Annotated in this window: 399 protein-coding genes, 6 tRNA genes, 3 rRNA genes, 1 other RNA gene, 10 pseudogenes and 2 riboswitches (2 of these 421 only partly in view); of the genes and pseudogenes, 179 read left to right on the top strand and 240 right to left on the bottom strand. The window is 62.5% G+C overall.

The window, feature by feature from the left end:
- Positions 1-485, top strand: partial view of a beta-N-acetylhexosaminidase gene (locus ACZ5G6_RS04590; RefSeq protein ID WP_498689710.1) — the 3' portion only. 1,123 nt of this gene lie to the left of the window's left edge; the window shows 485 of its 1,608 coding nt (coding positions 1,124-1,608); its start codon lies off the left edge, out of view; the stop codon is at positions 483-485.
- Positions 482-1,897, top strand: coding sequence for a DUF4032 domain-containing protein (locus ACZ5G6_RS04585; protein WP_223935950.1), 1,416 nt, complete (start codon positions 482-484; stop codon positions 1,895-1,897). Before ACZ5G6_RS04590 ends, ACZ5G6_RS04585 begins: the two co-directional genes overlap by 4 nt.
- Position 1,898: 1 nt before the next feature.
- Here ACZ5G6_RS04585 and ACZ5G6_RS04580 read toward each other — a convergent pair whose 3' ends face one another.
- Together ACZ5G6_RS04580 and ACZ5G6_RS04575 are read right to left on the bottom strand one after the other, a co-directional pair.
- Positions 1,899-2,600, bottom strand: a complete 702-nt coding sequence (locus ACZ5G6_RS04580) for a GntR family transcriptional regulator (protein ID WP_223935949.1) — start codon at positions 2,598-2,600, stop codon at positions 1,899-1,901.
- Positions 2,601-2,634: 34 nt separating this feature from the next.
- Entirely contained in the window at positions 2,635-4,101 is a 1,467-nt protein-coding gene (locus tag ACZ5G6_RS04575; RefSeq protein ID WP_498689707.1) for a chlorohydrolase family protein, read from the bottom strand.
- A 131-nt stretch (positions 4,102-4,232) separates the two neighbouring features.
- Here ACZ5G6_RS04575 and ACZ5G6_RS04570 point away from each other — a divergent pair, with 131 nt between their 5' ends.
- The 6 genes from ACZ5G6_RS04570 to ACZ5G6_RS04545 all read left to right on the top strand — a co-directional run bounded on the left by ACZ5G6_RS04570 (position 4,233) and on the right by ACZ5G6_RS04545 (position 11,471).
- Positions 4,233-5,288, top strand: a complete 1,056-nt coding sequence (locus tag ACZ5G6_RS04570; RefSeq protein WP_498689706.1) for an ABC transporter permease — start codon at positions 4,233-4,235, stop codon at positions 5,286-5,288.
- Positions 5,289-5,331: 43 nt separating this feature from the next.
- Complete coding sequence (locus tag ACZ5G6_RS04565) at positions 5,332-7,056, top strand: ABC transporter substrate-binding protein (RefSeq protein ID WP_223935946.1); 1,725 nt, start codon at positions 5,332-5,334, stop codon at positions 7,054-7,056.
- Between the two features lie 63 nt (positions 7,057-7,119).
- Entirely contained in the window at positions 7,120-8,121 is a 1,002-nt protein-coding gene (locus tag ACZ5G6_RS04560) for an ABC transporter permease (RefSeq protein ID WP_498689703.1), read from the top strand.
- Positions 8,118-9,173, top strand: coding sequence for an ABC transporter ATP-binding protein (locus tag ACZ5G6_RS04555; protein WP_223935944.1), 1,056 nt, complete (start codon positions 8,118-8,120; stop codon positions 9,171-9,173). The genes ACZ5G6_RS04560 and ACZ5G6_RS04555 overlap by 4 nt, the downstream gene beginning before the upstream one ends.
- Before the next feature lie 8 nt (positions 9,174-9,181).
- Positions 9,182-10,204: an ABC transporter ATP-binding protein gene (locus ACZ5G6_RS04550; protein WP_498689697.1), complete on the top strand. Its 1,023-nt coding sequence runs from the start codon at positions 9,182-9,184 to the stop codon at positions 10,202-10,204.
- Between the two features lie 37 nt (positions 10,205-10,241).
- Entirely contained in the window at positions 10,242-11,471 is a 1,230-nt protein-coding gene (locus ACZ5G6_RS04545; protein WP_498689695.1) for an amidohydrolase family protein, read from the top strand.
- Between the two features lie 82 nt (positions 11,472-11,553).
- Here ACZ5G6_RS04545 and ACZ5G6_RS04540 read toward each other — a convergent pair whose 3' ends face one another.
- The 7 genes and pseudogenes from ACZ5G6_RS04540 to ACZ5G6_RS04510 all read right to left on the bottom strand — a co-directional run bounded on the left by ACZ5G6_RS04540 (position 11,554) and on the right by ACZ5G6_RS04510 (position 21,055).
- Positions 11,554-12,042: a pyridoxamine 5'-phosphate oxidase family protein gene (locus ACZ5G6_RS04540; protein WP_223935941.1), complete on the bottom strand. Its 489-nt coding sequence runs from the start codon at positions 12,040-12,042 to the stop codon at positions 11,554-11,556.
- Between the two features lie 61 nt (positions 12,043-12,103).
- Positions 12,104-13,429, bottom strand: a complete 1,326-nt coding sequence (locus ACZ5G6_RS04535) for an MFS transporter (RefSeq protein WP_498689692.1) — start codon at positions 13,427-13,429, stop codon at positions 12,104-12,106.
- A gap of 131 nt (positions 13,430-13,560) precedes the next feature.
- Complete coding sequence (locus ACZ5G6_RS04530; protein ID WP_223937479.1) at positions 13,561-15,021, bottom strand: FAD-binding oxidoreductase; 1,461 nt, start codon at positions 15,019-15,021, stop codon at positions 13,561-13,563.
- Between the two features lie 92 nt (positions 15,022-15,113).
- Complete coding sequence (locus ACZ5G6_RS04525; protein WP_498689689.1) at positions 15,114-17,069, bottom strand: glycoside hydrolase family 13 protein; 1,956 nt, start codon at positions 17,067-17,069, stop codon at positions 15,114-15,116.
- Positions 17,070-17,071: 2 nt separating this feature from the next.
- Entirely contained in the window at positions 17,072-18,001 is a 930-nt protein-coding gene (locus ACZ5G6_RS04520; RefSeq protein WP_498689687.1) for a sugar ABC transporter permease, read from the bottom strand.
- Positions 18,001-19,659 carry an ABC transporter permease subunit gene (locus ACZ5G6_RS04515; protein WP_498689685.1) on the bottom strand — a complete coding sequence of 553 codons (1,659 nt, stop codon included), beginning with the start codon at positions 19,657-19,659 and terminating at the stop codon, positions 18,001-18,003. Before ACZ5G6_RS04515 ends, ACZ5G6_RS04520 begins: the two co-directional genes overlap by 1 nt.
- Positions 19,660-19,757: 98 nt before the next feature.
- Positions 19,758-21,055, bottom strand: a pseudogene (locus ACZ5G6_RS04510) (sugar ABC transporter substrate-binding protein).
- A 206-nt stretch (positions 21,056-21,261) separates the two neighbouring features.
- Here ACZ5G6_RS04510 and ACZ5G6_RS04505 point away from each other — a divergent pair.
- On the top strand, positions 21,262-23,004 hold the full coding sequence (locus ACZ5G6_RS04505; protein ID WP_498691750.1) for a glycoside hydrolase family 13 protein: 1,743 nt from the start codon (positions 21,262-21,264) through the stop codon (positions 23,002-23,004).
- 20 nt (positions 23,005-23,024) lie between these two features.
- Positions 23,025-24,047: a LacI family DNA-binding transcriptional regulator gene (locus tag ACZ5G6_RS04500; protein WP_498689683.1), complete on the top strand. Its 1,023-nt coding sequence runs from the start codon at positions 23,025-23,027 to the stop codon at positions 24,045-24,047.
- Between the two features lie 26 nt (positions 24,048-24,073).
- On the opposite strand, the gene ACZ5G6_RS04495 is transcribed toward ACZ5G6_RS04500, so the two are convergent.
- Both ACZ5G6_RS04495 and ACZ5G6_RS04490 read right to left on the bottom strand, forming a co-directional pair.
- Positions 24,074-24,535, bottom strand: a complete 462-nt coding sequence (locus ACZ5G6_RS04495) for a GNAT family N-acetyltransferase (RefSeq protein WP_498689681.1) — start codon at positions 24,533-24,535, stop codon at positions 24,074-24,076.
- A gap of 55 nt (positions 24,536-24,590) precedes the next feature.
- On the bottom strand, positions 24,591-25,085 hold the full coding sequence (locus tag ACZ5G6_RS04490) for an SRPBCC domain-containing protein (RefSeq protein WP_498689679.1): 495 nt from the start codon (positions 25,083-25,085) through the stop codon (positions 24,591-24,593).
- 241 nt (positions 25,086-25,326) lie between these two features.
- On the opposite strand from ACZ5G6_RS04490, the gene ACZ5G6_RS04485 reads away from it, so the two are divergent.
- Positions 25,327-26,343: a patatin-like phospholipase family protein gene (locus ACZ5G6_RS04485; RefSeq protein WP_498689677.1), complete on the top strand. Its 1,017-nt coding sequence runs from the start codon at positions 25,327-25,329 to the stop codon at positions 26,341-26,343.
- A 108-nt stretch (positions 26,344-26,451) separates the two neighbouring features.
- Here the strand turns inward: ACZ5G6_RS04485 and rrf are convergent.
- The 6 genes and pseudogenes from rrf to ACZ5G6_RS04455 all read right to left on the bottom strand — a co-directional run bounded on the left by rrf (position 26,452) and on the right by ACZ5G6_RS04455 (position 39,950).
- Positions 26,452-26,568: ribosomal RNA gene (gene rrf, locus ACZ5G6_RS04480) — 5S ribosomal RNA — on the bottom strand.
- Positions 26,569-26,732: 164 nt separating this feature from the next.
- Positions 26,733-29,878, bottom strand: a 23S ribosomal RNA gene (locus tag ACZ5G6_RS04475).
- Between the two features lie 545 nt (positions 29,879-30,423).
- Positions 30,424-31,944: ribosomal RNA gene (locus ACZ5G6_RS04470) — 16S ribosomal RNA — on the bottom strand.
- The 16S, 23S and 5S rRNA genes sit together here, the layout of an rRNA operon.
- Before the next feature lie 492 nt (positions 31,945-32,436).
- Positions 32,437-36,092, bottom strand: a pseudogene (locus ACZ5G6_RS04465) (1,4-alpha-glucan branching enzyme).
- 1 nt (position 36,093) lies between these two features.
- A complete protein-coding gene (gene treS, locus ACZ5G6_RS04460; protein WP_498689676.1) occupies positions 36,094-37,890 on the bottom strand; it encodes a maltose alpha-D-glucosyltransferase in 1,797 nt (598 codons plus the stop codon).
- The gene (locus tag ACZ5G6_RS04455; RefSeq protein WP_498689673.1) at positions 37,890-39,950 is read right to left on the bottom strand and encodes an alpha-1,4-glucan--maltose-1-phosphate maltosyltransferase; all 2,061 of its coding nucleotides are present in this window, start codon (positions 39,948-39,950) and stop codon (positions 37,890-37,892) included. The genes treS and ACZ5G6_RS04455 overlap by 1 nt, the downstream gene beginning before the upstream one ends.
- Before the next feature lie 152 nt (positions 39,951-40,102).
- Between ACZ5G6_RS04455 and glgP the strand changes: the two genes are divergently transcribed.
- On the top strand, positions 40,103-42,727 hold the full coding sequence (gene glgP, locus ACZ5G6_RS04450) for an alpha-glucan family phosphorylase (RefSeq protein WP_223935927.1): 2,625 nt from the start codon (positions 40,103-40,105) through the stop codon (positions 42,725-42,727).
- Positions 42,728-42,805: 78 nt separating this feature from the next.
- On the opposite strand, the gene ACZ5G6_RS04445 is transcribed toward glgP, so the two are convergent.
- The 3 genes and pseudogenes from ACZ5G6_RS04445 to glgX form a co-directional block, all read right to left on the bottom strand.
- The gene (locus tag ACZ5G6_RS04445) at positions 42,806-43,165 is read right to left on the bottom strand and encodes a barstar family protein (RefSeq protein ID WP_498689672.1); all 360 of its coding nucleotides are present in this window, start codon (positions 43,163-43,165) and stop codon (positions 42,806-42,808) included.
- 6 nt (positions 43,166-43,171) lie between these two features.
- A pseudogene (locus ACZ5G6_RS04440) lies at positions 43,172-43,635 on the bottom strand (guanyl-specific ribonuclease).
- Positions 43,636-43,645: 10 nt separating this feature from the next.
- The gene (glgX, locus tag ACZ5G6_RS04435) at positions 43,646-45,760 is read right to left on the bottom strand and encodes a glycogen debranching protein GlgX (protein WP_498691749.1); all 2,115 of its coding nucleotides are present in this window, start codon (positions 45,758-45,760) and stop codon (positions 43,646-43,648) included.
- 237 nt (positions 45,761-45,997) lie between these two features.
- Between glgX and ACZ5G6_RS04430 the strand changes: the two genes are divergently transcribed.
- A complete protein-coding gene (locus tag ACZ5G6_RS04430; RefSeq protein WP_498689669.1) occupies positions 45,998-46,807 on the top strand; it encodes a carbon-nitrogen hydrolase family protein in 810 nt (269 codons plus the stop codon).
- Between the two features lie 367 nt (positions 46,808-47,174).
- On the opposite strand, the gene rlmB is transcribed toward ACZ5G6_RS04430, so the two are convergent.
- The 6 genes from rlmB to ACZ5G6_RS04400 form a co-directional block, all read right to left on the bottom strand.
- Positions 47,175-48,167, bottom strand: coding sequence for a 23S rRNA (guanosine(2251)-2'-O)-methyltransferase RlmB (gene rlmB, locus ACZ5G6_RS04425; protein WP_223935923.1), 993 nt, complete (start codon positions 48,165-48,167; stop codon positions 47,175-47,177).
- A gap of 79 nt (positions 48,168-48,246) precedes the next feature.
- A complete protein-coding gene (gene cysS, locus ACZ5G6_RS04420; RefSeq protein ID WP_498689665.1) occupies positions 48,247-49,716 on the bottom strand; it encodes a cysteine--tRNA ligase in 1,470 nt (489 codons plus the stop codon).
- A gap of 35 nt (positions 49,717-49,751) precedes the next feature.
- Complete coding sequence (locus ACZ5G6_RS04415) at positions 49,752-50,108, bottom strand: hypothetical protein (protein WP_498689663.1); 357 nt, start codon at positions 50,106-50,108, stop codon at positions 49,752-49,754.
- Positions 50,101-50,661, bottom strand: a complete 561-nt coding sequence (gene ispF, locus ACZ5G6_RS04410; RefSeq protein ID WP_498689661.1) for a 2-C-methyl-D-erythritol 2,4-cyclodiphosphate synthase — start codon at positions 50,659-50,661, stop codon at positions 50,101-50,103. Before ispF ends, ACZ5G6_RS04415 begins: the two co-directional genes overlap by 8 nt.
- A complete protein-coding gene (ispD, locus tag ACZ5G6_RS04405; RefSeq protein ID WP_498689659.1) occupies positions 50,661-51,443 on the bottom strand; it encodes a 2-C-methyl-D-erythritol 4-phosphate cytidylyltransferase in 783 nt (260 codons plus the stop codon). Before ispD ends, ispF begins: the two co-directional genes overlap by 1 nt.
- Positions 51,444-51,565: 122 nt before the next feature.
- Entirely contained in the window at positions 51,566-52,048 is a 483-nt protein-coding gene (locus ACZ5G6_RS04400) for a CarD family transcriptional regulator (protein ID WP_011690592.1), read from the bottom strand.
- Between the two features lie 292 nt (positions 52,049-52,340).
- On the opposite strand from ACZ5G6_RS04400, the gene ACZ5G6_RS04395 reads away from it, so the two are divergent.
- The gene (locus tag ACZ5G6_RS04395) at positions 52,341-52,886 is read left to right on the top strand and encodes a hypothetical protein (protein ID WP_223937477.1); all 546 of its coding nucleotides are present in this window, start codon (positions 52,341-52,343) and stop codon (positions 52,884-52,886) included.
- 94 nt (positions 52,887-52,980) lie between these two features.
- On the opposite strand, the gene ACZ5G6_RS04390 is transcribed toward ACZ5G6_RS04395, so the two are convergent.
- Together ACZ5G6_RS04390 and ACZ5G6_RS04385 are read right to left on the bottom strand one after the other, a co-directional pair.
- Entirely contained in the window at positions 52,981-53,661 is a 681-nt protein-coding gene (locus tag ACZ5G6_RS04390) for a winged helix-turn-helix domain-containing protein (RefSeq protein ID WP_216921232.1), read from the bottom strand.
- Positions 53,658-54,944: a sensor histidine kinase gene (locus tag ACZ5G6_RS04385; protein ID WP_498691747.1), complete on the bottom strand. Its 1,287-nt coding sequence runs from the start codon at positions 54,942-54,944 to the stop codon at positions 53,658-53,660. Before ACZ5G6_RS04385 ends, ACZ5G6_RS04390 begins: the two co-directional genes overlap by 4 nt.
- 198 nt (positions 54,945-55,142) lie before the next feature.
- Between ACZ5G6_RS04385 and phoU the strand changes: the two genes are divergently transcribed.
- Entirely contained in the window at positions 55,143-55,796 is a 654-nt protein-coding gene (phoU, locus tag ACZ5G6_RS04380) for a phosphate signaling complex protein PhoU (protein WP_498689657.1), read from the top strand.
- A 147-nt stretch (positions 55,797-55,943) separates the two neighbouring features.
- On the opposite strand, the gene ACZ5G6_RS04375 is transcribed toward phoU, so the two are convergent.
- Positions 55,944-56,690, bottom strand: a complete 747-nt coding sequence (locus tag ACZ5G6_RS04375) for a phosphoglyceromutase (RefSeq protein ID WP_223935917.1) — start codon at positions 56,688-56,690, stop codon at positions 55,944-55,946.
- A gap of 79 nt (positions 56,691-56,769) precedes the next feature.
- On the opposite strand from ACZ5G6_RS04375, the gene ACZ5G6_RS04370 reads away from it, so the two are divergent.
- Positions 56,770-57,591 carry a class I SAM-dependent methyltransferase gene (locus ACZ5G6_RS04370; protein ID WP_498689655.1) on the top strand — a complete coding sequence of 274 codons (822 nt, stop codon included), beginning with the start codon at positions 56,770-56,772 and terminating at the stop codon, positions 57,589-57,591.
- Between the two features lie 6 nt (positions 57,592-57,597).
- Here ACZ5G6_RS04370 and ACZ5G6_RS04365 read toward each other — a convergent pair whose 3' ends face one another.
- Both ACZ5G6_RS04365 and ACZ5G6_RS04360 read right to left on the bottom strand, forming a co-directional pair.
- Positions 57,598-57,939: a DUF2516 family protein gene (locus ACZ5G6_RS04365; protein WP_216921243.1), complete on the bottom strand. Its 342-nt coding sequence runs from the start codon at positions 57,937-57,939 to the stop codon at positions 57,598-57,600.
- A gap of 10 nt (positions 57,940-57,949) precedes the next feature.
- Entirely contained in the window at positions 57,950-59,134 is a 1,185-nt protein-coding gene (locus ACZ5G6_RS04360; protein ID WP_498689653.1) for a trans-sulfuration enzyme family protein, read from the bottom strand.
- 74 nt (positions 59,135-59,208) lie between these two features.
- Between ACZ5G6_RS04360 and tmk the strand changes: the two genes are divergently transcribed.
- The 3 genes from tmk to ACZ5G6_RS04345 are packed head-to-tail and all read left to right on the top strand — an operon-like array spanning position 59,209 to position 62,650.
- A complete protein-coding gene (gene tmk / locus ACZ5G6_RS04355; RefSeq protein ID WP_498689651.1) occupies positions 59,209-59,883 on the top strand; it encodes a dTMP kinase in 675 nt (224 codons plus the stop codon).
- Positions 59,880-61,031, top strand: coding sequence for a DNA polymerase III subunit delta' (locus tag ACZ5G6_RS04350; RefSeq protein WP_498689648.1), 1,152 nt, complete (start codon positions 59,880-59,882; stop codon positions 61,029-61,031). Before tmk ends, ACZ5G6_RS04350 begins: the two co-directional genes overlap by 4 nt.
- 8 nt (positions 61,032-61,039) lie before the next feature.
- Positions 61,040-62,650, top strand: coding sequence for an alpha/beta hydrolase (locus ACZ5G6_RS04345; protein ID WP_498689645.1), 1,611 nt, complete (start codon positions 61,040-61,042; stop codon positions 62,648-62,650).
- 21 nt (positions 62,651-62,671) lie between these two features.
- On the opposite strand, the gene ACZ5G6_RS04340 is transcribed toward ACZ5G6_RS04345, so the two are convergent.
- Positions 62,672-63,403: an HAD family hydrolase gene (locus ACZ5G6_RS04340; protein ID WP_223935911.1), complete on the bottom strand. Its 732-nt coding sequence runs from the start codon at positions 63,401-63,403 to the stop codon at positions 62,672-62,674.
- A 219-nt stretch (positions 63,404-63,622) separates the two neighbouring features.
- Here ACZ5G6_RS04340 and ACZ5G6_RS04335 point away from each other — a divergent pair.
- Positions 63,623-63,695 (top strand) — tRNA-Thr (locus tag ACZ5G6_RS04335).
- A 67-nt stretch (positions 63,696-63,762) separates the two neighbouring features.
- Here the strand turns inward: ACZ5G6_RS04335 and ACZ5G6_RS04330 are convergent.
- The 3 genes from ACZ5G6_RS04330 to ACZ5G6_RS04320 are packed head-to-tail and all read right to left on the bottom strand — an operon-like array spanning position 63,763 to position 66,763.
- Positions 63,763-65,181, bottom strand: a complete 1,419-nt coding sequence (locus tag ACZ5G6_RS04330) for an amidase (protein ID WP_498689639.1) — start codon at positions 65,179-65,181, stop codon at positions 63,763-63,765.
- Positions 65,178-65,393 (bottom strand): hypothetical protein, encoded by a 216-nt coding sequence (locus tag ACZ5G6_RS04325; RefSeq protein WP_309931025.1) that lies wholly within the window; start codon positions 65,391-65,393, stop codon positions 65,178-65,180. Before ACZ5G6_RS04325 ends, ACZ5G6_RS04330 begins: the two co-directional genes overlap by 4 nt.
- Positions 65,390-66,763: an amidohydrolase family protein gene (locus tag ACZ5G6_RS04320; RefSeq protein ID WP_498689637.1), complete on the bottom strand. Its 1,374-nt coding sequence runs from the start codon at positions 66,761-66,763 to the stop codon at positions 65,390-65,392. Before ACZ5G6_RS04320 ends, ACZ5G6_RS04325 begins: the two co-directional genes overlap by 4 nt.
- A 92-nt stretch (positions 66,764-66,855) precedes the next feature.
- Between ACZ5G6_RS04320 and ACZ5G6_RS04315 the strand changes: the two genes are divergently transcribed.
- On the top strand, positions 66,856-67,785 hold the full coding sequence (locus ACZ5G6_RS04315) for a polysaccharide deacetylase family protein (protein WP_223935907.1): 930 nt from the start codon (positions 66,856-66,858) through the stop codon (positions 67,783-67,785).
- Between the two features lie 12 nt (positions 67,786-67,797).
- Here ACZ5G6_RS04315 and ACZ5G6_RS04310 read toward each other — a convergent pair whose 3' ends face one another.
- From ACZ5G6_RS04310 to ACZ5G6_RS04240, 15 genes are all read right to left on the bottom strand, one after another.
- Positions 67,798-68,517, bottom strand: coding sequence for a maleate cis-trans isomerase family protein (locus ACZ5G6_RS04310; RefSeq protein WP_223935906.1), 720 nt, complete (start codon positions 68,515-68,517; stop codon positions 67,798-67,800).
- A gap of 2 nt (positions 68,518-68,519) precedes the next feature.
- A complete protein-coding gene (locus tag ACZ5G6_RS04305) occupies positions 68,520-69,137 on the bottom strand; it encodes a cupin domain-containing protein (RefSeq protein ID WP_223935905.1) in 618 nt (205 codons plus the stop codon).
- A 113-nt stretch (positions 69,138-69,250) separates the two neighbouring features.
- Entirely contained in the window at positions 69,251-69,973 is a 723-nt protein-coding gene (locus ACZ5G6_RS04300; RefSeq protein ID WP_498689632.1) for an aldolase/citrate lyase family protein, read from the bottom strand.
- A 63-nt stretch (positions 69,974-70,036) separates the two neighbouring features.
- Positions 70,037-70,462, bottom strand: coding sequence for a cupin domain-containing protein (locus tag ACZ5G6_RS04295; protein WP_223935903.1), 426 nt, complete (start codon positions 70,460-70,462; stop codon positions 70,037-70,039).
- Complete coding sequence (locus ACZ5G6_RS04290; RefSeq protein WP_223935902.1) at positions 70,462-71,394, bottom strand: polysaccharide deacetylase family protein; 933 nt, start codon at positions 71,392-71,394, stop codon at positions 70,462-70,464. Before ACZ5G6_RS04290 ends, ACZ5G6_RS04295 begins: the two co-directional genes overlap by 1 nt.
- A 38-nt stretch (positions 71,395-71,432) precedes the next feature.
- Complete coding sequence (locus ACZ5G6_RS04285) at positions 71,433-72,257, bottom strand: MBL fold metallo-hydrolase (protein ID WP_223935901.1); 825 nt, start codon at positions 72,255-72,257, stop codon at positions 71,433-71,435.
- Positions 72,254-73,018, bottom strand: coding sequence for an MBL fold metallo-hydrolase (locus tag ACZ5G6_RS04280; RefSeq protein WP_498689625.1), 765 nt, complete (start codon positions 73,016-73,018; stop codon positions 72,254-72,256). The genes ACZ5G6_RS04285 and ACZ5G6_RS04280 overlap by 4 nt, the downstream gene beginning before the upstream one ends.
- Positions 73,019-73,052: 34 nt before the next feature.
- A complete protein-coding gene (locus tag ACZ5G6_RS04275) occupies positions 73,053-73,736 on the bottom strand; it encodes a cysteine hydrolase family protein (RefSeq protein ID WP_498689623.1) in 684 nt (227 codons plus the stop codon).
- Between the two features lie 79 nt (positions 73,737-73,815).
- The gene (locus ACZ5G6_RS04270) at positions 73,816-75,411 is read right to left on the bottom strand and encodes an ABC transporter substrate-binding protein (protein WP_223935898.1); all 1,596 of its coding nucleotides are present in this window, start codon (positions 75,409-75,411) and stop codon (positions 73,816-73,818) included.
- A gap of 28 nt (positions 75,412-75,439) precedes the next feature.
- Positions 75,440-76,270 (bottom strand): MBL fold metallo-hydrolase, encoded by an 831-nt coding sequence (locus tag ACZ5G6_RS04265; RefSeq protein WP_223935897.1) that lies wholly within the window; start codon positions 76,268-76,270, stop codon positions 75,440-75,442.
- A 9-nt stretch (positions 76,271-76,279) separates the two neighbouring features.
- Positions 76,280-77,107: an MBL fold metallo-hydrolase gene (locus ACZ5G6_RS04260; RefSeq protein WP_223935896.1), complete on the bottom strand. Its 828-nt coding sequence runs from the start codon at positions 77,105-77,107 to the stop codon at positions 76,280-76,282.
- 57 nt (positions 77,108-77,164) lie between these two features.
- Positions 77,165-78,244 (bottom strand): ABC transporter permease, encoded by a 1,080-nt coding sequence (locus ACZ5G6_RS04255; protein WP_498689621.1) that lies wholly within the window; start codon positions 78,242-78,244, stop codon positions 77,165-77,167.
- Entirely contained in the window at positions 78,241-79,044 is an 804-nt protein-coding gene (locus ACZ5G6_RS04250; protein ID WP_223935894.1) for an ABC transporter ATP-binding protein, read from the bottom strand. Before ACZ5G6_RS04250 ends, ACZ5G6_RS04255 begins: the two co-directional genes overlap by 4 nt.
- A gap of 2 nt (positions 79,045-79,046) precedes the next feature.
- The gene (locus ACZ5G6_RS04245) at positions 79,047-79,943 is read right to left on the bottom strand and encodes an ABC transporter ATP-binding protein (RefSeq protein ID WP_223935893.1); all 897 of its coding nucleotides are present in this window, start codon (positions 79,941-79,943) and stop codon (positions 79,047-79,049) included.
- Positions 79,940-80,827 (bottom strand): ABC transporter permease, encoded by an 888-nt coding sequence (locus ACZ5G6_RS04240; protein WP_223935892.1) that lies wholly within the window; start codon positions 80,825-80,827, stop codon positions 79,940-79,942. Before ACZ5G6_RS04240 ends, ACZ5G6_RS04245 begins: the two co-directional genes overlap by 4 nt.
- Positions 80,828-81,269: 442 nt before the next feature.
- Between ACZ5G6_RS04240 and ACZ5G6_RS04235 the strand changes: the two genes are divergently transcribed.
- Genes ACZ5G6_RS04235 through ACZ5G6_RS04225 form a run of 3 tightly spaced genes read left to right on the top strand, consistent with a single transcriptional unit; the run spans position 81,270 to position 84,646 of the window.
- A complete protein-coding gene (locus ACZ5G6_RS04235) occupies positions 81,270-82,244 on the top strand; it encodes a branched-chain amino acid transaminase (protein WP_498689619.1) in 975 nt (324 codons plus the stop codon).
- Positions 82,245-82,256: 12 nt separating this feature from the next.
- Complete coding sequence (locus ACZ5G6_RS04230) at positions 82,257-83,219, top strand: acetamidase/formamidase family protein (protein ID WP_498689617.1); 963 nt, start codon at positions 82,257-82,259, stop codon at positions 83,217-83,219.
- A gap of 2 nt (positions 83,220-83,221) precedes the next feature.
- Positions 83,222-84,646 (top strand): amidohydrolase family protein, encoded by a 1,425-nt coding sequence (locus tag ACZ5G6_RS04225; RefSeq protein ID WP_223935889.1) that lies wholly within the window; start codon positions 83,222-83,224, stop codon positions 84,644-84,646.
- Between the two features lie 66 nt (positions 84,647-84,712).
- Here ACZ5G6_RS04225 and ACZ5G6_RS04220 read toward each other — a convergent pair whose 3' ends face one another.
- Genes ACZ5G6_RS04220 through ACZ5G6_RS04200 form a run of 5 tightly spaced genes read right to left on the bottom strand, consistent with a single transcriptional unit; the run spans position 84,713 to position 90,388 of the window.
- On the bottom strand, positions 84,713-86,260 hold the full coding sequence (locus ACZ5G6_RS04220; protein WP_498689614.1) for a carboxyl transferase domain-containing protein: 1,548 nt from the start codon (positions 86,258-86,260) through the stop codon (positions 84,713-84,715).
- Positions 86,261-87,526 (bottom strand): CaiB/BaiF CoA transferase family protein, encoded by a 1,266-nt coding sequence (locus tag ACZ5G6_RS04215; RefSeq protein WP_498689613.1) that lies wholly within the window; start codon positions 87,524-87,526, stop codon positions 86,261-86,263.
- 19 nt (positions 87,527-87,545) lie between these two features.
- Positions 87,546-88,775: an amidohydrolase gene (locus ACZ5G6_RS04210; protein ID WP_498689612.1), complete on the bottom strand. Its 1,230-nt coding sequence runs from the start codon at positions 88,773-88,775 to the stop codon at positions 87,546-87,548.
- Between the two features lie 49 nt (positions 88,776-88,824).
- On the bottom strand, positions 88,825-89,559 hold the full coding sequence (locus ACZ5G6_RS04205; protein ID WP_498689611.1) for a hypothetical protein: 735 nt from the start codon (positions 89,557-89,559) through the stop codon (positions 88,825-88,827).
- A 52-nt stretch (positions 89,560-89,611) separates the two neighbouring features.
- Positions 89,612-90,388 carry a DUF5058 family protein gene (locus ACZ5G6_RS04200; protein ID WP_498691746.1) on the bottom strand — a complete coding sequence of 259 codons (777 nt, stop codon included), beginning with the start codon at positions 90,386-90,388 and terminating at the stop codon, positions 89,612-89,614.
- Positions 90,389-90,659: 271 nt separating this feature from the next.
- Here ACZ5G6_RS04200 and ACZ5G6_RS04195 point away from each other — a divergent pair, with 271 nt between their 5' ends.
- A complete protein-coding gene (locus ACZ5G6_RS04195; protein WP_498689609.1) occupies positions 90,660-92,126 on the top strand; it encodes an amidase in 1,467 nt (488 codons plus the stop codon).
- Here the strand turns inward: ACZ5G6_RS04195 and ACZ5G6_RS04190 are convergent.
- The 8 genes from ACZ5G6_RS04190 to ACZ5G6_RS04155 form a co-directional block, all read right to left on the bottom strand.
- Positions 92,107-93,063, bottom strand: a complete 957-nt coding sequence (locus tag ACZ5G6_RS04190; RefSeq protein WP_498691744.1) for an AsnC family transcriptional regulator — start codon at positions 93,061-93,063, stop codon at positions 92,107-92,109. The two genes, ACZ5G6_RS04195 and ACZ5G6_RS04190, sit on opposite strands and share 20 nt — an antisense overlap.
- 193 nt (positions 93,064-93,256) lie before the next feature.
- On the bottom strand, positions 93,257-94,096 hold the full coding sequence (locus ACZ5G6_RS04185) for an aldo/keto reductase (RefSeq protein WP_223935882.1): 840 nt from the start codon (positions 94,094-94,096) through the stop codon (positions 93,257-93,259).
- A 132-nt stretch (positions 94,097-94,228) separates the two neighbouring features.
- Positions 94,229-94,669, bottom strand: a complete 441-nt coding sequence (locus ACZ5G6_RS04180; RefSeq protein WP_223935881.1) for a hypothetical protein — start codon at positions 94,667-94,669, stop codon at positions 94,229-94,231.
- Between the two features lie 8 nt (positions 94,670-94,677).
- The gene (locus tag ACZ5G6_RS04175) at positions 94,678-95,319 is read right to left on the bottom strand and encodes a bacterial proteasome activator family protein (protein ID WP_498689607.1); all 642 of its coding nucleotides are present in this window, start codon (positions 95,317-95,319) and stop codon (positions 94,678-94,680) included.
- Positions 95,320-95,398: 79 nt separating this feature from the next.
- Positions 95,399-95,590 carry a YbdD/YjiX family protein gene (locus tag ACZ5G6_RS04170; protein ID WP_223935879.1) on the bottom strand — a complete coding sequence of 64 codons (192 nt, stop codon included), beginning with the start codon at positions 95,588-95,590 and terminating at the stop codon, positions 95,399-95,401.
- Positions 95,590-97,899: a carbon starvation CstA family protein gene (locus ACZ5G6_RS04165; protein ID WP_498689602.1), complete on the bottom strand. Its 2,310-nt coding sequence runs from the start codon at positions 97,897-97,899 to the stop codon at positions 95,590-95,592. Before ACZ5G6_RS04165 ends, ACZ5G6_RS04170 begins: the two co-directional genes overlap by 1 nt.
- Positions 97,900-98,052: 153 nt before the next feature.
- Positions 98,053-98,595 carry a PadR family transcriptional regulator gene (locus tag ACZ5G6_RS04160; protein ID WP_498689599.1) on the bottom strand — a complete coding sequence of 181 codons (543 nt, stop codon included), beginning with the start codon at positions 98,593-98,595 and terminating at the stop codon, positions 98,053-98,055.
- Between the two features lie 70 nt (positions 98,596-98,665).
- Positions 98,666-99,649, bottom strand: a complete 984-nt coding sequence (locus ACZ5G6_RS04155; RefSeq protein WP_498689596.1) for an NAD(P)H-quinone oxidoreductase — start codon at positions 99,647-99,649, stop codon at positions 98,666-98,668.
- A gap of 102 nt (positions 99,650-99,751) precedes the next feature.
- Here ACZ5G6_RS04155 and ACZ5G6_RS04150 point away from each other — a divergent pair.
- The 3 genes and pseudogenes from ACZ5G6_RS04150 to ACZ5G6_RS04140 form a co-directional block, all read left to right on the top strand.
- Positions 99,752-99,842, top strand: a tRNA-Ser gene (locus tag ACZ5G6_RS04150).
- A 221-nt stretch (positions 99,843-100,063) separates the two neighbouring features.
- On the top strand, positions 100,064-100,849 hold the full coding sequence (locus ACZ5G6_RS04145) for a VOC family protein (RefSeq protein ID WP_223935875.1): 786 nt from the start codon (positions 100,064-100,066) through the stop codon (positions 100,847-100,849).
- A 227-nt stretch (positions 100,850-101,076) separates the two neighbouring features.
- Positions 101,077-103,983 (top strand): annotated as a pseudogene (locus tag ACZ5G6_RS04140) (ExeM/NucH family extracellular endonuclease); the annotation flags it as partial.
- Positions 103,984-103,987: 4 nt separating this feature from the next.
- On the opposite strand, the gene ACZ5G6_RS04135 reads toward ACZ5G6_RS04140, so the two are convergent.
- On the bottom strand, positions 103,988-104,962 hold the full coding sequence (locus tag ACZ5G6_RS04135; RefSeq protein WP_498689593.1) for an IS481 family transposase: 975 nt from the start codon (positions 104,960-104,962) through the stop codon (positions 103,988-103,990).
- A 90-nt stretch (positions 104,963-105,052) separates the two neighbouring features.
- Between ACZ5G6_RS04135 and ACZ5G6_RS04130 the strand changes: the two are divergent.
- Positions 105,053-106,435 (top strand): annotated as a pseudogene (locus ACZ5G6_RS04130) (bifunctional metallophosphatase/5'-nucleotidase); the annotation flags it as partial.
- Between the two features lie 78 nt (positions 106,436-106,513).
- Here ACZ5G6_RS04130 and cycA read toward each other — a convergent pair.
- A complete protein-coding gene (cycA, locus tag ACZ5G6_RS04125; RefSeq protein WP_498689591.1) occupies positions 106,514-108,001 on the bottom strand; it encodes a D-serine/D-alanine/glycine transporter in 1,488 nt (495 codons plus the stop codon).
- A 133-nt stretch (positions 108,002-108,134) separates the two neighbouring features.
- Positions 108,135-108,233: riboswitch (glycine riboswitch) on the bottom strand.
- Positions 108,234-108,307: 74 nt separating this feature from the next.
- A complete protein-coding gene (locus tag ACZ5G6_RS04120; protein WP_498689590.1) occupies positions 108,308-110,293 on the bottom strand; it encodes an FAD/NAD(P)-binding protein in 1,986 nt (661 codons plus the stop codon).
- A 59-nt stretch (positions 110,294-110,352) separates the two neighbouring features.
- Between ACZ5G6_RS04120 and ACZ5G6_RS04115 the strand changes: the two genes are divergently transcribed.
- The gene (locus ACZ5G6_RS04115; protein WP_498689588.1) at positions 110,353-112,620 is read left to right on the top strand and encodes a prolyl oligopeptidase family serine peptidase; all 2,268 of its coding nucleotides are present in this window, start codon (positions 110,353-110,355) and stop codon (positions 112,618-112,620) included.
- A 77-nt stretch (positions 112,621-112,697) separates the two neighbouring features.
- Positions 112,698-112,785: transfer RNA gene (locus ACZ5G6_RS04110), tRNA-Ser, on the top strand.
- Positions 112,786-112,851: 66 nt separating this feature from the next.
- On the opposite strand, the gene ACZ5G6_RS04105 is transcribed toward ACZ5G6_RS04110, so the two are convergent.
- Entirely contained in the window at positions 112,852-114,285 is a 1,434-nt protein-coding gene (locus ACZ5G6_RS04105) for an MFS transporter (protein WP_223935871.1), read from the bottom strand.
- A 140-nt stretch (positions 114,286-114,425) separates the two neighbouring features.
- On the bottom strand, positions 114,426-116,591 hold the full coding sequence (locus ACZ5G6_RS04100) for a RecQ family ATP-dependent DNA helicase (RefSeq protein ID WP_498689585.1): 2,166 nt from the start codon (positions 116,589-116,591) through the stop codon (positions 114,426-114,428).
- Between the two features lie 141 nt (positions 116,592-116,732).
- Here ACZ5G6_RS04100 and ACZ5G6_RS04095 point away from each other — a divergent pair, with 141 nt between their 5' ends.
- The 4 genes from ACZ5G6_RS04095 to ACZ5G6_RS04080 all read left to right on the top strand — a co-directional run bounded on the left by ACZ5G6_RS04095 (position 116,733) and on the right by ACZ5G6_RS04080 (position 120,426).
- Entirely contained in the window at positions 116,733-118,151 is a 1,419-nt protein-coding gene (locus ACZ5G6_RS04095; protein WP_223935869.1) for a phosphomannomutase/phosphoglucomutase, read from the top strand.
- 12 nt (positions 118,152-118,163) lie between these two features.
- Positions 118,164-118,619, top strand: a complete 456-nt coding sequence (locus tag ACZ5G6_RS04090; protein ID WP_223935868.1) for a hypothetical protein — start codon at positions 118,164-118,166, stop codon at positions 118,617-118,619.
- A 23-nt stretch (positions 118,620-118,642) separates the two neighbouring features.
- The gene (locus ACZ5G6_RS04085; protein ID WP_223935867.1) at positions 118,643-119,113 is read left to right on the top strand and encodes an RrF2 family transcriptional regulator; all 471 of its coding nucleotides are present in this window, start codon (positions 118,643-118,645) and stop codon (positions 119,111-119,113) included.
- Between the two features lie 140 nt (positions 119,114-119,253).
- The gene (locus ACZ5G6_RS04080) at positions 119,254-120,426 is read left to right on the top strand and encodes a globin domain-containing protein (RefSeq protein WP_223935866.1); all 1,173 of its coding nucleotides are present in this window, start codon (positions 119,254-119,256) and stop codon (positions 120,424-120,426) included.
- A 98-nt stretch (positions 120,427-120,524) separates the two neighbouring features.
- Here ACZ5G6_RS04080 and ACZ5G6_RS04075 read toward each other — a convergent pair whose 3' ends face one another.
- On the bottom strand, positions 120,525-122,351 hold the full coding sequence (locus ACZ5G6_RS04075; RefSeq protein WP_223935865.1) for a phosphoenolpyruvate carboxykinase (GTP): 1,827 nt from the start codon (positions 122,349-122,351) through the stop codon (positions 120,525-120,527).
- A 284-nt stretch (positions 122,352-122,635) separates the two neighbouring features.
- On the opposite strand from ACZ5G6_RS04075, the gene ACZ5G6_RS04070 reads away from it, so the two are divergent.
- A tRNA-Arg gene (locus ACZ5G6_RS04070) sits at positions 122,636-122,709 on the top strand.
- Between the two features lie 368 nt (positions 122,710-123,077).
- Here ACZ5G6_RS04070 and ACZ5G6_RS04065 read toward each other — a convergent pair.
- Positions 123,078-124,184, bottom strand: a complete 1,107-nt coding sequence (locus tag ACZ5G6_RS04065) for an IS110 family RNA-guided transposase (protein ID WP_498685838.1) — start codon at positions 124,182-124,184, stop codon at positions 123,078-123,080.
- A gap of 445 nt (positions 124,185-124,629) precedes the next feature.
- Positions 124,630-125,358 (bottom strand): FadR/GntR family transcriptional regulator, encoded by a 729-nt coding sequence (locus ACZ5G6_RS04060; RefSeq protein WP_498689581.1) that lies wholly within the window; start codon positions 125,356-125,358, stop codon positions 124,630-124,632.
- 336 nt (positions 125,359-125,694) lie between these two features.
- Here ACZ5G6_RS04060 and ACZ5G6_RS04055 point away from each other — a divergent pair, with 336 nt between their 5' ends.
- The 7 genes from ACZ5G6_RS04055 to ACZ5G6_RS04025 all read left to right on the top strand — a co-directional run bounded on the left by ACZ5G6_RS04055 (position 125,695) and on the right by ACZ5G6_RS04025 (position 133,949).
- Positions 125,695-127,332 (top strand): ABC transporter substrate-binding protein, encoded by a 1,638-nt coding sequence (locus ACZ5G6_RS04055; protein ID WP_498689578.1) that lies wholly within the window; start codon positions 125,695-125,697, stop codon positions 127,330-127,332.
- Between the two features lie 156 nt (positions 127,333-127,488).
- On the top strand, positions 127,489-128,394 hold the full coding sequence (locus ACZ5G6_RS04050; RefSeq protein ID WP_263422343.1) for an ABC transporter permease: 906 nt from the start codon (positions 127,489-127,491) through the stop codon (positions 128,392-128,394).
- 3 nt (positions 128,395-128,397) lie between these two features.
- Entirely contained in the window at positions 128,398-130,509 is a 2,112-nt protein-coding gene (locus ACZ5G6_RS04045; RefSeq protein WP_498689576.1) for a dipeptide/oligopeptide/nickel ABC transporter permease/ATP-binding protein, read from the top strand.
- Positions 130,506-131,321, top strand: a complete 816-nt coding sequence (locus tag ACZ5G6_RS04040; RefSeq protein ID WP_498689573.1) for an ATP-binding cassette domain-containing protein — start codon at positions 130,506-130,508, stop codon at positions 131,319-131,321. Before ACZ5G6_RS04045 ends, ACZ5G6_RS04040 begins: the two co-directional genes overlap by 4 nt.
- Before the next feature lie 37 nt (positions 131,322-131,358).
- The gene (locus ACZ5G6_RS04035; RefSeq protein ID WP_498689571.1) at positions 131,359-132,276 is read left to right on the top strand and encodes a dihydrodipicolinate synthase family protein; all 918 of its coding nucleotides are present in this window, start codon (positions 131,359-131,361) and stop codon (positions 132,274-132,276) included.
- 6 nt (positions 132,277-132,282) lie between these two features.
- Positions 132,283-133,248, top strand: a complete 966-nt coding sequence (locus ACZ5G6_RS04030) for an ROK family protein (RefSeq protein ID WP_498689570.1) — start codon at positions 132,283-132,285, stop codon at positions 133,246-133,248.
- 14 nt (positions 133,249-133,262) lie between these two features.
- Positions 133,263-133,949 carry an N-acetylmannosamine-6-phosphate 2-epimerase gene (locus ACZ5G6_RS04025; RefSeq protein ID WP_223935857.1) on the top strand — a complete coding sequence of 229 codons (687 nt, stop codon included), beginning with the start codon at positions 133,263-133,265 and terminating at the stop codon, positions 133,947-133,949.
- Positions 133,950-133,966: 17 nt separating this feature from the next.
- Here the strand turns inward: ACZ5G6_RS04025 and ACZ5G6_RS04020 are convergent, their stop codons facing one another.
- Positions 133,967-134,782 (bottom strand): sulfurtransferase, encoded by an 816-nt coding sequence (locus ACZ5G6_RS04020; RefSeq protein WP_223935856.1) that lies wholly within the window; start codon positions 134,780-134,782, stop codon positions 133,967-133,969.
- Positions 134,783-134,934: 152 nt separating this feature from the next.
- On the opposite strand from ACZ5G6_RS04020, the gene ACZ5G6_RS04015 reads away from it, so the two are divergent.
- The 5 genes from ACZ5G6_RS04015 (at position 134,935) to ACZ5G6_RS03995 (ending at position 140,544) form a co-directional block, all read left to right on the top strand.
- Positions 134,935-136,392: a dihydrolipoyl dehydrogenase family protein gene (locus tag ACZ5G6_RS04015; RefSeq protein ID WP_498689567.1), complete on the top strand. Its 1,458-nt coding sequence runs from the start codon at positions 134,935-134,937 to the stop codon at positions 136,390-136,392.
- A 70-nt stretch (positions 136,393-136,462) separates the two neighbouring features.
- Positions 136,463-137,212, top strand: coding sequence for an ABC transporter ATP-binding protein (locus ACZ5G6_RS04010; RefSeq protein WP_498689565.1), 750 nt, complete (start codon positions 136,463-136,465; stop codon positions 137,210-137,212).
- Positions 137,209-139,245, top strand: coding sequence for a YhgE/Pip family protein (locus ACZ5G6_RS04005; RefSeq protein WP_498689563.1), 2,037 nt, complete (start codon positions 137,209-137,211; stop codon positions 139,243-139,245). The genes ACZ5G6_RS04010 and ACZ5G6_RS04005 overlap by 4 nt, the downstream gene beginning before the upstream one ends.
- The gene (locus ACZ5G6_RS04000) at positions 139,242-139,874 is read left to right on the top strand and encodes a TetR/AcrR family transcriptional regulator (protein ID WP_223935852.1); all 633 of its coding nucleotides are present in this window, start codon (positions 139,242-139,244) and stop codon (positions 139,872-139,874) included. Before ACZ5G6_RS04005 ends, ACZ5G6_RS04000 begins: the two co-directional genes overlap by 4 nt.
- A gap of 76 nt (positions 139,875-139,950) precedes the next feature.
- Entirely contained in the window at positions 139,951-140,544 is a 594-nt protein-coding gene (locus ACZ5G6_RS03995; protein ID WP_498689561.1) for a hypothetical protein, read from the top strand.
- Positions 140,545-140,585: 41 nt separating this feature from the next.
- Here ACZ5G6_RS03995 and ACZ5G6_RS03990 read toward each other — a convergent pair whose 3' ends face one another.
- The gene (locus tag ACZ5G6_RS03990; protein ID WP_498689559.1) at positions 140,586-141,497 is read right to left on the bottom strand and encodes an EamA family transporter; all 912 of its coding nucleotides are present in this window, start codon (positions 141,495-141,497) and stop codon (positions 140,586-140,588) included.
- A gap of 73 nt (positions 141,498-141,570) precedes the next feature.
- On the opposite strand from ACZ5G6_RS03990, the gene ACZ5G6_RS03985 reads away from it, so the two are divergent.
- Entirely contained in the window at positions 141,571-142,491 is a 921-nt protein-coding gene (locus tag ACZ5G6_RS03985; RefSeq protein WP_498689557.1) for a LysR family transcriptional regulator, read from the top strand.
- A 13-nt stretch (positions 142,492-142,504) separates the two neighbouring features.
- Here ACZ5G6_RS03985 and ACZ5G6_RS03980 read toward each other — a convergent pair whose 3' ends face one another.
- On the bottom strand, positions 142,505-143,029 hold the full coding sequence (locus ACZ5G6_RS03980) for a SixA phosphatase family protein (protein ID WP_223935848.1): 525 nt from the start codon (positions 143,027-143,029) through the stop codon (positions 142,505-142,507).
- A gap of 214 nt (positions 143,030-143,243) precedes the next feature.
- Positions 143,244-144,110, bottom strand: a complete 867-nt coding sequence (locus tag ACZ5G6_RS03975; RefSeq protein WP_223935847.1) for a winged helix-turn-helix domain-containing protein — start codon at positions 144,108-144,110, stop codon at positions 143,244-143,246.
- A gap of 670 nt (positions 144,111-144,780) precedes the next feature.
- Here ACZ5G6_RS03975 and ACZ5G6_RS03970 point away from each other — a divergent pair.
- The 10 genes from ACZ5G6_RS03970 to ACZ5G6_RS03925 all read left to right on the top strand — a co-directional run bounded on the left by ACZ5G6_RS03970 (position 144,781) and on the right by ACZ5G6_RS03925 (position 157,085).
- The gene (locus ACZ5G6_RS03970; protein ID WP_223935846.1) at positions 144,781-145,521 is read left to right on the top strand and encodes a response regulator transcription factor; all 741 of its coding nucleotides are present in this window, start codon (positions 144,781-144,783) and stop codon (positions 145,519-145,521) included.
- 3 nt (positions 145,522-145,524) lie between these two features.
- A complete protein-coding gene (locus ACZ5G6_RS03965; protein ID WP_498689555.1) occupies positions 145,525-147,018 on the top strand; it encodes a sensor histidine kinase in 1,494 nt (497 codons plus the stop codon).
- A gap of 135 nt (positions 147,019-147,153) precedes the next feature.
- Positions 147,154-147,311, top strand: a riboswitch (cyclic di-AMP (ydaO/yuaA leader).
- 5 nt (positions 147,312-147,316) lie between these two features.
- Positions 147,317-148,129, top strand: a complete 813-nt coding sequence (locus ACZ5G6_RS03960) for an aggregation-promoting factor C-terminal-like domain-containing protein (protein ID WP_223935844.1) — start codon at positions 147,317-147,319, stop codon at positions 148,127-148,129.
- A 225-nt stretch (positions 148,130-148,354) separates the two neighbouring features.
- Positions 148,355-149,257: a glycosyltransferase gene (locus ACZ5G6_RS03955; protein WP_498689552.1), complete on the top strand. Its 903-nt coding sequence runs from the start codon at positions 148,355-148,357 to the stop codon at positions 149,255-149,257.
- Positions 149,258-149,382: 125 nt separating this feature from the next.
- A complete protein-coding gene (locus ACZ5G6_RS03950) occupies positions 149,383-150,402 on the top strand; it encodes a LacI family DNA-binding transcriptional regulator (protein ID WP_498689550.1) in 1,020 nt (339 codons plus the stop codon).
- 207 nt (positions 150,403-150,609) lie between these two features.
- Positions 150,610-151,920 carry an extracellular solute-binding protein gene (locus ACZ5G6_RS03945; protein ID WP_223935841.1) on the top strand — a complete coding sequence of 437 codons (1,311 nt, stop codon included), beginning with the start codon at positions 150,610-150,612 and terminating at the stop codon, positions 151,918-151,920.
- Between the two features lie 11 nt (positions 151,921-151,931).
- Complete coding sequence (locus tag ACZ5G6_RS03940) at positions 151,932-152,888, top strand: carbohydrate ABC transporter permease (RefSeq protein ID WP_498689549.1); 957 nt, start codon at positions 151,932-151,934, stop codon at positions 152,886-152,888.
- A gap of 1 nt (position 152,889) precedes the next feature.
- Positions 152,890-153,831, top strand: a complete 942-nt coding sequence (locus ACZ5G6_RS03935) for a carbohydrate ABC transporter permease (protein WP_498689547.1) — start codon at positions 152,890-152,892, stop codon at positions 153,829-153,831.
- A gap of 6 nt (positions 153,832-153,837) precedes the next feature.
- Positions 153,838-154,920 carry a glycoside hydrolase family 130 protein gene (locus tag ACZ5G6_RS03930; protein ID WP_223935840.1) on the top strand — a complete coding sequence of 361 codons (1,083 nt, stop codon included), beginning with the start codon at positions 153,838-153,840 and terminating at the stop codon, positions 154,918-154,920.
- 68 nt (positions 154,921-154,988) lie between these two features.
- On the top strand, positions 154,989-157,085 hold the full coding sequence (locus ACZ5G6_RS03925) for a hypothetical protein (protein WP_498689545.1): 2,097 nt from the start codon (positions 154,989-154,991) through the stop codon (positions 157,083-157,085).
- Between the two features lie 3 nt (positions 157,086-157,088).
- On the opposite strand, the gene ACZ5G6_RS03920 is transcribed toward ACZ5G6_RS03925, so the two are convergent.
- The 4 genes from ACZ5G6_RS03920 to upp form a co-directional block, all read right to left on the bottom strand.
- Positions 157,089-158,480 carry a pyridoxal phosphate-dependent decarboxylase family protein gene (locus ACZ5G6_RS03920; RefSeq protein WP_498689544.1) on the bottom strand — a complete coding sequence of 464 codons (1,392 nt, stop codon included), beginning with the start codon at positions 158,478-158,480 and terminating at the stop codon, positions 157,089-157,091.
- A 71-nt stretch (positions 158,481-158,551) separates the two neighbouring features.
- Positions 158,552-159,256 (bottom strand): HAD-IA family hydrolase, encoded by a 705-nt coding sequence (locus ACZ5G6_RS03915; RefSeq protein WP_223935837.1) that lies wholly within the window; start codon positions 159,254-159,256, stop codon positions 158,552-158,554.
- A 45-nt stretch (positions 159,257-159,301) separates the two neighbouring features.
- Positions 159,302-159,679: a VOC family protein gene (locus tag ACZ5G6_RS03910; RefSeq protein WP_498689541.1), complete on the bottom strand. Its 378-nt coding sequence runs from the start codon at positions 159,677-159,679 to the stop codon at positions 159,302-159,304.
- 197 nt (positions 159,680-159,876) lie between these two features.
- The gene (gene upp / locus ACZ5G6_RS03905; protein ID WP_223935835.1) at positions 159,877-160,512 is read right to left on the bottom strand and encodes a uracil phosphoribosyltransferase; all 636 of its coding nucleotides are present in this window, start codon (positions 160,510-160,512) and stop codon (positions 159,877-159,879) included.
- Positions 160,513-160,535: 23 nt separating this feature from the next.
- On the opposite strand from upp, the gene ACZ5G6_RS03900 reads away from it, so the two are divergent.
- Both ACZ5G6_RS03900 and ACZ5G6_RS03895 read left to right on the top strand, forming a co-directional pair.
- The gene (locus ACZ5G6_RS03900) at positions 160,536-161,072 is read left to right on the top strand and encodes a nucleoside deaminase (protein ID WP_223935834.1); all 537 of its coding nucleotides are present in this window, start codon (positions 160,536-160,538) and stop codon (positions 161,070-161,072) included.
- Between the two features lie 22 nt (positions 161,073-161,094).
- A complete protein-coding gene (locus ACZ5G6_RS03895; protein WP_223935833.1) occupies positions 161,095-161,475 on the top strand; it encodes a VOC family protein in 381 nt (126 codons plus the stop codon).
- 41 nt (positions 161,476-161,516) lie between these two features.
- On the opposite strand, the gene ACZ5G6_RS03890 is transcribed toward ACZ5G6_RS03895, so the two are convergent.
- The 4 genes from ACZ5G6_RS03890 to ACZ5G6_RS03875 are packed head-to-tail and all read right to left on the bottom strand — an operon-like array spanning position 161,517 to position 165,165.
- Positions 161,517-162,740 (bottom strand): DNA glycosylase AlkZ-like family protein, encoded by a 1,224-nt coding sequence (locus tag ACZ5G6_RS03890; protein ID WP_498689538.1) that lies wholly within the window; start codon positions 162,738-162,740, stop codon positions 161,517-161,519.
- A gap of 4 nt (positions 162,741-162,744) precedes the next feature.
- Positions 162,745-163,755 carry a glycosyltransferase family 4 protein gene (locus ACZ5G6_RS03885; protein ID WP_498689536.1) on the bottom strand — a complete coding sequence of 337 codons (1,011 nt, stop codon included), beginning with the start codon at positions 163,753-163,755 and terminating at the stop codon, positions 162,745-162,747.
- A 6-nt stretch (positions 163,756-163,761) separates the two neighbouring features.
- The gene (locus ACZ5G6_RS03880; protein ID WP_498689534.1) at positions 163,762-164,160 is read right to left on the bottom strand and encodes a 6-pyruvoyl trahydropterin synthase family protein; all 399 of its coding nucleotides are present in this window, start codon (positions 164,158-164,160) and stop codon (positions 163,762-163,764) included.
- 3 nt (positions 164,161-164,163) lie between these two features.
- Positions 164,164-165,165 (bottom strand): zinc-dependent alcohol dehydrogenase, encoded by a 1,002-nt coding sequence (locus tag ACZ5G6_RS03875; protein ID WP_498689532.1) that lies wholly within the window; start codon positions 165,163-165,165, stop codon positions 164,164-164,166.
- A 139-nt stretch (positions 165,166-165,304) separates the two neighbouring features.
- On the opposite strand from ACZ5G6_RS03875, the gene ACZ5G6_RS03870 reads away from it, so the two are divergent.
- A tRNA-Ser gene (locus tag ACZ5G6_RS03870) sits at positions 165,305-165,394 on the top strand.
- A gap of 52 nt (positions 165,395-165,446) precedes the next feature.
- On the opposite strand, the gene ACZ5G6_RS03865 is transcribed toward ACZ5G6_RS03870, so the two are convergent.
- A complete protein-coding gene (locus ACZ5G6_RS03865; RefSeq protein WP_498689530.1) occupies positions 165,447-166,097 on the bottom strand; it encodes a tyrosine-type recombinase/integrase in 651 nt (216 codons plus the stop codon).
- 620 nt (positions 166,098-166,717) lie between these two features.
- On the opposite strand from ACZ5G6_RS03865, the gene ACZ5G6_RS03860 reads away from it, so the two are divergent.
- Complete coding sequence (locus ACZ5G6_RS03860) at positions 166,718-167,650, top strand: DUF3800 domain-containing protein (RefSeq protein WP_498689528.1); 933 nt, start codon at positions 166,718-166,720, stop codon at positions 167,648-167,650.
- 630 nt (positions 167,651-168,280) lie between these two features.
- Positions 168,281-169,864 (top strand): ArnT family glycosyltransferase, encoded by a 1,584-nt coding sequence (locus tag ACZ5G6_RS03855; protein ID WP_498689527.1) that lies wholly within the window; start codon positions 168,281-168,283, stop codon positions 169,862-169,864.
- A 112-nt stretch (positions 169,865-169,976) separates the two neighbouring features.
- Here the strand turns inward: ACZ5G6_RS03855 and ACZ5G6_RS03850 are convergent, their stop codons facing one another.
- Positions 169,977-171,260: an MFS transporter gene (locus ACZ5G6_RS03850; RefSeq protein ID WP_498689525.1), complete on the bottom strand. Its 1,284-nt coding sequence runs from the start codon at positions 171,258-171,260 to the stop codon at positions 169,977-169,979.
- A 577-nt stretch (positions 171,261-171,837) separates the two neighbouring features.
- On the opposite strand from ACZ5G6_RS03850, the gene ACZ5G6_RS03845 reads away from it, so the two are divergent.
- The 6 genes from ACZ5G6_RS03845 to ACZ5G6_RS03820 all read left to right on the top strand — a co-directional run bounded on the left by ACZ5G6_RS03845 (position 171,838) and on the right by ACZ5G6_RS03820 (position 180,535).
- Positions 171,838-172,389 carry an SRPBCC family protein gene (locus ACZ5G6_RS03845; RefSeq protein WP_223935827.1) on the top strand — a complete coding sequence of 184 codons (552 nt, stop codon included), beginning with the start codon at positions 171,838-171,840 and terminating at the stop codon, positions 172,387-172,389.
- Positions 172,390-172,523: 134 nt separating this feature from the next.
- Positions 172,524-173,144 (top strand): hypothetical protein, encoded by a 621-nt coding sequence (locus ACZ5G6_RS03840; protein WP_498689523.1) that lies wholly within the window; start codon positions 172,524-172,526, stop codon positions 173,142-173,144.
- A gap of 100 nt (positions 173,145-173,244) precedes the next feature.
- Complete coding sequence (locus ACZ5G6_RS03835) at positions 173,245-173,982, top strand: YcnI family copper-binding membrane protein (protein ID WP_223935825.1); 738 nt, start codon at positions 173,245-173,247, stop codon at positions 173,980-173,982.
- Between the two features lie 113 nt (positions 173,983-174,095).
- A complete protein-coding gene (locus tag ACZ5G6_RS03830; protein WP_223935824.1) occupies positions 174,096-174,725 on the top strand; it encodes a DUF4232 domain-containing protein in 630 nt (209 codons plus the stop codon).
- 55 nt (positions 174,726-174,780) lie between these two features.
- Positions 174,781-179,691: an ATP-dependent helicase gene (locus ACZ5G6_RS03825; protein WP_498689519.1), complete on the top strand. Its 4,911-nt coding sequence runs from the start codon at positions 174,781-174,783 to the stop codon at positions 179,689-179,691.
- Positions 179,684-180,535, top strand: coding sequence for a DNA-formamidopyrimidine glycosylase family protein (locus ACZ5G6_RS03820; protein ID WP_498689517.1), 852 nt, complete (start codon positions 179,684-179,686; stop codon positions 180,533-180,535). Before ACZ5G6_RS03825 ends, ACZ5G6_RS03820 begins: the two co-directional genes overlap by 8 nt.
- Positions 180,536-180,543: 8 nt before the next feature.
- On the opposite strand, the gene yczE is transcribed toward ACZ5G6_RS03820, so the two are convergent.
- Positions 180,544-181,227 (bottom strand): membrane protein YczE, encoded by a 684-nt coding sequence (yczE, locus tag ACZ5G6_RS03815; protein WP_498689516.1) that lies wholly within the window; start codon positions 181,225-181,227, stop codon positions 180,544-180,546.
- A gap of 60 nt (positions 181,228-181,287) precedes the next feature.
- On the opposite strand from yczE, the gene yczR reads away from it, so the two are divergent.
- Positions 181,288-182,742, top strand: a complete 1,455-nt coding sequence (gene yczR, locus ACZ5G6_RS03810) for a MocR-like transcription factor YczR (protein ID WP_498689514.1) — start codon at positions 181,288-181,290, stop codon at positions 182,740-182,742.
- 7 nt (positions 182,743-182,749) lie between these two features.
- Here the strand turns inward: yczR and ACZ5G6_RS03805 are convergent, their stop codons facing one another.
- Entirely contained in the window at positions 182,750-183,247 is a 498-nt protein-coding gene (locus ACZ5G6_RS03805) for a DUF4188 domain-containing protein (protein WP_498689512.1), read from the bottom strand.
- Between the two features lie 89 nt (positions 183,248-183,336).
- Here ACZ5G6_RS03805 and ACZ5G6_RS03800 point away from each other — a divergent pair, with 89 nt between their 5' ends.
- Positions 183,337-183,912, top strand: coding sequence for a TetR-like C-terminal domain-containing protein (locus ACZ5G6_RS03800; RefSeq protein ID WP_223935818.1), 576 nt, complete (start codon positions 183,337-183,339; stop codon positions 183,910-183,912).
- 89 nt (positions 183,913-184,001) lie between these two features.
- On the opposite strand, the gene ACZ5G6_RS03795 is transcribed toward ACZ5G6_RS03800, so the two are convergent.
- Together ACZ5G6_RS03795 and ACZ5G6_RS03790 are read right to left on the bottom strand one after the other, a co-directional pair.
- Entirely contained in the window at positions 184,002-184,694 is a 693-nt protein-coding gene (locus tag ACZ5G6_RS03795) for an SRPBCC family protein (RefSeq protein WP_498689508.1), read from the bottom strand.
- Complete coding sequence (locus ACZ5G6_RS03790; RefSeq protein ID WP_498689505.1) at positions 184,687-185,322, bottom strand: ArsR/SmtB family transcription factor; 636 nt, start codon at positions 185,320-185,322, stop codon at positions 184,687-184,689. The genes ACZ5G6_RS03795 and ACZ5G6_RS03790 overlap by 8 nt, the downstream gene beginning before the upstream one ends.
- Positions 185,323-185,483: 161 nt before the next feature.
- Between ACZ5G6_RS03790 and ACZ5G6_RS03785 the strand changes: the two genes are divergently transcribed.
- Positions 185,484-186,434, top strand: coding sequence for a pseudouridine synthase (locus ACZ5G6_RS03785; protein WP_223937471.1), 951 nt, complete (start codon positions 185,484-185,486; stop codon positions 186,432-186,434).
- A gap of 89 nt (positions 186,435-186,523) precedes the next feature.
- Positions 186,524-187,183: a hypothetical protein gene (locus ACZ5G6_RS03780; protein WP_498689502.1), complete on the top strand. Its 660-nt coding sequence runs from the start codon at positions 186,524-186,526 to the stop codon at positions 187,181-187,183.
- A gap of 31 nt (positions 187,184-187,214) precedes the next feature.
- Here ACZ5G6_RS03780 and ACZ5G6_RS03775 read toward each other — a convergent pair whose 3' ends face one another.
- Entirely contained in the window at positions 187,215-187,709 is a 495-nt protein-coding gene (locus ACZ5G6_RS03775) for an Lrp/AsnC family transcriptional regulator (RefSeq protein ID WP_498689500.1), read from the bottom strand.
- Positions 187,710-187,810: 101 nt separating this feature from the next.
- On the opposite strand from ACZ5G6_RS03775, the pseudogene ACZ5G6_RS03770 reads away from it, so the two are divergent.
- Positions 187,811-189,037, top strand: a pseudogene (locus ACZ5G6_RS03770) (amino acid permease); the annotation flags it as partial.
- A 134-nt stretch (positions 189,038-189,171) separates the two neighbouring features.
- On the opposite strand, the gene ACZ5G6_RS03765 reads toward ACZ5G6_RS03770, so the two are convergent.
- Positions 189,172-189,711 (bottom strand): O-acetyl-ADP-ribose deacetylase, encoded by a 540-nt coding sequence (locus tag ACZ5G6_RS03765; protein ID WP_498691741.1) that lies wholly within the window; start codon positions 189,709-189,711, stop codon positions 189,172-189,174.
- Positions 189,712-189,764: 53 nt separating this feature from the next.
- Between ACZ5G6_RS03765 and ACZ5G6_RS03760 the strand changes: the two genes are divergently transcribed.
- The gene (locus ACZ5G6_RS03760; RefSeq protein ID WP_223935813.1) at positions 189,765-190,397 is read left to right on the top strand and encodes a DedA family protein; all 633 of its coding nucleotides are present in this window, start codon (positions 189,765-189,767) and stop codon (positions 190,395-190,397) included.
- Between the two features lie 7 nt (positions 190,398-190,404).
- Here the strand turns inward: ACZ5G6_RS03760 and ACZ5G6_RS03755 are convergent, their stop codons facing one another.
- From ACZ5G6_RS03755 to ACZ5G6_RS03720, 8 genes are all read right to left on the bottom strand, one after another.
- Positions 190,405-190,710, bottom strand: a complete 306-nt coding sequence (locus tag ACZ5G6_RS03755) for a hypothetical protein (RefSeq protein ID WP_223935812.1) — start codon at positions 190,708-190,710, stop codon at positions 190,405-190,407.
- Between the two features lie 149 nt (positions 190,711-190,859).
- Entirely contained in the window at positions 190,860-193,658 is a 2,799-nt protein-coding gene (gene ppc / locus ACZ5G6_RS03750) for a phosphoenolpyruvate carboxylase (RefSeq protein ID WP_498689497.1), read from the bottom strand.
- 117 nt (positions 193,659-193,775) lie between these two features.
- Positions 193,776-194,105, bottom strand: a complete 330-nt coding sequence (locus ACZ5G6_RS03745; RefSeq protein ID WP_498689494.1) for a hypothetical protein — start codon at positions 194,103-194,105, stop codon at positions 193,776-193,778.
- A 43-nt stretch (positions 194,106-194,148) separates the two neighbouring features.
- Positions 194,149-195,282 (bottom strand): hypothetical protein, encoded by a 1,134-nt coding sequence (locus ACZ5G6_RS03740; RefSeq protein WP_498689491.1) that lies wholly within the window; start codon positions 195,280-195,282, stop codon positions 194,149-194,151.
- Positions 195,279-196,556 (bottom strand): glycosyltransferase family 2 protein, encoded by a 1,278-nt coding sequence (locus ACZ5G6_RS03735; RefSeq protein WP_498689489.1) that lies wholly within the window; start codon positions 196,554-196,556, stop codon positions 195,279-195,281. Before ACZ5G6_RS03735 ends, ACZ5G6_RS03740 begins: the two co-directional genes overlap by 4 nt.
- Positions 196,553-197,476 carry an ATP-grasp domain-containing protein gene (locus ACZ5G6_RS03730; RefSeq protein WP_498689486.1) on the bottom strand — a complete coding sequence of 308 codons (924 nt, stop codon included), beginning with the start codon at positions 197,474-197,476 and terminating at the stop codon, positions 196,553-196,555. The genes ACZ5G6_RS03735 and ACZ5G6_RS03730 overlap by 4 nt, the downstream gene beginning before the upstream one ends.
- Positions 197,476-198,390 (bottom strand): PIG-L deacetylase family protein, encoded by a 915-nt coding sequence (locus ACZ5G6_RS03725; protein ID WP_223935806.1) that lies wholly within the window; start codon positions 198,388-198,390, stop codon positions 197,476-197,478. Before ACZ5G6_RS03725 ends, ACZ5G6_RS03730 begins: the two co-directional genes overlap by 1 nt.
- Positions 198,391-198,502: 112 nt before the next feature.
- Positions 198,503-200,071 carry a sigma-70 family RNA polymerase sigma factor gene (locus ACZ5G6_RS03720; RefSeq protein WP_498689482.1) on the bottom strand — a complete coding sequence of 523 codons (1,569 nt, stop codon included), beginning with the start codon at positions 200,069-200,071 and terminating at the stop codon, positions 198,503-198,505.
- A gap of 207 nt (positions 200,072-200,278) precedes the next feature.
- On the opposite strand from ACZ5G6_RS03720, the gene ACZ5G6_RS03715 reads away from it, so the two are divergent.
- The 3 genes from ACZ5G6_RS03715 to ACZ5G6_RS03705 all read left to right on the top strand — a co-directional run bounded on the left by ACZ5G6_RS03715 (position 200,279) and on the right by ACZ5G6_RS03705 (position 203,415).
- Complete coding sequence (locus tag ACZ5G6_RS03715; RefSeq protein WP_498689480.1) at positions 200,279-200,974, top strand: hypothetical protein; 696 nt, start codon at positions 200,279-200,281, stop codon at positions 200,972-200,974.
- Positions 200,975-201,065: 91 nt separating this feature from the next.
- Entirely contained in the window at positions 201,066-202,400 is a 1,335-nt protein-coding gene (locus tag ACZ5G6_RS03710; RefSeq protein ID WP_498689478.1) for an Ig-like domain-containing protein, read from the top strand.
- A 187-nt stretch (positions 202,401-202,587) separates the two neighbouring features.
- Positions 202,588-203,415: a DUF1684 domain-containing protein gene (locus tag ACZ5G6_RS03705; protein ID WP_498689477.1), complete on the top strand. Its 828-nt coding sequence runs from the start codon at positions 202,588-202,590 to the stop codon at positions 203,413-203,415.
- Positions 203,416-203,442: 27 nt separating this feature from the next.
- On the opposite strand, the gene ACZ5G6_RS03700 is transcribed toward ACZ5G6_RS03705, so the two are convergent.
- Positions 203,443-204,714 carry an acyl-CoA dehydrogenase family protein gene (locus tag ACZ5G6_RS03700; RefSeq protein ID WP_223937469.1) on the bottom strand — a complete coding sequence of 424 codons (1,272 nt, stop codon included), beginning with the start codon at positions 204,712-204,714 and terminating at the stop codon, positions 203,443-203,445.
- Positions 204,714-205,535 (bottom strand): SDR family NAD(P)-dependent oxidoreductase, encoded by an 822-nt coding sequence (locus tag ACZ5G6_RS03695; RefSeq protein WP_498689475.1) that lies wholly within the window; start codon positions 205,533-205,535, stop codon positions 204,714-204,716. Before ACZ5G6_RS03695 ends, ACZ5G6_RS03700 begins: the two co-directional genes overlap by 1 nt.
- A 90-nt stretch (positions 205,536-205,625) precedes the next feature.
- Here ACZ5G6_RS03695 and ACZ5G6_RS03690 point away from each other — a divergent pair, with 90 nt between their 5' ends.
- The 4 genes from ACZ5G6_RS03690 to ACZ5G6_RS03675 all read left to right on the top strand — a co-directional run bounded on the left by ACZ5G6_RS03690 (position 205,626) and on the right by ACZ5G6_RS03675 (position 210,797).
- Entirely contained in the window at positions 205,626-206,783 is a 1,158-nt protein-coding gene (locus tag ACZ5G6_RS03690) for a glycoside hydrolase family 76 protein (protein WP_498689473.1), read from the top strand.
- Positions 206,784-206,972: 189 nt separating this feature from the next.
- Positions 206,973-208,028 (top strand): iron ABC transporter substrate-binding protein, encoded by a 1,056-nt coding sequence (locus ACZ5G6_RS03685; RefSeq protein ID WP_498689472.1) that lies wholly within the window; start codon positions 206,973-206,975, stop codon positions 208,026-208,028.
- Positions 208,029-208,032: 4 nt separating this feature from the next.
- A complete protein-coding gene (locus tag ACZ5G6_RS03680) occupies positions 208,033-209,634 on the top strand; it encodes an ABC transporter permease (protein ID WP_223935798.1) in 1,602 nt (533 codons plus the stop codon).
- A complete protein-coding gene (locus ACZ5G6_RS03675; protein WP_223935797.1) occupies positions 209,631-210,797 on the top strand; it encodes an ABC transporter ATP-binding protein in 1,167 nt (388 codons plus the stop codon). Before ACZ5G6_RS03680 ends, ACZ5G6_RS03675 begins: the two co-directional genes overlap by 4 nt.
- Before the next feature lie 18 nt (positions 210,798-210,815).
- Here ACZ5G6_RS03675 and ACZ5G6_RS03670 read toward each other — a convergent pair whose 3' ends face one another.
- A complete protein-coding gene (locus ACZ5G6_RS03670; RefSeq protein ID WP_223935796.1) occupies positions 210,816-211,421 on the bottom strand; it encodes a YdeI/OmpD-associated family protein in 606 nt (201 codons plus the stop codon).
- A gap of 81 nt (positions 211,422-211,502) precedes the next feature.
- On the opposite strand from ACZ5G6_RS03670, the gene ACZ5G6_RS03665 reads away from it, so the two are divergent.
- The 5 genes from ACZ5G6_RS03665 to tgt all read left to right on the top strand — a co-directional run bounded on the left by ACZ5G6_RS03665 (position 211,503) and on the right by tgt (position 216,131).
- Positions 211,503-212,252, top strand: coding sequence for a hypothetical protein (locus ACZ5G6_RS03665; RefSeq protein WP_498689470.1), 750 nt, complete (start codon positions 211,503-211,505; stop codon positions 212,250-212,252).
- Positions 212,253-212,325: 73 nt separating this feature from the next.
- On the top strand, positions 212,326-212,865 hold the full coding sequence (locus ACZ5G6_RS03660; RefSeq protein WP_223935793.1) for an NUDIX hydrolase family protein: 540 nt from the start codon (positions 212,326-212,328) through the stop codon (positions 212,863-212,865).
- A 91-nt stretch (positions 212,866-212,956) separates the two neighbouring features.
- Complete coding sequence (locus ACZ5G6_RS03655; protein WP_498689468.1) at positions 212,957-213,937, top strand: DUF6707 family protein; 981 nt, start codon at positions 212,957-212,959, stop codon at positions 213,935-213,937.
- A gap of 110 nt (positions 213,938-214,047) precedes the next feature.
- Positions 214,048-214,758: an SRPBCC family protein gene (locus ACZ5G6_RS03650; protein WP_223935791.1), complete on the top strand. Its 711-nt coding sequence runs from the start codon at positions 214,048-214,050 to the stop codon at positions 214,756-214,758.
- 65 nt (positions 214,759-214,823) lie between these two features.
- Complete coding sequence (gene tgt, locus ACZ5G6_RS03645) at positions 214,824-216,131, top strand: tRNA guanosine(34) transglycosylase Tgt (RefSeq protein WP_498691737.1); 1,308 nt, start codon at positions 214,824-214,826, stop codon at positions 216,129-216,131.
- 102 nt (positions 216,132-216,233) lie between these two features.
- Here tgt and ACZ5G6_RS03640 read toward each other — a convergent pair whose 3' ends face one another.
- Together ACZ5G6_RS03640 and ACZ5G6_RS03635 are read right to left on the bottom strand one after the other, a co-directional pair.
- Positions 216,234-216,944 carry a queuosine precursor transporter gene (locus tag ACZ5G6_RS03640; protein WP_223935789.1) on the bottom strand — a complete coding sequence of 237 codons (711 nt, stop codon included), beginning with the start codon at positions 216,942-216,944 and terminating at the stop codon, positions 216,234-216,236.
- A gap of 206 nt (positions 216,945-217,150) precedes the next feature.
- Positions 217,151-217,651, bottom strand: coding sequence for a methyltransferase family protein (locus ACZ5G6_RS03635; protein ID WP_498689465.1), 501 nt, complete (start codon positions 217,649-217,651; stop codon positions 217,151-217,153).
- 449 nt (positions 217,652-218,100) lie between these two features.
- On the opposite strand from ACZ5G6_RS03635, the gene ACZ5G6_RS03630 reads away from it, so the two are divergent.
- From ACZ5G6_RS03630 to ACZ5G6_RS03610, 5 genes are all read left to right on the top strand, one after another.
- Positions 218,101-219,504 (top strand): MFS transporter, encoded by a 1,404-nt coding sequence (locus tag ACZ5G6_RS03630; protein WP_498689463.1) that lies wholly within the window; start codon positions 218,101-218,103, stop codon positions 219,502-219,504.
- Positions 219,505-219,649: 145 nt separating this feature from the next.
- The gene (locus ACZ5G6_RS03625) at positions 219,650-220,312 is read left to right on the top strand and encodes a response regulator transcription factor (protein ID WP_498689461.1); all 663 of its coding nucleotides are present in this window, start codon (positions 219,650-219,652) and stop codon (positions 220,310-220,312) included.
- Entirely contained in the window at positions 220,309-221,724 is a 1,416-nt protein-coding gene (locus ACZ5G6_RS03620; protein WP_223935785.1) for a sensor histidine kinase, read from the top strand. The genes ACZ5G6_RS03625 and ACZ5G6_RS03620 overlap by 4 nt, the downstream gene beginning before the upstream one ends.
- Positions 221,725-221,728: 4 nt before the next feature.
- Positions 221,729-222,679 carry a TAXI family TRAP transporter solute-binding subunit gene (locus tag ACZ5G6_RS03615; protein ID WP_498689458.1) on the top strand — a complete coding sequence of 317 codons (951 nt, stop codon included), beginning with the start codon at positions 221,729-221,731 and terminating at the stop codon, positions 222,677-222,679.
- 51 nt (positions 222,680-222,730) lie between these two features.
- Entirely contained in the window at positions 222,731-223,564 is an 834-nt protein-coding gene (locus tag ACZ5G6_RS03610; RefSeq protein ID WP_498689456.1) for a hydroxymethylpyrimidine/phosphomethylpyrimidine kinase, read from the top strand.
- Here the strand turns inward: ACZ5G6_RS03610 and ACZ5G6_RS03605 are convergent.
- Positions 223,561-224,490: a cytochrome b/b6 domain-containing protein gene (locus ACZ5G6_RS03605; protein WP_498689453.1), complete on the bottom strand. Its 930-nt coding sequence runs from the start codon at positions 224,488-224,490 to the stop codon at positions 223,561-223,563. The two genes, ACZ5G6_RS03610 and ACZ5G6_RS03605, sit on opposite strands and share 4 nt — an antisense overlap.
- A 307-nt stretch (positions 224,491-224,797) precedes the next feature.
- Between ACZ5G6_RS03605 and ACZ5G6_RS03600 the strand changes: the two genes are divergently transcribed.
- Positions 224,798-225,412: a TetR/AcrR family transcriptional regulator gene (locus ACZ5G6_RS03600; protein ID WP_498689451.1), complete on the top strand. Its 615-nt coding sequence runs from the start codon at positions 224,798-224,800 to the stop codon at positions 225,410-225,412.
- A 90-nt stretch (positions 225,413-225,502) separates the two neighbouring features.
- Here the strand turns inward: ACZ5G6_RS03600 and ACZ5G6_RS03595 are convergent, their stop codons facing one another.
- Both ACZ5G6_RS03595 and ACZ5G6_RS03590 read right to left on the bottom strand, forming a co-directional pair.
- Entirely contained in the window at positions 225,503-226,804 is a 1,302-nt protein-coding gene (locus ACZ5G6_RS03595) for a serpin family protein (RefSeq protein ID WP_498689449.1), read from the bottom strand.
- A gap of 147 nt (positions 226,805-226,951) precedes the next feature.
- The gene (locus ACZ5G6_RS03590) at positions 226,952-228,466 is read right to left on the bottom strand and encodes an XRE family transcriptional regulator (RefSeq protein WP_223935780.1); all 1,515 of its coding nucleotides are present in this window, start codon (positions 228,464-228,466) and stop codon (positions 226,952-226,954) included.
- Positions 228,467-228,620: 154 nt separating this feature from the next.
- Between ACZ5G6_RS03590 and aceA the strand changes: the two genes are divergently transcribed.
- Both aceA and aceB read left to right on the top strand, forming a co-directional pair.
- Positions 228,621-229,943 carry an isocitrate lyase gene (aceA, locus tag ACZ5G6_RS03585; RefSeq protein ID WP_223935779.1) on the top strand — a complete coding sequence of 441 codons (1,323 nt, stop codon included), beginning with the start codon at positions 228,621-228,623 and terminating at the stop codon, positions 229,941-229,943.
- A gap of 245 nt (positions 229,944-230,188) precedes the next feature.
- On the top strand, positions 230,189-231,841 hold the full coding sequence (gene aceB, locus ACZ5G6_RS03580; protein WP_498689447.1) for a malate synthase A: 1,653 nt from the start codon (positions 230,189-230,191) through the stop codon (positions 231,839-231,841).
- Positions 231,842-232,040: 199 nt separating this feature from the next.
- On the opposite strand, the gene ACZ5G6_RS03575 is transcribed toward aceB, so the two are convergent.
- Positions 232,041-233,234, bottom strand: coding sequence for an MFS transporter (locus ACZ5G6_RS03575; protein ID WP_498689444.1), 1,194 nt, complete (start codon positions 233,232-233,234; stop codon positions 232,041-232,043).
- 85 nt (positions 233,235-233,319) lie between these two features.
- Positions 233,320-234,540 carry an ROK family transcriptional regulator gene (locus ACZ5G6_RS03570; RefSeq protein ID WP_498689442.1) on the bottom strand — a complete coding sequence of 407 codons (1,221 nt, stop codon included), beginning with the start codon at positions 234,538-234,540 and terminating at the stop codon, positions 233,320-233,322.
- A 182-nt stretch (positions 234,541-234,722) separates the two neighbouring features.
- On the opposite strand from ACZ5G6_RS03570, the gene ACZ5G6_RS03565 reads away from it, so the two are divergent.
- The 12 genes from ACZ5G6_RS03565 to ACZ5G6_RS03510 all read left to right on the top strand — a co-directional run bounded on the left by ACZ5G6_RS03565 (position 234,723) and on the right by ACZ5G6_RS03510 (position 246,528).
- Entirely contained in the window at positions 234,723-235,463 is a 741-nt protein-coding gene (locus ACZ5G6_RS03565) for a sugar phosphate isomerase/epimerase family protein (protein WP_223935776.1), read from the top strand.
- Positions 235,460-236,602, top strand: a complete 1,143-nt coding sequence (locus tag ACZ5G6_RS03560) for a Gfo/Idh/MocA family protein (RefSeq protein WP_498689439.1) — start codon at positions 235,460-235,462, stop codon at positions 236,600-236,602. The genes ACZ5G6_RS03565 and ACZ5G6_RS03560 overlap by 4 nt, the downstream gene beginning before the upstream one ends.
- A 42-nt stretch (positions 236,603-236,644) precedes the next feature.
- Positions 236,645-237,973 carry an ABC transporter substrate-binding protein gene (locus ACZ5G6_RS03555; protein WP_223935774.1) on the top strand — a complete coding sequence of 443 codons (1,329 nt, stop codon included), beginning with the start codon at positions 236,645-236,647 and terminating at the stop codon, positions 237,971-237,973.
- Between the two features lie 60 nt (positions 237,974-238,033).
- A complete protein-coding gene (locus tag ACZ5G6_RS03550) occupies positions 238,034-239,047 on the top strand; it encodes a carbohydrate ABC transporter permease (RefSeq protein WP_498689436.1) in 1,014 nt (337 codons plus the stop codon).
- Positions 239,040-239,879 (top strand): carbohydrate ABC transporter permease, encoded by an 840-nt coding sequence (locus tag ACZ5G6_RS03545; protein WP_223935772.1) that lies wholly within the window; start codon positions 239,040-239,042, stop codon positions 239,877-239,879. The genes ACZ5G6_RS03550 and ACZ5G6_RS03545 overlap by 8 nt, the downstream gene beginning before the upstream one ends.
- Positions 239,880-239,953: 74 nt before the next feature.
- Positions 239,954-240,730: a sugar phosphate isomerase/epimerase family protein gene (locus ACZ5G6_RS03540; RefSeq protein WP_498689434.1), complete on the top strand. Its 777-nt coding sequence runs from the start codon at positions 239,954-239,956 to the stop codon at positions 240,728-240,730.
- A complete protein-coding gene (locus ACZ5G6_RS03535) occupies positions 240,727-241,848 on the top strand; it encodes a Gfo/Idh/MocA family protein (RefSeq protein ID WP_498689433.1) in 1,122 nt (373 codons plus the stop codon). Before ACZ5G6_RS03540 ends, ACZ5G6_RS03535 begins: the two co-directional genes overlap by 4 nt.
- 32 nt (positions 241,849-241,880) lie before the next feature.
- Entirely contained in the window at positions 241,881-243,122 is a 1,242-nt protein-coding gene (locus tag ACZ5G6_RS03530) for a Gfo/Idh/MocA family protein (RefSeq protein WP_498689432.1), read from the top strand.
- Between the two features lies 1 nt (position 243,123).
- Positions 243,124-244,125, top strand: a complete 1,002-nt coding sequence (locus ACZ5G6_RS03525; RefSeq protein ID WP_498689431.1) for a sugar phosphate isomerase/epimerase family protein — start codon at positions 243,124-243,126, stop codon at positions 244,123-244,125.
- A 12-nt stretch (positions 244,126-244,137) separates the two neighbouring features.
- Positions 244,138-245,037: a TolB family protein gene (locus ACZ5G6_RS03520; RefSeq protein ID WP_498689429.1), complete on the top strand. Its 900-nt coding sequence runs from the start codon at positions 244,138-244,140 to the stop codon at positions 245,035-245,037.
- Between the two features lie 4 nt (positions 245,038-245,041).
- Positions 245,042-246,061, top strand: coding sequence for a Gfo/Idh/MocA family protein (locus ACZ5G6_RS03515; protein ID WP_223935766.1), 1,020 nt, complete (start codon positions 245,042-245,044; stop codon positions 246,059-246,061).
- The gene (locus ACZ5G6_RS03510; protein ID WP_498689427.1) at positions 246,058-246,528 is read left to right on the top strand and encodes a heme-degrading domain-containing protein; all 471 of its coding nucleotides are present in this window, start codon (positions 246,058-246,060) and stop codon (positions 246,526-246,528) included. The genes ACZ5G6_RS03515 and ACZ5G6_RS03510 overlap by 4 nt, the downstream gene beginning before the upstream one ends.
- A 70-nt stretch (positions 246,529-246,598) precedes the next feature.
- Here ACZ5G6_RS03510 and ACZ5G6_RS03505 read toward each other — a convergent pair whose 3' ends face one another.
- The gene (locus ACZ5G6_RS03505; protein WP_223935764.1) at positions 246,599-247,381 is read right to left on the bottom strand and encodes an IclR family transcriptional regulator; all 783 of its coding nucleotides are present in this window, start codon (positions 247,379-247,381) and stop codon (positions 246,599-246,601) included.
- Between the two features lie 404 nt (positions 247,382-247,785).
- Between ACZ5G6_RS03505 and ACZ5G6_RS03500 the strand changes: the two genes are divergently transcribed.
- The 4 genes from ACZ5G6_RS03500 to ACZ5G6_RS03485 all read left to right on the top strand — a co-directional run bounded on the left by ACZ5G6_RS03500 (position 247,786) and on the right by ACZ5G6_RS03485 (position 251,631).
- Entirely contained in the window at positions 247,786-249,159 is a 1,374-nt protein-coding gene (locus ACZ5G6_RS03500) for an MFS transporter (protein ID WP_223935763.1), read from the top strand.
- Positions 249,160-249,200: 41 nt separating this feature from the next.
- The gene (locus ACZ5G6_RS03495) at positions 249,201-249,965 is read left to right on the top strand and encodes an SDR family NAD(P)-dependent oxidoreductase (RefSeq protein ID WP_223935762.1); all 765 of its coding nucleotides are present in this window, start codon (positions 249,201-249,203) and stop codon (positions 249,963-249,965) included.
- Complete coding sequence (locus ACZ5G6_RS03490; protein WP_498689422.1) at positions 249,962-250,387, top strand: RbsD/FucU domain-containing protein; 426 nt, start codon at positions 249,962-249,964, stop codon at positions 250,385-250,387. Before ACZ5G6_RS03495 ends, ACZ5G6_RS03490 begins: the two co-directional genes overlap by 4 nt.
- A 134-nt stretch (positions 250,388-250,521) precedes the next feature.
- A complete protein-coding gene (locus ACZ5G6_RS03485) occupies positions 250,522-251,631 on the top strand; it encodes an ROK family protein (protein WP_498689420.1) in 1,110 nt (369 codons plus the stop codon).
- Between the two features lie 56 nt (positions 251,632-251,687).
- On the opposite strand, the gene ACZ5G6_RS03480 is transcribed toward ACZ5G6_RS03485, so the two are convergent.
- Positions 251,688-252,257 (bottom strand): TetR/AcrR family transcriptional regulator, encoded by a 570-nt coding sequence (locus ACZ5G6_RS03480; RefSeq protein ID WP_498689418.1) that lies wholly within the window; start codon positions 252,255-252,257, stop codon positions 251,688-251,690.
- Between the two features lie 98 nt (positions 252,258-252,355).
- Here ACZ5G6_RS03480 and ACZ5G6_RS03475 point away from each other — a divergent pair, with 98 nt between their 5' ends.
- A complete protein-coding gene (locus ACZ5G6_RS03475) occupies positions 252,356-253,567 on the top strand; it encodes an MFS transporter (protein WP_498689417.1) in 1,212 nt (403 codons plus the stop codon).
- 130 nt (positions 253,568-253,697) lie between these two features.
- Positions 253,698-254,729 (top strand): LLM class flavin-dependent oxidoreductase, encoded by a 1,032-nt coding sequence (locus tag ACZ5G6_RS03470; protein WP_498689415.1) that lies wholly within the window; start codon positions 253,698-253,700, stop codon positions 254,727-254,729.
- 77 nt (positions 254,730-254,806) lie between these two features.
- On the opposite strand, the pseudogene ACZ5G6_RS03465 reads toward ACZ5G6_RS03470, so the two are convergent.
- From ACZ5G6_RS03465 to ACZ5G6_RS03455, 3 genes and pseudogenes are all read right to left on the bottom strand, one after another.
- Positions 254,807-255,118: pseudogene (locus tag ACZ5G6_RS03465) on the bottom strand (ChaB family protein); the annotation flags it as partial.
- A gap of 65 nt (positions 255,119-255,183) precedes the next feature.
- A complete protein-coding gene (locus tag ACZ5G6_RS03460) occupies positions 255,184-255,852 on the bottom strand; it encodes a response regulator (protein ID WP_498689414.1) in 669 nt (222 codons plus the stop codon).
- Positions 255,853-255,854: 2 nt separating this feature from the next.
- On the bottom strand, positions 255,855-257,444 hold the full coding sequence (locus ACZ5G6_RS03455; protein WP_498691735.1) for a sensor histidine kinase: 1,590 nt from the start codon (positions 257,442-257,444) through the stop codon (positions 255,855-255,857).
- Positions 257,445-257,737: 293 nt separating this feature from the next.
- Between ACZ5G6_RS03455 and ACZ5G6_RS03450 the strand changes: the two genes are divergently transcribed.
- The 5 genes from ACZ5G6_RS03450 to ACZ5G6_RS03430 all read left to right on the top strand — a co-directional run bounded on the left by ACZ5G6_RS03450 (position 257,738) and on the right by ACZ5G6_RS03430 (position 261,864).
- Positions 257,738-258,748 carry a Bug family tripartite tricarboxylate transporter substrate binding protein gene (locus tag ACZ5G6_RS03450; protein WP_223935755.1) on the top strand — a complete coding sequence of 337 codons (1,011 nt, stop codon included), beginning with the start codon at positions 257,738-257,740 and terminating at the stop codon, positions 258,746-258,748.
- Positions 258,745-259,248 (top strand): tripartite tricarboxylate transporter TctB family protein, encoded by a 504-nt coding sequence (locus ACZ5G6_RS03445; RefSeq protein WP_223935754.1) that lies wholly within the window; start codon positions 258,745-258,747, stop codon positions 259,246-259,248. The genes ACZ5G6_RS03450 and ACZ5G6_RS03445 overlap by 4 nt, the downstream gene beginning before the upstream one ends.
- A complete protein-coding gene (locus ACZ5G6_RS03440) occupies positions 259,248-260,858 on the top strand; it encodes a tripartite tricarboxylate transporter permease (protein WP_498689408.1) in 1,611 nt (536 codons plus the stop codon). The genes ACZ5G6_RS03445 and ACZ5G6_RS03440 overlap by 1 nt, the downstream gene beginning before the upstream one ends.
- Positions 260,855-261,247, top strand: a complete 393-nt coding sequence (locus ACZ5G6_RS03435) for a universal stress protein (protein WP_223935752.1) — start codon at positions 260,855-260,857, stop codon at positions 261,245-261,247. The genes ACZ5G6_RS03440 and ACZ5G6_RS03435 overlap by 4 nt, the downstream gene beginning before the upstream one ends.
- Positions 261,248-261,333: 86 nt before the next feature.
- A complete protein-coding gene (locus ACZ5G6_RS03430; RefSeq protein WP_223935751.1) occupies positions 261,334-261,864 on the top strand; it encodes a GNAT family N-acetyltransferase in 531 nt (176 codons plus the stop codon).
- 12 nt (positions 261,865-261,876) lie between these two features.
- Here the strand turns inward: ACZ5G6_RS03430 and ACZ5G6_RS03425 are convergent, their stop codons facing one another.
- Both ACZ5G6_RS03425 and ACZ5G6_RS03420 read right to left on the bottom strand, forming a co-directional pair.
- Entirely contained in the window at positions 261,877-264,012 is a 2,136-nt protein-coding gene (locus ACZ5G6_RS03425; RefSeq protein WP_223935750.1) for an amylo-alpha-1,6-glucosidase, read from the bottom strand.
- 40 nt (positions 264,013-264,052) lie between these two features.
- Complete coding sequence (locus ACZ5G6_RS03420; RefSeq protein ID WP_498689403.1) at positions 264,053-265,135, bottom strand: glycosyltransferase family 4 protein; 1,083 nt, start codon at positions 265,133-265,135, stop codon at positions 264,053-264,055.
- A 219-nt stretch (positions 265,136-265,354) separates the two neighbouring features.
- Between ACZ5G6_RS03420 and ACZ5G6_RS03415 the strand changes: the two genes are divergently transcribed.
- Positions 265,355-266,053, top strand: coding sequence for a DsbA family oxidoreductase (locus tag ACZ5G6_RS03415; RefSeq protein ID WP_223935748.1), 699 nt, complete (start codon positions 265,355-265,357; stop codon positions 266,051-266,053).
- 101 nt (positions 266,054-266,154) lie between these two features.
- Here ACZ5G6_RS03415 and arfA read toward each other — a convergent pair whose 3' ends face one another.
- The 5 genes from arfA to ACZ5G6_RS03390 all read right to left on the bottom strand — a co-directional run bounded on the left by arfA (position 266,155) and on the right by ACZ5G6_RS03390 (position 272,150).
- Positions 266,155-267,693, bottom strand: a complete 1,539-nt coding sequence (arfA, locus tag ACZ5G6_RS03410; protein WP_498689399.1) for an arabinosylfuranosidase ArfA — start codon at positions 267,691-267,693, stop codon at positions 266,155-266,157.
- Between the two features lie 53 nt (positions 267,694-267,746).
- On the bottom strand, positions 267,747-268,649 hold the full coding sequence (locus ACZ5G6_RS03405; RefSeq protein ID WP_223935746.1) for a carbohydrate ABC transporter permease: 903 nt from the start codon (positions 268,647-268,649) through the stop codon (positions 267,747-267,749).
- Between the two features lie 2 nt (positions 268,650-268,651).
- The gene (locus tag ACZ5G6_RS03400; RefSeq protein ID WP_498689395.1) at positions 268,652-269,599 is read right to left on the bottom strand and encodes a carbohydrate ABC transporter permease; all 948 of its coding nucleotides are present in this window, start codon (positions 269,597-269,599) and stop codon (positions 268,652-268,654) included.
- A 35-nt stretch (positions 269,600-269,634) separates the two neighbouring features.
- On the bottom strand, positions 269,635-270,969 hold the full coding sequence (locus ACZ5G6_RS03395; RefSeq protein ID WP_498689392.1) for an extracellular solute-binding protein: 1,335 nt from the start codon (positions 270,967-270,969) through the stop codon (positions 269,635-269,637).
- Positions 270,970-271,151: 182 nt separating this feature from the next.
- Positions 271,152-272,150 (bottom strand): LacI family DNA-binding transcriptional regulator, encoded by a 999-nt coding sequence (locus ACZ5G6_RS03390; RefSeq protein ID WP_498689389.1) that lies wholly within the window; start codon positions 272,148-272,150, stop codon positions 271,152-271,154.
- Positions 272,151-272,309: 159 nt separating this feature from the next.
- On the opposite strand from ACZ5G6_RS03390, the gene ACZ5G6_RS03385 reads away from it, so the two are divergent.
- On the top strand, positions 272,310-272,981 hold the full coding sequence (locus tag ACZ5G6_RS03385; RefSeq protein WP_223935742.1) for a TetR/AcrR family transcriptional regulator: 672 nt from the start codon (positions 272,310-272,312) through the stop codon (positions 272,979-272,981).
- Between the two features lie 35 nt (positions 272,982-273,016).
- On the opposite strand, the gene ACZ5G6_RS03380 is transcribed toward ACZ5G6_RS03385, so the two are convergent.
- Together ACZ5G6_RS03380 and ACZ5G6_RS03375 are read right to left on the bottom strand one after the other, a co-directional pair.
- Positions 273,017-273,691 (bottom strand): LytR C-terminal domain-containing protein, encoded by a 675-nt coding sequence (locus ACZ5G6_RS03380; protein WP_223935741.1) that lies wholly within the window; start codon positions 273,689-273,691, stop codon positions 273,017-273,019.
- Positions 273,684-273,983 carry a type II toxin-antitoxin system VapB family antitoxin gene (locus ACZ5G6_RS03375; protein WP_062069994.1) on the bottom strand — a complete coding sequence of 100 codons (300 nt, stop codon included), beginning with the start codon at positions 273,981-273,983 and terminating at the stop codon, positions 273,684-273,686. The genes ACZ5G6_RS03380 and ACZ5G6_RS03375 overlap by 8 nt, the downstream gene beginning before the upstream one ends.
- A gap of 136 nt (positions 273,984-274,119) precedes the next feature.
- Between ACZ5G6_RS03375 and ACZ5G6_RS03370 the strand changes: the two genes are divergently transcribed.
- Together ACZ5G6_RS03370 and ACZ5G6_RS03365 are read left to right on the top strand one after the other, a co-directional pair.
- Complete coding sequence (locus ACZ5G6_RS03370; protein ID WP_498689386.1) at positions 274,120-275,040, top strand: Cof-type HAD-IIB family hydrolase; 921 nt, start codon at positions 274,120-274,122, stop codon at positions 275,038-275,040.
- A 112-nt stretch (positions 275,041-275,152) separates the two neighbouring features.
- Positions 275,153-276,682 (top strand): stealth family protein, encoded by a 1,530-nt coding sequence (locus tag ACZ5G6_RS03365; protein WP_223937464.1) that lies wholly within the window; start codon positions 275,153-275,155, stop codon positions 276,680-276,682.
- Between the two features lie 9 nt (positions 276,683-276,691).
- Here the strand turns inward: ACZ5G6_RS03365 and ACZ5G6_RS03360 are convergent, their stop codons facing one another.
- The 4 genes from ACZ5G6_RS03360 to ACZ5G6_RS03345 form a co-directional block, all read right to left on the bottom strand.
- The gene (locus ACZ5G6_RS03360) at positions 276,692-277,645 is read right to left on the bottom strand and encodes a phosphodiesterase (protein WP_498689385.1); all 954 of its coding nucleotides are present in this window, start codon (positions 277,643-277,645) and stop codon (positions 276,692-276,694) included.
- A gap of 140 nt (positions 277,646-277,785) precedes the next feature.
- Positions 277,786-278,268, bottom strand: coding sequence for a glutathione peroxidase (locus tag ACZ5G6_RS03355; RefSeq protein ID WP_498689383.1), 483 nt, complete (start codon positions 278,266-278,268; stop codon positions 277,786-277,788).
- 95 nt (positions 278,269-278,363) lie between these two features.
- Positions 278,364-279,989: a M23 family metallopeptidase gene (locus tag ACZ5G6_RS03350; protein ID WP_498689381.1), complete on the bottom strand. Its 1,626-nt coding sequence runs from the start codon at positions 279,987-279,989 to the stop codon at positions 278,364-278,366.
- 157 nt (positions 279,990-280,146) lie between these two features.
- A complete protein-coding gene (locus ACZ5G6_RS03345; protein ID WP_223935736.1) occupies positions 280,147-280,524 on the bottom strand; it encodes a MarR family winged helix-turn-helix transcriptional regulator in 378 nt (125 codons plus the stop codon).
- Positions 280,525-280,620: 96 nt separating this feature from the next.
- Between ACZ5G6_RS03345 and ACZ5G6_RS03340 the strand changes: the two genes are divergently transcribed.
- The gene (locus ACZ5G6_RS03340) at positions 280,621-282,060 is read left to right on the top strand and encodes an MFS transporter (protein ID WP_498689379.1); all 1,440 of its coding nucleotides are present in this window, start codon (positions 280,621-280,623) and stop codon (positions 282,058-282,060) included.
- 91 nt (positions 282,061-282,151) lie between these two features.
- Positions 282,152-283,072, top strand: a complete 921-nt coding sequence (locus tag ACZ5G6_RS03335; RefSeq protein WP_498689378.1) for an oxygenase MpaB family protein — start codon at positions 282,152-282,154, stop codon at positions 283,070-283,072.
- A gap of 169 nt (positions 283,073-283,241) precedes the next feature.
- On the opposite strand, the gene ACZ5G6_RS03330 is transcribed toward ACZ5G6_RS03335, so the two are convergent.
- Positions 283,242-286,700 (bottom strand): bifunctional proline dehydrogenase/L-glutamate gamma-semialdehyde dehydrogenase, encoded by a 3,459-nt coding sequence (locus ACZ5G6_RS03330; RefSeq protein ID WP_498689376.1) that lies wholly within the window; start codon positions 286,698-286,700, stop codon positions 283,242-283,244.
- Between the two features lie 124 nt (positions 286,701-286,824).
- On the opposite strand from ACZ5G6_RS03330, the gene ACZ5G6_RS03325 reads away from it, so the two are divergent.
- Complete coding sequence (locus ACZ5G6_RS03325) at positions 286,825-287,724, top strand: LysR family transcriptional regulator (RefSeq protein ID WP_498689375.1); 900 nt, start codon at positions 286,825-286,827, stop codon at positions 287,722-287,724.
- A gap of 69 nt (positions 287,725-287,793) precedes the next feature.
- On the opposite strand, the gene ACZ5G6_RS03320 is transcribed toward ACZ5G6_RS03325, so the two are convergent.
- Positions 287,794-287,878, bottom strand: a tRNA-Ser gene (locus ACZ5G6_RS03320).
- A 307-nt stretch (positions 287,879-288,185) separates the two neighbouring features.
- Here ACZ5G6_RS03320 and ACZ5G6_RS03315 point away from each other — a divergent pair.
- The 5 genes from ACZ5G6_RS03315 (at position 288,186) to recR (ending at position 293,396) form a co-directional block, all read left to right on the top strand.
- A complete protein-coding gene (locus ACZ5G6_RS03315; protein WP_498689373.1) occupies positions 288,186-288,515 on the top strand; it encodes a hypothetical protein in 330 nt (109 codons plus the stop codon).
- A 131-nt stretch (positions 288,516-288,646) separates the two neighbouring features.
- On the top strand, positions 288,647-289,405 hold the full coding sequence (locus tag ACZ5G6_RS03310) for a M15 family metallopeptidase (protein ID WP_498689372.1): 759 nt from the start codon (positions 288,647-288,649) through the stop codon (positions 289,403-289,405).
- Between the two features lie 108 nt (positions 289,406-289,513).
- Positions 289,514-289,610, top strand: an RNA gene (ffs, locus tag ACZ5G6_RS03305) — signal recognition particle sRNA small type.
- Between the two features lie 33 nt (positions 289,611-289,643).
- Positions 289,644-292,763: a DNA polymerase III subunit gamma and tau gene (locus tag ACZ5G6_RS03300; RefSeq protein WP_498689370.1), complete on the top strand. Its 3,120-nt coding sequence runs from the start codon at positions 289,644-289,646 to the stop codon at positions 292,761-292,763.
- Positions 292,764-292,796: 33 nt separating this feature from the next.
- Positions 292,797-293,396: a recombination mediator RecR gene (recR, locus tag ACZ5G6_RS03295; protein ID WP_223935724.1), complete on the top strand. Its 600-nt coding sequence runs from the start codon at positions 292,797-292,799 to the stop codon at positions 293,394-293,396.
- Here recR and ACZ5G6_RS03290 read toward each other — a convergent pair.
- Complete coding sequence (locus ACZ5G6_RS03290; RefSeq protein WP_498689368.1) at positions 293,350-294,474, bottom strand: hypothetical protein; 1,125 nt, start codon at positions 294,472-294,474, stop codon at positions 293,350-293,352. The two genes, recR and ACZ5G6_RS03290, sit on opposite strands and share 47 nt — an antisense overlap.
- Before the next feature lie 198 nt (positions 294,475-294,672).
- Between ACZ5G6_RS03290 and ACZ5G6_RS03285 the strand changes: the two genes are divergently transcribed.
- Positions 294,673-296,019, top strand: coding sequence for an aspartate kinase (locus ACZ5G6_RS03285; RefSeq protein ID WP_223935722.1), 1,347 nt, complete (start codon positions 294,673-294,675; stop codon positions 296,017-296,019).
- Between the two features lie 81 nt (positions 296,020-296,100).
- Here the strand turns inward: ACZ5G6_RS03285 and ACZ5G6_RS03280 are convergent, their stop codons facing one another.
- Complete coding sequence (locus tag ACZ5G6_RS03280; protein WP_223935721.1) at positions 296,101-296,700, bottom strand: TetR/AcrR family transcriptional regulator; 600 nt, start codon at positions 296,698-296,700, stop codon at positions 296,101-296,103.
- Positions 296,701-296,845: 145 nt separating this feature from the next.
- Here ACZ5G6_RS03280 and ACZ5G6_RS03275 point away from each other — a divergent pair, with 145 nt between their 5' ends.
- Positions 296,846-299,338, top strand: a complete 2,493-nt coding sequence (locus ACZ5G6_RS03275; protein ID WP_498689365.1) for a beta-glucosidase family protein — start codon at positions 296,846-296,848, stop codon at positions 299,336-299,338.
- A gap of 158 nt (positions 299,339-299,496) precedes the next feature.
- Entirely contained in the window at positions 299,497-299,796 is a 300-nt protein-coding gene (locus ACZ5G6_RS03270; RefSeq protein WP_216921958.1) for a DUF4193 domain-containing protein, read from the top strand.
- A gap of 102 nt (positions 299,797-299,898) precedes the next feature.
- Here ACZ5G6_RS03270 and ACZ5G6_RS03265 read toward each other — a convergent pair whose 3' ends face one another.
- The 3 genes from ACZ5G6_RS03265 to ACZ5G6_RS03255 all read right to left on the bottom strand — a co-directional run bounded on the left by ACZ5G6_RS03265 (position 299,899) and on the right by ACZ5G6_RS03255 (position 300,907).
- Positions 299,899-300,108, bottom strand: a complete 210-nt coding sequence (locus tag ACZ5G6_RS03265; protein ID WP_223935719.1) for a hypothetical protein — start codon at positions 300,106-300,108, stop codon at positions 299,899-299,901.
- The gene (locus tag ACZ5G6_RS03260; RefSeq protein WP_498689362.1) at positions 300,086-300,463 is read right to left on the bottom strand and encodes a LapA family protein; all 378 of its coding nucleotides are present in this window, start codon (positions 300,461-300,463) and stop codon (positions 300,086-300,088) included. Before ACZ5G6_RS03260 ends, ACZ5G6_RS03265 begins: the two co-directional genes overlap by 23 nt.
- A 213-nt stretch (positions 300,464-300,676) precedes the next feature.
- A complete protein-coding gene (locus tag ACZ5G6_RS03255; RefSeq protein WP_223935717.1) occupies positions 300,677-300,907 on the bottom strand; it encodes a hypothetical protein in 231 nt (76 codons plus the stop codon).
- A gap of 336 nt (positions 300,908-301,243) precedes the next feature.
- Between ACZ5G6_RS03255 and ACZ5G6_RS03250 the strand changes: the two genes are divergently transcribed.
- On the top strand, positions 301,244-302,632 hold the full coding sequence (locus tag ACZ5G6_RS03250) for a TrkH family potassium uptake protein (RefSeq protein WP_498691734.1): 1,389 nt from the start codon (positions 301,244-301,246) through the stop codon (positions 302,630-302,632).
- Positions 302,633-302,653: 21 nt separating this feature from the next.
- On the opposite strand, the gene ACZ5G6_RS03245 is transcribed toward ACZ5G6_RS03250, so the two are convergent.
- Positions 302,654-302,878, bottom strand: coding sequence for a hypothetical protein (locus tag ACZ5G6_RS03245; protein ID WP_223935716.1), 225 nt, complete (start codon positions 302,876-302,878; stop codon positions 302,654-302,656).
- A gap of 86 nt (positions 302,879-302,964) precedes the next feature.
- On the opposite strand from ACZ5G6_RS03245, the gene ACZ5G6_RS03240 reads away from it, so the two are divergent.
- Positions 302,965-303,429, top strand: coding sequence for a MarR family winged helix-turn-helix transcriptional regulator (locus ACZ5G6_RS03240; RefSeq protein ID WP_498689360.1), 465 nt, complete (start codon positions 302,965-302,967; stop codon positions 303,427-303,429).
- 15 nt (positions 303,430-303,444) lie between these two features.
- On the opposite strand, the pseudogene ACZ5G6_RS03235 reads toward ACZ5G6_RS03240, so the two are convergent.
- Positions 303,445-303,648: pseudogene (locus tag ACZ5G6_RS03235) on the bottom strand (M24 family metallopeptidase); the annotation flags it as partial.
- A 56-nt stretch (positions 303,649-303,704) separates the two neighbouring features.
- Between ACZ5G6_RS03235 and ACZ5G6_RS03230 the strand changes: the two are divergent.
- From ACZ5G6_RS03230 to ACZ5G6_RS03220, 3 genes are all read left to right on the top strand, one after another.
- Positions 303,705-304,355: an SSI family serine proteinase inhibitor gene (locus ACZ5G6_RS03230; protein WP_498689358.1), complete on the top strand. Its 651-nt coding sequence runs from the start codon at positions 303,705-303,707 to the stop codon at positions 304,353-304,355.
- 34 nt (positions 304,356-304,389) lie between these two features.
- Complete coding sequence (locus tag ACZ5G6_RS03225) at positions 304,390-305,256, top strand: 3-methyladenine DNA glycosylase (protein WP_498689356.1); 867 nt, start codon at positions 304,390-304,392, stop codon at positions 305,254-305,256.
- Positions 305,257-305,320: 64 nt separating this feature from the next.
- A complete protein-coding gene (locus ACZ5G6_RS03220) occupies positions 305,321-305,710 on the top strand; it encodes a serine protease inhibitor (RefSeq protein WP_223935712.1) in 390 nt (129 codons plus the stop codon).
- A 72-nt stretch (positions 305,711-305,782) separates the two neighbouring features.
- On the opposite strand, the gene ACZ5G6_RS03215 is transcribed toward ACZ5G6_RS03220, so the two are convergent.
- Positions 305,783-308,950, bottom strand: coding sequence for a S8 family serine peptidase (locus tag ACZ5G6_RS03215; RefSeq protein WP_498689353.1), 3,168 nt, complete (start codon positions 308,948-308,950; stop codon positions 305,783-305,785).
- 258 nt (positions 308,951-309,208) lie between these two features.
- Positions 309,209-312,133 (bottom strand): exo-alpha-sialidase, encoded by a 2,925-nt coding sequence (locus ACZ5G6_RS03210; protein ID WP_498689350.1) that lies wholly within the window; start codon positions 312,131-312,133, stop codon positions 309,209-309,211.
- A gap of 166 nt (positions 312,134-312,299) precedes the next feature.
- On the opposite strand from ACZ5G6_RS03210, the gene ACZ5G6_RS03205 reads away from it, so the two are divergent.
- The gene (locus ACZ5G6_RS03205) at positions 312,300-313,238 is read left to right on the top strand and encodes an NAD(P)-dependent oxidoreductase (RefSeq protein ID WP_498689348.1); all 939 of its coding nucleotides are present in this window, start codon (positions 312,300-312,302) and stop codon (positions 313,236-313,238) included.
- Between the two features lie 67 nt (positions 313,239-313,305).
- Here ACZ5G6_RS03205 and ACZ5G6_RS03200 read toward each other — a convergent pair whose 3' ends face one another.
- Both ACZ5G6_RS03200 and ACZ5G6_RS03195 read right to left on the bottom strand, forming a co-directional pair.
- Positions 313,306-313,596 carry a DUF1540 domain-containing protein gene (locus ACZ5G6_RS03200; protein ID WP_223935708.1) on the bottom strand — a complete coding sequence of 97 codons (291 nt, stop codon included), beginning with the start codon at positions 313,594-313,596 and terminating at the stop codon, positions 313,306-313,308.
- 136 nt (positions 313,597-313,732) lie between these two features.
- Positions 313,733-313,930: a hypothetical protein gene (locus tag ACZ5G6_RS03195; protein WP_498689345.1), complete on the bottom strand. Its 198-nt coding sequence runs from the start codon at positions 313,928-313,930 to the stop codon at positions 313,733-313,735.
- 256 nt (positions 313,931-314,186) lie between these two features.
- Between ACZ5G6_RS03195 and purS the strand changes: the two genes are divergently transcribed.
- The 3 genes from purS to purL are packed head-to-tail and all read left to right on the top strand — an operon-like array spanning position 314,187 to position 317,531.
- Positions 314,187-314,438: a phosphoribosylformylglycinamidine synthase subunit PurS gene (purS, locus tag ACZ5G6_RS03190; RefSeq protein ID WP_011773385.1), complete on the top strand. Its 252-nt coding sequence runs from the start codon at positions 314,187-314,189 to the stop codon at positions 314,436-314,438.
- 1 nt (position 314,439) lies between these two features.
- Positions 314,440-315,225: a phosphoribosylformylglycinamidine synthase subunit PurQ gene (purQ, locus tag ACZ5G6_RS03185; protein ID WP_498689343.1), complete on the top strand. Its 786-nt coding sequence runs from the start codon at positions 314,440-314,442 to the stop codon at positions 315,223-315,225.
- Positions 315,222-317,531 (top strand): phosphoribosylformylglycinamidine synthase subunit PurL, encoded by a 2,310-nt coding sequence (gene purL, locus ACZ5G6_RS03180; protein ID WP_498689341.1) that lies wholly within the window; start codon positions 315,222-315,224, stop codon positions 317,529-317,531. The genes purQ and purL overlap by 4 nt, the downstream gene beginning before the upstream one ends.
- A 51-nt stretch (positions 317,532-317,582) precedes the next feature.
- Here purL and ACZ5G6_RS03175 read toward each other — a convergent pair whose 3' ends face one another.
- Genes ACZ5G6_RS03175 through ACZ5G6_RS03160 form a run of 4 tightly spaced genes read right to left on the bottom strand, consistent with a single transcriptional unit; the run spans position 317,583 to position 321,151 of the window.
- On the bottom strand, positions 317,583-319,007 hold the full coding sequence (locus tag ACZ5G6_RS03175; protein ID WP_498689339.1) for a putative bifunctional diguanylate cyclase/phosphodiesterase: 1,425 nt from the start codon (positions 319,005-319,007) through the stop codon (positions 317,583-317,585).
- Entirely contained in the window at positions 319,004-319,507 is a 504-nt protein-coding gene (locus ACZ5G6_RS03170; protein ID WP_223935703.1) for a hypothetical protein, read from the bottom strand. Before ACZ5G6_RS03170 ends, ACZ5G6_RS03175 begins: the two co-directional genes overlap by 4 nt.
- The gene (locus ACZ5G6_RS03165) at positions 319,504-320,682 is read right to left on the bottom strand and encodes a GGDEF domain-containing protein (RefSeq protein WP_498689336.1); all 1,179 of its coding nucleotides are present in this window, start codon (positions 320,680-320,682) and stop codon (positions 319,504-319,506) included. The genes ACZ5G6_RS03170 and ACZ5G6_RS03165 overlap by 4 nt, the downstream gene beginning before the upstream one ends.
- A 34-nt stretch (positions 320,683-320,716) precedes the next feature.
- Complete coding sequence (locus ACZ5G6_RS03160; protein ID WP_498689334.1) at positions 320,717-321,151, bottom strand: SipW-dependent-type signal peptide-containing protein; 435 nt, start codon at positions 321,149-321,151, stop codon at positions 320,717-320,719.
- A 128-nt stretch (positions 321,152-321,279) separates the two neighbouring features.
- Between ACZ5G6_RS03160 and ACZ5G6_RS03155 the strand changes: the two genes are divergently transcribed.
- The gene (locus ACZ5G6_RS03155) at positions 321,280-321,573 is read left to right on the top strand and encodes a DUF503 domain-containing protein (RefSeq protein ID WP_223935700.1); all 294 of its coding nucleotides are present in this window, start codon (positions 321,280-321,282) and stop codon (positions 321,571-321,573) included.
- An 8-nt stretch (positions 321,574-321,581) separates the two neighbouring features.
- Here the strand turns inward: ACZ5G6_RS03155 and ACZ5G6_RS03150 are convergent, their stop codons facing one another.
- A complete protein-coding gene (locus ACZ5G6_RS03150) occupies positions 321,582-322,223 on the bottom strand; it encodes a GntR family transcriptional regulator (RefSeq protein WP_223935699.1) in 642 nt (213 codons plus the stop codon).
- 215 nt (positions 322,224-322,438) lie between these two features.
- Between ACZ5G6_RS03150 and ACZ5G6_RS03145 the strand changes: the two genes are divergently transcribed.
- The 6 genes from ACZ5G6_RS03145 to ACZ5G6_RS03120 are packed head-to-tail and all read left to right on the top strand — an operon-like array spanning position 322,439 to position 327,666.
- The gene (locus ACZ5G6_RS03145; RefSeq protein ID WP_498689331.1) at positions 322,439-323,782 is read left to right on the top strand and encodes an MFS transporter; all 1,344 of its coding nucleotides are present in this window, start codon (positions 322,439-322,441) and stop codon (positions 323,780-323,782) included.
- Positions 323,779-324,573, top strand: coding sequence for a carbon-nitrogen family hydrolase (locus tag ACZ5G6_RS03140; protein ID WP_498689329.1), 795 nt, complete (start codon positions 323,779-323,781; stop codon positions 324,571-324,573). Before ACZ5G6_RS03145 ends, ACZ5G6_RS03140 begins: the two co-directional genes overlap by 4 nt.
- 37 nt (positions 324,574-324,610) lie before the next feature.
- Positions 324,611-325,297 (top strand): DUF2848 family protein, encoded by a 687-nt coding sequence (locus ACZ5G6_RS03135; protein WP_223935696.1) that lies wholly within the window; start codon positions 324,611-324,613, stop codon positions 325,295-325,297.
- Positions 325,294-326,766 carry a 4-hydroxyphenylacetate 3-hydroxylase family protein gene (locus ACZ5G6_RS03130; RefSeq protein ID WP_498689325.1) on the top strand — a complete coding sequence of 491 codons (1,473 nt, stop codon included), beginning with the start codon at positions 325,294-325,296 and terminating at the stop codon, positions 326,764-326,766. Before ACZ5G6_RS03135 ends, ACZ5G6_RS03130 begins: the two co-directional genes overlap by 4 nt.
- A gap of 2 nt (positions 326,767-326,768) precedes the next feature.
- A complete protein-coding gene (locus ACZ5G6_RS03125) occupies positions 326,769-327,140 on the top strand; it encodes a cupin domain-containing protein (protein ID WP_498689323.1) in 372 nt (123 codons plus the stop codon).
- A 1-nt stretch (position 327,141) separates the two neighbouring features.
- Positions 327,142-327,666, top strand: coding sequence for a flavin reductase family protein (locus ACZ5G6_RS03120; protein WP_223935693.1), 525 nt, complete (start codon positions 327,142-327,144; stop codon positions 327,664-327,666).
- 125 nt (positions 327,667-327,791) lie between these two features.
- Here the strand turns inward: ACZ5G6_RS03120 and ACZ5G6_RS03115 are convergent, their stop codons facing one another.
- The 15 genes from ACZ5G6_RS03115 to ACZ5G6_RS03045 form a co-directional block, all read right to left on the bottom strand.
- A complete protein-coding gene (locus tag ACZ5G6_RS03115) occupies positions 327,792-328,685 on the bottom strand; it encodes a carbohydrate ABC transporter permease (RefSeq protein ID WP_216922004.1) in 894 nt (297 codons plus the stop codon).
- A complete protein-coding gene (locus ACZ5G6_RS03110) occupies positions 328,685-329,710 on the bottom strand; it encodes a carbohydrate ABC transporter permease (RefSeq protein ID WP_223935692.1) in 1,026 nt (341 codons plus the stop codon). Before ACZ5G6_RS03110 ends, ACZ5G6_RS03115 begins: the two co-directional genes overlap by 1 nt.
- Positions 329,707-331,116, bottom strand: a complete 1,410-nt coding sequence (gene ngcE / locus ACZ5G6_RS03105) for an N-acetylglucosamine/diacetylchitobiose ABC transporter substrate-binding protein (protein WP_223935691.1) — start codon at positions 331,114-331,116, stop codon at positions 329,707-329,709. The genes ACZ5G6_RS03110 and ngcE overlap by 4 nt, the downstream gene beginning before the upstream one ends.
- A gap of 176 nt (positions 331,117-331,292) precedes the next feature.
- Positions 331,293-331,919: a tetratricopeptide repeat protein gene (locus ACZ5G6_RS03100; RefSeq protein WP_223935690.1), complete on the bottom strand. Its 627-nt coding sequence runs from the start codon at positions 331,917-331,919 to the stop codon at positions 331,293-331,295.
- A gap of 118 nt (positions 331,920-332,037) precedes the next feature.
- Complete coding sequence (locus ACZ5G6_RS03095; protein WP_498689319.1) at positions 332,038-332,448, bottom strand: MmcQ/YjbR family DNA-binding protein; 411 nt, start codon at positions 332,446-332,448, stop codon at positions 332,038-332,040.
- Between the two features lie 23 nt (positions 332,449-332,471).
- Entirely contained in the window at positions 332,472-333,380 is a 909-nt protein-coding gene (locus ACZ5G6_RS03090; protein WP_498689318.1) for a polysaccharide deacetylase family protein, read from the bottom strand.
- A gap of 64 nt (positions 333,381-333,444) precedes the next feature.
- Complete coding sequence (locus ACZ5G6_RS03085; protein ID WP_216922015.1) at positions 333,445-333,870, bottom strand: CoA-binding protein; 426 nt, start codon at positions 333,868-333,870, stop codon at positions 333,445-333,447.
- 9 nt (positions 333,871-333,879) lie between these two features.
- Positions 333,880-334,749, bottom strand: a complete 870-nt coding sequence (locus ACZ5G6_RS03080; RefSeq protein ID WP_223935687.1) for a hypothetical protein — start codon at positions 334,747-334,749, stop codon at positions 333,880-333,882.
- Positions 334,746-335,300: an RNA polymerase sigma factor gene (locus ACZ5G6_RS03075; RefSeq protein WP_498691732.1), complete on the bottom strand. Its 555-nt coding sequence runs from the start codon at positions 335,298-335,300 to the stop codon at positions 334,746-334,748. Before ACZ5G6_RS03075 ends, ACZ5G6_RS03080 begins: the two co-directional genes overlap by 4 nt.
- Before the next feature lie 646 nt (positions 335,301-335,946).
- Positions 335,947-336,393: an iron chaperone gene (locus ACZ5G6_RS03070; protein ID WP_223935686.1), complete on the bottom strand. Its 447-nt coding sequence runs from the start codon at positions 336,391-336,393 to the stop codon at positions 335,947-335,949.
- Positions 336,394-336,540: 147 nt separating this feature from the next.
- The gene (locus tag ACZ5G6_RS03065) at positions 336,541-337,653 is read right to left on the bottom strand and encodes an NAD(P)/FAD-dependent oxidoreductase (RefSeq protein WP_223935685.1); all 1,113 of its coding nucleotides are present in this window, start codon (positions 337,651-337,653) and stop codon (positions 336,541-336,543) included.
- A gap of 48 nt (positions 337,654-337,701) precedes the next feature.
- On the bottom strand, positions 337,702-338,763 hold the full coding sequence (locus tag ACZ5G6_RS03060; protein ID WP_498689314.1) for a Gfo/Idh/MocA family protein: 1,062 nt from the start codon (positions 338,761-338,763) through the stop codon (positions 337,702-337,704).
- Positions 338,763-339,563, bottom strand: a complete 801-nt coding sequence (locus ACZ5G6_RS03055; protein WP_498689312.1) for an amino acid ABC transporter ATP-binding protein — start codon at positions 339,561-339,563, stop codon at positions 338,763-338,765. The genes ACZ5G6_RS03060 and ACZ5G6_RS03055 overlap by 1 nt, the downstream gene beginning before the upstream one ends.
- Positions 339,560-340,348: an amino acid ABC transporter permease gene (locus ACZ5G6_RS03050; protein ID WP_223935683.1), complete on the bottom strand. Its 789-nt coding sequence runs from the start codon at positions 340,346-340,348 to the stop codon at positions 339,560-339,562. Before ACZ5G6_RS03050 ends, ACZ5G6_RS03055 begins: the two co-directional genes overlap by 4 nt.
- 124 nt (positions 340,349-340,472) lie before the next feature.
- Positions 340,473-341,339: an ABC transporter substrate-binding protein gene (locus ACZ5G6_RS03045; RefSeq protein ID WP_498689309.1), complete on the bottom strand. Its 867-nt coding sequence runs from the start codon at positions 341,337-341,339 to the stop codon at positions 340,473-340,475.
- 182 nt (positions 341,340-341,521) lie between these two features.
- Between ACZ5G6_RS03045 and ACZ5G6_RS03040 the strand changes: the two genes are divergently transcribed.
- Both ACZ5G6_RS03040 and ACZ5G6_RS03035 read left to right on the top strand, forming a co-directional pair.
- Complete coding sequence (locus tag ACZ5G6_RS03040; RefSeq protein WP_498689307.1) at positions 341,522-342,619, top strand: LacI family DNA-binding transcriptional regulator; 1,098 nt, start codon at positions 341,522-341,524, stop codon at positions 342,617-342,619.
- Positions 342,620-342,803: 184 nt separating this feature from the next.
- Complete coding sequence (locus ACZ5G6_RS03035; protein ID WP_223935680.1) at positions 342,804-344,054, top strand: Nramp family divalent metal transporter; 1,251 nt, start codon at positions 342,804-342,806, stop codon at positions 344,052-344,054.
- 50 nt (positions 344,055-344,104) lie between these two features.
- Here ACZ5G6_RS03035 and ACZ5G6_RS03030 read toward each other — a convergent pair whose 3' ends face one another.
- The 3 genes from ACZ5G6_RS03030 to ACZ5G6_RS03020 are packed head-to-tail and all read right to left on the bottom strand — an operon-like array spanning position 344,105 to position 346,659.
- Positions 344,105-345,298, bottom strand: a complete 1,194-nt coding sequence (locus ACZ5G6_RS03030; RefSeq protein WP_498689305.1) for an App1 family protein phosphatidate phosphatase — start codon at positions 345,296-345,298, stop codon at positions 344,105-344,107.
- 30 nt (positions 345,299-345,328) lie between these two features.
- The gene (locus ACZ5G6_RS03025; protein ID WP_223935678.1) at positions 345,329-345,622 is read right to left on the bottom strand and encodes a putative quinol monooxygenase; all 294 of its coding nucleotides are present in this window, start codon (positions 345,620-345,622) and stop codon (positions 345,329-345,331) included.
- Positions 345,623-345,660: 38 nt separating this feature from the next.
- Positions 345,661-346,659, bottom strand: coding sequence for a LacI family DNA-binding transcriptional regulator (locus ACZ5G6_RS03020; protein ID WP_498689303.1), 999 nt, complete (start codon positions 346,657-346,659; stop codon positions 345,661-345,663).
- Between the two features lie 177 nt (positions 346,660-346,836).
- Here ACZ5G6_RS03020 and ACZ5G6_RS03015 point away from each other — a divergent pair, with 177 nt between their 5' ends.
- The 5 genes from ACZ5G6_RS03015 to ACZ5G6_RS02995 all read left to right on the top strand — a co-directional run bounded on the left by ACZ5G6_RS03015 (position 346,837) and on the right by ACZ5G6_RS02995 (position 352,546).
- Positions 346,837-347,940, top strand: coding sequence for a substrate-binding domain-containing protein (locus tag ACZ5G6_RS03015; RefSeq protein WP_223935676.1), 1,104 nt, complete (start codon positions 346,837-346,839; stop codon positions 347,938-347,940).
- Between the two features lie 18 nt (positions 347,941-347,958).
- Positions 347,959-349,005 carry an ABC transporter permease gene (locus tag ACZ5G6_RS03010; protein WP_223935675.1) on the top strand — a complete coding sequence of 349 codons (1,047 nt, stop codon included), beginning with the start codon at positions 347,959-347,961 and terminating at the stop codon, positions 349,003-349,005.
- Entirely contained in the window at positions 349,002-349,796 is a 795-nt protein-coding gene (locus ACZ5G6_RS03005; RefSeq protein WP_223935674.1) for an ATP-binding cassette domain-containing protein, read from the top strand. The genes ACZ5G6_RS03010 and ACZ5G6_RS03005 overlap by 4 nt, the downstream gene beginning before the upstream one ends.
- Positions 349,797-349,914: 118 nt before the next feature.
- Positions 349,915-350,874 carry a carbohydrate kinase family protein gene (locus ACZ5G6_RS03000; RefSeq protein WP_498689300.1) on the top strand — a complete coding sequence of 320 codons (960 nt, stop codon included), beginning with the start codon at positions 349,915-349,917 and terminating at the stop codon, positions 350,872-350,874.
- Positions 350,875-351,196: 322 nt separating this feature from the next.
- Positions 351,197-352,546, top strand: coding sequence for an MFS transporter (locus tag ACZ5G6_RS02995; RefSeq protein ID WP_498689298.1), 1,350 nt, complete (start codon positions 351,197-351,199; stop codon positions 352,544-352,546).
- A 57-nt stretch (positions 352,547-352,603) separates the two neighbouring features.
- On the opposite strand, the gene ACZ5G6_RS02990 is transcribed toward ACZ5G6_RS02995, so the two are convergent.
- The 5 genes from ACZ5G6_RS02990 to ACZ5G6_RS02970 all read right to left on the bottom strand — a co-directional run bounded on the left by ACZ5G6_RS02990 (position 352,604) and on the right by ACZ5G6_RS02970 (position 359,446).
- Positions 352,604-354,127 (bottom strand): APC family permease, encoded by a 1,524-nt coding sequence (locus ACZ5G6_RS02990; protein WP_498689296.1) that lies wholly within the window; start codon positions 354,125-354,127, stop codon positions 352,604-352,606.
- Between the two features lie 29 nt (positions 354,128-354,156).
- On the bottom strand, positions 354,157-355,830 hold the full coding sequence (locus ACZ5G6_RS02985; RefSeq protein ID WP_498689294.1) for an amidohydrolase: 1,674 nt from the start codon (positions 355,828-355,830) through the stop codon (positions 354,157-354,159).
- A gap of 4 nt (positions 355,831-355,834) precedes the next feature.
- On the bottom strand, positions 355,835-357,262 hold the full coding sequence (locus ACZ5G6_RS02980; RefSeq protein WP_498689293.1) for a purine-cytosine permease family protein: 1,428 nt from the start codon (positions 357,260-357,262) through the stop codon (positions 355,835-355,837).
- A gap of 172 nt (positions 357,263-357,434) precedes the next feature.
- Complete coding sequence (locus ACZ5G6_RS02975; protein ID WP_498689290.1) at positions 357,435-358,931, bottom strand: aldehyde dehydrogenase family protein; 1,497 nt, start codon at positions 358,929-358,931, stop codon at positions 357,435-357,437.
- Positions 358,932-358,963: 32 nt separating this feature from the next.
- Positions 358,964-359,446: a hypothetical protein gene (locus tag ACZ5G6_RS02970; RefSeq protein ID WP_498689288.1), complete on the bottom strand. Its 483-nt coding sequence runs from the start codon at positions 359,444-359,446 to the stop codon at positions 358,964-358,966.
- A 120-nt stretch (positions 359,447-359,566) separates the two neighbouring features.
- Between ACZ5G6_RS02970 and ACZ5G6_RS02965 the strand changes: the two genes are divergently transcribed.
- Together ACZ5G6_RS02965 and ACZ5G6_RS02960 are read left to right on the top strand one after the other, a co-directional pair.
- The gene (locus tag ACZ5G6_RS02965) at positions 359,567-361,543 is read left to right on the top strand and encodes a primary-amine oxidase (RefSeq protein ID WP_498689286.1); all 1,977 of its coding nucleotides are present in this window, start codon (positions 359,567-359,569) and stop codon (positions 361,541-361,543) included.
- A 107-nt stretch (positions 361,544-361,650) separates the two neighbouring features.
- Positions 361,651-362,274, top strand: a complete 624-nt coding sequence (locus tag ACZ5G6_RS02960; RefSeq protein ID WP_223935665.1) for a TetR/AcrR family transcriptional regulator — start codon at positions 361,651-361,653, stop codon at positions 362,272-362,274.
- 76 nt (positions 362,275-362,350) lie between these two features.
- Here ACZ5G6_RS02960 and ACZ5G6_RS02955 read toward each other — a convergent pair whose 3' ends face one another.
- Complete coding sequence (locus tag ACZ5G6_RS02955; RefSeq protein ID WP_223935664.1) at positions 362,351-363,259, bottom strand: LysR family transcriptional regulator; 909 nt, start codon at positions 363,257-363,259, stop codon at positions 362,351-362,353.
- A gap of 133 nt (positions 363,260-363,392) precedes the next feature.
- On the opposite strand from ACZ5G6_RS02955, the gene ACZ5G6_RS02950 reads away from it, so the two are divergent.
- The 4 genes from ACZ5G6_RS02950 to ACZ5G6_RS02935 are packed head-to-tail and all read left to right on the top strand — an operon-like array spanning position 363,393 to position 367,087.
- Complete coding sequence (locus ACZ5G6_RS02950; RefSeq protein WP_498689284.1) at positions 363,393-363,815, top strand: RidA family protein; 423 nt, start codon at positions 363,393-363,395, stop codon at positions 363,813-363,815.
- Positions 363,812-364,483, top strand: a complete 672-nt coding sequence (locus ACZ5G6_RS02945; RefSeq protein ID WP_223935662.1) for a DUF1028 domain-containing protein — start codon at positions 363,812-363,814, stop codon at positions 364,481-364,483. The genes ACZ5G6_RS02950 and ACZ5G6_RS02945 overlap by 4 nt, the downstream gene beginning before the upstream one ends.
- Positions 364,473-365,630, top strand: coding sequence for a M20 family metallopeptidase (locus ACZ5G6_RS02940; protein WP_498689282.1), 1,158 nt, complete (start codon positions 364,473-364,475; stop codon positions 365,628-365,630). The genes ACZ5G6_RS02945 and ACZ5G6_RS02940 overlap by 11 nt, the downstream gene beginning before the upstream one ends.
- Positions 365,631-365,668: 38 nt before the next feature.
- A complete protein-coding gene (locus tag ACZ5G6_RS02935; protein ID WP_498689281.1) occupies positions 365,669-367,087 on the top strand; it encodes an aspartate ammonia-lyase in 1,419 nt (472 codons plus the stop codon).
- Positions 367,088-367,227: 140 nt separating this feature from the next.
- On the opposite strand, the gene ACZ5G6_RS02930 is transcribed toward ACZ5G6_RS02935, so the two are convergent.
- The 13 genes from ACZ5G6_RS02930 to ACZ5G6_RS02870 form a co-directional block, all read right to left on the bottom strand.
- Complete coding sequence (locus tag ACZ5G6_RS02930) at positions 367,228-368,505, bottom strand: flavin-containing monooxygenase (protein WP_498689279.1); 1,278 nt, start codon at positions 368,503-368,505, stop codon at positions 367,228-367,230.
- Between the two features lie 204 nt (positions 368,506-368,709).
- Positions 368,710-369,972: an MFS transporter gene (locus tag ACZ5G6_RS02925; RefSeq protein WP_223935658.1), complete on the bottom strand. Its 1,263-nt coding sequence runs from the start codon at positions 369,970-369,972 to the stop codon at positions 368,710-368,712.
- The gene (locus tag ACZ5G6_RS02920) at positions 369,969-370,343 is read right to left on the bottom strand and encodes a MarR family transcriptional regulator (protein WP_498691731.1); all 375 of its coding nucleotides are present in this window, start codon (positions 370,341-370,343) and stop codon (positions 369,969-369,971) included. The genes ACZ5G6_RS02925 and ACZ5G6_RS02920 overlap by 4 nt, the downstream gene beginning before the upstream one ends.
- A gap of 190 nt (positions 370,344-370,533) precedes the next feature.
- The gene (locus tag ACZ5G6_RS02915) at positions 370,534-372,162 is read right to left on the bottom strand and encodes a GMC oxidoreductase (protein WP_498689275.1); all 1,629 of its coding nucleotides are present in this window, start codon (positions 372,160-372,162) and stop codon (positions 370,534-370,536) included.
- A gap of 20 nt (positions 372,163-372,182) precedes the next feature.
- On the bottom strand, positions 372,183-373,679 hold the full coding sequence (locus tag ACZ5G6_RS02910; RefSeq protein ID WP_498689274.1) for an MDR family MFS transporter: 1,497 nt from the start codon (positions 373,677-373,679) through the stop codon (positions 372,183-372,185).
- Positions 373,680-373,828: 149 nt separating this feature from the next.
- Positions 373,829-374,794 (bottom strand): fumarylacetoacetate hydrolase family protein, encoded by a 966-nt coding sequence (locus ACZ5G6_RS02905; protein ID WP_498689272.1) that lies wholly within the window; start codon positions 374,792-374,794, stop codon positions 373,829-373,831.
- Positions 374,791-375,795 carry an amidohydrolase family protein gene (locus tag ACZ5G6_RS02900; protein ID WP_498689270.1) on the bottom strand — a complete coding sequence of 335 codons (1,005 nt, stop codon included), beginning with the start codon at positions 375,793-375,795 and terminating at the stop codon, positions 374,791-374,793. The genes ACZ5G6_RS02905 and ACZ5G6_RS02900 overlap by 4 nt, the downstream gene beginning before the upstream one ends.
- Positions 375,792-376,928, bottom strand: coding sequence for an FAD-dependent monooxygenase (locus ACZ5G6_RS02895; protein WP_498689269.1), 1,137 nt, complete (start codon positions 376,926-376,928; stop codon positions 375,792-375,794). The genes ACZ5G6_RS02900 and ACZ5G6_RS02895 overlap by 4 nt, the downstream gene beginning before the upstream one ends.
- 28 nt (positions 376,929-376,956) lie before the next feature.
- On the bottom strand, positions 376,957-377,949 hold the full coding sequence (locus ACZ5G6_RS02890; protein WP_498689268.1) for a cyclase family protein: 993 nt from the start codon (positions 377,947-377,949) through the stop codon (positions 376,957-376,959).
- An 11-nt stretch (positions 377,950-377,960) separates the two neighbouring features.
- Positions 377,961-378,974 (bottom strand): fumarylacetoacetate hydrolase family protein, encoded by a 1,014-nt coding sequence (locus ACZ5G6_RS02885; RefSeq protein ID WP_498689266.1) that lies wholly within the window; start codon positions 378,972-378,974, stop codon positions 377,961-377,963.
- Positions 378,975-379,108: 134 nt separating this feature from the next.
- The gene (locus tag ACZ5G6_RS02880; RefSeq protein WP_498689265.1) at positions 379,109-380,125 is read right to left on the bottom strand and encodes a VOC family protein; all 1,017 of its coding nucleotides are present in this window, start codon (positions 380,123-380,125) and stop codon (positions 379,109-379,111) included.
- Between the two features lie 91 nt (positions 380,126-380,216).
- A complete protein-coding gene (locus ACZ5G6_RS02875) occupies positions 380,217-381,005 on the bottom strand; it encodes a hypothetical protein (protein ID WP_498689263.1) in 789 nt (262 codons plus the stop codon).
- A complete protein-coding gene (locus ACZ5G6_RS02870; protein ID WP_498689262.1) occupies positions 381,002-382,054 on the bottom strand; it encodes a Gfo/Idh/MocA family protein in 1,053 nt (350 codons plus the stop codon). The genes ACZ5G6_RS02875 and ACZ5G6_RS02870 overlap by 4 nt, the downstream gene beginning before the upstream one ends.
- Positions 382,055-382,157: 103 nt before the next feature.
- On the opposite strand from ACZ5G6_RS02870, the gene ACZ5G6_RS02865 reads away from it, so the two are divergent.
- A complete protein-coding gene (locus ACZ5G6_RS02865) occupies positions 382,158-383,423 on the top strand; it encodes an ROK family protein (protein WP_498689259.1) in 1,266 nt (421 codons plus the stop codon).
- A gap of 441 nt (positions 383,424-383,864) precedes the next feature.
- On the opposite strand, the gene ACZ5G6_RS02860 is transcribed toward ACZ5G6_RS02865, so the two are convergent.
- From ACZ5G6_RS02860 to ACZ5G6_RS02815, 10 genes are all read right to left on the bottom strand, one after another.
- Positions 383,865-384,905: an NAD(P)-dependent alcohol dehydrogenase gene (locus ACZ5G6_RS02860; protein WP_498689257.1), complete on the bottom strand. Its 1,041-nt coding sequence runs from the start codon at positions 384,903-384,905 to the stop codon at positions 383,865-383,867.
- 200 nt (positions 384,906-385,105) lie between these two features.
- Positions 385,106-386,371 (bottom strand): Glu/Leu/Phe/Val family dehydrogenase, encoded by a 1,266-nt coding sequence (locus ACZ5G6_RS02855; RefSeq protein WP_498691729.1) that lies wholly within the window; start codon positions 386,369-386,371, stop codon positions 385,106-385,108.
- 64 nt (positions 386,372-386,435) lie between these two features.
- Positions 386,436-387,920, bottom strand: coding sequence for an NAD-dependent succinate-semialdehyde dehydrogenase (locus tag ACZ5G6_RS02850; RefSeq protein ID WP_498689255.1), 1,485 nt, complete (start codon positions 387,918-387,920; stop codon positions 386,436-386,438).
- Positions 387,921-387,932: 12 nt separating this feature from the next.
- Entirely contained in the window at positions 387,933-388,517 is a 585-nt protein-coding gene (locus tag ACZ5G6_RS02845) for a thiamine pyrophosphate-dependent enzyme (protein WP_498689254.1), read from the bottom strand.
- Positions 388,514-389,062: a thiamine pyrophosphate-binding protein gene (locus ACZ5G6_RS02840; protein WP_498689252.1), complete on the bottom strand. Its 549-nt coding sequence runs from the start codon at positions 389,060-389,062 to the stop codon at positions 388,514-388,516. The genes ACZ5G6_RS02845 and ACZ5G6_RS02840 overlap by 4 nt, the downstream gene beginning before the upstream one ends.
- Positions 389,063-389,296: 234 nt before the next feature.
- The gene (locus ACZ5G6_RS02835) at positions 389,297-390,496 is read right to left on the bottom strand and encodes a pyridoxal phosphate-dependent aminotransferase (protein WP_498689250.1); all 1,200 of its coding nucleotides are present in this window, start codon (positions 390,494-390,496) and stop codon (positions 389,297-389,299) included.
- A 4-nt stretch (positions 390,497-390,500) separates the two neighbouring features.
- Positions 390,501-391,286 (bottom strand): gamma-glutamyl-gamma-aminobutyrate hydrolase family protein, encoded by a 786-nt coding sequence (locus tag ACZ5G6_RS02830; RefSeq protein WP_498689248.1) that lies wholly within the window; start codon positions 391,284-391,286, stop codon positions 390,501-390,503.
- A gap of 241 nt (positions 391,287-391,527) precedes the next feature.
- Entirely contained in the window at positions 391,528-392,526 is a 999-nt protein-coding gene (locus ACZ5G6_RS02825) for a hypothetical protein (protein WP_498689246.1), read from the bottom strand.
- A gap of 64 nt (positions 392,527-392,590) precedes the next feature.
- A complete protein-coding gene (locus ACZ5G6_RS02820) occupies positions 392,591-393,886 on the bottom strand; it encodes an MFS transporter (RefSeq protein WP_498689244.1) in 1,296 nt (431 codons plus the stop codon).
- Between the two features lie 59 nt (positions 393,887-393,945).
- Complete coding sequence (locus ACZ5G6_RS02815; protein ID WP_498689243.1) at positions 393,946-395,235, bottom strand: M20 metallopeptidase family protein; 1,290 nt, start codon at positions 395,233-395,235, stop codon at positions 393,946-393,948.
- 131 nt (positions 395,236-395,366) lie between these two features.
- On the opposite strand from ACZ5G6_RS02815, the gene ACZ5G6_RS02810 reads away from it, so the two are divergent.
- Entirely contained in the window at positions 395,367-396,371 is a 1,005-nt protein-coding gene (locus ACZ5G6_RS02810) for an Lrp/AsnC family transcriptional regulator (RefSeq protein ID WP_498689241.1), read from the top strand.
- Between the two features lie 69 nt (positions 396,372-396,440).
- Here the strand turns inward: ACZ5G6_RS02810 and ACZ5G6_RS02805 are convergent, their stop codons facing one another.
- The 3 genes from ACZ5G6_RS02805 to ACZ5G6_RS02795 form a co-directional block, all read right to left on the bottom strand.
- Positions 396,441-397,418, bottom strand: a complete 978-nt coding sequence (locus ACZ5G6_RS02805) for an IS481 family transposase (RefSeq protein ID WP_498689239.1) — start codon at positions 397,416-397,418, stop codon at positions 396,441-396,443.
- A gap of 100 nt (positions 397,419-397,518) precedes the next feature.
- A complete protein-coding gene (locus ACZ5G6_RS02800) occupies positions 397,519-398,241 on the bottom strand; it encodes a FadR/GntR family transcriptional regulator (protein WP_498689238.1) in 723 nt (240 codons plus the stop codon).
- 40 nt (positions 398,242-398,281) lie between these two features.
- Complete coding sequence (locus tag ACZ5G6_RS02795) at positions 398,282-399,532, bottom strand: metal-dependent hydrolase family protein (protein ID WP_498689236.1); 1,251 nt, start codon at positions 399,530-399,532, stop codon at positions 398,282-398,284.
- A gap of 263 nt (positions 399,533-399,795) precedes the next feature.
- Between ACZ5G6_RS02795 and ACZ5G6_RS02790 the strand changes: the two genes are divergently transcribed.
- The 4 genes and pseudogenes from ACZ5G6_RS02790 (at position 399,796) to ACZ5G6_RS02775 (ending at position 405,219) form a co-directional block, all read left to right on the top strand.
- A complete protein-coding gene (locus ACZ5G6_RS02790) occupies positions 399,796-401,091 on the top strand; it encodes an MFS transporter (protein WP_498689234.1) in 1,296 nt (431 codons plus the stop codon).
- Positions 401,092-401,408: 317 nt separating this feature from the next.
- Entirely contained in the window at positions 401,409-402,008 is a 600-nt protein-coding gene (locus ACZ5G6_RS02785; RefSeq protein ID WP_498689232.1) for a recombinase family protein, read from the top strand.
- A gap of 41 nt (positions 402,009-402,049) precedes the next feature.
- A pseudogene (locus tag ACZ5G6_RS02780) lies at positions 402,050-404,923 on the top strand (Tn3 family transposase).
- Between the two features lie 149 nt (positions 404,924-405,072).
- Complete coding sequence (locus ACZ5G6_RS02775) at positions 405,073-405,219, top strand: hypothetical protein (RefSeq protein ID WP_498689231.1); 147 nt, start codon at positions 405,073-405,075, stop codon at positions 405,217-405,219.
- On the opposite strand, the gene ACZ5G6_RS02770 is transcribed toward ACZ5G6_RS02775, so the two are convergent.
- Positions 405,216-405,644: a hypothetical protein gene (locus tag ACZ5G6_RS02770; protein ID WP_498689229.1), complete on the bottom strand. Its 429-nt coding sequence runs from the start codon at positions 405,642-405,644 to the stop codon at positions 405,216-405,218. The genes ACZ5G6_RS02775 and ACZ5G6_RS02770 overlap by 4 nt on opposite strands.
- Positions 405,645-405,710: 66 nt before the next feature.
- Between ACZ5G6_RS02770 and ACZ5G6_RS02765 the strand changes: the two genes are divergently transcribed.
- Positions 405,711-406,733 (top strand): apurinic/apyrimidinic endonuclease family protein, encoded by a 1,023-nt coding sequence (locus tag ACZ5G6_RS02765; protein WP_498689228.1) that lies wholly within the window; start codon positions 405,711-405,713, stop codon positions 406,731-406,733.
- A gap of 103 nt (positions 406,734-406,836) precedes the next feature.
- On the opposite strand, the pseudogene ACZ5G6_RS02760 reads toward ACZ5G6_RS02765, so the two are convergent.
- The 13 genes and pseudogenes from ACZ5G6_RS02760 to ACZ5G6_RS02700 form a co-directional block, all read right to left on the bottom strand.
- Positions 406,837-406,911: pseudogene (locus ACZ5G6_RS02760) on the bottom strand (hypothetical protein); the annotation flags it as partial.
- Positions 406,912-407,022: 111 nt separating this feature from the next.
- On the bottom strand, positions 407,023-408,027 hold the full coding sequence (locus ACZ5G6_RS02755) for a sugar phosphate isomerase/epimerase family protein (protein ID WP_498689227.1): 1,005 nt from the start codon (positions 408,025-408,027) through the stop codon (positions 407,023-407,025).
- A 30-nt stretch (positions 408,028-408,057) separates the two neighbouring features.
- Positions 408,058-409,242 (bottom strand): Gfo/Idh/MocA family protein, encoded by a 1,185-nt coding sequence (locus ACZ5G6_RS02750; RefSeq protein ID WP_498689225.1) that lies wholly within the window; start codon positions 409,240-409,242, stop codon positions 408,058-408,060.
- Positions 409,239-409,637 carry a C-glycoside deglycosidase beta subunit domain-containing protein gene (locus ACZ5G6_RS02745; RefSeq protein WP_498689223.1) on the bottom strand — a complete coding sequence of 133 codons (399 nt, stop codon included), beginning with the start codon at positions 409,635-409,637 and terminating at the stop codon, positions 409,239-409,241. Before ACZ5G6_RS02745 ends, ACZ5G6_RS02750 begins: the two co-directional genes overlap by 4 nt.
- An 8-nt stretch (positions 409,638-409,645) precedes the next feature.
- Positions 409,646-410,416, bottom strand: a complete 771-nt coding sequence (locus tag ACZ5G6_RS02740; protein ID WP_498689221.1) for a nuclear transport factor 2 family protein — start codon at positions 410,414-410,416, stop codon at positions 409,646-409,648.
- Positions 410,417-410,426: 10 nt separating this feature from the next.
- Positions 410,427-411,452, bottom strand: coding sequence for a sugar phosphate isomerase/epimerase family protein (locus ACZ5G6_RS02735; protein ID WP_498689219.1), 1,026 nt, complete (start codon positions 411,450-411,452; stop codon positions 410,427-410,429).
- Positions 411,453-411,470: 18 nt separating this feature from the next.
- Positions 411,471-412,574, bottom strand: coding sequence for a sugar phosphate isomerase/epimerase family protein (locus ACZ5G6_RS02730; protein ID WP_498689217.1), 1,104 nt, complete (start codon positions 412,572-412,574; stop codon positions 411,471-411,473).
- Positions 412,571-412,966: a C-glycoside deglycosidase beta subunit domain-containing protein gene (locus ACZ5G6_RS02725; protein WP_498689215.1), complete on the bottom strand. Its 396-nt coding sequence runs from the start codon at positions 412,964-412,966 to the stop codon at positions 412,571-412,573. Before ACZ5G6_RS02725 ends, ACZ5G6_RS02730 begins: the two co-directional genes overlap by 4 nt.
- 51 nt (positions 412,967-413,017) lie before the next feature.
- Positions 413,018-414,583 (bottom strand): c-glycoside 3-oxidase CarA, encoded by a 1,566-nt coding sequence (gene carA, locus ACZ5G6_RS02720; protein WP_498689213.1) that lies wholly within the window; start codon positions 414,581-414,583, stop codon positions 413,018-413,020.
- The gene (locus ACZ5G6_RS02715) at positions 414,580-415,356 is read right to left on the bottom strand and encodes a TIM barrel protein (RefSeq protein WP_498689212.1); all 777 of its coding nucleotides are present in this window, start codon (positions 415,354-415,356) and stop codon (positions 414,580-414,582) included. Before ACZ5G6_RS02715 ends, carA begins: the two co-directional genes overlap by 4 nt.
- Before the next feature lie 88 nt (positions 415,357-415,444).
- Positions 415,445-416,281, bottom strand: coding sequence for a carbohydrate ABC transporter permease (locus ACZ5G6_RS02710; RefSeq protein WP_498689210.1), 837 nt, complete (start codon positions 416,279-416,281; stop codon positions 415,445-415,447).
- Positions 416,282-416,283: 2 nt separating this feature from the next.
- Positions 416,284-417,243, bottom strand: coding sequence for a carbohydrate ABC transporter permease (locus ACZ5G6_RS02705; protein WP_498689208.1), 960 nt, complete (start codon positions 417,241-417,243; stop codon positions 416,284-416,286).
- Positions 417,244-417,301: 58 nt separating this feature from the next.
- Positions 417,302-418,588 carry an ABC transporter substrate-binding protein gene (locus ACZ5G6_RS02700; protein WP_498689206.1) on the bottom strand — a complete coding sequence of 429 codons (1,287 nt, stop codon included), beginning with the start codon at positions 418,586-418,588 and terminating at the stop codon, positions 417,302-417,304.
- A gap of 254 nt (positions 418,589-418,842) precedes the next feature.
- Between ACZ5G6_RS02700 and ACZ5G6_RS02695 the strand changes: the two genes are divergently transcribed.
- Positions 418,843-419,784 carry a LysR family transcriptional regulator gene (locus ACZ5G6_RS02695; RefSeq protein WP_498689204.1) on the top strand — a complete coding sequence of 314 codons (942 nt, stop codon included), beginning with the start codon at positions 418,843-418,845 and terminating at the stop codon, positions 419,782-419,784.
- 45 nt (positions 419,785-419,829) lie between these two features.
- Here ACZ5G6_RS02695 and ACZ5G6_RS02690 read toward each other — a convergent pair whose 3' ends face one another.
- The 9 genes from ACZ5G6_RS02690 to ACZ5G6_RS02650 all read right to left on the bottom strand — a co-directional run bounded on the left by ACZ5G6_RS02690 (position 419,830) and on the right by ACZ5G6_RS02650 (position 429,183).
- Complete coding sequence (locus ACZ5G6_RS02690; protein WP_498689203.1) at positions 419,830-421,308, bottom strand: C-glycoside deglycosidase beta subunit domain-containing protein; 1,479 nt, start codon at positions 421,306-421,308, stop codon at positions 419,830-419,832.
- A gap of 25 nt (positions 421,309-421,333) precedes the next feature.
- Complete coding sequence (locus tag ACZ5G6_RS02685) at positions 421,334-422,626, bottom strand: C-glycoside deglycosidase beta subunit domain-containing protein (protein ID WP_498689201.1); 1,293 nt, start codon at positions 422,624-422,626, stop codon at positions 421,334-421,336.
- A gap of 83 nt (positions 422,627-422,709) precedes the next feature.
- Entirely contained in the window at positions 422,710-424,131 is a 1,422-nt protein-coding gene (locus tag ACZ5G6_RS02680) for an MFS transporter (RefSeq protein WP_498691727.1), read from the bottom strand.
- A gap of 504 nt (positions 424,132-424,635) precedes the next feature.
- On the bottom strand, positions 424,636-425,925 hold the full coding sequence (locus ACZ5G6_RS02675; RefSeq protein WP_223935656.1) for an adenylosuccinate synthase: 1,290 nt from the start codon (positions 425,923-425,925) through the stop codon (positions 424,636-424,638).
- A 226-nt stretch (positions 425,926-426,151) separates the two neighbouring features.
- Positions 426,152-426,667, bottom strand: coding sequence for a hypothetical protein (locus ACZ5G6_RS02670; RefSeq protein WP_498689199.1), 516 nt, complete (start codon positions 426,665-426,667; stop codon positions 426,152-426,154).
- A complete protein-coding gene (locus tag ACZ5G6_RS02665; RefSeq protein WP_498689197.1) occupies positions 426,664-427,350 on the bottom strand; it encodes a hypothetical protein in 687 nt (228 codons plus the stop codon). Before ACZ5G6_RS02665 ends, ACZ5G6_RS02670 begins: the two co-directional genes overlap by 4 nt.
- Positions 427,337-427,906, bottom strand: coding sequence for a signal peptidase I (locus ACZ5G6_RS02660; protein ID WP_498689194.1), 570 nt, complete (start codon positions 427,904-427,906; stop codon positions 427,337-427,339). Before ACZ5G6_RS02660 ends, ACZ5G6_RS02665 begins: the two co-directional genes overlap by 14 nt.
- Positions 427,903-428,562, bottom strand: coding sequence for a SipW-dependent-type signal peptide-containing protein (locus ACZ5G6_RS02655; RefSeq protein ID WP_498689193.1), 660 nt, complete (start codon positions 428,560-428,562; stop codon positions 427,903-427,905). The genes ACZ5G6_RS02660 and ACZ5G6_RS02655 overlap by 4 nt, the downstream gene beginning before the upstream one ends.
- Before the next feature lie 3 nt (positions 428,563-428,565).
- Complete coding sequence (locus ACZ5G6_RS02650; protein WP_498689191.1) at positions 428,566-429,183, bottom strand: SipW-dependent-type signal peptide-containing protein; 618 nt, start codon at positions 429,181-429,183, stop codon at positions 428,566-428,568.
- Positions 429,184-429,565: 382 nt separating this feature from the next.
- Here ACZ5G6_RS02650 and ACZ5G6_RS02645 point away from each other — a divergent pair, with 382 nt between their 5' ends.
- Positions 429,566-430,198, top strand: coding sequence for a uracil-DNA glycosylase family protein (locus ACZ5G6_RS02645; protein ID WP_223935655.1), 633 nt, complete (start codon positions 429,566-429,568; stop codon positions 430,196-430,198).
- Positions 430,199-430,345: 147 nt separating this feature from the next.
- Here ACZ5G6_RS02645 and ACZ5G6_RS02640 read toward each other — a convergent pair whose 3' ends face one another.
- Both ACZ5G6_RS02640 and fbaA read right to left on the bottom strand, forming a co-directional pair.
- On the bottom strand, positions 430,346-430,768 hold the full coding sequence (locus tag ACZ5G6_RS02640) for a DUF3151 domain-containing protein (protein WP_223935654.1): 423 nt from the start codon (positions 430,766-430,768) through the stop codon (positions 430,346-430,348).
- A complete protein-coding gene (fbaA, locus tag ACZ5G6_RS02635; protein ID WP_223935653.1) occupies positions 430,768-431,787 on the bottom strand; it encodes a class II fructose-bisphosphate aldolase in 1,020 nt (339 codons plus the stop codon). The genes ACZ5G6_RS02640 and fbaA overlap by 1 nt, the downstream gene beginning before the upstream one ends.
- A 268-nt stretch (positions 431,788-432,055) precedes the next feature.
- Between fbaA and ACZ5G6_RS02630 the strand changes: the two genes are divergently transcribed.
- Positions 432,056-433,276: an integrase core domain-containing protein gene (locus ACZ5G6_RS02630; protein ID WP_223933130.1), complete on the top strand. Its 1,221-nt coding sequence runs from the start codon at positions 432,056-432,058 to the stop codon at positions 433,274-433,276.
- An 84-nt stretch (positions 433,277-433,360) separates the two neighbouring features.
- Here ACZ5G6_RS02630 and ACZ5G6_RS02625 read toward each other — a convergent pair whose 3' ends face one another.
- The 4 genes from ACZ5G6_RS02625 to ACZ5G6_RS02610 form a co-directional block, all read right to left on the bottom strand.
- The gene (locus ACZ5G6_RS02625) at positions 433,361-434,293 is read right to left on the bottom strand and encodes a putative endonuclease domain-containing protein (RefSeq protein ID WP_498689188.1); all 933 of its coding nucleotides are present in this window, start codon (positions 434,291-434,293) and stop codon (positions 433,361-433,363) included.
- Between the two features lie 159 nt (positions 434,294-434,452).
- Entirely contained in the window at positions 434,453-435,673 is a 1,221-nt protein-coding gene (locus ACZ5G6_RS02620) for an integrase core domain-containing protein (RefSeq protein ID WP_223933130.1), read from the bottom strand.
- Between the two features lie 148 nt (positions 435,674-435,821).
- Positions 435,822-436,508, bottom strand: a complete 687-nt coding sequence (locus tag ACZ5G6_RS02615) for a TrmH family RNA methyltransferase (RefSeq protein WP_498689186.1) — start codon at positions 436,506-436,508, stop codon at positions 435,822-435,824.
- 39 nt (positions 436,509-436,547) lie between these two features.
- Positions 436,548-437,831: a hypothetical protein gene (locus ACZ5G6_RS02610; protein ID WP_498689184.1), complete on the bottom strand. Its 1,284-nt coding sequence runs from the start codon at positions 437,829-437,831 to the stop codon at positions 436,548-436,550.
- Between the two features lie 290 nt (positions 437,832-438,121).
- Here ACZ5G6_RS02610 and ACZ5G6_RS02605 point away from each other — a divergent pair, with 290 nt between their 5' ends.
- Both ACZ5G6_RS02605 and ACZ5G6_RS02600 read left to right on the top strand, forming a co-directional pair.
- A complete protein-coding gene (locus tag ACZ5G6_RS02605) occupies positions 438,122-438,952 on the top strand; it encodes an HAD-IIA family hydrolase (RefSeq protein WP_223935648.1) in 831 nt (276 codons plus the stop codon).
- A gap of 17 nt (positions 438,953-438,969) precedes the next feature.
- The gene (locus ACZ5G6_RS02600; protein ID WP_498689182.1) at positions 438,970-439,692 is read left to right on the top strand and encodes a tyrosine-protein phosphatase; all 723 of its coding nucleotides are present in this window, start codon (positions 438,970-438,972) and stop codon (positions 439,690-439,692) included.
- 94 nt (positions 439,693-439,786) lie between these two features.
- Here ACZ5G6_RS02600 and ACZ5G6_RS02595 read toward each other — a convergent pair whose 3' ends face one another.
- The 4 genes from ACZ5G6_RS02595 to ACZ5G6_RS02580 all read right to left on the bottom strand — a co-directional run bounded on the left by ACZ5G6_RS02595 (position 439,787) and on the right by ACZ5G6_RS02580 (position 444,168).
- Entirely contained in the window at positions 439,787-440,923 is a 1,137-nt protein-coding gene (locus tag ACZ5G6_RS02595; protein ID WP_498689180.1) for an alpha/beta fold hydrolase, read from the bottom strand.
- 72 nt (positions 440,924-440,995) lie between these two features.
- Positions 440,996-441,580, bottom strand: coding sequence for an orotate phosphoribosyltransferase (pyrE, locus tag ACZ5G6_RS02590; RefSeq protein ID WP_223935645.1), 585 nt, complete (start codon positions 441,578-441,580; stop codon positions 440,996-440,998).
- A 55-nt stretch (positions 441,581-441,635) separates the two neighbouring features.
- On the bottom strand, positions 441,636-442,892 hold the full coding sequence (locus tag ACZ5G6_RS02585; protein WP_223935644.1) for an FAD-dependent oxidoreductase: 1,257 nt from the start codon (positions 442,890-442,892) through the stop codon (positions 441,636-441,638).
- The gene (locus ACZ5G6_RS02580; protein WP_223935643.1) at positions 442,885-444,168 is read right to left on the bottom strand and encodes an MFS transporter; all 1,284 of its coding nucleotides are present in this window, start codon (positions 444,166-444,168) and stop codon (positions 442,885-442,887) included. Before ACZ5G6_RS02580 ends, ACZ5G6_RS02585 begins: the two co-directional genes overlap by 8 nt.
- Before the next feature lie 48 nt (positions 444,169-444,216).
- On the opposite strand from ACZ5G6_RS02580, the gene ACZ5G6_RS02575 reads away from it, so the two are divergent.
- The 4 genes from ACZ5G6_RS02575 to ACZ5G6_RS02560 all read left to right on the top strand — a co-directional run bounded on the left by ACZ5G6_RS02575 (position 444,217) and on the right by ACZ5G6_RS02560 (position 447,854).
- Positions 444,217-445,038: an IclR family transcriptional regulator gene (locus tag ACZ5G6_RS02575; protein WP_223935642.1), complete on the top strand. Its 822-nt coding sequence runs from the start codon at positions 444,217-444,219 to the stop codon at positions 445,036-445,038.
- A 97-nt stretch (positions 445,039-445,135) separates the two neighbouring features.
- Positions 445,136-446,263, top strand: coding sequence for a cupin domain-containing protein (locus ACZ5G6_RS02570; RefSeq protein WP_498689176.1), 1,128 nt, complete (start codon positions 445,136-445,138; stop codon positions 446,261-446,263).
- On the top strand, positions 446,263-447,087 hold the full coding sequence (locus ACZ5G6_RS02565) for a fumarylacetoacetate hydrolase family protein (RefSeq protein WP_498689174.1): 825 nt from the start codon (positions 446,263-446,265) through the stop codon (positions 447,085-447,087). The genes ACZ5G6_RS02570 and ACZ5G6_RS02565 overlap by 1 nt, the downstream gene beginning before the upstream one ends.
- Positions 447,087-447,854, top strand: coding sequence for a maleylpyruvate isomerase family mycothiol-dependent enzyme (locus tag ACZ5G6_RS02560; protein WP_498689172.1), 768 nt, complete (start codon positions 447,087-447,089; stop codon positions 447,852-447,854). Before ACZ5G6_RS02565 ends, ACZ5G6_RS02560 begins: the two co-directional genes overlap by 1 nt.
- Here the strand turns inward: ACZ5G6_RS02560 and ACZ5G6_RS02555 are convergent, their stop codons facing one another.
- The 12 genes from ACZ5G6_RS02555 to ACZ5G6_RS02500 all read right to left on the bottom strand — a co-directional run.
- Positions 447,855-448,868: a LacI family DNA-binding transcriptional regulator gene (locus ACZ5G6_RS02555; RefSeq protein WP_498689169.1), complete on the bottom strand. Its 1,014-nt coding sequence runs from the start codon at positions 448,866-448,868 to the stop codon at positions 447,855-447,857.
- 96 nt (positions 448,869-448,964) lie between these two features.
- Positions 448,965-450,248 (bottom strand): multiple monosaccharide ABC transporter permease, encoded by a 1,284-nt coding sequence (gene mmsB / locus ACZ5G6_RS02550; RefSeq protein ID WP_223935637.1) that lies wholly within the window; start codon positions 450,246-450,248, stop codon positions 448,965-448,967.
- Positions 450,249-450,253: 5 nt separating this feature from the next.
- A complete protein-coding gene (mmsA, locus tag ACZ5G6_RS02545) occupies positions 450,254-451,783 on the bottom strand; it encodes a multiple monosaccharide ABC transporter ATP-binding protein (protein WP_223935636.1) in 1,530 nt (509 codons plus the stop codon).
- 112 nt (positions 451,784-451,895) lie between these two features.
- Positions 451,896-453,020, bottom strand: a complete 1,125-nt coding sequence (gene chvE / locus ACZ5G6_RS02540; protein ID WP_224093994.1) for a multiple monosaccharide ABC transporter substrate-binding protein — start codon at positions 453,018-453,020, stop codon at positions 451,896-451,898.
- A 362-nt stretch (positions 453,021-453,382) separates the two neighbouring features.
- Positions 453,383-454,612: a D-mannonate dehydratase ManD gene (gene manD, locus ACZ5G6_RS02535; RefSeq protein WP_498689165.1), complete on the bottom strand. Its 1,230-nt coding sequence runs from the start codon at positions 454,610-454,612 to the stop codon at positions 453,383-453,385.
- A 24-nt stretch (positions 454,613-454,636) separates the two neighbouring features.
- Positions 454,637-455,923 (bottom strand): mannitol dehydrogenase family protein, encoded by a 1,287-nt coding sequence (locus ACZ5G6_RS02530; protein WP_498691725.1) that lies wholly within the window; start codon positions 455,921-455,923, stop codon positions 454,637-454,639.
- A 44-nt stretch (positions 455,924-455,967) separates the two neighbouring features.
- The gene (gene uxaC / locus ACZ5G6_RS02525; RefSeq protein ID WP_498689163.1) at positions 455,968-457,362 is read right to left on the bottom strand and encodes a glucuronate isomerase; all 1,395 of its coding nucleotides are present in this window, start codon (positions 457,360-457,362) and stop codon (positions 455,968-455,970) included.
- A 3-nt stretch (positions 457,363-457,365) separates the two neighbouring features.
- Positions 457,366-458,292: a sugar phosphate isomerase/epimerase family protein gene (locus tag ACZ5G6_RS02520; protein ID WP_498689160.1), complete on the bottom strand. Its 927-nt coding sequence runs from the start codon at positions 458,290-458,292 to the stop codon at positions 457,366-457,368.
- On the bottom strand, positions 458,289-459,482 hold the full coding sequence (locus ACZ5G6_RS02515) for a Gfo/Idh/MocA family protein (RefSeq protein ID WP_498689158.1): 1,194 nt from the start codon (positions 459,480-459,482) through the stop codon (positions 458,289-458,291). Before ACZ5G6_RS02515 ends, ACZ5G6_RS02520 begins: the two co-directional genes overlap by 4 nt.
- Entirely contained in the window at positions 459,479-460,327 is an 849-nt protein-coding gene (locus ACZ5G6_RS02510) for a sugar phosphate isomerase/epimerase family protein (protein ID WP_498689156.1), read from the bottom strand. The genes ACZ5G6_RS02515 and ACZ5G6_RS02510 overlap by 4 nt, the downstream gene beginning before the upstream one ends.
- Positions 460,328-460,329: 2 nt before the next feature.
- Complete coding sequence (locus ACZ5G6_RS02505; protein ID WP_498689154.1) at positions 460,330-461,265, bottom strand: carbohydrate ABC transporter permease; 936 nt, start codon at positions 461,263-461,265, stop codon at positions 460,330-460,332.
- Positions 461,262-461,373, bottom strand: the 3' portion of a protein-coding gene (locus tag ACZ5G6_RS02500; RefSeq protein WP_223935625.1) for a carbohydrate ABC transporter permease. 950 nt of this gene lie beyond the right edge of the window; only the last 112 of its 1,062 coding nucleotides appear in the window; the start codon falls outside the window, past its right edge; the stop codon is at positions 461,262-461,264. The genes ACZ5G6_RS02505 and ACZ5G6_RS02500 overlap by 4 nt, the downstream gene beginning before the upstream one ends.

Raw genomic sequence — 461,373 nt, 5'->3', positions numbered from 1 at the left:
ATTTCGCCCCGGTGATCCAGCAGGCCCAAGACCGCGGGTCAAAGGTCATCATGTCCCCCGCCGCAAACACTTACCTGGACCAGAAGTACGAGACAACGAGTCCCATTGGCCTTGAGTGGGTGGATGGCGGGCCGTTCACCTGGTCCGAGTACTACGACTGGAATCCTGCCCAGGGAGGCCTGGAAGACAACAGGATCCTGGGCGTCGAAGGTCCGTTGTGGACAGAGACCGTCCGCAACAACCAGCAGGCCTACTGGCTCATGTACCCGCGGGCAATTTCGCTGGCGGAAGTCGCATGGTCCGGCCAGGACGCCCGGGACCTTGGTGATTTCCGACGTCGGCTCGGTGCCTTGGGTGAGCGCCTCGCAAGGCAGGGCGTCACGTTCCAGGCAGCGCCCGACGTCGAGTGGTCCGGGGTGCCTGAGTTTCCCTTCCCAGCAGCAATGAACGCCAACACCGGCGAGTACGGAACAATTGAGGCATGAGCGAGCAAAACGAAGCCCAGTGGCACGACGAACCGACCGACTACGGGCAGATCGGCAAGCTCCCCCGGACTGAAGCGGCCAGCGCACAGGACACTGCACCGCCGGCCAGCGTTATTGGATCCCTTAACATCACGGCTGCGGCGGCGGACCCCGAGCTGTTGGACCTGCCGTGGCATATTGCACTTGAAGATTGGCCGGCGGAGAACCTCGCGGCCCTCCCCCGCGGTATCTCCCGGCACATCGTGCGTTTCGCCCACTTGGGTGGCTCGGTCATCGCCATCAAGGAAACGTCCGAGCACGTGGCCCGCCACGAGTACCACATGCTCCGGAAGCTGGCCCGGCTGGACGTTCCCTGCGTGGAGCCGGTTGCTGTCATCACCGGGCGCACCACCGCGGACGGCAAACCGCTGAACCCGGTGCTGGTCACGCGGCACCTGAAGTTCTCCATGCCGTACCGTGCGCTGTTCTCGCAGATGCTGCGCAAGGACACCCTGACGCGACTCATCGACGCCCAGGCGCTGTTGCTGGTCCGGTTGCACCTCATTGGCTTCTACTGGGGGGACGTCTCGCTCTCCAACACGCTGTTCCGCCGCGACGCCGGCGCGTTTGCCGCTTACCTCGTGGACGCCGAAACCGGCGAGCTGTACCCGGACCTTTCCATGGGCCAGCGCGAGTACGATCTCGAGATTGCCCGCGTCAATATCGCCGGTGAGCTGATGGACCTCCTGGATGGCGGACTCATCGAGGAGAAGGTGGACCCCGTAGCCACCAGTGAGCTCATCATGGACAGCTATCGCCGGCTGTGGGCGGAGCTGACGGAGAAGGAGTCCTTCGAACTCGGCGAGCGCTGGCGCGTGGGAGCACGCATCCGCAGGCTCAATGAGCTCGGCTTCGACGTCGAGGAATACGCCATCAAGACCACAGCGGATGGCTCCACCATCCAGCTGCAGCCAAAAGTCGTCGACGCCGGCCATCACCAGCGGCGCTTGCTGCGGCTTACCGGCCTGGACGCCCAGGAGAACCAGGCCCGCAGGCTGCTGAACGACATGGACCAGTTCCGGGCTGACAACAACCCCGACCTGGACGAGGAAATCAGCGCCCACGCCTGGGTCAGCCAGATCTTCGAGCCGATCGTGCGTTCCATCCCCAGGCACCTTGCCGGCAAGCTGGAGCCGGCTGAAGTAGTGCATGAGGTCCTGGAGCACCGCTGGTACATGAGCCAGAAGCAGGATCGCTACATCCCGCTGGCTGAGACCGTGCAGTCGTACCTGGACACTGTTCTGCAGCACCGCAGGGACGAGGCTGCCATCATGTTGAACCCGGACACCGAGATGCTCAAGATCCTTGAGGTCGAGGTGGAGGAGTCCGGCCGGTACGACGAAGTGGACGAGTACCCGGACGCGGACGACTAACTCAGGGTTCCAGGGTCTCCGCGAGGCCTGCAAGGACAGGTTCCCGGCCAAGTTCAATGTGCGTGTACGCCAGCGAGTACGCCAGGTCCGGACGGCCTTTCAGAATCGCATTGCACAGTTCCGTGTGCTCGTCCCGCTGGAGTTCGTTGCTGCGGTTGTGTGCCAACCCGAAGATCCAGCGCATGCGGCCGAAGAGGGGCTTCACGGACTCGATCAACAGCCTGTTGCCGGAAAGGCGCACGATCTCGGCGTGGAGCTCAGCACTGATCAGGGCGACGTCGTCCGCGCGGTCCTCGTCGATGGCAGCATTGGAGGCTTCCATCAGTTCCACGAGCCGGCCACCGGAATGGCCCTCTGCAACACGGGTGGCAGCCATCCTTGCGGCGAACGTTTCCAGGCAAAGGCGTACGTCGAAGAGCTCGTTGACGTCCGTCAGCGTGAGTTGGCGGACTACCGCGCCGCGGCGCGGGAAGGTGTCCACGAAGCCGTCCTTCTCCAGGCGTTGGATGGCTTCGCGGACCGGGATTCTGGAGACGCTGTACATCTCGGACAGTTCCCGTTCGCGCAAACGCGCACCTTGGGCGAAGGTGCCCGTGACGATCCCCTCCAACACCAGTTGGTAGACGTGCTCCGCGCGGGCCTCGTCATCGCGGCCATTTCCGGTTTCCGGCATCGCCTCAGCCACTGTCAAACTTCCCTTCATGCCAGCGTCCGCTCCATTCGCCGGCCGGCGCCTGTCAGCGTTCCAACCGAGCATACACGGGTGGAAACAGCTGGTCGGAGGGGCGGTTCAGGGCATCCCTGAGCGTGTAGGCGTTGCGCATCTTGGCGAAGAGTTCCTGGGCCTTCGCCCGCCAGTAATTCAGGTCCACTCCCTCTATGAGACCGTCGGCCATGATGGTCCGGCCGGCCACCACTGAGAGCACTGCCTGGCGGGCTGTCCCGTTGAGGGTGAGTGTCCTTAAGGGGTCCTCGTGAACACCGTCGCGGATGTCTCCCAAGGAGAAGGCCACCATGTCCGCTTTGGCGCCGGGCTCCAACCGGCCAAGATCCGGTCGGCGCAGTGCTTGGGCACCTCCAAGCGTGGCGGCGTCGAAGTATCCGGCGAGGTCTCCGGCGTCGTTGCTGCCGGCCAGGATCTTGGCGAGCTGCACGCCAGCATCGATGCCCCGGATCAGGTCCGGCGGGAAGGAGTCGGTGCCCAGAGCTATATTGATGCCCGCTGCCCTATATGCGTTGAAGGAATCCAGGGTGCTGCCGTAGCGCATGGACGTCAGCGGGCAGTGGATGACGCTGGCGCCGCTGCCTGCCAGCCGGGCCAGGCCGCCTCGGTCCTCTCCGAACACGGCGGGATTGCGGTCCGTATAGGTGGCATGCGGGATCAGTAGGCGTTGGGTGAGCATGCCCACTTGGTCCAGGAGCTCAAGGGGCGTGACTCCATGCCATTGGAGGATGAGCTCCCGTTCCACGAGTCCCTGAAGCGAGTGCAGGCGAACCAGGACGTCCCGCTCTTCCGAAGCCGCCGCCGTGGCTTTGAGCAGTTCTATGTCAAGGGTCTCGATGCGGCACGGGAGCAGTACGCCTGCGACCAGGGGATCGCCCAGGTCCTTCGCGTGGTCGATGAAGCGCAAGGCGTCCGCCAGCCCCTCGCGGCCGCGGCCGTCGTCGAACATTACCGAGCGTTCGCCATTGTCCAACACGACGTTCACGCCGGAGCGGTATGCGGGCCCAAGGTAGCCGCGCAATCCCAGCCGCCGGCTGGTATCGGCCATGCCCACAAGTTCCTCGAAAGGCTCTGCCCATTCGGAATGGACCTCGGATGCGATAGGCATATAGGTGGTGACGCCGTGCAGGATCAATTGGATGAGGGCGTATTCGCGAAGCTGCTGGCGTTCCTCAGCGGTAAAGACGTCGGCCCGGCGGTTGCGGAAGTAGTCCTCGGACCACTGGTGTCCCTTTGCCTGCTCCGGGCCGGCCCAGCTGTCCAGGATGAGGTGGTCGATGTCCGTGAGGGCATCGAGGTCGATTAGGCCAGGCATCAGCAGTGCGTCACCGAGGTTGTGCTCCTCGTCTACGGGACCTGTGTAGTTGTGCCCGACGTAGTCAATGGTGTCGCCGCTGTAGACCACGCAGGCATCCTCCAGCAGCACGTGCTGTCCTTTGTGGTGCCCCAAGATGTAGCGGGCAGTTGCCTTTGTGGGCACGGCGCCTCCTTTGCTCGATCAAAACATCTATCTGGTATTCCAAACAGTACATTATTTGTGATTTACATCGCATGAATACTCATCTAATCTATTTTGGTATACAAGAACTCGCGGAGCCAGCTCCCTGGATCATGAAACGAGCACAACCGTTGACCCAGCTACAGTCCATCGAACCGAATACCGGCAGTCCGCCGCAGCTTCCGGCAGCGTCGCCGGAGGACAAGGCAGTGGCACCTGCCGAGGCGCGCTCACTGCTCGCTACCGCCTGGATGAGGATCCGGCGCAGCAAGATTGCCCTCCTCAGCCTGTGCGTAGTGGTGGCCATCATGCTGTTCGCCATCCTGGCCCCAGTACTCAGCGCGCTGTCCGGCAATGACCCCTTCACGTCCAACACCAGCCCGGAGGTACTGGACGACTTCCAGACGCCTGGCCTGCCGCTCCCCGGCTACATGTATCCATCGGCCGAGCACTGGTTGGGCGTCGAACCCGGCCTTGGCCGCGATCTCTTCGCCAGGCTTGCATACGGTGGGCAGGTCTCCCTCACCATCGCCCTGCTGTCCACTGCCGTTTCCGTAGTTCTGGGAACAGTACTGGGCGCTGCCGCAGGCTACTTCGGTGGCAAGACCGACGCCATCATCAGCCGCATCATGGATCTGTTCCTCGCCTTCCCGCACCTCCTACTCGTGCTCTCGCTGACGCCGATCCTGCAGTCACGCCTCCGGGACACACCGCTGGGTGAAGGTAGCTTCCTGCCCATGGCCTCGCTGGTGATCATCCTCGGATTCTTCGGCTGGGCATACCTGGCCCGCATCGTCCGTGGCCAGGTGTTGAGCCTCCGGGAACGCGAATTCGTGGAAGCCGCCCGTTCCTTCGGCGCCTCCCACCTGAGTGTCCTGTTCCGCCAGATCATCCCCAACGTCATGGGAGTCGTCCTGGTGTACGCCACCATGTTGATCCCCACCAACATCTCCGCAGAAGCGGCCCTCTCCTTCCTGGGCGTCGGCGTCAAGGACCCCACACCGTCGTGGGGCCAGATGCTGAACGCCGCACAGTCCGGCAACTGGTACCTCAGCGATCCGTGGTTCCTGGCTGTGCCTGGCGTCATGCTCATCGTCACCGTCCTGGCGTTCAACCTCCTGGGCGACGCCGTCCGGGACGCCCTGGACCCCAAAGCTTCCCGCCACTGACCCACCTTCACCCCAGTTTCACCCACCCCTCAAAAGGAGCACCATGAAAACCCCCACGAGAGCACTGGCGCTTTCCGTGCTGATCGCCGTGGCCGCCACCGGCTGCAGTGCAGGGCAAAGTACGCCCAACAGTTCCAAGCAGGCCGAGTCCGTTACCGAATTGGCACCAGTGGTGGTGAAGTCCGGTTTCAACGCCAAGGGCGGCAACATCGATGTCCTGATGTCCTCCGACTTCCAAACCCTCGACCCGGGCAACAGCAACTACGTCCAGACCGCCAATGTCGGCCAGTTGTACTACCGCACGCTGACCATGGCCAAGGAAACAGCAGGCCAGCCGCCAACGGTGGTCCCGGACCTCGCCACGGACACCGGCAAGCCATCCGATGATGGCCTCAGCTGGACGTTCACGCTCAAGGAAGGCGTGAAGTTTGAGGACGGGACTCCCATTACCTCCGCCGACATCAAGTACGGAGTGGAGCGCACCTTCGCCCAGGACGTCTTCACCCAGGCGCCGCAAGAGTTGAATGCAGCGCTCGACGCCGGCGGGTACAAAGGGCCTTACAAGGATCCTGCCGCTGTGCTCAAGGCCGTTGAAACGCCCGATGACCGCACGATCGTCTTCCACTTGAAGAAGCCTTTCGCCGAGTTCCCGGCCTTGGCCTCCCGTTCCAATACCGCGCCGGTCCCCAAGGCCAAGGACACCAAGCTGGACTACACCAACCACCCGGTCTCCTCCGGCCCGTACATGGTGGAGTCCTACAACCGTGGCAAGTCATTGAAGTTGGTCCGCAATCCGCACTGGGACCCCGCTACGGACTCCAACCGCACTGCGCTGCCGGACACGTTCAGTTTCTCCCTCTCCACCTCGCAGGCCACCATCAGCCAGCAGTTGCTCGCTGACTCTGATCCCAACGCCATCACCCTCGATTCCAACGGTGCGTTGCAGACCTCCGACTCCGCCAAGCTGGCAGACGCGAAGGTCAAGGACCGTGTGGCGTCCGGGCTCCTTGGCTGCAACGACGTCCTGAGCCTGAACACGGAAAAGATCAAGGATCCCGACGTTCGCAAGGCCATCGCCCTGGCCTTGGACCGCCAGTCCATCCTGGTCCAGTACGGTGGACGACGCTTCGGCGAGATCACCCAGAGCCCGCTCAATTCCAAGATGCGCGGCTACGTTGAGACCGAGCTGGAACTGGATCCGGCGGGCAAACCGAAACTGGAGGAGGCCAAGAAGCTCCTGGAAGGCAAGGACTACCCCAAGACCCTGACGTACGGGTATGCCAACAACCGTGACGCTTTCAAGAACACCGGCACCGTGGTCCAGCAGAACCTGAAAGCCCTGGGCATCGATGTTGAGCTGGTAGCCATCCCCGCGCCGAACTACTATTCGGTCCTTGCCAGCGAGCAGCTTCCAGACATGGGCCGTTCAGGCTGGTGTGGTGGTGCTGATCCGGCGTCCGTACGCACGTCGGCTGATCCGATCCTGGGTCCGAACAACGACGGCACGAGCTATGGCTTCTCCAACACGTCCCGCTACTTCGATCCCCAGGTTTCCAAGGCCATGTTCGATCTCCGCAATTCGGAAGGCACTTCCGAGGAACTCGGCAAGAAGTGGTCCGAGGCCTTCGGCGCGGCCCTGAAGACGTACCCCATCGTCCCGCTCATCCGCAGCCACACCAACAGCGTGGTGGGCTCAAACGTCCGTAATGCACAGGTGGGCTACTTCTTCGGCGGGATCGACCTCTCGATCGTCGGCGTCGAGCACTAATCCGGCTTCGTCCAGAAGGAGAAGCGGGCCGCCTGCCCCGGCGGGCGGCCCGCAACCACCACAATGATGACTTTCATTCTTCGCAGGACCGGATCGTTGGTCATGCTGCTTGCCGCCGTCAGTTTCATCACGTTCACACTGTTCCAACTTGGTCCCTCAGATCCTGCCGCGGCCGCCTGCGGACAGGAATGCACGCCGGAGCGCGTGGCTGAAGCCCGCGTTGCCCTCGGTATGGACCAGCCTTTCTTTATCCAGTACATCGACTACATGCGCGGCCTTTTCTCGCCCCGCATGATTGGTGCGCCCGGAGCACAGACCCTTTGCGAATGGCCTTGCCTGGGCAAGTCCTTCCAGACCAACGAGAACGTGGCTGGCATCATTGCCCGCTCACTTCCCTACACCTTTTCCATGGCCATTGGGGCCCTGATCCTGTGGACCATCACCGGCGTCGGGCTGGGCCTTCTAGCCGCCCTGCGCAAGGGTTCGCCCGTTGACAAATTCATCGTCGGCGCCGCCTCCGTAGGCGTCTCCCTGCCCATCCCCGTCACCGGCTTGTTCCTGCTGCTGCTGTTCGTCAACCAACTGCATTTGCTGCCGTTCACGACAAACGAGATCAACAGTCCATTTGGTCCGCAGGGTCCAGGGGCCTGGGTTGCGAACTACATCCTTCCTTGGATCGCTCTGGCAGTCCTGTTCAGTGCTTCCTACATCCGCGTCACCCGCACCAACATGATCGAAACGTTCGGCGAGGACTTCATCCGCACTGCACGGGCAAAGGGCCTGGCACCCCGGACCGTCACCTTCAAACACGGAGTCCGGGCGGGAATTACACCCGTGGTCACCATGCTGGGCATGGACATCGGGCTGTTGCTGGGCGGGGCTGTCCTCACCGAACAGATCTTCTCCGTCCCGGGCCTGGGATTCACTGCCGTGCATGCGGCCATCTCGGGCGATCTTCCGGTCACCATGGCCATTACCATGCTGGCCGCCTTCTTCGTCATCGTCGCCAATGTTCTGGTGGACCTCGCATACGCCGCCATCGATCCCCGAGTGAGGCTCCAATGACATACACGCCACTGACGTCATCGCCTGCCCGCCCCACGGGCGCCACGGCCACCGCACCCTTCTTGGAGGTCCGCGACCTCACCGTGAAATTCCCTACTGACGACGGCCTGGTTTCTGCGGTCAACGGCATGGACTTCACGCTCGAGCGCGGACAGACCCTGGGCATCGTAGGCGAATCCGGCTCAGGGAAGTCCGTGACCAGCCAGGCCCTCATGGGCCTCCTCAAGGGCACTTCCGCGCTGGTCACCGGGCAAGCCATGTTCCAAGGCAGGGATCTGGTGGCCCTCCCCGAGTCAGCCATGCGGCAACTCCGTGGCCGCAACATCGGCATGATCTTCCAGGATCCTCTCTCCGCCCTACACCCCTTCTACACCGTGGGCCACCAGATCGCCGAGGCGTACCTGGTCCACAACAAGGCGAGCAAGAAGCAGGCCCGGACTGCCGCCGTCGACATGCTGGGAAGGGTGGGTATCCCCAGTCCCGAGCAGCGCTTCGACGAGTACCCCCACCATTTCTCCGGTGGCATGCGCCAGCGTGCCATGATCGCCATGGCGCTGATCTGCGAGCCCGAGCTGTTGATCGCCGATGAACCCACCACAGCGCTGGATGTCACTGTTCAGGCGCAGATCCTGGACCTCATGTCCGAGCTCCAGGAGGAAACCAACTCGGCGCTCATCCTCATCACGCACGATCTTGGCGTGGTGGCCGAGGTCTGCAACGACGTTCTGGTCATGTACGGCGGGCAGTGCGTCGAATCCGGTCCCGTTGACGAGATCTTCTACGACACCCAGCACCCATACACTTTGGGCCTGCTGAACTCGATGCCCACACTGAACAGCGCTGCGAGCCAGCTGAACCCCATACCCGGCCAGCCGCCGTCGCTCCTTGACCTGCCCAAGGGCTGCATCTTCAGCGCCCGGTGCCAGTACGCCGAACTCGTCGCCGACGGCCTGTGCGCAAAGCAGCGGCCCGAACTGAAGGTTGAAGACGGGCACGGCAAGCGCTGCCATTTGAGCGGCCCGCAGATCATCACCATCCGGAATTCGCGTTAGGACCCGCCATGGAACATCAGCCAATTCTCCAGGTGGAGAACCTCCAGAAGCACTTCCCGCTCAAGGGCGGCCTCCTTCCGGGTGCCGCTAAGCGATCGGTCAAAGCGGTCGACGGCGTCTCCTTCAGTCTCGCTCGAGGCCAGACTTTGGGGCTCGTGGGTGAGTCGGGCTGCGGTAAGTCAACCACCGGACGCATGGTGGCGCGGCTCATGGACCCCACGGGCGGGCGGATAGTGGTCGATGGCGTCGACATCAGCGAGCTGCGTGGACGGGATCTGTATAACTTCCGGCGCAAAGTCCAGATGATCTTCCAGGACCCCTTCGCTTCCCTGAACCCCCGCCAAACCGTGGGTACCGCAATCGCGGCTCCCATGGTGGCGCAGAAGATCAATCCGCAAGGCGGACTCAAGAACCGGGTGAAGGAACTCTTGGACCAGGTGGGACTCAAGCCGGAGCACTACAACCGTTTCCCGCATGAATTCTCGGGTGGGCAGCGGCAGCGCGTGGGCATCGCCCGGGCCATCTCGCTGAGCCCTTCCGTGATCGTGTGCGACGAGCCCGTCTCCGCGCTGGACGTTTCCGTGCAGGCGCAGGTCGTAAACCTCCTGCAGCAAATCCAACGCGACACCGGCGTTTCCTACATCTTCATCGCCCACGACCTCTCCGTGGTCCGGCACATTTCCCACGAAGTTGCAGTGATGTACCTGGGCAAGATCGTGGAACAGGGGCCTCGCGATGAGCTCTTCCAGAACCCGCTGCACCCCTACACGAAGGCCCTGCTCTCGGCGGTGCCCCTCCCGGACCCACGGGCCGCCCGCGAGCAAGTGAAGATCCGTCTCCGCGGAGACCTTCCGTCGCCGGCCAATCCGCCCAGCGGCTGTGTCTTCCGGACCCGCTGCCCGTTGATCGGCACGCTTCCCGAGGAACAACGCCAACGGTGCATCAACGAGATTCCAACACCGGCCATGGCCGCCGCGCCTGCCTGCCACCACACAGGTATGGCCGCGGCAGTCCTGGCTGGCGTGCAATAGACGTAGGCAATAGATTCACTAGCAAAGGAGCAAAACATTGAACACCCTGATCCGCGCCGTCCGCCCTTGGGGAAAGACGCTCAGCGACGTCACCGTTAGCGCCGGTGAAGCGGGCGCCAAGATCATCGCCGTCGAGCCCCACGACCCCGCGGGAACCGTTCCCGCGGGCACCACTGTGGTGGAAGGACGCGGACGCCTCCTGCTTCCGTCATTCTCCGATGTCCACGTGCATTTGGATTCCACCCGGATCGGCCTGCCGTTCCGGGAGCACACCGGTGGTCCCGGGGTGTGGACCATGATGATGAACGATCGGCAGAATTGGCGTAATGCCGAGGTCCCGCTGCAGGACCGCGTCAACGAGACCCTGGGCCGGATGATCGCGCGGGGAACTACGCGTGTTCGTTCCTATGCGCAGGTTGACGTGGACTGCCGCCTGGAGCGTTTCGACGCCGTTGCCGCCGCCAAGGAAAAGTTCGCCGGCCAGGCTTCCGTGGACATCATCGCCTTCCCGCAGGCTGGATTGTTGCTCGAGGACGGCACGGTAGAGCTCATGGAAGAAGCATTGAAAGCCGGCGCCAATGTCATGGGCGGCATCGATCCCTGCATGTTGGACCGGGATCCGGCGAAGCACCTGGACATCGTGTTCGGCCTGGCCGAGAAGTACCAGGTTCCCATCGATATCCACTTGCACGAGCCCGGCGAATTGGGCGTCTTCAGCACCGACCTCGTGCTGGAACGCACCCGGGCACTGGGCATGCAGGGCAAGGTCACCATCTCCCACGCATATCAATTGGGCAGCGTGAACGAGGCAACCACCCGCAGGCTCATCGACGCCTTTGCCGAGCTGGATGTTTCCATGGCCTCGGTTGCGCCTGCTGCCGCCGGTCAGTTGCCTATTCCGCTCCTCACCGAAGCCGGCGTGCGGCTCGGCCTGGGCGAGGACGGACAGCGCGACTACTGGTCCCCCTACGGCAACACGGACATGCTGGACCGGACGTGGCAGCTTGCCTTCACCCATGGCTTCCGCAAGGACGAGCTAATCGAGCACTGCCTGGCCATTGCCACGATCGGCGGCGCGAGCATCCTTGACCCGAGCGCTACGCGGCTGAAGGACACGGCCCACCGGCCCGGCGTCGACGTCGGAGATCCAGCCGAGTTGCTCTTGGTGGACGGCGAAACAGTGGCGTCCACGGTCATGGACCGCGGCAAGGACCGTACGGTGATCCACGCCGGCAAAGTGGTGGCAGACCAGCTGGAACTGGTCTAGGACTACGAAACCCGCTCTTGTTCGCACTCATGACCACACAGTGGACTGAGTGACGGACAAGAGCGGGTTTCGGCGTTAAGCGCTACTCGCCCCTGGCGGTGGGCGCCTCATCCAGTGGGGTCCACCACGTCACCGGCGGCGTCACCTTGAACCGACGGCCGGAAACGTTCGACGGGACAATTCGGATGAACTGGTCCTTTTGCCCTGCCTCCCATGGAAACAGCAGCAGGCCGATGGTATCCAGCACGTCCTGCGTCAGTTTCACGGCGGATGCCTGCCCCTTGACCACTACGCTCCAGGCAACTCCCGTTTCCGCGTTGACGCCGTCGGCTTCGATGGCCACAGGCGCGTCACCCAGGGCAGCATGAAGCTTGGTTCCCTCGCCCGTGCGGAAAACCATCGTTCCATGGTCCACTTTGTAGTTCACGGGGAAGATGTCCGGGTGGTTGTCCACCCACACCGCTAGCCGACCCACGGAGACTCCGCGAAGGAGCTCCCAGCATTCGTTTGTCTCCAGGATTTCCGTAGCCGGCGTGTTTGGCTGATTCGTTTCAGCTGGTGAGTTCGTCATACCGCCGAGGATACGCCGGGGAATAGCCCGCCGACAGTGTCATCGAACACCGTCCAACGGACTATTCACCCCCGCCTACGAGGGTGAACAGTCCGTTGGAGGATGAATTTCGGCTTACCGGCTCAACGTCGACTACGGGGCCACGGATCGCCAGGAAGCCTGCAGCAGCCAGCACCACAGCCTCAGCCGCGAGCGCCCAGAACGTTACTTCCCAGCCACCGGTCCACGTGTGCAGCAACCCCGCGACCAGCGGGCCGAGCGAGGCAAGCGCGAAACCGAGTCCTTGGCTCATGGCGGAGAGCCGGCCCGCCGTCTGCGGCCCGGCGGAGCGGAGCACCACCAACGCCATAGCCAATCCGAACCCGGCACTCTGGACAACCCCAAGCATCCCCACCATGAGGAACTGCATGCCAGCGGGCGCCATGAGGACCCCCAGGAGTGCGAGCGCCACCGATAATCCGAGCCCTGGGGCCATGATCCGCAGGACGGCCGGACGGCTGGCAAGCACCGGCGCCAGCAAGCTGGCGGGTAGTCCTGCAAGGCTGAACCATGCCAGCAACGCAGCAGCGTCCGCAGATGAGAGCCCCTTGGACACGAGGTAGACGGCCAGCCACGACGTGATGGCGAAGTAGAGCATGGCCTGGAGTCCAAAGAACGCCGTCACGGCCCATGCTGTGCGCTGCTTCCGCAGCGGCTTCCTGGGCACTACGTCAACGGGAACAGCCGACGACGGCGCGTCGCACGTCAGCGCTGCAGCCTCGCCCGCTGCCGGGGTGCCTTTGCCCACGGTGGTGGCTGCCGACGTCGGGCTTTCTCCGGAGCCTTGGATGAGGCATGCTCCCAACAGCGCTGGAACGGCCCAAACCGCCAACGCCCAGGCGAGGCTGCCTCCGAAGGCCTGCTCGAGCGGCTGCACCAGACCGGCTCCGAGCGCTGCTCCGAGTCCGAACCCCATGGTGCAGAGCCCCGTCCACCAGCCGGTGCCATGGTTGGCTTTGACGATCTGGGGAACCAGGACACTGGCCGTCATAATCGCCATTCCGGCCAGGAAAGTGCCCGGGAGCAGGAGCGCAGGAACCGCAACCCTAAGGATGAGGGCTGCGGCCAGCACCAACAAGGCCAGTGCCACGGCACGCCCGATTCCAAGCCGCCGCGCCAGCCACGGTCCGATCGGCCCGGAAATGCCGAAAGCGAGTACGGGCAAGGTACCCAGAAGCGGGAGGAGTCCGGAGTCCAGGCTGAACGCACCGTGGAGTTGATTCATGACGCCGGCGATGGTGGTGATAGCGGGCCGGAGGTTGATGGACACCATCACCAGTGCGAGCAGTATCAAGCCCGCCTTCAGCCTGGGACCTGGGCCCGCTCCGCCCAGCCGTTTCTCGCGCACGTCATTCTCCTCATAATCTTTTGGTATACCAAGTAAGAGTATGAGGAGAATGACGGAAAGTAAATCCTTACAGCTTTAGGGTTTCAACAAGCATCACCAAAGATGCCACGCAAGCTGGAATACCAAATGAGCTAGATAGCCTTCCCGGGGTTCAGGATCCCCGCCGGATCGAACAACTCCTTGATCCGCCGCTGCAGTTCACGCACTGGCTCAGGTTGCTCAAGGCCAAGCCATCGGAGCTTGTACTGGCCCACTCCGTGCTCGCCGGTAATCGTTCCACCCATCTCCAGGCCAACACGGATCGATTCGTCCAAGGCCGCGTTGAGGCGTACCAAGGCGTCGGCGTCTGTGGCAGGGTCTACGCGGTCCATCCAAAACGTGGGGTGGAGGTTCCCGTCCCCGGCGTGGGCCACTACCTTGAGCAGGACCTGGAACCGGGCAGCCATGGACTCAAGTTCGGCGACGAAGTCCACCAGACGGGAGCGCGGAACGGCAATGTCCTCGCCTACGCGAAATTCGTCATCGACTTCCACGCCTCTGCTGTTTCGCCGCAGTTCCACCAGCATCTCCGCCTCTTCGCTGGCTTCCATGGTGACCGTGGCACCGCCCTCGGCGAGCACCCGGCGGACTACGTCGGCCTCCGCCGCAGCTCCATAACCGTCCGTCTGGATCAACAGCAAAGACTTGCCGCGCGTTTGGAGGTCCGAGCCGTTCATCTCATCAAGCTGTACGAGTGTTCCGTTGTCCAGGAGCTCCATGATGGCGGGTTGGACACGGGCTTTGCCGACCGCCAGCACTCCAGCAGCGGCACTGCGGAAATCGGGGTAGAACGCTGCGATGGTCTGCACTTCGCGCGGAAGGTACTTCAGACGGACCGTCACGCCAACCACGATTCCGAGTGTCCCCTCGGAGCCCACCAGGAGCGCCGTCAGGTCATAGCCAGCCACTCCCTTGAAGGTCTGGTGCCCGGTGTGCAGCAGTGAACCGTCGGCGAGGACAACGTCCAAGGCCAGCACAGAATCCCGTGTCACCCCGTACTTTGCACAGCGCAGTCCCCCGGCGTTCGTGGCTACGTTGCCGCCGATGGTGGACATCTTGTAGCTCGCCGGATCCGGCGCATACATGAGGCCGTGCTCGGCGGCTGCGGCGTTCAGTTCGGCGTTGATGACGCCGGGTTCGACGACGGCGGTCTCGTCGTCGGGGTTGAGGTCCAGGATGCGGTTCATGCGTTCCAGGCTGAGTACGATGCAGCCTTGGGTGGCGTGCGCGCCTCCCGAAACACCCGTTCCGGCACCACGGGCGACGATCGGCACCTGGTGGGCAGCGCAACTCCGAACGATGTTTTGGACGTCCCCCACGGATTCGGCCCACACGACAGCGAGTGGCAAGTGCCGTTCCAGCAATGGCCCCTGGTCTGCGGAATAGACCGTGCGGGTGGCTTCATCCTGCGCGACCTGGTCGTGCCGAAGACCGGCGGCCAGGTCCTGCAGGAACGCGCGTTGCTGCTCGGTGTAGCCCGTATCCGATTGCGGGCCGGCTTCCGGGTGGCCGACTGCGCGGCCCTTGATGCTTTCCTCTGTTGTTCCGGCCATAGCCGTTTCGTCCGACAAGGTGGTCCCTTCACACATGAGCGCCGCGGACACGCCAAATCGGCAGTCTTCGCAGCGTTTTCAGTGCCCCCAGTCTAGTCAGCCCCGCCCACCACAGTGGGAACATTGGTTCCGGGCAGGACCCACAGGCCAGTTGAAATTCCGTCGGCGCGCAGCAGCACAGTGCCGTTAATCCCCCGACTCATCGAGATGTTCCCAGAGGCGTGCACGGGCGCTTCGGAGAGCGATTCGAGTTGCACCGTGGAAAGCAATGCGTTGTCCACGAGGACCTGAGCTGAGTCGCGGGCTGCAATGACCAGCACTGCGGAATCGGCCGTCTCCCGCACGAAGACCAGAGCGTCACCTTCAGCGTGGATCCAGCGCACGCCGCCTTCGCTTAATGCGGGCAGCTCACTCCTGAGCCGCCCCAGGCCAGAGTAGAAGGGACGCAGATCCTTGACGGGGTGGCGGCCGGATTTTCCCTCCTGCCAGCCCCATGGCATGGGCGTCCTGGAGTCCTCGCCATTGAAACCTTCAAGGCCGAACTCGTCGCCCGCGAACAAGACAGGGATGCCGGGGAGGGTGAAGGTGAGCACAGCGCCTACTTTCTGGCCGCCGTCGATCATTACCGTTGCTGCGCGTGCGGTGTCATGCGTATTGAGCGCATTCATGTTGTTATTTCGCACACCCCATCTAAATCCCGCCGAGAGGTCCTGATGCGTGGCCAGGAAGTCTTCGGCCTCGATCTTGTTGGGTCCCGCTTGGGGCGATCCGAAGAAGTTTACGTGCGGTACATCCCCCGCAAGCCAGGACCACAGGGGCCGGGTGAGGTTGGAGTACGTCATGGCACCGTGCCAGTGCTCACCCGTGAAATCCGGCGCGGCGTCGGAGGTGGACTCGGCCAACAAGGCGGCATTCGGGTTGATCTCGCGGACCCGCTCCGCGATGAGCCGCGCAACCTCGTGATTCAGGTCCACGGAGCCAAGGCGTCCGGTCATATTGCCGACGTCTATCCTCCACCCATCCAGGTTGAAGGGCGGCTGGAGCCAGCGGGCAACCACCGAATCGTTGTCCGTCACGAAACGCCGCCGAAGGGCGTCCGAAGACCAGTTAAGTTTCGGCAGCGACGGCACACCCCACCACGACTCGTACGTCGAATGGTCCTCGCTGAAGTAGTAGTAGCCTGCTTCCTCTGAGCCGGGATCGGCGAGCGCCTTCACGAACCAGTCGTGCGCGTCCCCAGTGTGATTGGCGGTGAGGTCACCCATGACACGAATGCCCCGGGAATGCGCCGCGTCCACCAGCTCCACCAGCGCTTGGTTCCCGCCAAGGAGGGGGTCCACGGAGTCGAAGGTGGAGGCATCGTAGCGGTGGTTGGAACGGGCCGGAAAGAATGGTGTCAGGTAGAGAACATCGATGCCCAGTTCCTGGAGATGGTCCAGCTTCTCCGTGATTCCCGGCAGGTCGCCACCGTAGAACTGGATGGGCGTTTCCCGTCCGGTAGCCACCACTGGCTCGTCCCACGCGCTGCCCACAGCCCAGTCCGGGAGGGGGTGCTCATCGGCTTGGGCAGAGCGGGCGAAGCGGTCCGGAAACACCTGGTACATGGTGGCCTGATGCAGCCACTGCGGCGCCGGGGCAAATGTGGTGAGGCGGAAGTCCGCTGAATCGGCCACGTCCCTGTTGAAAAGCCCTTGGGCGTTGAGGTTCCAGTAATGCCGCCCACTTGCGCTGCTGATGGGAGCACCGGGCCTGCTTCCGACACGGCTGTTTGCTTCGATTTCGAGCAGGAAGCGGTATTTGGCCACAGGATTGGCCACGAGCATCGCCGCTTCCCACCAGTCCCAGCCATCGATGCTGCCGAGCCTGATCGCGGCGTCGTAACGGGGCTCACCGTCTTGGATGGAGCGGACCCAAACCCTCGACGCCGGACCCCACCCCTGCGGAACCCGCAGACGGAGCCGAACAACATCGCCCAATGAAATCCGTCCGGGAGCATGACCCGAAACATGAAGAGCGGATCCGTCGTGATGTGGAACGGCAAGTGACATGGTCATCCTTTCACTGAGCCAGCCGTAAGGCCGCTGACGATGTACTTCTGCAGGAAGAGGAACAGCGCCATGACCGGGATAGCGGCGATAACAGCGCCGGCTGCGAAGACGCCCCAATTCTCGGAACGCTGCTGTGCCACGTAGGAATAGAGCCCGACGGCGAGTGTCTGAGTATCGGGATCGGTCAGGACAACGCTCGCGATCACGAATTCACTTGAGATACCGATGAATGCCAGCAGCCCAACAACCGCCAGAATGGGAGTGACCAGCCGCAGGATGATGCCGAAGAAGATCTGGACGTGGCTGGCGCCATCGATCTTTGCCGCTTCGTCCAGCGACTGCGGGACCGTGTTGAAGAAGCCGTACATAAGGTACGTGTTCACGCCCAGCGCGCCGCCGAGGTACACCATGATGAGCCCCAGCTGGCTGCCAAGTCCCAGGGCCGGGATGACCTGCGAGATTCCGCTGAGCAGGAGGAAGATCGCGACGACGGCCAGCAGTTGCGGGAACATCTGCAGCAGGAGAAGGGTCAACAGTCCTACCCGTCGGCCCTTGAAGCGCATGCGGGAGAACGCGTAGGCGGCCATCGCCCCCAGGAAGACTGTGGCGGCGGACGTCACCAGCCCCACCACCAAGGTATTGAGGAACCAGCGGCCGAAGGGACGGCTCGGATCGCTGAAGAGCGCCGTGAAGTTGCCGGTATCGAACCTGGAGAACAGACCGTTGGAGCCTACCAAGGTGCCGTTGGAGTCCAATGCTGCCGACAAAACATAGAGCAGCGGAAATACAGCGAAGACCGTGGTGACTACGCCCACAACGTGCCGCCATCCCTTGTCCTTGAACCAAACCCCGAACGGACGCCGCGTTGGCGCGAGCGGTGAGGTGGCGTCGTCGAGCGCTTTTTCCGCTGCAGGCAGTGTGCGTATGCTCATTAGTTCACGTCCTCGAGTGCTTTGGTCTGCTTGAAGCTGATGGCCGAAATCGTGGCCACGATGATGAAGATGATGATGGCGAGCGCGCTGGCCAGTCCGTAGTCGCGCCCTGTGCCTTGGCCGAACGCCACCTTGTAGACCAGCGTGATCAGGATGTCTGTGGCTCCGATATCGCGGTCGGTGTCTGCAAAGCGCGGCCCGCCACCGGTCAACATGTAGATGACATTGAAGTTGTTGAAGTTGAACGCAAAGGAGGAGATCAGCAGTGGCGCCACGGAGACCAGCAGCAGCGGCAGTTTGATGGAGCGGAACACTCGCCATGGGGACGCTCCGTCCATGCGGGCAGCCTCATCAATTTCTGTTGGCAAGGATTGGAGTGCCCCGGTGCAAACGAGGAACATGTAGGGGAATCCGAGCCACACATTGACCACCAGCACGCTGATCTTGGCCAGGACAGGGTCCGTGAGCCAGCCAATGTTCGCCCCGCCCAGCAGGGTCTGGTTGAGCCAGCCGAACTCGGGGTTGAGGATGCCGGACCACACCAATCCAGACAGGAATGCCGGGAAGGCGTAGGGCAAAATCATCAGGATCCGGTAAACCTTTTTGCCGCGGAGGTCCTCGCGGTTGAAGGTGATGGCGAGGAAAAGCCCCACGGCGAAAGTCAGGGCAACGGACGCTACGGAGAAGGTGAACGTCCAAACGATCACGCCCAGCAGGGGACCCCGGAGGCTCGGATCGGTGAAGGCCCGGGCGAAGTTATCCATGCCGACGTCGATCTTCCAGCCGGTGGCCAACGTCTCTCCGTTGGCGTCCGCGAAGGCGCCCTTGCCATTGTCGCGGTAGGCCTTGCCGGTCTCGCTGTCATTGAAGGTATCGGTGGCGGCGTCGTAGCTCAGCGCTGGCTTGAACTGGTAGGCAGTGCTGCCATCCGCGGTGCGCAGGGTCCCATCAGCGGGGTCCTCTGAAACGGGAACGGTAATCTTCAGGATTTCCTGCTGGTTGGCCACGATCTCCTGGAACTTCAGTGTTTCGTAGCCAGGCAAGGAGTTGGCCTTGCCTGCGGAATCCTTTCCAGCACCAGAGACCTCGGTGAGTGGCTCCCCCGTGCTGCCAATCTGGGCTTTGCCGGACGGGTCAGTAAACAACAGGTAGAACGTATCGCCCTTGGTCAGCACGGCTGCCTTGTATGCGGGTGAATCCGGGACGCGCTTCTGTGCCGTCAGCTGGATGGCCGCGATTGCGTCCTCCTTGGTGCTGTTGTGCCCGTCGCCGTAATTGGTGAAGGCGATGTAGCCGCTGAAAAACACAACCAGGACCTGAAACACCAGCAGGAACAGCACACCCGGAGCCAGATACTTCGCCGGAAGGCCGCCCTTGCGCAAATAGATCCAGTTAATGGCCAGGACCACCAGGGAGGACACAGCCAGCGCGGCCCATGATTGGCTCAGGAACAGCATCATCAGCACGTACACGGCAAGGGCATCCACCAGACCCAGCAGGACGATCTTGAGAACGGTGCCCTTGATGGAATCGGGGCCCCGGCGGCTGTTCCGTAGATTCCGGTGGAAAGCGTTCTGGTGGGCAGCAGCGCGAGGCGGCTGCGCCGGCGTCGTACTGGTTGTGCTGGCTTGCAGTTCGTGGACATCTGGCTTTGGCATTTTGGATCCTTGGAATAAGCAGGTTGCGACTGGCACGGGCCGGACGGCGTGAGTACCGTCCGGCCCCGATCAGACCTGTGGAGTCACCGGTCTGGGCGTCAGCCGCCGATCTTGGACTTGATGCTCGCTGCCATCTTGGTCCACGCTTCAGCGGGATCGCCCTGCCCCTTGATGATGGCCAGTTCCGTGGCACCCCAGTCAGCCCAGACGGCGCTCATTTCGGGGATGGCCGGCATGGGCACGCCGGTGGCACCGATCTTGCCGAAGGCCTCCACGACGGGGTCGCTGGCTGCCTTCTCAAAGGATGCCTTGAGTGCCGGCGGGCGGCCGCCTGCCGTGTACATGGAATCCTGGGCGGACTCGGAGGTGAGGTAATTGGTGACGAACTCATTGGTGGCCAGAGCATTGGCGCTCTTGGCGCTGATGAAGAACCCATTGACGCCGATGAAAGGCTGGGCAGCTTCGCCACCGGCCGTGGGCAACTCGTCAACTGCGAACTTGATGCCCTTCTTCTGAACATCCGGTACGTTCCACGGGCCCGTCAGGAAGTACGGGGATTCGCCGGCAAGGAACTTCTCCTTGGCGATGTCGCCCGTAATGTTGGAGTTGATGATTTTCTCGCCGGCGTCGCCCCAGACGGCCAGCTTCTTGGCGAATTCGACGCCGGCGGCGTCACCAATGAGAAGCTGCTTGGCATCGTAGCCACCGTCGGCGTTCTTACCGAAAACCTGCGAACCCATGGAGGACTGCAACGGGTACAGGTGGTACGGATCGCCCTGCTTGGGATCCATGCCCACCAGGAACGGGAAAGTGGCTTTGCCCTCTGCAACTGCCTTCTTGCCGTTGGCCACTACCTCATCCAGGGTGCTCGCCTTGCTGTCCACGATGCTGGTGTTGCGCAGGAGGGCAATGTTTTCGATGGCGTACGGGACACCGTAGACAGCCCCGTTGTAGGTCATGGCCTTGATCGATGAATCCTGGAACTGGCCGGCTTTGTCGCCAAGTTCCACAGGTGCGATCACACCGTTTTGGACAAACTTTCCAATCCAGTCGTGGGGTCCAACGATCAGGTCGGGGCCTTGGCCAGTAGGAACCTGTGTGATGAAGTCATCGCGGACGGCAGCGAAGTCCTTCACTACGAGCTTGACTTCGATACCGGTGTCCGACTTGAACTTTTCGGTGATGTCTTTCAGAGCCGGCGACCGTTCGGCGTCCACCCACATGGTGATGGTCCCGGCGCCGGCTGCCTTGAGGTCCGGCTTTGCGGCTTCCGAGCTGGGAGCTGTGGAGGCACTGCCGCCACAGGCGCTCAGGGCCAAGGCCGCGACCACGGAGATCGCGCCGGTAGCGAAGACGCGGCGGTGGTCTGCGTCGCGAGGGTGTTGTGCACCTTCATTGGTGTCCCTTTCCTTATGTGCTTCGACGGCGGGGCACTAGGCCCAGCGGCAGCGTCGGTGATGCGGCTCACAACTGCAAGCGCTTCCACAGAGTACATCCCTAATCGGAAGTTGGTAAACCCCGACACTCCGCAGAGCTGCCATTGGAGGATCATTTTGATTGAAAGCGTTTCCAATTCTGCACAAGGTCTCCTACGATGTGTTCATGTCTGTTGATTCATTGCTTCCAGTTGAGGCGTCCGCGCCCTCTGCAGCTTTCGCTACATTGACCCCCGTACACGAGGCCTCCCGGGCCCACGGATGGTGGCGCTCCGCAGTCATTTACCAGATTTATCCGCGGTCCTTCCGGGACCTTAACGGTGACGGAATCGGCGACCTCGCGGGTATCACCCACGAACTCGCCCAGCTCGCAGAACTGGGCGTGGATGCCCTCTGGCTTTCCCCGTTTTACCGCTCACCGCAGCGGGACGCAGGTTATGACGTCAGCGACTACTGCGATGTCGACCCGCTGTTCGGCAGCCTCACGGACTTCGACGCCCTGATCTACGAAGCCAACCGGTTGAATCTGCGCGTGATTGCAGATCTTGTGCCCAATCACTGCTCGGACCAACACGCCGCCTTCCAAGCCGCACTTGCGGCTCCGGCCAACAGCCCTGAACGGGACATGTTTGTCTTCCGGGATGGCGAGGGCCCTGACGGAAACGAACCTCCCAACAACTGGCAATCGCATTTCGGTGGCTCCGCCTGGACCCGCATCATGGAGCCGGATGGCCAGCCCGGACAGTGGTACCTGCACCTCTTTGATTCCTCGCAGCCGGATTTCAACTGGGACAACAACGCCGTGCATGCCGAATTTGAGCGGGTCCTGCGCTTCTGGCTGGACCGTGGAATTTCCGGTTTCAGGGTTGATGTGGCCCACGCGCTGGTTAAGGCAGCCGGCCTGCCCAACTGGGGCGGACGCGCGGATGGCAACAGCTCAGACGGCTACCCCGGCCACGAGGCTCCTATGTTCGGCCAACCCGCCCTGCACGATATCTACCGCCGCTGGCGCTCCATCCTGGAGGAATATGGCCCCGACCGGATCCTCTGCGCCGAGGCCAATGTCGATCCCCTTCCTCGGCTGGCACAGTGGGTCCGGCCCGACGAAATGCACCAGGCCTTCAATTTCCCGTACCTGCACGCCGGCCTGGATGTGAACCGCCTCCGTCACATCATCACCGATTCGTTGGTCTCGCTTGACGCGGTTGGCGCTCCCAGCACGTGGGTTCTGTCCAACCACGACGTCGTCCGGCACGCCACGCGCTTCGGTTACGACGGACCCGGTCCCCGCGATGGCGACGGCATCGGTCCCGACGATGTACAGCCCAACGAAGAAATCGGACGACGCCGGGCTGCCGCGGCCACCATGTTCATGCTTGGCCTCCCCGGTGGCGCCTACCTGTACCAAGGGGAAGAGCTGGGGCTGCCCGACTCCACCAACATTCCCGCAAGCATGCGGCAGGATCCTACATTCGCCCGGACCGGCGGAGCCAGGATCGGCCGGGACGGATGCCGCGTACCGTTGCCGTGGCATTCGTCGGAGTTGCATGCCGGTTTCGGCGATGGCCAGGATCCCTGGCTGCCACAACCCCCGTCCTGGGCGGCAATGGCGAGGGACAAGCAGCTGGAGGATCCGGCGTCGCACCTTAATCTTTACCGGGAAATGCTTGCCCAACGCTCCGAACGTCGGCTGGGCCAGGGTTCCCTGGCGTGGGTGGAGGACTACTGCACTGATTCCTCGCTCGCCTACATCAACGGCGACACCCTGGTGATCATGAACGTGGGTAGCGAGCCCTTGCCGCTTCCCGAGGGCGAGGTCATCCTTCGCAGTTCAGGGGCGGCTGGCACCAATCCACTTGGCGCGGATCTACTAAGCTCGGGGGAGAGCATTTGGCTCACATCGAGCTAACTTTCCCACCGAGGAGCAGCATGACCGGCATCAAGGACGTAGCCGAGCGATCGGGACTTTCTGTTGCCACGGTTTCACGCGCGCTCAGTGGCAAAGGCAACGTCTCCCCGGCCAGTCGCGAACGGGCACGTGCAGCTGCGGCCGAGCTCGGCTTCGTGCTCTCCTATCACGCCTCAAGCCTGGCCTCCGGCCGTACCCACAACGTTGGCCTGGTGGTGCCCTCGGTCCACCGATGGTTCTATTCGGCGGTGATCGAGGGCGCCTCCGCTGCGCTACTGAGTGCCGGATACGACCTCACCCTCTACAACATCGGCGAGGACCCACAGCACCGGCACAGGGTATTCAACGACTTCCTCCTGCGCAAGCGCGTGGACGCGGTCATTGCGGTCTCCTTGGAGCTCAGCGAAAAGGAGATGCAGCAGCTCCTTGCAGTCCATCGTCCGATCGTTGGCATCGGCGGCCCCCTACCGGGAGCCTCGACCATCCGGATCGACGATTCCGCAATCGCACTGCAAGCCACAAACCACCTAATCGGCCTGGGCCACACCAAGATCGCCCACATGACCGGCGAGGAAGCCTACGAGCAGGACTTCCAGCTTCCCGGGACGCGGCGCGGTGGTTTCGAGAAGGCAATGAACGACGCCGGCTGCCCAGTTCGGCTCGAATGGATCGTTTCCGCCGACTTCACCATCGAAGGCGCTTACGCCGCTGCCCGGCAATTGCTGGGGGGCGCACCGGAGCGACCAACGGCGGTGTTTGCTGCCTCCGACGAGATGGCCATCGGCACCATTCTTGCGGCGCGCGACTTCGGCCTGCGGATTCCAGAGGACCTCTCGGTCATCGGCATCGACGGACACGACCTCGGTAAGGTCATGGGCCTCACCACGATCGATCAGGACGCGAAAGGGCAAGGAGCACTGGCCGTGCGAACCCTGCTGGGCGCCATCAACAATGGCCTGGTTCTTGAACCTGCCGATACTGAACACCCCACCAAACTGGTGGTTCGTTCCAGCACTGCCGTGCCCAGGAACGACGCCGCGTAGCCCACGGCTGCTCCCTAAGCCAACGGCTACTGCTGCAGGGCCTTTTCCATGACTAGTTCCCGCTTCGACGTGTCCTGGGGATATGGTCGGCTGTCGCCTGTGGTGTTGAAACCGTGCCGCCGGTAGAAAGCCAACGCCCTGGTATTGTCCTCGTGGACGCCCAACTCCAGGACCTTTGCGCGCAAGTCGATCCGGGCAGCCTCGCAGGCTTGGTGGAGGAGTTCATCCGCCAACCCCAAACCTCGATGTTCGGGGGCAACATAGACACTTATCAGCATGGCCTGAAGTGGCTTCCGCGGGTCCTGGGGATGTTTCAGGACAACCCGCATCAGCCCACAGATCCGGCTTCCGTCCTCGCCGCCGTCAGCCACCAGCGTCACGCTCGAATCGCCGGCCATGGCGGCAGCGCGTTCCTGCCATTGCGCATCCGTTTGTCGTCTTGCCGCCTCAAGGCTTTCGACATAGGCCATAGGAGTGTCCGAAAGCATTTCCAGCCGGACTTTCCTCAGGAGAGGCCAGTCTTCAACGCGCAGTCGCCTGACCCTAGGCAACGGTCCCGCCCATGAACCGTACATAGCGTTCCAGGACCCGAGGCCAGCCTTCTTCATATGACGCCCGGCTGGCAGCAGGGTCCTCCGCGCCTTCCCAACCGTCGTGAACCAACCGCAATTCCGTACCACCCTCTACCGCCCGGAACGAAACCCTCAGCTCGGTGGACCAGAGGGGCGTGCTCGCCGGATACCAGCTCGCGTGGAAGGACAAAGGCGGCTGCCAGTCATCGATGGTTCCCCAGACCGATGTGCGGCCGTCCTCGGCCGTCTCCAGAATCAGGTTCTCCTCGAACTCCACGTGCGAGCCCGCACCAAACACGCTCTCCTCTTCGAGGGGCCACCAGAGATGGGGGTGGTCCGTAAAGCCCATGAAGGCATGCGAAACGTTGGTGGGCACCACAACAGTCACAACGAGCGGGTCAAGTTCGTTGCTGTCCGGCGACGAGGGCTCAGGGTCCGGCTCGGGATGGCTAAAAATACTGTCCATGACCACCAACTCTACCGGTGCGGGAACACACCTTCCTGGCCACATCCACGTTGACCCAAAGGGTTTGGTTGCGCAGCCTCTTCGTGCGGTGCTAGAGTCCCGTTGATCGTGATCTATCAGCAGGAGGTGAGACCCATGAACGCAGTATCCGCAATGGGTGCTCCCCCGCAGTACACGATCTCGCGACTCACTTAGTCGCCAGCGGGAGCGCCCCAGAGGCAATTCGCGAAAGGCGACTCCCATGAATACAACACCTTTTTCAACCCTGCACGTCGCTTCCCATCTCACGGGGTCCGCTCAGGACCAGCCGCAGGAGAAACCCACCAACCCTCCGGGGCGTACAACCGGACGAGCCTTGGTCCTTGGTGGCGGCGGATCCACAGGCAATGCATGGCTTATCGGCATCATCGCCGGATTGTTCGATGCCGGCCTGGATGTGAGCACAGCCGATCTGACTGTGGGCACGTCAGCAGGGTCCACGGCCGCGGCCCAGTTGGCTGGGGCGAGCCCTACAGAACTGTTTGCCGCCATCCTTGAGGCGCCGCCCCAGCCACAACGACAGCCACAGTCCCAAGTCAATCCACTCAGGCACGCCGAGACATTGAGGCAGGCCAATCCGTTGAAGCAGGTGGTGAACCATTTGGAGAGAACAAGCAGGATCATTGCCGCCTCTACCGACGCCGGCGATATGCGTCGCAGAATGGGTGCTGCTGCGTTGGAGCTGGATCCATCTGCAGACGAATCAAGGCAAGCACAGTGGCGTGCAACCGTCGCCTCCCGACTGCCAAGCCTGCAGTGGCCGCAACGAACGGTCCTCATCACGGCGGTGGACGCCCGCACGGGAGAGCCCGTCGTTTTCGACCGGCACAGTGGAGTGGAATTGGTGGACGCTGTGGCCGCCAGCTGCGCGAGTGGCTTTGCCTACGGCATCGGCGACGACCGATACATTGACGGCGGCTACCGATCCAACGCTGAGAATGCAGACCTGGCAGCCGGGTACGCACGGGTACTGGTGCTGTCGCCATTCGGCGGCAGAACGCGGACTCCCTTGGAATGGGGCATGCACTTGGCAACACAGGTGGACGAATTACGCGCCGGCGGTAGCCACGTTCAAACGGTTTTCCCGGACAGCGCCTCCGAGCACATGTTCGGCGCCAACGCGATGGACCTGTCGTTGCGTCCGTCGGCCGCCCAGGTCGGTTACGACCAAGGAAGGGCACTCGTGGAGGAACTCAGCGGGTTCTGGAACGTGGGTTAACACTTGTTAAATGGGGCAAGCCCCGGCCGTGAGGGTCGGGGCTTGCCTGGTTTAAATGTGGGAGACCCCCCGACCTGGTGTGGGTTGGGGGGTCTCTACCTAATGTGTGTCCGGCGGTGTCCTACTCTCCCACACCCTCCCGGGTGCAGTACCATCGGCGCTGTGGGTCTTAGCTTCCGGGTTCGGAATGGGACCGGGCGTTTCCCCCACGCTATGACCGCCGTAACCTTGTTACCCGTCCCCCGCCTTTTTTGCCGGTTGGTGCCGGTTGGGGGGTGGGAAGTTTTGTGGTTACAACATTGTGGTGTTGTTATTTAGTTGTGTTTGTTCCTGTGAGCAACGGTGTTGTTGTTCGGGAACCACATAGTGGACGCGTGCAGTGTTTGTGTGTGGTGTAAGTTGTTGGCCTATTAGTACCGGTCAGCTTCACGAGTCTTTGGTCCTCGCTTCCACATCCGGCCTATCAACCCAGTGGTCTGGCTGGGGGCCTCTCACACAAATTGTGTATGGAAATCTCATCTTGAAGCGAGCTTCCCGCTTAGATGCTTTCAGCGGTTATCCCATCCGAACGTAGCTAATCAGCGGTGCACTTGGCAGTACAACTGACACACCAGAGGTTCGTCCGTCCCGGTCCTCTCGTACTAAGGACAGCCCTTCTCAAATTTCCTGCGCGCGCAGCGGATAGGGACCGAACTGTCTCACGACGTTCTAAACCCAGCTCGCGTACCGCTTTAATGGGCGAACAGCCCAACCCTTGGGACCTACTCCAGCCCCAGGATGCGACGAGCCGACATCGAGGTGCCAAACCATGCCGTCGATATGGACTCTTGGGCAAGATCAGCCTGTTATCCCCGAGGTACCTTTTATCCGTTGAGCGACGGCCATTCCACAATGTACCGCCGGATCACTAGTCCCGACTTTCGTCCCTGCTTGAGATGTCTCTCTCACAGTCAAGCTCCCTTGTGCACTTACACTCGACACCTGATTGCCAACCAGGCTGAGGGAACCTTTGGGCGCCTCCGTTACTTTTTAGGAGGCAACCGCCCCAGTTAAACTACCCATCAGGCACTGTCCCTGACCCGGATCACGGGCCGAAGTTAGATGTCCAAAGTGACCAGAGTGGTATTTCAACGATGACTCCACCCGAACTGGCGTCCGGGTTTCAACGTCTCCCACCTATCCTACACAAGCCACTCCGAACACCAATACCAAACTATAGTAAAGGTCTCGGGGTCTTTCCGTCCTGCTGCGCGTAACGAGCATCTTTACTCGTACTGCAATTTCGCCGAGTTTATGGTTGAGACAGCGGGGAAGTCGTTACTCCATTCGTGCAGGTCGGAACTTACCCGACAAGGAATTTCGCTACCTTAGGATGGTTATAGTTACCACCGCCGTTTACTGGGGCTTAAATTCTCAGCTTCGCCACACAAGGTGGCTAACCGGTCCTCTTAACCTTCCAGCACCGGGCAGGAGTCAGTCCGTATACATCGTCTTGCGACTTCGCACGGACCTGTGTTTTTAGTAAACAGTCGCTTCCCCCTGGTCTCTGCGGCCCACACCCGCTCCACAGAGCAAGTCTGTATCACGGGGCAGGCCCCCCTTCTCCCGAAGTTACGGGGGCATTTTGCCGAGTTCCTTAACCATAATTCTCTCGATCGCCTTGGTATTCTCTACCTGATCACCTGTGTCGGTTTGGGGTACGGGCGGCTAAAACCTCGCGTCGATGCTTTTCTTGGCAGCATAGGATCACCGGATCCCCCCTTACGGGAGTCCCATCAGATCTCAGGATCGTGCTCGAAACACACAGGAACGGATTTGCCTATCCCTGACCCTACATCCTTGGACCGGGGCAACCATCGCCCGGCCCGGCTACCTTCCTGCGTCACACCTGTTAATACGCTTACCTCCCGGGATCAGGTCCCGCGCTCGGCCAAAACCCACACACCACAAGGGTGATAGGGCAGGCTCCGGGCGGTTAGTATCCCCCGCTTGGCATGGGCGGTTTTTCGCCGGTACGGGAATATCAACCCGTTGTCCATCGACTACGCCTGTCGGCCTCGCCTTAGGTCCCGACTTACCCAGGGCAGATTAGCTTGACCCTGGAACCCTTGATCATTCGGCGGACGGGTTTCTCACCCGTCTTTCGCTACTCATGCCTGCATTCTCACTCGTGTAGGCTCCACCGCTGGTTTCCACCGCGACTTCACTGCCCACACGACGCTCCCCTACCACTCCACACCCCTGAACCACGAAGGCTAGGGCAATGTGTGAAATCCACAACTTCGGCGGTGTACTTGAGCCCCGCTACATTGTCGGCGCGGAATCACTTGACCAGTGAGCTATTACGCACTCTTTCAAGGATGGCTGCTTCTAAGCCAACCTCCTGGTTGTCTTCGCAACTCCACATCCTTTCCCACTTAGCACACGCTTAGGGGCCTTAGTTGGTGGTCTGGGCTGTTTCCCTCTCGACTATGAAGCTTATCCCCCACAGTCTCACTGCTGCGCTCTCACTTACCGGCATTCGGAGTTTGGCTGACGTCAGTAACCTTGTAGGGCCCATCGGCCATCCAGTAGCTCTACCTCCGGCAAGAAACACGCAACGCTGCACCTAAATGCATTTCGGGGAGAACCAGCTATCACGGAGTTTGATTGGCCTTTCACCCCTACCCACAGCTCATCCCCTCCATTTTCAACTGAAGTGGGTTCGGTCCTCCACGACGTCTTACCGTCGCTTCAACCTGGCCATGGGTAGATCACTCCGCTTCGGGTCTAGATCACGCCACTACACTCGCCCTGTTCAGACTCGCTTTCGCTACGGCTACCCCACACGGGTTAACCTCGCGACGTAACACTAACTCGCAGGCTCATTCTTCAAAAGGCACGCCGTCACCAGAATCAGACTGGCTCCGACGGATTGTAAGCACACGGTTTCAGGTACTGTTTCACTCCCCTCCCGGGGTACTTTTCACCTTTCCCTCACGGTACTGGTCCGCTATCGGTCATTAGGAAGTATTTAGGCTTATCAGGTGGTCCTGACAGATTCGCACGGGATTTCTCGGGCCCCGTGCTACTTGGGATCCTCTCCAGGCGGTACACAACATTACGGTTACGGGGCTCACACCCTCTCTGGCCGGCCTTTCAAGACCGTTCACCTATGCCTGCACTACACACCCCACCAGTCCGGCAGAACCAGTACGGAAAGTCCCACAACCCCGCCCATGCAACGCCCGCCGGCTATCACACATGGAAACGGTTTAGCCTGATCCGCGTTCGCTCGCCACTACTAACGGAATCACTCTTGTTTTCTCTTCCTGCGGGTACTGAGATGTTTCACTTCCCCGCGTTCCCCCCACGCACCCTATGTGTTCAGATGCGGGTCACACAATCACCTTGCAGCGTTGTGCGGGGTTTCCCCATTCGGACATCCTGGGATCAACGCTCGGTTATCAACTCCCCCAGGCTTATCGCAGATTCCTACGTCCTTCTTCGGCTCCTAATGCCAAGGCATCCACCGTGTGCCCTTAAAAACTTGACCACACAAGATCAATAAACTTACTCGAGAGAACCATGCGCCACTTGGGCCCAAGGTTCATTCATAAGAAATTGCTGTAAGAACACACACACACACGTGTGTGTGTCCTAGATGCTCGCGTCCACTATGTAGTTCTCAAACAACAACCCCATCAACCAGACCCCCGGACACCACAACCCACAACACGGGGCTGATAACAGTGACCGGCAATACCGGAAGCAGGAACAAGAAGAAACACCAGAACTGTGCCCCCCTGCATTGCTGCAAAAGGTCCTGTTGCCTCAGGACCCAACAGTGCGCCAAACACAACCCACACAATCCGCGCCCCGGCACGTTCCTGACAACACCCCACCACCACAAAAGCAGAAAAAGGCGTTGCCGTACTGGCACCAGGACACAACCGGTAAAGGCCATGCCAAAAAACTTTGATTCGTTGATATTCCACCCATGAGCACCCACCGCAGAACAGACGCCTGCGCAATGGGCAACACTGACAACCACCACGCACCCGCATACACGGACACCAGCAGTTGTTAGCAGCTCCTTAGAAAGGAGGTGATCCAGCCGCACCTTCCGGTACGGCTACCTTGTTACGACTTAGTCCCAATCGCCGGTCCCACCTTCGACGGCTCCCCCCACAAGGGTTAGGCCACCGGCTTCGGGTGTTACCAACTTTCGTGACTTGACGGGCGGTGTGTACAAGGCCCGGGAACGTATTCACCGCAGCGTTGCTGATCTGCGATTACTAGCGACTCCGACTTCATGGGGTCGAGTTGCAGACCCCAATCCGAACTGAGACCGGCTTTTTGGGATTAGCTCCACCTCACAGTATCGCAACCCTTTGTACCGGCCATTGTAGCATGCGTGAAGCCCAAGACATAAGGGGCATGATGATTTGACGTCGTCCCCACCTTCCTCCGAGTTGACCCCGGCAGTCTCCTATGAGTCCCCGGCCGAACCGCTGGCAACATAGAACGAGGGTTGCGCTCGTTGCGGGACTTAACCCAACATCTCACGACACGAGCTGACGACAACCATGCACCACCTGTAAACCGACCGCAAGCGGGGCACCTGTTTCCAGGTCTTTCCGGTTCATGTCAAGCCTTGGTAAGGTTCTTCGCGTTGCATCGAATTAATCCGCATGCTCCGCCGCTTGTGCGGGCCCCCGTCAATTCCTTTGAGTTTTAGCCTTGCGGCCGTACTCCCCAGGCGGGGCACTTAATGCGTTAGCTACGGCGCGGAAAACGTGGAATGTCCCCCACACCTAGTGCCCAACGTTTACGGCATGGACTACCAGGGTATCTAATCCTGTTCGCTCCCCATGCTTTCGCTCCTCAGCGTCAGTTACAGCCCAGAGACCTGCCTTCGCCATCGGTGTTCCTCCTGATATCTGCGCATTTCACCGCTACACCAGGAATTCCAGTCTCCCCTACTGCACTCTAGTCTGCCCGTACCCACTGCAGAACCGGAGTTGAGCCCCGGTCTTTCACAGCAGACGCGACAAACCGCCTACGAGCTCTTTACGCCCAATAATTCCGGATAACGCTTGCGCCCTACGTATTACCGCGGCTGCTGGCACGTAGTTAGCCGGCGCTTCTTCTGCAGGTACCGTCACTTTCGCTTCTTCCCTACTGAAAGAGGTTTACAACCCGAAGGCCGTCATCCCTCACGCGGCGTCGCTGCATCAGGCTTTCGCCCATTGTGCAATATTCCCCACTGCTGCCTCCCGTAGGAGTCTGGGCCGTGTCTCAGTCCCAGTGTGGCCGGTCACCCTCTCAGGCCGGCTACCCGTCGTCGCCTTGGTAGGCCATTACCCCACCAACAAGCTGATAGGCCGCGAGTCCATCCAAAACCACAAAAGCTTTCCACCCCCCACCATGCGATGAGGAGTCATATCCGGTATTAGACCCAGTTTCCCAGGCTTATCCCAGAGTCAAGGGCAGGTTACTCACGTGTTACTCACCCGTTCGCCACTAATCCCCCCAGCAAGCTGGAGATCATCGTTCGACTTGCATGTGTTAAGCACGCCGCCAGCGTTCATCCTGAGCCAGGATCAAACTCTCCGTTGAAAACAAAAAAATCAAACAGACACAACCACACCCACCGGAAATAACGACGGACCATGGCTGCACAAAATTCGAAACCAGCTGAAAACCAGACCACCACACACGGGGGTGCGCAGCAATCCGGCCATAATTTCAACCAATCAATAAAACAATCGGCATCAACAAACTTGGCACACTATTGAGTTCTCAAACAACAGGTCACTATTCCAAAGCTGTACCACCAGCCTTCGCTGGATCGCTCCGGAGCAACTTTTCAAACTTACCCGCTGGACCTCTCGGAGTCAAATCGGCAAGCATGACTTGATTTTTCCTTGCGGTATCTTGTCGGCTTGGCGATCTCCACTCGGGGACCAGCGCGGGTACTAACTATACCCCTACTCCAGCGAGATGGCAAAGCCCGTCGGTAGAGGTCTCCCTCACCACCTCAGAAACCCCTGAAACACAGGGAAGGAGGGCCCGGAGCGGCAAGCTCCAGACCCTCCCTGATCCAAGGAACTACTCAGCCAACGCGAACCACGAGGCTCCCAGCGGTGGAAGTGTCACGGTCAACGCTGCCGGCTGGCCGTCAGTGCCCGGTGACGCAGCCTTCAGTGTTCCAGCATTGATGACGCCCGAACCACCGTAGGTTTCAGAATCGGTGTTCAGGACTTCAACCCACTCCCCTGCTTCCGGCACTCCCAGGATGTAATCGTTGTGGGGGCCACCGGAGAAGTTGACTGCGCACACCAAAGGCTTGCCGTCGTGGTCCCAACGAATGAAGGTCAGCACGTTGTGGTCGGCATCTCCACCGTTGATCCACTGGAAGCCGCCGGGCTCGTTGTCACGGACATGCAGCGCAGGCGTTGACTTGTATAGGCCGTTGAGGTCGCGGACCAGGAGTTGAAGCCCGCGATGTGCGGGGATGTCAGCCAGGAACCAGTCGAGTCCGTACTGCTCCGACCACTCGGCTTCCTGGCCAAATTCGGTGCCCATGAAAATGAGCTGCTTGCCGGGGTGTGCCCACTGGTAGGCGAAGAAAGCGCGGAGGTTTGCCAGTTGCTGCCAACGGTCACCCGGCATCTTGCGAAGCATCGATCCCTTGCCATGGACTACTTCGTCGTGGCTGATGGGCAGGAGGAAGTTCTCCGAGAACGCATAGACCATGGAGAACGTGATGGTGCCGTGGTGCCACTTGCGGTTGATGGGGTCTTCAGAGATGTACTTCAGCGAATCGTGCATCCAGCCCATGTTCCACTTCAGGCCAAAGCCCAGCCCGCCATGATTGGTGGGGGCTGTGACACCTGGGAACGCGGTGGATTCCTCTGCAATGGTGACAGCGCCGGGGTGCGTCTTGTAAACGGTCGCGTTCACCTCCTGCATGAAGGAAATTGCTTCGAGGTTCTCGCGGCCACCGAACTTGTTGGGTTGCCACTGTCCTTCCTCGCGCGAGTAGTCCAGGTAGATCATGGAAGCCACGGCGTCCACGCGGAGTCCGTCAATGTGGAATTCTTCGAGCCAATAGAGCGCGTTGGCAACCAGGAAGTCCGCACCTCGGTGCGTCCGAAGTCGAAGATCAGGGTGCCCCAGTCCGGGTGTTCCCCCAGGTTGGGATCTGAGTGTTCGTACAATGCCTCGCCGTCAAAACGGGCAAGTGCCCATGAATCCTTGGGGAAGTGAGCCGGGACCCAGTCCAGGAGGACGCCGATCCCCGCCTGGTGCAGGGAGTCCACCAGGAAACGGAACTCATCGGGGTGCCCGAACCTGGAGGTGGGGGCAAAGTAGGACGTGACCTGGTAGCCCCAGGATCCACCGAAGGGGTGCTCTGCCACCGGCATGAATTCCACGTGCGTGAAACCGAGCCATTTCACGTAGTCAACCAGTTCCTTGGCCAGTTCCTTGTAACCCAGGCCAAGGCGCCAGGATCCCAAGTGGACCTCATAGACGCTCATGGGCGAGTTGTGCGGATCCTTTTCGGCACGCGCGGTCATCCACTCCGCGTCCTTGAACCGGTAACTGGAGTCGACCACCCGGGAGGCCGTCAGCGGCGGAACTTCCGTACCGAAGGCCAAAGGATCCGCTTTTTCGAGCCAATGCCCGGACTTGCTCAGGATCTCGTATTTGTAGCACGCCCCTGCTACAACCCCGGGAATGAAGACTTCCCAGACACCGGAGGACCCCAGGGAACGCATTGCATGGCTACGGCCATCCCAGCCGTTGAAATCCCCCTTGACCCGGACGGCCTGGGCGTTCGGGGCCCACACAGCAAAGGAAACGCCGTCAACTTCACTCAACGAAGAGCGGTAGTGCTGGACATGGGCGCCGAGGACATCCCAGAGGCGCTCATGCCGGCCCTCGCCGATCAGGTGCAGGTCCACTTCACCCACGGTAGGCAGGTAGTGGTAGGGGTCATCAATGGTGACGGGTTCGGCGTCGTACACCACTTCCAGGCGGTAGTCCGGCACATGGCCGTGTTGCAGCGGATCCAGGACAGCGGCCCAAATGCCGTTGGCTTCGTGCTCCATGGCAGTGCGTCCGGCCTCCGTCACCACCGTCACCGACTTTGCGAGGTGCTTCACGGTCCGGATGGTGACGTGGCCGTGATCGTCCAGATGCGCACCCAGCACGGAGTGTGGTGCGTGGTGGGCTCCAGCTGCCACGCGGGCCAAGGTCTCGGAGTCCACATGCAGGGGAACTCGGGGCCGTTCGGTGCGTGCAGAGCCTGTCATTTCATTACCTTCCGCTGTAGCCGCGGCGTGCTTGCCGCGGCTCGTGTTGTCGAGGATTTGCCGCGATGCGTTGACCGGAATGGACAGCCAGTCCGGCCGGTTCCGCAACTCGTAGACCACCTCATATAAGGCCTTGTCCAGCCACAATGCCACAAAGAGCGGCGAGCGGCGGTCAATGGTTCCCGGCATGACTTCGCTGTATCCCGCCAGGAACGCGGTGGCGCAGTCATCCACCCAGGATGCGGGCACTTTGGCTTCCGCGTTCTCACGGACAGCGGCTCCTGCCGCATAGTCGAAGGAGCGGAGCATGCCCACAACGTCCCGCAATGGGAGATCGGGGGTATTGCGCTCGTCAATTGTCCGGAGGGGCTCGCCTTCGAAGTCGAGGATGGCCCACCTGCCAGACGCGCCATCCTTTCCGGGAACCTTGAGGATTTGGCCAAGGTGGAGATCGCCGTGGACGCGCTGCAGCTGGCCCACATCGCGGGGATGCAGCGCGGCAAGCAGCTCTTCGAGGTTGCCTTCATAAGGCCCGACGGCGGAGGCCGCTTCCGCCCATGACTGGCGGACACGCCGGGCCAGGGTCGCAATGATTTCGGCGCCCTGCGCCTGGCCGTCATGTGTGCCAAAAGTTTCCGCGAGCCTGGCGTGGACCGTCGCTGTGGCGGCACCGAGTTCATGGGCCTCGTGGGTGAAATCGGCACCTGCCGCGGCGGCTTCGACAGCCAGCCGCCAGGCATCCAGTCCTCCCAGCAGGAATTCGTGGGCAACGGTGAGCTCGCCAGTGGCCGATCCGCTGGGTCCTTTGCTGTCCCAGGAACCCGTAATCCAACCGAGCGTTGCCGGGACCTCGGTGGTCCCTGCCGCCGTCAGCGCGGCGCCCAGCTCCACTTCGGGATTCTTGCCGGCCGCCAACACGCGGAAGATCTTCACGATCGCCGTCGAAACGCCGTCGTCAATGATGACGGATGTATTGGACTGTTCGCCGGAGAGCACCCGGACGGAGGCGGGCTTTTCCGGAAACGCAACGCGGCCCCGCGTGAGATGGCCCGCCGCAAGGCCGTCGCCCACGATGTCCTCCCGCCGCATGAGATCCAGCCACGCCGTAATGAAGTCGCTGTCGTAAACGGCGTCGTACACCAGTCGCAGCCCGCGTTCCGGGTCCGCGACTTCCCCCAGCAAGGCGGTGGGAGCATCTGGCAACGGCTGGCTTCTGAAACTCAACGGCACCTGGACAATGTCAGTCCGGGGACCGCCGTCGGCCGTCCGATACGTCACGGCGAGCAGTTCAACCTGCAATCCGGCGCTACCTCCCGGGAATGGGAGGTCGAAGCCGCCAACACGCTCCAGCGCAAAGTCGGGGCTCTTCACCGGGAACCAGCGTTTGGTGGGAAGCCAGCTCCGGAGAAGACTTTCGATCGAGGGGTTAAGTGTTCCCTTTTTCATCTCATCCTTTGGTCGACACCACGGGGATCGCCTGCGTAAATGGCGATGAGGGGTTTGAAAACGCCGAGCGCAGCCGCAGCCAATAAAAGCTGTGGCTGCCCAGCATGACCGTCAGTTGGCCATTGTCTCCGACACCCGGGAAGGTTTGGCCACCGAAAATATCGCGGAAGCCCCTGCCAGCGTACTCCGGCAGATCCAGACTGGCGGCCACGGGATGCTGGGACAGGTTGAAGACGCACAGAATGGTCTCCGCGTCCTCGCCTTCGGGGTTGCCCGCCGGCAGTTCCCTCACGTAGGCCAGTACAACCTCGTGGTCAGCTTCCACGTGGCGGAAGCTTCCCAGGCCGAACACGGGGTGGTTCTTGCGCACGCTCAGGATCTGCCGGGTCCATCGCAACAGTGAACCTGAGTGCGCGGCCTCTGCTTCGACGTTGGCCATGCTGTAGTTGTAGACGAGGGACTGGATCACCGGCAGGTACAGCTTGCCCGGATCCGCGCCTGAGAAACCCGCGTTCCTGTCCGGGTTCCATTGCATCGGGGTGCGGACGGCGTCGCGGTCATCGAGCCAAATGTTGTCCCCCATGCCAATCTCGTCCCCGTAATAGAGGAAAGGGCTGCCCGGCAGGGAAAGCAACAGCGCGTTGATGAGCTCAATCTCAGAGCGGGAATTGTCAAGCAGTGGCGCCAGCCTCCGGCGGATACCGATGTTGGCACGCATCCGGGGATCCGGTGCGTACCAGCCAAGCATGGCGGCACGATCGTCCGCGCTGACCATCTCCAAGGTGAGTTCATCGTGGTTCCTCAGGAACGTACCCCACTGGGCTCCCTTGGGAATATCCGGAGTCTCCCGCAGGGTCTGGATGATCGGAGCCGCCTTCTGGTCCCGCAGGGCGTAGTAGAGCCGGGGCATGATCGGGAAGTGGAAGGCCATGTGGCATTCGGGGGCTTCCTCGGTGCCGAAGTACTCCACCACCTCATGAGGCGGCTGGTTGGCCTCGGCGATGATCACGCGTCCGGGGTAGTTGGCATCCACCATCCTGCGCAGGTCCTGAAGGAACGCATGGGTAGCTGGCAGGTTCTCGCAGTTGGTGCCTTCTTCCTCAAAGAGGTATGGAACGGCGTCGGCGCGGAAGCCATCGATTCCCTGGTCGAGCCAGAACCGGATGACGTCGTAGAGGGCCTCAACGACTTTGGGGTTCTCGAAGTTCAGGTCCGGCTGGTGGCTGAAGAAGCGGTGCCAGAAAAACTGGCGCCGGATGGGGTCGAAGGTCCAGTTGGATTCTTCCGTGTCCACAAAGATGATGCGCGCATCCTGGTATTTCTCGTCAGTATCGCTCCAGACGTAGAAATCGCCATAGGGCCCGGTGGGGTCCTTCCGGGACTCCTGGAACCACGGGTGTTGGTCCGAGGTGTGGTTCAGCGGAAGGTCGATAATCACCCGGACGCCGCGGGCATGCGCCTCTGCCACGAGGCGTTTGAAATCACTGATGGTGCCGAACTCATCCAACACCGAGGTGTAGTCGGCGATGTCATAGCCGCCATCACGCAACGGGGAATGGAAGAACGGCGGCAACCAGAGGCAGTCAACGCCCAGCCATTGAAGATAGTCCAGTTTCTCGATCAAGCCGTGGAAGTCACCGGAGCCATCCCCGTTGGCATCCGCAAAGGCCCGCACCAGTACCTCGTAGAAGACTGCCTTCCGGTACCAGTGCGGATCATGCTGGAGACCGGGAGCATTCAGCTCGAAGGTGTTCTTCGGAGTGAAGTACTGGCTGGGGTTTTGCGGAGAAAAACTCACTAAGGCTGCCTCCGGATGCTCAGGATGTGTGCGGGCTCAACGTGTGCGTCGAGCCTGACGTAGTTGTGCTCGCCCCACCACCAGCTTTGACCGCTGATCAAGTCATCCACCAGGAACCGGCCGTCCTCGTTGAAATCTGCCGGGTCCAGCTGCAGGGCCGCCAAGTCCAGGGAGACCGTGCTTTCGCGGGCGCTGTGCGGATCCACATTGACCACGATGATCAAGGTGTCCTTGGTGCCGTCCGGCAACGTCTTGTGCTTGGAGTACACGATCGTTGCGTCATCGGTGCTGCTGTGCAAAGTCAGGTTCTGCAGGTCGCCCAGGGCCAGGTGGTCCTTGCGGATTGTGTTCAGCCTGGTGATGTACGGCGCCAACGTCCGGCCGGAGGCGGCTGCACCTTCCCAGTCCCTGGCCTTGTACTCGTACTTTTCATTGTCGATGTACTCTTCCGCACCCGGCCGTGCCACATGTTCATACAGCTCGTAGCCGGCGTACACACCCCAGAGCGGGCTTGCCGTCGCAGCAAGGACAGCACGGATCCGGAAGGCCGCGGGGCCGCCGAACTGGAGGTACTCCGTGAGGATGTCCGGCGTGTTCACAAAGAAGTTGGGCCGGAAGAAAGCCGCGCTTTCGTGGCTGACCTCGTGGAAGTACTGTTCCAGTTCGGTCTTGGTGTTCCGCCAGGTGAAGTAGGTGTACGACTGCTGGAACCCTGCACGGCCCAATGCGTGCATCATGGGTGGACGAGTGAAAGCCTCCGCCAGGAAAACTACCTCGGGGTTCTTTTTGTTGATCTTTCCAATCAACCATTCCCAGAACCAGACAGGCTTTGTGTGTGGATTGTCCACGCGGAAAATCTTCACGCCATGGTTGATCCACAACTGAACGATCCTCAGGATTTCCTTGGAAAGGCCTGCCGGATCGTTATCGAAGTTCAGGGGGTAAATGTCCTGGTATTTCTTTGGCGGGTTTTCTGCATACGCAATGGACCCGTCAACACGCGTGGTGAACCATTCCGGGTTGGACGTCACCCAGGGGTGGTCAGGGGCTGCCTGCAACGCCAGGTCCAGCGCGACCTCGAGACCGAGCTCGCGGGCGTGGGCCACAAAAGCGTCAAAATCATCAAAGGTGCCCAAGTCAGGGTGGATGGCATCGTGGCCACCGTCTTTGGAACCAATAGCCCACGGCGAACCCGGATCCTGTGGGCCCGGTGTCAGCGTGTTGTTCCGGCCCTTACGGTGCTGGAAACCAATCGGATGGATAGGCGGCAGGTAGATGACGTCGAAGCCCATCTCCGCAACCGCCTCCAAGCGCTTTGCTGCGGTGCGGAAGTTGCCCGAGGTCCAAACACCTGTGGCGTGATCCAAAACCGCGCCCTCGGAGCGGGGAAAGAACTCGTACCAGGAACCACGACCGGCGAGGTCCCGTTCCACCTGCAGCGGGAACTGCTCGGAAACGGTCACCAATTCACGGATCGGAACGCGTCCGACGGCGGCCAGCACCTGTGGGCTGAAACCGGCGCCAAGGCGTTCCTCGGCAGATTTGGTGGTGTCTGCCAGGACGACTGAAGCAGCACGGAGGGTGCGCTTCTCTGCGGCGGTGCGGCCGGCGTCGTCGTCTGCTGCTTCCGAAAGAAGGGCAGCACCCTCAGCGAGCATCAACTCGACGTCAATGCCGGCACCCACCTTCACTTCAGCATTGTGGTGCCACGTTCCGTAGCGGTCATGCCATGCCTCAATGACGAAAGACCACGCGCCGGTCCCGGACGGCGAGAGCAAACCTTCCCAGCGGTCCAGGCCCTTCCAGCGCTCATCCTTGGCCGGTGCCATGCGGACCCGCTGGCGCTCCTTGCCCCTGGGATCGAGCAGGACAGCGGAAACACCGAGTTGATCATGTCCTTCACGAAAGACCGTCGCGCCGATGGCGAGGTCCTCACCCGGAAGGGCTTTCGCCGGGAACCGGCCACCCTCAACCACCGGATGGACGGCCGTGATGGGGAACCGGCCGAAGCGAAGTCCGGCGGTGATGTCCGTTTTCGTCTTGGATTTCAAAGCGGTCATGGTTCGCGAGGTATTCGTCACAACCACGACGTTAGCGACAAATATCCAAGAATGCTAAGCACACGAGCCATCTTGGCGACGCAAGATGACTTTTACCTAAAAGAAACCCAAAGCAGTTCCGACTGCCATGTGAGTCAGTTAGTGTGGCGCTCGTGAAGGCAATTCGAAGGTTTACAGTCCGTACCGTCCTCCCTGAGCCCATCCGGCCACTGGCCCGCTTGGCGACCAACTTGCGCTGGTCCTGGCACCGGCCCACCAGGGAACTTTTTGCGAGCCTTAACCCGGCTCTCTGGGAGGCCGCGCAGCGCGACCCCATCGCCCTCCTGGGATCCATCAGCAGGGAGCAGTTGCAGGACCTGGCCAACAACGGCGAGGTAGTCAACCGCGTACAGGAAGCTGCAGCGGATCTGGACCGTTACCTCAGCGAGCCGCGCTGGTACCAGGGCCTGGGTGAAGAGGCCCCTGCCTGCATCGCCTACTTCTCGCCGGAGTTCGGCATTACCGAGGTTCTCCCCCAGTACTCCGGTGGCTTGGGCATCCTCGCTGGCGACCACCTCAAAGCCGCATCGGACCTCGGTGTGCCGCTGATCGGCGTCGGGCTCCTTTACCAGGCCGGTTACTTCAAGCAGTCACTGTCCCGGGACGCCTGGCAGCAGGAAACGTACCCGGTACTGGACCCGGACGGCTTGCCGCTGACGCTTCTCCGCCAGCCCTCCAAGGACGGCGTTCCCGGCAAGCCGGTGCACATTTCGCTTCCGCTGCCCAACGGCCGTGAGCTTCACGCGCACGTGTGGCGTGCCGACGTCGGGCGCGTTCCGCTGCTGCTGCTGGACTCCAACGTCCCCTCCAATGATGAAGCCGCCCGAGGCATCACCGACCGCCTCTACGGCGGTGGCGGCGATCACCGCCTCCAGCAGGAACTTCTGCTGGGCATGGGCGGTGTCAAAGCCCTGCGCGTGTACCAGGAACTGACGGGCACTCCCGCGCCGGAGGTCTTCCACACGAACGAGGGCCACGCAGGATTCCTGGGAATCGAACGTATCCAGGAAGCTATGTCCGACGCCAACGATCCCCTCACCTGGGACGAGGCCCTCGCTGCGGGACGTGCATCCACAGTCTTCACCACGCACACCCCTGTCCCGGCAGGCATCGACCGTTTCGAGACCGTCCAGATCAAGCATTTCTTCGAAGCCGGGCTCGCCCCTGCTGTGCCTGTGGACCGGATCCTGGAAATCGGCCGGGAAAACTTCGACGGCGGCAACCCCTCCGTCTTCAACATGGCCGTCATGGGCCTGCGCCTCGCGCAGCGCGCCAACGGCGTGGCCAAGCTGCATGGCGTGGTGTCGCGGGAAATGTTCTCCGGCCTCTGGCCCGGATTCGACCATTCCGAAATCCCCATCACGTCCGTGACCAACGGCGTCCACGTTCCCACCTGGGTGGACCCGCGGATATCGTCTTTGGCCCGGCAGCAGTTCGGTGCGGAAGCCGAGGCCCTTGGCCGTTGGGACCTCGCATACAACGTCAGTGACGAGGACGTCTGGGGGCTCCGCAGGGAACTGCGCGCCCAGCTCGTGGAAGACGTTCGACGCAGGCTGCGCGCCTCGTGGAAGACACGCGGCGCCGCCGACGCCGAGCTTGGATGGACGGACAGCGTACTGGATCCGGACGTGCTGACTATCGGCTTCGCCCGAAGGGTGCCCACCTACAAGAGGCTCACGCTGATGTTGCGCGACCCCGCGCGTTTGAAGGCCCTCCTGCTGCACCCCAAACACCCCATCCAGCTGGTCATCGCAGGAAAATCGCACCCCGCAGACGACGCCGGGAAAAAAATGATCCAGGACCTTGTCCGGTTCACTGACGACCCCGCGGTGCGCCACAGGATCGTGTTCCTCCCGAACTACGACATCGCCATGGCCCGCACACTTTTCCCCGGCTGCGACGTCTGGCTCAACAACCCCCTGCGTCCGCTGGAGGCCTGCGGCACCTCAGGCATGAAGGCGGCCATCAACGGCTCGCTCAACCTCTCCGTCCTGGACGGTTGGTGGGACGAAATGTACGACGGCGAAAACGGCTGGGCGATCCCCACGGCCAACAACGGCGCATCCGCCGATGAACGCGACGACATCGAGGCTTCCGCACTCTACGAGCTGCTGGAAACCCAAGTGGCACCGCGCTTCTACGGGACCACCGTCGCCCAGGGCGCAGGCGCTGCAGGCCCCTCCGAATCCACCCGCGAGACCGTGCCCACGCACTGGGTGTCCATGATCAAGCACACCCTGGCAAACCTGGGCCCGGCAGTTTCAGCCGAACGCATGCTCCACGACTACGTCAACAACCTGTACTGCCCCGCGGCGGTAGCCGGGCGCCGGGCCACTGCGGAATCCTTCAAGGAAGCCAAGGAACTCGCGGCCTGGACCTCCAAGGTCCGCAGCGCCTGGCCCGACGTCGTCGTGGAACACGTCGATTCCGTTGGAGTATCCGAAGAACCCCAGGTTGGCGACACCCTGCAGGTCAACGCGTACGTAGCACTCCACAACCTGACCCCTGACGACGTCTCCGTGGAAGTGGCCTTCGGGCGCGCCGAGGAGTCCGATGAGCTTGAGGACATCGTGGTAGCCGAACTGGCCTCCTTGGAGAACCTCGGCGGCGGACGCCATCTCTTCCATGGCGACCTGGTCATCAACCGCTCCGGGTCCTTCGGATACACCGTCCGGGTGTTCCCGAAGCACTCTGCGCTGGCTTCGAAGGCTGAGCTTGGATTGATCGCGAACGCGTAGTCCGTAACTCGTTCCTGGCCCGCTATTCCGTTGTTGCTCAACAACGGAAAAGCGGGCCAGAAACGTCTTTACCCGCGACTAGTTCTCGAAGACGGCGATGACCGCCAAATCCCGGCCGGCGTATTTTTCTGCGTCCTGCAGGATTTCGCAGACTACGCCGAAGGAACGGTCCGTCCGGTAGGCCGCAGGGACCTGCCAGATCATCGTGACCGGAGTGCCGTCGTCGTCCGACAGGGCATCAGCGAAGTCATGCAGGGAGTCGTTGAGGGCGTCCAGGTTCACGCCGTAGTACTCCGGGAAGTCCAGGACCTGGCCAAAGACCTCCAGGACAGCCTTTTTTGTTGTGGCCGGCGGGACGAGGACGGTCCTGCGCCCCGCGTCTGCCACCTGCTCCTGAAGTTCTTCGAGCGTCCAGGTGTCTGCGGAATAGATCTTCATGGGCTCCTACTTGCCTTCGACGATGAACTTGAACGAATCGTAATGGTCAGCGGTGTAGTACTTGGCAGTGTCCTTGCCAACAATGATCCGGCGGGCGCCGCGGTCTGACTCTCCTGGCGTTGGGACGGTGTATTCCTTGTAAATCCGCCTGACTTCTTGGGCAGGAGGCCCTCAAAGTTGCTGAAGGTCACGCCGTCCCGGTCATAGGGGTACGGACCGCCCTTCGCAATCAGGGCAAGCGTCTGTTGCGCTTCCTTGGGTAGCTGCGAGGCGTTGATGGTGGGCAGCGCAGAGGGGTTTGCCACGGACGGCGGCACTGACGCGGAGCCAGGCTCCGCCGTCGTGGTTTGAGCGCTTGACATTTCCTGAGGGGCGGTCAGCGGGCCGCCGCCCACCATTGCGACCACGAGCGCGACGACGGCAATCACCAGAGCTGCGAAGGCCAGCAGTTTGCTGCTGCTCCGTTTCATGCAGGGGCTCCTACGTGCGATAAATGTTGATGGTGTTGGCTTGCAGGATATCCCGCTCGCCCGAGGCCACCAGCGCACCCTTCCGGCGTTCATGCAGCACCGAGGTTGTGAAACGGAGTTCGAACATGCGCTTGCCGATTCCCGTTTCGCTCAGGATCTCGGGCAGCACCATTTTCATGTCCTGGTTGCTGCCGTTCACCACGATCAGCCCGCGAACTTCACTGTCTTCCGCGCCCATCAGCAGCTGAACCGAGCGCACGCTGGGATCGTTCCAGCGCGCCGGAGTCATACGCTTGCCCTTGTCATCGAACCACTGCAGGCTCGCGTCGTTGGCCTTCGCGGGGAAGTTCTCGGGCTGGTGGCGCAGGAACCAGCGGCGAAGCTTCACAAGCTCCTGAGTGGTCCGGAACATGGCGTTGGCTTCGGACGTCCAGCTCCAGTCCAGCCATGCCGTGGGGTTGTCCTGACAGTAAGCGTTGTTGTTGCCCTGCTGCGTGCGGCCGAGCTCGTCACCAGCTGTGATCATGGGGACACCGATGGACAACAGCAACGTGGCCATGAGGTTCCGGATGGACAGCGCACGGGCGGCCACAATCGCCTCGTCTTCGCTGCGACCTTCGAAACCGTGGTTGTAACTGCGGTTGTCGCCGTGCCCATCACGGTTCTGCTCGCCGTTGGCCTCGTTGTGCTTACGGTCGTAGCTGACAAGGTCCTTGAGCGTGAAACCGTCGTGTGCTGTGACGAAGTTGACCGACGCCAGGCGTGTGCGTCCCGAGGATGCGAACAGGTTGGCCGAACCGGCCATGATCTCTGCCAACGACGCAATGGAGCCGCCTTGGCCCCCGGCCTCCATCGCAGCCCGGTCAGACAACCAGAACCGGCGGACGCCGTCGCGGAAGTGATCGTTCCAGTCCGACCATCCAGGCGGGAAGCGGCCGGTCTGCCAGCCGCCGTAGCCAACATCCCATGGTTCGGAGATGAGCTTCACGACCGAGAGGACAGGGTCTTCCTCGATGGCCCGCAGGAAGGGGTGCCGCGGATCGAACTGGTTGCCGGCGTCGCGACACAGCGTCACGGCAAGATCGAACCGGAAACCGTCCACATGGAACTCGTTGACCCAATAGCGAAGGGAATCCAAGGTCAGGTCCACCACCACAGGATCGCTGAAGTCCAAGGTGTTGCCGCACCCGGTGGTATCCAGATAGCGCCCATGCGCATCGTGGCGGTAGTAGCGGTCCTCCGCAAGGCCGCGGAAACTCAGTGCAGGTCCGTCCGGTCCGGCTTCGGCCGTGTGGTTGTAGACGACGTCCAGGATGACCTCGATGCCGGCGGCATGGAGCAGCTTAATCATGCCCTTGAGCTCATCCTGCACAGCGTGGGGCCCGGCGTTCCGCGCAGCCTCAGTGGCGTAGTCGGCATGAGGGGCAAAGAACGCAGCAGTGTTGTACCCCCAGTAATTCGTCATGCCCAGGTCCTGCAGGTGGGACTCGTCCAGGTGGAAGTGGATGGGCAGGAGTTCCACAGCAGTGATTCCAAGCTCCGTCAGATGCTGGATCATCACCGGGTGCGCCATTCCGGCATACGTCCCGCGGAGGTGCTCCGGGATGTCCGGGTGAAGCATCGTCTGCCCACGGACGTGGGCCTCGTAGATCACTGACGTACGCATAGGGGTCCGCGGCGGTGCGTCGTCGCCCCAGTCGAAGTCTGTTGCCATGTGGACACTCGTGAGGAACTCGCCCCGCTGATCCACGGCGCGCCCGTAGGGATCGAGCAACAACGTCTGCTCGCCGTCGTCGTCAAAGTCCAGGGCCGGTACTGACATCGGCAGCCCGCCCCCTGACGGTGCCGCACGGAAACCGTATCGCGTGCCCGGCGGCATACCGCTGACGATGCCAAAATGCACGCCGTCCTCCAGATTGGGGAGCGTGTGGACCCGCCAACCATCACCTGGCGCCTGGTAGGCGACTTCAACGCGTTCCAGGTCCGGTGCAAACACTGCAACGTTGACGTTGTTTGTCTGCTGGGTGACGGCATCGAACAGATCGGGCTGGGGCTCGCTCAGTCCGAGGGGCCTGGGGCGCGATGCATCCAAGGCGGCTGCTGGGTCCAAAATAGGCATAACCATTGCTTGCAAGTTTAGTTCCATACAGAGTGAGTGCTGAGTTGGCCGCCCATGTGACGGCGCCCACCACATCGATTTTCCGGTGGGCACAGGCTACGGCCGTCGTTCCGGGGCGCTCACGTGCTGGAACGTTTTGCCGGGGCAACACCACACCCCTATCCGCTCCCGCGAATGTGTCGCTGTGGCTGTGTTTTCCGGCAGCCTTGCCATACTGGGACTGACAGAACTGGAGGTTCAATCGTGCGCGTTGCACTCGCTCAAGTCATCACCGGCCGGGACCTGGCTGACAACCTGCGGCTCCTGGAAGACTATGCCCGCCGCGCCAAGGACGCTGGTGCGGAACTTGTTGTTTTCCCGGAGGCAATGATGCGCGCGTTCGGCAACTCCCTGCTGGACATCGCTGAGCCGCTCGACGGCCCGTGGGCGAGCCGCGTGCGCGAGCTCGCAAGGGAATTGCAGCTGGTGATCGTCGCAGGAATGTTCACGCCCGGCGGTGTTTCGGCTTCCGGCACGCGCCGCGTCCGGAACACGCTCATGGTCACAGGCCCCGGCGTTGAGACCAGCTACGACAAGATCCACCTTTTCGATGCCTTCGGGTTCGCGGAGTCAGACACGGTTGAGGCGGGAACAGACCCAGTGACGTTCGACGTCGGCGGTGTCACCTTTGGTTTAGCCACCTGCTACGACATCCGTTTCCCGGCACTGTTCACGGCCAACGCGCTGCGTGGAGCCGTGGTCAACATCGTAGCGGCGTCGTGGGGCGCCGGGCCGGGCAAGGCTGAACAATGGCAGCTCCTGGCCCGCGCCCGCGCGGTGGATACCACCACGTTCGTGCTTGCCTGCGGCCAAGGAGATCCTGCTACCCAGGGCATCGAAGCGAAAGGCACCGCGCCCACGGGCGTGGGGTACTCCGCCGTCGTGTCCCCCTTTGGGCAGGTCGTGGAAGCACTCGACGGCGAACCCGGCCTTCTCTTCGCCGACCTCGACCCCGCAGTGGTGAACGAAGCCCGCCAAAAGCTCCCGGTCCTGGCCAACCGCCGCGACTTCTAACCCGCCCGTCCGATGCTCGCTCACTTCCTGCGGGTTTTGGGCGGATCTTCTCTCACATCCGGATACCTTCTGGCCGATGCTCGCTCACATCCCTGCCCAAAGGCGAACGGACCGCCCGGGCCAGGTGCCGCCGTCGTCCACATTCTCTGGAAAACAGCAAACGCTCCCCCACGTGCATGACGTGAGAGAGCGCCTGCCGCAAACGGTCAGGATATGAGAGAGCATCCGTAAAAAACCCGCAGGAAGTGAGAGAGCATCCGTAGTTGTCGCGGTCCGGCGCCCGGAAGCGTGGGTCAAAGCGACGAAGGAGCAGCACGCGGAGGGCGGCCGTCGCGACCGCTGCTCACCCCTTGCGCCTTGGCGTGGACTACTTGGCCGCCCGCTGCCTGGACACCTCGTACAGCGAGATACCAACTGCCATGGATGCGTTGAGCGACTCCATGGCGGAGTCAATCGGAATCGAGACGATCTGGTCGCAGTTTTCGCGCACGAGGCGGCTGAGGCCCTTGCCTTCGGAGCCGACCACGATGCAGACAGGCTCTGTTGCCACGGTGAGATCGGGCAGCGAGACGTCGCCGTCGCCGTCCAGGCCAAGGACGTAGATGCCCATGTTCTTGAACTGCTTGAGCGCGTTGTTCAGGTTCGACGCGCGGGCCACGGGTACGCGGACTGCGGCCCCTGCGCTGGTCTTCCAGGCGGAAGCCGTGACACCGACGGAACGGCGCTCGGGGACGATGACACCGTGGCCGCTGAAGGCTGAGACGGAGCGGATGATCGCGCCGAGGTTGCGGGGATCGGTGATGCCGTCGAGTGCAACGAAGATCGGGGCGTTGGAGATGTGCCCCTTCTTCCACTTGGCGATGGTGGTCTCGGCGAGGTCGTATGCGTCCTCATACTCGTACGGCGGGATCTGCAGGACCAGGCCTTGGTGGACAGCGTCCTCGGTCATGCGGTCCAGTTCGGGCTTGCCGGTTTCGAGAAGCGGGATGCCGCGCTCGGCTGCAAGCTTGAGGGACTCCTTGACGCGGTCGTCCATTTCAATGCGGATAGCAACGTGCAGGGCCTTGGCAGGGATGCCGGCGCGCAGCGCTTCTACAACCGAGTTGCGGCCGGTGACCAGTTCTTCGGTTGCGCGCCCCTTCGGGCCGGAGCGGGCGCCGGTACCCGGACGTGCCGGACCGCGCTTAGCAGCCGAACGTTCGGAAAGCTGCTTGTTCTTGTATGCCTTGTGGTAGGTCCGGTCCTCGGCCTTAGGGGTGGGCCCCTTGCCTTCGAGGGCCTTGCGACCGTGGCCTCCGGTACCCGTGGAGGGGCCCTTCTTGCTCTTGCGGATTGCACCCGGGCGACCGTGGTTGGCCATTCTGTCCACCTTGCTTGAAATTAATGAGTCTGCATTCCAGTCTACTGACCCAATGCAATTCGGCCGTGGCGGCGGTTTATCAGTCGCGTTTCAGGCTCCAGGTAGCGCCCTCCGCACCATCTTCGACGACGACACCGGCGGCCGCGAGGGTATCCCGGATGGCGTCGGACGCAGCCCAGTCCTTGTTGGCCCTTGCGGCTGCCCGGGCTTCGAGCTGCGCTTCCACAAGGACTTCCAGGGCGGCGTGTTCACGGCCCTGCACAGCCTCCGGCCGCTTGACGGAATCCAGGCCGAGGACGGACGTCATGGCGTTGACGCTGTAAAGGGCCGCCTTCACGGCATCGAGATCCCCGGCGGCCAGCGCGGTATTGCCCGCACGGACGGTCTCGTGGAGTACGCCAAGTGCTTGTGGAACGTTGAGGTCGTCGTCCATGGCGGCAGCGAAGGCGGCCGGCATGTTTGCCTGCGGAGCCACGGCGTACGCCTTCGGACCGCCCATGTCGTGCCTGACCTTGGCACCCGCCTTGGCGATAAAACCATCTATCCGTTCCACGGCAGCGGCGGCTTCCTGGAGGGACGTGGGCCGGTAGTCCAGCACGGACCGGTAGTGAGCCTGGCCGAGGTAGTAGCGCACCACGCGGGGTGAGGCGAGGTCGAGCATCTCGGCGGGACTCACCGTGTTGCCGATGGACTTGGACATCTTTTCGCCCTCGTACGTGACCATGCCGTTGTGCATCCAGAAATTGGCGAATTCATCGCCTGCAGCCTGTGACTGGGCCATCTCGTTTTCGTGGTGCGGGAAGCGCAGGTCCAATCCTCCACCGTGGATGTCAAAGCGCGTGCCCAGGTATTTGGTGACCATGGCGGAGCATTCGAGGTGCCATCCGGGTCGTCCGGCGCCCCACGGCGATGCCCAACTGGCGGACTCGGGTTCGCCTTCCTTGTAGCCCTTCCACAGCGCGAAGTCGCGCGGATCCCGCTTGCCGCGAGGGTCAGCGTCCGGGGCGCCCTGCATGTCGTCAATGTTCTGCCGCGTCAGCGAACCGTACTTGCTCCAGGACCGGACGTCGAAATAGACGTCACCGGAGTTGTCCAGCGCGGGGTAGGCGTGGCCGCGATCGATCAGCCGTTGGATCAGGGCGTGCATTTCCGGGATATGCCCAGTGGCACGGGGCTCGTAGGTTGGCCGTTGGACACCGAGGGACTCGTAAGCGTTCTCGAATTCCTGCTCGTAGCGGTAAGCCAGAGCCCACCACTCCTCGTTTTGCCGGGCGGTGGGCTCATCGGCCCAGTCGGGGCCGAAGGATTGCTCGGACTTGGCCAGGATTTTGTCGTCGATGTCAGTGACGTTGCGGACCACAGTGACGCGGAGGCCACGGAATTCGAGCCAACGCGTCAGTTGGTCAAATGCAATTGCGGACCTGACGTGCCCTACGTGCGGCATCCCCTGAACGGTAGCCCCGCAGTAGTACACGCTGGCCTTGCCATGTTCGAGGGGAACGAAGTCGCGGACTTCGGCGGAGGCGGTGTCATAGAAGCGCAGGGTCACCGCTCCAGATTAGCCGATGACGCGGCATGACTTGCCTACTTGCAGTACTCGCCGATTTTGTTGAAGTGCACTGTCAGCTGCTGTTGCTGTTCCTGCGTGGCTGCCCCGAGAGAGGAAGCAGCGGCCTTGTCCATGATGGCGGCCATCTCCTTGATGGGATCGCCGATTTCCGGAGCCAGTTTGTCCGCGATCTCGTGGTAGTGGGCAGCGATCTGTTTGGAATGCTGCTGCTGGTTGCCGTCGGGCTTGAAAGTGTCGTTGTTCAAGAACTCGCAACTGGCCTTCACGTCCATCTTTGGCGTCCCCGCGCACCCACCGAGCAGGAGCGCACCAGCCACAGTCACTGACAAGAACGCGGCGGAACGCACGACGCCGGAACCCGGCTTAACCATGTGGCCCACCTTTCGCGGGACCCGGCTCGGATGCCGTGACCGTGTAAACGAGTGCCGTAGCAACAGCAGAAACGCCCTCGCCACGGCCTGTAAATCCCAAGCCGTCGCTGGTGGTTGCCGTGACGCTGACGGGTGCGTTCGCGGCTTCGCTCAGGACCCGTTGGGATTCTTCACGGCGGGGGCCGAACTTGGGCCGGTTGGCTACGAACTGCACGGCGACATTGCCGATCTCGAACCCTGCGGCCCTGACGATCCGTGCAGCCTCGCTGAGCAGCTTTATCCCGGAGGCACCGGCGAACTCGGGGCGGTCCGTGCCGAAGTGGGTACCAAGGTCACCGATTCCGCAGGCTGAAAACAGGGCATCGGCCGCCGCGTGGGCGACGCAATCGCCGTCGGAATGGCCCGACAGCCCTTGCTCGCCTTCCCAAAAGAGACCACCCAACCACAGCGGCTGGGGATCGTCCTCGGGCGCGAACGCGTGCACGTCGATGCCGATCCCTGTACGGGGCAGGGCTATGTTGGTAGCCGCACGCGCGGCTTGCTGTGGGCCCATCAGCCTTCCACCCAGCGCATTCCGAGCGGGCCCTCCAGGAGGCCCTCGGCGATGATGAGATCAAGCGGCGTGGTGATCTTCAGCGATTGGCTGGCCCCCCGGACGGCGTGGACAGGAACGCCAAGGAGCTCAACCAACATGGCGTCGTCAGTGACCGCCGCAGCCTGTTTGTCATCAAAGAGCTCCGCGGCGTCGTGCGCGCGGCGTAGCGTGGCCAGTTCGAAACCCTGGGGCGTCTGGACTGCCCTCAGCTGTTCCCGGGGCGCAGTTCCGGTGACAACTTCCGGAGCGATAGAGGACTCCGATGCAGTTGTCTGGGCCACGGTCTTGATCGTGTCCACCACGGGCATGGCAGGAATGACGGCCTGGGCGCCGGAGGCCAAGGCATCGGCTACGCGCTGGAATACGCGTTCAGGGGTCAGGGCGCGGGCGGCGTCGTGGACGAGCACGAATTCGGTACCGTCCTCCAACGCAGTCAAGGCAGCACGGACGGAATCCGCCCGGGAGGAGCCGCCGTCGACGACCGTCACTTCGGGGCCCCCGTCCACCAGTTCAACAGTGAACCCGGCAATCAGTTGGCGGAGTTCCGTATCCCCCTTGGGCACTGCGATGCAGATCTGGCGTGCGACGTCGGCCGCGACGACGCCTCGGAGGGCGTGCATCAGGATGGTTTCGCCACCTAGCGGAACTTTCGCTTTGGGCATGCCGTAGCCGAGGCGCTCGCCCGAGCCGGCTGCGACGACGACGACGGCCGTGACCGAGCGCTTCGAAGGAATACTCATGCGCCCAAGGTTACTGGGAAAGTACTTGAAAATGCCGCATGATACTTGACTATCAAGTATCTCCGTCAGTTTTGTGGCAAAAAGAAACCCGGCGGCGCTTGCGCACCACCGGGGATCAATTCTTAGGAAGCCAAGACCTCGTCAAGAACGCTTGCTGCCTTCTCTTCGTCTGTCTTCTCAGCCAGGGCCAGTTCTGAAATCAGAATCTGCCGCGCCTTGGCCAGCATTCGCTTCTCACCTGCGGAAAGGCCGCGATCGTGATCACGGCGCCAAAGATCGCGAACGACCTCCGCCACCTTGATGACATCGCCCGAAGCAAGCTTCTCCAGGTTTGCCTTGTAACGACGCGACCAGTTGGTAGGCTCTTCGGTGAACTCGGCGCGGAGAACGTCAAATACGTGCTCCAAGCCTTCTTTGCCCACTACGTCCCGGACCCCAACAAGGTCAACGTTCTCTGCTGGAACTTCAATGGTCAGATCACCCTGAGCCACCTTGAGCTTGAGATACATCTTCTCTTCGCCCTTGATGGTGCGCATCTTGATTTCCTCAATTTTTGCTGCACCGTGGTGAGGGTAAACTACTGTCTCGCCGACCTCAAAAACCATGTGGACTTTCCCCTTTCCCGCAGACTAGTCTATCACGATTAAGGCATACGACTGGCACCGGACGGCCCGTCCAGCCGCGCCAATAAAGGGAAACAGCCCCCAAACGAGCCCACGCTACCCCTTGACGTGAGCCCGGAAAGATGCATCAGGGAGGCAAGGAGCGCGCCGGATCTTCCCGGTCGCGTACGCCACAATGCCTTCCCGAATCCTTGTTTCGGCCGGTTTGCCGATAGGCTATGCCTGAAAAGTTTCCAATGACTCTTGAGGAGTAGGTGTCGTGCGCATTACTGCGATGAACCCTGTCCAGCGCGGCAAGCTGGCAATTGCGGCGGCTGCAATCGGCGTCGGCCTTCTGTCCGTGACCGGCTGCGGCTTCGTCAACGCCCAGCAGACTTCCCACCAGTACTCAGCATCGGACGGGGTCAAAGCGGATCTCGGCCAGCTGCAGCTGCGCAACATGCTGATCGTCGCTTCAGGCGAGAACCAGCCCGGCCGCGTGATCGGCGCAGTGTTCAACAAGTCCAACTCGGATGCCACCCTGACCATCAGTGGTGCAAATGGCGCCCAGACGGAAATCCCGGTCAAGGCCAACTCGGAGACGTACCTGAACGACGAAGCCGACGCCGCGGTTCTTAGCACCGCAGGCACCAGGCCCGGCGGACTGAGCCCGGTCACCATTCGCAGCGGTTCGGACTCCGCAACGATCAACGTTCCCGTGGTTGACGGCACGCTGCCGGAGTACAAGAAGTACCTCCCCTCCTCGAGCGCATCGGCAACGCCGTCTTCTTCTTCCACGGCAACGCCGACGCACACCGAATCTGCAGCTGCCGGCCACTAGCAGGCCGCAAGCTGTAAGCAAGACAACAACGAAGGAAGGGTTCCGCCGCGGCGGAACCCTTCCTTCGTTGTTGCGCAATCTGTTGACTGAAGTTTTACGGCTCGAACTTGTAGCCCAGTCCACGCACCGTCACCAAATATCTTGGTACGGACGGATCAGGCTCGATCTTGCTGCGCAGCCTCTTTACGTGGACATCCAGCGTCTTGGTATCACCCACGTAGTCCGAACCCCACACGCGGTCGATCAGCTGCCCCCGGGTCAGCACACGTCCTGAATTGCGGAGCAGCATTTCAAGGAGTTCAAATTCCTTCAAGGGCAGCGATACTTGCTCACCATTAACGCTCACCACATGGCGCTCAATATCCATCCGGACGGGCCCGGCCTGCACGGTGGATGTGATCAGCTCTTCTGGTTCACCCTGCCTCCGAAGCACTGCCCGCACCCGCGCAACGAGTTCGCGTGAGGAGTACGGCTTGGTCACGTAATCGTCGGCACCCAGCTCCAGGCCAACCACCTTGTCGATCTCCGAGTCCTTGGCGGTCAGCATGATCACCGGCACGCTGGAACGCTGGCGAAGTTGACGGCACACTTCCGTGCCTGGCGTTCCTGGCAGCTGAAGGTCCAACAGGACGAGGTCGGCACCATTCCGGTCGAATTCCACCAAGGCGTCGGTGCCGTTGTCCACTACCTCGACGTCGAAACCCTCTTTGCCCAAAAGGTAGGACAGGGGGTCGCTGAAGGACTCTTCGTCCTCCACTATCAAAATCCGGCTCAAGCGCTGGCTCCTTGCTCTTGGGCGCCGCTGGCGCCCCCTTGTTGATTCGCGTGATGAGGTTGCTGAATCGTGTGATGGGTTTCGACGGCGGCAATTCCCGCCGCTGGAAGTTCAGGGGACAGAGCCGCGGTGGCAGCGGAGGCCGGGAGGCCGGCGTCGTCGTCCTGGCCTTCCATCTCCGGCAGGCGGATGGTGAAGGTGGAGCCCTGGCCTGGCTGGGACCACACGGTCACCTCGCCACCGTGGTTGGACACCACGTGCTTGACGATGCTGAGGCCCAGGCCGGTGCCGCCAGTGTGCCTGGAGCGCGCAGCATCCACCCGGTAGAAGCGCTCGAAGACGCGTTCCTGATCCTCGGGGCTCAGGCCCTCGCCCTGGTCCGTCACTGAAATGGCGACGACGCCCTCCCGGGTCCGGACCCCGACGCCTACCCGGGTGTTCTCAGGCGAGTAGCGGATGGCGTTGTCGATCAGGTTGCGCAGGGCGGTGACCAGAAGGTCCCTGTCTCCGAACACCAGGGAATCCGAATGGCCGCCCACCACGATCTGGATGTTCTTGCTCTCCGCTGGCAGCTGGGAGCGGTCCACGGCCTCGGTAATGACGGTGTTGATGTCCACAGCGTGGCCCTGCTGGGCAACGTTGGCGCCTTGAAGGCGGGAAAGCTCAATGATGTCCTGGACCAGCGCTGCGAGGCGCCCTGATTCCTTATGCATGCGTCTGGCGAAGCGGCGTACCGCTTCCTCGTCATCGGGTGACGCTTCCAGCGCCTCGGCCAGGAGTGAAATGGCGCCTACCGGCGTCTTGAGTTCATGGGAAACATTGGCCACGAAGTCGTTGCGGATCTCCTCGGTGCGGGTGATCTCGGTACGGTCGTCGGCCAGCAGCAGGATGTACTCCCAACCGAGCATGGCTGCCCGCACCTGGACCACGATTGTGCCCTTGCCAAGCGGGCCCCGGGGAAGTTCGTACTGCTGCTCCAGGATCACGCCATCGCGGCGCACCTTTGCGGTCATGTCCAGGAGCTGCTTGTGGACTACCGTGTGACCGCGTACCAGGCCGTAGGCGTACGCCGCCGGACTCGCACGGACCACGCCATCGATCGCATCAACCACTACAAAAGCGCGGCCGACGACGGCAAGCACCTCCGCTGCACCTTCCGGAAGCAGGGGTTCGGTAACATCCAGGTCCACGATCCTGCGCTGCCGCTCGCTGATCCTGAACGCGAGCATGCCAAAGACGCCCAGCGACAGGCCAACCAAGCCTGCAACGACACCAATGAGCAACGGATCCACGTGACCAGCTTATGCTCTGCAATCACGCCAAAGTATTGATCCGGTGCTAAACCGGGGCGGTTCAACTAACGTTCATCTAAAGGTGCGCAACCGTTCACTGGCTCCTGACACAGTTACTGGTTGGACTGCCAATGGTTTTGAAATCCGCACCCCACCCGGGGAAGGGATTTCCAAGGAAAGGACGCCTTAGTGCGCAAGGTTTTTCAGGAGGAGCTCACCCAGGTCGGTGACGACCTCGTCGAGATTTCCAAACTGGTTCACGAAGCAATCACGAAGGCCACCACGGCCTTCGAAGGCGCCGACGTCGATCTTGCCCAGGACGTCATCGCGGCAGACGCCCGCATCGACTTCCTGCAGAACAGCCTCGACGAACGTGCCATCGACATCCTGGCCCTGCAGGGTCCCGTTGCCAGCGACCTGCGCATGATTGTTGGTTCGCTCCGTATGAGTGCATCGCTGGAGCGCATGGGCGACCTCGCCCGCCACGTAGCGCAGCTTGCCCGCCTGCGCTACCCGGCCACCGTCATCCCGGCGTCAATGACCCAGACGTTCAAGGCGATGGCCCAGCACGACATCGATATCACTGCCAAGGTGACCGAGCTCCTGGAGACCCGCAACCTTGAGGTGGCCAGGGACATCCTCAAGATCAACATCGCCGTAGACGATCTCCACCTGAGCGTCTTCAAGGCCATTGCGTCCCCGGACTGGAACGAAACTGCTTCCACCACCGTTGATGTGGCTTTGGCCAGCCGCTACTTCGAGCGCTTCGCCGACCACGGCGTCTCCGTTGCCCGCAAGGTCACCTACTTGGTGACGGGCGAATGGCAGCCTGAGGGCTTCTAGCCAATTCCCGCATTACTCCCGCATGACGACGGCGGCCGGTCACCTGAGGTGACCGGCCATCGTTTTAATCTGCTCCGTAGCTGGTGCCGCGGGCGAACTGCGTCTAAGGGAGGAACGACCGAGCACCCGGCGTAGAACCGCGAAGCCCTACTTCTTGCCCTGGTTGGCTACCGCAAGAATCGCATCTGCTGCAGCCTCGGGGTCGAGGTAGGTGCCGCCCGGGTTGATGGGCTGGAAGTCCTCGTCCAGTTCATAGACCAGCGGGATGCCGGTGGGAATGTTCAGCCCTGCAATGGCCTCATCGCTGATGCCGTCAAGGTGCTTGACGAGCGCGCGCAGGGAGTTGCCGTGCGCAGTAACCAGGACGGTCTTTCCGGCCTTGAGGTCTTCCTTGATGTCCGATTCCCAGTACGGGAGGAGGCGGACCAGGACGTCCTTGAGGCATTCGGTCCGCGGAAGGGCGTCGCCGAGGTCCTTGTAGCGGACGTCATGTGCTTGCGAGAATTCGCTGTCGTCGGACAGGGGCGGCGGCGGGGTGTCGTAGCTGCGGCGCCATTCCATGAACTGTTCTTCGCCGAACTCGGCGAGGGTCTGGGCCTTGTCCTTGCCCTGCAGCGCACCGTAGTGGCGCTCGTTAAGGCGCCAGTCGCGCTTGACCGGGATCCAGCCTCGGTCGGCCTTGTCCAGCGCAATGTTGGCGGTGTTGATGGCCCGCTTCAGGAGCGAGGTGTACAGGATGTCCGGGAGGATATTGTTCTCAACCAGGAGTTCCCCACCGCGCACTGCTTCCGCGCGGCCTTGGTCGTTCAGGTCAACGTCCACCCAACCGGTGAACAGGTTCTTGGCGTTCCAGTCGCTGTGGCCGTGGCGCAGCAGAATCAGCTTGTAAGTCATGGTTTTCATCCTAGCCGAGGGGTCCTGTGCCTTGCCGGGCGTTACGTTTCTCAACAGAGCCCCCGATAAAGTGGTGGCCGTGGTGCAAAAAGCGGAACGGGTGAGTACTTCCCGCAATCGAAGTGGCAAACCCGTTGGCAACGTCACGCGGGGCACCACGAATCCCAACCGTATGCGCCGCCTGGATCGGTGGCTCTCCGGCCCGCAGGCGTGGCGGCTCCGCGCCGCCGTCGACCCTTTGGTTGTGGACCTGGGCTATGGCTCCTCGCCGGCTACCGCCGTCGAACTGTTTGAGCGGCTCCAGGCCGTCCGTGCGGATGTTCGCGTCTGCGGGATCGAGATTGAGCCTGAAAGGGTTCGCACGGCGATGTCGCTGGAACGTCCCGGACTTAGCTTCCACGTGGGCGGTTTCGAAGTGCCTGTTCCTGGCAACCCCGTTCTTGTGCGGGCCTTCAACGTACTCCGCCAGTACGAAGAGGCGGACGTGGCTGGGATCTGGGCGCTGGTGCAGTCGCGCCTGGCTTCGGGAGGCCTGTTCATTGACGGCACCTGCGATGAAATCGGCCGGTGTGTCACGTGGGTGGCCTTGGATCGGGACCGGCCCCTGAGCCTCAGTTTCTCTGTGCGGTTCGGCAGTTTCGAGCTGCCCTCGGAAGTGGCCGAGCGGCTGCCAAAAGCCTTGATCCACCGGAATGTGCCGGGAGAACCCATCCACATATTCCTGCAGGCCATGGACAAGGCTTGGCTGGAGGCCGCGCCGCTGGCGTCGTTCGGCAACCGGCAGCGCTGGACGGCAATGTGCCGCTTACTGCGCGACGCCGGGTGGCCGCTTCAGGATGGCCCCGCGCGGTGGCGCCTGGGTGAAGTGACGGTGGCCTGGGACGCTGTTGCGCCGAAGTAGCGTCCTCTACCAGGGACCGTAAGGACCCACGTTGCGGTTGCCGCCGCTGCCCGCTTCGCGGACTGCCGGGCGAACGTCCGCGAGGTAGACGCAGGACGCCGTCACTGCGGCGATGCCGAACAGGCCAAGGCCGCTTCCACCACTCAACAGGGTCAACGCGCCGATTGCGAAAGCAACGCCCGTGAGCGCCAGCCAGAAAGTCTTGGTGCGCTTGGAGGCAGCGACGAACAGGGTTGGCCGGTGGCGCAAGCAATCCACAAACGCCCACAGTTCAAGGACAACGGCCACCAAGCCAAGGATGAAGTAGACCGCGTTGGTGACAATCGCGATCAAGAATTTTCCGTCCACGCCCCTTAGCCTAACCGTCCAGCGACTTCAGTGCTTGTTCAAGGTCGGACCAGAGGTCTTCCACGTTCTCGATGCCCACGCTCAAACGGACCAGGTTTTCCGGGACGCTGGTGGGCTCGGCCGCGTGCCGCCGTCGGCGTTCGATCAGCGACTCAACGCCGCCCAAAGATGTCGCTGGGAGCCAGAGCTGCAGCGCGCGGACCAGTTCGTCCGCGGCGTCAGCGCCGCTGCGGGACTCGTCACCGGCGATCTGGATGCAGAGGATGGAACCGAATCCCTTCATCTGCCCCTTCGCGCGCTCATGTCCCGGATCGGTCGCGAGGCCCGGGTAGCGGATGGTCTCGACGCGGGGATGGCTGCGGAGCCGTTCGGCGAGGGTGGCGGCCGAGGCCTGGGAACGCTCGATCCGCAACGCGAGGGTGCGCAGTCCGCGCAGCGCCAGCCACGCTTCGAACGGTCCGGCGATGCCGCCGTGGATGATGCGGTGGTGCAGGAGCGTGGCGCGCAGTTCCGGATTGGAGGTCACCAGGGCGCCAAGTACGACGTCGGAATGGCCGGCAAGGTATTTGGTCACCGAGTGGAGCACGACGTCGGAACCCAGGCCCAGGGGCTGCTGCACCAAGGGTGTGGAGAAAGTATTGTCAGTGACCACGATTGCGCCCACCGCGTGGGCGGCGTCCGTGAGCGCGCGGACATCGGCGATGCCGAGCATGGGGTTGGTGGGGCTCTCAAGCCAGAGCAGGTCCGCGGCTTTGCCCTCTTCCGGGCTGATCAACGCCTTCACCGCGTCCGTCTCCGTAATGTCCACGATGCGGAGCTCCAGGAAGCCCTTCTCCGCGAGTTCCGTCGCCATGACCAACGATCCCGAGTAGCTGTGTGATGGCATGACAACAACGCCACCGGCCGGTACCAAGGAGAGGGCTGAGCTGACGGCGGCAAGCCCCGAGGCATAGAGCAGACCGGGCAGCGCCGCGCCTTCCAGCTTGCCCAGGGCGTCTTCGAACGGGTCCCAGGTGGGGTTGGCGTAGCGACCATAGCCGCGATCGCCGTCGCCAAGAGAACCAGTTCCAAAATATGTGGAGGAAAGGACGATCGGCGGATTCACCGGTTCATCGTGTTTGCGCTCGGGGCGGCCGGCAGCCACCACAACGGTTTCCGGGGACAAATCGGCGGCGCGCTGATCGGAAAGGCTCATGGTTTCAGCGTAGCCGCGGGTCAGCCTGTGGATGAAAGCCGTTACGGTTTGCCCGTGATCGGTAGGCTAGACAAGTGAGTATTCAGAGCGCCGGCCTTTTTATTGCTTTCGAGGGCGGAGATGGAGCGGGCAAGTCCACCCAGGCTGCCCTGCTCTGTGATGCCCTCGGCTCGCGGGGCCTGTCCGTGCTGCGTACGCGCGAGCCCGGCGGGACTCCCATCGGCGAAAAATTGCGCTCCCTGGTGCTGGATCATGGCCATGGCACCATCGATGCCCGTACAGAGGCCCTGATGTTCGCCGCGGCCCGTGCAGCGCACGCCAGCCAGGTGATCCGCCCGGCACTTGCGGCGGGGCAGGTTGTCATCACCGACCGCTACATTGACTCCTCAGTCGCGTACCAGGGAGCCGGCCGGGGGTTGGGTGCTGAGGGTGTCCTTTCCCTTAACGAATGGGCCACGGAAGGCCTGCATCCGGACCTGACGGTGCTTCTCGACGTCGAGCCCTCGGACGGGCGTCAACGCCGCATCGCCGGAGCGGCGGCTGAGGACCGTTTGGAATCCGAACCCGATGCCTTCCATTCCACCATCCGCCACGCCTTCCTCGACCTGGCGGCGGCCGCTCCCTCAAGTTACCTCGTACTGCCGGCCAGGTCCGGGATTGAGGCGTTGGCCGCGCAGATCCTGGAGCGCGTGGAATCACTGCTGGCTGAGCGCGGGCTGGGCGAGCGCATTTCGGGAAACCACCTGTGAGCGTTTGGGACGACCTCCAGGGCCAGGCGCCAGTGGTTGCCCAGCTCAAGCAGGCAGCGCAGGGCGACACCGGCCTCACCCATGCCTGGCTTTTCACCGGCCCTCCGGGATCGGGCCGTTCCAATGCTGCCAAGGCTTTCGCCGCTGCCTTGAACTGCGAGCAGGATGACGTTTCCTTACGTGGGTGCGGCGAGTGCGCCGCGTGCCACACCATCCTTGGCGAGACGCACTCGGATGTGACGTTCGTGCGGACCGAAAAGGTCACCATTACCATCGACGAAGCCCGGGACCTGGTGTCCAAGGCCGGTGACCGGCCTGCCACGGGACGCTGGCGGATCATCATCGTTGAAGACGCGGACCGCATGGCAGAGCGAACAACCAACGTCCTGTTGAAGGCGATCGAAGAACCGACACCCCGCACCATTTGGATGTTGTGCGCACCGTCGCCGGCAGATGTGCTGGTAACGATCCGTTCGCGCTGCCGTCCTGTCAGTCTCCGGCTCCCGCCTGCGTCCGATGTCGCAGCGCTGCTGGTCAGGCGTGACGGCGTGGAGCCCCAACTGGCCGATCGCGCCGCGCGGGCGGCTCAAAGCCACATCGGAATCGCCCGTCGGCTTGCCCGCGACGCCGATGCCCGGGAACGACGTTTGGAGACGGTCCGCATCCCGCTGGGCCTCCGCGGCGTTACTGCTGCGGTGATGATGGCCGAAAAGCTGGTCAAGATCGCCACGGACGAGGCCAACAGCTCCAACGACGAACGTGATGCGGCTGAAAAAATTGCATTGCTGGCCAGCCTTGGCGCACCTGAATCAGGCACACTCCCGCCGTCCATGCGGAGCCAGGTGAGGCAGCTTGAAGACGACCAGAAACGCCGCGCGAAGCGCTCCATCACGGACTCGCTGGACCGCACGCTGACGGATCTGTTGTCCTTCTACCGGGATGTGTTGATCATCCAATTGGGGAACGCGGTGGAGTTGGTCAACGTTGAGCTCAAGAGCGAACTTGAAGAATACGCCGCCCACTCAGCCCCGGAGACCACCCTCGCCCGCATGGACGCCATTAACAAGGCCCGTGTCCGCATTACCACCACCAACGTCGCGCCGCTGTTGGCGATCGAGTCCATGGCGACGAGCCTCATCCAGCAATAGGAGAATGCATGAAGTCCGCACTTCGCCGGCCCGCCGGTGCCCTTTCAAGGGACCGGTCTGTCCAGCCTGCTGCGGATGGAGGTGCCCGGCGGCGGGGTTTTGCGGCCCTCTGTCTGGCCCTTGCCTCCCTGCTGGTGCTAAGTGCATGCTCGTTGCCCTTCCTGCCAACACCTACAGCGAAGCCGAGCACCAGCACTGTTGACCCGTCCATCGCGGCCTCGGCGCCTAAAGGTCTCGAAAAGTACTACTCACAGACGGTGAAATGGAGCTCGTGCGAGAACGGGTTCCAGTGCGGTGAGATAAAGGTTCCCCTGGACTACGGCAACCCGGACTCCGCGGAGATCACGCTTTCCGCCATCAAATTGCGGAGCACGGGCACCAAGCAGGGCTCCATCCTGGTCAATCCAGGAGGTCCGGGCGGCTCCGGCGTCGATTTCGTCAAGGATGCGGGAAACACGCACTTCACCGAAAAGCTGCGCGCCAACTTCGACATGGTGGGGTTCGACCCCCGCGGCGTGAAGCGGTCCGCACCGGTCACCTGCATGTCGGATGCCGAACGGGATGCCGCGCGCGAAAAAGTATTCCGGAAGGAAACGGACCAGGGATTGGCGGCCGCACTGGCTTTCAATAAGTCTCTGGCTCAGAAGTGCGTCGAGAAGACCGGCCCCGTGCTGGAACACATTGATACCGTCAGTGCTGCCAAGGACCTGGACATCCTGCGCGCCGTGGTCAACGATGCCAAGCTCAATTACCTTGGCTACTCCTACGGTACTTTCCTGGGCTCAACCTACGCGGCGCTGTTCCCCGGCAACGTCGGCCATCTGGTCTTGGATGGTGCCGTGGATCCCTCCATCAGCAACGAGGAACTGACCGCTGGCCAGGCGAGGGCTTTTGAAAAGGCCCTCCGCACCTACGTGGACGACTGTCTTCGGCAAAAGGAATGCCCCCTCAGCGGCTCCGTTGATAACGGAATCCAGGAAATCAGGGATCTCATCAACGCGGTGGACCAGAATCCCCAAACCGCCAAGGACGGGAGGCTGGTTACCGGGACCGAGTTTGTGAACGGGCTCTTCCTTCCCCTCTATGACGACCAAAGCTGGCCAGCATTGACCCAGGCCTTGGACAGTGCATTCTCCGGCGACGTGTCCCAGATGCTGCGCATTGCCGATCTCGGCGCAGACCGCGAGGCCAATGGTACGTACAGTTCCAACTCCGCCTTCGCGTTCCAAGCCATCAACTGCCTCGACTACCCGATGGTCACGGACACGCCCGGAATGCGGGCGGAGGAAGCCCGGCTCAAGCAGGAATCCCCAACATTCGGCTCCTACTTCGCCTACGGTGGAGTCACCTGCAAGGACTGGCCCTACAAGAACACACGCACTCCTGCCCCTGTGGAATACAGCGGCTCCTCCCCTATCGTCGTGATCGGCACAACCGGAGACCCGGCCACGCCCCTCGAATGGGCACAGTCGCTGCGCAAGCAGCTTGAAAACGCAGCCCTGGTCACATGGGAAGGTGAGGGGCACACAGCCTACGGACGCTCGAACTCGTGCGTCAGCACCGCCGTCGACGATTACTTTGTTGACGGCAAGCTGCCGCAGGACGGGCTCCAGTGCTAGGGCTCCCCTGACCTAAGCGTGCTAAACGTGCCTGGCTTCGCGTTTCTCCAACAGGAGCGGGAGCTGCTTGATGGAATCCACGACGACGGTGGCGCCCGCTGCGCGCAGCGTCGCCTCAGAGTGCGAGCCAGTGAGGACGCCGGCAATGAGCGACGCGCCCGAACGGACTCCCGAGAGCATGTCTGAGCTGGTGTCGCCGATGACGGCCACCTCACGAACATCATCCAAGTCCAAGGCGAGCAACGCTGTCAGGATCATGTCCGGGTAGGGCCGTCCCCGTCCAGCATCCGCAGGGCACAAGCTGAGGTCCGCCAAGCCCATCCAGCCCAGTGATTCGAGCACCATGTTCTGCGTGTGGCGGCCGAAGCCCGTGGCAAGGCAGACCTGCATTCCGCACTCCCGCATCCAGATGATGGCATCCTCCGCGCCGGGAATCGCGCGGATACCGCCGTCCTCAATCAACTCGTCGTAAGCCTTCTCGAAGACCTTGTTCGCGCTCTCTGCAACACCAGGGTCACCAAAAAGGTCCCCGAAGACGGCCATTTTGGAGAATCCCATGGTGTCACGTGCGTAGCCGAGCATGCTCTCAAAGCGGCTGCTGCCGGGTTCTACGCCATGCTCCACCAAGGCCCGGGACAAGGCACGCTCCGTGCGCCCATCGTCTGTGATGGTGGTCCCCACCATGTCCACCACGGCCAGCCGCAGCCGGGTGGGAGTGTTGTTGTTATCCCTGGTCATTGTGTCCCCGGTCATTTGTGCGGCTCCTTCGGCTGGTTTTGCGGGGCCGGATGTAACCCGGCACCGTTGATTTCCCAGCCTCCGGCGGCCGGGAAAAGGCCGATTGAACCCGGCCCGACGTGCAGGTGAACATCCCCGCAACGGCCGCCACCGCCCTCGTTTTGACCCGGGCGCGGTGCCTCTATTACAGTTATGTCTTGCGTGATCGCCCGGGAAACCGGTGATGAACGCGGTGCTTCCTTAGCTCAGTCGGTAGAGCGTTTCACTCGTAATGAAAAGGTCATCAGTTCGATTCTGATAGGAAGCTCGGCAGAGAACCCCCGGAAATCATAGATTTCCGGGGGTTCTCGTGTTTTCCTCCCGTTCCCTGGGAGTCAGATACCTCGCCTACCCACAGTGTGCGGCAGCATATGCACCGGTACGAATCCCTTCCATTGCGTGGCGCGCTCATAGGCGTGGGCGATGGCCAGCACTGTGGCATCGGTGTGTTCCGGTCCCATGATGTGCAGGCCCACGGGCTGCCCGCTTGCGAAGCCACAGGGAACACTCACCCCGGGCATTCCGGTCAGGTTCGCAGCTGAAAGCATGCGAAGGGCAGCCGAAAGGGAATCCTCTCCGGGGGAACCGGTGAGTTCAGAGGACATAGTGCGGGCGAACGGGGCAATCGCCGGCAGCGTAGGCGACACGAGTCCGTGCACTCCAGCTCGTGCCATGGCGCGCGGCAAGAACCACCGGAGGTGCTCCCTTACCTGCCACGCCAGTTGAAGGTCCTCCTCCGAAGCCAGCGCACCCGTCTCGATCATGATGCGGGTTGCCGGCAAATATCGTTCGGCAGCGCTTCCCAGCCGGGCGCGGTGATGGTGGGCAGCTTCGGACAGCGAGATTGCCACGCTGGCGTGCAGGGCAAGGTCAAGTTCGGGTAGCGGAAGTTCCACGATCTCGAACTTAAGGTCCGTGAGTACGCGCAAAGCCCCTTCCACAGCTTCCCTGACATCCGCGGTAACTCCCCATTCCGACCACATTCTGCGATCGACCCCAAGCCTGACCGGAACAGGGGCGTCACGCATTTGGGCTGACACGGGCCCCCCAAGCAGTGCCATCCCGTGTGGCTCCATCATGCCGTCCAGAAGTGCCGCGCAGTCTTCGACGCTCCGGGCAATAGGTCCCACGTGGTCCATGGTGTGGCTTACGTGAAGGACGCCGGAGGAAGAAGCGACGCCGTAGCTTGGCTTGAGTCCCACCAGCCCGTTGATGGCGGCCGGGTTCCGGACGGAGCCACCGGTATCAGTGCCCAGCGCCCCGGGAATTGAGCCCACGGCAACGGCAACGCCCGATCCAACGGATGAGCCTCCTGCGTACCTGTCAGGACCCCACGGGTTCCGCGACGGCGGAGTTCCCTGTCCGAAGGCGAACTCGTGTGTTTGAAGCTTTCCGAGAATAACGGCACCGCTTTCACGGAGTCGGCGTACCACTCCGGCATCGTCCAGCGCGATATTCCCACGGAGGCTTTCGGAGCCGGCTTCCGTCGGCATCCCCTGGACGTCTATGACATCCTTCACTCCGATGGGGATCCCGTGAAGGCTGCCTGCGAATTGGCCCCCGACGGCCAGGTCATCGGCGATGCGGGCCGCTTCACGTGCGCCGCGTTCGTCGATATGCGCCCACGCCTGGGCATACTCCTCTGTGGCCCGGGCACGATCCAGAACAGAGTCGAGCAGTTCAACAGCGGACAGGTGGCGGCGCCGGATGAGTACGGCTGCTTCCGCGATGCCCAGTTCCCACGCTTCCGTCAAGGATTCACCTCCCGTTTTGCGTCGGTCTCCTTTTCCAGAAGGATTTGCTGTTCAAAGGCAGCCTTCAGGGAATCCATCCCAGTCCGGAAGTCGCGGTAGGCACTCTCCAGCGCGGGAAGGTCCTGCTGGGCAATCGAAGCTCCAACCAGCTCACGGACGATTGCCAGTTGGTGACTGCTCAACGGCAGCGCCTTGTTGGATGGTTGACTCATCGGTGCGCCTCCGGGGTGAGCCGTCCATCGCGAACCACGCAGACGCCGTCTGCCAGAACAAAACGCACGTCCCTGAAATCCTCGGCGTTGGCGACCACTACATCCCCGACTCGCCCAGCCTCGAGCCGCCCGCTTCCGGGTGCGATGCCCGGGACCAGATCAGCCACGGCAGAGGTTGCCATCGCCACGGCACTTGCCAAGGATCGGTGTCCGTGCACCGCGATATCCTGGACGGCAGAGATTAGCTCGTCATGATCCCCGTCGTGTCCATAGTCGGTCCCGATGACTGAGATCAGTCCGGGTTCCTGAAGCAGCAAGTCCCAGTGCTCGCGCGTCGTCACCGTTCGCTGGCGGTGCAGCAGATCAAACACTGAAGCCTCGGCCGGCCAACCCATTCTTCTACCCAGGACAGCCAGTTCGTAGGCCTCGGCCGGTGTATGTGATGGGTGGTTCGCGTGCGCCGCAATGACCGTGGCTCCCGTTCCATCAAGCTCGGGCATCAGTTCCCTTAGGACGCTGGAGGTCGCGGATGCGCTGTGTACGATGGCTGGCACGCCAAACTTCGACGCTGCACGGACGCCCTCCCTGATTCCTTCGATGGCCGGGACAAACGACGGCATCACGGTGTCCCTGACGAGCTTCGCCAACTGGGTAGCCGTGAAGGCGTCGGCCAGGCCAGCGTCCTGGGCCGCCTCCGCAAGGGCTGCCGGATCGAATGCGCGGACGTCGATGAACCTGCCCAGGACTGCTTCCTTGATGCGGCGGGCTTGATCAATAGTGACTCGAATGCCGGAGGTTTTTTGGATGGCCGCAGGGATGTAGACGAGGTCCTGCCCTCCGCCGCCCAGGGTTTGTCCACCGCCCAACTCACCGATGGCGACAGCGCCGTCGTCGAGCATCGCCTCAACGGTGAGTTCGCCCGCCTCGACTGTAAGACCCCGGCCGTCCGCCAGAGCTGCGGCCCGCAAGCAATGGGGTAGATGCGTCGTTGCACCACGGACGTGCACGGCGTGCCTTTTGTCTGCTTCGCGGACATCGTCCATGGAGGCGAAACCACAGAGGCTGAGGACTGTGGTGGTTCCCGCCAGAAGGTGCCTGTCCAGGTTCGCCATCCATCGCTCGGCGGGCAGCGCCGGTGCCGCACTCGGGAACAGCGGGCCCGGGGTCACTCCGTGGGTGTGGATATTGATCAGTCCTGGCATGACGACGCAGCCGGACGCCTCAATCACTTCGCCGTCAAACGGCTGATCTGCATCCCATCGGTGGAGCACATCCGCAATGCGGCCATCGCGGATGACTACCGCGCCGCCGTCGATGGCTGTATCGCCCGACGCCGTAATGACGGTGCCTCCGCGGATGAGCGTAGACATTCAGGCCCCTCTCGGCTAGTTTCATCATATCGAAGTTTGCTTCACTATAGCCGTAACGCTGCGGCGCAGGAACCCCCGAAATGGAGAAGCCAATGGCACAACCACCCACGCAGCGGGATTTCGTCGGATATGGCGAAACGCCGCCAGAGTTCCGCTGGCCGGGCAATGCCAGGGTGGCGGTTTCCTTGGTGATCAATGTGGAAGAGGGCGCTGAGCGCAGCATCGCCCGCGGCGACAAGGCCGACGACCTGGCGGCACACTGGATTCCCGCCCAGCCAGCAGCAGTACGGAACGTCACCCTGGAATCGGCGTTCGAATACGGCTCCAGGGCCGGCATCTGGCGCTTGCTGAGGATCCTGCGCAAGCACGGCGTCCAGGCCACCGCATTCTGCTGTGCCGTAGCGCTGCAGCTCAACCCTCCAATTGCTGCCGCGTTGGTCCGCGACGGACATGAGATCGCAGATCACGGGCACCAGTGGGACACCCACACGGAACTCGACGACGACGCGGAGCAGCGCCTGATTGTCGCGTCCAGGGATGCGATCAAGGAGAGCACAGGCCACGTCCCCACGAGTTGGTACTCGCGCGATGGACTCAAGCCGGGGACCCGCCAGGTGCTCGCCACCAACGGGTTCTCCTACGAATCGAACAGTTTCAATGACGACCTGCCTCATTGGGGCAGTGGCCAGGGAAACCCGCGCCTTCCCGTCCTGCCGTACGCAGGCGATACCAACGATTCCGGGCTGTTCAAGCAATTCCCAACCGCCACAGCGTTCGGCAACCACCTCACCGCCGCCTTGGACATGCTGCTCGAAGATCCCCGCGGCGGCCCCTCCGTGATGAGCGTCGGACTACACCCCCGGCTTATTGGACGGCCAGCGTACGCAGTGGCGCTCGAGCGGTTCATAGCCCACGCGCGCCACAAAGATGTCTGGTTCGCAACGCGCGAGGACATCGTCAATGCCTGGCTGCACATTACGACGGCGGAGCAGACTACGGCGGGTGGGTCTCCGGCGTCGTAGGGCCACCCGCTTCTACTCCAAGGCCAGCAGCGCTCCCCATCCCGGGATCGGCCGAGCGACCCCGGCAATGCGGAGCAGGTGCCAAATAGTCGCGATGGCACTGTCCACTACGGGAATGCCGAATTCCTGCTCAAGGCCGGCCACGAAATAGCCCGAGCGAAGGTTGGTTCCGATACACACCACGGCATCTATGTCCGCAGTGAAGGCGGGCCTCATCAGCCCCTCGACGCCGGACTGGTCCAGCCGGGCTATTTCCGGGTTGGTCATGACAACCTCCGGAACCGAGATATCTGTGACGTCAATGCCGTGGGCGGCGTACTCCCCCTGAATCAGGGATGCAATAGTGCCGGGCCCCGGAAAAACGAGCCCGACGCGCGTCGCCTTCAAGGCTGAGAGGGCCTCGACGACGGCCACGGATGCAGTGGTTGCGGGCGCACCGCACACCGACTCAAGCCCGGCACAAAGTCCCTGATCGCCTGCGATGCCCGTCCAGGAACCGGATGTGCCGTGGAAGGCGATGGCTTGCAGCTCGGCGTCATTCAACAGTGAAGGAGCCTCTCCGAGGACGCCCAGGTCAACTGGATCATCAAGCCTTGGAGGCAGACGGAAGCGACTGTAGTGCACCCCAAGGTCGCGCTGTTCCGCAAGGATCGATGCTGTGAGGGTTTCCGCATTCGAATTGCTCGACGGGACCAGGATGCCAAGCCTGGTCTCCGGGCCGGGAGCGCCCACGGTTAGTGCGCTTTGCCGAGAGAGGGCGGCGTGGAGATGGCGAGCATGACTGCGGCGGAATTCGTTTGGTTGCTCCACCAGTGCGGCAAGGAAGCGTCGTACGTTAGGCTGTCGCCGGCTTCGAGCACGAAATCCTGGCCACCGACGGTCGCCACCAGGGTGCCGGCCTGCAGGATGACACATTCCTCGCCCTCGTGGGAGTGCGGAACGTGCGCGCCCTCGAAGTTGGCTGGAATGGTCATGCTGATGACGCCCAGCTTGCGCTCCGAATCCGGAACGATCAGTTCCATGATGATGCCTTGGGAAGGAATTTCGATGCGTCGCCGGTCGGCCCGGCGTACCAGCATGTGGTCCTGGCCCTCATTGGGGTCCATGAACATGCTTGCCAGCGGAAGGTCCAGCGAATTGGCCAAGCGAAGCAGCGTTGCGAACGAAGGGTTGCCGATTCCGCGCTCGATCTGGCTGATGAGTCCCGCGCTGACGCCGGCGCGTTCGGCTAGTTCCTCCACGGTGAAGCGGCCGAGGCGCTGCTGCTTGATCATGGCCCCGAGATGTGCAATCCAGAAGTCGCGTTCCAGGGACTCGGCTACTTCGCCCTGTGCTGTGTCCGTACCGTCCACGACGACTCCTTCATTAGTCCTCGGTTTTGCGTCAGTATATCGAAGATGATTTCGGTTGGTTGCCTTTTTGAAGACACCGGATTCGACGACGGATGCCCCCTTGGCAAGGTTGCTCACGCCGCCCGCAACCCGGCGTAACCAGTCAACATGGAGGCAACCTCTTTCTCCCAATACACGGCGCATCGGTCAGCTCCACGGCGGAAAACAGTGGCCGCGTCAGCCATGGCCGGCGCTGGCAACCCGATGCTGCAGCCGGCACCTGCGACAATATCCACCACACGTTGGATGGCCTCCTGCAACGCTTCCGGACGCTCCTCTCCATGTCGACGGAGGTCTGCGGCGAGGTCCGTCGGGCCCACCCAGCCTCCGCCAAATGCTTCACTGTCAACGAACTCCTTGACGCGTTCCACAGCTTCCGCCGTCTCGAACAACACGGTCAGCAACGGAGAGAAGGAATAGTCCATGCCAAAGGACGAAGCGGGGTTCACTTGGTGAGGGCGCGATCCCAGGGGGGCGTACCTCGTGGCCTCGTAGGCCCGTTCGAGTTGGTCCACCGTGCGCACCTGCGGAAGGACGATCTCGCCAACCCCAGTGTTCGCGAAAGCCACCAGTGTGTTCGGTTCCAGGTCCGGAACCCGCACTGCCACGCGCACCGCGGTGCCAGCCAAGCGCTGCACTACATCGCCGCACTGGCGGATGGAAATCCCTGTCTGCTCAGCGTCCAGGACCAGGAAGTCCACCTCGGCGTGGGCGAGGAGGGCCAGCAGGGTAGGAGTGGGGTCGGCGGTAATGATGCCAACGCTGCGTTTCAGGATCGGAGACTGTTCCTGGGTCACGTGTGGGTCCTCCTGAAGGTGATAATGACGAATGGATCTGGCCTTGAGCGCCCGTTGGAGACTTCACTCATCCGGGACGAATTGCCAGTCAGCAGGCTTGCTCACACCAACTACGAGATCCACATTTTCCGAGCCGTCGTTGGTGAGTCCGTGGGTAGTGCCGCGGGGGATGTAAATGCCATCCCCCGGTTTTGCCCGGTACGTAAGGTCGCCAAGATGGACAATCGGGGTCCCGCTGATGACAACATAAAACTCTGACGCGTCCGGGTGATGGTGGCACAGGTGGTGCTGACCGGGAAGGATCCGGCCCCAGCTGACGCACAAATCATCTGAACCGCTGAGGTCCCGGGAGATAAGCGTGCTGACCAGGCCTTGGTCGCGCTGCCCGTTCAGCCCTACCTTGTCCAGTGCAGTAAAGCCTTGCTCGTGTACGTTGTGCACGAGCCGATCGATGGTTACCGTCGCTGTTTCGCCGTCTCTTGTTCCCATCAGGCCGCCCCTTCGAAAGCAGCGCCGACCGGCGTGGCATTGGCCTCAACAGGCGGGTGCTCCATCCACCACCGTGCGATTTCCTCGCGCGTGGCGAACCAGACGCCCTCTTTGGCGAGCGCGTACTCCAGAAAACGGCGCACGCCGTAGGCAACGCTGGGCCGGCCGCCGATCCTCAAATGCAGCCCGACAGACATCATCTTGGGAACCGTTTCGCCCTCAATCAGCAGGCAGTCCAGTGAGTCCTTCAACACGTTGAAGAAGTCCTCCGCAGTGCCGAGGCTACCGTTGCCCCAAAAACGGGCATCGTTCGTGTCACCCGAATATGGCACCACCAGGTGATTGTGCGTGCCGGCCTTCACATAGTAGGGAAGATCGTCTGCATAGGAATTGGAATCGTAAAGAACGCCTTCCTCGGCCAGGATGGTTCGCGTGTTCTCGGTGATGCCCTCGCGGACATACCAGCCCACCGGCCGCACTCCGGACACGGCCTCGACGGCGGCCAACGACTTCCGGATTTCCTGCCGTTCTTCCTCGGGTTCCATACCCACGGTTCCGCGCCACTTGTAGCCGTGTGCGCAGATCTCATGACCGTCCCGGACAATAGCAACGGCCGCATCCGGATTCCTTTCAAGGGCAGCCCCGCAAGCCATGACGGTTGCTGGAACGTTGTACTCCCGCAACAGGCCCAGGTACCGCCAGATGCCAACGCGGCTGCCGTATTCGAAGAAGGACTCCTTCATGAGGCTGCGCCGCGTGGGATCAGCGGACCACCCGCCAAAGATCGAAACATCCTCGTCCCGCTCATCGCCGGCTTCGATCGAACTTTCAGCGCCTTCCTCGTAGTTCAGCACCAAGGAGACGGCAACCTTGGCGCCGTGGGGCCAGGTGACAATCGGGGGATTCTCCCCATATCCAATCAGGTCCCGCATTGACTCGCTCCTTGCTGTTCATGGTGACGGGAGTTCATTCAGACCCGCCGCCCTTCGTAAACCTTGCGGTGGGCAGCCAGTGATGTCTTGAGCATGCCCTGGACGTCGTCAATGACGTTTCCGTGGGCAGGCCCTATCAACCTGGCTGGGTAGTTTTCCAAGGATTCCTCGATGCTTCGGAACGCACTGCCGACATCAACGAATTTGGTCCAGTAGAGGGCACGGCCCGTGCCATACGCCGCCTGTTCCACGGACGGCGGTTCCGGCATCTCAGAGGAGAGCAAACGGCACTGCCCGGGCAGATGCACGGGTTCGTCGTCCTCATCCGGTCCCGGTATGTCGTGGATGTAGGAAAAGCCATCGGAAACGAACATGATCCCCGCACCGGAGTCGTAGCCCCAGAGAGTGTTTTCCAGGTCACGAATGTAAGCCGGAAGGAAATGGAACTCCCTGTCCCCCAGGTCAACCGACTCCCCAGCACGCTTGGCTTGCAGACGATCGGCATACTCGGGGAAATGAAGCCCATAGTCACGAACGTCGCCCACAACGACGGCCGACGGATAACGCTCCAGCAGAACCGGAAGATTGCCAGCATGCGGGATTTCCGGATGCGTTGGAAACACGTAATCAAGCGATCGGCTTCCAAGCGCATTCTCCAGTTCCGCCAGCACCGTATCCCTGTGCGCGGGATCTCCCGTGTCCACCAGGATCGAGGCTTCGGAGCCCACCACCAGGTATGACGAGACGTGGTAGTGGACTTCCTGTCCCTCGGCGTTGGCGGACAGGCAACCGCCCAGCCAATGCACACCTTCTGCGATGACGCGACCGTTGGCGGGCTCACCGCCTGAAACCTCGGCACTCACTGGATACCCACCTTCCTGATGGCCTCGGCCAGGGCGGCGGCCTCGGCAGCAGATTCGCCCACGCCAACGATTGGCTCGCCGTACCCGGGTCCGATTGCCTCAACCTCCCGCCGGAGAACTGTTTCTTCAACATCCCTTGCGATGCCGCGCGTATCAGCCCGGCCAAACCACTGGAATTTTTGCAGTCCCGCCGCGGCAGTGGAGCTGCCTGGGTAGCGATGGGTGAATGCGTCCGAGGTCAGGAGCACCTTGGAGACTGGATCGAAGATCCACAGTGTTGGCAGCAGCCGCATCAACGGCGATACGAACTCCAAGGTCAGGCCGTCCATAACCTCCACTTCACGCGATGTTCCAGGATTGACCATGATGCGCTGCGGTGAGGCAGCCATCCTCGGCACTGTAATTCCGCCGGTGTACCAGACCGATTCGACGTTGAACCGTGCTTCGATGGCCGGAAGGTTCAGGCAACACTCCATTTCCGTTCGTGTCAGCACCACAACGAGCGGTTCCCCCTGTTCCAGGAGTGAGTCCAACTGCCGGATGATGTCGGCCTCATGAAGCCGGATACCCGTATCCACCAGCACCGAGCCGTTGTCTCCCTTAATGAGGTAGCAATTGACAGGCTGGGTGGTCCGGGTGCCGGGAGGGCACCAACTGACGTTTTCATCCAGGACGATATCTGCTCCCAAACGATGAACACGGTCTCCAATGAGGCTGTGGGCGCCGGTGACCGCCGCCCGTTGGGCTGTGCGTGGATTCAACGGCTTCTCCTCTCTGTGGTTCTCGTCAGTCGAATCAGGAGCCGGCGCTGGCGCTGGCCGAATCCCACACCTCAATGGCCTGGTCCAGCGTGCAGACATCGTGGCGGGCCCTCATGACAGTCAGCGCAGCGTCGTGGACCACGGTGTCGTAGGCGCCCACGGCGTCCTCGATCAGGACTGCGTAGAAGTCGTTATGAACCGCGTCCCGCAGCGTTGCCTCGACGCAACCGCCCGTAGAGACGCCTACCAAAGCGACTGATTCGATGCCCTGGCTCCGTAGCAGGAGCGCCAATTCCGTGCCCACGAATGCGCTGGGGCGGCGCTTTGTGATGATGACTTCGCCGTCTTCGGGCATGCACTCGGCGCAAAATTCCGTGGCCGGATCACCCTTGAGGCTGAGCCTGCCAAGATCGATCGGCCGCCCGTTGGCAGCCGTGTACAAAGCCCGCAGCCAAGCGGCAGGCGAGCTGGCGCCGTCGGGAAGGTTTTCGACCCGAATGTGGAAGATCGGCACGCCGTTCTTCCGCGCAGACTCAATCGCCCTGCCGCAGCGCTTGGCGACGGCGGGCATCATGCTTAGGTCGTGGCCGGAATCGCCGATGGCGCCGCCGGCGTACACCGCTCCTTCCTGCATGTCGATAACGACAAGGGCCGTGGTGGCTGGGTCCAGTAACTCCTGCAGGGTGTCGCGGACCTGCTTTCCGCAGATTTCAATCATCGGAAGTCTTCCTTCTGTGAAGTGATGCCGGCCGGGTTTCGAGGGCGACCGGCCGGCATCACGCGTGGTTACTGGCGGCCTAGCGGCCGAGGGAATTGAAGTGGATCTGGCCATTGGTCAGTGGAACCGCACCCGAGAGGCCGTCCCTGGTGACCAGCACTCCCCTGGTTTCAACGAGCGACAGAATGGCTGCGCCCTCGTCCACCAGCCCGGCCATCTTCTTGAGAAGGGCATTGCGCTTGTCCGTTTCCTGGTCCGGTGTGGCCGCGAGTTCGCTGCGTGCCTTATCGAATTCGGGGTTGGACCACCCGGTGCTGTTGCTGGGAGCGCCCGTGCCGTAGAACGCGTAGCTGTAGAAGGCGGGATCGGCAATGACGATCGGCTCCGAGTACAGCACCGCCTGGTAGCGGCCGTCGATCAGCGCGGTGGAGAAGTCGGTGGAGCTGGCCACATTCTGCAGCTGGACGTCGATGCCGACTTCCTTGAGCATGGACTGGATCAGGACCGCCGACTTGGCGGCTACGGGCCCCGGACGCGTAACGCTGTAGCTAAGGGTCATCGGGAAACCACTGCCATATCCGGCCTCGTTGAGCAGCTTCTTGGCCTCGTCCTTGTTGAACTTGTAGATCGCAGAGTCATCGACATTGGGGAAGATCGAACCTGCGGGTTCACCGAAGCCAGCGTACGCACCCTTGATCAGCGCCTCGCGGTCGATGGCCATGGAGACTGCGTGCCGAACCTTGGGATCGGCAAGTGGACCGGTCTTCGTGTTGATCATCATAGTGTCGCGGGTCTGGCTCGGGCAGTTCAGGACTGTCACGCCAGGAGACTTTTCCAGTGACTTGTACTGGTCGTATTCAAAGCCATTGGCCACCTGGACTTCGCCGGTTTCCACCAGCTGGCTGCGGGTAGCGGTGCTCTGGACAGCCTTGACGGACACGCGCTTAACCGTGCCGCGAGTACCCTCCCACTGAGGATCCGCCGTCACCGTCAGGGAAGCGCCGGGAGTAAACTCTTCCAGCTTCCAGCCGCTGTAGTCGGCGAGGTTCTTGGAAAGCCAGGCGTTGGCGGTGGGGTCATCCGCCGTGGCATGCTTCTTTGCCTCGGTGCTGTCGTGGATGTAGAAGAGGTTGTTTTGCAATGATTCTTCTGTGTAGGAGGTAATTCCGGTGGTGTTCAGTTGCAAAGTGTGCTCGTCGATCACCTTGACCAGGTTGTCAACGTTGAAGCCGCTGCTCTTCAGCGTCCCCTTCATAACCGGCTGACGCTTCATGCCGATATCGAAGCTCCATCGGACGTCCTCGGCCGACAATGTGTTGCCAAACTGACTGGTGAGCTTGCGAAGAGTGACAATCACGCCCGTTCCGTCCGGGCTTGGTTTGGCGCTTTCGGCCAAGCGGCCGGACACCTCTGTGGACGGCGCTGGGCACGACTTGCCGTCATTTGTTCCAACTTTGTATTCGAGGAGTTGCGAGCCGAGCCCACTGAGCACTACGTGCGAGGCGCTGCCTCCCCAAGGCGCCGGCGTCAGGCTGTCAGGCAGTGCGCCCACAGCAACAACAACGCTTTCGATGGATTTGGTAGCTGTAGATTGTGGGGCTGGACCCCCGCAGGCAACAAGGGTTGTGGTGAGGGCTATTGCAGCGCCTCCGGTGAGCAAACGCAGACTTTTCATGAAGGTGGCTCCGTTTATTGGGGGAAAGCTACGGCTGTGCAGTCTCGTAGCGGTATGCCCGCTTGTGGCCGGCCCGGATGATGGGCTCCACGTCGCGGATGTTGCTAATGAAATTGCCGTGGGTTGGGGCCACGGATGTGACGCCGAGTTCATCAATAAGGTGAAGGACGCGGTCATATACTGCGTCTGCGTCGTTTGCGAAGCGTGCCCAATAGAGGGCACTTCCGGTGAAGAAGGCCGCGTTCTCGACGGCGATGGGAACCTGCAGTTCGCCGGTGGTCAAACCGCATTCGCCCGGGAGGTGTACCGGGTCTTCGTCGTCGAGTTCGGGCCGGTGCATGTAACAGAAGCCGTCGGCGGTGAAGAGCACGCCGGCTCCAGGCGCGAATCCCCATTGGGTGTTGGGCAAGTCCCGGATGAGGGCTTCCACCACCACAAACTCCTGCCCACCAAGATCCACTTTGTCCCCGGGCACCTTTGCGTGGAGATTCGGAACGATCTGAGGGTAAAACAAGTGGTAGTCGCGGGTGTCGCCCACCACCTGGATGTTCGGATACTTCTCCACGAGCCTTGGCAGGTTTCCGGTGTGCGGAAGCTCAGGGTGCGTGGGGAAGACGTAGGTCAGCTCGCGTCCATCCAGCAGCTCATCCAGAGTGCTTGAAATGATCGGCCAGCTGGACGGGTTACCGGTATCGACCAGGATGGACGAGTGTTCACCCTGGACCAGGTAGGTGGAGTTATGGCCGTGGATCACGCGGTCGGCCAGGTGGAACGGGAGGCAGGAACTCATCCACGTGACGCCCTTCGCGACGCTGCGTGGGAGGTCGCTGCTCATCGTTTCTACGAGTTGTTCTTCCATGATTCTCTCCTAAACCAACTGCGGGGTGAGCGCGTCGAGCATGAAACCGAGGTGCCGCCGTACGACGTCGCGTCCCTTGAGAACGCAGCCGCGGGAAGGTGCGATGATCTCTGGGTCCAAGGTGTCGAACTTGTCCTGGAGCCATTCCCTCAGGGGCTCACACGTAGAGCGCGGGATCCACTCGTACTTCGCATACAAGTGCCCGGCCACCTGTTCCACCGTGGTGGTGTCCTCCACTGTGGAGTCGATAATGCGCTGGCCGTCGGGCCGGTCCATCACGCCATGCGTGAAGGTATCCGAGGTGAACAGCGTGCCCGTTTCCTTGTCCCAGCCCCAGAAGGTGGGAAGGAGGCGCAGAAGGGGCGATTCCACCTGGAGCACGCGACCGGGTGCTATCTCGATCTCGGCAGCCCTGGCCAGGGAGTCACCCTCTTCGGTCCTGTGCGCGTCGATTTGGTGGCGCCTCCCCCGCAGTGCCATCCTGCTCAGGTCATCGAACGCGTCGAAGGGGTTGATCACCCCGCCAGTGAAGAGCCGCTCGATGTCGAATCGCCCGGCGATCGGTTCGAGGTTGGACACACAGTCCATCTCGCTTCGGGTGAAGAAGATGGATACTCCCCCGCCTTCACCAATGAGCTCCGCCAGGTCGTCAAGGATCTCCTCGCTGTGGACAGCCAAACCTGAATCAACCAGAAGGTTGGAGGTTCCTTCGGTCAAGAGGTAGGCGTTCGACGGCTGGAAGCCAGTTGCACCTTGCGGAACCCAGCTCACGCGGCCGTCGAGCGGGATGTTTCCGCCGAGGACCGTCAACTTGTCTGCATGCAATGAAGTGAACATATCTTCAATCTATTGAATCTGGAGGGTTTGTCAAGGACTTTCTTCGGGCTGCTAGCCCTACTGCACGGCAGGCTCTACAGCCGGCTCTGCGGCAGGACCCAGCTTCGAGGGACGCTTTACCCCACTGATGACGTTGTTGCGCGTCCTGGGATCCAGCAGCGTAATGAGGGTGTCCAACAGCACGTAGCCAAGGAGGCTCGTGGCACCCATGATCAGCACGAACCCCTGGATGACGGGTACATCGCCCTTAAGCACCCCGTCCAATGACCAGCCACCAACGCCTGGCCAGGAGAAGACACTTTCCACAATTGCCGCACCGCTCAATGCGGCCGCGAACAACAGCACCATGTAGGTCATCAAGGCTCCCCTCACGTCGCTGAGGGCGTAGCGGAATACCTGTAGCGGCCTCAATCCGCATGCCCTCGCAAATTCGATCTGCGGTGAGTTAAGCACTTGGAGTAGACCGGTCCTGACGGTCTTTCCAAAGGGAGCCGCAAAAAACAAGCCCATGGTAATGATCGGTAGCACTGCCCTGCTGAGGATGGACTGCATCGTCCCCCACTGCCCGGCGAGCATCGCATCCAGCGCCAGGGATCCCGTGACTTTAGGTGGAGGGATATCGGAGCTGGACAGCATGCCCAAGGGTGCGGGGGCCAGATGGAGTTGCTGATAGAAGATAAAGAGGAGAAGGAGCGCCAGGACAAACTCCGGCATGGCCATGAGGACAGAGACCCCTGCAGTGAATGCCTTGTCTGCTGCGCGGCCGTATCGGTACGCCGCAAGGGTGCCCATTCCCATTCCAATGAGCAGGGCCAGAATGAGCCCTGGCACAAGATAGACAAGCGTGTTGGGCAATCGCGTCCAGATCTCGCTGGAAACGGAGCTTCCCGTGAAGAACGAATTTCCCAGATCCCCGTTCAGCGTCCGGCCGATGTAATCGAAGTAGCGTTCCCAAAAAGGCTTGTCCAGACCAAGCTGGCTATTGATCCGGGCGATATCCGCTTCAGTCGCGTACTCGCCCAAAAGCGCCACAGCCGGATTACCGGGGAGCAGGGAAACCAAGCCAAAGCTCAGCGTAATGAGCCCCAACAGGAGCAAAAGCGCAATAACAATACGGGAGAGGATGTAGCGGATCATGCCATGGCCTCCTTGGCTCCTGGGGTGTACGGAATGGGAGGCATTGCCGCCGACATCAGGGCCTGGGTGTAAGGCTCCTGGGGATTGGAAAGAACGTCATCCGTGGAACCTGTTTCAACGAACCGTCCGCGGTGCATGACAGCCACGCTGGTACAAAAGTGACGGACTGTGTCGATGTCGTGGGAAACGAAGACGTAGGTCAGCCCCCTGGCCACCTGGAGCTTGGCCAGCATGCGCAGGATGGATGCCCGGATCGTCAGGTCCAGCGAGGACGTCGGTTCATCCAGGACCACCAGCGTCGGGTCAGTCACGAGGCAGCGGGCGATGCCCACGCGTTGCTGTTGCCCACCACTGAGGTTTGCGGGACGCCTGCCCAGGAAGTCCGGCGACAACCCCACCTCTTCGAGCGTTTCCGTGACGCGGCGCAGACGTTCAGCCCGGGAGCCATATGTCTTCGCAACGATCAGCGGCTCTTCGACGATCTGGCGGATCGTCAAACGCGGGTTCAGCGACGCGAAAGGCTCCTGGAACACAATCTGCCAGCGCCGGCGTCGTTTCCGCAGCTGTGCTTTCGACAAGTCCCGGATGTCCTCGCCTTCCAGGAGGATCGTGCCCGAATCAGCTTCAATGAGCCTGAGAATCAGGCGGCCCAGCGTGGACTTGCCGGAACCACTCTCCCCAATGATTCCCAAGGTTTCGCCCCGTTCCACGGCAAGTGAGACTCCGTCCACCGCAGTGACGAGTTGCCCCTGGGGGCTTCGGAACGTTTTCCTGACATCCTTCAGTTCGATGATGGGCATGGTTAGGCGCTCCTGGATGGAGAGAGAACGGTGGGATTCGTTTTGTCGGAAGTCTTGGGCTGCATACCGGCAGGCGTCTCGGCTTCCGGCTCTACCTTGCGGGGCACAGCGGCTTTCGGCTGCACCACGGAGTCGAGCAAGGACACGGTGTAGGGATCCTTTGGGCGGACAAAAACCTCGGACACGGGCCCATGTTCAACAATCCGGCCGCGGTACATCACCAGGACGCGATCGCAGTAGTTGGCCACCACTCCAAGGTCATGGGTGACGATCAACATCGACCGGCCACTCCCCTTCGTCAACCGGGTGAGCGTGTCCAGTACCTGGCGCTGCACGGTGAGGTCCAGGGCCGTGGTCGGTTCATCCGCAATAACCAACCGTGGGTTGAGGTACAGCGCCATGGCGATGACGACGCGCTGTGCCATTCCGCCGCTGAGTTCGTGCGCATAGCCACGCATTACACGTTCGGGTTGGTTGACACCGGAGGAGGCCAATAAGTCGAGCGCCCGGCCACGTAATTCGGCGTCCGCCCTAAGCCCGTGCGCTTTGGCGATGTTGGCGAACTGCTTCTCGATGCGGACCACCGGGTTCAATGCGCTGAAGGGGTTCTGCGCCACGAAGCCGATCTCTTTGCCACGGATATGGCGGATTTGCCGCTCCGGCAAACGGATCAGATCCTGGCCGTGGAATTCGGCAGTACCTTCCATGACACGCCCGGGAGGCATCAGCAGCTTGATCACCGAGCGCACCACAGTGGACTTCCCCGATCCCGACTCGCCCACGATGCCCACGACTTCGTTGGCGCCGACATCGAAGGAGATACCGTGCAGGGCCCGCGTTACACCTCCGCGGGAGTGGAACTCGGTGACGAGGTCCTGTACGTGAAGTCCTGTCATCATCGTGCCCTTTCCACTCGCTCGATCTTGGTTTCGATTCCCCCGGCGATCACGTTCAGGGAACCAATCGCCAGGAGCATGGCAAGCGTGGGAAAGGCAGCAGCCCACCATTCCCCACGAATCAGCATGCTGACGCCGTCGTTGATCATTGCCCCCCACGTAGGTGTAGGAGGCTTCACGCCTACGCCAAGGAAGTTCAGTGCAGCAATGGTTCCGAGCGCATTGGCTGCGGTAAGCGTTGCTTGCACCAAAACCACGCCGTAAGCGTTGCGGAAGACGTGGTTGAAGGCGATGCGGATGGGTGAACAACCAATCGCCGCCGCAGCCTCCACGTAGCGCGCGGAGCGAAGTGCCAGGGCCGCAGCGCGGGAAAGGCGCACAAACCTGGGCGCGGCCACGATGGCGATCGCAAGGACCACGTCCGTTGCCCCACCACCCATCAGCTTGATGGAGACTACAGCGATCACGATGATCGGAAGCGCTGCAAATGCGTCAATGACCCGCATGATGGCATCGCCGAGCTTGCCGCTTGTTGCGAACAGGCCCAAAGGGACGCCAACCACCAGCGAGAGTGCAGTGGCGGCGAGGGCAACGGGAAGGTCCAGCTTCGCGGCCTCGATGGTACGGGAGAAAATGTCCATCCCGTTTCCATCAGTTCCGAACCAATGGGTCCCGTTGGGTGCAATACCGATTGCGTCGGTATCCGGACGCAGCGGGTCATGCGGCAGCGGAGCCACCATGGCCATGAGCGGCAATCCCACAATGATGGTCACCGCGACGGCGACCATGATCGTGCTGGACCTGTTCATCAAGAGGCTCTGGCCTCGGCGGGCCCACCCGGTGACGCGGAGGCCGGGCGAGGTACGCGGAAGGCCTTGAATGCTCATGGAGCCTCCTCACGAAGTCCGCGGGTGTTTGAGAGGGAGTAGTTGCGTGCGCTGGCGTTGAGCCCACTCGCAATGTATTGAAGATCGTCCTGACTGCGGACCGGTGGCTGGTACATGTTCAGCTCCTGTTCGGACCTTGACGGGCGAGGGCCTCATATCAAAGTCTCATCACTTTATTGAATTTGACTGTAGCGCCAAGTGTGACGAATTGCACTCTTTTTTGGAAAAATCGCCGGATTGGCGCAGATGGAGAGCTGCAGCGCGGATTCTGCCACGACCGCCGCTCTGCGGCCACTTGAACACGGTAAAGCGGCCACGGGACAACTCTGGACCATTGACACCACTGCCAACTAACTTCAATATAGTGAGCAAGTGCCGCTTGAGATGAAGCTGGCTGCTGTCGACGCCGCCAGCACGGATAAAAGAGGAAACGGAACCCACCATGGACGATTTTCAAGAAGCAGCATCCGCAGTTGACACCCGCCAGCCACCTCCGGGCCAGCCAGTGAAGTACCTCCTGCACGACGGTGAGCTGGTGGACTATGCCGATGCCCGCCTCCATGTGCTGAGCACATCCCTGAAGTATGGCGTCGGAGTATTTGAGGGCTTCCGCGCGTATTGGAGCGAGGACGATCAGCAGCTGTACGCCTTCAGGGTGGCCGACCATATGAAACGACTGATCGATTCCATGCGGGTGGTGGAAATTGACGGCCCACAGGACATCAATCAACTCGGCGATCAGCTGCTTGGACTCATCCGCGCCAACAACCTGCGGGGCAATCTGCACATGCGGGCGCAGGTATTCGTTGACTCCAAAGATGGCAAACCTGAGGACACAGGTCCCTCCACCGTCTTTATGGCAGCAATTCCCATGGGCAATTACTTCGGCGCCACCGGCCTGGATGTGCAGATCAGCAGCTGGGCCCGCCTCTCTGATCGGTCCATGCCGCCCAGGGTCAAGTCAATTGCCAATTACCAGAACGGGAGGCTGGCCCTGTTGGAAGCCAAGCGAAACGGCTATGACGCGGCGCTGCTTCTTACCGAAAGTGGACATGTGGCTGAAGGCGCCGGTTACAACGTCTTCATGGTCCGCCAAGGGAGGCTGTGCACTCCTCCCGTCACCGACAGCATCCTTGAGGGAATCACGCGGGACAGCGTCCTGCACCTCGCCCGGACGGAACTGGGCCTCGACGTCGACGTCCGGCCCATCGACCGCACCGAACTGTACTCAGCTGACGAAGTGTTTGTCTGCGGCAGTGCCGCCGAGGTAAACCACGTTGCCTCGGTTGACCGCACCACTATCGGCAACGGAACAGCCGGGGACCTCACCCGCAGCCTCCAGGACCTCTACAGGCGGGCCGTGATCGGACAGGTCGCCCAAGACCAGAACTGGGCCATTCCCGTCTACCCGTCCTGAATGGAGGCACCAATGAACGAAACACAGACGCTGCAAGAAGTGCCGCGCGTCGGATTTGGCAACGCCTCACTATCCTTCGAGTCCGGAGCCAAACCAGAACTTACCGTCGATCAGGGCGAGCATTTCTGGCTGGATGCGCGCAGCCTGCTCACCGGAGGCCTCTTCGAGGAGACCGGGGAGTACGAGAAACTGTCCATCCCCGTCACCGGTCCGATCGCCGTCCGGGGAGTGAACGCGGGTGATGTCCTGCGAATAGACATCCACGAGATCAGGATTGACCATCGCGGCGCGATGGTCACCCTGCCAGGAAGGGGCGGCTTCACCGACGGCTTGGGCCGGGCCGGTCACGTGGTGGAAATCGTGGACGGGCATGTTGTGTTTGACGAGGACACCGCCATTCCTGTCCGTCCAATGGTTGGAAAAATCGGAGTGGCGCCTGTGGGCGTCGGTCCGAACTCAAGCACGGTGGGAATCCACGGCGGCAATATGGACTGCAAGGACGTAACTGCAGGTTCCGCCGTCGTAATCCCTGTCCAAGTAGCCGAGGCAATGTTGTACGCCGGTGACCTGCACGCGGCGCAGGGTGATGGCGAGTGCTCACTGACCGCAGTGGAGGTCGAAGGCAGCGTGCGGCTCTCCTGCACAGTTGTTCCACGGTCCACAATTCCAGTTGCAGAGGGCGCCGGCATTCAGCGGCCAGTGGTCCTCAGCGGCGGTTCGGTCATCATCATCGGCGACGGCGACACCCTGGATGAGGCGGCAAGGCTCGCCTTGGACGACATGCTGGAACTGCTCCAAGCCGACAGGCAATGGACGCGCGAGAAGACCGCGATGCTGCTGAGCGCAGCCGCGGACGTATCCGTTTCACAACTGGTCAACGCCCGGGTATCGGCCAAGGTCACTCTGGCGTCCCGCTATTTCAACACTGAACCGTTTTCCTTGGAAACTACCGACACTACGAATGCGCAGGTCTGACGATGTTTGATCTCCTCCTGACCAATGGATTGGTCGTCACGCCCTCAGGCGCCGAACGCCTTGACATCGGAATAGCCCAGGGCAAGATCGTGTCCTTGCGCGCCACCGGACTTGGCACGCCCGATGAAGCCCGGCGCGTCGTGGACCTCAAGGGTCAACTGGTGGTGCCCGGCGGCGTCGATCCTCATGTACACACCAACTCGGTCCTTCCCACCGCCGCGGAGAGCGGCATCATGTGCTTCGGCCCCGACCGCGTGAGTGAGGGCGCCATATATGGCGGCACAACCACGCTGGTGGACTTCGCCCACTGGAAGCCCGGCGACGAATTATCTGAGTCGTTCGCCCGGAAGTCCGCCGAGTGGGCCGGCTCCACCTACACCGATTACGCGTTGCATGGGACGTTCAAGGAGCCTGAAATCCCCTTCGAGGTCCTGGAGCAGATCCCCGACGCAGTGGCTGGGGGCCACGGCAGTTACAAGGTGTGGATGACGAATACCACGCCGACGCGGCCCAAACAGAAAACTGATCTGGGCAACATGTGGGGGCTGATGGAACAGACGGCAGCTGCCGGAGCAATGCTCGCCGTGCACGCCGAGGACGATGACATCGTTATGTACTCGTACAAGAAGTTGCAGCGCGAAGGCAAGACCGGCATCGAGTACATGCACCATGCCCACAACAACTTGTCCGAGAAGCTCTCCTTCCAGCGCGCCATCACGCTGGCCCACCATGTTGGGGCTCCCATCTATTTGATGCACGTCAGCGCACGCGAGGGTGTAGATGCAATCCGCGAGGCCCGCGGACGCGGCCAGGCGGTTTATGGAGAAATCCTTCCCCACTACGCGTATTTCACCGCCGACGATTACCGGCAGAAGAACGGCGCCATCTACCACACCTATCCATCGTTGAAGTCTGAGACAGACCGGGATTCGATGTGGGAGTCGCTGCTGGAGGGCTCGCTCAGCACGCTTGCTACTGACGGAGTCTGCACAGACCTTGACGTCAAGACGCGTGGAAAGACAATTATGGACGCAACCGGCGGTCACGCTGGCGTGGAGATGCGCATGGCGGTGGCCTACACCGAGGGCGTCTCAAAGCGTGGACTGGACCTGACGCGTTTCGTTGACATCACCAGTGCCAATGCCGCGAAGATCCTCGGCCTCTACCCACAGAAGGGCGTCATCGCCATTGGCAGCGACGCGGACCTGGCAGTTCTGGACACAAGCGTGGACCGCCGGATCACCGCCTCGGACCTCCACGAGGCGGACTACACGCCGTGGGAGGGCTACCGCGTAGCGGCGTGGCCAAGCATGACAGTACTGCGCGGGACCGTCATGGTGGAAGACCGGAAGTTGCTGACTGGCCCGGGTGGCTCGCTGCTCAAGCAGCGGGTGTCCAGCGACGTACTCAACCGGCCGGCCTGCTGACCCAGAACGCGAGGATAGGCTGAAGCCCTGCCCGTTGGCCTTGGAACGGGCAGGGCTCCGGCCCGCCTACGACACCAGTGCGCGATACTTTGCGCGTCGCTGCTGGAGCCCGGGGGCACCCCGCCGGGCAAGGCCTTGGAGCTCGACGGCGATCACGTCACCGATGCGGCGGCAGAAGTCAACGGGTTCTTCCGCCGCATCGGGATTCTCCTCCACCACCACGTCCACCACTCCGCTGGCTGCGAGCGCGGCGGCCGCGATGCCCTGGCTCTCCGCGAGTGCCGGTGCGTGCAAAACGCTCCGGTGCACAATGGCGCTGGCACCCTCCGGCGGCAGCGGTGCGAGCCAGGCGTTCCGGGCGGCGATGGTCCGGTCGGCGGGCAGCAGTGCCAGTGCCCCTCCCCCGGTACCTTGGCCCATCATGACCGATAACGTTGGCGTTCCGAGGCCCAGCAGGTCATAGAGGGACCGGGCGATTTCGGTGGCCAGCCCACCCTCTTCGGCTTCCTTCGAGAGCGCCGCGCCGGGGGTGTCGATCACTGTGACAAGCGGGAGCCGCAGTTCCTTGGCCAGGCGCATCCCGCGTCGGGCGTCCCGCAGCGAGGCCGGCCCCATGGCGATCGGGCTGCCTTCAGTAGGAGAAGAACGTTGATGCCCCACCACCACGCAGGACGTGGCGCCGAACCGCGCGAGCGCCACGAGCATGCCCAGGTCCTTGGAGCCATCGCCCGCGCCGCGCAGCAGCACCACGCTGCTTGCGGCTTCCTTCAAGAGCTCCACTGTGGAGGGTCGCAACGGATCCCTCGAGCGCTGCACGGACTGCCAGGCGCCTGCGTCCGCTGGGCGGGATCCGGAAAGATCCGCGGACGGCGGCCGCGACTCCATAGCCTCGCGCGCGAGGGCCGGCCGCAGCAGGTCCAGCACACGCCCGAAGTAATCCCCCAGAGCTTCCGGAGGTACCACGGCATCCACCAGGCCATGATCGAAAAGGTTTTCCGCGGTCTGCACGCCGGAGGGGAACGCTTCGCCCTGCAAAGCCTCGAAAACCCTCGGGCCCAGGAATCCCAAGAGGGCACCCGGCTCGGCCGCGGTGACGTGCCCCAACGAACCCCACGACGCCATGACACCCCCGGTGGTCGGATGCCTCAGGTACACCAGATACGGCAAGCCAGCTGATCGATGCGCCTGGACGGCGGCCACAATTTCCACCATGGTCAGGAACGCACTGGTCCCCTCTTGCATACGAGTTCCGCCCGACGCCGGCATGGCCACGAGCGGGAGGCCCAGGTCCGTGGCACGTTCGACGGCGGCTACGAGCCTTTGTGCCGCGTCCCGCCCGATCGAGCCGGCCAGGAAGGCGAAATCGGACGCGACTATCACCACGCGGTGATTGCGTATTCGGCCTTCCCCCGTGAGGACGGACTCATCGCTGCCGGACTTCTCGCGCGCCGCTTCCAGGTCGGCAGCGTAGCCAGCGGTCACAGCGCCAGCTGCACCCGGAGAACCCGCCGCGCCACTAGCCGGACGATCCCACGAAACGAACGTCCCGGCGTCGAGCATGGTTTCCAGCAGTTCACGGACTGCAAGCCGACGGCGGGTGGCAGTTGACGCCATTCAGCCCACTCCCCCGGCGGCCAGCCATTCGCGGATGCCATCGCCGTGCTGGTTGAGCAGTGGCGGCGCGGTGTGGGCGCTGCGAGTGGACTCCGTACCGTCAATGTTGTCGAAGAAGCGCAGCGGCGGCCCCGGCAAAGTGACGGGCCCCAGAACGGGGTGATCGACGTCCACAAGCAGTCCTTGCGAGGCAAGCTGCGGCCACTCGAAGACTTCCTTGAGGGTCCGCACTTTCCCGGCGGGAATGCCGGCGTCGCTGAGCTTGGCGAGGAGCGGCTCGGCGTCGTAATCGGCGAAGGCGGCCTCCACGATGTCGATGACGCGGGAGCGGTTCCGGACCCGTTCCGCATTGCTTGCAAGACCCGGTTCAGAGGCGTCGATTCCAAAGGCCACAGCAAACGCGGCCCACAGTTTCTCGCTCCCGACGCTGATCTGGACGCTGCCACCCCTGCATCGGAAGAGCCCGTACGGCGCAATGGACGGGTGATGATTTCCCTGAGCCTGCGGGGCTTCACCGGCGACCGTGACCTTGGTGCCTTGGAAGGCATGAACACCCACAAGGGAGGCAAGCAGGGAAGTCCGCACGACTTGCCCCCGGCCCGTATGTTCCCGTTCCAGCAAAGCAGCCACCACGCCATACGCGCCGTACATCCCGGACAGGAGATCGGCGATCGGCACACCCACCCGCTGCGGATCATTGGGACCGGAACCCGTGAGGGACATGAGCCCGGCTTCGCCCTGCAGGATCTGGTCATAGCCGCTTCGGTGTGATTCCGGACCGTCGTGCCCGAACCCGGTAATGGACAGGATCACCAGGCGCGGGTTGATGAGGTGCATAGCGTCGGTGCTGAAGCCGAGCCGTTCCAGGACACCGGGCCGGAAGTTTTCCACTACGACGTCGGCGCGCTCCAGCAGTTGGCGGAGGACGGTGCGGCCATCGTCGCTCTTGAGGTCCAGCGTGAGGGATTCCTTATTGCGGTTGCAGGAAAGGAAGTACGTAGCTTGCGGATCGTCCTCGGGACCCACGAACGGTGGACCCCACCCGCGGGTATCGTCTCCCGTGACGGGGTTTTCAATTTTGATGACCCGCGCTCCAAGATCGCCCATCATCATGGCGGCGTGCGGGCCGGCAAGCGCCCGACTGAGGTCCACCACGAGCCTGCCTGTGAGCGGACCTTGGGTTCCTTGCAGAGACGGGCTTATCGATGGCGGTACCTCTGTAGAGCTTTGTGGTTGGGTTAGAGAATCGGTCAGAGCTGAAGTCATGGGAATGTCCTTGAATATGTCAGTTGCCCAGCCGGGACATCAGCACGGCGACGGCGGCCGAGACGCCTCCGGCCAGGGAGCCTTCCAGCTCGGGGGCGAAGAATGGCGAGTGGTTCACGGGGATGGGCCCGGGACCGTCGTGCCCGGCTGCAGGAGTACCGCCGAACATCCAGAACACGGACGGCATACCGATCGCTGTTCCCAGGTGTCCGAAGTCTTCGCTGCCCATCATCGGCGGAGTGATTTCCACCGATTCAGCCCCCAACCCGGCGCGCAGTGCCTCGATCACTGCAGGAACGGCGTCGGGATCGTTGAAGCACTGCGGGAAGCGGTACATCTCCTCGATCACAGGCTTCGGGGCGCCGGAGGCGGCAGCCTCGGCGTCGATAATGCGGCGGACGGCCGCAAGGACCTGTCCGCGGACGTCCTCGTTGAAAGTGCGGATGTTCAGGGTGAATTCCGCGGAAGCCGGAATGATGTTCTCCTTGAGGCCCGCGTGGAACGTCCCCACGGTCACGACGGCGGACTTCCGGGGGTCCAGCTCACGGGACACGATCCCTTGCAACCGGGTGACCATGTGCGCGGCCATAACGATGGGGTCGATGGAATCCTGCGGCTGCGAGCCGTGTGATTGCTGTCCGTGGACGGTAACCTTCAGCGAATCTGCCATGGCTGCCACAGGGCCGCTGGAAATGGAGACCGTACCAACAGGGCGCGGCATGACGTGCTGGCCAAAGACCACTTCAGGACGTGGCGCTCTGTCCCACAGTCCGTCTTCGAGCATGGCGAGCGCACCGGCCGCGGTCTCCTCGCCCGGCTGGAAGATCAGCACCAACGTTCCGGACCAGGCGTCGAGGTTTCCGGCCAAGACCTCAGCGGCGCCCAGAAGGCTGGCCACGTGGGTATCGTGGCCGCAACCGTGCATCACCGGCACCGTTGAGCCGTCAGGCAGCGTTCCAGTATCCGTACTGGAGTATTCCAGGCCCGTTGCTTCCTCGATGGGCAAGCCATCGGTATCCGCGCGGAAGGCCACCACGGGACCCTCACCGTTCCGAAGGATGCCCACCACGCCCGTACCTCCGCAACGGAAATGCTCAATGCCGAGGCCGTCCAACTGTTCCTCGATGAGCGTGGCGGTGGCGAACTCCTGCATGGAAAGCTCCGGGTGGGCGTGCAGGTGCCGGTACAGGGTGTGAAGCTTGGTTGTCTGTTCGCTGTCGAGCTGAAGTGCGGTAGCTGTTTGGGTCATGGTCCTGTTTTCCTTGTTTGTCAGTCGGGAGTTGCTTCGGGCCTGGCCGCTACTCGATGTGGATCGGCTTGGCCTCCATGACCTGCTTTCCGCGGAAGAACCAAGCCAGCAAGATCGTGCCCAGCACTGCGATGGCCGTGGACACCATGGCGAGCGAAGGCACCAACGGCAGGACCACGAACACCACGACTGCCGAGACCAGCAGCGCGAACACCGTGGTGCGTGGCTGCTTCATGGACACGATGGCCTGGACCAGGACGGCCCCCAGGACGGTGGGCAGCACGTACAACCGGGTCACGAGCAGTACAGACGGCGGAATGACGCTGATCAGCCAGCTGCCCAGCAGCCCGACGAAGATCGCGAGGGAGATCAGGTGGACTGCGGCGGCACCGCAGATAGCGACGACGGCGGCAAGCTCCGCGCGCTTGCTGCCCGGCTTTGCGCCGATGTTGGTTTGGGCGATCAAGGCCGCCGGCAGGAGCTTGTTGGAGATGTTGCCGATCATGAAGGCCTGGTACATGGCGGCCGGCCCGAGGATCGGGAAGTACGTGAGCGGCTCAACGATCCAGATGATGCCGAAGGTTGCGGCGACGGCAGCGAAGGCGATCCAGAGTTGGGCAGGGCCGATGTCGAGGCCGCTGGCAAAGACCAGATACAGGGGCCCGGCGGTGGAGATCAGTAATCCACCGATCATGGTGATCTGTCCCCAGCGGGACGTGGTGCGGTTGAAGTCCGCCATGGCGGTATTGGTGGTGGTGGCAGGAGCGGAGGTAATGGAAGACATGAGGGGTGTTCCTTTCGTGCTCAAAGGTCAGGGGCTGCAGGCCGGAGTTGGGTCAGGCGCCGACGGCCGGACCGACGGCGAGGTAGGCAGCGCCCAAGCCGATGACGATTGAGAATCCCAGTCCCCATTCGCGCAGCCAGCTCTTGCCGAGCTTCTTGGCCAGCAGCAGGCAAATACCCATGACCGCCGCCGAGACGACGAAGGACAGGACGTGGACCCCGGATTTCGGCAGCTCGGTGAGTCCCAGGCAGGAGAACGCGCCGATCAGGGCGGCTGCCGGGACGATCGCCATGGCCGCCGGGTTCACGGATCGGATCTTGGCGTCGCCCTTGCGGAGCAGCGGGGTCAAGATCAGGGTGGCAAGCATCCACATCGCGCCGCCGATGCTCATGGCGAAGAACGCGACCGCGAAGACGCTCTGCGTATAGCTGGCATCGCCGAGTTTTGCTCCCATTGAACCTGCGGCGATGCCAGCTGCGGATACGTCGTAGGCGGCCGAGCCGATCAGGCCAATCCTGGACAGGACAGCCGGCGCACCAAAGAGTCCCAACAGGGCAATGGCTACGAGTGAAACGGCGAGTGAAGGTCCGATCGCCGAAACGGCTCCGGAGCGGAACGACGTCTTGATGTCCTGTGCGCTCATGTCCACTGAGGGAGCTGCGCGGCGGGCCGCCTTCATAAAAATGAGGGACTGGATGATGATGACGCCGAAGACGCCGGCAACGCAGATCCACAGGACTGGGTTGTTCGCGATGGACAGGATGTCGGTTGAGCCGTTCGCGGCGAACGGTTGGAGTGCGAGGGATTGAAGTGCCAGGGGTTGATACATGGGGAACCTCCGGTTGGTGCCCGGCGCCAGTCCGCGGTCGACGTCCTTGTCCGGTACGTACTGCGCTAAGGGCAAATCCTTCCCCAACGACCAGATCGGCCAGTGGGTTAGCAACACCTTCCACTATGAGCCGGATCACACGCAATAGCTGACGGAATCAGCCACTGGATTGGCCGAAATAGTCAAACAGGACTCCTTACAAGCACAGACTTCCGCGGCCTGATGTGACGGGGCACACTTTCAGGCAGAGAACACCCAGCAAAGGAGCACCATGCCTGACACCATTGGCGAGCTGTCCGCCGTCGAACTCACCGCGGCCATCCGGGAGAAGAAGGTCTCGGCACGCGAGGCCCTGGCCGCGCATCTGGAGCGGATCGCCCAGGTAAACCCAATCATCAACGCCGTGGTCACCCTCGACCCGGAAGGTGCGCAGGACCTGGCGCACCGCGCCGACCAGCTCACCGCATCCGGTGCGGAACTCCCGCCCCTCCACGGCCTGCCCATGACGCACAAGGACACCAACAACACCGCCGGGATGCGCACCACCCAGGGGTCGCTTGCGTTGCGCGACTTCATTCCCGACGCCGACGACCTGATCGTTGCACGCTTGAAAGCGGCCGGGGTGGTCAGCACCGGAAAATCCAATGTTCCCGAGTTCGGAGCGGGTTCACACACCTTCAACGAGCTCTTCGGCACCACCACCAACCCCTACGCGCCCACCCTGAGCGCGGGCGGGAGCAGCGGTGGGGTTGCCGCCGTCGTCGCGTCCCGCGTCCAGAGCATCGGCGACGGCAGCGACATGGGCGGCTCGCTTCGCATCCCGGCCTCCTTCTGCAACGTGGTCGGCTTCCGGCCGTCGACGGCGGTCATCCCCATGCCATCCGACGTCAACGCCTATGCGTGGCTGGGGCGGACCGGGCCCATGGCCAGGAGCGTTGAGGACATCGCCTTGTTCATGTCCGTCACAGCCGGCAAAGACCCTCGCGTTCCACATCCGGCAGGTCTTGATCCGCAGGTATTCCGGGCCGGACTGGAGACCGACATGCGCGGGGTGCGCATTGGCTGGTCACGGGACTTCGGCATTGGGGTACCCGTGGAGCCCGAGATCCTGGAGCACCTAGAGCGGCAGCTGGCAGTCTTCGAGAGCCTTGGAGCGGTGGTGGAAGAGGCCGCGCCGGATTTCAGCGAGGCGGACCTGGTCTTCGGCAACACGCGGGCCATGGACTTCGCCGCCGGCCTCGGGCCGATCCTGGAACGCGCCGGGGACCTCATCAAGCCCGAAGTTCATTGGAATGTGAACAAGGGCCTGGGTTTGACCGCCCGGGATCTCATCGAGACCGCGGCGGCCCGGACCCGGCTTGAAAAGAGCGTGCAGGAGTTCTTCGGGCGCTACGACCTCTTCGCCAGCCCCTGCGCCCAAGTCCTGCCTTTCGACGCAACGCTGCGGTACCCCTTGGACGTAGCCGGCACGGCCTCCGAAACCTACTTGGACTGGATGCGCTCCGCTTGCCTATTGTCCGCCACGGGGTTGCCCGTGCTCAGCATGCCCGCCGGATTCAGCTCCGCCGGCCTGCCCATCGGCCTCCAGCTCGCCAGCAACCACTACACGGACATGCAGCTTCTCCGGTGGGGCCGCGCCTTCGAGCAGCAGACCGGATACGCCGCCGTCGCTCCAGTCATTGCGGCCGGGGCCGACACGCCAGCGGGCGCAGCAACGCTTACGACGACGGCCGCATGAGCCGTCCGCCGCGCTTCCGGGCGTCGAGCAGGATGGAGACGTCGACGCCTGCAGCGTACTGCGCCCAATCCGAGCCCGTGATGAAGCGGTAGAGGGAGGACATGTCGCCCACGGTCACATCCGCAACGAGCTGGTAGTCGCCTGCGATCGCGGCTGCGTAGCGAACCACCGGAAGCTCCGCCAGGCCTTTGCCGAGCTGCTCAACGTGTTGCGGCGAAGCGCGGATCCAGAGCAACGCCTCTACGGCCAGTCCAAAGGACGCGGGTTCAACGACCGCTCGGAGTTGGACCTGGTTGTTGGCCAGGAGCCATTCGCTGCGGCGCCTGGCAGTAGCCTCGGAGACGCCGACCCGCCGCCCGAGTGCCTCGAAACTCATTCGGCCATCCGCACACAACGCGTCCACCAGTTCAGTGTCCTGGCGGTTCAGTTCCCGCCGGGGCTCCAGGATGCCTGAGTCGGACGTCAAACTCGAGCGAAGCGCTTCAGCCCTGTCCGCGGTCAGGATCTCGGGCCGCCAGCCCCGGATGGTCCGGAAGTAGCGCAATACGGGGTAGCTGGTGGAGTCGCGCAGCCCGATGGTTGAGGGCAACTCATCGGAGAGGACATCGCCCATGTGGTTTGGTTCGGTGAGGATTTCGGCAACGCAATCGCCGGTGCCCGTGGTGGTGTAGACGAACGTGGTGTCGGTGCGCTGCGCGAGTGCTTGTGCAGCGGCACGCACTGTTCCCGGAGTGCAGCGCATCTCCACGAGGACTGCAGTCGGCCTGGGGCGTATCCCCACCACGGCGACGGCCCCGGATTCCAAGAGTTGGGATCCCCGGCGGGCCACTGTCCGCTCAGCTTCACCTAGCACAGCGGCCATCTTGCGCCAAGGACAGCGCGGATCCAGTTGGAGGGCAGCGACAATCTGCCGTTCCAATGCGTCAAACACCACCATGCGAACTCCGTCCGTTGCGTCGCTCAATTTCACCACGGACTTCGGGGTGCTGCGCCCCGGTGACGAGTACCGCCGTCGTGCGTTAACTGCAGGTGCCCGGCCCCAACTGGGGGACAGACAACGTCGCTCTGAGCCGTCAGAAGTCCGTTATCTGTCCCCCGGTTGGGCCGGGCACCCGGGCCGGGCTTCGGGTTTAGGCGAAGTCGGATACCGCCGGGTCCGGACCGATACGGCCTTCGGCGCCGCGGTCGAGGGCGTTGATGGCCTCGATGTCGGCCGCGTCCAGCGTGACGTTCAGCGCCGCGAAGTTCTCCTGGATGCGGGACTCGGTCACAGACTTGGGGATCACGACGTTGCCGATAGCAAGGTGCCAGGCAATGACAACCTGCGCTGGGGTGGCACCATGCTTGGCGGCAATCTCGGCCACCGTGGTGTTCTCAAGCAGCTCGCCGCCCTGTCCCAGCGGGGACCAGGCCTGGGTCAGAATTCCCTTGGACGCGTTGAACTCGCGCAAGTCAGCCTGGTTAAAGAACGGGTGCAGCTCCACCTGGTTGATGGCCGGGACAACGCCGGTCTCATCGATGATGCGCTGCAGGCCTTCCTTGGTGAAGTTGGAAACACCGATCGACTTGACCCGGCCGCGTTTCTTCAGCTCGATCAGGGCCTTCCAGGTGTCCACGAACTTGTCCTGCTGGGGCTGCTGCCAGTGGATCAGGTAGAGGTCCAAGGTCTCCAGGCCGAGTCGGTCCATGGAAGCCTCGAAAGCTTCAAGCGTGGTTTCATAGCCTTGGTCGGCGTTCCACAGCTTGGTGGTGATGAAGATTTCTTCGGCAGAAAGGCCCGAGGAAGCAATTGCGCGGCCTACGCCGGACTCATTCCCGTAAATCTTTGCGGTGTCGATGTGGCGGAATCCGGCTTCGAACGCCTGGCGCACAACTTTTTCGGCTACATCGTCTTCAACTTGCCACACCCCGTAGCCGAGCTGGGGAATGGTGTTGCCGTCGTTAAAAGTAAGTGTTGGTGACGAAGTCATGAGTGCCATCCTGCCAGCACTGAGTTGCCTGAGGCACCAAATATTACAGAGATCAGCTATCCGCTTAACTTCTTGCAATGTGGAAATAGAGGCGCGCGCCTATAGTTGCACACGCTTCCCTTGTTGGATGCGCTAGTCCCGCAGCTGACGTTCGGCGTCGGCAACCTGCTCGAAAACCGATTCCGCCCGACGCCGAACGGACAATGCGCCCACGGGGACGGGGCCCACCGCCAGCCGCAGCATGGCCGCTGCCTCAGCTGTGGTGGCCAATGAGTTTCCAGCTTTGGAAAGGGCGCGGTGGACACCGGCGAGTGAACCAGGAACGTCCAGGCCGTCGCTTGGCGCGCGCCTTTGGGCTTCAACGCAGATGATCCTCACACGTGGCGACAACTCGGCCAGTTCGTTCGCGATCTCTACAAGTTCGTTGTAAAGCTGCTCGTCGTCGACGCCCTCAAGAACCTGGTGGTACCGGTCCAACCCGCGGTGAAAGCGATCATGGGCGCGCCGCCAGAGCCCCTTGCCGAGTTCAAGATCGTCCTTCCGTCCTTGCCGGACGGCCCCAAAGAAACCCACGGTCAAGCTCAGAGGTACTGGCCGGGGCCGTGATCCGGGTCTTCGGGCCGGCCTTGGGCGGCCGCGCCAGGGGCACCCGGTGCGGTTGCCCTCTGGGGTTGACCGTTTTCGCCGATGATAACGCCGGGCGCAATGACAGTTCCCGGCGGAAGCTGACGGAGTTGCATCTGCGCCTTTGCGGCCTGCTGTGCCGCAATCGCAGCCTGGATGCCGTGGAAAAGCCCCTCCAACCAGCCGACAAGCTGGGCCTGGGCGATACGAAGTTCTGCGTCCGTCGGCGCCTTCTTATCCGGAAAGGGAAGGCTGATGCGTTCCAGCTCTTCGATGAGCTCCGGAGCAAGTCCGTCCTCAAGTTCCTTGATGGAGCGCTCGTGAATCTCTGCCAGCCGGCCCCTGGCAGCATCGTCCAGCGGGGCACTTTTCACCTCTTCAAGGAGCTGGCGGATCATGGTGCCGATCCTCATCACCTTGGCTGGCTCGTCAACAAGTTCCTGTACGCTGGCGCCCCTGGGCTTGGAATCCTTGGCAGGCACCCCTTCGCCGCGCTGCGGTTCGCTGGGCGCGACTGTGCCCTCGTCCAGGGTGGTTCCTTCCACGGGGGTGTCGTCCGAAGCCTCATCCGTGGGCTGAATGTCGTTCAGATCGCTCATCCGTTCATACTCTCATGTGGGCTACGGGAACCAATGTCCAGAAGCGGAATTTGGACTTCGTTCGTAGCGAAACTACACGTCAGCAGCAGCGGCCCTGTGGATTGCTGTCCTGCCGGTCCATCCGGTCCCGCCAGAACTCACGTTCTGTCATGGCGGGACCAGAGTGGCCCGTGGACGTGAAGTGCTCAAGGTACTTCCGGTAAGCGTCTGCGCCCATGAGCGAGCCCATGTACGCGGCGAAACCTCGGAAACCCCTCACGACGGCATGCATTAGTGATGCCCTGCCCTTTGTGTCCTTTGCCCGTCCGGCAAGGCATTCCACTCGGCGAGCAGCTCCTTCTCGGCAGGCGTCGGGAAGAGTCCGGCAGGGGCAAACGCCTTGGATGGCACAGCCGGGTCTTCGTGGTCCTTCCCGCCACCAGCACGGAAGGCCCTGACGGTTGCCACTACGGCCGTGATGATCACAACGATGCTCAATGCGACAAAGATGACCGAAAGCACGCCTTGAATCGCCGTATTGCGGACCACCGCTTCCATGGCTGCGGCCGTCTTGGCAGTCCCGAACTCCGTTTTGCCATCTGCCAGGGCTTTAGCAAATGCCTGGTTGTTGGCAAAGTAGCCCACTGCTGGAACCGGAGAGAAGATCTTGTGAAAGCTGGCCGTGATGGTGACGACGGCGGCGAAGGCCAGGGGGACTGCCACTATCCACAAATAACGGAAGGCCCCGCGCTTGGCCGCGATGGCCATGCACACCGCCAAGGCAATGGCTGCCAGGAGCTGGTTCGCGATGCCGAACAGAGGGAAGAACGTATTGATACCGCCAAGGGGATCCGTGACGCCCAGCAAAAGTACCGCGCCCCAGGCTCCCACCATGATGGCCGTGCACAGCCAAGCGCCCGGGCGCCATGCGGCGTCCTTGAACCTGGGGGCGAAGTTGCCGATGGAGTCCTGAAGCATGAAGCGGGCAACGCGGGTTCCTGCGTCCACTGCCGTGAGGATGAAGAGTGCCTCGAACATGATGGCGAAGTGGTACCAGAAGGCCATCATTGCGGGCCCTCCAATGAACTGCTGCATGATGTGGGCGAGGCCTACCGCCAACGTGGGGGCTCCACCCGAGCGCGAGATGATGCTCTCTTCCCCCACGTCCTTGGCAGTCTGCGCCAAAAGGTCCGGAGTGATATTGACATTGGCCAAGCCAAGGCTGTTTACCCACTGCGCGGCCGATTCAACGGTGCCACCGGTAAGTGCCAGAGGTGCGTTCATGGCGAAGTAGATGCCGCGATCAATCGAGATGGCAGCCACCAGCGCCATGATTGCCACGAAGGATTCCATCAACATCCCGCCGTAGCCGATGAACCGCGTCTGGCGTTCCTTCTCGATCAGTTTGGGCGTGGTCCCGGACGAGATGAGCGCATGGAAGCCGGACAACGCCCCACACGCGATGGTGACGAAGAGGAACGGGAAGAGCGATCCTGAGAAGACGGGGCCGTTCTCACGGCCCGCGAACTCACTGAACGCCGGAACGCTGATTTCCGGGCGGACCACGATGATGGCGACGGCGAGCATCACGATTACGCCGATCTTCATGAATGTGGACAGGTAATCGCGCGGCGCAAGGAGCAACCACACGGGCAGGATGGCCGCGATGAAACCGTAGACGATGATGCCCCAGGCGATGGTGACCTTGTCCAGATGGAACAGGGCCGCGCCCCATTCCGTGCCGGCTACGGCCCCGCCACCAATGATCGCTGCCATCAACAAAATGAAGCCGATAATGGACACTTCCATGACCTTGCCAGGACGAAGGTAGCGGAGGTAGACGCCCATAAAGAGTGCGATGGGAATCGTCATGCCCACCGAGAACACGCCCCATGGGCTTTCGCCCAGGGCGTTGACCACCACGAGGGCAAGAATGGCCACGATGATGATCATGATGAGCAGCGTTGCCACGAGCGCCGCTGTGCCGCCAATGACGCCGAGTTCCTCACGAGCCATCTGGCCCAGTGAGCGGCCACCACGGCGCATGGAAAAGAACATGACCAAGTAATCCTGCACGGCACCGGCAAGAACGACGCCGATGATGATCCAGATAGTGCCGGGGAGATAGCCCATCTGGGCTGCAATGATCGGGCCAACCAAGGGTCCAGCACCTGCAATGGCGGCGAAGTGGTGGCCGAACAGGACGTTGCGGTCAGTACGAACGTAGTCCTTGCCATCAGCCTTGTATTCGGCCGGAGTGGCGCGGCGGTCATTGGGCTTAAGGAGATACCGCTCAATGACCTTCGAATAGAAGCGGTAGCCGATCAGGTACGTACAGACCGCTGCGAAAACAAACCAGATAGCGTTGACGGTCTCGCCGCGGACCAATGCCAGCATGAACCAGGCCACGGCCCCCAGCAGGGAAATCGCCACCCAGATTCCGATCCTCGCCGGAGTCCACCTGCGGTCCTCAGCTTCCAGCACGGATTCATCCACGGCCGTTGGGGGCAGCGCAGGATCGAGCCCCTTCACTTCTTCTGTTTGGTCAGCTTCTGTTTGGTCAGCTTCTGTTTGGTCAGCTTCTGTTTGATCAGGGGTCATGCCCGTGTCTCCTCCTTGAGAACTGCTGCGGTGGTGGCCGCGGGTGCGCTGAACAGTCAGGGCACGCTAACAATGAGGACATGCCGGAGGTGGTGGCGACACCTGAACCCCCGCGAGCTTGCGGTGAACGGTAGTTCCCCTGCGGTGGGCGTACTAATTCAGCCCTCTGTTGCCCTGCGACTGGATCATCCGTGCCTCGCAAAGATCCAGCCAGCGCACTTCCGCCTCGGCTTGAAAGATCAGGGAATCGAGCACCAAGAGCCATGCCGTATCAGAGGACCGCTGGTTGGCTGAGACAGCTTTCCGTGCTTGCGTATGTTCGTGCAGGGCCCGAACCGAAACCTCGCGCTGGGACTGGATCACCGCCGAGGCGTCCACCCCGGGCAGCGTCACGGCCAGCGCAAGCTTGATGGCAATCTCATTCCGCGGCGGGTTGTCGCGGTCCACCGCCCCTTCAAACCAGGCCGCAACTTCGGCAACCCCGGCGTCGGTGATGCTGTAAACGACGTGGCCGCCGCCGTCGTAGCCGTCTTTGCTGACAAGGCCGTCCCGCTCAAGCCGGTCCAGGGTTGTGTACACCTGACCGATATTCAGCGGCCAGGCAGCACCCGTACGGTCCTCGAATTCCACGCGCAGCTCATAGCCATACCGTGGCTGGTCCTGAAGCAGGGCCAGCAGGCTTAGCCGGATGGACATGAGGCTCCTTGCTTCTTGGGAATTGGCTGCTTGTACGGACGTCCTGCGTGGAACGGGCTGTGGCGACGGGTCAGAGGAGCAACAGGACCTTGCCTACGTGCTCGCCGGAATCAAAGTATTCGTGTGCCTCGCGGACACGGTCCAGAGGAAATGATTTCGCAACCAGGGGCTTGATGCGGCCATCGGCGAGCATCGGCCAGACGACTTCCCGTACGGCGGACATGATGATTCCCTTTTCGGCCACCGGGCGCGGCCGGAGGGCTGTGCCGATGACGGCGGCCCGCTTGCTCAGGAGCTGGCCCAGATTTATCTCCGCTTTCGTCCCGCCCTGCAGGCCGATGACAATAAGCCGACCGTAGTCGGCGAGCGCTTCGATGTTCTGTTGCAGGTACTTGGCGCCGACGACGTCGAGGATCACGTCTGCGCCTTGGCCGCCGTTTTGTGTCTTGAGGCTTTCAGGGAAGTCTTCCTCGGTGTAGTTAATGGCGATGTCGGCACCGAGGAAGGCCTTGGCGGTGCCGACTTTTTCGTCAGAGCCTGCGGTAGTGGCAACCTTGGCACCGTATGCCTTTGCAAGCTGGATGGCCATGGTGCCGATGCCGCCGGTGGCGCCGTGGATGAGCACGGTCTCCCCCGGTTGGAGCTGGGCAGTCATGATGAGGTTCGAATACACGGTTGCCGCCACCTCGGGCAGTGCTGCAGCGGTGACAAGGTCCACACCTTCGGGAAGTCGAAGTACCTGTTCTGCGGGCACGGCGACCTGCTGGGCATAACCCCCGCCCGACAGCAGCGCTACTACTTTGTCGCCCACCGAGAAGGCTTTGGTGACACCGGGTCCGAAAGCCGCGATCCGGCCGGAGACCTCCAGCCCTGGAATCTCCGAAGCGCCAGGCGGTGGTGGGTAGAAGCCGCGGCGCTGCTGGACGTCCGCGCGGTTCAGGCCCGCGGCCACGACGTCGATCAGTACCTCGCCCTCGCCCGGCACCGGGGCCGGCACGTCGCGCACTTCGAGGACTTCGGGTCCGCCTGGTTCAGAAATATAGACGGCTTTCATGACGAACTCCCGGTTTCTTGCTTGTACATCCAGGCCCGGGGCAGGGACTGGAGAACGTGATGTTTTGGAACAGCCAACTCCCTATGAAACACTACTAGGCAGGGAAGGTTGTCCGAGCGGCCTAAGGAGCTGGTCTTGAAAACCAGTGTGCGGTAACCCCGTACCAAGGGTTCAAATCCCTTACCTTCCGCCAGCAGATGCCCCGGGTTCACGGACCCGGGGCATTTTTGGCTTAAACCGGGGCAACTTTGGCTAAAGACCGGCTTGGAGTTTGGGCCCTAATCCGGATCTGAGAACTGACACCCAGAAGATCATTGAAACTGTCATAGCCCCCGCATAGTGTTCTGCTTGTCCTCACAACCGCTGACAAACAGCCGTAGCTTTCGCCGCGGAGCAAACACAGGAGCCTCATTAATGCCTACGCCTGACATCACCCCCGGCGCACCGTGCTGGATTGATCTGATGACATCCGATACTGAAAAAGCCAAGTCCTTCTACAACGCACTCTTTGGCTGGACATACGAGACGGGCGACCAGGAGAAGTACGGCGGCTACATCACAGCGTCCAAAGACGGACGCATGGTTGCGGGAATCATGCAGAAGCAGCCGGACATGGGTGCCATGCCCGATGTCTGGTCAACGTACCTGCGCACCGACGACATCAAAGCCACCACGGAGGCCGCTGCCGCCCACGGCGGCCAGGTCTATATGGAACCGATGGATGTCCCTGAACAAGGAGTCATGGCAATGTATGGCGACTCGTCAGGAGCCGCAATCGGTGCCTGGCAGTTCGGTGAAATGAAGGGTTTTGAACTGGCCGCAGAGTCCGGCGCCCCGGCGTGGCACGAGCTACTCTCCAAGGACTATGAGTCTGCAGTCACCTTCTACCAAAACGTCTTCGGGTGGGAAACCGCCGTCATGAGCGATACTCCGGAATTCCGGTACACCACCCTTGGCGCTGGTGATAATGCCAAGGCCGGCATCATGGACGCCGGTGGTTTCCTCCCGGAGCAGGTTCCCTCCATGTGGAGCGTGTACTTTGCGGTGGACAACACGGACGCCACAGTGGAGCAAGCCTTGGCTCTGGGCGCAACCGTCATGGAAGCGGCAGAAGACACTCCCTTCGGGCGGTTGGCCACATTGTCGGACCCTACGGGTGCCGTTTTCAAGGTGATCCAGAACCTGGACCAGACCAGCTAAACCCTTGAACGCCCGGTTCCTGCCAGCTGCCTGGACCAAGGCACCCGGCAGGATGCACCGGCGAACCCTCCAGCCACCACCGGTCCATCTCTTATTCATGCCATCGTGTTCTGCTATGCCCAATACCCAGGTTTACCCGAAGTAACTTCCCATACACCGCCCCCTACACAAGACAGCGGGCGTCGTCCAAAGGGCCCCACAGGGCTCCCTAATGAAAGTTAGAGCGGATGCACCAAAAACACTGGAAATTAGTAGCTGGAACAGCGCTCTCGGCTGGTTTGCTTGCGGCCCCGCTGACAGCCGTTCCTGCAATCGCGAACAGCGCCACGTCCTCCGCCCCGGCATTGCCTACGGCAGATGTGCAGGCCACGGGAACCTTGAACCCGGGCGGAACTGCGGGCACGCTGGTCCTGGCGAAACAGAGCACGGCGGTGTCACCTCTGGGCACCGGATCAGTGACAGGCAATGCTGCCGTTGCGGATCTCCTGGGCTACGGAACGTCCAACACTTTCGAAACGTCGTCGGCAACGGCTCCCACGGGGAACACGGACGTCAAGAGCCTCAACCGGAGCCACGGCGTGGACACCGACTCCAATGCCGCCGACTTCAGCTTGAACGCCACCATCACGCCCACTGCATCCGGCGGCGGAACTCCGCCCACCGAACCCGAACCGAACCCAGGATCCAAAACCATCGCCGAAATCCAGGGCACCGGCGCCGCGAGTCCGCTCGTGGGCAGCACGGTAACCACCCGTGGCAAAGTCACTGCCGTATATGCGAGCGGGGGCTTTAACGGTTACTACGTCCAAACCCCCGGAAGCGGAGGGGAGGCCGCGGGGGCGCCCAGGACGGCGTCGGACGCTTTATTCGTCTACTCCCCCACAACCGCCGGAACGGTGCAGTCGGGCGATTACCTGGAACTCACCGGCGTCGTCAGCGAGTTCGCCAACCAGACACAGCTCACCGTCGAGGCAGCCGGCCTGAAGAAGCTGACCGAAGCTGCGCCTGAGGTAAAGCCCACGGCCTTCGCGATGCCCGCCAACGAGGCCGCGCGCGAAGCCCTTGAGGGCATGCTCGTCGCCCCGCAAGGCCCCTTCACGGTGACAGATAACTACTCGCTGAACCAGTACGGTGAAATCGGCCTCGCGGCCGGCACCTCACCGTTGGTGCAGCCGACGGCGGTCGCAGCCTATGGTTCGGCAGAATATGCGGGTGTCGTGGCCGATAACGCACTCCGTGCCATCAAGCTCGACGACGGCGCGTCCACCAACTTCCTCAAGGACGCCACCACCAAAGCACAGCATCTGCCTTACCTGACCACGTCCGATCCCGTTCGTGTAGGTTCTCCGGTGCAATTCCGGACAGACGTGATCCTGGGCTACGGCAACAACGCGTGGAAGTTCCAGCCCCTCGCACCGCTCAGCCCGGCCAACGCGGAAGCGGTCCAGCCTGCCAGCTTCACGGGGTCACGGCCGGAGGGTCCCGCTGACGTTGGCGGCACCCTCAAGCTGGCTTCCTTCAATGTGCTGAACTACTTCCCCACCACTGGAGATCAACTCAACGGCTGCGTTTACTACAACGACCGCGACGGCAACCCGATCACCGTCAAGGAAGGCTGCAACGCCCGCGGCGCCGCCAATGCCGAGAACTTTGAGCGGCAGCAGAGCAAGATCGTCGCGGCGATCACCAAGGCCGGCGCCGACGTCGTATCCCTTGAAGAGATCGAGAACTCGGCACAGTTCGGCAAGAACCGGGACGACGCCTTGTCCAAGCTTGTGGATGCCCTCAACCTCAAGACACCAGGCGTATGGGATTACGTCCGCACGCCAGCAAACGCTCCCCCGCTCAGCGATGAAGACATGATCCGCACCGCATTCATCTACAAGAAGGCCATAGCCGAGCCTGTCGGGGAGTCAATCATCCACAACGACACCGTAGCCTTCGCAAGCGCCCGCAAGCCATTGGCACAGGTTTTCAAGCCGGTGGATGCGGACGATGACACGAAGTTCATCGCGATCGTGAACCACTTCAAATCCAAGGGCTCCGCAGCTACGCCCGACGATACAGACAAGGGCCAGGGCGCTTCCAACGTTGCCCGCACCAGGCAGGCGGAGTCCTTGTTGGCTTTCTCCAAGGATCTACAGGTTTCCAAGGGCACGGACAAGGTGTTCCTGATTGGTGATTTCAACGCCTACGCCAAGGAGGACCCCATCAATCTCCTGACGGGTGCCGGCTACACGGACCTCGAAGCCGGAACTGGGAAGCATTCTTACCTGTTCGGCGGCATGGTGGGTTCCCTGGACCACATCCTCGCTTCCCCGGCTGCCAACACGGTGGTCACCGGAACCGACATCTGGAACATCAACTCCGTGGAGTCCGTGGCGTTGGAATACAGCAGGTATAACAACAATGTGGCCAACTACTTTGCCGAGGACGAGTTCCGGGCCAGCGACCACGATCCCGTGGTGGTGGGCCTCAACCTCGCCCCGGACGCACCGGCCACCGTCGACCTGCAGTTCCTGGGAATCAACGACTTCCACGGCCGGATCGACTCCAATACCGTCCTCTTTGCGGGGACCGTCGAGAAGCTCCGGGCGGCGGCCGCTCCAGGCGCAACGGCTTTCATTTCAGCAGGCGACAACATTGGCGCTTCCCTCTTCGCCTCCTCCGTGGCGAAGGACCAGCCGACCATCGATGTCCTGAACGCGCTTGAGATGCAGGCATCCGCAGTGGGCAACCACGAGTTCGACGGCGGCTGGCAGGACCTGCGCGATCGCGTCATCGCGGATGGTACCAACGCGAAGTTTTCATACCTGGGCGCCAACGTCTACCAGAAGGGCACCAAGACGCCCGTCCTGCCGGAGTACAAGGTCCTGGACATGAACGGCATGCGCGTCGCGGTGATCGGCACGGTGACACAGGAAGTTCCGTCATTGGTCACTCCCGCAGGAATCACGGACCTTGAGTTCGGTGACCCTGTAGAGGCCATCAACCGGGTTGCGGCCAAGCTCAAAGCAGAAAACCTGGCCGATCTGATGATCGTCGAGAACCACGACGGAGCAGCGTCCGGCACCCCGGAGGGTGCGACGCTGGAACAGGAGGTGTCGGCAGGCGGGCCGTTCGCGAAGCTAGTTGTACTCAGTCAGTAGGTTGTTTGCACCTGCTGATGGGTGGTTTGCCTCCGAGGCTGCCGTGCGGCCGGTGGTTGTTGTAGAAGTCTAGCCATGGCTGCAGGGCGTCTGTCCGGGCCTGGTTGGAAGTGAATGGTTGGCGGTAGGCCCAGCCTTCTTGAAGGGTGCGGTTGAAGCGTTCTGCTTTGCCGTTCTGCCAGGGATGGCGGGGTTTGATCAGGACGTGCTTGGCGCCCAGTGCAGCGAGTGCGTCCTGGAAATCTTTCGATAACCGGTAGGCAAAGGCGTTGTCGGTCATGACCCGTCTGACTGGCGCGCCGTTGGCTGCCATGGCCGCTGCGGCCCGGGTGAGGAACCCTGCGCAGGTCGGGCCTTTCTCGTCGGGCAGGACCTCGGCGTAGGCCAGACGAGTGTGGTCATCGACGGCCACGTGGACGTAGTCGAAACCGACCCTTGTATGGCCTGTTGAGTGGTTGCGGGCGGATTGGTTCGGGTCTGCCCGCCAGCCTCCGCCGTCGGGAATCCGGCCTAGTTTCTTGACGTCGATGTGGATCATGTCTCCGGGAGCGTCGCGCTCGTACCGGCGGTCCGTGGCACGGGATGCCCGGATCCGTTCCCCGGTCACCGGGTCCAGGTCCCACAGCCGGGGCATGCCCGCGCGGGTCAGAATGCGGGAGACCGTCCGGGTGCTCGTCCCGCACCGGGCTGCCAGGCCCGCTGGCCCTTCGCGGTGCTTCACGCGCTGGGTCAGGACATCGGCAACCAGCGCAGCAGAAGTCGCGTGTGGGCACGACCTTGGGCGGGAGCTGCGGTCCTCGAGGCCGGCCCAGCCATGGGTGCGGTACCGGCTGATCCAGCGGTGCGCGCAGGTCCTTGAGATGCCCATTTCTTTGGCCACATGGGCCACGGGACGGCCGGCGAGGACGCGCTCGATAAGGATCCGCCTACCGGTCGGGGTCAAGCGGGCATTACGGTGGGACATGAAGACCTCTTAGTCGTTGGCTGTGTGTGGTAACCACCAACCTAAGAGGTCTTCACCTATTCACGATGTAACCAACGTCCTGACTCAGTACAGCTAGTGCGGGAAACCACCCCTGACGTTGCGGCGATCTTCACTGGTCACACGCACAAGGAGTACGCCTGGGATGCCCCGGTACTGGATGCCGGCGGACAGCCCACAGGCAACACCCGACCCATTGTGCAGACGGGCAATTACGGCGAGAACGTGGGCAGCGTGACGCTCACTGTGGATACGGCTTCCAAGACCGTGACGGCGTACAAAGCGACCGTCGTGGAGAGGACCACGGAAACTGCCGAGAGCCTCGTGGCAGCGTACCCGCGCGCGGCCGCCGTCAAGGCTATCGTGGATAAGGCACTCGCCGAGGCCGCCCTGATCGGGAATCGGCCTGTTGGCGCAGTGACAGCTGATATCACCACCGCCTTCACACCCGACCCCGCCGGTGGCGCTCCAAAGCGTGATGACCGTGCGAATGAATCCACCCTTGGGAACTTGGTGGCGGACTCACTGGTGGAGACGCTCAAGGCTCCTGAACTGGGTACGGCGGAGATCGGCGTCGTGAACCCTGGCGGTCTGCGGAACGAGCTCTACTACGCTCCGGACGGCACCATCACCTATGCCGAGGCGAACGCGGTGCTGCCGTTCGTTAATAATCTCTGGACCACGTCCCTCACAGGTGCGCAGTTCAAGACGCTGCTTGAACAGCAGTGGCAGACCAACGCTGACGGCACCATTCCCAGCCGCCCGTACCAGCAGCTTGGGCTCTCCAAGAACGTCAACTACACCTACGACGCCGCCCGCCCGGCAGGCGACCGCATCACCGGCATCTGGGTGGGCGGCGCAGGCATCGACCCCGCCAGGCAATACAGGATCGGTACGTTCAGCTTCCTGGCTACCGGCGGCGACAACTTCCGCATCTTCAAGGAGGGCAGCAACACGAAGGACACCGGCCTGGTGGACCGCGACGCATGGATCAAGTACCTGAAGGAACACAATCCTGTCTCCCCGGACTTCGCACGCCGGTCGGTTTCCGTGGTCAACTCCACAGCGACCGAGGTCAAGCCTGGAGAATCCATGGCGCTGGCCGTCTCCAAGCTGAACCTCACCTCGATCGGCAGCCCTGCCAACAACACGCTCAATGCCGTCTTCGTTGACGCCAGCGGAGCCGCTGTTGCGCTGGGATCTGTGCCGGTCACGGCCGGCGCGGCGACTGTGGACCTCAAGGTGCCCGCAGCGGCAACTTCAGGCTCGGGGACCCTGGTGCTTACCGCCGTCGAATCCGGGACCGTAGTGAAGGCCCTGGTGACGGTCGCCGGGAGCGGCACGAACCCGCCGCAATGCATTCCGCCGGTCAAGCCCGACAAGTGGTACGACATCGTCGGCTGGCTCCGGTATGCCTTTGCCTGGCTGGAATATCAGAAGTGCCTGAGGGGCTAGGCACCCCTTTCCCATGACCGAATAAAGCAGGCCCCTCACGGATGACACGTCGTGAGGGGCCTGCCTTCTGGTTATCAGTTATTTCTTGGCGAGCTCGGGCTCCGCCGTGCGCCTGGAGTCCTTCTCCAACTCGGCCTGGAACGCTGCGTAGCGGGCCAGGTGCGCCGGGCGGCGACGCAGGACGAACCAAGCGACACCCAGGATCAAGAACCACACCGGCGTGGCCAGCAGCGCCGCAAAAGTGTCCGGCTGTGTGGTCAAGGTCCAGAGCACGAACGCAAAGAATGCGAAGACCACCCACACCATGGCTATGCCACCGGGCATCTTGAACGCGGAGGCATCGTGCAGGTGCGCCCGGCGCTTCCGGAAGGCCAGGTAGCTGGCAAGGATGATCGACCATACGAAGACGAAGCAGACCGCGGACACAGTGGTCACCATGTCAAACGCCTTGCCGATGTCCTGGCCGGCATACATGAGGACGACGCCGGACAGCAGGAGAACGCAGGAAAGGAACAGTGCGTTGCGGGGTACTTTGCGTCCGGACAATGCCCCGAAAACGGCGGGTGCGTCGCCTTCCTGGGCCAGCCCGTAGACCATGCGGGACGTGGAGTAGATACCCGAGTTGGCCGAAGACGTAGCGGAGCTCAGAACCACGAGGTTGACGATGGTCGCCGCGGCTCCCAGGCCAGCCAGGGAGAACATGGCAATGAACGGGCTGTGGCCGGCGGCGAACTGGGTCCACGGAGTGACGGACATCAGGATGATGAGTGCTCCCACGTAGAACAGCAGCACGCGGATCGGAATCGAGTTGATGGCCTTGGGCAGGTTCTTCTCCGGGTCCTTGGCCTCGGCGGCCGTGGTGCCTACCAGTTCAATGCCCACGAACGCGAACACGGCGATCTGGAAACCGGCAACGAAGCCCATGAATTCGTTCGGGAAGAAGCCACCGTGGCTCCACAGGTTGGTGAAGGTGGCCGGTCCGGCGTCGGACTGGAAGCCGCTGAAAATCATGAACAGGCCGACGATGATGAGGGCTGCGATGGCGACGATCTTGATGAGGGCGAACCAGAACTCGGTCTCGCCGAACGCCTTCACCGTAGCCAGGTTAAGGAGCAGCAGGATGCCGATGGTGATCAATCCGGGTACCCAGAGCGGAAGGGAAGGCCAGAGCTCCTTGGAGTACCCGGCGATCGCGATCACATCCGCGATGCCCGTAATGACCCAACAGAACCAGTAGGTCCAGCCGGTGAAGAACCCGGCCCAAGGACCCAGCAGGTCCGCTGCGAAGTCGCTGAAGGATTTGTAATTCAGGTTGCTCAGGAGCAACTCGCCCATGGCCCGCATGACGAAGAACAGCATGAAGCCGATGATCATGTACACGAAAATCACGGAGGGACCGGCAGCAGAAATCGTCTTTCCAGAGCCCATGAACAGGCCGGTGCCAATCGCACCGCCGATCGCGATCAGCTGGATGTGGCGGTTACTGAGTTGGCGTTCGAGATGTGGCGAGTCTGCTGGACCGGAGGCGGCGGATGATGGGCGCTGAATCGTCAAGAGGAACTCCATTGTTCAGGCGGCACAGGGTGCCACGATGATTCGGGTTCCTCCCCGCTCTGTAGGTGGACCTGAGAGTTTCCGCAGGGATGGCCTGCTTGCACCTTCGGTGAGCCCGGATGACCGGACTGCTTTCCAGAGTTGCCTCGCCGCGGCGGTACATGGGCCTGAGAGATTCCTGGGGAGGGTTTGCTCCTACGGCGCCTGACGGGATGTACCGGCAGGACTCTCCCGCCGCAGATCAAAAGCGCGCACCACCTTGCCGGTGATGCAGCTCACACACTAGCGAAGCGTTGGACTCATCGCAACCGAAGGCAACTAGCTGCCCAGAATACTTCGTGCGATTTCGTCGGCATCCCGCAGGGTTCGCTGGCCGCTGGCATACGCCTTCCCCGTCGCAGGACGCGCCTCTGCAGCAATGGCTGTTCCCCACTGGGTCGCCGATAGTTGGAGGCCCAAAACATACATGCCTTCAGTTACCGAGCCGTTGGAAGCTACAGGTCTGTACGGGTGCGGTTCCACATCCAAGCCCGTTGTTTGTACCGGCGTGCCCTCGGCACTCATCATGATTTTGGTCCGCACAAGGCCGTCGGCCATGAGCTGCTCCAGTAGCGGGGAAATATTAATGCCCACCCGGTTGGCCGGCGACATCGCTTCAATCAAAGTAGGTGCCTCGGCGGGCCCGTCGTGGACCCAGGGCGAAACCGCACGGAAAACCTTAGCGCTTCTATCCACGCTGAACTTCGGGTCGGGGCCAACGAAACCAACGACGCCGGCACGCGCCAAAGCTGCCAACTGCTCCGAACGCAGTGCCGGGGCTCCGCTTGCAAGGCCCTCAACGAACGATTCGAACCATCCACGCAGTTCAGCCACCCACGATTCGTCCGTGATTCCCCCGTCTGCCACAACGGACTTGAGGATCGCCCTGCCCGTGTGGAGGGCGCCGATGGCCATTTTCACGGGATCCGCCTCGCCCAGGGCTGAGCGTCGTGCGTCGTCGTCAAGGTAGGCGGTTACTGCCAGATCCAGCTCCTTGCGGGACGCGAAAGTGCGCCCGGCCAACGGCGCAGCGAGTCCGCGGACATTCAGTCGACGGGAGGCAACCACGTGCTTGTCCACCAAGGCGGCAACGTCGCTTTCCCAGTTGGCAGTGGTGTGCGCATGGGGCTGCAACGCATCCTCAAGGTCCGCGAGGAACTGCGCCGCATCGCGGATGGCGGCAGGCTGCGACCTGGCAAGGGTGGAGTAATAGGCCCACAAGGCGTCGCGGTGCAGGAGCGGCCAAAGATCGTGGTCGAATCCGGGCTGGATACCGGCTGCCCTGAACCGGTCCACCGCCGCTTCAGTCAGGTAGCGCATGGTGACGCTGCGGGGGTAATACCCCACCAACCCAGCCTTGGCCCGGTACGGTGTGCCGCGCCGGGACGCTGCGATAATCCGGGGTTCCCTGCCCGACGGCCGGTACTCGAGAACTCCGGCTCCCGGTACGCCCGCTTCAACGAACTTGCCTCCGCGCCCCTCGGTCAGCTGGCCCATGACGTCAAAGAAATTCAGTCCCATGCCACGCACCAGGACAGGCTCGTTGTCCGGCACCCGCTGCCAGTCGACGTCGGCCGGTGGTGCAGGCGGGAAGTAAAGGAGGCCGTGCTCATCGGCGGCCCGTTGGAACGAACGCTGCTCCGGATTCAAACGTGACTCGATGTGTCCCAACGCGAGGACCACCGAGCCGACGGTGAGTGTAGTACCGTCGGCCAGTTCGACGTCGAACGCTTGCCGCATCGTGGTGGTCGAGTTGACTGGAACCGGGCGCGCCGCCACGGCGGACGTCTCATGGAAGGTTACCTCCACGCCGTCGGGCATCCGCTTCAGCAGTTCCGCCAAAGTCTGCCGCAGGTACCGTCCGTAGAGCGCCCGGCTGGGAAAATCGTGGGACTCGAGTGTAGCCAACTCCGCCTTTTCGGCGTCGTTCAGGCCCTGCCCATCACGACGCCGGGCCGCGCGCCACTGGTCGAAGGAACCGCCTGCCAGGGGCGGAGCGAGCTTGGGGTCTTCAGGAATGAGAGTGGGATAGAAGGCCTGGGTGTTCATCAAGTACAGCCTGGACTGCTCCGGCTGCCACACATGGCCGGATGCTGCGGGGAAAGGATCCACAACGTGGATGTGCAGTGTGCGCTGCCCAGTATCGCTCTGGTTCGCCCGGTTCGTGGCCCCCGCAACCCAATTCGCGAGCAACCGCTCAAGGACACTTGTGCCCCGGGGGCCGGCCCCAATCAGGGCAACACGGTTGATTTGCGATTTAGCCACGCTCAAGCCTAACTTCCTGTGACTTGCTTCCTGTTGAAAAGTGTTGCTTGGATGGGGCAATGACCACCACAGAAGCTGATCAGACGCCCCTCCCTGACAACGACACTGATCTGGAGACCAAGTCCGGGCCTCGCCACGCTGCGGCAATCGCGCCCGAACCCACGGATGAGAACGTGTGGTTGGAGGACATTCACGGCGAAGAACAGCTTGCCTGGGTCCGCGAACAGAACGCGCGAACCGAAGATTTGCTGGAGGACGCAGACTACGCAGCGGTTGAAGCCGGCATCCTGGAGGTCCTGGATTCAACTGACCGGATCGCCATGGTGAACAAACGCGGCGATTTCTACTACAACTTCTGGAAGGACCAGGAGCACCCCAAGGGCCTTTGGCGCCGTACTACCTGGGAAAGTTACGTTTCCGAGGCTCCCGAATGGGACGTCCTGCTGGACATCGATGCCCTGGCCGCCGCAGAAGGCGTCGAGTGGGTGTTCCATGGGGCTGGGTTCCTCCGTCCGTTGGACGGCGACGAGTACCGCTTGGCCATGGTTTCGCTATCCCCCGACGGCGGCGACGCCAACCGCCACCGCGAGTTCGACATCGAATCCCGCACCTTTGTTGACCCTGCCGCTGGCGGATTCGATGTGCCCACGGCAAAAGGCAACGTGAGTTGGCTGGACGCGGACACGCTGCTGGTGTCCAGTACGGCAGAGGGGTTGCCTGCAACTACCTCGTCGTACGCCCGAACCGGCGTGAAGCTGCGTCGCGGCCAGTCCCTTGCCCAGGCCGAGCGGATCTTCGACATCCCTGAAGACCACATGCTGGCCATGGTGGCACATGACTCGACCCCGGGCTTCGAACGGACCTTCGCCGTCGACTACATCGACTTCTATAACCGCACTACGTGGCTGTTGCGCGAGGACTCATGGGTTGCCATCGATGTTCCCACCGATGTGAACATCAGCGCGCACCGCGAATGGTTGATGTTCCGCCCGCAGAAGGACTGGGACGTGTCCGGTGCTACCTACCCCGCCGGTTCCTTGCTGGCCGCAGACTTCGAGGGCTATTTGGCCGGATCGCGGCAGTTCGTGGTGCTGTTTGCCCCTGACCACCACACTTCCCTGCAGTCATGGAGTTGGACCAAGGACTATCTGCTGCTTAACCTGCTGCGCGACGTCTCCTCCGAGATCAGGGTGCTGGACCCTTCCCGCGTGGATTCCGACGGCGGCTGGGTTGCCACCGTCCTGGACGCTTGTCCGCCGCTTCACGACGTCAATGCGTACGCCGTGGACGATGAAGACGATTCCGACTCCGGCGCGGGAAATGACTACTGGTTGATCGCCACCGGCTTCACCACGCCCACTACCCTCACCCGAGGGACCCTCACTGCAGGGCCGGCGGCTTCATCCGTTACCGGACCGGCTGCCGGGGTCACCAGCCAGCACGCCGTGGTGAAGCGATCGCCGTCGTTCTTCAATGACGGCGACTATGAGGTCCAGCAGCATTTCGCTGTCTCGGCGGATGGGACGAAAGTCCCCTACTTCCAGGTGGCATCCAAGGACCTGGTCCTGGACGGACAAAATCCCACTCAGCTTTCCGGCTATGGAGGCTTCGAAGTTTCCCGCACGCCTGCCTACAGCGGCACCATTGGCAGGGCTTGGCTGGAGCGTCGCACTTCCGCCGCTGCCTTGGCAGACGGGTCCGGCTCACACGCACGCGGGGGCGTGTACGTCGTTGCGAACATCCGCGGTGGCGGCGAATACGGACCCTCGTGGCACAGGGCAGCGTTGCAGGAAAAGCGGCACCGGGCCTACGAAGACTTCGCTGCCGTGGCGCAGGACCTGATTTCCCGCGGCGTGACCAGCCGCTGTCGACTCGGCTGCGTGGGCGGGTCCAACGGCGGCCTGTTGGTGGGCAACATGCTGACCCAGTACCCCGAGCTGTTCGGTGCGGTGTCCTGCGGCGTGCCGTTGCTGGACATGCGCCGCTACACCAAGCTCTCTGCCGGATATTCATGGATCGCGGAGTACGGAGACCCCGATGTGCCTGAGCAGTGGGATTTCATCCGTACGTTCTCGCCCTATCACCTGCTTCACGACGGCGTCGAGTACCCCGAAACGTTCATCTGGACCGCGACCTCGGATGATCGGGTAGGCCCCGTTCAAGCCCGAAAGATGGCAGCCCGGATGCAGGCGATGGGTATCCCGAATGTCTGGTTCCACGAAGCACTCGAAGGCGGGCACGCGGGCGCCTCGGACAACCGACAGGCCGCCGCGCTCCAAGCGAGAAGCAACCACTTTCTCTGGCGCGCGTTGGCCGGGAGCAACTGACGGTCGTTCCTCATCGGCGGCGGTTTTGCACTGGACGGCACGTTCTGCGTATCCTTGGTGGGCTAGCAATAGCAAATGGAGACGTGCCAGAGCGGCCGAATGGGCTTCACTGCTAATGAAGTGTGGGGCACAACTCCACCGGGGGTTCAAATCCCCCCGTCTCCGCGATTTGGTCCCGGTTTTCGAACCGGGACCTTTTGCGTTTAACCCAGCCCTTCCGCCGCGCTGGGCTTAGCTGTGCTTCGCTCCGTGGCTGACTTCGGCGCCAGCATGCCGGTGAAGGGCCAGGCTGTCCACAGTGCTGGCCAGCATCAGCACAGCCATGGCTATGAAGGCCCCCTTATAGGCCGACACCTGGTCCGCCCCAAGCACGTCCGTTGCCTCGAACAGCCTCAGGAACAAAGCACCCACGGCGATCCCTGCCGCAGCCGCCAACTGGACGAGCGTCGCCGAGATCGCGTTGGCCGAGGGCAACTGTTCCGGCCCAATGTCGGCATACTGCACGGAAGCGTAGGCGGAGAAGCCTATGGATCGGAAGGCCCCGCTGAACAGCAACAACGCGAAAATAATGGGCTCGGGTGTTTGGGCATCCAGCAACGCACACAAGGCAAACGTCACGGCTGACGCGAACGATGCAAAGACCAGAACCGGTTTGAACCCAAAGCGCCTTATCAGGGGCGTGGTGGCTGGCTTGATCCCGATGTTGCCCACGAAAACCGCAGCCACCATGACTCCGGCTTTCAGGGGATCCCAGCCAAATCCATCCTGGAACATCAAAGGCAGCAGGAACGGGACCGAACTGATGGTCAGCCGGTAAATGAAACCGCCCGTGGATGTCGCCCTGAAAGTCCTGGTGCCGAACACGCTGAGGTTGAACAGCGGAACACTTGCTTTGCTCATCCACCAGACGGCACCTGCCAGAGACATGACCCCCGCGATGACCACCACGACGGCCAGCACATTGGATGCATGTCCACCCAACGTTTCCAGACCCACTACAAGGGACCCCACGCCGACAGTAGTCAGCAGCAGGCCAAACCAGTCAAGGCGGCGTTGGGCATCAAAATGTGTCTGCGGCACCAACCTGAGCGCGGCGATGAAGGCGGCCAGGCCGAGTGGGACGTTGATGATGAAGATCCAGTGCCACGACAGGAAAGTTGTGAGGGCTCCGCCCACCATTGGAGCCAAAACCGGAGCAAGGAGGCCGGGCCACACCAAGTAGGCAGTGGCACGGAGAAGTTCAGATTTGGGGGTGCCCCGCAATACCACCAGCGTGCCCACAGGAACCATCATGGCCCCGCCCATCCCCTGCGCCACCCGGCTGAACGTCAGCATGGTCAAGTCGGTGCTGACTGCGCAGAGGAGGGAAGCAACGGTGAACACAGATATGGCCAGACAGAAGATCCTGCGCGCGCCGAACCGCTCGGCAAGCCAACTGCTCAACGGGATGCCCATTGCAACCGTCACTAAATACGCAGTCATGGTGATGTTGATGTCAGCCGGTGCCGCCCGGAAATCTGATGCGATGCTGGGAATGGCCGTGGTGAGGATGGTCCCGTCGAGAAACTCCATGAAGAATGTTGCCGCCACCAACAAGGCCAATCGCGGGCGCCAACTGGTTTCGTTGGCCGCTTCGACGTCCGTGTTGCTCGGGTTTGTGCTCATGGCTCCGGTCCAGGTTTTCGGCTGGGTGGCCCGCGACAGGCAGCGGGTGTGTTTTGCTCGATCCTATAGAGGCAAACTGGCAGCGTTCACAACATGACGCTTTTCAGCACTTACACGTGACGCCCTACCCCGCTTGAGCCCTACCCCGCTTGAGCCAGGGCGAGCGGTAGCACCGCACCCACGCCGGAAAGTCTGAGAGCCCTCGCAGCGATGGTCAATGTCCACCGGCTGTCGATGAGGTCGTCCACCAAGAGCACTGGCTGCCCGACAATACCTCCGAGCGCCTGCGCGAGCTCCGGGCCAACGGCTAGGCGGTCCCACACTCCTGCGAGCCTGTAAGCGCTGTTGCCGCCACGGGATCCTGTGGGACCTCCATTCTCTGGCTGCAACTGACCCAGGTACGGCATCCGCCCTATGCCCGCGATTCCTTGCGCCAGGGAGTCCACAAGTTGCGGCTTGCTCCTCGAGGGAATGCTGACAACTGCCGCCGGGCGACCCACCCCACTCCAGGCTGCTCCGCCGTCTGCCCCCGACCATTCGCGCAGCACCTGGACGCAGGCCTGCAGCATCGCGGGGTCCACGGCACGATCGGGGGCCCCGGCACCGAAGAGCTCGCGGAGCGCGCCACCCCACCCAAGGTCCGTCAGCCTGGCCAGGACGCGGCCTTCAGCGATGCTTTCATGCGGCTTGATCTTGCCCTTGACCCCCACGCCCAGCCTTTCCATCCCGCTGGGCCACTGAAGCCGCGGCTCCACCGCGATTCCGGCTCGTCGGAGCGTCTGGCCTGCTGCATCGACCGCAGCAGCTGCAATGTCCACCGGGAACCAGCGTCCCGCGCAATTGTCACAACGGCCGCACGGGGCTGCGGACTCGTCATCGAGCACGGAGGTGATGTACTCCATGCGACAACCTGCGGTGTCCTGGTAGATCACCATGGAGTCCTGCTCATCCACCCGGGCCTCCGCGATTCGCGCATAGCGCTCGGCATCGTAGGTCCATGGCCGTCCTGTGGCCCGCCAACCGCCACCTACGCGTTCAACTGCACCGTCAACTGCCAAAACCTTAAGGAGGAGTTCCAGGGGCGTACGGCGAAGGTCCACGCGAGCCTCCAGCGCCACGGTGGACGTGGCCGTGTTGGCCTCACCAAGCACCCTCAGCACGGCGTCGGCTTTTTCGGCTGAAGGCATGGATGCGGTGGCAAAGTATTGCCATATTTCGCGGTCTTCGGAGCCAGGAAGCAACAGGACGTCCGCGTTGGCTGCGCCTCGGCCAGCCCGGCCAACCTGCTGGTAATAGGCAACCGGCGAGGACGGCGCTCCGAGGTGGATGACGAAGCCGAGATCCGGTTTATCGAATCCCATCCCCAACGCGGAGGTGGCCACAAGCGCCTTGACCTGGTTGTCCTTGAGGAGTTGTTCTGCCCGCTCGCGATCGGCCGGATCCGTCCGGCCGGTGTAGGACAACACGTTGTGTCCAGCCTCGGAAAGAAGCCGGGCGGTGTCCTCTGCGGCTGAAACAGTCAGTGTGTAAATGATCCCGCTGCCGGGCAGGTCAGCCAGGTGCGTCAGCAACCAACCCAGGCGATCACGTGAGTCTGCGAGATTGAGAACGCCGAGCCGGAGCGACTCACGGCCAAGTGCGCCCCTGATGGTCAGGACTCCGGCGCCGAGTTGTTCCTCGATATCGTGAACCACGCGTGAGTTTGCAGTAGCCGTGGTGGCCAGGACTGGAACGGATTCAGGCAGCTGCGCAATGAGATCCGCGATTCGCCGGTAATCGGGCCTGAAGTCGTGACCCCAATCCGAAATACAGTGGGCTTCGTCGATGACGAGCAACCCGGTCCTCCGGATCAGCTCGGGCAACTGGTTCTCCCTGAACGAGGGATTGGTGAGGCGCTCGGGCGATACCAGGAGAACGTCAACCTCGTCAGCTGCCAAGTGGGCCAGGACAGTGTCCCACTCAAGTGCGTTGGCAGAGTTGATGGCTACTGCACGGACTCCGGCCCGTGCGGCTGCCGCCACTTGGTCCCGCATGAGCGCGAGAAGTGGAGACACGATCAGCGTGGGCCCGGCACCCCTGCGGCGCAGCAACAAGGAAGAGACGAAGTAGACGGCTGATTTTCCCCAACCAGTGCGTTGGACCACCAGCGCACGGCGGCCAGCGTCCACCAAGGCCTCAATGGCCTCGAACTGGCCGTCATGGAAGTCAGCTTCAGGGTGCCCCACAAGCTCGCGAAGACAAGCCAAAGCCTGCTGACGGGTAGGGGATTCCACGGAAACGACGGCATTTAGGGGATTGTTGGCCATGGACCCAGTATTCCAGCAGCCCCTGACAGCCAGAACCCGGTGCCCCGGCTATGTGGATAGCGGCTTTCCATAGGACTGGCTTTCCACATAGCAGGTACCCCGGTTCATGCTCAATTGCGTCGCCACAGTAGGATTGAGCCCGTGACTAGCGAGCAGAACAAGAACTTCGACCTCTCGGCATCCTTCAAGGCGTACGACGTCCGGGGCATCGTGGGGGAATCCATCACGGCCGAAATCGTCGAGGCAGTCGGTGCTGCCTTCATCGACGTCTTGGGCCTTGAGGGTGAAACCGTCCTTGTTGGCGGGGACATGCGCCCGTCCTCGCCGGAATTCAGCCAGGCCTTCGCAAACGGTGCTGCCACCCGGGGCGCCAACGTCCAGTTGCTGGACCTGATCTCCACCGACGAGCTTTACTACGCCTGCGGTGCCCTGAACGCAGCCGGTGCCACGTTCACCGCCAGCCACAACCCGGCCGAGTACAACGGCATCAAAATGGCCAAGGCCGGGGCGCAACCCATTTCCTCCGAGAGCGGCCTGAAGGAAATCCAGGCCCTCGCCGAGCAGTACCTGAACGAACGCAACATCCCCGCCGCAGCGGTGCGCGGGCAGATCGGCGTCCGGGACGTGTTGAAGGACTACTCCGAATACCTGCGCCAGCTGGTGGACCTCTCTGGTTCCCGTCCGTTGAAGATCGTCGTGGATGCCGGCAACGGTATGGCCGGGCTGACCACCCCGGCAGTGCTTGGCAACAAACTCCTCCCAGCATTGCCGTTCGAGATCATCCCGCTTTACTTCGAACTGGACGGCTCGTTCCCGAACCACCCGGCCAACCCGCTGGAACCGGAAAACCTCCGCGACCTCCAAGCCGCCGTCATCAAGCACGGCGCGGACATCGGCCTGGCTTTCGACGGCGACGCCGACCGCTGCTTCGTGATCGACGAAAAGGGCGAGCCCGTCTCCCCTTCGGCGATCACCGGCATGGTCGCACGCCGCGAGATCGCCCGCGCCCGGGCCGCAGGTGAACAGACCCCGGTGATCATCCACAACCTGCTCACGTCCAAGGCCGTTCCCGAGCTCGTGGCCAAGGACGGCGGCCGGGCCGTCCGGACCCGGGTCGGTCATTCCTTCATCAAAGCTGTCATGGCCGAAGAAGGTGCCGTGTTCGGCGGGGAGCACTCCGCCCACTTCTATTTCCGTGATTTCTGGAACGCGGACACCGGCATGCTCGCCGCGATGCACGTCCTGGCAGCACTCGGTGAGCAAGATGGTCCCTTGTCCGAGCTCGGCCGCGAGTACGAGCCCTACGTTTCCTCTGGGGAAATCAACTCCGAGATCGAAGACAAAGCAGGCGCCGTCGAGCGGGTCCGCCTCGATTTCCAGGCCGATGATGTCGAGATAGACCACATGGACGGCAGCACCTTCACCGCCACGGATGGGAGCTGGTGGTTCAACCTGCGCCCCTCCAACACCGAGCCCTTCCTCCGCCTGAACGCCGAAGCCAAGGACCTCCCCACCATGGAAAAAATCCGCGACCGCGTCCTGGCACTCGTCCGGGCATAAGGACAGGCGAACATGAGCGAGCAGCCCATCGATGATGCCGCTTCAACCGGGACTGTCCAAGAGCGTGAACTCCGGGAGATTCTGGGTACGGCCTTGGGAACTGCCCAGGAGCACATACTGCAGAATGGCGGCTTCCTTCCCTTCGGGATCACGCTCTCGCACGAGGGTGAGGTGCGGATTGTCATGGTTTCTCCAGGCGAACCGGACGAGGATGGTCACATTGATGCCGGGACAATGTTGACGGACGTTCATGAATTGCTCCGTCAGGGCCGGAACGATTATCGGGCCGTGGCCATCGCAAGTGATGTCGCACTGCCCGAGCATGGCTCTGACGGCATCCATGGCACCGCCGAGCACCGGGATGGCGGGGTCATGGCAGCAGTAATCCCCTACGCCCAAACAGCCGATGGCTTCGCCTTCGGCTCCCTGGAGCCTGACACCCATGAGCCCTCGCTCTGGGTGGACTAGACCTGACTGCGTAAGCTGATGCCATGAAAATCAACGCGTTCGCAGATGTGAGCCTCCGCGCCGTCATGGTGTTGGCTTCCGCCCCTGAGGGTACGTTGCTGACAACCCAGGCTGTTGCCGACGCTGTAGGGACTCCGTATAACCATGTCAGTAAGGCCATGGTCCGATTGCGTAGCCTTGGATTGATTGATGTGGAACGAGGCCGACTTGGTGGCTCGCGCCTGAACGAAGCTGGGCGCCAAGCAACTGTTGGCCAACTCCTTCGCCACCTGGACAGTCGGCAGGACCCAGCCGAATGCCAGTCTCCCAACCGCGACTGCCCCCTCATCACAGAGTGCGGTCTCCGCCACGCCATGAACCGCGCCCGCGAAGCGTTCTATCGCGAGCTCGACACCGTCGTCATCTCCTCCCTGCCGCATGCCCGGCAAATGAATCCGGTCTTCCAAACGATCGGCCTCCGGCCCGAGTTCAGGACCCCCGCAACCCTGCCCTGACCACCTGCCTATAGGCTGGCACTCCGATTTGCACATCTTTTCTACAAGGAGTAGAAATTGAGGTGTAAATACAGGCATTTCAAATACTTGTATTGTGACGGTCCGATCGACCAAGCCGGGCCCCTACCCCCAGGAGAACCATGCTCTCGGAAAAATCCCGCCCCATCATTGAAGCCACTCTTCCGCTGGTCGGGTCGCGTATTAGTGACATCACCGCCGATTTCTACAAGCGCCTCTTTGCAGCACACCCCGAGTTGCTGGACGGCCTTTTCAGCCGCTCCAACCAGCGTTCTGGCGACCAACAACAGGCACTCGCCGGGAGCATTGCAGCCTTTGCGAGCCATCTTGTGAACAACCCGGGCACACTCCCGGAAAAGGTCCTGGCCCGGATCGCCCACAAGCACGCCTCACTGGGCATTGCTGAAGAGCAGTACGGCGTGGTTTACGAGCACCTCTTCGCAGCAATCGCCGCTGACCTGGCGGACGTCATCACACAGGAAATCGCCGAGGCATGGACGGAGGTTTACTGGCTTATGGCAGACGCCCTGATCAAGCTCGAAAAGGACCTCTATGCTTCCCAGGCGAACAACAAAATGTGGATGCCTTGGCGCGTGGTCGCGAAAATGCCGGCGGGCAAGGACGCTATGACGTTCACCTTGGAACCCGCCGATGATACTCCTGTTACAGCGGCCCTGCCCGGCCAGTACGTCAGCGTCAAGGTCGCGCTCCCGGACGGCCTGCGCCAGGTGCGGCAGTATTCACTGTCAGGCGACGCTGGAACCAGCCGGATCTTCACCACTAAGCTCAACGACGGTGGCGAGGTGTCAACCGCCCTGCATACCGGAGTCGAACCTGGCGATGTCCTGGAAATCTCCAACCCCTATGGCGAGATCACCCTCAAGGACGGCGAAGGACCGGTTGTGCTCGCATCAGCGGGCATCGGATGCACGCCGACGGCGTCGATTCTTCGCTCCCTGGCTGAGGCCGGAACAGATCGCCAGGTTCTTGTCCTTCACGCCGAACGCTCCATGGACAGTTGGGCCCTGAGCGGCCAAATGACTGCAGACGCGGCAAGCATTGACGCGGAGCTGCAGCTCTGGCTGGAGTCCCCGCAGCCCGGCAACAAAGCGCAGGGCACCAACGAAGGCTTCATGTCCCTGCGGGAAGTCGACCTGCCGGCAGATGCTTCGCTCTACTTGTGCGGCCCGCTGCCGTTCATGAAGAAAATCCGCGACGAAGCCATCGACGCCGGTATCCCGGCAACCCGAATCCACTACGAGGTCTTCGGTCCGGACGTCTGGCTGGCGAACTAACGCAAGAAGCCCTCAAAGCACGACGGCGGCCCGTCACCTTTCCAGCGAAAGGTGACGGGCCGTCGTCGTTCACTTAAGACGCCATTGTCTTAAGAGGTCTAGCCCAGGCGGGACTTGAGTCCATCCAGCTCGGACTGCAGTGCCGCCGGGAGGGATCCGCCGAAGTTGGCGAACCATTCCTCGATGGATGCCAGCTCGGTTGCCCACTCATCGGCGTCAACACGCACGGCAGACTCGACCTCGGCCGGAGTCATGTCCAAGCCCTCAAGGTCGATCGACTCGCCGGTTGGGACGAAGCCAATGGGGGTTTCCACGGCGTCGGCCTTGCCTTCGAGGCGTTCGATTGCCCACTTGAGCACACGGGCGTTGTCCCCGAAGCCAGGCCAGGCGAAGCCGCCCTCGGCCGTGCGACGGAACCAGTTGACCAGGAAGATCTTGGGCAAGCGCTCCGGGTTTGCCTTGGCGGACAGGTTGACCCAGTGGTTCAGGTAGTCACCTGCGTCGTAGCCAATGAACGGCAGCATGGCCATGGGGTCGCGGCGAACAACGCCGACGGCGCCGGCAGCTGCAGCCGTGGTCTCCGAAGACAGAGTGGAGCCCATGAAGATGCCGTTTGACCAGTCGCGGGCCTCGGTGACCAGCGGGATGGTGGTCTTGCGGCGGCCGCCGAAGAGGATCGCGGACAGCTCCACGCCTTCCGGGCTGAAGTATTCCTCAGCCAGCATGTCGATCTGGTCGATCGGCGTGCAGAAGCGGGAGTTCGGGTGCGCGGCGGGGGCGTCGGAGTCCGGAGTCCAGGAGTTTCCGCGCCAGTCGGTCAGGTGCGCCGGAGTTTCCTCGGTCATACCTTCCCACCACACGCCACCGTCATCGGTCAGGGCGACGTTGGTGAAGATGCTGTTGCCCTTGGCGATGGCGCGCATGGCGTTGGGGTTGGTGCCCCAGCCGGTGCCCGGAGCGACGCCGAACAGGCCAGCTTCCGGGTTGACGGCGCGGAGCTCGCCTTCCTTGCCGAAACGCATCCAGGTGATGTCGTCGCCAAGGGTTTCGACTTTCCATCCCTTGATGGTGGGGTCCAGCAGCGCGAGGTTGGTCTTGCCGCAAGCCGAGGGGAAGGCAGCGGAGATGTAGTAGGTCTTCTGCTCCGGGGAGGTCAGCTTGAGGATGAGCATGTGCTCGGCAAGCCAACCCTCATCGCGGGCCATCACGGAGGCGATGCGCAGCGCGTAGCACTTCTTGCCCAACAGCGCGTTTCCGCCGTAGCCGGAACCGAAGGACCAGATGGAACGCTCTTCGGGGAAGTGGACGATCCATTTGTCGGTGTTGCACGGCCACGCGACGTCGGCCTGGCCGGGTTCCAGCGGAGCGCCAAGCGAGTGGAGGGCCGGAACAAAGAATGCATCGGTCTGGGTAATGCGGTCCAGGACGTCCGTGCCAATGCGGGCCATGATGCGCATGGAGGCAACGACGTAGGCGGAGTCAGTGATCTCGACGCCGAACTTCGGGTCCTCAGCATCCAGGTGGCCCATGACGAACGGGATGACGTACATGGTGCGGCCGCGCATGGAGCCGGCGAACAGTCCGCGCAGCTTCTGCTTCATCTCGGCCGGAGCCATCCAGTTGTTCGTGAACCCTGCGTCGCGCTCATTCTCGGAGCAGATGAAGGTCTGCTCTTCCACGCGGGCAACGTCGGCGGGGTCGGAGAACGCCGCGAAGGAATTCGGGAATGTTTCCGGGTTCAGCCTCTTCAGGGTGCCTGCCTCGACCAGTTCGTCGGTCAGCTTCTTGTTTTCTGCTTCGCTGCCATCAACCCAGTGGATGCGGTCCGGCTGAGTCAGCTCGGCAACTTCCTCAACCCAGGCCAGCAGGCGTGCATGCGTAGTAGGTGCCTTCTCAAGCAGCGGCAGTCGCGCCAGATCGCCCATTGCGGTTCCCTTCCTCGGGTTCAGTGGTGTGTCCTAAACGATAGGGGTCCCGGACCAGACCAATCCCCTGTCAGACATCGGACGACCGCAAGCCCGGAAAGGAAAAACCGCTAGAAATCAACACTTCCGTTTCATGGGAGGGTGATTTAAGTGACTAAGGTCACATAGACCGGTCTAGTTGCGTAGATTACAGCTTTTCGATTTGGAACTTCACATGAACTTCTGTAAAGTTTATTGAGGTTCGAGGGGGTCAGAGAAACAGACCGCCGAGAATCACGCGAAATGCGCCCATAGCTCAGCTGGATAGAGCGTCTGTCTACGGAACAGAAGGTCAGGGGTTCGAATCCCTTTGGGCGCACAGATCAAGACCCGCACCGGTTCGCCGGTGCGGGTCTTTTGTTTTACCCGGGTGAGCCCAACTAATATGTAGTTTCGTTTGTCAATGGGCGTGGGGAAGCGATCCCGGGTTGGTTCCGGGGTCGCTTCCTTTTTGGTCCGGGGGTGTGCTTGTGTTCGGGGGGTCCAGCGTGTCGTTGGCGACGGCGTGGTCAGACTAATATGCGCGGGTTGATTACCGCAGGACGAGGTGTCCGGCCTGGAGATTATCGCTTCTCTAGGGATCGGGCGTGGCCTTGATGGTTGCCCATAGTTGGGTCGCGGGTTGCTCCAAGCGCTGCCGGTGTAACCGGTGGTCCCCTCCTTTTGTGCGGGTGCTCCCCCGGACGTTTAGAGGTTTTGGTGTTGCGTTGTCCGTTGGGCTTCACTGGCCAGTGACCAGCACCACCCGGCAAGTTCGCGGGCGATCGCGACATCGGCGATCACGGGACGTTTCCGGTGTTCCTGGTAAACGAGCCAGCGTTCGTGGAGGCGTTTGTTGCCGGCTTTGCCACGGGCTCTTGCCCAGGGGGTTGCCGCTTCCCAACGGGACAGCAGCTCTTTGGAGGGGTGGGTGTAGGCGCGGCGGTGGTGCCAGGCCGCTTCGACCAGGAGCCTGCGGGCGTGGGTGTTGCCTGTTTTCGTGATGGATCCCTGGGAGCGGTGCCCGCCAGATGAACTCTCGCTGGGAACGAGTCCGAGATACGCGCCTATCGTCGAGCCGGTAAAGCGGGTCCAGTCGCCGATTTCGACGGCCAGACCGAACGCTGTCAGCGTGGAGACACCCCGCAAGCACTCCAAAGAGCGCACCACGGGAGTGTATTCGCTGTCATAGGCCATGGTCCGGATGGCTTGATCGGCCCTGTCACGGCGGACAAGTGTTTCAATGACGGACTCCACGGCGAGGTCGTAGGCCAGTTGCAGTGCCGGTGAGTCAAAGTTCTGGGAGTAGAGCCAGGACAAGTGCTCATGGGTCCAGGTTCTGCCGCCGGTGTAGTGGATGCCTTGGCGCAGCAGGAGTTTGGAAACCCGGTGCCGGGCGCGCATCAGATCACCACGGATATCCTCGCGGGCACGGACCAAGTCCCGGGCAGCTTCCTGAGAGGGGCTCGGGACCGTGACCTCGGTGATCTGGTCCAGTTTCAACAACCGGGCCAGATGCAAGGCATCGTTGCGGTCTGTTTTGACCCTGTCCCCGGGCGGGCGTTGGAGTTTCGAGGGAGCCGCGACCAGACACTCGATCCCAGCAGCCAGCAAAGCCCTTGCCAGCGGAAAACCGGTAGGACCGGCCTCATACACCACCTGGCACGGGCCCGGCAGTGTCTTGATCCATCCCAGAATCTCCTGATGGTCCGGCGTCAGCCGTGCCCGGGAAATCTCGCCGGTCTGACCATCAATCGCGCACGCGACGACAGTCAAAGCGTGGACATCCAAGCCCACATGAGTACGCTCAAACATAGCTGGAACCTCCAAACTTCAAATGTGGCTCTACCCCCCTAAAACGAGTCTGGGGCAACCCACGGGATGCTTTGAAGAGAAGGTTCCAGCCCCACACCCATAGCCCTGGCCCGCCGGAACCCCCACCCCACACGTCCTTCTGATACGGGCCAGACCCGGCCGGGCAAGGCTCCGGAGCGCCATCAACAAACAAACCCCCCGAAGGCCCGCCCAAAGCTGGCGCTCCGAAACCTTGCCCGGCGACAATCGCCCCCTCAGAAGGAAACCAACCAGCCAAACCGCAGCCAGCCCATACATATCGTCTAGGGGACAGCACACGCTCCAATGAGCGCCCATAGCGACACCTACTGTCCCCCAGTTGGGCGATCCGAGCGCAGAAACGCAAGGGCCGCCGTCGTACTTTCTGAAAAAGTACGACGGCGGCCCTTGCCGTGAGTGGGGGCGCTTACTCCCCAACGGCCTCGGTGATGCGGCGCCGGATGCCGTCGAAGTGGCGGTTGAGCAGCTCGGCCGCGAGCACCTTGTCTCCCGCTGCAACCGCAGCGTAGATGTTCCGATGGATGGCAGCTGTCTTGGCCAGGTCCTCGTTGCCGGCGCCGATCTCTACGTGGATCTTCCGGTAGACCTTCCAGAAGACCCCCATCAGGTTGATCAGAAGTTCGTTGTTGAGGGGCTCGAAGAGCCGGCGGTGGAACTCGGCGTCAGCGGCGACGAAGTTCTCTCCGGCGGCCGCGAGCTCCTCCATTTGCTTCACAGATTCCTCTATGGATGCCAATTGCTCTTTGGTCATGACATCAATGGAGGATCCGATCAGCCCGGACTCCAACGCCTGCCGCACGTCCACCAGCTGCAAAGCTTCGAGTCCCTGGTGGCGGAGCGAAAGGCGGCCGCGGAATGTCAGGCCATCAGCCAAAGCATCAAAGTTGCTGGGCGCCACGAACATCCCGAAGCCGTGGCGGATCTCGATCACGCCCAGGGCCTGCAGCACTTTCAGGGACTCGCGCAACGTATTGCGCCCAACACCGAGGGCGACTGAAAGCTCGCTCTCCGTGGGCAACGGATCCCCCGCCTCGAGCTCGCGCTCAAGGATGAGCTCCATAATGTCCGACTGCAATGCACGCAGCCGGGCCTGTGCACTGAACCGCGCTTGCGGTACGACACCGGAAGTTGTCATGGCGCTCTCCTTGCCAATGCACTCTTCCCGCAGAAGCCTGTGAACCTCGGATGCGGAAGGAGTGCGGTGTTAATATTGAGGCGAGCTTAGTGCCCACCACAGAATGAGTGACTCGCAACATACAATATCGGATGTCCCACCTCCTTGATAAGTATGTCTCGGAAATTCGTTGGGAATTCCGCCTCCTGGCGCCTGGATGGCCGTGAACTCTTCACACTCCGGCCTCCCAAGCAGCCTCACCGTGATCCATTTCTCACTTGACGTTCCCTTGTGACCGCCCTTACAGTTTCAATACGAGCATCGGACGTCCTACATCCGATAACCCACGAAACTCGAATGGTGAGGCACCTTATGAGCAAGACGATCAACAGCCTGCCGCTGGTCAACGACGCCAGCCGCCGGAACTTCCTGAAGCTAAGCGGCGCAGTTGGTGCAGCAGCCGCCTTCACGGCAACCCTCTCTGCGTGCGGCGGCGCTGCCAGCACCACAACAGGGACTGCGGCGAACACGGCAGCCGTGAACAAGGACCTTATTATCGAGGCAGGCATCTCCTACGCTCTCTCCACGGGCTTCGACCCGCTGAGCTCCTCGGGAGCCACGCCGATGGCAGCCAACCTGCACATCTTTGAAGGCCTCATCGAGCTGCACCCGGCAACCCGACAGCCCTACAACGCACTGGCCGCAACGGATCCCAAGAAGATCAACGACACCACGTACCAGGTGACCATCCGTGATGGTGCCAAGTTCCACGACGGCTCCGCCGTCACCACCGAGGACGTCGCTTTCTCCTTTACACGTGTCATGGATCCGGCGAACAAGTCCCTGTTTTCCCAGTTCATCCCCTTCATCCAAGACGTCAAGCCGCTCGACGCGAAGACCGTCGAGTTCACCCTTAAGTACGCCTTCCCGGGCTTCGGACCCCGCATCTCGGTGGTCAAGATTGTTCCCAAGGCACTAGCGACCGACCTGAAGGCCTTCGACGCCAAGCCAATCGGCTCCGGTCCCTACAAGCTCGTCTCGGCAGTCAAGGACGACAAGATCGTCTTTGAAGCCTTCGCCGATTACAACGGCCCCAAGCCCGCGCTGGCCAAGGGCATGACGTGGCTGTTGCTTTCGGACGCCGCGGCCCGCGTCACCGCCGTCCAGTCCGGTCGTGTGCAGGCCATTGAAGACGTTCCGTACTTGGACGTCGATGGCCTCAAGTCCAAGGTGAAGGTGGAGTCCGTCCAGTCCTTCGGCCTGCTGTTCCTCATGTTCAACTGCGCCAAGGCACCGTTCGACAAAAAGCTGGTCCGCCAAGCCCTGCACTACGGCCTGGACAAGGAAGCCATCATTAAGAAGGCCCTCTTCGGCAACGCGAAGGCTGCCAGCTCCTATTTCCAGGAAGGCCACCCGGACTACGTCAAGGCCAAGAACGTCTACGGTTTTGACACTTCCAAGGCCGGGGACCTGCTGAAGCAGGCGGGAGTCACCAACCTCGAGTTCGAACTGCTCACCACGGACACTGCCTGGGTGAAAGACGTTGCACCGCTGATCCTTGAGTCGTGGAACAAGATCCCGGGCGTCAAGGTCACCGTCAAGAGCCTGCAGTCCGGCGCCCTTTACAGCGACCGCGTGGGCAAGGGCGATTACACCGTGGTTGCTGCCCCCGGTGATCCATCCGTGTTCGGTAACGATGCGGACCTGCTCCTGAGCTGGTTCTACTCGGGTGCCACGTGGATGGAGAAGCGCGCCTTCTGGACCACTCCTGAGCGCAGCAAGCTGCAGGAACTCATGAACAAGGGGTCGCAAGCTTCCGGAGACGACGCAAAGAAGATCGTCGCCGAAATCGTGAACATGGTTTCGGACGAGGTCCCCCTGTACCCGATCCTCCACCGCCAGCTTCCCAGCGCCTGGGACGAGAAAAAGCTCAACGGCTTCCAGCCCCTGCCTACCACCGGATTGTCGTTCATCGACGTCGGACGTACCGCCTAGGCGACTCCCAGCCGTTGCGAGGCCTGCTCTGCGCCCCAAAATTCGCAAATAGCACGCAGAGCAGGCCCCACAACAAGCAGCACCCCCAACTAACCGGAGAACAAATTGGTCACGATATTGCGTTTGCTTGGCCGCAGACTTGCAGCATTGCCATTGATGATCCTGGGCATTACGTTGCTCGTCTTCCTCGTCCTGCAGGCCGCTCCCGGCGACCAGGCCAGTTCCGCCCTCGGTGACGGCGCCAGCGAAGAAGCGAAGCAGCAATACCGCCAGGAAAATGGCCTCAACGACCCCCTGGTTCTGCAGTACTTCCGATTCCTCGGCAAGCTCCTGCAGTTGGACCTCGGCGTCACTACCCCGCCGGCCAAGTCGGTGGCTTCCATGATCGGCTCGGCGTTCCCGCTGACACTGCAGCTCACCTTCCTGGGCGTCCTCATCGCGATTGTCCTTTCGCTCGCGTTCGGCATCCTCGGTGCCCTCTACCGCGACAAGTGGCAGGACCAGTTGGTCCGCGTCTTCTCGATCGCCGCGATCGCCACGCCGTCGTTCTGGCTCGGCATCCTGCTCATCCAGTGGTTCGCCCTGGGCGCCAACCCAATGTTCCCCTCAGGCGGAATTGCGACGCCGGAATCAGGCTTTGGCGGTTGGCTCAACTCGATGGCCCTTCCGGCACTCGCGCTCGGCATCCCCGTCTCGGCCTCGTTGATCCGCGTGGTGCGTACCTCCATGGTGGAAGAGCTTGACCGCGACTACGTCCGCACCGCCATCGGCAACGGCGTTCCCTACCGCGAGGTCGTCTCCAAGAACGTCCTCCGCAACGCGCTCGTCACCCCGGTGACCGTGCTGGGACTACGCGTCGGCTACTTGCTGGGTGGCGCCGTCGTGATTGAAATGATCTTCGCCCTGCCCGGCATGGGCCAGCTGATCCTCAACGGCATCACCAACCTGGACGTCAACCTGGTTCAGGGCGTGGTGCTCACCATCTCGGTCACCTTTGTCCTGGTGAACATCGTGGTGGACCTTCTCTACCTGCTCATCAACCCCCGAATCAGGACGGTATAGCTCATGCGCAGCAAGCTCGCAGAACGGCTAAGCGCCCCGGGCATACGCTTCAAGGCCCTGCCCTGGGGCTCCCGCATCGCCCTGCTCTTCCTCATCATGATTGTCCTGGCAGCCGTCTTCGCGCCGGTCATTGCACCGCACGATCCTCTGGAGACGTTCATCCCGGCCACCCCGCCGGGCACCGAACACTTCTTCGGCACGGACCGTCTGGGCCGTGACATCTTCTCGCGGCTCCTCTTCGGTGCCCAGTCATCGCTACTGATCGGCCTTGGCGCAGTTGGCCTGGCAATCCTCGCCGGTGCACTCCTCGGTTCCTTCGCCGCGACGTCCAGCAAGTCCGTCAATGAGATCATCATGCGGCTCATGGACATCCTCATGGCATTCCCCGGTATCGCGCTGGCTGCTGTGTTGTTGGCCGCTTTCGGCAACTCGGTTCCGACGATCATCATCGCGATCGCCATCATCTACACTCCCCAACTGGCACGCGTGGTCCGCGCCAACGTGCTGGCCCAGTACGGCGAAGACTATGTCCGTGCCGAGCGCGTGATCGGTGCAGGCCGCTTCTACATCCTGGTCAAGCACATCGTCCGCAACACCGCCGCTCCCGTGCTGGTGTTCGCCACGGTCATGGTGGCCGACGCCATCATCCTCGAGGCCTCGCTGTCCTTCCTGGGCGCCGGCGTCCAGGACCCCGCGCCGTCGTGGGGCAACGTGATTTCCTACGGCCGCAACCTGGTCCTGTCCGGCGGCTGGTGGGCCACCACTTTCGCCGGTGTGACCATCCTGCTGACCGTGCTGTCGCTGAACATCCTGGCCGAAGGCCTCACCGACGCCATGGTGAACCCGAAGCTGCGCCGTGCTCCTGTGGTAAAGGACGACGACGGCTCTGCCGCGGCTATAGCTGTTGATTCCGAGGTTGCGACGTCGGTCGCCCAGCCCTCCGTGGTTGAAGAACACGAGCTCGACGGCGTCCGCGCGGCTTCCGGAGACGCCGGCACCGATGATTTCGGCAAGTCAGCCCTCCTCACCGATGTGAGGGTCGCAGCCACCAACCCGCACCTCCTGCTGGACAAGGAATTGGAACTGCTCGCAGCCATCGAAGCCAAGCGCACGGACCGCCTCCCCCAGGTCGCGGCAACCGCCCGCAACGTCCTCGAAGTGAAGAACCTGTCCATCCGCTTCCCGGGCCGCTTCGGCGACATCGCGATCGTGGACAACGTCTCCTTCACGGTCCGCGAAGGCGAAACCATGGGTCTGGTGGGCGAATCCGGTTGCGGTAAATCCATCACCTCGTTGGCGGTGATGGGACTGCTGCCCAAGACGGCCCAAGTCACCGGATCCATCAAGTTCGACGGCAAGGAACTGCTGGACCCAGAGACCAAGCACAGCAAGGTCAAAGCCTACGAAGGCCTCCGCGGCGAACAAATCGCCATGGTCTACCAGGACGCGTTGAGCTCCCTGAATCCGTCCATGAAGATCAAGGACCAGATGGAGCAGCTCACCAAACGCGGCGGGCGAAAGACCCCGGCGGAACTGCTGGAAATGGTGAAACTGGACCCCGTCCGGACCTTGGCTAGCTACCCGCACGAGCTCTCCGGCGGACAGCGCCAGCGCGTGCTGATCGCCATGGCCCTGTCCCGTTCACCGAAGATCGTTGTGGCCGACGAACCCACCACCGCTTTGGACGTCACCGTCCAAAGGCAGGTTGTTGATCTCCTGAACGAGCTGCGCGAACAGCTCGGATTCGCCATGGTGTTTGTTAGCCACGACCTCGCTTTGGTGGCCTCGCTGGCCCACCGCATCACGGTCATGTACGCCGGCCAAGTGGTTGAGTCCGCACGGGCATCCGAGCTCCTGCAGAACCCCAAGCACGAGTACACGCGGGGCTTGCTCGGCGCGGTCCTCTCCATCGAGGCCGACGCCGTCCGCCTGCACCAGATCCCCGGCACAGTCCCGTCCCCGCGGGATTTCGCCACGGGTGACCGGTTCGCAGCACGTTCATTGCGTGCCGACGCCGATCCCCACCAGAAGCTGGTCCTCACCACCGTTCCAACCGCGAACGGTGACGACGCCGACCACTACTGGGCGAGCCATCTGAAGGAGGATGCGAAATGAGCGAATCAATTCAACAAGGCTCAATGCCGGTCATCGAACTCAAGGAGGTCAAGGTCTACCACCGGGCACGGACCGGCGGCCTGTTCCGGCCGAACATCGTCAAAGCCGTCGACGGCGTTGACTTCAGCATCAGCCGTGGCGAAACCGTGGGCATCGTCGGTGAGTCCGGCTGCGGCAAGTCCACGCTCGCGTCCGTGCTCGTGGGACTCCAGCCGCCGACGTCGGGCGAGGTGCTGTTCCACGGCAAGCCGGCCATCAAGCGGAACGCATCCATGCGCAAGCAGTTTGGCCGCTCCGTTTCCGTGGTCTTCCAGGATCCTGCGACGGCGCTCAACCCGCGCATGACCATTCAGGACATCCTGACCGATCCGCTTCAGATCCACGGAATCGGCAACGCGGCCAGCCGCGCAGCCAAGGTCAAGGAACTGTTGGCGCTGGTCGGCTTGCCGCAATCGGCAGCCGAGGTGACGCCGTCGCAAGTTTCCGGCGGCCAGCGCCAGCGTGTGGCGATCGCCCGCGCCCTGGCGTTGGATCCGGACATCATCGTGGCGGACGAGCCGACGTCGGCCCTGGACGTTTCGGTCCGCGCGCAGGTCCTGAACCTGCTGTCCGACCTGAAGACCCAGCTGAACCTCGGCATGGTGTTCATCTCGCACGATATCCAGACCGTCCGCTATGTATCGGACCGCATCTGCGTCATGTACTTCGGCAAAATCGTCGAGCAGGGCACAGCCGCACAGGTCTTCGACAACCCCAGCAACGACTACACCAAGAAGCTGCTGGGCGCCGCGCCGAGCCTGCTTCACATCTAGCTTTTCCTTTCACAAGTTACAAACAACGGAGATTTCTGTGTCCACTCAGTTCCAGGGCGTCATTCCCCCGGTCATCACCCCGCGCCACGCCGACGGCAGCATCGATACTGCGTCGCTGAAAAACGTCACCAAGCACCTGATCGACGGCGGTGTGTCCGGCCTTTTCGTCCTGGGCTCCTCCGGCGAAGTCCCCTACCTCACCAACGCCGAGCGTGAACTGGTGGTCTCCACCATCGCCGACGCCAACGCCGGAGCCGTCCCGCTGATCGTTGGCGCAAACGAGCAGACCACCAACCGCGTGATCGAGGAAGCGCGCAAAGTGGTGGATCTTGGTGCCGACGCGATCGTAGTCACGTCCATGTACTACGCAATCGGCAACGCCGCGGAGACCGAAACGCACTTCCGCAGCATCCACGCCGCCATCGACAAGCCGATCTTCGCTTACGACGTCCCGGTCCGCACCCACTTCAAGCTGCCCACGGACCTGCTGGTCCGGCTTGGCCGCGACGGTGTTATCGCCGGCGTCAAGGACTCCTCGGGCGACGACGTCTCCTTCCGCCAGCTGCTTTTGGCAGCCAAGGACATTCCCAACTTCGACATTTTCACGGGTCACGAAGTTGTGGTGGACGGCGCCCTTCTTGGCGGCGCGCAGGGCGTCGTTCCGGGCCTTGGCAACGTTGATCCGGCCGGTTACCGCCGCCTGTTCGATGCCGCGCAGGCCGGAGACTGGGCTCTCGCGGCAAGGGAGCAGGACCGCCTGGCCGACGTCTTCGAGATCGTCTACACCCCCAACGGCCGCGTCTCCGGTGGTGCCGCTGGTCTGGGTGCCTTCAAGACCGCACTGCAGGTCATGGGAGTCATCGAGTCGAACACCATGAGCGAGCCCATGCTGTCTTTGAATGAATCGGAGACCGCGTTGATTCGCGAAATCCTGGAGCGGAACGGGCTGGTTTAAGCTATCGTGACCGCTCCCCTAGCCCAAGCGACCCACGTGATCGGTGTTGACCTCGGCGGCACCAAAACCGCCGCCGGGGTTGTTTCCGAGCTTGGTGAAGTGCTCATGTCGGAGACCATTCCGACGTTGAACAGGGACGGTGGCGAGGCGATCCTCGACGCCACCGGTGCGCTGATCACGGGCTTGGTGGAGCGCGCTGCCGACGCCGGACTTTCCGTGTCCGGTGTCGGCGTCGGCTCCGCTGGGGTCATCGATGCTGTTGCCGGGTCGGTGGTGTCCGCGACCGACGCGATTCTTGGCTGGGCCGGGACTTCCCTTGTTGCCGGGCTGTCCTCACGGCTTGCTGTCCCGGTGGTGCGTGCCGTTAACGACGTCCACGCCCACGCCCTCGGTGAGGCCTGGCTTGGTGCGGCTGCCGGTTCCTCGAGCTCGCTCATGGTCGCCTTCGGAACCGGAGTCGGCGGGAGCTTTGTGCTGAACGGCGCTCCTGTTCTGGGACACCGCTTTGTTGGCGGGCATGTAGGTCACGTCGCGTCGCCGCTGGCTGTGTTTGACGGCGTTCCGTTGCCTTGCGTGTGCGGTGGATCAGGACACGTCGAGGCCATCTCGTCGGGGCCCGCCATTTACGAATCGTTCCTGCGCTTTGGTGGCTCTTCGCGTGAGGCAGCGGACACGCGGGGCGTGTTTGCGCTGGCCGCTTCAGGAACTCACGACGGCGGTGCTGCCGCTTTGCGTGCCATCGGCATCGGGGCCACGGCGGCCGGACAAGCCGTAGGTGGGCTCATTAACATTCTCGACCCCGAAACCGTGGTGATATCCGGCGGGCTGGCCGATGCCGGCGAGCTTTGGTGGAAACCCATGGAGACGGCCCTGCGCCAGGAATTGCTGGCACCGTTGGACGACGTCCCGGTAGTGCGGGCGACCCTCGGCAACACCGCGGCCATCGTTGGTGCCGCGAAACTTGTTCTTTAGCAGAGAAAGACATCATGATCCTCACCACTGAAGGCCTCGAAGCCCTCCGTTCCCAGCTGATCGTCTCTTGCCAGGCGTACCCGGGCGAGCCGATGCGTGACCCGCGAACCACTGGGCAATTGGCGGCTTCAGCGGTCATCGGCGGCGCCGCGGGGGTCCGCGTCCAAGGGTTGGCCGACGTGCAATCCACGCGCACCGCCGTCGAAGTCCCCGTCATCGGGCTCTGGAAGGACGGGCACGATGGCGTCTTCATCACCCCTACGCTCCGGCACGCGCTTGCCGTGGCTGGTGCCGGTGCGCATGTTGTGGCGATCGACGGGACCCGGCGGGTCCGCCCTGACGGATTGTCCCTTCAAGCGACCGTTGCCGGTATTCATGCGGAATCCCATGCGCTGGTCATGGCCGATTGCGGTTCGTTTGACGATGCTGTTGCAGCCGTTGAAGCCGGCGCGGACCTGATCGGTACCACGTTGGCCGGTTACACCGGCGAGCGCCCGAAGTCCGACGGCCCGGACCTGGTTCTCTTGGAGCAGATCGCTTCCGCGGGACTGGGCAAGCCGCTGCTCGCGGAAGGCCGGATCCACACCCCGACCCAGGCACGTCAGGCCCTCGATGCCGGTGCGTTCGCCGTAGTTGTAGGCACCGGCATCACACACCCGGCCACGATTACGGGTTGGTTCAAGGGCGCGATGCACAGGTAGCACCTGTGTTGCAGGGGTTAGCTCTCCGTCTCGACCGGTCTGTCCGTCGCATGCCCGTACTGGGACCACCCGCCGACGAATAGCCTCCCCTTGCCCATTGCCAATTGCTCCATCATCAGGAGGTTGTGGCAGGCGGTCACTCCGGATCCGCAATAGGTAATGGTGTTCGATGCAGACACCACTCCTGCACGCTCGAAGTTCGCACGAATTTGCGGCTCCGGGAGCAGGTGTCCCGTGGAGTCGAGATTCCCGCGGCATGGGACATTCACGGCACCGGGTATGTGGCCAGGTCGGGGATCTATGGGGTCTTGGCGGCCCTCGAAGCGGTCGCGATTCCTGGCATCCACAGTGATGTAGTTTTCAGAGGAAGCCTCCGAGATGTCTGCCAGCAGGTGCCACACTCGGGCCGAGAAACTGCCCCTCCGGCGTTCCGTGCCCTCCACAGTGAGGTCTCCCGGATAGCTCCCCATACCCCCGTCCAGGATGGCTGCATTGTTGCCTGTCGATCGGAGCATCCACACCAGCCGGGCCGCGATGACTCCACCGGCGTCGTCATAGGCCACCACGGTGTCGGAATCGTTGATGCCGGCTTCCCGCATCCCTTGGGCAAACACCTCAGGATCAGGTAGCGGGTTCCTCCCAGCCTCTTGGGAAGCTGGCCCGGAAAGCCATCTATCCATGTCCATGAAGATGGCGCCTGGGATATGGCCAGCATGGTAGGCATCCTTCCCGGATGATCCATCCAGGTACCAGCGCGTATCCACGAGAATGAACTTTCCCTGGTTGCGGGCGCACCAGGCCCAATCCACAAATGGCTTCAAGTCAGTGCTCATGGGCAGCAGCCTAGTTCTGAAATCCATATTTTGAGATATAGATATCAATATATGGACAAGCAAAATGCGGGCCCCCCTTCCGTCCCCATAGGCCCTCTTGAGCATGCAAAACAGGCCTCACAACGTCCGGGCAGCGGTTGTAGGCTTCTCCCATGACTGCCGAAAGCTCCCGTGAATTCGACGTAATTGTGATCGGCGCGGGCGCCGTCGGGGAAAACGTCGCGGACAGAGTGGCTCGTGGCGGACTGACGGCAGTGATTGTGGAAAGTGAACTGGTGGGCGGCGAATGCTCGTACTGGGCGTGCATCCCTTCCAAAGCTCTCCTTCGACCAGGCAGCGTGCTCCACGCGGCGCAAGGAATTCCCGGGGCTTCGGAAGCCGTCACGGGATTGGTTGATGCCGAGGCAGCACTGAAGCACCGGGACTGGTTTACGAACAATTGGCAGGACGGGAGCCAGGTCGAGTGGCTTGATAATGCGGGCATCGAGTTGATCCGTGGGCGAGGCCGCATCACAGGTCCGCGCGAGGTCCAGGTGGACGGTATCGATGGCAACAGCTACGCCCTCAAGGCGCATCATGCAGTGGTTGTGGCCACAGGCTCAACCCCCACCATCCCGGATATCGAAGGCTTGAGGGACGTGCCGTTCTGGACCACCCGCGGCGCGACCGCGGCGAAAACCATCCCCAAGCGTTTCACGGTGCTCGGAGGTGGTGTGGCCGGCGTGGAGTTGGCCCAGGCTTTTGCCCGCCTCGGTTCAGTGGTTACGCTCATCGCACGTGGCCGCCTGCTGAGCAGCTACACCGAGGAGGCCGCCAACCTGGTCCTGGCCGGGCTGCGAGCCGATGGCGTCACCGTCCACCTCCATTCTGATGTCGAAAAAGTCGAAGAAGACGACGACGGGTCAGTGGCGGTCACGCTCAACGGCGAGGTCATCATGGCCGACAAACTCCTTGTCGCGTCCGGCAGGCATCCAGCGTTGGCCAATCTGGGCCTGGAAAATGTGGGGGTAGAACCGCAGAACGGAAAACCGCTGCGGCTCACTACCGACGCCAGCGGATTGGTCGAGGGCCCGGCCAGCGATGGCACCAGCGGGCTGTGGCTGTACGCCGCAGGCGATGCCGCGGGCAAAGTGTTGCTCACGCATCAGGGAAAGTATGAAGCGCGGGCCACCGGCGATGCAATCGTCGCTCGAGCCAACGGCAAGCTCCAGGGCACACCCCGCCCTTGGAGTGCATGGGCCCACACCGCCAACGAGCACGCGATTCCAAGCGTCGTCTTCACAGACCCGGAAGTAGCATCGGTGGGTCCGAGCCTTGAGCAGGCCCTACTCCAAGGCAGGCACGTCACGGGCGTGGAATTGCCCATCGACGTTTCCGGATCCCAGCTCTATTCCCCCGACTACAAGGGGTGGGCTCAGATCGTGGTGGATGAGGACCGGAAAGTCATCCTCGGCGCTACGTTCGTTGGCCCAGGGGTAGCTGAACTGCTCCATTCGGCCACGATCGCGATCGTGGGCGAGGTCCCATTGGACAGGCTGTGGCACGCGGTTCCTTCGTACCCCACCATCAGTGAAGTGTGGTTGCGGCTCTTGGAGAAGTACGGACTCTAGCTCCTATTTGAACTGACCAGTCAGTTCAGTTAGACTTTCAGCAGACACCATTTCTGCGAAAGGCTTCATTGTGCTGTCCGTACAGCAACTCCAGATCAACGGCCGCCGGGACGATCTCCTTCCGGCAACGTCACTCCAAGCACGCCGCGGCGAACTCCTGCTCGTGTCCGGCGAAGGCCAGGATCAGCGGACCGCGTTGGCCTTGGGACTCAGTGGCCGCATGAAGCCCAGCAGCGGCGTCCTCAGTTGGGACAACAACACCAAGACCAAAAAGATCCGGCTCGCCAGCGCCTTGGTTGATTCGCCCGGGGTCAACGAGCCCGAACAGCACCTGAGCGTCCGCGACCTCGTCACCGAGGACCTCTCCCTCATTCCGCGCCGCTACCGTGGTGCCCTGCTTAGCAAGCCGTGGCTGAAGATCAACAGCTTTGAGGACATCGCCGGCCTCTGGATTGAACAGCTTCCCGCCAGCCGCCGGCTGGAACTGCTGACTGCCCTTGCTTTGGCGGATCCGGCCACCGACCTCCTCGTGGTCGACTCCCCCGACCGACACAGCGCCGATTCCGGAGCATGGCTGCCGCGACTTGAGGCATTGGCGTCCGATGCCGGGCGGCCGCTTGCCGTCGTCGCCGTCGTCGGCGCCCTCCCGGAGAACTGGACCGGCCCTGCTGCGGTGATCGGCAACTCAGTCCTGCACCCGCCCGAACCGGAAACGGAACGGGAGCCAGAACCCGAAACGCACACGGACACCGAACAACCCGCCCCGACCAAACAAGAACAACCCCAAGAAACCCCGGTACTTCAAAGGACTGCAAAGTGACTGTTCTGCGGCTCGCCCGCTCCGAACTCAAACGCATGACCGGCGGGCTCCTGCCCAAGCTGACCATCCTGGCCTTGACGATGGTGCCCTTGCTCTACGGTGCCGTATATCTCTATGCCAACTGGGATCCTTACGGCAACCTGAACCAGATCGACGCCGCATTGGTAGTAGAGGACACTGGGGCAACCTCAAAAGATGGCACCGAACTGCAGGCTGGCAAGAAGGTTGCCGACAGCCTGGTGGACGGCCACGTCTTCAACTGGAAACAAGTTTCCAGCGCCGAAGCCGCGGACGCGGGTGTTCGGACGGGCGAGTACGCTTTCGCACTGCGGATCCCCAAGGATTTCTCCGCCAACCTGGTGTCCCCCGGGAGCTTCGACGCCGCCAACCAGGCAATGCTCCATGTCACCACCAACGACGCCAACAACTACCTCCTGAGCACCATCGTGGACAAACTCACCACGGCCGTGCACTCAACGGTTGCCAAGGAAGTGGGCGAGGAAACAGCCAACCAACTCCTCACCGGCTTCGGCACCATCCACGCCTCCATCGTGAAGGCTGCGGATGGAGCATCCGAACTAGCTACAGGCGTGGGGCAGCTCAGTGACGGCGCAGCAACGCTGCATGACGGCACTACCCAGCTGGTCACGGGGGCAGACCAACTTGTCGCCGGGCAGACCAAACTGCGCGACGGCGCTGTCCAACTCAACAGCGGCGCCGGCCAGTTGAGTTCGGGCCTCACCGAGCTGAAAAACAGAACTGCTACCCTCCCTGCGGATTCGCAAAGGCTTGCCGACGGTGCAGCGCAAGTAGCGGCCGGGAACGCGGAGCTGAACGCGAAAGTCCAGGACGTCGTCGGGCAGCTCGATGCCGCAGACAAGGGCCTCCGCAACCGGGTCCTGGAATCCAACACCCGGCTGGTCACCGCTGGCGTGCTGACGCAGGATCAGGCAGACAAGGTCCTGGCGGACTTCGACGCGGCCGCCGCATCAAGCCCAGTCACGGACGCAAAGGCCAAGATCGCGGGCGACGCCGCCAAGATCCAGCAGCTCTCCGATGGCTCAGCGGCCGTGAGCGCCGGGGCTTCGAAGCTCGCCGCCGCAACGCCTACTCTCACCGACGCCATTTCGCAGGCTGCGGCAGGAGCCGGGCAGCTCAGCACTGGCGCTTCCACCCTCGCCGCCGGCCAGCAGACCGCCTTGGATGGCGCAGTGAAGCTCGACGACGGCGCCCACCAACTCAACGACGGCGCCGGGGAGCTTGCCAGCGGTGCGGTGAAGGCCTCCGATGGCTCACATACCCTGGCCACGGAACTTGCCAAGGGTGCCGGAGACATCCCAAACCCGAACGACGAACAGAAAAGCAGTGTGTCCAAGGTGATCGCCGATCCCGTGGCGGTGGACAACATATCGCAGGCCAAGGCAGGCTCTTACGGCGCCGGGCTGGCACCCTTCTTCCTGACGCTGGCCTTGTGGATCGGCGTTTTCATGCTGGTGCAGGCCATGCGTCCCATCACCCAACGGGCGCTGGCATCCAACGCCCCCGCTTGGAAAATCGCAGTGGGAGGCTGGCTTCCCTTCTTCGTCGTCTCAGTCCTGCAGGCCACCATCCTCACCCTCGTGGTGAACCTGGGCCTCGGCCTGAACGCCGCCCACCCCATAGGCATGTGGCTGTTCATGCTGGCCGCGGTGATGGCATTCAGTGCGATCATCCAGGGCATCGTGGCGCTGATGGGAACCCCAGGCAAGTTCGTGGTGCTGATCCTGCTGGTCCTGCAGCTGGTCTCTTCCGGCGGCACGTTCCCTTGGCAGACCACTCCCATGCCACTTCACGTGGTCCATGAAGTCTTGCCCATGGGTTACGTGGTCACGGGGATGCGGCACCTCATCTACGGCGGCGAACTCAGCATGATCTGGCCGACGGTCCTGGGCCTGCTTGGATACACTTTGCTGGGAGCGGCACTGTCCACGCTCGCTGTCCGCAAACACAAGATGTGGACCCTCAAGACGTTGAAGCCGGAGATCGCAGTATGACTACCACCGAGCCGGCGGGCCAGGGCCCTGCCGAGAAGAAGCTCCGGCCGGGACGCACCAACGCCACCAAACAGCGCCTCTTCGAAGCGTCCATGGAATTGATCGGCGAACGCGGCGCCGCTGGCGTGACCGTGGATGAGATCGCGGCCGCGGCAGGAGTGTCCAAGGGAACGGTCTATTACAACTTCGGCAGTAAATCGGACCTGATCGCGCAGCTGCTGCGGCACGGCGTAGACATTATGCTGGTACGCCTCCAAGCAATCGAAGGGCAGAGCAGCGATCCCCTGGAGTCCATGAAGAACATGGTGGGGCAGGCCATGGAGTTCATGGACGAGTACCCGTCCTTCGCGCGGCTGTGGGTCAGCGAGAATTGGCGGACTCCGGGCGAGTGGAGTGCCGTGTTCGCGGAGCTACGCGGTGAACTCCTGGCCGTGATCGGCTCGGCGGTGGAGCGCGTTGCTTCCGGGTACAAGGTGGACGAGTCCATCGCCCGGGGCAGCCTGGAAGCTGCGATCTTCGGGGCAATCTTCGTGGTGGGACTCGACCGGCAGACCTATAACCCGGAGCGCACCCGCGAACAGAGCGTGGCCGCCGTCATGACCATCATGCACGGGTACGTCATCAAGTAGCGCTTTCCCGGGAACGGTATCCAACTGCAATCTACGACGGCGTGGCGCGGCCCGCTGGTCGGCGATGATTAACCTCATGCGTCACATGGGGAACAGCGGAAAGCTTGCGGTAGTGGCCGCCTTTGTGTCTCTCGGGCTCTTGGTGCTCGCCGCTGTGGTCCTCGAAGAACTGGTCCTGTACCTGTTCCTGGGAGCGGTGCTGACGTGCTACTTGGCCTCGATCGTGCAGGTCTTCAACCGGCGGCGATACCTTGTGGTTCTCCTTGGCGCCGCCGGCACCAGCCTGTTCATCGGCTTCAGCATCGCGTTCCTTCGCATGTGGGGGCTGGCGTTCAACCAGGACGCCAACGCCATGGGAAGTGCGGTAAGCACCGAGGACTCCGACATCTACTTCTACTTGGCCGCCGTGGCTGGCTGCGGAACCTTGCTGGTCCTGTTCCTGGGGGCGGTCTGGCCTTCGTGGGGTTCCGCCCGGGCGCGGCAACCCGTCCCAGCGGCTAAGCGGGCCACGGCTCAGCGGACCACCCCTCAGCGGGCCACGGCTCAGCGGACCACGGCTGAACGGGCCGCAACACCAACTAAACGAGCATCCACCCCTCGGCCTGCAACAGCTGCCAAGCGCCCGGCGTCGAGCGTTTCACCCCAACGCAAACCCGCCCCGAGGCGTTAACGCCTGCGTTGCGGGGCCTGCACTGCGTGCTTCGCGAGCGATTAGACGCGCAGAGCGGGCCTCATAACGGTAGTTTCCGGGCGTTTTCGCGAGACGCCGAGCACGGCGGTCGCCACTCCGAGGAGCAGGATCAGACCGCCCATGATTTCGGCCACCGTAGGGATTTCGTTCAGGACCAGCCAGGCCGCCGTCATGCCGACCACCGGAACCAGCAGCGTAAAAGGCACGACGTCTGAACTCGGGTAGAGCGTCAGCAGCCGGTTCCAGATGCCGTACCCAATAAGCGAGGCGAAAACCGCCGTGTAGATTGCGCTCAGGATCGTAGCTGGTTGAAGGTCTGTGATGGTCGCCCACACGGTGCCCGGACCGTCCACCACAAGTGACAATCCCGCCAAAGGAAGGGGCACCACGGCCCCGGACCAGACCACCAGGCCCAGCCCCGACGTCGCTTTCGAGTGGCGCGCCACCACGTTTCCGATCGCCCAGGACAACGCTGCGGCCAGCACGATCATGAGAGGCAGGACGGGCGCCACGGCACTGCGCCCAACAGCAACCACGCCGAGACCCGCCAGGCCCAGCACAACCCCGAGCATTTGCCTGCGATTGGGCCTCTCGCCCAGGAACCGCGCTGCGATCAGCACTGTGAACAGCACCTGCGCCTGCAAGACAAGGGAGGCCAGGCCCGCCGGCATACCCAGCGCCATGCCCAGGTACAGCAATCCGAACTGACCGGCGCTCATGAAAAGCCCGACGCCGATGATCGCCTTCCAACTCACGTCCGGTTTGCGGATGAAGAGGATGAACGGAAACACCACGAGCAGGAATCGGAAGGCGACGAAAAGCAGGGGCGGGACATCGCGACCGTTGGGGTGGAGCCCCAGGTCTATGGCGACAAAGTTCACGCCCCACAGGACGGCGACAAGGACGGCGAGGGCAGAGTGGCGGAGGTTCACGAGAAACACTCTGGCACCTGAATGGTTTAAGCACCAGCGTTGAATTCAGCATGAAACCAAGTAGATTTACTTCATGATCGATATTTCAGCCTTGCGGGCCCTAGTAGCCGTGGAACAGCACGGATCGGTAGTGGCTGCCTCCGATGTGATGGGCTACAGTCCATCGGCGGTTTCACAGCAGATCAAGAAGTTGGAGAAGCAAACCGGGGTGACCGTGCTGGAACGCAACGGCCGCGGCGTACTCCTTACCGAAAGGGGCCTTGCCCTCGCCGGCTACGGACGGCGGATCATGGGCGAACTCGAGGAGCTGCAGGCAACACTCCTCGCCGATCCCGCCAAGCCTTCCGGGCTCCTGCGGCTCGTGGCATTCTCAACGGCCTGCCGCGGTTTGGTGGGGCCCATGCTCGGACGTATTGGCACCACGGATTCAGAACTTGAAATCAGCGTGCTGGCGGAGGACCCGCGTGAAGCCGTGCAGCGGGTTGCATCAGGCGAGGCTGAGCTTGCCGTAGTACACAACTGGAACTCCGTGCCGCTTGTCATTCCTGAGAACCTGGTGCATGAAGACCTTTGCCTGGACCAGGCCGACGTCCTCGTTAACAGCAGCCACGAACTTGCTGGACGGACCGTCGTCGAGCGTGAAGACCTGCTGGACGAAATTTGGGTCAGTACACCGGCTGGCGCCATCTGCAACGAAGCCCTCCTGCAGATCTTCGCCGGGCTGGGGCGGGTCCCAGATATCCGTGTCTACGATCCCGACTTCTCCACCCATATCGCCATGGTGGAGCAGTCCGTGGCCGTAGCGCTGGTGCCTCGGCTGGGCAGGCCGCCCCTGCCACCGGGCGTCGTTGCCGTGCCGGTCGTCAACCCCATCCAGCAGCGAGCGGTGGGAATCGTGTACAGAAAAACCATGACCGCCAGCCCCAATATCCGGCATGCAGTCCGCCTGCTGCGCGAAGTGGCGGCCGAGCACGAACTGCCCGTCAGGGGCTGAGCAACGGGCGTAGCTACTTGCGCGGCACTTTGAAGTGCGTCAGACGGGCGTCCTGCCCATCCAGCTCCGCCCATGGCTTGTCAGTCTCCATCACTGTCAAAGCACTGGTTGGGAACCGTGTGGCGGCATCCATATAGGCATCATGGTCCGAATCGCGCGAAGCGAGGTGCATGGCCAGGTCCTGGACGCCAGGCATGTGCGAGATAACCATCAAGGTGGTGACGGTGTCCGGGACGTGGTTGATCACGGTCAACATCCGGTTTGCCGAGGCGGCGTACAGGCCGTCCTCGAGCTTGGGCGTCGGCGCCTTGTCTCCCAACTCATCGCACACCCACGTGCAGGTTTGGCGGGTCCTCAGCGCAGACGAGCACAGAATGAAGTCTGGAACGACGCCATGCTTGAGCAACCATCTTCCGGCCAGTGGGGCCTCACGGTGTCCGCGTTCCTCGAGGGGACGTTCATGGTCCGGAACCCCCATGGGCCAATCCGCTTTGGCATGCCGCATGATCACAAGGCGCCTGATGTGATGGTCACTCATGAACCAACCCTATAGCGGCAAACCTTATCCGCGGCGGAGGCCAATACTCACGGGAGCACTACAAAAGCAGAAAGGCGGCATGTCCCGATAGCGCCGTTGTTGCTGGGCCCACTCCGCCCGGGTTCCCTGACCGAGCTTGCGAGGGCAGGGAGGCGGAGGGGAGGCACGAGCGCAGGCGCAGAGGGATATGCCGCCTTTCGGCTGCAGCAGTAGCTTAGATCGAGTATTCCGGAGCGGCCCAGACGATGACCTCAGGGTGCTCGTAGAAGCGGTAGCCCTGGCCACGTACGGTGCGCACGGTGTTGGCAAGGCGGCCCAGCTTGGAGCGGAGGCGGCGGATGTGGACGTCGATGGTGCGCTCGTTGGGCACTTCTTCGGCGTTGCGCCACAGGCCCTCAAGCAGCTCGTCGCGGCCAACCGTGCGGGTACCGTTTTCGACGAGGTAGTTGAGGAGCTCGAATTCCTTGAACGTCAGGTTCAGCGACTCACCGTCGAGGTGGACTTCGCGGCGGGCGAGGTCGATCAGCACGCCGGAGGGGCGGGCTTCCTGCTGCGGTGCCGGGCGCGCAGCCTCGGTGCGCTGGCGGGCTGCGACCGTGGGGTCACCGAAGGTGGAACGCACGACGTCGAGTGCGGACCCGGGTGCCCCGGCCGGTGCAACGGCGACTGCAGCGTAGCTCTCTGCGCCGGTGACGAGGGACTGGGCATAGGCCCGGATTTCCTGGGCAAGCTTGGCGATGGACGTACCAGCCGCTGCTGCTGTCTCTTCGTCGATGCCCATGTAGAGCACGAAGCCGCGGGCCACGTTGTCGTTGGCGACGGGGCGGAGGCGGTCAGACTGCGCAATGACGGGAGTGGGCGCCGTCATGGGTGCTGGCTCGTTGGTGGGAACTGCCCGCAACTGGCCGTAGGAGTTGGGGTTGTAACCCTGGGGCACGTAGCCGGGGGCCTGCTGGCCGTTGCCCTGGGTGGCCGGGGCGTACCCGGGACGGTTGCCGAAGCCGGGGCGGAGCCCTGCGTTTGAAGCGGCCTTGTTGGCGTTTCGGACTGAGATGTGGACGTAACCGGATGCAACTGACATGGAGTGATTACCTCAAAAGTGAATAGCCGTCATCGCGGCTTCGAATGCTGGTTGTCCCCGCAATGAGTTTGGGGAAGGGCGCCCAACGCTGGGCTAGGGGGCGAATGCCTGAAACTTCTTTGGGGTGGAAAGTTAGGCTTGCATTCGACAACAGCGGGTCTCGTCGCCAGCGGGTGTGCTGGACCAGATTGCTGCGGCTGCAGGTGCTGTTGAGTTCTTGTTCACATTGGAAGTGTGCAACGTAACAATGGCAACACGCAAGTAACAAAGCGCCAAACCGTCCACATTTTGAGACAAGAGGGTCTATTGTGCCGCAGATCACAATTCTTCCCTCGTTGAAAATGAACGTCATTTCATTCGGTCTCGACGAGAAATATTCGGTATATGGTGAATTTTCTTCGGCCGATAAGGCATGATGTCCTCCCCGATTCCCATTCGGCACAGAAGGACGGAATCTCAAGATCTGAAACACTTGCTGTCCAATCGCAAGCCGGTCCGATCTCGAATTTTTGCTCCAAAATCTGCTACAAGCCGTAGAAACAGCGTGTACGGGCCTGTCCAGGGTCCACGAACTCCTGCCACCTAACTCCCACGTAGCTAGTGTTGATCTCACAGCGTCCTCACAGGACTGCCAAAGCCTCGGCAAACCAGCAGAATGGAGAGTTGTCACATGGCCTCCTCGCACTCCATGACCAACAACCTTCCCCAGCTCTCCCACCCGGACGGCTCCCCAATCCGCGCCCTGGTAGTGGACGACGAACCCAGCCTTGCCGAACTCATGAGCATGGGTTTGCGCATGGCAGGCTGGTCCGTGGCGGTAGCTGCCGACGGACCAGAAGCCGTGAAGATTGCCAAGGACTTCCGCCCTGACGTGCTGGTGCTGGATGTCATGCTTCCGGGATTTGACGGTGTGGAGGTCCTCAACCGGATACGCGCCTTCGCGCCCGAAGTACCTGCGCTGTTCCTCACAGCCAAGGATGCTGTCCAGGACCGCATCGTAGGCCTTGCCGCCGGCGGCGACGACTACGTCACCAAGCCCTTCAGCATGGAGGAAGTCCTCCTGCGCCTGCACAGGCTCGTCCAACGATCAGGCGTAGCCGCCATGGACACCGCCGAACTGGTGGTGGGCGATCTCACCCTGAACGTGGATACACGCGAAGTTTCCCGCGCCGGCGAGGACATCCAGCTCACGGCAACGCAGTTTGAGCTGCTTCGTTACCTCATGGAGAACCCCAAGCGCGTGGTCAGCAAGGCACAGATCCTGGACCGCGTCTGGGACTACGACTTCGGCGGGCAGGCCAACATCGTGGAACTGTACATTTCCTACCTGCGCAAGAAAATCGAAGCCAACCACCCCCCGATGATCCACACCATCCGCGGGGCCGGCTACGTCATCAAGCCTGCGGACTGAACCTTGTCCACCCTTTCAGAAGTAGCCCGCAAGACCCAGCGGAGCTGGTTCAATCCCTCAACCTGGCATCTGCGCACGCGACTGGTCCTGGTGGCAATGGCATTGCTGGTGGCGATTTGCGGTGCAGTCGGGGTGGTCAGCTATGCCTCCATGGACATGTACTTCAACAAGCAACTCGATAAGCAGTTGGAGCAGGCGTCCAGCCGCGCGAATGACTTCGGCAGGCCGCCGTCGAACTTTCCTTCAAGCGGCCGGCCAGATCCCCTGGAGGCCCGCGGCCAAGGTGCCGGGACCCTCAACGCGAGGATCGATGGTTCCACCGTCATCAACTCGGGCCTCATAGATGCCAACGGCCGGCGCGCCGCACTGTCGGCCGAAGACAAGCAGGTCCTGCTGTCACTCCCCCGCGGCAATCTGCCTGTGGACCGCTCATTGTCCAATGGCGACTACCGGCTGGTGGCCGTTGAAACCGCCTACGGCGACGTGATCGTGACGGGACTGCCGTTGGCTGACAAGCAAAACGCCGAGGCATCGCTGGTATGGACCATGGTGTTTGTTTCTCTTGGCGGCCTGGTACTGATCGGCCTCGCGGGTACCGTCATTATCCGTAGGACCATGCGGCCCCTGGAGCAGCTTTCGGAAGTCGCGACGAAAGTCTCGCGGCTGCCCCTCGACGCCGGTGACGTGGCACTTGCGGTGCGCGTACCGCCGTCGGCCTCCCATCCGGGAACGGAAGTGGGCAGCGTTGGCCACGCTTTGAACCAAATGCTCAACAACGTTGCCAGGGCGCTGGCAGCCCGGCAGGAAAGCGAAACCAAGGTCCGACAATTTGTGGCCGACGCGTCCCACGAACTCCGGACGCCGCTGACCGCCATCCGCGGCTACACAGAGTTGCTACGCATGACCGAGAACTTCACCGACGATGGACGAAAATCCTTGGCACGCGTCCAGAGCCAATCGGAACGGATGACCACGCTAGTGGAGGACCTGCTGCTGTTGGCGCGCCTGGACGAAGGCCAGCCGTTGAAGGTCACGGATGTGGACCTGACGCAGCTGGTGATCGAGACCGTCAGCGACGAAAAGGTGATGGCACCGGACCATATCTGGAAGCTCCAGCTCCCTGACGAACCGATTACGGTGCGCGGTGACGCAACCCAACTGCATCAGGTGTTGGCCAATCTGCTGTCCAACGCACGCAAGCACACAGATCCCGGCACCACGGTGGTCACAGGCGTCATGCTCTCTGCTGACGGTAGTGCGGTGGTCACCGTCACTGACGATGGGCCTGGCATTCCGCCCGAATTCCAAGGCCGTATTTTCTCGCGATTTGCCCGGGCTGACGCCGCAAGATCGGGCTCTGAGGGGACCTCCGGATTGGGCTTGTCCATTGTCGAATCGATCGTTCAAGCGCACGGCGGAAGCGTGGAAGTTACGTCCAAGCCGGGACGCACTGAGTTCGCCCTCCGGCTCCCCTCAGTTTCAAACGAACGCGCATAACGAATCGGGCAACATGACGCGCCGTGATCGTGATCTCTGTTACCTAAATGTGACTTAAGCCGAAACCTCCTGTACCGTCGAAAGGGTGGGTCGCCCCTAACTGGCCCCACACCCGGGATGCGCCGAGCTCTGCCACTTCCCGGAGTTCCGTTCTCATTCGAGGCAGAGACGGGGGACCCAGAGTCTCCGGGCACAGTATTTTCCTTGCCCTTGGGGTGAAGCCGCAGCTACGCGCGCGGCCGGATGACCTCATCCGAACCCGACAGCTAACTCCGCAGGCGCTGAGAGGTAATCACACATGTCTGAATTCAACGATCAGACGCGCCCTTCCGCGCGTCACCGTGACGAACACAATGCTCCCCTGACCAAGTCGCAAACCGTTCTGAAGAACGCTGCACGCCGCGGCAAGACGGGGCAGCGGATGTCCGTTGTTGCAGGAGTCGTTGCCGCCGCCTTGGGCGTCGCCTCGCTCGGCCAGGCCGCAAACGCTGCGTTCAACCTCCCGGAAACGAGCCAGGCGTCCGAGACGCAGGCTACCGCCCAGGTCAGCAACAAATCAGCGGAAATCTCAGCTTCCTTGGATGCTGCCGCCAAGAAGGGCGCCGCCGATAGGGCCGCCGCAGACCAGGCAGCGGCCGCACAAGCCGCCGCCGAGAAGGCCGCCGCTGAGAAGGCTGCCGCGGACCAGGCAGCGGCCGCACAAGCCGCCGCCGAGAAGGCTGCCGCTGACGCAGCCGCCAAGCAGGCTGCAGATGCCGCCGCTGCTGCAGCCGCAGCCGCCGCAGCTGCCCCCAAGGCAGTGGACGATCCCGCAGCTGCCAAGGCGTACGCCGCCAGCATCCTCGCCAACTACGGCTGGGGTCCGGGCGAAATGACTGCGCTGAACACGCTGTGGGAGAAGGAATCCAACTGGCGGACCACCGCGACCAACGCCTCCAGTGGCGCCTACGGAATCGTGCAGTCATTGCCGGCTTCCAAGATGGCGACTGCCGGCGCTGACTGGGAGACCAACTACCAGACCCAGATCAAGTGGGGCCTGAACTACATCAAGGAACGCTACGGCTCCCCCTCGGCCGCCCTTGCCTTCCACTTGGCCAACAACTGGTACTAAGCCAAACCCTGAAGCAGGCTTGAGCCCACCCCAGCGGGCTCAATCGTGCAGGGCCTGATTGCCGCCCCATTTCCGCCGTTCGCAGTGTTTTTTGAAGCGACCGGCAGGAACCGGGGCGGTTTTCGCGGTTCAGGCCGTTTCCCCGTTTGAAGGCTTTCCACGTTTCACAGTCGCATCACAGCGGCTGCCTAAAGCCCTCATAATCCTTGGCCGCATGCTGGATGCATGACGCTCATAGATCCAGCCGGCAACGCAGTGCAGCACGCTGCACACGCTGGGCACTGTGGTGCTTCAGCCGTGCCTCAACAGCGGTCGCGGCGGTCTCCCGTGAACATCCGGGGAACAGTTCCCGTCCTTGACGTCGCGGTTCCCGTCTTCAACGAGGAAGGCCACATCGAGTGGAGCCTGCGCCGGCTGCACGCGCATCTCGTGGACTCGTTGCCTCACAGTTTCCAGATCACTGTGGCCGACAACGCCAGTACTGACACCACATTGAGAATTGCCGAACGGCTGGCCCGCGAACTCCCGGGCCTGAAGGTCCTGCGCTTCCAGGAACGAGGGCGGGGAAATGCGCTCCGCCATGTCTGGCTCCATTCACCCTCACCTGTGCTGGCCTACGTCGAAGCTGGCATGTCCATCGACCTTGCCGCGGTGGCTCCCCTGCTGGCACCAGTAATTTCCGGGCATTCGGATCTTGCCATTGGCACACGGCTAGCCCGGACTTCCAATGCGATTGGTGGTCGCCGAAGCACCTTGGTTTCCCGCGGCTACAACATCCTGCTGCATCTGGTCTTGGGCGCCCGATTCTCCGACGCCCAGTGCGGTTTCAAAGCCATCCGCGCGGATGTAGCCCATCGGATCCTGCCGCACGTTAGGGACGACTCGTGGTTTTTCGATACCGAACTCCTGGTTATCGCTGAGCGCTGCGGCCTGCGCATTCACGAAGTCCCCGTCGACTGGACCGACAATCCCGACCCAAATATCGACGTCGTACGGACCGCTGCGGCTGACCTGCGGGGTATCGCGCGCCTGGCGCGCGATCTCGTGACGGGGCGCATCCCCATCGCGGAACTCCGGGCAACACTGGAGCGTGGCCCTTGCCCGCGTCGTTGCCCAGTTCCGAAGTGACACGTCGCACCAGCGTGCAATAAGCCCCGCCTCATCCTGCTTGACATAGGTCAACTGAACCGGTTTACTTACCAACAACTGAACCGGTCAAGTGATCGGGATCACTGCTCGTAAATTGGGGAGTCATGGCCGTTACCATCAACGACGTCGCGAATGCAGCAGGCGTGAGCAAGGGTGCTGTTTCCTACGCGCTGAATGGCCAGCCGGGCGTCAGCGAAGGCACGCGGACGCGGATCCTCCAAGTTGCCAAGGAACTGGGCTGGAAACCAAGTCTCCGGGCCAAGGGACTGTCCTCCTCCAAGGCTTATGCCTTGGGACTCGTGGTGGCACGTGATGCGAAACTGCTCAGCACGGACCCCTTCTTTCCGGCCTTCATAGCTGGCATCGAAACCACCCTGGTCCGGCATGAATACACGTTGGTCCTGTCCATCGCTTCCGGCCCCGAGGCAGAAGAGAAAAGCTACAGAAAGCTCGTAGAGGATGGTCGCGTGGACGGCGTCATCCTCACCGACATGCGGAACAACGATTCCCGCATCGCCCTGCTCGGCGAGCTGGAACTGCCCGCTGTCACACTCAATCGGCCGGACACGCGCTCACCTTTCCCCGCGGTCTGCATGGACGATACCGATGGCATCACGTCCGCCGTCAAGCACCTGATCTCTCTGGGACATACTCGAATCGCCCACGTGGGCGGGCCCCAGCCCTACGTCCACAGCCGAAGCCGCCACGGCGCGTGGGCACGAACGCTCGAATCAGCTGGACTCGGAACGGACCTGTTTATCGAGGCCGATTTCACGGCAGCAGGCGGAGCAGCCGCCACAGAATCTTTACTCAGCCGCCCGAACCGGCCCACGGCCATCGTTTACGCCAACGACCTCATGGCCATCGCCGGACAATCACTTGCCCAAACGCGAGGATTCAATGTGCCGGAAGACTTGTCCGCCACTGGCTACGACAACACCGAGATCACGCAGTACTTGAACCCCCCGCTGACCACCATCTCGACCGATCCGCTTTTGTGGGGGCAGACGGCAGCACAGCTGCTGCTCAACCGGCTCAACGGAACCCCCGCCGAAGACATTCTCTTGCAAGCCCCACGGCTGCTTATCCGTGGCTCTACCGGCCCAGTCAGCCCGGCTGACTGACTGACCGACCAGGCCAGGCCAGCCGGATCAACAAAGAAGTTCCAGCAATGCCGCTGTAACGCGCCTCGCTGCTGCCACCCATGGGTGACAGCGCGTGGCCATGCATTCCCGTGTCCTGCGCCATGACCGCCGTCATGACCGCCGCAACGGACCATCACAAGTACCAACGCTCCACCACGCATCAATTACCTTCAATGAGGAGTTGCAATGAAGCACGGACTTACTTCGACACGAATCGTGTCCATGGCTGCGATGGCAGTATTGGGTGCCACGCTGGCGGCTTGCGGCGGCGGAGGAAGCGGCAGCACCACCACCACCGCTGACGCTGCAACCGCGGCCAAAGGCCCCATCAAGATCTGGTACTCAAACAACGAGTTCGAGGTGAAGTGGGGCAAGGCCATGGTGGAGTCGTGGAATTCCGCCCACCCCGACGAAAAAATCGACGCCCAGGAAATCCCGGCCGGAAAGTCCTCCGAGGAAGTCATCGGAGCGGCCATCACAGCGGGCAATGCGCCGTGCCTGGTCTTCAACACCGCCCCGGTGGCAGTGCCGCAATTCCAGAAACAAGGCGGACTGGTGGCACTGGACAAGTTCCCCGACGCCGCGCAGTACATCAAGGAGCGCATAGGAGACCTGGCAGAGCAATACAAGTCAACCGATGGCAAGATGTACCAGTTGCCGTGGAAGTCCAACCCCGTGGTCCTCTTCTATAACAAGGACATTTTCCAGAAGGCCGGGCTGGACCCGGAAAACCCTAAGCTGGCCACACAGGACGAGTTCCTGGACACCGCCCGCACTCTGGTCAAGTCCGGATCAGTAGCCAATGCCGTCTGGCCGTCCCCGGCAAGCGACTTCTTCCAATCCTGGTTCGATTTCTACCCGTTCTACGCCGCCAATTCCGGGGGCACCCCATTGGTGAAGGACGGTAAAGCCACCTTCGACAACGAATCAGGTAAGCAGGTTGCCGGCATGTTTGAGACCCTCTATAAGGAAAAACTGGCCTCAAGCGAGGTCTACCAAGGTGATTCCTTCGGCGAGGGTAAAGCGGCCATCGCCATGGCAGGGCCCTGGGCCATCAACTACTACAAAGGCAAGGTCAACTGGGGTACCGCACCAATCCCAGGTTCCAAGGCCCAGGCTGACGGTTACACTTTCTCCGACGCCAAGAATGTGGCAATGTACTCAGCCTGCAAGAACCAAGGCACGGCCTGGGAGGTCATGAAATTCGCCACCAGCCAGGAACAGGACGGCAAGCTGCTGGCCGTTAGCGGTCAGATGCCCATGCGCAAGGACTTGACGGCAACCTACCCTGACTACTTCGCGAAAAACCCTGCCTATGAGCGGTTTGCCGAGCAGGCCGCGCACACCGTGGAGGTCCCCAACGTGGCCAACTCGGTAGAAATCTGGTCCACCTTCCGCACCGCCTACGCCAAGTCAGTGATCTTCGGCAACGAGAGCATTGACACCTCGTTCAAGGGCGCGGCAGAGAAGATCAACCAACTGGCAGCCCAAAAGTAGCCGTGGCCCCCATGCCACTCGCCTCCTCCGAAAGCACATCCGCAACACGGAAAGCCGACGGGAGAACAGTCTTCCGGCGGCTGAGGCCAAAGTGCATCTTTGGCCCTCAGCCGCTGGGATTGTTGTTCAGCGCACCATACGTCATCTTCATCCTGGCGGTACTGGCTTACCCCTTGGGGTACGCCGTCTACATTTCCTTCCACGATTTCTTCTTCACGGCCCCCGGTGTACCCGTGGAACGTCCCTTTGTGGGCTTGGAGAACTACGTCACCATCTTGTCCGACCCCGCTGTCCAGCGATCGTTCGCCAACATCGGAGTGTTCCTGGCCATCAACGTTCCACTCACCGTGGGCTTATCCCTCGTGCTGGCCAACGCCTTGAACCGGGTCACCAGGCTGAAGACTTTCTTCAGGGTCAGCTACTACGTCCCATACGTCACGGCGAGCGTAGCCGTTGTCGGAGTCTGGCTCTTCCTGTTTCAGCAGAACGGCCTGGTGAACTCCCTCATGGGACCGCTGGCTCCGAACCCGTCGTGGTTGGTCAACTCCTGGCTCGCGATGCCCACCGTGGCGCTGTACGTGACGTGGAAACAGCTGGGCTTCTTCATCCTGCTCTACCTCGCCGCGCTCCAGAACATCCCGGATGAACTGTACGAGTCCGCCTCTGTGGATGGTGCCAACAAGTGGGTTCAGTTCTGGAACGTCACTGTTCCGGGCGTGCGCGCGGCCAGCGTGCTCGTCACCCTTTTGGCCACTATTACTGGCGCAAACCTCTTCACTGAGCCGTACCTCCTCACCGGTGGCGGCGGGCCGGATGGCGCATCCACCTCGCCGGTGTTCCTCATGTACCAAAAGGGCATCCTGCAGGGCAATCCGGATGTCGCCGCTGCGCTGGGGGTGGTGTTGGTGATCGGTGTGTTGCTGATTGCCCTGATCCAGAAACGCCTTGTGGGCGGGAAGGAGGCCTGACATGTCGGTAGTCAGCGCCAGCAACCGAACAAACGACGACGACGGCCGGCGGCTTGGTCCGTCAGTGTCAGTTCCGGAAAACGTCGCTCCGGAAAACTCCTCTGTGGAAAAGCACCGGAACCTCGGCGTGGGAAGCTTTGTGCTTCTGGCCATCGGCGCCTTCGTATTCCTCTTTCCCTTCTACTACATGCTCATTGGCTCGTTGCAGGGCTCGCCGGATACTTCTGTGGCCGGCGCATTCCCCAATCCGGCAAACCTCACAGTCGAGAACTACAGCAGCATCAACGGGTCAATCGATCTGCTGCGTGGATTGGCCAATTCCGGCATCTTCACGGGCGGCGTCATTTTCTTCACCGTGGTGTTTGGGTTGCTGGTTGGCTATGCGCTCGCGCAGATGCAGTTCCGGGGTCGCGGTGTGGTGTTCGCAATGATGCTCCTGGTGCAGATGGTCCCGTTCCAGCTGCTGCTGATCCCGCTGTACGTCATGATCGTGCGCGATTACGGGCTGGCTGACAGCTATTTGGGCATGATCCTGCCGTTCGCCATCAACTCAACTGCCGTATTCGTGTTCCGCCAGTACTTCATGCAGTTGCCGTCAACGCTGTTTGAAGCAGCGAGGATCGACGGCGCGTCTGAGCTTAGGATCCTGTGGCAGATCGCCATTCCGCTTGTCCGGCCGGCAATCGTCACAGCGGTCCTCTTGACGTTCATCGGTCCGTGGAACGAGTTCCTGTGGCCATTCCTGGTGACAAAGGACCAGGCTATCCAGCCACTGGCCGTTTCCCTGGCCAACTACATCTCCAACATCGCCGCGACAGCTTCAAACCCGTTCGGCGCCATCCTGGCCGGTGCCTGCGTCCTCGCGGCCCCTGCCATCGCGCTTTTCATTTTCTTCCAACGCCAATTCATTTCCAGCAACATCGGTTCAAGCGTAAAGGGCTAACTTCTTATGACTTCCACTCAATCAGCACTGCCAACTGTCCCGTTCGCCCTCACTCGTGCCGGCGTCATCATGACGCCGGAGGACGGCAATGATTTCGAAGCGGAGGGGGTGCTCAACCCTGCCAGTGGCCGCGGCCCGGACGGCGAGCTTTACCTTCTACCCCGCTTGGTCGCGAAGGGAAATGTCTCCCGTGTGGGCCTCGCCAAAGTGGTCATTGGCGACGACGGCGTCCCCACCGGCGTCGAACGCCAGGGCGTCGTGATGGCCCCCGACGAAGGATGGGAACGGGGCCTGAACAACGCAGGCACAGAGGACCCCCGCACAACGTGGGTGCCCTCGCTGGGCAAGCACTTGATGACATACGTGGCCTACGGGCCTTTGGGTCCCCGCCTGGCGTTCGCCCATTCCGAGGACCTGCGCAACTGGGAACGCATGGGTCCGTGTTTCTTCGAGTACAAAGCCGAGCTGTCCATGGACCTGAACCTGTTCCCGAACAAGGACGCCGTGTTCTTCCCTGAGCCGGTCAACGACCCCGACGGCGTGGCGTCCTATGCCATGCTGCACCGGCCAATGTGGGACCTCGGCTGGATCCGGGAAGGCGAAGGCGAGCATGTGCCCGCCGGACTCACGGACAAGCGGCCCGGAATCTGGATCTCGTATGTGGCTGTGGAAGACGTCCAGAAAGACCTCAGGAACCTGGTCCACATGGGCAAGCACAAGCTTGTTGCCCTGAGTGAGTATCCCTTCGAGGAGCTCAAGATCGGCGGCGGGCCGGCGCCAATCCGCGTGGAAGAGGGCTGGTTGCTCATCCACCATGGAGTGACCGGCAAGATCGTTGCCTCGGCTTTTGGACAACAGCAAAACGTCAACTATTCCGCAGCGGCCATGATCCTGGATGCCGATGATCCCTCCCTCGTCATCGCCCGCAGCGACAAGCCGCTCCTTGCCCCCGAAACCGAGGACGAAATCTCCGGCATCGTGCCCAACGTAGTCTTCCCCACCGCGATCGAAAAGATTGGCGACCAGCTGTTTGTGTTCTACGGCATGGCTGATTCAAAGATTGGCGTCGCCAGGCTCGATCGAGTCTGACGGTGCCGTGGCCGGGGCATCAAGCCTCGGCCATGATCGCCCCCACCCTACCCAAACCAGGAGAAGACATGACCAAAACACCTGTCCGTTCGAAGCTGCTCGCCAAGCCCGCGGCTCTCGCTGCGGCGATGTCATTGCTCGTGGTGGGTGTCGGGACCGGACCTGCCGCCGCTGCGCCGGTAGAGGCGCCCCTTGTTGCACCGACGGCAACATCGGACGCGACAGTGACTGAGCCGCTTACCAACCTGTCCCATCTGGATTTCCTGCTGGAAACGGTTCCGCTCGCGGCCCTGGAAGGGCACACTACCTACGAACTGGAGGCGCAGCCGAGCGCGCAGGCCCCCTGGACCTATGCGGACAAGAACGCGGACGGGAGCTTCCGGCGCGTTGGTGGCGGATCCCTGGACCCGGCCACCGGACACTGGAGCCAAGGCGCGTATAACGCGGACGACATCGCCCGGACCGCCGTGGTCTACCTGCGCCATTGGCAGCAGACCGGACGGGAAGCGAGCCGAGAACATGCTTTCCAAACACTGCGTTCTTTGACTTTTCTGCAAACCACCACCGGCCCCCACGCGGGAAACGTAGTGCTGTGGCAACAGCCGGACGGAACACTGACCCCCAGCGCCTCGCCCATTGAGTTGCCGGATCCTTCCGATTCCGCCGAGTCATACTGGCTCGCCCGTACTGTCTGGGCCCTCGGCGAGGGGTATGCAGCCTTCAAGACCGCCGACCCCCAGTTCGCTTCTTTCTTGCAGGATCGGCTGCATTTGGCCGTCGAGTCCCTAAAAAAGCAATCCTTGGCCAAATACGGCAGCTACGACGTGGCCGACGGCACCAGGGTCCCGGCCTGGTTGATCGCCGGTGGCGCAGACGCTTCGGCGGAGGCCGTGTTGGGGCTCGCCGCATATGCAAAAGCCGTGCCGGATGACATGCTTGCCAATACTGCACTGACCCAGCTAACTGAAGGCATCGCTGGGATGTCAGGCTCTGTCGGCCAATGGCCATTCGGTGCGATCATGCCGTGGAACAAGTCCCAGACGCTCTGGCACGCCTGGGGCGGCATGGCGCCGGCCGCCGTCGCCACTGCCTCGCCGGTCCTCGACCGGGACGACCTACTGACGTCTGCCGTTCGGGATGCCGCACAGTTCACCCCGCAGCTGCTAGCCGCCGGTGGCCCGGACAACGCTTGGAGTCCGACGCCGGGCGAAGCACAGATCGCTTATGGCGTGGATTCCCGCGTGCAAAGCCTCGTGGCAACAGCCAAGGCAGGCAACGCACCCGGGCTGCTGGAGGTGGCAGCGATCACCGCCGGCTGGTTCTTCGGAGCCAACCGCAGCAACGCTCCCGCCTACAACCCGGCCACCGGTACCGCCGTCGACGGCATTGAACGCGACGGCCGCGTCAACCCGAACTCGGGCGCTGAATCCACTATCCACGCCCTGCTCACCATGCTTGCCCTGGACGCCGATCCGGCGCTGAAGGCGAAGGCACTCGGCATCAACAAGACTGTCAGCACCAACGGGCTAAGCGTCGTCGAAGCCGAATCCGGCACAATCGGTGGCTCAGGTTCAGTGGTCAAGCCCACCTCCGCATGGACGGGCGAAGCCAACTATTCCGGCGGTGCCTACGTAACGCTGGAGGCTGGGGCGTCGCTGGGCTTCCAGTTACCGGCTGCGGACCAGGAGCGGGCCGTCTACCCGATCGTCAATCAGGGCATCACGCCTTCGGGGACTACGGGTTGGTCTGCCAATCGGACGCTGCTGGGCACTACTGCCAACGGCGAGGCCGGCGCGCAGGGCATCACGGAAGCAGCGGGCAAGCTGTCCCCACTCTCGCTGGAACGTGCACTGCCGGCGGGAGCAGGCAACTTCCTCGGCAAGAGTACAGGTACTGTCGTCATCGATGCCCTGCTCATCCAGCCCATCATCTCTGCCGTCTCCGTCACTGGAGCCGCGGGAACCTCCACGCTGTACATAAGCGCCGCCGCAGACACCAGGGTGCGCAAGGTAGATGTGCCCCGCGGCTTTACGCTCCGACAACAGGCCTACGACGCGTCCGGTAAGGCTATTCGCCCGGCCCAGGCAAGCATTGGAGAGGACCGTTCCGGCCGCGTGACCGTTGCGCCCGGTGGTTTCACCATGGTCCAGTTGGTGCGGAAGTAGGGGCTATCCTTCCGGTTCCGCCTCCACCGCACGCCGCACAGCGTCCACCGACCGGGCGACGTCGTCGGCATCCGTGGACCAGTTGCTCACGGAGATCCGCAGGATGTCCCGGCCTCTCCAGGCGGAACCTGACATCCACACTGCGCCCTCGGCCATGAGACGCTGCGTGATGCGGCGGGTACGCTCATCGCTGCCGAAGCTGACGGAGACTTGGGTGAATACGACCTCGTTGAGGATCTCCACTCCCGGAATGCCGGACAGACCCTCAGCCAAGGCGCGGGCGTTGGCGGCCAGTCCTTCCACCATCTCGATTGTTCCTGAGCGGCCCAACTGCCGGAGGGCCGCCCAGACCGGAATACCGCGGGCACGGCGGGACAATTCCGGGACCTTGTCGAACGGATCGCCCAGTCCGGTCTCCGTTGCAATGAGGTAGCTCGTATGGATGCTGAAGGCGCGTCTCAGAGCTTCCGGTCGGGAGACAATGGCCAAGCCACAGTCGTACGGAACGTTCAGCGTCTTGTGGGCATCGGTGGCCCATGAATCGGCCGCCTCCACTCCGGCCAACCGCTCCCGCAGGTGTGGGCTGACCGCGGCCCACAACCCAAACGCCCCATCCACGTGGACCCAGGCCTCGCGGTCATGGGCTACCGCGATTGCTTCAGACATCGGATCGAACGCACCTGAATGCAGGTTGCCGGCCTGCAGGCACACGAGGGAACGTCCGGGTTGCTCGTCCATGGCGTCCGCGAGGGCCTCCGGCAGGATCCTGCCTTGATCGTCCGTGTCCACGGGAACGCAGGCTCCCAGCCCCAGATACCGCAGGGCAAGGTCCACTGCCGCGTGCCTTTCCCGGCCAGCAAACGTGGTGATCCGCGGCGCCCCCGTCAAGCCCAGGTCCGCGAGGTCCCACCCGGCTTCATCCATCAGGTATTGCCGCCCGGCAGCCAGCCCCGCGAAGTTGGCGGTGGTCGCCCCCGTGGTGAATCCGACGTCGGACCCTTCGGGAAGGTGCAACAGGTCCAGCAGCCACGCTGCAGCCGACTCCTCAATGGCAGCGGCGGCTGGCGTCGCAAATCGAAGTCCGGCGTTCTGGTCCCACGCGGTGACCAGCCAATCAGCGGCCATGGCAGCTGGCAGGGTTCCGCCCATGACCCAGCCGTAGAACCGTCCCGACTGGATCGCCATCAATCCCGGTTCGGCCAGCGCGGCGAGTTCATCAACTACGTCCGCCGCGTCCGTAGGACCATCGGGGAGGCGCGGAAGAAGGGTCGCGGCGACTTGATCGGCGTCGAATTCAGGACGGACTGCCCGCTCGGGTACGGATGCTAGCCAGTGGGTAGCGTGGGCCATGGCCCGTTCCAGTGCAGCACCATACGCCTCCGGCAACGCAGACATGCGCACAGCCTACTCCCGGTTCACCGGTTGGAACAGTCGGGTCCTGCCGGGGCTAAAGAGGCTAACCAGAGCTATAGCGTGAAGCTGATGAGGTGACCGCCGTCGTCGTCCTTCACAGCAGTGACGGTGACTGCGGAGTAGTCCGGGATACGCCACATGCCGGGCCCAAGCTCGCCACCGGCGTCGCCTACCACTACGGTCCGCATCCCGGCCGCACGGGCCGCCGCGATGCCTGCGGGGGCATCTTCGAAAACCACGACGTCGGCCGGGTCCGCGCCCAGCAGAGCCGCGGCTTTGAGGTAGCCCTCCGGGTGCGGCTTGCCGCGCGTGACAGCCTCGGCGGTGACCGCGGTCGCCGGCATCGAAAGTCCGGCAGCCTGCATGCGGATGTCGGCAAGGATGCGGTCGGCAGACGTGACCAGCGCGATGGCGTCGTCAGGCAACGCAGCAAGCAGGGCTTCGGCACCCGGGAGGGCAACCACGCCATCGATTCTGGTGCGTTCCATTTCGCCCAGCTCGGCCGTCAGAGCTTCAAAATCAGCACCTGCCGGCGCATAGCGGCGCACAGTATCGCCCGCTTGCACGCCGTGGGACGTCCGCAGGATCTCGTTGTAATCAAGGCCGTATCGTTCGGCGAACTCCAGCCACACCTGCTCCACGATCGCCGTAGAGTCCACCAGTGTTCCGTCCATGTCGAAGAGGACAGCACGGACGGTCAGGGTTGGCGCCCGCTCGGCTCGTTCGGCAGGCATAGTCGGTTCGGCAGGATGGCTCATGGATCCATCCTGCCGCACCATGCAAGGGTAGGGGCGAACTGTGACTTAGCCGTTGGGCCGATGCGGAATGTATTGCACCGCCCATTTATTGCCGTCGGGGTCCGCAAAATGGACGAAGTGTCCCCAGTCCTGGACGTCAATATCGCTGACCTCGACGCCGTTCGCCTTGAGCTGCTCGTGCGCCTTGTTGATATCGCTCACCACCATTTGCAGGGATGGCGCTGTTCCAGGAGGGGCATCGCTGAGCCCCTCGCCGATCGCGATGGAACAGGCCGAACCCGGCGGGGTCAACTGCACAAAGCGGATGCCGTCCATGGGACGCTCATCGAAATCGGGGTTGAAACCAACTTTGTTGACGTAAAAATCCTTCGCGCGATCCACGTCGGACACAGGGACAAACACCAGTTCAAGTTTCCAGTCCATGCGCCACAGGCTATCCGGGGACCCACGAAACCGGTAGGGGGCAATCGTTCCCGGGAGAACTGACATTCCTGCCCAGTTGCCACCGGTAGCAGGAGTTTTCGGCACCGGGCAGTCCCGGAAATCCGGCGATCCAACACGGATTTTCCGGGACCGGGCTTAGCTAACTGGGCAGGAGCGTCGAGGCAGAAAAGGGAGCGTCAGCCGGCCACACCGTACAGGCGGTCGCCGGCGTCGCCGAGGCCCGGCACGATGTAGGACTTCTCGTTGAGCTTCTCGTCGATCGAAGCGAGGACCACCTTCACGTTGGCGTCTTTGAGTTCCTCTTCCAGCTTGGCCAGGCCCTCCGGAGCTGCCAGCAGGCAGATGCAGGTAACGTCCGAGGCGCCGCGCTTGAACAGGAACTTGATGGCTTCGCGCAGCGTGCCGCCGGTGGCCAGCATGGGGTCCAGCACGAAGATCTGCCGGCCGGTGAGGTTCTCGGGGAGGCGCTCGGCGTAGGTGATGATGTCCAGCGTTTCTTCGTCCCGGGCCATGCCCAGGAAGCCGACCTCGGCTGTGGGAACGAGCTTGGTCATGCCTTCAAGCATGCCCAGGCCTGCGCGCAGGATGGGAACCACCAGTGGAGTGGGCTTGGTGAACGCCGTGCCCACGGTCTTGGTGACAGGCGTCTCGATCTCGACGGGCTGCGTCTTGACCTCTCGGGTGGCTTCATAGGCCAACAGGGTTACGAGTTCTTCAGTCAACTGCCGGAAGACCGGTGAAGGAGTGTTCTTATCCCGCAGAACGGTGAGCTTGTGAGCGACCAGCGGGTGGTCCACGACGAGTGTGCGCATGCGTCCAAAACTATCATTGAGATATGAGCGCCAACGAGCCGTATCACGCAGAACACATGGCCTGGATGGGCCTTGCCTTGGACGAAGCCCGGCTGGCGTTGGAGACGGACGACGTGCCGATCGGCGCAGTCGTCTTAGGACCCGACGGCGGTGTGCTGGGTACTGGTCGCAACGAGCGGGAAGCGCACGGGGATCCGACCGCCCACGCAGAGATTGTCGCCATCAGGGAAGCTGCCGCAGCCCTGCAACGCCATGCCCTCGAGTTGGGCGAAGGTGGCGATGGCTGGCGGCTTGAGGACTGCACGCTCGTGGTCACCTTGGAACCGTGTGCCATGTGTGCCGGAGCAGTTGTGCTGGCCCGTATCCCCCGGGTCGTCTTCGGCGCTTGGGATGAGAAAGCCGGCGCAGCAGGTTCTGTGTTCGACATCCTCCGCGAGCGCCGCCTCAACCACTGGGTGGAGGTCTATGCCGGAGTACGCGAGGAAGAATGCGCGGCCCTCCTCCGTGACTTCTTCGCTACGCACCGGGTACCAGCAGCGGAGCACCGCTCGCCCGCTTGAGCTGCCAATAAGGGAGCAAGCCATGACAGTCGCTTTCAACCACACCATCGTCTACGCCACGGACAAGCACGCGTCCGCTGCGTTCCTGGCCCGCATTCTTGGGCTTCCCGCGCCGCAGCCCATGTGGTCCTTCGTCACTGTTCCCTTGGAGAACGGCGTCACGCTGGACTTCCTCGAGGCCGCCGGAGATATCGCGCCGCAACACTATGCCTTCCTTGTCAGCGAGGAGGAGTTCGATGCGATCTTCCTCAGGATTACCGCCGAACACATCCCCTATTGGGCCGATCCCGCACGCTCCCGAGCCCAGCAAATCAACCACAACGACGGCGGCCGCGGGATCTATTTCTGTGACCCGGACGGCCACTTTCTCGAAGCGATCACCCGGCCGTATGGTTCTGGCTGAGTGCCTTTGGTTCTGGCTGAGTGCCTTGGATGGCCAAGTGCCTAGAGGCCAGCGGCCTCGTTGAGGGCATCGATCCGTAGCTGGCGGGACGCCGGCGAGTCCAGGCTGAACGACCTGAAGTCGCCAAGTTCGTCCCGGATCCAGGCCTCGATTTCGCCGATTCGACGACTGACCGCGGCAGTGGGCGCCGCGAAGGTCCATGCGGCAATGCGTTCGTTGGCGGGATCGTACTGCCACAGGCCGATGATCCTGCCCCGGTCCAGGATCGGATGATCCGGGAGGTCGGCCTGAAGGGCAAGGGTGGTGTCCAGGACCTTCTTTCCTTTGTCCTCCTCAGCGAACATGTCAGCCGAATTCCGCCTGTGGAGGACCAGTGAGTCCGTGCCAGCCAACAAGTGGATCTGCTCGTCTCCAGGCTCTTCGAAGTCGGCCAAACGTTCGACGTCGTCAGGCAGCATCCACAGCACATCGCCACTCGCCGTTGGCACCTCCATGGCGCCGACGGCGGCGAGCGCCGCTTTGCTCTGGGCCACGGTGAACGCGGTGAACCACTGGCTCTGCTTGAACGTCGCACCGCCAGTCCAGCGTAAGTAGCGTTCGAGCAGGAGGCGGCGGGCGCCGTCGTCGTCGAGTTTGCTGGGCGGCAGGCCCCAATTCGTGTAGGCGTAGCGCTGCTGATCGAGGCGGCCGTTGATGGGGACGCGGCGGATGCGGCCGTCGGCCTGAAGAAGTCCCAGGGCCGTGGGCAGCGTGGTGGCGGCGCCCTTCTTCTTGCCTTCCTCCCCGAGGCTCCGGACCGAATCACCCAGTAGATCCTTGAGCTGTTTGGGGTCCAGGGGATCGCTGGATTCTTTGAGTGCGTGCTCAATCTCGTCTTCCAGCAACGTGATCTCGCCGCGGTCAACACCCATCCTGGCCAGCACTTTGAACGGGGCGATGGCGGCATCCCTGCCTACCTGCAGGCCCCATGCAAAGTCGGCTTGGCCCAGGACGTAGGTGCAGGCACGGGCAGTGGGGAGTTCGTGAATCCGCAGTTCTTTGACGTCGCGGTCCACCTGTTCGCGGCTGATCCCCGCCCGGGCAAACAGCGTCAGGTACGGGTTGGCGCCGCCCACCGAACGTGCCCATCCGGCATGGTCCAGGACTTCCTCGGAGGTCTTTCCGGCCAGTGACCCGTCGAGGCCCTGTTTGTGCCATGCCCAGGCCCGGAGGCGTTCCGGAGTGAGGGTTGATGCGGCCGGTATGGTCTGGACTTTGGGCGTCATGGCCCTATTCTGCACCCTCGCCCCAGCCAAGGGCTTTCAGAACTGTCGCTGCAGTGGTGTCCCAGCCGGGAAGGTTGGCCCGGGCATGGAGTGCCGCAGTGCGCCAGCTCCTTTGGAGTTCGTGGTCGCTGAGCCAGCGCCGGATGGTTCCGGCGAGGTTGTTGGGGCCCGTAAGGTCTAGCGCCGCCCCGGCTCCCGTGTGTCCGAGGGCCTCCACGGCGCCGGTCCCCTGCCGGACAAGGACCGGTACGCCGTGGGCCAACGACTCCGTCACCACCAGCCCGAACGCCTCAGACTTCGAAACCAGGACGCTGAGATGCGCTTTGTGCCACTGGTCCTCCAACGCGTCGCCGGCCAGCTCCCCAGTCATGGTGATGCGGTTTTGGAGTCCGTAACGCTCGACGGCGGCTCTCACCTCCGCGGCGTACGCCGGGTCAGCGTGTTCGGTGCCGACCAGGGCAGCCGTCCATGGGAGGTCCTTTAGCGTGGCAAGGGCTTCCACGATTTCTGTTTGGCTCTTGTTGGGCAGCAACGCGGCGAGGGCGATGATGTGCGGGGTTTCCGAGCCCTTTGCTATCGCAGCCGCTTCAACTCCGGGATGGGCAACCACCGCGTTTTTGAGGCCATGCCTTTTTTCCAGTGCCGCAGCAGCATGGGCGCTCGGGCAGATCACTCCTGTGGCCGCGCCCAAGGCCCTGGATTCAAGGTCCGGGTGGTCTGCGAGCGCCATGTGGGAGAGGATCCACAGCCTGGTTCCTGCACTCACCGCGCCGGCGACCTCATCCGGCGCCCCGCTCGCAACCAATCCGTCGGCAATCAGGGTGGTGCCGGCGTCGAGCTTTTCTGCGAACCGCTGCCGGTCCGCTGGGCTCCCAACCGGCCAATCGCCGTCGACGATTACTGTCTGGACCCTGACGCCCAGGGCCGTCAGGTGCTCGGTGAGCTTGCCGTTGTACTTGTTCCCTCCCGAGCCGTGCCGTACGTTTCCCGGCACCAGGAAGCGGATCGCCTCCACGACAGATTAGCTGCGCGTCAGGTCAAGTGAATACCCTGCCCACGCGTCCGGGTTCTCACGGAGGAGGACGTCGATGCCTGTGAGGGCCCTGCCGTCGGCGGTGCTCGCGATGTTGCCGACGACGGCCTCGGCGATGTGTTTCGCCAGTGCCTCCGTGGTGGACAACTTGCCCTTGAAGGCGGGGTGTTCGTCGAGGTTCTTGTAGTTCAGGTCTTCGAGAATTTCCTCAAGAATGCCGCCTGCAGCGCCGATATCCAGGACGATGGCGTCCTCGTTGAGGTCGCGGCGCCGGAAGGTCACCTCGGCGACGAACGTGGCACCGTGGAGGCCCTGGGCTGGGCCGAACGCTTCGCGGGGAAGGCTGTGGGCAATCATGAAATGGCGTCGGACGGTCAGGCTGAACATGTCTTACTCCTCCGGCTTTGGATAGGCGACCACGTGGCAGAAGCCGCCAGGCTTTTCAAACAACTTAACGAGTGTGGTGGGTAGGTTCTGAAATTGGCATTCGCTACTGAGGAACGTATCGAACAGCGGATCTTTCAGGGTTGCTGCCGCGAGTTGGAGGCGCTGGGCGTTGGTTCTCCTGTGCCTCCTGGGCAGCGCCACTGCCCCAACTTGGCTGGAGCGGATGGTGAGCCGCCGGGCGTGGAAATCTTCCCCGAGTGGCAGCGTGACTTCCTTGTCGGCGAACCACGAAAGCTCGATCACGTCGGAATCATCGCCGGCAAGTTGGAGGCTCAGTTTGAGGCCCGCGTTGGATGCGGAGCAGTGGAAAACGATGTCGCAATCGTTCTCTGCCTCGTCCGGGAGGGCGAAGTCGATGTTGAGCTTTTCCGCGAGGACTCGCTTGGCCGGGTCTGAGTCCACTAATTGCAGGCGCCCCAGCGGATACTTCCGTAGGAGCGTCGCCAGGACGCCGCCCACCAGGCCACCACCGACGACGGCGACACGATCTCCCAGCCTCGGCCCGGCTTCCCAAAGGGCATTGATGGCCACCTCCACAATGCCCGTGAGCACGGCGCGGCGGGCAGGCACGTCCTCCGGGATGGCTGTGAGCTGGTTCGTAGGGACTACGTAGAAATCCTGGTGCGGGTGCAAGCTGAAGACGGTCTTGCCGGTCCAGTCCTCGGGGCCTTCTTCTACGACGCCAACCGACAAGTAGCCGTACTTGACCGGGCCCGGGAAGTCGCCTTCCTGATGTGGGGCATGCATCAAATCAGCCACGCGCTCTGGGACGCGCCCTTCATGGACTACGCGCTCCGTGCCGCGGCTGACGCCTGAGTAGAGAGTCCTGACGAGCGCTTCTTTGGGACCTGGGGTTGGGATGGCCTCGGGGCGCAACTCACCGTGTCCCGACTCAGTGACCCAGTAAGCCTGGGCCTCGTGTTCTTGTTCGCGCGAGATAGTCATGATGCTTATGAATCTATCGCTGGGCTGGTGCAGGTGGAAGCTGGCGTCCCTTACCGGCGATTCCCTCGTGGTTGGTTGGCGGCTCGTTTTGGGGCTCGTTTTGGGGAACAGGCCCCAACTCCGGTACCCTATTTCAGTTGGTGACGTGTCCGAGCGGCCGAAGGTGCAACACTCGAAATGTTGTTTGGTGTAAAAGCCAACGTGGGTTCAAATCCCACCGTCACCGCCAGTTGAGAAGGCCCTGTTTCCCTTTGTTTATGAGGGATGCGGGGCCTTTCTCATTATCCAAGACTGGTCTTTGGGCACATTTTGGGCACATTCGCCAGAGATACAGCGTGATCTAGAGCGTCCGAAACCGAGTCCAGGTCACCGTCAAAGAGGTCCGCGTACGTGTCCAGCGTCATGGCCGCCGAACTGTGCCCAAGCATCTTCTGAACTGCCTTCACGTTGGCGCCGGCAGACACAGCAAAGCTCGCGGCCGAGTGCCGAAGGTCATGGGGAGTGATCCGGGGTATGCCAGACCGCTTCACAGCTCCAGCAAACCAGCTCATATTGTCCTCGTGCACGCGGGCTAACCGCATGTAGTGGCCGTCGTCGCCGGGGAACACCAGATCATCACGCCCCTTGCCCTCGCACTGCTGCGCGAGGCGCTCGCCAAGAAAACGGGGGAACGGAACAGTACGTTTCTTGTGGTTTTTTGGCGTGCCCACCTCGATCACAGAACCAACCTGAACGGCATTCTCCTCGATCATGAGCCGCCGCCGGAACATATCCAAGTGCTTGACCTTCAGCGCGGTCGCCTCGCCCCACCGCACCCCGCAATAGGCGAGCACCAGAATTAACGTCGGATGCTTGCTTTCGCCAGCCAGTGCGTGCACTTGCTCGTGGCTGAGGTAGACGTGGGCTTTCTTTGTCTTCCGGGGCAGCGACACCCCGCGAGCTGGGTTGCTGAGCGCTCGCCGATCCGACACCGCATCATCAAGGATCGCCGCCGGGACCCCGTAGGCGCGGATAACGAGAGTTGCCCCCTTGTCCCCGCACTGCGTTGCAGCGCGGGGACCTAGCGCCGAGCCGGTGGGACCGCCACCCCGGGCAGAACCACACGAAGGACAGTGTGCACCAGACCTCTGACAATTGAAGCGGCCGCGTTCACCGTCAGAAAATCCAGCAAGGCGAAAAGCCGGACACTCCCCGCCTGCTCCCTCTCCCCCCGGAACAATCTCCCCTTCAGCAGGGACCAAGTTCGTTGAATTGGCGGGGAAAACGGACCCATCATGTTACACCATGCCGGCACCAATCACTGGCGAGATATGTGACGAAATCCGGCCCGCTGGGGAACCCCTAGTCGTTTCCGAAGCCCTAACCAGGACCAACGCTGTACAAAGGCCCTACCCAGTTCATGGGTAAGACGCTAGGCGGGGGAGGACTTGCGTGAGCGCGCGCTCTTACGCAATACTGATGGGGCACAAGCATCCGCCGCATACTATGCGGCAAGTCCTACAGCCACTCCGTGAGGGGTGGCTGTAGTTGTATCTATAGGGGCGTACTACTTATGTTGGTCTGCTACATCGATGAGTCAGGCGACGAGCAGGCCCTCAGGACCCCCACCGATCCACCAGTCCTCGTAATTGCCGGCCTGGTAGTGAACCACACCAGAGCCAAAACGCTGATCATGGACTTCCTTCAAATCAAAAAGGAGTTCAACCCGATAATCGGGACGGAATCAGTGATGCTCTCCGAGTTGATTCGGTTTGAGGTCAAGGGAAGTGAGCTTCGGAAAGACATCAAGTCCGGAAAACGCAGAGCAGTCCGCCGAGCTATTGGGTTCCTGGACAAGGTCATGACGCTCCTGGAAGAACACGGGGTGTCAATCGTTGGCGAGATATTCATCAAAGGGCAGGCTCCGCTGAAACGCTGGGTCTATTCCGATGCCATAGTGTCCATAGCTGAGCAGTTTGAGGCCCAGTTGAGAGCGGCCCAAGTAGAAGGAACGATGATTCTGGATGCCCGAACAAAGAGCAAGAACGTACCAAGCGTCCATACGGTGACGACGCAGCGCTTCCGCCGAGGAGGAGACCCCTACCCCCACCTCATAGAAGCGCCGGTATTTGGCCATAGCGACGCGCATGTTGTTCTACAAATAGCCGATATACTCGCCTCCGCGTTCCTTTTTCCCATGGCATGCGCTAGTTACTGCAACTCGCTACTGGATAACGTACACATTGACTCCGCCTACGACATCATCAGGGATCGCTACGGGGCACGGATCCGCCTCTTGGAGAGCCGATACCTGAATGGAGACGGACGTAAGGTCGGCGGCGTTCGAGTTTGTGATCACATGAACCGGCAGCCTTCCCTTGCGCTTTACCAACAGATGGATTTCGTCTACAAAACCAAATCGTCGCCCACCCAACGCGTTGCCCCGGACGCCGCTTCAAAGGTAGAAGCGCTCGCCGCGGATAAGCGAGAGAGATCAGAAACCTGATCCAAAGGAACAGCTATCGCGGGCACACTTTGGGCACACTTTGGTTTCCCTTTGTTTACAAGGGAGGCGGGGCCTTTTGCTTCGCCAGCACTGGGCTCCGTCGTAAGAAATTGGCAAGCGAAGCCGAACTTGGGCAGTGCCCCTTCCCCGCCCCCAAGTACCTACGGGCCGCAGATTTTCGTGAGACGAAGGATGCCGACTGTCCGGACGCCGACACTGACTACCTGCGTGAAGGAAGAACCATCCATTTTCACCCGACCGCGGAAATTGACCGCGGACCGTTAGGCGATTAACGACGGTGACGCACACGTAAGCAATTCTGAGCATGCTCAGCGACCGGGCAGTTTGGAGCTGAGGTGGGGTTGCAGCCTCACTCCGTCGTTGGCAACGGGCCCTTTCGCGGCGGTTCGCCAATAAATCAGAACCCGTCACCTTAGGCAATTCCAGCGCGTAAAAAAAATCCTAATTTCGTGACGCGGAAAACAGAAGACTTAATCAAATTGAGACTAAGTGCTAGGTGACGCTCGATACCCAATACCAGCGCGAGTAGCCCAAATTCTTTGAACCACGAAAAGTCCATTACCTTTGGGAATCGTGCACGAAGTGCACGAAACTACCCTGAGGAGAGCCATGGACTCGCTGGAACAAACCGAAGCATCGCCACCACATTTTCGAGTACGGAAGCCGGCCAGCACATCTCCGCGGCGACTTCAACATTCATGGTGGATCGCGGTGTCTGTAGGACTACTTGGCCTGGTATTCCGAGTGTTCGGCGTTCAACGGGCAAACGATGTATTTATCGACGAGGTTACCTACGCGGACTTGGCTAGAGAAATCGCCGATGGAAAAATGCCATCAATCCTCGGCAACCCATTTTTCCTGCATCCGCCGGCTTCTTACGCTCTAAACGCGCTGGTAATACGTGTGCTGGGTCTCGAGGGCCATCCTATGGACCTGGCTTTGCAATTGCGTTGGGTCAACACGGTCCTCGGAGCCTTGACAGTGGTTGTCTGCTTTCTGTTGGTGCGCCGTTTGGTCGGAATAGGGCCGGCTGCGGTGGCTGCCGTCATCCAGGCGAGCGATCCATTTGTCCTCCGCATGGACGGGCGTCTGATGATGGAGACTCCAGCCGGCTTCGCGGTATTGTCGGGATGGCTGCTGGTCCTGCTTCTGATAAACCGTAAATGGGACCGCGCGCGATTGTGGCTTGAATTAAGCGCCGGGATGGTCTTCGGGCTGGCGATCGTCACCAAAGATATGACCGTCGTCTTCACGGTCGTCCCGCTCTTGACCGCCACGTTCTGGCGCAGAACCGTACCGCTGCTGACAACTCTGCGAATCCTCGTCGTTTCCCTCGTTCCCTATTTGATCTATTTGGGTGTCATCGCCGCTAGCGGGCTTCTGCCGCAATTCGTAGAACAAAAATCGGTGGGCATCCTTAGAATGATGGGAGTCGTTCAAATGACCGGCTTCAATTCTGTTCCGGGCGTAAACCTGGCAGAACGACTCATAGACATGGCTGGCCGGTTCGGCACCAGTTATCTGCTTTTGGGTCTATCGATTCTGGCTGGTGCGGTGGCCGCCACCTCACAACTGGCGCATCGGCGCGTCATTGGCTTGTTCTCGCTTTTTACAGGTTTCGTAGGCATCTACTCTGTATTCTTCGGGGCGGCGGAAGAACAATTTGGCTACTGCGTAGTGCTTGCAGCGCTGGTTTCAACACCGGTAGCCGTTGCGATGTTGATTTCGTGGCGGCCCCGACTTCGCAAGGCCACGGCTGCTGCGGTGGCAATCGTGGCAGTTCTGAGTCTTGTTTTGGGTGTTCAGGAAAGGTCAGTGGTGGATGACGGCCTTGTCCGCGCACGAGATTGGATCAATGCCGAACTTCCCGGATCCTCAAAGGTGGGTTTGACTTCAGTAACGGGTGAATTCGCGCTATTGCCACACGAAGGTTGGGAGGTACTTCCCTCGTTGCGGTCCCTAAGGGATGGAGGCGCTGAGTATGTCCTGACCCAGGGCAGGCCATTGAATGAGGGCTATGGCTTCGCTGCTCCGGAACTCCTGGACTGGCTGCAAGACAATGCACAACCGGTTTTCACATTTACCGGACCCACTTCAGGGGAGACGGTCGTTTGGAAGCTGGACCGAACCAAGCTGGACGCTGCCGTCGCCGGAGGGACGATCCTCCCACCGATAAATGGAGGGTACCGGTGAGGCAGGATTTGCCAATTTCGGTTCGGATTAGCCCAGGCGATCACTTCTTGCTTTCGACATCGCCTATGTGTCGCAGATAGGTGCGGTAGCAACGCGGCATTGCAGGATGCGCCTACCCATGCGAAGTTAGGGACGATTTCTCCGGGTGTGTTGGCCCCGGAGTAGCGGCAGCGGCCCTTGCTGCAGAGATACGCCCTACGACCAAGACGAACCCAAGAGCAACCATTACAGGCACGCACACTGAAAGAACGATGAAGCTGGTATCTACGCCGAATCCAATAAGGATCCCGCCGAAGATCGGTCCAACCACGGAGCCGAGTCGCCCCAGCGAAGCTGCCCACCCGACGCCAGCGGTCACTGTTGCTTGCGGATACAGTGCGACTGCCAGCGCGGTAGCGCCGATCATCCCAGCCTGGAGTCCCAGGCCGACTCCACCAAAGACGAGCAGCAGCAGAGTTTTGTCGGGGCCGAGAAACGCAGAAGTAACAAGAAACATAATGGCTAGTGACGTGGTTCCAGCCAGCACGGACGTCATGCGGAATCGGCGTGATCCGATAATTAGCACGCCAGCGCCCACGATGCTTCCGATGCCTAGAGCCGCTGACCCCATTGGTGCTAGACCGGCACTGAAGCCGTAGCTGGTGAGCAAGGTCGGCAACCATGACGAGAACACGTAGAACACGGCGAATATGAGAAAGGAAAAGGCCCATAGGAGAAGAGTTCTGCTTCGAACGGGGGCATCGAACAGGCGCGCAACCGAGGCATGGTGCTTAGCTTCGAGCGCTTTGTTGAGCGTGTCTGGCCTTTGGCTTCCCGAGAGCCCGAACCACAAGAATGGCAGAAGAATACCGGAGGCGATAGCACCCAAAATGAACACCCATTCCCACCCAAAAGCCCCCACGATAGCGCTGCCGGTAAGCCCTGCAATGAGTGCCCCGAAAGAGATGCCTGTCATTACGACCACTGCGATGGATTGACGCAAACGTGCGGGATTGACTGCGGTTGCATGGGATACGGCGGCAGGAAGAACGGCGCCCAACCCTAGGCCCGTTATGAACCGCAGAATCGTGAGTTCCACAATCGAAGTCGACCACGCTGTCATCAGTGAACCAAGAGTGAAGACCACAACGGCAGAAAAGATGACGTTCCTTGTGCCCAGCTTTGCCACGAGGCGTCCCACAGCGAGATATCCCAGGGCCACTCCGGCGCTGGTCAGCGAGAGGGCAGGAGTGAAAAACGAGGGTTGAACCGCCCAGTCTTTCGCAATTGTCGGTATGGATACGCCCAATGCGACCGTGTCGTAGCCATCGAGCACTACAGCCGCACAAGTGAGGAAAAGTACCCACCAATTTGGTCTTGTCTCTTCCTGCTTCTTGAGTTCGGTCTTCATGTCCATCGGGACATCCTTAAGGTTGGGAGGGCTTCGAATCCAGTGTCGAAGGGGGCATCCGCCGGTCACCGGCGGTTCAACAGGCCAGGGCCATAGGCGAGCCTCCGTGATTGCAGGCTCGGCCAGGCAACTACTTCACACACCAACGAGCAAGCTCACTTCGCCCATAACTCTGCCCAACAGGTGCGGCCTGGCGAGGTGCCGGATGTGGTGAAGATCATGGCACTGCGTCAGTTCTATCTCCTTAGCGCTTAAAGGTCAAGAACCCATTTTCTTAATGCAAAGCATCTTAGTACTGTCATTCCTTGGCATGGCGTGAAATCCATGCCGTCGTGGGCCTGGAAGAATTCGTCCTATTTCATGGCTCTGAGTCGCTCATGGACACGCTGGAACTGGGAGGTAAATCTCCAACCATCATTTTTCCGACGCGGATCTGGAGCAGGCCGTCACCGGTGTGCTTTACGGAATGCTCTTACAGGTCCAACTGGCGGTGGCTTTCGTAGAACCAGGCATGGTCCCGGCGGTACATTGAGTCCGGATGCCATGAGACATCCTCCTAACCAGGCGGACCGCGGAGGCACCAATGGCCAGGTCAACACAGCGAACCAGCAAAAGCACCGACTACGAGTTCCTTACGGTCTGGAGAGTGGCCGGAACGCGCGAGGAAGTGGTGGAAGTCCTCGGTAACGCGGGCACCCTCAAGCAGTGGTGGCCCTCGGTGTACCTCAACGTGACACCTGTGGCGCAAGGCAACGCGGACGGCGTGGGCTCGTCCTTCGACCTCCACACGAAGGGCTGGCTGCCCTACACCCTGCGTTGGCGGCTCACCGTTACCGAACCTGTCACCCTGCACGGCTTTGCGCTCAAAGCCGAGGGAGACCTCAACGGCACGGGCCGCTGGACATTCGAAACCGACGGCCCTGAAGTCGTCATCACCTACGACTGGCGGGTCAGTGCCGCCAAGCCGCTCCTTCGCAGGCTGAGCTGGCTCCTGAAACCTGCGTTCTCGGCCAACCACCACTGGGCCATGGCGCGTGGCGAGGAAAGCCTGAAACTTGAGCTCCGCCGTCGTCGTCCCGGTGCGGACCTCAGCCGCATACCGGAACCGCCCGGACCAACCTTTGTCCGCACCTAAAGCGCCAGGAACCCCACCGGCGCACAAGTTATCCACATACGCACCCATCCGAGGCCAGTCCGGCTCCGAACTCCCGATAGAATCAAGGCGCTGACAACAGGCAGCATCCAACCAGGCAATCGAGGGAGGACTCCGTGCGCTCATCGCCGTTCCGGGCACCCTTCCATGCGTTGCGGTCCGGCGCTATCTCGCTCGTTATCGTGCTTCTTGCAGCTGGCGCCCACGTGATCGGCGGCGGGGAACTTCCCACTGCTCCGGTCCTGTTGGCACTCGTCGCGTTGACGGCATTGGCTGCGACGCTGGCCACGCGCTTCAAGCTGAACTTCACTGCCATGACCGCTTTGCTTGGAACCAGCCAGCTCGCGCTCCACGAAGCGTTCACGGCCTTGGGTCCGGTAACCACCACTGCTCAAGGGACCGCGCACCACCTCTCTGCCGAACCCCTGAATCCATTGCTTTACACAGCGACGCCCCACGTCCATGAGCTCGGCACCACCGTAGGCACTGCGATGTTGGCTGGGCACATTCTTGCGACGATCGGTTCTGCCGTGATCCTGGCCAAGGGCGAGGTCGCCCTGTGGCAGTTGGCGGCTTGGCTGCGTCCTTTGGTTGCGTTACCCACACTGTTGTTCAGGCCCGACGCCGGTGCCTCACCTATCGCCGTTGGCGCACCTGGCGTTTTCCTGCCCCGCCCTTGGCGGAACCTGAGGCAAGACAGCCGCCGCGGCCCGCCCGCCGCCGTCGTTCTTCCCTGATTCCGCCCGGCACCAGCGCAACGCATCACGCAGAAGCCTTTGGTGACGGGCCACAAACCCGTACCCGGCGCCGACTCCGGCGCCCCCGAAAGGCAATCCCATGAAGAAGTCCACCCTGCGCCGTACCCTGTTCGCGACCGCTGCCGCCAGCGGAACCGCTGTCCTGATGATGGCCGGCCTCGCCGGAGCATCCGCACATGTATCGGCCGATCCGAACAAGACCGCGGCGAACTCGTACGCCCTGTTGACGTTCGGCATCCCCCACGGCTGCGACACGTTCGGCACTACAAAAGTCGCCATCTCGTTGCCCGAGGAACTGACCGATGCCCAGCCCACGGTCAATCCAAACTGGACGGTCGAGAAGGTCACGGAGACCTTGGCCGAGCCGAAGAAGCTGGACGATGGCACCACCATCACTAAGCGGACCAGCCAGATCGTCTACACAGCCAAAGCACCGTTGGACCCGCATCTTCGTGATGCTTTGGTTCTCTCGGTCAAGCTGCCCGACGCAGCGGGCAAGACGCTCTATTTCCCCACGCTGCAGACTTGCGAGCAGGGCCAGACTGACTGGTCCGAAATCCCGAAGGAGGGACAGGACGCCCACGAACTGAAGGCGCCGGCTCCGTCCGTCACCATCACACCGGCCGAAGCCCCAGGTGACCACCATGCTGCAAGCACCGTGTCCACGGAGCAGGCCTCAGCTGTGACTGACGACGGATCACAGGCCCGCAGCTGGGCAGGCCTGATCGCCGGTATCGCTGGTTTGGTTCTGGGCGGCGCCGCATTCTTCCGCAGCCGGTCAGCAAAGACGGCAGTAGCCAAGGTCGACGCCAAGTAACTGGCAGGCCTTTAGTGGGTTGGCGTCCGGAAAGATCACGATCCGGACGCCAATCCCCTTTCCCCGCCGTGGCTCGATTGACTCCCGCCACACCCGGCGCAAGGCTGGTGCCCATGTGGACTCAGCGCATCAAAACCGGACTCGTGACGACGACCGCGGCAGCCTCGCTGCTGCTCCTTGCTGCTTGCGGACCAAGCCCAAGCCCGGCGGGAAGCAGCAGTGCCCCGCCCACCTCATCTTCGGCTTCTCCGACGTCGGCCTCCCCCAGTGCGAGCAACTCGCCTTCACCGTCCGGAACAGTTACGTCCGCAGCACCTGCCGCCGAAGGTCTCTGCAAGGCCGGTTCCCTGACGGCCGCCACGGATGCCACTGGCGGCGGTGCTGCTGGAAGCATCTACGAGAAACTGATCCTGACGAACTCCGGAACCACGCCTTGCACCTTGGAGGGTTTCGCTGGCGTTTCCCTGACGGCCGACGCCAACGGTGCCCCTATCGGCGAGCCTGCTACCCGCGAAACCACCACGCCGGTCACCAAGGTTGAGCTTGCTCCGGGCAAATCGGCGTGGGCTGAACTGCGTTACACCCAGGCTGGAAACTACGGCGATTGCACCAAGGTTCCTGCCGCCGGTTACCGCATCTACCCGCCCAACGACACCGCTTCGCTGTTCGTCGCTGAGCCGCACGATGCCTGCAGCAACACCGGCATCAAACTCCTGACCATCACTGCCTTCCAGGCCGTCTAAGCATCAGCCCACGGCTCGGGCTTATTCTGTCTGAGCCGTGGGGCATGATGGAGGAATGCAGGAGCAGCAGGCGTCCATGGGCGCCATCGGCCGTTTCAGCCAGGCAACCAGGGAATGGTTCCTCGGCGCTTTTTCCGCGCCCACACCCGCCCAGGATGGTGCGTGGAACGCTATCTCTTCCGGCTCTCATGCCCTCGTGGTGGCACCCACTGGTTCCGGCAAGACCCTCGCCGCTTTCCTTTGGGCCTTGGACCGGTTGCATTCCAGGCCGTCGAATACGTTGCCGGGATTGGAATCCGTGCCCGATGGAAAAGGCCGTGCCAAACGTCCCAAGACCAAGACCCGTGTCCTCTACATATCGCCTCTCAAAGCACTGGGCGTGGACGTGGAGCGGAACCTGCGCTCACCGCTCATCGGGATCACGCAAACCGCCAAGCGTTTAGGGCTCCCGGCACCTCTTGTGACAGTCGGCGTACGTTCAGGAGATACGACGGCGGCAGATCGCCGCTCGCTGCTATCGAACCCACCGGACATTCTGATTACAACGCCGGAGTCCCTGTTCCTCATGCTGACGTCCCGTGCACGGGAGACGCTCAGCGAAGTCGAAACCGTCATCATTGACGAAGTGCATGCTGTCGCGGGAACCAAGCGGGGCGCCCACCTTGCCGTGTCCCTGGAAAGGCTCGATGCCCTTCTACCCAAGCCCGCACAGCGGATCGGCCTCTCGGCTACGGTGCAGCCGCGTGAACTTGTGGCCCAGTTCCTGGCCGGCCAGGCCCCTGTTGAGATTGTGGCTCCGCCGTCCAAGAAGAACTGGAATCTCACAGTCACTGTGCCTGTGGAGGACATGTCGGACCTCCAAGGGGCTGCGGGCGCGTTTGACTCCGGCCCTGCCTCCGGGCTCCAGCCGCAAGCGTCCATCTGGCCACATGTTGAGGAACAGATCGTCGATCTTGTCCTTTCCAAGCAGTCCACTATCGTCTTCGCCAACTCGCGCCGCTTGGCCGAACGCCTGACCGCCAGACTTAACGAGATCCATGCGGAGCGGCAAATGATGGCGGCGGGCGGCGATGAGTGGTCTGGCACCAGGGAGGCAGAGGATCCGGGAAGCTGGGGAACAGGGCCAGCCACTAAGGCTGCGGCGGCCGTGCCCGTCTCCACCGCTACTCCCGCGCACATGATGGCCCAGGCCGGCAGCACCAGCGGAGCAGATCCTGTGTTGGCGCGTGCCCATCACGGTTCGGTCTCCAAGGACCAGCGGGCCATGATCGAGGATGACCTTAAGTCGGGCAGGCTGCGCTGCGTGGTGGCTACGTCGTCACTGGAACTTGGCATCGACATGGGAGCCGTGGACCTGGTCATCCAGGTTGAGTCACCGCCGTCGGTGGCCAGCGGCCTGCAGCGTGTAGGTCGTGCCGGCCACCAGGTGGGCGAGATCTCCGAAGGCGTGCTGTTCCCCAAGCACCGGGCTGACCTCCTGCACACCAGCGTCACCGTCGAACGGATGCTGAGCGGCCAAATCGAACGCCTCAGCATCCCCACCAATCCGTTGGACATCCTGGCCCAGCAAACCGTCGCCGCCGCGGCGCTGGGCAGTATCGACGTCGAGGAATGGTTCAGCACCGTCCGCCGATCGGCGCCGTTCGCCAGCCTGCCCCGGTCCGCGTTCGAGGCCACATTGGACCTTCTTGCGGGACGCTACCCGTCCGACGAATTCGCAGAACTCCGGCCACGCATCATCTGGGACAGGCATGCAGGCACCATTGAGGGCAGGCCGGGGGCCCAGCGCCTTGCCGTCACCTCTGGTGGCACCATTCCGGACCGCGGCCTCTTCGGCGTGTACATCATCGGCACCGAGGTTGAAGGGTCCTCATCCGCAGCCAACGCGGACGGCGATGCTCCCAGCGCCTGGGCCCGGGCCGCGAAAGGCGGACGCCGCGTTGGTGAACTCGACGAAGAAATGGTCTATGAATCGCGGGTAGGCGACATTTTTGCCCTCGGTGCCACCAGCTGGAAAATCGAAGACATCACCCACGATCGCGTCCTGGTCTCCCCCGCTTTCGGCCAACCAGGGAAGCTTCCCTTCTGGAAGGGCGATTCGCTTGGCCGCCCCGTGGATCTGGGCCGCGCTTTGGGCGCCTTTATTCGAGAACTCTCGGCGGCCGATCCTGCGCCGGCCATGGAGCGCTGCCAAGCCAGCGGGCTCGATTCCTTTGCGGCCGCCAACCTGCTGCAATATCTGGAGGAACAGAAGCAGGCTACAAACATCGTTCCCAGCGATCGAACATTGGTTGTGGAACGTTTCCACGATGAGCTCGGGGACTGGCGGGTTGTGCTCCATAGCCCCTTCGGCATGCCCGTCCACGCACCTTGGGCACTGGCCGTTGGACAACGCCTTCAGCAGCGCTACGGCCTGGATGGTTCAGCGATGGCAGCGGATGACGGCATCGTTCTTCGCGTACCCATGATGGAGGACGAGCCACCCGGCGCCGAGCTGTTCCTCTTCGATCCCGAGGAACTCGAACAGATCGTCACCGCCGAGGTTGGGGGCAGCGCACTGTTCGCCTCCAGGTTCCGTGAGTGCGCCGCCCGCGCCCTGTTACTGCCCCGCCAAAACCCCGCCAAGCGCCAACCCCTATGGCAGCAACGCCAACGCTCTGCCCAATTATTGGACGTCGCCCGGAAGTACCCGTCCTTCCCTATCGTGCTGGAAACCGTCCGCGAATGCCTTCAGGATGTCTACGATCTGCCCGCCCTTAAAGACATCGCGGCATCGGTTGAGCGCCGCGAACTGCGCATCGTAGAGACCACCACCCAGCAGCCGTCGCCATTCGCGAAGTCCCTGCTGTTTGGCTATGTGGCCCAATTCCTTTACGAGGGCGATTCCCCTTTGGCGGAGCGCAGGGCAGCCGCCCTCGCCTTGGATTCCACGCTGCTCAACGAGCTTTTGGGCAGGGTGGAGCTGCGCGAACTCCTGGACGCCGCAGTCATCGATGCCACGGAACGGGAGCTGCAGCGGCTGGTCCCGGACCGTCGCGTGCGCGGGATGGAAGGCGTTGCTGACCTCCTCCGCCTCCTGGGCCCGCTCAGCACCGAAGAAGTAGCGGAGCGTCTTGAAGAAGGGCCGGACGCCGGGTCCCACCTCGCAGCACTCCAGAAAGCCAACCGTGCACTCAAGGTGACAATCGGCGGCGTCGAGCGTTTCGCGGCAGTGGAAGATGCCGCCCGGCTGCGGGACGCCATTGGTGTTCCCCTGCCTATGGGCGTGCCGCTCGCCTTCATTGAGCCTGTTCACGATCCCCTGGGCGATCTCGTCTCGCGGTATGCGCGCACCCACGGACCTTTTACGGCGGCCGAGGCTGCATCAAGGCTGGGACTTGGTGTGGCCGTCGTCAATACTGCGCTGAAGCGGCTCGCTGCCGACGGCCGCGTTGTGGAGGGTGAGTTCCGGCCTCACGCGGTGGCGACTGAGAGCACCACCCAGGAGGCCACGGATTCCGGGCTCATGTCCGCAGACGCGCCGCCGTCCAGCGAATGGTGTGATGCCGAGGTCCTGCGGAAGCTTCGGCGTCGTTCACTGGCTGCCTTGCGTGCAGAGGTTGAGCCCGTGGACACTGCCGCCTACGGGCGGTTCCTGCCCGCCTGGCAGAACGTGACGGCGCCTGGGAAATCCCGAAGCCAGGCGTTGCGTGGACTCGATGGCATCATCACGGCGGTAGACCAACTCTCTGGCGTGCCCATCCCCGCCTCCGCGTGGGAGCCCTTGGTGCTCGCGAGCCGCGTGGCCGACTACAAGCCAGCCATGTTGGACGAACTCATGGCGGCGGGTGAGCTGCTGTGGTCCGGAGCTGGCGCCCTGCCCGGAAACGACGGCTGGATCAGCCTCCACGTGGCTGACTCCGCCGAGCTGACCCTAAATCCGGCTCCGGACTTCGAACCCGGGGATGCCCAACAGCGGCTCCTGGACTACTTGAGTGCAGGTGGCGGCTACTTCTTCCGCCAACTCACTGAAGTGGCAGGCGGAATGGACTCCGTGCTGAGCGATGATGCCGTGGTCTCGGCACTCTGGGATTTGGTGTGGGCCGGCCGCGTCACGGGCGACACTTTCGCTCCCGTACGGGCCATGATTGCCGGTGGGCACACAGCGCACCGGCAGGTGGCCAAGGCACCACGCGCCCGTGCCCCGAGAATGAGCAGGTTGGGGCGCTCCCACGGTACAGGCCTGCTGGGATCCCCTGGGCTTACGGGCGGGCGATATGGTTCCGTGTCCGGCACAGCTCCCGCCCCGCCCTCGGCAGTGGGACGATGGTCTGCACTGCCTTCGCCCGAACTTGACCCGACCATCCATGCACGCGGCACCGCCGAACTGCTGCTTGATCGGTACGGCGTAGTCACCCGCGGATCGGTCATGGCCGAGAACATCATCGGCGGTTTCGGGCTCATGTATAAAGTTCTGGCCCGGCTTGAGGAAGCCGGGCGTTGCCGCCGTGGCTACTTCATCGAACATCTGGGGGCCGCCCAATTTGCCGTCCCCGCCACTGTGGACAGGCTGCGTTCCTTCACCGAAGATGCGCGCATCTCCAAGGCAGAACCGGCCGCCCTGGCACTTGCAGCCACGGACCCGGCCAACCCTTACGGCGCCGCGTTGCCTTGGCCTGCGCTGTCCGTCGACGCCGGCTCCGGACACCGCCCGGGGCGGAAGGCAGGCGCGCTGGTAGTGATGGTCGACGGCGCGCTGGTCCTTTATGTTGAGCGCGGCGGTAAGACCCTCCTCACCTTCACCCACGACGACGCCGTCCTGGCGGTCGCTGCCGAAGCGTTGGTGGATGTGGTGCGTCGGGGAGCAGTGGACAAGCTCTTCATGGAGAAGGTCAATGGTCATGACCTCCTGGGTACGCCGATTGCCGTTGCGCTTGCGGCTGCCGGGGCCTACTCAACGCCGAAGGGCCTGCGGATCCGTGCCTGAGGGAGATTCCATATGGCGTGCAGCTTCGCGCCTGAACGCGGCCTTGGCCGGGCACGTCATCACCGCTTCAGACTTCCGCGTGCCGCGCTTCGCCACGCTCAACCTCGCGGGCTGGACAATGACCGAGGTGATTCCCCGTGGCAAACACCTGCTCATGCGCTTGGTGGGACCTGCGGACCAGGAATCCGGCGCAAGCCGAAAACCCCGTGAGCTGACCATCCACTCCCACCTCAAGATGGAAGGCAGCTGGATGGTCTACCCACCGGGAGGTCGCTGGACCAAACCAGGCCACACTGCACGTTGCGTGCTGCGAACAGCTTCCGCTGATGCGGTCGGGTTCTCGCTGGGCATTCTCGAGGTGGTGCCAAGCAGCGAGGAAGATCGGATCGTCGGCCATCTGGGGCCTGATCTACTCGGCCCTGACTGGGATGAAGAAGAAGCCCTCCGCCGGCTCCAAGCTGAACCTGACGTTCCCATCGGCTACGCCCTGCTCGATCAGCGGAAGCTGGCCGGGATCGGCAACATCTACCGTTGCGAAGCGTGCTTCCTTTCCGGGATCCACCCCGCGTTGTCTGTCGGCTCAGTACCGGACCTCGCCAAGACCGTCAACGATGCGAAGCGGCTCCTGGGCGAGAACCTGGGTCCGGGCCTGCGGACCACCTTGGGCCCTCGGGCGATGAGGCCCGGCTACTGGGTCTACGGCAGGGCCCGCCAGCCGTGCCGTCGCTGCGGAACGCCTGTTCGTCGAGACGTCCTCGCAGCGCCGGATGGAACCGAGGAGCGGGACATCTACTTCTGTCCCAGATGCCAACCAGTTCCACAAGGCCAGGAACGCGCCAGGTAGGCTGACGGTCAGGCGGCCGGCGCGGCGTCCACGGCTTCCGTGGGGGCCGTCGCGTTGGCCATTTCCGGGACCCTGCCTGGCTCCGCGCCCCGGGCCTTTTCCGAGACCTGAACTGGCTCCGGGACCATGAACTTCGGCAGGAGAACCTGCACGATCGGGCCGATTGCGAGCGCGTAGACCACCGTGCCTACACCGACGGAGCCACCCAGCAGGAAGCCAACGGCGAGGACCACTACTTCAATTCCCGTCCGGACCAGGCGGACGGACCAGCCTGTTCGGCGAACCAGTCCGGTCATCAAGCCATCACGGGCTCCGGGACCGAGGCGCGCTCCGATGTAGCAAGCCGAGGCGATTCCGTTGAGGATCACCGCACCGGCCAGCATGGCAATTTGCCCGCCCAGATGTGAGAACTCCGGGATGAGCCACAAGCCCAGGTCAGCAAATACACCCACAAGCACCGCGTTCGCCAGCGTTCCGACCCCCGGCATTTGCCGCAGCGGGATCCAGAGGAGGAGCACAAGGAAGCTGACTGCGATCACCACAACCCCAATGCTGAATCCAGTCTTTTCCGAAACACCCTGGTGGAAGACGTCCCAGGGATCCAGGCCAAGCCCGGCGCGGATAAACATGGCCAGGGAGATGCCGTACATCGCCAGGCCGATCAGGAGTTGTGTGATTCTTCGGGTCATCATGAAACCATGGTCGCGGAAAACTGGCCTTGCATTCCATAGCCAGTTTGGAATACTGGTCTCATGCCCGGCTCACTGAATCCCACTGCACTGGTCCGCCTCCTGGGCTCTTGGAGCAACGGCGCCCTGCCCGCCTACCGTGAGCTGGCCGACGTCGTGCGTTTGCTGGTGATGGATGGGCGCATCCCACTTGACGTCGCACTCCCCAGCGAGCGTGCGCTTGCGCAGACGCTCGGCCTAAGCCGCACCACTGTCACCGCGGCCTATGCGAGCCTGCGCGAGCAAGGTTTCCTCACCACAGGCCAAGGCAGCCGCGGCAGGACGAGCATCCCCCACCGCAACGCACCGGTGAGCATTCCGGGCCTTGCCGCCCCGGAGGGACTCCTTGACCTGGCCTACGCGTCGCTTCCGGCCGCCGGCGAAGTTGTTCACCGGGCATTCGCTGACGCCCTCACCGAGTTGCCTGCGTTGCTCCCCGGTTTCGGGTACGACGCCCTTGGAGTTCAGGCGTTGCGTCAGGCGATCGCCGAGAAATATGCCGCGGAAGGAGTGCCCACTACCGCGGATCAGATCCTGGTGACGTCCGGCGCACAGCACGCTCTCAACATCGTTCTCCATACACTCGTGGGAAAGCAGGACAAGGTTCTGGTGGAACACCCCACGTACCCAAATGCCCTGGACGCCATCCGGGTGGCCGGCTGCAAAGTGCTGCCCGTGGCGTTACCGCCGCACGCCTCACCTGCTTGGGACGTTGATGCGATGGTGTCCACGATGAACCATCAGCGCCCAGCGATGGCCTACCTTGTGCCCGATTTCCACAACCCGACCGGGCGCATCATGTCGGATTTGCAGCGCCGCCGCTTGGCGAGGGCGGCCGTTGCTGCCGGGACGGTCCTGGTGGTGGACGAGACGTTGCGCGGGTTGAACCTCGATGGCGTCCGGACGTCGCCGATGTCCGCCTTCAATCCCAGCGTGGTTGCGATCGGTTCGCTCAGCAAATCCCATTGGGCCGGACTCAGGACGGGCTGGATCCGGGCGGAGGAGGAGATGATCACCCGGTTCGTGGCGACGAGGACCACCATGGACCTGGGCGGACCAGTGGTCGAGCAGTTGGCCGCCGCGCGGTTGGTCAGGTCATTCGCGGAACCGCTCGATGCACGACTGGACCAGCTGCGGCACAATCGGGAATCGCTACTGGCATTGCTTGCTGAACACCTGCCGCAATGGGAAGTGGAACGGCCCCGCGGCGGCCTCACCGTTTGGTGCCGCCTACCCAGCGCCTGCAGCACCGCCCTCACAGTGCTGGCGCCGGATTTCGGGCTACGGCTGGCGGCCGGACCGCGCTTCGGAGTCGGCGGAGCTTTCGAGCATTACCTGCGCGTCCCCTACACGCTGCCACCCGCGCAGCTCGAATTCGCCGTCGGTGCACTGCAGGCCGCCCAGCAGAAGCTCGACGCCTCGCCCCAACTCCGCCGGACCCTCAAGACCGAGCGGCCGGCCGCCGTCGCAATCGCCTAACTGCGACCTACTTGGGGGCGACCCCCGCGGCCGAACCCATGCGTTGCTTCGCCGTGTTGCTGCCCGGGCCGACGGGAACATGGGAAGTTGCCTTTGCCAAGCCAAAAAGCGGCATCCCGTTGTACACCACTTCAATGCCCGACGCCGGTACCTGGTACGTCTCGTGCCACACCCCGACGTCGCCGCCGCCTGCAATTTCCTTCATGAACTTCCGCCACGGACCCAGATGTGGCGAATCGCGGTCCGCGGCGAAGCGCCTCAGATGCTCAGGACTTTCCCAATAACTGAGCAGGATGGTGGTGCGCCCAAACCATTGCTCGCTGCCAAGCAACCCCGCCTCGGGATTGGCGGCAAGATGCCGCATCATCGTGGGCATGGCTGATGCCACCCGCCCTACCTTGCCCATCTTCCACCACCGGTTGGCGCGCATTCCGATCAGGAAGACGGTCACTGTTTCGCGCCCGATATCCGCCGTAAAGCGCCCCGGAAAGACCTCTTGTGCCATGACACTCCTTGGGTTTGGGAACCAGAAACGTTGCGGACTTCCGGTTTCGTAACGTTGTTATGAAACAATGTTATGAAACACTTGGAGACATGGCAAGACCCATCGTTCATGATCAGCACGTACAGCAGCGGCTGCTGGAAGTAACGGCCGAACTCGTAGACCGGGAAGGCCCCGCCCGGGTCACCCTGCGCGATGTTGCCGCGGCTGCAGACACCTCCACCTCGGCGATCTACTCGCTCTTCGGCGGAAAGGCGCAACTATTGACGGCCGCCGTCGACGACGGCTTCCGTTCCTTCGGAGAGTCGCAGCAGGACGCGGCCGCAGACGGACTCCTGGGCCTGGGCCGGGCCTACCGCGTCTGGGCTTTGGAGCATCCGGCCCTTTACCGGCTCATGTTCAGCGGCGCCTTGGCCGCTTACGTGGATTGCAGCCCGACGCCGGAAGTCGCCTCAGCCTCGATGCGCCCCTTGCTGGAGGCAGTAGCCGCAGCCCAGGAGGCCGGGAGGATCCGTTCCGATGACCCCTCGATTGTCGCAATGGCCATTTGGGGGCAGGTCCACGGGCTCGTCAGCCTGGAGTTGGCCGGGATGAACGAACCCGAAACGGACTGGGCCGGGATCTATGAAGCATCCCTTCTGGCAGTTGCCCGGGCCTGGGCCCCCTAGGGCCCCAACCCAGGGGACAGCAGATGTCCCAATACCCGCTCAATAGGACGTTTGCTGTCCCCTACTTGGGGGCGCCCCGGAAGGTGACCCTACGCGTACACCTTCTCCAGGAACGCACCCCACGCCTGCGCCGTCTTCCCAGAGTCCCCCGAGCCACCGAATTCATGCACGGTCATGCCCACCGGTGCACCAAATGCGTTCCTGCCGAAGAATCGGAACAGCGCATTGGACGTGCGCAAGCCCAGGAAGTTCTCGTTGGAGAAGTCCACCTCGCCGCTCAGCCGGCCCACGCCGTCGACGTCCACCTCGAAGGGCGTGCCGGCTGCTACTCCTTCCATACCCAAAGCCTTTTTCAACTGCACAAACCCGTCGGGGGTCTGCGACGAAGCGGGCGCTTGGATATCCGTGAAGACCACAGGCTGACCATCGAAATGCTGCAGGTACTGGCCCAGCGTGTGCAGGTAAAACTCGGTGTGCTTGCTGGCGCCGTCGTACTGCTCGTCCCAGTTGTCGGCGAAGATGCCGCTGTGGACGTAATGGAGCTTGGCGCGGCCACCTTCTACAGGCTCAAGGACGTGCTCCAACTGGTTGAACCAGCCATCGGGACCATCCATCCGCGACACAAGGTGGCTGGGGTATTCCTCTACAGTCTTCACGTCGGGCCACTGGTCCGTGGGGAACATCCAGGCCGCCGTATCCTTGGTGACCGCTTGCCACACCCGCTCAGGAGTGCCCGGCAGTTCGGTGTCCGCCACGATCTCAAATTTCCGGTTGTCAGTCATTACCGTGTTCCTTTTCTGCTGCTTTTTCCGTTGACGGGACTTTAAGTGCGGGGTGAAGTACGACGACGAGCCGGTGCTTGCGTGCGCCGCTCGCCACTGCGGTAGCACCGCCGTCGTGGTACTTATCGACAAGTTGGGTCACCGCCACCCCAAGCTCTTCCGCGAAGGCGGCACGTTCCGTGGCTGACCGAAAGGTGATTTCGCCGTCGATGGCGAAGCTGGCGAGCTTCTTCTTGGCAGCGGCAGCGCCCGAAATGAGCTTCCCCATTTCCTGCACAGTGCGGGACGCCAGCGCCAAGAGCCAGAAGGCGGAGAACCTGTCGGCGAAATGCCGCGGATCCGGCGCCACGGAAGCCAAGGCGACAGGCGAGATCAGGTACGAGGCCGCCGTCGCCTGGAAAACGCGCTCGGTGACGTTGCCTTTCCGGCGCTCTTCCACAAGTTCCACCAAACCATGCCGCTCGAGGGCTTTGAGGTGATAGTTGACCTTCTGCCGGGGCAGCCCCACCTTGGCGGCCAGTTGAGTGGCCGAGCCCGGCTCGGCAAGCTCACGCAGCAGGCGCGTACGGATCGGATCCAGGGACGCCTCTGCCGCGGCTGCATCCTCAATCACTTCGATGTCCAACATGCTTCCAGTATGCCAACCGACAATTTTTATTGTCAAGAACTTTTTTGTCGTCGGCTGGTCCCTGCGTTGCGGGGCCTGGTTTGCGCCCTTCAACCCCGCGGAGGCGCGTAAAGCAGGCCCCACAACGGGAGAACCAGAGGCCACAGTAGAATTAACCGGTGATGCAATCCCCCCTTCCCGTGCGCGACGGCGTAAACGCGACCCGCTTGCGCCTCCCGGACGAGGGGCCTTGGGACACCGCGATGGACTACATGATGCACCGCTGGGGACACATCGACCCCCAGGGCATCGAGGACCGTTTCGACGCCGGCGAAATCGTGGGCGAAGGCGGGGTGCGCCTGAACAGGGGCACCAAGCTCGAGGACCACACCTTCATCTGGTACTACCGCACGCTCCCCCCAGAGACCCGCCTGCCCGTGGAAATCAATATCCTCCACCAGGACGAGCACATCCTCGTGGTCGACAAACCGCACTTCCTGCCCACCACGCCCGGGGGCACGTACATCCAAGAGTCCGCGCTTGTCCGTCTGCGTAACCTGCTGAATCTTCCGGACCTCATCCCCATGCACCGCCTCGACCGCATGACGGCCGGTATTTTGCTGCTCTCCACCAACCCGGACACCCGCGGCAGGTACCAGGTCCTCTTCGAGAAGCGCCAAGTCCAGAAGGAATACGAATGCGTGTCTGCCGCGACCCCCGCTGCAGGCTATCCCGCCGTCGAATTCCCCGTGGTGGTCCGCAACCGCATGACCAAGTCCCGCAGCTATCTCCTCGCCGAGGTCATCGATGGCGAACCGAATGCGGAAACGCGTATCGAAAGAGTCAGGGCGTTCGACGCCGGTGACCCCACCGACCACACGGCTACTTCTCGCCGCGCGCTGTACCGGCTTGAACCTCATACCGGCAAAACTCACCAGCTCCGGGTCCACATGGCCTCGCTCGGTCTGGGTATTGTCAACGACGCCTTTTATCCGGACCTCCTCGACAAAGCCCCGGATGACTACACCAAGCCTCTTCAATTGCTGGCCCGCGGCATCACCTTCGTGGATCCCATCACCAAGGAGCGCGTGGAATACCGCAGCCAGCTGGAGCTCAGCGAAGCACGCGGCTGAGCCCGCTCCGGAGCGTGTTACCGGACGAGGTTCCATCTAACGCAGCGCGGGTCTAGCATGATTCTGCTGGGCAGGATCCGGGAGTTGCGATGGAGCACATCACTGAAATGCCAGGCGACAGGACCGTCTCGGTCTTCGCCTATTCTGCCGCGACTGTCGGCGTGGCCGGGGTACTGACGCTTGGCGCCATGTATGCGGTCGAAGTACCCAAGGGTGGCCCCTACGTTTTCGGGACCATCAACGATGCCACTGGAGCAGCGTTCAATCTCCTGGCCATCCCGGTGATCCTTCAAGTGCACAATCGTCTTCCGGCAACTCCGTGGAATCAGCCGTTGAAATGGATCACGGCCGGCGCCTGCGCTGCGGGGGCAACAAGTTCCGCGCTGCTGGTGTTCAAGATCCTGGCATTCGAGCCGTCAACGGCAGTATCGGTGGCCGCGATCATCACCCAGGGAGTCTGGTTCCTGGTTGCGAACAACAAGCTCCTGGATGTCGAGGGGTACCCGACCGGACTGGCGCGGCTGGGCCGGTTCATCGGTGGTGCTTTGCTTGTCGGGCTGCCCGTTGCCGGCTTGGGATTCCTGATTCCGGGCCCGGAGTGGCTGCGCTACACCATCATGGGTGCTGGGATCGCTGCTGGTGCTGCGGCGTGGGCCGCCTGGCCCTACTGGTACTACCGCACAGGTAAGTTCCTCCGGCATGGTCACGCCATCGAAGTGCCCCGCGGGGCCACGCCGGAAGCAGCCTAGGCCCGGTCCCCGGGGCGTCAGTTGAAGGGCGTTAGTCCCCCGGTGTCAGGTGATCGAAGACCAAGTTTGTCTGTGTGTTGGCAATGGCGGGATCCGACGCCAAATGCAGGGCAATGAAATCCCGCAATTCCTTGGGCGTCCCGCAGGCTACGTGCATAAGGAAGTCCTGGTCGCCAGCAAGCAGGAAAACGCTCTGGACGTTCGGCAGCGCCCTTAGCCGCTGCCCGATTGCCAACATCTTGTTGCGGGCCTGCGAGTTCACGCGCACGGAGATGAGCGCGTAAACCAGCAACCCCAAGGCCTCCAGATCCACGGATGCGTGGAAGCCCCGGATAATCCCGGCTTCCCGCAACGCACGGACACGGCCCAAGCACGTGGAGGGCGCGATCCCGGCTTTTGCGGCGAGCACGTTGTTGGGGATCCTGGCATCTGCCATGAGTTCCTTGAGGATCAGGCGGTCCGTGTCGTCCAGTCGAACCCGATTCGAATGCTTGTCCAAGGTACGCGTAGAAAGTGAATCCGCCATGAAAAAGCCTCCAGAATATTTGCAATGATTCAGAATCGTTGCTGTCCATCTGATCTCAATTCTATCTTGAAGGGATTTGCAGAATCGACTAGGAGGTCGTTATGGCCAGTTTCGACAAGATCCAAGCGCGTGAGGGCGGGCTCAAACGCCAGCTCACTTCGCGCCAAATGACCATGATCGCGCTGGGCGGTGCCATCGGGACAGGGCTGTTTCTCGGGAGCAAGTTTGCCATCGGCCTGGCGGGCCCCAGCGTCATCATCAGCTACGCGATCGGCGGCTTGATTGCCCTGTTGCTGATGGGAAGCCTGTCAGAGATGACGGTTGCCCACGCTACATCCGGATCGTTTGGAGCCTACGCCGAACACTACGTCAGTCCGCTGGCCGGATTCCTGGTCAAGTACATGTATTGGTCGTGCATCGTCCTTGCAGTGGGAACGGAGGTCACGGCCATTGGCGAATACATGAAGCTGTGGTTCCCGGATGTTCCGGCACTGCTATGGGTCGTCTTCTTCTCGGCGGTGCTGATCGCAGTCAACGCCATGAACGTCAAGGCCTTTGGGACACTCGAATACTGGTTCTCGAGCATCAAAGTGTTCGCAATTGTGGCCTTCATCGTTCTGGGTGCCTACATCGTGTTCGGCAGCCGGAAGGAGGGCACGGGCTTCCAAAACTACGCTGCCGACGGTGGATTCTTCCCCAACGGCTTGTCCGGCACTTGGTTCGCGGTGATCGTATCGATCTTCAGCTATCTCAGTATCGAGATGATCGCTGTGGCGGCTGGCGAGGCAAAGGATCCCGCTACAGCGGTCAAGAAGGCCTTCCGCACCACCATCGCCCGGTTGCTCCTGTTCTACATCGTCACGCTCGCCCTCATTATGGCCATCGCGCCGATGGGCCAGATCCTGGCCGGCGGAAGTCCGTTCGTCACGGTCATGCAAAGCCTCGGCATTCCCTTCGCGGACAGCCTGCTGACGTTTGTGGTGATCATCGCTGCGCTCTCCGCCATGAACAGCCAGTTGTACATCTCCACCCGAATGATCTTCAGCCTCTCACGCAGCGGGGACGCACCGGCCCTGTTCGGAAAGCTGCGCGCCAATGGTTCGCCCGTGAACGCCTTGGTCCTCTCTACCACCGGAATCGCGATCGCCACAATCGTCTATGCGATGTTCCCTGAGACAGCGTTTACGTTCATGATGGCCATTTCCATGTTTGGGGCGATGTTCACCTGGTTCATGATCTTCGTGACGCACTGGTTCTTCCGCCGCAGCGTGAAACGGTCAGGAACGGAACTCACCTTCAAGACCAGGTTCTACCCCGGAGGCACCATCCTTGGCGCCGCACTGATGCTCGCGATCCTGGTCAGCACCTTGGCCACTGAGGCTTTCAACATGACCCTGTTCTTCGGCCTGCCGTTCCTGGCGCTCGTGACCGCGATGTTCTTCGTGGTGCGGCGACGCAAACGTCAGGACTCGAACGCAGCGCGGAAGACCGCCGTCGTTTCTTCCGAAAACAGCACGAACTCCACTAACTCCAGCACGCTGGCTGAGGCTGCACTTCCTGACGACGACGGCGAAAACGACCGCACGGCGTCGAACGCTACCTCGGCGACCTGACGCGCGTCCCATCCGTAGATCCCGGCGCTGAGCGCGGGAAAGGCGATTGACCGTGCACCCACCTCCACGGCTGCTCTTAGACTTTCACGGAAACAAGAAGCGAGCAGCTCAGGATCGGTTTGCCCAGCGTGCCGGTTGGGACCCACGGTGTGAATCACCCAGCGCGACGGGAGCCTGAATCCGGGAGTCACGACGGCGGCGCCAACCGGCAGCCCGTCCCGAAGTTTGGTGCGGCGGACCTCGCGACAGGCTTCAAGCAGTTCGGGCCCGGCGGCCCTGTGGATTGCGCCGTCCACTCCCCCTCCACCGAGCAGGGCCGAGTTGGCGGCGTTGACGATCGCATCGACGTCGCGCGTGGTGATGTCCCCGTGCATGATTTCGATCTGCATTGCGCCAGTCTCCCGCCGAGCGGCCACGGCGGCAAGTGCGGTACCTTGTGCCAATGGACTTCATCGCCCCCGAGACGTGGGGATCCGCAATTTACTTGTGGATCGTTCCCATCGTGCTCGGCGATGCCATTTTCCCGCCGATCCCGTCCGAAATGGTGGTCATCACCGGCGGAGCGCTGGCGGCCGACGGCCACGCCAATTTCTGGCTCATCCTCCTCCTCGCAGCCTTCGCGTCCTGGCTCGGAGACATGGCAGTCTACGTGCTGTTCAAGCGGCGGGTGAGCCATGTACTGGATCGCTGGGGATGGGGCCGGAAAGTCCACCGTGGAATCCACGAGGCTATCGCCAAGGCCGGCCGATCCTCCACGTACGGCGCCATTATCGGCGCCCGGTTCGTCCCTGGCGGCAGGCTCGCAACCTCGTCCGCAGCTGGAATCGCCAACGTCTCCGCCCGCGGCTTCAGCCTCTGCGCCGGATTGGGCGCAGTGCTGTGGGCGGTGTGGCAGGTGGGCCTGGGCTACTTCACGGGCTCCGCAACCAAACTGCCGTTCTGGGCCAGCTCACTGATTGGAGTGGGGGTCGGCTTGGTCATCGGCGTGGTGGTCGGATTGATCGTCACACGGCGGCGCGGGAGCCGCTCCCCAGTTGATGAACCGTTCGACGGAGACGTGCCCCAGCCGGAGTGACGCCTGCCTAGATCGGCGCCCAGCGTCCGCGGCTGCGGCGCAACACGTAAAGGCTCCCTGTCAGCGCAACGCGTTCGACGGCGTCGCGCATCATGGCCGCCGACGTCCGGGCTTCGTCGTTCTCACCGATGTAGTCCCGCGCATCCACCATGAAACGGAGGCTAAGCTGCGGGACGCCGCCCACGATATCGAGCTGGTTCGACTCGACATGATGGCGGGTTTCCAACGCCTCGATGGCCGCCGCCATGACCGACTCGGGAGGGTTGCCAGGCTTGAGGCCAGTGATCTTCAACTTGGTCTGGAACGACGGCATCCAACAACCCTAACGCTCATGCGAAGGTGCCTTAAGCCGAAACGCTCCCCCGCCCCATCGACAAGCGTTGGGAGTGAGAGAGCGATCCGAAAAAACCCGCCGCATGTGAGAGAGCGATTCGTCAGAAGCGGCAGGATGTGAGAGAACGTCTAGCCGGTGTTGCGCAGGCCGGCGGCCACTCCGTTGACGGTGATCAGCATGGCGCGCTGGAGCCGCTCATCGATCTCCGCACCGGATACCGATTCCTCGCGGACGCGTCGGAGCAGCTCCACCTGGAGGTAGCTGATGGGATCCAGATACTGGTCACGGATTTCCAGGGACCGCTTCAGCGTGGGCTGGGCGTCCAGAAGTTCAATCTCTCCAGTGAGGCGTTCGATTTCCGCCACGGTGAGCTCATACTCGTCCCGGATCATGTGGAACAGGCGGTGCAATTCCTCCGGGACCAACGAGGAAACGTAGTGCCCCGCGATTTCCATGTCGGTCTTGGCCAAGGTCATTTCGACGTTGGAAATCACCGAACGGAAGAAGTGCCAGCGGTCCATCATTTCCATCAGCTGATCGGCGTCACCGGCTTCGCGTGCTGCCTTCAGGCCAGAGCCTACGCCAAACCAACCGGGAACGATCTGGCGGGACTGCGTCCAACCGAACACCCACGGGATCGCACGGAGGCCGCCCAGTCCTGCTCCGGAATCGGGCCGCTTGGAGGGGCGTGATCCGATGTTCAAGGAACCCAGCTGCTCCACAGGTGTGGACGCCAGGAAATAGGCCGGAAGATCGGCGTCGTCGATCAAAGCCCGGTAGCGTGCAAAGGCGGCATCGGAAATTGTTTCCATGACGTTCGCGTAGCGCTCGCGCTCGTCTTCGGAGGTACGCGGAGTCCGGTGCAAGGCAGAACCCTGCATGACAGCTGCCAGGGAAAGCTCAAGGTTCTCGCGGGCAAGCTCGGGGAGCGAGTACTTGTCCGAGATGACCTCGCCCTGCTCGGTGAACTTAATTTCGCCCTCAAGGACACCATTGGGCTGGGCCATGATGGCGTCGTACGTCGGACCACCGCCACGGCCCACGGAGCCGCCGCGGCCATGGAACAAGCGGACCCTGACGCCGTGCTTGGCAGCCACGTCGCGCAGCTTCCGCTGGGTCTTGTGGATCTCCCACTGGCTGGTCATGACGCCGGACTCCTTGTTGGAATCGGAGTACCCGAGCATGATTTCCTGGACGTCCCCGCGGAGACGGACGAGCTCACGGTAGGACGGATCGGAGAGCAACTGATCCACAATCTCAGCGGATGCGCGCAGTTCCTCCACGGTTTCCAACAGTGGGGCAAAGCCGATCTTGGCGTGCGGCTTGGCACCGAAGAGGTCAATCAAACCAGCCTCGCGTGCCAGAACAGCGGCGGCCAGGACGTCATCGGCACCGCGCGTCATGGAGATGATGTAAGTTTCCACAACATCCGGACCGTAAGTGTGCAAAGCCTGGCGGATGCTTCGGAAGACATCGTACGTGCCGTCAGCTGTGCCTTCGAGCTTGATCGGGTGGCCCGAGAGCGGGCGGCGGGATGCCAGCTCGGCACCGAGGAATTCCAAACGTTCTTCGCGGGTCAGGGAACTGTACGGTTTCTCGGTACCGAGACGGTCCACGAGTTGTCCGACGGCGTCGTGGTGGTAATCCGCATGTTCACGGATGTCCAGCGTTGCCAAATGAAGGCCGAAGGCTGCGATCGCACGGCGAACACGGGCCAACGCGCCATCGGCAACAAGGCCTGCAGCGTGGTTCCGGAGCGACTCTTCGAGCAGGCCGAACTCGGCGAGCAGCTCCGTTGTCGTGGCGTAGTCCCTGCCGGGCTCATGGTACGTCGAGGAAGAAACGCGGCGGCCAGTGTTGATGAGTTTGGCTTTGATACACGTGAGCTTGAGTCGATAAGGCTCTTGGGCATTTAGCTCCAGGATGCGCTTGTCCAAACCAGGGAGGTTCTTGAGGTCCACATAGATCGAATCCAACAGCTCCTGGTCAGCCCCGAACAAGGCAGTGGAGTTGGACAGGACCGAAATCAGCTCGTCGATCAACGCAATACTGATCCGCACAGCGTTCTGGTTCTGCAGCTGCAGAATTTCGCGCGTAACGGCCGCAGTGACGTTGGGGTTTCCATCGCGGTCGCCACCGATCCACGAACCGAAACGCAGCGGCGCGCTGCCAGCGGGCAGAACCACGCCGTGCTCGGCCAGGAGTTCGGAAAGGTCCGTCAGCATTTCCGGCATGGCATCGGTGAGGATGCTGTTCAGGTAGTAGATCGCATTACGCGCTTCATCCACCGGTGTTGGCCGGACCTGGCGGAGCTCGTCGGTCTGCCACATTTGGTCGATGATTTCCGAAAGCTGGCGATCCTGGCGGCGTCGGGCAGACGTTCCCTCTTCAGTGGGCTGGGCCAATACGTCGGAAAGTTTGCGGACCTTGTCCAGTACTGAGCGACGGGAGGCTTCCGTGGGGTGCGCCGTAAAAATGGGCCGAACATCAAGTTCGTTCACCACGTCCTGAAGGACCTGCGGGCCGGCCTGGCCCGCGATCTCCGTGACAGCCTTCGCCAGCCAGCCGTCCTTTTCCTGCCGGGTCCGCAGCCCACGGACGCGATGGACCTGTTCGGCCGCATTGCTGAGGTGGAAATAGAACGCGAAGGCACGAACCAGGTCCGTCGCCTGGTCCAGAGGCAGGGACGCGAGCAACTCGCGGACCTGGGCAACGACGTCGTGCGCGCTCCAAGGGCCGGTGGCGTCGGCGCCGCCCCGCGCGGCCTCTTTGGATTCCTTGGTCAGCAAGCGGACCTGCTCCACGAGCTGCAGCAATTCCGGGCCGTGTTGTCGTACCAGGGACTCACCCAACAGGGTGGAAACGCGGCGCACATCGGCCCGCAGTTCTGCAGCGAGATCGGTGTCTTGATGGGCAGTGTGAACCATTGATACTTACCTTCGGGATCTGGTTTGGCTCGTACACTGCGCTGGATACTGTGAGCCGGATTACTAATGTTTCCTACGGGATCTTACCTGTACAGGAGTCCACTGCGGGAATACGTGTCAGATTTTGGCGTCACCGGAGTGCTGCTTAGCAGCTTTGCTCGTCGACGGCGGCAGGACCACCTTCCCGGCGAAAAGCCCGGCCTCTGCGGTGCCAGGGCCGGCTACCAATTTCTCGTGCCTTCGCTGCCGCATTTCCTCGCGGGCTGCCGCCGCCTCCATTTTGGTCGGCGCACCTGTGGCTGGCTCGATCGTGGAGAGGACACTCCCGAGCGTGCCCGTTGCCCCCTTCGCGGAAACACCTTTCTGCACCATCCGCGTGCCAGCCCAAACCGACCCAACAATGAGTGCCAGGCTTACTACTGCCGCCATCACGGATTCCATGCCCATGCGCTCAGGGTACGCCTCGGTTTGAGCACCGGACATCCCGTAATTACCGTGCCCAGGCTTTCCGCAAGACCTCCCAATGCCCGGCGCCCATGAGGCTTGCGGGTGTCACGGACACGGATGTGGCACCGCCCCGAACAGCATCATCCAAGGTGGTTTTGAACCTTTCATCGGAGATCGTGCCGTCATCGGACCAAAGCCCGATAGACAATGACATGCGGGAGCCTGCGCGGCGGGTCAGGGCTTCAGCGAGGTCCTTCGTCTGCGGCGAGCGCTCGGCATTGAGTCCTACGTACTCCCAAACGTGGAGCCGATCGAGCTGCTTGAGCAAGAGGTCGTAGTCATGGCCGCTGTCAGCGCGGTCCGCCGATGGTGAATCCCGCGGCGAGCGCACGTCCATCTCCAACCGGACACTATATGGTTCGACGGCGGCCCTCACCTTGCGCACGATGTCAGCCATGGCTTCGCTCCGCCATGTGCTGATCCGGGCATCCGACTGGTCGATCCCGCCTTCGTGGTTCCTGGGCCAGTCATTTTCCCCGGTAGTGGCTTTGAAGTCATCAAAGTCTTCGCTGCCAAAAGTGAAATCGTCGAACATCAATTCCGTAAGGTTCACCGCTGTGGGCCGGTACTTCTTCGCGACGGCGGCTGCCAAGGAAGCCAAGCGAACACCGGCCCTGCCATGCCGCAGGGACGACACACTGGCAAAGGCTTTGGATGGCTCGCCAGCAGTATTTCGTCCTGCCAGGGAGGGGTCGTCACTCAGCGCACGGTCCAAAAGGACATCTATCGTGAGGATCACATCACGTTCCTTACCGCTTTTCGCCACCCCCAATGCTGAGATTGATTCCCCCACGAAGTCCCGGCCAGTGCGGGAAACCTCATAAGAGGTCGCATTGGTTTGGCCGGACCAGGGAAAGGCCGTCCAATCTGTGCGTCCCACGGAGATCGATACGGCAGTGGCGTCTACAGCATCCAATCGTTCCGCCAAGTCCACAAGGTGTGAGCGATCCTCGTTGACGACGTCCTCGAAGCCAAGATTTACCATGCGGTCCTCGGGACGAGCCTGCGGGTCCCCTGCGCACGCAGTGATACCCGTCAATGCAACACCAAGGAGAACCGAGCCCACCAGGGCAGCACTGAGCCTGGCAACCAAGATCGTGGGTGCAAACGCCTTCATACCCCTGCCTCGTAGCGGGGGCCGGACTCTGTGGCAGTTACGGAGATGACGCCGGTCCGTTGCAACTTGTTCCACAAGGCAGGGCTGCCGCGGATCTCCTTGATGATTGCACTGGCTAAGGCCAGGCCAACGAATACCGAATACAGGGGCCACAGGGGCAGCGTCCACAGAAAGCGAAGGTCCTTCCAGGACCGGTTGAGTCCGATGGAGAAGACGATCAGCGCCAGGGACACGAACAACCCCAACCAACCAAGAATGGCGAGGACTTCACCTGGTACGGGACCCGAACCGGCAAGATAGAGGAATGGCAACACCGCCAAAATGGCAAGTTGCAGCACTGGGATCACCACCATGGTGATGGCGTTGAACAACAGGAACATGCCAAACAGCCCGTAACGCCGCCGCCCAAGCATTCCCATATGCATCCGGAGCGTCTGCAGCAAGCCCCGGGACCACCGAACGCGCTGCCGCCACAATCCGCCCATCGTTGACGGCGACTCGGCATAAACCAGGGCCGAGGGCTGGAACCTAACCCTGTAGCCAGCCTTATAGACACGCCACGTAAGCTCAAGATCCTCGCCGAGTGTGTCCTCGTGGAAACCGCCCACCTGCTGGACCACGTCGCGGCGGAAGGCACCTATGTTTCCCGAGACGATAGGCAGGCAATGCAAGAGGGACAAGGCCCGGCGGACCAGGCCTGTCCCGACGTGGCTTAGGACAGCAAGCATCATGGTCTGAACGCGATTCAGGTTAACCGGCCGGTCGTCGCCGCACACGGCTCCCACTTTGGTGTGGTCAAAGCCATCGAGCATGCGCATCAGGGTGTCGGGTGCGAAAATTCCGTCGGCATCAACGAACATCAGGATGTCGCCGTGGGAGGCAGCGATACCGTAGTTGAGCGCAGCTCCCTTCCCCGCGTTGGCTTGTGAGAGAAAACGGACCCGATCATATTGATCTGCAAGCCCGGCCATGATGCTGGCAGTGGAATCAGTGGAGCCGTCGTCCACCAGAATCACTTCCAGGCGTAGATAACGGCTGGCCAGAATCGACTCGACGCAGCTGGTGATCACCACGGCCTCGTTGTAGCCAGGCACGATCACAGACACCAGGGGCCGATCAGTAATGATGGAATAGCGATGCTTGGCAGAGTTGGAACGATAAAGCCGGTTGAAATACAAAGCCAGTGGAACATAGACGATTTTGACCACGCCGAAGCTGAGAATCAGGACTCCTCCAACCTGGACAAACGCCAGTGCAGCATCAAGAGGTGTCACGCATGCCATCCGGTCAATCGACCGCCGACGTATCGTCTGAGGACGCTCTCCAGGAGTTCGGGTGCGAACGCACTGTTTGCACCAAACCTCGCGTTGATTTCCAGTACCACTGGGCGTCCGCCCTGCAAGCGGCGTACATCGATGTCGATCGGTCCTGTCAAGCCGAGTGCGGCCACGGCTGAATCAGCCAATTGCGCCACGTCCGCACTCTCCGCCCCCTCAATCCTCCTGACAGACAGGGCATTCCCGACCCGCCCCTCTTTGAGTTCCGTCTTCTCCAGCACCACCACAAGGTCGTCCTGACCCGACTCAGGGCTATGGCGGAGGACCACAGGTGCATACTCCGTACCTGGTGCGAACCGTTGCACAATCCACGAATCGTCCAAGGAAGACCAGACGTGCGCGGCGTTCCGGCCGCCGTCGACAGTTCTTTCCAAAACCTGGACCCCGCGTCCGCCGCGGGAAATCCTTGGCTTGACCACCAGCGATCCCCCGAGCCGGGCCATTGCCTGGTTGACAGAGGTGTAGTCGCTCGGCAACCCGAAGTCGGGGACAGCGACGCCAGCGTTTGCAAGGCACCTCATCGTGAGGAATTTGTCATTCGCGATTCGAACGGGAGCGGGGTCGGCAATGAGGACTTCGGCGCCAGGAGCGAAGCCATGCCGGCCTTCCGAAACGAGGACCAGTTCATCGCTAACTGTGGGTACCACGAGCTCGATTCCATGGGCGCCCGCCAGTCCCCCCAGTTCCTGCAGGTAGCCAGGAGAACTGGAGGCCGATACCAATGAGACCGTATCCGCCACAGAAGCATGGACCGGCCGCATATCAACGCCCAGAACCCAATGTCCCAGTTCCCTTAGCTGGCGCGCCAATGAGGAGCCAGCCGGTCCGCCAACGCCTGTCACGAGTACCCGAACCATCAGAACTCCCCTACGGCGGAGCCGAGCAATCGAACTGGCTCGAAGCCCTCTGCATACGTGGTTTTCACTTGCGAGCCCCTGAACGCTGCGAGGCTGCGCACTCTTTCTGCACTCATATATGGCTTGCCTTTTTGGTTCCGGTGCATGGCGACGGCGTGAATCTTCACGTCCACGTAGCCGGCGATATCCACGAAGACGCTGGGGTCGAACTGCCGCGTGGATGAAGGACTCTCGAAGCACAGGATGGAGGAATGCTGGCGGGCTGCCCGCATGGTTGCACTGTGTACGGCCTGATGGTCCTGGTGGTAGTCGTTACGGGAATGGGTAATGACAACGTCAGGTCGAAATTCCTCCATGAAGGCCTCAATCGCCTGGACCATTTCATCCCCGTGCTCCGCCAGGCTGGTATCCGTAAAGTCGTGGACCTGCACCTCGGATGCGCCCATGAAGTCCGAGCCTGATGCAGCTTCGGTCACACGGACGGAGCTGTCTCCTCCCTTTCCGCCGGAGCTCATCACCATGGTTCGGACTTCATGGCCGGCGTCGGCCAATTTGGCGAGAGTGGCACCGCAAGCCAATTCGAGGTCGTCAGGGTGCGCTCCAATAGCCAGCACCCTCCGAGGCTGCGAAGCCACCCCATGGTGAATCCGGAAAGCGGGCGCGACGAGAAAGCCCACAATCAACCCTGCTCCCGCGAGCAGGCCTACAATCTCAAGCCACGGGCGGTACGTCGGCCCGATTGCGTATCCCACCAGTGACAGCAGCAACATGGTGCCCAAACTTGTCACGGCCCATCGGAGGCCGTGCGGCGAGCTGAACCTGCGAACGAACCATTTTTGACCGATCGGGACCAAAGCCCAAACCGCCGTCAAGGCGCCCAGCAAGCCAGCAACGGCCAACAACGTTGCTTTCATAATTCCCCTAAATTGCACAGATAAGTGTGCGGCTCCCGCCTCCGGGCCACCGCCGCTTGGTTAGTGGCCGGTGCAATAGCTTCGTGACGCTGTCTTTCGCAGGGAATCGTGATCAGTAGTTGTGGACAAACTCACCCGTTTCAAGACCGCTTCCACTCAAGGAATATGTGAGGACACCTGCGCCCTTTTGACGCTTGGACTGGGCGGAAACTTCAAAATGGAGATCGCCTGGCCGGGCCGAACCCGTGATGCATGTGACGTTTGTTTGCCCCTCCATGGAGCACGACCACCCCTCCGGAGCAAGCAGCGAACTCTCCTGGATCCGAGCATCCATTTCCACCGAGAACACGGCTTTGGCTGGTCCTAAGGACTGTGAGTCACGGATCCCAAAGTCCACCTCCATCGCCGTCATGCCGGAGCCATGGTCCTTTGGTATCCGCACCGAGGCTGTCACAGCCACAAGCGACGCCGGAAGTGCTGTCGCGGCTGGTGTGACCGGGATATGCGAGGGAGTAAGCTGTTGCGCCGACGGCTGGGATTCCGCCGGCGCGGCGACCGGTGGTTCGGGCGCAGCGTTCGACGGCGGCGGCTCAACCGCCGTCGGCGACACGGGCAATGGCGGACTCGGTTTCGATGTCGGGGTCGGGGCAGGGGTCGGGGGCAGGGTCCCGACGAAAGACTCCTGACGGGAGGAGCTTGTCTCAACGGCCAACTGCTCCATTGGAGCATCCGGTGTCAGGCGACCAACGATTCCAACCGCCCCCAGAACCAGGCCCAAGCCTGCTACTGCAACCATGGCCATCACCGCTGGTTGCCCAATGGCTGGCACCGCAATGGCTGCCTTGATGGGCACCAGCCCTCCCAAAACACCCAGTCCGGCACCCTTACCGGTCAGGGTCGCGAGGGATATGCCGGTCACCAGCGGGAGAAGCACGGCCCTCATGGTTCCTTGGACGTCCTTCAGCTCGGCGAGTGCACCGGTGCACCTGGAGCAACCGTTGAGGTGATGACGCATCTTGCGTTCAGCCACCCTCGAAAGTCCCCCGCGAATGAAAGTGCCGAGTTTTGAAGCGAATCCGGCGCAGCCGCTGTCCAGTTCTTCCGCGACGTGGGCCTGGAGGTATTGCCTCCTCAAACCTTCCCGCGCGCGGAGCGCAAGGGCTGAGACAGCATTGGCGGAGAGACCCAGGAGTGGTGCCACAGCAGCCGGCTTCATTCGTTCCACGTCCAGATACCAAAGCACCGCCTGCCACCGTTCCGGGAGGGCACGGAATGCCTTTGCCACCGTATGCGATTCGAAGGCTTTCAGTACTGCATCGGGATCCGCCAGCGTGCGGTCAAGGACGGCGTCGTCCCCGCTGGGCAGCGCCCTGCCCGCCTTCCGGTTCCGATGATGTGACAGCCGGGTAACCGTGGACAGCAGATAAGCCCTGAAGAAGTTGTCTGGACCCCGGCCGGCAACCAGGCTCTGCAACACTGCTTGGAAAGCCTCGGCCACAATATCCTCGGCATCACTTGGATTGTCCACGTTGCGCCGGGCCACGGTGGACGCGACGGACACATGGCGTTCATACAGTTCGTCGAATGCGGACATGTCACCGCCACGCACCAACCCGATAAGATGCCCGTCGCTCTCAACGCCCGCGCTTGAAGCGTTGTCAGTACCTGTCCCGGATGCCATCTATGGCACCCCCACAACGTATAAAATCGTGCCCATATATAGGCAGTGGGCATCAACCGCAAGTCATGACGCGATTTTGTACACAGTCTTTACCAAAGAGAACCTCCTGCCGTTTCGTCATGATTCCTTGTCCCGACGCACTAGTCGGATATGACATCGTTCCGGACAAAATCAGTGGCTGAGTGTACATTTTCCCGACACCTGTTGATGCGCCGATGGCAGACCACCAGCTATGAAAATGGTTGGCGGTTCCGGGCCGATTGGTTCCTGCCAGAGGTCCGGACGGTGGTAACTTCCCTGGCTACGCGGGCCAGTGTCCCAGCTCCATCGGCAAGGTCCTTGGGCGCTGCGCGAGCCCGGAACGGCGTCGGCATCAGTGAAACCATGACGGACTTCCGCGCCCTCTTCCTTGCCGCAGACCAGAGCATGGACATCGAGGCCCTCCAATCCTTGGCTGAAGGTTGGGCAGAGGCCGCCGAATCCGCACCTCCGATGTCGTGCACGGATGTTTATACGGGATTAGCCACGCAAGCCTATTTCCAGCGACGCATCCACGAACTCTCCATTTTTGGGCCGGCATGCGCCCACCCCTATGCCCTTGCAATCCTGTCGCTGCCCCAACCCCGTGAGAGCCGCAGCCATCGCTGGACCCTGCTGGCGCGACTTGGAGAAATTATTCAAAGCGAGTTACACGGAACTGGGGCTACGGCCATGTACCAGAACTCTGCAGTCCACGTGCTGTTACCCCTCTCAGAGAACAACGTTGCACGCCTCATGGAGTGCAGGACAGCCATGGAAAGGCTGGGCGAAGGAGCGCTGGGACCGGCGCGCATACAGTTCTTCCCGTTGGCAAGTGCCCCCTCCGAACCAGCACCGCAGGAGCACATTCCCGAAGCAATATGAGTGACGCCTGTTGGTGCCGTCACGAACAGCGTAGAGCCGCCACTCACCATGCGACGAGACACGCTTCCGGATTCGAAGGACCATCCAACAAATGAAGAATCAGCTCCATCTAAAGTCCGCCTCCCTGGTGGCTGCACTACTGGCTGTTGTCATGACAGCCTTGGGACTCGCTTGGTCGGCAGTGCCAGCCAACGCTGCCGTCATTCCGGGCGCAGTGGTAACCATCAGCACGGATTCAGTGGTTACAGACCAGTGGGACCAAGTAGATCTGGCCTGTCAGTGGTCCGTCCCGGATAACTCGCAACCCGGCGATACCTTCAATCTCCAACTGCCAGAACAGCTTCGCTGGTTTGGCGCGGCGTCGTTTGATCTCGACAACGCCGACGGCGAAACGGTCGCCAAAGCCGCAGCGAACGACGCCGGACAAGTGGTGTTCACGTTGACCGACTTCGTGGCGACCCATCCCAATGATGTGGGTGGGACGTGCAACTTCACCACTCAATACGCTGCGCAGCCAGGCACCGGCGGAACTACGGAACTGACTTTCACTGTGGGCTCCACGGTGGTCCGCGTGCCCGTGGTTGTCGACGGTCCGTGCACCAAGGACTGCGACCCCGCTCCTCCGACTTCGGCAGGCAAATCAATGTGGTGGGCCGACGCCGCACAAACTGAACTTGAATCCATCTTCTACATGCCTCCCATGCCTTCAGAATCAAACGATGTCGTTGTGACGGACACTCCCGCCGCTGGCATGGAGATCGATTGCAGCCACATAACTCCACGGGTGGGCAAGGTTGTCAGCAGTTCCGGGAACATCATTGATCCAATGGACAACGAGCAATACCCGGCCAGTGTCGACTGCAGTCCCCAGGAAGCAACGGTCCGCTGGACTGACCTGCCCAAGGGTGAACGAGTGGAGCTGTTCGTCGTCACTAAAGTGACCGACAAGAAGCAGGACGTCTACAACAACAGCGGAACCGTCACCATTGCAGGCGAGGAGACTCCCGTCAGTGCCGAGACCCGGCGGACCCGCGCTGACGGAACGGGCGACGGAACAGCAAGCCCAACGCCCACCCCCACACCCACCCCAAGCACCACCACCGCAACACCCACACCCACCCCAAGCACCACCACCGCAACACCCACACCCACACCCAGCCCCACCACCGCAACACCCACACCCAGCCCCACCACCGCAACACCCACACCCACACCCACCCCAAGCACCGCCAGCCCTAGCGCAACCACCGCGCCGCCTATAGCGACTGGCGAGCCCACTCAGCCCGCAGAAGTTGCCGTGCCAGAACCCCTGGCTTCCACTGGCGCTCAAAGCCCGGTGTTCATCTTCGCAGCCGCCGCGCTGTTGGCTCTGGGATCGTTGCTCGCTTTCCTGGGTGCCCGGCGTTCGGCAGGTCGACAGCACTGACCAACCGACCGATGGGCCGTGCACGGGGTGCACGGCCCATCGTTGCCCCCAACGCCCGTCTCCCCAAACGCCCGCTTCGGGGACGCCCGCTCCCCCGAATGCCCGCTTCCGGGAATGCACAGCGGCAGCGCATAGTTGAGGAGATTGCAACGCCGCCAACCGTGGCTCACATCAGCCGAGGAGAACCATGAGCTCGCCCACCACTGCAACAGACGCCCAGCTTGCCCGTTGGGAGCGGTTCCGCACGGCCCGGAATGCAGCACTGGCCACGGACCATGGCTGGCTGACCCTGACGTCCTTTCAATGGCTTGAGACGGAGCCTTCGGAAGTTGAATTTGTCCCCGGGCTGTGGTCTTCGGACGGCACGACTGCAACCCTTACGGCCACCATCGAGGACGGCCTGACTTTCGTTGAGACGGGCGACAGGGTTGATGGCACAGTGACCGCAAACCTGCAGGATGAAGAGTCCCTGATGTGGGTGCAGTTCGGTGGCCACGACGGCAAGCAGGTGGTGGTGGAACTTGCGATGCGGGCGGACAAGTACGCCATCCGGACCCGTGATGCGGGTTCGCCCGTTTTTACGGATTTCGCCGGGGTCCCCACCTACGACTACAACCCGGAATGGGTGATCCAAGGCCGCTTCGAGCCCTATGACGAGCCCGTGGATGTACCCATCGGAACGGCCAACCCCTTGGTGGACGGCATCCATCGTTCGGTCGGAGAGGTGGTGTTCCGGGTTCCTGGCGTTCCCCATGAGGTTCGCCTCCACGCCGAGGAAGAGAAACTCGGTGCCTTGAATGTGACCTTCCACGATGAGACCAACGGCGACACCACGGATGAATGGCGGAAGGTTTTCATCCCCCGCCCCCGGCCTGATGGATCCGTGGTCATCGACTTCAACCGCGCCATCAATTACCCCAGCGCCTTTACTCCATATGGCACCTGCCCGATGCCCGTGCGCGGAAATTCCATCGATGTCCGCGTTGAGGCTGGCGAAAAGATCCCTCAGGAGTAAGCGACGCAGAGCCAGGGCAGTGGCCGGCTAGACGATAGCAGAGACCCCCGTTACTGCACGGCCCACGATCAGTGAGTTGATCTCGTATGAGCCCTCATAGGTGAAGATGGCCTCGGCGTCGGCAAAGATCTTCGCGATTTTGTAGTCGGTGACGATGCCGTTTCCGCCTAGGATGGAGCGTCCCAAGGCCACGGTTTCACGCATCCTTGCACTGCAATAGGCCTTTGCGAGAGCCACCTGGGCCATGTCGGCGCCGCCATGGCGGGCGCCCTGCGCGTCGCGGGAAATGTCCTCCTGCAATTGGGCGATCCGCACCATCATCCCCATGCTTGCCACGGCGTTACCGAGCATGTCCACCAGGTGCTGCTGGATCAGCTGAAACCTGGCGAGGGGTTTACCGAACTGCATCCGCTCCACGGCATACTGCCGGGCAATATCGAAGGCCGCCAATTGTTGGCCGACCGCCTGCCAGGCGACCATGATCCGTGAGCCGCGCAGGAGGTGGTTGGTATCCGCGAAACTGCTGATGCCGGCGAAACGGTCCGCTTCCGCCACGTGGACGTTTTCGAAAAGAATATCGGCGTTCTGCACAGTCCGCAGCGCGATCTTGTTCTCGATCCGGCTCCGGGTGATGCCCGGCAAGGAGGCGTCCACGATGAATGCCCGGACAGCGCCGTCGCTTTCGTCCTTGGCCCATACCAGCATGTAGTCGCAGAACGTCCCATTGCCGATCCAGCGTTTGGCGCCGTTGATCACCCAGTAGTCACCGCCGTCGGACTCCGCTCTTTCCACGCGGCGGGCTGTTGTCTGCATGCCGCCCGCGACGTCGGACCCATGCTCTGGTTCGGTGAGCGCGAAGGCGCCTGTGGTGCGGAGGTTCGAGGCGTCGTCGAGGTATTTGTCCTGCTGGGCGTCGCTGCCAAAGTCGTAGAGCGACTCAACGAAGAGATCGTGGTGGACCATGAAGAACGTCGCGATGGAGGTGTCCACGCGCGTCATCTCGGCTATGACCAACCCGGCGAACAAGTGTGTATAGCCGCGCTGCGCCGGGGCGCTGAGCCGGAGTGCCGCCAGCTTGGGCAGGATGTGTTCCGGGAACTCGGCCTTGTCCCACCACTGCCCTGCATAGGGGGCGATCTCAGAGGCAAGGAAGGAGCGGAGCTCGTTGAGCTTTCGCTGTTCCTGGACGCTCAGGAGTGATTCAAAGTCGAAGAAATCAGCCGTAGGCAGGTCAGCCACAGACGCTGGTACTTGACCCACCAATCCCGCGGGAATCGGGGCGCCGCTGTAGTCGCCCATCATTTGAGGCCCATGCGGATGGCGCCGTCCAGCCGGATCGTCTCGCCGTTCAGCATGGCATTTTCGACGATGTGTGCTGCAAGGTTGGCGTATTCGGCCGCGCGGCCCAGCCGGGCGGGGTGGGGTACCTGCTGCCCGAGGGATTCCTGCGCCGCTTGTGGCAATCCGGCCATCATGGGGGTTTCGAAGATGCCGGGTGCAATGGTGTCAACGCGGATCAGGGAGCGGGCGAACTCGCGGGCCAGGGGCAAGGTCATCGCCGCAACAGCGCCTTTTGATGCGGCATATGCTGGCTGGCCGATCTGGCCCTCGAAGGCGGCGACGGACGCCGTGTTGATAATGACTCCGCGCTCGGGTCCGCCCAATTCCGTGGAAACCGGCTCGCTTTCCACCATGGCCGCTGCTGCCAGGCGGATGACATTGAAAGTTCCAACGAGATTGATCTGGATGACTTTGTTGAACGTCTCGAGCGGGAGGACACCGTCGCGGCCCAGGACCTTGCCTGGCGTGGCGACGCCGGCACAGTTGACCACAATGCGCAGGGTTCCCAGTGAAGCTGCGGCGTCGACGGCGGCCTGTACTTGGGCCTCATTCGTTACGTCTGCAGGGACAAAGACGGCGCGTGGACCCGAGTGCCCGCTGGCAGAACCAGCCGCATCCGAGCCAGCAGAGTTCAGCTCCGCCGCGAAACCCTCCCCGGCAGATTGCGGCAGGTCCACCAGCACCACCGACGCTCCGCCGTCGAACAAGCGCTTGGCGGTTGCCGCGCCCAAGCCTGACGCCCCGCCGGTGACCAGCGCAACCGTGCCCTTGATGTCCATCCATCCTCCTTGATGCAGACTCAAATCCGTTAATGCATGTTAACTGGAATTGTGATCCAACGCACCCCGGCCGCCCGATAGGCTGATTCCATGCCCACCGAAAGCACCCCCGCCGGCCAGCAACAACCTCCCACAGAGGCGGCCGTGTGGGCGATGCGGGCAGATGAAGCAGCACGGTCTGTGACGCGCGCTTTCGGCCGGCGGCCGTTCTTCCTTCCGGGGACGCACATCGGCATCGTCTGCATCCCCTCGCGGGGCTTCCGCAGCGTTTTTGGCCCGTGGCACTACTGGTGGCAGGCGCACTACGTGGACTGCCTGGTGGACACCGGCCGCCGCGAACTCGCTACCCGGACAAAGTTCGACGGCGACTCCCGCCCGAGCGCGGGACGGCTCGCTTCCCGGCTTGTCACCACCATCCGGCTCCGGAACTTCTTCAGGTTCGTCAATGACTACTACGACGACATGGCGTGGCTGGCACTGTCCACCCTCCGGTTGGAACAACTGGCCAAGGAGACACGGAAGCCAGGACGGCGCCGGAATGCCTACGTCCAGAAAAGCCTCACCCTGCAATTCGATTCGGCTTCCACGGACGACCTGGGCGGCGGAACGTTCTGGAGCACCAGGCGGGATTTCAAGAACACTCCCGCAACGGCGCCGGTGGCGCTCTACTTCGCAAGAACAGATCACCGCGAGCGGGCTCAAGCGTTGGTGAACTGGCTGAACAGCAAGCTGCTGCACCCGCAACGCGGCCTTTACCTGGACGGCCTACGCATACGGAATGGGGAAATCGTCCTTGAGGATGCGGTCTACACCTACAACCAAGGGCCGATCCTGGGCGCGCTACTGGAGCTTGGCGGAGAGGAGAACCTGGACCGCGCCGCCCAGTTGGTGGAAGCCATTGCGAGGGAGCTCACCGTACCCGGCACGCAGGTAATCCACGGGGATGGAACCGGGGACGGCGGACTCTTCACAGGCATCCTGATCCGCTACCTGGCCCTCGCGGCCAAGGATCAGCGTCTGCCGGAAGCCACCCGCGAAACAGCTGAGGTCCTGGTAGTCAGCACAGCCAAGGCCTTCTGGGATGGCCGCTGGAAGACCGAGGGTGATCCCCAAAGACCAAGCGTCGTTTTCTCCCCCAGCCCACTGCGTCCGGCCACTGGGACGTATCCGACGGGGACCGTCGTCGAGCTTTCCACCCAACTGCAAGCGTGGATGGCGCTGGAAGCCGCAGCCACACTGGCGACCTAGGCCTGCACAATTACGGCACGCAACAGTTCCGTAATTCTTGTGATCCTTATCACATAAGGGCCCCAAGCTTTGGAAGCATAGGTTTGCCTAACCTACGCTTTTCTCAGCGGGCTCTCCAAACCTTCCCGCTCACACGGACCAAGCCCCAAACTTGGCACACGGTGTCTTTGTTCGCAGAAAGAAGCCTTCATGAAGCTCTCCAAAAACGCGCTGGCGGGAATTGCCCTGCTCGCCTCCGCCGCCCTTGGCCTCACCGCCTGTGGATCCAACGCCGGCGCCCCCGCCGCCTCCGGGTCGTCGTCAGACGCTGCCTCCGGCGAAGGCATCACGGTGTACAACGCGCAGCACGAGAGCCTGACCAAGGAATGGGTGGATTCCTTCACCAAGGAAACCGGCATCAAAGTCACCATGCGCCAGGGCTCGGACACCGAACTGTCCAACCAGATCGTCCAGGAGGGTGCTGCTTCGCCGGCAGACGTCTTCCTCACGGAGAACTCCCCCGCAATGGCGCAGGTGGAGAACGCCGGACTCTTTGCCGACGTAGACAAAGCCACGTTGGACCAGGTCCCCGCCGAATTCCGTCCGTCCACGGGCAAGTGGACCGGCATCGCGGCCCGCTCCACCGTCTTGGTGTACGACAAGAACAAGATCAGCGAAGACAAGCTGCCCAAGTCCATGCTTGACTTGGCGAACCCTGAGTGGAAGGGCAAGTGGGCCGCTTCACCGTCGGGTGCTGACTTCCAGGCGATCGTCGCAGCCCTGCTCGAACTCAAGGGTGAAGCCGCCACCGAAGAATGGCTCAAGGGCATGAAGGAAAACTTCAAGGCCTACAAGGGCAACAGCACGGCCATGAAGGCCGTCAACGCCGGTGAAGTGGACGCCGCTCTGATCTACCACTATTACTACTATGGCGATCAAGCCAAGACCGGCGAGAACTCCAAGAACGTCACGCCATACTTCTTCAAGAACCAGGATCCGGGCGCGTTCCTGTCCGTCTCCGGCGGCGGCGTCCTGAAGTCCTCCAAGAAGGCAGCGGACGCCCAGGCGTTCCTGAAGTTCATTACTGGCAAGAAGGGCCAGGAAGTCCTCAAGACCGGTACCTCGTTCGAGTACGCCATCGCCTCGCAGGTGGACGCCAATGACAAGCTTGTCCCGATCAAGGACCTGCAGGCGCCCACCGTTGACCCGGCCAAGCTGAACTCCACCAAGGTCACCGATCTGATGACCAAGGCAGGACTCCTGTAATTCTGTGACCACTGATCTATCGGCTCCCAACGTTTCACAGTCGCCAGGGAGCACGACGACGGCGGGCAAGGGCAAACGCCCTCGCCCGCCATTCGGCGTTTCCACGGTGTCCTTGCTGGCGGTCCTGATCGCGCTGTTTTCCCTTATGCCTTTGGGCTACGTCATCTTCATGACGGCAGCGACAGGCTGGGACACCGCCGTCGAACTTATCGTGCGCCCGCGCGTTGGCGAACTGCTGTTGAACACCATTATGTTGATGGTCCTGACGGTGCCGTTGTGCCTCATTCTTGGGGTGGGTGGCGCCTGGTTGGTGGAGCGCACCAAGCTGCGCGGGAACCGCTGGTGGGCCGTGGCACTGGCCGCTCCCCTTGCCATCCCTGCCTTCGTCAACAGCTACGCGTGGGTCTCGGCTGTGCCTTCCCTGCAGGGGATCTGGTCAGGTGTGCTCATCGCCACCCTCTCCTATTTCCCGTTGGTCTACATTCCCGCGGCCGCCACGCTGGGCAGGTTGGATCCGGCCATCGAACAATCTGCCGCGTCGCTTGGCTTGGGTCCGTGGGCTGCATTCTTCCGGGTGGTGCTGCCGCAGCTTCGTATCGCCATGACTGGCGGTGCGTTGCTGGTGGCGTTGCACCTCCTTGCGGAGTATGGCGCTTTCGCGATGATCCGTTTTGATACCTTCACGACGGCGATCATGGTCCAATTCCAGTCGACGTTCAACGGTGCCGCCGGAAACATGCTGGCCAGTGTCCTGGTATTCCTGTGCTTGCTTCTCCTTCTCGCGGAGGTGAAGAGCCGCGGCACAGCCCGTTATGCACGGATTGGCTCTGGTGCCCAAGCCAAAGCAATCCGGGTGCACTTGCGCGGATACCAGGCTCCGGCTCAGCTCGCCCTGCTGACCCTGACAACGTTGGCGTTTGGGCTTCCTGTCTGGTTCGTCCTGCGATGGCTTGTGGCCGGAGGCACCGAGGTATGGGCCGCCGACGAGTTCATGCCCGCCCTGCTGCAGACCCTCCTGTACGGGGCCGTCGGCGCCGCTGTTACCACCATCGTGGCTTTTCCCATGGCCTACTTGGCGGTCCGGCATCCCAGCTGGTTCAGCAAGATGCTTGAACTGTCCAACTACGTGACCAGCTCCCTGCCGGGAATCGTGGTGGGCCTTGCCTTCGTCACCGTCAGCATCCGCGCCGTTCCCGGCATCTACCAAACTGCCGGCGTGCTGGTCGCCGCCTATGTGCTCCTCTTCCTCCCCCGCGCGCTGGTTAACATCCGCTCCGGCCTGGCCCAGGCACCCAAGGAGCTCGATGAAGCCGCTCAATCCCTGGGCAAGGCTCCGCTGGTGTCCTTCTTCAGGGTGACTTTGCGGCTCACCGCACCTGCTGCGGCAGGCGGCGCTGCACTTGTCTTCCTGGCCATCGTCAACGAGCTCACGGCCACTCTTCTTCTTTCGCCCAATGGAACCCGCACGCTGGCAACGGAGTTCTGGAGCAAGAGCAGCGAGATCGACTACTCAGGCGCTGCACCCTATGCACTGTTGATGATCGTGCTTTCCGCCCCCATGACCTATCTTCTTTTCCAACAGTCCAAGAAAGTTGCCGGACAGTGACCGAACAATCCCCATCCAGGCTCCCGTCACCCCGTGTCGCGCCATCCATTGTGCCCACGACCAACACGCACTTGGACATCGCCGAGGTCACAAAGAATTTTGGTTCCCAGGCTGTGCTGAAGGGCGTCAATCTTTCCGTAGCCAAGGGCGGAACCACGGCCATTGTTGGCCCTTCAGGCTCGGGCAAAACCACACTGCTTCGCTTGATCGCCGGCTTCGAGCATCCAGACACCGGCACGATTTCCCTGAATGGCTCAACGGTTGCGGGCGACGGTGTGTGGATTCCTGCGCACAAACGGCAGGTGGGATACGTTGCCCAGGACGGTGCCCTTTTCCCGCACTTGACGGTAGGGCAGAACGTCGCCTTTGGGTTGGATTCCGGAAAGCTCGACGGCGGCCGGCGGGCTGTAGCGTCCCGCGTCAAGGAACTACTCGAAATGGTGTCGCTGGATGGGTCCATGGCCAAGCGACGGCCGCACCAGTTGTCAGGCGGTCAACAACAGCGCGTTGCCCTGGCGCGTGCCCTGGCCCGCGAACCCGAACTCATGTTGTTGGATGAGCCGTTCTCCGCACTCGACGCCGGGCTCCGCGTAGCTACCCGCCGGGCAGTGGCCAAGGTGCTCAATGCGGCAGGCGTCACAACCATCCTGGTAACGCACGACCAAGCCGAGGCCCTCTCCTTTGCCGATCAAGTAGCCATCATGCGCGGAGGCAAGCTGGCACAAATTGGCAACCCTTTTGTGGTCTACACGCGCCCGGCGGACCGGGCAACAGCGGAGTTCCTCGGCGACGCCGTGATCCTGGACGCCTGGATGGAAGGGTCCTTGGCCACGTGCTCCCTCGGCGGGATCCCGGTACGACGACCACCAGCACAGGGAAAGGTGCAGCTCATGCTCCGCCCCGAACAGATCCGCATCGCCCCGGACGGCCCCATCCGCGGCGTGGTTGTGGATACTGACTACTTCGGGCCCGAAACAACTGTTCGGATAAGGCTCGCGGCATACACCGCGGCAGACGGTGTTCTCTCCGGACATGGCCACCGTTACCCCGGCGGAGGCGAGATCATTACCATCCGGCACTGGAACGCTTCCATCACCAAGCCCGGCACTGAGCTCAGCCTTCGCGTGGTGGGCGAGGGCGTGGCGTTCCCCATCGAGGGCTGAATACTGGTGCCCGGCTGACTACTGGGGTCCGGAAGCCGGGCGCTTCTTCTGCGGGTACGGTGCCTCGTGCCGTGCGAGCATCTCCACAAAACCAGCGATTTTCTTCTCCCGTGTGTCCGCCCTTTTGACAAGGTTGGTCCGATGGATGAGTGCGAAGCGGTTCTGGGACGTCAGGACGTCGAACATGGCTTGCGCCTCCGGAACAGCGGCGATGGCAGCTGCGAGATCATTGGGAACCACCGAATCGGCGGGTCCGGCGTACGCAGCTTCCCAGCGCCCATCGGCTTTGGCGGCGTCGACGGCGGCCCACCCGGCTGCTGTCATCTTGCCTTCCTGGTCCAAGCGGGCAATATGCCCAACGTTCCGCGCTGACCAGATGCTCCGGCGACCCCGTGGGGTCATGCGCTGGAAGTAGCTTTCGGCGTCACGGCTCTTGGATTGGCCATCGATCCAGCCGAAACACAGCGCCTCGTCCAATGCGGCGTCGTAGTCCAACTCCGTGACGTTCCCGCCCTTTTTGTGCAGGACCAGCCACACACCAGGACTGTCGGCAGCGTGTTCTTCAAGCCACGCCCGCCATTCGGCCGCGTCCTTGACGATCAATTCTTCGAGCTCAATGGGCATGGGTTCATTCTGCGGCAAACCGGACGGCATAGGCTGGAGGACAGAAGCCGGAGTGCCAGTGAAGCCAGCCCAGGAGGACCCATGTTGCGAGCCCGCCCCATCCACTTCACCTCCCGCCCGCATCAGTGGACTGAACTGCTGGAGGCATTGGGCATGGTCAACACAGTCAAGGATGACGAGTGGTTGGAGTTCGACGCCGGCTCGGGTCGGCTAGCGTTGCACCGGGTGGAACACACGCCGGCGATGAGCGGCGCACCGCAGGACGGCGTCACGATCTTTGGCGTCGAGGTTGGCGCGTTGGAAGAGTTCGCCCGGCGCACGCAGGACGACGGAACCATCGCAGAGGTCACCGAGGCCTCACACGGCCAGACCGTGCAGATCACTGCCCGGGATGGCTTCACGTTCCTGGCTGACCCCGCCCAGCGCGCCGGGGACGGCACTTGGGCGACGTCGGACAAAGCCGATCCGGCTCTCGCCGTGGTAGCCACCTGGGTGAGTCCCGGCGTCGACGATTCCGCACAGGAGCTCCGCAACATCGGAGCCCGTCCGCGGACGTCGGATGACGAATCCGCAACGTTTACCGCCAAAAACGGCGGTATCCTGCGCGTGGTCCACGGCGCGGCTGCAGAGTCCGGTGACCTCGCTTTTGAGTACGACGCCGATCTGGAGCCCCTGTTGCGTCGGCTCACCGGGGCGGGGATCGAGGCGCGGATCAGCGAGGACGTCCTGTACATCGCCAACCCGGATGCCGCGGGTGGGTCAGCGCCGGCGTCGATCGTTGTGGAACGGACCCCGGTGGAACGTGCGTCCGGCGAACGGCCGCAAGCATAGCCCGCAGCTTAATGCACTGCGCCCCAGGGGTGCTGCCACGGAACTTCGGCCGGGGATGCGGTAGAACTTAACCATGAGCGTACGTACACCCGACCCGTATCCAGGCTGGCTTTCCGACGAAGACCTCTTCGAAGCCCGCGGCCGCCTTCCCATGGTCTACGTGGAGGCAGTCCCCGTCCGCTTGGATCCGCTCGGATACGTCAATGAGGTCGGTTCCCTCCTGCAGGGCGACGCTGACGGCAACATGGTGCGCTACCTCGTTTCCGGCCGAGTGCTGTACCGCGAGACCATCCGCGCAGCCCTGCTGCGGCACATGGAAAAGGACCTCGGACCCCTCGCTTTCCCGCAACTGCCCATTAGCCCCGTCCCCTTCACCGTGGCCGAATACTTCCCCGCGCCCTCCCAGACCGGATTCACTGACGACCGCCAGCACGCGGTGTCGCTTGTGTTCATCATCCCTGTCACGGGCGAATGCGAACCGCGCCAGGACGCCCTGGAACTCACATGGATGACGCCGCAGGAAGTCCTCAGCGACGATGTGCAGCAGGAGTTCGAAGGCGGCCGAGGGAACCTGGTGCGCCAGGCGCTGGCTTTCTCGGGCATCGTCCTTTAGCCGGGCATCGTCCTTTAGCGGGTCCCGCCTCCAGCGGCGGCTGGAGTTTGTAGACTGGACGGCGGACCGCAAGAGAACCAAAGGACTTCCGATGACTCACAGCCCAGCCTCACAGCAATACCGCGAAAAGCAGGCTGGGGACCTGCAACCCGGAGACTTTGTGTTCCTGCCCGGAGACGGGCCCGCCGAGGAAATCGGCAGCATAGAAGTCCAGAACGATGACTACGGCGTTGCCGCCCTGCTGCTGGTCACAACGGTCGACGGCGGCACGGTGCGGATCGCCGTCGGCTCCAATGTGCCGGTGGGGGACGGAACCCCCGCAGGTGACGTCGGCTCCGATGGCGGGCCGGGCTCCAGCACCTCCAATGAAGACGACATGGAAGCAGCGGCGGGCTCCGCCGTCGTCGTCCCCCCGCGCCCGGAAACGCCACCAGCCGTCACCACGCCGGTCCCCGAAGAACTCGCGCTGATCCCCGAGCCGAACGGGACGCCCGAAGCCGTGGTGCGGGCCGCCGTCGCCAATCACAAGGGCAAGAACGGCGTTCAGGTGCTCGCCGAAAGGCTGGCAAAAGGCATCAACACCAAATCCGGCAGCTGCCTCCGGGACCTCAGTAACCTGGCGTTCGACCTCTGCATCATCCTGCGCGATCCGGACAACGCCCTTGCGGTCGCGGATCTCCTGAACGTGCTGCCCTTTGACGGCAACCCGGACCGCTGGGCGTCGATAGAACGCGCACTGGCGCTGTCGAGCTTCATTTGCCGGGAGGGCGGACAAACTGAACGAGCTGCCGTGTACGAGAAATTGCTGCGCGCGCACGAGTCGGAGGAAACAGACCCCTTCAAGGCCCGCATCGCCGCCAAGGTCCGCCAGCGCGCACTTAACGAACCGAATCTGTACGACAAGGAAATCTTCCGCGCGATCGACAACGGCAATCATGAAGCCGAACGCGAATGGCGGTTCCTCCGCCTCGAGTCGCTGCTGTTCCTCCGCGCCCACGGCGGCTCCGAGACACTGGGAGAAGAGGAACTGGGCCGGCGCATCGGCATCGAACTGGACGCCGTGCGGGCCTGAGTGAGCGGCTCCCCGGCAACCCCGGCCTTCATGCGCCAAGGGGCCTAGTCCCGGCACTTCTAAACTTCAAGACCTGTTCTACGGAGGCGAACGGCGGTAGATTCGGGGCCATGACGAACAATCTGAGCGTTGTGGTTAATGCCGACGCGCAGCAGGTTTGGACAATGCTGCGCGAACCCTCGCTGGTGGCTCAATGGCACGGATGGGAAGCCGATGACCTCGCCGACGAAATCAAACAGATCTACTTCCATCCAGATGTGGTGGAAAATCCGGATCACACCAAGCTGACTGTGCATGGCGGGGACGAGTTTGAGCTCCACCCTGTTTCCGGCGGCACCGAAGTGAAGGTCACGCGCGCAGCGCTGGACCACGACTCCGAGTGGGCGGAATGGGACGAGGACATCACCCAGGGCTGGCTCACGTTCCTGCAACAACTCCGTTTCGCCCTTGAGAGACACCCGCATGGTCAACGGCGAACCCACTTCGTGTCCCTTCCAGGAAGTGGTGGTCCGGCCATCAAAAAGCTGGGGCTGGGCGATCTCCCGCCCGTCGGCGACGACTACTCCCTCACGCTTGAAACCGGCGAAAAAATCTCCGGCCGAGTGTGGTTCAAGAGCCGCCACCAGGTTGGCCTCACAGTGCACAGCTACGCAGAGCATGGCGATGGTCTCCTGATCGTTGCAGAGCAACTGCCGATCCCCGAGAAAAGGCCCGACGGCGGTTCCATGGTGATTGCCTCCACGTACGATTTGGGGGCTCACACCTTGGCGGACATCAGGTCCTCCTGGGACAAGTGGAAGGATGAGAACTACAGCTCCTAGGCGGGGTTCCACAGGTTACCCGCGGTAAAGCTGGCACACTTGTTAGCGTGCCAGCTTCAGCTTTCCTGCCCTCGCCGCCTCCGTCCACGCCCGCCCCTGCCTTGCCGGATCCTTCTTCACCGCAAGCCGGTTTCTCTTTCTCGGTTGGCCAGCGACTGACTGAAACGTGTTCGGCGTCGGACGCCTTGGTTGCGGCCAACGGCGGCTCTTTCCTGGGCCGGACCGGAACCATCACCACGCCGCACGGAACCATCCAGACGCCCGCGTTCATCGCCGTCGGGACGAAAGCCACCGTCAAGGCCGTGCTGCCTGAGTCTATTGCCGCACTCGGCGCGCAGGCCGTGCTGGCCAACGCCTACCATCTGTACCTGCAGCCGGGCCCCGAGATCCTCGACGCCGCCGGCGGGCTGGGCGCTTTCATGAACTGGTCCGGGCCGACGTTCACGGATTCAGGCGGATTCCAGGTGATGAGCCTGGGCTCGGGCTTCAAGAAAGTCATCGACATGAAGAATGTTGACACTTCCGGGCCCGACGACGCGGTGGCGCCTGGCAAGGAGCGGCTGGCGCATATCGATGACGACGGCGTGTGGTTCAAGTCGCACCTCAACGGCGACCGGCACCGCTTCTCCCCCGAGATTTCCATGCAAGTCCAGCACCAAATCGGCGCGGACATCATGTTCGCGTTTGACGAACTGACAACCCTGCAGAACTCCCGGGCGTACCAGGAGGAGTCACTGGAGCGGACCCGGCTCTGGGCGTTGCGGTGCTTGGAGGAGCATGCCCGTTTGACGGTTTCCCGGGTGGGGAAGCCGTACCAGGCTCTGTTCGGTGTGATCCAGGGTGCCCAGTACGAGGACCTGCGGCGCAAAGCGTGCCGGGACCTCGGCGCCATGCCATTTGACGGGTACGGGATCGGCGGTGCGTTGGAGAAGGAGAACCTGGGCACCATTGTGCGGTGGTGCAACGAGGAACTTCCTGAGAACAAGCCACGGCACCTGCTGGGCATTTCCGAGCCGGACGACATCTTCACGGCAATCGAGAACGGCGCTGACACGTTCGACTGCGTCTCACCCACGCGTGTGGCCCGGAATTCCGCGTTCTACACTCCTTTTGGGCGCTTCAACTTATCCGGGGCCCGGTACAAGGCCGATTTCGGTCCGCTGCAGGAGGGTTGTGACTGCTACGCCTGCCAGAACTACTCCCGCGCGTACATCCACCACCTCTACAAGGCCAAGGAAATGCTCTCGGCAACGCTCATTTCGATCCACAACGAACGTTTCGTGGTGAAGATGGTGGACGACGCCCGGCTGGCCATCGAGTCCGGGGATTTCTTCGAGTTCAAGGCGGAGACGCTGGGGCGGTACTACTCCTAACTCCTTCGTCTCGTAACTCCCGCGTTGAGTTCGCCGGAGGCGTGCGTGAGCGTGCGGAAACTTCCGGCGAACTCACGCGGTTCCGGCGAACTCGGCCCGGGCCTAGGCTGCGACTGGTCCGTAGCTCGGCTCGCGCTTCTTGATATAGCCAACTACCAGGACTGTGATCGGTACAAAGAGGAACTCCACGGCGGTCTTGTAGACGAAGCCCACCAGGACATAGTTGGCGAACATGCCGAAGTCCGTGATGCCAATGACCGAGGCTGCGATGCTGCAGAAAATCAGCGTGTCCACGAATTCACCCACAACGGACGAACCCATGAGCCGGGCCCACAGTGTCTTTTCGCCCGTGCGCTCCTTCATTTTTACCAGGATCCAAGAATTGATGGTCTGGCCGGCGAGGAAGGCCAGAAGTGAAGCGAGGACGATCTGAGGGACCGGTCCCAGGGCGCCCTCGATAGCTGCCTGCTTGGCGGTTCCGTACTCGTCCGTGAAACCGGGAAGCGCGATGATCACCCAGTAACAGAGCGAGGCGAAGACTGAGAGGGCGAACGAGGTAACGATGGCCTTGCGCGCCACTTTGAAGCCGTAGACCTCACTCATGACGTCGCCCAGGATGTAGGCAAGCGGGAACAGGAAGAATCCGCCATCAGTGATGATCGGGCCAAGCACAACGCCCTTTGATGCGCCGATGTTGGAGAGGATCAGCACCACGGCCATGATGGCGAGCATGATGCCAAAGTACGGGGATCCGATCGAGGCGAAGCGGGGTGCGGGCTTGCTCAAGGTGCTGGAGCCGGAAGGCGAGGGCATGGGTCATCCATTCGTAGTGGTTCGCGCGGGCGCTGTTGGTTCCGGCACCCGGCTGTATTAGCACTGTGGTTGGTGGGGCGCTGGCCCAACACCAGCATCATTGTCCCACCCCACCGATCCTCTCTCACATCCTGACCCGCTTCCACCGATCCTCTCTCAGCTAATCCCCCTTTTGGGAGAACGCTCGTTCACATCACGCGATGATGTCACCGGTTCTCCGGGTGGCGACGACGGAATCCGAGGTAGCGGGGAGTCCTCGTCGCGTACTCGGCGTACCCACCGAAATATTCCGACAGTTCGTCTTCTTCGCGGAGCACGCCCTTGTGTTCCATGAGTATTCCAATCGGCAAAGTCGCGAGCACCCACGATGAACCGGAGAGGATCGCTCCACCCATGTGGATGAGCCACCACCCCACGTACATCGGGTGACGGGTTAGTGCGTACGGGCCGCTGGTCACCAGTTCCTCCGGCCGCTCCAACTCGAAGCGGCGGGCCGAACGGCGGGCCCGCTCAGCCAGAGCCCAAGCGTTCAGCCCTCCACCGATCACCAGCAGGCCAGTACCTGCCATCTTTTGAAGTGCTTCAGATCCTGGCAGTGGCCAAGGGCACCGTCGTTTCAGGAGCACGTCGGCAATCAAACCGGTCACCTGTCCCGGAGGAAGGGGCAGGTTGCCGAACACGCTTCCTATCGCGGTCCAAGTACCCATGCCTGAACAGTAATCCCGTGGCCCGTTCTTGTCCGCAGCAAGGGGCAGGACGTGAGAGAACAACGGCCAAAAACCCGCAGGACGTGAGAGAACAACCGCCAAAAACCCGCAGGACGTGAGAGAACAACCGCCAAAAACCCGCAGGACGTGAGAGAACAACCGGTTTGTGTCGGTGGGCCCGGACAGAAGGTTCCTTAGAGGCGGCCGCCGGAGACCGCCGTCGTGCGTTCAGGCCTTTTGAAAACCTAAGGAAGTGTTAGGAAATCGGTTCCGGCGTTGGTTGTGCCGTGCATCACCAATAGTTTGGAATATGTCCTCTTCACCCATGGAGGACCTTTCTTAGTCGACGAAGAGCCATGCGCAAGGACGCCATGAGCACGAGCTTCATGGACAGAACGAACTCATGCAAGACACGGCTGCTGTCGCAGGCCGTCCAGGAAGGTTCATTGATGAGCACCCAACAAGCTGCGCCCCTCAGCGAGGCCGCACAGACACGCAAAGCCGTGAGCAACATTCTTAAGGGCTCCGCGGGCAACCTCGTGGAGTGGTTTGATCTCTACGTCTACACAGTTTTCGCGGCGTATTTCCAATCGCACTTCTTCAACTCCTCGGACGATCTGCAGGCCGGACTTGAGGCGATGGCTGTCTTCTCGACGTCGTTCCTCATGCGTCCGATCGGCAGCTGGTTCTTCGGCCGCTATGCCGACCGGAAGGGCCGCAAGGCTGCGCTGACGCTCAGTGTCACCATGATGTCGGTCGGTTCCTTCGCCATCGCAGTCCTTCCGACGCAGGACGTGATCGGGCTCTGGGCACTGATCCTGCTGGTGTTCATCCGTGTTGTGCAGGGTTTCTCGGTGGGCGGGGAATACGGCACCAGCGCCACCTACATGTCCGAGGCCGCGACTGCCAAGCGCCGTGGCTTCTTCTCCAGCTTCCAGTATGTGACGCTCATCGGCGGGCAGATGCTGGCGTTGCTGGTGCTGGTGATCCTGCAGAACACCATGAACAAGGAAGACCTGACCGCGTGGGGCTGGCGAATTCCTTTCGCGATCGGTGGCGTGGCTGCGTTGGTTGTGCTCTGGCTTCGCCGATCCATGGAAGAAACCCTTTCCGCCGATCAGCTCCGCGCCGCCCACGTCAAGGTTGAGGGTGAGGCACAGCCGGGCACCATGAAGCTGCTGTTCACAAAGCACTGGAAGCCGCTGCTCATCTGCATCGGCATTACGCTCGGTGGCACGGTGGCGTTCTACACGTACACCAACTTCATCCTGAAGTTCATGAACGATACGTCCGGCATCGCAAAGACCGATACCTCCGTCATCAACTTCTGGGCTTTGTTCATCTTCATGCTGCTCCAGCCGGTTTATGGCCTGATTTCCGACAAGATCGGCCGCAAACCGTTGTTGATCTGGTTCGGCGTGACCGGCGTATTGTTCACGTGGCCGCTGCTCTCTGCCTTGTCCGGAACCAAGGATCCGTTCGTCGCGTTTCTCCTGATGCTCGGCGGCCTGCTGATGGTGGGCGGTTACACATCGATCAACGCACTGGTGAAGGCCGAGCTGTTCCCGGCGTCGATCCGTGCGTTGGGTGTTGGCTTGGGATACGCGATCGCGAACTCGTTGTTCGGTGGCACGGTTCCATTGATTGGCGCAGCACTGCAGAAGGCCGGGCAGGTGGACATGTTCTTCACTTACGTGACTGCGGCGATCTTCATCTCGCTGCTGGTGTACATCTTCGCGTTGAAGAACAAAAAGGCTACGCATTTGGATGCCGAGCAGGGAAGCGCGTTCGCCGCGAAGGGCTCTGACACGCGCGACGCCGACGAGGACAAGAAGGATCTCGCCCGCGCATAAATCGGGGGAGGCTTGTGAGGCCCGTTCTGCGCTCTTTGGTCACTCCGAAGGGCGCAGAACGGGCCTCACAACGTTAAGCTCTAGTAGCGAACCCCACCTAGCGAACCCAGCCCACCCAGCCCACCCAGCCCCAAAGGATCAGACCGTGCACGTGCTCATCGTCGAGGATGACGACGCCATGGCGTCCGCTTTGAGCGCTGCCGTTGCATCCGCCGGTCACAAAGCCACGAGGGTATCCCGTGGAGAGGACGCACTCCTGGGGCATCGGCACCACGAGGTGATCCTGCTCGATCTCGGTTTGCCGGACTTGGACGGACTGGACGTCCTGCGGAAACTGCGCCAGGTCACGCAGGTCCCCATCCTGATCCTGACGGCGCGCGATGACGAACGCAGTGTGGTCCTTGGTCTTCGTTCCGGTGCCGATGACTACCTGGTCAAGCCTGTGAAGCTGGTGGAGTTGCTGGCAAGGATCGAGGCCGTGACACGCCGCACCAATCGCGCCGGGCAAGAGGCGCCCCACAGCATCTTAGTCGGAAGCGTCAGCGTAGACCTCGACCGCAGGATGGCATCCGTTGGCGAAAGGGAATTGTCCCTGACCGCCACGGAATTCGAACTTCTCAGCCTCCTGGCAAGGAACGCGGGATCAGTGGTGACCCGGGAACAGATCCTTGATGCCCTCTGGGGTGATGCTTTCCTGGCAAATTCCCGGTCCTTGGACGTTCACCTCACCGGCCTGCGGTCCAAGCTCCAACTGCCTGGCTTCATCATCAACGTCCGCGGGGTCGGTTACAGGGTCGAGCAGACGTGAAGATCCGCGTACTGGCCATCCTGAGCGTGATCGCCGTGCTCATTGTGGTCACCGTGTCCAGCGTGATCCTGACGTCGGCCGGCAGGGAGCTCGCCCAGGAACTCCAGATCAACCGCGTCACATCATTGAACCGCTTCGCCCAGCTCGCCAATGACGCTTCTTTGGACAATGACACCACCCAGCTGCAACGCGAAATGGACCGCTATTCCGAGCTCTACGGCGAGGGTATCCTGATCCGCCTGCAGCCGCAGACAGTGCGCTCAGGCGGCCTCAGTGAGGATCGGGCCGAAGTCCGTGAGGCATTGAACCGCGCGAGCTTGAACCTTAGCGACACCACGCTCAGCCCGCTCCGGCCCTTCGGATCCGGGACGGAGGTTATCTCGCGGTCTTTCGGTACAGCAAGCCAGGTGCTTGGGGAGGCCGTCCTTGAAGTCAATCCCGAGGCGGCCCGGCAGAAATTGAGGGAGCGGTGGCTCGTGGTCGGACTCGCCGCAGTGGCGCTTGGCGCGCTCCTGCTCTTGGCAGCGGCCCGCCTCACCGGCTGGGTCCTGAAGCCGGTCCATCGCCTCAGCAAAGCCGTCCATGAACTTGAGGCGACAGGCAAGACGAGCCATCTCCCCGATGCCGGCCCGCCAGAGCTGCGGGAGCTGAGCCGCTCATTTACTGCGATGGCCAACACCGTCACGGAGAGCATCGATTCGCAGCGCCAACTGATCGCCGATACTTCCCACCAATTACGGAACCCTGTGGGCGCTTTGCGGCTCAGGATCGATTTGCTGCAGCTGGCGCTGACCTCGGAGCCCGAAAAGGCCGCCGCCGCTGGCGTGGTGGCTGAACTTGAACGCGTCGAAGCAATTCTCGACGGCGTGCTGAAGCTGGCTACGGCCGAACACCGCGCCTTCGAATGGTCTACCCGCGCAGATCAAGCAACAGAGCACAAACACCACGCCGTCATTGACCCCTTCCCGGTCCTGCAAGGAGAGGTGGAGCGGGCGCTGCCTGCTGCTGAACGCGCGGGTTCCACGATCACGCTGGCCCAGCCGGAGCAACCACTGGAACTCGCCTGCAGTCCCGACGAGTTGGCGCATATGGTGGGTGAGCTCCTGGCCAACGCCATCAAGTACGCCCCTGCCGCCCGGATCACCGTGGCAACGAAGCGGACGCAAGGAGGCCTCGCCGTCGAGATTTCCGACGACGGTCCCGGACTTTCCGCGGAGCAGCGTGCCGCCTCCACAACGCGGTTTTGGCGGGCGCCGCAGCACAGCAGGATCGCAGGGAACGGATTGGGCATGACGATCGTGGACCGCTTGGCGCATGCGAATGGCGGTGCACTTGTGCTGGAAGGAAGAGAACCGCACGGGTTGACGGCACGTCTTGAGTTCCAGCAGCCGCAGGGTGGTCGGGGTGAATAGCAGGATGGTGCCAAGGCGGGCTGCGCTCAGGGCTGGACTGTCGATTGGTTTGGCTGGCGTTCTGCTGTCGGTTTCCACCGCCTGCACCCCTGAGGAGAAGCCGCAAAAACTAACGGTCGCCGGCGGTGAAGCGGGAGGTTTTTATCTGGAGTTCGCCACGTTGTTAGCGGAGTTGCTCCAACGCGAGGGCGTGGCCGAAACCGCCGTGCCACTGACCACCGGCGGAAGCCTGGAGAATATCAGGCGGGTGTTGTCCGGCGAGGCGACGTTCGCCGTCGCGCTTGCCGACGCAGCTGCCCAGGCTGCGGCCAGCGGGCAACCTGGCGACCTTGTGGCGCTCGGAAAGGTGTACCAAAACTACGTTCATTGCATCGTGCGGGAGGACAGCGGTCTCCGCTCCTTCTCCGATCTGGCCGGGAAGACGGCCGGTGTAGGCGAGGTGGGCTCGGGAACATCGCTGACCGTTCCGCGCATTATCTCCGCAGCTCCGGCCGGCATGGGCCTCAAGCAGGTGAATCTCGGGCTGAACCAAGGGCTGGCAGCCTTGCGCGACGGCTCCATCGATGCCCTCTTCTGGTCCGGCGGCGTGCCAACCGCTGCCATCGCATCCACTGCCAATGAAATTGGCCTCCGTCTGATCGACCTATCGGAGCACATCAAGGCCATGCGCGAACAATACGGCGTTTTCTACGATCGCGTCCTGATCCCCGCCAAGAGCTATGGGGACGCAGCTGCCACATGGACCGTGGGCGTGGCCAACCTGCTCCTTTGCCGCAGGGACTTGGCCGACCACCTGGTTTCGGAGACCGTGAAACTGCTTGTGGAGCAGGCCCAGGAGCTGGTGCCGAAGACGAGCACGGGCGTTCAGTTCCTCAGCCCAGAGACACTCATCAACACCGCTGGCGTGCCCCTTCACCCGGCGGCCGAGGCTGCCTACCGGACTCTGCACGGGTAGGCGCGAAGCGCTAAAACCGGAGCACGCCGGGCAGCTGGCAAGATGGAAGGCATGACTTCAGCCGTTGCCCCTGCCATTGCACTGACCATCGCCGGCTCCGAAGCGACCGGCGGCGCCGGCGCGCAGGCCGACCTCAAGACTTTCCAGGAACTGGGAGTGTTCGGCATCGCGAACCTCACGTGCATTGTTTCCTTTGATCCCCAAGACAACTGGAACCACCGTTTTGTCCCTGTTGACCAGCAAGTGATCGCTGACCAATTGGAAGCGACGACGGCGGCATACGGCGCCGCTTCCGGCGCGCCTTCGGTTCTGGATACGGTGAAGATCGGCATGCTCGGGAGCCCTGCAACCATCAGCACTGTTGAGCAGGCGTTGGCTGGCGCTTCTTTCACCCACGTGGTGCTGGACCCGGTCCTGATCTGCAAAGGACAGGAGCCTGGCCACGCTTTGGACACGGACCAGGCGCTCAAGAGCCAGATCCTTCCATTGGCGACGTTCGTGACACCCAACCATTTCGAGGCCGAGTCGCTCTCCGGTCTTCAGATCACGGATGAGGAAAGCCTCAAGGCCGCTGCGATCCGGATCCACGAAATCAGTGGCGCAGCAGTTCTGGCCAAAGGCGGGGTCCGACTGGAAGGCCCGGACGCCGTCGACGTTTACTACGACGGCGAAACGCTGGAAGTCCTGCGCGCTCCGAAGGTGGGCGAAGTTCCTGTGTCCGGCGCCGGCTGCTCACTGGCCGCAGCTGTGACCGCCGAACTGGCCAAGGGCGCCACGCCGTTGGAAGCCGCCCGCACCGCAAAGACGTTCGTGACGGCCGGTATCGCGAACCGCGTGGCTTCGGGTGCTCCGTTTGATGCCCTGTGGCAGGGCGGGTCCCGCTAGCGCGAGACCTTGCCCATGAGCGAGGCTATCGGGCGCAGGAACAGCGGGCGGGCCAGGAACCAAGCGGCCGCAGTAAAGACGATTGAGGCGGCGAAGATCCCGAATCCCCACCAGCTGTAATCGTTGTTGGAGGCGTACATGTGATTCAGGTTGTTCAGCGCACCGGTAGCCAGCACCAGAGTCACGTGGACGATCACGAACGCCACGAAGTAGATCATCACCGGGAAGTGGATCTTGCGGGCGAGCTCGATCGGGTAAAACTTGTTGATCGCAGCTTTCTTGGGCCAGGCGTTGGATGTGCGCAGGCCCGAGATGATGGCCAGCGGGGCGGCAATGAATACCGTTGCGAAGTAGGTCAGCAACTGCAGGCTGTTGTAGTTGTTCCAGCCATTTTCAACGGGCCAATTCAGCGAGGCGTACTGCAAGGCGGCGGAAAGGGCGTTCGGGATGACATCCCAACTGGTGGGGACGATCCGAAGCCATTGGCCGGTTGCGAACAGCAGGACGATGAAAATAATGCCGTTCAGGACCCAAAGGGCATCCAAAGTGAGGTGGAACCAGAGATCAAGGCTGATCTTCGTGGGCGGGTTCTTGGTCTTGATGAAGCCTTTGTTGTTCCGGGTCCAGTTCGCGGCGGGACGCGTGGTTGTCCGGACCTGCCAGCCGGATCGGATGATCAAGACCAGGAAGAACATGTTGAGGAAGTGTTGCCAGCCGAGCCAGGCAGGGAAACCCGTGGGGGTTCCTTCGGGAATGGCGGCATGTCCGGGGTAGTCAACCAGGAACTGCTGCACAGGCTGCAAGGACCTGAGCCACTGCGCGACGAGCACCAAAACAAGCGCCACCACCAATGCCACGGCGGTAACGACAGCGGGCTTGAACCACCTGTTCGACGTGATCCCGGACGACTTGCTTGAAACGGACATCAGGCCGCGTTCCTCTCTGGCTTTGTTTGGCGTGCGACCAGTTGGCGCTCTCTTATAGCGATTCAACCAGTTGCAGCCCGACGGTGAAAACGGCACCCGGGTTTCGGGGCGTTCGACGTCAAAAATCGCAGCATTCGGATACATACCGCAATACATATTTCTAGAACAAGCTTCTAGGATTATTTCTTGTAGATGTTTGATGGTCAAGGGGTTGATTGCTGGAAGATCCAGATCTTCTGAAGGTACGATTCCAGAAAGAAGCCCGTCCGACACTCCGCCAAACTCCGTGTCAGCGAAAGGAGCACCTTTGGTTCGAAAAACGTCTGACGCGGCGGTCCATGCCGGCGCGTGGCAATGGACTCGAACAGCCGCCACCCGGCGAAACCTCCTTGATGCCTCCAGGGAGGTTTTCTGTGAGCACGGCTTCACCGATGCCAGCATCTCGGACATCGTGGCCCGTTCCGGGTCAAGCGTTGGCAGTCTCTACCACCACTTCGGTGGCAAGACCGAACTCTTCCTCGCGCTCTGGGATGACTACCAAAATGAGCATGAGAGGCTCGTCGCGGCGGCCGTGGCAAAGGCCAAGAAAGCCGGAGAGCAAGACCCCCTGGCACTGTTCAACGTGGGCAGCCGCAGCTACTTCGACTACACGTGGAAACACCGGGCCTTGGAACGCGTCTTCATCGAAGGCGACACTCCCCCGGGATTCGAAGTGCTCAGGCGGGAGCGCGGACGCGAGTGGGTCCGGCAGAACTCTGTGCTTCTGGGCGCCAGCGACGACGCCTTGGGCAGGCTCACCGTCGCCGTGATCACGGATATCGTGACCGTGGCGGGCCAGGAAGTCGCTTTGAGCACAACGAAGCGCGAGGCCGACGACGTTGTGGACGCAGCAGCCGTGCTGGTGGGACGGCTGGTCCGATAGCCGTACGTGCCGAATTCGCCGAAAGCGTGCTAGCTCACCGGGAAACTTCCGGGGGATTCGCATCGTTCCGGCGAACTCGATTCGCCGAGCTCAACGGGGGTCCGCCACCCAACCAGTGAACAAAGGCAGGCCGGTGTCAACGTGCACTATTTCGTAGTGGAACGGGTGGTCGAGGGTGATCTCACGTTCGGGGACCAAGGCGCTTGAGGCGTCCGCATTCATCTGGGTCACCGCGGCAGCGATAGTGCCCTTCTCGGCAACCGTGATGTTGGCTGCCTGCGCGGCCTGGGTCAGGAACATCCCACGTTGGATGGCATCGAAGTCGGAGTCGGTAGCGAGCATCTCCTTCAAGCCCAGCGTCTCGAAGACCTTCCGAAGATCGAAGGCGGTCTTGTGGTCCCACTTCGGCAGCGTGATCTGGACCATTTCGTGGTCCCCACCGGTCAGCTGGAGGTCTGCCTGACTCAGCACCTCTGCAGAAACCGCCCCCGGACCATCCGAACCCGGCCTGCCGCCGTCGGGCAGTACCAAGCGCATGACGAAACCATCGGCGTAAGGCAAGTCCACTGCCTTCCAGCCCGCGCCTTCGGCGTACGCCATGCTGACGGCAGCGTGCATGGTGGGAACGGAAATCTGTTCTCCGCCGGCTTTGGTGAAGGGCCCATCCGAAGTGTCGTTGGCGTCGAACGGCGTTTGCCAAGCTGCAGCGAAGTAGAGCGCGTTGAGCAGGCTCAGTGTGTTGTCGGGGTCGTACTTTGCAGGCGCTTCCTTGATCCGGCCACCGGTGTTCTTGCTGACCCATTGATCGATGGCGGGCTTGGTCACGGCCTCGTCCTGGAAGGAGACTGGGTAGACGCCCGCGCCGTAGTGCTTGGCAAGGGTGGCCAGGTAGTCGGGACCTGTGGGCTCGCCCTTGTCGATGAACAAGCCGTTGGCCGCGTGCATCACTGGTTTGCTCGGGGGGTTCTCTTCGTCCACTGAGCCGGGATCGCCGTCGTACTTCTCCAGGGAGGCGAGCATCGCGTTCATCGCTTCGTCGCGCCCCTCGGCGGGCAGTCCCAGGACCGCATCCATCTCCGCCGCCGTGGCTCCGGACGCTCCGGCGCGGAGCATGCCAAGCGCGATCAACAAACTGGCCGGCGAGGACACGACGTTGCCGCTGCTTGCGTCGCCGCCATCGGCCAACAGCGTGGCACCAAGCTTCCGCGCGGACGCACGGAACGCCTCAAGTTGGGCCGGATAGTCAGCAGTTTGGACCGAAACGCGGGTGACGCCGTCGGCTTTTAAAAGCCCGACGTCGGCTGGCTGGGGCGCGCAGGCGCTGATCACCGCCGAGCCACTCACCAACGCGGCTGCCGCGACTATCGCTGCCGCTTTCCGGATTCGAATCATGGTGCATCCCCTTTGCCCGCGTGTCGTCTTCACATCCTGCTCCGGTCCCACCCAGTGTTCACGCGATCTGATAGAGGGACGGCCGAAAGTAGCCAAAATGTGAGAGAGCGATCGGGAAAAGATGCCCGGAAGTGATAGAGCGTGGGGTTAGCGCGCCGAGTGGGCCGCCAGGAAGCTGTACACCTCGGTCTCGTCCACGCCAGGGAACGCGCCCGGCGGCATGGCCGCGAGCAGATGCGAGTGGGCGCGGGCGGAGGGCCACGCGTTTCCGGCCCACTCGTTTGCCAGGGACGCTGGTGGCCGTTTGCAGCAGTTCGGATCCGGGCAGGTTGAGGTTGCCCGGGCAGTCGTCTCGCGCCCCCGGAACCACTTCACATGCTGGTACGGCACGCCGATGCTCAGCGAAAACTCACCGCTGGCCGAACGCTCCGTGCGGGCTGTGCACCAGTACGTGCCGGACGGGGTGTCCGTGTATTGGCTGTAGGCGCTGAACTTGTCCGGCACGTCGAACACGGCCCGGGACGTCCACGCCTTGCACGACGGTTGGCCCTCGATGGCGCCGGTGTGGTCCTGCGGGAAGGTCACGCCGTCGTTCTCGTAGGCCTTATAGATGATTCCAGACTGGTGGGTCTTCTGGAAGTGCGTGGTGATGCCAAGGTGCTTGGTGGCCAGGTTGGTGAAACGGTGTGCGGCAGTTTCGTATGACACTGCGAAGGCATCCCGGATGTCCTCCACCGCGATTTCCTTGGCAGCCTTGGCCTTTTGGAGAAACTCAACGGTGGCATGCTCCGGCAGCAGGAGCGCAGCAGCGAAGTAGTTGGTGGCCACGCGTTGCGCCAGGAAATCGCCGTAGTTCCGCGGAGTCTCGTGCCCCAGGACGTAGTGTCCCAAAGCCTGCAGGAGGACCGAACGGGGATCATGATCCTGCCGCTGGTTCTGCGTCAGATAAATTCTGCGGTTCTTCAAATCGGTCACGGAGCGCGTGGAATGCGGCAAATCACCCACGTGGTGAAGGGTGAATCCGAGGTTCTCGGCGATGTCCGCAATGACGTGCTGGCTCAGTGGTCCGGTGGTGTAACCGACCCCCTTGAGGACCTTCTGCGCCTCGGCCTCATACTCGGGGAAATAGTTACCGCGCTCACGCATCATGGCACGCAACTCGCCGTTCGCGCGGCGGGCTTCTTCCGGCGTCGCAACTTGCTCGTTAAGTTTGCGTTCGAGCTCCTGAAGCAGCCCCACCTGCGACTCAAGCACGTCCAGCGGAAGCCGCGAGCTGATGCGGATTTTCGGCAGGTTCAGTGACTCATAAAGGGGTCCGCGCTGGTACCGTTCCAGCTCGATCTCCAAGGCCGCGCGGCGGCTCGGCGGCTCGGCACCGAGCAGCTGATCGATGGTCACGTTGAGGGCCGCTGCCAGCTGTTGCAGCAACCCGAGTTTGGGCTCGCGTTTGCCGTTTTCGATCAAGCTCAGCTGACTGGGCGCGGTCCCGACGGCGGCACTCAAGTCATCGAGCGTCAGGCCTGCCTGCTTGCGCAAGTGGCGCACGCGGCGGCCAAGGCTGATGACGTCCAGTTCAGGGGACGCAGGGGACGACGACGGCGACGCGACTTCGCGATTCCAGCTCACAGGCGACATTTCTTGAGAATACGCGAAGAACTGCATTTCTTTCCATAGTTTTCCTCTAGAAAGCCTGTTGAAAGTGCAGAAAAGTAAGTCTCACGAAAAGAAACACAGACCCCGGGTAAGCCGGCCGACGCAGCAAAGGCGCAGCGGAGGCCGGCCCGGGGAACCCCGCTTGGATATTAGGAGACATGCAATGACCGCATCGTTTGAACCAGCAGAATCCGCACAGACTGCAGAGCAGCAGGCAGCAGCGCTGGAACTTGAATGGTCTGCCAACCCGCGTTGGGAAGGCGTCACCCGTGATTACTCGGCTACCGACGTCGTCCGCCTCCGCGGTCGCGTCTCCGAAGAGCACACCCTGGCCCGTCGCGGATCCGAGAAGCTGTGGAAGCAACTCACCGAGGAAGCCCCCACCGGCGGCTACACCAACGCCCTCGGTGCCCTGACCGGCAACCAGGCCGTGCAGCAGGTCAAGGCCGGGCTCCGTGCCATTTACCTTTCCGGCTGGCAGGTGGCAGCTGACGCCAACCTCTCTGGCCAGACGTACCCGGACCAGTCCCTCTACCCGGCCAACTCGGTACCCCAGGTTGTCCGCCGCATCAACAACGCCCTGCTCCGGGCCGACCAGATCGAATACGCCGAGGGTGTCAAGACCGTTGAAGACTGGCTGGTCCCGATCGTCGCCGACGCCGAGGCCGGCTTCGGTGGCCCGCTCAACGCCTACGAACTCATGAAATCCATGATCACCGCAGGTGCCTCCGGCGTTCACTGGGAAGACCAGCTCGCCTCCGAAAAGAAGTGCGGACACCTCGGCGGCAAGGTCCTGATCCCTACCCAGCAGCACATCCGGACCCTGAACGCAGCCCGCCTGGCAGCCGACGTCGCCGGTACCCCGACGGTCGTCATCGCCCGTACCGATGCCGAGGCAGCAACCCTGATCACCTCCGACGTGGACGAGCGCGACCAGGAATTCATCACAGGAGAACGTACAGCTGAGGGCTTCTACAAGGTCCGCAACGGCATCGAACCGTGCATCGCCCGTGCCAAGGCCTACGCCCCGTACTCCGACCTCATCTGGATGGAGACCGGCACTCCGGACCTGGAGCTGGCCCGCAAATTCGCCGAATCGGTCAAGGCCGAGTTCCCGGACCAGATGCTTTCCTACAACTGCTCCCCGTCCTTCAACTGGCGCAAGCACCTGGACGACGCCACCATCGCCAAGTTCCAGCGCGAACTCGGTGCCATGGGCTTCACGTTCCAGTTCATCACCCTGGCCGGCTTCCACGCCCTGAACTACTCGATGTTCGATCTCGCCCACGGCTACGCCCGTGAAGGCATGAGCGCTTACGTCGAGCTCCAGGAGAAGGAATTCGCCTCCGAGTCCCGCGGCTACACCGCCACGAAGCACCAGCGCGAAGTCGGCACCGGCTACTTCGACGACATCGCCACTGCGCTCAACCCGAACGCATCCACCCTGGCTCTGGTGGGATCCACCGAAGAAGGCCAGTTCCACTAACCAACACGCCCAAGGTGAGCTGTTCGCTTCGCTCACCGGAAGGCACGACGGCGATTGTCGCCTCCGGCCTGCGGAACGGCAATGCTCTGCCTGCTATTCCCCACGTCCCGGTTTCGACCTCGCTGAGCGAGGACGGACCGGGACGCAGGGCCCCTTTTACGCAGGCTGCCGCATCACCCCACCTTCGGCCTTGTGTCCACCTCACCGAGGCGCCGCCGTCGAACTTTTTCTTAGGAGTTTTTGAAATGAACAGCTTCACTGACAACTTCACTATCAATGGCATCACTTTGACCGCTCAGCCCATTTGCCGGCAGAACGAGGTTTTGACTCCGGACGCTCTGGAATTCATCGGCAAGTTGCACCGGGCTACGGCTGATCGTCGTCAGGAGCTGATGCAGGCACGGCATGCCCGTCGTGGGCAGATTTCTTCCGGCCAGGATCCGCGCTTCCTGCCGCAGACCGAGGCCATCCGGAATGACCCGTCGTGGCGCGTCGCTCCCCCCGCCCCGGGTTTGGAGGACCGCCGCGTGGAGATCACGGGCCCGGTGGATAAGAAGATGACCATCAACGCCTTGAACTCCGGCGCGAAGGTCTGGCTGGCTGACATGGAAGACTCCTCCACGCCCACGTGGCGCAACGTGATCCAGGGCCAGCTGAACCTGACCGACGCACTGGAGCGCCGCATTGATTTCACGTCCCCGGAGGGCAAGGAGTACAAGCTCAAGGCTGCCGACGACCTGCCCACCATCGTGGTCCGCCCCCGGGGCTGGCACCTGCCGGAGAAGCACATGCTGATCGACGGCAAGCCGATCGCCGGCGGCATCGTGGACTTCGGCCTGTTCTTCTTCCACAACGCCCGCCGCCTGCTGGCCCAGGGCAAGGGACCGTACTTCTACCTGCCGAAGATCGAGAACCACCTCGAAGCCCGCCTGTGGAACGACATCTTCGTCCTGGCCCAGGACCTGCTCGGCATCCCGCAGGGCACCATCCGCGCCACCGTGCTGATCGAAACCATCACGGCTGCATTCGAGATGGAAGAGATCCTGTACGAACTGCGGGACCACGCCTCAGGCCTGAACGCCGGCCGCTGGGACTACATCTTCTCCCTGATCAAGAACTTCCGCACCCGTGGACCGCGCTTCGTGCTCCCGGACCGCGGCCAGGTGACCATGACCCAGCCGTTCATGCGCGCTTACACCGAGCAGCTGGTCCGGGCCTGCCACCGCCGCGGTGCCATGGCGATCGGTGGCATGGCTGCAGCTGTTCCGAACCGCAAGGACGAGGCCGCCAACACGGCCTCGTTTGAGAAGGTCCGTGCTGACAAGACCCGCGAAGCCAACGACGGCTTCGACGGTTCCTGGGTTGCCCACCCGGACCTGGTGCCGGTGTGCCGCTCCGTCTTTGACGAGGTTCTGGGCGACCGTCCCAACCAGCTGGACCGCTCCCGCGAGGACGTCACCCCGGATGACCGCGCGCTGATCGACATCGCCAGCACCGAGGGAACCATCACCGAGGCCGGCGTGCGCCTGAACATCGAGGTAGGCATCCGCTACATCGAGTCCTGGCTGCGCGGCAACGGTGCCGTCGCCATCCACAACCTCATGGAAGACGCCGCCACCGCCGAGATCTCCCGCTCCCAGCTCTGGCAGTGGATCCACTCCCACGCCATCACCGAACACGGCGACATCATCACCCGCGAATGGGTGGAAGACATGCTGGACGAGGAATTCGCCCGCCTGGAACGCTTCGACGGAGACCGCTTCGCCGATGCCAAGAGCATCTTCGAAGAGGTCACCCTCACCGAAGAGTTCCCCACCTTCCTGACCATCCCCGCGTACGCCCGCTTCCTCACCGAGGCCCGTGAAGAGGCCACGGAAGAAGAACTCGTCGCCGCCTAGCCAGGGGCGCCGCCCCAGGAAAACTAAGCCCCGACGCTGGGCTGCCTACACTCTTCGCAACAAGTGACCCCGATGGTCGGGGAGGCAGCCCAGCAACGGGGCTTCTCCGTACCCAACTGGGTCGCAGTTAAGCGCGTTTAGACGGCTCAAAACGCGCTTAAATGCGACCCAGTTGGGTAAGCACGACGCCGGCACTCACCTAGCGCTGCCGGGCCACCCAGCGCACGGAGAGCGTCGTGCACACGCAGAACGCCGTGACCGAGCCAAGAATCACCAACAGCGGCACTGTCCAGCCCTCTGAAACACCATGCACATAGCCGACGATCGTGGGGGCCAACGCGGCAAAGCAGTACCCAACGCCCTGGACCACGGCGGACATCTTCCCTGCCGAAGCTTGGTCGCGGGCGAACTTGATGATGGCGATGAAGATGACCGTGATGCCCCCGCCCTGAGCGATTCCGCCCAGCGAGGACCACATCCACCACCAGGAAGGCGCCAGCAGCAGGCCTACGGGAACGGTCAGCCACAGCGCACCCAAGGTGACCGCGACCGTCGTCGTACTGGCGAATCTGGCCAGCAGCGGCACACCGAGGCCGCCAACAATCGCGAAAATCTGGAACAGGGAGGATCCCGCGCCGGCCTCGGCGGTGCCCATGGCAAGCTCATCGGACAGGAAGCTCGGCAGCCACGCCGTGACGCCGTAGTAGGAGAACGCCTGGCCTGCGAATCCGAGCGTCAGGCCGGCAGTCAGCCATCCCACCCCGGCAACCTTCCCCGGTCCGGAAGGAGAAGCCGCCGGAACCGCGGCCGGCACAAATGCCCGCCGCGCGCCAACAGTCGGCACCCAGAACAGGATAGCGGCCAAGGCCAGCAGCGCACTCGCCGCGAGGGAAAGCCGCCAACCAACAAGATCGGCAAGTGGCGCGGTGGCCACCGAGGTCAGGAACGAGCCGATATTCAGCGCCGCCGTGTAGACACCCATTGCCGTTGCCTGCCGCCGCGGCGCAAAGTCTCGGCGAATGATGAGTGGCACGGCGATATTGCCGATGGTGATGGCTATGCCGATGAGCACCGTGCCCATCATGACAGGAACACCGCCACCGCTGGAGCGGATCACGACGCCCGCAAGGACGCCCAAAAGTGTGAGCATCACCGCGAATTCGGCACCCAACCTGCGGCCAGCCATGGATGCCAGCGGCGAGGCAAGCGAGAAGCAGAGCACAGGAATGCCGGTCAGCAGCCCGAGTTCCACGGGGGAGAAACCCAGATCCTGTTGCAGCGAATCCACCACGGGTGCAACGGCCACAAAGGGTCCGCGCATGTTCAGGGCGATGAGGCCGATGCAGGCGAGGATCAGCCAGCCGCGAGGAACTTTGGCGAGGAACTGGCTCATGGTGTGCCCTGGTGGGTGGCGGGAAACGTTTTCATCACCTTTATTGCTATCACGCCGTCACCGGCCGTCCGGGCACAAAAGGCGTCTATCCCGCTGCTTGGAGCGTGGCTTCAATCACTGCCGGCGAGAGTACGTACTGCGTCACCATTTGGCTGGCGCCCAGGATGGCGGCGCGATCACCGGCCATGGAAATACCGATGCGCAGGTGCGTGGTGGCCAAGGGCAGCGAGCGCCGGTAAACCACTTCGCGAATGCCGGCCACCAGGTGTTCGCCTGCCTCGCCCACACTGCCTCCGATGATGATCATGGACGGGTTAAGCAGGTTGACTACGGTTGCCAGGACGTCTCCAACATCCCGCCCCGCTTGCCGCAGAGCTTGGATCGCTTGCAGGTTTCCCTCCGCCACCAGCCGCAGCACGTCCGCTCCGGTGGTCGCTTGGAGCCCTTGCGCCTGCAGTTGGCGTGCGACGGCGGGCCCTGAGGCAAGCGCCTCCAGGCAGCCGTGGTTGCCACAACGGCAGAGGACGTCGTCGCCGCGCGGAACACGGACGTGGCCGAGGTCGCCGGCCGTGCCGTTGGCGCCGCGCTGCAGTTCGCCGCTGCTGATGATGCCTGCGCCGATGCCGGTGGCCACCTTGATGAAGAGGAAGTTGTCGTGGTCAGGCCAGTAGGCGGTCCGTTCACCGAGCGCCATGATGTTGACGTCGTTGTCCACCAGCACTGGTACGGGCAGTGAGCGCTGGACGTACGGGACGACGTCGAATCCGTCCCAACCGGGCATGATCGGCGGCTTGACCGGGCGTCCGGTGGCGTGTTCCACGGGGCCCGGGAGTCCGATGCCCATTCCTGCGAGGTCGCCCAGTTCCCGTCCCGCTTCGGCGAGCAAGTCACGGCCCGCGCTGATGACCTTGCCCAGCACCACCTCTGGACCGTCCGCGACTTCCTGCGAAAGGCGCCGTTCGGCGAGGATGCTGCCGCCAAGATCGGTGACGGCAACAATCACGTGGGTCGCTCCGACGTCGACGGCCAGCACCACGCGCGCGGCGGGGTTGAAAGCAAAGCGCGACGGCGGCCTGCCGCCGCTGGAGGTGGCTTCACCGGCGGGGCCAACGAGTCCGGAACTGATGAGGGCATCGATGCGCGAGGCGACGGTGGAGCGGGCCAGCCCGGTAGTCAGCGCGAGCTCGGCGCGGGTCCGGGCCTGGCCGTCACGCAGGAGCTGGAAGAGGTCCCCGGCACGCGAAAGGTTACCGGCGTCCTGTGCGGAGGCGTCTTTCCCGCCTTGGTGTCCGGATTCTGAGGTCATGCCATTAGTGAAGCACGATTGCTTATGCGTGTCATGCATCAGAAGTTTGTCGGCAATATTCCAACTTTTGCTTGACGCTCGGCAAAAGTCCCCCTAGGTTGTGAGGAGCAGCACATCAACCCCCTCGATGCCGGAAATCAACAGCATCAATCTGCGTCCACCCACAACGACGAGGAGAGACAGTGTCATATTCGATCCAGCTCTACACGGTCCGAAAGGCCCTTGAAGAGGATCTGGCTGGAACCATCCAGCGCTTGGCTGACATCGGCTTCACGATGGTTGAGCCATACCGGTTCGTTGCCAAGGCCGATGAACTTAAACGGGCATTGACGGAGAACAACCTCACCGCTCCGTCCGGCCACGCTCCGTTGCTCAGCGATGACCAGGACGCAATCTTTGCCGCCGCGCAGCAGCTGGGTATCGGCACCGTCATCGACCCGCACGTTCCGATTGAGCGCTGGAACACCATCGAGGACATCAAGGACACCGCCGAACAGCTCAACGCTGCAGCCGTCAAGGGTTCCGAATACGGTGTCCGCGTTGGCTATCACAACCACTGGTGGGAAGTTGAGTCCGTCATCGACGGCAAAACCGCGATCGAACACCTGGCCGACCACCTCGATCCTGAGGTCGTGCTGGAGCTCGACACGTATTGGGCCGCGGTGGGCGGTCAGGATCCGGCAGAGCTGCTTACCCGGCTGGGCGACAGGGTCAAGTTCATCCACATCAAGGACGGACCCGTGACCTCGGATCCGTCGAGTCAGCTCGCCGTTGGTGACGGTCAGATGCCTATCTGGGACGTACTGAACGCCGCAGGCTCACTTGAGGCAGGGGTCGTCGAACTGGACGATTTCCAGGGCGACATGTTCGAGGCCGTCCAGGACAGCTACAACTACCTGAGCGCCGGAAAGGTATCAGTATGAGCCACGCAGCAGGACCGGCCTTCGGGCAGGTGGGATCAGGCCCGGTCGGCATTGGAATCATCGGCGCCGGCGTCATCAGCAAGCAGTATCTGGACAACCTCACCAGCTTCCCGGATGTCCGCGTAATCGCCATCGGCGACTTGTTCGAAGAAGCCGCAGCTGCCCGGGCCGCTGAATACGGAATTCCCAACCACGGCGGTGTTGACACCGTGCTCGGAAATCCCGACGTAGAGATTGTCATCAACCTGACCATCCCCGCGGCCCACGTGGAAGTTGCGACGCAGGCTGTCAACGCAGGCAAGCATGTCTGGAGCGAAAAGCCGTTCTCCCTGGATCGCGAAAGTGGCCTCGGCTTGCTCAAAGCGGCGGACGCTGCCGGCGTCAGGCTGGGTTGCGCACCGGACACGTTCCTCGGCGCCGGCCTCCAGACTGCCCGCCGCATGATCGAGCGCGGCGACATCGGCACTCCCCTGACTGCACTGACTCTAATGCAGTCGCCCGGACCGGAATCCTGGCACCCGAATCCCGCTTTCCTCTTCCAGGACGGCGCCGGTCCCCTGTTCGACATCGGCCCTTACTACCTGACCACGCTTGTTCAGACCTTCGGCAGCGTCCGCAAGGTGGGCGCTTTCGGCTCCAAGTCCCGCGAAACACGTGTGATCGGCTCAGGCCCCAAGGCCGGCGAGACATTCGACGTCACAGTCCCGACCCACGTCAGCTCCATCTTGGAATTTGAGAACGGTGAATCCGCGCAGAGCATCTTCAGCTTCGATTCCCCACTCAAGCGCGCAGGTTTCGTGGAGATCACCGGCTCCGAGGCCACCATCGCGTTGCCGGATCCGAACAACTTCGACGGCGACATCCGGATCTGCGCGCTCGGCTCCGACGACTGGACTACTGTCCCGTCCGTTGGGTCCACTGCGAGCCGGGGTGCAGGTGTCCTGGAAATGGCCCGCGCCATCCGCGAGGGCCGCCCACACCGCGCACAGGGCGAGCTGGCGTTCCACATCCTGGACACCATGGCCTCCATCGCGGAGTCAATCGACAACCGCGCCTTCGTGGATGTGGAAAGTTCCGCCGCGCAGGTCCCTGCACTTCCCGAGGACTGGGATCCCACCGCGGCAACGCTTTCAGCCTAGTTTCAACCAGCACCAGCTCGACGACGAGAAAACCGGAACATCATGAAGAATCCCCTGAAAGTCCTATCGGCGGTTGCCGCGACGGCAGCCTTGGCACTCAGTCTCAGCGCCTGCGGTGGCGGCAGCAACAGCCCACAAGCGAGCAGCGACACGATCACCTACTGGGCGTCCGATCAAGGCAACAGCCTGGACGACACCGCAGCCAAGCTGAAGCCTACGCTGGACCGATTTACCGAAAAGACCGGAGTGAAGGTACAGCTGGAAGTCATCAGCTGGACCGACCTCTACAACCGCATTCTTACCGCAGTCACCAGTGGCGACGGCCCCGATGTCCTCAACATTGGTAACACCTGGGCAGTGACCCTCCAGGAAACGGGCGCGTTTGAACCTGTTGAAGGCGAGCTGTTGGAGGCCGTTGGAGGCAAGGACCGCTTCCTGAAGACCAGCTGGTCCACCGGCGGCGCAGAAGGCAAGACCCCCACGTCAGTACCTCTCTATGGCCTTGCGTACAACATGTACTACAACACGAAGCTGTTCAAGGAAGCCGGCATCGAAAAGGCACCCACAACCTGGGACGAATTCGTAGCCGATGCCAAGAAGCTCACCAAGGACACCAACGGTGATGGAAAGCCGGATCAGTGGGGCTTCACCGCAGCCGGAGCATCGGTATCCGCCAACTCGCACCAGGCATTCGTTCGCGGCCTCCAAAACGGCGGCACCTTGTTCGATAAGGACGGAAAGCCCACCTTTGACAGCGATCCCCAGGTAGAGGGTGTCAAGCAATTCGTGGACCTGATGGCCACGCAGAAGGTGATGTCGCCGTCGGACGCTGAACTGAGCCAAGGCAGCCAGAAGGTGGACAACCTCATCAACGGCAAGGCGGCCATGATGTTCGACCAGAGCCCGCTCAAGAACTTCGCAGCCCGCGACTTCAAGGACTGGGGTGTAGCTCCTATCCCCATGATGACTGCGGACGCCACGGGTGAGCGTGGCACTCAGAGCCACGTGGCCGGCATCAACCTCAGCGTCTTCAAGAACAGTGACAACAAGGCCAACGCCATCAAGCTGGCCGCGTTCCTGACCAGCGACGAAGAGCAGATTGCCCTCAACAAGGCCTATTCCTCGCTGCCGGTGGTTACTGCAGCGTCGAGCGATGCCGCGTTCCAGACAGAGGAAGTCAAGGCCAAGAACGACGCCCTGGCCAACCATTCACTGCCGATGCCGCTGATCGCCAAGGAGGGCCAGATGGAGACCCTCACCGGCACGGCCATCAAGAACCTCTTTGCCAAGGCAGCAACCGGAACCGTTTCCGAGGACGACATCCGGGCAGCCCTCAAGGACGCCAATAACCAGATGGCTGCGGCCCAGTAAACAGGCCTGGTGAGTGGGGGCACCCCTAAAAGGTGCCCCCGCTCCGGCAAAGGAGTTTCCATGTCACATTCAGCATTGGACAGCGGACCCGCCGCTGCCGGCAGCGCCGCTGCCGTTAGTCCTGAGCCCGGCCAGCCAAAGGCCGAGACCACGCCGCCGGTACGTAAGCGGCGTCGCTCATTCCTCCCCTATGGCTTGATCCTTCCGGCCGCGATCCTTGAACTCCTGATCCACATCGGGCCGATGCTCCTGGGCATCTGGATCGCCTTCATCTCCCTAACGCAGCTCAACCTCACCAACTGGCTCAACGCACCGTTCGTAGGGCTACAGAACTTTATCAACGGGCTTAACCCTGAAAGCACCATCGGCCAGGCGTTCTTCAGCACGGTTGGCCGCACGCTGGGCTACACCATTCTGGTGGTCGGCTTCTCCTGGGTGCTCGGCATGGCTGGCGCAGTTTTCCTGTCATCCAACTTCAGGGGCCGTGCACTTCTGCGTACGTTCTTCCTGGTCCCGTATGCACTCCCTGCATACGTCGGAACCATTGCCTGGGCATTCATGTTCAACCAGCGCGACGGTGCCGTGAACCAGATCCTTGTGGATACTCTTCACCTCTTCGGAGACGAACGCCCCTTCTGGCTACTGGGCGAGAATTCCTTCGGAGCCATGGTGATAGTCAACGTCTGGCAGCTGTGGCCGTTCGCCTTCCTCATGTTGATGGCGGCCTTGCAGAACGTCCCGACGGACGTCTATGAGGCGGCGGCCATTGATGGCGCCACGCTTTGGCAGCAGTTCCGCCGGATCACGTTGCCCATGGTCCGCCCGGCCAACGGGGTGCTGCTCATGGTGATGTCGCTCTGGACCTTCAACCAGTTCAACGTTCCCTTCGTCCTGTTCGGAGCCACGTCTCCCAAGGAAGCCACCCTCATTTCCCCGCTGATCTACCAAAACTCCTTCGGCAGTTGGAACTTCGGTCTGGGCGGCGCAATGAGCGTGCTGCTGCTGATCGCCCTGTTTATTGCCTCCGCCTTCTACATCCGCATGGTGCTGCCCAAGGGGGCCGACAATGATTGAGACACGCAACTTCAGGATCCTCCGGAACGTGGTCCTGACCATCCTTTCCCTCTGGGTGGCGGTTCCGCTGTTCGTGGTGGTCTCCACCTCGCTGAAACCCCTCAAGGATGTGTCCGGGCTCTTCCAGTGGATACCCCGCGAAATTACCGCCTCACCGTATGTGGACATCTGGACCACGGTTCCGTTGGCCAAGTACTTCCAGAACAGCCTCATCATCACTGTCTGCGCGACAGCCTGCTCAGTGACCGTCGCCGTCCTGGCCGCCTACGCCATCGCACGGCTGCAGTTCAAGGGAAAGCGCGCGTTCAGCCTGACTGTCCTGTCCACGCAAATGTTCCCTGGGATCCTGTTCCTCCTGCCGCTCTACCTGATCTTCACGCAGATCCGGAACATGACCGGCTTGCAACTGCAGGGCTCCTACCTCGGGCTGATCATCACGTACATGACGTTCACCCTGCCGTTCGCCATCTGGATGCTGAGCGGTTACTTCGCCTCGATTCCCAAGGAGCTGGAAGAGGCCTCGATGATTGATGGCACCGGCAGGATGGGAGCACTGTTCCGTGTGATCCTCCCTGTTGCCAAACCAGGCATCATCGCGGTGGCTGTGTATTCGTTCATCTCCGCATGGGGCGAGGTTTTGTTCGCATCCGTGCTGACTAACGAGTCCACAAAAACACTGTCCTTGGGGCTCAAGGCCTACGCCAGTGAGTCGGATGTTTTCTGGAACCAACTCATGGCTGCTTCGGTTGTGGTCAGCCTTCCCGTTTTGATCGGGTTCATCCTGGTCCAGAAACATCTGGTGGCAGGACTCTCGTCAGGAGCAGTTAAGTAGGTTCAGTGTTAAGTAGAGCCAACAGCTAGTACAAGCAACACCGTTATCCGGGCGATCACCGAAAAGGAACCCAAATGTCGTACTCACTCCAGCTGTACACCCTCCGGAACGCCATCCAGGAGGACCTGCCTGGAACCATCAAAAAGGTCGCCGAGATCGGTTTTACGCAGGTTGAACCGTACAACTTCGTGGCCACCGCCAAGGAGCTCGGGGCTGCGTTGAAGGAGAACGGCCTGTCCGCTCCTTCCGGGCACGCGCCGCTTCTGAGCCAGGACCAGGACGAGATCTTCGCGGCAGCCAGGGAACTGGGCATCACCACCGTGATCGATCCCTTCCTTCCGGCCGAGCACTGGCAGGACGCGGAAACCATCCAGGACACGGCAGCTGCTCTGAATGCTGCGGCCAAGAAGGGTGCGGAGTACGGTATCCGGGTGGGTTACCACAACCACGCGTGGGAACTGGAGTCCACCATCGAGGGCGAGACCGCGCTGGAGTACTTCGTGGGACTGCTGGATCCGGAACTCGTCCTTGAGGTAGACACGTACTGGGCTGCTGTGGGCGGCCAGGATCCAGTGGAACTCCTGGCCCGTTTGGGTGACCGCGTGAAGCTCATCCACATCAAGGACGGCCCGGGCAACACTGACACCAAGGCCCAGCAGCCCGCCGGCCAGGGCACCATCCCGGTGCTGGACGTCATCGCTGCTGCCAAGTCCCTTGAGGTGGGCGTCGTTGAATTCGACGACTACTCCGGTGACATCTTCGAAGGCATCACCGAAAGCCTGGCATTCCTGACCGCCGCGGCCAGCGCACAGGCAGCCGAGGGCGCTGTTTCCCAGGAGGCAGGGGCATGAGCTTCTCTCCCTCAACCCGCAAGGGTCCCGTCGGTGTCGCCGTCATCGGTGCGGGCAACATCAGCAAGCAGTACCTGGACAACCTGACGGTGTTCCCGGACTTGAAGGTCCTGGTGATCGCGGACCTCTTCGTCGAGGCCGCCGAGGCGCGGGCCAAGGAATACGGCATCCCCGAGTTCGGTGCGCCCGAGCTGGCACTGAACCATCCCGACGTCGAAATCATCGTGAACCTGACCATCCCGGCGGCGCACGTGGAGGTCGCAACGGCCGCCGTCAACGCGGGCAAGCATGTCTGGACCGAGAAGCCTTTCTCGCTGGACCGTGAATCCGGGCTTGGTCTGCTCAAGGCGGCCGACGCCGCCGGGATCCGCCTGGGCACCGCCCCGGACACGTTCCTCGGTGCGGGCCTGCAGACCGCCCGCCGGATCATCGAGCGCGGTGATATCGGCACGCCGCTGACCGGCATGACCACGTTCCAGACCCCGGGCCCGGAGTCCTGGCACCCGAACCCTGCCTTCCTGTTCCAGCACGGCGCCGGCCCCCTGTTCGACATGGGCCCGTATTACCTCACCGCACTGATCCAGACCTTCGGCTCGGTCCGCAAGGTGGCCGCCGTCGGATCCTCCGCCAAGGCGATCCGCGTGATCGGTTCCGGTCCCAAGGCCGGCGAGGAGTTCGCCGTCGAGGTCCCCACGCATGTGTCCGCGATGGCGCAGTTCGAGGGCGGCCAGTCCTCGCACAGCGTGTTCAGCTTCGAGTCTCCGCGCCTGCGGATGGGCTTCGTGGAGATCACCGGCTCCGAGGCCACGCTTTCGCTGCCGGACCCGAACTACTTCGACGGCGACCTCAAGCTCTGGCGTCCTGGCGTTGAAGAACCGGAGATCATCCCTGCAACCGGTCCAGCCAACGGGCGCGGGCTCGGCGTGCTGGACATGGCCCGCGCACTGCGCTCCGGCGAACCGCATCGCGCAACCGGCGAGCTGGCCTACCACGTGCTCGACACCATGGTCTCCATCGCGGAGTCCGTGGAATCGGGCTCATTCGTGGACGTCACCAGCAACGCCCCTGCCTCGGCGGCCGTCCCTGAGGACTGGTCCCCCGAAACAGCAACCCTCTAGCAGCCGCAAGGCGATAGAAAGAGAACAAGAACATGACCACCCCCACCCACTCGTCCCGGCCGTCCGACCGCCCGGCATCCTCGCTGGCCTCGCGCCAGGATAAGTCCCCGTTGGGGGTTGCCGCCATCGGCTACGCCTTCATGGGGAAGGCCCATTCGAATGCGTGGCGGAACGTGGGCAGCTTCTTTGACGTCCCGGCCTTCGAGCAGAAAGTACTCGTGGGCCGGGACGCCGGTGCCGTCGCGGAAGCCGCAGCGAAGTACGGCTGGGCCGAGACTGCCACGGACTGGCGCTCCGTGATCGAACGCGACGACATCGACATCGTGGACATCTGCGCGCCGGGCTGGATGCACGCCGAGATCGCCATCGCCGCGCTCGAGGCCGGCAAGCACGTCCTCGTCGAAAAGCCGCTCGCCAACACGATCGCCGAGGCCGAAGCCATGACTGCGGCTGCCGCGGCTGCCCGGGCCAAGGGCGTCCAGTCCATGATCGGGTTCAACTACCGCCGCGTGCCCGCCCTTGCCCTGGCCCGCGACCTGATCGCGGAGGGCCGGCTCGGCACCGTCCGGCACGTCCGGGCCGCGTACCTGCAGGACTGGCTCGCCGACGCCGAATCTCCCATGACCTGGCGTCTGCGGAAGGAAACCGCCGGTTCCGGCGCGCTGGGCGACATCGCCTCCCACGTCATCGACCAAGTCCAGTTCCTCCTCGGCGACGCCGTCACCGAGGTCTCCGGCCGCCTGCACACCTTCGTGAACCGCCGCCCCGGCGCAGGTCCCGCACGCGGTCTGGAAGATGTCACGGTCGACGACGCCGCCTGGGCCACGCTGACCCTCGCCTCCGGAGCAATCGCCTCGGTGGAAGTCAGCCGGGTAGCAACCGGCCAGAAGAACTCCCTCAAGCTAGAAATCTACGGGGACAAAGGCACCATCCTGTTCGATCTCGAAAACCTGAACGAACTCGGCTTCCTGGACGCCACTCTTCCCGTGCGGGAGCAGGGCTTCCGCCGGATCCTCGTGAACGAACCCGAACATCCCTACATGCAGGCGTGGTGGCCACAAGGGCACATCATCGGCTGGGAACACACCTTCACACACCAGATCCGCGACTTCCTGACCGCCATCATCGCAGGTGAGCCGCCTTCGCCGTCGTTCGAAGACGGGCTCCAGATCCAGCACATCCTGGCCGCCGTCGAAGAGTCAGCGGCCGCCAAGAGTTCTTTGATCCAACTGCACACGAAACCCACCACCCAGAACACGACTGAAGGAGCCTGACATGCCCCGCCCGTACACCCTGTTCACCGGCCAGTGGGCCGACCTCCCTTTCGAGGAAGTCGCGCGCCTTGCCTCGGGCTGGGGCTACGACGGCCTGGAAATCGCCGTCTCCGGAGACCACCTGGACGCCTGGCGCTGGGACGAACCCGGCTACGTCGAGTCCAAACTCGCCGTCCTGGAAAAGTACAACCTGAAGGTCTGGGCCATCTCCAACCACCTCAAAGGCCAAGCCGTCTGCGATGACCCCATCGACTTCCGCCACGAAGCCATCGTCGGCTCCCGCGTGTGGGGCGACGGGGAGCCCGAAGGCGTCCGCCAACGCGCCGCCGAAGAAATGAAACACACCGCCCGCCTCGCCCGCGCCCTGGGTGTGGACACTGTGGTCGGGTTCACCGGCTCCTCCATCTGGCAGTACGTGGCCATGTTCCCGCCCGTCCCCGAAAAAGTCATCGACGCCGGCTACCAGGACTTCGCCGACCGGTGGAACCCCATCCTGGACGTCTTCGACGAATGCGGTGTCCGCTTCGCCCACGAAGTCCACCCGAGTGAGATCGCCTACGACTACTGGACCACCGTCCGGACCCTCGAAGCGATCGGCCACCGGCCAGCGTTCGGCCTGAACTGGGACCCCTCCCACTTCATGTGGCAGGGCATCGATCCCGTGTCCTTCATCTGGGACTTCAAGGACCGGATCTACCACGTGGACTGCAAGGACACCAAGCTCCGCCCCACCGGCCGGAACACCGTCATGGGCTCCCACCTGCCGTGGGGCGACCCGCGCCGCGGCTGGGACTTCGTCTCCGCCGGACGCGGCGACGTGCCCTGGGAATCATCCTTCCGCGCCCTCACCGCGATCGGCTACAACGGACCCATCTCCGTGGAATGGGAAGACGCCGGCATGGACCGCCTCCACGGCGCCCCCGAAGCCCTCGCCGCCCTCAAGAAGTTCGACTTCCCCGCATCCCAAACCAGCTTCGACGCAGCCTTCAGCAGCAAGGACTAGGACAAAACCGACGTGATCCGCACCCTTCAACCCGGCCAGCGCGGCGAGGTGTGGATCGCGTCGGTCACCGGTCAGGCTGAGCTGCTCTACAGCTCGGACGGCTTGCTGTTCGAAGCACCCAACTGGACCCTCAACGGCGCCGCACTTGTCCTCAACGGGGATGGGAAGCTCTGGACGCTGGACGTGACCGGCGGTGAGCCCACGGAGGTCCCGCTCAGCGGCATCCCGGATCTCAATAACGATCACGTCCTGGCCCCCGATGGCGCTGGCATCTTCCTCTCCGCCAACGACGGTCACATCTACCGCGCTTTGCTGGACGGCGGACCCGCCACGCGGATCACCGAGGACGATGGATCCTTCCACTTCCTCCACGGCGTCAGCCCCGACGGCAAGGAGCTTGCCTACGTAGCTATTGAGGCCGGTGACTTTTCGCAGCCAGGTCGCCTCATGACCATAGCGTCCGACGGCGGTGCTGCCGCCAGCGTTGATCTCGGCCGCTTTGATGTCGGTTCAGCCCACTGCGACGGCCCGGAATACTCACCGGATGGCAAGTGGCTCTACCTGAATACGGAGTCCTTCGGTTCAGTTGCCGGTCACGCCCAGATCGCCCGTGTCCGTGTGGATGGCACTGGCTTCGAGCAAGTCCTTGCATCCGGCACCGTCGACTGGTTCCCGCACCTCTCCCCCGATGGCCGCTACGCCACGTACATCCGGTTCCCCAGCGGCACTGTTGGCCACCCCGCCGACTTGCCGGTCGCCGTCGTGCTTGTTTCGACCGAGGACTGGACCACTCCCCTCCATACATGGCCTCTCTTCGGCGGCCAAGGTACCCTCAACGTCAACAGCTGGTCGCCGGACTCGACGCGCTTTGCGTTCGTGGCCTACCCACCCGCAGACTCAACGAAGGAGTAACGACGTGACCTCTCCCTCTCCGATCCGCTGGGGCATCCTTGGCACTGGATTCATCGCAGGCCTGCAAACGCAGGACTTGAACGAGAACGGCTTCACGGTTCAGGCCGTTGGCTCGCGGAGCCCGGAATCCAGCAAGGCGTTTGCTGGGCAATACGGCGTGGACACCGCCCATGGAAGCTACGAAGACCTGGTGGCGGATCCTGAAGTGGACGTCATTTACATCGCCACCCCGCACCCCATGCACCACGCGAACGCGCTCCTGGCACTGAACGCAGGCAAGCATGTGCTGGTAGAGAAGTCGTTCACCATGAACACCCGCGAAGCCCAGGAGATCGTGGATCTGGCGGAATCCAAGGGTCTGGTGGCTTTGGAAGCCATGTGGACGCGATTCCTCCCCCACATGATCCGCATCCGCGAACTCCTCCAGGAAGGCGCCATCGGCGAGGTCCGGAAAGTGGTGGCCAGCCACAACCAGAGCCTGCCAAAGGATCCTGCGCACCGGCTGAACGATCCGGCCCTTGGCGGTGGGGCGCTGCTGGACCTGGGCATCTACCCGATCTCCTTTGCGTTCGACATCCTGGGTACGCCAGAAACTATTCGCGCCAGTGCCTCCATGACGGCGACAGGTGTTGACCGGCAGACCGCAGCCATCTTTGAGTACGCCAATGGTCAACAGGCGATTGTGGATTGTGAACTCGACGCAGCCAGCGCCAACCGGGCCATGGTTATCGGAACAGAGGGCTGGATCGACATCGAACACACTTGGTACAACCCAGTTCCATTTACTGTCTTTGGAGTTGATGGCACCGTTGTTGAGCGGTACGACCAACCCGTGAACAGCCGGGGAATGCAATACCAGGCAGCTGAGATGGAACGCCTTATCCGTGCCGGTGAGACTGCTGGAAGCATCCTGCCGCCGAGTGAGACCGTGGCCATCATGGCAGCTATGGACGAGATCCGCCGACAGATCGGGCTGAGCTACAAAGCCGACGCTGTTGTTTCAGAAGAAGGTGCAAAGAAATGACTGAATCTGCCCGCCTTGTGGAGTTGCGCCAGCAGGAAGAAGAGCTGGTGTTCGCAAGTTTTGACCACCACGACGCCTGGCGGCTCGGCTCACTGATCGCCAACCACGCGATCGCTTCAGAGTTTGGAGTGGCCATTGATATCCGCCGGCACAACCTCGTGCTCTTCCGCTGCGTCCTGCCAGGCGCCACAGCCGACCAGGAGGAGTGGATCCGCCGGAAGTCCGCTTCCGTGCTGCGGTTCGAGCACAGCACGGCACTGCTGACTGAGCAATTCTCCGAACGCAACCCCCTGGGCGGCGGGTGGCTCGCTCCGGAGGATTACACGCTGGCCGGTGGTTCGTTCCCCATCCGGGTCCGTGGGGCAGGCGTGATCGGGGCTGTCACGGTGGCTGGCTTATCGTCGGACGAGGACCACCAACTGGTGGTTGATGGCATCCGGAGTTACCTGAAGACGGTGGGGGTTTAGGCCACGATCGGGCGTGTAGGAGGCGGCGCTTCCCGCTAGATGTATGAAAACAGTCTTTGGTGCTGCTCGGTCAGCCAGTTGCCTTTGCCCATGAGGGTGCGGACTCGCCTTTAGGCTTCCAGCCGAGCTCGAGCGAAATGGACATGGTCGTCGCCAGAAGGTCAGGAACGCTGCGGCGGAGCTCTTCCAGACCGGTCTTCTCCCGGAACGTTGTAATTGAAATGGCGCCCGCTACACGATCTGCGTGATCCCATACCGGTGCCGCTATGCAGTTCGAGACGATGTCGAACTCGCCGTCGTCCTCTGCCCATCCTCGAGCGCGTACCGTTTCAAGACGCTTCACAAATTCGGATCTGGAAGTGATGGAGTTGGGCGTCCGTTGTTCAAAGGTGGCGTTATCCAGGATGGACTCACGACGGGCACCATCAATGAACGCGAGAATGGCCTTACTGACCCCGGCTGTGTGTATGACTACGAATCCGCCGATTCTTGTGTTCAAGCTGATGGATTGTTCGGGTTCGACTTTATCGACATAGACAATGCGGTTGGCTTCCGGCACGGCGAACTGAACGGTGTGGCCAAGGTGTTCACTGAGTCGGACAATGTGGGGGTGAACGACTGACCTGAGATCGAACTGTTCCAAGGCTGACTGTGCCAGGCCGGCGAGCCTGAACCCGACGCCGAAATACCCGCGCTCGTCGGTTCGCACAAACCCCGCTTCGATCATGGTCTGCAGGATCCTGGATGCCGTTGTCCTGTGAACCCCCAGGTCTGCGGCAATATCCTTCAGCGTCCGCGGGTGTTCACTGCAATATTCCAGAATTTGGATTGCCCGGGCTACCGTCTGCGACATGGTTTCTGCTCGATCCTGTGTTTTGGTGGTCGGTCGGGTTTACGGCTCATCAGCTGATCAGGCTTCCCAGTTTAGACAGCGGGCCAACGCCTGAACCGTGCCGCCAGCCCGGGCTGTCCCTTTTCGCCGCCATGCCGCGGGCGATGACAGGTTTGTGGGCCAAACAATCCCGCACTGCCTCCTCCACAAACCTAGGTGCAACATGTGCACACGATGTGTACAAATGTACGATTCCGTTCGAGCGGCGGTCAAGCTGAATCGCCACGATGGGCCAGAACAAGCGTGCTGATTTGGTGCACCCCTTGCACAGCATGTGCATATGATGCACACTATTGGCGTATAGGACTAGTCGTAGGATCGCGTGATGATCCGTTGCGGCTTTGAATTAAGCCAAAGGAGTCTTGATGAAGACATTGATTTCAGCTAGGCAGCGCTCGGCCCGGCTCACCTTCGGGGAGCTTGGGGACCGGAGCCTGGCAAAGGTACGGCGCAGGATCATCCCCGTGATCTGCCTTCTCTACTTCGTCGCATTTTTGGACCGGAACAACGTCGGTTTTGCGAAACTGACAATGAGCGAAGACATCGGCCTGACAGCATCCGCGTATGGTCTTGGTGCCGGTATTTTCTTTATTGGGTATGCACTGTTCGAAGTTCCCAGTAATGGGGGCATGTATAGGTTCGGGGCGAGGAAGTGGATCGCTCGGATCCTAATCAGCTGGGGCATCTGCGCCACCGCCATGGCGCTGGTCAACAGTGAGACGACGTTTTACGTCATCCGTTTCCTGCTCGGCGCCGCCGAAGCCGGCTTCTTTCCCGCTGTCGTCTTCTACCTCACCCTGTGGTTCCCCGCGGCTCAGCGGGTCACCGTCCTCGGACTATTCATCCTGGCCCAGCCCATCTCCAATGCCATCGGCGCCCCACTCTCGGGGTTGCTCCTGAATCTGGACGGGATGCTGGGACTCCACGGATGGCAGTGGCTTTACATCATTGAAGGCATCCCCGCCATCATTCTGGGGTTCATGGCGCCGCGGCTGCTGACCGACCGCCCGGAAGATGCCCGCTGGCTCAAAGCAGACGAACGCAACTGGTTGAGCATGACCATGGCCAACGAACTGGCGGAGAAACAGCGCAGCGGATCGCACAGCTTCCTGGACGGGCTGAAAGACCGCCGGGCCCTTGTGTACGCGTTCCTGAACTTCGGCATGGTCTGCGGCATCTACGGCTTTGGCCTATGGCTGCCAACCGTGGTTGCCGGACTGGGGAAGCTCGATCCAGCCCAAGTGGGCTTCATCGTCGTCATTCCCTACGCGGCTGCAGCCTTGTTCGTCTTCTACTGGAGCCGCCGCTCGGACCGGACCGGCAAACGCGCAGCCCACGCCAGCATCAGCATGCTCATTGCAGCATTCGGGCTGACCGGGGCCGCGTTCCTTCTCCCGGTCAATCCGGTCGCCGCACTGGTATTCCTCACGATCGCGGCGATGGGCGTCTTCTCCGCAACCGCACCGCTCCTGTCCATGCCATCAGCCGCATTGGGCGGCGCAGCCGCGGCTGCGGGCCTGGCACTGGTCAACTCCATCGGGAACGTCGGAGGATTCGTAGCCCCCTACGCCGTCGGGCTGCTCAACGACGCCACGCACAGCAACCTTGCCGGGCTGCTCTTCCTGGCCGGCTGCCTGGTCATCACGGCCATCGCCACATTCCTTTACGCGCGGAACCGACCAGAAGGCACTGCCGCTCCCAGCGCGGTCGCCGCAGCCGAACTCGCAAAAACCAATTAGCCGTGCGGCCGGAGAACCGGCTCGCCTGAAAGGAACAATTCATGATGTTTGAACAGTCACTGCGCGGAAAGACCGCTCTAATAACGGGCGGAGGCACCGGCATCGGTCAAGGCATCGCACTGGCCCTCGCCAAGGCCGGGGCCAGAATCGCCATCACCTACAACAACCACAAACCCGACCAGGATTTCGCCGATGACGTGGAACGCCTCACCGGGCACCCGTTGACCTCCCTGCAGTTGGACGCGACCATCGAAACCGAAGTCCAGAGGGCTATCGAGGCCCTTGGCCGCGACCTAGGACGGCTGGACATTCTCGTCAACAATGTCGGCGGGCTCATCCAGCGCTCTGCCATCGGCGACATGGATTTCAGACTCTGGAAGCAGGTTCTGGCCGTTAACCTGGACAGCACCTTCCTGATGACACACTTCGCCCTGCCACTGATCAACGGCGGCGGCCGCATCATCAATGTCGCCTCGTTGGCAGGCCGTAACGGCGGACACGCCGGGGCGACAGCGTACGCCACGGCCAAAGCTGCGATCTTTGGCTTCACTCGTGGGCTTTCAAAGGAACTGGCATCATCTGGCATCACCGTCAATGCCCTTGCCCCTGGATTCATCGAAGCGACACCCTTCCATGACACCTTCACCACCGCAGAATCCAAAGCCGCCACAGTCGAGACAATCCCCCTCGGAAGGCCCGGAGTTCCCGAAGATGTCGCGGGTGCGGCGTTGTGGCTAGCGTCCGAGCATGCACGCTTCGTCACGGGTACAGTTGTCGACATCAACGGCGGCCAGTACTTCGCATGATCACCGGGCAACTGACGCATCCTCGCATCCTCTCCGCCCTGGCGGCAGCCGGCCACGGTGGTACCGTACTCATCACAGACGGACACTATTCAGCCGCGACTGCAGTCGGACCAAACGCAGAAACCGTCTACCTGAACCTGCAGGCAGACTTTCCAACGGTGCCCCAAGTCCTACGCGCCGTCCTAGGCACCATCCGAATCGAAAAACTAACGCGGATCATCCCCTCCGAAGACGCAACTCCATGCCTCGTTCATACAGAAATCGATGACCTAATGCCCGAAGGCACCGAAACAGAGTTCATTAACCGACACGAATTCTATGACCTCGCCAGGTCACAGAATCTTGCCTTGTGCATCGTGACGGGCGACTCCCGGCGCTTCGCGAACGCGCTGTTGACCGTGGGCGTTCTCCAAACGGCATAAAACGCCGTCGTTTGGCAGTAACGAGCGACCTGTGACCGTGCCGGTCACAGGTCGTCGCTGCTGTGACCGGCATAGGTAATTCGAGTCATCCCACTGGAAGGAAAATGTGTCGTTTCCATCATCAGACACTGTCATTGAACCCGCGGAAGTTAGTTCACCGTCAGGAAGCACCCACCACGGCGGCCCTCAGGGTCAATGAGCTGATCCAGCTCGGCTACGTAGTTGAAACTGGCCCGGGACAGAGCCAGATCGGGCGCCGACCACGTGGGGTGGGAATCAACGCCTCGTACGGGATGGTCGCCGGAGTGGACCTGGGTGCCAAACACGCTTCGTTTGGACTGTTCGATCTGCAAGGCCGGCTGATCTCCGAGCGCCATACCGCGTTGGACATCACCCAAGGCCCCGACCCCGTGCTCAATGAGGTAGCACGGCAGATCCGGAACCTGGTCGAGACAAGCTCCGAGCGATTAAGGTTGCTTGGCGTTGGGATGGGCTTGCCGGGCCCGGTCAGTTTCCCTGGGGGAAAAATGGTCTCTCCCGCCCGGATGCCTGGATGGAATGGCGTAGAGGCAGGCGCCCTGCTCAGGGAAATTCTTGGCGTGCCAGTCTTCGTGGACAACGACGCCAACCTCATGGCTCTGGGCGAGCATCTGATCCGTGGAGAAGACGCCGACGATTTCATCTTCGTTAAGGCTGGCTCCAGCATTGGTGGCGGGGTCATAGCCGGTGGCCGTATTCATCACGGCTACCGCGGCATGGCTGGAGACATCAGCCATGTCAGCGTCCCGGACGCGCCTGCGACGCTGTGCTCCTGCGGACGAACTGGATGTTTGGATGCCGTCGCCGGCGGGGCAGCGATCGTCAAAGTCCTGCACTCAGCGGGCGAGGCCGTGACAGATACCCCCGACCTTATCCGTTTGGCCGCCAATGGCCATCCCGTCGCAACCCAGCTGTTGCGTGAAGCGGGCAACCGCACAGGGGTCGTTCTGTCCTCAATCGTTAACTTCTTCAATCCTCGACGCGTGGTTCTCGGCGGGACCCTTAGCGAGGCTGAATCTTTCATCAGCGGCGTCCAGTCAGCGATCTACACCGAGTGCCAGCCCTTCGCCACCGACAGCCTCGAGATCGAAGCGACGAAGGCCAAAAAAACCGGCGGCATAACCGGGAGCGCCCGTCTCGCCCTGGACAGAATCCTCGACCCGGCCAGGATTACCGCAGCGGTAAACGCATCCACCCGGAAATAGCGGCCACTGACCTCGGGGGGCTGGGCATTCTCAAGAAACAGCAAAAGCCTTTTCCCTCAGGCCCGGGGTGAGGTTTCCAGGACCATTTGTGCGAGCTCCCTGGCCAACCGGACCGCATCCGGGTGCTTGTCGAGCTGTGAGTTGGCGACTGCTCCGTCGTAGAGCAACCGGAGACGGTCGGCCACATCGGCGGCGTCCAGAAAGCCTGCTTCCTCGGTCTGCGACAGGATGACGTCGGCGAGCCAGTCGCGGAACGCGCGCAGCGCAGTGGCTTCCACGCTGCCCGGGAGGGCCTCGGCATTGGCATTAGCGAACGCGCAACCCCGGTAGCCCGGGGCCAGGACCGCTTCCTGCAAGGCATCAAAGATTGCCAGCAATTTGTCGACCGGGTCATCCAGCCCCTGCTGGTGCCGCGCAATCCGATCCCGCCGCCGCTGGTCCCAGCCAGCAAGATATGCGGCTACAAGCTCGTCCTTGCCCGAAAAGTTGTAGAAGAGCGAGCCTTTGGCAACGCCAGCTTCCTCGATGACCCTGTCGATCCCGACAGTATGGACTCCCTCTGCGTAAAACAGCCTGTCCGCTGCATCGAGGAGGCGTTGCCGTGCGGGAACTCGGGTGGAGGTCATGCCTCATTTTATCAGACAGATCTGTCTAAATCTGTATTGACTTAATTAGACAGATCTGTCTAACTGAAAGAGTTTAGACCACTCTGTCCAAGGAGCCCGTGTTGTCCCCCAAAATTTCCCCAGCCGTCTCTTTTGCCGGCCTCGCCACGGTTTTTGCAGCGTTTTTCTTCGCCGCGGGAGCGCCGACTCCTCTGCTCTCACTTCGCCAGCATGAGTGGCAGTTCTCATCCGGCGCGCTCAGTATCGCCTTCTCCATCTACGCCCTCGGCCTGTTGGCGGCGCTCCTGATAGGCGGCTCACTCTCCGACCATGTCGGCCGCCGGCCGGTCATGCTTGCCGCCCTTTACGGTGAGCTCGCTTCCATGATTGTGTTCCTGGTCGCCCCGACAATCATCTGGGTGATCGTCGCCCGCGCCCTCCAGGGTCTCGCCACGGGGCTTGCCACCAGTGCCTTCAGCGCTGCCATCGCTGAGCAGGCACCCGCCCACCTCAAGAAACTCGCCGGAGGCCTGGCCGGTGCCTCGGTCGCAGGAGGTCTCGGCGTCGGCGCTCTTCTGACCGGCGCCGCGGTTCAGTTCACTCCGGACGCCAACACGCTTGTGTTCACCATCCTCGCTGGAGTCATGGTTCTCGCCATCGTCTTCGTCAGCCTCACAGCCGAAACTGCAGCAAAGCGGTCTGGGGTGCTCCGGTCGCTGACTCCCCGCCTTGGACTCCCTGGCAGTGTCCGCGGTGAGTTTGCCGCAGGGATACCCGTGCACATCGCAGGCTGGATGTTTCCTGCCTTCTTCCTCGGACTTTCGCCCGTGATGCTTCGTCTTCAGTTCACTTTGGACGGCGGCCTGGTAGCCGGCTTCACGGCTTTCCTCGGCCCGTTCGCGGCCGCTATATCAAACTTTGTTTTCAACCAGCATCCTGCCCGGCGCAGCACCTTGGTTGGAACATCACTCACCCTTCTCGGGACGATCGCGGTCCTTCTCGGAATCAGCGCACTGTGGCTGCCCGCCGTCTGGATCGGTGCAGCGCTCGGAGGCATCGGCTTCGGCGCGTCATTCGGCGGCCAGCTCCGGCTAATAGCCCCGCACGTTCAGCCGCACCAACGCGCTGGCGTCTTCTCCGGCATCTACACGGTCGCTTACCTCGCATTCGGGATACCCGTCATCATCGCCGGCCAGCTTGTCCCCGTGTTGGGGCTGGTCCCAACCTTGCAGTGGTACGCGGCTGCCGTCATTGCCGTCGCAATCCCGGCAATCCTTATCCAGACGGCACGGTTCCGTCGGGATATCACGCCCACGCCCAGCCCCGCATGATCCGTCTTCGCAGGCCTGCCGAGCGTAACGGCAACCCGCCGATCCATCACAAAAGGTAACGTCCCGCCGTCGTCCCCGGTACCCGCACCTATTCTGGGCAGTAACTGCCGATCGATCGCGAAGGAAGTCCATGCCCAGCCCCGAACGCCCCCTCCGCAAGCTTGGATTTCTCACTATCGGCCTGTTCGACCCCGCGGATCCGGCCGCCGGCCACCGGTCAACGTTGGAGATCATCGAACTCGGTGAGCAATTGGGGTTCGACAGCGCCTGGTTGCGGCACCGTCACTTGCAATTCGGGATCTCCTCCCCCGTCGCAGTGATGGCCGCCGCCAGCCAGCGCACGTCCAGGATCGAACTCGGAACCGCAGTAACCCCGCTGGGTTGGGAAAATCCCTTGCGTCTGGCGGAGGACCTTGCCACCGTGGATCTGCTCGCCGGGGGACGGATCAATCCAGGGCTGAGCGTGGGCGAACCGATGCACTACGACACAGTGAAGCATGAACTGTTCCCGGATTCCTCAGAAACAGAGGACTTCTCCTATGCCCGCGTAGGGCGGTTTGCCCGCCTGGTCGCCGGCGAAAAGGTCCGGGAGTTCTCCGGCAAGCAAGGTGTTGTGGAGGAATTCTCCAACCGGGTGGAGCCACACTCTCCCGGGCTGCGAAGCCGCCTTTGGTACGGAGCGGGCAGCATGAAGTCTGCCGTCTGGGCCGGGGCAAACGGTTTCAATCTTCTGTCCAGCAGCGTGATTTTCCCGGATAAGGACCAGAAGCCGGACTTTGCCACGGTCCAACAGACGCAGATTCGTGCGTACCGCGAGGCCGCCGCAGCGACCGGAAACACTGCCCGGGTTTCACAGGGCTTGGTGGTGATCCCAACAGATTCCGCTTCGAATGCCCAGCGGGAGAAGTACCAGCGTTACGTCGATGAACGCACTCCCCGCACGCGGGCGCCCCAAGGGCCGAAGGGTATGCTGTTCGCCCCGGATGTGATCGGGACCTCCGCTGAAATCGCCGAGCAACTGTACGCCCATGCTGGATTCCAGGAAGTCGACGAGGTAGCTTTCGCACTGCCGTTCAGCTTTGAACATGAGGACTACGTGCAGATCCTCACCGACATCGCAGGAAAATTGGGACCCGCCCTAGGGTGGAAAGCCGCCGGATGACGAGGTGCGGTGACCGTTTCGGGCCGAAACTCTGATGAGGGCCGTGGGTGGTTATACGGGCAATAATCCGGCAGAGACTAGCCGCCTCGCGCCTTCCGGGTCGCGGCGTCGTTGGCTTTCTGCAGAGCTTCGACGAGCTCGTCCTTGCTCATTTTCGAACGGCCCTTAATGTCCAGTTCCTGGGCACGTTGATAGAGATGCTCCTTGGAGGCATTGGCGTCCACTCCCCCGGCCGTGGGTTTCGTTGATTCAACGCCCTCTTCCGCGTGCTGGTCAGAAGGGCCTCGCTCCTCCTTCGCCTCCCAGTGGTCGCCGACTTTCTCGTAGCTGTGCTTCAGCGACGCATATGCGGTGCGGGCCGCACGGCTCTCATCGTTGTCGTAGGACTTGGACGTGCGTCCAGCTTATCAATTGCCTATTCGGCCAGGCTGGGCGCAAGTGCTCGACACCGTCGTCACCGCGCCTTCAGCACATACCTTCTTTCGGGACGCCCGACGCCGTACTTAAGCCTGACTTCCAACGCACCTTCATCGTGGAGGTACTCAAGGTATCGGCGCGCGCTGACGCGTGAGGTCCCCAATTGTTCGGCCACTTCGGCCGCGGAGACATCGCCGGGCGCTGATTTCAGGGCAGCTTCCACCAGTTCCAGCGTCTCTATGCTGCAGCCCTTGGGCAAGGTCCGCTCGGATACGCCGAGCCCAAACACCCGGTTCACGTCGGATTGCTCCGCCTCGCTCTTGGACGCATCAAGCCCTTGGTAGGCATTCAGGTAGTGCTGCAAACGCTCCTGAAGATCAGACTGCGAAAACGGCTTGATCAGGTAGTGCACAATGCCGCCGCGTAGTGCCTTGCGCACCGTTTCAGTTTCACGCGCTGCGCTGATCACCAGCACATCAAGGTCCGGGGCCACGTCCCGCAGCTGATGCATCAGGTCCAGGCCGTTGATGTCAGGGAGATGGATGTCCAACAGCACCAGGTCCGGCTGCAGCCGTTGCGTTTCAAGAAGAGCTTGCGCACCCGTGTGGGCCACCCCCACCACACCGAACCCCGGCGTTCGCTGGATGAACCCCGCGTGGACCTTGGCCACCATGAAGTCGTCATCGACAATCAGTACTTTGATCACGGCTACGCTGCCCCTTTGAAATCCGAATTGTGCTGGTTGAATCGTGCGGTGAAAACGGCCCCATGGTCGTTGGCCACTGTCAGGTCGCCTCCGCTGCGCCGGCATATCACCCGTGAGAGTGCCAGGCCAAAGCCGCGGGCGTCGCCGGGACCCGGCTCCTTCGTGGAAAAGCCCTGACGGAAAATGTCCTCAGCGGAGCCGGAGGGCACTCCTGGACCGTTGTCCCGGACGGTGACTGTAACGCCCTCCCCGGAGTTGACCGCCAACACACTCACCGACGCCCCAACGAGGCCAGTCACGGCGTCGAACGCGTTATCCACCAGGTTGCCCACCACGGTGGTGAGGTCCCGGGACAGTTCCTCGTTAACGCGCGGGAGGGCGGACTGGGGGTCGAGTTGCAGCTCCACCCCGCGCTCGGTGGCCAAACTGGCTTTGGCTATCAGCAGGGCTGCGAGCGCAGGGTCCTGGATGCGGCTGGTCACTTCGTCGTTAAGCCGCGTCCGGTCCACGGTGGCGCCGTTGACGAACTGCACCACGGAATCGTATTCGCCAATCTGTATCAGGCCGGAAATGACGTGCAGTTGGTTGGCGAACTCATGGGCCTGGGCCCTCAAAGTATCGGTCACGGTCCGGGTGGCACCGAGTTCACGTTCCAGCGACGACAATTCGGTTCTGTCCCTCAGGGTTGTCACGGAGCCGATGTCGCGCCCACGGGATCTGAGGGCCACCCTGTTCATGACCACCAGCCTGTCCCCCACCAGCACTAATTGGTCGGGGTCCGTTTGTTCCCGGGTGAGTACCACTTTGAGCGCACTGTCCACGTGAAGGGACCCGAGTTTCCGGCCTACGCAGTCTGCGGGCAATCCCAGCAGTTGTCGGGCGCTCTCATTGGCCACCGTAATCCGCTCGTGCGGGTCCAGCGCCACCACGCCTTCCTTCAGGCCCTGCAGCATCGCTTCACGGTTTTCCACCAGTCCGGTGATCTCCCGAGGCTCCATTCCCAGCGTTTGCCGTTTGACGCGGCGGGACAACAGGAGGGAACCGGCTACGCCGAGAACGCTGGCAACGCCCACGTAGGTGAGGAGGTTGGGCACCACGTCTTCCAGCCGTTCAAGGGCGGATGGATAGTTCCTGCTGATGGCGGCGATGCCGATCATGGTTCCGGAGTCGTCCAGTACCGGCACGTGTGCTGAGAGAACTTTTCCTTCATTACCGGCGAGGACTCCGGTCCAGGCCCGGCCTTCCTTCACCCTGCTGTCGCCCAATAGAAGTGGCTTGCCCAGCTGGCTGGGATCCGAGGAGGCCACCACCGTGCCGTCAAGCTTTGCCAGTGCCACGTGGGAGGAGCCGGAAACAGTCCGAACGGATTCTGCCACGGCCGGAAGGGCTGACCCATTGCGTGATTCGGCGGTGGGCAACAGCGCACGCACTGTGGGGTTGTTGCCCAAGGCCTCTGCCGCGGACAAGGCCCGGCGTCCTTCAGTGCGTTCAAAGGCAGCGGCAGATTGGGCCAGGGAGATGGCTACCACGGCAACCAGAACCGCCAAAACGATCAACAACTGCAGCACAAGGTACTGCCCGGCCAGGGACATCCCTCTCCGTCGAGTCAGTCGAGACACTGTTTGGATCCTTTGGTGATTCCAATTTGCAAGGGCCGCTAACAGCTTCAAAAGTAGTCCGCCTTGGCGTATCGGAACTATACCCTAAGCACGCTGAGGATCAGCTGCGCCGGGTCTTTTGCGAAGGCAAAAGCGTGAACGCAATGAACTTAAAGATCACTGCGAACACAAGAGTGATCACCGTCACGCCGGGACCTAGCATCAATCCACAGGGGCACAATGCTGACCGCCCTGCACAGAATTTCCATACTGAGAAGAGGAACACCATGCGCCAGATCCGCGCATTGCGAATCGCCGCCGTTGCTGCCGGCATCGCCCTGATGGCTACCGGCTGCGGCGCCACAGGTAAGAGCTCCACTGGTTCTGCTAGCTCCGGCGCCGCAGCCGGACCCATCACCGGCCTTCACATCATGGTTCCCAATACTCCCGGTGGCGGCTACGACACCACTGCACGGGCGGCCGCCAAGGTCCTCGACGACGAGAAGATCGCGAACAACACCGAGGTCTTCAACCTCGCAGGCGCAGGTGGCACAGTGGGCCTGGCCCGCGTGGTCAACGAAAAGGGCAACGGGGACCTCGCCATGCTCATGGGCCTGGGTGTTGTGGGTGCCAGTTACACCAACAAGTCGGAGTCGAAGCTGACCGAGACCACCCCGCTGGCTCGGCTCATTGAAGAGCCCGGTGCCATCATGGTCAGCAAGGACTCCCCTTACAAGACCATCGATGACCTCGTGAAAGCCTGGAAGGCAGATCCCGGTTCCATCTCCGTGGGTGGCGGTTCCTCGCCTGGTGGCCCTGATCATCTCCTGCCCATGCAGCTGGCTGGCGCCGTGGGCATTGACGCCACGAAGGTCAACTACGTCGCTTACGACGGTGGTGGAGATCTCCTGCCGGCCATCCTGGGCAACAAGCTTGGCTTCGCGGCTTCCGGTGCAGGCGAGTACCTGCAGCAGATCAAGTCCGGTGAAGTACGCGTCCTGGCTACCAGTGGCGAGAAGCGCCTGGACGGTGTTGACGCCCCCACGCTGAAGGAGTCCAAGATCGATCTGGTCTTCACCAACTGGCGCGGCATGGTGGCCCCTCCGGGCATCAGCGAGGACGACAAGAAGTCCCTGATTGCCGCCCTGGAGAAGATGCACGAATCCGCTGGCTGGAAAGAGGCCCTGAAGACCCACAGCTGGACCGACGCCTTCATCACCGGTGACGAGTTCCAGAAGTTCCTGACGGACCAGGACAAGCGGGTGGCGGACGTGCTCACCAAGCTTGGCTTGGCGTGAGCACTGTAGCAACAGGCCTGAAAGGCCGCGCCGAGCTGGGGGTCGCCCTCCTGCTCGGCGCGGTGGGCGTCCTTGTCTTCCTTGACGCGAATGGCCTGGCAACCCCGTATTCGAAGTCGGACCCCGTAGGGCCCAAGGCAGTTCCCTTCATCGTTGCCGGACTTCTGGTGGTCTGCGCTGTTTTGCTGGCCATCAACGTTCTGCGTGGTGGCAAGGGAGAAGTGGAAGGCGGCGAGGACATTGACCTCGCGCACCCCGCCGATTGGAAGACGGTGCTCCCGCTGGCAGGAGCGTTCATCCTCAACATCCTGCTCATCGACTGGGCCGGTTGGGTCATTTCCGGGACTGTCCTGTTCTGGGGCAGCGTGCTGGCACTTGGCAGCCGGCACTACGTTCGTGACGGGATCATCTCCGTTGCGCTGTCCCTGGCCACCTTCTACGGCTTCTACCTCGGCCTTGGCATTGCATTGCCGGCCGGACTCCTGGAAGGAATCCTCTGATGGACGTCTGGTCCTCTTTGATGGACGGTTTCGCCACCGCCCTGACCCCCATGAACCTCTTGTACGCGGTGATCGGCGTACTCCTTGGAACGGCCGTTGGCGTCCTGCCAGGGCTCGGCCCGGCCATGACTGTGGCGCTGCTGCTTCCCGTCACGGCCGCCCTCGAGCCCACCAGCGCCTTCATCATGTTCGCCGGCATCTACTACGGCGGCATGTATGGCGGTTCCACAACGTCCATTCTGCTGAATACACCCGGAGAATCGTCGTCGGTTGTGACGGCAATCGAGGGCAACAAGATGGCCAAAGCAGGACGCGCAGCCCAAGCGCTCGCTACTGCGGCCATTGGCTCCTTCGTGGCAGGTACCATCGGAACTGCGTTGCTGGCTGTCTTTGCACCCCTGGTGGTGCAGTTCGCCGTGAGCTTGGGCGCACCGAGCTATTTTGCCATCATGATCCTCGCCTTGCTGGCCGTCACTGCGGTCCTGGGTTCATCCAGGCTCAGGGGCTTTGCCTCCCTGGGTCTGGGCCTGGCCATCGGCCTGGTGGGCATTGACTCCGTGACTGGCCAGCGCCGCCTGACATTTGGCCAGCCGATGTTGGCCGACGGCCTGGACATCGTTGTGGTGGCAGTGGCCATCTTCGCCGTGGGTGAAGCACTGTGGGTTGCCGCCCACCTGCGGCGTTCACCGCTTCACATCATTCCCGTGGGGCGGCCTTGGATGGGCAAGAAGGACTGGGCCCGCTCCTGGAAACCCTGGTTGCGTGGCACCGCTTTCGGCTTCCCGTTTGGGGCACTTCCCGCTGGTGGTGCCGAGATCCCCACATTCCTCTCTTATGTCACCGAGAAGCGGCTGACAAAACATCCGGAGGAATTCGGCAAGGGAGCCATCGAAGGCGTCGCAGGACCTGAAGCAGCCAATAACGCTGCCGCAGCTGGAACGCTGACCCCAATGCTTGCCCTCGGCCTGCCTACCAACGCCACCGCCGCCGTCATGCTCGCAGCGTTCACCTCCTACGGCATCCAGCCCGGCCCGCAGCTGTTCTCCAGCCAAGGTCCCCTGGTGTGGGCGCTCATCGCGAGCCTCTTCATCGGCAACCTGCTGCTCCTTCTCATCAACCTGCCCCTGGCACCCCTGTGGGCAAAACTGCTGCAGCTTCCGAGGCCGTACCTCTATGCCGGCATTCTCTTCTTCGCTACTTTGGGCGCCTACTCCGTAAACCTGCAGGCGTTCGACCTTGTGATCCTCCTGGTGCTCGGAGCCTTGGGATTCATGATGCGGCGCTTCGGGCTACCCGTGCTGCCCCTGATTCTGGGCGTCATCCTCGGCCCGCGCATCGAAGGCCAGCTACGCAGGACTCTCCAACTGTTCGCCGGTGACCCCGCCGGGCTGTGGAGCGAGCCAATCGCCGTCGTCGTGTACATCATCGTGGCCCTGATTATCCTCTGGCCGCTGCTCTTCAAGCTGGTCCGCCGCAACCGTCCGGTGCCAGCCAGCGTGGTCCCTGCCCACCCGGGCGAAACCGTCACGGCGAAGGACGCCGCCATCCAAGCTGACGAGAACACCACCCCGCTCCAGCACAACAGCCACCACAACAAGGAGAAGCCATGACCATCGTGGTGGGATACGTCCCCACACCCGAGGGCGAAGCCGCATTGACCCAAGCCATTGCCGAAGCCAAGAAAAACAACGACACCCTTTTGGTGATCAATTCTTCCAAGGGCGACGCCTTGGTGGATAACAGGTACGCCCAGGAACCGGAGATCCAGACCATCGAGGAACGCTTGGCCCTTCAAGGCATCCAGCACGTCATCAAGCAGCCGGTCCGCGGCCATGACGCCGCCGCTGAGGTACTGGATGCGGCCGACGAGACCAACGCCGAGTTGATTGTGATTGGCCTCCGCCGTCGCAGCCCGGTTGGCAAGCTGATTATGGGCAGTGTTTCGCAGAGGATCCTGTTGGAGGCGGACTGCCCCGTGCTCGCCGTGAAAGCAGACTAAACGCAAAACTTGAGTTCGTGCCCAGCTAATGCCCTTAAGATTCGTTCTTAGGGGCATTAGCTATACACAAACACCGAGGGGACCACGTGGCCGAGACCATTCGAACAGCAACAACGGACGACGCCGGAAAGCTGGCCGAGCTTGCGGCCGTCACCTTCCCGCTGGCGTGCCCGCCCGGCGCCTCACCGGCGGACATCCAGGCCCACCTGGAGAAGACGCTCGCCGAGGACAACTTTGTGGACTACCTCGCCGATCCAAACATCACCATTTTGGTGCTCGACGACGACGGGCAGCTCAACGGGTACACCATGCTGATTGCCAAGCCGGCAAGCGACCCGGATGTAGCCTCCGTGCTCTCGGCACTCCCCTCCACGGAACTCAGCAAGTGCTACGTCCACCCGGACCACCACGGCCAGGGAGCCGCGTCCCGCCTCATGAAGGCGTCCGTCGCGGACGCTTCGGAAAAGGGCGCGGCGGGAGTATGGCTTGGCGTGAACAGTGAAAACGCCAAGGCCATCCGTTTCTACGAGAAGAGCGGCTTCCAAAGGGTGGGCACCAAGTCGTTCAAACTCGGCGACACCATAGAGCACGACTTCGTCATGGAGCACGAGCTCTAGGAAACGCCGAACCTAGCCGAACAAGTCCCCAGCCAATGGTGGCCGGGGATCGGAGCGCAACTCCAGGCCAGTGGGCAATCCCGTCACAGTGCCATGTCCCGCGGACGCCTGGATCGTGACCCGCGAGCGCCCCAGCAGCACGTTTTCGGCCTTGAACTCCCCAAACGAGTCCGGGAGGATAGGCGCCAGGTGGAGTACTTTCCTGGTGAAGTCGGGGTCGAACCGCAAGAGGATGCGGGCCAGCTGGATCGGCGCCGCGGCCGCCCACGCCTGGGGTGAACACGCCGTCGGATAGGGCACCGGCTCCGGGAAGTCTGAGCGGTCAAAGCCGCAGAACAGTTCCGGGAGCTGACCGCCAAAGTGCTCGGCGGCGTCGAACAATCCGCTCGCCACCCGGCTGGCTTCCTTCACGAAGCCGTAGCGCATGAGTCCGGTGGCCACGAGCGCCGTATCGTGTGGCCAGACCGAGCCGTTGTGGTAGCTGACGGGGTTGTAGGCACCCATGTCCGAACCCAGAGTGCGGATCCCCCAGCCCGTGAACATCTCAGGTGACATCAGCCGCTCCGCCACAAGTGCAGCCTTGTCCTCGTCCACGATGCCGGTCCACAAGCAGTGGCCCATGTTGGACGTACAGGAATCCACGGGTTTCTTGTCCTTATCCAAGGCAAGGGCGTAATAGCCCCTGTCCGGCAGCCAGAAAGTCTCGTTGAACGCTTCCTTCAGCGCTTCGGCCCGGTCGGCGCAACGGCGTTCGACGGCGGTATCGCCGGCAGCGCGCGCCAGCAGCGAACGCCCAACGTAGGCCCCGTAGGCGTAGGCCTGGACCTCGCACAGCGCGATGGGCGTTTCAGCCATCTTGCCGTCCGCGAAGTTGATGCCGTCCCAGGAGTCCTTCCACCCTTGATTGATCAGGCCGTGGCTATTGGGCCGCTGGTACTCGATGAACCCGTCGCCATCCCGGTCGCCATAGTTTTCCATCCAGGAAATTGCACGGTCGGCATGGGGAAGCAGGGAATCGATGATGTCCGCCCCCAGGCCCCACCGGCTGAGTTCGCCCAGCAGGGTGACGAAGAGTGGCGTTGCATCCACGGTCCCGTAGTAGGCGGTTCCGCCCAAGGAAAGTCCTGCCGTGACTCCCAGCCTTACCTCGTGGGGCATGCGGCCGGGTTCCTCCTCGGAATCGGCGTCCACTTTGCTGCCCTGGAGCCCGGCCAGTGTTTGCAGCGAGCCGGCAGCAAGTCCAGGATCCACCATGAGTGACATATAGGACGCCAGGATCGAGTCGCGCCCAAACAATGCCATGAACCAGGGCGCCCCGGCTGCGACGGCAGCACGCCCGGGATGCTCATGGTCGAAGATCCGCAACGAGCCAAGATCGCTCTGGCTTCGCTCCAGGACTTCCTCAACGTTCCTGTCCGTAACAGCGATCCGGGGAACGTGCTCCGCCCAGGCCATGTGCCGGCGGACACCTGCGGTGTGGTGCAAGGGAGTGGTTTCGGTGAAAGGGTCGTTGGGCCCTTCCCCGTTGGTCAGCGGGATGGCAATGACGCTAGTGGTCCATTGGCTCCGCGCGGGGATGGTGATGTGGAAGCTCAGCCCATCTTCCGTGGGTTTCCCTCCGGATGCCCGGAAGGATACGCCCCGGCGTTGTCCATTGGCGTGAACCGACTCGATGTGCAGTTCCTTCTTGTGGACCGTTCTCGCCACGGATGCGGCCTTGCCCGCCCTGCCACCTTTGACGTCGAAGAGGTCGGCGAGGTCCGCGTCGATGAGCAGCTCAATATCGCAGGTGGATGCCTGCCCGGAGTAATTCCGGATAGTGATGTCGTCCCTCAGGCCGTGCCCTACATGCCGCTGATGCCTCACAACCAACGGGCTGTCGAACCTACCGTCTGCTGAGAGTGCACGACCCACGAATTCCGCCTGGAACGCAGTTGGATTACGAGCCACCAACGGCTCACGGAACGCCCCGTTGACGCGGAGGACCCACCGCGACACGATCCGGGTGTCCTGGTAGTAGGCGCCGTGGGCCCCACCTCCGTGGATGTCACCAGTGTGGGCGGAAATGCAGAAGGACGATCCTTCGACGACGGTCACCGCACCAAATTCGGAGGCGCCCGCCTCCGTATCGGCGTTCCAAGCAGTCATGGCCCACGAAGCCTTCCTCGGGAAATGTCCTGCTTATCGATCACAGGTTGATGGGGGCTTGCCTCTGATTGTCTTGCAACTTGCCGTCGCCGGGAAGGCCTCCGGCCTTGAATTCTTCGATGACCGTGGCGTAAAGCTCCAGATGGTCCGCTGCCATCCGTGAAGCGTTGAAATACTCATCCACGGTACGCCGGCACTCCGCACGGTTGAGACGTTGCACGTCCTCCATGAACCCTGCGAGTTCGTGGGTCTGCGCCAGATATCCCGTCACTCCATGCTGGACTATTTCGGGGGCGGCACCCATCGGAGTGGAAAGTACTGGTGTTCCGGTAGCCAGGGACTCGATCATGACCAGTCCGAATGGTTCATGCCACTGGATGGGGTTGATCAGGGCCACGGCTCCCCCCATGAGCTCGTACTTCTCGGGATCCGAGAGTTCGCCGAGGAATTCTTCCTGTGAACCAAGGATCGGCTCAACAACGTCGTGGTAGTAGTCCTGCTCACTCTTGGCATGCATCTTGGCAGCGATGCGCAGCGGCACCCCGGCCTCGCGGGCAACGGCCACCGCCTCCAATAAGCCTTTGTCCGGGCACATGCGTCCAACAAAGCATGCGTAACCGCCGGCACCCTCGCCGACAGAAACCGTGGAGAGATCCAGCCCATGATGGATGACGGCCGATATTGGGAGGTCGGAAATGCGGCTGTATTGGTCACGCGAAATGGCGATGATCGCGGTGTCCTGGGCCATATCCCGGTAGAGCCCTGCGTACCGCGGTGTCAGCGGGCCATGGACAGTGGTCACCACGGGCACATTCGGCGGCCGGTGGGCGTAAAGAGGTCCGGCAAGGGTGTGATCGTGGATAATGTCTACGTCCTGCATGCCGGCATATGCCTTGATCACGTGGTGCAGCTCGCTGAGTGTCTGCCCTAACTCTTCCGGCTCGCTCTGCCCGAAACCCCGCAGCTGTGGCACGGGGCAGGTGCTGTCGCCCGCCGTGGCCAGGAGTACCTCGTGCCCTGCATCGGCCAAAGCCCTTGCCAAGGCATCCACAACCCGTTCAGTGCCGCCGTACCGTTCCGGGGGCACTGGGAACCATGGGCCAACGATGAGTCCAACGCGCATGCTGTAGGCCTCCACAAATATGCGAACCCGCGCACGGGGTTCAACCTCGTGTTCATCGCGGCCCCAGACACACGCGATTCTTCGGGACGAAGAGCGCCCCATCGGCTGACTGCATAACCTGCTTCACACATTAGGCTGGGCACGCCCGCCCCGGCAATGGGTGACGAAAATAACAGACTTTTCCGGAATGCCCCTGAACCGCCGAAGGTTGACCACAGCATGAAGATTGAGATCTGGTCCGACGTCGCGTGTCCGTGGTGCTACATCGGCAAGCGCCGCTTTGAGACTGCCCTGGCACAGTTCCCCCACCGCGGGTCGGTGGAGATTCAGTGGAAGAGCTACCAACTGGATCCTTCGATCCCGGAACACTACGACGGCACGGAACTGGACTACTTGAGCAAGCGCAAGGGCCTGGCTCCGGAGCAGGTCAAGCAGATGTTCGCCCACGTCACCGAGACCGCCAAGGGCGAGGGCCTGGACTACCAGTTCAACAACGTAGTGGTTGCCAACAGCTTTACAGCGCACCGCCTCATCCATCTTGCCGCAACCCATGGCCGCCAGGATGCCGCCAAGGAGCGGTTACTTAGCGATCACTTTGAGCACGGCAAGGACATCGGCAGCCGGGAATACCTGACGGAGCTTGGTGCCGCCTTGGAGCTCCCGGCCGCCGAAGTGGCAGAGCTGTTCACTACCGACAAATATTCGGACGCCGTCAACGAGGACATCAATGAAGCCCGCGCCATCGGCGTCACAGGCGTCCCGTTCTTCGTGATCGACCGCAAGTACGGCATCTCCGGCGCCCAGCCGGCGGAACTCTTCAGCGAGGCCCTGAACCAGGCGTGGCAGGAAACCAATCCCCTGATCCCCGTGGGCGCATCCGACGCCGAGGCCTGCGGCCCTGACGGCTGCGCTATCTAGCTAGCCAGCCGCCGTCGTGCGTTAACCCAAGTGAGTCGCAGCAGAGCGCGTTATGAACCTTCATAACGCGCTCTGCTGCGACTTAGTTGGGTGAGCGGGGGTTAGCCCTTCACTACTTCAAGCTCGACGACGGCCCATGACAGGGCGGGCAGCGTCAGCCGAAGCTCCGAACCGCTCGCCTTAACGCCGTCCAAGGGTTTCAGGCCGACGCGGCCCTGCTGGTCCTGGGTGTTGGTGGTGAACCTGTCGCCGCCTTCCGGGATCTCCAGGACTTCGGCCCGGAGCACCTGGCGGGCGTCGAAGCCGCGCAGGGCTGCCTCGACGTCGGCAGCTTCTTCCAGCCCGCGGTTGGCGAAGAACAGCGCAACGCGCCCTGTCTCCTCGTTCCACGTGGCGCTGACATCGACCAGGTCCGTGTCTCCGAAGCGGTTGTTCGAGTACTTGTCCGAGTCCACCGACAGCCGCAGGATCTGGCCCTTGGCGAGCTCGGCCATCCGGGCGAACGGGTGGAAGATGGTTTGCTTCCACGCCGGCCCGTTCTCCTCAGACAGGATCGGCGCAATGACGTTGACCAGCTGCGCCTGGTTGGCGATCTTGACGCGGTCGCCGTGCCTGAGCAGCGAGTTGAGCAGCGTCCCCACCACCACTGCATCGGTGACGTTGTACTTGTCCTCGATGACGCGGGGGTGCTCGCGCCAACCGGCCTTGATCACGTTGTGCGGCTGGTCCTCAGTGTCCAGGCCACGCTGGTACCAAACGTTCCATTCGTCGAAGGACAGGTTGATGTGCTTCTTGTGCTTTCCCTTCGCCCGAACGGCGTCAGCGGTGGCGATCACCGACTCGATGAAGTAATCGGTGTCGACGGCGGATGCCAGGAAGCTGCCGACGTCCCCTTCCTCCTCGAAGTAGTAAGCGTGGAGGGAAACGTAGTCCACCTCGTCGTAGGTGTGCGTGAGGACAGTCTGCTCCCAGGCGCCGAAAGTTGGCATCCTGGAGTTGGAGCTGCCACACGCAACAAGCTCGATGTCGGGGTCCACAAAGCGCATTGCCTTCGCGGCTTCCTGCGCCAAACGCCCATATTCCTCAGCCGTCTTGTGGCCGATCTGCCAAGGACCGTCCATCTCATTGCCGAGGCACCAAAGCTTGATATCGAACGGATCCTTGTGCCCGTTCTTCGCGCGTAGATCGGACCAATAGCTGCCGCCGGGGTGGTTGGCGTACTCCACGATCTCGCGGGCAGCTTCAACTCCCCTGGTGCCGAGGTTGATGGCTTCCATGATTTCCGTGCCTGCCTGCTTGGACCAATCCACGAACTCGTGCAGGCCGAAGGCATTCGTTTCCACCGTGTGCCAGGCGCCGTCCAGGCGGCGAGGCCTGTTTTCCCGGGGGCCTATCCCGTCTTCCCAGTTGTAACCGGAGACGAAGTTGCCGCCGGGGTAGCGGATAACGGTGGCGCCGAGTTCCTTGACCAGCTTGAGGACGTCCTGTCGGAAGCCGTTCTCGTCAGCCTCAGGGTGGCCGGGTTCGTAGATGCCGCTGTAAACACAGCGGCCCATGTGCTCCACGAAGGAGCCGAAGAGGCGGCGGGGTACTTCGCCGACTGTGAAGTCGCGATCCAGGGTAACGCGTGCGCGGGACATGTATCTCCTTGGTTGTGGTTCGAGTCTGGGTGGTTGGTTCGGAAGGTGCCGGATCAGGTTCCGGCAAGACCCGTCGTCGCGACGCCCTTGATGATCTGGCGCTGGAAGAACAGGAAGACGAGGATGAGCGGCAAAGCCGCAAGCAGGGCCGACGCCATGTTCTGCGCGTACTGGACGCCGTAGGCACTCTTGATGGTTTGCAGGCCCACCGGGAGCGTCAGCAGGCTGCCGTCATTGGTGGAGATGAACGGCCACAGGAAGTTGTTCCACGCGCCGATGAACACGAAGATCGCGACGGCGGCCAGAATCGGCCGGGACAACGGCAGGATGATCTGCATGAAGATCCGCAACCGGCTGGCACCGTCCATGACGGCCGCCTCCTCAAGTTCACGCGGGATCTGGTCGAAGAACTTCTTCAGGACGAACACCATGGCGGGGTGGATGACCTGCGGGAGGATGATTGCCCACGAGGTATCGATCATCTGCAGCGCCAGCATTTGGTAGAACAGCGGAATGATCAGCACGGGTGGCGGGATGATGATGGACGCGATGATCACCGTCATCAGCACCTTCTTGCCCTTGAAGTCGATCCTTGAGAGCGCGTAGGCCACCAGTGCGGAGATCACCAGCGTGATCGCCGTAATGGCTGCCGAGGTGTACAGGGAGTTCCACGTCCAGAGCGGGATGTTGCCGTCCTGGAACACTTTGGCGAAGGCCTCCACCGTAAAGCCCGACGGCGGCACCCAGCTGATCTTGGCAGCCGACGCATCCGTCTCGGTCTTGAAAGCGGTGACCGTAGCCCAGGCGAATGGAATGAGCCACAGAACAGCGATAAAGGCAGCGACGACGATTGCTGCGATCCTGCCGACGGTCAGTTTCTTTCGTGGTTGGCGCATCTTCTGGGCAGTGGCAGGCGCGGCGCCCGGCGTGGGACGGGTGAGGGTGGTGGTTGCCATGGTTATGCACTCCTGCGGCGGGTGATGACGAACTGCATGATGGAAACCAGCACGATCAGTCCGAAGAAGATGTAGGAGATGGCTGCGGAATACCCCAGCCGGTAGCCGGTGAATCCGGTTTCGAAGATGTACTGCACCACGGGCCGGGTGGATCCGCCGGGGCCGCCCGCGGTCATTTGGTACACCTGGTCAAAGATCTTCAAGGAGGCCAGGATCTGGAGCAGCACGATCATTACTGTGGTGGGCGTCAGCTGCGGGAGCGTGATGGAGAAGAACTGGCGCCAGGCTCCGGCGCCATCCAGCGACGCGGCCTCGTAGTGCTGCGCAGGGATGTTCTGCATAGCTGCCAGGTACAGGAGGAAATTGAAGCCCACGGTCCACCAGAGGGTCGCGATAACGATCGCCCACATGGCCACATTCGGATCATTCAGCCAGGCAACCTTTGGCAGGCCCAACTTGGACAGGAAGTCGTTGATCAGGCCCAACTGCGGGTTGTACATCCAGGTGAAGAAGAGGGAGACCACCGTGGAGGCCAAGAGGAAGGGCGCAAAATAGGAAAGCCGCCATAGCCACTGTGCGGGAAGCCCGATGTTGAGCAATGCCGCCATCACCAGTGCAACCAGCACCAGCGGAACCGTACTGATCACCGTGAAGTACAGGGTGTTGCCAAGGGAACGCCACATCCCCGCGTCGGCAAAAGCCTCGGCGTAGTTGGCAAAACCAATGATGCTGTCGTTGGCGCCCGTCAGGGATTTGCCTGTGAGGCTCATATAGAAGCCCGAGATGAGGGGCCAAATGAGGAAAACGAGGAAGAACACCAGGAACGGGGCCGCGAATCCCCAGCCGCTCAGGTTGGCGCTGCTGCTTCGCAGCGATGGCCCGGCTTTGGCGCCTGGTATTGGTGTTGTCCGGGGCTGGTTGGTCCGCCGGGACATAGTAGAGGAACTCATGAAGGACTCCTTTGTCGCTCGGTGCGCTGTGCCGGTCAGACCGGGTTCGGCCGGGATAGAAGGTTGTTGGTGCGGGCCGCGAAGCCATCCCACCCTGCGGCGGCCTTGTCCCGCCCCAGCAGCACGTTTTGGATGTGCTCGGCGAAGTAGGTCTGCCAATCCGAGCCGGAGCCGCTGAACCAGGCTTCAGGATCGTAAGCGATGATGTCTGCCGCGTTTGCGTAGTGGATCTGCGGCGTGAGGTCACGGTATGCCTGGGATTGAACCACGGGCTGGAACGCGGGGATGTGGCCGGCTTCCGCCCAGGACAGCGAGCCTTTCAGGACGTCGCTGACGAACTTGTAGACATCCTTCCGTTTCTCTTCGTCAACGGTGAGTTGCCGTGGAAGGACGAATGAATGCGAATCCGCATATGAAGCGGGTGTCCCGTAGAGCGTTGGGATGGTGGCCGCGTCAACCGGCAACTTTGCTTTCTTCATGGTGGGAAGCTCCCAAACGCCGCTGAAGAGCATCCCGGAATCGCCGCGGACAAACTCGGCGATGCCGGTGTTGATGTCGCCGCTCTTGGCCGCGATGGTGTCATCGAAGAGCGATGCCATGAACTCCAACGACTCGATGGCAGCGTCCCGGTCGGCCTTCATCGGCTGGCCTGGGGTCAGGACGATCTCAGCCCCGTGCTGCTTGTAGAGCGTGTAGAACAGCCGCCACATCTGTGATCCCAGGCCGAGGTATCCGAACGAGAGGCCATGGGCCTTGGTGACTTTCTGCATTTCCAGGGCCATGGCCTTGAACTCGTCGGGGGAACCGACCTCCTGGAGTTGGCCGTTGCTTTCAAGCATCCCCGCCTTGCCGGCGACGTCCGTGTTGTAGAACATGACGAATGGATGCGAGTCCAGCGCTATGGAGAAGATCTTGCCGTTCTGCTGGCTCTTCTCCCAGATCCGCGGGGCGAAGTTCTCTGCCGTCACGCCGTTTTCGGCGAGGAGGTCCAGGTCCCAAGGCTCGATGAGTCCGCCCGGCGCGTACCCCGGAACCCTGCTGGCGTGCATGATGGCGACCTCGGGCGGCCGGCCGCCGGCCGAGGCCATGGCGAGCTTGGTGTAGTACGGCGGACCCCATGCGAGCACCGTGGGGTGCACCTTGAAACCAGGGTTGGCCTGGTTGGCGCTGTTGATCATGGCCTGCATCTTGATCCCGTCACCGCCGGACAAGAGGTGCCAGAAATCGATGTCCTGAACCGTGGTGGCCTGGGCCGCACCTCCACAGCCTGTGAGGCCCGTGGCGAGGAACCCGCCTCCGAGGAGGGCCGATCCCGTCAATAACTGTCTCCGGGACAACTGTTTCCCGGTCAAAGATTCAAACTGCTTCACCCGTCACTCCTTTGGAAGGGTCCGCTGAATAGGACACAACTGCTGTGCAAGTCCGGCTCCGATGCGTCTCCACGTCCAGGTAAAGGGTGGCCCGGGGGTGACGCGGCTCTCACATTACATCGTTGTAATTGTGGAGGCAAGAGAAAATTGTTAGCGCACACAGTTTAATGCGAAAGACCGCTTCAGCGGCTGCTGTCCCGCTCCACAATGCTGTAGTCCACGGTGACAACGCACTGTCCCTGGCCCCTGTCCGCCATGCGCTCAGTGAGGAGGCGCAACGCTTCGGTGGCGATGGTTCGTTTATCGAAAGACACTGTGGTCAGGGAGGGGACCGCGTAGCGCCCATCCATGACGTCGTCGAAGCCGGCCACCGCGATCTCATCAGGGACACGGACACCCTTCTTCCACAGTGCATTGAGGGCACCAATGGCCAGGGAGTCCGTGAAGCAAAACAACGCCTCAGGCAGCGGGTTGGAATCCAGGTAATGCATCAGGGACTCGGCGGCGGAGCCAGGAGTCCATTGATCGCAGGAGATCAACAAGGATTCATCCAGCGGGATCCCCAACTCCCCAAGCGCTGCCTCATAACCCTGGGTCCGCTGGATCGCCGTAGCCGACTGCCTCCCCCGGTTGACGCCCAGCACGGCGATGCGCCGGCGTCCGGGCTTGGCCAGGGCCAAGGTCATATCGCGTGCCGCCGCGAAACTGTCCACGTAAACCCTGTCTGCAAGCTCCTGCGTCACCTCACCCAACAGGACCACCGGGGGCAAAGCCACCCCAACCTTCACCGCACTTTCATCCAGCACCACAGGGTTAAGAATCAGGCCGTCGATGAGGTTGGAGCGCGCACGGGTCATCAGCTCATGCTCGCGCTGTGGATCGGAACCTGTTTCCTCGATCTGGACGCTCCAGCCCTGCTCGTGGGCCACTTCGACAATGTTCTGGGCTATTTCAGCAGAGAAGGGGGTCGCCAGGTCCGGCAGCGCCAAAGCGATCACGCCGGAACGGCCGTTGCGTAGTCCGCGCGCGGAAAGATTGGGCACGTAGTCGAGCTCCTGCATTGCCTGCTCAACCCTGAGCCGTGTTGGAGCGCTTACTGGCACGATTCCGTTCATGACGTTCGAGACGGTTTTCGGCGACACTCCCGCGCGACGCGCCACATCCTTGACCGTTGCCCGCAACAGTCCCCCTTTGAACTAGTGCCCGGGTGAAATTGGTGTCCGGTTCCCACGATGTTACGCGAGTTTGCGTAGGCTCCGCGCCCACGGGAAGGCCTCCAGAGGTTATGACGCGCACACAAACTGGCAGGACTTGGTGACACATCACTGTAAAGTGTCTATATGCCCAGGATCACGGCCGCCACGAACGCTGCCCAACGCGCCGAGACCCAACGCCGTATCCTGACTGCCTTCGGCGAACTCCTCTTTACCCACGGCCTGCCCGGCCTCACTATGACCGACGTCGCACGCCACGCAGGCGTTGGCCGCACCGCCGTCTACAACTACTACGCCGACATGGAGCAGCTGCTCATCGCGTACGCGCTGGACGAAACGGAGCGCTTCATCGTGGACCTTCGCGATTCGCTGGCAGCCCTTGAAAACCCAGTGGACAGACTGGCCCTCTACGTGCGCGCCCAGGTGGAGGACCTCAGCCGCCGCCACCTGCCGCCGGGACCAGCGATGGCCGCCGTCCTTTCCCCCGCATCGTTCGCGAAACTTGCAGACCATGTGGGCGAGCTCAACGTCCTCCTCCAGGACATCCTCACGGATGGCGTCCAGCAGGGCTACCTCCCGGAAACTGACGTCGCCCAAATGGCGCGGCTCATTCACGGCACGCTGTCCGCCAGCGCCGCACGACGCAACCGAACGCCCGACGGCGAGACTCCCCCGCCTGCCCCAGCCTCCGACGTCGAACCCCAGACGGCGCAAACGGTGCGCTTCATCCAACTGGGCGCGGGAGCGAAGTTCGATGAAGCGGGCAAGCCCGTCCGCCTGGATGCACTGACGCGCTAACTACCGGGCCTACTAACAACCAGGGCCGGACTCATCTACTGCGCGGGCTTGGTGGGGATGATGGGCCACCTGGAGTTATCCGCGATCCTCAGGTCCTCGCGCGGACAGCTGAGCTTGCCCGGTGTCTGGTCCACGAGTTGCGTTTCCACCAAGCCCTGGTACCCCCGGGTGAGGACGACATCCACTGATTCGTCCTCGCGGTTGTCCTGGAAATAGTCCGTTCCGGCCAAATTCCGCTGGACGTTGAACGCAGCTGCTTGGCCTTTGACTCCAGAGACCACCACGCCGATCCCCGAGTAGGCAGTATCACTGTTGTCTATGGATAGCACTTTGTACCCCCGTGCCTTGAACTCCTCCGCAACAGTAGTTGCCAGCCCTGCACGGGACGTGGCATTGAAGACGTTGATGTTCACGGTTTCGTTCGGTATGTAGTCGAACGTGGTGGTGGGGCAGAGACTGGTGGGTGCTTTGCTGGCGATCGCTGTCGGAATCCTGATGACGCCGTTCATGATCGCCCAGGCGCCCACGGCTCCGGCGGCAATGACCCCCACCAACAGGACCAGGACGATCGCGTGGAAGACGCGGCGCCGGAAGCGGCCACGCTGCGCGCGGGCGTCCTCGGCGAACGTAGCGCGAAGCTCAGGTCCGGTCACCACATGGTGCCCGTGCAACTGCGTCACATCTTTGGGACGCTTGCTCTGCCTAGCCATCGATCACCAGCACGCGTGCGTGGATGGCCGTCCGCTGGTGGAGCGCGGTGCGGACCGCCCGGTGGAGCCCGTCTTCGAGGTACAAGACGCCCTGGTACTGGACCACGTGCGGAAACAAATCCCCAAAAAACGTTGAATCCTCAGCCAACAAAGCCTCCAGGTCCAGCGTGCGCTTGGTGGTGACGAGTTCATCGAGGCGAACGGGTCGCGGCGGAAGGGCGGCCCAGTCACGCGGCGCGGAGTATCCATGGTCAGGGTACGGGCGTCCCTCGCCCACAGCTTTGAAGATCACCCTGCAAGCCTATGGAAGTTGCTGCGCTAACGGAACTTGTGACCCCCGGCACACGCAGGTTGTGGCCAAATGGTGACTATCCGACGTCAGGCGTCATAGCTGTGATGCACACCTCGGAGACTGACAGAATAGGGGCATGACTCAACCGCTCCAAGGTACTGACCGGACCGCTGCCCACTTGGCTCCGGCCCTCGCGCTGCTGCTTGATGTCGACGGCCCCATCGCCAGCCCTGTGACGCGCGACGTCAAGCCGGACATCATCGCAGACCTCGTGGCCTTGGCTTCTGCCGGCATCCCCGTAATCTTCAACACTGGCCGCTCGGACGCCTTCATCAGTGAGCAGGTGATGGGGCCGATGATCGCTGCTGGAATGCCGGCCGACACCATCATCCACGCCATCTGCGAAAAGGGCGCAGTCTGGTTCAGCTACACCGCCGCCGGCCCTGGACCCATCCACGTGGACCACGAGCTCGCCGTGCCCAAGGCCTACGGGGATGACATCCGCAGGCTCGTGGCCGAGGATTACTCCGCGCACATGTTCTTCGATGAGACCAAGCGCGCCATGGTCTCCGTTGAGCAGCACCTCGAGGTGGCCAGCGAGGATTATCTGGCCGAGCAAAAACTCTTCGACGCCGATGCCCTGGACATCATGGGCCGCCACGGCCTGAACGCAGCGATCCTGGACCACCATGCACCGGAGTCCGATGACACCGTGGACTACCGGCTGGACCCCACCATCATTTCCACGGACATCGAATCCGTCCGGTTGGGCAAGGACCTTGGAGCCAGCCGGGCAGTGGAAATGTTGGCTGCCCAGGGAATCACGCCGCTCTCCTGGCGGACCGTGGGTGATTCCCGTACGGACTACGCCATGGCAGACTGGCTTCACCACAACGACCACGATGTGAAGCACGTGGACGTCCGGCCCGCAGACGGCGTTCCGGTGAAGCCCTACACCATTCTTACCGCCGCCGACCTCGAGCTGGCGGACGACGTCATTCACGACGACGCCGGCGGAGCCTTCCTGCGCAGCTGGCGCGAAGCCCTCGCCATCTAAGCATTCCTGCGTTTCCCCCCAGAAAAGACTCAGAACAGTACGGAGAAAAGCCATCACTCAAGCACAGGTCGATCCGATTTACCACGGCAGCCCCACCGTAGAGGAAGATGCGATCGCCGAGGCGGTCTCGCCTGCCGTCGTTGCCCACCTGAAGCACCGGTCCGACGTCGTCCGCCACCGCGGGCGGTACGCCCTCCTTAACGGAGACCTCACGCCCCAACAGGCAATGGTTGCGGACCTCCTTGCCATCCGCGCGGCTTTGGATGCCGCTGGCGTGGACTTCATCCTGGTGCGAGGGAACGACGAAAGGCCGGTCATCGCCGTCGACTGGGAGTCACGCAGGGACGTTCGCGAGGCCCTGGTTGCTGCCTTCCGCAATGAGCCGTTTTACTCCATGACTGTCGATGCCAAGAAGAAAACCTCGGTTTTGGTGGCGGACGGTGAACTCTCCGCCAACCGGAAGGCACGGATTTTCCGCCTGTACCGGCCCAGGGTGGAGCTCGGCGGCGGGCTCTGGTACGGCCCTGCCCTTGGTGTCCAGCTCGAGCTGTGGAGGTTCGAAGGCGACCACCTTGAACTCCCCGTGGAGAATTCCCTGACCCGTCGCACCATGCTGCGCCAGGACGCTGTGCGGGGAACAGTGCAACGGCATGGCCTCACCTGGCCAACCATCGAGAACATGTTCGCGGACCACGCCAGCGACATCGACTTCGACATCGACATCGTCTTCTCGTGGGTGGATGGCAGCGACCCCGAATACATCGCCCGGAGGCGCGCCCAGCAAGCTGGGGCTGTCCTCGGCGAGGGCGACGACCATGAGGCACGCTTCCGGCAGATCAACGAGCTGAAATACGCGCTGCGCTCTGTCCACATGTTCGCTCCGTGGATCCGCCGGATCTTCATTGCGACCGACTCCCCCACTCCGGCATGGTTGGCCGACCACCCATCAGTGACGATCGTACGCAGCGAAGAGTTCTTCGCCGATCCGTCAGTATTGCCCACCCACAACTCCCAAGCCGTTGAGTGCCAGCTCCACCACATCGAGGGGCTGTCCGAGCACTTCCTCTACTCCAACGACGACATGTTCTTCGGCCGGCCCGTTGGCCCGGACATGTTCTTCACGCCAGGCGGAATCACCAAGTTCATCGAGGCTGACACCCGCATTGGGCTGGGAGAGAACGACGCCGAACGCAGTGGCTTCGAGAACGCGGCGCGCGTCAACCGCAAGCTGCTGTGGGAACGCTTCGGACGGATCACCACCAGGCACCTGGAACACACGGCCGCTCCCCTGCGCCGGAGCGTGGTGGCCCAGATGGAGCACGAATTCCCTGCCGAGTTCTCCAAGACGGCGGCCAGCCGCTTCCGCGCTGCGGACAACATCTCAGTGACCAACTCGTTCTACCACTACTACGCGCTGCTCACCGGCAGGGCCGTGACCCAGACCAACGCCAAGGTCCGCTACGTCGATACAACGCAGTGGTCTGGACTCCACTACCTTCCAAAGCTGCTGGCCAAACGGCACATGGATCTCTTCTGCCTCAACGACGGCAGCTTCCCGGAGGTTGAAGCGGACGAACGCGCGGAGCTCGTGACCGACTTCCTGGAGAAGTACTTCCCAGTCAAAGCGCCCTGGGAGAAATAGGGAACCGGATCAGTCCCTGTTGTTCGATTGGGAGACGAGTTCCTGGGCCGGCACCACTGGTTCCATCCGGGAGCGCTTCGGAATCCTGATTCCTGCTTCAGTGAGACGGCGCTGGACTTCGGCAGCGTCCACAGGCTCGCCAACAGTTTCGCCACCGGACATGGGCACCACCGAATGCACGATCGTGTGCTCGTAGACGTGCACCATGTTGTAGGACTGGGCACCGTCCCGCCCCCGCTGTCCGCCGGCACGCACGCCAAGGTCCTGGGTATAGCACGTCGCCGACGCGACTGACACCGGGACGCCGGCGAAGGCCGCGGTCGTGGAGTAATGCAGGTGACCGGCCAGGATGGTGCGGACGTCGGAATTGCGGACGACGGCGGCCAGTGCGGCTTGGCCGCGCAACTCCACCAACACTGCGAGGTCCTGGACGCACGGGACAGGCGGGTGGTGCAGGGCGAGGATGGTGCCGTCGGGAGCGGGAGTAGCCAACTCTGCAGCCAGCCACTGCAGCTGCGATTCGGACAACTCGCCGTGGTGGTGTCCTGGGACGGTGGTGTCCAAGGTGATGATCCGGAGCCCGTTGACGAAGTAGCTGCGGTCCACGGGGTCCTGTGGCCGGCTCGCTGCCGAGGCATCCAGGAACGCGGAGCGGAAATTGGCGCGGTTGTCGTGGTTGCCCATGGCCCAAATGGCCTTCGCTCCGAGCGAATTGCACACGGGCTCAATCATTTCGCGAAGCCGTTTGTAGGCTTGGAACTCGCCTTTGTCCGCGAGGTCTCCGGTGAAAATGATGGCCTCGGGCCTGATCCTGGAGGCAATGATCTGATCGCAGATCTCCTGGAGCCTCGCAGCACTGTCCACGGAACCGTGGAGCGTGCCTGGACCGGCCACCAGGTGAAGATCACTCAGGTGCAAAAGCACATGACCTGGTTTGGGGTACTCGGCCTCGATGAGCTCCATAGCTGCCTTAGCGTTTGGTGGGAGACGGTGTCCCCCGTGTCATTCCAGTACTGCCAATCCAACCAGACAACAAGCCAACAACAGGCGAACTGCCGGCGGAATGTTGGAAAATTACTTTCTCCCTTCGAGGGTATTGATGCTTATGACAAGGCCTTTTCAAGCGCGTCAACCAATTCCTGCGCGTCAGGTTCCACGCTTGAGGGAAACCTTGCAACCAGCTCGCCGTCACGGTTTATGACGAACTTCTCGAAGTTCCACTTGACCTTGACCGGCTGCCCGGACTCGTCCTGGGTCAGCTCGGCGAACAACGGGTGCTGCTCCTTGCCCAGCACGTTGGCCTTGCTGGTGAGCGGGAAAGAGACGCCAAAGTTGCGTTCGCAGAACTCCGCGATTTCCTCGTCGGCGCCGGGCTCCTGGCCGCCAAACTGGTTGCAGGGCACGCCGAGGATTTCCAAGCCGTCCTCACGGTACTTTCCGTAGAGCTCCTCAAGGCCTGCATATTGGCGGGTGTAGCCGCACTTGGAAGCGACGTTCACAACCAGGACCGCTTTCCCTTCAAAGCGTCCGAAGTCTGCCTCAGAGCCATCGTTGAAGGTGAGGGGAATGCTGTACAGGGTTCTCATGTGATCGCTTCCTGACTACGTCGTCTGGCGGGATTGCCGCCACCGAGCTTACGGGAGCTGCCCAAGCCATGAAACGTAGGAGTACCTACGCTGGCTTATGAGGTGGGAAGGATGAGGGTAGACAACGGCACGATCACGCCGTCCGGCCGCTGGACCGTGTCCGGGCCAATGAGGATGTATCCAGGCGGAAGGACCACTGCCGGTGGCGTCGACGGAAGCACGGCGACTGGGGCGGGTGCCGGAACTGGTGCTGCTGGCACAGGAGCAACCGGAGCTACGGATTGCGTGACCGCAGTGGGTGCCGGTTCAGGTGCTGCAACCACGGGCGCAGGGGCAACAGCCACGGGTGCGGGCGCGACTTCGGCCGGCGCAGGGGCAACCGGGGCAGGGGCCACAGCTACGGGGGCCGGATCAGCGGGCGCTGGTTGAGCCACCGGCGCCGTGACGGTGTTGGGGGCTACCGTCGACGTGCTGGGCGCAGTAGTCGTGGTTCCGGTGCTCGTGGTTCCAGTGCTCGTTGTGCCCGTAGTCGTTGTGCCCGTAGTCGTTGTGCTAGGCGTCGCTGTTGAGGTAGCCGTGGCCGTCGGTGTAGAAGTCGCCGTCGGGCTTGGCGTCGCGGTGGTCGTCGCTGTTGAGGTAGCCGTGGCCGTCGCTGTAGCCGTCGCCGTCGGTGTTGGGGTCGCGGTGACCGTCGGAGTCGGAGTGACCGTCTGCGTAGGCGTCGACGTTGCGGGTGGCGTCTGCGTAGAGGGCTGCGTTGTGGTGGTGCCAGTGCCCGAGGTGCTCGGAGGTACGGTCACCGTAGGAGCAACACTCTCCTCGTGGTCCCCACCGATGATGGCGCGGTTGCTGCTGTCTCCCACGGGCACGGCCCACTGGGGCGTGGCCGAGGAACCCGTTCCAACTCCAGGCTGGTAGTTCACCATGGTGATGTTCTGCAGCGGATCAACCTGCCGGAGGGGCAGGTAGGTCCAGCCGTTGGGGTTGGTGTGCAGGCCGTTCACGATCGTCTCAAAGTGCAGGTGGCAACCAGTGGACCACCCTGTGGTCCCGACCTGGGCGATGACTTCCCCGACGCGCACGGACTGGCCCTGCGTAACACCTATTGCCTGGAGGTGGTTGTACGTGGTGACAAGGCCATTGCCGTGTTCAATCTCAACACGGTTGCCGCCACCCCAGATGTGCCAACCGACTGCCCTGACCACGCCGGCGTCTGCGGCGTAGACGCGGGTGCCGCATGCTGCGGCGTAATCCTGGCCCCAGTGGAACTCGCCGGGAAGTCCAGTCAGCGGACTGTAGCGGTAGCCGTACGGGGAGCTCGGATTGAGGACTTCCAGCGGCGCGTAGAGGCTGCCGGCTGGTGGTCGCGATAGTCCCGCAGATGCAACGGTCAGGCCGGCGGAGCCATCCTTGGCCACGGTCCGGACGATTGCGCGATCGAAGTAGACCATGGGCGTGCCGGCCTGTTGCGCGGGCGGCTCGGGCATGGTGTCAATCACCGTGGTTTCGGCTTCCGGCGGCACGAGGCTGCCCAGCGACATAGGTCCAACGACGCCTTGCGCCACAGAACCATCCACGGAACCGGTGGAGACGGAAGTCAGGGGTTGGAAGCCAAAGGCGATGAACGCTACGGCCGCCAGGATTCCGGCGATGAGCACGCGACGGAAACCGTCGGTGCGCACCAGGTCTACAAACCGGTCAGACTCACTATGCTTGCCCACAAGAACACTCCCCAAAGCCAGCGGCACCAAACCCCAGCCTGGCGTGCAAGCACCATTGTTGCGGGAATCACCATGAAAATAAAGTGTTTCCAGGGGCAATGAAGCGCAGGGTTACCTCAGTTTTTGCTCAAGAGATCTTGAGGTTCGCGGAGGCCGCTTAGCCGAGGTTTTCCTTGAGCAGTGCACGATGTTCCACGGCTGCGGATTCATGCAGGGCGCGGCCGGCGTCTGTGAGCTCCAGAAACAAGGACCGACGATCATCGGCGCACGTTTGGCGGGAGACCAGACCTGCTTTTTCCAGCCTGTCCACCACCTTGGACACGGCGCTTTGAGTCATGGGGGTGCGTTCCCCCAAGGCCTTCATGCGGCAAGCGGCATCGGTGCTTTCGGCCACGAGGTCCAGAATTTCGAACTCGTTCAGGCCGATATCGAACTTGGCCTCCAGGGCGCGGTCAATGGCTCCTGCGGTGCGGAAGTAGGAGTCCTGAATGCTGCGCCACTGCTCAACCAGCTGGCGGTCACGCGTCGTTGCCATGCCCCGATTCTAGTCCATTCCACCGTTAGAATCCACGTCATAATATTCCGTGTCATATTCCTTGTCATCGAATGACGCGTCATATAGATTGAACGCATGACATCACCCACCACCCTTCAAAGATCCGCCGAACCCTTGGTTTCAGCCGTCCGCTGGACGCGCGCCCAGTGGCTGCTGCTGATGGTTGTGTGCACCGTCCTCGCCTTGGATGGGCTGGACGTTTCCATGGTTGGCGTGGCCCTGCCTTCCATCGGACAGGAACTCAACCTCGGAACCGATTCCCTCCAGTGGATCGTTTCTGCCTATGTCCTGGGGTATGGAAGTCTGTTGCTCCTGGGCGGCCGGCTCGCGGACCTGTTGGGCCGCCGTCGTATATTCCTCATAGCCCTGGCCGTGTTCGCCGCAGCATCACTGCTGGGTGGCCTGGTGGACGATCCCGAAATCCTGATCGCTACGCGATTCGTCAAGGGTCTCGCCGCAGCGTTCACCGCGCCCACAGGTTTCTCCATCATCACTACCAACTTTGCCGAGGGCCGCGAGCGCAACAAGGCGTTGTCCATCTTCACCACGTTCGGCGCCAGTGGCTTCTCCTTGGGCCTTGTGGTCGGTGGACTGATGACCAGCCTGAGCTGGCGGTGGACGTTCCTGGTGTCCGTGCCGATCGCGGTGGCCGTGGTCCTGCTGGGCATGAAATTCATTCCGAAGGACAAACCGTCCGCCGAAAACAGCGGGCATGACATCTGGGGTGCGGTGACCCTCGCGCTGGGCATGCTCGGTCTCGTCTACACGTTGGTTTCAGCACCTGAGCAGGGCTGGGGATCTGTGGCAACTATCGCCGGATTCGCAATCTCTGCAGCCGTGCTTGCAGCCTTCGCGGTGATCGAGAACAAGGTGAAGCACCCGCTGATCCGTTTCGGCATCCTCAAGGAAGGCTGGGTGGCCAGGGCCAACCTCAGCGCCGTTGGGCTTTTCGGTTCTTACTTGAGCTTCCAGTTCATCGTCACCATGTTCCTGCAGTCGGTTCTCGGTTGGACGCCCTTGGGCATGGCATTGGCCTTGCTGCCAGCCGGACTACTGGTGGCAACGAGCGCACCCTTTGCTGACCGGCTGATCGAGAAATTCGGCGCCACCCAGCTGATCCTCACGGGCCTCACCGCACTTGGATTGGGCTATGTCCTTTTCCTCCGGGTTGGCACCACACCCAACTACGCTTTGGACATCCTGCCCTCGGTGATCCTCCTGGGCATTGGTTTCGCCCTGGCCTTCCCATCCATCAACGTCCAGGCCACCACCGGCATCAAGGACTCCGAGCAAGGCTTGGCTGCCGGTTTGATCCAGACCAGCACGCAGGTGGGAGCCGCACTGGTCCTGGCAGTCACCACCGCTTTGGTGAGTGGGCACGGAGAGGCCAGAGGAACGCTCAGCGCCCAAGCCATGCTGGAACAGTACCGTCCGGGCCTGATCCTGAGTGCCGCCGTCGCCATCGCGGCCCTGCTGGTGGCCGCAGCACCGTCAAGGCGCCGGATCCGGGTTTAGTCCGCGCGAACCCTCCGGCCCCCATGGCGTTGCCATGGGGGCCGGAGCTGTTCACGGCCTGCTCTGTACAGGTTCGGCGAAGAGCGGTCTCATGGGATGCATGAGGAATTACCTCACCGAGTACAGATACGACCTGCAACGCACGTTCACGGGGACGTCCGGAACGCCACCTGAGTGGGTGCCCCGCCTCGCAGAAGGGAACGACGCCGGATACCACCTTCCGGGCTCGGCCGTCTGGGCGGTGCATGGCTCCATGGCGACGATCGTGGCCGGAATCAGGGTCCTGCTGATGCAGGCCCTGCATCCCGGCGCACTTGCAGGTGTTTACGAGCACTCCGGTTTCAAGGAAGATCCACTGGGACGGCTGGCCAATACGGTGCGTTGGATCTTCACTGTCACGTATGGCTCCAGGGAAGCCGCTGAGGCAGCTACGTACCGTGTCCGGAAAATCCACGAGCATGTTCGGGGAAGCTATGTGGACGGAACCGGCACGTACCGCCATTACGCAGCCAACGATCCCGAACTTCTCCGCTGGGTCCATGTCACCTACGCGGATTCCTTCCTTACCGCCAACCGCATCTGGGGCCGCCCGATACCCGGAGGCGCGGATGCCTACGTTCGTGAGTGGGCCCAGGCTGGACGGCTCATGGGCATCGAGGATCCGCCGGTCACCGAAGCCCAGGTGCGCGGGGAACTGGAAGCCTGGTACGCCTCCGGGATCCTGCGCTCGGATGAACGGCTGGCGGAAACCGTGGCCTTCATCAGCCGCCCACCCCTTAGCCCGCTGCTCCAGCCGGGCTACAGGATCCTGTTCGCTGCCGCCGTCGCGAGCCTTGAACCCAAGTACCGGGACATGCTGGGTCTGCGACCCGCCCGCTTGGGTCCGGTCCCCCTGCCTGCCATCACCACCGCCCGCATTGTTCTGAGTATGGTTCGTCTGGCCTTGGGCTCACACGGGCCCAGCGAACTCGCAGCGCGACGGCGCCTGCAAAGACTGGGATACGCGGTGTGAGGCCAACCTTGGAAAGAAGCCCGAAAGAACCGCGGCAGAGGACCTCTGGGTTGGCTGGGAGCCGGACAAGGCCCAGTTGCTGGTCTTGGAGGGCTGACGCGCCAACCAAACACAGCCGGGCAGGACGACTTTATGGACGTCCTGCCCGGCTGCTCTGGAAGGTCTTCCCTTAGATCAGGTGGTCCGACAGGTGGTTCGGCGTACCGAAGCGGTGCGCGGTAATGGACACGGCCTGCTCACGCAGGAACGGGAGCATCTCGATGCGGCCAGCCTGCGTCACTGCACCGTGGTAGACAGCAACATCCGGGCGGCCACCCATGGCTGCGCTCAGCGCGGCAAAGTCGCCACCGATCAGGCGGATCCGCCCGGCGTCGAACTTGGCCGCACGGGCCAGCCACGCGGCGTCGTCCTCGATCCGGACGCTGACGCCCAGGTTGGCGAATACCGACACCACAGCGTCGGGGAGTACGACGGCGGAGCTCACCTTGACGGCCGAGCCCGCCACCGCGCCGGCGGCCACGACGCGGAGCAGCTCAGCGAGCCGTTCACCTTCAGACAGGCGGACCGTGACCGGGATCGGGCGGTAGCGGAACACGTTGCGCTCCGCGGACAGGGCCGAGACGTCCTTGCTGGTGCCGAACTCGGATTCCCAGGCGGCGGCGTCGCTGAAGAGTGCCTGCTGGAGGGTCTGGAGTTCCTCGGCAGTGACATCAGCCGACTTCGCTGCGGCGAGAAGCTGTGCAGCTGCACCCTGAAGTACGGTGCCGCGCTTGGCCTTGGCCTCGGCTGGGAGCCAGCTACCCAGGCCGATCAGGTAGTTCGGTCCACCGGCCTTGGTTCCGGCGCCCACAGCGGACTTCTTCCATCCACCGAACGGCTGGCGCTGGACGATCGCACCAGTGATGCCGCGGTTGACGTACAGGTTTCCGGCCTGGATGTTGTCCAGCCAGACGCCCATTTCAGCGGAGTCCAGGGAGTGGAGGCCAGCGGTGAGGCCGTACTCGATCTCGTTCTGGATGGCGATGGCTTCCTCGAGGGTTTCCGCGGTCATGACGCCCAGCACCGGGCCGAAGAACTCGGTCAGGTGGAAGTATGAGCCACGCTTGACGCCCGAACGGATACCCGGAGACCACAAGCGGCCGGTTTCGTCGAGGCGCTCGGGCTTGATGGCCCAGGTTTCGCCGTCGCCCAGGGTGGTCAGGGCGTTCAGGAGCTTGCCGTTGGCCGGCTCGATGATCGGCCCCATCTGCGTGGTTGCGTTGTCCGGGTAGCCGACGGTCAGTGAGCGTGCGGCATCGATCAGCTGGTTGTGGAAGCGGGCGCTCTTGGCGACCGAGCCCACCAGGATCACCAGGGATGCGGCGGAGCACTTCTGGCCTGCGTGGCCGAACGCCGAGTACACGACGTCCTTGGCTGCGAGGTCCAGGTCAGCACTCGGGGTGACGATGATGGCGTTCTTGCCGGAGGTCTCAGCCAGCAGCGGCAGGTCCTGGCGGAAGGAACGGAACAGCTCAGCGGTTTCGTAGCCGCCGGTGAGAATGACGCGGTCAACGCTCGGGTGCGAGACCAACTGGGTACCGAGTTCACGCTCTTCGAGCTGGACCAGGGCCAGCACTTCGCGGGGCACGCCGGCTTCCCACAGCGCATCCACCATGACGGAACCCGAGCGGCGGGCCTGCTTTGCAGGCTTAATTACGACGGCGGAACCTGAAGCGAGCGCTGCGAGCGTCGAGCCCGCGGGGATCGCCACCGGGAAGTTCCACGGCGGGGTCACCACGGTGAGGTTCGCTGGGACGAACGTGGCGCCGTCGACCGTTTCCAGGTCCTTGGCGCGCTCGGCGTAGTAGTGCGCGAAGTCGATTGCTTCGCTGACCTCGGGGTCGCCTTGGTCGATGGTCTTGCCGGTTTCGGAAGCCATGACCTCCAGCAGCTCTGCGCGGCGGGCCTCGAGGACGTCGCCGGCGCGGTGCAGGATGGCTGCACGCTCGGCGGCCGGGCGGGCGCCCCAGGCCTTACCGTGATCCACGGCGGTGGCGATGATGCGGTCCAGTTCAGTGGAGTCGGAGACCTTGGTGGACTCCACGATCCTGTTGCCTGCGGTGGAGCCCGGGATGCGCTTGAGGATGTCGCGGCCCCACGCACGGTTGGCCGGAAGTGCCGGGTCCGTGTCCGGGGTATTGCGGAAGCCTTCAAGGGGAGCAGGCTCGGCGGGCAGGCGGCGGTCCTGCTTGCGGTTGGGCCCGGGAACCTCGGCCGTCATGCCTGCGAGGGAGTTCAGGAAGCGCTGCTGCTCGCGCTTGAACAAAGCCTCGTTTTCACTCAGTTCGAACACCGCGGACATGAAGTTTTCCTGGCTGGCCCCTTCTTCGAGGCGGCGGATCAGGTAGGCGATGGCGACGTCGAACTCACCCGGGTGGACCACCGGTGTGTAGAGGAGAAGGCTGCCGACGTCCTTACGGACGGCCGTGGCCTGGCCGGTTGCCATGCCCAGGAGCATTTCGAACTCAATCCCCGCAGTGACACCCCGCTGCTTGGCGAGCAGCCACGCAAAGGCGACATCGAAGAGGTTGTGTCCCGCGACGCCAATGCGGACGGCGTCGATGTGCTCCGGGGTGAGGGCGTAATTGATGACGTTCTTGTAGCTGGTGTCCGAGTCCTGCTTGGTACCCCAGGTGGCCAGCGGCCAGTCGTGAAGGGAAGCTTCCACGTGTTCCATGGGAAGGTTGGCGCCCTTGACCACGCGGACCTTGATGGGTGCGCCGCCCTGTGCACGTCGGGCCGATGCCCATTCCTGCAGCTCCTGCATCGCCCCGAGGGCATCAGGGAGGTAGGCCTGGAGAACGATGCCGGCCTCCAGGTTCTTGAATTCCGGCATGTCCAGGATCCGCTTGAACACCGCAATAGTCATGCTGAGATCCTTGTATTCCTCCATGTCCAGGTTGATGAACTTGGGCTTGGGGAAGGATGCAGCCAGCCGGTACAGCGGAGTGAGCTTCTCCACCACGTGGTCCACGGCTTCGTCGAAGGCCCACGGAGAGTGCGGCGCCACGGTGGAGGATTCCTTGATGGAGACGTAGTCAACGTCTTCGCGGGCCAGGAGCTTGAGCGTGCCATCCAGTCGGCGCTGGGCTTCGTGCTCGCCCAGGACTGCCTCGCCCAGGAGGTTCACGTTCAGGTGCACACCGTCCTGGCGGATCTTGGCGATGGCCGGGCCAAGCTTGGCGTCGGTAGCGTCCACAATCAGGTGGCCCACCATCTCGCGGAGCACGCGGCGGGCGATAGGGATGACCACCTGCGGGAGGATCGGAGCCATAACCCCACCCACGCGTACTGCGCTGCGCATGTACCAGGGGAGGAACTTGGGCACCTTCGGGGCCAGCTCGGCCAGTTTACGGCCGGCGACGGACAAGTCCTCAGGGCGGATGACGCCGTCGACGAATCCGACCGTGAAGTCAAGGCCATTTGGGTCTTTGAGGACTCCGGCGAGGCGCTGGGCGGAAACGTCGACGGGAATCTTGCTGGCTTCGGTAAGCCAGTGGCGGACCAATGCAATGGCCTCCTGGGCCAGTGCGTCGAACTGCCCTGAATCCTCGGTGCGCGGGGCGGCGGCCGGGAGGGTGCTGGTCATAAGGGGCTCCTTCTGAGGCGGAGAAGTTTGTTTGTTTCCATCAGTATGGATCTACAATCACGTTAGGAAAAGCGATGTTTTCTGACGAATATTGATTACTCATCCCGAACCTTTGGAGGCTGCCGTGCTGGACGTCCGCAGACTGCGTTTGCTGCACGAATTGAAGATCCGCGGAACCCTCGCCGAGGTGGCGGACGCGATGCAGTACAGCCCATCGTCGGTATCCCAACAATTGACGCTTCTGGAGAAGGAAGCGGGCGTCGAGCTGCTCCGAAAGGCCGGCCGCCGCGTCCAACTGACGCCACAGGCCGAGATCCTCGTTGCGCACACGGCGGACCTGTTGGAAACACTCGAACGCGCTGAAACGGACCTTGCAGCGTCGCTCTCCATGGTCACCGGAACGGTGCGATTGGCGGTATTCCAGTCCGCAGCACTTGCCCTGCTCCCCGATTTCCTCACCATCATGCGCAGCGAGTATCCAGAGGTACGGGTGGAAATGACCCAGCGGGAACCGGAGACCGCCCTCTACGAAACGTGGGCCCGTGACTTCGACATCGTGGTGGCAGAGCAATACCCCGGGCACGCGGCCCCGCATCACCCCGGCCTGGACCGAGCCACGCTGACCAGTGACGCCATCCGCCTGGCCACTCCCCCGGCAGGGCTGGGCGGGGAGCTCGTTTCATCGCTGGCCGATACCGCTCACATGCCCTGGGTCATGGAACCCCGCGGCGCCGCCTCCCGGCACTGGGCTGAGCAAGCCTGCAGATCTGCCGGTTTCGAGCCGGACGTTCGCTACGAAACGGCCGACCTCCAAGCCCAGATCCGGCTCATCGAATCCGGAAACGCCGTTGCCCTCATGCCGGACCTTGTCTGGACAGGGATGTCACGGCCGGTGCAGTTGCTCGACCTCCCCGGCCTGCCCAAGCGAACCGTCTTCACCTCCACGCGGACGGCCGGCCGGATCCACCCCGCGATCCTGGCCTGCCGCGAAGTCCTGGAGCGCGTTGCTGCGGCGCAACAGTAACGCTGCCCGCCCCGGAGGGCCTGATTCCGGGAACGCAAAAGGCCCCGGTCCGAAGACCGGGGCCAACCGCGGAGAATGGGGGATTTGAACCCCCGAGGGCGTTAACCCAACACGCGTTCCAGGCGTGCGCCATAGGCCGCTAGGCGAATTCTCCTTGCTTCCGAATCGAAAGCAGATACTACTGTACCTGAGAATTTCGGCATCGTGTAATCGGGCCATTTCACCCTCGCCGTGCGTCCAAAAAAGCGTTGTTCGCCTTAACGGAAAAATGGACGCCCCCAACGCGCCCATTCTTGCGGTATCACCGTTGAGCTGCCGGGTCCGGCCCCTCGCCCCCAGGCCCCGCAGCTCACAATCTTGAGATTGCCCCAATCGGTGTACATACCCATGGTCCGCTGTGACCCGCAGATATGCAATGGTGCGGGCCGGTTTGCAGCCGAAGTTACTGACAGGATGTTCCTATGACGCAGCTCCATGCACTCGTTGTGTACGTGCCCGAGACCCATGCTCCTGCCCTCCTTAAGGCAATCGGCGACGCCGGCGCAGGACGGATCGGCGACTACTCGCATTGCTCGTTCACGTCGCCCGGTACTGGCCACTTCACTCCCCTGCCGGGTGCGCAGCCGTTCATCGGCGACGTCGGAAGCCCCCAGCAGGTGCCTGAAACAAGGGTTGAGTGCGTGGTTGAGGAGGCTGTGCTCGACGACGTTGTGCGTGCCCTGCGCGCGGCCCACCCCTACGAGGAGCCGGCTTTCATGACGTGGCCGGTGAACGGGTGGAGAAAGGCATGATGTCGCGGCGGATTACTGCGACGTCGCGTTCGATCTGATACCCCAGGCGTGGGAAGTTTTCGATGTTCGGCGCCGCAGCGGGACATTCTCCGACTCCGGGGAACCATCCTTGGACTGAAGAGGCGACGGCCTTGAAAGTCAAGATTGTCGGCATTCCGGCCCCGGAGTACAGTCACCCCATCGCTGGACACACTTCACTGGACACACGTGACTGGGAGGACTCGATGAAGCTGCGCCAATTCTGGTTGGGGATTGCAGGGGCGGTGCTTTCTGTGGGGTTGCTGTCTCCCCAGGCTGCAGTCGCGGTCGATTACGACATCAACTCTGCAAACAGCCTTCAAGTAGTGGTCAACAAGCACCGCATGCTTACCCCTTCGAGCTATGTTCCGGCGTCGCTGACCCGCGTCTCGGCAGAACGGCTGCGCACTGAGGCAGCTACGGCCTACAACAAGTTCTCGAAAGCGGCCAAGGCCGCCGGCGTCAACGTCCGGCCCCTCAGCGGATACCGGTCCTATGCCGAGCAGCAGAGCCTCTACGCCGATTATGTGGCCCAGTACGGCCAGGCGACGGCAGACACCCTGGCTGCCCGTCCCGGCTACAGCGAGCACCAGACCGGTTTGGCGATGGACATCGGAAATGCCAGTGGGGTGTGTGCGCTGCAGCCGTGCTTCGCCGACACTCCTGCTGGCCGTTTCGCGGCGAGCGAGGGGTGGAAGTACGGGTTCATTGTCAGGTACCCGGCTGGGGCACAGAGCATCACTGGCTACGCATATGAGCCGTGGCACCTGCGTTTTGTCGGCGTAGAGCTGGCCACCGACATGAGGGCCAACGGAATCACCACATTGGAGCGGCATTTCGGGCTAGAGGACGCGCCGGATTATCTGCCCTAGTGCCTGCTTGCCATAGCGCCTGGCTGCTCATTCGGCCACCGCCGTCGGGGTTTTCCACACCCTCCGCCAGCCGATTCGAACCCCGAACTAAGTTCGGGTAAGCTTGTCGACGGCCCCTCATGTGGCGTCATCCTGTTGAACTCCCCCAGGACCGGAAGGTAGCAAGGGTAGATGGGCTCTGGCGGGTGCATGAGGGGTCTCTTATTTAAATGTCAGTCCCTATAGGTAGGTTTCCCCTGTGACTGTTACAACTGCCCTGTATCGAAGGTATCGCCCGGACTCTTTCGCGGACGTTATCGGGCAGGAACACGTCACCGAGCCCCTGATGACGGCGCTGCGGAAGAACCGCGTGAACCACGCCTACCTCTTCTCCGGCCCCCGCGGCTGCGGCAAGACCACCTCCGCGCGCATCCTGGCCCGTTGCCTGAACTGCGCCGAGGGTCCCACGGACACACCCTGTGGCAAGTGCCCCAGCTGCATCGAACTGGCGCGCGGCGGCTCCGGCTCGCTGGACGTCATCGAGATCGACGCCGCCAGCCATGGTGGCGTGGACGATGCCCGCGATCTCCGCGAACGCGCAACGTTCGCCCCGGTGCGGGACCGCTACAAGATCTTCATCATCGACGAAGCCCACATGGTCACGTCGGCCGGCTTCAATGCGCTCCTGAAGATCGTCGAAGAGCCGCCGGAACACATCAAGTTCATCTTTGCCACCACGGAGCCGGACAAAGTCATCGGCACCATCCGCTCGCGCACGCACCACTACCCCTTCCGGTTGGTGCCGCCCGAGCCACTCATGAAGTACCTTGAGCTGCTCTGCCATCAGGAGAACGTTCCCGTGGCTCCGGGCGTGCTTTCGCTCGTCATCCGTGCTGGCGGTGGTTCCGTCCGTGACACCCTGTCAGTGCTGGACCAGCTCATGGCAGGTGCCGGACCCAACGGCCTTGACTACGAGCTCGCGGTCGCACTTCTCGGCTACACCCATGCTTCGTTGCTGGACGACGTCGTGGATGCCGTGGCAGCGGCCGATTCCGCAACTGTTTTCCGCGCTGTTGACCGCGTCATCCAGACCGGGCACGATCCCCGGCGGTTCGTGGAGGACCTGCTGGAGCGTTTCCGCGACCTCATCATCGTCCAGGCGATGCCGGAAAGCGCACAGGCGATCCTCCGCGGCGTGCCTGAGGACCAGATTGCCCGGATGCGCAACCAGGCCACAAACCTGGGTGCCGCGGAGCTTTCCCGCGCGGCGGATGTCACCAACACGGCGCTCACGGAAATGACCGGGGCCACCTCGCCGCGCCTGCACTTGGAACTTCTTTGCGCGCGCATCCTGCTGCCCGGTTCCGAGCAGACGGAACGGGGCATTGCGGCCCGGATCGACCGCGTGGAGCGTCGCCTGAATTACGCCGGCGACGCCGGCATCCCGGCTGTCGCCTCTGGCCCGCCTTCTTCACCGGCTGCTGCGTCAGGTGCCCAGGCTGCCCCTCCACAAGCGCCCGCGGCAGCACCAGTTCAGGCACCGGCAGCAGGTCCAGTTCAAGCGCCCGCGGCAGCACCAGTTCAGGCACCGGCAGCAGGTCCAGTTCAAGCATCTGCATCTGTGCAGGAAACGTCGTCAGCGCCCGTGTCGCGGGAGCCAATCTCCGCCCCCCGCGTTTCAACGAACGATTGGCCAGTTGAGGACCGTCCGGCTGCCCAACGTTTGGCCGAGGAGCGGCCGCCTGCGGAGTCAACAGCACAGCCCGCTGCGCAGCCCGCTCCCGTATCACAGCCGCCCGCATCCCAGCCCAGCGCTCCACCGCAGCCTGCCCCTGCCTCCCAACCAGCGCCAGCCGCTGGCGGAGACGTCGAAGCCCTACGTCGCGCTTGGCCGGAAGTCCTGCAGACGCTGACCAAGATCAAACGCAGCACGTGGGCCTTGGTGGAACCGAACGCCCAGGTGGCCCAGTTCGATGGCCAGGTGCTGACTCTCGCCTTCACCACCGCCGGCCTCGCTGGGGCCTTTGGGCGCGCGGATCACTCCGAGAACCTTCGCCAAGCAATCCACAAGACCATCGGCATCGACTGCCAGATCGTCGCAGTGGCTGGCGGCAACAGCTCAGCGAGCTCTGAGCCAAACCCAAAAGCACCTACTAGCCGGGAGGTTCCGGCGTCGGCTGGCACCGCATCGCCGTCGGCTGCCCCAGCTCCAGTGCCGGGCCCAACCGCAGTGCCAGCCGAGGTACCAGTGCCAACCCAGGAACGAGTGCCAGCCCAGGCGCCAAGTGCTGTTTCATCGGTCGACTCCGCCTGGGGCTTGGCACCGGCCGCCCCTGAGGCAGCGACGCCCGCGCCGGCCAGGCCGGAGGCAGTAGCACCAATTGCGGATGCCCCGGCTCCCGGGGAACCCACGGCGCCGGCGGCTCCCGCGGAACCCACGGCGGCGGCTCCCGCAGACCCCACGACGTCCGCTGGGGAGTATTCCTACGCCGACGATGACTGGGGTCCTCCGCTCGACGAAGATGCGCCGCCGTTGGACGAAGAACCTCCGATGGATTGGGAACCGTCCCCCGCATTGTCGGGTCCAGACACCCCTTCAGCGCCGGCTTCCCCAGCACCGGCGTCCCCGGCGCGGGGGATTCCGTCTGCGGCATCGATGCCATCCGCTGGGCAGGACGCCCCTGCATCGGCAGTCAACACAGCTGGTAAATCCTCAGAACCGGCCGCTTCCGTCGACCCCTGGTCCAGGGCAGTAGAACAAGCGCCTGGTACGTGGGTGGTCGGCACCGAATCCAATGTCGGCGCCAAGCAACAGACTCCCATCGAGGCTGATACTGGTGTGTCGAACGTCCGCGACTACGAACCGGCGGCGGCGCAGGTCCCGGCGGCCAGCGGTCCTGCCTTTGAAACACCGGCGGACGCAGCAGCCACGGCAGGCCCGAGTTACGGCCACCCGACCAGCGCCGGGCAAAACGGCTCTTCGACCTGGGATGTCGCTCCGGCGTCGAGTTGGCCCGGAACCGTACAAGCACAGGCGTCCGCCCCGGCGCCTGCGGCGTGGCCCACCACAGCCACGGAAACCCAGCACACAGGTGGCTCCGTCGCCACGCTTGAGGAGGGCGCGCCGTCGAGCGGTCCCTCAACTCGCCAGAGCCTATACCAGCGCTTGACCAACAGCCCCGAAGCCCAAGCCGGCAGAGTCCAAGCACCCGTACGTACCCAAGCCAGGCCAGAGACAGCACCGGAGGACATCCCCAGCCCGGAAGACGAAACCATCGAGGAATCGAGGGTCTTTGGGCGGGCTGCCGTGGAGCGTATTCTGGGCGGAAAGCTGATCGAAGAACGCGCCTTGGACGGTTCTCCCCTGCAACCCCGCTGATCACAGCATTGATACCAAACAAACGAGGACATTTTGTACGAAGGTGCAGTTCAAGAGCTGATTGACGAGCTCGGCCGGCTTCCCGGTGTGGGTCCGAAATCGGCACAGCGCCTTGCGTTCCACATCCTGGAGGCTGACCCCGAGGACATGAAACGCCTCGTCGCGGCCATCACCACGGTGAAGGAACGGGTCAAGTTTTGCTCCGTGTGCGGCAACGTCACAGAGCAGGAAATGTGCAACATTTGCCGCGATCCGAGGCGCGACCCGTCGGTCATTTGCGTGGTGGAGGAGTCCAAGGACGTTCTCGCCGTCGAGCGCACCCGGTCTTTCCGCGGCCGCTATCACGTGCTGGGTGGGGCGATCAATCCCATCGCGGGGATCGGCCCCGAGCAGTTGCGGATCCGTGAACTCCTCACACGCCTCAATGACGGCGCTATCCAGGAAATCATCATCGCCACGGATCCCAACCTTGAGGGTGAAGCCACTGCCACCTATTTGGCCCGCATGCTCAAGTCGATCGGGATCACCGTGACCCGGTTGGCTTCCGGCTTGCCGGTGGGTGGGGATCTTGAATATGCGGACGAAATCACGCTGGGCCGGGCTTTTGAGGGCCGACGGAACGCCTTGATGTAAGTCGGTGTGAGGACAACCAGCGGCCCGGAAGGAGCACCAGGGCAGCAACCGCTGCCTGGATCGCGAGGCCGGTGAGGGCTATGGGCACCGGAGGCGCAAGCTGATCGCTTGATTCGCCGCCAATGCACGGAACGTCCCACCTGGGCCCGTCGGCAGCCCATTGCAGTCCGGCAAGCACCCACGCAAGTTCGTGCTCCCCTGGAACAGCGTCAGCGGCGATACTGCCGAAGAGCAGAACCGGGTTTGAAGCTGCCAGCCAAGCTACCCGCTCTGTGTGGGCCACCTCGACGGGCCGCAGACTCCCAACGCACTCGTACGCTGTGATCCTTCCGGAGTCGTCCCGCTCCACGTTGACGGGCACTGAAGCTTGGTCCATCACCGCGGTCCCGGGGAGCAGCGCGATGGTGGCTGCTACATTGCCCAGGCACAGGAATGCCACCAGCGCCGCAGCCAGGGCAACACCCGCCGGTGTTCGGGCCGAGCATGCTCGGGCACCAGCGCCTATGAGTCCAAACAGCAGAACCTCTAGGACGACAACCACGACGGCGGCACCCGCCAACCCGATCGGCCCGCCCACGCCCGCGCCCACCACGAGCAGCAGGATGCCGGATGGCACTGCGAAGACCGCCCCGCGGAAGATTCCGGCGAACAGGGCGCCAAGGAATGTTCGAGCGACATGCCGGAAGCCCCAGACTGCCCCGAGCAGGGCGGAAACGGCTGCCATCAATCCGGCCATCAGTATGTAGGTGGCGCTGGGAAGGCTCGATTCAAACCATCCGTTGGCTTCGGCGAAGGCCACCACGGCCGAGGCCACCGCCCAGGCGAGAAGGAGCCCCGATGCGCAGGCCACCCAGAACCGCCACGATCGCAAGGACGTGTAGCAGTCTTCCCAAGCCTCCCCTAGGGCAGCTCCGAGAATGTCCGGGATCCCAGGTTGGCGCTTCCCCCTGAGTTCATTAACCGCAGTCCCGTCACGACGCGGAAAGCGGTCGTCGATTACGCCGCCACCGATCACCTCGTAGTCCGAATCGCTGCGCGCCGGCCCGGGATCGTCCGGGTCCTCAGGAACCCAGGCCATGGCACCACGCAATGCTCATAGAAGGGATCGTACGCCCGGCGGCCTGCTCCCGAAACAGCCTGACTGGCCGCCATGTGGTCACAATTCCTGCGGGGACACACCACGGCGATAAACTGGCCCAATAAGCTACGCAGGTGTGCCCAATTTGGAATTTGGCATGCCGCGTTCGAACCCTATTGATGCAGTGAGGGTGCGCGCATGACTATGCCCACTACCGAAGTGAAGATCGAAGAGCTCTCCGACGGAGCTGCCATTACCAAGCAGCTGATCGTTCAGAAGTTCGGCGGTTCCTCGGTTGCCGATGCTGATGGCATCAAGCGGGTCGCTCAGCGTGTTGTGGATGCGCAGAAGGCCGGCAACGAGGTTGTGGTTGTTGTTTCCGCCATGGGAGACACCACAGACGAACTCCTGGACCTCGCAGGCCAGGTCACGGACTCCGCTCCTGCGCGCGAAATGGACATGCTCCTTTCCGCCGGTGAGCGAATTTCCATGGCACTGCTTGCCATGGCCATCAACAAATTTGGCGCCTCCGCCCAGTCCTTCACGGGCTCCCAGGCCGGCATGATTACCGATGGCATCCACGGCAAGGCCCGGATTATCGACGTCGACCCGCACCGCATCCGCACTGCCCTGGACAAGGGACACATCGCGATCGTGGCCGGTTTCCAGGGCATGAGCCGCAGCACCAACGAGATCACAACGCTTGGCCGCGGCGGCTCGGACACCACCGCCGTTGCGTTGGCCGCCGCGCTCGAAGCAGACGTCTGCGAGATCTACACCGACGTGGACGGCATCTACACCGCGGACCCGCGCGTTGTGTCTTCCGCGCAGAAGATCGACCGCATCTCCAGCGAGGAAATGCTGGAACTCGCCGCCTCCGGCGCCAAGATCCTGCACCTGCGTTGCGTGGAGTACGCCCGCCGCTTCGGCGTGCCGCTGCACGTCCGCTCTTCATTCAGCCAGCACGAAGGCACGTGGGTCATCCCGGGCGCCGATGAAAAGTTCACGATTCAAGAGGGAGTTGCCTTGGAGCAGCCAATCATCTCCGGCGTTGCACACGACCGGTCCGAAGCCAAGGTCACCGTTGTAGGCGTTCCGGATATCCCCGGCAAGGCTGCCGCAATCTTCCAGGTGATCGCGGATGCCCACTCGAACATCGACATGATCGTCCAGAACGTGTCAACCCACGGCACGGGCCGCACGGACATCTCGTTCACCCTTCCGATCGTCGAAGGTGCCGATGCGTTGGCCGCCCTGCGTGCAGCTGAAGGCCAGATCGGCTTCGAGAGCATCGAATACAACGAGCACGTTGGCAAGCTCTCCCTTATTGGCGCCGGCATGCGTTCACACCCCGGCGTTTCGGCCACGTTCTTCAAGGCCCTCTCAGACGCCGGCATCAACATCGACATGATCTCCACTTCGGAAATCCGCATCTCCGTGGTCACCAGCGCTGACAAGCTGGACGACGCCGTCCGCGCCATCCACGCTGCGTTCGAGCTCGACGGCGATGCTGAAGCTACCGTTTACGGCGGCACCGGCCGCTAGGGCACCCAAACGGGCGGCGAGTACCGCCGTCGAGGTTTACCCAAGGAAGGATCGGGGCAAGCGCCCCGATCCTTCCTTGCGTTAACCTTTGCTGCGCTGTACCGGAGCCAGCAGCACGTCGATGAGTTGCCTCAGCCCATCGGCCATGTCCACGTCTTTGTCATAGAGCCACTGCAACTGCAGGCCATCGAACGCCGCAACCACCAGCCGTGCAAGCATGGCTGCCTCCACGTCGCTCCGGACTTCACCGGCCTGTTGGCGGCGGACAATGTCCTCACAGACGTTCCGCACCACGTTTTCGTACCGTTCCTTGAAGTAGCCGTGGGAGTCATGTCCGGGATCATTGGCGGTGGCCGATGCAACAGCGTACAGCGTGGTAAGACCCGGTTCGTGGCGGTTCCGCTCGGCGATCGGCGGCATCAGGCGAAGCCCCACTTCCTCCTGGCCAACCACCGCCATGGACCGCCGGTCGCGCTCGGCCAGGACTGCAGTGAGGAGCTCCTGCTTGCCCTTGAAATAGTGGAAGAGAGTGGCTTCCTTCACCCCAACGAGTTCCGCCACGCGCTTGAGCGCAGTCCCTTCGAATCCTTCCGTCGCAAAGACGTCCGTAGCCGTTTGGATGATCTGTTCGCGGCGTTCGGCACCCTTCGCGTATTGCCCGCGGGCCTTGGAAGTAGACATTGGGTCAGTCTATTTCACGAACAAAATCGAGTAAGACTTGATTTGTTTTCACAAAAACCTAGTCACACTAGATATTAGTCGCTAGAGTCTCTCAATGAGACCTACCGGCACCCTCCTGGTCATCCGCATCAAAGGAGTCAAGTAAATGAACCCCACACTCTCGCAGGCAGTCCTGGCAACAAACGTGCCAAGTGCCGAAGAACGCATCCGCGAGCTCGCACAGAGCCTCTCCATGGAGCAGCAGATCCAACTTCTGACAGGAGCGGACGTCTGGTCCACCCGTGCCATCCCGGAAATCGGCCTCAGCCGCATCGTCATGTCCGATGGGCCTGCAGGCGTCCGCGGCGAAGACTTCGACGAACGCCACGACTCGATCTCCCTCCCGTCATCCTCCGCCCTGTCCGCTACGTGGAGCGTAGAAACCGCTCGCCGCTACGGCCAGGTCCTCGGCCAGGAGGCCCGCCGCAAAGGCGTCCACGCTGTACTCGGCCCCACCATCAACCTGCATCGGTCACCCTTGGGTGGCCGTCATTTCGAGTGCATGAGCGAGGACCCCCGACTCACGGCAACCATGGCCGCCGGTTACGTTGCCGGGGTGCAGTCCATGGGCGTCGGGGCTACTCCCAAGCATTATCTGGCCAACGAGGCCGAGACGGAGCGATTCACTGCAGACTCCGTGGTGGACGAACGCCCGCTGCGTGAGCTCTATTTGGCAGCGTTCGAAGACGCCATTACCGAAGCCCGGGCTTGGCTGGTCATGAGCTCCTATAACTCCATCAATGGCACCACGGCGAGCGAAAACAAGCTGCTGGAAACCCCGCTCTCCACGGAATGGGGCTTCGACGGCGTCGTGGTATCCGACTGGACCGGAGTGCGTTCCGTTGAAGCAGCAAACGCCCACCAGGACCTGGAAATGCCAGGTCCCGTAGGCCATTGGGGACCCAAACTTCTGGCCGCCGTCAATGATGGCCGCGTCAACCATGGCGCCATCCTGGAAAAGGTCACCCGTATCCTGCGACTCGCTGCCCGCGTCGGCTCACTCGAAGGCTTCGAGCCCGCCGTCGCCGAGCTCCCCGCGAAACTGGACGGTGCCGCCGTCGCGCGTGAAGTCGCCGTCCGCGGCGCCGTGCTGGTTCGCAACGAGGGAAGCATCCTTCCACTGGATGCCTCGACGCTGAAGAGCGTGGCCGTGATCGGCCACAACGCTGAAGAGGCCCGCACCCAAGGCGGCGGGAGCGCCACTGTGATGCCCAAGTACACCGTCTCACCCTTGGAGGGGCTGCGGAAAGCACTGCCCGACGGCGTCAGGGTCACCTATGCGCGTGGCGCGAAGGTGGCCGAGGGCCTCCAGGCGTTCCCCCGGACTTCTCTGCAGAACCCCGTCTCGGATGTGCCTGGAATCCGGGTCACTTTCCTGGCGGAGGACGGCTCGGAGATCTCCGGCGAAGACCGCCTGGCTTCACACCTGGTCTGGTTCGGTATTGGCATCCCCGACGACGCCGCCATCATCCGGATGGAAACCGATTGGACTGCCGAAGTAGCCGGTGTCCACCACCTCGGAGTGGGCACCGTGGGGCAAATCCGCTTCTCATTGGACGGAGCGGAGGTCTTCAACGACGAAATCCAGGACGACACCGACGTCTTGGGTGCCGCGCTGTTCGATCCTCCCAAGACTGTTCACGCCATCGAGACCACGGCCGGCCAGGTTGTGCGCATTCAGGCCGAATACCGCCTGCCCAAGCAACAGGTCATCCCGTTCACGGCCATCCTGCTGGGCGAAGAAACAGTAGTGGCCGATCCTCAGGCGGAGATCGATGCCGCTGTGGAAGCCGCCCGTAACTCCGATGTTGCAGTGGTAGTAGTCGGAACCAGTGCGGCCATCGAATCCGAGGGCTTTGACCGTAAGGACCTGGACCTCCCCGGCTTCCAGAACCAGCTCGTGGAGGCTGTGGCCGCGGCCAATCCACGCACTGTGGTAGTTGTGAACTCGGGTTCGCCTGTGGTGATGCCGTGGTTCCGGAAGGTAGACGCCGTGCTGCTGGGCTGGTTCGGTGGACAGGAGTTCGGCACCGCAATCGCAGACATCCTGCTCGGCGCCGAGGAACCCGGCGGTCGCCTGCCAACAACATGGCCAGCGGCCCTGGAAGATGTCCCCGTCCTCAACACGACTCCCGTGAACGGCAAGGTGGTCTATTCCGAGGGAATTCACGTTGGCTACCGTGCGTGGCTCAAGAAGCAAGCGGCTGGCGGCGCGGCTCCGGCGCTGCCTTTCGGCTTCGGGCTCGGGTACACGACGTTCGAGTTCGGCGCCGCACACGCACCACAGTCGGTCACGGCTGGCAATGACGCGGTAGTGCACGTCCCGGTCCGGAACACCGGTACCCGCACCGGACGCGAAGTGGTTCAGGTCTACCTTGAGCGTGCCGATTCCGTCGTCGACCGCCCGGTCCGTTGGTTGGCCGGTTTCGCCGGAGCGCACCTTGCGCCGGCCGGCACCGACAGCGTTGAAGTCCGCATCCCGGCAAAGGCTTTTGCGCATTACGACGGCGGCTGGAAGTTTGAGCCCGGAAGGTTCCGCCTGCTGGTGGGTCGCCATGTTGCGGACAGTTTCCAGACTCTGGACATCGACCTGAGGTAATAATAGAGGGCAATTGGCGCGAGGTGGCGGCCTTTTTTGGGCCGCCACCCACGTGGTTTTCGCCACAAGCGCCGCATCTGGGGTATGGTATGGAATTTTCATGGCATGCTGTACGTTGCATACCCGGTAACCCCCTAACACGAAGAGGCATCAAAAAAGTGGCAGCCGACTACGACGAACTCCGTACCGATGTGAAAGAGAACCAGGAGCAGTCCCTCCAGGCGCTCCAATCCGCCAGTGCCCCCACGGCCAAGAGCGTGGTTCTTGAACTCGACGAAACCGACGGCCTGGACGCCAACGGTCCCGGCGGCGAAATCGTCGCCGAAGAACTCATCATCCAGGTCATCCCCCAGGCTAACGACGAGTTCACTTGTAACTCATGCTTCCTGGTCCGCCACCGTTCGCAGATTGCCCGCGAAAAGGATGGCGTCGCCTACTGCACTGACTGCGAAGGCTAAGACGACCACCACCCCGGCGGAACATAAATCGTCAGGGAGTGCCGCCGTCGGGATTAATTGCGGAAGGACCGGAGCAACACGCTCCGGTCCTTCCGCACTTAACTAGTTCCCGGCCTCTTCCGCCGTGTACTGCTGATCGGCCCCAGACTTATTCGGCTCGGACTTATCGGGCTCGGAGAGTCGCTCCTCGTCCGTGTATTCAGGGGCGACCACCGGGGAAAGGGCGTCACCAAGGAGACCGGCAGCCTCCCTGCCATCCTCCGGATCAGGCCGGTCCGGCGCCTGCTCGTCATCCAGCGGCGTGTCCGTCATAGCCCTTCTCCTGTCCACTGATCCTCTTCCGCCGCCGATGGTTGCCCACTCTGAGTTGCAGAATCCGCGCACCGCCTGCCAGCGCCACCAGCACGCCTCCTCCAACGGCTGCGATGAACAGCGTGGTGCCGAGGGCCAGGACCCCCTCCAAGCCGAAGAACCGGACGGTAACCATGTCCTGGTTTTGCACGAAGAACACGATCAACAGGACCAAAACCACCAGGCCCACAGCTACGGCAACCCAGATTGCTGCCGTGCGCGTGGGACGGGAACTGCCCGGTGCCACCCGTCGCTGCGGGTAATGCGCCCGTCCAGAGCCTCCTTGGGCCATTGCGGCATCATCTTGAGCACTCATTGACAGCCCCCTCATTCCCAGATTGATCTCCCAGGATGCATGCGTGTACTTCACATATTCGTCCACTTCTTATAATAAGCATGCTTATGAGTCCCTCAACAGGCGGGCCGGGGTCAAATGAGGGATGCATGCTCTATGCGAGGCGTACTCCACGTAATGAAGGACCGGAGTTCGCGGTCCGGTCCTTCGGTATCGGATGCCTGTTTTTGGCGGTCACACGCTGTAGTCAGTTGAAGTTGGCCCGGGATCGTCGTTCCGGACAGCGTAGTGATGACCTTCGGAATCGGTCTCAACGTCGAAATGCTTCAAGTCTTCCTCGGAAGCCGTTTCGAAGTCGTCGTGTTTGTGCACGACGGGGGCGTCCGTGTCCCCATGGGTTGCTGGTCCGAATACGGACTGCAGCCGCTCGGTCACGTGCTGAAAGCTTTCCAACTTGCGTCCCATGTTCTTCCACCTCCTTTCGACGGGAGAGAGAAAAGCGGCAGGACGGCGCATGCCGTACCAGTACGCCAATTTTACGCCCGCCGGCGGGAAAAGGCGCGCGGACAACAGGGCGTTAAGGATTCATAAAGACTGCCCGCAACCGAGGCTGATGGCAATTATCCGATGCTACGCTCCGTGGTGTTTCCAGCGGCCAACCAACTGACTGGGTCAACCAACCGACTGGGCGACACCCCAGACCGGAGCCCACGTTGGCCTACGGGCGGAAAGGACCATCCCATGCGGGCACCACACAGATCCGTCCCCATGCGTGGTGGTGCCTCCGGACAACTGGGCAGCATGGTCGACCTCAGTAATGGACGAGTGAAAACGTGGATCACAGGCCGAGGCAACAGGCTGCAGCGCGGGCTGCTGCATCCTGTGCGCTCCGTACCACTGGCGTTCATCGTGGTCATCTTTGTTGGCGCAGGTCTCCTGATGCTGCCCATGTCACGTACGGACGTAGACGCAGATTCTGGACTTCCGGCGCTGTTCACGTCCGTGTCTGCCGTCTGCGTCACCGGCCTGATCACAGTGGACACTCCTACCTATTGGACACCCTTCGGGCACGCGGTGATCCTTTGCCTGATCCAGGTGGGAGGATTCGGGATCATGACCCTGGCCACCTTGCTCGCACTGCTGGTGCGAAAGAGCATTGGGCTGCGTGGCCAGCTTGTAGCGCAGTCTGAAACTCACACGCTGAACTTCGGGGACGTCCGCTCCGTCCTCTTCCGCGTCGCCCGGATCATGATACTTTTCGAATCCGCCACAGCAGCCGTACTGACCGTTCGCTTCTGGTTGGCCTACGACGACAACCCCGGCACTGCCCTATGGCACGGGACGTTCCATGCTGTTTCGGCGTTCAATAACGCCGGCTTCGCCCTCTACAGCGACAACCTGATTGGTTTCGCTGGCGACCCCTGGATCATCGTCCCCATTTGCTTGGCCGTCATTACCGGAGGCCTCGGATTCCCGGTCCTGATCGCCCTGTTCAGAGGCGGGGTGAGGATCAAGGACTGGACAGTCCATCTACGGCTTACCGTCTTCGGCACGTTGCTCCTCCTGGGAGTCGGCGGCGCCCTCTTCGCTGCTTTTGAATGGAACCGGGACCAGACACTTGGCCAAATGCCCCTGGGCGGAAAACTCCTGGCGACGCTTGCCGGGAGTGTATTTCCCCGCACGGCGGGATTTAACAGCATCGATTACGGCGCCGCTTCTCCCGAAACCCTGATGATCACCAACATCCTCATGTTCATTGGAGGTGGCAGCGCCGGCACCGCCGGGGGAATCAAAATCACCACATTCCTGGTGCTGGGATTCGCCATCTGGAACGAGATCAGGGGCCGGGAGCATGTCACGATTGCTCATCGCTCGATCAGCTCCCCAGTGCAGCGGCAGGCTCTCTCGGTGGCACTGCTCGGGGTCGGCGCAGTGGTGGGAGGAACCCTGCTGCTGCTGATGTTCACGGACTTTGGCCTTGAGAAGGTCCTGTTCGAATCCATTTCCGCGTTCGCCACTGTTGGTGTCAGTACCGGGATCACCTATGACCTGCCGGCCAACGCCCAATGGGTTCTGATGGTCCTCATGTTCACCGGCCGAATCGGCACCATTACGGTCGGATCAGCCCTCGCTTTGTCCTCCCGCCCACGGCTCTACCAGCTCCCGGAAGAACGCCCCATCATTGGCTAGGAGCGGGGTGCGGAGAAACGCTTAGCGCAGCGACTTATCGTCCGGATTGCGGGGAACCACATACGTGCTGCCATCGGGGCGGCGCAGCGTTTCCCACTGTTGCGTCTCAGCCTGCCGCTGGGCGAGGAGCCTGCGGTTGGCTTCTGTCATTTCGTGATCGATGGAGCTGCTGTGCGCGGGGCCAAAGATAACCCTCAGCTTTCCCGTGGCGCGCATGAACTTCTGGGTAAAGGATTCCTTTGCCACCCGGATCGACTCCTCTTTTAGACGGTGCAACACGTTCATAGTACGCTAATAATTAGTACACTAACTAATCCGGCGGGAAGGCAACCATGACCCATGCCAGCGAGACCACCCAGGAAACTGACGACCTCCTCTTGGAGCGTCAACTGTGCTTCGCGTTAACCGTTGCCTCGCGGAGTGTTGTGGGCATCTATAAGCCCATCCTGGAACAGCTCGGACTGACCCATCCGCAATACCTCGTGATGCTGGCGCTCTGGGAGCGGAGTCCCCGGACACTTAAAGACATCAGCGATACCCTCCTTCACGAGCCCGCCACCCTGTCCCCACTCCTCCGCAGACTTGAAGAAGCCAAGCTCATTACCCGCGAGCGTGTGGCGGGCAATGAGCGCGCGCTTGCAGTCAAACTAACGGAACAGGGAGCAGCGCTGAGGGAGCAGGCAACCGCGGTTCCTGGCACCATCCGGGAGCGCCTACAGCTCAGTCGCGAGGAGGTGGCCGAACTCCATCAGGCAATGACAGGCCTCATCGCCGCCACCCAGCGCAGCGGCTCCTGAGGTAGGGGTCAACGCAGCGTACAACAGCCCGGGGCGCAACGTGTACCCACGGCCTGGCCGTCCGGTGTTCACTATGTGCGGGTCTTGGTGCATGGTGGATCCGATGCCATGGCCGCCGAACTGGGTGTTGATGGGATACCCGGCTTCACTGAGGACAGAGCCGATGGCATGGGAAATGTCACCCGTGCGGGCGCCGGGCCGGGCTGCTGCTATCCCTGCTCCCCACCAGCTTCCTGCACCATTCGGCGTAAAATGGCAGCAACCAAGGAGACTCCATGCGCTCGCGCCGCTTCGTTCTGGCCCCACAGACTGCCCGGGCCCCACAGACCGTCTGGCCCCTACTGGCTGCCCGCCCCCTACTGGCTGTTCTGGTCCTCGCCGGACTCGCCGGCTGCTCGGGTACCCCCGCCCCGGGCGGGTCGAGCAGCGCTACCTCCGTGTCGCCGTCGTCCGTCAGTCCAAGCACCGCCTCCCCGAGCGGCACGCAATCCAACCCCGCGCCCACCGAGGTGCCCACAACCCTCGGCCCTGACGATACGACGCCTGACCCCAGCTTGCCCGGAATGACGCCCACACCGGGACAAGGCAACGCCGAACTGTCCATCACGGTGCTGCAGTCAGCCGAGGCAGCACCGCAGAACTATACGCTGGTCTGCATAAACGGCTCCCCGGCCGCCGAAAGCAAGCACCCAACCGCAAACGCGGCCTGCAAGGCCCTCAAGGACAATCCGTCGCTCCTGAACCCTGCCCCGATCAAAACCGATCAAGCCTGCACGCAGCAGTACGGCGGCCCGCAAACAGCCAAGGTGACTGGCGCCGTTGACGGAGTGGAAGTCGATGCCTCCTACAGCCGCACCGACGGTTGCCAGATCGCCTTGTGGGATGCGGCCAGCGCGATCATCGGCTCCAGCGGTGGAGCAGCCTAGGCCACAGCACCTCCCCCAAGAGCAGTGGCTCGGGATGGAGGCAGCACATCATGCACGCGTCGCGCGCTACGCGGACCCATATTTGGCACGCCGGTCGGCCGGAAAGAAACACCCCGTGGAGGACTTCCTCTTCACGTATTACACCCAGAAGCCTGGCCAACTGCTGCGCTGGCATCCCGGCGATGGCGTAGTGCTGAGCGGCGAGCGCGTCCTTGAGCGCGCCAACTGGAAGTTCTACCGCTTGCTCGACGACGGCCACCTTGCAGCAGTCGGACTGCCGCCAGGTACGCCCGCGGTCATCTTTGACCGGGACAGTTTCATGGCCCAGCGCGCCGAGGCTGTCAGTTTCGCCGGTATCATCCTCACCGGCACCGCGAAGCGTCCCGCGCAGTTCGGCTGCTTCGGCCTCCATGAGTGGGCCATGGTGTACCGGCAGGAGAAATTCGAACTTCGGCACGAGTACCTGCAACTGCGCCTGGGCGGCGAGGGCACTGACACCGTGGTGGAGGAGAACCGCATCCGTTGTTCCCACTTCGATGCCTTCCGCTTCTACACACCGGACGCCATCCCGCTCAACGAGCTCACGCCCACACGCGAGAACCAGCGCACCATGGAACAACCGGGCTGCCTGCACGCCAACATGGACCTGTACAAGTGGGCCTACAAACTGACGCCTGCGCTGCCCAGCGAGCTGGTGATGGACTGCTTCGAACTGTCGTGGCGGATCCGCATCATGGACATGCAGGCCTCCCCTTATGACCTCGAAGAATGGGGCTACCCGCCCATCAGGATCGAGACACCGCAGGGCAAGGCCGAGTACGTTGAGTACCAGCGGGCTTTTGCTGCCGAATCCCAGGCGCTGCGGGCCCGCGTGCTTCAGGCAATCGAACCGCTTCTATAGGGAAGCCGGACCGTCTCCCGGGACTCCTTGCCCAAGCACCCGCCGCCACCAGCGAAAGGTAATCATGGTTTCCCCCGACAACAGCGGGTACGACGTCCACCTCACGGTCACGCTGACTGAGGCACCTGGCGCCACACCCACAGAGTTCTACCTGCGCTCCGCAAAAGGAATACTCTCTTCGGAGCCGGACGCCATCGAGTCGAACCTACCGGACGCAGGCGCAGCCCTTGCCGCCGTAGAGCAGTTTGGCGAGGAAGTGTTCTTCCCGGTTCCACGTCCCGACAGGATCTGCACGCAACAGTACGGCGGCCCCCAGGTGGCCGTTGTGACAGGTTGGTTCCGTGGGCGGAGGGTCCACAGCCAGCTGAGCCGGACCGATGGTTGCGAAATCGCACGCTGGCGCAGCATGGCCCCTCTCCTGGGCGGCACAGAAGGATCCACCGGCGCCATCTAGGCCCTCACCCCAGGGCGAAAACAGCAGTGGCCGGCGGGATCATCCACCGGCCACTGCTCTCATTTCAACAAGCTAGCTCGCGTTGTTGCTTTGCGTCGGCTCGTCTGCGCGGACCTTCTTGTCCTGCTTTTCCTTCGTCGGGTTCTCGTTATCCGGAACAATGGCGGCACCGCTTTGGCTCACCACTACCGTGACGAAGCTGGGCTGGCTGGTGCCGTCGAACGTCAGACGCCCGATGTACGAGCCTGGCGTCAGGTTGGTCCAGTTCAGCGAGATGGTCCCGGTCTTGCCGTTGGCGAGGCTGATCGGGTTGGGCGTCACCGTGGCGTTGCCCTCGTTGGCACCCAGGACCGCCGCATCAACTGTTGCCTTGGTGGGCTGGTTGTTAGGGCTGGCATAGAGGTTGGCGAAAACGTAGTAGTCGCCCGGTGCCGGGTTGGGCACCGTCACGGATTCGCTGGCCGAGGCCGTCGCGGACGGGAGCTGCTGCCCCGCCGGAGTAAGGACCAACATGTCGAAGTCCGCCGCTTCGTCGGAGGAAATGACCGAGAACTTGGCCAACGCGCTGTTCTCACCCACCGTGACCTTCTTGACGAAGTTCGAGGCGTTGGTCTCGCCGGCAAAGGGACCGGGGACCAGTTCCACGGCAGAGGAATCCGCCTTGGACAGGCCATCTACCGTGACTCCCACAGGTGCGTTGGTACCGGAGACGATGTTGATGGCCGCTGAGCCGTTGGGACCCGTTCCCGCGAACGCCATGGCCTTATCCGCGATCACGGACTGCGGACGGACAGCAATCGGCGAGGTGACGGTCTTGTTGGCTCCCTGCCAACTCAGCGAACCCATGGCGAACTTACCCAGGGCAGCGTTGTTGTTTTCGAACTGCACCTTGAAGGTCTTCTTTTCGCCCGCAACGCCAAAGTTCAGCACGGACGGCGTGACCTTGACGTTGACGCCGGGAACGTTAACGGAGGCTCGGTAAAGGCCCGGCGTCAACGCTGTAACCGTCCGGGTGACCTCGATCTTGCCGGCCAGGTTGCCCAGTGCAAACGAGGGGACGTTCATGTCCCGCGGCTGCGTGGTGCCCAGTCCCTCAATGCCGAGGTCCATCCCCGTGCCCTGAACGAATTTCAGATAGTCCTCGGTGGTGGCGTCGTACACCAGGCCCGGGCTGAGGACCTTTGCCGGGTCCACCTGCCCTGCTCCGGTAGCGAAGACGTCCTTGTTGATGGCGCCGTTGGCCAGCTTGACCGGGCCAGCGGTGGTCATCATGGCGGACTTCACCGTTGCCGGGGACCACAGCGGGTTCTTGCCCAGGATCAGTGCCCCGAACCCGGCCACGTGCGGTGACGCCATGGACGTTCCGGACAGGAAGCCAAAGTTGTCGCCACCGGTTCCGATGGGTGAAACGCCTGCGAGGATTGCGACGCCGGGTGCTGACACGTCGGGCTTCAGAAGGTCTGAATCCGTTGCCAGCAACGGACCGCGGGACGAGAATCCGGCGATCTGCGGCTGCGCCTCCAGGGGCAGGCCCGTGGTGTCGTGGTTCAGCAGGGACACGGTGATGGCCGGGTTGGCCGCGACCTTGTCCTTGATGGCCTGCGTGGCCGGAGGGTTCACGTGGACGGTGGGAACAGCGTGCTTGTCCGTGTCCAGCGACGATTCCGTCAGGTTGACCAGGATCATTCCCACGCCACCGCCTCGAAGGACCTCCGCGCTCTTGGCCGTGCGGTCAACCACGCCACGGTTGCACACCACAACCTTGCCCACGATCTTGGCGGGATCAAGGGACCCGGGAGCACACAGAGCCGCGTCACCTTCACCGCTTGCAGCGTTGGTGGAAAGCACGACGCCGGCCCCGCTCACCTCGTGGTTCATGATGCTCGCTCCGCGGAACTTGCTGCCATCGGAGAATTCAACGGTGCCCTGAAGTTCCTGCGAGAAAGAGGTGGCGGCCACTGTAGTCAACCAAGGTGCTCCGTGGTTCACGGTGCTGGCCGTTGGCCCGGAGTTTCCGGCAGAGGTTGCCACGAAAATCCCGGCCGACGCAGCAGACAGGAACGCCAGCGATACGGGATCGGTGGTGGATGTGCTGGAACCGGAAATGGAGTAATTCAGGACATCCACGCCGTCCAGGATGGCCTGCTCAATGGCGTCTACCGAAGCCGAGCCGTAGCAGCCACCCGTTGTGGGATCTGTGTCTTCCCAGCAGACCTTGTAGATGGAGAGCTTGGCGGCCGGAGCGATGCCGCTGGTGATACCGAAGCTGCGGCCGTCCACTACGGCGTCCACATTGCCGTTGCCGGCCGCGGTGCTTGCGGTGTGGGTGCCGTGGCTATCCACATCAACGGGCGAGATGACTTCCTCGGGGGCGCGGTTTTCCGGCGCAACAGTTTGCAGGAAGGCGTCCGCGAAGTAGTGGGTGCTGAGCACCTTGGAGTTGCAGGCGCTGCCGTCGTAGTCGCCGCCTGTGTCCGTACCGGGCTGGCACTCGCCGATGAAGGTGTCGCCATCTGCCTTCAGCATGGCGATTTTGCCGTCAGCGGTCTTATAAGGGACGCCAACCTGGGGGCTGCCGACCAGGGGACCGACCGGTTCGCCTGCAAAAAACGGATTAGAGGGGGTGTAGCCGGTGTCGATAACGCCAACAACGGTGCCCTTGCCGGCGTTCTCCTGGCCTCCGTATTGTGTGGCCCAAGTGCCATTGGGGCCGCTGAGTTTCAGGAAATCAGTGGTGGAGTAGTCCGGTGCGTACTGCGTGTCCGGCGCTACCATGAGGACCTTCGGGTCTTTGGCCAGATTGATGGCCTGGTCTGCCGTCAGGTTGGCGCTGAAGCCGTTGACGGCGGTGGTGAAGTCGCGTTCAATGGTGACGTTTTCCTGCTGCGCAACTTCTTGCTGCGCCTGTTGCAAGTGTTCTTGGTATTCCTTCACCTCGACGCTGCCGGAATCGAGCTTCTTGCCCTCTTCCGGCTTGGTGGGCGCAAGACCAGGGGTACCGCCGTCGTAAATTGCCGCAGGCTTTTCTGCCAGGACAACCATGTAGCGGCCATCCTTGTAGGCGCTGGGGTCAAGGTTCTTCTTGGCCACGCCTGCCAGATTCCCGGACACGGTCTCCGGCGAGGGAGCTGCCTGGGCCGGCAACGCCACGGAAGAGAGCAGCAACGGCAAGCCCACGGCGAGAGCCGCTGCCTTTCGAAGCCCCCCGCTTCTGACGAAGCTCTTTCCTTGTGATTTCACGAGTGATAGCACCTTTCACTGAGTGAGGCCCGGGCTCCATCGCCAAGGCCTGTCAACATTTGAATCGCTGCGTTCGTGACAGGTCTTGTCAAAAATGCGCAACCAGTCGAGTCACAGAGTACAGACTGAGAGCAAAATATGACATACAGCACACTTCATGAAATTTGTCTTGTCGCCGCATCAAATTTAGGTCATATGACGGCAAACAGCGGACCGCAGGAAACTTTCTGCGGTCCGCTGTTTTGCCCAAACGTTGTGCTAGCCCTTTGGCGTCACCTGCAGGCGATCAAACGAGACCTGCGCGCCGTCCTTATCCAGGACCACAACATCGTCCCGGCCATTCTTTACGTCCGATGGAAGAATGAATTCCACGGTGTTATCCGTGGTGGGAAAGATCCATCCCAGACGGTAACTGTCCTTGTTCAGATACACGTAGTACCACTGCCCGTATTCCAAGCCCTTCAAAGTCACTTTCTGGCCATTGCGATACTTCTCCCCCGTGCCCAGATCAAACGACGGCGTTTGGCCATCGAAGTCCTGGACAGTCAGAGCGGGCTCGGTATCCGGTTTTGCGGGCTGGACTTTAAGGGCCAACGCCTCGCCTTCGGCAGTGGCCGCCACTTCTTTGGTGCCGTTGTGCGCCGTCGCATCGAAACTGACGGCGGCGAGGCTTCCGGCCGCGACGTCCTCTGCAGTGAGCACATGGACCCGCGTGGCGGTCGCCGTGCCGCCAATAGCCAGGGCAGTTTCAGTGATTCCAGAGCCTGTCGCCTCAAGCCCCGTCAGCGCCACATTGCCGGCGTTGCCCACGGTGTAGGTGTACGTAACAGGATCGCCTGCGCTGGCGAAGCGGTCACCGTCGGCGTCTTCCCAGACCGCGGAGACCGTTCCTTCAAGCTTCGGTTCCCGGACTTTCAAGTCCACCTCGCCGCCGTCGATACCGTAGTTCCTCGTGCTCTGGCCCGCCGAGCTGACTTCCCAGCTGGTGCTTGGAACGAAGAAACCCTGCTCGGCTTCCCCGGCAGTCACGGCATGGCGCGGTGTGGCGCACTGGTAGCTCTGGCCGGCCGGCAGGGTGAGGTAGCGGCAGTTGCCCGGCCCCTCAGGGACCAAGGGGCTGAAGTTGCCGGCAGTGGGCACTACCTTCTCCACGAGCGGACTCGTGTTCTTCACCGTGAATGTGTACGGGAAAAGGTCGCCTGCTGCGTAGGGCTGGGCCGCGAGATCACGCCCGACGTCGGCACGCGCCCCGCTGATGTCGGCCGCCACCAGGCCGTCGCGCAGGGCCACGGCAGCGCCGGTGAACGGAACCGTTTTGGTGAGCGACGGCGTCGAGCTGGCTGTGATGCTGAAGCTCGCCTCGGGCACGAAGTAGCCGCGCTCGATGTCCGCGGCAGTCAGCACATGCTTCGCGGTAGTGCAGTTGTAGCTGGCGCCGGCGGCCAGGTTGTTGAACCGGCAGTTAGGTGCAGTCGGCGGTAGGAAACCGGAGTCGAAGGTCCCGGATACTGGAACGGCGTTGGCAGTGACGTTGGACGTGCTCTTGACGTTGAAGGAGTAACTAAGGGCCTCCCCAGCCTGATACGGGCTGGCCACAACGTCACGAGCAGGGGCAGAGCCTGTGATGGTGAGCCCCACTTGCGGGGCTACCGGGACCGTCGCCGTGAACGTGAACTGCGAAACCCGGCCATCCGGCGTCGCGAATGCTGCGTTAAGGTTCTGCGGACCACTGGCGTTCGCGGGAGCGGTCAGCGAAACGTTGACGGTTACCGAGGCACCGGGCGCGACGTCGGGAACCGGCACCGAGGTGGCCGACCAGCCGCTCGGCGTGTAGACGGTGGCGTTGGCGCCGGAGATCGTGGTGGCCTCCTGGTTGGTCACCGTCACGGCGACTTGCTGGGTTGCACCGGGAGCGGTGGTAACGGCAGGGACGGAAAGCGGTGCGCAGACGTAGTTCAGCCAGGCGTCGTCAAACTTCGCGAAGGGCATGTTGTCCGTGTAGTTGCCCTCGTAAAGGACACCGAACTTGCCGTCCTCCATGCGGGTCACCGTGGAGTAGGCCGAGAAGCCGGAACGAATGGTTCGGACGCCCGGCCAGGTGGCGCCGTCGTCGCACGATACCCGGGCGGAGACGTTCTCGCGGCCGGTCTTGGAGTTTGCGTTGGTGAAGATCAGCTTCCTGGCGTCCGCGGAACCCTGCTCCGCATTCGGGAACATCCGGGCAATGGCACCGTTGTTAGCGGGATCCGGCAGCTCGGTGTCCTGGGTGACCGGACCGTAAGTGGCACCACCGTCCGTGGAGATCGCTACCTTACGGTAGCCCTGGTTTGCGTTGTCGCGGGAGTTCAGCAGGACCCTGCCATCGGAGAGTTCAACGGTCTTGTTCTCGTCCATGCGGTCGCCGACGTTGGCACCCTTGTGCCAGGTCACGCCATGATCGTCTGAGTAGACGCTGTAGGCCTGGATCTTGTTGGTGCCATCGGCCTGGCGGACATCACCGGCGTACTGCTGGATGAGCCTGCCCTTGTGCGGACCGTACTTAAGCTGGATGCCTTCGCCGGAAGAGGCGAAGTTGGAGCGGACATCGCCAGCCACGGGGTTGGTCTTGCTGGTCCCGGGCTTGGTGACGTTGGTGATGAGCCGTGGCTGACTCCACGTAACGCCGCCATCGGAGGACTCGGTGACGGCCGAGGAGATCACGGTCCGGTCTGCGTCGTCGTTCCCGAACTGGCTGCCGCCGAAGCCTTGGTCCTTGGAGTACACGAAGAAGGCAAAGACTTTGCCCGCCTCGGCGTCATAGATGTATGAGGGGTCGCTGTAGCCGTACTTGGGCCCGCTGGCGTCGGCGACGTGTCCGGCGGCAATGACCTGCACAGGGCCCCAGGTCTGGCCGCCATCCGTGCTGCGGCGTTGCACGATTGAGTTCGGGTTGGGAGCATCGGCGGCCGAGCCGGGCCGGCCATCCCATGCAGCCAGGACAACGTTATTGCCCAGGTATGCCAGTGCCGGGATCCGGTAGAAGAAGTTGGCGGACGTGCGATCAGCGGCGATATTTGCTTCGGCGAAACTTCCAGGGGCGGCCGTGGGGTTGTTTGGAGGAATCGGGGCTGCCGTGGCCGGAAGACCGAGGCTGGCCAGGAGGGCCAGGCTCAGGGCTCCAGTGGCTGCGATGCGTGCAAGCAATTTTGTGTCCTTTCGAATGCCTTGTGTTACGTGCTACGTCGAACGTCCTACAACCATAGAGTGCTGGCTGTCACATTGCTAGGGATGAAGCTGGAGAAGCCTCGTGGCCCCATGTCGGGCTAACCTCGTGAACGTACCGGCATTACCTTCTAGCGATGGAGCTGCAGTGAAAATCCTCGTCCCCAATACCGTGACCCTGGACCTTCCTGGCTCCGCCCACCGCGTGCACGTCTACCAAGTCGACCAGCCCATTCCGGACGAGCACCTCGACGCCGAAGTCCTGGTTGTTTGGCAGAACACCTCGGCGAACCTGGCCGACGCAGCCGAGCGCTTGGCCCGGCTCAAACTCGTCCAGACCCTCGCTGCGGGGCCGGATTCCGTGCTGGCAGCAGGATTTGCCGGCAATGTGGCCATCACTTCGGGGCGTTCACTTCACGACGGCCCCGTGGCGGAGCATGCCCTTGCCCTCATCCTCGCAGCGGTGCGTCGGCTCGATCAGCTGCTGGATGCCCAGAAGTCCGCGACGTGGGACCGCGCCTACAACGCAGCGCAGTCCAGTCCGGACACGGAGCAGCTGTACACGCTCGACGGCGCGAACGTCACCATTTGGGGATTCGGCTCCATCGCAGGACGACTCGCTCCCCTGCTTGCCGCCCTGGGCGCAAACGTCACTGGCGTTGCGGGTTCACGGGGTGAGCGCTACGGCTTCCCTGTCGCTGCGGCAGAGGAACTTCCCGACGTCCTGCGAACCACGGACGTCCTGGTATCCATCCTTCCCGCCACCCCTGACACCTACAACGCCCTGAATGACGAGCTCCTGCGTGCGCTGCCAAAGTCCGCAATTTTCGTGAACGTGGGCCGCGGGGCCACCGTCGATGAGGATGCCCTCGTCGCGGCCCTGCAGGAAGGTCGCCTCCGGGCGGCTGCACTGGACGTGACAAAGGTGGAGCCGCTGCCTTCGGATTCCAAGCTCTGGAGCGCCCCGAACTTGATCATCACGCCTCATGTGGCAGGCAACCGCCCAAAGGGCTCAAGCCAACTGGTGCTGGCAAACCTCTCGGCGCTTCAAGAGGGCCGCGCCTTGACCAACCAGGTTGCCGGGTAGTGCCTTCATCGGACACGAAAAAGTGGGCCCGCCCGGGAAGACGGACCCACTTTCGCGAGAGTAAAAGTCAGGCGTGCTCGTAGGTCAGGCAGTCTGCAGCCTCGCGGCCGGGACCAACCTTGACGTCGTGGGCCTCGCACATGAGGTTGTTGTTGTGAATGCATTCGGACCGTTGGCAAGCACCCACGTGGGCAAGGACCTTGGGAAGGCCACCCATGGCGTTGGTGTCGATGAACGTGGCGCAGGAAGCGTGGTCCTGGCTTCCACCAATGGTGATTCCAAAAGCAGTGCATCCGTCATGGTTGAAGCCGCAGCTGCCAACGCTACAGGCGGATACTTCGGCAATGTGTTCGGTCATTGTTCCTCCTGGTTGGATCCGGATCCAACGGGGGCCTGGCCCCACGTGTAGTCCCCAAACTACGCCGCCTTTGCCGGATTTAACCCGCTGGAATAGCGCATTTGTACATGCGCTAATACCGCCACTAATTGTGCCGCTATTTGTTTTCAGCCTTGTTTGGAACGCGGAGGGCGTCGCTGATCCTGGCTCGCGTTTCCTTATCCAAAGGGGCTGTCACGTGATGCTCCCTCGCCGCCCTGTCAGCCTTGATTTTCTGGATGACCATTCGTCCCAGACCCGCAAAAACAGCTGCGGCAACAACGCCCAGCACCATCGACCTTGGTTTCTCCGCCATGCGTCAATCCTAGTGACGGGCGCCACGCCCGGCGAGAGCCGCCGTCGGACTTTCATTGGCCCCAATTTGGCGGGGATCGGCGGGGGGTCCTCGCGGATTCCGCCTGAATAGGGTATGCGCGCCCGTCCCGGTAAGATAGGTGTGCAAGCTCGCGGAGCGCCCCCACGCTGTATGAACTCAGTTGAACGGCGTGAGACGGCAACCTCCGCGGCAGCCTTATTTAAGGTTCACCCAACTCACGCACAGGAGTTACCGGATGCCCCGGATCGTCGTTGACGTCATGCCCAAGCCCGAGATTCTGGACCCCCAGGGGAAAGCCATCGTGGGTGCACTGCCCCGCCTCGGCTTCAACAGCTTCAGCGCAGTCCGCCAGGGCAAGCGTTTCGAACTGACGGTTGACGGCGAGGTGACCGACGCTATCCTGGCCCAGGCCCGTGAGGCCGCTGAGACCCTCCTGTCCAACCCGGTGATCGAGGATGTCGTCAACGTCGAGGTCGTCGAGGCCTGATATGACTTCGCTTCCCCTGATTGGCGAGGCCGTGGCCGTCGCCGCTGACGCTTATGGTGCTCGTGGCCTCGCCGGCGCCAAGATCGGCGTCGTCACCTTCCCCGGTACCCTTGACGACCGCGACGCCGCCCGTGCAGTACGCCTTGCAGGTGGCACGGCGGTATCGCTGTGGCACGCTGACAACCACCTTGGCGACGTTGACGCCGTGATCATCCCCGGCGGGTTCTCCTACGGTGACTACTTGCGCGCAGGAGCCATTTCGCGTTTCGCGCCGCTGATGTCCAAGATCATCGACGCCGCCAACTCTGACGCAAAGCTCCCGGTTTTGGGTATCTGCAACGGCTTCCAGATCCTGACCGAATCGCACTTGCTGCCCGGTTCCATGATCAAGAACGACCACCTGAAGTTCATCTGCCGGGACCAGGTCCTGCGCGTGGAGAACGCCAACACTGCCTGGACCCTGGACTACCAGGACGGCCAGGAAATCACTGTGCCGCTGAAAAACCAGGACGGCCAGTACATCGCGGACGAGAAAACGCTGGATGCCCTTGAGGCTGAAGGCCGCGTGGTGTTCCGCTACGTGGGCTTCAACCCGAACGGCTCCCGCCGCGACATCGCAGGCATCTCCAACGCCGCCGGCAACGTGGTTGGCCTCATGCCGCACCCCGAGCACGCGGTTGAGGTCGGATTCGGCCCCGAGTCGCTGGATGGGATCGGCGGCTCCGACACCGACGGCCTCGGTTTCTTCACCTCCGTATTGAACAAGATTGTGGGAGGCGACAAGTGACCACGGAAACCACCAAGAAGTTCAACATCGATACCGTTGAGCACGCTGCCAAGACCCCGGACACGGAACTCCCGTGGGCCGAGCTCGGCTTGAAGCAGAACGAATTCGACGAAATCGTCAAGGTCCTTGGCCGCCGCCCCACCGGCGCCGAACTGGCCATGTACTCGGTCATGTGGAGCGAGCACTGCTCCTACAAGTCCTCCAAGAACCACCTCCGCCAGTTCGGCGAGAAGGTCACCGAGGAAATGAAGAAGGACATGCTGGTGGGCATCGGCGAGAACGCCGGTGTAACCAACCTGGGCGACGGCTGGGCCGTGACGTTCAAGATCGAGTCCCACAACTCGCCGTCGTTCGTTGAGCCTTACCAGGGTGCCGCTACCGGCATCGGCGGCATCGTCCGCGACATCATCTCCATGGGCGCCCGCCCCGTGGCCGTGATGGACCCGCTGCGCTTCGGCGCGATCGACCACCCGGATACCGCCCGCGTCATGCACGGTGCTGTTGCCGGCATCGGTGGCTACGGCAACTGCCTTGGCCTGCCGAACATCGGTGGCGAGATGGTGTTCGACTCCGTCTACCAGGGCAACCCGCTGGTGAACGCCCTGGCCGTGGGCGTCATGCGCCACGAGGACATCCGCCTGGCCAACGCTTCCGGCAAGGGCAACAAGGTTGTCCTGTTCGGTGCACGCACCGGTGGCGACGGCATTGGTGGTGCTTCGGTGCTCGCCTCGGAGTCCTTCGACGACACCAAGCCTTCCAAGCGTCCGGCCGTCCAGGTGGGCGACCCCTTCGCTGAGAAGGTCCTCATCGAGTGCTGCCTTGAGCTTTTCAAGGGTTCGCTGGTTGAAGGCATCCAGGACCTCGGTGCCGCAGGTATTTCCTGTGCCACGTCCGAGCTCGCTTCCAACGGCGACGGCGGCATGCAGGTTGAGCTGACTTCCGTCCTGCTGCGCGATCCCACGCTAACCCCGGGCGAGATCCTCATGTCCGAGTCGCAGGAACGCATGATGGCCGTGGTCACCCCGGAGAACATCGAAGCGTTCGAAGCTGTCATGGACAAGTGGGCCGTGGAGTACTCCTGGTTGGGTGAGGTCACCGACACCGGTCGCCTCATCATCACCTGGGAAGGCGAAGTAATCGTCGACGTCGATCCCCGCACCGTTGCGCACGACGGCCCGGTCTACGACCGTCCGTTCGCGCGCCCTGAGTGGCAGGACTCGGTCCAGGCGAACTCCTTCACGGGTTCCGTTGAGGATGCCGGCCGTCCGTCCGCTCCCTCGGAGTTGGCTGCAGCCGTCACCGAGCTGGTGGCCTCGCCCAACATGTGCAGCAAGTCCTGGATCACCAACCAGTACGACCGCTACGTTGGGGGCAACACTGCCATGGCCTTCCCGGACGACGCCGGCGTGGTCCGCGTTGACGAGGAAACCGGCTTGGGCGTTGCCCTGGCCACCGACGCCAACGGCCGCTACACCTACCTTGAGCCGTACCAGGGTGCACAGCTGGCTCTGGCTGAGGCTTACCGCAACGTCGCCACCTCCGGCGCTGTTCCGATGGCCGTCAGCGACTGCCTGAACTTCGGTTCCCCCGAGGACCCGGACGTCATGTGGCAGCTCGCCGAGGCCATCCGCGGCCTCTCCGATGCCTGCATGGAGCTTGGTATCCCGGTCACCGGCGGCAACGTCTCCCTGTACAACCAGACCGGCACCACGCCGATCCACCCCTCCCCCGTGGTGGCAGTCCTGGGCAAGCTCGACGACGTCGCCCGCCGCACGCCGTCGGGCTGGCGCGAGGACGGCCAGGCCATCTACCTGCTCGGCACCACCGCAGCAGAGCTGGACGGTTCGGAATGGTCCAACCTCCGCGGACACCTCGGTGGCCTGCCGCCGAAGGTTGACCTCGCAGCCGAGCGTGCCCTGGGCGAGATCCTGATCAACGCTTCCCGCGATGGCATGGTGGACGCAGCACACGACCTCTCCGAGGGTGGCCTCGCGGCCGCGCTGGTTGAGTCCTCGCTGCGCTACGGCGTCGGCGCCCGGATCGCCCTCGAGGAACTCATGGAGCGCGACGGCGTGGACCTGTTCACGGCCCTCTTCTCCGAGTCACAGGCCCGTGCAATCGTGTCCGTCCCGCGTTCGGAGGAAGTCCGCTTCAAGGACATGTGCACCGCCCGCGGCTTCGCGCACCTCCGGATCGGCGTCGTTGACGCTGCCGGCGGAAAGCTGGAGATCAACGGCGTGGACGAGCTGTCCTTGGACGCTCTCCGTGAAGCACACGAGGCCACCCTGCCGAAGTACTTCGGCTAAGCCTCCCCACTTAAGCAACGCAGGGTCACTTACGTGACCCTGCGTTGCTGTTTAAGCGGGCCAGGTCTGTTGCCGGGACAGCTGGGCCGTGAATTCCGGTCCGGGCAAGGGCCGGCCGAAGTAATAGCCCTGTCCACTCGAGCAACCGATGCTTCGCAGCGCTTCGGCCTGATCCGCCGTTTCGACTCCCTCCCAGATGCCCTCAAGGCCGCACGAGCGGATAACCTGTAGGATCGCAGCGAGGAAGCCAAGTTGCGTCGAATCCTGACCGAGCCCTTGGACGAACTGCCGGTCCACTTTCACGCGGTCCACCGGAAGTTTTCGGAGATATCCCATGGACGAGTAGCCTGTGCCGAAGTCGTCGATCTCCAGCCCAACACCCAAGCGGTGCAGGCTCGCTAGGGTGTAACGGTCCAGTTCGTCGTTTTGGATGATGGCGCTCTCCGTGAGCTCCAAAACCAATGATTCCGGAGGAAGCCCCGCTTTGCCCAGCGCTTCCCGCACATCATCCACGAACTCAAGGCTTTGAAGGTCGGCAGCGGAGACGTTGATTCGCATCGTAAAACGGTGTTGTGCCGTGTCCGGGTTGTCCCGCCACTGACGCAGTTGCTCCACGGCCGCCCGGAGGACCCAGCGGCCCAACTCCGCGATCAATCCGGTGGCCTCTGCAACGGGGATGAAGTGGTCCGGCATGATGAGCCCACGCACGGGGTGGTTCCAGCGGACCAAAGCCTCGCTGCCCTCAATCCGTCCGGTGGCCAACTCAACGATCGGCTGGTAGAAGAGGATCAGCTGGTCCGTGCGGATTGCTTCGCGGAGCTCCCCCACGATCTGGCGCTGAAGTTGCCGGGCGTGGAGGGTGGAGGGATCGAACACCTTGAGCTTGTTGCGCCCCTCGCTCTTGGACTCCTCCATCGCCATATCCGCCTCTTGGAGGAGGTCCTCCACACTGTGGTGTGGCTCGGCGATCCGCAGTCCCATACTGGCACCACAGCGGACGCTGCTGTTGCCGAGGTCGACATTGGGTTCCAGCGCCGCAAGGATGCGGTTCCCGACGGCGGCGGCCCGGTTTTGGGGCGTGGCGGGCAACAGCACGGCGAATTCGTCACCGCCCAGGCGGGTGACGACGTCGTTCTCCCTCACCGCCGAGCGGATCCGCATCGCGACCGTGACCAGAATCTGGTCCGCCGAAGCATAGCCGGCGGACTTCTTGAGTCCCTTGAATCCGTCCAGGGTTAGCAGGAGCAAAGCGGCTGGCGCGGCGCCGTCAGCTGCGGCGTCTTGTGCTTCGATGAACGCATCCACCAAAGCCACGCGGTTGCCGAGCCCGGTCAGCGTATCCGTGAAGACTTCCCGGCGCTGTTCGTGGCGCGCATCGTGGAGCTCCTCCATCAACGCCCTGATGTGCCGTTCCAGCTTCCCGATCCGGGCGTCAATGTCCGGGGGAAAGGACCGGCTTGGCTGGGTTGCGTTCACGAGGCTTCCATGAGCCGCAGGGTACAGTCGGCTACGGCTTTCGGTTTGGCGACGGGGTTGCGGCGTTCGTCGAGGAAGAGCCGGTAAGAGGCGACATCGAGCCGGCCGTCCCCCTCAATGGGAGTCCCCGCCCGGTACACGTGCGTAATCCAGGAGCCACCCAGGATGGCTTCGATCCACGCATCGCATTCAGCCAGCGGCAGGGGTACGCGCGTTCCGGTGTTTCGACGATGGCCTGCGATGGAGACCGTAATGCAACTGCCCAGGAGTCCCCTATCGGCAGTGAACCAAGCCAGGCCCTCGACGTCGGCCACAATGGTCAGGTTCGCACTGTCGTCCCCTACGGACTGGACCGGCTGCATCCGAACAGAACGCCGTGCCACGTTCAAGGCTGCTGGTGTTCCAGCCTGGTACGGAGCACTGGTGATGTCTTGCCGGAAGGCGCTCAGCTCCTGGGTGTGCTGGATCTGGATCTTGGTGGTCAGTTCATTAATGCTCATGATTGTGCCTCGTCAGCGATCGTGGCCGCCTGGAGGCGGTCGGCTCCTACAATCCGGTTTCTTCCCTGCGCTTTGGCGCTGTACAGGGCTGCGTCCGCCACTTCGATCATCAAAGTGAGGTCTGAGGCGGTGGTGGTGCTCGATGTGACTCCATAACTGATTGTGGGGAAGGACACGCCTTCCGGAACCTCCGTGGAAGCCATGCGGCGGCTTATCTCGGTGGCGATGCTTTCGGCCCTTTCCTGCGTGGCGCCCGGGAGGAAAAGAATGAACTCTTCCCCGCCGTACCGGCCGATGAGGTCCGTTGACCTGACCGATGACATGCAGGCCTCGGCGAAAGCCTTTAGGGCCACGTCCCCTGCCCGGTGGCCGTGTGCATCGTTGACCAGCTTGAAGTGGTCCAGGTCAGCCAGGACTATTGCAGCACCGGACTCGTTGGCGTGAAGTCGTTTGAGTTCGGTGGATGCCAGGTCCAGAAAGGCTCCGCGGTTGAGCAGACCTGTCAGGTGGTCCTTCGTGGCCCGCTCCCTCAGGCCCTTGATCAGTTGGTCGCTGCTCAGCGTGGTCATGCTGAAGGAGACCGTGACGAGCAGCACCAGGGACACCAGTCCCGAGGGCGCCGGACCAAAATAAGTACGGAATGCTTCGCTGCCAGGGCCTTCCAATGCGTACACCACCCAACGGCCCAGGTAGTAGATGGCCAAGAGTCCGGCGGCCAGGGAGAGGGCTTTGTGAACTTGTGAATGCACTGCCTTGATGAACCACAAGTCGCGGGCAGCCAGTGCGATACCAAAAGTCATCATGGCCAGGTAAACGAAACCTCCGGACCAGACATTGGAGCCGGGGCTCTCCAGTACGGAGGCGACTGCCGTGATGACAGGAGCCACGGCGAGCTGCCATGGAGCTGCCTTGAGGTCCCTCAGGGTACGGGCGCCGGCCCAGACGCTGAACGCTCCGGCCACCACCAGGACGTTGCCGAACGGGTTTGCCCAGTGCTGGGCCGGTGTGCCGTTCAGGAGGAACGCCGTGTTTCCGAGCATGAACTGCAGCAAGGCCAGGCTCCACCAGCCTGCGTATGGTGACCGCGTGCGGCGGTATGAGGAGAAGAACAGCACTAAGAGGGTCAACGTGACCACTCCGAGGGCAACCCTTACCGAAAACGAGTCGAGCACCATTGTTCGCTCCTGCCACTTGGTCCCACGCCAATCTCTAACATGTCAGGGTTCCTGTCAAAGCGGAGCCTTTCCATGTGTTGGTGGTGCCGGGAACCTTGTAATACCCGCGGATTTCGTAGGTCCAGGTGCCCACAGGCTGAACTCCTGACCTATAGGACTTTCCGGCATTCTTGCTAAGGTCGCCCGTGAACTCCAAGCTCCCGGAGGGGTTGTAGAGCTTGACCTCGTGATAGTTCGCGCCGGGGACCTCCGCGAAGGAATTCACGTCCACAACAACCTTGGCACCATTCGCCGAGCACGTCATGACCACGTCCGCGCTGGTCGGTGCCAGGAGACGCATGGCCGAGTACTGAGGATTGGCATTCTCGGTAGCAGAGAATGCGGCAAGTGCTGCGGCAGGCGCCGCCATCAGGGAAAGAGCGACCGCGGTCACGCCCGCGAGCGCGCGCCAGGTATGGTTACTGCTCATGCCGCCCGCCCCCTTAGCTGCTTCCGGCCCTGCTGTGTTTCCAGTTTGATCGCACTGGATCAATCCCGGTGCGGCGTTTCCTCAAGATTGGCTCAGGATTGCAGGGCGGCGACGGCTCATAATGGACCATGTGGATCGGTTGGATTGAATTCGATGTGCTCCTGGGCGATGTCCATAGCCTGAAGGAGAAGCGTTCGCTGGTGCGGCCCCTCCTTGCCGAAATCAAACGCCGCTTCGAAGTGTCCGCTGCCGAGACTGGCCTGCAGGACCAGCATCGCCGGAGTTTGCTGGGTGCGGCGCTGGTGGCACCCGATCGCGCGCACCTCAAGGAAGTGCTCGACGCCGTTGAACGGTTCGTGGCTGCCCGCCCCGAGCTTGAGCTGCTGAGCGCAAGGCAACGCGAACTGCACAGCGAAGACTAATTGCGTGGCTAGTAACCGATGACGGCCAGCCGGGTTGAATCCAGATGGGCATCGATGGCTTGGTGTGCCGCGTCCAGGCTCCGGCTGCGCAGGGCATCGACAATCAGCTGATGCTCGCGGAGCACATCGCCCGCACGGTCCGTCCCCTGGGTCACTGCCCGGACGCCAATCCTGAGTTGCCGCTGCCGAAGCGAGGCGTAGAAATCAGCAAGGATTGGATTTCCTCCTGCGCGGACCATGACCGTATGGAATTCGGTGTCCAACTCGATGAACCTGGCGGGGTCGTCCTTCGCCTCGTGCTGCTGGTCGATGATGCGTTGGAACGCGTCGATCTGCCCATCCAGCATGCTGTCCAAGGCTGAGACGGCCCACTTTTCTACTACGGACCGTGACTGCAGGATCGCGCGGACATCAGGGTCCGAGATCGGCGGAACGTAGGCGCCTTTGTGTGGAATCCGCTTGACGAAACCTTCGGCTTCGAGGCGCAACAGGGCCTCGCGGACTGGTGTGCGCGAGGTGCCGGTGGATTTGGCGAGGACCGCCTCGTTGAGGAAGGCCTCCTCGTCCCGCGGCAGGGCAGCGATATAGCTTTTCATCCACTGGTAGGCCACTTCGGGCTGTGATTGAGCAGTGGGAGTCATCTGGATCATGGAGAGCCTTTCTCGCGAAGCCCAGTATACGAGTTGCATTCAGGACCAACCCGGACACTCGTGAAAAAACTTCTTCATCACATGTAGACGGGTTGTATACAACTAGTCTACAGTGTTATTCAGTGACTCCGCTCACGCATTTGGAACCCCTCAATTTCCTGGGATAGGCCTCGCTTCACGGCCCGGCCCCTCCCAACCGCAAAAGGATCCCCACAATGACCGATTTGAAGAAAGCAGAACTGAGGCAGCAGAAGCACTCCAGCCTGCCGGTGGTCGCCGCTTCGAGCCTGGCCGGCACGGCCGTCGAATGGTACGACTTCTTTCTCTACGGCACCGCCGCCGCACTGGTTTTCAACAAGCTCTTTTTCCCTACCAGTGACCCGCTCGTGGGCACCATGCTGGCGCTCGGAACATTTGCCGCCGGCTTCCTTGCACGTCCGCTGGGCGCCATCGTCCTGGGGCACTTGGGCGATAAGCACGGCCGTCGCGCCACCCTGGTAGCCAGCCTCATGCTCATGGGCGTCGCCACCACGCTTATTGCGTTCATCCCTTCTTATGCGACCATCGGCATCGCAGCACCGTTGCTGCTTTTGTTGCTGCGTCTGATCCAGGGATTCGCACTGGGCGGCGAATGGGGCGGGGCCGTTCTCCTCGTCTCCGAACACAGCAATGACAGTGCACGGCGGGCATTCTGGGCATCCTGGCCCAATATGGGCCCGCCCTTGGGCAACCTCATGGCTGCCGGCGTTCTTGCAATCCTCGCTGCCACCATGCCCGAGAGTGAGTTCGTTGCCTGGGGCTGGCGGGTCGCCTTCGGGCTCTCCGCCCTGCTGGTGATCATTGGCCTCGTCCTGCGTCTCTATGTCCAGGAGACCCCGCTGTTCAAGGAAGCACAGCTGAAGCGCGAGGCCGAAGCAACCAAGGAACGGAAACTGCCCCTGGCCATTTTGTTCCGCCGCAACTGGCGCCAACTGCTCATCGCCACCGGAAGCCGCATGGGCGAGAACGCAGGCTTCTACATCTACTCGCTGTTCATCATCACTTACGTCACCCAAATCATGGGCTTGCAGCGGCAGACCGGCCTCACCGCCGTCATGATCGGTCAAGGTGTCGCCGTCGTCGCCATCCCCATCCTGGCGCTCTATGCGGACAAAGTGGGCCGGAAGCCCATCATGATCGGTGCTTCGATTGCCACCGTGATCTGGGCGTTCGCGTTCTTCGCCCTGCTGAACACCGGCCAGGTGTGGGGCATTATTGCAGCCGCGGTCGGAGGCTTGTTGATCTTCGCCGCCTACAGCTCCGTGATAGGCGCGTTCTTCTCCGAACTCTTCCCCACGGATGTCCGGTACAGCGGCACCTCCGTGGCCTACAACCTCGCCTCACTGATCGCTGGCTCACTGTCCCCCATCATCGCCCTGGCACTCTACAGCGCCTTCGGCACCGGATACGCGATCGGCATCTACCTCGCCGCGATGGGCCTGATCTCCATGGTCTCGGTCATGTTCGCCAAGGAAACCAAAGGCCTGCGGCTCAGCGACCTGGACGAGGAGCAGAAATGAAAGTCGCACTCGTCCAGGTGGCCAGCCCGGATTCGGAAACCCGCGAGGAACGGATCGATCGCGTGGAAACGATTCTTCGCGGCATCAACGGTGCCGATCTGATCGTGTTGCCCGAGTTGTGGAGCGCCGGATACTTCCACTTCGACGAGTACCACGCCCTTGCCGAAACCCACAGCGGTCCCACGGTGTCCATGTGCTCACGCGTGGCGGCGGATCTGGGTGTGTACCTCCACGTCGGGAGCGTCATTGAAGCAGGCGAGGACGGCCAACTCAGCAACACGTCCATCCTGCTGGGACCGGACGGGCAAGTCCTCCATACGTACCGGAAGATCCACGTCTTTGGTTACAAGTCCAAGGAAGCCAGCCTCCTCACGGCGGGATCCTCACTGCCGGTGGTGGAGTTGCCGTTCGGAGCAACGGCCGGGATCACCTGCTATGACCTTCGGTTCCCAGGTCTGTGGATGGAGCTGAGCACCCGGGGCGCGGAAATCGTCATCGTCCCGGCAGCCTGGCCGGCAGCGCGTCGCGAACACTGGCGGCTGCTCACAACGGCCCGGGCACTGGAGCACCAGATCTTCGTGATTGCCTGCAACGCCGCCGGCAGCCAGGAAGGTGTGGAGCTCGGAGGACACAGCCGGGTGGTCGATCCCGCAGGGAATGTCCTCGCCGAGGCCGGGGCCGGGGAATCGGTGCTCATGGTGGACATCTATCCCGATCAGGTCAAAGCAGTACGCACCGAATTTCCCGTCATTGGCGATCGGCTCGCGGCGTACGACGCTCTTGCCGTTTGACCCACAAGACGATTCAGACATCATTCAAGGAGACGGTATGGAAACCACAAGGCAAGTCCCACTCACCTTCAGGGTGGTGGGCACGGACAAGACAATCACGGTCTCGGACTTCCACGCAGTAGTGGCCGGCTACACGGGCCGCGATCCGAAGGCCGTACAGCACCACATCGATGAGCTGGCAGCCATCGGCGTAGCTCCACCGCCGGAAGTGCCCATGTTCTACCGGATGGACTCGGACCTGTTCGATACATCAGGCGAACACGACACCAGCACTAACCTGACCTCCGGAGAGATAGAACCTCTCTACATCCGCCACGACGGCAAGTATTACCTCGGCATCGGGTCCGACCACACGGACAGGGACATCGAAGCCCAGGACATCGGCGATTCCAAAAGGGCATGCCCCAAGCCAGTCGCAACCGAGGTCATCGAAGTCGAGTCGCTCGAAGACCTGGACCTTGACCAGTGCACCGCTCGCTCGTGGGTGGACGGAAACCTGTACCAGGAAGGGTCGCTGGCCGGCCTGCGCAAGCCTGCCGACGTCGTCGAAAAGCTCCTGGCACGCACCGACGTCGGCGACGCCGACTTCATGTGCCTGGGCGGCACCCTGCCGCTGCTGGACGGAAAATTTGTCGACGGAACTTCCTGGAAAGTAGAGCTCTCGTTCCCCGACGGGACGAGAATCGAACACAACTACAAAATCAAGAAAGGCTCACTTCGATGAGAACCGGAAAGCAATACCTGAAGTCCCTGAACGATGGCCGGTCGGTGATCCTCGATGGCGAGGTAGTGGGCAACGTCCTGGAACACCCGGCGTTCGCGAAGGTCGCCCAGACCATGGCTGAGCTGTTCGACATCGCAGCCGATCCCAGCAACGGCATGCAGTTCCACTCCGAAGAAATCGACGGACCCGCCAACCGCACGTTCGCCGCTCCCCGCACGCAGGAAGAACTCGTCCTCCGGCGCCAGGCCATTGAAAAGTGGGCCAAGCACACCCACGGCTGGGTTGGCCGCAGCCCCGACCACGTGGGTACGTTCTTCGCCGCTTTCGGCTCCCACGCCGATGTCTTCAAAAATGAAGAACGTGACTTCGCGGGCAACGTGGAGCGGTACTACAAGAAGATCCTGTCCGAAAACCTGTACCTTTCCTACGCGATCATTCCGCCGCAGGTCTCCCGGGCAACCACAGCATCAGGCTGGGAAGGCGAGTACCTGCAGGTCGGCGTCGTGCGTGAAACCGAGGAGGGCATCATCGTCCGCGGATCGCAGATGCTCGCCACGGGCGCGGCGATTGCCGACGAAGTCTTCGTCACCTGCATCAAGCCACTCGGACCGGACGACGTCGATTTTGCCGTGAGCTTCGCCATCCCGGTGGCCACCGACGGATTGAAGCTGTACTGCCGCCGTCCGTTCGCGCCCGCCGCAACCAGCGACTTCGACTACCCGCTGACCAGCCACTACGACGAGCCGGATGCCCTGGTGGTGTTCGATGACGTGCTCATCCCCTGGGACCGCGTCTTCATCAACCGGAACATCGATACCCTCCGCCGCCAGTTCTTCGATACCGGTGCCCACGCGTTGGGAAACTGGCAGGCCCAGATCCGGTTCTCCACCAAGCTGAAGTTCATTGCTTCTGTCGCCCGCAAGGTCACCCAGGTGAACGGCACGGACAAGATCCCCGGCGTGCAGGAAAAGCTCGGCGAACTCGCCGCCATCGTCCAGTCCGTCGAATCGGCAGTTCTCGCCGCCGAATACACGGCAACCAAGGACGACGCCGGCATGATGGTTCCCGGAAAGAGCGCCCTTTACGGAGCCATGGGTCTTCAATCCGAGACGTACCCGCGCGTGATTTCGATCCTTCGCGACCTCGTTGGTGGTGGCGTGCTGCAACTGCCGTCCAGCATCGCCGACATGACCAGCAGTGTGACCCGCCCGGACATGGAACGCTACGTGCAGTCCCCCGGTGTTACCAGCGAAGAGCGTGTGAAGCTGTTCAAGTTGGCCTGGGACATCATCGGCTCCGAATTCGCCGGCCGCCACCAGCAGTACGAAATGTTCTACGCCGGCGCTCCATTCGTAGTCCGCGGCGCCTACACCTACAGGAACTACGGCTACGACGCCCTGGTGGCAGAGCTCGACAAGTACCTGGGTTCCTACAGCATCAACGGCACCACTGAATCGGAGGGGATCTGATCATGGGAAAGCCCGAATTCGAGTTCACCCCCACCTCCTCGGTGGACTTCGCACCCTGCAACCCCCACATCGAGGGCCTGTCCGAGGCCATCCTTGCCCGGGACTCAGACAATGACAGCGTCACGCGCATCCTCAAGTTCGAGCCCGGAACGGACACCTCGCCCAACGGCGTCCTAACGCACGATTTCTGGGAAGAGGTCTTCATCTTCGAGGGCTCGTTCGTGGACCAGCGCCTCGGCAAGACCTTCAAGGCAGGCGACTGGGCCACCCGTCCGCCTGGCATGGAACACGGGCCGTGGGTTTCCGAAAACGGGGCCAAGATGTTCGAGGTCCGGTACTACACCGATCCGGTACAAGCCGAGCGGAGCAACTGACATGAGCCTCGCACCGCTCTTCACTGTTCCCGATGCCATGGGAATGCGCCGCGCCATGGGCCGCTTCCTCACCGGCGTTGCCGTGGTCACCACCAAGCACGAGGATGAGCTGTACGGGATGACCATCAGCTCGTTGACCTCCATCAGCTTGGAACCGCCCATCCTTATGATCTCGCTGAACTTCGGCACCCGGACCGGTGAGGCATTGATGGAGAGCGGCAAGTTCGCCGTCTCGATCCTTGGGGCCAAGCAGGAGTCGATGGCGCGACGCTTTGCGGTGCGAGGCGGCGACCGTTTCGGCGACGGCGAATTCGACATCACCGAGAACGGGCTTCCTGTCATCAAGGGAGCCCTCGCCCAGGCGGACTGCACGGTTGTGCAGCAGTACGACGTCGGAGATCACCAGGTCTTCTTCGGCCAGGTCACGACGTGCCGGGACCGGGACGGCGAAGTGCTCGCGTTCAAGGCGGGCCGCTTCGGCTCGTTCTCGGACTTCGGCCACGCGGAGATCCCCTGGATGTTCTGAGTTAGGTTTTTAGGAGCCGTCGCTTCCTGACCTTCTTTGAGGCACGAACGCCCCCGACACGCCGCTAATTGCGGCGCGTCGGGGGCGTTCCGTCTTCAAAGAAGGTCAGCACCGTACAGGCGCTGCTACTTCGAGGTGCCTTGCGAGACCGAACCCTGCAGCTGACGCTGGAAGATGACGTACACAATCAGCACCGGAACCACCGTGACAGTGACTGCAGCGAAGAGTGCGCCGAAGTCCACTGCGTACCCCATCTGGCCAGCGAAGGCCGCGAGGCCCTGCGAGAGAACGCGCGGCCCGGCAGCGTTGATGGAAACAGGGATCAGGAACTGGTTCCACAGTCCAAGGAAGTTGAAGATGGCAACCGAGGCGAGGCCCGGCTTGGCCATCGGCAACATGACTTGGAAGAATGTCCGCCACTCCCCTGCGCCGTCGAGTGCTGCGGCTTCAGTGATTTCGTGCGGCAGCGACTTGAAGAAGGAGAACAGGAAGAACACTGTGAACGGCAGGGCGAACCCCACGTACACAATGATCAGGCCCGGCAGGGTGTTGAGCAGTCCAATGTTCTTCAGCACAAAGAACAGCGGGACCATGGCGAGGAAAATCGGGAAGGTAAGGCCAGCAAGCATGAGGTAGTAGATGGCCCGGCTGCCAGGGAACGTGTACCTCGCCAGGACGTAGGCACACATTGCGCCGAGCACCATGACGATCACCAATGCCGAACCCACAACAACCACCGAGTTCAGGAAGTAGCTCCCGATTCCAGCCTCACTCCAGGCCTTCACATAGTTGTCGAACCGCCATTGCGAGGGCAAGGCGAACGGAGAGGCAAAGATCTCGCTGGACGTCTTGAAGGATGACATGAACGTCCACAGAAGCGGCAGGATCACAATGAGGGACCAAATGGTCAGAGCGGTGTGTGAAACAGCGCCCACCAATTTGTCCCCGGGCGTCGTGGCAGGTTTGCGGGGCTGGAAGTGCAGCGACTTCATTTCCGGGGTTGAAACTTTTGTTGTCATTAGATGCTCACGTCCTTGTCGCCACCAGTGAGCCGATTAATCACGAACACCAGGCCGGAGAAGATCAGGGTGGCAACAGCCAGGACAACGCCCATGGCGCTGGCCAAGCCGAATTGGCCCTTGCTGAAGGCCGTGAAGAACAACTGCTGTGCCATCACGAGCGTCGAATTGTCCGGACCACCACCGGAGTTGAGGGCCGCCATGTAAACGAACGCATCGAGCGCCAGGATACCCATATAGATGTAGGCGGTCTGGATGTTATCCCGGATCAGCGGGATGGTGATGGACACGGCGGTACGAAGCCTGCCTGCGCCATCGATCCTGGCGGCCTCGAACAGTTCGGCAGGAATGCCCTTGATACCGGCCACGAACAGCACCATGTAGAAGCCAACGAAGCCCCACACAATCACGAACATCGTGGCGATCATGGCCGTATTCTTGTCGCCAAGCCACGCGAAGTCCTTGAACTGGTCAAGGCCCATGCTGGTCAGGATCCCGTTGAGCAGGCCCCCGGACGGATCATAGATCTGGCCCCACATGATGCCAATGGCGATTGCGGGAATCGTGTACGGGAAGAACGAGACCACGCGGTAGAAGCTGGAGTTCCGCAGGCCCTTGATCTGGCCTTTGCTGCTTCCGCCGACGGTCACCAGGGTGGCGAGGACCAGGCTCAGGATGATGGTGACGATGGGCAGCACGATGACCAGGAGGATGTTGTTCCCCATGGCCTTCATGAAGATGTCGTCAGTGAAGATCCTGGCGTAGTTCTCAAAGCCGATGAAGTTCTGCGTGGGCGAAAAACCCGACCAGTCCGTCAAGGAATAACCGAAAGCCTGAATAAAAGGCCAGATCACGAACAAGAGATAGATGGCCAGCGGCAGGCCAAGGAACACCGCGAAGAAGCTGACTTTATCCCACGTCAGCGGCTTGCGCCGGCGCCTCACCACAACCGGTGGGGCCATGGCCGGAACGACGGCGGCCAGGCCGTCGTCGTTCCGGCTCTGCTTGGTTTTCACTACGGTCACTTCACTTCAATCTTCTTGACCGAGCTGTCGTTGCGGACCTTGTCGGTGATGTTCTGGAGGGCCGAGGTAAGCGTCGCAACGTCCGACTTGCCATCGAGGAAGGTATTCCAGACGACGAGTTGGTCCTTATTGGTGCCGTAAAGGTCAATGAAGTTCCAGGTGTAGATGTTCTCACCGGCATCACCCAGCAGCTTGGTCTGCGAGACCAACGCGGTGGAGCCGAAGCCATCGGCCGGGACGGTGTCCTTGACGATGGTGGGAGCGAGTTTGGTCTTGGCGAAGTTGGTAGCAGCTTCCTTGGAGAGCATGACGCGGAGCAGTTCCTTGCCGCCGGCCACGTTCTTGCCTTGGGAGGGAACCACATATGGCTCGCCGGCTGCACTGTGCAGCGAGGCGTACGGCTTTTTGGGGCTCGCACTCACTGAAGGCACCGGCGCGCCCGTCATCTTGAAGTCCGCCTTGGTCTGGTCCTTCATCTCGTTTTCGATCCACGAACCGGACGGGTAGAAGACTGCCTCCTGGGCGTTGCTCCACTGGGCCTGGGCTGCCGTGAACTGCGTTCCGGAACCACCGGGCTTGAAGTAGCCCGCCTTGATGATCTTGTCCAAGGCGGTGAAGACGGACTGGATCGCCGGGTGCGACCAGCAGTCTGCCTTGAGGTTCTCCAAGGCCAGCCGGACGTCGTCGCCACCTTCCTTGATAGCGGAAGCGATAGCCATTTCCTGGTAATACGTGGCAGCTTCCTTGCCCCAGAGGAACAGGTACTTACCCTTGGCCTTGGCTTGCTCGCCCAGTGCGTACATTTCGTCCCAGGTCTTCGGAACGGTCCAGCCGTTTTCCTTGAGCAGGGAGTCTGAGTACCACATGGCGTAGACGGTGAGCACATAGTTCAGCGCAGCCAGCTTGCCCTCGAAGGTCCCGGGAGCGAGCACGCCCGTGTACAGGGTGTCCTTAATGACCTTGCCCTCGAGGTTCTTGGCCTCTACCACGCTGGTGAGGTCCTCGAGCTGGGCAAGGATGGTGCTGAAGCCAATAGCCTTGGCACCGGAGTTGTCGATCAAGTCCGGCGGGTTGCCACCGACGAAGCGCGGTTGCAGCTCCTGCGCGATATCCGTGGACGGGGCAATCTTGGCGGTGGAGCCCGAGTGGGCCTTTTCGAAAGCCTTGCCGGCGAAATCGACGTAGTCGATGCCGTAGCCGCCCTTGAAGATCACGGCGTCGACGGTGGATTTGTCCGCCATGCCAAAGGGGTTGGTGTCGGAGACGGTGCCCGTGGGGCCGGTAGTGGTACCGCCACCACCTGCTGCACAGGACGCAATGGTTCCGCCCATGGGGACAAGCACCGCAGCTGCGAGTGCCCCGCGGAGGAATCCGCGGCGACCAAGGGACTGGTGCTGAACGTTCATTTCGTAACCCTCCAGTGACTCGTAATGTCGACTCTTGCGGCAGGCGGCCGGAAAGTCGGACAGTCTGGGTTGGCCACTCTGCAGCGCCAACCTTCGTGTGACATACTTCACCACGAATGATCGAAAATCAATATTTCTCGGTACTTTCGATCAACATTTGTCAAAGCGTGATCTTTCTACGGACCCTCCGCGAGGGCTTTTCCACACTCGGTAATCGCTTCCCGGGCGAGGAGCCTTTGCCGCTCAGTTCCCAGTCGTTCCGCCCATTGTTCGGCCAATTGGAACTCCACCAAGGCTTCCGTGAAGCGCCCGTTACCGTGCAGAAACCAGCCGAGGCTTGTGTGCAAAGCAATCATCCATCGCTTGGTCCGCTCATGATGGGCCGTGGATGCGTATTCCAGGGCGCTCCGCATCCAGGCTTCGGCGTGGGCTACGTCCGCAATCGAGAGCATGTGCAGTGCGTCCACGGCCAGGAATTCCTCACCAAGGTGGTCAGCCAGCTCCGCAGCCTGTTCAAGGAGCGGCACGGCCATCGCTGCGTGTCCGCCGGCATTCAAAACGCGTCCACGCTCCAGGAGGACGCGTACACCCACGGTGGGTTCATCGCCATCGATTCCGTCCAGCAGAGCGTCGGCTTCCTCGAAACGGCCCTGCAGGCTGATGGCCCGCCCAAGCTGTGTTGCCAACTCGGCCCGCTCATCGGCGTCGTAAATTTCCTCCAGCATGGCTGCCCGGAACCTGGCCTCAGATGCTGCCGGATCGCCAAAGTTCCATAAGTGGTCCAAAGTTCCCTGATCCAGCATCAACCCGCTCCTGACCAGCCTCCGCTGCGCCCGTTGGCTTGCACTATCAATGTAGCCCCATGTCAACGGCGTGGGGAGAGGGTTTGGGGCCGTGTCAGTCCGGGGTCAGGTTGCCGTTTCAGATGCCGGGGCGATTGGCGAGCCGTGCCCAGCCGAGCTGTTCCTGCTGCTTGCGGCTGAGCGTAGCCACCACCAGATCATAGGAGTCCTCCACCATGTCCCGGATCATGTCATCGGGGAGGGACCCATCCAGCCGGACGCCATTCCAATGCGTCTTGTTCATGTGCCAGGCACCTGTGATCTCGGGATGGGCTGCGCGGAGTTGCTCGGCCAACACAGGCTCGCACTTGAGGCTCACGGACCAGTTGCCGGGATCCATCGCGGAGAGCGCGAACATCTTGGCCTCGTGCCGGGCTCCACCGGCGACAGCGGCCCGCACCTTGAACACGGACGTTTCAGGTCCGAACGGGAAGTCTTCAAAAGCCCCGGGAAAGCCCAGGCAGATCTGGCGGAGCTGGGAAACATCCATGGAGGTGAGATTACCCGGCAGGCCTACGCCACGCCCAGGAAGTCCTCCAGTAGCACGACTTCCAGTCCCGCGGCCACCTGTGCAGCACGGAATGCAGCGAGGTCCGCGGAAAACTCGGCACGGAAATGCATCAGCACGATGTCACCGGGACGCAGTGAGTTACCCACCTGATAGTCCATCTTTCCGGCGTTGGCTTTAGCTTCCCACGTGATGATCGCCTTCATTCCAGCAGCCGCAACCGCCTGCCGCATGACGTTGGAGTAAGCTCCGCCCGGGGGCCGGAACAGCGTAGGACGGCGGCCGTAGTGCTGAAAGGCGTACTCCTGCATGCCCACAATGTCGTTCAGCTGCTGCTGGTACCCCCACTGCCGCACCATGTTGATGTTGTGCGTGACGGTGTGGTTCTCCACCAGGCTGCCTTGGGCCCGGAAGGCGTCGAAGAAAGCGGGGTTGTCCGCAATGGTGTCCCTGGTCAGGAACAGGGAAGCCGGGTAGTCGTAGTCGGTCATGAGCTTGACCGATTCCGGCGTCTTGATGTTGCCGTCATCGATGGTCAGGAACACTACCGGATGCTTGGTTTCGATCTTGGTGATCACAGGTGCCAGGCCACCGACGATCGGGGGCAGCTGGTAGTCCGGAATGAAGGTGCGGCGGATCCGTTTGGTCGGCCTTGGGGTTGGGGTTGCACTGTTCGTTGGGGTTGCACTGTTCGACGGCGGCACCTCACCCCCGGCCGACAGCCCGCCATTCGGGCCCGGCACCTCGGGCGATGCAGACGCGGAACCGTGCGGCAGCTCCGGCGTCGAGCTTTCCGGTGCAGCGCAGGCACTCAGTCCGGCAACGAGCGAAGCGCCAAAAACCCCGAGCACGGCGCGTCGGGCTGGTTGGAAAGCTGGCGTGGAGATGGGCACCGCTGAATGGTCGCCACACATGGCCGTCCCCTAAGGCTAAAAAGAATGAGTCAGCTGCAGATTAGCAAAGGAATCACCCTGGGGATTACAAGCCGTAATGCCAGCCTTCACGTGCCGGGCAGGAATTGACCACGACGTCCAGACCTGCATCCCTGGCGCGCTGTACGGCGTCGTCGTCAAAGACCCCCAGCTGCAGCCACACAGCCTTCGCGCCGATGGCGATCGCCTGATCGATAACAGCACCCACCCGCTGCGAGTTGACGAAGCAGTCCACGACGTCGATAGGGTGCTTCTCAGCAGGGATATCCGCGAGGGACTTGTAGCCCTTTTCGCCATGGACATCCTCGCCCTTGAGGTTCACGGGGATGATCTCCATGCCCATGCGGTCCCGAACGTACAGTGAGACGTCATATGCGGAGCGCCACTCATTGTTGCTAAGCCCTACGATGGCCCAGCATCCTTTTGTTCGCATCAATCGTTCCACCACGGCCGGATCGTTGACATGCATCATGACGCAAGCTTAGTGTCCCGTGCCCCTCAACCAATGCTTCAGTTTGTCCACGAAGGACTGGAATTGTTCATCAGTCGGCTTCTCGTTCAACGATGGGAGTGCCTGGCTTGGTTTTTTACCGTGGGCGGGTGCGGGTTTGGCCGTTGTAGTCGCCGGGACGCTCGGATTGGCAACGTCAGGGAGCGTTGGCACGTTCTGGCTGCTTTTTGCCTGCTGGAGCGCTCCCGCACCGAGCTTCGCCTCTGCCGGCGTCGCCTCGTCGTTTCGGGGTGGCTGGGCGTTTCGAGGTGGCTGGGCCGCAGTTGCGCCGGGAGCCGCCGGGACGTTTTCGACGTCGGCCGCCTGCGCTTCAGTCGCTGCCTGCTGCCCCCGGGTCTGGACCGGCAGGGAAGTCCCCGCAGACTCATCGGCTTGCCGGGCTGGCGCGGCAGCACGTGATTCGCTTGCTAGCGGGACGGCTGCGGGATCCACGGCAGGTGCTGGTTCCGTGCTGACTTTCGGGGCATCCGGCGTGGGCAGCACCGGCACTGCGGCGGACCACGGCGGAACGAAATTGCCCAGCAGTTCATTGACGAACGCAGGCGTACGGGTGAAGCCGGAACTGGCCGCGGCCACACCACTCACGCCAAGCCCCATAGCCGCGACCACAGCCACGCTGACCACAGCCGTGCGGTGCTTGCGGCGCCAACGGCGCTTGCTGACTTCATCATGCGGTCCAGCGAGCATCGCGGCCAGTGCCGCATTGGGGGCCGGTGCCGGAAGGTTCGCGAAGGAACGGATGGAGAGCAGTGCCTGCCGAACGTCGGGCGCGCCAGTGAGCTCGGCGTCGAGCAAAAGCTCGTCGACGACAACTTCGCGTTCCATATCCCTGTATGTCATGAGGACACGTATTCCTTTACTGCCGAATGCTCACGGAGCGCCGTCAAAGCCCTGCGCTGCAGTTGCTTTACAGCGCCGGCGGATTTCCCCATGATGTCGGCCACCTGTTCCACCGTGAGTCCTGCCACGATCCGGAGGGCCAGGACCTCCCGCTGATCGTCCCTGAGGGTATCCAGGAGTTTCATGACCTCTTGGGGAGCCAGCAGGCCCATTGCCTCAGACTCCGCGGAGCTTGACTCGCGGGTATCGCGCTCGGGCTCGAACTCATGGTGTTCCGGGGCCCTGCTTTGCTTCCGATGCTCATCCACCATGCGGGCGTGTGCCACCGAAAAAACAAAAGTCCGTAGTCCGCCTGCTCCTCCCCTGATGTCGTCCAAACGGGGCAGGACAGCCAGGAACACATCCTGTGTGATGGCCTCGGGATCTGACACCCCTTTAGCGGTCAGGTAGCCGAGGACCGGTCCGGCGTACGCCTGGTAGACGGCGCTGAACAGTTCCGCGTTATTGCCCTTGAGTGCATGAAGCGCTTCGTCGGTCAATGCGTCGGTCACAGTGAAGAGACTTTCGATCGGCGGCAGGTCCGGGGCTTGGAGCCAGGTCATCCGCCTTTGCTCGACGGGCAACCCACCAAGGGTATCTGCTCAACCGGGCCGCCCCAAGGACGGCCCACAATGTCCCTCAAAATCTCATCAGGACAGAGAAGGGCCGAGCTGGAACATGATGGGGGACAAATTCCAGCTCGACCCTTTCAAAGACGTAATCGTCGGGGGACGCCCAAGGGTTACGCAGGGTACGAACTTTTTTAGGACTTTTTTGTGGCGCATCTACGCGGGCAGTGGGCTATGGACTCTGCCCGCATAATCACTACGCTGAAAAAGACCAATGCCGAGTTCCAAAGGAGAGATGATGACGCTTCCTCCAACTCACGAACCTGAGCCGTTTCCGCCGGACCCGGGACCGGTCCCGCCACCACCGGATCCCACTACCCCGTTCCCGCCCAGCCCCATTCCGAGTCCGAATCCGACGCCCGGACCGCTTCCGGTTCCGGATCCTGGTCCCGTGCCACCACATCCTGATCCAACGCATCAACCAGATCAGCCCAACCAACCGCCAAGTTAGGCGCGTTCAGGACTTAGACACATACGACGACGGCGGTCACCTACCAAGGTGACCGCCGTCGTCGCCGGTTCAGCTCCGCTAGCCGACCGCCCTCTTGATGAGCTCGACGATCCTGGCTTCAACGTCCGGGGTGAGCTCCGTCAGCGCGTACGACGTTGGCCACATGCTGCCGTCGTCCAACATTGCACTCTCTTCAAAGCCGAGGGTGGCATACCTGCTCTTGAACTTGTCGGCGCTCTTGAAGAAGACGATGTTCTTCCCGTCTTTGGCATACGCCGGCATTCCGTACCAAGTCTTCGGGGAAAGCTCCGGCGCATGCTCCCTCACGAGCGCATGAAGTCGCTGCGCGATGGCCTTATCCGCTGGCGGCATCTCGGCGATCTTTTCCAGGACGTCGCTCTCGCCGTCGGCCTTTGAAGCCTTCCTGTTCGAGGTCTTCTTGAGTTCTTGCGCACGCTCCTTCATCGCGGCGCGTTCGTCCGCGGTGAATCCGTCGTAGGACTTGGCGGTTCCGGTCTCAGCCATGGCAGGCCCCTCTCGCTGCTGGAAATCTTTTCGGATATTTCAACCATAGGTCGCTGCCCATAAGCGGGCTTCTCCGAAACTGCTCAATGAGCTTCAGGACCTCCTCCGGCCAGGAGCCTTTTGGGGCGGCTTTCCAAGCGGTAGCAGCTAGGAGAAACGTCCCGGCCGGAAGGTTGCCAGCATGGGGTGCTTGTTGCCGGTCAGGATCTCTCCGGACAACAGTTCACCTGCAATGAGTCCCAACGTGGCGCCCGAGTGCGTGAACGCTACGAAACAGCCAGGTACTTGGCCCAGTTCACCGAAGACGGGCTCACCGTCGCCGGGTATGGGCTTGTAGCCAATCTTCCAGGAGGCAGGCTTGAGTTCCGGGTTGCCGGCAATCAGCTTGGAGGATTCGTCGGCCAGTTCCTGTACAACCTCGTCGGGAATGCTGAAAGAACCATCGGCGTGTTCGGTGATCCGGTCTTCGTACCAGTCGTGGTCCAGGGCGAACGTGTTGCCCGGGTTGGGACGGACGGCGGCACGTGGCGTATTCATCACTGCTTTCACCTGGTGCTCCACAGGCTTGGTGACCACCAGCATGGAGACCGGGGAACCATTGGGGATTTCCACACCGAGTGGCTTCACGACGGCGGGCGTTGCTGCGCCGCATGCCACGAGGACGGCATCGGCTGGATAGGTCTGGCCGGAAGCAGTCTCGACGCCGGTGGCCTTGCCGCCGTCGAGCGTCACCTGGACTTTTCCGGCGTTGAGGATGAGCTGGCCGCCGAGGGCGTGGAATTCCTCCATCAGGAAGTTGACCAGGTCCGGCAGGCTGACCCAGCCTTCCCCCGGGTTGAAAATGGCGTTCTCGGGAACAGCACTGGCGTCGATTCCGGGCGTTACTGATGCGATTTCTTCAGGGGCCAGAAGCTTGGAGTCGTAGCCAATCGACTGCTCGTAAGCATGGCGGGCCTCGGTTACTTCGCGCTTGCCTGCGGCGTTCCACATGAGGCCTCCGCCGAACTGAAGCCACTCGCGGCTGGGATCTGCGGCGAACAGCGTCCGGTACCGGTCGACGCCGGCAACCCGCAGCTGGTGGTAGGGGGTGGACCTCTCGCCTGCGGAGTTGAGCCAGGAAAGTGATCGGCCCGTGGCCTCGCTGGCCAGGCCCTGTTCAGTCAGCAGCGTGACTGAAGCTCCCCCGCGGAGCAAGTGAACGGCGGTGGAAACGCCCAGGATGCCACCCCCGATGACGGCGACGTGCTTGATGGAGGACATAGCTCTCCCTTTCTTTGATGTGCTTGTGGGTGCTTGGGACGCACTTGCTTACGCGAAGGCGTGGATGCTTTCGATGATTTTGAGGGTTTCCAGCGCCTCGGCCGGCGCTACGGGAAGCGGGCCTTGCCCACGAAGGCAGGCTGCGAGCCCGGTGTAGAACTGTGGGTACGCGCCCTTTTCTGCGGGAACGGGTTTAGCTGAACCGTCCACTCCCAGAAGCCCCCAAGACTCCTGGGGTTCGGTGCCATAAGAGGCGTCCGACGGAGTGACCCCAGCTGCGAGCGCGGGTTCCTGACTGTCCAGTCCCCACTTGGTGTACGCGGCTTTTGATCCGAGGACATGGAACCTTGGGCCAACCTGGGCCGCCATGCCGTTCATCCATAGCCGGGACCGCACGCCGGATTCATGGAGCAGGGACACGAAGGCCTCGGTGTCCGCCGCGGCTGGATACGGACCGTGGTTTGCGGTCTCGCCGTAGCTCTCCTCCACAGGCCCGAACAGCTGGATGGCTTGGTCGATCAAGTGGGCGCCGAGGTCATGAAGGATGCCACCGCCCTCGGCCAGGGTTGATGTATCGCGCCAGTTTCCGAAGCCTTCCGGGCGCCACCATTCAAAACGGGACTCAAATGTCCGCACCTCTCCCAGTGCGCCGTCGCGCAAAAGTTTCCGCAACGTCAGGAAGTCGGCGTCCCACCGGCGGTTCTGGAAGACCGTTAGCTGCACGCCGGCGTCGGACGCGCGCCCGGCCAGTTCCTCGCCGTGGGCCACCGTGGTGACGAAAGGCTTGTCCACCACGACGTTCAGGCCGCACGCGATGGCCGTGGCCCCAAGTTCGAGGTGAGTAAGTGGCGGCGTTCCCAGAACGACGAGATCGAGGTCGCCTGCCTGGGCGAACATCTCCTCCGGAGTGGGCACTATCCGCGCCTGAGGGTAGAGGCGCGCGGCTTCGGTGGCACGCTCCGGGTCCGCCGTCACGATGACGTCCAGCGAATAGTTCTTATCCGCTGCGATCAGCGGGGCGTGGAAGACTTTTCCGGAGACGCCAAACCCGACGACGGCGGTCCGGATGGGTGCCGCTGTTACCTGGCCGATCACAGGATTCGCGCCCATTACAGGACTTCCGAAAGGAAGCGCTGCAGGCGTTCGCTACGCGGGTTGTCAAAGAGCTCGGCCGGGGTGCCGACCTCCACCACTTCGCCTTCATCCATGAAGACCACTTGATCAGCAACCTTGCGGGCAAAGCCCATCTCGTGCGTGACCACCAGCATGGTCATCCCGCGACGGCCGAGGCCCGCCATCAGGTTCAGGACACCCTTGACGAGTTCCGGATCCAAGGCACTGGTGGCTTCGTCGAAGAGCATGACTTCGGGTTCCATGGCGAGGGCCCGGGCGATGGCGACGCGTTGCTGCTGACCGCCGGAGAGGTCACGTGGCCGGTGGTCAGCGCGTTCGGCGAGGCCCACTTCGGCGAGCCGGCGTTGGGCGCGTTCCCGTGCCTCCTTCTTGGACATTCCCTTGACGCTCCACAGGGCGAGGGCCACATTTTCCAGGGCTGTGTGGTCAGGGAAGAGGTTGAAGTGCTGGAACACCATGCCGATGCGGGCGCGGAGGATGTCCGGCTTGACCTTGAGGGCGCTTTCGCCAGCCAGAAGCACATCGCCGCTCTTGGGTTCGTGCAAGCGGTTGACGCCGCGAAGGAGTGTGGACTTGCCGGAACCGGACGGACCGATGATGCATGTGGTGGTGCCCGGAGCTACGGTGAGGCTGACGTTGCGAAGTACCTCGACGTCGCCGTATGCCATGGTCAGGTTCCGCAGTTCCAGGCTGGAGCCGTGGAACTTTTCGATGTCTGGGGCGGTTTTGTTGGTGCTGGCACTGGCGGTGCTGCTGCTGTTGCTAGTGAGGTTCACGTGTTGCTCCCGGTGATGAGCGGCGATGCCGCGTCGAGTTCCTTGACTTCCTTCAGCCCGCTGGTTGGGGCTGTGGGACGGCGGCGACCGGTGCGGAACTTGTTGTCGAAGTAATTAACCAGGTGGGTCAGTGGCACTGTGATCACCAAGTAGAAGATCCCTGCCATGACCAGCGGCGAGAGATTGCCTGAGAGTACTGCGGCATCCTGGCCCACACGGAACAGTTCACGTTCGCTGACCAGCAGGCCAAGGAAGTAGACCAATGAGGAGTCTTTGACGATCGCAATGAACTGGTTCACCAGGGCAGGCAGTACACGGCGTACCCCTTGTGGCACCACTACCAGGGCCATTGACTTGGAGTAGCTCATGCCCAATGCGCGGCATGCCTCGCCTTGGCCTTTGTCCACGCTCTGGATGCCGGCACGGAAGATTTCTCCGATATAGGCGCTGGCGATCAGGCTCAGTGCGATGATTCCCAGCGGGTACGGCGAGGGTCCAAACACGGACTGGCTGAACCGGGCAAAGCCTTGGCCGATCAGGAGGATGGTGAGGATTGCGGGCAGGCCACGGAAGAGGTCCGTGTAGATCCGAGCCGGAATACGCAGCCATTTGGACCGTGAGATCCCCATGACCGCCACCACCATGCCCATCACTACGCCGAGGATGGTTGCTGCGATGGAGATGATCAGGGTGTTGAGGAGTCCAACTCCCAGGAGTTGGGGCAGTACTTCGATCATCGAATCGACATCGAAGAATGTGCGGCTGATGGTATTGAGCCAATCCATTGAATGCTCTCAGACGTTTGTTGGTTTTCGGATTGCCGGGCGGGCTGGGTGCGGCCCGCCCGGCTGTTGTTTGGGTACGGCGCTGTTCTTTGGGTACGGCGCTGTTGTTGGGTGCGGCGCCGCGTTACTTGGCAGCCGTCGGGGACGGGCTGGAGGTCTGCTCAGCCTTGGGCAGGTACTGCTCCGGCATCGGCGAGCCGGGGAACCACTTCTGGTAGAGCTTCTTCCACGTGCCATCCTCCATTGCCGCGGCCAGGCCCTTGTTCAAGGCTTCCTTGAAGGCGGGCTTGTTCTTCGCGATGGCAAAGCCAGCCGGGGCGTCGAAGGACGGGATGTCGGCTGCACTGACCAGTCCGAACTGCTCCTGGTAGGCCTTGGCTGCCTCGTAGTCCAGGAAGTGGGCGTCCACCGAACCGCTGTTGACCGCAGAGATTGCGGTGTTGTTGTCCGGGAAGCGGACCAGCTGGGCCGACGTGAAGTTCTTGACGGCGTAGGCTTCCTGCAGGGTTCCCTGGACGACGCCCAGGCGCTTGCCGGAGAGGCCGTTCACGTCCTTGATTCCGGATGTCTTGGTGGTGATGACCGTCAGGTAGCCAGCCAGGTAACCGTCGGAGAAGTCAACAGTTTCCTTGCGCTTGTCCGTGATGCCAATGGCCGCGACGCCGACGTCGAATTGGCCATTGGATACGGCTGCGAGCAGTCCGGAGAAGTCCTGGCCGGTGAAGACAACCTTGTCTACGCCCGCACGGTGGGCTACATCTTTGAAGAGTTCCACATCAAAGCCCGTGAAATTACCCGAGCCATCCGTGAAGGTGTAGGGCTTGGAGTCGCCCAGGCTGGCGACGCGGATGGTGCCGGGTTCGATCAGGCCATAGGAGTTCTCGGCCGAGCTTGAGGTTCCGGCGGACGATCCACCACAGCCGGAAAGGGCGAGGATGGCCGCCAAGGCTGCTGCTGCGAGGGCTGCCGGGCGGAAGTTCAGTTTGATCACAGCGTTGTCCAATCGTGGGGAGGGCCAGCGGTGCTGTCTTGGGCCGCTTTTTGGGGTCTTACTCGATGTCAGGTCTTGCTGAGTCCGGTCTCAGTCCCTAAGATTGAGACCGGACTCACATCGATTGATTGAAATGTAGCGGAAGTCACAAGCCGCGTCAACACCACTTCTGAAAGGTGAACATGAGCACTGACGGATCCCGACGGCGGGACGTAACGGTTGCCGACGTCGCCAAAGCCGCCCAGGTCTCCAAAGCCCAGGCCGCGCGCGCACTGGGCAACTACGGCGCCGTCAGCGAGGACGTTCGGGAACGGGTTCTCGCCGCAGCCGAAGAGCTTGGCTATCGCCCCAATGAGCTTGCGCGCAGCATGAACACGGGCAAATCCAACACCATTGGCGTGGTGGTGGGCGATATCGAAAACCCGCACTTCGGCCTGGCCACCAGAGGCATCACCGATACGGCGAAGAAGAGCGGTTACAACGTCATCCTGATCAACACCGACGAAGAACGGGCCGCCGAGGTGGACGCCGTCCAGGTGCTTCTGGATAAGCGGGTTGATGGGCTCATCGTTGCTCCCGCTTCATCAGTGGAAACCTCGCACTTGAAACAGGTCCGCGACTCCGGGCGGCCGCTGGTCCTGTTGGACCGCGCCGCCGATGGCCTCGACGTCGAGACGTTTGCCGTGGACATGGGCACCATCTCCTACGAGTCCACCAAGTACCTCATCGAGGCAGGCCATCGACGCATCGCGTTCGTCTCGACGGTTCGGACAGACGGCCCCTACCAGGCGGGAATGCCCCTGGATTCCTCGCAAATATCGGACCGCCTTGAGGGGATCCGCCGCGCCTTCGCAGAAGCGGGCCTCAGCCAGCCGACAGACCTGGTGCGGCTGAATGCCGGCGACGCGGATTCGATCATGCGAATTACCCGTGAGCTGCTGCAAGGACCTGATGCTGCCACTGCCATTATTGCCTCGGACGGCCTGATCGCCTTGAGCGTTGTGGAGGCCATCCAGGAATCGGGCCTCTCCATCCCATCGGATGTGTCCCTGCTCATGTACGACGATTTCGCGTGGACCCGGCTGACCACTCCCCCGCTCACCGTCATCGCGCAGCCCGTCTACGACATGGGAATGGCTGCCGCCACCGCGTTGATCCGGCAGATTGAGGGCAGGAAATCTTCCTCGCCAGCCGGGCCGCCATTGGAGGCGCGGCTCGTGCGACGCGGCTCAGTCGGTTCGCCGAGGGACGCCGGGGTGCTCAGCCAGGCGGGCGGCTAGCGAGTACAAATCCACTTGCGTGGCTGCGGGAAACCAAACTGGCCGGACTTCGCCGGACTTCGGGGCGGGGCAAGCACGCCCAACACTTCCCCTAGCGCAACTTGGCATACCTAAATCTCACTTTTCGGCATGCCTAACTTTCGGTTATCCTCGTATCAAGACACCCCGAGGACGAGGAACAGTGATGGCCGTACCCACGCTCCAACTACGACCCGCACCAGGCAGGGTCTGGTCTCGGCTACTGCTGCTCGGACCGGCTTTCGTGGCTGCCATCGCGTACGTGGACCCGGGGAACGTTGCCGCGAACCTGACCGCAGGCGCCAACTACGGATACCTGCTGGTGTGGGTCCTCGTTGTGGCCAACGCGATGGCAGTCCTTGTCCAGTACCAGTCAGCCAAGCTGGGCCTCGCCACGGGCTTGAGCCTTCCAGAGATCCTGGGCAAACGGTTGGGGACGAAACGTCGCCGCCTGTACTGGGCGCAGGCCGAGATCGTCGCCGGGGCCACGGACATGGCCGAGGTAATCGGCGGCGCCGTTGCCTTGAACCTGCTTTTTGGACTCCCCCTGCTGGCCGGTGGTGTGATTATCGGCCTCGCGTCCATGGTGCTTCTGGCCCTGCAGTCCCACCGTGGTCAGCGGTCCTTCGAGTACGCGATTTTGGTGTTGCTGGGGATCATCGCAGTCGGCTTCATGTCGGGATTGTTCGTCAACCCACCCGACGGCGGGGCCGCTGTGGGCGGGCTACTGCCCCGCTTTGAGGGCACCGACACTGTCCTGCTGGCGGCGAGCATGCTCGGCGCCACAGTGATGCCCCACGCGATCTACCTGCACTCCGCCCTGGCCAGGGACCGGCATGGATTCTCGGAGGACCCATCCGTGCGAACCCGCCTCATCCGGGCCACCCGCGTGGACGTCATCGGTGCCTTGCTGCTGGCCGGCGTGGTGAACATTTCCATGCTGCTGCTGGCCGCCTCCAGCCTTCGCGGCATCGAGGGGACCGACACGATCGCCGGCGCCCATGCCGCAGTCACATCCGCCCTCGGTCCCGCCGTCGGCGTCATCTTCGCGATCGGGCTGCTGGCCTCGGGACTGGCGTCAACGTCGGTAGGTTGCTACGCCGGCGCCACCATCATGGGTGGTCTGCTGAAGGTCCGTATCCCCCTACTCACCCGCCGGGTGATCACGCTGATCCCAGCCTTGATCATTCTGGGTGCCGGCATCGAACCAACGCTGGCGTTGGTGCTGAGCCAGGTGCTGCTCAGCTTCGGTATCCCGTTCGCACTAATCCCGCTGATCCGGCTGACGGGCAAGCGCGATGTCATGGGCATCCACACCGATTCCAAGCCCCTTAAAATCGCCGGATGGACGAGTGCCACGTTGATCGTTGGCCTGAACATCGTGCTGATAACACTGACTTTCAGCGGTCAGTCCTGACACTAATGGCCGGACCAACCGGCCCCCGACGCCATCCTTCGCCCCGCACTTCAGTCGCCTTGCTCCGGCTCGTCGGCGGAGCGCACGGTGCTCTGGATGATGCCCAGTTCCTCAAGCTGTGCCGACATCCCGGCACCGTCCGGAGCATAGATCCAAGGGATTCCCGGCGTTGGCTGTCCCCCGGTCTTCGACCTACCGCCGGCGAGCACCGCTTCACCCACTGAGAGCTGCCGGATGGCGATCGCCCTGACGTTCTGCGGGTGGCGATGTGCGAACTCGGAGTAGATGGCTTCGTCGTGCTGTCCGTCGTCGCCTACAAGCAGCCATTTGATGCCGGGGAATTCTTCAGCCAAGCGCTCCAGGGAAGTGCGCTTGTGCTCCTGGCCGCTGCGGAACCAGCGGTCCGGTGTCGGTCCCCAGTCAGTCAAGAGCTTCGGCCCTGCAGGGTACAGATTACGGGACAGGAACCGTGACAACGTGGGCGCTACGTTCCAGGCCCCGGTGGACAGGTACACCACGGGCGCCGTTGGTGCCGTCCTGGCAATCCGCTCGTACAGGACGGCCATGCCTGGCGTCGGTGTGCGTGCGTGCTCATTGAGCACGAAGGTGTTCCAGGCCGCCAGGAAGGGGCGGGGCAAGGCGGTCACCATCACGGTGTCATCGATATCGGAGACCACCCCGAAGTCCGCGTCATCAGCCACGATTTCCACCGGAGCCTCAAGGACCCTGGAACTCCCGGATTGCAGGGTGATCGTGTGCCAGCCAGGGTTCAGAGCTGCCTCAATGCGCACATCGACGACGCCTCCACGATCGGCTTCGACGTCATGGACGGTGCCTGCAATGGTTACCTGCACGGTTGCATGCGCGACGGGCGCGCTGATGAAGTTCCGCCAGCCGCGCATGCTCTCCTGCAAGGGATTGGCATGACCTGCGGCGTCCCGCGGGTCGCTGCGGACAACGCGCGCCAGCACCCGGACCCAGGAAGTAGTGCCGTAGCCGGTGTACGGGATGACCGTTTCCACCCGACCCCGGCGGATGGCGAGGCGAGTCTGGAACCTCAGCCACGCGTCGTCGAGCCTGACGGCGAGATGACGGCCCTTGTCGCTTCCGGGCGTCGGGTCGCTTCCCGGCGTCGGGTCGCTTCCCTGCGTCGGGTCGCTTCCGGGCGTCGGGCCGCTTCCCGGCGTCGGGGGCTGGTCGTCGCTCTTGGACACAATGCGCGGCTTCTCAGGACGGGGAAACATGCGTCCAGTCTGGCACGGCCTGGCGTAAGGCTACGATGCGGGCGTGAGCCAGGTGAGGACGGATCCGTCGCCTTCGATGTGTTGGGCAAGTTCGGCGTTGAACTTTTGGCCGTATTCCGCGCTGATGTGTTCCTGGAAGGCTTCCTCGTCGCGGTAGACCTCGAACACGAAATATTCCCGTGGATTGGTTTCGCGGGTGTAGGGCAGGAAGGTGACGTTGCCGGGTTCGTTGCGGACGTGTCCGGTGAGTTCTGCCATCATTTCAGCGACTCTGGTTTCGCTGCCTTCCTTGACGGTGAATTCTGCGTACAAGGTTTTGGTCATGTCCGGTCCTTTGGTCGGTTGAGTGGGATTGCTTTTGGTTAGTTCGGGGGCGGTATCTCGCCGGAGCCCCTGGGGATGAGTTCTGTTGGGACGATATAGGTTTGCGGTGCGCGGTTGTCACCGTCGATCCTTGCAAGGATCCTCTCGGCAGCGAGCTTTCCGATGCGTTCAGGGTGCTGGGCAATCACGGTGACTCCGGGCTCCATCATGTCGGCCAGGGTGAAGTCGTCAAATCCGACCAAGGCAACTTTATGGTGCAACCCGAGGGATTTCAGTGCCCGCATGGCACCGAATGTCACCAGGTTCTGACTGGAGAATATCGCCGTCGGTGGGTTCTCCGAAGTGAGCAGTTCGTGTGCAGCCCGGAGGGCAGTTTCCTCGTCGTGGAGATTCTCGCGGACCGCAACCGTGGAGGTCGCGATGCCGGACCTGCCGATCTCGTCCAGGAAACCTGTGCGCCGTTTCACGGCAGTCTGGATATCGGTCCGGTCCCCAAGGTAGGCCAGTTTGGTGTGGCCATGCTTGATGAGATGCGCGGCTGCCGCCGCGGCGCCCACCTCGTTGTCCGTGACTACCGCATCTGCCTCGATCCCCACGGGCTCGCGGTCGATGAACACCAAGGGCATGTCCCGTGAGTGTTCCGGGATCATGTACGCCTGGCTCTTGGCGATGGTGGTCAGCACAAGTCCATCAACCCGGCGCCCCAGGAAAGCCGAGATCAGCTTCCTTTCGCGGTCCGGATCGTCATCCAGGCTTGAAGCGAACACGGCGATTCCCCGCACAGCCAAAGCGTCTTCCATCGCGCGGTGGATCTCGCCGCTGAAGGGGTTGGACACACTCGGAAGCAACAATCCGATGGATTGGGTCTTGCGGCCGAAGCGTTTCAGGCTCCCGGCTGTGATGTCCAGGTGGTACTGCAGCTGGTCCGTTGCCCGGAGGACCTTTTGCCGTGTTTCCTCCGAAACGCCGGGTTCGTCGTTCACCACTCTTGAGACCGTCTTGATGCCCACCCCGGCAAGGTCTGCGACATTTTTCATGGTGGGGGGCTTGCGCACAGAATCGGGTTGGTAACGATTAGACATCGTTGTCAACGAACTACTCCTCAACTTCAATTAACACTTGACTGCACCGTGTGAGATTGGTTACATGTTACCTGACAACGTTGTCATGGGGGAATCACTCGCCATGAGCAGCCACAAAAAACAGGAGTTTCAATGTTGAGTTCCAAATCGGCCAAGACCCGCCTTCTTGCCGCTGGTGCAGTCCTGACCCTGGGCGCACTAAGCCTCACAGCATGCGGCGGCGGTTCCACGCCCTCGTCCAGCGGAAACACCAATGAAAAGATCGGCGTTTCGCTGATCGTGAAGACCACGTCCAACCCGTTCTTTGTGTCGATGCAGGATGGCGCCAAGAAGGCTGCCGCGGCGGACGGCGTTGATCTCAAGCTTGCCGCAGGCAAGGCCGACGGCGACGAAGACACCCAGATCCAGGCCATTGAAAACGCGATCTCCAAGGGCGACAAGGGAATTCTCATCACGCCCAACGGCCCGTCGGTAGTGGATGCCTTGAAGAAGGCCAAGGACGCCGGCTTGTTCGTGATCGCCCTGGATACCCCGCCGGACCCCGCCGATGCCGCTGACATCACGTTTGCCACGGACAACTTTGCCGCCGGTGAGCTGATCGGCAAGTGGACCGCCCAGCAGCTGGCGGGCAAGAAGGCTGTGATCGCACTTGTGGACCTCTTCGATGACAAGGTTGTGTCCGTTGACTATAACCGTGACCAGGGCTTCCTGACTGGACTGGGCATCGACACTGCCGATAAGAAGAAGAACGGCGACGAAGCCAAGACGGGCAAGTACACCGGCGGCAAGGGCGGCGAGTACGAAATCGTCGGCAGCCAGGCTTCCCAAGGCGCCGAAGACGGCGGACGTACCGCCATGGAAACCCTGCTGGCCAAGAACCCCAACATCAACGTCGTCTACACGATCAACGAGCCTGCCGCTGCCGGTGCCTTCGAAGCACTGAAATCCGCAGGCAAGGAAAAAGACGCCCTGATCGTCTCCGTTGATGGCGGCTGCTCAGGCGTGAACAACGTCAAGTCCGGCGTGATCGGCGCCACGGCACAGCAGTACCCGGTGAAGATGGCCGAGCTTGGAGTCAAGGCCATCGTTGACCTCGCAAAGACCGGCAAGAAGCCTGCCAACTCCGAGGGCCTGGACTTCTTCAACACCGGTGTCGAGCTCGTCACGGACAAGCCCGTCGACGGCGTGAAGAGCATCACCACTACTGAGGCGTCCCAGATCTGCTGGGGCAAGTAAGTTCAGGAGCAACCTAAAGTGACCCAGCAACAAACCGCCGGCCCCCCGAGCGCCGGGCACGCTGACCTGGCCGAGGAATTCCTCGACCGCCAAACACCCCTCAGCAGAATCCGCAACGTTCTCCACCGCTACCCCGCCCTCAGCCCGGCCATTGTCCTGCTGATCGCGGTGGTGGTCTTCGGACTCCTCAACGACCGCTTCCTGCGGGTGGAGAACCTCTCCCTGATCACCCAGCAGGTCGCCGTCGTCGGAACCCTGGCCATTGCCCAAACACTCATCATCCTGACCGCCGGCATCGACCTCTCCGTCGGCGCAGTCATGATCCTGTCCTCGATGGTGATCGCGCAGATGGCTGTCGGCAGTGGTGTCCCCGGCCCGCTGGCGCTCATCGCCGGTTTGATCGTGGGACTTGCGTCAGGTGCACTGAACGGTTTCCTCGTGACACGTTTCCGGCTCCCGCCGTTCATCGTCACGCTTGGAACCCTGAACATCTTCATCGCCCTGACCCTGCTCTACTCCGGCGGCAGCACCGTCCGCGGGTCCGCCATGCCCGGTGTGCTCACCTGGCTGGGAAGCACCTTCCCGATCGGCCCGGTCCGCATCTCCACCGGCGTCGTGATGATGCTCCTGCTCTACATCGCCGTCGCCTTCATCCTCGGCAAGACCGCCTGGGGACGGCACGTCTACGCCGTGGGCGATGACAAGGAAGCGGCCCGCCTGGCCGGCATTCCCGTCAACCGCGTCCTGATGAGTGTCTACCTTGCCGCCGGTGCAGTCCTTGCCGTTGGCGCATGGATCCAGATCGGCCGTACCAACGCCGCAAGCCCCAACGCCGGCGTCGACCTGAACCTGGACTCCATCACCGCCGTCGTGATCGGCGGAACCAGCCTCTTCGGTGGCCGCGGCTCCATCTGGGGTTCCTTGCTCGGAGCGCTGATCGTCGGTGTCTTCCGCAACGGACTCTCCCTGGCCGGCCTGGATGTCCTCTACCAGACCCTCGCGGTGGGCATCCTGATCATCATTGCCGTGTCCGTCGATCAGTGGATCCGAAAGGTCAAGTCATGACCATGACTGAATTTGCAGCCTCACAGACAGAGACCCGCGAGCCCATCCTTAAAGCCAGGAACCTCGTGAAGACCTTCGGCCGGGTGGTTGGCCTCGACGGCGTCAACCTTGACCTCTACCCCGGCGAAGTCCTGGCCATCATCGGCGATAACGGTGCCGGTAAGTCCACGCTCATCAAATGCCTCACCGGCGCCGAAGTTCCCGACACAGGAGAACTCTACGTCTCCGGCCAGCAGGTGCACTTCAAACGGCCACAGGACGCCCGGGTCCACGGCATCGAAACGGTTTACCAAAACCTGGCCGTCTCGCCGGCCCTCGATGTCGCGTCCAACCTGTTCCTCGGCCGTGAAGAGCGTCTCCCCGGGCCCCTGGGGAGCCTGTTCCGGATCCTCGACACCAAAGGCATGCGCAAGAAGGCCAAGGAAGAGCTGACCCGGCTGGGCATCTCCACCCTTCAGGACGTCACCGTACCGGTGGAGAACCTTTCCGGCGGCCAGCGCCAAGCCGTCGCCGTCGCCCGCGCCGCGGCATTCGGATCCAAGGTGGTTGTCCTTGACGAACCGACAGCTGCACTGGGCGTTCGTGAATCGAACCAGGTGCTGCAGCTGGTCCGGGACCTTCGTGATCGCGGCCTGCCTGTCATCCTGATCAGCCACAACATGCCCCACGTGTTCGACGTCGCAGACCGCATCCACATCCAGCGCCTGGGCAAATGCGCGGCCACCATCACCCCGCAATCCCACACCATGACCGACGCCGTCGCCATCATGACAGGTGCGGCCAAAGCCTGACGGCCGCGCCCCACAATCCGTGCCAAACGGAACCCCCTTCTCCGTCCGCGGACCTGCCCACAGGTCCGCGGACGGATCCACACCCGGCCCTCAAGCCGGTACCGACGAAAGAACCGAGATGCACAAGCCTCCCCCCGGCACCTCCGCCCACGACCAGCTGGATGTTGTTGTTATCGGCGAAGCCCTGATCGACATCGTTAACACCCCCGAAGGAACCATCAGCTACCCAGGAGGATCCCCCGCGAACGTGGCCTATGGCCTTGGCCGGCTCGGCGTATCCACGGGGCTGCTCACAGCAATCGGCGAAGACGACCACGGCACCGCCATCACCAACCACCTCCAGAGCGCAGGCGTCCGGCTTCTACCGGGATCAACATCCCTCGAACGCACCGCCACCGCAACTGCCACCCTGGCCGCAGACGGCTCGGCCAACTACGAGTTCGACATCGCCTGGGAACTTGCACCGGTAGCGCCGGCCATGATCCCGAAAGTCCTGCACACCGGATCCATCGCCACATTCCTCGCCCCGGGAGCCTCCACCGTCCGCTCCCTTCTCGAGCAAAGCCACAAGTCATGCCTGGTCACCTACGACCCCAACATCCGCCCCGCCCTCCTTGGCAGCCATGCCCAAGCAAAGAGCATCTTCGAGGACCTGCTCCCGCTCACCGACGTCGTCAAACTCAGCGACGAAGATGCCCACTGGCTCTACCCGACGGCGTCTCCGGACGAGGTCACGTCCCACCTGCTTGCGCGGGGGGCGCGGCTGGCGGTCATCACCATGGGCGCAGACGGCGCCCTCCTCGCCACGCAAAGCGCGAAGCTAAGCATCCCCTCCGTGAAAACCGAGGTTGCTGACACCATCGGCGCCGGCGACTCCTATATGGCCGCCCTCATCTTCGGCCTTTTGGCAGAGGGCGAAGAAGGATTTGCCCCGGAAACATTGGGAACCATCGGAAAAACCGCATCAATGGCCGCAGCAATCACGGTCAGCCGCTCCGGCGCCAACCCACCCACCCTTTCGGAACTGCAGGCACGGCTGGGCATGTCCCTCAGCGCCAGCCTTCCCGTTGCGCCGTAACCAAGGTCTTTCTCCTGATGGCCTGACTTCCTGAACAAACGGCCAAATCGCGACGGCGGCTGGTCGCCTTCGGTTCCGATGAACTAACGGTTCGTCGGGCACCGTGGCGACCTGCCGCCGTCGTGCGTTTCTCCGGGCTGCCCGACTATCCCTCCACAGCGACCTTTGACGTATCGCAGGTCACATCGTATGATTAATGAATCGATTCAAGAGGGAATCGATCCACATGTAACCTTCCTCATGCTGAATGAGCACCGCATTGTTCAGTCCTGGATTGGAAGAGTTTTTGTTCCTTGCCAACGACGCCACAGGAGTTCAGCGAATGACCGTCACGCACCGGAGGGATACCCACTCCACCCAGGACGAGACCATCGGCCGGAAGGATCCGAAGAAAGCCGCAATGAGCGGCTGGATCGGAAGCGCGCTGGAGTACTACGACTTCGCGCTGTATTCTCTGGCTGCGACGTTGCTTTTCCCCACCATCTTCTTCCCCACCGAGAATCCGACGGTCGGTATCATCGCATCTTTGGCCACCTATGCCGTGGGATACGTCTCCCGCCCTCTTGGCGCAGTGGTTCTGGGGGCTTACGGTGACCGGCATGGCCGCAAAAAGGTCCTCGTCTTCGCGATGCTGCTCATGGGGTTCGCTACCTTCGCCGTGGGGCTCCTGCCAACGTACGGGCAAGTGGGGCTTCTCGCTCCCGTCCTCCTGGTGATCCTCCGGTTGATCCAAGGGTTCGCCGTTGCGGGCGAGCTCGGCGGTGCCAGCGCGATGATCGTGGAGCACTCCCCCGATTCCAGGCGCGGCTTCTTCGCTAGCTTCAGCCTTCAAGGCACGCAGGTCGGTTCCATCCTCGCCACGGCTGTCCTCATTCCGCTCGCCGCCCTCCTGCCGGATGATCAGTTTCACTCCTGGGGTTGGCGGCTCCCGTTCCTGCTCAGCGCCCTCGTGATTTTGGCCGGATACATCATTCGCCGCCGCGTGCAGGAGCCTCCGGCATACCTGGCTCAATCGGAAGAGGCCAGCACGAAACGCAGGTTCCCGCTCGCAGACCTCCTGCGCACCCACCCGTGGGTCCTGGTCCGCTGCGTTGCAATGACGTTCACGAACGTCATCGGCATGGCCACCCTGATCTTCGGCGTATCGTTCGCGACCCAAAAGAGCTATGGCAATGGCTTCTCAAGCAGCGAGTTCCTCTGGGTGACCATGGCAGCAAACGTCGCCGCAGTGGTGACCATTCCGGTTTTCGGGGCACTGTCAGACCGGATTGGCCGGCGAACCCTCATGGTTGCAGGCGGTATTGCCGGCGGCTTGCTGACCATGGGCTACCTCTGGGCGATCGAACAAGGCAGCTTGCCACTGGTCTTCCTCTGCGTTGTGATCGTGCAAGGCATCCTCTTCCAAATGTGGAACTCCACCTTCGCTACGTTCTTCCAGGAGCAGTTCCCCATGCGGATGCGGGTCACAGGTTTCGCAGTCTCACAGAACATCGGCCTCATGATCGCATCGTTCTTCCCGAGCTTGTTCACGGCAATGGCTCCCCCCGGATCAGAGAACATCCCCGTGGTCATCGGCCTGACCACGCTGGGCATCTGCCTTGTCTCGGCGCTGGCGACCCTCCTGTCCTCCGACACCAGGGGAAAGACGCTCGAGGACCTCGAGGCCCGCTGACTTACGACGGCGGCGGGTCACCTGAGGCGACCCGCCGCCGTCGTGCGTAATGCGGGGCTAGTCGCTGACCAACTCCGCGGTCTCGCTGACAGGCGCCACCGCGTCCCTGACCTTCTTGCCGCGGGCATAGCCCACCAGTCCCAGCGCCAGGATGCAACCGAGAGTGCCAAGGGCGAAGGCCTCGAACGTGACTTGGGAGACGCCCCACGTTCCCTCGAAGTCGTACTCCAGGCCAAATAGCACGTCCAGGGTTCCCGGGAAGATGGCCACCCACGAGCCGACCAGGATCCACACGAAGCAGATGTAACCGAGGATGCGGAAGCCGGTGTCGGAGACCGGAACCTTGAAGGGCCGGTCAACATAGGGGTACTTGCTACGGAGCTTCACCGCCGCCGGGATGGCCAACAGATAGCTGAGCAGGAACGTCGAGATGGCGATGGAGAGGACCACTCCAAACAGCGCGCTGCTGGTGCCGCTGAGCTGCATGGCCGCGAGCATGAACAGTGTCGCCACCACTCCGGAGAGCGTGTTGACGCGGATCGGCGTGCCCAGCTTGGGATGGAAGCGGCCAAAGAATCCGCCGAAGAAGGATCCATCTGCCGCGGCCATGGCCTGCATGCGGTCGCTGATGATCATCCATGCGGCACCCTGGGAGACCAGGATGAAGCAGAAAACGATCGCGGAAATGGACAACATGACCTCGGCAGCCGGACCAAAGACTGCGTAGACCGTGGACACGGCGCCAAAGAGCCCGCCGATGCCCGTGATCTGGTCCAGCGGCACCACCAGCAGGATGGCAAGGATCGGGAGCAGGTAGCTCGCTGCAGCGATCATCGATGAACGGGCCACCGAGATGGGAACGTCCTTGGCCGGGTTCTTCATCTCACCGGCGGCGCTATTGCCGGATTCAAAACCAAGGAAAGAGAACAGCAGCAGCGGCGTGACACCGAGGAAGCCTGCAAGCGTGGGTGAGAAGAAGCCCAGGTCCAGGCCGTTGAAGCCGTGCTGCAGCCCGTAGATCAGGGTGACGATAATGAAGAAGGTCAGGAAAGCCACCTTCAGGATGGCACCCAATGAGGGCAGCCACTTGCCGTGCTTCAGGCTGACGATGGCCGAGGTCACCGTGATCCAGATGAAGGCGAGCTTGAAAATGTAGTCGCTGACGCTGCCGGCCTCCACGTGGCCCACATACTCGGACCACGTTTCGACGGCCACGAAGGCCATGGCGCCTCCCACCCAGACCGGCTGCGTCACCCAGGTGAACAGTGACGTGATGGCTGCAACCACGCGGCCATAGGCCATCTTGGTCCAGACGTAAACGCCGCCTTCTTCGGTGAAGGCACCGCCCGTCTCGGCGAAGATCAGGCCGTAGGGGACCATGAACGTGATGGCTAGGATGAGGGTCCAGGTGAAGGTTTCTCCGCCGAAGCCTGAGACCTGCCCCAGGACCTCAACGGAGATGACGGCCGCGACAACCAACAAAAGGATGTCGAAGCGGCCCAGGGATTTCTGCAGATGGTTGCTTTGCTCTTGGGCTAATTGAGTTTGGCCCAAGTGCATTGAGGATACTGGCTGATCCATGATCGGTCCTTTGCTGCTGCTTAAGTTTGCTACTGCGCAAGAAGGGTGGGAAGAGCGCCGTTGCGGACGCGGCTGTAGACATGCTGGCCTCCAGCGAAGGTGTGTTCGACGCCGATTTCGCCCAGTGCCGTGGCTTCGGCGGCAAGAGGATCGGCGTCGAGGACCACCAGGTCAGCGGTCATGCCCACCCGAATGGCTCCACGTTCTGCGTCGAGTCGATTGGCGCGCGCGGCTCCGGTGGTGTGGGCCGCGAGCGCAGCGCCGAGAGTAATGGCTTCGGCGGGCAACAGCGGTTCGGTTTGTGAGCGGCGGTCGCGGGCATGGGGGTCTGCCGACGGAGCCGTGCGGTTCACCGCTGTATGGATGCCCCACAGCGGGTCCGGACTGGACACGGGCCAGTCACTGCCGATCGCCAGTTCGACGCCGGCGCGGCGCAACGTCTCAAAGGCAAAGTGCACCTTTTGGTGGGCTTCGTCGAGGTAGGGAAGCTTGGTTTCGACGAGCACCGGATCCTGCCGGGCCCATAGCGGTTGGATGTTCGCGATGGCCCCTGTGGCGGCGAAGCGGGCGACGTCTGCGGGGTCCACGAGGTCCAGGTGCGCGATCTGGTGGCGGGGGTCCCACCCTTCGCGGCGGGGCAGCTCGAGTGCGTTGACGCAGTCCCGCACCGCTTGGTCGCCCACTGCGTGCAGGTGCAGGTCGAAGCCCTCCGTGTCCACGGCGCGCGTGATGCGGGCCAGCTCCTCCGGTTCGATCAGGCTCATGCCCACTTCATGGGGATGTCCTTTGTAAGGTCGGGTCAGGGCCGCCGTGAGGTTTTCGCACACGCCGTCCACCATGATCTTCACGGCCGTGGCTCGGAAGCGTCCCTGTGCTTTGGCCCGGCGTTCCTTGAACAAATGGAGCTGCTCCAGCCCACGGTCCCGTTGCCACCAGAGCGCCCCGGTTACCGTGGCGGTGAGTAGACCTTCCGATTCCAAGGCCAGGTAGTGCTCGTAAGAATCGGGCATGCCCAGGGCATTTCCGACGGCGGCGTCCTGCCAGGCGGTGACGCCCAGTGAGTGCAGATACGCCTGGGCGGTGAGGAGGGCCCGGCGGACGTGCTGTTGGTCCGGGTCCGGAATCAGGGCGGACACGAGGTCGGCCGCGTGTTCAATCAGCATGCCCGTGGCACTGCCCGAACCATCGCGTGCAATGATGCCGCCGTCCGGGTTGGGGGTGTCATCCGTGATGCCGGCAAGCTCGAGGGCACGGGAGTTCACCCAGGCGCCGTGGCCGTCATGGCTGATCAGGAAAACAGGCCGGTCAGGGACCAATTCGTCCAGCAGCGCGCGGTGCGGGAAGCCGCCGTCGAAAACGTCTCCGTACCAGCCCGCGCCCTGGATCCACTCTGCGGCAGGGTGGGCTTGGGCATGGTGGGCGATCAGCGACCGGTATTCGGCAACGGAATGGACGCCTGAGAGATCGCACCCGAGCATCTGCAGTCCGCCCGCGAGCGGGTGGACGTGAGCGTCCTGAAAGCCCGGAAGCAGCGCTTTGCCTTCAAGGATGACGAGCTCGGTTGCCGGTCCGCGCCAGTGCGCGGCATCGGCGCCGAGGGCCACGATCTTCCCGTTGGCTACCGCAACGGCGTCGGTGCGCGGGTTGGCGGGGTCCATGGTGTGGACCGGGCCACCGCTGAAAATCCAGGCTGCGTGCGTCATTTCTCTACTTTCCAAGGAGCTGGGCTTCAATGGTGCCGTGGTCAGCACCCAGGCGCACCAACGCCGGGGCGGTGCGGGCGATCACGATATACGCCAGCGCGCTGACGCCGAGGCCAACCAGCCAGGCGATGTCGATCCCGCCCATGGCTTCAGCCGCCGCTCCTGTATAGAAGGAAGTTGCCATGAAGGGGATCTGCGCGAGGACGCCAATGGCGAAGACGACCAGGGAACCGGCATTCCAGCGCCCATAGCGGCCACCGTCGGCAGCGTAGAACTCGTCCACGGCGTACGAGCCGTGCCGGATGACGTAGTAGTCCACCAGGTTCACCGCGGACCACGGGATGAGCACGTAGAGCAGCACGCTGAGGAAGCTGAAGTAGGAGGATGCGAAGCTGGTTGCCGCGGCCAGGGCCAAGGTCACGCCGAGGACGTGCAGCACCATTGACGTCACGAGCCGGGCTTTCGCACCGGGGCGCCATCCGCTGAAGAACGTTTCCACCAGTGTCAGGGCACACAGAGCACTGCAATATGCGTTCACGGAGTTTCCGGCGGCAGCTACGAGCGCGAAGCCCACCAAAACGGCGGCACCGAGTCCAGGCCCGAGCATGCCGTGAAGCCCGGTCATCGTGTCCACGCCGGCTACGGCAATTCCAACACCAGAGCCCAGGACCATCAGCAGCGCGCTGGACAGGACACAGCCCAGATAGGTACCCCAGAAGGCTCCCTTGGTTCCGGACTTGGCCGGCATGTACCGGGAGTAGTCCGAGACGTAGGGAGCGTAGGTCAGCTGCCACACGATGCCGATGGCCAGCATGGCGAGGAAACCGGTCCACGTGAATTCGCCGTGGTTCAGTTGGGCCCAGAAGTCCCCGCTGGCAAGCAGGGCTGCGAAGGAAACCACCACCAGGGCGCCAACCACGTAGGCCCCCATGGCGGTCACTTTCCGCACCAGGTTGTAGCCGAACGCCGCGATGACGAAGCTGAGGACAGCGCAGCCGATGATCATTGCTGTTCCGTTGGCCTCCGGCAGGAGAGCGGTGATCGAATCCGACGAAACGATCAAGTTCGAGGAAAAGTAGCCCACGAACATCAGGATCGCCACGGCAACTATCAAGCTTGCACCCCGTGAACCGAACTGGCCGCGGGCCTGCAGCATCTGAGGGACTCCGAGCTGAGGCCCTTGGGCCGCGTGCAGTGCCATTCCGATTCCACCGAGCGCGTGGCCGATGAGGATCGCGATGATGGAGCTGATCATCGGCAGGCCAAGGAGCGTAGTGGCGGTCGCGCCGGTGACCACGGTCAGTGGGGTCATGTTCATTCCGAACCAAATGGTGAAAAGTTCCCGGGAGCGTCCGTGCCGGGCTTCGGGCGGAATGGGTGCGATGGATTCTTGTTCTATCTCGAAGAGGCGGGAGCGGAGCATCGATTTCATGGAGGGTGTCCTTAAGACGGTGGAAGGATGCTGGCAGATTCTGGCGGGCGTTTCCCCAAAAGCCCTTCGGTGTCTGGCCGGTTCTGCTGTCAGGCCCAGCGTAGGCTTGTGAATTGCATCACGTAAACCATTGAATCGTGATGCGTATCATCGAATTTATAGATGAAGCAGATCAGCCGAACTGGATCCATGTGGTCTTCGGCGCGGTGTAGTTATCGAAGGCGTGCAGGGACAGATCCCGGCCAAACCCTGACTGCTTGAAGCCACCAAAGGGCGTAGTGTTGCCCAGCGCGTCCACCGTGTTCACGGACACCGTTCCGGCCAGCAACCCTCCTGCCACCCGATGCGCACGCGAGAGGTCCGAGGTCCAAACAGACGCCGCCAATCCGTAGTCGGTGGAATTGGCCAACCGCACCGCTTCCTCCTCCGAATCGAAGGCGTGCAGCACAGCCACGGGTCCGAAAATCTCCTCGCGGTGGACCTCGTGATCTGGTCCGAGCCCGCCCAACAACGTCGGTTCCAGGTAAGCGTCGGAGCCATGGATGACGTGCCGCTCACCGCCGAAAAGTAGCTCACCTTCGGTGCGTCCGCGAACGATCCAGCCTTCGACGTCGTTCGCGTGGGCGCTGCTGATCAGGGCGCCATTGCCCTCCAGGCCAGCCAGCGGGTCTGCGGGTCGATATCCGGCAGCCGCCCCCGCAAGCAGGCCCGCGAACTCGTCGTGGATGTCCCGTTGCACCAGTATGCGGGAGTTGGCCGAACACACCTGGCCTTGGTTGTAGAAGGCGCCGAACGCCGCCTTCGCCGCAGCCGCAGCGAGATCGGCCGTATCGGCGAAGATAATGTTGGAGCTCTTGCCCCCGGCCTCGAGGCTCAGCCGCTTGAGGTTGCTGCGGCCCGAGGCTTCCAACAGGGTGCGGGAGACGGCTGTGGATCCCGTGAAGGCCAAGGCGTCGACGTCCATATGGTGCGCCAGGGCAGCACCCACTTCCCGGCCTGTGCCGGTGATGACATTCAGGACACCATCAGGAAGTCCGGCACCGGCGGCCAATTCAGCCAGCCGAAGGACACTCAGGGACGTCTGCTCTGCGGGTTTCAACACCACCGTGTTGCCGGAGGCGAGCGCGGGGGCCAGCTTCCACACGGCGATCTCCAGCGGGAAGTTCCACGGCACAATGGCGGCCACCACCCCCAGGGGTTCGCGCGTGACCAATGCCGCGGCTCCCGGAGGGACTGCAGGCAGTTCCCCGCTCAGCTTGTCCACGGCCTCCGCGTACCAGCGCAGCGTGGAGATGGCCCCCGGAACATCCACCGTGGTGGTCTGCAGGATGGGCTTTCCGCTGTCCAGGGTTTCCAGGAGTGCCAACTCCTCGGCATGCTGCTCCATCAGCGCGGCGAGGGCCAGCAGCAAGCCCTTCCGCTTTTCAGCTCCCAAACGGGACCACGACGGGAACGCACGTCGCGCTGCCGCCACCGCAACGTCGACGTCGTCGGCACCGCACGCAGCAAGGTCACCCAGGACACGGCCGTCTATGGGACTGGTGGTGGGACGGAACTGCTGGCCGATCGCGGTGACGCGACGGCCGTCCAGAAACGCCCGGCCGTCAACGGCCAAGGCATCCGCGCGGCGCTGCCAGTCAGTGGAAATCATGGTGGAAGTGGTGTTCACAGAGGCTCCTTGGATGGGGTTTCAGTGGTAGGTCAGGTTGCCAGGGCTCGACGGCGGTGCGGAGTGCGGTGTGCGAGGCGCAGGGCGGCGGACGCGCCCAAGAGGCAGATCAGTTCAACGGCAATGAGGGCCAGCATGGTGATGCCGTGGGCGGAAGGGTGCACCCCGTCCGCCCCGCCGTGATGGCCGCGCGCGCCTGGCACCACCAGCAGGACCAGATGCGTGAGGACCATGACCGCACTCATGGCCACGAGGTGCCCTGCGGCCCTGAGTGCGTCATTCCTTGCGCTCCCGCCATTACCCACGTTCCTGTCGCAAAACCGGCCACGCACCAGCGGCATTGCACACGCAAGGCAGGCAATCCCCATAGCTGCCATCCACCAGGCCATCATTCCCGCCGGTCCGGTTGCGGCAGCCACCAGGTGCGCTGTGGCGCTGCCCGCGGCGGCGGTGCCGACGATGCCGGCCGGAACAGGGGTGAAGCGCCCAGGGCGCAGGCTGGTTTGCTGATCCATGGTTCTCCTGGCTGTTCGGTGGGGTTTGGGTCCGGGACTTTACGCCGGGCTTGTGAGGTGGGTAACATCAAAGCGTTGGTTGAACAGTTGTACCATCAAAATTCGACTTCAGGAAGTGCCATGACCCTTCAGACCATCCCTTCGGCCGCACAGACGCAGGCTCCGCTGGGGCACCATCCGCTTGAGCAGCTCTCGGCACAGGAAATCCATGAGGCCCGACGGATTCTGGCAGAAGCCGGGCTCGTCGCAGAGACCACCCGGTTCGCCTACCTCGGCCTCATTGAACCCCCGAAGTCCGTATTCCAGGACGGCGCAGCAGATGTCGCCCGTTTGGTCCGTGCCATGCTCTGGGACGCTGCACTGTCGCGTTCCCTCGACGTGCGCCTTTCGCTGACCGCCGGCCTGGTCCTGGACCAGCGGGAACTCAATCCGGAAAACGACGGCCAACTGCCCGTCCTCTTGGAGGAATTCGGGATCATCGAGGACATCCTCGCCAAAGACCCGCAGTGGAATGCAGCCCTTGCGGACCGTGGCCTGACGCCCGCGCAGGTCCGCGTCGCTCCCCTGTCGGCAGGCGTCTTCGAGTACGGCAACGAGGAAGGCAAACGGCTGCTGCGCGGCCTCGGATTCCGCCAGGACCACGCCGCAGACCACCCATGGGCCCACCCCATCGACGGCCTGGTAGCCTTCGTGGATATTGAGAACCATCGCGTCAACCACGTGATCGACGACGGCCCCGTCCCCGTCCCCGAAGTCAACGGCAACTACACCGACCCCACCATTCACGGCGAGCTCCGCACGGACCTGAAGCCGATCGAGATCACCCAGCCCGAGGGCCCCAGCTTCACCCTGGAAGGCAACCTCCTGTCCTGGGCAGGTTGGGACCTGCGCGTGGGATTTGATGCCCGCGAAGGATTGGTGCTCCACCAGCTCCACCACTCGCACAAGGGACGCCGGCGCCCAGTGGTCCATCGGGCGTCCATCTCCGAGATGGTGGTCCCCTACGGCGACCCTTCCCCGTACCGGAGCTGGCAGAACTACTTCGATTCCGGCGAATACCTGGTGGGCCGGGACGCCAACTCACTCAAGCTTGGGTGCGACTGCCTGGGGGACATCACCTACATGTCCCCCGTGGTGGCCGATGACTTCGGCAATCCCAGAACCATCGAGAACGGCATCTGCATCCACGAGGAAGACGCCGGAATCCTGTGGAAGCACACGGATGAGTGGGCGGGCTCCAACGAGGTTCGCCGCAACCGCCGCTTGGTGGTCTCCTTCTTCACCACCGTGGGCAACTACGACTACGGCTTCTACTGGTACCTCTACCTGGACGGCACCATCGAGTTCGAGGCGAAGGCCACTGGCATTGTGTTCACGGCCGCTTTGCCCGATAAGACCTACGCCTATGCCTCGGAGATCGCTCCCGGCCTTGGCGCGCCGTACCACCAGCACCTCTTCAGCGCCCGGCTCGACATGATGATCGACGGCGCCACGAACCGCGTTGAGGAACTGGACCTCGCGCGCCTCCCGAAGGGACCCGGTAACCCGCACGGCAACGCCTTCACGCAGAAGCGCACGTTGTTGGCCCGCGAATCGGAGGCGGTCCGTGACGCCGATGGAGCCAAGGGACGCGTGTGGCACATCAGCAACCCGGACTCGCTGAACCAGCTTGGCCACCCCGTGGGCTACACGCTCTACCCGGAAGGAAACCCCACCCTGGCCATGGCGGATGATTCATCAATCGCCTCGCGGGCAGCGTTCGCACGGCACCACCTCTGGGTCACCCGGCACGCCGACGAGGAGCTGTACGCAGCGGGCGACTTCGTCAACCAGCACCCGGGTGGCGCCGGGCTTCCGGCCTATGTGGCACAGGACCGCGACCTCGATGGCCAGGATCTCGTGGTGTGGCACTCGTTCGGGTTGACCCACTTTCCTCGTCCGGAGGACTGGCCCATCATGCCGGTCGACACCACCGGCTTCACCTTGAAGCCGCACGGTTTCTTCGACGAGAACCCCACGCTCAACGTGCCGTCATCGGCGGCGGGCCACTGCAGCACCGCCGTCGGGCAGGCCGAGCCCGGCCACTGCGCGCACTGAAGCTGGCCACACAACACCCACTCACCGCCGCGGGACGCGCAACCGCGCTCCCGCGGTGGTAGTGTGCTCACGGTCCCAGCCATGGACCCCGCGAACGAAGGAGCACCATGCCCCGCTTGGTTGATCACGAGGAACGACGCCGTTCCATCATCGAGACCACGTGGCGGTTGATCGCGGACCAGGGCATCGAGAACGCCAGCATGCGGGACATCGCCCGTGAGTGCGGCTATGCGGCGCCGGGCGTGCTGGCCCACTACTTCCCCAACAAGGACGCGTTGCTGCTGGCCTCCTACGAGTTGATCTGCGACCGAACCAACGAACGCATCGCCGCTGGCACGGCGGGCCGTCGGGGCCTTTCAGCGCTGCGCAGCCTTTGCTTGGAGATCATTCCCGCGGATCCGCTCACTGTGGTGGAAGCCCGCGTGGCGGTTTCCTTCTGGCAGCGCGCCCAGACGGAGGACGCGCTGCGCGCCGTCGGTCGGGAGGCCTTGTTGCACTGGCGTGGCCTGGTGATGGGCTTCCTCGCCCAGGCAGAGCACGACGGCGAATGCGAACCTTTGGTCGACCCGGATGCGGTTGCCGATGAGCTGCTGAACATCATGATGGGGTTGCACGTCACGTCAATGCTGGATCCAGATGCCATGACGGGTTCCCGGCAGCGGCATCTGGTAGAGCGTGCGCTGGCGAGGCTGGCCGCCCGCAAACAGGTGCAGCCCGGGCTCAGATCCTGAGCCCAGGCTTCTGTCGAATAGATTTTTAACGCCAATTGCATCTGTTCAACAGATGAATAGGCTGGGCCTCCTAGCTTCAGGCCGAGCGGGCGGCCACGATTTGATGCCTGACTGCCTGCGCTACCGCCCGCACCCTCGCCGTGGGGCGCTGGGACTTCAGGTGCGCCAAAACTGTCTTCAATTCCGGCACTTCATCGCGGATTTCGACGGCGGCAAGCCGGCCGCCGTCGTACGTCAACTGGTGCTGCGGCCGCTGATGCAGGATGGAATAGCCGAGGCCGCGGGCGACGAAAGTGCGGACGGTTTCATAGCTGGCCGAACGGAACCTGATGTCCGGTTCCTGGCCGCCGAGGCGTGCGATGGACAGCATGAGGTCCCGGGTGTGCGGGAGGTCCAGGAGCACAAAGGACTCACCGCGCAGCGCGGACAACGAGATGCTCTTGGACCCCGCCAGCCTGTGATCCGGCGGGAGCGCCACGTAGGGGCGGACGGTGTCCACCACAGAGCTGGCGATTGCCTCCGGCAGGTCGAGGTCATAGCACAGGGCAAGATCAGCCTGCCCGCTGAGCAGGGCACTGATACAGCCCGACGTGTCGGTCTCGATGACCTCTGTTTCGAGGTTCGGATGGTCTTCCCTCAGCTTGGTCAAGACCCCGGGAAGCAGGAAGGGCGCCAGGGTACTGAAGCAGGCGATCCGGATTCGCCCGGCAACGCTCTGGTGTTCACCACGTGCGTGATCAATGCTTTCCTCCACCTGCGCCAGGATGGCTTGGGCATCCCTGACGAACAGCTCACCGGCCGGCGTCAGTACGAGGCCTTTGGAACGCTGCCGGATAAAGAACTGCGTTCCGACATGTCGCTCCAGCTGGGCAATCGCGGCCGATACCGCCGACTGGGCCACGTTCAGGCGCACGGCTGCCCCCGTCATGGACAACTGGGCTGCGGCTTCCACGAAATAGCGCAACTGCGTCAGGGTCACATCCATGCCACGAGAATACACTGTGCATCAGAAAAGGCGATGCAATCGTTCTAAAAGAACTGTTGGACAGATTTAGTGCGCCACAGGAAGCTGAAGGATACGAGCACCCGGCTTACAGCACTGAAAGGCAAGCTGCGACATGAAGCACCAGCGTATCCGCACGTTCAATACCAAAGAGACCTATCCCGAGCAGAACCTGGATAACGATCTCTGCCAGGCAGTTGTGGCCAACGGGGTGGTCTACCTCCGCGGCCAGATCGGGCAGGACCTTCAGACGCGGGAATCGGTGGGAATCGGCGACGTCGAAGCCCAGACGGAGAAGGCCATGGCCAACATCGACATGTTGCTCAAAGAGGCCGGCAGCAGCCTTGAAGACATCGTCAAGGTGACGGTCTACCTTATCGATCCCCGCTACCGCGAAACCGTCTACCGCACCATGGGCCGCTGGCTCAAGGGAGTGTTCCCCGTATCCACCGGCATTGTTGTCCAGGCCCTGGCCCGCCCGGAATGGCTCGTGGAAATTGACGCCACGGCAGTGCTCTCCACGGAGGGACAGCAGTGACGTTCAGCATTGCCGCCACGGACGGCCACGGCAGGTTCGGCATAGCGGTCTCCTCGTCCTCCCCCGCCGTGGCCGCGCGGTGCGCGCACCTGCGCGACGGGATCGGCGCCGTCAGCTCACAGAACATCACCGATCCCCGGCTGGGAACAGCGCTGCTCGACCGCCTGCAAGCCGGCTATTCCGCGCAGGAGGCGATCGACGCCGTCGTGCAGGAGTCACCATCGGTGGACTACCGGCAGCTGGTGGTCCTGGACGGCAAGGGCGGATCGGCAGTCTTCAGCGGCGCCCATACCCTTGGCGTGTTTGGCGAAGGCCGAGGTGCGAACAGCGTGGCTGCCGGCAATATGCTGGCGCATCCGGGTGTTGCCCAGGCCCTGTGCGACGCGTTTGAAGCGGCCTCCGGGGAGCTGGAAGTGCGCCTCATGGCTGCCCTTGGAGCCGCCGAGGCAGCCGGCGGCGAGGCTGGACCCGTGCGGTCAGCCGGTATCTCGGTGGTGTCCGGACACGGTTGGCGGGACACGGACCTGCGTGTGGACTGGCATGAGGACCCGATTAGCGAACTGGAGCATCTCCTGGGGGTGTGGCTTCCGCAGCGGCATGACTACGTGGTCCGGGGCTTGGACCCCGCCGCTTCGGTCGGTTATGGAGTGGCTGGCGATGAGCGCTGAACCGGCAACCACCACCCCTCCCAACGTCCAGCACCACCGGGTACTGGACGCCGTCAATGCCCAGCACCAAGACTTGACCCGGCTCTCGGAGACGCTCCACGCCAACCCCGAGCTCGGCTGGCAGGAACACCGTGCCGCGGCTTGGACCGCCGACTATCTCGCCGTGCATGGCTTTGACGTGGAAAGAGGGTATCTGGGCTTCCCCACTGCGATCCGTGCGGTCTTCGGAACAGGTTCCCGCCGCATCGGGCTCATGGCCGAGTACGATGCCCTTCCTGGTCTCGGCCACGCGTGCGGCCACAACATCATCACAGCTATCTCGTGTGGTGCCGCAGTAGCCCTGGCAGAGTTCGCGGCCGAGCGTGACCTGACCGTGGAACTCTACGGAACCCCGGCGGAAGAAGGAGGTGGCGGGAAGATCGAGCTGCTCAAGAAGGGTGCCTTCCACGGCCTGGACCTGGCCATGATGGCGCATCCCAGCCCCGTCGATTCCGCCGAAGCCCGCCCCTACGCAGTGGCTCACAACCACGTGGAGTACCGCGGCAAGTCGGCTCATGCTGCTGCCTATCCCGATCAGGGAGTCAATGCCAACGACGCCTTCATTGTTGCCCAGGTGGCGTTGGGCCTCCTCCGTCAACAACTGCCGGCCGGTACCCGGGTCCACGGGATCCAGACCCGGGGTGGTGAAGCGCCCAATGCCATCCCCGAAAGGACCGAGGGGCGCTGGTACGTCCGGGCCGAAACACTGGCCCAGCTGGGCACGCTGGAGGAGCGCGTCCACCGGTGCTTCCAAGCCGGCGCCTTGGCGTCCGGTTGCGAGCTGTCGGTGACCCCGGAATCGGAGCCCTATTCGGAGTTCCGGACGGACCTGCGGGCGCTGGAGCTGTATGTCAGGCATGCGGAAGCCCTCGGCCGCGATTTCAATGCGCCACCGGAGCAAGCCACCATGAACCGGGCGTCCACTGACATGGGCAATGTGTCCCAAGTGGTTCCGGCCATCCATCCCTATATAGGGCTCGGTTGCTTCCCTGCGGCCAACCACCAACCCGAGTTCGCCGCACATTGCGTCGGCGGCGCAGCCAACCTTGCAATTCACGACGGCGCAGCCGCCTTGGCGCTTACGGCGCTGGATTACCTGGCAGCGTAGCCCGGGAATCCACTGACAGCGTTTTCAGGAACAGGACCATGACAGATCAACTATCCTCTCCCCTCCCGGGAGCACGGCGAGAGCATGACAGCCTCGGGGACGCAGACGTCCCCGAGGCTTCGTACTGGGGCATCAGCACACTGCGAGCGGTGGACAACTTCCCCGTCAGCGGACGGACCATTGGTACCCTGCGTTCCCTGATATGGGGCCTGGGTACCGTCAAATATTCTGCAGCCCGCGCAAATGAGAGCCTCGGATTGCTTGATCCGGCCAAATCCGAGGCCATCCAAAAGGCTTCCCTGGAAGTCATGGAGGGGCTCCTCGACGAGCAGTTCGTGGTGGACACCATCCAAGGTGGAGCCGGGACCAGCACCAACATGAACGCCAACGAGGTCATTGCGAACCGCGCCCTTGAAATCATGGGACTCCCCAAGGGCTATTACGCCGCACTGCACCCCATTGACGATGTGAACCGCAGCCAGTCAACCAACGACGTCTATCCGACGGCCATCAAGATCGCCCTGCAGCGGGAGATCTCTGAGTTCTGCGCCGAGCACGGCAGGCTCATCGGAGCATTCGATGCCAAAGCTGCCGAGTTCGCTGGCATCATCAAGGTAGGCCGCACCCAACTCCAGGATGCCGTCCCCATGTCCATGGGCCAGGAGTTCGGCGCCTTTGCCGAAACGCTCCGCGAAGACGGCCAACGGCTCTTGGAACTGTTGCCCCACCTGCGGGAATCCAACCTTGGAGCCACGGCCATCGGCACCGGTATCACCGCTCCACCGGGATACCGTGACGCCGTCATCCGCGAGCTGAGTTCCATCACGGGCCTGCAGCTAACCTCCGCCACCAACCTCGTGGAGGCCACGAGCGATACGGGCGTCTTCATGCTCGTCTCCGGCGTCTTGAAGAGGGCAGCGGTAAAGCTCTCCAAGATCTGCAACGATCTTCGATTGCTGTCCTCCGGTCCGCAAACAGGCTTCGGGGAAATCCGCCTGCCCGCAGTCCAGGCGGGGTCATCCATCATGCCCGGCAAGGTGAACCCGGTAATCCCCGAGATGGTCAACCAGGTTGCCTTCCGGGTTGTCGGCGCCGATGCGACGGTGACCATGGCCGTGGAGGCCGGCCAGCTCCAGCTCAATGCCTTCGAGCCGGTCATTGCTGACGCATTGCTGGAGTCGATCGCTTGGCTCACGGTGGCCTGCCGTCAGCTCCGGACGCACTGCGTGGACGGTATCACGGCCAACACGCAGGTGCTGGAGCAACGCATGATCGAATCGATCAGCGTGGTCACCGGCCTGGCACCTTTGATTGGCTACGCGGCTGCGGCAGATCTCGCCAAGGAAGCCCTCGCCTCCCGTCGGGGCATCGCGGAACTCGTGATCGAGCGCGGCCTGCTTGATCCGGTGAGGATGGAGGCAGCTCTTTCGGCCAGGTCGCTGGCAGGGCTCGGCTGAGCCACCACCCCCGCAAGGCCCGACGTCGGAACTCACCCATGAGCCGACGTCGGGCCTTTTTGGTGCGGAAACCCTGGCCGCACGTCAGGTACAGCAAAAGGGACCATGCCGCTGTGGCATGGTCCCTTTGGCGTGGGGAGTTAGACGGCTCCGCTCGCCACCAGCGCATCCTGCTCGTTGTGGACCAGGTAGCCCCGCTGGATGGTGATCTGGTCGGCAACGTATTTGGCGTCGTGCCAGACACCCCAGATGAAGCTGGATCCTCGGCGTGACTGCCACGGCAAACCCAGGAAGTACACGCCTGGCTCTGTGGATACACCGCGTTGCTGCAGCGGCTTGCCCTTCTCATCGAAGGCGTCCACTTGCAGCCAGCTGTAGTCCACTGCGAAACCTGTGGCCCACACGATCGACGTGACTCCGGCGCGGGCGAGGTCGAGCTCGCGGATGGGGTTGGTCAGGCTTTCCGGGTCCGGCCGGAGGAAGCGGGCTTCGGGTTCCTCCGGCAGGTCCAGGCCATTGCGTTCAACGTACGCATCAGCTTCGTCGAGCAACTCCAGGTAGTGGGCATCACCGTTCGCGATGTTGGTGCGGAGGTCATCCGCGAAACGCATTGTTCCGTTGTCGAACGCCGTGGTCCGTCCCACGAGCTTGATCCCGTTCTCGGCGAGCGCGCGGAAGTCAACGGTGTGGCCACCGTCTGCCCCGCTGACGGCGATGGTCACATGTTCTGCGCCCGCTGCCGGAGTGGAAGCGTCCCACTTGCCGAGGACTCCCAACCACCAGCAGAAGTCCCGGCCACGGTAGTTCCGCGGGGGCCGGTCATGCGGCCCCACCGAGAGGAACACCTGCCGGCCCGAGCGCTGGATTTCCGCGGCGATCTGGACACCCGAGGACCCAGCCCCGACCACCAGCACGGCCCCTTCGGGCAGTTGGCCAGGGTTGCGGTACGAGCTGGAGTGCAGCTGCATCACGCCGGCGGCTTCAGGAACGACGGCGGGGATCACCGGCCGCTGGAACGGCCCCGTGGCGGCAACGACGTAGCGGGCGTTGAACTCTCCGTCGGACGTCTTCACCTGGAAGCCCGGTGCGCCGACGTTCCTGCGCACGGATGTCACTTCCACACCGCAGCGGATGGGGGCGCCAATCTTCTCGGCGTAGGCCACGAAGTAGTCCGCTGCCTGCTCTTTGGAGGGAAACGAACCGGGTTCGATGTCGGTGAATTCCAGGCCCGGGAAGCGGTCGTGCCAGGCCGGCCCATTCGCAACCAGGGAATCCCACCGCATGGAACGCCACCGCTCTGCGATGCGATGGCGTTCCAGCACGATGTGGGGAATACCCCGCTCGCTCAGGTGCTCGCTCATCGCTACCCCGGCCTGGCCTGCGCCTACGACGAGGACCTCAACCTCTTGGCTTGACATGTGATCTCCTATTTGGCGAAAGGTCACAGCGCGAATAGATGGCTCCCTTCGTTGGGAGCATCGGCTGGAATGACGGACGCTGTGGCCCTTTTTCTGTGACGGTTAATTCATTCTCACGTGCACAAAGTGCATCTGCATAGCGAATAAAACCGCGTAACCACATCGAAAATTGTGATGTCATCGCCCGCTTGCGTTTAGCGGGTCTCAGGACGTTTGCGTCGCGCGCCTCCTGAGCCATGCTCGGCGCACCTGCTCGCGGATGGTGCGCTGGCTACGCCGGCTGACCAGGATCACTGCAGCAACGCCGGTGACAAGGACTGCTGCGCCACCAACAGCCACGGCCCATCGGGCACCGAACTCTGTGCCGATCCAGCCCATGAGGGGAGCCCCAACGGCCGTACCGCCTTGCAGGATGGCCAGGTACAGGGCAAGGACGCGGCCCCGGAATTGGGGCTCGACCGACAGTTGGATGGTGGTGTTGCAGCTGTTGAGGAACGTGATGGAAGCAAGTCCCACCGGGACGAGGACGGCCGCGTAGATCCAGAAAGTTGGCGAGATGCTGGCCAGGAGGGTGAAGACACCGAGGCAAAGCGCACCCCCGAGCATGAAGCGCAGCCGTGGACCCGAGCGTCGGGCCGCAAGCAGGGCACCGGCGAGGGTACCCACGGCCATGATGGAGCCAAGAAGGCCGAATTCTTCAGGTCCCATGCCAAATTCGGCGGTGGACATCAGCGAGTTGGTGACCGGGAAGTTCATGCCGAAGGCTCCCAGCATCCCCACCATGACAAGGATCAGGACCAGGTCCGGGCGCTGGCGCACATAGCGCAGACCCTCGGCCACCTGGTGCTTGCCGCGAACCACAGGCGTCGCTGGCTCAAGCTGGGAGATCTTCACCCGGAAGAGGGAAATGATCACCGCGGCAAAGCTCGCAGCGTTCAGGAGGAACACCGGACCTGTTCCGATCCACGCAATGAGCACGCCGGCAATGGCCGGGCCGGTGAGCCGGGCCGTGTTGAAAGAAGCGGAATTGAGGGCCACGGCATTGGAGATTTTGTCCGGTCCCACCAGTTCGGAGACAAACGCCTGCCGGGCCGGTCCGTCGATGGCTGCCGCAAGTCCGAGCGCGAGGGCGGCTAGGTAGACATGCCACAATTGAGCCACGCCGGTGACGACCAGCAGTCCGACGATCAGCCCACAGATTCCCATGGCGGTCTGGGTCCAGAGCAGGATCACGCGCTTGCGGTAGCGATCGGCAAGCACGCCCGCGTAGGGGCCCAACAGCAGCATGGGAAGGAACTGAAGCGCCGTGGTGATGCCCACTGCCGTTCCGGAGTGATCGGTCAGGACAGTCAGGACCAGCCAGTCCTGTGCCACCCTCTGCATCCAGGTTCCGATGTTGGACACCAAGGCACCGCCAGCCCAAAGCCGGTAATTGGGATTCTCCAGGGCACGGAACATGGCGCTCACTTGGCGCTCATCTCCTGCATGATGTGGGCGGCGCGGCTGAGCGTCAGCCGATCCTCCTCGCTGAGTCCTGCTACGCGCTGGGCCAGCCAGGCAGTCCGCTGGCTACGGGCCTCGGCCAGGACTTCCTGGCCTTCGGGAGTGATGCTGATGTGGACCTGGCGGCCATCTTCCGGGTTGGCCTGCCGTGACACGAAACCTTGGCCGGACAAGGCGTTCACGATCCGGGTCATCGACGGTGCCTGGACGTGCTCCAACTCGGCCAATTCCCGGAGTGTCTGTGAACCGGAGTTCAGGTGGGCAAGAACCGTGTACTGCCCGGGGGTTATGACGTCGCCTGTCGCTTCGACCCGGAGCCTGCGGGACGTTCGCATCACTGCGGTCCGAAGATCGATCGCAAGGATGTCTGCTTGAATCTCCGCCGGTCCGTCGTTAATAGCTGCGGTCACTGGGAGGCGCCTCCTGAGGTTGGCATAATAGTTAGCAGTGCTAATTAGCTCCGCTAACTATTATGCTCCTCCTCCAGCAGGCTGTCCACGGAATGTGATCAGGCCGATGCCACGCTCACGCTCCCGCCTGGACTACCTCTTCCGTGACCGCCGATTCCTTAACCGACGATCCTGCGGAGGCCAACTCTTCCACCAGCTTCCGTGCGCCGCGCACGGCAATCGCCACACTCATCAACGTGGGGTTCATCGCCGTTGCAGTGGGAATCAAGGCATTGCCACCCACCACCAAATTCCTGTAGCCCCACACACGCGACCATGGATCCGCAACGGACGTGCCGTCGTCGGATGCGCCCATCCGCATGGTGCCCTGGTAGTGCAGGCTGGAGCCATTGGGCATGAGCCGGGGCTCGGCCACGAAGACGCCCAGGGCATTGCCCGCCCGGCGCAGCCGTGCTGTGGCATCCTCGATTTCGGCTTCCTCCCTCTCGGTGAGGGCGTAGCTGATGGTCATGTTCGGGAATCCCCGGTAGTCCAGCTCGTTGTCGTCAAAAGTGACACCGTCCTCAAAGCGCGGATGCTTGCGCAGGCCGTAGCCCATGTTGACGTAGCCCCAGCGGTTCCGCGCGAAAGGAGCCTCTGGGGCCATAGGGAACGGTGTTGTCTCGGAGTACATGACCTGGACGGAGAAGGGATGCTGCGGTTCGGAGAAGGGAATTCGATTGACCGCAGCCACGGGATCGGCGGGGTTCTGGGCGCGTCTGGCAAGTTCGGCCTCCAGGTCCGATTCGCTCGCAAACCGTGCCATCTTCCCGGGGTCAAGGGCAACAGTGGAGATGACCACCGGATGTTCCGTGAGGTAGTGGCCCAGAGCGGCAGGCCGAACGCCGGAGGCCCACAGCAGTTGCGGCGAGCGGAAGGCATCCGCTGCAACCACCACGACGTCGGCGGGAACAAAAGTGGTCTCTCCTGTACGAAGATCTTCCACCGTGACGCCCATGGCCCGGCTTCCTTCAGTTTCCACCCTGCGCACCAAGGCCAGATCACGGAGTTCAAAGCGCTCGGACAGCGGGGACTCGGAATCGATGAGCGGTCCGAGGACTACGTCCGCACCCGCCCATCGCATGGAACCGTCCGGCTGGGGATCGCCAGCTACCGGAAGCGTGCCCACTCCATATCCCTCGGGCAATTCGCCCGCGAATTCTTCCTCAAGCAGGGAACGGATCGCCGCCCCGACTCCCGAGTCGGCGAACGCGGCGCTTTGCACGTGGAGCAGATCCTTCGCCGAGGAGAGGAGGCTCTCCCACTCGTCGTCGGCGATGAACGGCACCTTCTCACTGAAAGCCGGCGACGGCGTTGCGCACGTCCAGTGCGCCCCCTGGCCACCGACGTTCGTCGCCGCTGCAGCTGCGGGAAAGGTCTCTGCGTGGGCCGATCCAGCGCCGCCGAAATCCAGGAGGTGCGTACCTTGGCGCGCAGTGAACATGCCTTCGGTTACGGTGCCGGCCGGAATACCCAGCGACTCCCGATAAGCGCCGGACTGCGGCCCCTGCGACATCTCACGTGCCCGGGCCTTCTGGTCGGCATCGGCGATGTTGCGAACGCTTTCGCCGGGCCGGTCAGTCAATTGCGGTCCGGCTTCGAACATGATCACCCGGACGTCAGGTGTGCCTTCCACCAGCAGCCGGGCGTACGCTGAGCCGATTGGTCCGCTGCCAACAATGGCGATGATCGGATTCTTGGACATTGTTTCTCCTTGGTGAAAGGTCAGGCCGAAAGGGACTCGGAGACTTCTGAACGGCTGGTTTCTGGTTCGTCCGTCAAGCGCCCTTGCGGGAGCAGGACGGCGGCGACGATGCCAACGGCATACGTAACGGCGAGCGCAATGAAAATCGGGGAAAACACGGCCCCGTAGATCCCTGCAACGGCCTCTTGCATGGCAGGCGAGGCTTCGTGCACCGCGCGGGGTGTGAGGCTGGCGGCATCCATGCCTGCGGGCAACAACGCCGCCACGCCCGAACCAATCGTTCCGCCGATGATGGCCGTGGCAACGGTAGAGCCAACCTGCCTCACCAAATTGACCGTTGCAGTGATGCTCCCGGTCTGGCTGGCGGGTGCGGCGCTTTGAACGACGGCGACGATCAGGCTCATGAAGGATCCCGTCCCCATGCCCACAAGGCCCATGACGATCATGGGCACCCACAGCGGAAGTCCGATCGGCAGCCAGGCCATCACGAACAGCCCAGCCGCCCCCAAGCACGTACCAATAATGGGAAAGATCCGATAGCGACCAGTGCGGCTGGCGAGCCAACCGGTCACCAGATTGCTCACCAGCATGCCCAGGACAGTTGCAATGGGCACCAGGCCGGACACTGTGACGCTGATCTGATATGCCATTTGGAAGTAGGTGGGCAGGTAAGCGGTGATGGAGAAGAACCCGACGCCGATAATCGCCGAGAGCGCGGTACCGGCGGCTATGGTCCTGTTGGCGAAGAACCGCAGCGGGACGATTGGCTCGGGGGCGCGGCGCTCGATGATGAAGAAGGACATCAAAGCCACGGCGCCGACGACCAGCGCGGCCACTGCCTGCACACCCGTGCTTCGTTCCGCAGTCCACGTGACACCCAGGACCAGGAACACGAGGCCCAGAGTGAAAGCACAAGCTCCGGCAAGGTCGTAGTGACCCGGAACCCGGCCCCGCTCAAGCCGGGGAACTGCGACAAATGCCAGGGCCAAGGCAACAACGCCAACGGGAATATTGATCCAAAAGACCCAGGACCAGCCCCAGAGGTCGGTGATCGCTCCGCCGAGGACAGGCCCCACCAGGATCGCAATCGGAAAGGCCGCCCCGATGGTCGCCAGGTAACGCGGACGTTCCCGTGGTGTGGTCACCTTGGCAACGATTGTCTGCGACATGAGCTGCAGTCCGGCAGAACTCATTCCCTGCACAACGCGGCACGCAATGAGCCAGGTCATGTCCTGGGCGAAACCACAAGCAAGGGATGCAAGCAGGAACACCACCAAGGAAACAAGGAAGACCCGCCGAGGGCCCAGCACGTCCCCAAGTTTGCCCAGGACGGGCAGCAGAACTGTGCTGGCAAGGGTGTATCCCACAACCACCCAGCTCATGAGTGCCAGCGCTCCGAGCTCGCCGGCGATGGTGGCGAGCGAGGTGGAGACTACGGTGTGGTCGAGTGCCCCTAAAAAGGACACGGTCAGCAGGGAGGCGACGAGGAATCGCCGCCTCAATTTAGTAAGTGGCATGGTGTTCTGCCCGAACGATCGGGCTGTCGACGCGACGGGTTGTGCCTCAGCAGCATCGTCACCGCTGAGAACGGATCCCTCCGGGGATCCCGACGCCACTTTCATTTTAGTCTCTACTTTAGTCTAAAAGCAACAAAAGATTGTTTCTTTTAGACGCGGACGCGAGCGCGGCTTCGGCTGCGGGCCCGTTGTACGGAAGGGCCCTCGACGGCGGCACCCACCGTGCCTGTCAGCTCACCAATCCCTTCAACCACCATGCGTACTTCGTCCCCTGCGCTAAGCGGTGGAGGGCTGAGTTCGCCTCTCCTGCCCCACAATTCGCCCAGGCATCCCCCGTTACCCACGGTTCCGGATCCCAGGACATCGCCAAAAACCACCCGCGAGTTCCTCGAGGCGTAGGAAACGAGCTCGGGAAAGGTCCACCCCATGTTGGAGACCAAGTCCTCCCCCACCCGCTCACCGTTGACGAAAACCTCAGCCCGCAGCTCCAGGAATCCGTCAGCGTCCGCGTACGGTTCAAGCTCGTCGGCAGTGACGATCCACGGCCCCAGGCTGGTGCCAAAGTCCTTTCCCTTCGCGGGGCCAAGGCGGACCTTCATTTCCCGCGACTGGATATCGCGGGCGGACCAGTCGTTCATGATCGTGTAGCCAAAAATTGCCTGAGCAGCCTCATCGCCGGCAAGGTTGGCACCACCAGGGCCACCAATCACGGCGGCGATCTCCAACTCAAAATCCAGGCGCTGCGTCACCGGAGGAAGGACAGGTTCACCAGGGCCCAAGACTGTGTGCGGATTAGTGAAGTAGAAGGTCGGCGCTTCGTACCACTCGGGAACCACCTCGGACTTGCCGTCAACGGAAGCGCTGACTCCTTCGACGTGCTCTTCGAAGGCAACGAAATCCCTGATCGCCGCCGGGACAAGAGGCGCAAGCAGCTGGACAGTGGCAAGCGGCCGTCCGGCGTCGTGGTTTGCCCGGCCCAACAGTTCACGGGCGCCGGCCAATCCACGGGCCAGAACCTCGGCGACCCTCAGGCCGTTCGGGAACGGTACTGCCATGTCCCCAATGATGAAGCCCTCTCCAATTTCGGCGCCGTCCTGCCAGCGTGCGATCTTCACGCCCGCACCCGCTCTGTGAGGAGGGCCTGTGCGTTGCCGGAAAGGATCCCATCTGTCACGTCATCGGGCAGGCCGGCGGCGCGGACTTCGGCAACAGGATCTTCGGGCCCCATGTCGAACGGGAAGTCGCTACCCATGAGGACCTGCGAAGGTCCCACAACTTCCACGAGGTGGCGCAACGCCGAAGGATCGTGGACCACGGTGTCGAACCAGATGCGACGCAGGTAGCTTGATGGTTCATCAGCGCAGCCGTGGGCTTCCGGGCGGACCCGCCACGCATGGTTGGAGCGGCCGATAGCCGTGGGAAGGTATCCACCGCCGTGGGCGGCCACGATTTTCAGGCCGGGGTGGCGATCCAGTACTCCCGAAAAGATCAGGTGCGAAAGTGCGACCGCGTTTTCGGCTGGCTGGCCCACCGTGTTGGACAAGTAGTACCTGTCCAGGCGCTCGTCCAGGCTGCAGCCGAACGGGTGCAGGAAGACCACGACACCCAGCTCCTCCACCCGCGACCAGAACGGTTCCAAGCGCTCATCGGACAACTCAACGTCCCTGGCAAACGAGGAAATTTCGATGCCGGCAAGGCCGCGGCCGAGGACGGCGTCATCAACGCATTCCACAATCCGCTCCGGATGCTGCAGGGGCACCAGCCCCAGGCCTGTCAGTCGGTGCGGCGCTTGGGCAACGTGCTCCGCCACGAGGCGGTTGGCTTCCGTCGCCGTCCAGACAGCGAGGCCTTCTTCGGCCCAAGGGTAGAAATGGTTGGGCGATGCACTGACCCACTGGTGGTCCACGCCCTGCGCGTCCATAGCAGCCAGTCGGGCCTTCACATCTGTCAGCCGGGGGAACCGTTCACCAATCATGCGTCCGGATGCAGCGAGGCTTTCGGGTCCGTTGCGGCGGGCTTCCAGGTCCGCCGCAGCTTTGAAGGCCTCAGGCGCACGCCGCTCCACTTCCGTTTGGAGGGACGGCAGGAGCACGTGGGCGTGGACATCGATGGTCATGCGGGGACCGCCATCTTCTGCGCGATGCCGAAGAGCAATCCGGGAGCGTCGGCGTCCTTCTTACCTTCAATCTGCCACTGACCCAGCTGGACGGATGCTTCCACCACGGCCTGCACGCGCGGAACCCGCCGCTCGTGGAAACTATCCCAGAGCTTGTCGCCAAGGGCATCGGAGCCAACCAACAGTTCAGCCAACACCACGGCGTCTTCGAGGGCCTGCGCGGCACCCTGCGCGATGGTCGGGGGGCAACTGTGCGCGGCGTCGCCGATGATCACCACCGGACCCCGGTTCCAGCGGCCAGGCACCAGGTGCTGCGTGAACCAGGTGTAGTTGACCCTCGCCCCCGAGCCCAGGTCTTCGCGGATGGAAGCCCACGGACCGCCGTAGGCCATCGACTCCCCGCGCATGATGTTGATTGCTTCCTCGTCCGGGACACCAAAGCGATCCTGGGCCTTCTCCACCAAGAACGCGTACATGGTGTCTTCCCCTGTGGGCGTGTATCCGGCAATATAGACCGGGCCGCCGTAATACAGCTCGCTGTGTTCCACTTCTTTGGGGCGGGAGACGAAAGCCCGCCAAATGCCCATGCCGGTGGTCTCGGGTGCAGTGTCGATGCCCATCAGGCTCCGCACGGAGGAATTCACGCCGTCGGCGCCGATCAGGAGATCGTAAGTTCCCGCGGCCGCCTCGTTGACGAAGACGTCCACCTTCTGGTCATCCTTAACGTCAAAGCCGGTCACCTTTGACCCGAAGCTCACCTTCGCTCCGGCCTTTTCGGCGTGGTCCAACAGGATCTTGGCGAGGTCCGGGCGGTACATCCCCATGCAGGCGGGGTAGTCTGGACCACCCGTTTTGACCTCCGGAAGCTGCGCAATGACCGGCGCATCCGGGCCAGGCGCGCGCAGCGTCAGGCCTTCGAATGCCATGCCTTTTTCACGCACGTCGTCCCAAACGCCCAAGGCGTCGAAGACGCGCAGGGCATTGCCCTGCAGCGTGATGCCCGAGCCCAGGGCGCTCAGTTCCGGCTTTGCTTCAAAAACGTCGACGGCGACCCCCGCCTTGGCGAGCTGGATGGCGGCCGCCATGGCAGCAACACCGCTGCCGGCGATCGCTACCTTCTGGACTGCAGTCATGATTACCCCTTGGTTGTTGTCGGGTTGGTTAGAGCATCGCGATGGGATTGATGGGCGAGCCAACGGCACCCGTGATCGGCAGCGGAGCCGCGACCAGCAGGAACTCGTAGCGGCCACGTTCGCTGCACTTCTCCGCCAGCTGGTCAAGGTCCCACAGTTCTCCAACCGTGAGTCCCATATTGGGAATGACCACCTGATGGAGAGGCTGGAAAGCCGGGACATCGAACTCGTTCGGTCGGACTTCGAAACCCCAGGTGTCGGTGGCGATGGCGGCGATTTCGCTGTTGTGCAACCAGCCCGCGGTCGTCAAGGAAAGTCCGGGCGCCGGGCCTCCCGCGTAATCGCCCCAGCCGTCGCGCCGCGCACGCGTCAGCTGCCCGGTCCTCACGAGCACGATGTCGCCCTTGCCCACAGCACTGCTGTCGCCCTGCGCTTTGATGCAAGACTCCAGGTCTGCGGCGGTGATGGCATAGCCGTCCGGGAGCTCGCCTGTTTCCGGGTGCAGGTGACGTCCGAGATCCAGCAGGACCCCGCGGGACACGGGAGCTGCGGCAGCGTGCTCGATGCCTGTCACTAGGTCGCCGTCGCTCGTCACGACGTCTCCGGCTCTTCGCCCATTCCACGCTGCACCGTGATCGAAGATGTGGCCGAGTCCGTCCCATTGGGTGGAGCACTGAAGCGGCATGGAGATAACGTCATCAGCCCCACCGAGCCCGTGGGGAAAGCCTTGGGTGCCCCGCTCGGCATCGGTCCCGGTGTCCAGCATCGTGTGGACGGGGTTCGTCCGTCGGCGCCAGCCTTTCTGGGGGCCGTTCATGTCGAAAGGTTGCGAAAGGGAGATGACTTCGCCCTCCCGAACCAGCGCAGCCGCCTGCTTCCGCTTGGCCGCGTCAATGAAGTTCAGGGTTCCCAGGACGTCGTCTTCACCCCACCGGCCCCAGTTCCGGTACGCCTTGCCACGGCGGGAGATCTCCCCTTCGGGGTCGGTGCGGTCCAGCAGGTCGGGATTGTCAAGGTTCATTGCCCGGCCCCCTACGCTTGCCTGGAGGCTTGGCCGACAACTGCATCGGAGGCTTGGTCGGCGACTGGCTCGGCGACGCAGCGCACTACCTGCGTTCCAAGCCCCTGGATACTGCCTGTCATCACATCGCCAGCCCGGAGCAGCCTTCCCCAGTGGGCACCGTTGCCCGCCGGACTGCCGGTCAGCAGGAGGTCCCCCGGCAGGAGCGGCATGTTCTGCGAAGCAGCCGAAACCAAAGCGGGAATGTCGAAGAGGAGGTCATCAGTAGTGGCGTCCTGCATGACATCACCATTGAGTTCGAGCCGTACCTTCAGCTTGGCCGGATCCACAAAGCGCGCCGGTACAAGGAATGGGCCTGTAGGCAGGAACCCCGGTGCGTTCTTGCTGCGGTACCAGTCCGTGCCGATTTCCTTCATGTCACGTCGGAAAACCAGGTCCCGTGTGGTGATGTCATTGACCACCGTGTACCCGGCAACGTGCTGCGTCGCCTCTTCCCGGCTAACCCTGAAGGCCTCTTTTCCAATGACCACAGCCAGTTCCAACTCCCAGTCGTGCTTCTCGCTGTAGCTTGGGAGAACCAGCGGCACGTCGTCACCAACCACACAGGCAGGAAGGCCGATGAAGAAGTAGGGCTCACCGTTTGCCTGGCGGTCGTCCATCATCTTGCCGGCCCATTCGCGGGCCTGCTCCGGTGTGCGGGGGTCGTCCTTGTCCAGGCCGGCGACGACGAGGTCGATCACGTGCGTCCTGTAGTTGGCACCCGTTTGCAGCACTTGCCTGGGTTCCACAGGAGCCGTGAGAACAACGCTCTCCAACGAAACCCACGGACCCCCGCCTTGGGCAAGCTCCTCCAGACGGTCCCAGTCAGGCGCGGCCAGGAAGTCGTTGAGACCGGGGGCACCCAGTTCCTGCGGACCCAGCGGCCGGATCCGGTCGCCGGCAATGAGCCCAAGCCGCACCTCGTCCCCGGCCCGGTAACGCGCGAGTGCAAACGGTGCTTCCAACTGGCCTGACGTCGTCGTCATGAACGTAACTCCCCTCGTGGACCATCCTCGGTCCACTTTCATTTAATGTCGGAATTCGACATAAGTAAATCAGTTTGTGGTTATAGCGGTTATCACCGGCATGGATGCCCATGCCGGTGATAACCGCCGGGGTCCTAGCCCTGGCCCTGGCGGGCGTAGGGGTTGAACAGGGCTTCCTTGATCTCGTCCGGAACGCCCTCTTCCGTGGCACTGGGGCCGTCCGCTGGAGGGAAGGACTCCGTCATGGACATTGGCATGGCACCGTTCCGGTACATGTTGTTGGAACCAAGTGACGGGGTCCACGTGTTCGGCTCCCAGTCGGGGACATAGTTCCGGTAGCCGCCGGTGTTGAGTTCGATGCGCAGGGTGGACGGCTCCCGGTAGTAGAGGAAGTTCTGCTCGCCGATGCCGTGGATGGAGGGTCCATATTCGATCGGAATGCCGTTTTCCATCAGGGTGTCCGCGGCGATCAGGAGTTCTTCGCGGGTATCCACCCAGAAGGCATAGTGGTTGATGCGGCCCGCACGGGTGGAGCCGTCCAGGACCACGCCGAGGTCGTGGGACTTCTCGTTGGTGGTCAGCACAGAGAACACCGAAATGGGAGCCTCATCCAGGACCGTCCGGGCCATGATGCGGAAGCCAAGAACATCGTTGTACCACTTGGCAAAGCCGTCCACGTCGCTGGTTGCGATGGTCACGTGGTCCAGCTGGCGGGGTGCGCCTGCCACCTTGCTGCGGCGTGCCGGGCGGTCCGGGTAGATGGAAAGATCCTGGCCCTCGCCCTGGTACCGCGTAACGTCCCAGTGCAGCGTCATGCTGTGGCCCCACGGCCCCACGAAGCGGTAGCCACGGCCAATGCCATGGACATCGGTCCATTCGCCGTTGACCCCTGCCGCTTCGATGCGTCGCACCGCTTCGTCCAGCGCCTCGGCACTCGACGTCCGCCATGCCATGGTTTCCAGTGCCGGTTCTTCGCCCGGAACAACAACCACGCTGTAGCGGTAGTAGTCGCCCCAGCACCGGAGGTAGACGGCGCCGTCAACGCGGTCCACAACTTTGAGCCCCACCTGGTTGACGTAAAAATCAACGGAGGCCTCGACGTCGGGAGTGGTGATTGCTACGTAGGAGAGGTGGGAGAGAAGCTTGATCATCTTCGATCCTTTCAATGGTCTGTAAATCTGCCCACATCAAGTCTCTGGCCCCTCAGCGCATCAGGGAAGGGGATATTGCCTATGCCGAAGATCAGCGTTGCTTATGCGGCTCGAGGAGCTCCGCGACGAGGCCCTGGTCCTTGAGGAGGTGTTCCAAATCGGCGGGCCGCTCGCCCGAACGGCACGAATCCAAAGCACTGCGGAGCGCCCGGCGGGCCGATGTTTCGTACCTCAGTGGAGCCCGGATTGTTCCGTTGGAGGTAGCCGTCTCCAGGCGAACACCTGCTCCACCGCTGCCAAACTCAAATTCCGAGCGGACCTCCCCCAAGGCCATTAGGCGCAGCAGCGGGCACCGCGAAGTCTCCGTCATCAGCCGTACGCCCAAGGTCACGGGAATGGCGCCGGACTGACTCTGGGCCTCAAGCAGGAACATTCCATCTCGGCCATTGCGGCAGCTGAGCGGGCCTCCTGCCAGGACTGCGGCCCACCGCAGCCCGTCACGCAAGGATGCCTCCAGGTCCGGAGCGGGCGCTGCGCACTCGACTGTCACCATCGTCGGAGCATTTCCGGCCCGCGCGTCGAGGGCATCGGCAAGGACGTCCGCCCGCGCGTGCGGCCGCTCTACGACCACGGGAAGAGTGACACCGTCACCCGATAACGCAGCCCTTGCTTCGGGAGGAACGCGCCCCGGATTGGAGACGACGACAGCCGCAGCCCCCGCTGCCTGCGCCTCCAACAGCGATGTCCACCACGGACCTTCGCCCGGAATAACCACTACCGCACCGGGAACGAGATCACTGTGACGTGCACTTTCGCGAAGCCCGGCGACGGCGGCCCGGTAGTTCACAGCCGTGGCAACAACGGATCGAGCCGCACTCACTGCAAACCTCCGGCGGGCATAGTCGTGGTCATAGTGGCGAAGACAGCATCGGCCAGCTCCAACGGGTACAGGGCGTCTGCCAGGATCTGGTCGTAGTCGACAGCGATGGCGCCTTCAAGGAGCTGCGCGAAGTGCAGCCACTCCGCCTCGTAGCCATCCTGGTTCACGGACGGATACTCCGTCCTGGACCCATCTACGCGCACCACAGTGACACATCCGCTGCCTGCATGGACGAAAGGAGGCGGGTACTCAAGATCCAACCGCTGCTTCGGCGAAGAAAACGTCATCCGCCAGAGGACATCCGGGCCCGCGGGAAGCATGGTCAGGGCCAATTGGACGTTGACGCCGCTGGCTTTGTACCCCACCGCGTATCCGATGGGCGGAACGAACCGGGCGTACTGGACTTCCTCGACGTCCGGGGCGAAATGCCGGACTGCGGGAAGGTCGTGAATGGCAAGACCGGTCAGCAGCTGCTTCACGATGTGGGCGGCAATTCCAGGATCTCCAGTGTCGGGCCGGCCCCGGGCCGGGGCCGGGAAGGAACCATTCTCCGAGACCAGCTGATGGTAGCGGCCGTTAGGCGGCAGGGCCAGCGTGACTGCAATGGACTCGGGCGCTTCCTGCTCCGCCTCAAGCAGGTGACGGGCCCGCAGCCACCCGGGATCGTAGGCGTGATTGGTTCCAACCATCAGGACGGTGCCGGCGGCGCGGCAGGCAGCCACAACATCGGCTGCTGCCTCCTTGGTGGTGGCCAAAGGCTTTTCGCAGAAGATGGCCTTCTTGCCTGCATCAACCGCAGCGAAGAGCTGGCGTTCATGTTCCGCCGGTGGACTGCAGATAGCCACAACGTCGACGTCCGGGTCGGAGAGCAACTCCGCGTCCCCGGCTGACCAGCTGGAACGCAGTGGTTCTGCCAGTGTTCGTGCCCTGCCGCTGCCGCCATCCGCAACGTGCGCCACCCGGAATTTCTTGTCCAAACGGCCCAACGTTGGAAGATGAAGCGCAGCGACGCCAGGCCCGGCCCCCAGGAAACCCACATTCCACGTCATGACGGACTCCTTTTGTCAGCATTATTCCTAAGTTCATTCGGTTCTGGCTATAGTGCACCAAATTCCGCACCTTAGTGACCTTCTTGTGGGACAATTTGGAGTTATGACCACAGATTCGACACTTCGGTTCGGTGCGCAGACAGACGAAGTCACGAGCTTGCTCCGCATCGTCAACCTCGTGCGCACGGGAGAAGCAACAACCCGTCCCGAAATTGGCCGCGTTACTGGCCTGGGCCGGGGCGTAGTGACGCAACGAGTGGACCAAGCGATCCAGATGGGGTTCCTTGGTGACGGTGAATTCGGCGCTTCGTCGGGAGGCCGCGCACCGAGGACCCTGCGCTTCCGCTCGGAGCAAGGACGAATCGTCGTGTGCGCCCTCGGCGCCCTGCACATCAGGGTGGGCTACGCGGAGCTGGACGGAGACATCATCGACCAGAGACACCGCGAGTGGGACATTGCGCGCGGACCGGCGGAGACGTTGAAGGCCGCGATGGAGCTCCTGGATGACCTCCTTGGAAATGCCGCGGAACTGCCTGTCTGGTCTGTAGTTGTGGGCGTTCCCGGCCCCGTCGACTTCGAGAGCGGGCAGCCGGTGGCGCCGCCCATCATGCCGGGCTGGAATGGTTCGGACATCCGCACCCCCTTCGAGGAACGCTTTGATGCTCCAGTCTGGGTGGACAACGACGTCAACCTGCTGGCTTTGGGTGAACGGGCGCGTAGGCGCGACGCATACGCCGACCTCATCTATTGCAAGATCGGGTCGGGGATCGGTGCCGGGCTGCTCTCGCAGGGACGTATCCACCGGGGTGCCAACGGTGCGGCCGGCGACATCGGGCATGTCCGTGTTCCGGACTCGGACGCACTCTGCCGATGCGGAAAGGTCGGCTGCCTGGAAGCCGTCGCCGGAGGCTGGGCATTGATCCGCGATGCGGAACTTGCCATCAAGGAAGGCGCCACGGGTCCACTTGCCACATCTGTTGAGAAAGGACAACCCCTCTCGCCCGAGGGCATCGCACTCGCAGCCATCAGCGGCGACGCGCTGGCAGTGCGCTTGCTTCAGCGCTCGGCACGGGTTGTGGGTGAATCAATCGCCGCCCTGGTCAACATGTTCAACCCCGGGATCATTGTGATCGGCGGGGCGATGGCGTCCGCCGGCGAGGTGTACCTCGCTGAAGTGCGGCAACGCGTTTACGAACTGTCCCTGCCACTCGCCACCAGGGACCTGCGGATCCTCTTGTCCGTGAACGACGAACGCGAACCACTGCGGGGCGGCGCGGAGCTGGCGCGCGAACAGCTCTTTGAGGCCACATTCCCGCGCTGGTTTGCCCAGGGCAAGCCGGGTCCGATCAAAACCCTGGCGTCGCGTTAGGCAACCCCAGGCCATAGACTTCTTCCTGATTATGACTTAAGCATGTATCTTCGGATCATAAGTCGAGTCACGAAGGAGTGTCCCACGATGCCCCAAACCATTAAGGGGCGGCTTGTGAAAAAGTGAAATATCCGACGCTAAGGTTTTGCCGGGCGACGTAGCGGCCTGTATTTGCCGGGTTTGAGGTGGTTGTGGGGGGCCAGGTGTAGTCGCCGGTGAGGTTGATGTGTTCCCATCCCAGAGGCGAGAGGAACCGTAGGAGGCCGGGACGATGTCATCGCCGTTGCTAGTCCGAGTGGCGCCAGCGCGCTGACTATCTCGGCCTGCTACGGACTGCGGTGCATGCCCGCGACCTCGTCGCCGCGGTCCGGTCCGCCAGTTCTCGCACGATTCTTCGCCCGGCGCCGGCGAACACCCTCATGCTCAGCACTCCCTTATTGTTCAACCGATCGTCGTCGTGTCGATGACGAAGCGGTATCGGACGTCGGAGGCGAGAACACGCTCGTAGGCTTCGTTTACGTACTCGGCGGGGATAACCTCGACCTCGGCTCCGATGCCGTGCTCGGCGCAGAAGTCGAGCATCTCCTGGGTCTCGCGGATCCCGCCGATGACCGAGCCCGCGAGGACCTTGCTGCCGCGCAGGAGACTGAAGACGTCCACGGCGAGGGGCTCGCCCGGCGCGCCGACGCTCACGAACGCCCCACGCGGGGTGAGTAGGCCGAGATAGTCGTCGAGGCTGATCGCGGCACTGACGGTGTTGAGGACGAGGTCGAACGTGCCAGCGAGGTTCGCGAAGGTTTGCTCATCGCTCGTCGCGCAAAAGTGGGCTGCCCCGAGGCGCAGTCCATCCTCGCGTTTCTTGAGCGACTGCGAGAGAACGGTGATCTCAGCGCCCATAGCGTGGGCGATCCGGACCGCGACATGGCCGAGACCGCCGAGACCGATGACTGCGACCTTTTTCCCCGGCCCGGCACCCCAGCGGCGCAGGGGCGAGTACGTCGTGATGCCGGCGCACAGCAGGGGCGCGGCCTCGGCAAGGCCGAGGGCCTCCGGAATGGCCACCGTGAAGTCCTCGGTGACCACAATATGGGTCGAGTAGCCGCCCTGGGTGATAGTGCCGTCACGGTCCACGGACCCGTAGGTGCCCACGCCGCGGCTGCAGTGCTGCTCCTGGCCGGCGAGGCATGCGGCGCATTCACGGCACGAGTCGACGAGACAGCCGACGCCAACCCGGTCGCCCACTGTACGTGTGGTCACCCCATCGCCCACAGCAGCCACAACGCCGGCAATCTCGTGGCCAGGCGTGAGGGGGTACCGTTTGATGCCCCAGTCGCCGCGGACGGCGTGGATGTCGGAGTGGCAGATACCCGAGTACCTGATCTCGATAAGCAGGTCATGCGGGCCGAGCCCGCGCCGTTGGAGGATGGTTGACTCAAGGGGTGACTCGGCGTCTAGTGCGGCGAGAGCCGGGATGGTATGCATGGTGTTCCTGGGGTGGCTTGCGGGTGTCTGTCAGTTGTCGTAGTGCTGGTAGACCTAGGCGATGGCCCTCCACGTTCCATCCTGTCTAAGCATGGTGATGAAGTCCGCGATAACGGGCGTCGTATTCGGCGGGGGCGACGGGCTTGATGTTGCGGGACATGGTTTCTCCTTTGTTTCTGCGTGAGCTGGTCGGTGGGGTATCAGGGGTAGAGACCGCGGGTCCTGTGGGCGTCGGCCACGCGTTCGACGGCGGTAACGGTCGCCGCCTCGCGCAGGGTCAGCGCGCGTGCCGCGGCGGCCTCGAGCAGTTGGTCCCAGGCCGTGAGCATGCGGCGCTCGAGACGCTCTCCAACCTCGGCGGCGCTCCACCAGTAGGCCTGGTTCGACTGGACCCATTCGAAGTAGGACACGATCACGCCGCCGGCGTTGGCGAGGATGTCGGGGACCACTAGCACACCGCGTTCGGTGAGTATGGTGTCCGCCGCTGAGGTTGTGGGGCCGTTGGCTCCTTCGACGACGATGCTGGCGCGGATTGCGTCGGCGTTGCCCTCGTGCAGGACGCCCTCGACGGCGGCCGGGACCAGGAGGTCGACGTCGAGCTCGAGGAGTTCCTCCCCGCCGATCTTCTCGGCCCCGCCGAAGCCCACGACTGAGCCGTTTGTTGCGACGTGGGCGTTCAGCGCTGGGATGTTGATTCCGGAGTTGGAGTGTATCGCGCCGTATTGGTCCGAGACGGCGATGACCATGACTCCGGCCTCGGCGAGGAGGAGGGCCGTTCCGGCCCCAACTTTGCCGAAGCCCTGCACGGCGGCTGTGCACCGCGAGTGCGTCAGTCGGCGGTGCTTCAGGGCTGCGAGGGCGATGTGCACGACGCCGGCTGAGGTTGCCGAGGCTCGGCCGAGGGAGCCGCCGAGGGCGACCGGCTTGCCCGTCACGACCCCGGGTACGGTGTATCCGTTGGCCACCGAGTAGGTGTCCATCATCCACGCCATGGTCTGTTCGTCGGTGCCGATGTCGGGGGCGGGGATGTCCCGCTCGGGCCCGATGATGGGCAGGATCTCTGACGTGTAGCGGCGCGTGACCCGTTCGAGCTCCGCGGTGGAGTAACGGCGGGGGTCGATGGTGATGCCGCCCTTGGCGCCGCCGTAGGGGACGTCGAGTAGCGCGCATTTCCAGGTCATCCACATGGCCAGGGCGCGGACTTCGTCCAGGTCCACGGCGGGGCTGTACCTTAGGCCTCCTTTGGCCGGGCCGCGTGAGAAGTTGTGCTGGACCCGGTGTCCGGTCAGGACCTCGGTGGTGCCGTTGTCCCGGCGCAACGGGATAGCCACGCTCATCTCGCGCCGTGGCCGGGCGAGCATTGCGTGCAGCCCCTCGTCATAGCCGAGGTGCCGCACCGCGGCTTCGAGCTGGGTTTGGGCATCGTGTAAAGGCCCGCCCGCCGTAGCCTGGGGGCGGCCGAGCATGGCAGCGCTTGGGGCGGGAGTGGGATTGAGTAGGTGCGTCATTGGACTTCCTCGGGGGTCGGGACTAGAGCTGGATGCCGGTGTATTTGGTCTCGAGGTACGCCTCGAGACCTTCAGCGCCGCCTTCGCGTCCAAGGCCGGAAGCCTTGGTGCCGCCAAAGGGGGCCGCGGGATTGCTGACGACCCCCCGGTTGATCCCGGTCATGCCGGCATCGATCGCGTCGGCGACCCGCAACGCGCGGGTCAGGTCCTTCGTGAAGACGTATGACGCGAGTCCGTACGGGGTGCCGTTCGCCTCGCGGATAGCCGCTTCCTCGGTCGCGAACTCGTAGACCGCGGCGACGGGGCCGAAGATCTCCTCATCGCGGATCTCGGCGTCAGCCGGGATCGCGGTGAGCACCGTGGGCGGGTAGAAAAACCCGGGTCCGGCCGGGCGGGTCCCGCCGGTGAGGAGTGTGGCGCCCTTGGCGACGGCGTCGTCCACGAGGGAGGCAACCTTCGCCGCCTGTTTGGCGTCCACCAGCGCACCGAGCTCGACGCCGGATTCCGCGCCGTCGCCCATGGTCGTTGCGGCCATCCGCTCGGTGAAGCGGCGGATGAATTCGGTGGCGATGCCGGACTGGACGTAGATGCGGTTGGCGGCGATGCAGGACTGGCCGCCGTTGCGCAGCTTGGCCACCATGGCACCTTCGACCGCCTGGTCCAGGTCCGCGTCGTCGAACACGATGAACGGGGCATTCCCGCCGAGTTCCATCGACGTGTTCATTATGTTCTGCGCAGCCTGGGCCAGCAGTGCGCGGCCAACCTGAGTCGAGCCTGTGAAGGAGAGCTTCCGGGCCCGCGGATCGGCCATAATTGCACCCACGACCCCGCGGGAGTCGTTCGTCGTGACGACGTTGACGACGCCGGCGGGCAACCCGGCCTCCTCGAGCACCTTCGCGAGGAGCAGGCTCGTCAGCGGGGTCAGCTCGGCGGGCTTGAGCACCGTAGTGCAGCCGGCCGCGAGGGCTGGTGCGATCTTCCGCGCACCCATTGCCAGCGGGAAGTTCCACGGCGTGATCAGCAGTGCCGGGCCGACCGGCCGCTTCGAGACCGCGAGGCGGTACTGGCCGCCGGGCTCGACGCCGAACTGTCCCTCGAGGTGGAGCCGGTTCGCGGACTCCGCGAACCACCGGAAGAAGCCGGCGCCGTAGTCGACCTCGACCTGGGCCTCGGCCCAGGTCTTGCCCATCTCGGCGGTGATGAGCGCCGCGAACTCGTCACGCCGGGTGAGGATGGCCCGGTAGGTGGCGTCGAGGAGGTCGGCCCGGTCACGGGCCGGGGTTGCCGCCCAGGCGTCCTGGGCCGTGCATGCGGCATCGAGCGCGGCGAGCCCGTCCTCGACGGTCGCGTTGGGGACCTCCGCGATCGCAGCCTCGGTGGCCGGGTTGGACACGGTGAGCAGTCCTCCGACCGAGGCGCGGACCCACGAGCCGCCGATCAGCATGGAGCCCTCCGGGAATCCCAGGGCCGGCTTCGATGGTGGGGCGTTGAGTGTCATGTTTTCCATGGGGATGATCCTTTAGGACGCGTCGGTCAGACGGGCCGTGAGCCAGCGGCGGAAGCGGTCCCCGTGGACCACGGGGTCGATGAGCAGGAGGGGTGTGCCGGGCTCATTGCCGGGTTCGGTGCGGGCGTGGATGAACCACGGCCCGTCTTCGGCGTGGGCCTGTTTGAGGGCCAGAGCCAGCTCCTCGGTGTTCTGTGCGCGCAGGACCTTCAGGTCGACCGACTCGGCGAAGCGGCCGAGGTCGATCGTGACCGCCTGGGTCGGGATGCTCGCTGTGGACGCGTACACGCCGTTGTCCAGCAGGAGGACCACGAGGTTCTTCTGTGCCAGAAATCCGGCGGTAATGGCTGCGCCCGGGTTCATCAGGAGCGATCCATCGCCTTCGACGACCACGGCGCGGGACACCGGGGTGCCCTCGATGGCCTGAGCCAGGCCCGTGCCGACTGAGATGGCCAGGCCCATCGCGTCCAGGAGGTAGAGGTGGCTGTCGCGGTCGGCCACCGAGGCCAGCTCGCGGCTGGTCGCGGCACACGTTGCCACGACAGGGATATCGGGCGTGGACTCGACGAGGACCTCGAGTGCTTTGATGCGTTTCATGCCTTTGCCTTTGCGTCTTTGGGGTCGAAGAATTCCATGAGGACCACGACGGGTCGGAACGTCATGCGGGCGTGGTTGCCGGCCTCCTTGATGGTCGCGCCCCAGTCCTCGGGCGGGTTGCGGCGGTCGACGTGGAACACCGGGATGTTCGTGACGCGCAGCAGCTCCGGCACGGGCGCCGAGATCGAGTGGATCATCGAGTTGTACTCGCCGAGCCCGCCGCGGGTGTTGGCCACGATGAGCAGGGGCAGGTGGTAAGAGACTGCGAAGGTTGTCAGGGCGGTCAGGGCGTTGCCGAAGCCGTTGTCCTGCATCACGATGACGCCGAACTTGTCCGCGAACGGGTAGGCGCCGACGACGCCGATGGCTTCCTCTTCCCGGGAGACAGGATAGACAAGCGGTACGCGCCCTTCTTCGGATGCGGCAACGAGGCCGTTGATGATCGGGGCGATGCTTGCGCTCGGCACGTAGGCGATGCCGGCGGGGGCGAGCCCGACGATCGCGTCCACCACTTCGGTATGGCGGTCTTGAGTCACGGTTGTCATGAGGGGTTCCTTCGTTTGTGCATGGTGGGATTCGGATGCCGAGTGGATGATTTCACCAAACCGGATTTGGCCAGGCGCTTTTTTCGCGGGTCGTCCCGCACGGCACGTCGGGGTGTACTTCAGCGGTGACAGGTTTCAACGGGATTTCAATATCAACCCGATCTCGAGTGTGGACGGCAACAGAGCGTTCCAGCGTCGTTTCGGTTGCAGGCACGGGCTGAGTGCGTTTGCGCATCATCGTTCCTGGCTGGAGACTGCGGCCATGATGCGTCGCAAGCCTTCTTTTAGATCGTCGATGCCACAGGCGTAGGAGATCCTGAGAGACTGGCTGCCGCCGTCGATATCGAACGCTGTACCCGGTACGACGGCGACGTGCTTCTCCTCGAGAATCTTCAAGGCCAGCTCATGCGCCGTGCCGAGCGCTTCGGGGAAGGACAGGTAAAGGTAGAAGGCACCATTCGGGGCGGCGTAGCTGAAAACGTTCTGTTGGGAGAGGATTTCCAGTGCAGCAGCCCGGCGGCGCTCAAATTCCTGGCGCATCTCTTCCCGTTCACCGTCGGCGCTGTTCAATGCAGCGGCGCCACCGATCTGGGGAAACGTGGGCGGGCACGTGGTGGTGAACTGGCGGACGCGCAGTGCGGGCCGTACCAGGTCCCGGGGGCCACCGAGCCAGCCGAGGCGCCAGCCGTCCATGGCCCAGGACTTGGCGAAGCCGCCAATGATCAGGGTCCGTTCCTTGAGGTCAGCTACCGCGGCCGGGGAGAGGTGCCGGGTGCCGCCGTAGACAAGTTCGCCGTAGATCTCGTCTGAAAGGATGATCGCATTCGTTCCGCGGACGATGTCGGCGATCTCTTCGAGGAGGGCTTGGTCAAGGACCGCACCGGTGGGGTTGTGCGGGGTGCACAGCACCACCATCCGGGTCCTCTCGGTGATCGCGCCCCGCAGCGCAGCCGGGTCCACTTTGTATTCGGTGTCCAGGGTCAGCGGAAGCAGAACGGGCGCAGCGCCGGCGAGGCGGGCGCAGGCTTCGTAGGCAGGCCAGGCCGGCACGGGGATGACTACCTCGTCGCCGGGACCGCAGAACGCCAGAATCGAGAGGAGGACGGCCTCGTTGGCCCCGATGGTGACCAGGACTTCGTCCTCGGCGCTGTATTCGAGACCTTGGCTGCGCTGCAGGTACTCGGAGATTGCGGCACGAAGGACGGGCAGGCCCGCGTTGGGTCCGTAATGGACCAGGCCGTCGGCGAGGGCTTTTGCCGTCGCGTCTTTGATCACTTCCGGGGTGTCGAAGTCTGGCCTGCCGATCTCGAAGTGGATGACCGCGTGGCCAGCCTTCTCGATCTGCACGGCACGGTCGAAGATCTCACGGATGGCCGAGGGGCGGACTTCGGAAAGACGGTCCGCCGGACGGGCGAGGTTGATGATCGTGGTCATGGTTTTATGCTTTCTGAGGCTCGAGTGCGGATGTGCGGGCGATGAGTCGTCCGGCCTCGGCGGCCAAGGCCGAGAAGACTTGCACTCGGAGCTCTGTGACGGGGACGGTGGCTTCGGGGTGCCACTGGATTCCAAGGACCCATGCAGCATCGTCCGTTTCGATGGCCTCGACGAGGCCATCGTCCGCGCGAGCGGAAATGCGTAGACCGGCACCCAAAGTTTCGACCGCTTGGTGGTGCCAGGAGGCGACCGGAATCCCGGTCGCGCCACCGAACGCGGCCGACGCTCGCGAACCCGGCACCAGGCTGACCTCGTGGATGGAGAAGTCCACGCTCCGTCCCTCGGCCTTAATTGAGTGTTTGAGCGCGCTGGGAACAAGGTCGACGTACAGAGTGCCGCCAAACGCGACGTTAATGAGCTGCATGCCACGGCAGATCCCCAGGACCGGCAAGCCGTTGTCGAGCCCGTAGCGGAGCACAGCCAAGTCGAGGCGGTCCTGCGCGGGGTTTACGCCGAACAGGGTCGGCTCATCGGCCGGGCCGCCGTACAGGAACGGGTCCACGTCGCCGCCGCCGGGAAGGACAAACCCCTCGCACATACTGAGGGATTCCTCGACACCTCCCGTGTCGTCCAAGCCAATCACTACCGGCTCGGCGCCGGCTTCACAGATGAGGCCCACGACCGCATCGAAGACTACTTGCGCTGCTTCCATGCGGGAATCTGAGGCGCCGCATGCGGCAGAAGAGAGAAGGGCTGGAATGCCGATTCTCGGAGAAGGCTGGTCGGTCACGACAGTGGACTCCTGGGCAGTGGGACAGGTGCGGAGGCGCGGAGGCGTAATAATCCTCCCCACACGAAGCAAATAGGTATTAGGTATGCACCTCATACCATTGATTCAATGGTGACTCTGCTCACCCGCTCCTGTCAAGGGGGAAACTCAGCAGATCGGGCCGGGGCTCCAGGTGCACATCGCCGGGTTCCACCGGCTACCGTTGGTCGGCGACTGAACCACGATTCGGTTGGATATGTTGTCAGCGGAAGCCGGGCGCGTCAGCGCTAAGCAGATTGACCGTGTCTTTGACCATCGCCAGCCCAGCACCAGTGGGGCTGGAACGTCCTCCGCGTACAGTAATGTCACCTGCATCAGGACAGTGGAAGGTCATGGCCTTTTCGGGACCGAAGATATGAAAGAGAGGATCGCTGGGCGCGACCGGTTCCAACCGCACCGAGACCTTCATCGGAATGTCTACCGACGCGGTCGCAACGGCGCGGAGCCTATAGCCTGAACGCGCGGACGCTGTCGCGAGCTGTGCAGTAGCCTCGTCGATCGTATCGGTTTCGACATCGATCTTGGAAACGTCCCACCCCCACAGCAGTCCGGCGATCAGCCGTGACTTTGTGGCTGCGTCGGAACCGGTGAGATCGGCGCTCATATCGGCTTCTGCAATTTGGAGTCGTTGGGCTTCCCGGGTAGCCTCCTCAAGGCTCTCCCCACCCGCGATTCGGTCCAATATGAAAGTTGATGTTCCGTTCGGACAGGCGCGTATCGATTGACAGCCGAGCCCATGAACACCGATGCGAGCCAGATCCGCCAAGGGTAGAGCAGCACCGGTGGCCCCCGAGATCCGGATTTGACTCTTTCCAATCCGCGCTGCTACCTCTAATTCTCGCCAGTGAGTAAGGAGGTGACTTTTCGTCGCTGTCACGAGGTGCACACCATTGTGTAGGGCGGATATTGCCTCGTGAACTGCGCGCTGACTGGCTTCGCTGGAGGATGGGAGGGCTTGCACAAGTATTGAAGCACCAGTTTGTTTGAGGAAATCTTCGATAGGAGTGAGCGGTTTCCAGTGGGTGCGTGCGGGCAGTCTGGCAGCCGGGGCTAGCCTGGTCTCGGTCTCGTGACCTCGGACACCCGCGACATACACATCGCGATGGTGATGTCGTTGGATCTTCTGGAAGAACCGTTGACCCACAGGACCAAACCCTGAGAGAACGATCGGCAGCTGCAACGAGGGCGCAGACAATGGCATGCTCCTTTCCTTCTGGTATTGGCCGGCAAGACGTTCGTGCGCGCCGGTCCGGCGGGTGGCTTGGCTATTCCGGCAGGGGTTTGCGTGCCGTCTCCGGCAGGAAGATGTAAAACACCAGCGAGATGGACACCAGCAGCGCCACGTACCAGCCGAACAACTCGGAGTTGCCCCATTGCGAAAACATTGTCCCCAGGAGCGGTGCGGTGCCACCAAATATTGCCACGGTCAGCGAGTAAGGAAAACCGATGCCAGCGGCCCGGACGTGGGTTGGAATCATTTCGGCATTGATCGCGGCAGAGATTGCCGTGAAACCGCTGAGCACCAGCATGCCCAGCATCATGACACCCAAAGCAAGCCAGAAGCCTGACTTCGAGACGAGATGCAGCCCCGGCACGATGCCGACGATGAAGATCGTTGCGAAGCCGATCAGCAGCGGTTTGCGCCCGATCTTGTCCGAAAGCATCCCGACGGCCGGTTGAATCACCATGAGGAACACCAGCGAGATCGTCGACATTATCAACAGGTCGCCCTGGCTTAGGGAGCCGTTGGCCACCGCGTAGGTGGGCAGGTAGGTTGTCCAGGTGTAATAAGTAATGGTGCCGGCGATAGTGATGCCAACGACCAGCAGTGATTGCTTGGGGTACTTTATTAGCGCCTCAAAGAGTCGGGCACGCTTGGCCTTGTCCGCTTCGACGAACGTTTCCTCGGCGCCGCGGCGGACCCATACCCCGACCAGGCTCAGCACCGCACCCAAGATGAACGCGATACGCCAGCCCCACGAGCTCATGTCCGCTTTGTCCAGGTTGAGTACAAGCGCCGCAGCAACCGCGGAGGCAATCAGTTTGCCGAATGTGGAGGAGACGTATTGGAAGGAGGAGAAGAATCCCCGGTGGTTTGCCGGTGCTGATTCAACGAGGAATACTGTGTTCGCAGCGTACTCGCCGCCTACTGAAAGCCCGGAGATGAGCCGGCCGATTACCAATATGACCGGCGACCAGATGCCCACGGCGTCATACGTAGGTGTTAGCCCAACGATCAGACTGCCCAGACCCATGGTCAGAATGGTCAGTGAAAGGGTGCTCTTGCGACCAATTTTATCTGCCACATTCCCCAGGATCAGTCCCCCGATCGGCCGGAGCAAGAAGCCGACGGCGAACACGGCGAAGGCTTCGAGCAAGGATGTTGCCGGATCGGATGAATTGAAAATCTGTCCGGAGAAATTTATGGCCAAGAAGCCGTAGATATACCAGTCATACCATTCCACGGCGTTGCCGACCCCTGCGGCTGCAATCTGCCGAAAGGCGCTGCCGGTTCCGTTTCTTCTGACGATTGTGTTTGTTGCCATTGGGTTTTCCTTCATTCCTGTTCGCCCTGTGCTGCTTCGCCGCTCGGGCTAATTCAGCCCACGGTGATGAACGTCTACGCCGGAGTCCGGATCTCAAGAGGATGTAGGTCTGGGGATTGTTTGCTTTGCGGGGTCCGATGTCGGTCGGCTGGGGTGAGTTGGGCAAGGCGGGTGGAAGCTAGCTCCGTGTACAATGCGGCACCGTCTGAGAGAACCCCATCATCGAAGATGGCGAAAGGCGAATGGTTGAATGCTGCAGCGGCGAAGTCGACGCCCGCCGGCGATGCGCCGAGGCCGATGAAGGCGCCCGGAACTGCCTCAAGTACCCGGGAGAAGTCCTCGGAGGCACTCATGGAATGCGATAGTCGAACGCCCCGTTCAGGCCCGAAGAGTTCGGTGATGATTCGCTCGGCGTTGAGGTTCTCATCCGTGTCGTTGATCGTTGCGGGATAGCGGGCCCGGTACTCGACGTCAACGTCCAGGCCGTGAGCGGCGGCGATGCCTGACAGCAGACGGGGTATCGCTTGTTGTATCCGGTCCCGCGAGGCGTCCGAGAAAGTTCTGACAGTAGCCTCGAAGTAGGCTGTGTCCGGGATAATACTCACCGCAGTTCCTGCCCGGAGGACACCCACGCTCACCACCACGGGGTCGAACGCATCAAACTGGCGGGTGACCATGACCTGGAGGGCGGTAACCATTTCCGTGACGGCTGCGACGGGATCTTTCGCCTTATGAGGCGTTGAGCCGTGGCCGCCTGCTCCTTGAACCGTGCCAATAAGCTGATCCGACGCGGACATGATGATACCCGGCTTCGTCAGGAATCGACCGTGTTCTGTCAGACCGGAAAATACGTGCAGGCCATATGCGGCATCCGCTCGCTTGCCTGCGAGGTCCAGTATTCCTTCGTCAATCATGATGCCAGCGCCGTTGCATGCTTCTTCCCCGGGCTGAAACATGAAGACCACGTCCCCTGCCAAGCGATGCTGACGTTCGGCCAGCAACCGCGCAGCACCCACAAGCATGGCTGTGTGCAGGTCATGGCCGCAGGCATGCATGGTCCCGTCAATCCGGGAGGTGAAATCCACCCCTGTGCGCTCCTGCACAGGTAGGGCATCCATGTCGGCCCGCAGCAGAACAACGGGACGGTCTGTGTCAGCGGAACCATGGGCGGTGCCCCGGAGTACGGCCCCGACTGAGGTGATGCTCCTTCCGAGCGTTATCTCCAGCGGAAGGCCATCCAAAGCCCGGATGACCTTTTCCTGAGTGCGGGGCAGGTGGAGCCCAATTTCGGGCTCTTGATGCAGCTCATGTCGGAATCGAATAAGTTCAGCTTCCAAATCATGAGCGTCAATAACTACCGACACAAAGTCCTCCTGCGTAGAATCTCAATAGTTGTCCCCAAGTGTGCATCCTGCATGCGTACTGCGACTCAAAGATGGGGAAAAATGCGTTCGAAGCATGAATCCAATCATTTAAATGCGGAGGGAAGGAATCTATGCAGGTCTCCGAAGAGGACCTCACCCTAATCCATGCGCTGCAAATAGCTCCGCGGGTGAGCTGGTCCGACGCAGCGGAGATCCTGGCGTCCCATCCCGCAACCCTTGCCGCGCGGTGGGATCGCCTTCATCAGGCCGGCCTGGCGTGGGTAACGGCCAGTCCGATCAGCAGGAGAATGGAAATGTCGCTTTCCTTCTTCGACGTTGAATGTGCGCTTGACCGACGTGCGGCCGTCACTGCGGCAGTGTGCGCCATCCCGGAAGTAGTCTCGGTGACGGAGTCGTCCCGAAACCGTGACCTTATCCTGACCGTCCAAACCCCTTCGCTGGCAGACTTGGGGAAGACTGTCGCCCCCCGGCTCGCTGACATCGCTGGCTTGACCAAGTACCAAATTTCCCTGTGCACACGACTTCATGCTGAAGCCCAGTCGTGGCAGCTAAACGTTCTCAACAGACGGCAGCGAGCCGATCTGGAAGGCCTGAGGCCGTCGTCCACATCGGAAGCTCCAGCTTCTTGGCCTGCAGACTACTGGAAAACAGTGCAGATCCTGGCCCGCGACGGAAGGGCCACAGCTGTCGACATTGCCAAACAAACCGGGGTTCACCCCACCACCGCCAGCCGCCGGCTGAACCGCATTCTCACAAGTAACTTGCTGTCCTTCCGCTGTGAAGTGGCGCAGCATTACTCCGGCTATCCCGTCTGCTGCCAGTGGTTCGCGAACGTGCCGGCCGGAGAGCATCTGAGCGCCGCCGAGGCGCTTATGACCTTCCCCAACCTCAGGCTTTGCGCCTCCACCACAGGCACAACAAACCTCACCTTCGTGATGTGGCTGAAATCCGTCGCGGAGATCCTGTCCTTTGAACTCCTCATCACGCAACGGATTCCGAGCATTCAACTGGTGGAGAGTACTGTCGCCCTTAACTTCCCCAAGCGGGTGGGGTGGCTTCTGGACGCCGAGGGGAGGTCCACAGGTGACGTCATCCTTCCATTCCTGCCCGCCTGACCTGCCGGGGCAAACCCTAGTCCTGCCCGCAATGGAAGAACTAGGTGTGGACTGGCCCCGGGAGATGCCCTAGGTGTAGTTCCCAGGGAGGTTGTGAACGCGGCTGATGGGGGTTTTGCCTCCGATGCCGGTATGGGTTCTGTGCTGATTGTAGTGGTATAGCCAGTCCGGGTAGGTGGCAGCGCGCTCGGCTTCTGAAACGTAGGGGCGGGCGTAGGCCCATTCGGTGGCGAGGGTGCGGTTGAAGCCTTCGATCTTGCCGTTGGTCTGTGGCCGGTAGGGCCGGGAGCGTCGGTGTTTGATGTGCGGGCCCAGGGCCGCGGCGAAGGCCCGGGAGCGGTAGCCCGATCCGTTGTCGGTCAGCACGGCTTTGACGGTAATTCCGTGCGCGGCGAAGAATGCGACGGCTCGCAGCCCGAAGGCGGATGCGGTCTCTTTTGTCTCGTCATTGAGGATTTCGGAGTACGCCAAACGGGAGTGGTCATCGACCGCGTGGTACAGGTAGGCGTAACCGGTTCCCGCCCTGCGGTTGCGTCGACCCTTCGCCCGTCCGAGGGCGCGGTGTCCACCGCCGTCGGGGATGCGCCCGAGCTTCTTGATGTCCACGTGGATCAGGTCCCCGGGGTTCTCGTGCTCGTAGCGTTGTGGTGCGGGTTTGCGAACCGGCAGGCCGGTGCCTTGGTCGAGGCAGGCCAGCCGGGGCATCCGGTACCGGGTCAGGACCTTGCCGACGGTGGAGCGGGCCAGGTGCAGGCGCGCCGCGATGCGATGGGGTCCCCACCGGCGGCTGAAACGCAGTGCTACGATCCGCCGCTCGGTCCGGACACAGGTGCGGTTAGGGCTCCGGCGCGGGCGCGAGGATGCGTCCGCCATTGCGGCATCACCGCAGGCGCGATACCGTTCCGTCCACTTCTTCGCGGTCGCCGGTGAGCATTGGAAGCGTTCCGCGGCCCGGCGCAGTGGCCAGCCTTCCTCGAGGACCAGGCGGGCGAGTTTCCCTCTTGCCTTGGGTGTGAGGTCGGCGTTGGCATGGGTAACGTAGGACACGAGAGCCTCCTGGGCATCGAGATGAGTGTGGTAACCCAAATCGATACCGGAGGCCCTCGTCCTTTACATCACGCCACGCTGTTCACAACGTCCGTGGGAACTACACCTCGGTGGCCGAAGCTGTGGGCAGGCCGTCGTCGTCGAGGATGCGGCGGATTTCGGCGCGGGTATTCTCGATGTGATCGCGCATGGCCGTGCTGGCCCTCTGGGAATCGCCGTCCCTGATGGCCTCATAAATGGCCCGGTGCTGCCGCTGGTCTTCCTCGACCGGCTCCCCATGCGGCAAAATGTCCGCCGGGCTGAAGAACTCGCTCCGGGCGTTCCGGATGGCTGCCTCGAGGCGCAAGCTGCCCGCGGCCCTCGCGACCGCGTCATGGAACAGCGCGTCAGCGGATCTGAATTCGGCACGGTTCTTTGCCTCGGCCTGGACTCGAATGGCGTTCTCCATAGCTTCGAGGTCTTCCTGGGTCCGCTGCATGGCGGCCAGGAGGGCACCGTGCGTTTCAACGGCCACGCGCATCGTGGTCAGGTCGTCCAGTTCTCCGGCCTGATCGATCATCTCCCGCCGCCACTCGGCGAGTGGCTGGCTGAGTGCGGTGACGAACGTCCCGCCGTGCTTCCCTCGCCTGACGGTGAGGTAGCCCGCGTCCTGGAGCTGCTTGAGGGCCTCGCGAAGGCTTACGCGGGCCACGCCGAGGGATTCCGCAAGCTCCCGCTCCGGGGGCAGTCGGTCGCCGGGGCTGAGTTCGCCGCGACGCACGAGACCCTTGATATGCTCGGCCACGCCTTGGGGAACGGACATTGAGCCGACTTCACTGGACATGGATCCCATGGTAGTTCCAGAATGCTTTCCTAGGCCGGCTTCACGGACTGACGGCGGGGTTGTAGTTCGGGGCGACGACTCGGTCATTCCACCTTTCGGCCGAAGTGAACTCTGGTGTGTACTCGACGCCGCGCGCGACGACCTTTTTGATGCTGCGTAGAGCTCCCAGGTCCAGGCGGGGATCGCCCTCGATCACAATCAGGTCCGCGGACTTGCCCGCGGCCAGGGTACCGGTCTCGTGCCCGAGCCCGAGGGAATCAGCAGCGATTGAGGTCGCGGCAAGGAGCACTTCGTCATGGGTCATACCGAAGGCCGCCATGCCCTCAAGGCCCGAGACGTACTCAACGTGGGACGCGTGGCCGATCCCGGCGTCGGTTCCTGCAACCAGCCGGATGCCGCGGTCTATAAGCGATCGGGTGGTGTCGAAGGCCATGAATTCCGCACCGTCGAGAACGGTCCACCACGCGCTGTTGAGGGTCATGCACACGTAGACCCCGGCGGCGGCGGCGAGCTCGACGACCTCGGGAGCTTCCTTCCGTGCTCCGTCCGGCTGGACGAAGCTGAAGTGTTCCAGGCTGTCGACGCCGGCCTCAATTGCGCGACGGATCCCCTCCGTGCCGTGCGCATGAGCGGTCACGCGGAGGCCGTAGCGGTGGGCCTCAGTGACGATAGCCGCGAGCTCCTCGGTCGTGAACTGCGGCTGGGATGGCATGGTCCCCGGGGTCAGGTCGCCTCCCGTGGACATCACCTTTATCGCCTCGGCGCCGTCGCGCCGGGCCTGGCGCACGCGCCGCCGCACCTCGTCCGGCGTCTCGCACTCGCCGCCGAAGAACCAGCAGTGTCCCCCGGTCACGGTCAGAGGTGCGGTGACGGTCTGCAGCCGAGGTCCCCGGGCCATTCCGGAGTTGATGGCCTGCTTGACGGCCTGGTCGAGGAGCCCCGGGGCGCCGAGGTCCCGGGCCGTGGTCACGCCCGCACTCAAGAGTTCCCTTGCACTCCTGAGCATGGCCGCGAGTGTCTGCCGGTCATCCCTCGCGCGGAGGGAACCCACGGGGTCGGGGCCGCCGTCCAGCGCAAGATGGACATGGGTGTCGATCAGTCCCGGCAGGATGGTCGAACCAGGGCTGAAGGCAATGACTCTGTGGGAGCCGTCATCCAGGGAATCAACGGGGCCAACCGCCGAAATTCGCTCGCCTTCGACAAGGACACCCCAGTTGCGGTGCGCCTCAAGATTTGATCCGTCGTGGTCTGCAGCCGTGATGACTGACCCTGCCGCGTAGATGATGCCCACGCCGTGCCTCTTTTCCTGTGGGTCCCCTATGGAGCCGACATGAAACTGGGGACATCTCTGATTCTGCCGACTGTGACTCTTGACATACACCCGGTGTGTGCTGTGTCATAGTCTAACACTTTAAAGGTATTAGGTACGCACCACAAACCATTAAATGGTTTCCCCGAAACAACGACGACAGGGGAAATCGGATCCACCCCACCCCTATCCACCGGTATCTTCCCTCGGCATAAAATAGAACCAGCTCTCCCTTAGGAACCCACATGAGCCAGACCCAGCCAGCCACAACAGTCCCTGGAAATGTCCGCAGCAAAATCCCCCGCCGCCAGTTTGCCGCCGCCGCCGTCGGCAACCTCATCGAGTACTTCGACTGGAACGCGTACATCTTCCTCGCGATCTACTTCTCCAAGCAGTTCTTCCCAGCAGACGCCACATCGGCCACTGCCCTCATCGGCACTTTTGGCATTATGGCCATCGGATTCCTGGTGCGCCCTCTCTCCGGCCTCATTATCGGCAAAATCGCAGACCGGCTGGGCCGTCGCTTCGCGCTGACGCTCACGGTCTACGGCATGGGAATCGGAGCCCTGATCATCGCCGTGGCTCCCACGTATGCGCAGGTCGGGATTGTTGCACCGCTCATCCTCCTGCTTGCCCGGGTCATCCAGGGCGCATGCTTCGGCGGAGAATTCGGCGCCGTCTCGGCGTTCGCGATGGAAATCGCCCCAGAAGGACGCCGCGGCTTCACCTCCGGCATCCTCTACTCCGTGGCATGTGCCGGCCAAATCATCGTCACACTCCTCGTTGCCTTGGCAACGTGGGTGCTACCTGTTGCAGACATGACGGCATGGGGTTGGCGTGCCGTCTTCCTTATTGCAGCGTCCCTGTCCTTCGCCGGCATCTGGATCCGCCGAGGCATGAAAGAGACAGCCGACACCGAGGCTGTCAAGCAGGAACCCACAAGCATGTTTGACTCAATCCGACAAAACCCCAAGTCGACAATCAAGGTCATCGGCCTCACCATCGGCTGGACTGCAATGACCTACGCGTGGGGCAGCTACATGCCCGCCTACGCCGCCACCTACAAGGGCCTGGATGCAAAATACGGTCTCCTCTCGCTGGCAATCGCGGTAACCGTCGCTGGTATCGCCGCTGCCGGCATTGGCTCACTCGCCGACCGCTTCGGACGCAAACCGCTCATGCTCACCGCCGGAATCATCCTGACTGTCGGGACGATCCCCGCACTGTCTATCCTCAACGACCAAGCCATCACTCTGTTCATCCTTCAGTCACTAGCATTCACTGTCCTTGGACTCATCGCCGTCGCGGTAGTGCCAGCCTTCGCCGAGCTATTCCCGAAGAAGTTCCGAGCATCCGGGCTGGGCTTCCCCTACGCACTCACTGTTGGCATCATCGGCGGAACCACCCCGCTCGTCGGGACCCAGCTCGCCGCATGGAACCTAGGGTCTGCCTTCCCCTGGTACATCACGGGCCTCATGGCCATATCAATCATCTTCTACGCCACGATGAAGGAGACCGCCTTCAAGCCACTGCCGCGCTGACCTCACAAGCAAGGGCGGCTGCGTACCCCCGGGGGAGTATGCAGCCGCCGTCGCGTGACCGGCTTGGCTACGAGTCATGCCGCCTGTTTGAGCCCTCTGGTACGGAACTCGCTGTCCTTTCAAGCGCCCCATACCCGCCCGGCGCCGGCAGACGGCTCGATTGCACCGCCGAGACCAAGACGTCTGCTGGGACTTTCGAGTGTCCGATAACGAGCGTTCACGAGACACTCTCCGCGTACTTTGCGGATCCGCGGAATCACGGCCGACCCTTTGTAACGCTTGTCGTGTACCCGGCTACGTAACGTCTTGCCCCGTTGATGATACGTTTAGGCATACGAATCGGATACGCCCGGGTCTCTACCCAGGAACAGCATCCCGAGGCCCAGCATGATGCACTGGCCGCGGCTGGCTGTGTGCAGATCTTCATCGACACCGCCTCAGGAAAACTGGCCCGCAGACCCGAACTCGACAAAGCCCTGCTCTCCGCGAACCGAGCCGGCGACCAGATCGTCGTTACGAAGCTCGACCGGCTCGGACGGTCGCTGGAAAACCTCATCGAGCTCTCCAACACCCTGCGGGGGCGGGGCGTGGATCTGGTGGTCCTTGACCAAGGCATCGACACATCCACCTCCATCGGGCGGATGTTCTTCCAGATCCTTGGCTCGATCGCTGAATTCGAGCACGCCCTGATGTCCGAACGAACCCGTGACGGGCTGGCCGCGGCACGTGCACGGGGGCGGACCGGCGGTCAGAAACCAAAGCTTGGTCCCCGCCAGGTCAGGCTGGCCCGGGAAATGTATGAAGAGAAGGGCTTTGACGGGAAGCGTGCGCATACCGTCGAGGAAATCGCCCGTGAATTCGGTGTCACCCGGCCGACCATCTATCGGCATCTCTCGAAACCCATGAACACCCGATGACCGCATCCGGCGGAGCGGCATAACAGTTAGGGATCTCTCAGGTGGCTCTACGTACTTTGCTCACCGCTGCCGAGCGTAACCGGATCCTGGCAATACCCACCGACCCGGAGGAACTGGTGGCCTGCTACACGCTCAGTGACGCCGACATGTCATTGGTCCGGCAGCGGCGCGGGGAAGCCAACAAGCTGGGTTTCGCAGTTCAGCTCTGCCTTCTGCGATACCCCGGAATGGTGCTGACCGACGCTGCGACGCCACCGGTCGAGATGATTTCATGGATGGCATCGCATCTTGCCGTTTCGGCTGAAGCCTGGGGCGAGTACGGAACGCGGGAAGAAAAGCGCCAGGAACATGCGCGCGAGAGATCCGCACCTACCTGGGCATGTCAGGGTTCGGAATCACTGACTTCCGCGCCTCATCGTTCATGTCTTGCCCGGGGTCGGGATTCTTGAGAGGGCCTGTGCGCAGGCCCTGACCCGGGCAAACCGGAGAATCTACTCCACGCTGGGAGACCACCTCACGACAGAGCACCGGGAACGCCTGGACGGGTTGCTTCTTCGCCGCCCCGACAGTTCATCGACCGAGATCGGCTGGCTGCGGCAGGCGCCGGTGCGCCCCAACGCACGGGCGATGAACGATCACATCGACCTGCTCGCGACCTGGCGCGGGCTCGGGCTTCCCTGGCCAGCGGCCCGGCTGGTACACCGGAACAGGTTGCTCAAACTTGCCCGCTAAGGGGCATCCATGACCGCCGCCGATCTGTCCAAGTTCGAACCCGCACTCCGGCACGCGACCTTGTTCGCGATGGCCGTAGAATCCATGGCAACGGTCACCGATGAAATCATCGAGCTCCACGACCGGATCATCCGGACCGCACAGAATAAACAAAACCAGCACACCCTGGCATCCCGCACCACCGTCGCAGCCATGATGCGCCTTCACTCGAAACTGGGCGACACCCTTCTCGAAGCCAAGGAAACCGGTGAGGACCCCTTCGTCGCAATCGAATCAGCCATCGGCTGGGAATCCCTGGCCGAAAGCATCGCCCAGGCCAAAGAACTATCCCGGCCGGCCTTAGAGGACCACCTTGCGCTTGTCAGCGCCCAATCGGCACCCTGCGCAGGTACACCCCGGCGTTCCTTACCGTCCTTGACCTCCACGCTGCCCCCGCCGCGCAGGACCTGCTCGCCGCCATCAACGTCATCCGTGAACTGAACACCGCCGGCGTCAGGAAGATCCCGGAAACTGCACCCACGTCCTTCATAAGGCCCGGTGGAAGTCACTGATCTTCACCAACGAGGGTCTGGACCGGGGCTTCTACGAATTCTGCGCCCTCACAGAGCTCAAGAACGCGCTTCGATCCGGGGACATGTGGGTCACCGGATCACGCCAGTTCCGGTAACCCCGATGACTACCTTCTCGCAAGTGCCCACTACACGGGGATGAAGAACGCCGGAACCTTGCCCCTGATCACCACCGACGGCAGCACCGGCTATCTCGACAACAGGCTTGCTTTGCTCCAAGAACGACTACAACAAGTCAATGGCTTAGCCTCACGCGATGAACTTTCCGGGGTGCTGATCACAGAGAAGGGTGTGCGAATCACGCCCCTAGAGACCATCGTTCCAAAGCACGCACAGCCCTTGATCGACCAGGCAAGCGCCATGTTCCCGCGGATCCGGATCACCGACCTGCTGATGGAAGTCGATGCCTGGACCGGATTCACCCGCCACTTCACCAGTCTCAAATCCGGCCAGCCCTCCAACGACAAACAGCTGCTTCTGACCGCCATTCTGGCGGACGGGATCAATCTGGGGTTGACCAAGATGGCCGAGTCCTGCACGGGCGTCACCTACGCACAACTGGACCGTCACCAGGCCACCTACATCCGCGATGAACCCTACGGCGCGGCCCTGGCGGAACTCGTGAATACCCAGCACGGGCACCCTTTTGCCGCGCATTGGGGCGACGGGACAACCTCATCCTCGGACGGGCAAAGGTTCCGGGCCGGCAGCAAAGCCGAATCCACCGGACACGTGAACCCCAAATATGGCGCCGAACCGGAAAGGCTTGTCTACACGCACGTCTCGGACCAGTACTCGCCCTTCCACAGCAAACTCATCAACGTCGGTGACCGCGATGCGACCTACGTCCTGGACGGGCTCCTGTATCACGAGTCCGACCTGGCGATCCAGGAGCACTCCACCGACACGGCCGGATTCACGGATCATCTCTTCGCCCTCATGAACCTGCTCGGCTACCGGTTCGCGCCACGAATCCGCAATATCGGTGACACCCGCCTCTACACACCCACCAGCGACCCTGGACTGTCAACGTTGGATCCGCTGATCGGCGGAAACATCAACACCAAAACCATCGCCCTGCATTGGGACGAGATCCTTCGACTCGCCTCATCCATCAAAACAGGCACGGTGACAGCGTCCCTCATGATGCGCAAGCTAGGCGCCTACCCACGCCAGAACGGTTTCGCCCTCGCGCTGCGGGAACTGGGAAGAATTGAACGGACCCTCTTCCTGCTGGACTGGCTCCAATACCCTGACCTCCGCCGGAAAGTCACCGCCGAGCTGAACAAAGGCGAAGCACGTAACACCCTGGACAGGGCCGTGTTCTTCAACCGACCCGGAGAAATCCGCGACCGTTCATTCGAACAACAGCGCTACCGGGCAGGCGGCCTGAATCTTCTTACGGCAGCCATCGTGCTCTAGAACACGGTCTACCTTGACCGCAGCATCACATCTCTGGAGAGCGACGTTAGCACCACTGACCCGGACCTTCTGAGGTTTCTCTCGCCTCTGGGATGGGAACACATCAACCTCACCGGCGACTACACGAGGCCAAGCCCCAACCACCTCAAACCCGGCAAGTTCAGACCAATACGACGATCCACAAAACCTTAGCGTCGGATATTTCACTTTTTCACAAGCCGCCCCATTAAGACGCTGATCATTACCGGCATGACCGATCCGCCGCGACTCGCGCCAGACCACTCCGGCGCTCAAGGCTGCGCTGGAAGAGACCGGCCGCCCAGTGGCGGAGCATGCCGGGCATGGGCCACGAGCATCCCGTGGCATGGGCCATGGAATACGGCGCCGGCCGTTCCGTCTCCATAGGTATCGGCCACAATGTCGAAGCGATGAGCCACCCGGCATTCCGCGCGCTCTTCCCACGCAGCGCCGTCGAATCCGCTTTTTAGGCGACGTCGCGCGAGACTCCCGCCGGCACCACATGCGAGGCCCGCAACGTCGCCTCCAGGTGAAACGGCAGAACCAGCGGCCCGTCCACCCCACCACGCAGGTACGGAACCATCAACTCGAAGTCCACGGACACTTTCTGCGGGTTGCCACTGCTACCACGGAACCGATCGGCCGGAAACAGGATCACCAGGCGGTCCTGTATGAACCACCATCCGGACTCGCCGGCCAGGGCATCCGCGGCGATGGCGCGCTGACCCAACTTGATCCGCAACTCCCCTTCCGCCGAAGACCAGCCATCCACCGAGACGGAAAGGCCCCCGATGCAGGACAGCGGCATCGAGCGAATCCACGGAAGGCCCAACCGCAGCTCAAACCCATCCGGGCCGGAACTCAAGGCATCCTCACGCAAGGCGTTCTGCAACATCACGCACTCCTTTGTCTGAAACTGACATAAGTTTGTCATTAAGATACTTATATGGAAAGGCTTCCCATGGAAACCCTCTTACCTTCGGGATGGACGTTGGCTGCCAGCGCCTTCAACTGGACGCCGGAAATCATCGCATCCAAAAAGACAAGCGCCGAGATCGTCACCAGCATTGCCAAACAAGGGATCGCCGCAGTCGTGGAACTGGAACCGGGGCTGTTGTGGCGGACGTTTCCTGCCCCACAGGATCAGGAAGTAGACGCGTTCCGCGCCGCCCTGGAGGACGCGGGCGGCAGCGTCAGCATCGTCGGCTGCAGCCTTGACGACTATGTGACGACGACGGCAGGCCGCACCACCGCCCAGCGGCTGGAGTTCCTGGTACCGCAGCTCAAAGCCGCCCACCGCGTGGGGGCAACAGGAGTCCGGCTCCCGATCGGACAGACCGGACCGGAACTGCTCAAACTGGTCCAACCACTGCTGCACGACCTCGATCTGGTTCTCTTCGAGGAAATCCAAGGCCAGCAGCACCCGCGGAATCCCCAGGTACTGCCTGCGCTGGACCACATCTCGTCCCTGGACGACGATAGGATCCGGGTCCTGGTGGACATCAGCATGTTGATGCCTGCGCTCCCGGTGACCTATCTCGAGGAACTGGCAAAGGCGGGTGTGGCAGCTGGCCTGCTTGCACAGCTGGAGACCGATTGGAAAGACCCAGTTACCCACGACGCCGTCCTTACGGCACTGCGCTCAGGTTTGGTGCCGCCCGCGATCCACACGCTCTTCATGAACCTGGTGATCCGCTTTGGACGCAGTGACGCTTCGGAACTCAAGGGAATCCTGCCGCTGGTAGGCGCGTTCCACCTGAAATTCTGGGACCTCGAGGATGCTGACGGGCGGGTGTCCCGGCCCCTGCAGCAACTCGGCCGCATCCTCAGCGAGGAAGGCTTTGCAGGCACCCTCACCAGCGAATGGGGAGGTCACGAATGGCTCCAGGACGATCCCACGGACATGACCGGCCAGCATCTGGGGCTTGCCAAAGACGCGTTGGGCGCAGGCGCAGCCGCCGCGACCGCGAACGTCGCCCGGTAGGCACGGCAGCCCAAGCGGGTGTCAGCCTGGCAGCACCGCGGACCAAACCGCCGTCGATCATCAGGTTGGCACCCGTGACGTAGGAAGCCTCATCGGAGGCAAGAAAAAGGGCGCATCGGGCCACCTCGTCAGGTGTGCCGATGCGCCCCAGCGGTATGTGCTCGGCGATTGTGTTCATTGGATGACGGAGAGCAAGCATTCCATTGCCAATCGGCAAAGGAGATCCGGTACCGGTGATAACGGCGGTTTTGCCTTCGACCTGGGTCTGCGCGACCGCATGCTGGTCCCCCTACTTGGTGCTGAAAGCGGCATCGAAGGCCGCTGCGGAGGGTTCGTAGGAGGAGAGCTTCCGAACAAATCCCAGTGCCTCCGGGGCCCCTACCAGGCGGTCCATGCCAGCGTCCTCCCACTCAACGGACAGGGGCCCGTTGTAGTCGATCGCGTTCAGCATCCGGAAGGCGTCCTCCCACGGAACATCTCCGTGCCCGGTGGAAATGAAATCCCAACCGCGCCGCGGATCCGCCCACGCAAGGTGGGATGACAACCGGCCGTTACGGCCATTGCCAAGGCGCTTCTTCGTGTCCTTGCAATGCACGTGGTAGATCCGGTCCTTGAAGTCCCACAGGAAGCCGACAGGGTCGATGTCTTGCCAGACCATGTGGCTAGGGTCCCAGTTCAGGCCGAAGGACTCGCGGTGGCCGATCGCCTCCAGGGTTCGCTGGGCGGTCCAGTAGTCGTAGGCGATTTCGGACGGGTGCACTTCATGGGCAAACCGCACGCCCACCTCGTCGAAGACGTCCAGGATGGGGTTCCACCTGTCCGCGAAGTCTTGGTATCCGGCGTCGATCATCTTCTCGCTGGCTGGCGGGAACATGGCCACGTACTTCCAAATGGACGAGCCCGTGAAGCCGGTGACCGTCTTGACGCCAAGCTTGGCAGCCAGCCGGGCCGTGTTCTTCATTTCCTCGGCAGCGCGGCGTCGCACGCCTTCAGGATCACCATCGCCCCAGACGACATCCGGAAGAATATCCCGGTGCCGCTGGTCGATGGGATCGTCGCAGACCGCTTGTCCCTTGAGGTGGTTGGCGATGGTCCACGCCCTCAGGCCATTGCGTTCCAGGATGTCGAGCTTGTCCTGGACATAGGCGTCATCGTCCCATCGCCACGGGTCAAGGTGGTCGCCCCAGCACGCGATTTCAAGCCCGTCGTAGCCCCACTCTCCAGCGAGCCGGGCGACCTCTTCAAACGGCAAATCAGCCCACTGCCCAGTGAACAGCGTGATTGGTCGTGCCATGTCTTTCGTCCTTCCTAGGCTTCCACTGTCTTATGCCTGAACTGTCACGTCAGCGGCGACGCGGGTCCATACAGAATCGTTGTTGGAGCTGCGTTCCACGGCATCCAGTACGCGCTGGACACGCAGGCCATCGGCAAATGTGGGGTGCGGGTCCGTGTTCCGGACAATGCCCTCCACCAGATCCTTGACCTGGTGGGAGAAGCCATGCTCGTAGCCCAACATGTGTCCGGCCGGCCACCAGGCTGCGACGTAGGGGTGAACGGGCTCAGTGACCAGGATCTTGCGGAATCCCTGTTGATCGGCGGGGGCGGTCCGGTCATAGAACTGGATGCTGTTCAGGTCTTCCAGGTCGAAAGCCAACGCCCCCTTGTCCCCGGAAATTTCGATAGCGAGCGCGTTCTTGCGCCCTGTCGCAAAACGCGTGGCCTCGAAGGAGGCAAGCGCCCCGGACGCCAAACGCCCCGTAAAGATGGCGATATCATCCACAGTGACCTGCCCGTATCCGGCAGCGGCCTTTCCGGAGAGTCCCGTTCCACTGCCAAGAAGCGGCCTTTGTTTGACGATCGTGTCCAGCACGCCGGACACCTGTTCTACGTCCATGCCGGTAACGAACTCCACCAGATCGATTGCGTGGGCTCCGATGTCCCCCAAAGCTCCGGAACCCGCGTGCTCTTTCTGGAGCCGCCAAGCCAAGGGCATGTCCGGATCCACCAGCCAGTCCTGGCGATACGAGGCGCGGACGTGGGCGATCCGGCCCACCACGCCCTCGGCGATCAGCTGCCTCAGGAACGTCACCGCTGGAACCCGACGGTACGTGAAACCAACCATGGCCTTCACACCTCGCGCGGCGGCACGTTCAGCAGCCGCAGCCATGGCCTCAGCTTCGGCCGCAGTGTTAGCCAGCGGCTTCTCGCAGAGGACATGCTTGCCTGCATCCAGGGCGGCGATGGCGATCTCCGCGTGCGAATCGCCGGGCGTCACGATGTCCACGACGTCGATGTCTTCCCGTGCGATTACTTCGCGCCAGTCGGTGGCAGATTCGGCCCAGCCCCATTTCTTGGCGGCTTTTGCTACGGCAGCGGCATCACGGCCCACGATCACGGCCATCTCGGTGTTGGCCGGAAGGTCGAAAACACGGGGGGCCGTTCGCCAGCCCTGTGAGTGGGCAGCTCCCATGAACCCGTAACCGATCATGGCCACACGGAGGCTTGTCATGCGAGCACAACCTTGCGCTCTACCGCCACCCGGTTGCCCACGTAGTGCATGGGTGCGATCTGCATGTAGAGCAGCCGGAGGGTGAGGGTAACCTCGACGTCGATCTCCTCACCGGACGCGGGCACGCGGTCCAAGGGGATGATGATGTCCGGCTTGTCGGCCACGAACCAGAGCGTTTCCCACCGGTCCGGGAGTTCCTCGATTGAATACGAGCGGCCCTGCAGCTCGAACCGCAGCGCAGACTTGGGGATTTCCACGCCGTTGACCGTGGCGGCGACGTCGTCCACGGCGGAGAGCCACAGGCTACGGTACCAAGGCAACTGCACGGAGACAGAGATACCCTCGGGGTGCCGGCGGACGTCAGCGTCCTGGAAAAGGGAGTTGTGGGTTGCCATGATGATCCTTACTCAAAAGTCTCTGTGAAGGTTGGGTGGGGTACGGGCGGCTGCGGCTCCAGTGTCTGCCTGGCCGATGGGTTGTACGGGTGGTACTCGGCTGGCACTGGCTCGTCCGCGGGCGGCATGAAAACGGGTTTGCCGTCGTCGCCGAAGTACATAAGGTCAAGGGCGAATGCGTGCTGGTTCTTCTCGGCGAAGCTGATCCAGTTTTCTTCGAATGGCGCCCGCAGGAGTTCGTAGCAGCGGAACTTCCAGATCTTCCATTCACCGTCCTGGCGGAGGAAGTCCACGGCGTACTTGCACCAGACCCAGTGGGCCCAGACCTTTTTGCCTTGTACGTCGTCTGGAGAGTACATGTAGTCCGGACTCTCCAGCGCCACCTCGGGATCCGTCAGGCCGGATTCGTTGCCGGTCATGATCCATACGCCCTTGGCGGTTTTGCCGTCGGCCGCGACTTCGATGACCGGGGTTGTGGTGTAGTGCAGGATCAGCTTTCCTACGGGATTGGGGCGGTTCCGGTGGTAGCGGATGACACTTTCGTAGTCCGTGTACTGGCCCGCGTTGGTGTATCTGGCGCGGATTCCGGGAGTTCCCGGCTTTACCCACAGGGGAATGATCTGCTCATCCTGGAATGCGTTGTGCAAGTACATGTAGCGGTTGAAGAGGTTCTCGATCTCGCCGCGGTCGTTCGCGCGGCGTGCCAAGCGCTGGGCTTCCTGCAGTTCCATGCGGAGCTGCTGGATCTCCGCGCCGAGGTCCGTATCGATTGCTGGCATGGACGTCTCCCTAGGCCGGTACTACGGAGTCTTCAATGGCACGGCGCATGAGTGCGTGCTGCTTCTTGACGAGGTCGATCGGGTCCGATTCGCCGAGGTCGGCGAAGGCATGGCCCTCCCATTCGCTCGACAGGAAGCCTGTGTAACCGCCCTTGACGAATTGGCGGACAATGCGCGGAATGTCCATGGCGGGCTCGTTGCCGTTCTCGTCAATGTCGTAGAACTTGGCGTGGACATGGAACATTTGCGGCATGATGTCCAGCCATTCCTCGGGAGCCACCAGGCCATGCATGTTGAACGCCAGGCGTGTGAACGGCCCCAGGTTTGCGGGATCGAAGTTGTTGGAGCGGAGGTAGTCCTCGAATTCCTGGTTGCGGTCCTGCATTGGCAGCGGCTTCCGCCAGATGTCCTGCATCACCGCGAAGTGCTCTTCCGGCAGCCCCATTTGCGTGAGCGTCCGGAACAGCGTGGGCGACAGACTGTGCATCGTTGAACTGAAATCTGCAGTGAACCCAAGGCGGTCGCTGCCGAGTTCGTCGTACATCTCACGGATCTGGAGGATCTTGGGGTCGTTAGGACCCTGCGGTGCGTGGATTTCGTAGCCGAGCTTCTGGTCATACTTCTCGGCCAGTGGAAGAAGCCGCCGCAGCAGCTCCTTACCAGCGGAACGGATGACGATCCTATGGAAGCCGAGCGTGTTTGCGGTCTTCAGCTGGCGCGCAAAGAAGTCGAATTCCTCATCCGGAGTCATGTCCCGGTCCTTGCGGCGGCCCATGTCCAGGTTGGTTCCCACAGCGCTGGGCGTCAGTCCGTACCGATCCATGCTGTCGCGCCAGAGCTTTACGAAGTCGTCGTCGACGTCAGGATAGGTGCGCAGCATCTGCGCAATATTGAACTCGACGCCGGGACCGAGCCCTTCGTCGGCTACGGCCTTGATGAGCGTCTCGGGAGTGTAAAGACCCGCTGCAAATTCAGAGGTCAGTGAATAGAGGGTGATGCCAAGCTCGATGCCCGAGCCTGCGATGCCTGTAGACATGGTGGTTATCCGTTCTTGTCAGCCGAGGACCGGCTGGGTGAGGTGGCTGTTGAGGATGCTGCGGGCTTCGGCGGGATCCGTGATGATCCTCGAACCGGCGTTGGCAGCGGCTGAACGCTGGATGGCCTGTTCGCCACGGATGATCTCGAAGGGGTCCTGCCAGTTATTCCAGTGCCACCCCTCGTATTCGCTGGAGATTGCGCCAGAGTAACCGTTCTCGACGAGAAGGCGGACGAGTTCGCGAACGGGAACAGAAGGTTCCTCGCCGTTCTCGTCGATACCAAAGAACTTGCCGTGCACGTGGCGTACGAACGGCATGATTTCCAGCCAGGTGGCAATCGGAGCCGGGCCAAAAAGGCCGGTTCCATTGATCGCGAAGTCAATGCCCAGGTCCGGACGGCCGTTGCGGGCGGCCAGGCCAATGAAGGCCCCGAAGCGTTCGCCGTGCGCCCTCTCCGTGTTGGGCGGCCCTTCTGCGTAGAAACCGTTCCACATGTCCACAACCTGCTGGAGCAGCTCTTCGGAAGCGCCGCGGCGCCGGTAGGCCTCAAGGAGCGACGGTGCAAAGCCGCTGACGGTGGCGCCCCAGTCGGCCGTGAAGCCAAGGAGCGGAGAGCCCAGCTTCTCGAAGCGATCGCGGAGCGCGAGGATCAGTTCGTGGGCACCGTGCTGGTGTGCGTGGACTTCAAGTGCCAGCGTGACACCGTACTTTTCGGCCACTGGCAGCAGGCTTTCCATGGCATCGGGCGTCAAGGAGATTTGGACGCGGGCGATGGGGAAGCCCAGCCTGGAGGCGACCTCGATTTGCTTGCGCATGTACTCCACAAGCTCGTCGTGGTTCATGAGGCGGTCCCTGCGGATGCCGGTGTCAACGTTGACGGCCAGCGAGGTGGGAATCAGCTCCACTTCGGAAACGAGGTCCCGGAAGTGGCCTACGAACGAGTCATCGATCCGGTCAGGGAAGCCGCGCAGGCTTGAGAAGCCAATGACTTCAAGCCCCGGGCCAAAACCTTCCGCGGCCACCTTGCGGATCAGGCCGTCAAGGTCGTACTGCCGGCTGTGGAATGCGCGGGTGAAGCTGTAGAGGGTTACACCCTGGATGGGAGTTCCGAGGCCGGTCATCGCTGTCCTACCTTCATGGTCTTGGTGTCGTTCTCTTCGATGTGCAACACGCCGTGGTCCGTGGTGATGTAAGGGATGTAGAGCTTGAGGTCCACGCGGACTTCGTGTTCGGACTCCGGATCAGTCAGGGGCAGTTCGCCGGACAGAACAGCTGAATCCAGCGGGAACCACCACTCGTCCGTCTCCTCCACGAGCTCGCCAAAGCTGAAGGTGCGGTTGTTCATGGTCCAGCGCAACGACTCCTCGGGGGCGGCTACACCGTCGATGGTGAGCGCGGCCCCGGCAATGCACGAGCCCGGAAGGGCCCGGTACCACGGGATACGGACTTCGACAGCGGTTCGGCCGCCTTCCGTGGTGAGCGTTCCCTGCTCGATCATGCGGTCGGCAATCATGGAATCTCCTTGTCTTGCTGCGGGGCTCTGCGCTCCGCAACGACTTCTTCCTTATTTAGTAATTCTATTGTCTGATTCTGACATAAGTAAAGAGCTATCAAGCTCTGCCGCAATCTTCCGGGCACCACGAACGGCCAGGGCTACGGCAGTGAGGGTCGGATTGCAGGCGGTAGCGGTGGGGATAACACCGTTTCCAGCCACGAAAAGTCCTGCGACTCCCCACACTTCGCTGTCCGGCGAGCAAACACTCTTACCGTCGTCTTCGGTGCCCATTCGAGTAGAGCCCTGATAGTGAAGGGAGGCACCCGGCGGCAGGACAAAGGGCCGCTCGTCCAAAGGACGTCCCACTGCTTTTCCGAGCCGCACAATCTCCGTCTTTGCCCGTTCGATCACCTCGCGGTCACGGTCCGTCAAGCGATAGTGGATGCGCATGGCCGGCATCCCATAGCTGTCCCGGGCCTCGTCGTCGAAGGCCACGCGATCGTCCTGTTGCAGGTCCTTGGCGCAAAAGAACCCCAATCCCACAATCGATCCGGGCACCACAGGATCGTCGTCGGCCAATGGCACAGGCGAGGCATCCAACTGCATGATCTGGCCGTGGAAAGGGACGTCGTCCGTGTACGGAACCCAGGCCACGCCGCTTTGCTGCGTGAGCCCGCCGCGGCCTTGCGGAGCTTCCTCCAGCGCAGGTGCCGTGACGCCCTCCAATCGGCTGGCGAACACCACCTGCGGCTGGTCATTGAGGTAGCGCCCCAGGGCCTCCGGTCTGATACCCGACGCCCACAGCAGTTGCGGAGTACGCAGTGCGTCGCCCGCCACCACCACAAAACGGGCGGTGACCGTGTGGCTCTGGCCAGTCCGGCGGTCCCGAACTTCGACGCCAGTGGCCCTGCCGCCGTCGAGCATCACTTTGGTAACCAGCGACTCGTCGAAAAGTTCGAAGCGGGGATTCTGCCGGGTTGCCTCGCCCATGACGACGTCGGCACCTGACCACATGAGGCTGCCGTCGTCTTCGCGGTGGACAGCAAGCGGCATGGGCTGCACGCGAAGGGCGGGCTCGCGTCCTTCATCGACCACAGCGGCAAGGCGTTCACGGACAAGGTCGGAGAAGGGAGCGTCATCGAAGGCGTGGGTTGTGACACCCAGAAGGCGTTCGGCGTCCGCGAGCAATCCGTCCAGGTCCGGAACGAAGCTGATGCGCTCCTTGCCGGAGGGGCGGGGGCACGCCGCAGTCCAGTGCGCCCCCATGCCGCCCACATTGCTGGACATCGCAGCGACCGGGAGTCCGTCCTCGCCGGGGAAGGCGTAGCCTTCGCTGAGCAAGTAGGTTCCGGGCCGCGCCCTGCGTTCGCCGCTCTTGACCGCACCGGGCGAGTTGACGGTCGCTGCGCCTGCGCCAGGGCCTTCCGAGGCGCGCTGCGCAAGGCTGCGCCGTTGCTCGTCCGCAATGTTCTTGACGTGGGCACCGGGCGGGTTGCTGACCGTGGGGCCCACCTCGAACATCGCGATGACGGCCCCCGGCGATTCTTCGCTCAAGATCCGGGCATAAGTCGACGCTGTGGGACCACTGCCCACGATTGCTACATCAACTGACGCCGGATAGGACCGCTGGCTCACCGGGAGGCCACCAGTTCCTGAATGCGTCGGACGGACTTCGCGGACTCGATGGTTGGGTAGTATTCGAGTCCGATCGGCCCGCTGTACCCGCTGGCCTCCAGATCTCCGAGCCGCGCGTCCCAATCGATCGAACCGGAACCCGGTTCGCCACGGCCCGGCGCGTCCGCGATCTGAACGTACTTAATCAGGTCGCCGGCATTTGCCAGTTCCGCGGCAACATCTTCGCCTTCAACCGTGGAGTGGTATAGGTCGTACAGGACTCCAAACTCGGGCGAATTCACGCCGCGCGCAATGTAGACGGCCTCGGACGTCCGGTCCAGGAGGGCACCCGGGTGGTCCACGCGGATGTTGACCGGTTCCAGGACCAAAGTGATGCCGGAACCCTGAATGTGGTTGACGCCCTTGGTGAAGATCTCGATGAGCTCATCGACCTGGTCCTGCCGCTTGCGGCCGCCGAACCCGGTCCCGCTTCCCACGACGATGCGTGGGCAGCCAAGCTGGCGCGCAACCTCGACGCCGGCATCGAGCCCCGCGTAAAAGGGCTCGTGGTTGCGCGGTGGAATCATGAACTGCATCCGGGGCTCTGCAAGTTGAGCGGTAAGCTGCACGCCAGTTTCATCCAAGGCAGCCTTGAGGGCGGGGATGTCCTTGCCCGTGGGGCCCCACATCTCAACGGCACCGAAGCCCGCGGCTGCCGCAGCACGGACACGATCAGCGGCACTTTCGCCTACTTCGGAGAACAAAAGGTCGATATTCGGCGCAAGTTTGAACATGGTTCTCTCCTGAAAATAAGGTGTGTTTTCTAAAAAATGGGGTGGTCTTGTGGCGTCAGCGCCACGCGGGCCGGTTGTTGATCATGCATCAGCCCTTCAGGCCGCCGGAGAAGCCCTGGATGAAGCGCTTCTGGGCGAAGAGGAAAAGGGCAAGGATCGGGATCATGGACACGATCACGATTGCGAAGATGGAGTTCCACTGCGAGACCAGCGAACCGATGAAGTAGTACATCGCCACTGGCAGCGTCTGGTTGCTGGAGCCACCAAGGAAGATCAAGGACGTAAAGAAATCGTTCCAAACGATCAGTCCAGCGAAGATAGTCACCGTGCCCGTGGCAGGAGCCATCATCGGGAAAACTACTTTGGAGAAGACCTGCGTCTTGCTGGCACCATCGATGGTGGCGGCTTCTTCGTAGTCCGTGCCCAGACCGTGGAAGAAGTTGGAGTACAGGAAGATGGACAGCGGCAGGAGCATGCCTGTGTAGAGGATTATCAGCCCCCACGCTGAACCGGTGAGGCCGAGAGAACGGGCACCCATGTAGAGCGGCACGGCTCCCAGCTGCCCGGGCAGGATGATGGCGATCAGAAACAGGTAGTAAGCGCCTTTGCTCCAACGGCGGGTTGAGCGTGAAATGACATACCCCGTGATTGACCCAAGGGCGATCAGGCCAAGGATGCTGCCGGTGGTGATGATGACGCTGTTCACCAGGCCGAGCACCACATTTGAATTGCCTTGGGCGGTCAGGACGGCGGTGAAGTTGCTGAAGTCCGGGCTCGACGGCGGGGCCAGCGGCGAGGTCGTGTAGATCTCACCATCCGACTTCAACGCAGTAGTCACCAGGAAGTAGAACGGGGAAAGAAACAGGAGGGCCAACGCCCACAGCCCGATTTCGCGCAGAACGGTGAGTTTTGTGTAGCGGAACATTGTTAGTCCTCGGGGTTCGATCGCGTCAGCCGCTGCTGGATCACGGCGAAGAACAGGATGATGACAGCCAGCACCAGGGCCAGGGCGGCGCCGCCGCCGAAGTTGCCGAGCGCAAATGCCTGCTTATAGACCTGCGTGGCAAGGGTTTCCGTGGCGCCTGCCGGACCACCGCCGGTGAGTGCCATGATGGGGTCGAATACCCTCAAGCCCTGGACAATGCCGAGGGTTGATGCGATGGCTACGGCCGGTCGGATCGCGGGAAGGGTCACGTTCCAGAAGCGTTGCCACATGTTCGCGCCGTCAATGGCTGCTGCTTCCTCGATTTCCACCGGGACGCCCGCCAGGCCTGCCATGAAGATCACCATGGCGAAACCGGTGCTCCCCCAGACCAGGACAATCAATACTGTCCAGATGGCCCACTCCGGGTCCGCCAACCACGGCTTCGCCAGGTCACCAGCGCCGATCGAGGTGAGGAAGACATTGATGGGGCCGTCGAAATCGAAAATGTACTTCCAGATGTAGGCAGTTGCCAGCGGGCTGAGCACCACGGGCATGAAGAACAACGTGCGGAGCACATACCGCGTCTTCAGGACCCGGTTCAAACCCAAGGCAATGAAGAGGCCGGCAACGTTGCTGATAAATACGGAGGCAAAGGCCAGGAACAGGGTATTCAGCAAGGCCCCGAGCTTGGTCGGATCCTTGAAGATTGCTTCGAAGTTTGCCAGGCCAACCACTTTGAACGAGCCGATGCCGGTCCAGTTGGTGAAGGCGAAGTAGCCGCCGATTCCCGTAGCTACGTAGTGGATGGCGATAACGAGGACGATCCCGGGGAGCGCCCACCACCAGTGGCCGAACTGCAGGGACCCGCCCCGGGAACGTACCTTTCGGCCCGTTCCCGGGGTTCGCCTGCCTCGCCGGGGCGCATCTGCTGCTTCGGTTTTCGATTGCATCGTCGCAGTCATGGTAATCCTTGCTCGTCCCTTTGAGTCGTCGGAACTTTGGGTGGTGTGAATCTGCTGTTTAGGCCCAGGCCGCATCCATGGCCTGCAGGACCTGGTCTACGGACTTCTGGCCCGTCAGGAGACCCTGAACGCCGGTGGCGAGGGCATCGTAAACTGCGGAGTTTGGCCACTGGCTGTTGGGAAGCGGGCCGTACTTGCCGTCCTTGATGAGGTCGCCGACGTTCTTGTAAGCGCCGGATGCGTAGTCGTAGGTGTCCAAACCGCTGACGGGGAGTGCGCCATCGATTTCCGCAAATGCCTTGGTCTGCTCCGGCTCAGCCGCCCAATCAAGGAAGGCCTTGGCAGCGTCCTTGTTCTTGGAAGCGGCGTTGATGGAGAAGGAGTAGTTCGCGCTGGCATAGACAAAGCCCTTGTCGGAGCTCTGTTCCGCGGGAAGCGCGCGGACCACAAAGTCGGAATCGGCCGCTGCGGTCTTGAGCTGCTTCCACGAAGGCGCGGGGATGAAGCCGGCAAGTGACGAGCCGCTCGCCAGGCCCTTGGTGATGGCGTCGAAGCCTGCGCCTGCTGCGCCCTTCTGGAAGCAACCTGCCTCGTTAAGCTTGACGACGGCCTGCAGCGCGTCCTTCCAGCCCTGGGAGTCGGCGAAGGTGGTCTCCTTGCTCACCCGCTTTTCGTTCCACTTGGGATCCTCCGCGTAAACCCGGGATGCCGCCAGGGACATAGCCATCAGGCCGGTGTTGGGTGCGGCTGATCCTGCCAGCGCAAAGAAGGACTTACCGGATGAACTGAGCGAGGAGCATTGCTTTTCCAGCGAGGAGAAGTCACTGGGGAAGTCGGCAACCCCCGAGGCCTTGGCGGCAGTTTCGTTGGCTACGAGCCCCACCACCGTCATTTCGGCAGCCTGCCCGTAGACCTTGCCGTCCTTGCCGAACAGGGCTTCACTGCCCACGGGAACCAACTTCTTGGCCGAATCGTCCAGGGGTTCCAGGAAGTTTGCATCAACCAAGGGAAGGATGCTTCGGCCTGTCCCCGATCCGGGCGACGTCACAATGACGTCCGAGGCGTTACCTGCCTGCAGCTGGGTGCGGACGGTCTGGTCGTAGGAATCGTTGGGCTGCGCGTTGAAGGTGATCTTCACGTCCGGGTGCGCTGCCATGTACTGCTCGCCGAGCTTCTGGAACGGGCTCTCAATGGTGTTGGAGGTGGCGAACGTCAGGGAGAATTCTTTGGAGCCGCCCGCGCTTCCGGCGTTGGTGGAGCCCGAGCAGCCTGTCAGTGCAAGTGCAGCAGCGGTTGGGATGACGAGAACGCCGAGCTTGAGTCCTCGAAAGCGGTGCTGTGTCATTTTCAGCCTTTCTGACTTCTTTGTCTTATCGGGGGCGCCGTGACCCCCGTCACTCATCAGTATGCACGGCATCTGCCAGAAAGACACATAAGTATTTCGGATGCCGCACATAAGTCCGGCTGTTTCGTGTAAAGCATGGGACTGAGTTCAGGCGCCTCCCGAGTCGTTCCCCGCCGAAAACGTCATCAGTGCCGTGGATACACTGGTCCTGCTACGCCTTTTCTCCCAAGGCCCCGACTCAAAGGATTGCCGTTGTGACGGACCACGCCCTGCTTTCCAGGCTCGACCTCAACCTGCTGACGTCCTTGGATGCCCTCATTACCGAACGCAGCGTGACGCGCGCGGCGGAGCGCCTGCATCTGAGCCAGCCAGCCTTGAGTGCTTCGTTGGCCCGCCTCAGGAACCACTTTGGCGATCCCATCCTTGCCCGGCGGGGAAACACTTACGAGCTCACGCCTTTCGCCCTGAGGCTCGCTGAACACACCACCCTGGCCCTCGATGCCGCCCGGCGCGTTTTCGAGAGCCAAGCAAGTTGGGAGCCGAATGAATCCGCCCGGGAGTTTTCCATCTACGGATCGGACTACGGTTTCACCACGGTTGGACGGGTCGTTTCAGAACTTGCAGCAGAGCGCGCCCCTGGAGTGCGGTTCCGGTTCATGCTCCATAATCCCGTGGTGGTTGAGGACGCGGCCAACCGGCTGAGGGCGGCAGACGGCATGGTGATTCCCCACGGGATCCTCACTGGCCTGCCGTTCGTGGATTTATGGCGCGATGATTGGCTGGCCGTAGTCTCGGAAACCAACCACGACGTTGGTGAGGAGGTCACCATGGACAACATCGCCAATTTGCCGTGGGTCATGACCTACCAATCGCGCTCTGCATTCACCTCCGCCGAGCGTCAGATCCAGCAGTTGGGCATTGAGCCACGCGTGGAGGTAGTAGTGGAGAGCTTCCAGGCCCTCCCCCACTTCATCGCAGGAACCAACAGGATCGGTCTCATTCAGGCAGCCCTTGCGCCGATTGCGCGTCGCCTGGGCGGCGTCCGGATCCTGCCGCTGCCATTTCCGGCTACACCCTTGGTCAACGCCCTGTGGTGGCATCCAGTACACAACGCGGATTCGGAACACATCTGGATGCGCGGCCTCTTCGAGGAAGCCGCTGCGATCGTCGCTGCCGGAACTGCTGCCAACGCGTAGAGCCCGGCCGGATGACCGGCCGGGCTGCATCTGGAGTCGCTCGGGTCAGACCTTTGCCATGGTGGCGCGCATGCTGCGCCGGATGAGATCGTGCTGCTTGCGAACCAGCAGCAAAGGGTCCACCTCGCCCAACTCGGCGAAGGCATGCCCTTCCCATTCGCTGGACCAGTAGCCCCGGTAGCCACCTTCCACAAACACGCGGACAAGTTCGGGATAGTCGATGGCAGGTTCGTTTCCGTCGTCGTCGATGTCATAGAACTTCGCGTGCACGTGCATGATCCGCGGCATGATGTCAGCCCAATCGGCGGGGCTGACGTGGCCGTGCATGTTGAAGGCAAGGTGGGCAAAGGAGCCGAGCCTGGCAGGATCAAAGTCACGGGCCCGGAGATACCCAATGAATTCTTCCTGCCTGTCACGCATCGACGCATCCGTAGCCCAGATGGACTGCAAGTGCTCAAGGGCTTCTTGGTCGAGTCCCGCCCTGGAGACAGCGCGCAGCAATGTCGGAGACATACTGTGCATCGTCGACGAGAAATCTGCCACAAAACCCAGCAATGGTGAATCCAACTCGGCGTAGACATCCCGGACCTTCATGATCTCCGGGGAATTGGGGCCCAAAGGGGCATGAATCTCATAAGCGAGTTTGAGTTCCAACCTTTCGGCGAGCGGGAGGAGCCGGCGCAACAGGTCCGGCTTTGCGCTTTGGATCCGGACCAGGGGGAACCCCAGTTTCTTGGCGCCGTGGAAGAGAGTCTGGGTGAATTCGTACTCTTCATCCGGGGTCATATCACGGTCACGTCGCCGGCCCATATCCAGGTTGGCACCGAACGAGCTCGCCACGAATCCGTGCTTGTCGAAGGACTCATGCCAGGACCTGGCGAAGTCCTCACTCACCTCGGGGTAGGTGGGCAACACCTGTGAGGCCACGATTTCGATTCCGGGCCCGATGCCAAGCTCGGCCACCCGGTTCAGCAAACCGTCAAAGTCGTACCACCCTGCCCGGAACTCCGCACTCGCGGAATAGAGGGTCAACCCCAGGGAGAACGGATCCTCGTCCGCTTTCGGCGGCGGGGGCGTGACCGGCGTCGTCGTGAGTGGTGCCGGCGCATCCGAGTCCACAACGGTGAGTTCGAGGTCTTGGTTGACGAAGTTCGGCACATACATTCCGGGGCCGCCATCCTGACCCGGCGCGATCTGCATGTACGGGAGCCGGAGCTCCCCGAAGATGTGGACGGCGTGCTGCTCCCCCAGCTCCACCGGTACCGGCCGCCGCGCAATGAGGCGCGGATGCTCCTGAAGGAACCACAAGGTTTCGGCTTGGGCCGGAAGTTCCGCCAGGGCGTAGGTCTTTCCGCCGAGCTCGAAGGAGAGGTCCTGCTGCGGAACCTCCTCACCGTCCACTGCCAGCTTCAGGGTGGAGACGGATGAGAGCCAGAGGCTCCGGTACCAGGGAAGGGCCAGCGACAAAGCGAGGCCTTCGGGATGGGCTCGCAAGCTGTCTTCTTGAATCAGTCCATTGGGCATTGTTTCTTCTCCAACTGTGGGGTGGTCAGGCGAGTTCGGATGCGATCTTGCGGATCAGCGAATGCTGGCGGCGAACCTGCTCAATGGAGCGCCACAGTGTCCTCTCGCCCTCGTACTCGCTGGACAAGTAGCCGTTGTATCCAGCGTCTTTCAGGGCTTTGAGGACGGGATGCCACGGAATCTGCTGGTCTTCCAGGTGTTCATCGATGTCGTGGAACTTGGCTTGGACAAACACGACGTACTGCGCAACGTCGGCAAAGTCTGCCGGGTCCACGCCGATGCCGTCGAGGAAGGCCGGTCTGGTTTCCCTGGTCTCGCCCTCCCGTAACGGGATGGGCCGGTCCTGGAAGATTCCCGTGTCGATCAACAGGCCAAAGTTCTTGGTTCCCGTGCGTTCAATGAGAGCAATGTAATCGTCCACCACCGGGTGCTTGATGGGGGTGGGCGAATGGATTTCCGGGCAGATAATCACTCCGAGTTCATGGGCCAGGTCCAGGGAACGTTCCACGGACTCGGTCCAAATCGGGTCCGGGATCAGGTCGCTGGAAACAACGCCAATCTTCGGACGGACAAAACCAAAGCCCAGACGATTAGCCAGCCTCAGGTCACGTTGCAGTGCGGAGGCACCTTCCACGGCCGTGATGCTCCGGCCTGGATGCAGTCTCGTATCGATCCAGGAGCCATAATTGGTCGGCTCAAGCGAGTACTTCTCCAGCAAGGCGAACCACTGATCAATCCAGGCCGTCCCCGGTTCCGGGTAGTTGGGCACATGACCCTCCCCCAAAATCTCGACGCCGGTGGCACCCGTATCTGCCACTGCCGCCAAGGCGGTTTCAAGGTCCAGGACCGTTCCGTAGTCATGCATGAAGCTGTAGAGGGATACGCCATATTGGAATACGCCGCCTCCGCCTTCCGGCGCCAGCGTGATGCGCCGGGAAGCGCGGTGGACTGTTGGCTGATGTTCCAGAGGGATATACGACATCCGAAGCTTCAACTCGATGTGCACATCATGGACTCCCTGCGGGAGCCCTCCCGCCCAGGGCACAGTCACCGTTGCGGCTTCTTCCAATTGCCAGCGGACGCCTTCGCTCGCCCAGAGTTCGCGGAGGGTATACCTCTTCCCACCCAGGGTCCAGAGCGGAACCTCAGCAGGTACGTCCACCAGGTTTCCTACCCTAACGGAGATGCCGTCGATAAGGGAGGCAGCCATGCCGCGATAGGAAGGCATTCGCACCCGGAACTGAAATCCAGTAACGCGGTCACCTTCGTGCACATTGCGGAAGCCAGTGGCTTGAATGAGGTCTCGTTCAAGAAGCATCTTCGCTCTTTCCTAGGTGGGATGGAAAGAGCATAACCCACTTAGGCATGAATTGAACATAAGTAGGCGTGGATCGTACTGAACTAAAGTTCCTGATTCTGCGACTGTGCCCTGCCAGCGTTCGCATCCGCGCCAGCGTTGGCATCCAGCCGGGCCGTGGCCGCCTTGTCATGGGTGGCCGGCATGGCGAGGACCGCAATAACGGTGAGTGCGGCACTTATGAGGACGGCCGAAAACACGGCAGATGAAGCCACGATGGTTGTCCGCGGATCAGGGCCGTCACCGGGACCGTTGGCATAGATGGCATTGGCTACGGCGCCGAAGACCGCTACGCCGATGGAGCTGCCGATCGAGCGCGCAAAGAGATTGGTACCGGTAACCACACCGCGCTCGTTCCATTCAACACTCGATTGGGCGGCGATGAGGCTCGGCGTAGCCACCAGCCCGAGTCCCAGCCCGACAGTAAAGCAGGCAGCAGCCACCAAGAGGACGTTGGGCGACGAAGCAGTAAAGGCAAGGACAGCCGTGCCGATGACCGTAATGGCGATACCGATCATGGCCGTCTTACGAAATCCAATCCGAAGATAGAACCTGCCAGCTTGGGAAGCACTGAGGGGCCACCCCAGCGTCAAGGCAGCCAAGGCCAGGCCCGCCAACACAGGTGATACCTGCAGTGATCCCTCAAGGAACGTTGGAACGTATGAGGTGAGGCCAAGCATGACCGCGCCAACACCGAAGGAGATCATCGCGGTGGTCGCCAACAACCTGCGGGAGACAACCCATGGCGGCAGGACCGGCTCTGCCGCCTTCCGCTCCACCAAGAGGAAAGCGACGAACAACAAGGCTCCCGCAGCAAAGACCGCGATGCTGATGCTTGAGTTCCAGGCCCAGGCCTGGCCGCCCTCAAGTGCGCCGAGGATGAGCAGGCTCAAGGAAATCGTCAGCAGCCCGGCCCCCAGGTAGTCGATGCGGTGTTTCTTACGCTCGACGTCCTCATGGAATGTCCGAACCAGCATCCACCCGGCCAGGAGGCACAGGGGGATGTTGATGAGGAAGATCCAACGCCAGATACCCAACGAAGAAAACACACCGCCCAGCGTTGGGCCCACAACGGAGGAAACGGCCCACACACTGGCCAGGTAGCCCTGCACTTTCGCCCGCTCGGCAAGCGTGTATATATCGCCGGCAATCGTGATGGCTACAGGCTGGACGGCGCCCGCCCCTAATCCTTGAAGCACGCGGAAGGCGATGAGCGCCGGCATGCTCCAGGCCAATCCGCAAAGGACGGATCCAAGCAGGAAGAGCCCGATACCACTGAGGATGATCGGTTTACGGCCCAAGACGTCAGAGAGCTTGGCATAAACAGGCACTGAAACCGCCTGCGCCAAGAGATACGCCGAGAAGAGCCACGGAAACGACGTGAAACCACCGACGTCATCCACGATCGAAGGCACTGCCGTAGCAACGATGGTGGAATCGATCGCCACCAGGCCGGTGGAAAGCATCAGCGCAATCAGGATCGGTCCGCGCCGGGAACGGAACCCGACTCCGTCTTCAGTCTCTGTAGTCACATGGTCTCGTTCCGTCGTCACCTGTTCATGGGCCCTCTTGGCGTAACCGCCCCAGCCCCAAGATTAGTCCCGGACCTGGACCTGGTCTTTGAGCGCCTCCGTTCGCTCCTGGACGAAGGTTCATGGTTGCGGTGTACCGCGCAAACGATTCAAGATCCACCCAGTTTCCCAGCCCGGCGTCGTCTGCGTTGGGCCGTCATTGACCGAGTACGTCGTATCCGCATAACGCTGGGTTGCCTGGTCAGGATGGAGCGTGGATGGCGTCGCATGAACCTGCTGCTTTCAAGCTCGGGAATGGTTGTTTACAACGTTTCCCGGCGCCTGTGCACACACTGTGCCGATGCCATGCCGCAGATGGGTTCGAACGCCAACGGCGGGCCACCCACCGGTTCCTTTTGGAACCCCAGGGCACCCGCCGTCGTCGTAATTCAGTACGACTTAGTCGTTGATGAGGTCGTGAACCACGATTGTCTGGTCGCGGTCCGGGCCGACGCCGATGGCCGAGAAGCGCGTACCGGAGAGCTTTTCGAGTGCAAGTACGTAATTGCGGGCGTTCTCCGGAAGGTCTTCGAGCGTGCGGGCGCCGGTGATGTCCTCGGTCCAGCCGTCGAAGTACTCGAAGATCGGCACCGCGTGGTGGAATTCGGTCTGCGTCATGGGCATTTCGTCGTGGCGGACGCCGTCCACATCGTAGGCAACGCAGACCGGGATCTGCTCGATACCTGTGAGGACGTCCAGCTTGGTCACGAAGTAGTCCGTGAAGCCGTTGACGCGGGAAGCGTGGCGGGCCAGCACGGCGTCGTACCAACCGCAGCGGCGGGGACGGCCGGTGTTCACACCGAACTCACCGCCGGTCTTCTGCAGGTACACGCCCATCTCGTCGAAGAGTTCCGTGGGGAACGGACCGGCGCCAACACGTGTGGTGTAGGCCTTGATAATGCCGATGGAACGCGAAATCCGGGTTGGGCCAATGCCTGAGCCAACGGATGCGCCGCCAGCCGTCGGGTTGGATGAGGTGACGAACGGGTATGTGCCGTGGTCAACGTCAAGGAACGTGGCCTGGCCACCTTCCATGAGCACAACCTTGCCCTCGTCCAACGCGTTGTTCAGCTCCAGCGTGCTGTCGATAACCAGCGGGCGCAGGCGCTCGGCGAAGGAGAGGAAGTACTCAACGATCTCATCAACCACGATGTCGCGACGGTTGTAGACCTTGACCAGGAGCTCGTTCTTCTGGCGCAGCGAACCTTCCACCTTCTGGCGGAGGATCGATTCGTCGAAAACGTCCTGGACCCGGATGCCCAGGCGGGCAACCTTGTCCATGTAGGCCGGCCCAATGCCACGGCCCGTGGTGCCGATTGCGCGGCTGCCCAGGAAACGCTCCGTGACCTTGTCCAGGACCTGGTGGTACGGCGCAACGAGGTGTGCGTTGGCCGAGACACGCAGGCGGGACGTGTCCGCACCGCGGGCATCAAGGCCGTCGATTTCCTGGAAGAGGGCCTCGAGGTTCACCACGCAGCCGTTGCCAATAATAGGAATTGCATTGGGGCTCAGGATGCCCGCGGGAAGGAGCTTTAGCTCGTACTTCTCACCGCCAACCACCACGGTGTGCCCGGCGTTGTTACCGCCATTGGGCTTGACCACGTAGTCAACACGGCCACCGAGCAGATCGGTAGCTTTGCCTTTGCCTTCGTCGCCCCACTGGGCTCCGACGATCACGATAGCGGGCATGGGATCCTCCCCCATTCTTTCGGGCGAGACCAAGCCGGATGGCCAGGACTCGACGCCGTACATGAGAATGCCCCGACTTACCGGTGCAGCCTGCCGCGGGCGGCGGCATACGCAAGAGTTTCGGGGCTCTTACCAGCCAAGTTTAGCCGATGGCGCCTGAAACTCTGGCGTCAAGGAGCCGTCCAACCACGTTTTGCCCAAGTTTTGGAGTACGCGGGATGACCATTCAGAGATTGGTGCAGGATCCTCCGACGCCGGCCACCAGGCCTGCATTGGCCCTGACGGACACGGGCGTGGACGTCCACCCGGCCGCAGTGATGTAGATATCCACTTGGAATTGTGTGTTGAAACCCAAAATGCCACCAAGAAGCGTGGCCGGTATGTCCGTGGTGTATCCGGCAGCAGAGCCAGTGGTGTTGGCCGTTCCGGGATATCCCTGGAGCGTGGTCACCGTGGATCCAGCGGTGAGCAGGTGGACATCGATCACGGCGTCCGCCAGGTTTGGGTACGTTGCCGGCGGCTTCCAAAATATCCTGATATAAGCGCCTGCTCCGAGGAACGCAGGGTTGTACTCGCATGCGCCATTCAGGGTTGCAGGCGGAACCGTGATGGTCCCGAAGCTGCCCCTGCCGAATTCGCTCCGCTGCCAGGACGCCTCGGTCACCGCTGCCGGGCTTGACGCGGAGATCAGCAGGGCCAAAGCCACAGCAAAGGAACCCAGCCAGCCGAGCCGCTTCCTCATGCGCGGACGCCCTGCAAACGTGCAAGGGCGAACCCTGCCGCCACTGCCATGACGCCCAGCATGGCAAAGCCAACAAGCCTGGCGCCGGTATCGGCCAAGCCAACGGACGACGACGGCCCGGCCGGACGTGCGGTGGCCTCGCCGGAGGTGTCGTCTCCAGCCGCGTCCCCCGAACCATGGACGCCAACCACAAGTTGCGTGCGGCTCCCTTGGACGTCAGCGGGAACGTCTGCAGCTAGGGCCGCGGTCACAAGCACGTATGTCCCGCTGGACCAAGTACTGCCGTGTTTCATGAGGCCGATCCTCAAGCCCTCGGCGAGAGCCAAGTGGGTGGGTTCAAGCAAGCTCTGTTCGCCGCTCGCACATGAGGTGCCGTCCCATGGCTGCTCGCAGGAGCGTAATTGCACGCTGAGGAAGTCCCGGAGCCCGGTGGATTCATCCTCGGAACCTGCAGTTTCAGCCGGCTGGATCCACACTTCCAGTGAACCGGCAGTCTCGCCGGGTACATGGACGCCTACCGTCCAATCCGCCCTGCCGCCAGGGGTGAGGCGGTGCACTTCACCGGCCGGACCGGCGTCGAGCTCCAACCAACCGGAAGGTTCGTCCTGGGCGTGGGCCGGAACGGCACCCAGCAAGGAAACAGCAAGCAGCCCCACCAAAGCCGCGAATCTAGGCAGCAACATGTTGGCCTCTTTTGCGGCCGCGTGGGGATCCGTCTCGGGGCCCGTTTCGGGATCCGTTTCGGGGCCAGAGCACCCAGCTCACCAACGCCGCTACGCACACGGTTGTCACGCCCAGTACCAAGGGGTTGGCCGCAGCAGCCAGAGGATATGCAAGCCCAGGGACGGACCAGAGGACAACCCGGACCCGCTCCACGACGTAAGGCGCCGGATCAGCCTCGGCGTTGGCGTCGCCCTTCATGGTGATGGTCCGTGCAGCCCCATCCGCGGGTCCAACAGTCTGGACCCTGTGGGTGATGGGCAGCTTTCCGGGCCGGTCCACCGTGACGACGTCGCCGACGTTGATCTCGGCTGCAGGAATCTCGCGGACCACGGCCAGCGAACCGGCCGGAATGGTGGGCGACATGGAGCCCGTCTTGAACAGGATCAGGGTGATGTTGAATGCCACCGCGAGAACCACGGCGATGAGGCAGACAGCGCCGCCCGCCGCGGCCAGGTTCAGCAGCCCTTCCCTCAGGCGCCGCTGAAACCGGTCAGCGTAGAACCGTGTGGCGCTCATGAGCTTGAGGTGGCAGTGAACTGCCAGGTAGCGGTTGCCGTCTGGCCCTGCAGCGCATTGTTTGCCCCTGCCGGAAGCGAGACTTCAAAGCAGAATTGCGTGGGCGCCCCCGGCAGTGTCGCCGTGGCCGCGGCCAGCGGATTGACGACGCCGGCATCCTGGCCCACAGTCAAAGGCTTGACGCCATCGCTGCCCACCACAAAATCCGGGCTCCCCGTGAATGACGACGCCTGGCATGTGGCCGATCGCACCACCCGATACCGCAGCGCAGCACCCAAATCCGCAACCCCCGTTGCGCTGCTGGTCACCACGGGAACACCCAGGACCACCTCGCCCGCCACGGACATGGCCTTCGTCCTAATGGCGAACGGTGCATAGAAGACAGTGCCGGGGCTCATTGCTTCGGCATTGAACACCAACGTGGCACCGGGTGAAACGTCGTTGGTGCTCCACGTACCGGATGCGTCGTACGGCTTGGTGACGTTGGATTCAGTCTGGAAGACGCTTGCTCCGAATGAACCACTCGCGAAGTCGCTGTCCGTCCACGAGGCCACGGTCAGGGAGCTGCCAACTCCCAACACCAGTGCTCCCGAAAGGAGCGCACGGATGCGAAGAAAAACCACACCGCGTTTGGTCTTTGCTTGTCGATGACCCATGGATCACTGCGACTGTGCTGCGAATTCCCATGTGGTGGACCCGGTTTGGGATTGAACCAGACCCGCATCGGCAGTAATCCTGAAGCACAGGTTTACAGGTGCGCCAGGGTCCGTGTCCGCTCCCTGGTCAAGCGCGAAGGTGATGCTGCCCGGCGTCGTACCCAATGCTTGGCCGGCCGTCACCAACGTTGCCGTGACCGGTTCAGTACAGCCGAAGTCAGCTGATTGGGTGAGCGAATATGTCAGGCCAGCCAGGGAACCGGTGGATGCTTCGGTTGAGACAGTCACAGTGGCGTCGTAACTGGACGCAGCATCCAACCGGACAGCGAATGGGGCGGTGACCACATCCCCAGGCGAGAGATTGGTGGGGCTGGCGGTAAAGCCAAGAGTTGCCGGGCCCGTCACAGGATTCTCGCCAAACGCCGTTCCATCCGTGCTGCCCTCAAGATTGAAGGCACCCGCCGTGAACGTGCCTTTGGCAAATTCGGAGTCGTTCCACGCGGCCAGTGTGATCGCCGCACCAATTCCGAGGACCAAACCACCTGCCAGGATTGCGCGGACTTTTGGAGCCCTGCCGGGACGCTCCCCTGATTCTGGTGACGCTTCCGTTGATGCAACCACATTTACCCCCGAGATAGATGATGCCAATGATGCTCGATCGAAGACTCGTACCTGGCGTCGGAGGTTCCAGAATGGGTTCCCCCCAAAACCATTAGCCCCAACCCATCATCTGTGCAGGTCAAAGTCAACGACTCTGACCTGCACAGATGGGTTAATGTTCAGGCTCGACGGCGACGCGGAGCACCTACGCCGTCGAGACGTGCGCCACGCTGCTGGGCAACACGCCGTGTCTCATTTAAGGGCGCGCCGGAACAGGGTGCTGCCGCGCCCATAGTCCGGTAAGGTTAGTTAGCCCCCAACAGCACCCTTTGAGGTTCGGCTGCGGCATGCCCGCGGCCCCCTTGGAACGGTGCGCTGTAACACCTAGGAGACCTAACCCCTGATGCAAGAACTGGCGACTGAATCACCCGAAGAAATCCTCTGGAACCGCCGCTACGAATCGCACATCGCCGAGGTCAACGAGCTGTGCGACTCCATCAAGGAGCAGAAGCCGGGCAGCGAGGTCCTCTACATCGACCCCGCCCACAGCATGGATGACTGCCGCATCGTCAGCCTTTTCTCCAACCAGCGCACCAACACCGGTGAGGGTTTCATCACCCCGGGTGACGAAGAAGCAACCACCCGGATGCTCGGCATGCAGTGGCAGTTGGGTCTCCGCCCCGAGCTCATGATGCCGTGGAACGCGTACCCATGGATCGAGCCCAACGAGGAACCGGGCAAGCTGACGCCGGCCAACATCACCGAAGGCCTCAAGCCGCTCCTGCGCCTGCTCGCCATCCTGCCTCGCACTTCCGCACTTGTGGCACACGGCAATGAGGCACACCGCCTTGCCGACCAATTGATGAAGGCCGCGCCTGCCAGCATCGCCCGGCGCGGATTCAAGACCTTCAAGGTCCGTTCCCTTGGTGGCCGCTCCTTCGCCGGTACACCCGCCCGCCAGCAGGAATACCTCGATGCCATCCACGGCGCCTACGCCGAGGCAATGGCGCGCACGGGCATCCCGCGCAAGGCTTAGTCTCCGGCCTTTCGGGGCCCGCTCTGCGCCCCTGGCACGCGCCCAGGCACGCAAAGCGGGCCCCACAACGAGCTAACGATGACGGCGGCCCCCACCTTTTTGGTGAGGGCCGCCGTCGTCGTTTGCTGCAGTGGCGCGGTGACCGCCTTAGCTGGCTTCGATCGCTGCTTTGGCCTTGGGGTCCGAGTCGTTCAGGAACTTCTCAATCCGCTCGGGCTCTTCAGGTTCGCCGATAGCAGCTGCCGCACGACCCAGCGCGTAGAGGGCACGCAGGAAGCCCTGGTTGGGCTCGTGCTCCCACGGAATGGGGCCGACACCGCGCCATCCGTTGCGGCGGAGCGAGTCGAGTCCGCGGTGGTAGCCGACCCGGGCGTAAGCGTAGGAGTCGATGGTCCGGCCCTCAGCCCAGGCTTCCTCGGCAAGGATTGCCCACAGAAGGGACGACGTGGGGTTTTTCTCCACGAGGTCCAGCGCTTCCTTGCCGAGGGCCAGGTGCTGGTAGACCTCGGTTTCGGCGGGCAGGAGCGTGGGCTCCGGCCCCATCAGGTTCTTCCGGAATTCGTCGGACATTAGAAGGTCTTGCCAACCGATCCGAGCTGCTGTGCTGCTTCGACAATGCGCGCAGCCATGCCGGCCTCGGCGGCAGCGCCCCAGACGCGGGGGTCGTAGGTCTTCTTGTTGCCCATTTCGCCGTCGACCTTCAGGACGCCGTCGTAGTTGGAGAACATGTGGCCGGCAACCGGGCGGGTGAACGCGTACTGGGTGTCGGTGTCGATGTTCATCTTGATGACACCGTAGGAAACGGCGTCAGCGATTTCCTGTTCCGTGGAGCCGGAGCCGCCGTGGAACACGAGGTCGAACGGGTTTTCCTTGCCGATCTTGGCGCCAACCTCAGCCTGGATCTGCTTGAGCAGTTCGGGGCGGAGCTTCACGTTGCCCGGCTTGTACACGCCGTGCACGTTGCCGAAGGTCAGGGCGGTCAGGTAACGGCCGTTTTCGCCGGCACCCAAGGCCTCGATGGTAGCGAGGGCGTCTTCGGTGGTGGTGTAGAGCTTCTCGTTGATCTCGTTCTCAACGCCGTCTTCCTCGCCACCGACGGTGCCGATTTCGACCTCGAGGATGATCTTCGCAGCAGCTGCACGCTCAAGCAGTTCCCGGCCGATGCGCAGGTTCTCGGAGAGGGTCTCGTGCGAGCCGTCCCACATGTGCGAGTTGAAGATCGGGTCCTTGCCGGCCTTCACGGCTTCCTCGGAAGCGGCCAGCAGGGGCAGGACGAAGTCTGCCAGCTTGTCCTGCGGGCAGTGGTCCGTGTGCAGGGCGATGTTGACGTTGTAGTTCTTGGCAACTTCGCGGGCGAACGCGGCGAAGCCGAGGGAACCGGCAACCATGTCCTTGACCGAAGCGCCCGACCAGTAGGCTGCGCCACCGGTGGAAACCTGGATGATGCCGTCAGATTCGGCCTCGGCGAAACCGCGGATCGCAGCGTTCAGAGTCTGCGACGACGTCACGTTGACGGCGGGGAAGGCAAATCCGCCAGCCTTGGCGCGGTCGATCATCTCGGAGTAAATCTCTGGGGTTGCAATGGGCATGGTGACTCCTATGCTGAATTCGTCTGTGGGTTGGTAACCCTGGAGTAGACCGCTTACGGCTAGCACCCATCCTAGCGATATCCGCCGGGACGCCGTGTTTCGGGTCACTGGGGCTCTTAACACTTCCGCCGAGTTGGCATTTAATGACAATCCCACGCGCTGCCATTGTCTGTGGAGTCTCATGACTTAATGGACACTTCTGTCTCAGGACATCGTGGACAGTGTGTCTCGGGACATCGTGGGCACTTGTGCGGGTTTTGCTCGTTCCATGAGCGAACTCAAACCCGATATGAAGGTCCGGTATCTTGTCGCCTCGTGGCCTGAGGAGAGTCCTCGAGGTGCCGTGGCAGCCTTCTGCCGCGAGCACAACGTCTCACGGTCTTGGTTCTATAAGGTCAGGGCCGCTGCGGTGTCGGGTGGGCCGGCACAAGCGATGGCTATGCGTTCGACCAAGCCACGTACCAGCCCTAACGCTACTCCCGCAGGGGTCACCGCGTTGGCTTTGCATGTGAGGGAAGCGTTGGAGGCCCAAGGCCATGACCATGGGCCTTTGAGCGTTCAGGCAAGGATGCGCCGGGACGGTGTGGAACCGCCGTCCCGGGCAACGCTTGCCCGGCTCTTTACCAAGGCCGGCATGGTGGTTCCGGAGCCGCGGAAGAAGCCTCGAAGCGCTTACCGCCGGTTCGTATATCCCGCACCGAACTGTTGCTGGCAGATCGACGCCACGGAATGGCAGCTGGAAAACGGGCGGAAGGTTGTGATTTTCCAGCTCATTGATGATCATTCACGCTTGGCCTTGGCGTCACTGGTTGCGGCCGGAGAAACGAGCGAAGCGGCCCTGCGGGTGGTCAAACATGCCATCAGTAAACACGGGGTTCCCCGGAAGTTTCTCTCCGACAACGGCATGGCCCTGAACCCCACACGCAGGGGACGAAGCGGGGCATTGGTGGACTACCTGAGATCTCTCGGAGTCGAACCGATCACGGGCAAGCCCTACAAGCCCACCACCCAGGGCAAGAACGAACGATTCCACCGCACACTGCACCGGTTTCTGCACAAGCAAAAACCGGCTTCAACGATCAAGGATCTTCAAGCCCAGGTCGACACCTTCGACCACTACTACAACACCGAGCGTGAACATCAGGCACTGCCGGCCCGAATGACTCCCCAACAGGCTTGGGAAGCCACCGAGAAAGTGCCCGCCCCCTCGGTCCCCGTGATCTCTGAGATCAAAACCCAGATCCGGCGAACCGTACGAAGAACCGTCAGCCGCCTGGGCGTCGTCACGGTCGTGGGCACGCACTTCCAAGTAGGCAGAGACCGCGCCGGAGAAACAATCCACATCCTCTACGACGCACAACGCATCATGTTCTTCGACGGGCACGGAACCGAAATCATTTCCCATCCGCGCCCGCCAAGAGGAACCAAATACATAGGCAACAACAAACCCCGCGGCTTCATGGCGAACCAAGTGTCCACGACGTCATGAGACATACAGTGTCCACGAAGTCCTGAGACTCGAAGTGTCCTCAATGTCCTGAGACATGACACGCGCTGCCATTGTCATTAAGTGTCATCTCGCGCACCAGCCGCGGCTTTGGAGCGCGCGGCGGACTTTATGTACGACGGCGGGCCGCTCACCTTCGAGGTCGTGCTTGGAGATCCGGACTTCCAGCCAGCCATGGGAGAGGGAGTTTTCCTGGCGTTGGATGTCCCTGAGGTGCTGGTCTGCGCCGCCATGGTGTTGTCCGTCGTATTGAAGGGAGATCCGGTACTCAAGGTAGGCGGCGTCCGGCCACAACACTGGACGGCCAAGGGCATCACGGACAATGTGGTTGAGCACGGGTTCCGGCAGGTTCGCGTCGACTACTGCCAACCGCATCAGCGTTTCCGGCGCAGAATCTGCCCCCACACGGATGAGTCCCAGTGCGGCACGGGCCGTCCGCACTCCGCGCATGCCCGCATTGCGGCCCACGATCTCCGTCAGTTCATCAATGCTGCACAAAGCCGCTTTGGGGACGGGGAAGTCCTCGCCATGGGAGCAGACGAGGAAATCGCCCGCTGCAACCAGGTCTTCCAAGTCCAGCTGTGAAGCCAAGTCCAACCACGTCCGCGCAGGCGAGGTGAGCCTGACGCCGTCGTACTCAACGGCCTCCTCTGGAAGAAGGCTAAGGAGGTGTCCCGCGACGTTGACCCGACGGGGAAAACTAAACCCCTTCCGCCGGGCGAGGTGAATGCGCCAGTCCCCGCTGCGATTGCCCGGCAACGGGACACCCCAGATCCTGGCCGCCGATAACGAGACGAGGATGGAGGAATCATCCAGGTCGGTGTAGGCCCGCAGGGCCGAGGCTCCGGAAGCCTCGGACAGGGCCGGAATCCGGATCCCCCGGGATACCAGCAGCAGATCCTTGGCACGGGTCCGGGACCGGGTCACGCCAGCCTTGTCCGACGCGCGAACAGAGAAGGACCCCGCGGTCAGCTGATCCGGAAGCATTGCTCTGCGCATGCCTCATTTTTGCTGCCCAGGCTGGCCTCCGGGAGGTTATCCACAGGCTGCAGCTTCCGGGGCTCATCGAGATGGCACTTAATGACAATCCCGAGCTGTGTCATGTCTCAGGACATTGAGGACACTTCGAGTCTCAGGACTTCGTGGACACTGTATGTCTCATGACGTCGTGGACACTTGGTTCGCCATGAAGCCGCGGGGTTTGTTGTTGCCTATGTATTTGGTTCCTCTTGGCGGGCGCGGATGGGAAATGATTTCGGTTCCGTGCCCGTCGAAGAACATGATGCGTTGTGCGTCGTAGAGGATGTGGATTGTTTCTCCGGCGCGGTCTCTGCCTACTTGGAAGTGCGTGCCCACGACCGTGACGACGCCCAGGCGGCTGACGGTTCTTCGTACGGTTCGCCGGATCTGGGTTTTGATCTCAGAGATCACGGGGACCGAGGGGGCGGGCACTTTCTCGGTGGCTTCCCAAGCCTGTTGGGGAGTCATTCGGGCCGGCAGTGCCTGATGTTCACGCTCGGTGTTGTAGTAGTGGTCGAAGGTGTCGACCTGGGCTTGAAGATCCTTGATCGTTGAAGCCGGTTTTTGCTTGTGCAGAAACCGGTGCAGTGTGCGGTGGAATCGTTCGTTCTTGCCCTGGGTGGTGGGCTTGTAGGGCTTGCCCGTGATCGGTTCGACTCCGAGAGATCTCAGGTAGTCCACCAATGCCCCGCTTCGTCCCCTGCGTGTGGGGTTCAGGGCCATGCCGTTGTCGGAGAGAAACTTCCGGGGAACCCCGTGTTTACTGATGGCATGTTTGACCACCCGCAGGGCCGCTTCGCTCGTTTCTCCGGCCGCAACCAGTGACGCCAAGGCCAAGCGTGAATGATCATCAATGAGCTGGAAAATCACAACCTTCCGCCCGTTTTCCAGCTGCCATTCCGTGGCGTCGATCTGCCAGCAACAGTTCGGTGCGGGATATACGAACCGGCGGTAAGCGCTTCGAGGCTTCTTCCGCGGCTCCGGAACCACCATGCCGGCCTTGGTAAAGAGCCGGGCAAGCGTTGCCCGGGACGGCGGTTCCACACCGTCCCGGCGCATCCTTGCCTGAACGCTCAAAGGCCCATGGTCATGGCCTTGGGCCTCCAACGCTTCCCTCACATGCAAAGCCAACGCGGTGACCCCTGCGGGAGTAGCGTTAGGGCTGGTACGTGGCTTGGTCGAACGCATAGCCATCGCTTGTGCCGGCCCACCCGACACCGCAGCGGCCCTGACCTTATAGAACCAAGACCGTGAGACGTTGTGCTCGCGGCAGAAGGCTGCCACGGCACCTCGAGGACTCTCCTCAGGCCACGAGGCGACAAGATACCGGACCTTCATATCGGGTTTGAGTTCGCTCATGGAACGAGCAAAACCCGCACAAGTGCCCACGATGTCCCGAGACACACTGTCCACGATGTCCTGAGACAGAAGTGTCCATTAAGTCATGAGACTCCACAGACAATCCCGAGCTGCGGGACTGTCATCAAATGCCAACTCGGCGGGAGGGCTACGAGACGGGCTGCTTGAACACGTGCCGGCGCACCCAGGCGTGCATCGCGATAGCCGCAGCGGAGGCAGCATTCATGGAACGCGTGGAGCCGAATTGCTCGATGGAAAGCGTCGCAACAGCGGCCTCATGGACCTCGGGCGTGAGGCCCGGGCCTTCCTGCCCGAACACCAGGACGCACTTTTCCGGGAGGTCGTAGGTCTCCAGCGGCACGGAATCCGGGAAGATATCGATGCCGATCACGGCAAGCCCCTCCCCCTGCGCCCACTGGACAAATTCCTCAACAGTGGGGTGGTGGCGGACGTGCTGGTAGCGGTCAGTGACCATGGCCCCGCGACGGTTCCACCGGCGTCGTCCGATGATGTGGACCTCCTTGGCGAGGAACGCGTTGGCGGTACGAACAACCGTGCCGATGTTGAGGTCGTGCTGCCAGTTCTCGATTGCGATGTGGAATTCGTGCCGCTTGGAATCCAGGTCCGCCACGATCGCCTCGTGCTTCCAGTACCGGTACTGGTCCACCACGTTGCGGCGGTCACCGTCCCTCAACAGGTCCGGATCCCAGTGCTCGCCCACCGGCCACTCGCCTTCCCAAGGCCCGACGCCGACCTCCGGCTTCGCTTCAGCCTCGCCGTCCGCTGGAGGAACCTCGGGAGTGGGCAGGGCTGTGTTGGGGGGAAGGTCAGTCACCCCTCAACTTTAGCCCTGCCCCGGTCTTGGCCCGAGCGCCTAGACCATCTTCCACTTGTTGATGCGGTACGAGTTGGCCAACTGCTCCATCAGGCCTGGGTGGGCATCCCAGTAGGTCTTGTGCCCGCTGACGCCCAGCATCTGCGGAGTTCCCCACGGTGTCACTGAGAAGAGGTTGACTGCCTGGATTTCTTCGCCGCGCGCGTTGGTGCAGGTGAAGCCAATAACCACAGCGGCGCCACGGCGGAACTCGCGGATCTCGGGCATCGAGGTCTTGAAGTCCGAGGTGCACTTGTGGCCCACCAGGTTCTGGGGCAGTTCCGTGGCGGTCATGCCCTTGTACCTGGCTTCGATGTCCTCGATGGCAGCCTTGATCTCTTTCGGATCCTTGCCAAACTTACCTTCGTCGGACTCAGCGAAGAACGCGTACGCGAGGGCAATCCCGTCGCCGTCCGCCTCCACGGTGCCTTGGGCCTTCTTCTGGATTTCTTCACCAGTGGTGGGGTCCTTGGTGATCCCGAAGGACTCGTCATGGGTCCACTCGGCCAAGTACTGGAAGGAAGATTCCCCCGTGACCCACTTGCTGAACGAGGGATCGCCATCGGCCGGAACGTTCGTTGGGCCTGCGAATTCTTCCCACACGCTGGGCAGCGGGATGGCACCCTCCGGAATCTCCGAGGAGGCGGTTGCCTCGCCTGAAGGCTCCGCAGACGGGTCCTCCGAAGGCTCGGCCGCTGCGTCGGAAGCTTCGTCGGATGCACTGACGGAAGGCACGGGAGACTCCACGGCCACGGGCTTTGTCACCGAAGGAATCAGCCAGGCGAACACGACTACCAGCGCAATGATCACGACGACGGCGATCTCGCCGAGGATCAGGAACAGCGCCTTCTTGTTGTGGTCGCCCGAGCCCTGGCCGGGTCCACCAGGCTGGCCGGGTCCGCCAGGCTGACCTGGGTAGCCGGGCTGGCCAGAGTAGCCGCTGCCCGGCGTCGGGATACCGGGACCGGGCTGGCCGGGCTGCGTTTGCGGGTAACGGTGGACGGTTTCCGCGTACTCGCCGTCAGCGTGGCCCTGCTGGGTTGGGAATTGCTGCGTTGGGAATTGCTGGGTTGGGAATTGCTGTGCGGAGAAAGCCTGGGTGGGTGCATGCTGCTGCGGCACCTCGGGCTGCGCTGCAGCAGGCTGCTGCGCTTCCGGCTGATACAGCGGCTGGGTCTGGCCCGGCTGATACTGCCGATATTGATCCTGCCCGGTGTCGTACCGCGGCTGCGGCACGCCCGCGGGGTTGTAAGGAGGCTGCGGCACTCCATTGTTGTTGCTCATTGACAGGCCCTTTCAAACGCGTTGAGTACCGGCGTATCTGGGAATAACCGGTTGTCGATCCAGTACAGGGGACCTGCTGAAGTGCGGGCGACACAAAAAATCCACCATGTCGATCCCCCGACCCACGGTGGTGGCACGCCTGCGCCGCCCCAAGCGTAGTGCAGTCCACGGCATCCAAGGCAAGTCACACGAAAGATCCAGGCGGCGCCATCAGGGACACGGGATGTCTCCCCGCCCGAATAATGAAAGACTGGGAGGCAGTGCATGACCAACCCCAGCCGGAGGCAAATATGGCAGAAGAATCCACGCCCCACACGTCCGCGTCGGTTTACCGGAACGGCCACGAAATCGAATGCTGGCTCACGGACATGGACGGCGTGCTGGTTCATGAAAACCAGGCAATCCCCGGAGCAGCCGAGCTCATCCAGCGCTGGGTGGATACGTCCAAGCGCTTCCTTGTGCTGACCAACAATTCCATCTTCACCCCGCGCGACCTCGCAGCACGGCTCCGGGCCTCCGGACTGGAAGTTCCGGAAGAGAACATCTGGACGTCCGCGCTGGCCACCGCCCAGTTCCTCAAGGACCAGGTCCAGTCCTCTGATTCCGGCAACCGCGCGTACACCATCGGCGAGGCAGGCCTCACCACCGCCCTGCACGAGGCCGGATTCATCCTTACGGACACCGAACCTGACTTCGTGGTACTCGGCGAGACCCGCACGTACTCTTTCGAAGCGATCACCATGGCCGTCCGGCACATCCTGGCTGGCGCCCGTTTCATCGCGACCAACCCTGACGCAACCGGCCCCTCCAAGGACGGCCCCATGCCGGCAACCGGCGCCATAGCAGCAATGATCACCAAGGCCACGGGCCGCGAACCCTACATTGTGGGCAAGCCGAACCCCATGATGTTCCGCTCTGCCATGAACCAGATCGACGCCCACTCGGAGACCACGGCCATGATCGGCGACCGCATGGACACGGACATCGTGGCCGGCATGGAAGCGGGATTGCACACTGTCCTGGTGCTTAGCGGCATCACGCAGCGTGAGGAAATCGTGTCCTTCCCGTTCCGTCCCAACCAGATCCTGAGCTCCGTGGCGGACCTCAAGAGCCAGATCTAAAACCAAGGAGTCCCGTCATGGCTGTGCTCAATCTCCGTCCTCTGGCCGGCGGCCGGATACTGAGGGGGAGCCAGCCGTTTGGCTTGGATGCCGCAGCGACGTCAGGGTTTCTGGCGGAGCACGGCATCCAAGCCATCATGGACCTGCGCAGCGAGCTTGAGCGTTCCTTGGTTCCGTGGTTGGTTCCGAACGGCTCCGCCGCTCCGAACGCGACCAAGCCCGACGGCGCGGGCGAGAGTACCGCCGTCGAGCTTATCCACAACCCCTTGGATCCCAACGCCGTGGCGGGGTCGCTCCAGGCGGTGGAGACTCCGGAGGATTTGGGGGATCTGTATCTGGGCTGGATCCGGGTCCGCCCCGAGTGGGTTGCCGATGCCCTGCGTCCTGTGGTGGAAGGCAAGCGCACGCTGGTTCATTGTTCGCTGGGCAAGGACCGGACAGGAGTGGTTTCTGCGATCGCGCTCATGGCGGCCGGTGCATCGGACGAGGCCGTGGTGAAGGATTACACGGCCACCACCAGGAACCTTCCCAACCTGCTGCAGGTCATGGCCGAGACGTGGCGGCTGCACGTCCCATCCACGCCTGCCCAGTACTTCAGCGCTGACCTTATGATCCTGCAGAGCCCGGAAGCGGCGATCCGGCATTTCCTGGTGGGCTTCGCGCGGGAGTTCGGGGACGCCCGCGGCTTCCTGCGCGAGGGGGGCCTCACCGCCGTCGAGGTTGAATCACTGCGCGCCTAAACCCACCACGCCCAAACCCCCCATCCCCAAACCCACCGCGCCCAAACAGGGTCAGGAAGCCACGCCCCAGGAAAACCTAAGCTGCCAATAAAACCTATGCCGGCCGGATGACCCGTCCACTTGGTTCCTGGTACGACGGCTCCTCGGGTGCAGGCGGCAACGGCTCCAGCTCATTCTGGACCCGCTCCAACAGGGGCCTGTAAACATCGGCACTCCATTGCGGGCTCGCATGGGCAGGGCGGGCACCCTCTGTGCTGAGGACCGGCATCGCCATATTGGGCGCGAAGACTTTGCTCCACCCCGCGCGTGCGGACTCGTAGTGGACCGTGTTGTCCTTGGTGTTGCCGAGGAATGCCATTTTGGCCGAACCGATTTTGCCGGCGAATCGCAGGCCGTCGAAGTGGTAGATGTACGCCGACTCCGTCTGGATGAGCACGCTGGAGGGAGCAATCGGCGAGAGCTGTTCGAGGCTTTGATCCAGGATCTGCCGCCAAGTGCGCTCGTCCTTGTGCACCACGCGCTCCCCCAGTTCATAGCCGCCACGGAGCACGGAGGGTACGCGGAAGCCATTCTCATAAAGGAACACCACGCCGTCGAACCAGCTCTGATCAAGCACGTCGGCGCGGCTGAAGGGACTGGAATCGAGGACAATCAGCTGGGTCTCAACACCGTGCAGCTCCAGCAGGCGGGCCGCGACTTGCGTGGCAAGCATCCCACCAAAACTGTGGCCGTAGAAGTACAGCTTCTCCAACCCGAGCTCGCGGACGTGAAGAATGAGTTCGCGGACGATCTCGTCAACGTCCAGGCCCAGGTTGGAATAACCGACGGCGGCAAGGCGGCCACGCTGGTGCAGTGCAGGGCGCAGTGAGTTGAGGATCCACTGGGCCTCCTCCCAGCTGGTCTTGTACCCGGGAAAGAGAATCCAGCTGGCCTTCGGGAAGTACAGATCCGAGTAGGAGTCCGGAACGCGCAGGATCTTGGTGGCTCGCCGCTCGGCCTGAACGCGCCGCGTAAACAGCATGTCCCCGGCCAGCGCCACCGAAACCCCGGCAGCGATGAGGAAGTTGCGCCGCGACGACCGTTTAATGCGGGCGACCTGCGGCAGGATCCGGGCCCAATCGCCCGGATCCCCAGCATTCTCCGGCCCGGCCCCTGGCGCACGGGAGTCCTGCGCCGGGAGGTTTTCGTTCACCTCCGGCGGTGCCGTGAGCTTCCCTACTTGAACGTCCACGCAGCTAGCATAGGCTTCGCGGACACTGCCTTACAGTCCCGCATCGTGCCTGTTCAGAGTGTGGAACGGGGCCTAGTCGAGGCCCAGTTCGTCTTTGCCGAAGGCAAAGAGGTAGGGCACGCCGGTTTCGGCTTCGATCTTCTCTTTGGCGCCGGTGTTGCGGTCCACGATCACGGCGACGGCCACTACGTTGCCACCGGCCTTACGGACACCCTCGACGGCGGTCAGTGCGGACCCGCCGGTGGTGGACGTGTCCTCGAGGACAACCACGTTGCGGCCCTCAACTGAGGGACCTTCCACCTGGCGGCCCATGCCGTACGACTTCTGGGCCTTGCGGACAACGAAGGCGTCCACGGCACGGCCAGCGTCGGCGGCGGCGTGCATAACAGCGGTACCTACGGGATCGGCACCCATGGTGAGCCCGCCAGCGCACTCAACCGGGATCCCGGCGTCGTCGATCATTGCCAACATGACCTGACCCACCAGTTTGGAGGCCTCGTGATGCAGGGTGATGCGGCGGAGGTCGATGTAGTAGTCAGCTTCCTTGCCGCTGGAGAGGATCACTTTTCCGCGGACCACCGCCAACTCTTTGATGAGTTCAAGAAGGCGGGCACGGGCAGTTGCAGTGTCTGCTGCGGGGGTACTGGTGGAAGTCATGGCTTCTATTCTACGTAAGGCACCGGGTCTTCCATTTCAGACGGAATCCACCATTTCAGGCGGGAATCCGGTCAGTCTGACTCGAAGGCGCCGCCACCAAGGCGGGGCTACCGTCGACGTTGCCGGCGTACAGCCAGTCGTTGTACTGGAAGTCGTTGTCCTTGCGGCTCTTGAACAGCAGGTTCCGCAGCACCCGGGCCACTCCGGACACGTGCCAGGACTCTCCCCAGATCCGTGCCGTGCGCTGGACGCGGGCGGTTCGGGCGGCCCGGACCGAGTTGAAGGAGCGAATGGCCTCGTCCCACGCGTCAGGGTTGACGCCGTCGGCGGTGAAGACCGTACCGTTGCTGACGTCCTGGAGAACCGCCGCGTCTTCGAGGGCCTGGCAGGCGCCCTGCGCCAGGTACTGGAGCATGGGGTGTGCGGCGTCGCCCATCAGGACCATGCGGCCGGCAACCCAGTTTTCGATCGGATCGCGATCGTACATGGGCCACCGAATGCCCGTGCCGAGGTTCGCGAGCGCAGCTTGCACGGCGGGGACGCAGTCCTTGTAGGCGGCCTGGAGCTCGTCCACTCCCCCGTACTGTTCTTCACCGCGCTCAAACGACGGCGATTTGAAGACGGCCACAGTATTGAGCAGTTCGCCCTTGCGCAGCGGGTACTGCACCAGGTGGCAGTCCGGGCCGAGGTAGACAACAACGTCCTCCAGATCCGTGGCGGGGGTTTCCGCAGTGATGGGCACCGTGCCACGGTAGGCAACGTAAGCGGAGGAAACGGGCTGGTCTGTTGCCACGAGCGGCCGCAGTGTTGATTTGAGCCCATCGGCACCGATCACCACATCTGCTTCATAGTCCACACCAGCCGCGGTGTGGACAATACCGCGTCCGTTCACGGTTTCAACGCTGTCCACCATGACGTCGTTGACCAGCTTCACGCCGGCCGCTTCACATCCTTCGAGCAGCACGCGGTGCAGGTCGCTGCGGTGGATCACCACGTACGGGGCGCCGTAGCGCTCCTCAAACTCGCCCTTCAGGCTCTGGCGCGTTAGTTCGTCGCCCGTGATTGCGTCGCGGAACACCAGGTGCTTGGGCTGGACTCCGATCTCCAGCGCCTTCTCCAGCAAACCCCAGCGTTTCAGGACCCGGGAAGCATTGGGGGCCATCTGCAAGCCCGCGCCTACCTCGCCGAATTCCGGTGCCCGTTCCACGAGCGTGACGTTGGCGCCGTTTTCACGCAGGGCCAGGGCTCCGGCCAGCCCGGCCATACCCCCTCCCACAACCAGGACATCGGTGGACATGGTGTACTCAGACATTGCTTGCTCCTTGGGAGATTTTGGTTTTGATTTTGAGTCCGACGGCGGCCAACAGGACCGCTGCAATGGCGGCGGCGCCGGCGAACGCGAGGAAGTTGGAGTTGACGCCGAGACCGGCGGCCAGCAGGAGGCCACCCACCTGCGGCGCAACGACGGCGCCGATGCGCCCGGTGCCGAGCGCCCAGCCAAGTGCGGTCCCCCGCAAGTGATCTGGATAGTGGCTGGCTACCGCAGCGATAATGAGGCACTGCGTGCCGTGGGTTCCGACGCCGGCAAGCACCAAGGCGACGTACACCACCGTGACCGGCGGGCCGGCCAACAGGACCGAAAGCCCCACGGCAGCTACCGCGGCTGCCGCTATCGCCGTCGGAATCGGACCGAAGCGTGTACCCGCCCAAGCGGTGATGACCGAGCCGGCGACTGCGCCGAGGTTCAGGGCCAGGGCGAAGGTCAGCGCCGACCCCAGGTTGTAGCCAGCCAATTGCATGAGGTTGGGCAACCATGTGCCCAACCCGTACCAGGCGAACAACGTGGCGATGGTAGCCAAGGCGAAGAGCATGCTGACACCCAGATAGGGTGCGCGGAGCAGGGAGCCGAAGCCGGCGGGCTCTTTGAAGTCCTTGCTGACGGATCCTGTGGATACGAGCGTCTCCGGAAGGTACCTCAGCCCCAGCGGCACCACGATCACCAGTGCCACCACAGCCACCAGGAACATGGACTGCCACCCGAAGGCAGGAATCATGGGGATGCCTACCAACGCGGCGATGGATCCACCGATCGGGACGCCGGACATCATCAGTGTGGCAATCGTGGAGCGCCACTTGGCCGGGACCAGTTCAGCCACCAACGCGTTGGCCGACGGCACCAACCCGCCGAGTCCGATCCCGGCGAGGAGCCGCAACGCTCCGAAGACAGCCGCGTTGGGTGCCAAGGCGCAGAGGACCGTGAACACCGAGAAGGCGATCGCGCAGCCGAGGATGGTTTTGCGCCTACCCCACGAGTCGGCCATGCGGCCCGCGAAGATGGCACCGATCATCATGCCGAGGAACGCCATGGATCCGATGGTCCCTGCTGTTGCCTTGGTGAGGCCCCAACCGGTTTCGGAAATCAGGGAGGACTGCACGGTGCCGTAGACGATGAGGTCGTAGCCGTCGAAGACCACCAGCAGCCAGCAGACCAGCACGGCGAGTGCCGAGCCCTTGGAGAAGCGTGGGGCCATGTGGCCAAGGTCTGCAGTAGGCCGTTGCGACGCTGCAGCGGGGAGTGTGTGATTCATCCCACCACTGTCAGGTGAACAGCAACCGAAGCACCATAGAATTCTGTTGTGCAGAACAAGCCAGCCACCCAGTCCAACCGGAAGCCCGTACAGAAGCGGCCCACGTATTCCATTGAGGCAGTAGACAACGCCTTGCAGCTCCTCCAGCTCCTCCGTGACGGCGGCGCGCTCCGCCTCAAGGACGCAGCAGCAGAGCTCGGAGTGGCTCCCTCAACGGCCCATCGGCTCCTGGCAATGCTCGTTTACCGGGGCTTCGCGGTCCAGGACGAGAACCGCCGCTATGTCCCGGGACCAGCCATGGGCGTCGGGCCCGCCGGCCTGAGCTGGACCAGGCTGCTGAGGGATTTGGCGCTGCCGCACATGGAACTCCTGTCCGCACGGCTCGATGAGACGGTCAACCTGATGGTCCGCGTGGGCACCAAGGTCCGCTTCCTCGCAACAGTGGAAGGCAGCAACGTCCTGCGTATCGGAGACCGTCAGGGGACCGTCATGCCAGCGGACAAGACCTCGGGCGGGAAGGCGATGCTCGCCGAGCTGGAACCCGCGATGATCGAACAACTCTTCCGCAGCCAGAATGCCGAAATCGGCGGCGACACGATCCCGGACGCAGAGTACGCCGCGTTTATCCGCGAACTGGACAGCATCCGGAACAACGGCTTCGCAGCCAACTTCGAGGGCACAGAGGAAGGAGTCAGCGCCCTCGGGATGGCCGTCCATAACCGGCACGGGCAGATAGTTGGGGCGCTCAGCGTCGCCACGCCTGCCACCCGGTTCCGCAAAGTGTTCGACGCCGGTTTGGTCGCCGCCCTCCGGGAAACCTGCCGGCAGCTGGAGATCGACATCGCAGCCAACCCGGCAGAACCCGAATAGAAGATTCTGCACAACAGAATATCCTCGGGTCCACCCGCATCCGTCCGTAGGGTCGAACTACACCAACAACTGTTCTGACCCTATAGAGGAGGCCTACGTGTCCATCAGCGCCGAGAACACGACTCATGAATCTGTGGCCGCCAGCCACGCCCTACCGGAGCCGACCCCCGAGGAACAGGCGCAGCTGGACCAGCTGTACAAGGACTTCGAGGCGGAGAACCTGATCCCGTTGTGGACGGAGATCGGTGATCTGATGCCGATGGTCCCGACTCCGAAGGCCGTCCCGCACGTGTGGCGTTGGAATGACCTGTACCCGCTTGCCGCGCGTGCCGGGGACCTGGTGCCCGTTGGCCGGGGTGGTGAGCGGCGCGCCATCGCCCTGGCGAACCCGGGCCTGGCCGGCACCCCGTACGCGACGCCGACGTTGTGGGCGGCGATCCAGTATCTGGGTGCCCACGAGACGGCCCCGGAGCACCGGCACTCCCAGAACGCGTTCCGTTTCGTCGTCGAAGGCGAAGGCGTGTGGACCGTGGTGAACGGCGATCCCGTGGCGATGCGCCGCGGTGATTTCCTGCTCACCCCTGGCTGGAACTTCCACGGCCACCACAACGACACCGACCAGCCCATGGCATGGATCGACGGCCTGGATATCCCGTTCGTGCACTACGCGGACGCCGGGTTCTTCGAGTTCGGCACCGAGCGCGTCACGGACGAGGCCACGCCTGACATTTCGCGGTCCGAGCGTCTCTGGGCCCACCCCGGCCTGCGTCCGCTCTCCGGGCTGGATGACACCACCAACTCTCCCATCGCCGCCTACCGGTGGGAACACACCGACGCCGCCCTCCGCGAGCAGCTTTTGCTGGAGGATGAGGGCCATCCGGCCACGGTGTCCCAGGGCCACGCCGCCATCCGGTACTCGAACCCCACCACCGGCGGGGACGTCATGCCCACCATCCGCGCCGAGTTCCACCGCCTCCGTGCCGGCGCGACCACCGAACCATTGCGGGAGGTTGGTTCCAGTGTGTGGCAGGTCTTCGAAGGCACCGGCACCGCAGTCCTGAACGGCGAGACCAAGCAGCTGGCCAAGGGCGACCTGTTCGTGGTCCCGTCCTGGCAGGAATGGTCCCTGCAAGCAGACACACAGTTTGATCTTTTCCGGTTCAGCGACGCCCCCATCTTCGAACGACTGAACTTCAACCGCAGCTACACCGAAGGACGCAAGTAATGAGACTCCTCACCCTCCGCACTGAAACGGGAACCCAGGCCGTCCGCCAGGACGGCGAGACCCTCACCGAGATCCCCGGCTTCGCCGACGTCGGCGCGCTGTTGGCCGATCCCGCCTGGGAAACCACCGCTGCGGCGGCCAACGGCGCAACCCATGCGCTCGACGGCGCCGACCTGGCCGCCGTCGTGCCGTCACCGGGGAAGATCATCTGCGTGGGCCACAACTACCGCAACCACATCAAGGAAATGGGCCGGGAGATCCCCGAGTACCCCACCCTCTTCGCCAAATACCAGGAATCCTTGATCGGCCCCAACGATGACCTGGCGTTGCCGCAGGAATCGGACACCGTGGACTGGGAAGCCGAACTCGCCGTGATCATCGGCAAGAAGGGCCGCCGCATCCCCGAAGCGCAGGCAGCCGAGCATATTGCCGGGTACGCGGTCCTGAACGACATCTCCATGCGCGACTACCAGTTCCGCACCATCCAGTGGCTGCAAGGCAAGACCTGGGAGAACTCCACGCCGTTCGGCCCGGCCCTGGTCACCAAGGACGAGTTCACCGCCGGGCCGCTGATGACCTCCGCCGTGGACGGCGAAATCCAGCAGTCCACCCCCACCGGCGACCTCGTGTTCACCCCCGAGTTCCTGGTCTCCTACATCTCCACCATCATCACGCTCAACCCCGGGGACGTGATCGCGACCGGCACCCCCGGCGGCGTCGGCCACGCCCAGGACCCCAAGCGGTACCTGCAGGAAGGCCAGATCCTGGTCACCACCATCGAGGGCCTGGGCCAGCTGAGCAACCGCGTGGTCAAGGAAGCCTGATGGTCGCCCGCCACGACCTCGCCACCGATCCGGGCCTGCAGGAAGACCTCCTGCAGGCCCGGCGCGGCACCGCGTTCTTCGCCCGCAAACTCAACGAACTCACCGACGCGGAGCTCGACGCCGGTACCCGCCTCCCGGGCTGGACCCGCCGCCACGTAGTAGCACACGTGGGCTACAACGCTCGCGCGATCGCCCGGCTCGTGGAATGGGCTGCCACCGGTGTGGAGACGCCCATGTATGCCTCCCCCGAGGCGCGAAACCAGGAAATCAACTTCGGCGCCACCCTGTCCCCGATTGCGTTGCGGAACCTCTTCGACCACTCCGCCGTGCACCTGTCCGTGGAATGGCGCGACCTCCCCGACGCGAACTGGGCCCGCGAAGTCCGCACAGCCCAAGGCCGGACCGTCCCGGCATCGGAAACAGTCTGGATGCGCACCCGCGAAGTGTGGATCCACGCCGTGGACCTGGACAACGGGGCCACATTCAACGACATCCCAGCACCCGTCCTCGAACGTCTGCTCAAAGACATCACCGGCGCTTGGAAAACCCGCGGCACGGATGCGGGGCTTCTGGTCAAAGTCATGGGCACTGCCGGGAACGGCGCCGGGCTCACGTTCGGCGACACCACCGCTGCAGACCCGACGATCATCACGGGAGCCCTGCCCGCCGTCGTCGAATGGGCCGCGGGCCGCGGCAACAGCGGCGTCACCGCCGCCGGACCGGGCGCCCCGACGCAGGAAGTCCCGGCCGCGCCGGCTTGGATCTAACTACAACGCGGCAGGTGGAGTTGGCGGCGCCGTAGTCGAGCGGATCACCAGACGGGGATTGACGATCTGCTCCTCATTGCCGCCATCGCTTTCCAGCTGGTGGAGTACTGCGGACATGCAACGGCGGCCGAGCTCTTCAAAGTCCTGTTTGATGGTAGTCAGCGGAGGCAGGAAGAACGCGGCTTCAGGCTGGTCGTCATAGCCAACCACGCTGATGTCGACAGGCACCCGCAGATTGGCTTCCTGGAGGGCGCGAAGGACGCCAACGGCCATTTGGTCGTTCGCGACAAAGACGGCGGTAACGGCGGGCTTTTCGTCGTGGCTGCGTTGCTCAATGAGCTCCAACCCGGCCTGGTACCCGGACGCGGCGTCCCATGCCCCTTGAAGGAGGACGTCGGCCTCCAGGCCAGCACTGGCGAGTGCCTCCCGCCATCCCGTGATTCGCTCAGCGGCGTCAATCCAATGCGGTGGCCCGGAAATATGCCCAATGTGGCGGTGACCAAGCCCGATGAGATGCTCCACTGCCAGCCGCGCTCCCAAACGCTGATTCAGTGAAGCGCCCGTCAGTTGTGTTCCCGTTCCTGCACCAACGGCGACCACGGGAAAGGGAACGCTGACGTCACTTAAAGCAGCGAGGACATCCGGATGCGGGACGAGGATGACCACCCCCTCCACGGACTGGTTGCGGAAGTGCGCGATCGCATCGTTGATGCTCTCGCCCGTCACCTCGCGGAGATTGGCGATGCTGACGAAATAGCCTGCTTCCCTTCCCGCCTGCTCGACTCCCAGCAAGGTATTAGCTGGTCCGTACTGGCCGGTTTCGCAGGCCAGCACGCCGATCGTCCGGGAACGTCGCGTCACCAGGCTGCGCGCTGCTGTATTGCGCCGGTAACCCAGGCTGGCGATGGCCGATTCCACGCGTTCCTTGGTCTTCCCGCTGACGTTCGGGTGGTTGTTCAGGACACGGGAAACGGTCTGGTGCGAGACCCCAGCCAACTTGGCTACGTCCCCCATGACCGGTGGCCTTGCCGGTATTCCAGGCACGGCCCCGGGCATTGCCCGGGGCCGTGATGATGGTGGTGGCGCTGGAACGCCGCGGGACATCCTGACCTACTTCGCGTCGACCCGCACAGGCTCTGTCGCGGCAGGTTTCGTAGCTTCGGTAGCGGGAGGCGTGGTCTTCCACTTGAAGCGGCGGCCGATGGATGATCCTCCACCGGCACCGGTCCGGTTCTTGTTGAAGATATCGAAGCCGACTGCAAGGAGGAGAACCAGGCCCTTGATGAGCTGCTGGTAGTCGGTCCCAAGGCCCAGGATGGACATGCCGTTGTTCAGGACACCCATGATGAGGCCACCGATCATTGCTCCCGCAACGGTACCGATGCCGCCTTGGACGGCCGCGCCACCGATGAAGGCGGCCGCAATGGAGTCCAGTTCAAAGCCGGTACCGCCTGCGGGCTGGGCCGAGTTCAGTCGTGCCGTGAACACCAAGCCAGCCAACGCGGCGAGGACGCCCATGTTGACGAACAGCCGGAAGGTTACCTTCTTGGTCTTGATGCCGGAGAGTTCTGCTGCATGGAGGTTGCCACCAATGGCGTAAGTGTGGCGCCCGAAGATGCTGTTGTTCATCAAAGCCGAGTAGAGGATCACGAGGACTGCCAGCACGATCAGCACGATCGGCGTTCCACGATAGCTGGCCAGCAGGAACGTGATGATGAGCATCAGCACAGCGATGAAGCCATTCTTGACGGCAAACCACGCCATCGGCTCATTCTCCAGGTTGAACTTGCGCCGGACCCGGCGTTCCTTGATGGCCTGGAAGAGAATCGCTGCCGTGCCGCCCACACCAAGAATGACCGTCAGCCATTCCAGTACGGATGTGCCGCCGGAAATATCCGGGAGGAAGCCGCCACCGAGCGCCCGCAACTCGTTGGGGAACGGGGTGATCTGCTGGTTCTTCAGCGTGATCAGCGTCAGGCCGCGGAAGATGAGCATACCGGCCAGGGTGACGATGAAGGCGGGAATGCCCACGTAGGCAATCCAGTAGCCCTGCCAGGCACCCACCAAGGCACCTACCAGGAGACAGGCCGGGATGGCCAGCCACCACGCCCAGCCCCAGTGCACGATCATCACACCGGCAACAGCACCGATGAACCCGGCGATGGATCCGACGGAGAGATCGATGTGGCCGGCGATGATAACCATCACCATGCCTATGGCAAGGATCAGGATGTAGCTGTTCTGGACCACCAGGTTGCTGACGTTCTGGGGTTCGAGCAGGATGCCGTTGGTCAGGACCTGGAAAAGGATAACGATCAGGATCAGGGCGACGAAGATGCCAACCTGGCGGAGGCGGCTTGTGAGGAAGCCAAGGGATTCTCGTAGGGCGGACATGTTGGCTATTCCTTCTCTTGAGTCATGAAGTGCATGAGTGTTTCCTGGGTGGCCTCGGCGATGGGGACCTCGCCAGTGATGTGACCTGCGGACAGCGTGTAGATCCTGTCGCAAATGCCCAGGAGCTCCGGTAGCTCCGAGGAGATGACGATGACGGCTTTCCCGGCGGCTGCCAGCTCATTGATGATCGTGTAAATCTCGAACTTGGCGCCGACATCGATGCCCCGGGTCGGTTCATCCAGGATCAGAACGTCCGGATCCGAGAACATCCACTTGCTCAGCACGACCTTCTGCTGGTTGCCGCCCGAGAGCTTGCCGGTGATAGCTGCCACTGACGGCGCCTTGATGTTCATGCTCTTCCGGTAATGGTTGGCAACGGTGGTCTCCTTGTTGCCATCAACCCAGCCGCGTTTGGCCAGTTTGTTCAGTGCCGCCATGGAGATGTTGCGCTTGATGTCCTCAATCAGGTTCAGGCCATAGTGCTTGCGGTCCTCGGTGGCATAGGCAATGCCATGGTCGATCGCGTCGGAAACAGTGGAAGTGTTGATCTCTTCGCCGTACTTATAGACCTTGCCCGAAACGGCGCGTCCGTACGTCCGGCCGAACACGCTCATGGCCAGCTCGGTACGGCCAGCGCCCATCAGGCCAGCCAGGCCCACCACTTCGCCCTTGCGCACATTCAGGTTGGCGTTGTGCACCACAATCCGGCTGTGGTCCTGGGGGTGCTGCACCGTCCAGTCTTCAATGCGCAGGACTTCCTCACCGATGTTCGGGGTCCGGTCCGGATAGAGGCTTTCGAGATCGCGTCCCACCATGCCGCGGATGATGCGCTCCTGGGTGATCTGGCCCTGGTCCAGCCGAAGGGTCTCGATGGACTTGCCATCGCGGATGATGGTGACGGCGTCAGCCACCTTGCGGATCTCGTTGAGTTTGTGGCTGATGATGATGCTGGTGACGCCTTGGCCTTTGAGGTGCAGGATGAGGTCCAGCAGGTGGTCCGAGTCTTCATCGTTCAGAGCAGCGGTTGGCTCATCCAGGATGAGGAGCTTCACCTCCTTGGAAAGCGCCTTGGCAATCTCCACCAACTGCTGCTTGCCAACACTGATGTGCTGGATGGGCGTGACGGGGTTTTCGCTCAATCCCACACGGGCAAGCAGTTTGGCGGCCTCGAGGTTGGTTTTTCGCCAATCCACCCAGCCATTGTTTGCCAGTTCGTTGCCAAGGTAGATGTTCTCCGCGATGGAAAGGTACGGGCTAAGGGCCAACTCCTGGTGGATGATCACAATCCCGCGCTTCTCGCTGTCCGAGATGCTGTTGAATTCGCAGGGTTCGTTCTCAAAGAGGATGTCGCCGTCAAAGGAGTTGTGCGGGTACACGCCGGACAACACCTTCATCAGGGTGGATTTCCCGGCGCCGTTCTCTCCGCAGATGGCATGGACTTCGCCGCGGTTCACGTCCAGGGTGACGTCCTGAAGGGCCTTGACCCCGGGGAAGGTCTTGGTTATTCCTCGCATTTGAAGAATGGGTACGTTCATCGTCAATTCCCACTGACTGGTTGGAACTTGGCCTGGCCGGGGATTCGGCCGGCTCATGGTGGGTTGTGGCCCCGCCCCGCTTGGCGGCAGGGCCACAACCCGAAGGAAATGCTTACTTGACGTCGGATTCCTTGTAATAGCCCGAGTCGATGAGTTCCTTCTTGTAGTTGTCCTTGGTGATAATGACGGACTTCAGGAGGAAGGCCGGAACAACCTTGACCTTGTTGTTGTAGGTCTTGGTGTCGTTGGTTTCCGGTTCGTTGCCCTTGAGTACGGCGTCAACCATCTTCACGGCCTGTGCACCGAGTTGGCGGGTGTCCTTGAAGATCGTCGAGTACTGCTCGCCGGCGATGATGGACTTCACTGAGCCCTTCTCGGCGTCCTGGCCGGTCACAACCGGCAGCTTACCGGTGGAGTAGCCGCCAGTGCTGGTCAGGGCCGAGATGATGCCGATGGAAAGGCCGTCATACGGGGAGAGCACGCCGTCCAGCTTGGTGCCGGAGCTGTAAGCCGAGGTCAGGATATCTTCCATGCGCTTCTGCGCCACAGGTGCCTGCCAGCGCAGGATGGCTGCTTGCTCGAACTTGGTCTGGCCGCTGGGAACCTTCAAGGTGCCGGCGTCGAGGTAGGGCTTGAGGGTGTCCATGGCGCCAGTCCAGAAGAAGTTGGCGTTGTTGTCATCCGGGCTTCCAGCGAAGAGCTCCACGTTGAACGGGCCCTTGCCGTCAACCTTCTTGCCGCTTGCATCCACCAAGCCCAGGCCGGTGAGCAGCGAAGTAGCCTGCTGGACACCAACGGTGTAGTTGTCAAAGGTGGTGTAGTAATCAACGTTTGGTGTGCCGTTGATGAGGCGGTCGTAGGCGATGACCTTGACGTTCTGTTCCTTGGCCTTGGCCAGGACGTCAGTCAGCGTGGTGCCATCAATTGCTGCGATGATCAGGGCCTTGGCGCCCTTGGTCAGCATGTTCTCGATCTGGGAAACCTGCGTAGGGATGTCATCGTTGGCGAACTGAAGGTCGGTCTTGTACCCAAGGTCCTTCAAGGACTTCTCAACGTTGGCGCCATCGGCAATCCAACGCTCGGACGTCTGTGTCGGCATCGAAATGCCCACCAGCGAATCGCTGGGCTTGGCGGTGCTGCTGGATTCGGCAGCTCCTCCGCGGCTACCGCAGCCCGTGGCTCCCACGGTCAAGGTAAGGACAACCGCTACGGCGCCCAGGAGTTTCTTTAATCTCACGATGCTCTCCTTCCGCGGCAGCATTGCCGCGAACTCTGATGCAGCCGGAGCATCTGCGCGTCCGGCACGGTGAAGCTGGGTTGGCCTGTGTGCTGGGGGCGGCACATGCCACTTCAAGGTGATACGACTGCCATTGTGAACGCTAACAATACCGTCGGTCAAGTGGATTAGATCACAATTCGCACACGGCCCTACCAAGTGCAGAAGCTTGCCAAGAATACTTGACTTGAATCGTTGTTAGCGTTCACAATTGGCGCGTTCCCGTTCGATGGGCGAGGAAGAGCCCGGCACCGCTTTGTGGGCAGTGCCGGGCTCAACAATCATGCTTTACCAGTCATGCATGCTTTACCAGTCATGCACGCTTACCAGTCATGTACAGTGCCGTCCACGAGCCGGTTGTAGGGCAAGTATGCCTGCTGGTACGGGTAGGCGGCGGCTGCTTCCTCGTTGAACTCGACGCCGATGCCGGGCTCGTCCCCGGGGTGCAAATATCCGTCCTTGAAGGTCATGGACTGCTGGAAGACCTCGTTGGTCTTGTCGGAGTGCTGCATGTATTCCTGGATGCCGTAGTTGTGGATGGCCAGGCCAACGTGCAGCTGCGCGGCGAAGCCCACCGGGGAGATGTCAGTGGGCCCGTGGAATCCGGACTTGATCTGGTACTGGGCTGCGAAGTCCATGACCTTCTTCAAGGGCGAGATCCCGCCGAAGTGTGTGGAAGCCGCGCGGACGTAGTCGATCAGCTGTTCCTTGATGAGCGTCTGGTAATCCCACACGGTGTTGAAGATTTCACCGATAGCCAGCGGCGTGGTGGTGTGCTGGCGGACCAGGCGCAGGCCCTCCTGGTTCTCGGCAGGCGTGCAATCCTCCAACCAGAACAAGTCATACGGCTCCAAGGCCTTGCCAAGCTTGGCGGCCTGGATGGGTGTCATGCGGTGATGGCCGTCGTGCAGCAGCGGGATCTCCGGGCCGAACTCGTTCCGCACGGCTTCAAAGACGGTGGGCAGGTGGCGAAGATAAGCCCGGGTATCCCAGTCTTCTTCCTGCGGGAAAGCGCCGCGGCCTGCGGGCTCGTAGTCGTAACGTTCACCTGAGGCCTGGGCCTGGGCGGCGACACCGTAGACGGCCTTGATGCCGGGGACCGCGGTCTGGATGCGGATGGACTTGTAGCCCAGCTCCAGGTGCTCGCGGACGGAGTCGAACAACGACGGAATGTCCGAGCCCGAGGCATGGCCGTAGGCGCGCAGCCCATTGCGCGACGCGCCGCCCAGGAGTTGGTACACCGGCATGCCGGCCACTTTGCCCTTGATGTCCCACAACGCCATATCGACGGCGGCAATCGCCGCCATGGTCACGGGGCCACGGCGCCAGTAGGAGCTGCGGTAAAGGAACTGCCACGTGTCCTCGATCCGGTGCGGATCCTTGCCGATCAACAGCTGCGCGACGTGCTCCTTGAGGTATGCGGCGACGGCGAGTTCCCGGCCGTTGAGCGTCGCGTCGCCAATGCCCGTCACGCCGTCCTCGGTGGTGATGCGCAGCGTGACGAAGTTGCGGGAGGGGCTGGTCACGAAGACTTCAGCGGCAATGATTTTCATGGTCTTGGGTCCTTCCGATGGGATCTAAACGTGGGTGGGCGCGGTGGCGATGTAGCCCTGCAGCCGGTGGATCTGCGCAACAACGGCGGGGTCCTTGCCCAGCTCAGGGCTGAGCAGCGCCAGCAGCGCAGCGGTGCGATGTTCGCCGTCGAGCGTTTTCGTTGCCTGGATGTCTGCGGAGAGAGGGTCCTGGAAATCCGCTGTGGAGGACACGTACGCGATCCATGCGGCGATCATCCGGGCGGCACCGTCTCCGGGGCGCCCTGCGGCACGTTCGGCAGTCAGGACCGGCAAGGCACGCATGCGCAGCTTGGTGGTTCCGTCCATGCCGATCTGGGTCAAATGGTGTGCGATCCTGGCGTTGCCGAAGCGTTCCACCAGAGCCTGCAGGTACTGCGGGATTCCCAGCGCATCTCCGGGAAGGTGCCGCGCAGCTTCATCCCAGAACGCCTCCACGGCGTCCCTGCACAGGGGGTCGGACAGTGCCTCAGCTACCGTTGAATGGCCCCGGACCAGCCCCGCATAAGCCAGGATCGAGTGCGCGCCGTTCAGGAGCCAGAGCTTCCGGTTCTCATAGGGCTCGATGTCCTTCACGAAGACCGCACCAGCGTCTTCCCAGCGAGGCCGGCCGGCCGGAAAGTCTCCGCTGAGGATCCAGTTGTGGAACGGCTCGGTGACCACGGGCGCCGCGTCCCGGTAACCGCAGTCTTCAGCCACCACTGCAACATCATCCCCAGTGGTTCGGGGAGTGATGCGGTCAACCGAGGTACTGACAAAGCTGACTTTGGATTCGATCCACGCGGCCAGGTCGGCGTCCTTGGCACGGGCCAGGGCCCCAACAGCCTGCCGGGCCACGTTGCCGTTATCCGCCAGATTGTCGCAACTCACGACGGTGATTGGTCCGGCGCCTGCCTCCCGCCGGGCAGCGAGCGCGGTCACCAAACGGGCCAACGGCGAATCGCCTGCGGCCGCCGCGTAGGCGGCCTCCGTAATAGTGAGCGTGATGACTGCTGTCGACGGTGCGGCCACAAGCTCCGCCAGCCGTCCGACGTCGGACCCGTCCACAGCTTCCACAATGCTGCCGATGACCTCGAACGAGTCACCGGTGCCGGACCGTTCCACCACGGTGAACAGTCCGTCCTGTTCCGCCAGAACCGTTGCGGCGTCGGGGCGGCGTCCGGTGAAGGCCGCGATCCCCCACTCCGCAGAGTCGCCAGCGTGCTGCGTGTACCAGGCTTGGTGCGAGCGGTGAAACGCGCCAAGGCCCAGATGCACAATGCGGATGGGCGGCTTCACGATGGGCCGGAGCATGCGGTTGAGTCGCGGCAGATCCGCGGAGTGGTTGGGTTCGAGGATCACAGTTTGAAGACCCGTCGGGGTGAAGAATCCACGACGTCCACAATCAACTCGTGCGCGCGGTCCTCGCTGATGCGGTGCTCGGCAACGAGCCGTGCCAGGAACGAGGCCTCGATCCTGCGTGAGGCGTCGTGCCGGGCCGGGATGGAGCAGAAGGCCCGTGTGTCGTCGATGAATCCCGAAGACCGCGAGAAGCCCGCGGTCTCCGTGACCGCCGAACGGAAACGGAGCATTGCGTCCGGCGCGTCCAGGAACCACCACGGTGCACCGATGTACACGGACGGGTAGAAGCCGGCCAGCGGTGCGAGCTCGCGGGAGAAGACCGTCTCGTCCAGGGTGAAGAGCACCAGGTGGAAGTCCTTCGCCGTCCCGAAGTCCTGCAGCAGCGGCCGGATGGCCTCCGTGTAGTTCACGGCGAAGGGGATATCGTGGCCGGTGTCCGCGCCGAAAGCCTCAAAAGTGGGCTGGTGGTGATTCCGGAAGGAGCCCGGGTGGATAGTCATCACCAGGCCGTCCTCCACGGACATGCGGGCCATTTGGTACATCATGTGTGCTTCGAAGACGTCACGGTCCTGCGCGCTTGCCTGACCGGAACGAGCCCGCTCGAACAGCCTCTCGGCCTCCGCGGTGTCAAGCTTGAGGGTGGCCGGGGTGCGGACGCCGTGGTCAGCGGAGACAGCCCCGTGTTCCACGAAATGACGACGCCGGTTCTCCAGGGCGGTGAGGTACCCGCGGTAGCCTGTGCCGCCGTCGGACGCTGTTTCCAGGAGCCGCTCGACGTTGTCTGCCCACGAGGGATGGGCGATATTCAGGTACGCATCCGGGCGGAACGTGGGCAGGACCCGTCCGTGGAAGGAAGGATCTGCCGCGAGCGCCTTGTGGCTCGCAAGGTCGTCCAGGGGATCGTCCGTGGTGGCAAGAACCTCTATATTGAACTCCTTGAAGAGTTCACGGGGACGGAATCCCGGCTCGGCAAGCTTTGCCGAGATGGCATCAAAGGTGGCGTCCGCGGTCTCAGCACTCACCTCACCCTGCAGTCCAAAAACCGTCTCGAACTGTGTCCGCAGCCAGTATCCCGAGGCCGTGCCGTCAAAGAGCGGCCAGGACTGGCAGAAAAGCTGCCAGACCTCCCGCGCCCCGGCGCCCGGCTGGAGTTGTTCCAGCGGAACGCCGGAGGCGTGGATGAGTCGCGTGACGTAATGGTCCGGCGTAACAAGCAGGGCGGCCGGATCCGGGAATGGCGTGTTCTGCTGGATCACTGCGGCATCAACGTGTCCGTGCGGGGAGATGATAGGCAGGTCCTGGACCCGTGCCAGCAACGTGCGCGCGATGGCACGCGTTCCGGGGTCCGCTGGCAGCAGTCGGTCCGGGTGGGTGGCAAGCGACTCGGTCATGGGTCAGCCTTTCGAGAGGGAGTCAGCAGGCAAGCTTCCGTGGACAGTCAATCCGGCGAGTCCGGCAGCGCGGCGCAGGAAGTCCAGGTTGCCGGCTGTGCGTTCGGCGAGCGGAAGGTTGGTGGAGAAGTCCTCCACAGTCACCCAGGCGTCATATCCGACGTCGGCCAGTGCCTTGAAGTAGGCAAGGACGCTCCCCTGCCCCTCGGTGAGTGGAGCCCACTCGTTCACCCACACCGCTGCCCCCGCCTCGTCACGCTCATCGGTGCGGACCCAACGGGCATTTTTCACATGGATGTGCGCCAGGTACGGCCCCAGGAGTTCAAGTGCAGGCAGCGGTGACTCCCAGCCTTCGATCAACAGGTTGCCGAGGTCATGGATCACCCCCACATGCTGCGGGTCCAAGCCTTCCAGAAGCCTGCGGGCGGATGACGCCGAGGCCGTCACCGTGCCGTGGTGCAACTCAACGAGCGCTTTGACACCGTGGTGTGCTGCCCTGCCAGCCACCCATTCGTAGTGCTCACGGGTCGCATCGAAAAGCTCCGGGTAAGTCAATCCACTCGGTTGCTGTCCGCCCATCCTCGAGTTGCCAAGCGGCAGCACATTGACCCTGACCTGGCGGGCACCCAAGGCGGCCGTCGCTGCGAGAACCCTTTCGACGCCGTCGTGGTCGTCGCACCGTGCGTAACCACCCAAGCCGGAGTACTCGAGTCCAGCCTCGGATGTGAGCCGCGCGATCTCCGGCAGCGAGTCCTCCAGACCAGTCATGGGCCAGGTTGCCTTGTTTCCTGCCCAGAAGCCGGGTTCAGCGGCGCCGGCCTGGTCCGTGACGCGCCATTCGATGCCGTGCCAGCCCTGGGCTGACAGTTCTGTCACGGCTTGCTGCGGCGTCCAATCCGGCGTCGAGGCCGTGAAGACGGAGAATTTCATGCCGTAACCTCCTCGAAGTGGCCGTTACCGGTATGCACCTCAACGTCGTTGTATTTGCCAGCCATGACGTCGGCGATCAGGACCGGACGGCCGAGGGTGGCCGAGAGGTACAGCGCCCGGACAGTGGCCAGAGCGGTGACGGCGTCCTGGACAGTGACTCCTGCGGGACGGCCCTTGCGGATAGCGTCCACAACATCGCGGTACTGGCGAATGTGGCCAGCGGGGTAAACGGTTGGGTCCAGGTTGGTCTGCTGTGGTGGCTCAGGGAATTTGGCGAGTTCCTCAACAGCTTGGTTGCCGCCGCCCCGGATGCCCATCGGTCCGCTGTCCGCATCGCCGTTCTCATCAGCAGCATGGAAGTACTCGAGGTTATCGTTGTCGATCACCGCGGAACCCTTGCTTCCCATGACCTGCAGCCGGACTGTCAGGCCAGGGTAGGCTGCCGTCGTCGCGTGCAGGACGGCGAGCGCGCCGGACTCGAACGTGACGGTTGCCACGGCTGTGTCCTCGACCTCCAGGTCGGTGTGCGCCAGGAGCGCGGTCTTGGCGCTGATTTCCACGGGCCGTCCAAGGAACCACAGGAGCAGGTCCACGGTGTGGACGCCCTGGTTCATCACAGCTCCCCCGCCGTCCATGGCCCACGTTCCGCGCCAGGCACCGGAATCGTAGTAGCCCTGGCTGCGATACCAGCTAACGGAAGCTATGGCGGAGGTCAGCCGTCCGAACCGGCCTGCCCGGCGGGCTTGGTCCACCACGACGCTCGCGGGATCGAAACGGTGCTGGCTGATGACGCTCGCTACGAGTCCCTTCTCTTCGGCGGCTTTGGCAGCGGCGAGAATTGCCTCCGCGCCGTCCAGGTTCACATCGAGCGGCTTTTCGATGACAACGTGCTTGCCGGCGTCGAGGACTTCCAAAGCCTGCTGGATGTGAAGTCCGCTGGGGGTGGCGATGATGACGAGATCGACGTCGGCGCTCGCGAACGCTTCACCCAAGGTCCTGAACGTGGCTGGCCGGGCGGCGCCGCCGTCCGCGATCTCCTGGGCCAGTGCGTCCGCCGCTTCCGGTATTTCGTCCACCAGTGCGGTGACGCGAAGCTCAGGCAGTTCTCCCACCGCCGCGGCGTGCGTTCGGCCGATGGTGCCGCATCCGGCGATGGCGACATTAATGACTGCGGGGTTTTCTGTGCTCACTTGGTTTTCACTCCTGCTTCGTTCACGACTTTTGCAAAGGCCCTCGCGGCCATCCCGAATGCGGTGGGTCCGGAGAAGCCGCCCAGTCCGTGTGCGCCGGCCAAGTGCGGCTCGAGGCTTGCGAATCCTACGAAGCCATCGGATTTCAACGCCTCAACCGTTCTCAGCAGGTCGCCGTCGCCCTCACCGGCGGGGACCACGACGCCGTCGGCGAACCGCGCGTCCTTGACCTGCAGGTACTCCAGGTGCGGACGGAGCTTGGCATAGCCCTCGTCGAAAGGCTTGACGCCCACCTGGACGAAGTTGGCCGGGTCCCAAGCGACCTTCAACGCCGGCGAGGCCACTGATTCGATGATGTCCAGGACGCGGTCCGGGGTATCGCCGAAGATGTCCTTCTCGTTCTCGTGCAGGAGCACCACGCCCGTCTCGTGGGCCACGGCAGCAAGGGCACGCATCCGCTCGATCACGGCGTCGCGGATACTCTCCACGGCAACGCCTTCGCCGTAGTAGAAGGAGAAGATCCGGATATAGGGGGCGCCGAGGACGTGCGCTGCGTTTGCCGCCCGCCGGAGCCTCTCCACCTCGTGTTCCACAGGCAGAGAGACATCCACTTTGCCGATGGGCGAGGCGATGGCGGACACTCCCATGCCGGCTGCGTCCAAGAGCTTTTTCAGCTCTCCAAGCTGTTCGGCATTGAGGTCCACGATGTTTGTACCCCACGCGCTGCGGACCTCAATGTGGTTGGCGCCCAGGGCTTGAAGTACCGCGATCTGCAGCACGGGGTCGTCGTCGATTTCGTCACCGAAGCCCGAAAGCGTCCATTCGACTGTTGCTGAACCGGTCATTGCTATTTGACTCCTCCGGCGGTAAGTCCGCCCACTAGGTAACGCTGGAAAATCAGGTACAGGATCACGACGGGAGCGGCACAGACGAGCGAAGCTGCCATCATCTGGCCGTACAACGGGATGGCTCCGCCTTCCTGGGAAGCACCGAAGATCTGGAGGGCGACCGCAGCTGTCTGGCTGTCCGGCCGGGTCATGACCGAGGCGAACAGGACATCGTTCCACCCCAACAGGAAGGCAAAGATTCCCGAGACCACGATTCCGGGCCAGCTCAGCGGCAGGATGATGCGGACCAGGACGCCAAGGTTGCTCGCGCCGTCGATCCTTGCGGCCTCTTCCAGCTCCCGCGGCAAGCCGCGCAAGTAGGTGACCATCACCCATGTTGAGAACGGCATGGCGAAGGTCAGGTACGTAATGAACAACCCCCACTGTGTGCCGATGACCTGGATGCCGAGGTAGCTGGCGGCTGAGGAGAAGAGAACGAACACTGGCAAGACCATGAGCGTGCCGGGCACGGACTGCAGCGCCAACAGGCCACGCAGGATGCTGAGCCGCCCACGGAACTGGTACCTGACCAGCACGTAGGCGATGGAAACGGACATCGCCGCGGACACCACGGCCGTGGCTCCGGCTACGAGCACACTGTTGGTCAGGCCCTTGGCCAGCCCTACGCTGGACCAGATCTTGGTGTAGTTCTCCATGGAGAACGTTGACGGCCAGAACTCGCCGTTGGCCACGCCGATGTCCGAGTTAACGGAGGCCAGGAAAATGTAGGCAACGGGGATGAGCACGATCGCACACAGAACGGTAAGGATGATTGCCAGCATCGGCACGGGCAGGAGACGGGTTACTTCATGTTGCCGCTTTGAGCCTGGCCGGAACGTGGTTGCCGACGTGCCCCGGCTGGCCGTGCCGCGGACGGAGGTGGTTGATGCGCTCACTTCTTGCCTCCAGGCGTCTCGGCGTCGTCCAGCTTGACGGCGCGCAGGTAGATGAACAACGGAATGGCGATCAGGACCAGTGAAACGAAGGCCATGGCGGCGCTGAGG

It is taken from the genome of Arthrobacter sp. TmtSoilC51 (assembly GCF_055388015.1).
This window is presented reverse-complemented; position numbering and strand designations above follow the sequence as displayed.

Bases quoted from the DNA above. Each gene is read 5' to 3' on its own strand.
- ACZ5G6_RS02740 (WP_498689221.1), bottom strand. From the start codon at position 410,416: ATGCCAGCAATCGATACGGACCTCGGCGCGGAGATCCAGCAGCTCCGC.
- ACZ5G6_RS02915 (WP_498689275.1), bottom strand. From the start codon at position 372,162: ATGTCCAAGAATCCGATCATCGCCATTGTTGGCAGCGGACCAATCGGC.
- ACZ5G6_RS04515 (WP_498689685.1), bottom strand. From the start codon at position 19,659: ATGCCAAAGCCAGATGTCCACGAACTGCAAGCCAGCACAACCAGTACG.
- ACZ5G6_RS03195 (WP_498689345.1), bottom strand. From the start codon at position 313,930: ATGGCGGAGAAACCAAGGTCGATGGTGCTGGGCGTTGTTGCCGCAGCT.
- ACZ5G6_RS04415 (WP_498689663.1), bottom strand. From the start codon at position 50,108: ATGGTTAAGCCGGGTTCCGGCGTCGTGCGTTCCGCCGCGTTCTTGTCA.
- ACZ5G6_RS03470 (WP_498689415.1), top strand. From the start codon at position 253,698: ATGCCCAGCCCCGAACGCCCCCTCCGCAAGCTTGGATTTCTCACTATC.
- ngcE (WP_223935691.1), bottom strand. From the start codon at position 331,116: ATGAACGTTCAGCACCAGTCCCTTGGTCGCCGCGGATTCCTCCGCGGG.
- ACZ5G6_RS03940 (WP_498689549.1), top strand. From the start codon at position 151,932: ATGCCACTCGCCTCCTCCGAAAGCACATCCGCAACACGGAAAGCCGAC.
- ACZ5G6_RS02860 (WP_498689257.1), bottom strand. From the start codon at position 384,905: ATGCATACCATCCCGGCTCTCGCCGCACTAGACGCCGAGTCACCCCTT.
- yczE (WP_498689516.1), bottom strand. From the start codon at position 181,227: ATGATGACCCGAAGAATCACACAACTCCTGATCGGCCTGGCGATGTAC.
- ACZ5G6_RS03140 (WP_498689329.1), top strand. From the start codon at position 323,779: ATGAAAGTCGCACTCGTCCAGGTGGCCAGCCCGGATTCGGAAACCCGC.
- ACZ5G6_RS03880 (WP_498689534.1), bottom strand. From the start codon at position 164,160: ATGTTCAGCCTGACCGTCCGACGCCATTTCATGATTGCCCACAGCCTT.
- ACZ5G6_RS04100 (WP_498689585.1), bottom strand. From the start codon at position 116,591: ATGGCCAACAATCCCCTAAATGCCGTCGTTTCCGTGGAATCCCCTACC.
- ACZ5G6_RS04520 (WP_498689687.1), bottom strand. From the start codon at position 18,001: ATGAGCATACGCACACTGCCTGCAGCGGAAAAAGCGCTCGACGACGCC.
- ACZ5G6_RS04495 (WP_498689681.1), bottom strand. From the start codon at position 24,535: ATGCTTTCGGACACTCCTATGGCCTATGTCGAAAGCCTTGAGGCGGCA.
- ACZ5G6_RS03720 (WP_498689482.1), bottom strand. From the start codon at position 200,071: ATGGCATCCGGGACAGGTACTGACAACGCTTCAAGCGCGGGCGTTGAG.
- ACZ5G6_RS02960 (WP_223935665.1), top strand. From the start codon at position 361,651: ATGCCCCGCTTGGTTGATCACGAGGAACGACGCCGTTCCATCATCGAG.
- ACZ5G6_RS04105 (WP_223935871.1), bottom strand. From the start codon at position 114,285: ATGAGCACAAACCCGAGCAACACGGACGTCGAAGCGGCCAACGAAACC.
- ACZ5G6_RS03265 (WP_223935719.1), bottom strand. From the start codon at position 300,108: ATGACGGACACGCCGCTGGATGACGAGCAGGCGCCGGACCGGCCTGAT.
- ACZ5G6_RS03080 (WP_223935687.1), bottom strand. From the start codon at position 334,749: ATGACATACAGGGATATGGAACGCGAAGTTGTCGTCGACGAGCTTTTG.
- ACZ5G6_RS03550 (WP_498689436.1), top strand. From the start codon at position 238,034: ATGTCACATTCAGCATTGGACAGCGGACCCGCCGCTGCCGGCAGCGCC.
- ACZ5G6_RS04560 (WP_498689703.1), top strand. From the start codon at position 7,120: ATGATGACTTTCATTCTTCGCAGGACCGGATCGTTGGTCATGCTGCTT.
- ACZ5G6_RS03725 (WP_223935806.1), bottom strand. From the start codon at position 198,390: ATGAAAGCAACGTTGTTGGCCGTTGCTGGCTTGCTGGGCGCCTTGACG.
- ACZ5G6_RS03135 (WP_223935696.1), top strand. From the start codon at position 324,611: ATGGAAACCACAAGGCAAGTCCCACTCACCTTCAGGGTGGTGGGCACG.
- ACZ5G6_RS03030 (WP_498689305.1), bottom strand. From the start codon at position 345,298: ATGTTTCCCCGTCCTGAGAAGCCGCGCATTGTGTCCAAGAGCGACGAC.
- ACZ5G6_RS02765 (WP_498689228.1), top strand. From the start codon at position 405,711: ATGGAAACCCTCTTACCTTCGGGATGGACGTTGGCTGCCAGCGCCTTC.
- ACZ5G6_RS04160 (WP_498689599.1), bottom strand. From the start codon at position 98,595: ATGTCCATCCGGCTAAGCCTGCTGGCCCTGCTTCAGGACCAGCCACGG.
- ACZ5G6_RS02675 (WP_223935656.1), bottom strand. From the start codon at position 425,925: ATGCCCGCTATCGTGATCGTCGGAGCCCAGTGGGGCGACGAAGGCAAA.
- ACZ5G6_RS04315 (WP_223935907.1), top strand. From the start codon at position 66,856: ATGGCACAACCACCCACGCAGCGGGATTTCGTCGGATATGGCGAAACG.
- ACZ5G6_RS02730 (WP_498689217.1), bottom strand. From the start codon at position 412,574: ATGACCGGCCTCGGAACTCCCATCCAGGGTGTAACCCTCTACAGCTTC.
- ACZ5G6_RS03785 (WP_223937471.1), top strand. From the start codon at position 185,484: ATGCAATCCCCCCTTCCCGTGCGCGACGGCGTAAACGCGACCCGCTTG.
- ACZ5G6_RS03050 (WP_223935683.1), bottom strand. From the start codon at position 340,348: ATGGATTGGCTCAATACCATCAGCCGCACATTCTTCGATGTCGATTCG.
- ACZ5G6_RS02755 (WP_498689227.1), bottom strand. From the start codon at position 408,027: ATGGCACGACCAATCACGCTGTTCACTGGGCAGTGGGCTGATTTGCCG.
- ACZ5G6_RS02660 (WP_498689194.1), bottom strand. From the start codon at position 427,906: ATGAGCGCCACACGGTTCTACGCTGACCGGTTTCAGCGGCGCCTGAGG.
- ACZ5G6_RS04585 (WP_223935950.1), top strand. From the start codon at position 482: ATGAGCGAGCAAAACGAAGCCCAGTGGCACGACGAACCGACCGACTAC.
- ACZ5G6_RS04550 (WP_498689697.1), top strand. From the start codon at position 9,182: ATGGAACATCAGCCAATTCTCCAGGTGGAGAACCTCCAGAAGCACTTC.
- mmsB (WP_223935637.1), bottom strand. From the start codon at position 450,248: ATGTCCGCCCTACGAGAATCCCTTGGCTTCCTCACAAGCCGCCTCCGC.
- ACZ5G6_RS03380 (WP_223935741.1), bottom strand. From the start codon at position 273,691: ATGGCTAGGCAGAGCAAGCGTCCCAAAGATGTGACGCAGTTGCACGGG.
- ACZ5G6_RS04500 (WP_498689683.1), top strand. From the start codon at position 23,025: ATGACCGGCATCAAGGACGTAGCCGAGCGATCGGGACTTTCTGTTGCC.
- ACZ5G6_RS03690 (WP_498689473.1), top strand. From the start codon at position 205,626: ATGCCCACCGAAAGCACCCCCGCCGGCCAGCAACAACCTCCCACAGAG.
- ACZ5G6_RS03915 (WP_223935837.1), bottom strand. From the start codon at position 159,256: ATGAGCCATCCTGCCGAACCGACTATGCCTGCCGAACGAGCCGAGCGG.
- ACZ5G6_RS04115 (WP_498689588.1), top strand. From the start codon at position 110,353: ATGACCACCACAGAAGCTGATCAGACGCCCCTCCCTGACAACGACACT.
- ACZ5G6_RS02640 (WP_223935654.1), bottom strand. From the start codon at position 430,768: ATGTCCGACGAATTCCGGAAGAACCTGATGGGGCCGGAGCCCACGCTC.
- ACZ5G6_RS03155 (WP_223935700.1), top strand. From the start codon at position 321,280: ATGTGGATCGGTTGGATTGAATTCGATGTGCTCCTGGGCGATGTCCAT.
- ACZ5G6_RS02845 (WP_498689254.1), bottom strand. From the start codon at position 388,517: ATGAAACGCATCAAAGCACTCGAGGTCCTCGTCGAGTCCACGCCCGAT.
- ACZ5G6_RS03200 (WP_223935708.1), bottom strand. From the start codon at position 313,596: ATGACCGAACACATTGCCGAAGTATCCGCCTGTAGCGTTGGCAGCTGC.
- ACZ5G6_RS03095 (WP_498689319.1), bottom strand. From the start codon at position 332,448: ATGGATGTTTCCCAGCTCCGCCAGATCTGCCTGGGCTTTCCCGGGGCT.
- ACZ5G6_RS03605 (WP_498689453.1), bottom strand. From the start codon at position 224,490: ATGTCCGTTTCAAGCAAGTCGTCCGGGATCACGTCGAACAGGTGGTTC.
- ACZ5G6_RS03715 (WP_498689480.1), top strand. From the start codon at position 200,279: ATGCGCCGATGGCAGACCACCAGCTATGAAAATGGTTGGCGGTTCCGG.
- ACZ5G6_RS03845 (WP_223935827.1), top strand. From the start codon at position 171,838: ATGGCCAGGTCAACACAGCGAACCAGCAAAAGCACCGACTACGAGTTC.
- upp (WP_223935835.1), bottom strand. From the start codon at position 160,512: ATGCGCACACTCGTCGTGGACCACCCGCTGGTCGCTCACAAGCTCACC.
- ACZ5G6_RS03875 (WP_498689532.1), bottom strand. From the start codon at position 165,165: ATGACTATCTCGCGCGAACAAGAACACGAGGCCCAGGCTTACTGGGTC.
- ACZ5G6_RS03595 (WP_498689449.1), bottom strand. From the start codon at position 226,804: ATGATTCGAATCCGGAAAGCGGCAGCGATAGTCGCGGCAGCCGCGTTG.
- ACZ5G6_RS03535 (WP_498689433.1), top strand. From the start codon at position 240,727: ATGAGCTTCTCTCCCTCAACCCGCAAGGGTCCCGTCGGTGTCGCCGTC.
- ACZ5G6_RS04025 (WP_223935857.1), top strand. From the start codon at position 133,263: ATGATCCTCACCACTGAAGGCCTCGAAGCCCTCCGTTCCCAGCTGATC.
- pyrE (WP_223935645.1), bottom strand. From the start codon at position 441,580: ATGACTTCCACCAGTACCCCCGCAGCAGACACTGCAACTGCCCGTGCC.
- ACZ5G6_RS03635 (WP_498689465.1), bottom strand. From the start codon at position 217,651: ATGGGTACTTGGACCGCGATAGGAAGCGTGTTCGGCAACCTGCCCCTT.
- ACZ5G6_RS02940 (WP_498689282.1), top strand. From the start codon at position 364,473: ATGAGCGCTGAACCGGCAACCACCACCCCTCCCAACGTCCAGCACCAC.
- ACZ5G6_RS03065 (WP_223935685.1), bottom strand. From the start codon at position 337,653: ATGTCCTCCATCAAGCACGTCGCCGTCATCGGGGGTGGCATCCTGGGC.
- ACZ5G6_RS02855 (WP_498691729.1), bottom strand. From the start codon at position 386,371: ATGCTCGGCCGCCCCCAGGCTACGGCGGGCGGGCCTTTACACGATGCC.
- ACZ5G6_RS03700 (WP_223937469.1), bottom strand. From the start codon at position 204,714: ATGGGCGACTACAGCGGCGCCCCGATTCCCGCGGGATTGGTGGGTCAA.
- ACZ5G6_RS03490 (WP_498689422.1), top strand. From the start codon at position 249,962: ATGATCACCGGGCAACTGACGCATCCTCGCATCCTCTCCGCCCTGGCG.
- ACZ5G6_RS03240 (WP_498689360.1), top strand. From the start codon at position 302,965: ATGACCCATGCCAGCGAGACCACCCAGGAAACTGACGACCTCCTCTTG.
- ACZ5G6_RS03925 (WP_498689545.1), top strand. From the start codon at position 154,989: ATGACCAAAACACCTGTCCGTTCGAAGCTGCTCGCCAAGCCCGCGGCT.
- ACZ5G6_RS02775 (WP_498689231.1), top strand. From the start codon at position 405,073: ATGGGCCACGAGCATCCCGTGGCATGGGCCATGGAATACGGCGCCGGC.
- ACZ5G6_RS02785 (WP_498689232.1), top strand. From the start codon at position 401,409: ATGATACGTTTAGGCATACGAATCGGATACGCCCGGGTCTCTACCCAG.
- ACZ5G6_RS04080 (WP_223935866.1), top strand. From the start codon at position 119,254: ATGCTCTCGGAAAAATCCCGCCCCATCATTGAAGCCACTCTTCCGCTG.
- ACZ5G6_RS03855 (WP_498689527.1), top strand. From the start codon at position 168,281: ATGGACTCGCTGGAACAAACCGAAGCATCGCCACCACATTTTCGAGTA.
- ACZ5G6_RS04255 (WP_498689621.1), bottom strand. From the start codon at position 78,244: ATGATCCGCTACATCCTCTCCCGTATTGTTATTGCGCTTTTGCTCCTG.
- ACZ5G6_RS03500 (WP_223935763.1), top strand. From the start codon at position 247,786: ATGAAGACATTGATTTCAGCTAGGCAGCGCTCGGCCCGGCTCACCTTC.
- ACZ5G6_RS03555 (WP_223935774.1), top strand. From the start codon at position 236,645: ATGAAGAATCCCCTGAAAGTCCTATCGGCGGTTGCCGCGACGGCAGCC.
- ACZ5G6_RS03975 (WP_223935847.1), bottom strand. From the start codon at position 144,110: ATGTCAGTTGCATCCGGTTACGTCCACATCTCAGTCCGAAACGCCAAC.
- ACZ5G6_RS02620 (WP_223933130.1), bottom strand. From the start codon at position 435,673: ATGAGCGAACTCAAACCCGATATGAAGGTCCGGTATCTTGTCGCCTCG.
- ACZ5G6_RS02880 (WP_498689265.1), bottom strand. From the start codon at position 380,125: ATGATCAAGCTTCTCTCCCACCTCTCCTACGTAGCAATCACCACTCCC.
- ACZ5G6_RS04200 (WP_498691746.1), bottom strand. From the start codon at position 90,388: ATGTATCAACCCCTGGCACTTCAATCCCTCGCACTCCAACCGTTCGCC.
- ACZ5G6_RS04205 (WP_498689611.1), bottom strand. From the start codon at position 89,559: ATGTCTTCCATTACCTCCGCTCCTGCCACCACCACCAATACCGCCATG.
- ACZ5G6_RS02970 (WP_498689288.1), bottom strand. From the start codon at position 359,446: ATGGATCAGCAAACCAGCCTGCGCCCTGGGCGCTTCACCCCTGTTCCG.
- ACZ5G6_RS02610 (WP_498689184.1), bottom strand. From the start codon at position 437,831: ATGAGCAACAACAATGGAGTGCCGCAGCCTCCTTACAACCCCGCGGGC.
- ACZ5G6_RS03145 (WP_498689331.1), top strand. From the start codon at position 322,439: ATGACCGATTTGAAGAAAGCAGAACTGAGGCAGCAGAAGCACTCCAGC.
- ACZ5G6_RS02900 (WP_498689270.1), bottom strand. From the start codon at position 375,795: ATGACCATCGATGTCCACGCCCACGTGCTCCTGCCGTCCCTCCAAACG.
- ACZ5G6_RS02605 (WP_223935648.1), top strand. From the start codon at position 438,122: ATGGCAGAAGAATCCACGCCCCACACGTCCGCGTCGGTTTACCGGAAC.
- ACZ5G6_RS03345 (WP_223935736.1), bottom strand. From the start codon at position 280,524: ATGGCAACGACGCGTGACCGCCAGCTGGTTGAGCAGTGGCGCAGCATT.
- ACZ5G6_RS04325 (WP_309931025.1), bottom strand. From the start codon at position 65,393: ATGAGTCAACCATCCAACAAGGCGCTGCCGTTGAGCAGTCACCAACTG.
- ACZ5G6_RS02790 (WP_498689234.1), top strand. From the start codon at position 399,796: ATGAGCCAGACCCAGCCAGCCACAACAGTCCCTGGAAATGTCCGCAGC.
- ACZ5G6_RS02800 (WP_498689238.1), bottom strand. From the start codon at position 398,241: ATGTCCAGTGAAGTCGGCTCAATGTCCGTTCCCCAAGGCGTGGCCGAG.
- ACZ5G6_RS02965 (WP_498689286.1), top strand. From the start codon at position 359,567: ATGACCCTTCAGACCATCCCTTCGGCCGCACAGACGCAGGCTCCGCTG.
- ACZ5G6_RS03830 (WP_223935824.1), top strand. From the start codon at position 174,096: ATGTGGACTCAGCGCATCAAAACCGGACTCGTGACGACGACCGCGGCA.
- ACZ5G6_RS04055 (WP_498689578.1), top strand. From the start codon at position 125,695: ATGGTGAGGCACCTTATGAGCAAGACGATCAACAGCCTGCCGCTGGTC.
- aceA (WP_223935779.1), top strand. From the start codon at position 228,621: ATGACCGCATCGTTTGAACCAGCAGAATCCGCACAGACTGCAGAGCAG.
- ACZ5G6_RS04040 (WP_498689573.1), top strand. From the start codon at position 130,506: ATGAGCGAATCAATTCAACAAGGCTCAATGCCGGTCATCGAACTCAAG.
- ACZ5G6_RS04065 (WP_498685838.1), bottom strand. From the start codon at position 124,184: ATGTTTGAGCGTACTCATGTGGGCTTGGATGTCCACGCTTTGACTGTC.
- ACZ5G6_RS04045 (WP_498689576.1), top strand. From the start codon at position 128,398: ATGCGCAGCAAGCTCGCAGAACGGCTAAGCGCCCCGGGCATACGCTTC.
- ACZ5G6_RS04525 (WP_498689689.1), bottom strand. From the start codon at position 17,069: ATGTCACTTGCCGTTCCACATCACGACGGATCCGCTCTTCATGTTTCG.
- ACZ5G6_RS03540 (WP_498689434.1), top strand. From the start codon at position 239,954: ATGTCGTACTCACTCCAGCTGTACACCCTCCGGAACGCCATCCAGGAG.
- ACZ5G6_RS03610 (WP_498689456.1), top strand. From the start codon at position 222,731: ATGACTTCAGCCGTTGCCCCTGCCATTGCACTGACCATCGCCGGCTCC.
- ACZ5G6_RS02890 (WP_498689268.1), bottom strand. From the start codon at position 377,949: ATGAACCTTGACAATCCCGACCTGCTGGACCGCACCGACCCCGAAGGG.
- ACZ5G6_RS03315 (WP_498689373.1), top strand. From the start codon at position 288,186: ATGACGCAGCTCCATGCACTCGTTGTGTACGTGCCCGAGACCCATGCT.
- ACZ5G6_RS02770 (WP_498689229.1), bottom strand. From the start codon at position 405,644: ATGTTGCAGAACGCCTTGCGTGAGGATGCCTTGAGTTCCGGCCCGGAT.
- ACZ5G6_RS03400 (WP_498689395.1), bottom strand. From the start codon at position 269,599: ATGAGTTCCTCTACTATGTCCCGGCGGACCAACCAGCCCCGGACAACA.
- ACZ5G6_RS03225 (WP_498689356.1), top strand. From the start codon at position 304,390: ATGGAGGCAGCACATCATGCACGCGTCGCGCGCTACGCGGACCCATAT.
- ACZ5G6_RS02560 (WP_498689172.1), top strand. From the start codon at position 447,087: ATGGTCGCCCGCCACGACCTCGCCACCGATCCGGGCCTGCAGGAAGAC.
- ACZ5G6_RS04155 (WP_498689596.1), bottom strand. From the start codon at position 99,649: ATGAAAGCCGTCTATATTTCTGAACCAGGCGGACCCGAAGTCCTCGAA.
- ACZ5G6_RS02955 (WP_223935664.1), bottom strand. From the start codon at position 363,259: ATGGATGTGACCCTGACGCAGTTGCGCTATTTCGTGGAAGCCGCAGCC.
- ACZ5G6_RS03005 (WP_223935674.1), top strand. From the start codon at position 349,002: ATGACCATGACTGAATTTGCAGCCTCACAGACAGAGACCCGCGAGCCC.
- ispF (WP_498689661.1), bottom strand. From the start codon at position 50,661: ATGGGCCCACAGCAAGCCGCGCGTGCGGCTACCAACATAGCCCTGCCC.
- ACZ5G6_RS03575 (WP_498689444.1), bottom strand. From the start codon at position 233,234: ATGAGCCAGTTCCTCGCCAAAGTTCCTCGCGGCTGGCTGATCCTCGCC.
- ACZ5G6_RS03615 (WP_498689458.1), top strand. From the start codon at position 221,729: ATGGTGCCAAGGCGGGCTGCGCTCAGGGCTGGACTGTCGATTGGTTTG.
- ACZ5G6_RS02825 (WP_498689246.1), bottom strand. From the start codon at position 392,526: ATGCCATTGTCTGCGCCCTCGTTGCAGCTGCCGATCGTTCTCTCAGGG.
- ACZ5G6_RS04345 (WP_498689645.1), top strand. From the start codon at position 61,040: ATGAAGTCCGCACTTCGCCGGCCCGCCGGTGCCCTTTCAAGGGACCGG.
- ACZ5G6_RS03280 (WP_223935721.1), bottom strand. From the start codon at position 296,700: ATGTCTACTTCCAAGGCCCGCGGGCAATACGCGAAGGGTGCCGAACGC.
- ACZ5G6_RS02715 (WP_498689212.1), bottom strand. From the start codon at position 415,356: ATGTTCAAACTTGCGCCGAATATCGACCTTTTGTTCTCCGAAGTAGGC.
- ACZ5G6_RS02835 (WP_498689250.1), bottom strand. From the start codon at position 390,496: ATGACCACGATCATCAACCTCGCCCGTCCGGCGGACCGTCTTTCCGAA.
- cycA (WP_498689591.1), bottom strand. From the start codon at position 108,001: ATGGAGTTCCTCTTGACGATTCAGCGCCCATCATCCGCCGCCTCCGGT.
- ACZ5G6_RS03935 (WP_498689547.1), top strand. From the start codon at position 152,890: ATGTCGGTAGTCAGCGCCAGCAACCGAACAAACGACGACGACGGCCGG.
- ACZ5G6_RS02700 (WP_498689206.1), bottom strand. From the start codon at position 418,588: ATGACACAGCACCGCTTTCGAGGACTCAAGCTCGGCGTTCTCGTCATC.
- ACZ5G6_RS03220 (WP_223935712.1), top strand. From the start codon at position 305,321: ATGGTTTCCCCCGACAACAGCGGGTACGACGTCCACCTCACGGTCACG.
- ACZ5G6_RS04245 (WP_223935893.1), bottom strand. From the start codon at position 79,943: ATGATGACAGGACTTCACGTACAGGACCTCGTCACCGAGTTCCACTCC.
- ACZ5G6_RS03835 (WP_223935825.1), top strand. From the start codon at position 173,245: ATGAAGAAGTCCACCCTGCGCCGTACCCTGTTCGCGACCGCTGCCGCC.
- ACZ5G6_RS04195 (WP_498689609.1), top strand. From the start codon at position 90,660: ATGCCTGACACCATTGGCGAGCTGTCCGCCGTCGAACTCACCGCGGCC.
- ACZ5G6_RS04375 (WP_223935917.1), bottom strand. From the start codon at position 56,690: ATGACTTACAAGCTGATTCTGCTGCGCCACGGCCACAGCGACTGGAAC.
- ACZ5G6_RS04020 (WP_223935856.1), bottom strand. From the start codon at position 134,782: ATGAGCACTGACTTGAAGCCATTTGTGGATTGGGCCTGGTGCGCCCGC.
- ACZ5G6_RS03980 (WP_223935848.1), bottom strand. From the start codon at position 143,029: ATGAGTGACCATCACATCAGGCGCCTTGTGATCATGCGGCATGCCAAA.
- ACZ5G6_RS04240 (WP_223935892.1), bottom strand. From the start codon at position 80,827: ATGAGCATTCAAGGCCTTCCGCGTACCTCGCCCGGCCTCCGCGTCACC.
- ACZ5G6_RS04215 (WP_498689613.1), bottom strand. From the start codon at position 87,526: ATGACTTCAGCTCTGACCGATTCTCTAACCCAACCACAAAGCTCTACA.
- ACZ5G6_RS04145 (WP_223935875.1), top strand. From the start codon at position 100,064: ATGCCTACGCCTGACATCACCCCCGGCGCACCGTGCTGGATTGATCTG.
- ACZ5G6_RS04190 (WP_498691744.1), bottom strand. From the start codon at position 93,063: ATGGTGGTGTTTGACGCATTGGAACGGCAGATTGTCGCTGCCCTCCAA.
- ACZ5G6_RS02950 (WP_498689284.1), top strand. From the start codon at position 363,393: ATGAAGCACCAGCGTATCCGCACGTTCAATACCAAAGAGACCTATCCC.
- ACZ5G6_RS04165 (WP_498689602.1), bottom strand. From the start codon at position 97,899: ATGACCCCTGATCAAACAGAAGCTGACCAAACAGAAGCTGACCAAACA.
- ACZ5G6_RS03290 (WP_498689368.1), bottom strand. From the start codon at position 294,474: ATGGCCTGGGTTCCTGAGGACCCGGACGATCCCGGGCCGGCGCGCAGC.
- ACZ5G6_RS03650 (WP_223935791.1), top strand. From the start codon at position 214,048: ATGACGAACAATCTGAGCGTTGTGGTTAATGCCGACGCGCAGCAGGTT.
- ACZ5G6_RS03120 (WP_223935693.1), top strand. From the start codon at position 327,142: ATGAGCCTCGCACCGCTCTTCACTGTTCCCGATGCCATGGGAATGCGC.
- ACZ5G6_RS04050 (WP_263422343.1), top strand. From the start codon at position 127,489: ATGATCCTGGGCATTACGTTGCTCGTCTTCCTCGTCCTGCAGGCCGCT.
- ACZ5G6_RS02850 (WP_498689255.1), bottom strand. From the start codon at position 387,920: ATGGAAAACATGACACTCAACGCCCCACCATCGAAGCCGGCCCTGGGA.
- ACZ5G6_RS03570 (WP_498689442.1), bottom strand. From the start codon at position 234,540: ATGACCTCAGAATCCGGACACCAAGGCGGGAAAGACGCCTCCGCACAG.
- ACZ5G6_RS02820 (WP_498689244.1), bottom strand. From the start codon at position 393,886: ATGAAGGAAAACCCAATGGCAACAAACACAATCGTCAGAAGAAACGGA.
- ACZ5G6_RS03340 (WP_498689379.1), top strand. From the start codon at position 280,621: ATGACATCACCCACCACCCTTCAAAGATCCGCCGAACCCTTGGTTTCA.
- ACZ5G6_RS02735 (WP_498689219.1), bottom strand. From the start codon at position 411,452: ATGTCTACAGGCATCGCAGGCTCGGGCATCGAGCTTGGCATCACCCTC.
- ACZ5G6_RS03790 (WP_498689505.1), bottom strand. From the start codon at position 185,322: ATGTTGGACATCGAAGTGATTGAGGATGCAGCCGCGGCAGAGGCGTCC.
- ACZ5G6_RS04570 (WP_498689706.1), top strand. From the start codon at position 4,233: ATGAAACGAGCACAACCGTTGACCCAGCTACAGTCCATCGAACCGAAT.
- ACZ5G6_RS03685 (WP_498689472.1), top strand. From the start codon at position 206,973: ATGAAGCTCTCCAAAAACGCGCTGGCGGGAATTGCCCTGCTCGCCTCC.
- ACZ5G6_RS02745 (WP_498689223.1), bottom strand. From the start codon at position 409,637: ATGGCAACCCACAACTCCCTTTTCCAGGACGCTGACGTCCGCCGGCAC.
- ACZ5G6_RS02555 (WP_498689169.1), bottom strand. From the start codon at position 448,868: ATGGGGGACGTAGCCAAGTTGGCTGGGGTCTCGCACCAGACCGTTTCC.
- ACZ5G6_RS03150 (WP_223935699.1), bottom strand. From the start codon at position 322,223: ATGATCCAGATGACTCCCACTGCTCAATCACAGCCCGAAGTGGCCTAC.
- ACZ5G6_RS04175 (WP_498689607.1), bottom strand. From the start codon at position 95,319: ATGAGCGATCTGAACGACATTCAGCCCACGGATGAGGCTTCGGACGAC.
- ACZ5G6_RS03890 (WP_498689538.1), bottom strand. From the start codon at position 162,740: ATGACGCCCAAAGTCCAGACCATACCGGCCGCATCAACCCTCACTCCG.
- ACZ5G6_RS02885 (WP_498689266.1), bottom strand. From the start codon at position 378,974: ATGACGACGACGTCAGGCCAGTTGGAAGCACCGTTTGCACTCGCGCGT.
- ACZ5G6_RS04580 (WP_223935949.1), bottom strand. From the start codon at position 2,600: ATGAAGGGAAGTTTGACAGTGGCTGAGGCGATGCCGGAAACCGGAAAT.
- ACZ5G6_RS03355 (WP_498689383.1), bottom strand. From the start codon at position 278,268: ATGAGAACCCTGTACAGCATTCCCCTCACCTTCAACGATGGCTCTGAG.
- ACZ5G6_RS03060 (WP_498689314.1), bottom strand. From the start codon at position 338,763: ATGGGCGCGAATCCTGTGATCGGCCAGGTAACAGCGGCACCCATCCGG.
- ACZ5G6_RS04395 (WP_223937477.1), top strand. From the start codon at position 52,341: ATGAACCCTGTCCAGCGCGGCAAGCTGGCAATTGCGGCGGCTGCAATC.
- ACZ5G6_RS03160 (WP_498689334.1), bottom strand. From the start codon at position 321,151: ATGAGCAGTAACCATACCTGGCGCGCGCTCGCGGGCGTGACCGCGGTC.
- ACZ5G6_RS04275 (WP_498689623.1), bottom strand. From the start codon at position 73,736: ATGATTGAAATCTGCGGAAAGCAGGTCCGCGACACCCTGCAGGAGTTA.
- ACZ5G6_RS03760 (WP_223935813.1), top strand. From the start codon at position 189,765: ATGGACTTCATCGCCCCCGAGACGTGGGGATCCGCAATTTACTTGTGG.
- ACZ5G6_RS04265 (WP_223935897.1), bottom strand. From the start codon at position 76,270: ATGGAAGAACAACTCGTAGAAACGATGAGCAGCGACCTCCCACGCAGC.
- ACZ5G6_RS03765 (WP_498691741.1), bottom strand. From the start codon at position 189,711: ATGCAGATCGAAATCATGCACGGGGACATCACCACGCGCGACGTCGAT.
- ACZ5G6_RS02895 (WP_498689269.1), bottom strand. From the start codon at position 376,928: ATGACTGCAGTCCAGAAGGTAGCGATCGCCGGCAGCGGTGTTGCTGCC.
- ACZ5G6_RS03070 (WP_223935686.1), bottom strand. From the start codon at position 336,393: ATGGCTGAGACCGGAACCGCCAAGTCCTACGACGGATTCACCGCGGAC.
- ACZ5G6_RS03745 (WP_498689494.1), bottom strand. From the start codon at position 194,105: ATGGGCATGGAATCCGTGATGGCGGCAGTAGTAAGCCTGGCACTCATT.
- ACZ5G6_RS03985 (WP_498689557.1), top strand. From the start codon at position 141,571: ATGATCGATATTTCAGCCTTGCGGGCCCTAGTAGCCGTGGAACAGCAC.
- ACZ5G6_RS03590 (WP_223935780.1), bottom strand. From the start codon at position 228,466: ATGCAGTTCTTCGCGTATTCTCAAGAAATGTCGCCTGTGAGCTGGAAT.
- ACZ5G6_RS03945 (WP_223935841.1), top strand. From the start codon at position 150,610: ATGAAGCACGGACTTACTTCGACACGAATCGTGTCCATGGCTGCGATG.
- rlmB (WP_223935923.1), bottom strand. From the start codon at position 48,167: ATGGCCAACCACGGTCGCCCGGGTGCAATCCGCAAGAGCAAGAAGGGC.
- ACZ5G6_RS03435 (WP_223935752.1), top strand. From the start codon at position 260,855: ATGACCATCGTGGTGGGATACGTCCCCACACCCGAGGGCGAAGCCGCA.
- ACZ5G6_RS04295 (WP_223935903.1), bottom strand. From the start codon at position 70,462: ATGGGAACAAGAGACGGCGAAACAGCGACGGTAACCATCGATCGGCTC.
- ACZ5G6_RS03455 (WP_498691735.1), bottom strand. From the start codon at position 257,444: ATGTCCCTGGCCGGGCAGTACCTTGTGCTGCAGTTGTTGATCGTTTTG.
- ACZ5G6_RS03420 (WP_498689403.1), bottom strand. From the start codon at position 265,135: ATGCGCGTTGGACTCATCGTTGGCCCATGGTTCCCAGTGCCCCCGGAA.
- ACZ5G6_RS03825 (WP_498689519.1), top strand. From the start codon at position 174,781: ATGCAGGAGCAGCAGGCGTCCATGGGCGCCATCGGCCGTTTCAGCCAG.
- ACZ5G6_RS02690 (WP_498689203.1), bottom strand. From the start codon at position 421,308: ATGCCCAATGGACTGATTCAAGAAGACAGCTTGCGAGCCCATCCCGAA.
- ACZ5G6_RS03100 (WP_223935690.1), bottom strand. From the start codon at position 331,919: ATGCTGGATCAGGGAACTTTGGACCACTTATGGAACTTTGGCGATCCG.
- ACZ5G6_RS03630 (WP_498689463.1), top strand. From the start codon at position 218,101: ATGAGCACCCAACAAGCTGCGCCCCTCAGCGAGGCCGCACAGACACGC.
- ACZ5G6_RS04135 (WP_498689593.1), bottom strand. From the start codon at position 104,962: ATGTCCCACCGTAATGCCCGCTTGACCCCGACCGGTAGGCGGATCCTT.
- ACZ5G6_RS02930 (WP_498689279.1), bottom strand. From the start codon at position 368,505: ATGTCAAGCCAAGAGGTTGAGGTCCTCGTCGTAGGCGCAGGCCAGGCC.
- ACZ5G6_RS02670 (WP_498689199.1), bottom strand. From the start codon at position 426,667: ATGAGGAAGCGGCTCGGCTGGCTGGGTTCCTTTGCTGTGGCTTTGGCC.
- ACZ5G6_RS03705 (WP_498689477.1), top strand. From the start codon at position 202,588: ATGAGCTCGCCCACCACTGCAACAGACGCCCAGCTTGCCCGTTGGGAG.
- ACZ5G6_RS04445 (WP_498689672.1), bottom strand. From the start codon at position 43,165: ATGAAGATCTATTCCGCAGACACCTGGACGCTCGAAGAACTTCAGGAG.
- ispD (WP_498689659.1), bottom strand. From the start codon at position 51,443: ATGAGTATTCCTTCGAAGCGCTCGGTCACGGCCGTCGTCGTCGTCGCA.
- ACZ5G6_RS03480 (WP_498689418.1), bottom strand. From the start codon at position 252,257: ATGACCTCCACCCGAGTTCCCGCACGGCAACGCCTCCTCGATGCAGCG.
- ACZ5G6_RS03780 (WP_498689502.1), top strand. From the start codon at position 186,524: ATGGAGCACATCACTGAAATGCCAGGCGACAGGACCGTCTCGGTCTTC.
- ACZ5G6_RS03995 (WP_498689561.1), top strand. From the start codon at position 139,951: ATGCGTCACATGGGGAACAGCGGAAAGCTTGCGGTAGTGGCCGCCTTT.
- ACZ5G6_RS04250 (WP_223935894.1), bottom strand. From the start codon at position 79,044: ATGCCCATCATCGAACTGAAGGATGTCAGGAAAACGTTCCGAAGCCCC.
- ACZ5G6_RS03950 (WP_498689550.1), top strand. From the start codon at position 149,383: ATGGCCGTTACCATCAACGACGTCGCGAATGCAGCAGGCGTGAGCAAG.
- ACZ5G6_RS03115 (WP_216922004.1), bottom strand. From the start codon at position 328,685: ATGACAACAAAAGTTTCAACCCCGGAAATGAAGTCGCTGCACTTCCAG.
- ACZ5G6_RS03740 (WP_498689491.1), bottom strand. From the start codon at position 195,282: ATGAAGGCGTTTGCACCCACGATCTTGGTTGCCAGGCTCAGTGCTGCC.
- ACZ5G6_RS03545 (WP_223935772.1), top strand. From the start codon at position 239,040: ATGATTGAGACACGCAACTTCAGGATCCTCCGGAACGTGGTCCTGACC.
- ACZ5G6_RS03330 (WP_498689376.1), bottom strand. From the start codon at position 286,700: ATGACCAGCACCCTCCCGGCCGCCGCCCCGCGCACCGAGGATTCAGGG.
- ACZ5G6_RS04555 (WP_223935944.1), top strand. From the start codon at position 8,118: ATGACATACACGCCACTGACGTCATCGCCTGCCCGCCCCACGGGCGCC.
- ACZ5G6_RS04290 (WP_223935902.1), bottom strand. From the start codon at position 71,394: ATGCGGGACCTGATTGGATATGGGGAGAATCCCCCGATTGTCACCTGG.
- ACZ5G6_RS03440 (WP_498689408.1), top strand. From the start codon at position 259,248: ATGGACGTCTGGTCCTCTTTGATGGACGGTTTCGCCACCGCCCTGACC.
- ACZ5G6_RS03505 (WP_223935764.1), bottom strand. From the start codon at position 247,381: ATGTCGCAGACGGTAGCCCGGGCAATCCAAATTCTGGAATATTGCAGT.
- ACZ5G6_RS02665 (WP_498689197.1), bottom strand. From the start codon at position 427,350: ATGTTGCTGCCTAGATTCGCGGCTTTGGTGGGGCTGCTTGCTGTTTCC.
- ACZ5G6_RS02840 (WP_498689252.1), bottom strand. From the start codon at position 389,062: ATGACAACCGTGACTCAAGACCGCCATACCGAAGTGGTGGACGCGATC.
- ACZ5G6_RS03090 (WP_498689318.1), bottom strand. From the start codon at position 333,380: ATGTGTGGCGACCATTCAGCGGTGCCCATCTCCACGCCAGCTTTCCAA.
- ppc (WP_498689497.1), bottom strand. From the start codon at position 193,658: ATGGTTCACACTGCCCATCAAGACACCGATCTCGCTGCAGAACTGCGG.
- ACZ5G6_RS04230 (WP_498689617.1), top strand. From the start codon at position 82,257: ATGAACGAAACACAGACGCTGCAAGAAGTGCCGCGCGTCGGATTTGGC.
- ACZ5G6_RS04085 (WP_223935867.1), top strand. From the start codon at position 118,643: ATGAAAATCAACGCGTTCGCAGATGTGAGCCTCCGCGCCGTCATGGTG.
- ACZ5G6_RS03025 (WP_223935678.1), bottom strand. From the start codon at position 345,622: ATGACCAAAACCTTGTACGCAGAATTCACCGTCAAGGAAGGCAGCGAA.
- ACZ5G6_RS04340 (WP_223935911.1), bottom strand. From the start codon at position 63,403: ATGACCGGGGACACAATGACCAGGGATAACAACAACACTCCCACCCGG.
- ACZ5G6_RS03755 (WP_223935812.1), bottom strand. From the start codon at position 190,710: ATGCCGTCGTTCCAGACCAAGTTGAAGATCACTGGCCTCAAGCCTGGC.
- ACZ5G6_RS02990 (WP_498689296.1), bottom strand. From the start codon at position 354,127: ATGGATCAGCCAGTATCCTCAATGCACTTGGGCCAAACTCAATTAGCC.
- ACZ5G6_RS03670 (WP_223935796.1), bottom strand. From the start codon at position 211,421: ATGCCCATTGAGCTCGAAGAATTGATCGTCAAGGACGCGGCCGAATGG.
- ACZ5G6_RS03805 (WP_498689512.1), bottom strand. From the start codon at position 183,247: ATGGCACAAGAGGTCTTTCCGGGGCGCTTTACGGCGGATATCGGGCGC.
- ACZ5G6_RS03020 (WP_498689303.1), bottom strand. From the start codon at position 346,659: ATGAAAAATGTCGCAGACCTTGCCGGGGTGGGCATCAAGACGGTCTCA.
- ACZ5G6_RS03085 (WP_216922015.1), bottom strand. From the start codon at position 333,870: ATGATGCATGTCAACGATCCGGCCGTGGTGGAACGATTGATGCGAACA.
- ACZ5G6_RS02530 (WP_498691725.1), bottom strand. From the start codon at position 455,923: ATGCTCCGGCCCATCGTGAAGCCGCCCATCCGCATTGTGCATCTGGGC.
- ACZ5G6_RS03530 (WP_498689432.1), top strand. From the start codon at position 241,881: ATGACCACCCCCACCCACTCGTCCCGGCCGTCCGACCGCCCGGCATCC.
- ACZ5G6_RS04225 (WP_223935889.1), top strand. From the start codon at position 83,222: ATGTTTGATCTCCTCCTGACCAATGGATTGGTCGTCACGCCCTCAGGC.
- ACZ5G6_RS03255 (WP_223935717.1), bottom strand. From the start codon at position 300,907: ATGGGACGCAAGTTGGAAAGCTTTCAGCACGTGACCGAGCGGCTGCAG.
- ACZ5G6_RS03035 (WP_223935680.1), top strand. From the start codon at position 342,804: ATGGCCGTACCCACGCTCCAACTACGACCCGCACCAGGCAGGGTCTGG.
- ACZ5G6_RS03910 (WP_498689541.1), bottom strand. From the start codon at position 159,679: ATGGACTGGAAACTTGAACTGGTGTTTGTCCCTGTGTCCGACGTGGAT.
- ACZ5G6_RS04530 (WP_223937479.1), bottom strand. From the start codon at position 15,021: ATGGCCGGAACAACAGAGGAAAGCATCAAGGGCCGCGCAGTCGGCCAC.
- ACZ5G6_RS03275 (WP_498689365.1), top strand. From the start codon at position 296,846: ATGAACCCCACACTCTCGCAGGCAGTCCTGGCAACAAACGTGCCAAGT.
- mmsA (WP_223935636.1), bottom strand. From the start codon at position 451,783: ATGAACGTACCCATTCTTCAAATGCGAGGAATAACCAAGACCTTCCCC.
- ACZ5G6_RS03640 (WP_223935789.1), bottom strand. From the start codon at position 216,944: ATGCCCTCGCCTTCCGGCTCCAGCACCTTGAGCAAGCCCGCACCCCGC.
- ACZ5G6_RS02565 (WP_498689174.1), top strand. From the start codon at position 446,263: ATGAGACTCCTCACCCTCCGCACTGAAACGGGAACCCAGGCCGTCCGC.
- ACZ5G6_RS03525 (WP_498689431.1), top strand. From the start codon at position 243,124: ATGCCCCGCCCGTACACCCTGTTCACCGGCCAGTGGGCCGACCTCCCT.
- ACZ5G6_RS04360 (WP_498689653.1), bottom strand. From the start codon at position 59,134: ATGAGCCTTTCCGATCAGCGCGCCGCCGATTTGTCCCCGGAAACCGTT.
- ACZ5G6_RS03795 (WP_498689508.1), bottom strand. From the start codon at position 184,694: ATGACTGACAACCGGAAATTTGAGATCGTGGCGGACACCGAACTGCCG.
- ACZ5G6_RS03960 (WP_223935844.1), top strand. From the start codon at position 147,317: ATGTCTGAATTCAACGATCAGACGCGCCCTTCCGCGCGTCACCGTGAC.
- ACZ5G6_RS02580 (WP_223935643.1), bottom strand. From the start codon at position 444,168: ATGAATCACACACTCCCCGCTGCAGCGTCGCAACGGCCTACTGCAGAC.
- purS (WP_011773385.1), top strand. From the start codon at position 314,187: ATGCCCCGGATCGTCGTTGACGTCATGCCCAAGCCCGAGATTCTGGAC.
- ACZ5G6_RS03695 (WP_498689475.1), bottom strand. From the start codon at position 205,535: ATGGACATCAAGGGCACGGTTGCGCTGGTCACCGGCGGGGCGTCAGGC.
- ACZ5G6_RS04000 (WP_223935852.1), top strand. From the start codon at position 139,242: ATGACTACCACCGAGCCGGCGGGCCAGGGCCCTGCCGAGAAGAAGCTC.
- ACZ5G6_RS02645 (WP_223935655.1), top strand. From the start codon at position 429,566: ATGCAAGAACTGGCGACTGAATCACCCGAAGAAATCCTCTGGAACCGC.
- ACZ5G6_RS03955 (WP_498689552.1), top strand. From the start codon at position 148,355: ATGACGCTCATAGATCCAGCCGGCAACGCAGTGCAGCACGCTGCACAC.
- ACZ5G6_RS02680 (WP_498691727.1), bottom strand. From the start codon at position 424,131: ATGCTTTCCACCGGCCTGGTGGCGATCGATTCCACCATCGTTGCTACG.
- ACZ5G6_RS03130 (WP_498689325.1), top strand. From the start codon at position 325,294: ATGAGAACCGGAAAGCAATACCTGAAGTCCCTGAACGATGGCCGGTCG.
- ACZ5G6_RS03970 (WP_223935846.1), top strand. From the start codon at position 144,781: ATGGCCTCCTCGCACTCCATGACCAACAACCTTCCCCAGCTCTCCCAC.
- ACZ5G6_RS03920 (WP_498689544.1), bottom strand. From the start codon at position 158,480: ATGTCTGCGTTGCCGGAGGCGTATGGTGCTGCACTGGAACGGGCCATG.
- ACZ5G6_RS03000 (WP_498689300.1), top strand. From the start codon at position 349,915: ATGCACAAGCCTCCCCCCGGCACCTCCGCCCACGACCAGCTGGATGTT.
- ACZ5G6_RS02910 (WP_498689274.1), bottom strand. From the start codon at position 373,679: ATGCCACTTACTAAATTGAGGCGGCGATTCCTCGTCGCCTCCCTGCTG.
- ACZ5G6_RS03335 (WP_498689378.1), top strand. From the start codon at position 282,152: ATGGGATGCATGAGGAATTACCTCACCGAGTACAGATACGACCTGCAA.
- ACZ5G6_RS02520 (WP_498689160.1), bottom strand. From the start codon at position 458,292: ATGAAATTCTCCGTCTTCACGGCCTCGACGCCGGATTGGACGCCGCAG.
- ACZ5G6_RS04485 (WP_498689677.1), top strand. From the start codon at position 25,327: ATGAATACAACACCTTTTTCAACCCTGCACGTCGCTTCCCATCTCACG.
- ACZ5G6_RS03230 (WP_498689358.1), top strand. From the start codon at position 303,705: ATGCGCTCGCGCCGCTTCGTTCTGGCCCCACAGACTGCCCGGGCCCCA.
- ACZ5G6_RS04075 (WP_223935865.1), bottom strand. From the start codon at position 122,351: ATGGGCGATCTGGCGCGACTGCCGCTGCTTGAGAAGGCACCTACTACG.
- ACZ5G6_RS03660 (WP_223935793.1), top strand. From the start codon at position 212,326: ATGAGCGTACGTACACCCGACCCGTATCCAGGCTGGCTTTCCGACGAA.
- ACZ5G6_RS03775 (WP_498689500.1), bottom strand. From the start codon at position 187,709: ATGGCGGATTCACTTTCTACGCGTACCTTGGACAAGCATTCGAATCGG.
- ACZ5G6_RS04185 (WP_223935882.1), bottom strand. From the start codon at position 94,096: ATGACTTCGTCACCAACACTTACTTTTAACGACGGCAACACCATTCCC.
- uxaC (WP_498689163.1), bottom strand. From the start codon at position 457,362: ATGACCGAGTCGCTTGCCACCCACCCGGACCGACTGCTGCCAGCGGAC.
- ACZ5G6_RS03015 (WP_223935676.1), top strand. From the start codon at position 346,837: ATGTTGAGTTCCAAATCGGCCAAGACCCGCCTTCTTGCCGCTGGTGCA.
- ACZ5G6_RS02865 (WP_498689259.1), top strand. From the start codon at position 382,158: ATGACCACAGATTCGACACTTCGGTTCGGTGCGCAGACAGACGAAGTC.
- ACZ5G6_RS04270 (WP_223935898.1), bottom strand. From the start codon at position 75,411: ATGAAAAGTCTGCGTTTGCTCACCGGAGGCGCTGCAATAGCCCTCACC.
- ACZ5G6_RS03125 (WP_498689323.1), top strand. From the start codon at position 326,769: ATGGGAAAGCCCGAATTCGAGTTCACCCCCACCTCCTCGGTGGACTTC.
- ACZ5G6_RS04210 (WP_498689612.1), bottom strand. From the start codon at position 88,775: ATGACCCAAACAGCTACCGCACTTCAGCTCGACAGCGAACAGACAACC.
- ACZ5G6_RS02935 (WP_498689281.1), top strand. From the start codon at position 365,669: ATGACAGATCAACTATCCTCTCCCCTCCCGGGAGCACGGCGAGAGCAT.
- ACZ5G6_RS02750 (WP_498689225.1), bottom strand. From the start codon at position 409,242: ATGACAAGCCTCCGTGTGGCCATGATCGGTTACGGGTTCATGGGAGCT.
- ACZ5G6_RS02685 (WP_498689201.1), bottom strand. From the start codon at position 422,626: ATGCTTCTTGAACGAGACCTCATTCAAGCCACTGGCTTCCGCAATGTG.
- ACZ5G6_RS02655 (WP_498689193.1), bottom strand. From the start codon at position 428,562: ATGGGTCATCGACAAGCAAAGACCAAACGCGGTGTGGTTTTTCTTCGC.
- arfA (WP_498689399.1), bottom strand. From the start codon at position 267,693: ATGTCCCGCGCACGCGTTACCCTGGATCGCGACTTCACAGTCGGCGAA.
- ACZ5G6_RS03495 (WP_223935762.1), top strand. From the start codon at position 249,201: ATGATGTTTGAACAGTCACTGCGCGGAAAGACCGCTCTAATAACGGGC.
- ACZ5G6_RS03425 (WP_223935750.1), bottom strand. From the start codon at position 264,012: ATGACTGCTTGGAACGCCGATACGGAGGCGGGCGCCTCCGAATTTGGT.
- ACZ5G6_RS02585 (WP_223935644.1), bottom strand. From the start codon at position 442,892: ATGTCTGAGTACACCATGTCCACCGATGTCCTGGTTGTGGGAGGGGGT.
- ACZ5G6_RS04320 (WP_498689637.1), bottom strand. From the start codon at position 66,763: ATGTCTACGCTCATCCGCGGAGGCACCGTCATTACGGCGTCGGGCGAT.
- ACZ5G6_RS03510 (WP_498689427.1), top strand. From the start codon at position 246,058: ATGACTGAATCTGCCCGCCTTGTGGAGTTGCGCCAGCAGGAAGAAGAG.
- ACZ5G6_RS02985 (WP_498689294.1), bottom strand. From the start codon at position 355,830: ATGACGCACGCAGCCTGGATTTTCAGCGGTGGCCCGGTCCACACCATG.
- ACZ5G6_RS03040 (WP_498689307.1), top strand. From the start codon at position 341,522: ATGAGCACTGACGGATCCCGACGGCGGGACGTAACGGTTGCCGACGTC.
- aceB (WP_498689447.1), top strand. From the start codon at position 230,189: ATGAACAGCTTCACTGACAACTTCACTATCAATGGCATCACTTTGACC.
- glgX (WP_498691749.1), bottom strand. From the start codon at position 45,760: ATGGTTATGCCTATTTTGGACCCAGCAGCCGCCTTGGATGCATCGCGC.
- ACZ5G6_RS02810 (WP_498689241.1), top strand. From the start codon at position 395,367: ATGCAGGTCTCCGAAGAGGACCTCACCCTAATCCATGCGCTGCAAATA.
- ACZ5G6_RS03900 (WP_223935834.1), top strand. From the start codon at position 160,536: ATGAGCGCCAACGAGCCGTATCACGCAGAACACATGGCCTGGATGGGC.
- ACZ5G6_RS03260 (WP_498689362.1), bottom strand. From the start codon at position 300,463: ATGAGTGCTCAAGATGATGCCGCAATGGCCCAAGGAGGCTCTGGACGG.
- ACZ5G6_RS03450 (WP_223935755.1), top strand. From the start codon at position 257,738: ATGCGCCAGATCCGCGCATTGCGAATCGCCGCCGTTGCTGCCGGCATC.
- ACZ5G6_RS03370 (WP_498689386.1), top strand. From the start codon at position 274,120: ATGACTCAACCGCTCCAAGGTACTGACCGGACCGCTGCCCACTTGGCT.
- ACZ5G6_RS03405 (WP_223935746.1), bottom strand. From the start codon at position 268,649: ATGGCAACCACCACCCTCACCCGTCCCACGCCGGGCGCCGCGCCTGCC.
- ACZ5G6_RS02870 (WP_498689262.1), bottom strand. From the start codon at position 382,054: ATGACGTGGAATGTGGGTTTCCTGGGGGCCGGGCCTGGCGTCGCTGCG.
- ACZ5G6_RS02630 (WP_223933130.1), top strand. From the start codon at position 432,056: ATGAGCGAACTCAAACCCGATATGAAGGTCCGGTATCTTGTCGCCTCG.
- ACZ5G6_RS04505 (WP_498691750.1), top strand. From the start codon at position 21,262: ATGTCTGTTGATTCATTGCTTCCAGTTGAGGCGTCCGCGCCCTCTGCA.
- ACZ5G6_RS03850 (WP_498689525.1), bottom strand. From the start codon at position 171,260: ATGGACATGAAGACCGAACTCAAGAAGCAGGAAGAGACAAGACCAAAT.
- ACZ5G6_RS03860 (WP_498689528.1), top strand. From the start codon at position 166,718: ATGTTGGTCTGCTACATCGATGAGTCAGGCGACGAGCAGGCCCTCAGG.
- ACZ5G6_RS02510 (WP_498689156.1), bottom strand. From the start codon at position 460,327: ATGACCGGTTCAGCAACAGTCGAATGGACGCTTTCGGGCTTCGGTGAC.
- ACZ5G6_RS04455 (WP_498689673.1), bottom strand. From the start codon at position 39,950: ATGACCGCTTTGAAATCCAAGACGAAAACGGACATCACCGCCGGACTT.
- ACZ5G6_RS03285 (WP_223935722.1), top strand. From the start codon at position 294,673: ATGACTATGCCCACTACCGAAGTGAAGATCGAAGAGCTCTCCGACGGA.
- ACZ5G6_RS03655 (WP_498689468.1), top strand. From the start codon at position 212,957: ATGACTCACAGCCCAGCCTCACAGCAATACCGCGAAAAGCAGGCTGGG.
- ACZ5G6_RS03895 (WP_223935833.1), top strand. From the start codon at position 161,095: ATGACAGTCGCTTTCAACCACACCATCGTCTACGCCACGGACAAGCAC.
- ACZ5G6_RS03710 (WP_498689478.1), top strand. From the start codon at position 201,066: ATGAAGAATCAGCTCCATCTAAAGTCCGCCTCCCTGGTGGCTGCACTA.
- ACZ5G6_RS04565 (WP_223935946.1), top strand. From the start codon at position 5,332: ATGAAAACCCCCACGAGAGCACTGGCGCTTTCCGTGCTGATCGCCGTG.
- purQ (WP_498689343.1), top strand. From the start codon at position 314,440: ATGACTTCGCTTCCCCTGATTGGCGAGGCCGTGGCCGTCGCCGCTGAC.
- ACZ5G6_RS04060 (WP_498689581.1), bottom strand. From the start codon at position 125,358: ATGACAACTTCCGGTGTCGTACCGCAAGCGCGGTTCAGTGCACAGGCC.
- ACZ5G6_RS04235 (WP_498689619.1), top strand. From the start codon at position 81,270: ATGGACGATTTTCAAGAAGCAGCATCCGCAGTTGACACCCGCCAGCCA.
- ACZ5G6_RS04015 (WP_498689567.1), top strand. From the start codon at position 134,935: ATGACTGCCGAAAGCTCCCGTGAATTCGACGTAATTGTGATCGGCGCG.
- ACZ5G6_RS03165 (WP_498689336.1), bottom strand. From the start codon at position 320,682: ATGGTGCTCGACTCGTTTTCGGTAAGGGTTGCCCTCGGAGTGGTCACG.
- ACZ5G6_RS04540 (WP_223935941.1), bottom strand. From the start codon at position 12,042: ATGACGAACTCACCAGCTGAAACGAATCAGCCAAACACGCCGGCTACG.
- ACZ5G6_RS03385 (WP_223935742.1), top strand. From the start codon at position 272,310: ATGCCCAGGATCACGGCCGCCACGAACGCTGCCCAACGCGCCGAGACC.
- ACZ5G6_RS04490 (WP_498689679.1), bottom strand. From the start codon at position 25,085: ATGGACAGTATTTTTAGCCATCCCGAGCCGGACCCTGAGCCCTCGTCG.
- ACZ5G6_RS03360 (WP_498689385.1), bottom strand. From the start codon at position 277,645: ATGGAGCTCATCGAGGCCGAGTACCCCAAACCAGGTCATGTGCTTTTG.
- ACZ5G6_RS03560 (WP_498689439.1), top strand. From the start codon at position 235,460: ATGAGCCACGCAGCAGGACCGGCCTTCGGGCAGGTGGGATCAGGCCCG.
- ACZ5G6_RS02710 (WP_498689210.1), bottom strand. From the start codon at position 416,281: ATGTTCCGCTACACAAAACTCACCGTTCTGCGCGAAATCGGGCTGTGG.
- yczR (WP_498689514.1), top strand. From the start codon at position 181,288: ATGCCCGGCTCACTGAATCCCACTGCACTGGTCCGCCTCCTGGGCTCT.
- fbaA (WP_223935653.1), bottom strand. From the start codon at position 431,787: ATGCCCATTGCAACCCCAGAGATTTACTCCGAGATGATCGACCGCGCC.
- ACZ5G6_RS03800 (WP_223935818.1), top strand. From the start codon at position 183,337: ATGGCAAGACCCATCGTTCATGATCAGCACGTACAGCAGCGGCTGCTG.
- ACZ5G6_RS03415 (WP_223935748.1), top strand. From the start codon at position 265,355: ATGAAGATTGAGATCTGGTCCGACGTCGCGTGTCCGTGGTGCTACATC.
- ACZ5G6_RS02725 (WP_498689215.1), bottom strand. From the start codon at position 412,966: ATGATTGCCGACCGCATGATCGAGCAGGGAACGCTCACCACGGAAGGC.
- ACZ5G6_RS02625 (WP_498689188.1), bottom strand. From the start codon at position 434,293: ATGCGCAGAGCAATGCTTCCGGATCAGCTGACCGCGGGGTCCTTCTCT.
- ACZ5G6_RS02995 (WP_498689298.1), top strand. From the start codon at position 351,197: ATGACCGTCACGCACCGGAGGGATACCCACTCCACCCAGGACGAGACC.
- ACZ5G6_RS03250 (WP_498691734.1), top strand. From the start codon at position 301,244: ATGGTCGACCTCAGTAATGGACGAGTGAAAACGTGGATCACAGGCCGA.
- ACZ5G6_RS04400 (WP_011690592.1), bottom strand. From the start codon at position 52,048: ATGGTTTTTGAGGTCGGCGAGACAGTAGTTTACCCTCACCACGGTGCA.
- ACZ5G6_RS04170 (WP_223935879.1), bottom strand. From the start codon at position 95,590: ATGCATGCCGTCGTGAGGGGTTTCCGAGGTTTCGCCGCGTACATGGGC.
- ACZ5G6_RS03730 (WP_498689486.1), bottom strand. From the start codon at position 197,476: ATGGTTCGGGTACTCGTGACAGGCGTTGGCGGACCGGCTGGCTCCTCA.
- manD (WP_498689165.1), bottom strand. From the start codon at position 454,612: ATGAAAATCATTGCCGCTGAAGTCTTCGTGACCAGCCCCTCCCGCAAC.
- ACZ5G6_RS04220 (WP_498689614.1), bottom strand. From the start codon at position 86,260: ATGGCGTCAACTGCCACCCGCCGTCGGCTTGCAGTCCGTGAACTGCTG.
- ACZ5G6_RS02600 (WP_498689182.1), top strand. From the start codon at position 438,970: ATGGCTGTGCTCAATCTCCGTCCTCTGGCCGGCGGCCGGATACTGAGG.
- ACZ5G6_RS04260 (WP_223935896.1), bottom strand. From the start codon at position 77,107: ATGTTCACTTCATTGCATGCAGACAAGTTGACGGTCCTCGGCGGAAAC.
- ACZ5G6_RS02920 (WP_498691731.1), bottom strand. From the start codon at position 370,343: ATGCGAACGTCCCGCAGGCTCCGGGTCGAAGCGACAGGCGACGTCATA.
- ACZ5G6_RS03170 (WP_223935703.1), bottom strand. From the start codon at position 319,507: ATGAGCATTAATGAACTGACCACCAAGATCCAGATCCAGCACACCCAG.
- ACZ5G6_RS02980 (WP_498689293.1), bottom strand. From the start codon at position 357,262: ATGAAATCGATGCTCCGCTCCCGCCTCTTCGAGATAGAACAAGAATCC.
- ACZ5G6_RS02705 (WP_498689208.1), bottom strand. From the start codon at position 417,243: ATGACTGCGACGATGCAATCGAAAACCGAAGCAGCAGATGCGCCCCGG.
- ACZ5G6_RS04090 (WP_223935868.1), top strand. From the start codon at position 118,164: ATGAGCGAGCAGCCCATCGATGATGCCGCTTCAACCGGGACTGTCCAA.
- ACZ5G6_RS03665 (WP_498689470.1), top strand. From the start codon at position 211,503: ATGTTGCGAGCCCGCCCCATCCACTTCACCTCCCGCCCGCATCAGTGG.
- ACZ5G6_RS03930 (WP_223935840.1), top strand. From the start codon at position 153,838: ATGACTTCCACTCAATCAGCACTGCCAACTGTCCCGTTCGCCCTCACT.